The sequence below is a fragment of the Halorubrum sp. DM2 genome, assembly GCF_901686465.1.
GTDB lineage: Archaea > Halobacteriota > Halobacteria > Halobacteriales > Haloferacaceae > Halorubrum.
Genome location: NZ_LR594487.1, coordinates 221,570 through 592,823, shown reverse-complemented (window position 1 = coordinate 592,823; position 371,254 = coordinate 221,570). Strand labels below are relative to the sequence as shown.

The following is a 371,254-nucleotide window of genomic DNA, read 5'->3' as shown; positions in this document are numbered from 1 at the left end:
CTGGCATAGAACACTTTGAAAACGCACCGCCTCACTTTCAAACCTTATCTGAACACCGCCCGGTAGTGTCGCGGGCGATACTCCGGATCCCCGAGCGACGGCGCTGGCGCGCGAGACGGCGAGCGCGCCGCCGATCCGTCGACCGTGGATCACCCGCCACTGTGGACCACTCGTCACCTCGGGTCGCCCGTCAGCCGTCGATCACCGCGGCTCGACGCGAACCGAGAGGTCGTCCACGTAGTGGGTCGCGTCCGCCTCCCAAATCACTGCGGTGCCGACCGCGAGGTACAGCGTGTCCGTCGACAGTTCGGGCGTCGTCCACTCGAAGGCGTACTCGCGCCAGCCGTCCGCGAGCCACAGCGAGTCGCGCAGCCCGCCGTAGGGCGTCTCGCCGAGGTCCGTGGTGTTGAGTCCCGGCTGCGGGAACTCCTCTTCCGTCTCCGGCGGCTCGGGACCCAGCCGCATCAGTGCGTGTCGGATCGTGTTGAACGACTCCGACTCGCTCCAGAACTGCCCGCTCACCTCGATCTGATACGACCCGCCGGACTCGACGGGGACGGGATGGACCGCCCACGTGACCCCGTCGTCGTAATCTCCCTGATTCCAGATCCGGAGGGAGCCGTCTCCCGACGCCGCCTCTGCGTCGGAGACATCCACCTCCCAATCGAAGTCGGCGAGGTCGACCTCGGGACCGATTGCGGCTCCCGTCTCCCAGTCGCCGAGGCCCTCCTCGAACCCCTCCGTGAACGCCGGGTCGTCGCCGCCGCCGGACCCCGCACAACCCGCGATGCCGACGAGGCCCGCCGCGCCGCCGGCCCGAAGCACGTCACGTCGTCGCACGGCGGCCGCGCGTTCGTTCATAACGAGCGTCACGACGAGCGACCGCCGCATAAGTATGCGGTGCGTTACAGCGGTAGCGAGGCGAAAGCCCACCCGTTCACGGGTGGGATGAAGCCGACAACTGGGAATGTATCCACGTTCGTAGCCACGGCTTGGGGTTGGATATTTGCGTAACATCTTTAGATGAGTTACTTCTATATACCGACGATGCCTCGCGGGTTCGACCGAGAACGTACCAACATCCACAAACTCCAGTACCACTTCGTCTGGTGTCCGAAGTACCGCAAGTCGGTACTCGAAGGCGAGGTACGCGATCGACTCGAAGAACTCATCGAGGACAAAGCCGACGAACTCAACGTAGAGATTCTGGAGTTAGCGATTCGTCCCGACCACGTTCACTTGTTCATCACGGGCGATCCGACACTCGCTCCAAACAAAATAATGCAACAGATCAAGGGCTACTCCTCGCATCACCTCCGTGAGGAGTACGACTTCGGGTTGCCCTCGCTATGGACGCGCTCGTACTTCGTTTCCAGTGCGGGCGACGTCTCCAGCGAGGTCATCGAGGAGTACATCGACGCACAAGCGGGAGAATAACGATGCAACGGAACGTCTCAACCACGGTGCGGGTCAAGCTCCACTCGCTGACCAACAGAAAATCCGACATGCTGGCCCGTGAGTACGAGGCGTTCCAACGCGAAGTTCACGGCGGGGATGCCGACCTCTACTCCGCGACGAAACAGCAAGCGTCGAAAGTCCAGCGACAGAAAGACCCGAACCCTGACACTGAGCAGCCCGTCGTTCTCCGCAACGACGTACTGGATATCGCCCACGACAAGGACACGGTGCTGTCGTCGTGGTGGATGAAAGTCCCCGTCTACGACCCTGAACGGGGACAGGGGAACTCTATCTGGTGTCCCGCCCACGTTCCACATAAGGACGAAACACTCGTCCACGAGGGTGACATTCGAGATAGCGAGTTAGTGCGCCGTGACGGCGACTGGTACGTCCATCTCGTCGTTAAACGGTCTGTGACCATCCAAGACGAGTATGACGACGTACTGGCCATCGATATGGGCGCACGCTGGGTCGCTACCTGTGCGTTCCTCTCGGACCGTGACACCACGTTCCACGGCGAAGAAGTGCGCCGGCTCCGCGAACACTACAAGCAACTACGGAAGTCTATCGGGAAGGCCAAACCTCGACAGGGACAGCAGGTGGTCGAGCGCATCGGTGACGCGGAAGCGCGGAAGGTGGACGACCGTCTCCACAAGATTGCTCGACACATTGTAGAAGATGCCGAAGAGCGGAACGCGGTCATCACCGTGGGCGATCTCGGTGGAATTCGCAGGGACAACGACAAAGGGCGGTACGTCAACGACAAGACCCACAAGATGCCGTTCGCTCGACTGTTGAACTACATCGAGTACAAAGCACACGACGCGGGTATTGAGGTGGTGTTGGTCGAGGAATACGACACGTCGAAGACGTGTAACCGCTGTGCTTGCGAGGGCGTCCGAGAGACACAGGGACGGTTCGAGTGTCCTGAGTGCGGGTTGGACGACAACGCGGACAAGAACGGTGCGCTGAACATTGGGAAACGAGCCTTGGGCAAGTTTTCGAAACCGCTGTCCGAGGCGGGGGCTGTACTGGCACAGCCCGAAACACAGGTCATCGTCGGACGTGACGAAGAACCTGTGAACCTCTCTGTTTCCGTGGGTTCAACCCCCAGTGGGGGAACCCCACGGCTTTAGCCGTGGGAGGATGTCAGGGAACGGGAGACGGGACCCGCCGGCCGACCGGATCGCCCCCGTCGTAAGCCACAACCCGCGCCTCGCCGAAGGAAACCTATGTCGACAGACACCGGTCTGGCTGTCACCCTCGTTCGCAACGCGACCGTCCTCGCGACCGTCGGCGAGACGACGTTCCTCGTCGATCCGCTGTTCGCGGAGCAGGGCGCGACGCCGCCGATCGACGACACGCCGAACGACCGCCGGAACCCGCTCGTGCCGATGCCCGACGTCGACCTGTCGCACGACGCGGTGATCGTCACCCACCGCCATCCCGACCACTTCGACGACGCCGCGAGGGAGGCGCTCGACGCCGACGTGCCGCTGTTCTGTCAGCCCGCCGAGGCGGACGCGTTCGTCGACGAGGGGTTCACCGACGTGCGACCGGTGGAGGACGAGGCGTCGTTCGACGGGGTCACCCTCCGTCGGACTCCCGGTCGGCACGGCCACGGCGAACTGGCCGAGCGGATGGGACCGGTCTCGGGGTTCGTCCTCGACGGGACGGAGACGCTGTACGTCGCCGGCGACACGGTGTGGTACGAGCCGGTCGCGGAGACGCTGGCGGAGTCCGACCCGGACGCGGTCGTCCTCAACGGCGGCGCGGCGCGGTTCAATCAGGGGGAGCCGATCACGATGGGCGTCGAGGACGTCGCCGCCGTGCGCGACGCCACCGACGCCGCGGTCGCCGTGGTCCACATGGAGGCGATCAACCACTGCCTGCTGTCCCGCGAGAAACTGCGCGCGGAGACGGAGGACGTGCTGGTGCCGGAGGACGGTGAGCGGATCGAGTTCTGACCCCGAGTCTGCGCGAGTTTTATTCCTGTCTGACCGGACACCGCCTCTGACACCGACTGGCGGCCTAGGAGGGTTTATCCGATCGCACGAACATCCTGTCTCATGACGCAACCGCAGGCCGGCGAGCAGTTGGTCGGCGCGTACTTCCGCGTCATCGAGGAGTGCGACCTCGTGACGTACAACCAGCGGTCGATGGAGCGGAGCGACCAGATGGAACTCGACGTGCTCGGCGTCAAATCAACCTCCGAGGGTCAGCGGATCTTCGCCTGCGAGGTGATCACCCATCTCGACGGGCAGCTCTACTCCGGATCGCCGGACACCGAAGAGTGGGCTGACTACGGGAACGACAGCTACCAGTACAGCTTAGAGCGGATCACGGAGAAGTTCGAGCGGATCGTCGCCTACCTGCGGGGGGTATTCGATGACCTCGAACTGGCCGAGATCCAACTGTGGGCCCCGTACGTCAGCGAGGGATACCAGACCGAGGGCTTGGCCGAGGTCGCCGACCGGATCGAAGCCGCCCACGGTGTCACGGTGCGGCTCGTCCTCAACGACGCGTACACGGAGCGCATGACCGAACTCCGCGAAGCGGCGGCCTCGTCGACAAAGGACTACAGCGAGGCCGGGTTTCGATACCTACAGATCCTCGAAGGGATGCGTTGACGCGGGGTGGCGGCGACGCGGGACCAGCTGCGGGTCGGTGAGATGAACAGGATCGTGTTCTCGGTGATTTTGTCGAGATATTTAAACTCGTACACCAGCCCTCACCCAACGACGTGTCCGCAAGGAGATCGGACAACAAAGCAATGAGAAGGCCTCTGGATCCAGTCAGAGCATTACCAGAAAAATGTCGGCATTAGGCATGCTCAGAGTGTGATGAAGATATCGGGGACCCCCGGAGATTTTCTGTCCACCACCCGAACTGAATAGCATGTCGCGTCGTTCGGATCTCGACGATTTATACGATCTTCTCGACTGTCTCGAAGCGAACGTCGGTGGGAAACGACGCCTCAGAGACTGTACTGGGTATATGAACTGGCCTGAACGGGGCGTCTATTTCTTTTTCACAGAGGAGACGCGGGACTCGACCGGCCAGCTCCGACTGACCCGCGTCGGAACGCACGCCGTCTCGTCGGGATCGGGAACGTCGTTGTGGAACCGACTGCGGACGCATCGGGGTGCGAACCGCGGGAGCTACGAGGGTGGTGGGAACCACCGCGGCTCGGTGTTCCGCAAGCACGTGGGACGAGCGATGATCGAACGGGACGGTCTCCACGACGAGTATCCCCACTGGGGTGAAGGATCCAGTGCGGACCGCGAGCGTCGTCTCGCGGAGTTGGACCACGAACACCGCGTGAGTGAGTACATCCGAGATCTCCCATTCTTGTGGGTTGCCGTCGACGACGAGCCCGGTCCGCAAAGCGACCGCGCCTACATCGAACGCAACGCGATCGCACTCGCCAGCAACTATCGAAAAGAGACCATCGACCCTCAAAGCGACAGCTGGTTGGGGCGAAACAGTCCTCACGAGAAGATCACTGACTCAGGCCTATGGAACGTCGATCACGTCGAAGAGGAGTGTGATCCGGCGTTCTTGGACCGATTAGCCGCTGCCGTATCAGAAACCTCCGCACCGTGATCTGCTGGTGAAAGGAAGAAGGTCCGGATGCGAGAATCGAACCTCAGTCGGACGCGCTCGCTTCGCTGCGCCCGACCTCCCTGCTTCGATTCTCGCCTTCCAGCGTTTCCACTCCTCCCTTTGGTCGTCGTGAAAAGGTCCGGGTGCGAGAATCGAACCCGCGTCTCAGCCTCCACAAGGCTGAAGGATAGTCCACTACCCTAACCCGGACACGCGTCGTCAACTACCTCGCTTCGATAAATAACGGTTACGACTCCCGGACGGGCGTGGCACGGAGTGGCGACCGGGTCCGAGTGACGCGTCCGACCCAAGCAGCGTCCCCGTTGCCGGCCACCGCGTCGTTTTTGAGGGTCGCGGGCGTAGCGACGCCAACTCGTGGCGTTTACCGACAAGATCTACGTGAAGAACCACCGGCAGCTCGCCTCCCAGCTGGAGACGAACATCCCGAAGGGGGCGTTCGCCGGCGCGACCCTCGATCTGCTGTTCACCGGCGACGGCCTCTCGAAGCTCGACGAGACGACCCGGGACCGCGTCCTCGATTTCGCCGAGGACTTCCTCGACTGTACCTGCGACGCGAACCCCTACTGCGGCTGTCCCGAGGAGAAGTTCATGCGCTACGTCCTCGAACTGCGCGCCGAGGGGCTGGGGCCGCAGGCCATCGTCGACGTGATGACCGACGACTACATGGTGTACGCGTACACCGGCGACGTGCTCTCGTTCCTCGACGACTCCGTCAGGAAGCTGGAGGCCATCGAGACGCTCGCCGACGTCGACGGCAACGGAGAGATGTCCGAGCGGGCGCGGAAGCGGAAGCGAGAGCTGTCCGGGTAGCGGACGGGCGCAGTCAGAGCCGTCGCGGGGACGGATCCGTCGGACTCAGTCGTCTTCGGGCGACGCGACGCCCGGTCCGATCTCCTCGGCCGGCGGGCCTCCCTCCGTGAGGTTCCCGTCGCGCCAGGTGTCCCGGTTAAACCAGAGGTACGCGACGACGCCGCCGACGACGTTCGAGACGGGGAAGGCGATCCACAGGCCCATCGCCCCGAGGGAGCCGGCGGCGACCCACGCGACCGGGAGCCGGACGACCCCGAGGGTGATCAGGGAGATGACGGCCGCGATCATCGTGTGCCCCGCGCCGCGGAACCCGCCGGTGTACGCGCGCATCACGCCGATGAACCCGAAGGAGAGGCCGCTCACGCGGAGGAAGGTCGTCGCGTGGTCGACCACCGCCGGGTCCGGGGAGAAGACGCCCGCGATCGGTCTCGCGGCGAGGACGATGACCCCGCCGCCGACCGTGAGCAGGACGAGCATCGCGCGCGCGCCGAAGTGGTTCGTGTCGGCGGCGCGGTCCAACTCCCCAGCGCCGATGTTCTGTCCGGTCATCGTCTCGATCCCCTGTGAGACGGCGAGCGCCGGCAGGAAGATCACGGAGAAGATCCGCGTCCCGATGCCGTACGCCCCGCTGACCGCGTTCGGGAAGTTCGCGACCACGACGAGCAGCGCGGTGATCGACACCGACCGCGCCGCCCCTTCCGCGGAGGCCGGCAGCCCAATTCCGAGGACGGTCTTCCCGAACTCCGGGTCCGGGAGCATCTCCGAGAGCCGGATCTGAACGCCCCGGTCACCGCGGAACATGATCCGGAGGCCGACGAGGAGCGCGAGCGCCCGGGAACCGACGGTGGCGATCGCAGCGCCGGCGATCCCCCAGCCGGTGAACCCCGTCGCGTCGAGCGCCGCGGCCTCCAGCCCGCCGAGTCCGAGCGCGCCGAACAGCGGGTTCGCCTCGAACCCGAAGATGAAGACCGGGTCGAGGAGGATGTTGAGGACCACCGAGCCGGCCATGACGTACATCGGCGTTACCGTGTCCCCGTAGCCGCGCATGAGCGCCATGAACACCGCAAAGCCGAAGACGGCGAACAGGCCGACGGCGTAGACGCGCATGTACTCGACGACGAGCGGCGCGACCGTCTCGTTCACGCCGAGGAGCGCGGTGATGTCGTCGACGAAGACGTACCCCAACACGCCCAGCACGACGGAGATGACGGCCGCGTAGGCCATCGTCTGCGAGGCGGCGTACGCGGCGCGCTCCTCGTTGCCGGCCCCGGTGTGTTGGGCGACGAGGACGCTCCCCGCGACGGAGACGCCGAGCGCCAGCGAGATCATCAGGAAGACGATCGGGAACGCGAACGTGATCGCGGACAGCGCCTCGGTGCTGTAGCGGCCGAGCCAGAACGTGTCGGCGAGGTTGTACAGCACCTGAAAGAGGTTCTGGACGACGATCGGCAGGGAGAGGAAAAACAGCGGCCACCCGATGTCGCCCGAGGTGAGGTCCAGGTCGTCGGCCCCCTTGAACAGCGAGTCGATCGCGTCGCGGAGTCCCATCAGCGGATCGCCTCCGGACAGGTTACGTCGTCGCACCCGTGGAAGGGACTGTGCGCGCCGTGGAGCGGGCTGTACGCGGCGTCGGGGATCGGCCGTTCCGTGTCGTCCATTCGGTTCGTACCAATACTGACTGACTGGTCAGTCAAAAACGTTCTGAAGCCGGCGGGTGGCGACGCCACGCTTCCCGGACGGAGATAGCGGCCGAACGGTCTAAGTGCGCGCGCGCCCGAAATCGGGCAATGAGTCTTCGGCCCGCGTGGCTAACGTTCAGGCGATACGCGGCGGCGACGACGGGGATGACGCTCGTCCTCTTCTCGCTCGGCGTCTACACGGCGGCGACCGGGTCCGGGCTGGCGTGTCAGGCCCAGTGGCCGCTGTGTTCCGACCAGCTCATCCCCGCGCTGACGATCAACCCCGACTTCATCGAGTGGTTCCACCGGGCGTGGGCGATGGTGACCGGCTTCCTCATCGTCGGGGTCGCCGGGTGGACGTGGCTCGGCTCCGGCTTCGACCGGCGAACCCGGCTGGCGGCGACGCTGGCGGTCGCAATTCTCCCGCTTCAGATCACCGTCGGCGCGATCACCGTTACCCTCAGCGGGCTCGTCCCCGGCGGGTACACGGTGTCGACGCACGCCGCGCACCTGATCGTGGCGCTGACGATCTTCACGCTGCTCGGACTGGCGACGATCTGGGGCGGCGGCCGGGGAAGCGTGCGCCTGCTTCGCGCGGCCGCCGCCGTCGCGGTCGCGGGGATCGTCGCCAGCGCGCTCTTCTCGCGGGCGGTGCCGTTCCTCAACTACGCGCCGCCCGCGCAGGCGGCCTTCTACGTCACCGGTCTCGCCGGCCACCTCGGGCTCGTCGCGACGGTCGCGTACGCGACGGAGGCGGTCCGGTCGGGCTACGACGGTCTCGACGCCGACACTGCCGGTACGGTCCGCGCGCTCAGTGCCGGATCGATGGCCGCGCTCGTCGGCACGCTCCTGCTCGGCCGTGACCTCGTGTTGTACACCGCGACGTGGGAACGGATCAACCTCGTCGTGTTGGGCGTCGCGGTCGCGCTCGCCGCGGCCGCCGCGTTGACCCTCCGCGGAAGCGACGAGGTGCGCGACGGGTCGGTTCCGATCGGCGGCGACTGAGTTCCGATCGGCGGCGACCGAGTTCCGATCGGCGGCGACCGCCGCCCGGAACCGTGACCGTTTGACTGGAACGATCCTGTTAGATGGCCGGCGTCCGGCAAGTATTGCTTGTCTGCGGTCGAAACGTTGAAACCGTGATCGGACCAGCAACGGTGTATGGACGAAGATAGCTTCGTGAAGCGTCGGCAGTACCTGACCGCGGTCGGCGCGGCCGGCCTCGCAGCCACCGCCGGCTGTTCCGGTGGCGGCGACGGTGGCGACGGTAGCGACGGTAGCGACGGGGAGGATGGCATGGACGGCGACGACGGATCGGACGGCGACGACGGTACGGACGGTGACGACGGGTCGGACGGCGACGATGAGGAGACCGAGACGGTCACCATCGGCTCGGACATTCCGTACCCGCCGTTCGAGTACCGGAACGAGGCCGGCGATCTCATCGGGTTCGACGTCGAGATCGCCGAGGCGGTGTTCGCGGACCAGCTCGGACTGGACTACGAGTTCCAAGAGACCTCCTTCGACGGTATCATCCCATCGCTGAACAACGCGAACTTCCGTGTCATCATGAGCGCGATGACGATAAACGACACGCGGGCCGAGTCGGTCGACTTCTCCGACCCGTACTTCACCGCGTACCAGACCGTCATCGTGTTGGAGGCCGACGACATCTCCTCGCGCGAAGACCTCCGGGGCACGACGGTCGGCGTTCAGCGCGGGACCACCGGCGAGGCCGCCGCCGAGGACCTCCAAGAGGAGTTCGACGGCGAGCTCACGATCGAGAGCTACGACCAGATCAACGGCGCGTTCGACGCGCTGCTCAACAACCAAGTCTCGGCGGTCATCAACGACAACACGGTGAGCGCCGAGTTCGTCGCGGAGACCGACGGCGTCGTGTTCCTCGAAGGGGACGGCGTCGCCGCCGACCGCGACGACGCGCCGCCGTACCTGACGCTGACCATCGAGGAGTACGGGATCGCGTTCCGGCAGGACGACGACGAGTTCAGACAGGAGGTCAACGACGCCCTCGCGGCGATCCGCGAGGACGGGACGTACGACGAGATCTACAACGAGTACTTCGAGGGCTGAGCCCCTTCGATCCCCTCGCGTTTCACTTGACATCTAATGGCAACACAGACAGAATCGGAGTCGAGTGCCGGCGGCGTCATGATGCGCGACCGGCTGGTCAGACGAGTCGGTGAGGCGGCCGCCGCCGGGTTCGTGCTGGCAATCGGCGGACTGCTGGCGTGGATCCTCTCGACGCAGGTCGACTACCGGCTCCTTTCCTCGCCGCTCATCGCCCGACGGTTCGCGGAGGCGTTCTTCCTCGTCGTTCGGATCGTCGTGATTTCGAGCCTGCTTTCGGTGTCTCTCGGGATCCTCGTCGGACTCGGTCGGATCTCGACGTCGGGGGTGACCGGACGGATCGCGAAGGGGTACGTCGAGTTCTTCCGCGGGACCCCCCTTCTGTTCCAGCTGTTCGTCATCTACTTCGGCGTGCCGCGGCTGTGGGCGACCGGACAGTTCCCCATCCCAGACTGGGCGGTCCCGGCGGCGATCATCGGACTCACGCTGAACCACGGGGCGTACGTCGGCGAGGCGATCCGCGGCGGGATCGACGCCGTCCCGGACGGACAGATGGAGGCGGCCCGCTCGCTCGGGATGTCGCGGGTGATGGCGCTACGGGAGGTCGTCCTCCCGCAGGCGTGGCGCAACGCGCTCGCGGCCATCGGCAACGACCAGATCATCTTGGTGAAAGACACCTCGCTGCTCACGGTCATCGCCGTCCCGGAGATCATGAGCGTGTTCCGGAACATCAACAGCAACCAGCTCGACCCGTGGACCCCGCTCGTGTGGGTGTGCGTGCTGTACCTCGCTATCACGATGTCGATGAGCCAACTCGTCAACGGACTGGAACGCCGGTCGGACTGGGGTTCGGACAGCCGGATGTTCGGTCGGCTGTCCGGTCTCGGCTCCGGCGGCGATACAGAGGGAGGTGAGGAGGCGTGACCGGTCCGCTGGTCGAGTTCGACGGCGTCGACAAGTCGTTCGGAGACACGCAGGTGCTGTACGACGTCGACCTCTCCGTCGACGAGGGGGAGGTCGTCGTCGTCATCGGGCCGTCCGGCTCCGGCAAGTCGACGCTGCTCCGGTGTGCGAACAGGCTAGAGGAGATTCAGGGGGGCGACATCCGTCTCGACGGGCGGTCCGTGATCGAGACGAACATCAACGAGATCCGCCAGCAGATCGGGATGGTGTTCCAGTCGTTCAACCTCTTCCCGCACAAGACCGCCCTCGAAAACGTCGCGCTCGCGCCGGAGAAGGTCAAGGGCGAGCCGGAGGCCGAGGCGAAGGAGGCCGCGTCGGAGCTCCTCGATCGCGTCGGACTCGCCGACCAGGCCGAGTCGTATCCGGGCGCGCTCTCGGGCGGCCAACAGCAGCGCGTCGCCATCGCCCGCGCGCTCGCGATGGAGCCGAAGACGATGCTGTTCGACGAGGTGACGAGCGCGCTCGACCCCGAACTCGTCGGCGAGGTGTTGGACGTGATCGAGGGGCTCGCCGCCGACGGCATGACGATGGTCCTCGTCACCCACGAGATGGGGTTCGCCCGGGAGGTCGGCGACCGGATCGTCCTGATGGCCGACGGCCGGGTCGTCGAGCGGAGCGAGACGGAGTCCTTCTTCGAGGAGCCGGCGACCGAGCGCGGTCAACAGTTCCTCTCGCGGCTGTTGTAAGCCCTTCCGCGGCCGGTGTCGGTTCCTCTTGGGTCGATCTCAGAGGTCGGTGACGACCTCGACGCCCCGTGCGTCGTACTCCTCCATGGCCGCGAGCCGCCCCGACACCTCCGACAAGGACAGCTCGCTGGTGACCAGCGCGCCCGGATCGATGTCGGTCGCCTCGATCAGCGCGAACAGGTCCGGGTAGCTCGTCGGCGGCATCCCGCGCGAGCCGATAAAGGAGATCTCCCACCGGGTCATCCAGTCGGTCGGGAGCGACACCTCACCCCGCTCGGCGTCGGTCGTGAGCCCGACCTGGACGTGGGTGCCGCGCGGCCGCAGCGACCGGACCGAGTTGCGACAGGTCTCGGCGATTCCGAGGGCGTCGAGCGACACGTCCGCGCCGCCGTCTGTGAGGTCGCGGACGCGCTCCGGGACGGTTCGGGCTCCGCCGTCCTCGGCGGTCGGGTTCACGGTCGCGTCAGCGCCGGACTCGGTCGCCAGCGCGAGCGCGTCGTCGTCGACATCGACCGCGATCACGCGCGCGCCGAGCGCCGCGGCGATCTGGACCGCGGAGAGACCGACGCCCCCGCAGCCGTGGACCGCGACGGCGTCGCCGCCGCCGACGCCCGCCCGCTCGGCGAGCGCGTGGTACGCCGTCATGTACCGACATCCGAGCGCCGCGGCGGCGGTCGCGTCGAGCCACGGCGGGCGCTCAACGAGGTTGTAGTCGGCTGCCGGGACCGCCACCCGCTCCGCGAACGCGCCCTGAGCGGCCGGCTCGAACCCCAGCGCCCGCCCGTCCTCGCAGACGTTCCCGGCCCCGCGACGGCAGTGCGGACAGGTGCCGTCGCCGAGCGAGAAGGGGACCACGACGCGGTCGCTCGGGCGGAACCGGTCGACTTCGTCGCCGACGGCGACGACCTCGCCGGCCGGTTCGTGGCCGAGGATCTGGCCGCGCGGGACGCGGTCGTCGGCCCACTCGCCGTGGCCGGCCCAGGCGTGCCAGTCGCTGCGACAGACGCCGCAGGCGTCCACGCGGACGACGGCCCCGTCGGGTGCCGGTTCGGGGCCCGGAACGTCGCGGACCGCGAGCGGCTCGCCGTACTCTCGCAGGATCGCTGCGCGCATACGTCCACACACCGGCGGACGGGACAAAGTTCCCTCGGCGGTCCCTCCCGATCGGGGCCGACGGATTCCCTGCCGAGTCGGCTACCGGGTCGCCCGAACCGATTATTTCGCGTGTTTTCGAGTTGATCTCACCGTATGACAAGTGATAGGCGAGTAAGGTTTATCATGGCAGAATAGCCTCGTTGACACGTGTCGGAACGAATGGAACAGCGCCCCGGAATCGCGTACCGTCGTCCCGAGGGCGACGCCTCTCGGTTCGTGGTCGAGGCCGCCGGAGACCCGCGGCTCGACCTGCCGGAGCGACCGGACGGGGGGTGGCTCGGTTGCGTGGCCGACGAGGACCGTGACCGGCTCCGCGCGGCCTTAGAGACCGGTCCCGTCGACATCGTGTACCGGGTCGAGAGCGGCGCGGAGTCGCAGTGGATCCACGAGCGCGGCCGGGAGACCGACGGCAGCGACGTGGTCGGTTACCTCTTCCCGGCGGACGAGCGCGTCGAGCGCCGGCGTCGGCTGGAGCGACAGCGGGAGCGGCTAGAGGAGTTCGCGAGCGTCGTCTCTCACGACCTCCGGAATCCCCTCTCCGTCGCGGTCGGGAACGTCGAACTGGCCGACGACATCGACGGCGACGCGGCGACGGAGCGGTTAGAGCGGGCCCTCGACGCGCTCGACCGGATGGACGACCTCATCGGCGAGCTCCTGACGCTGGCCCGGGAGGGAGAGACGGTTCGGACCGCAGAGCCGACGGAGCTGCGGTCGGTCGTCGATCGGGCGTGGGAGACCGTCGGCGAGCCGGCCGACGCCGCCCTCGTCGTCGACGGACCGCTCGGGACGGTCTCGTGCGATCCCGACAGGCTCCGACAGGCCTTCGAGAACCTCTTCCGAAACGCGCTCGAACACGGGACGCCCGGCGGCGTCGACGCCCTCTCCGGCCCCGGACCGACCGGAGACGAATCCGAGACGGGTTACCACATCGCGTCCGGGACGCTCTCGACGCGCGAGGAGGAACCCGCGGACGTCGAGGACGCGGCGGTCCGCGTCCGCGTCGGCCGGACCGACGACGAATTCTACGTCGCGGACGACGGTCCGGGTATCGATCCCGACCAGCGGGACGCCGTCTTCGAGCCCGGACACACCACCGCCCCCGACGGCACCGGCTTCGGGCTGGCGATCGTCGAGCGGATCGCGGAGGCGCACGACTGGGCCGTCTCGGTGACGGAGAGCCGAGAGGGCGGCGCGCGGTTCGAGTTCGTCTGCGACGGTCCGCTCAACGTCGGGGAATCGCCCGAAAACGAGTCGAACCCGACGCACAGCGCGTGAGCGGCCGCGATGCGCGGCAGCGAGCCGGTCACATGAAGTCGTTCAGCCCGGCCTGATCGTCGTCCGCGTCGTCGGGATCCTCGTCGTCCGCCGACGCGTCGGCGGGGGCGTCGGCCGCCGCGTCGCCGCGTTCAGAGCCGACGGCGATCGCTTCGGACCCGTCCGCGACGGAGCCGTCGCCGTCGGCGGCCCCGTCGTCTCCGTCGTCCTCGCGCCCCGTCCCGCCGAGCGCGAAGGCCCCGTCGGCGTGTTCCTCGATGAGTTCCTCGCGGCGGGCCTGCGCGTCCTCGACGATCGACGCGACCTTGTTTGTCGACTCGCCCGAGCCGGTGACGAAGGCGACGCCCGCCTCGTCGAGGTCGTACGCCGCCGCCATCGCGACCGTCAGCGCTCGGGGCTTACAGTGGTGGGTGACCGCTTCGAGGAACGGCAACACCTCGCGGCGCGCGGTCGCGACGCTACAGCCGCTCGCGGCCGCGATCTTGCCGACGACCTCGTCCGCGGTCGCGTCCGACGCCGACCAGAACTGCGGGCGACCGTACCGCGTCCACCCGCCCTTCTCGCCGTCGCGGGCCGCCGCGACGCCCGCCGCCGCGTTGTCTGTCGCGTACCGCCAGTAGGTGTAGTTCTGCGTGGCGCGGACCCGACCGAGCCACACGTCGGCGTTCGCGAGGAAGTCGTACGCGCGGACCGCCTCCGCCGGGTCGTACACGTCTAAGACGTTGTTCTCGATCCACGCCGCCAGGTCGTCCGGGGTCTCGTCGACGGCGTAGGCGGACTGGAGCGCCTCCTCGGCGGACTCCTCTTTCAACACGGCGTCGAGGAAGGGGAACAGCCCGAGCGCCTTGTCGCGGTCGCCGGTGACCACGTCCGCGACCGCGATCGAGTCGCGCCCCTGCGTGGCGGCTTGGAGGTCGTTGACCGCGCCGCGGAGGTCGCCGCGGTTCCCCTCCGCGATCTGTTGGAGCGCGTCCGACTCGAACTCGATCCCCTCCTTGCGGCAGATGTCCCGGAGGACGGGGACGATCGAGCGCGCGGAGACGTCGCGGAACTCGATCTCCTGGGTGGCGTTCCGAAGGCCCCGCGACATGTCGTAGTAGTCGTTGGCGATGAGGACGATGGGCTGGCCCGACTCCTTGACCAGCTCCGTGATCGCCGAGGCCCCGCCTCGGTCGTAGTTGCCGTGGATGTTGTCGGCCTCGTCTAAGATTACGAGCTGTCGCGAGGCGGTGTCGCCGCCGGCCGCGCCGCCGCCGGCCGCGCTGCCGCCGAGGGTGGCGTTGCGGGCGGCCCGCCCCGCGAAGCGCTCGATGACGTCGGCGGTGCGCTGGTCGGAGGCGTTCAGCTCCACCGTCTCCCACCCCATGTCGTTCGCGAGCGCGTGCGCCGCGCTCGTCTTCCCGACGCCCGGGCTGCCGTGGAGGACGACCGCCTCATGGTGATCGTCCCACGAGCGGGCCCACTCCGCGAACGCGTCGCGGGCCTTGTCGTTGCCGCGCACCTCCGAGAGCGTGCTCGGGCGGTACTTCTCCGTCCAGTCGGCCATTACCGGGGGAAGGGGCGAGCCGCGTTTAGTGGTTGCGGAGCGACAGCGGTCGACGTCGGCGGACGCCACTCCGAACCGCCCGACGGCCGAGTCGGCGGCCGTTGCCCCGTGATCGATCCGATCCGAAGTCGCGGACGGTGAGGTAGCGACGAGGCGTTCGAACCCGCGAACGCCCGTTCGGAGTTCGTCAGAGATATTGGCGGTATCCAGTGGTATGCCAAGTGATTTAGCCGATCCATCGCAAGTCAGCGTGTGTCAGAGAACATTGATCGACGGAAGTTCCTCGCGGGCGTGGGAACGGTGTCGAGCGTCGCGGTCGCGGGATGTTCGGGCGAAGAGGACCCGGTCGAGGAATCTGGAGCCGACGGGAACGGTTCGGACGCCGACGGCGACGGCCAAGACCAGCTGAACGCCGGGCAGCTTCAGCTCATCCAGAACCCCCGGGCGACGCTGGACCCGATCGGGATCTCGGGCGGCATCAACGCGTGGATGAGCTCGCAGGTCCACGAGCAGCCGTTCACCTACGCCGACGGGACCGCTCCCGTCGAGTCGATGCTCGTCGACGAGTACACGGTCTCCGACGACTACCTGACGTACACGTTCACGTTCAAGGAAGGCGTCTCGTTCCACAACGGCAGGGAGCTGACCGCCTCCGACGCGGTCTACTCGTGGCGGCGGCTCGCGGAGTCGGAGAACAACCGCAACAACCAAGACCGGATCGTCAGAGGGCCGATGTCGGTGGCCCACGAGACCAACGAGGACGGCGAAACCGTCCCCGGGTCGTTAGCGTTGGAGGCCGTCGACGAGTACACGGTCGAGATGACGCTGGAGGAGCCGTTCCAGAACACGCTCGGGAACCTCGCCGACCTCCGATTCACCGTGATCCCCGAAGGGATCGTCGGCGACATCGAGGGATACGACGGCGAGGTGCCGTACGACGAGTGGTCGACCGAACGGCTCACCGGGACGGGGCCGTTCCAGTTCGTCCGCTGGGACCCCGGAAACGAGATCGTCGTCGAGCGCTTCGACGACTACCGCGGATCGGTGGCGAACATCGACGGGATCCGCTGGCAGATCCTCGAGGACCCGAACGCTCGGTACACCCGTGCGGTGAACGAGCAGAACGTCGACATCTTCAACATGCCGCGGTCGCAGTTCGACCCGGCACTACTGGAGGTCGACCAGGAGATCGACGAGGACCGGAGTCAGGGCACCTACGGCCCGGTCGGAGGCGAGACCCTCAACTACGGCGAGACGAGCCTCCCGCGAACGCAGTATCTGATCTTCAACACGCTTCGAGTCGAAGAGCCGGCGCGGAAGGCCATCGCGTACATCGTCAACCAGGAGCAGATCACGGAGACGGCCGTCCGGGGGCAGGGCGAACCCGCCTACTTCCTGACGCCGCCCAGCGCGTTCCCCGGGGGCGCGAGCAACTACCGCCAGACGGCACAGGAGGACTACCCGTACGGGTACGCGGAGTCCGACCTCGACGCCGCTCGTCAGGTGATGGAGGAGGCCGGATACACCGCGGACGACCCGTACGAGACGACGCTACAGTTCCCGTCCGACCGGCAGGCCTCGGAGTGGGGCGAGATCGCGAACCTGCTGCGCGATCAGGCAGAGGCGGTCCACATCGACCTGGAGATCGAACAAGCGCCGATCGCGACGCTCACCAACCGGGCCATCGAAGGGGACATCACCATCTACGCGGTGTGGAACGAGCTCAGCTGGCTGGAGGCCGACTCGATGCTGCGGTTCGCGTACCCGAACGAGTTCGCGTGGTCTCGGTGGGGTGCCGAAGCGGAGTACGAGTACGACCAGCTGTCCGACGCCGCACAGCGCGCCACGGACGCGTGGGGACGCTACGAGGAGAACCGTGTGCCGTCTGAAGACGCCCAAGAGACCCGAGACGATGCGTACCTCGAGATCGAGCGCGCCAACTGGGCGGACATGACGATGCTGCCGCTGTGGCACCCCGTCGAGGAGCTGTACTGGTACGACTGGGTCGAGGGGCTGGAGATGCACGGGTCACAGCGTCGCCCGCAGCTCAACGAGATCTCGCTGAACCGCTAACGAGCGACGCGGACCGACCGCAAGCGACGGTCACCGACGCGGGGTCTCGTCGGACTCGGCGCGGCGCGCGGTCGGGTCGGCGTACGCCTCGCCGTGCCGGTGACACCGACTCACCCGGTCTTCTCCGGTCGAGTGGAGCTCCGGAACGTCGGTCTCACACACCGTCCCGAACGTCTCGTCGAGGACGGCCACGGCCTCGGCGATCCGTCCGTCGGCCGCGATTTCCGTCGCGCGGTCGATCGGATCCCGAGTCGCGTCGGAGAGGACCACGTCCGCGAAGAGGTCGTCGCGGACCTCGGCGACCGGCGTCGATCCGCTCCGGACGCCGAGGCGGCGTTTCGCCCTGTCGACGAGGCCGTCGGCGTCGCGGTCGCGCTCGCGGAGCACCGCGCGGAACTCCTCGACGCGCGCCCACGCCTCGTCAGTCACCGACTCGTGTTCCGGCGGTCTGATCTTGAACGGACACCGGGTCGAGAAGACGCAGCCCGACGGCGGGTCCCGGGGACTCGGCGGGGACCCGCGAAGCGTGATACGCTCTTGCGTTAGCTCCGGGTCCGGGTGTGGTATCGCCGACAGCAGCGCGCGCGTGTAGGGATTCGACGGAGACCGGAACAGTTCCTCAGTGGGACTCAGTTCCATCAGCTTCCCGAGGTACATGACACCGACGCGATCACAGACGTGGCGGACCACGCTCAGGTCGTGCGCGATGAGCATGTACGTGAGATCCAGTTCCCGCTGTAGCTCGGTGAGGAGGTTGAGGATCTTCGCCTGAACGGAGACGTCGAGCGCCGAGACCGGCTCGTCGAGGACGATGAACTCCGGTTCGGGGGCCAATGCCCTGGCGATGCCGATCCGCTGACGCTGTCCGCCGGAGAACTGGTGAGGGTACCTGTAGTAGTGCTCCTCGTCGAGGCCGACCTTTTCGAGGAGCTCCATGACGCGGTCTCGCCGCTCGGCCTCAGTCCCCCAGTCGTGGACGTCGAGCGGCTCGCGGACGATTCGACCGACGGTCATGCGTTCGTTGACCGCCGTGTTCGGGTTCTGGTACACCATCTGTGCGTCCTGCCGCCACGCCTTCAGTTCCCGACGGCCGAAGTCGGTCACGTCGCGGCCGTCGAACCGAACTCGCCCCGCGTCGACGTCCTCCAGCTGGAGGATGCTCCGGCCGAGCGTCGTCTTCCCGCACCCGGACTCGCCGACGATACCGATGGTATCACCGCGGCCGATGTCGAAGGAGACGCCGTCGACCGCCTTGAGCGGCTGGCCGCCGACCAAGCGGTCGCTCTCGTAGTACGTCCGTAGCCCGTCGACGCTGACGAGCGGCTCCTCGTCCGATGTGGGGGCGTGTGCGTTGCTCATGGCTGGTCCTCGTCATCTTTACCGGGAGATCGGTCCAGCGGTACGTGCGGGGCGTCCGAGTCCTCCGATTCGCCCAAGTCGCCGGAGTCGTCCGCGCGTGACGCGTCAGCCGCCTCGTGGGCCGCCAATCGGGCTCGACGCGAGAGGGACTCGGGATAGAGGAGGCAGGCGGCCGTGTGTCGGTCCGCCGAGGCCGCGTCGCCCGTCTCGTCGCGCGGGGAGGTCGCGTCGTCGCCGACTGGGACGTGACGAGGGTGGACCGTCTCACACTCGGGCATCGCCTCCGGGCAGCGGGGAGCGAACCGGCAGCTCGTGGCCGGCTCGTTGGGCGTCGGGACGCTGCCGTCGATCGTCGGGAGGAGGTCGATATCGGCCACCAGCCCCGGGATGCTCTCCAGTAGTCCCTCGGTGTAGGGGTGACGCGGCTCGCCGAACAGCCGCTCCGCCGACGCCCGCTCGACGATCTCGCCGGCGTACATGACGGCGACGGTGTCGGCGATCCGGGAGATGACCCCCATGTCGTGGGTGATGAACACGACGGCGAGTTCGCGTTCCCGCTGGAGCCGTTCGAGCAGGTCGAGGATCTGCGCCTGGATCGTGACGTCGAGTCCGGTGGTGGGCTCATCACAGAGCAGCACCGCCGGGTCGCAGGCGAGCGCGAGCGCTATCGCCGCCCGCTGTTGCATCCCGCCCGAGAACTGGTGTGGGTACTCGTCGAGGCGGCGCTCGGGGTCGGGAATGCCGACGTCTTCCAGGAGAGTTGCCGCGGTCCGCCTCGCTTCCTCGCCGTCGAGTCCGCGGTGAATTCGGAGCAGCTCCCGGATCTGGTTGCCGACGGTGTACACCGGGTTGAGGCTGCTGGCGGCGTCTTGAAACACCATGGCGATCTCGCTGCCCCGGGCCTCCTCGGTGACGGCCTGCGGTGCGGCGACCAGGTCGACCCACCCCGCCTCGATCCCGCCTGCCCCTTCGTCCGGGTGGCCGTCAGTCACGGTCACGAAGCGGTCGTCTACCCCCTCGTCCGGTGCCGACTCGGAGGCCGAGCCGGTCCCAGACCGCGAGTCCGCCTCGGACCGCGAACCGGTCTCGTCGCTCTCGGCGTCGAGCCAGCGGACCCGATCGGGGTGGGACGCGGCCGTCCGACGGACGAACTCGGGGTCGTGATACCGGACGGATCCGTCCGGATCGACGCGGCCCGGATCGTCGACGAGACCGAGGATCGTGCGCGCCGTGACGCTCTTGCCGGACCCGCTCTCCCCCACGATTCCGAGCGTCCGACCGGGCGACACGTCGAAGTCGACGCCGTCAACGGCGCGGACGGTCTCGCGATCGGTGTGGAACGTCGTCCGTAACGCCTCAACGGAGAGGATCGGCCCGTCAGTCACACGCCACCACCCCGAGACTCGGTCTCGCTCGCGTCGGTCGCGCCGGTGTCGCTTTGGGGATCAACGGCGTCCCGAAGGGCATCCCCGACGGCATTAAATCCGATGACGACGAGCGTCACCATCGCGCCGGGGATGAGCGAGATGTGCCACGACTCGGTCGCGACGTACTCCCGACCCATGTCGACCGCTCGGCCCCACTCGGGCGTCGGCGGAGTGATGCCGAGGCCGAGGAACGACAGGCCGGCGATCGCGAGGATGACGCCGCCGAGGACGAGCGAACTGTAGATCAGCAGGTAGCCGACGAGGTACGGCAGCATGTGATACCGCATGATCCCGGTCGGCGACTGGCCGTAGTTGCGGGCGGCGTCGACCCAGTCCTTCTCCGAGACCTGGAGCGCCGGCCCGCGGAACGCACGCCAGAGGAACGGCCACCCCGTCGCGGCCAAGATGAGCGCCAGTAACACGCCACCGTTGTACGCCCCCGCGAGGGAGGTGTCCGCCAGCAACACCGTCAGAAGGATCAACAGGAGGAGCCGCGGCACCCCCATCACCGTGTCGCTCGTCACCACCAACAGCAGGTCGGCGACGCCGCGGTAGTACGCCGAGATCAGCGCGAACGCGGCCGCGATGACGGTGCTCGTTCCGACGCTCAACAGCCCGACGACGAGCGACACCCGGGCCCCGTGGACGAGGAACGTGAACAGGTCTTTCCCGTCCGTGAGCGTACCGAAGGGGTGGAACCGGTCGAACTGGTCGTAGCTGCCCGGGCCCACGTTCTCCATCGGGTACCCGACTGACCGGGTCTGGGCGTTGGCGTTGCCGACGAGCGTCTCCGCGACCCCACCGACGTCGGCGTCATAGTACTGAATCGTGTGTGAGAACGGGGAGTAGAGGTTCTGCTCGGCGGGTGTCGTTCCGAGCGACGGGGCGAAAAGTGCCATCGTGAGGAACAGGCCGACGACGACGAGACCGAACTGTCCCCACCGGTGGCCGCGGAACCGGCGAACGACCTCGTCGCGAGGCGTCCAGTCGGCCCGACGGTAGTGGGCTCGGAACCAGCGATATCCGAGCCACCCCCACCCCAGCCACGCGATCACGTACGCGTGAACGACAAGCACCCGAAGGCCCCACGCGGCGGCCGGGGAGAGGCCGAGGAAGGTCCCCTGCCACGTCCCGTCGGGGAGTTGATACCCCTGATTCGGGATGACCTCTCTGGCGGTCAGCGTCGGCAGGTCAGCGAGGGAACCGAGCGCACGCCCGAGCGCGTGGGCGACCTCGACCGCACCGATTTGGGTCGCGACCCAGCCGGCGGCGAGGAGGAGGCCGCCGTAGATGAGCGCCTCGACGGTCCGCTGAATGGCCGGCGGTAAGCGTGCCGTCACCGACCGCACGAGGTCGCTGCCGGTCCCCGCGGAGGCGGCGAGGCCGACGAGCCACACGACGACGCCGACGAACGCAATCGCGACGACGGCGGACGCCCCGCCGCTGGCGAGGCCCGTGCGCGTCCATCCCACCGCGACCTGCCCGGCGGCCGCGGTCGCCGATCCGACCGCGGCGAGGCTGCCGGCGACCCGCCCCAGTTCCAGCGCGATCAGGACGGCTGCCCCGACAGTCCACGTAACCGCGGGGAGGGGACGACGTCGGAACCGCGTCGAGAGCGATGCCGAGTCCACGATCACCGCCCTCCGTATCCGACGCGGGGATCGATCAGGACGTACAGCAGATCCTGAACGAGATTGATCAGAACGACGACCAAGACGAAGACGAAGACCAGCGCGGTCACCAGCGGCATGTCGGCGTTAAGGACGGACTGGAAGAACAGCCAGCCGAGACCGTTGATCCCGAACACGACCTCGATGATGACCGAGCCGCCGATCAGGAGGAACGCCTCGTTGGTGATGGTGGGAACCAGCGGGATCAACGCGTTCCGGAGGACGTGTTTCCAGACGACCGACCGACGCGACACGCCGTTCGCCTCGGCGGCCTCGACGTACCCCTCGTTGATCGTTTCGAGTACGGCTGTGCGCGCAATCCGGAGTTCGCTCCCCATCGACGCCGACCCAAGCACCACCGCCGCGGGCAACACCTGTTTGACGGCCGCGAGGAAGCCGGTCGGCGACGACAGACGCGACAGGTCGGGCGTGCCGGTCACGGAGGTCGTCACGAGGAACTCGCTCCAGTCGAACCCCAACAGCGTGTCCGACTGCGAGAGCACCGCTAGAAGGATGATCGCCAGCCAGAAGTTCGGCATTCCCCGCCAGACGATCCCGAAGAGCGACAGCCCGTAGTCGAGCGGCGTGTTCGAGTTGATCCCCGCGTACACGCCCATCGGGATCCCGACGAAGATCGGGATCAGGACGGACCAGAACGTCAGCCAGAGGGTCCGCGGCGCGTACACCGCGAGCAGGGACACGACGTCGGTCTGCGGTGCCAGCACCCACGACTGGCCGAGGTTCAGCGTCAGCAGGTCGGTCATATACGCCCAGTAGTGCTGTAAGAGGGGTTGTTCGAGGCCGAGTTCGACGCGGATGCGTTCGTACTCCGCGACCCCCTCTTCGGTGGCGGCGTCGCCGACGATGGCGGCCGCGGGGTCGATCGGCCCGAATCGGAAGATGACGAACGTGAGCGTGGCTCCGAGAACCAGCACCGGGACGGACAGCGCGACCCGCTTGAGGAAATACTGTACCCGACTCATACGGGGGTCACGGTTGACACCGCACACTCGATGTCTGCTGTAGTCTCGGACACCGTTGGTACGTGAATACTTCGCGTAGAATTATAAATTCGCTTCGAAGCCGTCGGTGGAGGTGAACCGGTGGCGTCGTCGCGTCGATTTCGTCCGGGGCCGGGCGATCACTCCGGGAAGAAGGCGTCTGGGTCCGCGTGACGAAACGAACCGAGGTGGGTGCCGTTAAGACGGCGCACATGTGTGTGGACGTGCCCGACCTCCTCGGCCGCACGGCGACAGGCGGACAGCGATCCTCGGTCGACCGCTCCCGCGACGAGGATCGCCCGCTCGCTCGGGTCGTCGAACAGCACTGTCAACAGGTACAGTTGGTCGGGCGTCGTCGCTCGGTACACCTCTGTTCGCTCGAACCCGTCCGGAGCGAACCACTCGGCGAACGTGTCGGCGTCGTCGTCCGGGATCACGTGTACGAAACCGGGGTCGAGCGACCCGTCGTCGCCCGCGGTCACGCCGGTGTCGCCGGCCGGCGACGCGAGCGTCTCCCAGCCGTCAGCCGACAGCTCCGACGAGATGGCGGTCATTTCGTCGAGAACCTGCGTCCAAGCGGTAGCGGAGTCGTCGCCCATGATCGTTACTGCGTCACCGCCCGCGAAAAGGTGACCGATCGGGTCGGTCCCGATCTGCTCGCGCCTGCGTTTCGCGTCGCCCTCGCTGACGAGCGCACACCCGAGACCGATTTCGTCCGCCTGGCTCGGCTACGTCTCCTCGTCGGACGGCGGCCGCTTCGAGAGCCGATCGAACCGATCCTGTGCCTCTTCCGCTCGGCTCTCCGTCTGCTCGGGCTTGTACGTGGCAGCTTCGATACGCCCCTCACTGAGAACCACCGACAGAATCGCGTCCGCGTGCCGCCCGTCTGGCGGGAGCCGCGAAGCCTCCAGTACCGCGTTCCCCGCTTCCTCGCCGTCACGTTCGAAGAACACGGTCGCGAACCCGTCCTCGACGTTGTCAACGACCGCAGTGTACTCGCCGTCGGGAAGTTCGATGGCAGTCATTCGTAGCTCGCCTCAAGGACGTGTTCCCCGTCAGCGTCCGAGAGTATCACTGTGTCGCCGGCGTTGTTCCAGATTGGCGACCCCGATCCCCAGTACAGCTCGGTGTCCGTGTCCGCGCCGCTCCCCGTCCGGAGCGTCACCGTCGCGCCCGCGTCGAGCGTGAATCCCTGCGGGAGCTCGTAGCTGTGTGACGCCTCGTCTTCGACGGTCCACCCGGACAGGTCGATCGACTCTTCTCCCGTGTTCTCGAAGACCACGTACTCATCGTTGAGGTTCTCACGGTCGTCGCCCTCGGCGTCCGCGTTGATCGCCTCGACCTCCAGCGCCGCAGCCGGGTCGGTCGACGTCGTCTCGTTGTCGCCGCCGGTGTCGTCGCCGTCGTCAGTTCCGTCCTCGGAACCGGTGTCGACCGGATCACCACCGAGCCGAGCGCGTTCGACGACTTCGCCGCTCGTTCCCGGTTCGATCGGCTCGCCGTCGCGGATCGACAGCGGGTCGGTGGGCGCGTCCCGTTGCGTCTGTACGGAAACACCGTTCCCGTCACTCACGAGGACGATGTTCCCGTGTGTGGCGGTCCAATACGTCGGGATCGACCGGTCCGCAAACCGCTGAAGTACCTCGTCGGTCGGGTGTCCGTACTGCGAGTCGTACGCGCTCGACACGACGACCGCCTGCGGCGTTACCGCGTCGACGAACGGCTCGCTCGACGAGCTCGACGAGCCGTGGTGCCCGGCCTTCAACACCGTCGACCGTAACTCCGCGCCGTACGTGTCGACCAGGTACTCCTCCTGATCGTCTTCGGCGTCGCCGGACAGCAAGAAGCTCGTCTCGCCGTGCGTGAGTTTCAGCACGATGCTGTTCTCGTTGCGCGCTTCGTTTTCGAGGTACGGCTCGGGCGGCCCGAGCACGCCGACGTCGACCTCACCGAACGAGATCGTGTCTCCCTCACGCGTCTCGTACAGCGTCACGTCGTGTTCTTCGACGGCATCGAGGTACTCACCGTAGGTCAGCGTGCTCGCAGCGATTCCGGGATCGTAGACCGCGCCGATCCCCTCGGCTTCCGTCTCGTAGTACTCGATGATCGCCGCGTTGCCGCCGATGTGGTCCGCGTCGTTGTGCGAGGTTACGAGGTGGTCGATGCGCGTGATATCGTGTCGCCGGAGGTACCTCAAAACGTACTCGCCGTCGTCGTTATAGTGGCCCGTATCGACGAGCATCGTCTCGCCCTCCGGCCCGATAACGAGCGTACTGACCGATTGGCCGACGTTGATGTAGTGGAGTTCGAGGGACCCGTTCGCCGTTTCGACCGTCGCCTCGTCGCCGACGTCCGATCCGGTCGGTGACTGCTCACCGGGTGCCGCACCGGAACAGCCCGCGAGGAAGACGATCCCCACAATCAGGAGGATCTTGAACGCACCTCCTCTTCGTTTCATGTTTCATTAATATCCTACACAGGCAAAGAGGTGAGTGTTTGTTAACTATTCACAGAAGACTGCTCAACCCCGAACCGCTCCGGGCTCACCCTCTCGTACATCTCCAACCGCTCGTAGAACTCGTCGGTCACCGCGTCGGGCATCGTCACGCGAAATCGATGCTCGTCCCACGTCTCGTGGCTCGTCAGGACCAGCTTCCCGACGTCGAGGTCGGGATTGAGCGCGACCGCGAAGTCCGACTCGTGGAGGCAGTGGACGTGATCGAGCGGGAACTTGAGCGCCTTCGCCGTTTTGTCGAGATACCGCGTCTCGATCTCGACTCTCTCAGACGGGCCAAAGCCGACCGGGTCCGGAATCGTCCCGTCGGCGTTGCGAACGAGTTCCTCCCACGACTCTTCGCTCGTGCTGCGTGTCTTCGCCATACACTGACCGACGCAGACCCACCTAAAACCAGTACGCCAGACCCGGGACGGAACTGAAACTGGAACGAATGTCAGCGCGGTGTCGGCGGGTAGCTAGGGGTGGTCGGCTCCTCTGGCGTTACTCGCCGATTGCTTCCTCGACGATCGCGATCTCCTCGTCGGTGAGTCCGTCCAGCTCGTAGACGATGTCGTCGACCAGCGCGTCCGGCTTCCCGGTCTTTTCGTCGAACTCCTCACCTCACTCAGTGTTTTCCAAAGGCAACTTTGAAATCCGGAGTAGACGGTAGACACCGATCGACCAGTCCAAAACGCGATGTTATTGAGCGAAATCGGTGAATCGATTTCCATCTTCTTCGATCAATTCCTCCGGTGACGGGAGCTTGTCCACGCTCTCATTTAACGCGTCTAAGACCTCATCTGCTTGGAATTCTCGATACCGCTCCTTCTCCGTCCGCTCCCTAAGTACTCCATCGTCTTCCAAGATGGAGATCGCGTTGTTTGCTGCCGGATAAGTCATATCTATCATATCCGCAGCACGTTTTGCCGTGAATACTGGTTCTGTGAAAATTTCCTCAAGAAGCGCTCTAACCGATGGGCGGGCATCTTCGTACTCTTCCCGATATCTATCACGGAGGTGAAGCAGAAGCTTTGCTCTGCTAAATGCCTCGTCTGCCTGTTCTCTGATTCCTGTGAGGAAAAATTTGAACCACTCGTTCCACTCCCCCTCCTCGCTGACCTTCAAGAGTAGCTCCGTATATTTGTCCCTGTTCCGACGGATGTAGGAGCTGAGGTAAAACAGTGGATGAAGCAAGATGTCCTCTGCCATCAGGAACAATACGATGAGCAACCGGCCAACGCGACCGTTTCCGTCGACAAACGGATGGATCGTCTCGATCTGATAATGGAGGATCGCGATATCGATCAGATCGGGATACTCTCCTTCTGACGACATGTACCTCTCAAAATCAGCCATCCTAGATACCGCAATCTCAGATTTCGGTGGAACGAACCGGGTCTGCTTCCCGAGATCGGTCGATTCATCGATCCACACATAACTTGGCCGATACTCTCCCGGAAGCGGATCGTCCTCCTCGGATCGGCCTCCTTCCATTAGTTCGCGGTGAAGATCTTTTAACAGTTCGTTTGACAGATTCTCTCGCGATCGCCCCGCCTCTGACAATCGTTTTGCTGCCTTCTTCAGCGCGGAAGCGTAATTCCGTGCCTCACGGACATCCTTCGAGTCTTCTCCTTCTTTGTACATGTCGGACACGGTAACGCGGGTCCCTTCGACTTGTGAGGACTGCTCTGCTTCCTTGTAGACGAAGAGACCAAAAACTGATTCAGGATCCTCAATTTCGCTCCAGAACCCGTCAAGCCGACCGAGTGAGTGCATCGCAGCCCCGTACGCACGAATCACTTCATCTGACAGATTGATCTTCGGAGGGAGCTTGTCTGGCTTATAAAACTTCGAGAAAGGGACATCAGAGGTTCCGGCGACAGGTCGGTATACCCCCGGAGCAGGTGTGTCTACGAGGTGTCCGTCTTTCATTAGCGACTTATTCCACCGCGTTAACTAAAGCTTTGACCAAGCCGTTTCTTTAGATAGCCTGAACCGTACCTGAGTAAACGAAGATCCGATACCGTTTTCCTAGACGCGATCTCTTTCGACTGAGTAAACGGAGATCCGATACCGCTTTTCCAAATTCGGGTACAGGCAGGTAGAGTGACTAACATCTATGTCGTCTGTTGCCGATTGTTTACATTCGTTTCTCAATATCGTCTCATCTTACCCATGTGCTGTTCCCAAGCACATCAAATTCAAAGCTGGTCCCGCGGCGTTACCTCAGTCGCCAGCCAGTGCGCGCCGATAAGGTCGGTCTCTTGCTATCGGCCGGGCCCAACACGGACCCCCTCCCCCACTCGCTGCTACTCCGCTACGTGCGCGTGCGTAAGAGCCAGTGTGCGAGGGTGGTCAACCCGGATTTTGATTCGTTCGGCTTTATTGAAATCCTATTCTTCAGACGGTTTCTAGTCTGAAACAGCGGTTCGATGAGAGCTGCGAATGTATCACTCTAATTCGAATTGGCTTGTCCGTTCGGCCCATTCTTCGAGCAAGGGATCGCCGTAGAACCGAACGTCTCCAGTTTGGGGATCACGTTTGAGAAGTCCTATCGACTCCAATTTGGGAAGGTGGACATGAATAAGTGCCATTCGGATAGACTGCCTCTGTGGCAATTCTGATTCGGCTTCGTCGGAAGCCTCGTATTTCCGAACCTCCTCAACAATCGTCTCGAACGGAACGACTGACTCGTCCGCTTCTTGAAGAATATACACGATGTAGCGGCGGCGAGGGATCCTCAGTATGTCCAAGACGGTATTGAATTGAACTGATTGTTCTGGGTCACGAGATACCATTGTCACCACCGTATCCGTCCTGTCGTTTCCACTGAGAACTGAATCATTAGATGTCAGTAACTCATTGATAGAATAACTATTTAGTACTATCATATGTATAATGTCTGATACTATTTGATTTATAATTTTTATATTGGTATCTAAGGCAACTGTCTGTACTGACCGATTGGGAGTTGAAAATTTTACCAGAGCGCTGCTGACCCAACTGTGAAGTCAATTCTGCGAATTGACCACAGGATATTCATGTTATTGTCCATTTGGAGTCCACTATGGCCCTCTCTCTGCCAGCAACCATCGCCTACAGCTTTATTGCGGCTGCTGTCGTCGGCTTCTCTTTCAGCCTTCTTACTGATCGTGTTTCGGTGAAAATGGGATTTCTCATGGCAGTTTGTACTACAGCCGGCACAGTGGTTGGGAGAATGCTGTGAGAAGCGTATACTGAGCGATTCGTGAGTTCCCTGTATTGAGCGATTGAAGACGTGAAACTATCAACTGCTGAGGATTTCGGCAGAGCCAGTGAATTCTAAGAGGCGGACGTTCCGCTCGATGGGGCAAAACGAGACGGCCGTCGATCGCTAGATACGCCCCGATCTTCCACTCCCCCTCCCTTACCTTATATACGCGCGGGCGTGGGTCAGTCTGAGAGTCGCGGCGAGAAATTCTGTACCGGTTGATCACAGAAACGGGAAATCCGACAGATCGAGAGATTTCGAATAGTGATCTCGGGTGGAGCTGCTACACCCGGTCGATGTGGTCGTAAACGCGTTCGGTCGTCTGGATGCTCGCGTGTCTGAGCCGGTTCCGCACGTCATAGTTCCCCTCCTCGACGTTCAACATCCGATACGCGACGCTGTGCCGTAGCGTGTGTGGCGTCTACCGACTCGTGTGCCGTCCTCGACACCCACTGTTCGGCACACTAGCCTCACGACACGCAAACTGGCCGTCAAGTCGTCTTGCGAAACGCCGAGAAAATCGAAAGTATAGCCGGTGACAGAGGCTATGACGACCAATCCCTCCGAGACGCCCTCAATTCAGAGGGCGTCCGGCCCTTGCTGCGTCATCGGCTGTTCGCTGCTTTACGATCACGCACACAACGCGCGGTTGGACAGCAAATTATACGGCCATCGCCGGATGGCCGAGACCGCCTTTTCGGTCATCAAGCGTCGGTTCGGCCCCGCTGTCCACCCTTGCGCTTGGTACCGCGAGTTCCGTGAACTCGTGCTGACCGCTACCGTCTATAACCTCGAACAGGCTACCAAGGGGTGATCGCTCCGCATTCCGTGGATTCAACAAGGCACCACCGTACTGGATTTGAATGCCTTTATCCAGCGGGGTTGACCCGTAACTCGAACTGGACCGCAATCTGCTAGGCTATCTAAGCGAATTCCGTCTCGGAGCCACAGGGGGTACTGCCCACAGCGAAGCCATCCCTCTGTGGACCGTCATGGAGACCATACAGACCTCCGGGAGACATAGCCGACGATAACACGGCTAAGAGTGTGGTCACAGGAATCACTGTAGGGAAAAAGGCCCTGCGACGGCAGTCTTCTGGGCAACCGTTGCGAGTCGGAGCATATACGCAGTCAACACGAGGAATGGAGCCAGCGCAATCGTGAACACCGTCGCAACAAAACTCAACAGCGGTGAGAGACCAAACACCCATACCTCGGGTAGGACCCCCCCATTGATCGCAAGGATGGCCGACGCAGTGACCAGAATCGACGGCAGCGCGACAATAAGGAGTGTCCGAGACAAATGAGCCACCTCCCTAGTGTAATAAAGGGTTTTGAAGTACTCTTTGCCGATGGCGAACATCTGGAATGCCTGGACGAGATCATCAACCCGCTCGTTGAATGTATCGGACATCTTACTATCATAGGTGCCCCGCAACGTCCGCGAGCGGTCCAAGTATTCGCCGTAGTCTACCCCCAGTCCGAGCCACAGGACGCCAAACTCCGCACCGGTGGTGTCTTTATTCTGACCGCCGATCAACTCAACCGTCTCGGAGATATCGTCAACGTACCCCTGAATATCCTGAGCGACCTCTCCTTCGCTTTCCTCGGCGACCTCTTCAAGGGCGGTTACGCGGTCGTGGATGACTGTCGCCATTAGGTTGAGGAAGGACGCCGGGTCCGATGGACTTTCGCCCGCTTCCGTCATATTGCCGATATCGCGTCTGAACTCGATGGCTCCCTTGATGCGATTTTCCTGTGTGTCGATGGAGCTAATGTCGTGGGACAGGACGATTGAGTTGATCGACACGACGATAGATACAAGCAGGATGATTCCGCTCAACAGTGTATTCAGGATCGTCTGGACTGCAGGCGTCTCTGTGAGCAGCACCTGCATCTCGAAGGTCCAGAGAGTTCCGACGAGCATCAGCGTCGCGAACACGAACGACAACAGCGCAGAGGTAACCGCGATCCAATTACCCTCCAGCAGGACCCATCGTACTATGTTCAGCCGACCGCTCTTTTGCGGAACTGGAAACCAGTCGCGGAGGCCCTTGATTTTGCTGACGACGTTCACTGTTTCCCCACCGTAAGTTCAGTAACTTCGGCGGAATCGACTGTTCCGCCCGCAAAGCCTGTCTTGGTTGGGTTGACGATCCGGCCCAGCAATCGGCTGTCGTCGCTACACACTCGTTTGTTGGGGTCATTCGGCTGAGGGGTGATTGGGTTGTCTATCATGCCACTGAACGTCTTCTCGGAATTATCAAATCTTATTGATGTATATACGGTGCTGTCATCGATGTGCGGAGCCAATTATTATGGAAGCTTGTACTCTCATACTGCCTGATATATTTTGTTCAACAGCTTTAAATAACTGATTGTGGTCAAATACTGCTTTACTGAATCCGGTGACTGCGAGGGGATTGCGGTGCTTTCACCGGTGACGTGACTCAATGACAACGGCAGTTTCGCAGGCGATTCGTACATTTGGACCCAAGTCTTGGTTCATCGGCCGAACCCGGGAATCGAGAATTCTGCTATCAGACCATGTGAACGCTCTTCCTCTGTCCCCAATCTCGACGCCTTCTGCGGATTCAACAGAGCAATCGAAATTGAAATTTCGAAAGTGTGGAGGCTGCGAAACAGGCCTCAGTCAGACTCGGTCGATGTGGTCGTAAACGCGTTCTGTCGTCTGGATGCTCGCGTGTCTGAGCCGGTTCCGCACGTCGTAGAACTATTCCCCTCCTCGACGTTGAGCATCCGATACGCGACGCTGTGCTACAGCGTGTGCGGCGTCACGTCCTCCGGCTCGCCATGCCCGGTGAGCGTCATCGGACGCACATCCGCGGCGACTGCGGCCGCTCGAACCACGTTTCGCACCGACTCGGTCGACATCCGTTCCGCTTGTCGCGAGGGCCACAGCGCCGGCGACTCCTTCCACCGCCCGCCGAGGTACATCCGGAGCGTCCGCACGGTCTCGTCGGCGAGCCCGATCTCGGTGTAGCTCGGTGACCGGTTGGTCGGGTAGTCTTTCTGGAGCCCGGCCGGAAGCGCGATCACGCCGTCGTCGAGGTCGACGTGGTCCTCGACGAGCGTGACTGACGGGTGAACCGGGCAGGTCCCCGTCATGCTGAACCCCCGTAATAGCGGCTAAACTGGCCGGTTTCGGACGGTTCGTGTGAAATTTCGTATGGGACCGCTGAGAGTCGAACTCAGGTCATACGGACCCCATCCGCATAGGATACCACTACCCCACGGTCCCTGACTACACGCTGAGAAACGACCGACCGGTAATTAAGGACTTCGCTTCAGTTCTCGCCGGCCTCGCGCGGGACCACGAGTTCGCCGTCGTCTCGCACCGCGAGGCTCCCGATCGGGTCGCCCTCGTAGGCCGCCACTCCCTCCGTCCGACCGAGGACGTACCCGTCGCGGTCGGCCGTCACCTCGCCGCGCTCCGCCCCGGTCGCGGCGACCACGTCGGCGAGGACGTCGCCCGCCTCGAACGCGTCGCCGGCGGCGACGCGGTGACGGACGACTCCCGAGACGTCCGTCGTCGGACCGCGGAAGCGCCGCACGGGGAACCCGACCGGAGCCGGATCGACCCCGACGCCGGGCTCGTAGACCGAGTCGGGACGGTCTTCGGCGGCGAGGAGGCCCAGTTCGACCGCGACGCCGAACACGCCGGCGACGCCCGCGTTGAGGAGCCGGTCGTCGACGACGCTGTGCGCGCCCAGCTCCGCGGTGAACGCCGGGATCCCGGCCTCGTTGAGCACCGCGCCGGCGGTGGACCGCTGGAGGCTCTCCTCGACGTACTCGGCGGCGGGGTACTCCCGGACCGGCGGAAGTCCGAACGCGTCTACCAGCCGGCCGAGTTCGTCCGACAGCGCGGTCGCCTCGTCCTCGCTCCGCCGGTCGCCGTACAGCAGGCGGTCGCGGATGACGAAGGGGTCGCTGTCGACGCCCGCGGTGTGACAGTCGATCAGCGCGTCGGCCGCGACCCCCTCGCCGGGGATCCGGTCGACGGTCAGCGAGTCCGTCTCGACCGTTTCGCCCGTGATCGCGGCGTACAGCCGGGCGTCGATCCGCTCCTGGAGCTTCGGCGGGCGGGCGGACTCCGTGTCGGCGTCCGGGAAGTGGCGGTTCGGGTCCTCGTCGGCGTAGTACGTCTCGCGCGCGTTCCGGCGCAGCCCCGCCGGGGAGACCACGGGGACCGCGACGACCGCGCCGGCGAGGTCCGCGAGGCAGTCGCCGTCGAGCGCCGCGACCGCATCCTGTACGACCGCGACGCCGGTCGCCTCGTCGCCGTGAACGCCGCCGGTGAGCCACAGCGTCGGCCCGTCGGCCGCTCCGTTCGCGACCGCGACCGGGAGCCGCTCGGACGCGCCGGTCGGCAGCTCCGCGACGGTGAACCAGCCCCGGTCGAACTCGCCGGGGGCGGCGCTCGCGGTGCCGAGCGCGCGTCGGTTCGTCCCGCCGGAATCCGTACTCGCGTCGTCGTCGCCATCGGTGTCCATACGCGGGACGGCGAGCGGTCGATTATAAAAGGACGCGCTCCAGCGAGACGACCACGCCGGACTCGGCGTCGGGGTCGCCGACGACCCGCCCGAGACAGACCGCGACGCCGTCGGGCGTGAAACATGCGACGAGCGGCGGGTCGGCATCGTCGGTCGCCTCGTCGTCAGCGTCGGCGTCGTCAGTCGCCTCGTCGTCTCGAACTCGGGGGACCGCCGCGTCGTCGACGTCGATCACGCCGGGGGCGTACACGGGCGCGCCGGTCGCGACGTTGCGCGCGGCCGACCGCGCGACCGTTACCGCGGGGAGGTGCGTCAGGGCGTCCTCGGCGGGGCGGACCACCTCGCGGAGGAGCGCGTCGTCGCCGTCTTCGGCCCACGCGAGCGCGTCGACGAGGTCTTGGAGCGTCCGCAGGTCGCGGTCGTCGAACGGGTCGGTGGCGGTCCGTCGGAGGTGGCCCATGTGCGCGCCGACGCCGGTCGCGAGCCCGACGTCGTGGCACAGCTTCCGGACGTACGTCCCCGACTCACACCGGATCCGGAGGAGGGCCTTCCGGTCGGCGGCTTCCAGCACGTCGAGGTCGTGGACCGTCCGCGTGCGCAGCCGACGGCTCACGGCGCTCTTCCGCGGCGGCTTCTGGTAGATTTCGCTCTCGAACTCCGCGACCACCTCGCGGAAGTCGCTCGGGGGCGACGCGTGGAGCTCCAGCACCGCGACGTACTCCTTGGCCCCTTCGAGGAACACCTGCGCCATGCGCGTCGCGTCCCCGGTCAGGGTGGGGAGACAGCCGGTGACCTTCGGATCGAGCGTCCCGGAGTGCGCGACGCCGCCCGTGGGAGGCCCCTCGGGATCGAGCGCCGCGAGCGTCTCGTCGATCGCGTCCCGCACCCACGCGGACACCTGATGCGAGGAGGGACCGGCGGGCTTGTGGAGGTTGACGACGCCGAACCGGAGCAGTTCCGGCACCGAGCGCTCGCCGGGCGGGGCCCTGAGCGGGTCGTCGCCGGCCGCGGAGTCGCCACCGTCTGCGCGGGCGTCGGCGGAGCCGTTGCCGGGAGCGTCGCGGTCGGCGTCGTCGGGTGAGTCTGTCATGCTCGGACGGAGCGGGGGAACTCAGAAGTCGTACACGACGCCCTCGACGGGTGCCTTCCCCTCGTCGGTTGCGCGGTCGTACGCCTCGACCGTCGCGACGAGGACGTCGAGGAAGCGCTCGGGCCCCCACCGGGCGGTGTTGTACGCGGCGTCGTAGATCGAGAGATCCTCGATGTCGATGTTGTAGTATTCCTGATACCGCTTGCGCTCGGAGGTCTCCCGGCGCTCCGTCTCGGTTCGGGCGCGGTCGACCGGCTTCGCCTCGCGCTCGGCGATCCGCTCCGCGCGGACCGACAGCGGCGCGTCGAACCAGAACCGGAAGTCCGCGTGGTCGGCCGCGAGCCAGCCGGCGAGCCGGGATTCGAGGACGACGTCGTCGCGCTCGACGGCGATATCGCGGAGCCGGCGGTCGAGGTCGCGGTCGATCTGCGGGTCCTCCTCGGCGAACTCGTTGAACTCGACGGGCGTCATGTCGCGTTCGGCCGCCATCTCGCGGAAGATGTCGCCGCCGGAGACGTGTCCGAGACCGAGCGCGTCCGCGAGCTGGACGGCGTTGGTGCTCTTCCCGCTCCCTGGCGGGCCGGAGACGGTGATCAACATAGCTCCACTCCGCGGGTGTCGTTCAAAACGGTTGTCGTTCGCCGCCGAGCGGAACCGACCGGTGAGCGGGACCGACCGGTGAGCGGAACCGACCGGTGAGCGGACGCGGCGACCCCTCAGGCCTCGCCGTCCGCGGTCGCGGCCGTCATCGACCAGACCGCGACGAGGCCGAGGAGGAGCGCGGGGACGAGCGGTAAGGCGAGGTACGTCGCGAAGAAGGTGAACCCGAACGCGCCCGCGGCGTACGGGTAGATGTAGATGATCCCCGGGATGACCAGCACGCAGGTGAACAGCACGGCCGTCAGCGCCCACCCCTTGCGGCCGAAGCCGTCGGCCGTCGGGTCGGCGGCGGGTTCCGTCCGGTCCCGCGGAGCGTCGCCGCGGTCGCCCGCGTCGTCCCCCTTGCCGTCGCGGTCGGCCGCGGGATCGTCCGTCCCGCCGTCGCCGTCGGCTCCGGGGACGTGAACGTAGCCGCCGTCGGTGGTACCGTCGGCGGTCTCGTCCGGGGCGTCGGCGGTCTCGTTTCCGTCGCCGTCGGTCTCAGAACTCACTGTCCGGTTTAACCACCACTTTGCCAAAGCCCTCACGGTTTTCGATCATCTCGTGTGCGCGCGAAGCCTCGCTCATCGGGAGGACCTCGCGGACGCGGGGTTCGAAGGTGCCGTCCCAGACGAGCTCCAAGACGTCGTCGACCTCGCCGGGCGTCGCCATCGTCGAGCCGAGCACCGACAGCTGGTTCCAGAAGATGCGGTTGAGTCCGGCTCCGGGGTTCCCGCCGGTCGTCGCGCCGCAGGTGACGAGGCGGCCGCCCTTCGCCATCGACTTCAGCGAGTCCGGGTAAGTGGCCTCGCCGATGTGGTCGACGACGACGTCGACGCCGCGCTTGCCGGTGCGTTCGCCGATCTCGTCGGCGAAGTCGTTGGTCTCGTAGTCGATGACGTGGTCCGCGCCGCAGTCCTCGGCGTGGGAGAGCTTCTCCTCGGTCGAGGCGGTCGCGAACACCTCACAGCCCGCGTGGTCGGCGATCTGGACGGCGGCGTGGCCGACGCCGCCGGAGGCACCTAAGACGAGCACCTTCTCGCCCGCCTCGATCTCGGCGCGCGTGTGAAGCATGCGCCACGCGGTCTGGAACACGAGCGACGCGGAGCCGGCGACCTCCCAGTCGACGCCGGACGGGACGGGAACGAGGTTCTCCGCGGGGACGACCGCCTTCTCGGCGTGGACGCCGCGGACGTGTTCGCCGATGATGTGGAAGGAGACGCACAGCGACTCCTCGCCGTTGCGACAGAACTCGCAGTTCCCGCAGGCGACGCCGGCGCTCACCGCGGCGCGGTCGCCCGGCTCGAAGCGCGTCACGCCCTCGCCGACGGCGTCAACGACGCCCGCCGCGTCGCTGCCGGGGATGTGCGGCATCTCCAGGTCGATCCCGGGCATCCCGCGTCGCGTCCAGATGTCGAGGTGGTTCAGCGCGCCGGCCTTGACGTCGATCACCACCTCGCCGCGGTCGGGTTCGGGGTCGGGGAAATCGCCGTACTCGATCACGTCGCGGTCGCCGTGGTCGCCGAACTGAACGGCCTTCATGTTCGGACCCTCCCGCGGAACCCACTAAACAGTACGCCTCACGGAACCGGGTGACACGGCTTTCACGGGACCGACCGATCCGCCGGGAACCGAACGGGCCTCGCGAAACCGAAACCCCGGCGGCACTGGGTGGCGGCGACCGTGCGAATCGCCCACAGCGACCCGACCGATTCGTGATGTTTAAGTACCGAAAGCGGGAGGTAACGAACGCACGAACTGTAGGGGCGTCGGGCCCCGAGTCCGAGAGGGCGATGTTACAACGCGGGTTGCGGTAGCCAAGCTTGGCCCAAGGCGCAGGGTTGCTAACTCTGTGGCGTCACTGCCTCCGGGGTTCGAATCCCCGCCGCAACGCTCGAACGGACGAGTACCGCCGGATTCGCGCCGGTAGGACTCACCACAACCAACACATGAGCACGGAAGAATCACAGGACGACTCGCCGGAGGAGGAGGAAGACCTCCAGTACTTCGTTCGGATCGGGGGCGCGGACCTCGACGGGACGAAGACGGTCGAGCGAAGCCTGTCCGAACTCGACGGCATCGGCACGCGCACGGCGCGGCTGGTCGCCGAGAAGGCCGACGTGGACCGAAACGCCACGTTCGGGCTCCTCGATGAGGATGACATCGACGCGGTGGTCGACATCGCCGAGAACCTCGAAGACCACGTCCCGTCGTGGATGACGAACAGACAGAACGACTTCTTCACCGGAGAGACGACGCACCTCGTCGGCACCGACGTCAACGAGAAGCGCCGCCACGACATCAACCGGATGAAGATCATCGAATCGTACAAGGGCGTGCGTCACAAGCGCGGACAGAAGGTTCGCGGCCAGCGCACCAAGTCCACGGGTCGCTCGGAGGGGACCATCGGGGTCAACGTCGAGGAGATCCGCGAGGAGATGGCCGACGAAGAGGAGGGTGACGACGAATGAGCACCGGGAAAAACACGAAGGGCTACGAGACGCCGAACCACCCGTACCAAGGCGAGCGCATCGCCGAGGAGTCCGACCTCCTCTCGCGGTACGGTCTGAAGAACAAAGAGGAGTTCTGGCGCGCCCAGTCCGAGCTGCGCAACATGCGTCGGGAGGCCCGACGGCTGCTCGGCGAGGCGCAGGGTGACGTCGACGCCGCTCAGGACGCCGGCGCGGAGTTCGTCGCACGACTCCGCCGCATCGGCATCCTCGGCGACAACGACGACATCTCGACGGTCCTGTCGCTCGACGTGACCGACCTGCTGGAGCGCCGCTTCCAGACGATCGTCTACCGTCAGGGGTTCGCCTCCTCGACCCAGCAGGCCCGCCAGTTCATCGTCCACGGCCACATCACCGTCAACGGCGCTCGCGTCACGCGCCCGTCGGTGAAGGTGGACGTCGACGACGAAGGTGCCATCGCCTTCGACGAGAACAGTCCGCTCGCGGACGATCTCCACCCCGAGCGCGCGGAGTCACAGGAGTAACATCATGAGTGAATCCGAAGACGGAGGAAAGTGGGGCATCGCCCACGTGTACGCGTCGTTCAACAACACGCTCATCACGGTCACCGACGAGACGGGAGCCGAGACGATCGCCAAGTCGTCCGGCGGCACCGTGGTGAAGCAGAACCGCGACGAGGCGTCGCCGTACGCCGCCATGCAGATGGCGGAGGTCGTCGCCGAGCGCGTCAAGGACGCCGGTCTGGAGGGCGTACACGTTCGCGTGCGCGGTCCCGGCGGCAACCTCAACAAGTCCACCGGTCCCGGTGCGCAGGCGACGATTCGCGCGCTCTCGCGTGCGGGCGTCGAGATCGGCCGGATCGAGGACGTCACGCCCATCCCGCACGACGGGACGAAGGCACCGAAGAACAAGCGAGTCTGACATGACCGAAGACGAATTCGACGTCCAGTACGTCGAACGGGACGAACGCAGCGCGCGGGTGCTGATCCGCGGGCTCACCCCGGCGTTCGCCAACGGCATCCGTCGGGCGATGATCGCCGACGTCCCGACGTTCTCGATCGACACGGTTCGGTTCGTCGAGAACTCCTCGGTCATGTTCGACGAGATGATCGGCCTGCGTCTGGGGCTCGTTCCCCTGACGACGCCGCTCGACGACTTCGAGGTCGGCGACGAGGTCACCCTCGCGCTCGACGTCGAAGGCCCGGCGACGGCGTACTCCGGCGACATCGAGAGCAGCGATCCGCTCGTCGAGGTCGCCGACGACAACGTCCCGATCATCGAGCTGAAGGAGGGACAGCGGTTGGAGTTCGAGGCCGACGCGGTCCTCGACACCGGCAAGGAGCACGCCAAACACCAGGGCGGCGTCTCCGTCGGCTACCGCCATCTCCAGCGCGTCACGGTCGAAGGCGACCGCGGCGAGTTCGACGACGACGAGCCGAACATCCTCCGCGGCGTCATCGAGACCCCCGACGGAGCGATCGAGCTCACGGACGAGTTCGACAACGACCTCTCGGAACGGTTCCCCGGGAAGGAGGTCGCGGTCGAGGACGTGCCGGGCGCGTTCGTCTTCCACATCGAGACGGACGGCTCGTTCGACGTCGAGGAACTGCTGCTCCGCGCGATCGACTCCATCGAGGAGCGCGCGGACGAACTACAGACGAAAGTCGCGGTATAAGGAAATGACGGCCCTTCGAACCAACCCCCTGACCGTCGCCCCCGCCGACAGCCCCGGTGCCGCCTCGACCGACGAGGTGGCCGCCGCGGGCTCGGCGGACGGCGGGACCGAAAGTGGTTTGAAGGGAGCCGGAATACGGTGGAGTGCACGCAGGGATAGCCAAGTCAGGCCAACGGCGCAGCGTTCAGGGCGCTGTCCTGTAGAGGTCCGCAGGTTCAAATCCTGCTCCCTGCACTCCGTTTTCCACGAACTCTCCGTTCAGGAGGGACAGCTATGAGTAGCAAGACGAACCCGAAACTACAGAACCTCATCGCCGATCTGAAGTCGGTCTCGCGAGATTCCGGTGCCAACGTGTGGCAGGATGTCGCCGACCGATTAGAGAAGCCACGGCGCACGCACGCTGAGGTCAACCTGGGCCGCATCGAGCGGTACGCTCAGGAAGACGAGACGGTCGTCGTCCCCGGCAAGGTGCTGGGCAGCGGTGTGCTCGAAACGAACGTCACCGTCGCCGCGGTCGACTTCTCCGGGACCGCCCGGACGAAGATCGACCAGACCGGCGAAGCGGTGACGCTGGAACAGTTCATCGAACAGAATCCCGAAGGAAGCAACGTGAGGGTACTCCGATGAGTCTCGCGAAGGTAGACGCGGACGTCGTCGTCGACGCCCGCGACTGTATCCTCGGTCGCGTCTCCTCGGAGGTCGCACAGCGCGCCCTCTCCGGGGAGACTGTCGCCGTCGTCAACGCCGAGCGCGCCGTCATCACCGGCAACGAGGAGGCGACGATGGAGACGTACCACACCCGCGCGGAGCTCGGCTCCGACAGCGGGCCGTACTACCCCAAGCGCCCCGACCGCATCTTCAAGCGCGCCATCCGCGGCATGCTGCCGTACAAGTCCGAGGACGGCCGCGAGGCGTTCTCGAACGTGCGCGTGTACGTCGGGAACCCCTACGAGCGCGACGAGGACGTCGAGAGCGTCGTTCTCGACGGCACCTCGCTCGACCGACTCTCGAACATCAAATTCACGACGCTCGGATCGATCTCCGAGTCTCTGGGAGCCAACGTCACATGGTAACGAACACCTCAGGCAAGAAGAAGACGGCCGTCGCCCGCGCCACCGTGCGCGAGGGCGAGGGTCGCGTTCGCATCAACTCCCAGCCAGTCGAGCTGGTCGAACCGGAGCAGGCGCGGCTCAAGATGCTGGAGCCGTTCCGCATCGCGGGCGAGGAGCTCCGCGACGGCGTCGACATCGACATCGATGTCGAGGGCGGCGGGTTCAGCGGACAGGCCGACGCGACGCGGACCGCCATCGCGCGCGGTCTCGTCCAGCACCTCGGCGACGCCGAACTGCGAGACGCGTACATGAGCTTCGACCGCACCCTGCTGGTCAACGACGTGCGCCAGTCCGAACCCAAGAAGTGGGGCGGACCCGGCGCACGCGCTCGCTACCAGAAGTCCTACCGCTGAGGTGATCCAGTCATGATGATCCCCGTCCGGTGTTTCACGTGCGGCAACGTCGTGGGTGAACACTGGGAAGAGTTCAAAGAGCGGGCTCGCGAGGGCGACGAAGACCCCGGCGAGGTGCTCGACGACCTCGGGGTCGACCGGCACTGCTGCCGCCGGATGATGGTGAGTCATAAGGACCTCGTCGACGTCGTCTCGCCGTACCAGTAAACCATGTCAGAACAGCGATACAATCGATACGAGAAGGCACGCATCCTCGGCGCGCGAGCGCTACAGGTGTCTTACGGGGCACCCGTGCTGATCGATACGAACCAGACGGAGCCGATCCTCGTCGCCGCGGAAGAGTACGACGCGGGCGCGCTCCCCTTCACGGTACGGAGGGAGAGCTGATGACGAAGATTACGAGCGTCTCGCTGCGTCGCGTGCTCGACTCGCGCGGCAACCCGACGGTCGAGGCCGACGTGCTCACCGAGTCCGGCGGCTTCGGGCGCGGCGCAGCCCCCAGCGGGGCCTCGACCGGCGAGTACGAGGCGATCGAACTGCCCGCGAGCGAGTCGATCGCGAAGGCCCGCGAACACGCGGTGCCGCGCATCGAAGGCGTCTTCGCGGGCGACCAGCGCGCGGTCGACAACGCCTTACGCGCCGCCGACGGGACGGACGACTTCTCTGCCATCGGCGCGAACAGTGCGGTCGCCATTTCGATGGCGGCCGCAAAGGCCGCCGCCGACGTGCTGGGCGCACCGCTGTACCAGCACCTCGGCGGCGCGTTCCGCGGCGAGAACTTCCCCGTTCCGCTCGGCAACGTCGTCGGCGGCGGGGAACACGCCAAGGAGGCCACCCACATTCAGGAGTTCCTCGCCGCTCCCGTGGGCGCGCCGAGCGTCTCGGAGGCCGTCTTCGCGAACGCCGCGGTCCACGCGGCGGTCGCGGACGTGCTCGACGAGCGCGGCGTCCCCGCGGCGAAGGGCGACGAGGGCGCGTGGGCACCCCCGATCTCGGACGCCGAGGCGTTCGAGGTCGTCGAGGAGGCGGTCGACCGCGTCGAGGACGAAGTCGGGTTCGAGATCCGCTTCGGGCTCGACGTGGCGGCCGCCGAGCTGTACGACGACGACCGAGAGGCGTACGTGTACGGCGACGAGACGAAGTCGGCCGACGAGCAGATCGACTATATCGCCGGCCTCGTCGACGAGTACGACCTCGCGTACGTCGAGGACCCGCTCGACGAGAACGACTACGAGGCGTTCGCGGAGCTGACCGACCGGGTCGGCGACCGGACGCTGATCTGCGGCGACGACCTGTTCGTCACCAACGTCGAGCGGCTCCAGGACGGGATCGACGCGGGCGCGGCCAACAGCATCCTGATCAAGCCGAACCAGATCGGAACGCTGTCGGACGCGTTCGACGCCGTCGAACTCGCCGCCCGCAACGGGTACGAGACGGTCATCTCGCACCGCTCGGGCGAGACCGAGGACACCACCATCGCACACCTCGCCGTGGCGACCGACGCCGGCTACATCAAGACCGGCACGGTCGGCGGCGAGCGAACGGCCAAGCTGAACGAACTGGTCCGCATCGCGGACGACGCGGTATGACGGACCGACACCACGCATGAGCGAAGACAACGACGCGGTCGAACTCGACGACGACGCGGAGACCGAGGCGGTCGACGCGGCGGTCGAGGAGGAGGCCGACACGACCGAGGAACCGACCGCCGACGCGGCCGCTGAGGCCGCCGACGCCGAGAGCGAGGCGGCCGCCGAGGCCGCGGAAGAGACGACCGAGGAGGAGGACGCCTCCCCCTTCGACGACGACGTCATGCCGGACGACGACGTCGACCTGCTGATCCCCGTCGAGGACTACCTCTCCGCGGGTGTCCACATCGGGACCCAGCAGAAGACGAAGGACATGGAGCGGTTCATCCACCGCGTCCGCGACGACGGGCTGTACGTCCTCGACGTGAGCCTGACCGACGGGCGGATCCGCACGGCCGCGGACTTCCTCGCGAACTACAACCCCGAGCAGATCCTCGTCACGTCCTCGCGGCAGTACGGCCGGTTCCCGGCCGAGAAGTTCGCGGACGCCATCGGCGCTCGCGCCCGCACCGGTCGCTTCATCCCGGGCACGCTGACGAACCCCGACTACGCCGGCTACATCGAGCCGGACGTCGTCGTGGTGACCGACCCGATCGGTGACGCGCAGGCCGTCAAGGAGGCCATCACCGTGGGTATCCCGGTCATCGCGATGTGTGACTCCAACAACCAGCTGTCGAACGTCGACCTCGTCATCCCGACGAACAACAAGGGTCGACGCGCGCTGTCGGTCGTCTACTGGCTCCTCGCCAACGAGACGCTCGACCGCCGCGGGGCCGACACCGTGTTCGCCCTCGAAGACTTCGAGGACGAACTGTAGGCCGTTTTCGACGTCGAGTTCGACTTTTCGAAGCCGCCCCGCGCCGACCAGCGGCCGCGCTCTCGTGGAGGGGGACCGGCCGGGAACTTCACAACAGGTCGATCGTGAGCGGGTAGCTCCACGCCTCGCCCTCGAACGCCTTCACCGCGGCGATAACGACGAACACCCTATCGAGGAGGCCGAGAACCGGCAAGATGAGGAAGCCGATGAACAGAAACACCAGCGCGAGCGCGAGCAGCGAGTAGACGGTGAGCTATATCTGCCAGTTGATGGCGTTTCGCGCGTTCTCCTTGACGAACGCGTCGTCGCTGACGACGTAGACGACGAGCGGCCCGACGACCGACGTGAACAGCGCGAGGAGGTGCGTGATCGCCGCCAGCGTGGTGTCTCCCTCGGGCCCGGCGGTGTCGAACCGCTCCGACGTGGATGCCATGGGGAGGTGATCCGCCCGCACCGCGGTATTTAGCTGTTGGCCGCGTCGCCGTCGGGTGACGCGCCCGCCGCACCCTCCGCCGGCTCCTCCGGCACGTCGTGGGTCCACCGCGGCTCTATCTCGCGGTTCGCCAAGACGACGCGGTCGCCGTTGTCGGCGTCGATCCGCGTCTTTCGGAGTTCGATGGCGGCGACGGTTCCGGTCACGCCCTTCGCCTCGACGCGGTAGCCGACGTTGAAGTCGGGGTCGCGCAGGAGGTAGACGCCGGCCACGGTGTCCTCGATCATCTCGGAGAGCGCGTAGGAGACGCCCAAGGCGATGAAGCCGACGGCGGTGCCGAGGCTCGCCGCGATGTCGCCCATCCCGAGGACCTTCAGGAACGTGAGCGCGACGCCGAACCACAGGAAGATGGCGACGAGCGTGACGATGAGGTCCCCGACCAGCTCGCGGTCCCCCACGTACACCCGGGTGATCGACGACCGGACGACCGCGAGGACGATCCTGACCGTCACGTACGCCAGCGCGAGGAACACCAGTCCCGAGAGCAGTCGCGGGATGGCGACCGCCAGCCCCTCGACGAAGTTCGTGAACGAGCGGGTCAGAAGCGACGGGAGCGCAGTCATGAGGCGCACGACGACGGCCGCCGGTGAAAAGCTGACGGGGGCGGAGGGGTTTGCCGTCCCGCGACGCGTCGCTCGCCCCGAGCACAAGCGCAACGCCTGTAAGCACGCGGGGAGAGTGAGTTCGTATGACCGTTTGCGAAGCGCCGGGGAAGGTGTACCTCTTCGGCGAACACGCCGTCGTCTACGGCGAGCCGGCCGTGCCGGCGGCCATCGAGCGGCGCGCCACGGTGACCGCCGAGCCGCGCGCGGACGACCACGTGCGCGTCGAGGCCGAGGACCTCTCCTTAGACGGGTTCACGGTGGAGTACTCCGGCGGCACCGAGGACCGGCCGGACGTCGACGTGCCGACCCCGCTCGTCGAGGCGGCGATGGGCTACGTCGACGCCGCGGTCGAGCAGGCGCGCGACGCGGCCGACGCCCCCGAGGCGGGGTTCGACATCACCGTCAAGAGCGACATCCCGCTCGGCGCGGGGTTGGGCTCGTCGGCGGCCGTGGTCGTGGCCGGCATCGACGCAGCGACCCGGGCGCTCGGCGAGCCGCTCGACCGCCGCGAGCTCGCCGACCGCGCGTATCGGGCCGAGTACGACGTACAGGACGGACAGGCCTCGCGCGCCGACACGTTCTGCTCGACGATGGGCGGCGCAGTCCGGGTCGAGGGCGACGACTGCGAGCCGATTGACGCCCCGAACCTGCCGTTCGTCGTCGGCTTCGACGGCGGCGCGGGCGACACCGGCGAACTGGTCGCCGGCGTCCGCGAGCTGCGGGCGGAACACGGGTTCGCCGCGGACACGGTGGAGTCGATCGGTGACCTCGTCCGGACTGGCGAGGCGCTGCTCGCCGAGGCCGCGGGCGACGCGGAGCCGGAGCCGACGCTGCTCGCGGAGCTGGGTGAGCTGATGGACTTCAACCACGGGCTGCTCGCGGCGCTCGGCGTCTCCGCCCGCTCGCTCGACGCGATGGTCTGGGCCGCGCGAGACGCGGGAGCGCACGGCGCGAAGCTCACCGGCGCGGGCGGGGGGGGCTGTATCGTCGCGCTCGACGGGAGCGACGCGACCGAGACCGCCCTCTCCTTTACGCAGGGCTGCGAGGAGGCGTTCCGCGCCGAGCTGGCGACGGAGGGCGTCCGGGTGGTGGAGCCGTGACGGGGGGCGAGACGGTCCCCGAGGACGACGCGCCCCCCGTCGTCCTCAAGCTCGGCGGGAGCCTGATCACCGAGAAGGACCGGCCGGAGACGCTGGACGAGGCGGCGCTCGACGCCGCCTGCGACGCCGTCGCCGACGCGCTCGCGTCCGGCGCTGTCGACCGGCTCGTCGTCGTCCACGGCGGCGGGAGCTTCGGCCACCACCACGCCAGCGAGCACGGCGTGTCGACGGCCGACGGGACCCGCGACGCGGAGGCGGTGGCCGCGGTCCACGGCGCGATGAAGCGGCTGAACGCGCACGTGACGGAACGGCTCCGCGAGCGGGGCGTCCCCGCGGTCCCCGTTCACCCGCTGTCGCTCGCGGCGCGGGTCGACGGCGCGGACGGCGAACTCGACCTCCCGCTCGGCTCGACGGCGACGCTGCTCGGCGAGGGGTTCGTCCCCGTCCTCCACGGCGACGGCGTCGCGACCGCCGGCGACGGGGTCACGGTCGTCTCGGGCGACGAACTCGTGGTCGAACTCGCGGCCGGCCTCGGCGCGCGCCGCGTCGGGGTCTGTTCGACGGTCCCCGGCGTCCTCGGTCCCGAAGGGAACGTGATCCGCGAGATCGACGAGTTCGCGGCGGTCGCGGACGCGCTCGGCGCGAGCGACGCGACGGACGTCTCGGGCGGGATGGCCGCGAAGGTGCGGGAGCTGCTCGCGCTCGACCCGCCGGCGTACGTGTTCGGCGGCGACGGGCTGGTCCCGTTCCTGCGCGGCGAGGACGCCGGGACCCGGATCGACTGATCGGGTGACAGAACCCTTATTCGAGCCACAGCCCTCCCCTCGGGCATGAACGAATCGGACGTGCGGGAGCGGCTCGCGGAGGTGCGAGACCCCGACCTTGGCGGCGATATCGTCTCGCTCGGGCTGGTGAACGACGTCGAGGTCGACGAGGCGGGCGGGACGGTCAGCGTGTCGCTCGCGCTCGGCGCGCCCTTCTCGCCGACCGAGTCGGCCATCGCCGACGACGTGCGGGCGGCGCTCGCGGACACCGGGCTCGACGTGGAGCTGTCGGCGTCGATCCCCGACGACCTCTCGACGGACGAGCAGGTCCTCCCGGGCGTACAGAACGTGATCGCGGTCGCCTCCGGGAAGGGCGGCGTCGGGAAGTCGACCGTCGCGGTGAACCTCGCGGCCGGGCTCTCCGAGCTCGGCGCGCGGGTCGGCCTGTTCGACGCGGACGTGTACGGCCCGAACGTGCCGCGGATGGTGTCGGCCGAGCAGCGCCCGGAGACCGACGGCGAGACCATCGTTCCTCCCGAGCGGTTCGGCGTGAAGCTGATGAGCATGGACTTCCTCACCGGCGAGGACGACCCCGTCATCTGGCGCGGGCCGATGGTCCACAAGATCATCACCCAGCTCGTCGAGGACGTCGAGTGGGGCGAACTGGACTACCTCGTGATGGACCTCCCGCCCGGGACCGGCGACACCCAGCTCACGATCCTCCAGACGCTCCCGCTGACCGGGGCCGTGATCGTCACGACCCCGCAGGACGTCGCGCTCGACGACGCGACGAAGGGGCTCCGCATGTTCGGCAAACACGACACGAACGTCCTCGGTATCGCGGAGAACATGGCCGGCTTCCGGTGTCCCGACTGCGGCGGGTTCCACGAGATATTCGGCTCCGGCGGCGGGAAGGCGCTCGCGCAGGAACACGACCTCCCGTTCCTTGGTGGGATCCCGCTGGACCCCTCCGTGCGCACCGGCGGCGACGACGGCGAACCCGTCGTCTTGGAGGAGGGCGAGACCGCGGACGCGTTCAAGGTGATAGTGGAGAACGTCGCGAACAACGCCGGCGTCGTCCGGCGTCGCGGGGCGAGCGAGGGACGATGACCGACGCGGACGACGAGGGCGGGACCCCCGACGGCGACGACCGCGAGGACCCCCTCGCGGCCGCCGGCGTCGACCCGGTCGTGCCGGAGGGAGCCTCCGGCGCGGAGTTCGCCGCGGACGCCGAGGTGCGGGGGTTCATCAGGGAGGTCGCCGAGGACGTGCGCGGCGACAGCTCCGAGAGCAAGCAGCTCTCGGCGGTACTCTACCGCGTGTCGGACCTGTACGACGAAGACGAGGAGACCTCTCCCGAGGAGATATACCTCAACGTCCGCCACATCATGCGGATCAAGTCGGAAGGCGGACTGCGTCGCTGACGCCTCGCGGCCGCGTCCCCGTCACGTTTCGACGGGCGATCAGTCCTCCTTCGACAGGCGATCAGTCGTCCGACTCGGCCGCCGCGGCGGGGTCGAGCGCGCGCTCGTCCAGCGGGGTCGCGTCGTCGACGACGCCCGCGAGACCGAGCCGTTCGACCGTTCGGGGCGTCGGGTGGCCGCGGTCGCCCCAGCCGCGCGCGGCGTAGTACCGGTCCAACAGGCGGTCGAACGCCTCGGCGTCGACCCCCGGCGTCCCGTCGTCCGCGTCGGAGCGGAGCGGCTCCGGGAGCGCGTCGTCCGCCCGGTCGAATCCCTCGCGGGCGTTGAACAGGCGAGTGAGCGTCCAGATCCGCTCGCCGGTCGTCGCGAGTGCGGAGACCGGATCGCCCGGCCCGTCGCGATCGGCGCGCTCGCCGTCGGCGACGGCCGGGTGGTCGACCGCCGCGAGCCACTCCGCGCCGAGGTCCGACCAGGCGGCCTCGCCGACGAAGTCGTCGACGACAAGGCTCCACAGCACGGAGCGGGCGTTCTGCTCGCCGACCACGTCTCGGACCCGGTCGGTCGTGGACCGGTCCGGGCCGGCCAGCGGTTCGCGGTCCTGCGGTCGCGCTCGGCGGTGGCACGCGCCGCGGTCGCTCGTCGCGTACGCGAGCGCGACGCTGACCGCCGCCCGCGGGTCGAAGCCGGGCAGCGCCATCGACTTGAGCGTGGGGACGAGCGCCTCGCCGCCGAACCGGGCCGCCGCGGCGTCGATCCCGTCCGCGAGCGCGTCCGGCAGGTCCGGGTCGACGTCGAGATCCGGCGGCGGCTCCCGGTTCGCGATCGCCTCCAGCAGACGCGCCGCGCCGTCCGCGTCGCCGAACGAGACCGGACAGTCGACGACGCCCGCCTCGCCGGCGCGGATCGCCCACGCGACCGCGTTGCCCGCGCCGATCACGTCGAGGCCGAGGCGGTCGCAGCGCCCGCAGAGGTCGACGACGCGGTCGAAGTCGTCGATCCCGAGTCCGGCTCCGAGCGTCATCGGAGCCGCGCCGCGCGGGACTACCTCGCCGTCGGGCGTGTCGATCCGGAAGTCGCCGGGGACGGTCGGACCGCCGTCCGCGGCGTCCGCGCGGTCGTCGTCGCGGCCGTCGCCGTAGTCGCCGCCCCGGTCGTCGCCGACGCCCTCGCGCCCCGCGGCGCGGTCCAACGCGGCCTCGACGCCGATGTCGTCGGCACCGTCGAACCCCGTCTCCGTCCACCCCTCCGCCGCGAGGATCCCGACCTCGTTCGCGTAGTCGACCGTCTCGACGGTCCCGCCGGCCGCCCGCCACTCGCCGGTCGCGTCCCGGCCGTAGGCCGCGGCGTCGCGCTCGCGGAGCGCCGCGAGGTCGCTCGGGACCGCCGGCGGGGAGTCGCGGGCGACGACCGCCTTCAGCCCCTTCGCGCCCATCACGGCCCCGGCCCCACCGCGGCCGGCGTGGTGGGCACCGCCGTCGCTCGCGATCGTCGCGTACGCCGCCTCGCGCTCCCCGGCCGGGCCGACGCAGGCGACCGCGGCGTCCGGGAACCGCGCCGCTGTCTCGACGACGTCGGTTCCCCACGCGTCGCTCGGCTCGACCCGGGCGCGACCGCCCGCTATCTCGATCCGGACCGGGCGGTCGGCAGCGCCGGTCACGAGCAGGCCGAGGCAGTCGTCGAGCGACCCCGCGAGCCGGTCGGCGAACGGGCCGCCGGCGTACGAGTCGAGGAACCCCCCGGTGAGCGGGGATTTCGTCACCGTGGCGTACCGCGTCTCGGCCGGGAGGTACCCCGCGAGCGGGCCGACGAAAAAGCCGAGGCGGTTCGCCGGTCCCGTCGGCTCCGTCCCCGGGGACAGCTCCTCGTAGAGGTAGCGCGCGCCGAGCCCCTTTCCGCCGAGGTAGTCGCGTCGCCACCCGTTCGGGACGCGCTCGCGCGCGGTCTCGCCGGTCGAGAGGTCGACCCGGAGGACTCGGTCGCGGGTGCGACTCATCGAGATTTGCTGCGCGAGCGAGACGTATCAATCTGTTCGCTGACGAGATGGTAGTGTTCAGATAAGCTGATTCCATGCGAAGGCGAAGGATCTGAGCCACTCGTTTGCTGTTTCTGCTTCGGCGTTGCTGAAACAGTTTGAGAAACTGGTAGTTCTGCGTTTTACCTCACGAAAAACACGTTCGACGCTGTTCCGATTTCCATGTCGTTCGTATCTAAAATCGAGGACGTGTTTGCGACAGGCTCGCTGAAGTGGAGCCGCGCCATCAACGAGAAAGATCGCGTCATCTACATCGTGTTTTTCGCGAAGTTCCGCGAAAAACCGATCTGCGATCGCGTTATTTCTCGTCGGCTCAAGCCGTGTGTGTAGTAAATCGTTCGAATCAGGGTCGACAGCAGCGTACAGCCAATATTGTTCATTATCGAGTTGAATCACTGTCTCATCAACCGCGACGTGATTCGGGCTCCGGCCAGTTTCTGGCTGTAGATCGGCTTTGTGAACCCAGTTATGAACGGTCGATCGAACTCGATTAACACCGAATACCTCAAGAAACGAAACAGTATTCGAAAGCGATAGTCCAGACAAATGGAGCTGAATACTGAGCTTCATCAACAGCCTCGGTGTTGCTTCTCGCTCCACAAACTCTAAGTTGATCTCGTCTAAACAGCCGCTGAGGCGGTCGTTTTCTGGCATAGAACACTTTGAAAACGCACCGCCTCACTTTCAAACCTTATCTGAACACCGCCGACGAGATCGCCGTTCCTACCGCGCTGACCGTCAGAGTGAGGCCCGTCGCGATCGAACGACCGGGCATGAACCTGACGACCGCGCTCGACGCCCGCGACGCGACCGTCTGCGTCGTCGGGGCGGGCGGCAAGAAGTCGACGCTGTTCGCGCTCGCGGACCGGCTCGACCGGGCGGTGGTGACCGCGAGCGTTCGGATACCGATCTTCGACGATCGGGTCGCCGCGGTCCGCGTGACGGAGGACCCGGTGGCCGCGATCGAGGAGGCGGGAGACGGCGACTGGCCGCTCGGGCTGGTGCCGGAGCGCGAGCGGTCGGACCGGTACCTCGGGTACGACACGGAGACCGTCTCCGAGATCGCCGACGCCGCGCCCGGCGCGACGCTCGTGAAGGCCGACGGGGCGCGCCTCCGGGAGTTCAAGGCCCCCGGCGACCACGAGCCGCAGATCCCGGCGGCCGCGGACGTCGTCGTCCCGATCGCGAGCGCGCACGTCGTCGGTGAACCCCTCACCGAGGAACTCGTCCACAGACCGGAGGAGGTCGCCGCGATCACGGGCCGCGAGATCGGGTCGGAGATCCGCCCCGCCGACGTCGCGACCGTCCTCGCCAGCCCTGCGGGCGGGCTGAAGGGCGTCCCGGGCGACGCGACCGCGATTCCGGTCGTGAACAAGGTCGACGACGAGGCCGACGCGGCCGCGGCCCGGAAGATCGCGGGGGAGATCCGCTTCCGCGCGAACGTGCCGCGCGTCCTCCTCACGCGGCTGACCGCGGAGGATCCGGTCGTCGAGGTCGTGGAATAGCGCCGGCTACGGGGACGGCTCGGGGAGTTCCGCGAACGACCGCCAGAGCGCCCGGTACAGCGTCCACGCGTCGACGCCGGTCCGCTCCATCACGGTCCGGCAGGCGTCGTCGAACCGACGGTAGTCGACGGTCGACGGCGGCTCCGGGTAGTCGCCGTCGAGTTCCCCGGCGGCGGCCAACACCGCCCACGTCCGACGATCGACTGCGACGAACCGGGACGGGGCGAGGAACTGGAGGAAGCCGGACGCGACCGCGACGTCGACTCCGTCGAGGTCGGTAAGCGCGTCGAGGGCGACGTCGACGTCGCTGTCGGCGTCGCGGTCGGCCCCTGAATCAGCGGGTTCTGATTCGACAGCTCCCGCCGTGTCGAGGACGTCGGCCGCGTCAAGGACGTCGGCCGCGTCGAGGGCGTTGACCGCCGCGTCAAGCGCGTCGACCACGTCGTCGAACGCGTTGTCCCGGAAGGCCTCCTCGCGCTCGCGCCGCTCCCGGTCCGGGAACTCGCCGAGGTAGCGGCGGAAGTACCAGCGGACGATCCACTGGGCGTCCCGTCGCCCGTACTCGTCGCCGGCGAACGTCTTCGGCACCGTCTCGACGTGCTGGCGCTCCACGTCGTACAGCGGCTCGGCGGCGGCGTACTCGCGGGCGCGGTCGCGGAGGGTCGATTCGCGCAGGTCCATCACCCGGAGGTACAGCGGCGGACGCCATCAACGTTCGTTTCGGGCGGGCCGCCGGCGTCGTCCCGGCCGGCCGCGTCGCTGGCTCGCGGTCACCCCTCGGCGGTAGCGGTCCCGGAGAGACGATCCACCGGTACACTCATGGACCACACGACGGATCATGCGGTATGTGCCCACACGAGCGCGGTGAGACCGATGTCCAGTGAGCCGGACGACGCGACGAAGACGATCTGTCCGTACTGCGGCGTCGGGTGCGGGATCCGCGTGCTGGAGGGCGACGAGCCGGGCGAGATGCGCTTCATGCCGTGGGGCGACGCCCCGGTGAACGAGGGGAGCGTCTGCATCAAGGGCGGCGCGGCGACGCAGGTCGTCGACCACGAGGACCGGCTGACCGACCCCCTGATCAAAGAGGACGGGGAGTTCCGCGAGGCGACGTGGGACGAGGCGCTGACGAGGGTCGTCGACGAGATGACGGGTATCCGCGACGAGCACGGACCCGACGGGATGGGATTCTTCGGCTCCTCCAAGACGTTCAACGAGGAGAACTACCTCATCCAGAAGCTGGCGCGGCGGTACGGCACCAATCAGGTCGACAACTGTACGCGGATGTGTCACGCCTCGACCGTCTGGGCGCTGCGGACCAGCCTCGGGATGGGTGCGATGACGAACAGCATGGCCGACTTGGAGGCGTCGGCGGACGTGTTATGGATTCAGGGGGCGAATCCCGGCGAGCAACACCCGATCGCCAACAGCCAGTACTTCCGGCAGGCCGTCTTGGAGGGCGCGACCGTCGTTCAGGTCGACCCGCACGCGAACAAGACCACCCGGTCGTTCGAGATCGACGACACCGACCGGCACATGCACCTCCAGTTGAAGCCCGGCACCGACATCCCGCTTCTGAACGTCGTTCTCAAGACGATACTGGAGCGGCACGAGGCGGAGCCGGACGCGGGCTGGATCGACGAGGAGTTCGTCGAGGCGCGCACCGAGGGGTTCGACCACCTGAAGGAGACCCTCTCGGACTTCGACGTGGAGGCGGCCGCCGAGGAGTGCGGGGTGCCGCTCGAAGACATCGAACTCGCCGCCGAGAAGTACGCGATGGCCAACGACGCCGCCATCTTCACCGGGATGGGGATGAGCCAGCACACCTGCGGCGTCGACAACGTCCAGAACGAGATCAACCTCGCCTTGGTCACGGGGAACCTCGGCCGCCCCGGCACGGGCGTCAACCCGCTGCGCGGGCAGAACAACGTTCAGGGCACCTGCGACGTGGGCGCGATGCCGAACGTCCTGCCGGGGTACCAGCTCGTCGACGACGACGAGGCCCGCGCGTCGGTCGAGGAGGTGTGGGGGTTCGATATCCCCGCCGAGCCGGGGCTGACGAACGTCGAGATCTCCCACGCGATCGGCGACACCGTCCACGGACTCTACGTCATGGGCGAGAACCCGATCATGAGCGAGCCGGACGGCAACCGGACGGAGGAGCGGTTCCGCGAGGAGCTTGAGTTCATGGTGGTCCAGGACATCTTCATGACGGAGACCGCCGAACTCGCGGACGTCGTCCTCCCCGCGACGACGTGGGCCGAGCGCGACGGCACCGTCACCAACACCGACCGCCGCGTCCAGCGGATGCGCGGCGTCCACAAGGTCCACGAGAACACGCGCCACGACCTCGACATCCTCTGTGAGGTCGGGACGCGGCTGTTCGACGGGGACGGGTTCGAGTTCGACGGTCCCGAGGCGGTGTTCGAGGAGCTGCGCGAGGTCTGCCCGATCTATCACGGGATGACCTACGACGCGCTCGGCGAGACCGGGCTCCACTGGCCCTGCTACGAGGAGGGCGACGAGGGCGACCCGTTCCTCTACGAGGACTCCTTCGAGACCGAGAGCGGGCTCGGCCGCATCGAGGGCGTCGTCCATCAGGAACCGAAAGAGGTTCCCGACGAGGAGTACCCGCTCGTGTTGACCACGGCGCGGCTCGAAGAGCACTACAACACCGGGACGATGAGCCGACGGTCGCCCACGCTCTCGAAGCAGCACCCGGAGAACTTCGTCGACGTCCACCCGAACGACGCCGAGCGCTACGGGATCGAGGACGGCGACGACGTGACGCTGAAATCTCGCCGCGGGGAGATCACGGTCCGCGCCGACGTCACCGAGGACATCAAGGAGGGCGTCGTCTGGACCACGCCGCACTTCGCGGCCGCCTCCGCGAACCGCCTCACCAACGACGTGCTCGACGAGCGCGCCAAGATCCCCGAGTACAAGGCCGCGTCCGCCGAGATCGAGGTCGACATCGAGCCGGCGGGCGACGAGCCGGCGTCGGCGGACGACTGAGTCGGGACCCCCTTTTTGCGCGTCGTCAAGCGTTCGGATCAGTCGTCGCCGGGTGCGGTCTCGGCGTCGTCGACGCCGCCGTCGGCGGCGGCTTCGCCGGGGTCGGTCGCGGTGGTGTCCGCGTTCGCGCCGTCGACCGTGTCGTCCGCGCCGAACTCGAATCCGGTGTCAGCGGCTTCCTCGGACGGTTCGTCGGAACCAGATTCGGCGTCTTCGGTGTCGATAGCGGCCGTGTCGGCGACTTCCGACTCGATGGTCGCGTCGGTGGCCCCCGCCTCGCGCGCCTCGAACTCGTCGGCGAGCGCGCGGAGCTTGTCGGCGCGTGTCGACAGCGACTCGGCGCTCGTCGAGATCTCGCCGATCGCGGCGGTCTGCTCCTCGGCGGCCGCGGAGACGTTCTGCGCCTCGCTCGCCGTCTCGACGCTCACCTCGGCGACCTCGTCGATCATCGAGACGGCCTCCTGGGTCGACTCCGCCTGCTGGTCGGTGGCGTCGTTGATCGACTGGATCCCCGCGTTGGCGTCCTCCACGTCCGCGACGATCGATTCGAGCGTCTCGACGGTCTCCTCGACGACCGCCCGGCCGGCCTCGACGTCGTCCTCCATCGAGAACAGGCCGTCCGCGACCGACTCGGTGGACCCCTCGACGCCCGCGATCAGCGCCTCGACCTCGGTGGTCGCCTCGGCGGTCTCCTCGGCCAGATCCTTCACCTCGCGGGCGACGACCGCGAAGCCCTCACCGGCCTCGCCCGCGCGGGCCGCCTCGATGGAGGCGTTCAGGGCGAGGATGTTCGTCTGCTCGGCGATGTCGTCGATGAGCTCGACCACCTCGCCGATGCGCTCGACCTCGTCGCGCAGGTCGCGCATCTCGTCGACGGTCCGGCCGACCTCGTCGTCGATCCGGTCCATGCGGTCGATCGCCGCGCCGGCCTCCTCGCGGCCCGCCTCGCCGGCCTCGGCGGTCGCGGCCGACTTCTCCGCCAGCTCATCCGTCGAGGAGGCGATCTCCTCGACGGTGGCCGAGAGGTCGTCGAGTTCGGCGGCCGCGGTCGCGAGCGTCTCCTCCTGTCGCTCCGTGCCGACCGAGATCTCCTCGACGCTCTCGGCGACATCGACGCTGGTCGACTCGACCTCCGCGGCCGAGTCCGTCACCTCGGCGCTCCGCTCGTCGACCGTCTCGGCGGCGTCCTGAATGCCGACGACGAGCGCCTCCAGCCGGTCGAGCGTCTCGTTGAGCGACTCGGCGATGGCCGTCATCGCCTCGCTCTCGCTTTCCGGGTCGAGCCGGCGGGTGAGGTCGCCCTCGGCGACCGCGTCGATCGCCGCCTCGTACTCGTCGGCCTTCGTCTCTAAGTGCGCCGAGAGCTCCTCCGCCTCCTCGCGGGCCGCGGCGGCCTCGTCGGCGGACTCCTCGACGGCCGCGATCTGCTCGCGCATCGTCTCGCGGATGCGGTCGAACAGCGCCGAGAGCTGTCCGAACTCGTCGGCGCGCTCGCGGTCGATCTCGACGTCGAGCTCGCCCGCCTCGATCGCCTCGGCGTACCCGCGCAAATCGTCGACGGAGCCGTTCACGTCGCGGACGACGAACGCGCCCACGGCGAGGAGACCGACGACCGAGATGCCGATCAGGACCAGCACGCTCCGCGTCACGTCGCCGACGGTCCCGTACACCGCGCTCTGCGGGGCCGCGACGACGACCGCCCACGACTTCCCCTCGACGGGCGCGATCGCCGTGGCGAGCTCCGAGCCGTTCACGACCGTCTGCTCGGCGTCCGTGACGTCGGTCGTCGTCGACTCCGTCACGTCGCTCCGGAGGTGCGACAGCTCCTCGATCAGGAAGTAGTCGCGCAAGATCGCGTCGCTGTTCGACGCCAGCGCGACCTGCCCGGTGGCGGTGGAGACGACCTGCGTGTTGCCGCCGTCGACCGGGGCGGTCAGGAGCGAGCCGCGCTCCGACAGGTCGACCGTGATCACGATCGCCTTGCCGGGCACGTTGTTGATCGGGCTGACGAACCCTATGTGGTTCTCGCCGTCGGCCTTGTACGGCTCGAAGGAGCGTACCTCGTTGGCGTGGGCGAACGCCGCCGGCCCGACCGCCCACGGCCGCTCGTCCTCGGAGAACGTCGTCTCCTCCGTCGTCGGCGAGGTGCTCACGGTGACCTCGTTCGTCACCATGTCGTAGTAGTGGACGTCGACCACGTACTCGGGGAGCATGTCGGCGTTCTGCCGGAGTTCGTCGCGTATCCGTCCCTCGCTGGACGACTGGACGCCGGAGGCCGACGAGACCCGGTTCGTGTACCCGTTCATGTCGTCGAGGAAGCCGTCGATCCCCTCGGCCTCCCGTTCGGCGGCGCTCGTCAGCGTCTCCCGCGCGTCGGACTCGACGCTCGCTTGGACCTGATCGACGGCGAGCGCGCCCGTCCCGAGCAGCACCGTCGACACGACGATGACCGCCGCTGCGATTTTGAAGAGATACCGGCTGCGAAGTCGATGAGAGAGACGTTGGAAGACGCCGTCTCGGTCGTCAGCGGACATGATTCGCTGTTTTCACAGCCATTGATAAACGTCGGTGGCGAGGTATCAGCACTGATATTCCGGTTGGCTCGGTCCGACCGCGCGTCGCGTCCGGCGGAGGATTCCGGGATCGAACTGGACGTTCGGAAGGAGTGTCGCGGTGCCGGCGGGGGTGCGTCGCGGTGCCGGCAGGAGCGAGAGCGACCGCCCCATTCGAAACCACTATGCCCGATCCGGCGGATCGTTCGGTATGGACTGGCCACACGACCCCGACGGCGAGCAGGGGAGCGAGGGCAGGCGGCAGTACGGCCACGCCGTGCTCGCGAAGAAGATCGACGAGGAGGAGGACTTCCCGCTCACGGCGGCGGAGTACGTCGAGCAGTACGGCGACCACCCGATCCGGATCGACTACGAGACGGTCGTCTCGGTCGAGGAGATCTTCGAGAACGTCGAGCAGGAGGAGTTCGCGGACTTCGTCGAGTTCCACCAGGAACTCGGCCGCGCGATGCGCGAGAACGGCTACTGGTTCTACGAGGGCGCGGAGCAGTTCGTCGACGGCAGCGCCTAGACGTTCGGGTCGTCGGTTCTCGGAGCGCGACGATGCCTTTGTCTTCAGTCGAGTAGGACGACGTCTCGGACTTGACCGAGACCGCCGAAGCCCCCGCCGTGAGGACGCCGGACGCTCGCTGTGCTCCTCACTCGGTCGTTCGTTTCACTCACTCCCTCGTTGTGGTGCTTGTGTCGCCTCCGGCGTCCTCACGGCTGCCCCTTCGAGTCCCACCCCGCACCACACAGCGACCGCACCTCACACCTCCCCAGCCTCGTCGCTCGCTCCGGGCTCCCTTCGGTCGCCCGGTCGCTCGCGACTCCCTCGCGCGTGCCGTCTCGCGGTCGCCGGTGGCGACCGCTCGCGGGCACGCGCCACCGCAGAAAATCGGGTCCGACGACCGACTCGCCCCGACCGGTTTAAGAGCGCCGAGAGCGAGCGACTCCGCATGGACACAGAGCGGATCGCGGTGTTGGCCCACGAGAAGTTCCCCGACCGCGCGAAGACGGCGCTCGGCGTGATGCGCTACGGCGACCAAGAGGTTCTGGCGGTCCTCGACCGCGACCGCGCCGGCGACCGCGTTCGGGACCACGTCCCCGACATCGCGGACGCGCCGATAGTCTCATCGTTCGCGGACGCGCTCGCGGCCGCGGACGGCGACCTCGACGCGCTCTACATCGGGATCGCGCCGATCGGCGGTGGCTTCGACGAGTCGTGGCGCTCGGACGTCGAGGCCGCGATCGAGGCCGGCTGCGACGTGGTGAGCGGGCTTCACTACTTCCTGAACGAGGACGAGGAACTGGCCGCGCTCGCCGACGAACACGGCGTCGACCTCGTCGACGTCCGGCGACCGCCCGACGACCTCACGGTCGCGACCGGGGCCTCGGCCGACGTGGACGCGGACGTGTTGCTCACCGTGGGGACCGACTGCTCGGTCGGGAAGATGACGGCGTCGCTGGAGATCGTCGCGGCCGCCCGCGAGCGCGGGATCGACGCCGCCTTCGTCCCGACGGGCCAGACCGGGATCATGATCGCCGGGTGGGGGAACCCGATCGACCGCGTCGTCGCCGACTTCGCCGCGGGCGCGGTCGAAGAGATGCTCGTCGAGGCCGGCGGCGACCACGACCTGCTCGTCGTCGAGGGGCAGGGGAGCATCGTTCATCCCGCCTACTCGGCGGTCACCTGCGGTATCCTTCACGGGTCGATGGCCGACGGCCTCGTCCTCTGTCACGCCGCGGGCCGGGAGGTCGTCCACGGCTACGAGTCGTTCGAACTGCCGCCGATCACCGAGTACGTCGACCTCTACGAGGGGCTGGCGAGTCCCGTCCACGAGACCGCGGTCGTCGCCGGCGCGGTCAACACGAAGGACGTGGCCGACGACGAGGCGGCCGCGGACGCGGTCGCCGAGATCGCCGAGGCGGCTGGCGTCCCCGCGGCCGACCCGGTGCGTCACGGCGCGGACGCGATCGTCGACGCCGCGCTCGACGCCGGACTCGGGGTCGACGAGGGCGGGAACGGTGGCGACGAGGAGGCGGCCGACGAATGAGCCTCGACGCCGAGTTCGAGCGGGTCTCGATGCCCCTCGAAAACCCCTTCACCATCGCGCGGGGGACCCAGACGGCGGCCGAGAACGTGATCGTCCGGGTGACCGACGAGGCGGGGATGACCGGCGTCGGCGGCGCGGCCCCCTCGTCGCACTACGGCGAGACCGCGGACACCGTCGAGGCGGTCATGCCGGACCTCCTCGACGCTGTCGAGCGGGTGGGAGATCCCCACGCGCTCCACGCGATCGAGTCCGAACTGCGCGCGGTCGTCGAGGGGAACCCCGCGGCTCGATGCGCCGTCTCGATCGCGGTCCACGACCTCGCGGCGAAGCGACTCGGCGTCCCGCTCCACCGCCTGTGGGGACTCGACCCGACCGACGCGCCGAAGACGTCGTTCACGATCGGCCTCGACGAGACCGAGCGCGTGCGCGAGAAGGCCGCCGACGCCGTCGAGGCGGGCCACTCGGTGTTGAAGATCAAGCTCGGCACCGACCGCGACCGAGAGCTGGTCGACGCGGTCCGCGAGGCCGCGCCCGACGCCCGCCTCCGCGTCGACGCGAACGAGGCGTGGACGCCGAAGGAGGCGGTACGGAAGGCCGACTGGCTCGCGGACCGCGACGTGGAGTTCGTCGAACAGCCCGTTCCGGCCGAAGAGCCCGAGGGGCTCCGGTACGTCTACGAGCGATCTCCCCTCCCGATCGCGGCCGACGAGTCCTGCGTGACCGTCGCGGACGTGCCGGCGATCGCCGACCGCTGTGACATCGCGAACCTGAAGCTGATGAAGACCGGCGGGCTGTTGGAGGCGCGCCGGGTGATCGCCGCCGCGCGGGCGCACGGCTTGGAAGTGATGTGCGGCTGTATGATCGAGTCGAACGCCTCCATCGCGGCCGCCGTACAGCTCGCGCCGCTCCTCGATTACGCCGACCTCGACGGCTCGCTGCTGCTCGCCGAGGACACGTACTCGGGGATCGACCTGTCGGACGGCGAGATACGGCTCGCCGAGCAGGACCGCGCTGGGACCGGCGCGCGCCCGACCGGGAAGTAGGCAGAGGCAAGAACGGAGAACGGCTGTCGCGGTACGACCTACTCTTCGGAGATATTTCGAGCCGAGACGGCGGGCGGTTTGAACGCGGCAGACGGGGCGTGTTCTCGATCGGTCACTCCCTTCGTTCGAATCTGTCCCTCATCCGTTTTTCGTGGTACTGCTTGAATCCGTAGAGCACGACACCGATACCCAACACGAACAGGCCGATCGGAACCCAGATCCAGGCGGCGCTCAGCAGGGCCAGAAAGAGGGGGATCGCGATCAGCAACCCACCGATCCAGATGAGATGCTTGGGGACCATCGCTACCGGAGGGTTCGTGTCCGATCGTATAAAATCCGTGGCGAGAGCGGATCTCTCTGTCGGATTTCCGGAACCGAGTGCGAACGTCTCGTCCCTCGTGGACGGGAACGGGGTCGCCGTGACGAGATTTGACGCCTCAGTTCCGCTTTTCGTCGGCGTCTGCCTCGGACTCCTCTAACTCGACGTCGAGCTCCTCGTCGAGGTCGCCGCCCGAGTCGTCGCTCAGATCGGCTTCGAGGTCGTCCGCGTTCATCTCGCTCTCGATGTCCTCCAGTTCGGCGTCGATCTCCTCGTCGCTCGCCTCGCTGTTTCCGCTCGCCGGCTCGCCTTTCCCGAGTTCGCCCTTGAGCGTCTCCAGTTCGGCGTCGACCTCGCTGTTCGTCGAGAGACCCTCCAGCTCGCGGTCGATGTCGTCCTTGTCGGAGAGCGCGTCCTCGAACGCGCCGGACTCTTCCAGCTCGTCCATCGCCTCGGCGCGGGCCTCCATCTCCTCGGTGCGCTCCTCGGCGCGTTCGATGGAGCGACTCACGTCCGACATCTCGTCGCCGACGCCGGTCATCGCCTCGGAGACGCGGGAAGAGGCCTCCGCGGCCTCGTAGCGGGCCTTCATCGTCTCTTTCTTCGTACGGAACTCCTCGATGCGGTTCTGGAGCTTGTTTTTCTTCTCGACGAGCTGGTCTTGGGTGTCGTTCAGCTTCGCGATCTGCCCTTCCAGCTCCTCGATCTGGGTCATCTTCGACTTCTTCTTTTCGAGGGCCTTGCGCGCGAGGTCGTCGCGGTCCTGCTGGACCGCCTCGCGGGCCTGCCGGTTGTGCTTCTCGACGTTCTCTTCGAGCTTGCGCTTTTGAATCTCCAGCCGTTTCTTCTGGGTCGTCAGGTCCGCGATCCCCTGTTTGACGTCTTGGAGTTCGTCACGCATCTGTTCGTACGAGTAGTCGAGCGACTCGGTCGGGTCCTCGGCCCGATTGAGGAGGGCGTTCACCTTCGAGCGGATGACGTAGGAGGCGCGAGAGAGGATTCCCATACCACCGTGTACGCGTCCCACCCGTTAAAACCTCATGCGGTTCGGCGCGGCGCTATCTCCTTCGACGGTCGTCTCAAGTGAGGAGCAACCGGGGCGCTTCGGCTCGGAACGCCGTGACCCGACCTCCGATTCGACACGATCTTCCTGAACACTTATTCGGCAGGTCGGTGTAGCCCCGCACATGGAGATCGGCGCGTTGACCGTTCCCCTCGGCGGCGAACCGATCGAGGACGCGGTCGCGTCCCCCGACGACCGCGGCGTCGACGTGTTGGACCGCGCCGTCTTCGAGACGGAACCGGGCGACGCGTACTGGGCGGAGTGAGACGGAGGACACACATGACACAGAAACCGCTGAAGATCGGCGTGCTGGGGTATCGATTCATGGGCAAGGCGCACTCGAACGCGCTCGCGCGGCTCCCGATGTTCTTCCCGGACGCGCCAGACGTTGAGCGGCACACGCTCGTCGGGCGCGACGAGGAGGCGCTCGCGGAGGCCGCGGAGCGGTTCGGCTTCGCGCACACCGCGACCGACTGGGAAACGGCGATAGACGAGGTGGACGTCTTCTACAACCTCGGCCCGAACCACGTCCACGCGGAGCCGTCGATCGCGGCCCTCGAAGCCGACGTGCCCGTCCTCTGTGAGAAACCCCTCGCGCCGACGCTGGAGGAGGCGGCGGCGATGCGCGACGCCGCGGCCGCGAGCGCCGTGACCGCGGGTACCGCGTTCAACTACCGGTTCGTCCCCGCGATCCGGTACGCGAAAGGACTGATCGAGGACGGTGAACTCGGCGAGATCCGGCAGGTCCGCGGGCGGTACCTCCAGGACTGGCTCGTCGATCCGGAGGCCCCGTGGGCGTGGCGGATGGACGCCGACATGGCCGGTTCCGGCGCGCTCGGCGATCTCGGCGCACACACGATCGACCTCGCGAACTTCCTCGTGGGCGAGGAAGTCGGCGGGATCGACCGCGTCTCGGGCCGGCTGACGACGTTCGTCGACGAGCGCCCGGTGTACGACGACGGCGCGGTCGCGGAGTACCGCGACGTGACGGTCGACGACGCCTACAGCGCGCAGGTCGCTTACGAGTCGGGCGCGACCGGGACCTTCGAGGCCACGCGGGTCGCCGAGGGCCACAAGAACGACCACACGATCGCGGTCCACGGCTCGAAGGGGAGCGTGAAGTTCTCCTTGGAGCGGCTCAACGAACTGGAGGTGCTCCGGGAGGGGAACCGCGGCTACGAGACGGTGCTGGTCACCGATGAGACGGATCCGTACGTCGACCGCTGGTGGCCCCCCGGACACGTGATCGGGTGGGAACACACGTTCGTCCACGAGAACTACGAGTTCCTCTCGGCGGTCGCCGAGGGCGAGTCGTTCGAACCGTCGTTCGCGGACGGCTACGAGGTTCAGAAGGCGCTCGCGGCGATCCAACGGTCCGACGAGCGCGGCGAGTGGGTCGCGGTCGAGTGAGCGAGGGGGGCCTCAGACGCCGATACCGCCGCCCGGCGTGCTGCCGCCGTTCTCCTCGCTCCACTCTTGGATCGCCGAGTCTTCCCCGTCGTAGCTGCCGAGCGTCTCCCGGGTGTCGAACGCGATCGGCTCCCAGACGATGTCGAAGTTCTCGTTGCCGGTAGCGTTCGGCACGGGGACCCGATCGCCCGGTCGGACCACTCCGTCGCCGGGCCACGCGCCGAACTGGACGTTCCCGTCCGGGTCCTCGCCGCGGACGTACAGCTCCTCGGCGGGGACGGGGTCGGGTCCGAGCGCGACGATGACGAGTTCGCCGTCCTCCTGTGTCCCCTCAAACTCGGCGTCCGGCGGGGCGACGCCGTCGATGAGACCGAACACCGCCGCGCCGACGATCGCCAGCAGCAACACGACGACCCCGACGAGCAGCCCCGTGCCCGCCAGCGGGGTGAACCCTCGCTCGTCGTCTCGGAACGCAGCCATTCGACCGTCAGTCAGACGGCACCGGTATAAGCGTTTACGCGCCGCAAATCAGATCTGATAAGCTTAGAGGCGACCGGGGGCCGACCGAGACCAGCACCCACGGAGCGAACCGGAAGCGGGTTATTCCGCGCGACCGAAGTGTATCCGTGACGTCTCGGACAGGCGATTCGACGGGCGGTCGCCCGCGCGGGCTGCGTGGCATCGGGCGCACGTGGGCCGAGGTGCTCGTTCGGCCGCGGCGGGCGTTCGCGAACGGGATCACGCCCGGCGATCAGGCACCCGCGCTGACGTTCGCGGTCGCGGTCGCCGCGGCGTTCGCCCTCGGCCTGATCGCGACCGACCCCGGGGCCGTACCGACCGTCGTCCCCTCCTCGCGGGCGCTGTCCGGGCTCGTCGTCTTCGTCGTCGTCGTCGCGCTCGCGGCCCCGGTCGGTCTCCACCTGACCGCCGCGGTCGCGACGGTCTCGGTCGTGGTCGCGAGCCTCGAACTCGCCGGCGGGGTCGGGTTCCGCGACCGCGGCGGCGTGAGCGAGACGGTTCAGGCCGTCGCGTACGCCAGCTCGCCGATGGCGCTCGGGGGACCGGCGATACCCGAACTCAGGGTCGCCTGCGGCGCGTACGCGGCGGTGTTGCTGTTCGTCGGGCTCCGGACGGTCCACGGACTGGGGCCGCTCAGGACGGCCGTCGCCGCGCTCCCGCCGGCCGCGCTCGGCTACGGCGTGGGGTACCGCGTCGTCGCGGCGGCGCGACGACTCCTCGCCGCGTGAGCCGCCGACGGCCCGCGCCCCGCCAGCGGGCTTTCGACAACCGTTTTAGGCCCGAGGCTCTCGGTGTATTCAAATGGGATCCTGTATCATCTGTGGCACCGACGTCGGGGGCGGTCGCGTCTGCGACTCGCACCAGGAAGACGTCGTGTTCGACTTTCGTGGCGACTCCCCGAACGGTCTCGTCCCGAGCCGGTTCTACCGAGGCGTCGTCGACGGGTATGCCGAGTTCGGCGTGTTCGTCGACCTCGCGCCGGGCGTCACCGGCCTGCTCCACCGCTCCGAACTCGACCAGCGGCTCGACAGCCTCGACTGGGAGCCGGGCGACGAAGTGTTCGTTCAGGTGAAAGGCGTCCGCGACAACGGCAACGTCGACCTCGGCTGGTCGATCCGACAGGCCGACCGCGAGTTCCGCGGCGTCCTCGTCCAAGAGCCCTCGGGCGAACACCTCCCCGACGAGGAGCCGAGCGACGACGACACCGCCGAGACTGGAGAGCGGACCGACACGGACGAGTCGGCGGACGACGCCTCCGAGGCCGAAGACGCCGGATCCGACGCGGCCGAAGACGGCGAGACCGTCGAGGCTGACGCGGACCCCGAGCCGACGGGCGAAGACGTTACGCCCGACGACGAGGAGTCCGACGAGGAATTCGACGACGAACCGGACGCCGCCGTAGACGAAGAGGCCGATGTCGACGCGGACGAAGAGGCCGATGTCGACGCGGACGAAGAGGCCGATGTCGACGCGGACGAAGAGGCCGATGTCGACGCGGACGAAGAGGCCGATGTCGACGCGGACGAAGAGGCCGATGTCGACGCAGACGAAGAGCCCGACGCCGCCACGGACGAAGAGACCGACGAGGACCGCGAGCGCGTGACGATCACCACGCTCGAAGACGCGGTCGGCGAGTCGGTCCGGATCGAGGGCGAGGTCGTCGGCGTCCGCCAGACCGGCGGCCCGACGGTGTTCGAGGTCAGCGACGAGACGGGCGCGGTCGACGTGGCCGCGTTCGTCGAGCCGGGCGTCCGGGCGTACCCGGACGTCGAGGTGGGCGACGCGGTGCGGGTCGACGGCGAGGTCGAGAGCCACCGCGGCGACATTCAGGTCGAATCCGACGCGCTCGTCCTCCTCGACGGCGAGGGGGCCGAAGCGGTCCGCCGACGGATCGCCGACGCGCTCACCGACGAGGCCCGCCCCGAGGGGCTCCAGCCGCTCGGCGGCGACGAGACGGTCGCCGAACTCGCGGACGGCCTCCTCGACGCCGCGGAGGCGGTCCGCCGCGCGGTGCTGGAGTCGCGCCCCATCGTCGTCCGCCACCCGGCGACCGCCGACGGCTACGTCGCGGGCGCTGCGGTCGAGCGCGCCGTCCTCCCGCTGATCCGCGACGAGCACGCGAAAAGCGACGCCGAGTACCACTACTTCACCCGCCGCCCGCTCGACGAGCCGGTGTACGGGATGGACGCGGCGACCAACGACGCGACCCGCATGCTTCAGGACCGCGACCGCCACGACGAGAAGCTCCCGCTGTTCCTGCTCGTCGGAACCGGCTCGACGACCGAGTCCGCCGACGGCATCGACCTGCTGTCGGTGTACGGGGTCGACGCGGTCGTCGTCGACGCCGCGGTCGCCGACCCGGAGACCCGGGACGCGGTCGAGACGCTCGTCTCGCCGGAGCTGGCCGACGTCGACGGCGACGAGACGCTCTCGACGGGCGCGCTCGTCGCCTCGCTCGCGTCGGCGATAAACGACGAGGTCCGCACGGACCTTGAACACCTCCCCGCGGTGAGCTACTGGGCGGACGCCCCGGAGCGGTACGTGAACCTCGCGCGCGACGCGGGCTACGACGCCGAGCGCGTCGCGGAACTCCGTGAAGCGGTCGCCTTAGAGGCGTACTACCAGTCGTATCAGGACAAACGCGAACTGATCGCGGATCTGTTGTTCTCGGACGGCGGCAACCTCGCGGCGCACGTCTCCGAGCAGTTCCGGGAGAAGCTGGAGACGGAGATCAAGACTGCGGACGCGAACGTCGCCACGGAGGCGGTCGACGGCGTCGAGTTCGCGCTGCTCGACACCGACGGCTACACGCACCGGTACGACTTCCCGCCGACGCCGCTGCTCCTCGACGACCTCCACCGCCAGCGCGCGGACGGCGAGCCGTTCGCGACGGTCGGCGTCGGCACCGACGAGCTGTACGTGCGCACGACGGCCGACGTGTCGGTCCGAGACGTGGCCGAGCGCGCGGCCGAACTCGCGCCGACGGCGGACATCGCCACCGCCGGCGTCCGCGAGGGGAAAATCGAGTTCCTCTCGGGCGAGCGCGACGCCGTCGAGGACGCGGTCGTCGCCGCCGTCGCCGAGGCGTTCTGAGGACGCCCGGGATATTCCTGCTAGTTTTCGTTCCGATTCGTTTGAAAACTCTCGCGCATCGGATCGGGCGGTAGATTATTCTACTCGTGTGAGACTCCCTCACGTAGGTGTTTCAAGATGGCAACACGACCGTCCGAACGGACGCTTCGCTCGGAACTGCTCGGGAGAGACGTGGAGTTCAACTACTCGGAGACGTGGCTGGCGTACTCGATGCTCGGCCTCCGGGTCGTGATGGCGTGGGTGTTCCTCCAAGCCGGGTTGGAGAAGCTGTTCGAGGGCGGCCTCGCGGACCCGCTAGCGTGGAGTTCCGTCGGCTTCCTCCAGAACGGGATCGCAGACGCGAACCCGCTTCAGGGGGTGTTCCTATTTTTCGCCGACTTCGCGGTGATCGTCGACCCGATGGTGGTGTTCGGCCAGATCCTGATCGGACTGGCGCTGCTGTTCGGCGTGTTCTTCCGGTTCGCCGCGCTGATGGGCGCGATCATGATGTCGCTGTTCTGGACGGCGGCGTGGCAGGGCGGGCTGCTGGCCGGGTTCCCGATGAGCCACGGCTACTTCATCGACAGCTCGTTCGTGTACATGCTCCTGCTGTTCGGGCTGGGCGCGTGGGGCGCGGGCCGGATCGTCGGGGTCGACCGGGCGCTGGAGTCGAGCGACCTCGTGCGGTCGGCTCCGTGGCTGCGGTACCTCCTCGGATAAGCGGGATGCGCGGCGGCTCGGAGAATTTTCGACGCGCGACGCGACCGCCGATCAGCGGCGCGTGAACGGCCCGGGCGGGAGGATGAGGTCGTCGAGTTCAGGTCGCTGTTTCACGTTGAACACGACCGACAGCTCGTCGGTCAGCGGGTAGCCGTTACAGGAGAGCCGGAAGCCGCGCTCGGCGAGGTCGTCGGGCATGATGTGGTCGGTCGGCTGCGAGAGCTCGCCGGCGGCGAGGTACACCGCGCAGTTCGCGCAGGCACCGCCGCGACACGAGAAGGGCCACGCGAAGCCGCTCCGCTCGGCCGCCTCCAGCAGGCTCTCGTCGGGGTGGACGAGCAGGCGACCGTGGGCGTCGGGGTTGAGGTCGGCGTGGGACGCCTTCCGGAACAGCTCGTCGTCGTTGAGCGACCAGCCGTAGTCGACGACGGCCTCGTAGTCGAGGAACTCGACGCGGGTCGACGTGGGCGCGTGCGCGTCGCCGTCCTCAGTGAGGTCGACGTCGGCGGGGTCGACGCCGTCGTCGCTCCGGTCGCCGTTCTCGTCGCGCTCCGACAGCTCTCGGTAGGCGCGGCGGACGAGCTGGAACTCCTCGATCGAACCCCCCTGATCGGGGTGGGCGCGTTTCACGCGCTCGCGGTACGCCCGCTCGACCGCCTCGTCGTCGGCGTCCTCGTCGACATCCAACACCTCGAACGGGGAGACCATCCGGTTACGCCACGTAGGCGCGTGAGACACATAAACGGCCCAGAAGTCGGCAGGCGTGGGACGACGGCGTGAGCCGGTGGGCGGACGCGTCGCCGCGGACGGTCAGCGTTTAACACCGGCGCGCACAAGGGACGGGCAATGGGAAACGCCGACCTGCGCGATCTCGCGTCGATCCGCGACGTCCCCTTCGCGGAGATCGAGGGGAGCGTCGTCGCCGTCGACGCGCACAACTGGCTGTACCGCTACCTCACGACGACGGTCAAGTGGACGGCCGACGAGAAGTACACCACCGCGGACGGCGTCGAGGTCGCCAACCTGATCGGAGTGGTTCAGGGGCTCCCGAAGTTCTTCGAACACGACCTGATCCCGGTGATGGTGTTCGACGGGGCCGTCACCGACCTGAAGGCCGACGAGGTCGCCGAGCGGCGCGAGAAGCGCGAGCGGGCGGAGGAGCGCCGGGCCGCGGCTGAGGAGCGCGGCGACGCGGTCGAGGCAGCCCGACTGGAGGCCCGGACGCAGCGGCTCACCGACACGATTCAGGAGACGACCCGGGAGCTGCTCCGCCTGCTCGACGTGCCGATCGTCGAGGCCCCCGCGGAGGGGGAGGCCCAGTGCGCGCACATGGCCGCGACCGGCACGGTCGACCACGCCGGCAGCGAGGACTACGACACCCTGCTTTTCGGCGCACCGACGACGCTCCGTCAGCTGACGAGCAAGGGGAACCCGGAGCTGATGGATCTCGCGGCGACGCTCGACGACCTCGGACTCGACCGACAGGGGCTCGTCGACGCCGCGATGCTGTGCGGCACGGACTTCAACGAGGGCGTCCGCGGGATCGGGCCGAAGACCGCGGTGAAGGCGATCCGGGAACACGGCGACCTGTGGGGGGTCCTCGACGCCCGCGACGCCGAGATCCCGAACGCCGAGGCGATCCGCGAGCTGTTCATGGACCCGCCCGCGGCGGACGTCGCGGTCGACGCCGACGTGAACCCGGACGTCGAGGCCGCCCGCGCGTACGTCGTCGACGAGTGGGGCGTCGCCGGCGACGAGGTCGAACGCGGGTTCGAGCGCATCGCGGAGTCGCAGGTCCAGACCGGGTTGGACCGGTGGACCTGATCGGGCGGGGTCGACCGGGTTCGGTCGGCGGACCTGACGGGGCGCGACGGCTGGGGGACGAGCGGCGTCCGCCGGCTCGACCGCCGCGAACACACCTTTTATTTCCTCGTCGTCGGAAGAGAGAGACACACGTGTCGCGGACCGCCTTTCGATCGCGGACAACGCCCGCAACCGGCCGGGAGATCGGATCTACGGCCGATCCCGGCGGCGCGGCGCTCCCGCGGACCGAGTCCCGAGCGGGCCGCGACGACCCTGACCAATGAGCTTCGACGTTCCCGACGACAGACGGTACTTGGAATCGCACGAGTGGGCGACGACCGGCGGCGACCCCGTCCGGATCGGCGTCTCCGACTTCGCGCAGGACGAACTGGGCGACGTGGTGTTCGTCGAACTGCCCGAGGTCGGCGACGAGGTCGTCGCCGGCGAGGCGTTCGGCGTCGTCGAGTCGATCAAGGCCGTCTCGGACCTGTACGCCCCCGTCTCGGGCGAGGTCGTCGCGGTCAACGAGGAGCTGTTCGACCGCCCGGAGCTGGTCAACGAGGACCCGTACGGCGACGGATGGATGCTCGAAGTCGAGCCCGCCGAGGGCGGAGACGCGGACGGACTGCTCGACGCCGACGAGTACGACGACCAGATCGCCTGACCCGACCATGAACGCGACACCTTCCGACGGACGACGCGGCATCGAACGAGCGGGCGACGCCGGGGCGGTCAGATGAGCCGGGCGAACGGCACGCCGTACGCGCCCCACACCGACGAGGAGACCGCGGCGATGCTGGCTGCGGTCGGCGTCGACGACGAGGAGGCGCTGTTCGACATCCCCGACGCGGTCGCCTTCGACGGCGACTTCGGCATCGAGCCGCGCACCGAACGCGAGATCCGCGACGAGTGCGCGCGAATCCTGAACCGCAACGACGACCTCACGGAGTTCCTCGGACGAGGCCACTACGGCCACTACGTGCCGAGCGTCGTCGACCACCTCGCCGACCGCGCGGAGTTCCTCACGAGCTACACCCAGTACCAGCCGGAGGTGTCACAGGGGTTCCTTCAGGCCCTCTTCGAGTACCAGTCGATGCTGGTGGAGCTGACCGGGCTCGACGTCGCGAACTGCTCGATGTACGACGCCGCGACCGCGCTCGGCGAGGCCGCGACACTCGCGGACCGCGTCCGGTCGACCTCGGGCGACGTGGTCTTGGTCCCCGAACAGCTCCGGGAGGGGAAGCGGGCGGTGCTGTCGAACTACTGCGCGGGCGCGGACCTGACCGTCGAGACCTATCCGATGGCCGACGGCACCGCCGACGTCGACGCGCTCGCGGAGCGCGCCGGCGACGACGCCGTGATGGTGTACGCGGAGAGCCCGACCGTCCGCGGCTGTATCGAAGAGCGGCTCGCGGCGATCGGCGACCTCGCCGGCGAGACCGACGCGCTGTTCGTCCTCGGCTCCGACGTCGTCGCGCTGTCGGTGCTGGAGTCGCCGGCGACCGTCGGGGCCGACGTCGTCGTCGGCGAGGCCGGCGCGCTCGGCCTCCCGACCGCCTACGGGATGGGACTGGGGATCTTCGCCTGCCGCGACGACTTCCTGCGGCAGGTCCCCGGGCGGCTGGTCGGCGCGAGCGAGGACGCGAACGGCGACAGGGCGTACACGCTGACGCTCCAGACCCGCGAACAGCACATCCGCAAGGAGCGTGCCACCTCCAACATCTGCACGAACCAGGCGTGGGTCGCGCTCCGGGCGGCGATCCACGCGGCGACGCTCGGCCCGGACGGACTCGTCGACCTCGCGAACGACTGCGTCCGCGAGGCGGAGGCGCTCGCGGCGCGGATCGACGACCTGTCGGGCGCGGCCGCGCCCGTCCACGACCGCCACCACTTCCGGGAGTTCGCGGTCCGCGTCGACCAGCCGGCGGCGGCCGTCGCCGGGGACTTAGAGACCGAGGGGTTCGCGGTCCACGCGATCGGTGACCACCTGCTTCAGGTGTGCGTCACCGACCTGACCGCCGGGCGGACCGACGGACTCGTCGCGGCCTTCGAGGAGGTACTCTGATGATCCACGACCAAGCGAACTACGAGCGCGACGGGGAGAACGTCCGGGAGCCGCTCCTCTCGGAGAAGGGCGAGGAGACGGTCGACGTGCGCGAGGAGTCGCCGCTCCCCGACGACCTGACGCGCGAGGAGCTGACGCTCCCGAACCCCTCGGAGCCGGAGACGGCGCGCCACTACACCCGCCTCTCGCAGATGAACTGGTCGATCGACTCGGGCCCGTACCCGCTGGGGAGCTGTACGATGAAGTACAACCCCAAGTTCACCGAGGACGTCGCCGCGGACTCGAACGCGGCCGTCCACCCCGACCGCTCCGCGCGCTCGGCGCAGGGGATCTTGGAGCTTCAGTACCGGCTCCAGGACGCCCTCGCGGAGATCGGCGGGATGGACGCGGTCACGCTCCAGCCGCCCGCGGGCGCGGCCGGGGAGCTGACGGGGATCCTCGTCGCGAAGGCGTACCACGAACACCACGGCAACGACCGCTCGGAGGTCGTGATCCCGGCGTCGGCGCACGGGACGAACTTCGCGACCGCCGCGACCGCCGGCTACGACGTGGTCGAACTCCCCTCCGGGGAGGACGGCCGCGTCGATCTGGAGGCCTTGGAGGCGGCCGTCGGCGACGACACCGCCGCCCTAATGTTAACGAACCCGAACACGGTCGGGCTCTTCGAGCGCGACATCACCGAGATCGCCGAGATCGTCCACGACGCCGGCGGGCTGCTCTACTACGACGGCGCGAACCTCAACGCGCTCCTCGGGCGGGGGCGGCCCGGCGACATGGGGTTCGACGTGATGCACTACAACGTCCACAAGACGTTCGCGACCCCGCACGGCGGCGGCGGCCCGGGTGCCGGGCCGGTCGGCGTCGTCGACGAGCTGGCACCGTTCCTCCCGACGCCCAGGGTCCGCGAGACCGACGAGGGGTCGGGGTACGAGCGCTTCGAACCCGATCACACGATCGGCAAGGTCCACGGCTTCGCCGGCAACTGGCACGTGTTGATCAAGGCGTACGCGTACATCGCTCGCCTCGGCGACGAGGGGCTCGCGGACGCCGCCGCGAAGGCGGTCCTCAACGCGAACTACCTCGCCGAGCGGCTCGATCTGGACGTGCCCTTCGGCCCGTTCCACCACGAGTTCGCGGCGACCGCGGGCGACCGCGACGCGGCCGACGTCGCCAAGCGGATGCTCGATTTCGGCGTTCACCCGCCGACGACGAAGTGGCCGGAGATGGTGCCGGAGGCGATGTTGACGGAGCCGACCGAGATCGAGGGGAAATCGTCGCTCGACGACCTCGCGGAGGCGTTCAACCTCGCGTACGCCGACACCGACGAGGCGCTCGATTCGGCCCCGAACCGGACCGCCGCCGCCCGGATCGATCAGGTCGGTGCCGCGCGGAACCCGCGGCTCTCGTGGCAGGCGCTCGACGGGGAGTAGAACGCACGACGGGGAGGCGCGCTCGACAGCTGGAAATGACCGCCTGCGTCAGGGTTCGGTCGCGGCGGACCGGACCGGCTCCTCGCCGTCGGCGTCGACGCCGTCGAACTCGGTGGCGTCGCGGTCGTCGTCGAACTCGCCGGCGTCGAAGGGAAGTGCGTCCGTGTCGGGAGCGCCGCCCGGGGCGTCCTCGGCGTCCGACCTCGCGTCGAACGGTCCCGCGCAGTCCACGAACCGCCGCATCACCCGGCCCTCGGCGCGGTGGAGCGTCTCGCTACAGGTCGACTTCGCGATGTCGTTCGCCTCGGCCAGCTCCGTGAGCGTACAGCGGCGCGGCGTGTCGTAGTACCCCGACCGGACCGCCTCGAAGACGAGTTCGCGCTGCGCCTCGGTGAGCGTCCGGTCCGGGCCGTCGCCGCCGGTCGCGGCGACGCCGACCGTCACCCCGTCGCCGGCGAGCCGCCGGCCGAACGCCTCGATCCGGTCTCGGTCGCCGACGACCGTCACGGTCGCGCGGCCGTCGACGACCTCGACCGTCGACTCGATCGGCAGGCCGACCGCCCGTGCCGCCGGGAGGTACGCGGGCGCGTGGCCGACCACCCGGAGCGTGCGGACCTCGCCGCGGCGGTCGACGACCGTCTCGCGGGCGACGCGCTCGTGCTCCCGGAGCGCGTCCCCGACGCGGTCCCTGTCGGTGCCGGCGACGCGGACGGTCGCGACCGTCGTCGAGTCGTCGTCGGTTCCGGTCGGGTTGTTTCCGATCCCGTTCGGGCCGTCGACGAGCGCCTCGGACGGGCCGTCGACCGAGACCGTCTCGTCGACGCGAAGCGTCGCCGAGGGGACGCTCCGGGAGACGTCGCCGAGCCACGACCCGGTCGGGAGGTCCAACCGCAGTGCGGTCCGACTCATCGCTTCCACCCCGATTCGCCCGGCGGACCGGTCGCCCCGACGGTCGCTGGTACACGCATCTCCCCTGAGCGTACGGTCTCGGTCCACCTCGGCGTACCCCTTCATACGTTTCGAACCTAAGTACCCGCGCGGCGGTTCGGGGGCGGACCGCCGGGACCGCAGCACCGAAGTCCCCGGCGAGCGAGCGCGTGTCCATGGAGACCACAGAGGCGTTCGTCGGCCTGACCTGCGTCGACTGCGGGGAGACGTTCGACGCGGAGACGGCGACGCACCGCTGTCCCGACTGCGACGGGATCTTGGATCCCGACTACGACTACGACCGGATCGACCTGACGCCGGAGACGCTGGACGCCCGTCCCGACGGGTCGATGTGGCGGTACGCTGAACTGCTCCCGTTCCCGGCCGAGACGGCCGTGTCGCTCGGCGAGGGCGCGACGCCGCTCGTCGAGTGTCCGGCGCTGGCGGACGCGATGGGCGTCGGCCGCGTCCTCCTGAAAGACGAGGGCGCGAACCCCACGGGGACGTTCAAGGACCGGGGGCAGTCGGCCGCGATGACGGCCGCACGCGAGCACGGCGCGAGCGAGGTCGCGCTGAACAGCGCCGGCAACGCGGGGCAGGCGGCCGCGGCGTACGCGGCCCGCGCGGACCTAGACGCGCACGTGTTCCTCCCCTCGCGGGCGGGATTCACCCAGAAGGCGATGACGGAGGTCCACGGCGCGGACCTGACGGTCACCGACCCAGTAGACGGGAACTCGCAGATCGGCGACGCGGGGGAGGCGTACGCCGCGGCGATGGACGACCACCCCGACTGGTACTCGACGAAGACGTTCGTCACCCCGTACCGCCACGAGGGAAAGAAGACGATGGCGCTGGAGCTGCTGGCGCAGCTCGACTGGAACCCGCCGGACGCGGTCGTCTACCCGACCGGCGGCGGCGTCGGCCTCGTCGGGATGCACAAGGCGGCGCGGGAGGCGCGGGAGCTGGGGTGGACCGACGAGCTGGTCCCGATGTACGCCGCGCAGGCCGCGGGCTGTGCGCCGGTCGTCGACGCTTACGAGTCGGGCGCGGAGCGGCACGAGCCGCTCGCCGACGACGAGGTCGACACGGCGTGCAACGGGATCGCGATCCCCGACCCCGGCGCGAGCGGCCTCATCCTGGAGGCGATCCGGGAGTCGGACGGCGGCGCGGTGGCGACGACGGACCGGGAGATCCTCGACGCCGCGATCGAGGTCGCGCGGGCGGAGGGGCTGGAGATGGGGGCGACGTGCGCCGCCGCCGCCTCCGGCGCGTTCGCGCTCGCGGAGTCGGGCGAGTTCGGGCCGGACGACACCGTCGTCCTGTTGAACACCGGCGCGGGCAACAAGGACGTCGACGCGCTGCGCGCGCACCTCGGCGAGCGGGAGGCGAACGAAGCGGAGTAGGCGGCAAGCGGGAGGTGAACGAAGCGGAGTAGACGGCAAGCGGGAGGCGAACGCGGCGGAGTAGACGGCAAGCGGGAGGAGCGACCCGCCCCGGTCGCTGCCCGAACCGGAACCACTACGGCGGGCGGTCGCCACCCCTCGCGCATGGAACTCGGCGTCATCGGACTCGGGCGGATGGGGCAGATCGTCGCGAACCGGTCCATCGAGGCGGGCCACGACGTGGTCGCGTTCGACCTCTCGGCGGAGGCGACCGCGGCGGCGGCGGAGAGCGGCGCGGAGCCCGCGGACTCCGTGGCTGATCTGTGTGAGTGGTTGGACGAGAGCGAAGCGGACGACGGAGAGGCGGACGGCAAGCGGATCTGGCTGATGGTCCCCGCGGGCGACGCGGTCGACGCCACGCTCGCGGACATCGAACCGCATCTCACCGGCGACGACGTGGTCGTCGACGGCGGGAACTCCCAGTTCGCGGAGTCGGTCCGGCGGGCCGAGGAGACGGACGCCGCCTACCTCGACTGCGGCACCTCCGGCGGGCCGGCGAGCGCCGAGGAGGGGTTCTCGCTGATGGTCGGCGGTCCCGAGTGGGCCTACGAGGCGATGGTCCCCGTCTTCGACGCGGTCGCGACCGGCCCGGACGGCCACGACCGCATGGGCGAGTCGGGCGCGGGCCACTACGTGAAGATGGTCCACAACGGCGTCGAGTACGCGCTGATGCAGGCGTACGGCGAGGGGTTCGAGCTGCTCACCGAGGGCCGGTACGACCTCGACATGGAGTCGGTGGCGCGCACCTGGAACAACGGTGCGGTGATCCGGTCGTGGCTCCTCGAACTGTGCGAGGAGGCGTTCCGCGAGGAGGGGTCGGATCTGGGCGACGTGGCAGACCACGTCGCGGGCGGCTCGACGGGCACGTGGACGGTTCAGGAGGCGCTCGAACAGGAGGTTCCGGTTCCGCTCATCTATCAGGCGCTCGCGGAGCGGTTCGACTCCCGCAACGAGGGGCGCTTCTCGCGGCGGCTCGCGAACCGGCTGCGGTACGGGTTCGGGCGGCACGAGGTCGCGCGGCGTTCGGACGACGACTGATCGCGCGGCAGCGTTCCGTCCCGGTTACATCTCGGAACGGTTCTCACGCCGAAACGAGGTTCCCTTGATACGGACGGATCGACGGCCGATCTGCGGTGCGGCGGCGCGCGCCTCCGAGTGCCTTTTAAAGGCGCGAGGAGCGCCGCGCGAGGTCGCCGGCGGCGGAGCCGTCGGCTGCCAGAGAATCTTCGATTCTCGCTGGAGTCAGTCGCCGGAGCGAAGCGCAGGCGACTGACGAGGTTGGGGAGGCGTGAGGTGCGGTTGCGGTGCGGGGTGGGACTCGAAGGGGCAGCCGGGAGGCGGGCGCAGGCGACGTAAGGACCGCAGCGAGTGAGCAACGCGAACGAGCGAGGACCGCAACGAGCGTGCGCCCGCCTCCCGGCTGGGGCTTCGGCGACCGTGTTCACTGCGTCAGCAGCGCTTCTGCCCTTGATACCTTCTCTACTCTCGAAATAGCCGCCTTATAACCGAGTTCGTTCTTCGAGGAGATTCGGATAGAGAATACTGAACACGACATCGGATGAACTGTTCTGTGACACCCTCCCCCTCCCCGATTATCACGGTCGAGCACGTCCGAGAAACACTTATGTATGGTCATGGTAGAGTATCTCACGCACAGAATGTTCGAGCGATTCTCAAGCGGCTACTACCTGGGGGAACTGTACGTGGAACCCCACGACGGCGAGCGCGCCGTCATCCGGCGGGCGGACCACGAACACGTCAACGAGCAGCTGTACGCGGACGGCGAGGGCGTCGAGCGACTCGACGCCCCGCTCGTGATGAAAGTCGGCGGCAGCCACATTCCGGTCGGCGGCGACGACGACGTGGCGAGCGGGACGCTCGCGATCCCGCAGGAACTCGCCGACGAGACGCTCCCGGACAGCAAGAACGTCCTGCTGGCGGACGCGGACCGCGCTGAGAAGCTCCTCCGATGGGAGGGGTGGGAACCGTTCGTGAACGCGTAGTACTACGGCTTTGGCTCCGGAGTTTATTTATAAGCAGATTCGGGTTGATCGACGGTAAGCAGCCGTATCTCCGTATCCATTTGCTTATAACGCGGTAAGGGAGAATCGACGCTGAGGACCTCTGAAGCCCCAGCCGCTCGACACAACGAAACTGACGGTGTAACCGAGACCGCCGAAGCCCCAGCCGGGAGGTGGACGCACGCTCGCTGCGCTCCTCGGTCGCTCACTTCGTTCGCTCCCTGCGGTGCTTACATCGCCTGCGTCCACCTCCCGGCTGCCCCTTCGAGTCCCACCCCGCACCGCAACCGCACCTCACGCCTCCCCAGCCTCGTCGGTCGCCGTCGCTCCGCTCCGGCGACCGACTCCCTCGCGCGGCACTCCTCGCGCCCTGTGGGGCGCTCGGAGGCGCGCGCCACCGCACACCGCTCGTTTATAAGCAACATCTCCCACGTCGTCGCCGTCGCAGACGCACCTTTTAGGTCGCGGGGGAGCGCCGTTCGGGTATGATCGACAGGCTGCTCGGGCGCGCCGAGCTGAAAGAGCGGATCGAGGAGCTCGAAGAGGAGAAGCGCCACCTCGAACGCCGCGCCGAGGCCGAGGAGGGGCGTCGCTCCGACGCGGTCGCCGACCGCCAGCGCGCCGAGGAGCGCGCCAACGAACTCGAACACCGGATCGAGTCGTTAGAGGAGCGCCTCGACCGCACCGAGGGGACCGAGGAGTCGGTCGAGTTCCGGCGCGTGAGCGACCTGAGCGGCGCGAGAGTGTCGGACGTGCTCGACCGGTTCCGGGCCGTCGAGAGCGACGATCCGGAGGGACTGCTCACCGCGTTCGTCCCCGACAGCGACGCGGTCCCCGCGACCGTCACGGACTGGTTCGGCGACCGCGCGGCGCTCGTCCGGCGGGCGGCCCCCGCGGTCGTCCTCGCCGACGACACCGGCGCGGTGAGCGCGGCGCTGACCCCGCCGGTCGAACCCGAATCGTTTGACCGGTGGGACGACGAGTTCCGCCTCGACGACGCGTGGTTCCGCCCGACCGGCCGGTTCGCGTTCGCTCTGGTCCGGTCGGACGTCTTCGCGCTCGGCGTCTACGAGGGGGCCGAGCGGGTCGAGTTCGAGGGGTTCACCTCCGACGTGAAGGAGGCCCACTCGAAGGGCGGGTTCTCGCAGGGGCGCTTCGAGCGCCGGCGCGAGGGACAGATAGACGACCACCTCGACCGCGCGAACGAAACGCTGGCCGAGGTCGCGGACGCGGGGAACATCGACCGCGTGATCGCCGTGGGCGAGCGGAGCGTCCTCGGGCGCGTGCGCGACCGCGCCGACCGGACCGACGTCTCGGACGCGACGGGCAAGCCGGAGGCGGCGCTCGACGACGCGTTCCGCGACTTCTGGCGGGTCCGCCTCCGCGCGCTGTAGGATACACGAGGCGGAGCAGTCAGTCCCGCGTCAGAACGGCGACTCGGGACCCTCGTCGGCGTCCCCGGCGTCGACATCTTCCCCGTCGGCGTCGTCGTCCGACGCGTCGGTGGCGGTCAGTTCGCCGACCGCCTGCTCCCACGCCTCGACGCCGCCGCGGAGGCTCTCGACGCGCGCGTTCTGGGTCCCCTCGTAGCTGCCGATCAGCTGGGCCGCCTGCTGGCTCGCGACGCCGTGCGGGCAGACGGTGACGATCCGATCGGCTCCCTCAAGCTCCGCGATCCGGCTCGTCAGCTCGGGGAACGGGATACACTCGCTGTCGGGGAGGTGGCCGCGGTCGAACGCGCGCCGGTCGCGAATGTCGACGATTCGGAGCGTCTCGTCGGCGGAGCCGTCGGCGCGCTCGGACAGTAGCGCGGACAGCTCCTCGGGATCGATCTCGCCGTCCATCAGTTGAGCGGGGCGAGAGTGGCCGTGAAGACGGCTCGGTCGGTTGTGTCGTTGCGCGCGCCGTGGACAGCGCCGCGCTCGTTTTCTACCACCGCCGGGGCCGCGACCGGCTCCTCGTCGCCGTCGCGGATCACGGTCGGTTCGCCTTCGACCACGTGGAATACGTTCGTAGCGTCGGCGTGTTCGTGGGGGTCCACGGCCGCGTCCGGGCCGAGGACGAACGCCTTCACGAGCACGTCGTCGGTGACGACGAGCTCCGCCGTCTCGACCTCGCCGGGCGCGGGATCGAGGTCGGCGACCGCCGTCGCGTAGCTGTCGAGCGTCATACCCGCACCTCGCGCGGGACGGGGAAAAATCGCGCGTTCGGACCGTCAGTACGAGGGCGACTCCTCCGGCTCGCCGTCGCGCGCGTTGACGACGCGGCCGAGGGTGAAAAGGAGGTCCGAGAGCCGGTTGAGGTAGGTGACGACCGCCTCGTTTATCGGCTCCGAGCGCGCGAGGTCGACGACGCGGCGCTCCGCCCGCCGCACCACGGCTCGCGCGTGATGGAGCGCCGCCCCGGCCTCGCCGCCGCCCGGGAGGATGAACGACGTCAGCGGCTCCAGTTCCTCGTCGAACGCGTCGATGCGGTCCTCCAGCCGTTCGGTGTGGCGGCTCTCGACCTGCGGGTCGTCCGGGTCGGGATCGGGGTTCGCGAGGTCGGCCTGGACGACGTGGAGGTGGTTCTGGACCGTCTCCAGCAGGTCGTCCACGTCGTCGTGGCCGGTGGGGCGGATCGTCCCGAGCAGCGCGTTCGCCTCGTCGACGGAGCCGTACGCCTCGATGCGGTAGCTCGACTTCGACACCCGGCTCATGTCCCGGAGGTCGGTCTCACCCTCGTCGCCGCGGCCGGTGTAGATGCTCATGCGAGGGTCCTCTCGACGTACTCGACGATGTTCGCGCTCTCGGCCATCGTCACGCCGCGCTCGTCGTCGACGAGGACGGGGACCCCGCGCTGGCCGCTGACCCGCTTGACCCCGTTCCGCTCGGAGTGGAGCGCCTCGACCCACTCGGTCTCGTAGTCGACGCCGGCGTCGTCCAACGCGTCGGCCGCCTTCTCGCAGAACGGACACCCGTCGAGGGCGTACAGTCGAACGCTCATACCGATCGATCCGTGCGCGGCGTCAAGAAGGTGTGCGTCCGGGTCGCTCGGGCGATCGGTTCCGCGCCGCTGTCGCCGCGGAGACCGCGGATCCTCAGGGACGCGGTCCCTCAGACGTCGTGGTACGACTCCATCGCGGCCCGGTGGTCCTCCGGGATCGGCGTCGGCTTGCCGGTGTCGGGGTCCAGCGAGACGATCGTCGCCTCCGCCTCCGCGACGACGGCGTCGCCGACCCGGACCTCGTGGGCCATCGTCACGCTCGATCGGCCCAGCTCCGCCAGATCGACGGTGACGGTGACCCGGTCGTCGGACAGTTCGACGGGGCGGCGGAAGTCGATCGAGATCGACGCCAGCACGTTCGACGACTGGGAGATGTCGATGTCGAGAACCTCGCGGAAGTACCGCGTCCGCGCCTGCTCGATGTACGTCGCGTAGACGGCGTTGTTGACGTGGCCTAACGCGTCGATGTCGCGGAACCGAACGTCGATGTCCACGGTGTAGGGTGCCATATCCGACCCACTGGCGGGGACCGTATGTAGGCGTCGGGATCGAAGCGGCGGCCCGACAACCGTTGACCTCCTCCCACGGCTTCAGCCGTGGGTTTTCGCCTCCCGCATCTTATAAAAACGGCACGTGTCTATCACGAGCCATGGACAACGGATCGATCGACGACGTCGACAGGGCGATCCTGTACGCGCTACAGGAGGACGCCCGGAACACGTCGTCCGGGGACATCGCGGAGCGGACCGGGACCTCCGACAGCACCGTCCGCAAGCGCATCGGACGCCTCGAATCGGACGGCGTGATCAAGGGGTACAGCGCCAGCGTCGACTACCAGCGGTCGGGGTACCCGCTCCGGATGCTGCTCTACTGTACCGCGTCGATTCCGGAGCGCGGCGAGCGCATCCCGGAGATCCTCGACATCGACGGCGTCGTGTCGGTCCAAGAGCTCGTGACCGGCGAGGAGAACCTCCTCGTGACGGTCGTCGGCGAGTCGGACAACGACATCACGCCCGTGGCGCAGGAGCTCCTCGACATGGGCGTCACCGTCGCCGACGAGGTGCTCGTGCGGACCCACGAGACGACCCCGTTCGGCAGGTTCGATGCCGGACGGGACGACGACGCGGACGGCTGAGGAGCAGGCTCTCAGACCACGACGCGCTCGACGTCGAGCGGGGTCGCGCGCCGGACGACCGCGCGGACCGGGTCGACCGAGCCGGACAGGTTGTCCGAGTCGCCGTCGAGGACGACGAGCGCCGCCCGCCGACCGGGGGCGATGACGCCGCAGTCGAGGTCGGCGATCTCGGCCCCGGCGGCGGTGGCCATCCGCAACACCTCGCGGGCGCTCACGTCGAACCGCTTCGCCGCGGACGCCATCTCCCGGAACATCGACGGCGGGTTCAACATGACGTTGTCCGTCCCGAGCGCGACCGTCGTGTGGTCGAGCAGGTCGCGCACCGGCGGCGTGCCGACGTCGAGGACGGCGTTCGCGCGCGGACACACCGCGACCGGCACGGACTCGTCCGCGACCCGTTCGAGGTGTTCGCGCTCGGCGTGGACCATGTGGACGAGGAGGTCCGGATCCAGGTCGAGCGCCGGGTGGATGTCGGTTGCGTCCGGCTCGCCGGCGTGGATCGCGAAGGGGCGGCCGCGCTCCTCGCAGGCGGCGCGCTCCGCGGCGAACCCGTCGTCGTTCGCGCCGGAGGCACCGTAACCGTCGGCGACGTCCAGCACGGACGCGTCGCCGCTCCCGAAGATGAACGGGTCGACGTCGGCGTCCGCCGCTGCCTCGCGGAGCGCTCGCGCCCCCTCGGGTCCCGACTCGCGGAAGTCGAGACACGAGACGGTCCCGGTCCGCCGCATGAACCGGAGCGTCCGCCGCATCGCCGACACGAGCTCCGCGCGGTCCGCGGCCGCGAGCCGCCGGTGTTTCAGGCTGTCCGGCGGCGCGACGGCCTCGTCGAGCGAGAGACCGACGGCCGCCTCCTTCGCCACGGAGTCCCCGAGATGGGTGTGCGCGTTGACGAACGCCGGTATCACGATGTCCGTCGACTCGATGTCCGTCTCCTCGACCGCCTCGATCCGACCGTCCTCGACGACGACGCGCCCACGGACGGGTTCGAGGGACGTCCCGGCGAGGACGGTCCCAGTGATCGTCTCCATACCCACGCTCCGCGCTCGGGGCCGATATGGTTTCCTGAGTCGACGCCAGGCGGCGAGGCGGTCGGTGGGGCAGTCGATGGGCGCGAACGCGGCGAGTCATAAACATAACGTTCTATAATACCATACAAACGAACGATTTGTGAACACAAGCAGATTTAATACATATTATGTTCTCAAAGAGGAGTAGAGACGACCGAAATCGGATCTGAGGTCGGTAGTCGATCCGAGACGGGTCGTGCGACGAGTCGAACGATGTCAGGACACACTTCGAAGCCGACGGTCGGAGCGCTCGGGGAGACGGACGAGTCGTCGTCCGTCCCCGCCGTATTGACGTTGCTCGCGTGGTCGCTGTTCGCCGCGAGCGTCGCCGCGCTCGTCGGCCGAGTCCGACTCGGCGGCGCGTGGGAGATACCCGGCGCGGTCGCCGTCGACGGGCTGACCGTCCTGTTGTGGGTGGTCGTCACGTTCTTCAGCGGGATCGTCCACAGCTACTCGCGCCGCTACATGGCGGGGAGCGCCCACGAGACGCGCTTTTTCGTCGCCGTCTTCTCGTTCACGCTCGCCGTGATGGCGCTCGCCGCGGCCGACCACGTCGCGCTGTTCTGGCTCTGCTGGCTGGCGATGGGACTGCTGATGGCGCGGCTCATCGGGACCGTCGAGGGCTGGCGGCAGGCGCGCGCCGCCGCGAGCGTCGCCCGGCGGTACTTCCTCGCGAGCAGCGCGCTCCTCGGCGTCGCCGTGACGGCGCTGTGGTGGGCGACGGGCGCGACGACGGTCTCCGGCGTCGCCGCGAGCGCCGACGCGCTCGGCGGCCCCGCGTGGTTCGTCGCCGCGGCCGCGCTCGTCCTCGCGGCGATGATCCAGTCGGCGCTCGTCCCGTTCCACGGCTGGCTGCTCTCCTCGATGACCGCGCCGACGCCGGCCTCGGCGCTGATGCACGCCGGGTTCGTCAACGCGGGCGGCATCCTGTTGGCCCGCTTCGCCACGGTCGTGACCGTCGACGCCGCGCTCATGCTCGGCATCGTGGCCGTGGGAGCGACGAGCGCCCTGCTCGGAAAGGTGCTCAAGACGGTCCAGCCGGACGTGAAGGGCGAACTGGGCTGTTCGACGGTCGGGCAGATGGGATTCATGATCATGCAGGCGGGCCTCGGCTTCTTCGGGGCCGCGATCACGCACCTCATCGTTCACGGCTTCTACAAGGCGTACCACTTCCTCAGCGCGGGCGAGGAGGTCGAACACGCGGTACCGACCGAAGCGGAGTCGGGGAAGACGAGCGCCGTCGGCGCGCTCGTCGTGCTGGCGACCGGGCTGGTCGGCGGGGCGACGTTCGCGCTCCTCACCGGCAAGGGCACGAGCGTCGACAGCGGACTGCTGCTCGCGGGGCTCGTCGCGCTCACAACGCTCCACGCGGCCCGGAGCGCGATCCGGCAGACCGCGCTGTCGCCGGCGGCCCGCTACGGCGCGATCCCGCTGGTCTTTCTGCCCGCCATCGCGGGCTACGCGCTCGTCTACGAGGCCGTTTCGGGCGTCCTCTACGGGCTGCCGATGGTCTCCGCGCCGACCGAACTGACCGCGCTCCACGCGCTCGTCGCCGCCGCGTTCCTCGCGGCGTACGTCGCGATCGAGACGGGCGTCCACAAGCGGAGCGAGCGCCTCTACGTCGCGCTGTTGAACGCGGGGCAACCCGCGTCGGAGACGGTGCTGACCGCTACGGAGGAATACAATGAGTACTGAACGCGCCATCAGAGAGGGCATCGACGAGGCCGCGGAGACCGTCGGGTCCGTCTGGCCGATCCACTCGTTCGTGACGGCCAACCCGCTCTCCGGCTTCGAGGACGAACCGTTCGCCGAGGCCGTACCGCGGGCGGCCGACCGCCTCGGCGGTCGCGGGTATCCGAGCCCGGAGACGTTCCGGGGGGCCCTCGACGAGGGCCGGATCGACCTCGACCTGCTCGACGCGGAACTGGCCGAGCGGGGCTACGAGGGCGACCCCGAGACCCTGCTGGAGCGGATGGAGACCGCGGGGGAGAGCGGGGACGCGACCGCCGGCGAGACCGAGGATTCCGCTGCTGACCCGACGGAGCGCGCCGACCGCGTGCTGACGAAGTGGCTGTCGGCGTTCCTCGACGAGGGACGGGCCGAGTGGTCGATGCCGAACCGGGAGGACGGGTTCTACGAGGCGTTCCGGTCGGTGGCCGCGTACGACGACGAGGTCCCGGAGGGCGTCGCGACCGACCTCCCGGCGTCACCGATCGAGGCCGTCAAGTCGGTGTTGGAGCCGTACCCCGAAGGACGGTGGAACGCCGTCTTCGAGGCGCAGTTCGCCGCGCTCCCGGGGTGGACCGGGCTTCTCAAGCGCCGCGTCGCCGATGGCGGGGCGTGGCAGTCCGCGCACCCGATCACGCTCGAAGGCTACCTCGCGGTCCGGCTCGCGCTGCTCGACGCCTTCGACGCCGATATCGTTCCCGCAGCCGACTCGAACGACGCGGGGCCCGGGACAGCGGACGAGCTGGCCGACGCGTTCCTGAGCGCGTGGGAGGCGAGCTACCGCGGCGAACTCGTCGAACGGGTCGCGACCGAGAGCGAGGCGCGCGCCGGGACGGACGACGCGAGTGCCGACGAGCGGCCGGCCGCGCAGCTGGTGTTCTGTATCGACACGCGCTCGGAGGTCATCCGGCGTCACGTCGAGTCGACCGGCGACTACGAGACCCACGGGTACGCAGGCTTCTTCGGCGTGCCGATGGAGTACCGGGGGTACGACTCGGAGGTCTCGGTCGACGCCTGCCCGCCCATCGTCGACGCGCAACACCGCGTCTCCGAGGTCCCGACCGACGACGACGCGCGGGCGACCCGCGACCGGTGGGCGGACTTGCGCGAGGCCGCCGGCGAGGTGATCGAGACGCTGAAGTCCAACCCGGCCACCGCGTTCAGCTTCGTCGAGGGTGCCGGGAGCGGATACGGGGTCGCGCTCGCGGCCCGCACGCTCGTTCCCGGGCGCGTCTCCGACCTGCTCGCCGCGGCCGGCGACTCGGCCCCCGACGACCACGAGTTCTGCGAACCGGACGTTCACCGGCACGAGGGCTCCGACGAGGGCCTCCCGGTCGGACTGAGCCGCGACGAGCGGGTCGAGTACGCCGCGACCGCCTTCGAGCTGATGGGCTGGGAGGCGTTCGGGCGGCTCGTCGTCTTCACCGGCCACGCGTCCGAGACGGCCAACAACCCCTACGGGTCGAGCCTCGACTGCGGTGCCTGCGCCGGCAACCCCGGCGGGCCGAACGCCCGCGCGCTCGCCGCGATCTGTAACGACCCCGAGGTCAAGGACGGCCTGCGCGAGCGGGGCCACGACGTGCCGGACGACACCGTCTTCCTCGCCGCCGAACACAACACGACGACCGACGAGATCGAGCTGTACGACGGCGACGTGCCCGACTCGCACGCGGACGACCTCGCCCGGCTGCGCGCTGACCTCGCCACCGCGCGCGAGAACGCGACCGCCGAGCGCGTCGGCGCGCCGACCGGCGACGGGTCGACGGGGCGCGGCGGCTCTGCGGCCGTGAACGAGGCGGAGCGCCGCGCCGGCGACTGGGCCGAGACGCGTCCGGAGTGGGGACTGGCCGGCAACGCCGGGTTCGTCGTCGGACCCCGCGAACTGACGAGCGGCCTCGACCTCGACGGGCGTGCCTTCCTCCACTCGTACGACTGGACGACCGACGCCGACGGCGACGCGCTCGAAGCGATCCTCACCGGTCCGATGGTCGTCACCCAGTGGATCAACGCGCAGTACTACTTCTCGACGGTCGACAACGCGGCGTACGGCAGCGGCTCGAAGGTGACCCACAACCCGGTCGGCAACGTCGGCGTCTACCAGGGCAACGGCGGCGACCTGATGACCGGGCTGCCGCTCCAGTCGGTCAGGGCCGCCGCCGACGAGCCGTACCACCAGCCGCTCCGGCTCTCGACGGTCGTTCACGCGCCGGTCGACCGCGTCACCGAGATATTGGCCGACAACGAGGCGGTGGCCGGACTGCTGGACAACGACTGGCTCTCCCTGACGGTCGTCGACCCGACGCGGGACCACCGCGCGTTCCACTACGAGTCCGAGTTGGAGTGGACGCCACTGGCCGAGTCCGAACGGGTCGAGCCGCCGGCGGAGACCTCGACGACTCCCGCCGCCGCGGACGACTAAGTGCGTTCGATCGGAGTCGTGAGGCTCTGTTGAAATCCTATTCTTTGGACACAAGACTGTGTGACACAGCCGGTCGATGAGAACTGCGCACTAATCATCAATCGGAGAAACAAGCTACCGAAGCGACAGCATCAACAGCTGCTGTCGTCCAAGAAAATGCGAGACAGAAAGTACTTACTGCGTGTCAAGATCTGGTGTAGCATGCCTTCCCCTCTATTCTCTCGCGCATCAATTGCTGACTTGGACCGGCGAGCATTTGTCGGCTTGCTTGGCGGCATCGTCGGTCTCGGATTGGCCTTGCAGGTGTTCTTAGTGACGAACACGACGGCTTGGACGATCGAACTGGAACGACTCATCACCCTGGTGTCCGTCATTGTTGCTATCGTCGTGTACGTGCGGACCCGACCAACGGCGAGGGCCTGGGAAATTGGCGTTCTCGCAGTTTGGGGAGCAATAGTTCAGTGGCTTGTGTCTCTCGTCTGGTTCATTGTCGGGCCCGCACTGGCAGGCGAGGTTTCGGTCTCGGCCATCCTGCTGTCTGGTGCCGCTGAGCTCCGCCTCGCGGAAGTGGGACGGTATCTTGGCACAGTCGCTGTCTTTGCTGGATTCTACACTGTAGCGGCGTCTCATCGTGAGCAACCAATCATTTCCGTACTGACGTTGCTGAGCGTTCCGGTTGTGATGATTGTCGTTTATGCGATCATATAGCTCTGCTCGACAGTTTGAAACGACATCATTAAAGCTGTGATATCGATTGTAGGATCACTATGGGGTCCTTCGTAGAAAATCCGAGCTCTATAATGAGAGCTACGATACGATGCATCGTTTCTCTGTACTGAGCAATCGAGACAGTACAAATATCAACTACAGAGGGTTTCAACAAAGCCGGCCGTGACAGGGCACGCCGGTGCGATCTCGTTCGGGACCTCTCTATAGCACTCTATAGCAGTCCGAAGCAACGGCTATATTGATGCCGCCCGCACGACAAGTCGTGACGCAACACAGCGAGCAGTCGGGCCACCGGATCGCGTTCGTCTGCGTCCAGAACGCGGGGCGGAGCCAGATGGCCGCCGCGTTCGCCGAGCGGGAGCGCGACCGCCGGAACGCGGGCGACCGGATCGAGATAGTCACCGGCGGGACACGGCCCGCAGACCGCGTTCACGAGGTCGTCGTCGAGGCGGTGGCGGAGGTAGACGTCGACGTTAGCGACCGGACGCCCCGAGAGGTGACGCCCGACGAGCTACGGGCGGTCGACCTCGTCGTGACGATGGGCTGTTCGGCGTCGGACGTGTGCCCGGCGACGTGGAACGGCGAGAACCGCGACTGGGGACTCGACGACCCGCACGAGCGGCCGATCGAGGCGGTCCGCGAGATCCGCGACGAGATCGAAGCGCGCGTCGTCGCGCTGTTCGACGAACTCCTGCCGGAGACGCCGTCCGCGGAGTGAGACGGAGAAAATAGTCGGCCGGGTGCGGCTCCTATCGACCGCCGCTAACAGCAGCCGTCGTCGTCGCCGCAGACGCTGCCGTAGTCGATCCCCGTCTCGTCGCCGATCGCCTCGTTACACTGCATCAGCATCGTCGTGAACGCGAACTCCGACGACTCCGCCTTCGCGGCGGCGAGTTCCTCGCCGAGCCGCTCGGCGGCCGCGACGACCTCGTCGTCGGCAGCCCCGTCCGCGTCGGAACTGGGTTCGGAGGCGCTCAACAGCACCCACCTCCGGTGGACCGCGCGAACTCCTCACCGATTTCCTCGCTGATGACGTCGTTCGTCCGCTGGAGGAGTTCCACCAAGTCGGCCTGTGCGGCCTGCTGCCGCTGGATCGTCTCGTTGGCCGACAGCTCCGACTGGAGCCCTTTCAGCTCTTCCATCACCGACCCGTCGAAGCCGCCGCGTTGCATCTGCTGTTGTTTCCGCCGGTACTCGCGGAGCAGCGCCATCGCCTCGTCGTCGTCCTGAAGCGCCTCGTCGGCCGCGACGAACCGCCGGTACGTCTCCGACTCGCCGAGGGCGTCGAGGAACTCGCGGAGCGCCGCCTCGACGTTTTCTTCCACGGTTTCGTCCGCGGACGCGTCCGCGACGCGCTCCGTCGCGTCGTCCGAGCCCTGCGCGTCGCTCATGAGGAAGTCACCTCCGGGGCGTCCGCCTCGGCGACGTCCGCCAGCCCGGTGACCTCCTCGCCGAAGGCGCTCAGCTCGTCGAGCCCGATCGGCTCGTCTCGGCGGAGCGGGGCGAGCATGAGCGGCGCGTCGAAGCGGTCGCGAATCTCCGCTAAGTACTGCGCCTGTTGCGCGCGCCGGTTCGCGAAGAAGGCGTTGTCGCCGTACTCCTCGGGGAGGAGATAGTTGGCGACGACGAGCGAGGTCTCGATGCCGACCTGGTCGTTGAGGTCGGCGGCCGCGCGATACGCCTCCATCATGGGCGTGTACTCGGGGTACATCACGAACGCGAAAGTGCTCCGCTCGGGGTCTTTCATCGTCTCGATGACCTCGTCGTACTGGTCGCCCTTCGCGGGCGCGGCCCCCTTCGTCAGCGAGCCGAGGTCCATGAACCCCTTCCAGTCGGACGGGAGTTCGAGCAGGCGGAGCGTGTGTCCCGTCGGTGCCGTGTCGAAGACCACGACGTCGTAGCCGTCCTCGTCGAAGTAGCTCACGAACTTTTCGAGGGCGGCCATCTCCTCGGCGCAGGGCGACTCCAGCTCTTCTTCGACGTTCGCGATCGCGGCGTCGACGTCGATCTCGGTGTCCTCTTTCTCCTCGTACATCTCGGTGACGTGATCGAGGACCTGCTCGCGGTACTCGGCGAGCGCCTTCTCCTGGTCGATCCGCGCCGCGTCGAGGTTGGCCTGCCCGACCGAGGTCGGCTCGTGACCCACCGGCTCTCCGAAGATGTCCTCCAGATGCGCGGCCGGGTCGGTCGTGACGACGAGCGTCTCGTGGCCCGCCTCGGCGAGCTTCGTCGCCGCCGTCGCGGCGACCGTGCTCTTGCCCACGCCGCCCTTCCCGGTGAAAAAGAGGTACTCCGTCTCCTCGCCGGGCGTCAGTTGGTCGACGACCGCGTCGGCGTCCGCCATCGAATCGAACTCGACCGCGCCGTCGGCGTCCGCGTCGGTCGCCGCCCCGACGTCGACGGTCGCCTCGTCGCCGTCGTAGAGGACGCCGGCGACGTCCGCGAGCAGGTCGAGGCCGGCGATCTCGCCGGGCTGGAGGGGGTACGTCGCGGTCGCGTCCGCGTCGAACTCCTCGCGGGCGCGCTCGATGACGGCCTGTTCGTCCGCGCGCTTCCCCTCGAAGAACGGGTCCTCACACACCGACTCGGGGAGGTAGCCGTTGAGTATCAGCAGCTGCGACTCGATGCCGAGTTCGGCGAGGTCGCCCGCGCTGCGTTCGATCTCGTCGATCGAGGAGTCCTCGGGCTTGCCGACGAACGCGAACGCGGTGCGCTCGCCGTCTTGGAGCGTATCGATCGCGCGCTCGTAGTCCTGCTTGCGCTCTTCCATCGAGGCGGCCGGCCCGATACAGGTCGACCCGCCCTTCTCAAGTTCCGCGTTCCAGTCGGAGGGAAGCTCCATCAGTCGGATGGTGTGGCCCGTCGGAGCCGTGTCGAAGACGACGACGTCGTACTCCGGGCTGTCCATGAAGTCGACGAAGTTGTCGAAGGCGGCGATCTCCTCGACGCACGGGCTGTTGAGCTGCTCTTCGACCGTCCGGATCTCCTCCTCGCCGAGCAGTTCGCGCATCGGCTCGATCGTCTCCTGTCGGTACTCCTCGGCGGCAGTGTCGGGGTCGATCTCGATCGCGGAGAGGTTCTCGATCCCGTCGATCGCGGTGACCTCGTGGCCGATCGACTGGCCGAAGATGTCCGAGAGGTTCGGCGCGGGGTCGGTCGTGACGAGGAGCGTCTCGTAGTCGTTGTCGGCGAGCCACGTCGCGGTCGCACAGCTCACCGTGCTCTTGCCGACGCCGCCCTTCCCGCTGAAGAAGACGAACTCGGTCTCCTCGCCGCTCGGTTCCACTCTCTCCCGCGCGCTCGTCGACCGTTTCGCTCCTGACTGTGCCATCTGTCAGGCCTCCTGAGGCGTCGCGCCCTCGCCGATCGCGGCGGTCAGTTCGTCGTACGAGAGGTACTCGCCTTCGGCGACGATCTCGTCATCGACGACCGTGATCGGGAGGACCGACGGGCCGTTCTCCTGAACGCGGTCGTAGATCCGCTGGGTTTCGAGGAACTGGTCGATGTTGTGTTGCATGTTCGCCCGACTGACATCGAGGTCGTCGAACGCGTCCTCGAGCTGGTCGAGCGCGGCGCTGACCTCGACGAGCTCCTCGTCGGGGTCGGGACCGCAGACGCCGGTGGAGCAACACATCGCTTCTTCATACAGGGTGAGTTCGGTCATGGTGGAGTCGAATCCGTGTCGTCTGAGCCGTCGTTCACAGCGAGACGCGACGATGGTGCGCCTACTGTGATCGGTTCATTTGAACAAACTCTCATACAATTATAAGCTCTTCGGTCGGACCCCTCCGCGTCGGTCGCGCGGTCGAAAGCTCGGAACGGTCGAGGCCCGGGAACGGACAGGAGACCCGATCAGCCGACGAATCCGTCGGTGACCCACGATCCCGGTTCGTCGGGACACGTCGCGGACCGACAGTCCGTCGCCGGGCCGCTCACGAGGACGAACGCGCTCTCGGCGTCCCCGTTCCGTATCTGTCGCGTCGCCGTCGGCGGGATCCAGACGGCGTCGCCGGTCTCGAGATCGATAGGTTCGTCGTCGATAACGACGGTCGCTTCTCCTTCCAAGAGGACGTAGATCTCCTCGTGATCCTCCGCGGCGTGGTCGTGCGGCTTGCTCCGCCAGCCGGGCTCGCAGCGGGCGATCGACACGCCGACCCGCTCGCTGTCGAGCGAGTCCGTGAGCGGTCGCATCGCGCCCGAAACCGGCTCGATATCGGTGTAGTTGACCCGCTCGTACGATTCTGTCACACCCGACACCCCGCGTTCGCGACGAGGGGATCGGTTGCGACTGCGGTCGCGCTCGCCGGCACGCTCGACCTCGATCCGGCGGTCCCCGCGCGGAAGATCGCATCTCTCATACGACACAATAGCTGAAGAGTTGCTATATCGTTTTCGCCGATAGTCGAGATCGTAAAAGCGGCGGTCCGCAACGCTTAATCCCGAATCGACTCAATCGTGCCGTATGTCATCGACCGATCGGCTCCAGCGGTACGTCGCCGACGAGTGCGGCTCCTGTACGGACGAGGACCTCTCTAAGCGGCTCGCGGAGTTGGAAGCGCTGAACGACTCCGTCGGCGGGTCGGACTTGGAGACCGACGTGGATCTGCTGTCGGCGCTCGCGAACGAGACGCGGTACAAGATCGTCCGTATGCTCCACGCGGCCGACGACGACGAGCTGTGCGTCTGCGAGCTCTCGCCGCTGCTGGACGTGAGCGACAGCGCGATCAGTCACGCCCTCTCGAAGCTCACCGACGCCGGCCTCGTCACGCGCCGGAAGGAGGGGAAGTGGCGGATGTACCGCGCCACGCCGCGCGCGAACGCGGTCCTCGTCGCGCTCGACGGCTCGCGGTCGCTGTAGAAACGGACGCTCGCCGGCTCAGAGCAGACCGGCGAAGACGGTGTTGAACAGCACACCAACCGTGATCCCGATCGTCACGACCGTCGTCGCGTAGATCGCGAGCAGCCGCCGTTCGAACAGCTTGTTCAACAAGATTAGGTTCGGGATACTGATCCCTGCCCCGCCGATGACGAACGCGATCACCGTCCCGATCGGGATCCCCGCCTCGGTGAGCGAGTGCGCGATCGGGAGCATTCCGCTGAGGCTCACGTAGATCGGTGCGCCGGCGAGCGCGGCGATCGGCGTCGCGAGCGGGTTCCCCGGGCCGGCGATCCGCTGGAGGAACTCCGCGGGCACTGCCCCGTGGATCAGCGCGCCGATCGCGATGCCGACGGCGATGTAGGGGAGCGTGTCGCGGAAGAAGGAGAGTGCGCCCTCCCCGGCCGCGGTCACGCGTTCCTTGTGGGTCCAATTCGTCGCGGTCGTCCCGCACTCGCTACAGCCGGACGCGGCGTCGGCCGCCTTCGAGGCGTCCGAAGGAGCCGCTCCGCCGTCGGTCGCGATCTCGCGGCCGCCCGCCGTGATACGGACGTCTTTGATGTACTCGTCGAGATCGAGCGTGCCGATGATCAGGCCCGCGACGATCGCTGCGAACAGCGCGGTCGTCACGTAGGCGACGGTGACGCCGGTCCCGAACAGGCCGAACAGCAGGAACACGGCGATCCAGTTGACGATCGGCGACGCGAGCAGGAACGAGAATGCCATGCCCGTCGGCGCCCCGGCGCCCAACAGGCCGGCCAACACGGGAACGGTCGAACACGAGCAGAACGGCGTCACCGCGCCGAGGCCCGCCGCGAGGACGTTCCCGCTGCCGTGATCGCGCGCCCGGAGCATCTCCTCGACGCGCTCCGGGGGGAGATACTCCTGTGCGAGCCCGACGAGGAACGATGCGCCGATGAAAAGCGGCGTAAGGACTATCGCGAGGTGAACGAAGTAGTCCCACGAGTCGAGCAGCGCCGCCTCGGTGCCCGGCGGGATCATCTGTCCTCACCCAGCGCCGCGGCCAGGTCGAGCAGCTGGAGGCTCGCCGTGTCCGCGATCCGATAGTACGTCCACTTCCCCTCCTTACGCGTGTTGACGATCCCCGCGTCACGGAGCTTCCGGAGGTGTGAGGCGACCGTCGACTGCGGTGCGTCTAACACGGTCTCTAGCTCGCAGGCACAGAGTTCGCCCTCCCGGAGCGCGTGGACGATTCGCAGCCGCTTTGCGTTGGCCAGCGCTTTGAACGACGACAGCTCCGCGTCGAGGGTCGTCTCCCCGACCCGGCGGGTCGCGGGGAACGGCCCCTCACAGCATGCGTCTCCCTCGATCCGCCTGAGTGTCCCGCTCGCGGATTCGGAGTCTGCGTCGGTCGAGGTGTTCGGTTGATTGGACATTCTCGATTTCTCGTTATTCGGCCGCCGTCCGTTCCGACGGCGCTTCCTCGTCGTTTTCGGCGTCTATCTCCTCTATCTGAACGTCGCAGCAGCTCCCGTCGTCCGAATCGGTACCGAAGAGCCGATCGAGTATCGTCATATCTATCGATATATCTCGATTTGACTTAATCTTTCTGATCGATTGAGTATCTGCTCAGATATCTCAAAGTCCCTTGAACCAGTCCGAAAACTGGTGAAACGCCACTGAATCGGTTCCCGAACTCGAGAGTATCGGACAGGTCAAAACGAGACGGCTCGATACGAGGTCATATCATTCGGCGGTCTTCTCGCCGCCGCTCTCGCCGATCCCCAGCGCCTCCAGTTCCTCCGGGTCCCCGTCGCGCGAAAGTGACGCGGGGACGACGGCCGAGACGCCCTTCACCGTCCGAATGCCCTCGATACCGGGACAGACGAGCCGCGGGCGTTCCGCGGCGTCGAGCGGCTCCCCGTCCATCGCGACCGCCAGCACGCCGTCGAGCGCGGTGTGAACGTCGAGACAGGCGCGGTAGCCGTCCGCGGTCTCGAAGGTCAGGTGCGTGGTCTCCGGCGGGACCGCGCCCCGGTCGACCACGGCCGAGACGGGCGTTCCGCGCCAGTCGGCCGTCCACCGGTCGCCCGTCGCACACCGGATCTCGACTGCGCGTTCGACGGTTTCGAGCCGACTGAAGTCGATCTCGGAGAGGGAGATCGCCGGTCCCGTGCGAGACGCCTCCGTGGTGTGACTCATGGCGAGAGCGTCAGCTCGTCTGCGCGTCGGCGCGCTCGGCGGCCGATCGCGACTCGTCGACCGTCGACCTCGCCGTCTCGCTGTGTGACCGCCGCCTGAGCGCTCCGACCGCGTCCATGACTCCCTCGGCGAGCGACTCGAACGCCCTCGACGCCTCCGCGTCGTCGTTCGAGACGACCGGCTCTCCGGTCTCGCAGGCCTCGCGGATCGACGGGTCGAGCGGGATCTCCGCGAGCAGCGGCCGGTCGAACTCCTCGGCGATCCGCTCGCCGCCCCCCGCGTCGAACACGTCGTGAGCGTCCCCGCAGTTCGGACAGACGAACGTGCTCATGTTCTCGACGAAGCCGAGCACCTCGGTGTCGTGTCTGTCGAACATCCGAGCCCCCTTCCGCGCGTTGTCCAGAGCGACGTCCTGCGGCGTCGTGACGACAACCGACCCGAGGACCGGCATCTGTTGGAGCATCGTCAGCTGCGCGTCGCCGGTCCCCGGCGGGAGGTCGACGACGAAGTAGTCGAGGTCGCCCCACCGCGTGTCGTCGTACAGCTGCGTGAGTACCTTGTCGACCATCGCGCCCCGCCAGATCACGGGGTCGTCCTCGCCGACGAGGAAGCCGATGCTCATCAGCTTCAGCCCGTGTCGCTCGACCGGGATGATGGTCTCGTCGTCCTCGGCCATGCCGGGGTGGTCGTGAACGCCGAGCATCCGCGGGATGTTCGGGCCGTACACGTCGGCGTCGAACAACCCGACGTTGGCTCCCCGCTCGGCTATCGCCGTCGCGAGGTTCACCGCGACGGTGCTCTTCCCGACGCCGCCCTTGCCGGAGGAGACGGCGATCACGTTCGGGGCGTCCTCAATCAGTCCCGCCGGCGTGTCGTCGTCGATCGCGATCGACAGCGACGGCTCGTAGCCCGCCTCGCGGACGACCTCTCGGACTCGCTCCGCGAGCCGACTCTCCGCCGGCGAGTGCGGTGCCCCGAGCGCAAGTTCGACGTGCGCCACCCCGTCGTCGACCTCGACGTCGCCCACGATTCCGAGCGAGACGATGTCCGCGTCGTCGTCGGTCCGTGACGCTCCGGTGAGCGCCGGGTAGTCTATCTGTGCTAACTCCGTTCGTAGTTCTGTGGTCATCGTGAATTCACCGTGTTGATCGCGTGGCCGTCGCGGCCGCCGTCCGTTCGTTCGCTCGCGGTCCGATCCAGTGCCGCGTCGAGCTTGACCGACGCCCGCCGCCACAGGGTCGCCTCCCGGTTCTCGGCGAGCGCGTCGAGCCGGTCGACGGCGTCTTTGTGACGGTCGCTCCCGACGAACGCCGCCCAGTCCTGTAGCGTCTCGAACTCGAAGACGAACTTCGAGTCCGCCGACGCCCGGCGGCCGCCGGTGAGCACCTCGAAGGCGGCGACCGACTCGTGTCCGACCCAACCGATGATATCCGTCGCGACCCAGGCGTCGAACCGCTCACGCCGGTCGTCGAGGATGTCGAACTCGACCTCGTAGACGACGTTTGTACTGTACATCGTTACCTCCGCTCGCCGAGTCGGTCACGGTGGGATTTCACCGTCGCGAGGGCGAGCTCGACGATCCCCGCGTAGTAGTCGTGCGGATCGGCCTGCTGGATCCGGGCCATGTAGGTCGGGAGCCACTCGGCCAGGTGCTCGTCGAGCAGCCACCACTTGGCGTCCTCGACGTCGGGCTCGTCGGCGTCGGCCTCGGTGTCGTCCATCGTCAGCAGTTCGCCGAGGAACTGCAGTTCTAAGCCGAGGTGATCCGGCGGCTCGTTGCTGCCAGTGGTGTCGACGTCCACGCCGGCCCACCGGTAGCCCTGTCTGATCTCGGTGGTGGTCTCGCTGTAGAAGCCCCCGCCGACGTACATCGACTCGTACGGCGGGTCGGGATCGCTCTCGGAGATCCCCCTGAAGAGGTGCGTGTAGGCCGTCCGGAGGGGTTCGACGTCGGCCTCGCTTCCGTCGGCGATCCGCCCGAGAGCGGTCTCTATCTCCACCGGCAGCGACTCCGCGGTCGCCAGCCACTCCCGCGCCCACGCCCCGACGGCGTCGACGCGCTCGCGGTCGGGCCGACTGAGGAGCTGCTCGCCGAGGATGCGATACACCCGGGCGTCGACCGGGCTCTCGTCGGGGGAGTCCGCCGGCTCCCGCGAGGTGGGATTGTCGGCTTCCGGTTCGGTGTTGGTGGAGCTCATCGGTTCGATCCCACCTCCGCGGGGTCAGAGACCACGGGCAGCGTCTTGGCGAACACCAGCATGACGAGCGCGACGAGTGCGGTCGTCCCCATCAGGTTCAGCCACTCGTAGATCGAGGGCGTGTACTCACCGACCTGGTACGGCAGGTCGGGGTACATCAGCCCGCCGACGATCAGCCACGTCTCCTGGTGGAGGATCCCGACGAGCATGACGCCCGTCAGGAGGGCCGTCCCCAGCAGGCTGAACCGGTCGACCGCGTGCTGTATCGTGAGGTACGCCGTCGGGACAACGATCGCGACGATCGCGAGTACCAGCAGGGGCGCGAGCGGTCCCTCGAAGATGAGTGCGGTGACGTTCGGATCGGCCATGTCGGCGGCGAACGATCCGGTCTGGATCTCGTAGAACGTCCCCAGCAGGTAGGTGAACGCGAACGCGCCGGTCACGGCACCGAACCGTCTGAGCGTCCGGTCGGTGAACACGTCGTCGAGCCCGTACGCGTAGCGGAGGACGCAGCCGACGAACAGCACCGCTGCCGCGCCGGTCGTCATGCTCGCCGCGAGGAACGTCGGCCCCTGAATCGCGCCGAACCAGTTGATGTTGACGCCGAGCGGGCCCCACAAAAGCGGGACGACCCCGCCGCCGACGACCGGGATGAACACGAGGACGAGCGCCGCGAGCCACCATGTGAGACCTTTCCCGGTCTCGGTCTCCGACGGCTCGTAGCCGATCAGCAGCGCGTCGTAGACCGGACCAAGCGCCGCCGGAAGCGCGTCCCGCTCGGAGAGTTCGTAGACGTCCGCGCGGAGCGACGCGACCAGGTAGACGACGGAGATGGTTCCGAGCCCCGCCAGCAGGATCACGTCCCACGCGATCGGCGACTGGAGGGGCAGGTAGATGAGCGTGTTGAGCACGCGGAACGGCTGCCCGAGGTCGAAGACGATGTGCAGGAAGCCGACCCCGAACGCCAGCGGCGTCAGCAGCTCGCCGATTCGGGCGTACGGCCGGTACTCGTCCATGTGGAACACGCGGATGATCGCCGACAGCGCGATGGCACCGACGCCCATCGCCGACCACCAGCTGAACGCGCCGATGTCGAGCCCCCACGGGACCCCGCCGTCGGTCCCCCAGTTGTGTAGGCCGGTGATACCGTGACCCTGCGTCAGGACGGTCACGAAGCTGTACACCATCGCGAGCACGACGAGCCCGGCGACCGCCAGCATCGCGTAGTAGCGGGGGCCCGGATCCGCGAGCGTCGCCGCCCGCCGGTCCGAGCCGGTGGGGGTACTCATTGGCCCACCTCCACGTCGGTCGAGCGGCTCTCAGGCGGGTTCTTCTCGATCTCGATGGCCTCCTGCGGGTCCTTGAACGTGTCCGCGTCCTCGATGGCGCGGGCGTCGTCGCCGGGCTCGTCGCCGATGTAGACGACGTTCGGCTCGGTGCCGCGGTCCTCGAGCAGCTTGAACGTCGACGACGAGGACTTATCCTCGAGGTGCTGATTGGGATCGCTTTCGGGATCCTCCATGTCGCCGAACTTGATCGCGTCGACCGGACAGGTCTCCTGGCAGGCGGTCGTCCCCTGCTGGCCGCGTTCGGGGTTATCCTGGCGGTGCGCACACATCGTACACTTGCTCATCACGCCCTCCGGCTGGGGGCCGGTCATCTGTGTACCGCGGGGTTCGGTGGGCTCGTCGAGTATCGGGTCGTGCCACGGCGGCTTGCCCTCGCCGGGCGCCTCGTCGCCGAGCGCCTCCGCGAAGGTGCCCGATCCGTGCGTGTCGTCGCCGTTGTGCTCGTTCGATTCGGAGCCGTACCCGTACTGGGCGTCTTCGGGGTGTTCGAACTGCGCGTAGTTGACGCCGTACGGGCAGCCGATCTCGCAGTACCGGCAGCCGATACAGCGGTCGTAGTCGGTGAGGACGATCCCGTCCTCCTCGCGTTTGAACCGCGCCGAGGTCGGACAGGCCGACGCACACGACGGCTCCGAGCAGTGCTGGCACGGCCGGGGCATGTTGGTCTGTTCGGTCTCCGGATACTCGCCCTCCTCGAAGCGGAAGACGTGCATCCAGAACGCCCCGCGGGGCGTGCTGTTCTCGACCTTACAGGCCTCCATACAGGCCCGACAGCCGTAACACCGCTCCAAGTCGATCGCCATGCCGAGTTGTGTCATCAGTCGTCACCTCCCTTGGGTTCGACCTTCGCACGGACCTGGAACGCCTGGCCGTTGTCGAGGCCGAGGTAGCCCGGGCCGCTGGGAAGGATCGTGTTACAGTGCGGCCCCTCGTCGAGGGCCTCCGTCACGCTGTCTTTCCAGGTCCCGTGGTGGGCCGGAAGGCCCAGGGAACCGAGTTTGACGCCGTCTTGAATCATCACGACGCCCTCGGCCTCGTAGGTTTCGCCGGTCTGGGCGTTGTGGGTCTCGATCGTCACCTCGTCGCCGGTCTCGACGCCGATCCGCTCGGCGTCTTTGGGGTTCAGCCGGATCGACGAGGCCGGCGCGATCTCGTTGAGCAGCTTGTTCGTGCTCGTCCGCGACTGCTTGTGCTCGATCTGGTGCCAGCTGAACAGCGTCAGGTCGTACTCGTCGGGCGAGTCGTACATCGTCGGCTGCCGCCAGGTCGGATAGGCGGTGTAATCCTGGAGGTACGGGAACTCCGCCTCCGGGTCGTCGAACTTCGAGTCGGCGAACAGTTCGTCGACGCGCTCGCCGAGCCGGAACAGCGTCTCGCTGTAGAACTCGTGTTTGGCGTCGTAGGGGTTGAAATCGCCGTAGCCGTTGTCCATCCCCCACGTGTAGGCGTAGCGGTTGCCGTCGCCGACCTCCCACTCGTTGGTGATGACGTTCCCCTCGCGGAACCAGTCGAGGTCGTGGCCCTTCGTCTTCGCCCAGCGGTCGAGGCCGTCCCGGAGGAACTCGCTCGGGTCGTCCGGCGCCTCGTCGGCGCCCGAGTACGCGTACTCTGTCCCGTCGAGCCCGAGCTCGGAGTTGATGTCGAGGACGTACTCCTCGTAGGCGTCGACCGCCTTCGCCATCTGGATGAAGATCTCCGCGTCGGGCTTGCTGTCCCACAGCGGGTCCATCGAGGGGAACCGGATGTGCTCGATGTCGGCGTAGCCGTTCCAGCCGCCGGTCGGCCCCTGGAGCTTGTCGGCGGTCGCCGCGGGCAGCACGTAGTCGGCGGCCACGTCGGCGGTCGCGCTCATCCACGGGTCGACGACGACGGTCGTGTCGACCTCGCTCATGCTCTCGATGACCGTGTCGGTCTGGGGCGCCGAGTGGACTGGGTTGGCCATCTGGACGATCCACGCCATCTCCTCGGGCTCGTAGGGGAGATTGTACTTGTCGGGGTTGGTCTGGCTGACGTGGCTCTGAGAGTACGCCGTCGAGTCGATGGGGTGGAACATGCTCCCGCCCAGCGACGGGCCGTCCGGGTTCGGCGTGATCTTCTCCGGGTGGAACGCCTGGTCGCGGAACGGCTGGCGATAGTCCTGTGGCTCGGCGTACTTGCCTTTCCGGACGCGCGTCGAACCGACCACGTCGACCGCCCCGACCAGCATCGAGGCGTGGTACTGGGCCATCGTCGTCTGGACGCCCATCTCCTGTTGGGCGACGTGGTAGCCGTGGGTCCCGACGGGTCGGTACGGGATCTCGATGCCGTTCCGTTCGACGGTCGCGCCGATCTCGGCGTTCTCGCCCCAGTCGAGGGCGGTCTGTTCGATCTCGTCGGCTTCGAGGTCGGTGATCTCGGCGGCCCACTCGGGGTCGTACTGGGAGATCTGATCGAGGTAGAGATCGAAGGCCGGACGCGCTTCGACGCCGTCGACCTCGTAGGTCCCTCGCAGTGCGACGTTCTCCGGCGACGACGCCTCCTCGTGGGCGACCGCCTCGCCGGCGGCCTCGTCCCAGACGAGTTCGCCGTCGGCCCAGGTGTACTCCTCGCCGGGGTCCTCGGCGTCGTCGGTCCGGAGGATGTGGCCTTCCTCGTCGCCTTCGGTGGCGACGAGACACGGCGCGTTGGTCGCGGTCGTCAGGTACTCCTCGTCGATGTAGCCGTTCTCGACGAGGACGCTGTTGAACGCCAGCCAGAAGGCCATGTCCGTCCCCGGCTCGATCGGGAGCCAGGTGTCGGTGTAGGGGCCGGAGTTACGCCGCTGCGGGTCGATCGAGACGCTCTCCATGCCCTGGTCGTCGCGGGCGTCGGCGACCTGTTTCGGCCACGTGATCTGACACATGTGGGCACCGCCGCCCTGAGCGACGTTGTGCCCCCAGCCGATGTAGTACTGACAGTTCTCGAAGTCGGTCTCCGAGACGCCGTGCGTGGCGAACATCAGCTCCTGGGCGCGGTATCCCGAGTCGGAACAGGTCGCGCCGTGGCCGTACTTCTCCATGCTGCCGTACTTGTCGCTCGTGCCGGTCACCCACGCGTCCTCCTGCCACTGCGGCGATTTCTTCCGGCCGACCTGGAAGACGACGCGGCGGGGGTCGTCTTCGAGTTTCGCCTTCAGGTCCTCGCCGATCTCGTCCATCGCCTGCTCCCAGCTGATCTCTTGGAACTCGCCGAACTGGCCCTTGTCGTTCGTCCGCTTGAGGGGGGCCTTGATTCGATACGGGCTGTAGACCTGTTCGATCTGGGCCTGGCCCTTCGGACAGAGCGACCCCTCCGTGCGCGGGTCGTCGGGATGCCCCTCGTACTTGACGACGCGGTTGCCGACCTTCTTGGCGACCGCCCCGCAGTCCTGCTTGCCGACCCAGCAGGCGGTCGGCACCTCCTCGTACTCCAGGCTGGTCGACTGCGCTTCGGCCTCCTGGAGGAACGACGCGCTGCCACCGATGCCCAGCGCCGCGGCCGCGACGCCGCCGGCCTTCAGCGCGTCCCGCCTCGTCAGATCGAGTCCGTCGCTACTCATCGTCGAACCCCTCCGGTTTCGTCGGCCGGTCGTCCAAGCCGAACTCGTCTTTTACCTGCTCGTGGTACTTCTCGTGGAACTCCGCTTCGTCCATCTCGCCGCGAGCGAGGCGGATGGCGTCTTTTCCCATCTCTTTGCCCAGTTCGGTGTCGTACTCGACGTCACCGAGCTGGTCTTCGGCCCAGCCGTCGAACTCATCGTCGTCGATGTCGGGTGGAGCCTCGTGGTCACGATGCATATCTACGGATTACAGCCCGGCCACCCAATGGCTACTCCTGTATATTACAGTCGTTTAAATACTATCTGAGATTTCGGAACGGAGAACGCCGTAGCGACCGGTCCGAGGAACGACTCTGATGGGGCACACCGCGTCGTCCGAGAGTCGCGCTCCGGAGCAAGCGGTGCCCCCACGACTCTCGCTGGATATTTAATAACCTACATAGTTTATCAGAATCTGTTTGATTCTTTCAATACATAACTTCAGTAACTCGGACATACCGATGGCCACGAACGACGCGAGCGAGCGCGACGGCGGGCACACGGTCTCCATAGAGATCGATCCGGGTGCCGACGTCGCGGCCGTGTTAGGCGAAATCGCGGAACTCGACGTCAACGGAGCACGGGTCCGCGACGTCAGCGGCGAGGAGAGATCGGCGGTCCCGGTCGATCCCGCAGATCTGACCGCGGTACAGCGTCAGACGCTGCTTCGAGCGGTCGAAGCCGGGTACTACTCCGACCCGCGGGAAGCGACGCTCTCGGATCTCGCCGCCGAGTTCGACATCTCTAAGTCCGCGGTGTCACAGCGCCTCCACGGCGCCGAGGCCACCATCGTCCGACGCGTGGTCGAGGGAATGGACCGCGAGGACCGCCCGACGACCCGGTTCGACCAGCGCGAGTGATTCTCGCAGCCGAACTCAACACCCCTCCCGAGCCCTCTCCAGCGTGTTCCGGGATTCGTACACCGCCGGCCCACGGAGGGGCGATTCCCTGCTACAGGACCCGATACAGCCCGGCCGCGAGGAGCGCGCCGAGGATCGGTCCCACGACGGGGACCCAGGAGTACGCCCAGTCCGACGGTCCCTTGTGCGGGAACGGGAGGACTGCGTGTGCGACGCGCGGTCCGAGGTCCCGTGCGGGGTTGATCGCGTAACCGGTGGGGCCGCCGAGCGACAACCCGATCCCGAGGACGACCAACGCGATCGGGAGCGCCGACAGCGCACCGAGCCCGAACCCGACCTCCTGTCCGTCAATGGTGATCGTCTGGAGGATCTGGCCGGACGTCCCGTCGACGAAGCCGGCGGAGTTCAGGTACAATACGGCAAAAACCAACACGAACGTCCCGATGATTTCGGTTATCAGGTTCGACGCGTAGTTTCGGATCTCGGGAGCGGTCGAGAAGATCGCCAGCTTCGCGTCCTCGGCTTCCGTGATCGCGAAGTGATCCTTGTAGGCTAGCCACACCGTAACGCCGCCCAGGAATCCGCCGAGCGTCTGCGAGGCGACGTAGAGCGGCACCTGCGCCCAGTCGAACAGCCCGGCGGCGGCGAGCCCGACCGTCACGGCGGGGTTGATGTGGCCGCCGCTGACCTGACTGATGGTGAACACGCCCATGAACACGCCGATGGCCCACCCCCACGTGATGACGATCCAGCCGCCGCCGTTCCCCTTCGTCTCGTCGAGCACCACGTTGGCGACGACGCCGCCGCCGAAGACAATGAGGATCGCGGTTCCGATGACCTCGGCCACGTACGGGTTCATCGCTCACCCGTGGTCGTCCCTGTGAGCTCCGACGGCGGAGCTGTCGTCGTCGTTTCGGCCGTCACTCGTCCGCTCGGTTCCCGCAGTCGTCGCTCGTGTATCGTTGTAGCGTTCCGTTGCATATTTTTTTACGGTCTCCCCCGTGGTAGGAGTGAATAATTCTGGGGCAAATGAATGTTGTGAATATTATAGAGGATGTATAATTGTTCATCTATTATTTTCTGATCGATACCAACGGATCACCGACGAAACGGTCCGTCTGAGGGACCGGTCTCGGCGTGGGATCAGTCGGCCGTCGCCCGCGCAAAGGCGGAGGTGGCGAGCTTTGACTCGACCGCGGTCAGCCGCTGAGACAGCGCGGACTTCGATATCCCGAGGTCCGCGGAGAGCTCCCCCAGATCCGCCTCTCGGGGGCGCGAGTAGTATCCGGCGGCGACGGCGGCGGCGGCCGCCTCGCGCTGTTTCTCGGTCAGTTCGAAGAGATTGAGGGTCACGTCGGCTCGTGGCTCCTCTCGTTCGAGCGAACCGATCCGCTTCAGCCGCCGCAGCGAGATGCCGTCGACGACCGCCTTCAGGCCGTCGACGAGGTCGGTCAGCACGTCCCGGTCGGGCAGGTACGTCTCGACGACGACGTCGTCGCCGTTGATCTCGGTGATCTGCGGAACGCAGCCGTACTCGCTGAACACCTCGCACGGACAGCGGCCCCCGACCGCGCTCGCCGCGTGGACGACCTCGGTACAGTCGTCGTCCGCACAGCCGCAGTCGTCGGGCGAAAGCGTCACGTCCGTGTGACACCGGTCGGCGGTCCGCTGCTGGCGTACCTCCACGACGTCCCGTTCGAACCCGCTCAACGGACAGTCGGCCGAGGACGACGGCTCGACTTCGAATTCGACGTACAGACGCCGTGTCGAGGCGTCATCCGGTCCCCCGGTTTCGGGTACGTCGTCCTCTGTGTTCATACCGGAGCGTGACGCCTCGGGGATAAATACACCATGACGATTCCCAACCGGTGTTAACGAGGGGACGGCACGAGAACCGCGCTCACCGAGCGGATCGAAAGGGGTTTTAACGTTTGAGCAATTACTAAATCGTGTGTCCCAAGGAGTAGTTGAGCAGAAGGGCCAGACGAACAGTGACCGTGGAATGACAGTCGACGATTCGCTGAGCGAGGAGAGCAAGCGCCAGCGCGATGGCATCGACAACGTCGGCGCGTTCGGAATGCGGACCGGGGAGTCGGACCTAGTCTTCTTCCAGGGAATCCTCCCGGAGATCAACGGGGACGTGAAGGGGTCGGAGCCGGTCGACGAGCAGATTCGGATGTGCTTAGACCGGCTCGAACTGATGCTCGAAAACCGCAGCGCGTCGCTCGATGACGTGATGAAAGTCGAGGTACAACTCGCGGATGCGGACGCTGCGGCGGTCGTCGACCGCGCGTACGAGTCGCGGTTCGACGCCGTCGAGTTCCCGCCGCGGACCGTCGTCGGCGTCTGTTCGCTGCCCGGCGGCGCTGACGTTCAGCTCGACGTGATCGCCGCCGAGGAGTGACCGCTGTGTCCGGTTCGATCCCGGGACGAAACGCGTCTCGTCTCGGCCGTCCGACGTATCGACAGAACAGGTGAACTACCCCACCCTACTCGCTCACCGCTGACGCGGTTCGCTCCTTGACGACGGGGAGTTAGCGCCTGAAAAAGTTAATCCGATCGCGGACAGAAACCTTCGGTATGCCCGAGTCCTCGTCCGACCCGCCGGCCGAGACCGATCTCGACGTCCTGATCGACGACGCGACGACGGCCGTCGACGTGAAGGCGCTGTCGGCGTTCGGATACGAGACGCGGTACCGGCTCGTTCGCCTGCTGGTCGAGACCGACGACGCCGTCAGGTTCGACGAGATCACGCCCTACGTGTCGATAAGCGACAGCGCCGTCAGCCACGCGCTCACGTTGCTCTGTGACGCCGGACTCGTCGAGAAAGAGAAGGACGGCCGCTCGCGTCGATACGCGGCGACGCGACGCGCCGAGGCGCTCGTGACCGCCCTCGACGACACGCGGCGACGCGACGCGCCGAGGCGCTCGTGACCGCCCTCGACGACACGCGGTGACCCGGATGAAGGTCCTCTGCGTCGCGGGACCCTCTGACTCGGGAAAGACGACGGTCGTCGCCGCCTTGGCCGAACGTCTCCAGGAGTGCGGGACTGTGGCGACCGTGAAACACCTCACGCACGAACCCGATGTCGACACCGAGGGGAAAGATACGGCCCGTCACCGCGCGGGCGGCGCGGTCCACACCGTCGGGCTCACCGACGAGGGAACGTGGTTCGCGACCGGTCGGGACCGGACTCTCGGCGACGTGTTGGACGAGTTCGCGCGCACGTACGACTACGCGATCCTCGAGGGATTTAGCGGGAGCGACGTACCGAAGGTCGCGTTGGGCGACCGGACCGTAGCGCCGCCCGTAGTCGCGGAAGCTGTGACAGCGGACGATCTGGACCTCAACGACGTCGTCCGTGTCATCGACCGGTTACCGTCGTACGATCCGGAACGTTCCCCGGATCGCGGCGACGAGTAACTGGGAAGGGTGTCCGGGGGATCGCTTCGATGGTGCGAGACGAAGGAGCCCCCGAGCTGCTGTCGGTCCCGATCGTCGCACGGGAAGGAACGAGTATCCGGAGGCGATCAAGGATGAGTGGCCCTCTAATTCAGTAAATACTCAATTATTCTTGGATGCGTTCAGAGGGGGTTTGGATTGAGCCTTTACCACACTCCCCAAAATCAACGTGTTCCCGAATAATATGGTGTTTTATACGTAGTTGGTCCAGATCGACTCGATAAGAGAAAACTACAAGTGTATGAAAGCTAAATCGGAGAGTACAGCATGAACGATAATGATACTCTGTCGGCGACCCGGCGGCGGCTCCTCGCGACCGTTGGGACGGCCGGCGCCGCCTCCGTCGCAGGATGCGGGTTCCAAGCTCCGCGGGCCGACGACGGGAGCGACGCGCCGGCCGAGTCGCCGACCGCGCGGGTCGACGGGCTCGAACGATATCCCCGTATCCGGGTTGGGAGTGTCGACGAGCTGGCGGAGGGCGACGTCGAGACGTTCGCCTACCCGCTCGACGGCACCGAGAACTTCCTCACCCGTATCGCGGGCGAAGCGTGGGGCGGCGTCGGCCCCGAGAACAGCATCGTCGCCTTCAGCGGGCTCTGTACGCACATGGGCTGTCCCGTTCAGGGACAGGTGAAACCCGAACGGGAGATGGCCGGCCCCTGTCCGTGCCACTACACGACCTTCGACCTCTCGAAAGGCGGGCTCGTCGTCAGCGGGGCGGCGACGACGGACCTCCCGCAGATCCGACTCGAAGTTGAGGACGGCGATGTCTACGCGACGGGCGTCGACGGGCTGTCGTACGGCTACCGGGACAACCTACGGGACGGAGAACCCGTCACCGCGGAGGAAACGGAGGGATAAGATGGCGGATAACCCACACACGAGCCAGGTCCCCATTCCACCCACGGACGCCGAGAGGAGCTCGCGGTCGTGTCGGTACTGTATCGTCGGCTGCGGCTACGAGGTGTACAAGTGGCCCGTCGGCGAGGGGGGAGGCCCGACCGCCGACGAGAACGCGCTCGGGATCGACTACCCGGCGGGCTACGGCGAGTGGCCCTCGCCGAACATGCACGAGATAATCGAGGAGAATGGGAGGGAGTATCACGTCCTGTTCGTCCCCGATACCGAGTATCCGGTCAACGAGGGGTCACACTCCATTCGTGGCGGGACGCAGGCGCAGTCGCTGTACTCTCCAAACAACGAAGACTACGACGACCGCCTGAAACAGCCCCAGATCCGGATCGGCGGCGATCTCGTCACCGTCGATTGGGACACCGCTATCGAAGCGTGGGCCCGGGCCACCGAGATCGCCACGGAGAACGGCGAGAACCCGAACGGCTACGGACAGAAACTGTACTTCTATCAGTTCATCGAGAACACCTTCGCCGGGACGAAGCTCTGTCACGACGTCATCGGCTCGCCCAACTGGGGCGGCCACAACCGTCCGGCGCTCACGACGGAAGTCCCCGGGCTCGTTAACGCCGGCCTCGCACAGTGGTCCTACGCCTACGAGGACGCCGCGGAGGCGGACACCATCGTGCTGGCGGGAGCCGATCCCAAGGAGAATCAGGACGTCATCTTCAGTAAGTGGATAAACGAGGAGGGCGACGCCGACATCGTCTTCATCGATCCGCGAAAGAAGTTCACCGCGAACTACGCCGAGAACAACGGTGGGATCCACCTCCAGGTCAACGAGGCGACGGACCCGATCCTCCTGAACGCCATCGCGCGCCACATCGTCGACCAGGGCTGGCACGACGAGGGGTTCATCGAGGAGTGGGTGATGGACAACCGGGAGACGATCGATGAGGAAGGGTGGTACCAAGAGGAGTTCGGGCTGACGCCCGAGGAGTACTACGATCTCTTAGACGATCCCCGCTACGCCCCCGAGAACGCCACCGAGACGACCGGCGTCCCGGCCGAGGAGATCCGCGAGGCCGCCGAACTCATCGCCCAGCCCGAGGCCGAGGAGACGAACACGCTGTTCATGCTGGAGAAGGGACTCATCTGGGGCTGGTCCCACGAGAACACCGGCGCGATGGCGAACCTGACGCTCATCACCGGCAGCGTCGGTCGCCCTGGTACCGGTATCACCCGCGCCGGGGGCCACCAGGAGGGCTTCTGGACGAACGGGGCCGCGGGGGACGCCATCGCCGAGCGTTCGACGCAGACCTTCGACGGCGAGAACGTCGAGGACGTGACGGTCGCGCCGAACACGGTCGAACGCGTCAGGGACGGGGAGATCAAACACTGGCACGTCATCGGTAACGATCCGGCTCGCCACTCGTACGCGACGCAGGATCTCCGGAACGCGATCCGGGAGCGCACGAGCGGCGCGCAGCCGCAGACCGCCGACATCGACGAGATCGAACGCGCATTCCGCGAGCGCATCGAGAACGGCGGCATGGTCGTTACCCATCAGGAGTTGTACGCCAACACGACGACCCAATACGCCGACATCGTCCTGCCGGCGACGGCGGTCGAATCCGGCGAGGGCGGCGATTACCACCGCTGGAACGGCGAACGTCGCTTCCGTCAGTATCAGGGCTTCATGGAGGGCCCCTCCGGCGCGAAGGAGGACTGGGAGATATTCTCGATGATGGGCCAACGGCTCGGTGCCGACGACATGGACTGGGACGACTCCCGAGAGATCTTCAACCTGATCTGCGAGGAGTATCCGGGCGCCGGGGGCGATCACTCCCTCGAAGGGATCGCGCCCGCCGCCGAAGCGAACGACATGACGCCGGCCGAGTACATGGAGACCGTCGAAGAGGGCGTCCAGCAGCCGATCTACGAGGAGAACGGCGAGGTACAGGGGACGCCCCGAATCCACGCCCCGGACGGCGAACGCGAGGTCATGGATCACCGGTTCCACACGAGCACGGGCGAGGCGATCCTCCAGCGTGTCGACTGGGATCGGGTCGTCGACACCGACGAAGGGACGACGATCGGCGACGTCTACGAACGGCTCAGTCCCGGCGATGACGAGATCTGGGTGACGAACGGCCGACTCCAGCACCTCTGGCAGAACATGTACACCCACCAGCGGCTGGAGTACGTCCAGAAGCGCTTCCCGCAGAACGTCCTCCAGCTTCATCCCACCGACGCGGCCGAACGAGGGATCGAAGCCGGCGATCTCGTCGAGATCGTCAACGACGACGTCTTCAACATCAACGGCGAGAACACCCAAGGCAGCTTTACCGCGGTCGCCTACGTCGTCGACGAGGACGACGCGGCTCAGGGACAGCCCGTCTCGGAGGGGTTGGCGTACACGTACTGGCTGTATCCGGACCAGGTCAACAACGACATCAACCCGGCGTACCTCGATCCCGCAAATCCCAATCCCGGCTACAAGTACGGGAAGGGGAAGATCAGACGCCTCGGCGAGAGCGAGGTCAAAGACGAAATGAGCTTCAAGCCGATGAACATCGCCCCAGAATGACGGTGACCGAGCACACCGCCGCACTCAACGACGGCGAGTTCGTCCGGATCGAGTACACGGCGCGCACGGCGGCGGGCGACCGCGTCGTCGACACGACCGATCCGTCTGTCGCGGCGGACGCCGACCTGGTCGGGATCGAGGCCGACGGTCCGATGGTCGTCGTCCTCGGCGAGGGACACCTCTTCGAACCCGTCGAGGAGGCGGTTCGCGAGGCCGGCATCGGCGGATCCGCGACGGTCAGGGTCGGCCCGACGGAGGCGTTCGGGGAACGCGACCCGCGAAAGGTCGAGACGGTTCCGGTGGGGCTCGTCCCGCCGGAGAAGCGGGAGGCAGGTCGAACCGTCTCAGTCGCCGGACGCGACTGCGTGATCGAGTCGATCGACGAGGAGACGGTCACGCTGGATTACAACCACTCGTTGGCCGGCGTCACGCTGGAGTACGAAGTCTCGGTCTTGGAACGACTTCCCGATGGAGACCGGGCGGCCGGGCTATGCGCGCTTCATGGACTCGACGCCGACGTAACGCTCTCGGAGCGCGAACTATCGATTTTCGTCGCGGGGACTGAGCCGTCGCCGGAGCTCGACCGCCGGCTGCGGGCGTTCGTCTGCGACGCGAAACAGTTGCTGCCGGTCGACGCTATCACCATCGATCAGACGTACGCGGAATAAGTCACACTAACGCGGACACGTGGGACGCGAGCGGTCGTCGACATGGCTGCGTTTTCGACGCCGCCGATGTCAGGTTGTCCGCGGATACGTGAGAGAGCTCCATACAGGAGTACAACCTTCGCTGAGAGGGGTTGTTCGGAGTTCAAAATGTTTTAATATATGAGCAGATGCTCATCTATTATGAGATCGGAGACGACAAAAATCGGCGATAATTCGGAACGAACCGGGAGTACGAGCAGTAGCAACCTTCTAAGTGGAAGATGAACCCGTACGTCGCGGAAGTCATCGGGACTGCGATCCTCATCATCTTCGGAGGCGGCGTCGTCGCCAACGTCGTGCTCGACGAGACGAAAGGGAACGGCGGCGGCTGGATTGTCATCACGTGGGGATGGGCGATCGGGGTGTTCATGGGCGTATTCACTATCAGTCAGGTCAGCGGCGGTCACATCAATCCCGCCGTGACGATAGGACTCGCCGCCGCGGGTCTATTTGACTGGACGCAAGTCCCACTCTACGTGGCAGCACAGACGCTCGGTGGGTTCTTGGGTGGCATAGTCGTGTGGCTGGCATACAGAGACCACTTCGCGGTTACGGAGGACGAGGGCGCGAAACTGGCGATCTTCTCGACCGCTCCCGAAATCCGGAATTATTCGTCCAACCTGATAACCGAGATCATCGGTACGTTCGTCCTAGTGTTCGGCGTTCTATATCTGAATTCTGCCGGCTTCTTGAACGAGACATCTGGCGAGATCCTTCAGACGATCACTATCGACGGGCAGGAGGTCGGATTCGGCCTCGGCGCGCTCTCGGCGCTGCCGATTGCCTTGGTTGTACTCGGCATCGGGTTGTCTCTAGGCGGTCCCACGGGCTACGCTATCAACCCCGCTCGTGACCTCGGACCGCGCATCGCACACGCAATCCTTCCGTTCCCGCACAAAGGCCCGTCGGACTGGGCGTACTCATGGGTTCCCGTTGTCGGACCGATCCTCGGTGCGCTCCTCGCAGCCGGGCTCTACCACCTGCTCTGAGACGAGGTGTGGCTGCCGAACAGCCGGTACCTTCTCGGGGCCGTTCAGCGATACCGATAGTTTAGCAGACGTACTTGTCGTTCAAAATACAGGCCTCCTGCCAGTCCTTGTAATTCTTCGAAGAGCTTTAATACTTGAGCAACTGTTCATCTATTATGGGACAGCGAACAACAGAAGTCGACTCGGACAAGAATCGCGCCGCCGATATGAACATCGACCCAACGTTGAGCGAGGAGAGCAAGCGCCAGCGCGACGGAACGGATAACATCGGAGCGTTCGGGAAGCGGACAGGCTCGTCTGATCTACGCTTTTTCGAGGGTATCCTTCCCAAAGTCGACGGCCAAATTCTGGGTGATCATTCAATCGAAGAGCAATTCTCGACTGCGCTCGACAACCTCGAATCCGCTCTTGCCGACAACCGAAACGCGACGTTTGGCGACGTGATGAAACTCGAGATTCAGCTCACGGATCCGAGCGCCGCGGAGGCGATCGATCACGTCTACGAGTCGCGGTTCGACGACGTCGAGTTACCGCCGCGGACCGTCGTCGGCGTCTGCTCGCTCCCCGGCGGTGCGGACGTACAGCTCGACGTGATCGCGGCCGAAGAGTAGCCGTCTCCTCCGATACACTAATTATGAGCGCTCACCCGTCCACACACCGGTATCGCCCGCCAGTCGATTCGTCCGTCATCACGGAGGTGGGACCGTCGTGAGCGACGCCGTTCACGAACATGGACCGAACTGCGACTGCGAGTCATGCGGCGACCCGCGGTCGATGGACTTCCTCGACAAGTACCTCACCGTCTGGATCTTCGGCGCGATGGCGATCGGGATCGGTCTCGGCTACATCGCGCCGTCGGTCACCGGCCCGATCCAAGACCTCCACCTCGTCGAGATCGGGCTGGTGTTGATGATGTACCCGCCGCTTGCGAAGGTCAACTACGGACAGCTCCCCGCCGTCTTCAAGAACGTGAAGGTGCTCGGACTGAGCCTCGTCCAGAACTGGCTCATCGGGCCGACCCTCATGTTCGGGCTGGCGGTCGTGTTCTTCAGCGGGCTCGTTCCCGGACTCCCCGCCCGTCCCGAGTTCTTCCTTGGGCTGGTGTTCATCGGGATGGCCCGCTGTATCGCGATGGTGCTCGTCTGGAACGAGCTCGCGGAGGGCTCGAACGAGTACGCCGCGGGCCTCGTCGCGTTCAACAGCGTCTTCCAGATCCTCACCTACGGCGTGTACATCTGGTTTTTCGCGCTCGTCCTCCCGCCGCTGCTGGGCATGGAGTCGCTGGTCGCGGGGATCTCCGAGTTCGGGATCAGCCCGCGACAGGTGTTCGAAGCGATCGCGGTCTTCCTCGGGATCCCCTTCGCCGCGGGAATCGCCTCGCGGTTCGTGGGGACGCGGACGAAGGGCGTCGAGTGGTACGAGGAGACGTTCGAGCCGCGGATTAGTCCGCTCACGCTCATCGCACTGCTGTTCACCGTAATCGTGATGTTCGCGATGCAGGGCGAGCGCATCGTCGCCCAGCCGAGTGACGTCCTCCTGATCGCGGTCCCGCTCACGATCTACTTCGTCGTGATGTTCTTCGTGAGCTTCGGGATGGGCCGCGGGATCGGTGCCGACTACTCGACGACGACCGCGATCGGCTTCACCGCCGCGAGCAACAACTTCGAGCTCGCGATCGCCGTCGCCGTCGCGGTGTTCGGTGTCGGCTCCGGCGTCGCGTTCGCGACGGTCATCGGTCCCCTCATCGAGGTCCCGGTGCTGCTCGCCTTGGTGAAGGTCGCGCTGTACCTCCAAGACAGGTACGACTGGCAGGGGTACACGACCGGCCAACTAAACGAACCGACCGCAGACGGGGACGGGACATCAGGGTCGACGGCCGACGACTGACCCGGAACGCGCTCAGACGCCCGGGACGCCGAGCGCGGTGATCCCGAGGTTGAGAACGTCGTTCAGCACGAAGATGACCGCCAGCGCGGCCGCCCACGCGACGACGCCCATGATCGCGGCCTTCACCCAGCCGCCCGGGTAGCGCCACTTGATGACCCACACCCACGCGACCAGCGCGACGAGCGAGCCGACGATCGGTATCAGCGATCCGATCGCCCAGGCGACGGCCCCGATCAGCGCCGTGACCACCGCGTGCGAGTAGTCGTCGACGTCGGCGACGACGCGGCCGCTGACGTAAATTCCCAGTCCACCCACCAACAGCGCGACGACGAACGAGACGATCGCTCCCAGTACCATGGGTGTCCCGTCTCACTTCCGGGGGATATAACACGGGGACAGAATCGTTTCCGGTGACACGTCCGGACGAAGCCCGCGCGGCGAGGGTCCGACCCCCGACCTACCCCGAGTCGGTCAGTACAGCAGTTCGTCGTCGTTCTCGATCATGTACAGCGACCGGGCGGCGATGTTGACCGCGTGGTCGCCGACGCGTTCGAGGTCGCGGATCGTGAGCAGGAGCCGCGAGACGTTCCGCATCGTCCCCTCCACGTCGGCCTCCTCGCGCAGTTCGTCGCGCTCGATGAGGTCGCGGACGACGAGCTCGCTCGCCGCCTCGCAGGCGGCGTCGACCTCGTCGTCGGCCTCCGCGACGGCGTGACACAGCTCGGGGTCGGACTCCGCGTACGCCGCCATCGCCTGCTCTAACATCTCCAGCGTGTCGTCGCCGATGCGCTGGACGTCGACGTCGGGGAACACCTCGCGGTCGGCCCGCTTTGCGTACTCGCCGAGATTCGTCGCGAGGTCCGCGATCCGTTCGAGGTCGGTGATGATCTTGAACGACGCCGCGATGAACCGCAGGTCGCCGGCGACCGGCTGCTGGAGCGCGATGAGGTCCGTACACTGGCCCTCCAGCTCCAAGTAGAGTTCGTTGATCTCGGCGTCGCCGGTGATCACCTCCTCGCCTAGCTCGCCGTCCTGCCGTTCGAGGGCGTCGAGCCCCATGCGGAGGCGCTCGGCGACCACCTCGCTCATGTAGAGGACGTCGTCGCGGAGTCCCTCCAGTTTCGTCTGGTACTCTTCGCGTGGCATCGTGTTGGCGTATCCGCCACGCCGGACGCACAAAAACACGTCGGCGATAGCGAGATACCGGACGTAATTTCTGGTTATCCGGCGTACGGTCGAACGCTGCCAGTGTGTCCGGTAATTTATGTGTCGGGGAGAAACGGACCGCCATGTCACGCGAACTCGACTCGTCGCGACGACGGATGCTGCGCGGCGTCGCGGCCGGCGTGACGGCCGGGACCGTCGCGGGATGTACCGGTGGCGGCTCGGACGGCACGGGGAACGGAACCGACGGCGGAACGGGCGACGGCGAACCGGTCGCCGGCGGAGAGCTTGTGTACTCACAGCAGGTGTCGCCGATCGAGTTCGACCCGATCGTCGTCAACGACATCTACTCGCAGCAGGTGTGCTCGCAGGTGTTCGAGCCGCTGTACGCCTACGACGAGAGCACCAACCCCGTCCCGCACCTCGCACGCGAGGAGCCGACCGTCGAGCGCGACGGGACGCGGTACGTCGTGGAACTGCGTGACGGGCCGCGCTTCCAGAACGGCGAGCCCGTCACCGCCGAGGACGTCCGCTACTCGTTGCTCGCACCGGTCGAAGAGGAGACCGCCAACGCGCCGGACGTCGAGATGATAGACAGCGTCGAGGTCGTCGACGACCGGACGGTCCAGATCGATCTCCAGTACGGCTACGGCCCGTTCTACACGCTCGCGCTGACGCGGAACGTGGTGCCCGAGTCGGTCCGGGAGGCGGACAAGGAGGCGTTCAACCTCGACGCGCCGGTCGGCTCCGGACCGTTCGAGTTCGACGACTGGACGGAAGGGGAGTTCGTCGACCTAGTGAAGTGGGACGACTACTGGGGTGACCCGAAGCCGTACCTAGACCGGCTCCGGTTCGAACCCGTTGAGGAGAGCACGACGCGGGTCGTCTCCTTAGAGACCGGCGAGTCGGACGTCGCCGACGGGATCACCCCCCAGACGTGGGAGACGGTCGAGAGCGCGGACAACATGTCGCTCCAGTCGGAGCCGGGCATCTCCTACTACTACATCGCGTTCAACTGTAACGAGGGACCGACGACGGACCCGCAGGTCCGGGAGGCGATAGATTACGCCGTCTCGATGGACCAAGCGGTCTCGAACTTCATCGAGCCGGCCGGGGAACGCAACTACGCGCCGGTCCCGCTCCCGGTCGCCGACTCGTGGGACTTCCCCGTCGACGAGTGGGCGGATATCGGTCACGACCGCGATGTCGACCGGGCCGCAGAGCTGCTCGCGGACGCCGGCGTACCCGAAGACTACGGCTTCCGGATCATCGTCCCGCCGGACGACCTCCGCGAACAGATCGGCGTGTCGGTCTCGAACGGGCTGAAGGAGGCCGGCTACGACGCCGAGGTCCGCCGGTACGACTGGGGGACGTTCCTCGACACCTACGACACCGGAAACGAGGACGACTACAACATGTACGCGCTGGGGTGGCTCGGCGGGCCGGACCCGGACTCGTACGTGTACAACCTGTTCCACGACGAGCAGATCGGTGCCACCAACGGGACCTACTACGAGAACGACGACCTCATGGAGGAGATCATCGCCGCGCGCCGCGCCAGCGACATCGACGAGCGACGCGAGCTGTACGAGTCGATCATTCCGACGGTGCTGGAAGACCGGGTCCACCTCCCGAGCTACAGCCTCCGCGTCTCCATCGGCGTCCGCGACCACGTCAACGACTTCGTCGCCCACCCGCGCTCGCAGTACAACCCGCGGATCCTGAGCGACTACAACAACGTCTGGCTCGACCAGTAGCGACCCTCGTTCGCGGCGCGGACTCGGTCGAAGCGTTCAAATCCCGCCGCGACGACGGCTCGGACATGGAGAACTTGGAAGACATCGTCCTCGACGAGAACGAGGAGGCGCTCGCGCCCGCAGTGGTGATCGCGACCGTCGCGCTCCTCGCGGTGTTCGTCGTCGGTATCCTGGTCTCGGTCGTCGGACTCGTCGCCTGACCGGCCCGCCCGACTCGTCGCTTGACCGATCCGCTGAAACGGCGGCGACGAGCGTCTCCCCGGTCGGGACGGTCGGCTCCGTCCCCGACGCTTTTGACTCCTCCCCGGGTGAAGCCGATATGGACAGTCGGATACTCAGGGATCTCCTCGACCGCAACGACGACCACGTCGATGCGCTCGCGCCCGGCGTCTTCGACCGCCACCGCGAGGGTCAGCGCCCCGGCGTAGTCTCCGTCTGCTGTTCCGACTCGCGCGTCTCGCAGGAGGGGATGTTCGCCGTCGACGAGCCGGGGTTCCTCTTCACCTCCGGCGCGATCGGGAACAGCGTGAGCGCGCTCGTCGACGGCGAACGGGTTCTCGACGGGAGCGTGGCGTATCCGCTCCGTCACACCCACACCGAGATCATCGTCGTGGTCGGCCACACCGGATGCGGCGCGATAGACGCCGCGCTCACGGCGGCCCGCACCGGCGAGTTCCCGGCCGAACCGGGCGTCCGCGCGGACATCGAGGCGTTGCTGCCGATCGTCGAGCGCGGACTCGACGACCCCGCCGTCGTCGGCGAAGCGGGCGACGGGGCGACCGACGCGGAGACGGACCGCGACGAGGAGACGAGCCGCGACGCGGACGACGGCGAGACCGTCCCCGATGCGGACGGCGATGCCGCTTCCTCGGTCCGTGACCGGCTCGTCGAGTACAACGTCCACGAGCAGGTCGCGTTCGCCCGCGAGCGCGAGGAGGCGGCGGATGCGACGGTGTACGGCTTCGTCTACGACCTCCACGGCGTCTACGGCGGTCGCGACGGGACCGCCTACCTCGTCAACGCCGACGGGGAGCGGGACCCGGCGGCGCTGCGCGAGCTCGTCGGCGAAGCGCGCGCGGACCACGTCGCGTCGCTGCTGTAGCGCGACGTCGCCCCGCGACGCCTCGGCACCGACGCCGACTCGACTCCGCGGACCGGAGACCGCATCCGACAACCGTTTCACCGCGACGCCCGAACGGGATTCAAATGGACCGACGCGTCCTGTTCGCGACGCTAATCCTGCTGGCCGGCGGCGCGACCGGCGTCGGCGTGGCGCTTTTCGCCTTCGTCGGCGTCGACGACGCCACCACGGAGACCACGATCGTCTGGGAGTCCGAACCGGCGGCCGGCGACGACGGCAGCGGCGCGGCGATCGCGACGGTCGACGGGGACCCGCTGCTCCTCCGGCCGGCGGTCGAGAACGGCTCGCGGGTCGTCAGCGCGACGGTCGTCGGGACCGACGAGACCGCTTGGACGGTGCCGATTTCCGGGCCGGACGCCGACCGCGGCGGCGGCGCGAACGGGAGCGACGACGACCCGATCGGTGTCAGCGGACTCACCACAGGGACGCTCGGCGGCGACCCCGTCGTGGCGCTCACGACGGCTCCGGGGTCACTCGTCGTCGTCGACGCGACCGACGGGAGCCGACGGTTCGCGGTCGACACCGGTGGCCCCGGCGGATTCCGCCCCGCCATCGGAGACCTGACCGGCGACGGGAGTCAGGAGGTCGCGGCGGCGGCGACCGACGGGAGCGTCCGCGTCGTCGACCGCGAGGGCGACGCCGTCGCCGAGGCCTCGCTGTCGGGCGAGGTCAATCACCGACCACTCATCGTCGAACCGGACGCCGAGGCCGGTGAGCGCGGCGGACTCGCGGTGCTGACGACCGCCGGCGACCCGGCGACGGTCCACCTGCTCGACGGGCGCGGCGAGACGCGCTGGACGACGACACCGAGCGTGAACCCCCTGAGCTGGAACGCCGCGGACAGTCAGAACGGGCCCGTGATAGCCCTCGGCGGGTCGAACGGTAACTTGGAGACCATCGAGACGAGCGACGGGTCGCTCCGGTACGAGATCGGTCTTCAGGACGAGCCGGTCGCGGTCGGCGACGCGGACCCCGGTCGGGTGTACGTCGGGGGGTCGGGGAGCGTGTGGGCAGTGAGCCTACTCGACGGCGAGGTCGTCTGGAAACAGCAGTACGGCGCGTCGACGCGGATCAACGAGCCGCGCATCGGCGACGTCGACGGCGACGGTGATATCGGTCCGGTCGCGGCCAACCGCAACGGCGAGATCCTCGCGATGACCCGGAGCGGAAGCGTGGTCGCCCGCGGCGGTCCCGACGTCGTCGTTTACGGCGGGCCGCTGTTCGCCGACGTCGCCGACGACGCCGGCGACGAGGTGATCGTGGTCGCGGACGACGGGACCGCGATCGCGGTCGACACCTGAACTGCCGACGGACGTGTCCGTCTGTTTATAACTGCTGAGAGAGCGGAAACCGAACGACTGCGGGGGGTTCGAAGATCATATTCACCGGAAACTCGGTGTGTCGATTGAGCGAAAGCTACGCGGGATAGCGGGCGGTGCGTCGCCGCGAAAAGTTCCGAAACGGCAGCGCGGCCGTCAGTGGTCTTCGTCCTCGTACACCCACGCCGAGGTGTCGAGGTCGTAGTCGACGAGTTCCTCCTCGTCGAAGAACAGGTCGATCTCGCGCTCGTTCGCGCCCTCGTCCTCGTGGTCCGACGCGTGGATCACGTTGTGGCCGAGGTCTAAGCCGAAGTCGCCGCGGATCGTGCCCGGGGCGGACTCGGCGGGGTCGGTCTCGCCGACCATCGCGCGGACCTGTCGGGTCGCGTCCGCACCCTCCCAGACCATCGCGAAGACGGGACCGGAGGTAATAAACTCGACGAGACCGTCGAAGAATGGCTTGTCCTCGTGTTCACCGTAGTGTTCGTGGGCGAGCTCCTCGTCAATCCGCATGAACTTCCCGCCGACGAGCTTCAGCCCGCGGTCCTCGAAGCGAGAGACGATCTCGCCGATGAGTCCGCGCTGGACGCCGTCGGGCTTGACCATCACGAAGGTGCGCTCGTCGTGGTGGCTCATTCCTGGCCACCCTGACGGCGACCTTCCTCGGTCCATTCGAGGTCGCGCGCCTCGCGGCCGAGGAGGTAGTTCTTCTCCGCCTTCGAGTCGACGAAGTGGAGGATCTGTCCGTCCTTCTTCACGAACATCGTGCCCGTGCCGGGCTCGATCTCCTCGCCGGTGTAATCACAGGTGCGTGTCTCGACCATTGGTTATCGACCTCCGATGGAGTCGGCGTCGCGCTGGGTCTCCCGCAGCTGGAGCACGTCGCCCAGACGGACGGGACCCAGAACGTTCCGGGTGATGATCCGTCCCTGGTTCGATCCCTCTTGGATGCGGCACTTGACCTGCATGGCCTCGCCGTGCATCCCGGTTTTGCCGACGACCTCGATGACCTCCGCGGTCGTCGAGTCGCCGGTGCCCTCTTCTGCGCTCATGGGAGGTTATCGAAGCTCCGCGACCTTCTCGCCGATGTCCTCGACGTCGTCGGCGGCGTCGCCGGCGTCGACGACGGCGGCGGCGGCCGAGCCGACTTCGAGACCGGCGGCCTGACCGACCTCGTCCTGCGTGTCGACGAAGACGACCGGAATCCCCTTCTCCTCGGCGAGTTCGGGGAGGTGCATCACGATCTCTTCGGGGGAGACGTCCTCGGCGACGATGACGAGGTCAGCGTTGCCGCGCTCGACGGCTTTGGTCGTCTCGTTGGTTCCTTTCTTCACTGTGCCGGTGTCTCGGGCGACCTCGAGCGCTTCGAGGGATCGCTCCGCGAGGTCCGCCGGTGTGTCGTAGTCTACGTAAACGGGCATATGTTTCTCCTATCCTCCGTGTAGGCTCGCGTGTCCGTCCCGTGGTCGGTCCCTATCGGAACGGCACATCATCGACCCCACAGAGGCTGTGCGCTGTCGTAGTCAGGACATCCATAAAAGCGCTTTCAATGTCCTGCGCGTGTGCGAGCGCGGATCACGGGGAGAACCCGCGGACGGAATCGGAGAACGCGCGATCGGACTCCGCGTTTTTTATGCCCGGCTCGCACCTCCCTTCGCGTATCGAATGGTTCGTCTCGTTCACTACTCCGACATCGAGAACGTCTTCGACGACCCCGAGCGGGCGGCCCGCCTCGCCGGCCGCGTCCGGGCGCTCTCGGGTCCCGACGCCGCGGTCGTCGCCACCGGCGACACGACCGCGCCGGGCGTCCTCTCGCTGGTCGCGACCGGCAGGCAGGTCCTCGACTTCTACGAGGCGACCGACACCCTCCTCGACACGTTCGGCAACCACGAGTTCGACTACGGACCGGACGCGCTCCGCGACCTCGTCGCGGACGCGCCGGCGACGTTCGTCTCCGCGAACGTGCGCGATGAGAACGGCGGGCCGTTCGGCCGCGACGAGGGCGTCGTCTCGTGGGCGGTCCGCGAGGTCGACGGCGAGCGGGTCGGGTTCGTCGGCGTCACCGATCCCGCGACCGACTCGCTGAACCCGATGGCGGCCGACCTCTCGTTCGACGACCCCGTCGCGGCCGCCGGAGAGGCGCTGGCGGAGATGCGGGCGTCGGTCGCGGACGAGGGCGAGAGCCTCGATCACGCGGTCGTCCTCTCGCACCTCGGCGCGGGCGACGACGACCTCGCCCGCGAGCTGGACGTCGACGCGGTCCTCGGCGGGCACGTCCACAGCCGCCGGAACGAGACGGTCGCGGACACGGTGCTGGTCCGGCCCGGCGTCAACGGCGAGGCGGTGGCCGACGTCGACCTCGACGCCGAACCGCCGACGGCGACCCTTCACGAGCCGGACGGGGCCGACCCCGCGCCGGGGCTGGCGGACGCGCTCGCGGAACGGATGGCCGCAGCCGACCTCGACGAGGTCGTCGACACCGTCGACGGGCCGATCGAGCGGTCCGGCGAGGTGGTCCACGGCGGGGAGTGCCGCGTCGGCAACTTCGTCGCGGACGCGTTCCGGTGGGTCCACGACGCCGACGTGGGGCTGTCGAACGCCGGCGGCCTCCGACAGGGCGACCCGTTCGACGGCGACGTGACGAAGGCGGACCTAATCTCCCTGATCCCCTTCGAGGAACCGGTGACCCTCACCTCGGTCACCGGCGGGGAGCTCCACGACGTGCTCCGCGAGATGGCCGCGCCCGACGTGGACTTCGGCGAGGACGACTGGTGGCACGGGCACGTCTCGAACGCCCGCCTCGTCTGGGACGCCGACGCCGAACTAATCTTAGAGGCGACCGTCGACGGCGAGCCGATCGACCCCGACGCGCGCTACACGGTCGCGGTCTCGGAGTACCTCCTCCACTCCGAACACGAGTTCCCCACGCTCTCCGAGCGGCACCGGATCGACGAGGCCGACATCCAGTACGAGGTGCTCGCCGCCTACGCCCGTGAACGCGGCATCGACCCGGAGATCGAGGGCCGGATCGAGATCCGGAACCGCACCGCGGCGAGCGACGACGACTGACTGCGGCCGCGACGACACTCGGTTATAAATAGACGCGGTGGCGCGTGCCGGTGAGCGCCGCAGCGCGGCGCGAACCGCCCGCGCGAGGGAGTCGCTGGCCCCGGATCGAAGCGGAGGTGCCAGCGACGAGGCTGGGGAGGTGTGAGGTGCTGTGCGGGGTGGGACTCGAAGGGGCAGCCGCGAACTCGTCACACGCTCGCTGCGCTCCTCGGTCGTTCGCGTTGCTCACTCCCTGCGGTGCTTGCGTCGCCTGTGACGAGTTCGCGGCTGGGGCTTCGGGAGTGTTCTCCACCGTGTCAGTCAGGACCGCGTCACAGCGAGCGGCTAGGGCTTCGGTGGCGTTCGTGTCGGTCAGCAGTTCGTGAGCGAAACCGACACCGCACCGCCGGACGGCCGTGATCTCCCACTCGGCCTATTCCAACTCCACGTCGACACCGGTCTGGATCCCCGCCGCCCTCACCGTGTTGTAAAGGAGCATCGCGCGCGTCATCGGGCCGACGCCGCCGGGTACGGGCGTGATCGCGCCCGCGACCTCGCTCGCCGACTCGTAGTCGACGTCGCCCACCAGCTCGTACCCCTTCTCCGTGTCCGCGTCGACGCGGTTGATCCCCACGTCGACCACGGTCGCGCCCTCCTTGAGCATCGACCCGTCGACGAACTCGGGGATGCCGGCGGCCGCGACGACGATGTCCGCGTCCGCCAGCTTCGCCTCTAGGTCCTCGGTCCGCGAGTGACAGACCGTCGTGGTCGCGTTCCCGGTCGGGGACTTCTGGATCAGCAGGTTCGCCATCGGCTTGCCGACGATGTCGGAGCGGCCGACGACGACCGCGTCCGCGCCCTCCGTCTCCACGTCGTACGCGTCGAGCAGCTTCTGGACGCCGTGCGGGGTACACGGCTTGAAGCGGGCGTCGCCCGCGACGAGGCGGCCGACGTTCTCGGGATGGAAGCCGTCCACGTCCTTCTCGGGGTCGATCCGCCGGAGGACCGTCCGCTTGTCGACGTGGTCCGGCAGCGGGAGCTGGACGAGAACTCCGTGAACGTCGTCGCGCTCGTTGAGGTCGTCTATCGTCTCGTACAGCTCCTCGGCCGGCGCGTCCGCGTCTATCTCGACGTGGATCCCCTCGATCCCGACCTCCTCGCAGTCGCGCTGTTTCATCGAGACGTACGTCTCGCTGGCCGGGTCGTCGCTCATCAGCACCGTGGCCAGCCCCGGCTCGACGCCGGCGTCGGACAGCCGCGCCACCTCGTCGGCGACCGTCTCGCGCACGTCGGCCGCGACCGCCTCCCCGTCGATTGTCTCGGTCATGCGAAACCGTCGGCGGTCCCGAGGTAAAAGTGACGCGGGATCATGGTCATCGAAGTGAGATAGAAACCAGTTCGATCCGAGTATATGGATCAGACCTCGGAGAACGGCTATTCCGGGAACAGCTCCTCCTCGCGATCGACGGCGTCGATCGCGGCGACCTCCTCGTCGGTCAGTTCGAGGTCGACCGCCGCGAGGTTCGCGCGGAGGTGCGGCTCGCTCGACGCCTTCGGGATCGCGACCACCGGCTCCTTCTCGGTCGCCCACGCGATCGCGACCGCCTCGGGCGTCGTCCCGTGGGCCTCCGCGACCTCGACGACGGCGTCGACCTCGCGCACCCGGCCGCCGGCCAACGGCGAGTAGGCCACCACCGGGTAGCCGTGGTCGCGGGCGTGATCGAGCAGTTCCGGCCGGTAGAACAGCGGGTGGAGTTCGGTCTGGTGGGCCGCCGGCGGACGGCCGAGGACGTCGACGGCGCGGTCGAGGTCCGCGAGTTCGAAGTTCGAGACGCCGACGTTGCGGACGAGGCCGTCGTCGACGAGTCGGTCGAGCGCGGGCAGCGTCGCCTCGGGGTCGTAGTCGCCGCGCGGTCGGTGGACGTACAGCAGGTCGAGGGCGTCGACGCCGAGCCGGGCCGCGCTCTCGCGGGCCGCGGGAGCGACCTCGTCGGGAGCGAGGTCGTCGATCCACAGCTTCGTCGCGACGGTCACGTCCTCGCGGTCGAGGTCGCTGTCGGCCAGCCCCGCGGCGAGCCCCTCGCCGACGACCGCCTCGTTGTCGTAGATCCGCGCGGTGTCGAGGTGGCGGTAGCCGAGCAAGAGCGCGGTCGCGACCGCGTCGGGGTCGGCGATTCCCATCGTTCCGAGACCGACGGGCGGGAGGTACATGTAGGGCACTCACCGCGAGCCGGGCAAAAACCTCCCGTCACGCGGACGAAAACTCTCCGTCACGCGGACGAGTCCGCTCGCGCGCGTCGCCGGAGCGCGACCGCGAGCGCGACCCCGCCCCCGACGGCGGCGAGGCCCGCCGCGGCGAACACGCCCCGAACGCCGAACGCGGGGACGAGCGGGCCGAAGAGGACGGGTGAGACGAACTGGCCGGTGTACCCCGCGGAGGCGAGATAGGAGCTGAACTGCCCCTGTCGGTCCGCGGGCGCGAGTGCCTCGACCCACGCGAACGAGGCCGGGAAGACGAGCCCCTGTCCCAGCCCGAACGCGAGGACCGCCGGGACCGCGGTCGCCGCGGAGGTCGCGAGCGTCGCGGCCGCGAAGGCGACGACCCACAGCGCGAGCGCGGCCCCGACGAGCGCGTGCCGGCTCACCCGCGTCACGAGGCGGTCGTACAGCGCGGCCGAGACCCCGCCGGCAGCGCCGTTGGCGGCGAGGTAGAGGCTGATCGTCGTCGACGCCGTGATCCCGAGCTCCGCGAGCAGCTGCGGGTAGAAGACGATGATCGCGTACAGCAGCGCGTTCGTTCCGAAGTACAGGAGGTAAACGCCGAGCAGTCCGGGTCGAGCGCGGAAGACCGAAACGACGCCCGCGAGTCCGCGGCGGAGCCGACTCGCGGTCCCCGACTCCGCGGTCGACGAGCCGCCGTCGGAATCCGCGTCGTGACTCCTTCGAGCGGTCTCCGGCACCGTCGCGGCCGCGATCAGCCCGAGCGGCACCGCGACGAGGTAGACGGCGAACGGGGCCTGCCACGAGAGCGCGCCGAGCGCGCCGCCGAGGAGCGGCCAGACGACCGCGCCGACGCTGTTCGCGCTGCTGCGCAGTCCGAGCGCGCGGTCCATCCGAGCGCCCTCGTACAGCTCGTAGATGAGGACCGTGACGCCCGTGTACACGAACGCGACGCCGACGCCGAGGACCGCCCGCGAGGCGAGCAGCGGGCCGAACGAGTCGACCGCGAGGCCCGCGCCCCCGCCGACCCCGTACAGGAGGAGCCCGCCGACGAACGGTCGACGCGGGCCGACGCGGTCGACGACCCAGCCCGCGACCGGGCTGAAGACGACGATCAGCGCGCCGTGAGTCGTGATGATGAGTCCCGCGAGCGACTCCGACACCCCGAGGTTCGCCTGAATCGCGGGGACGATCGGACCGAGTATCGCGCCCGCCATCACGGTCAGCGTCGCCGACGCGAGGATCACCCACAGGGTCGCGCGTGTCTCCGACGAGGGTGCCATCGACTCGCGTTCGGGCGGTGACCGACAACACCCTTGCGATCAGTCGTATTTCGTCCCGTTCTCGCCGAGAAATTTACGTCGCCGGCCGCCCGAGCATGAAACGTCCATGGGATCGCTCCCCTCGCTCTCCAACCGCTCCTCCCCCGTCGACCGCTCCTCGCTCTCCGGCTGTCCCTCACCCTCCGATCACCCCTCGCCCACCTTCCGGAGCGGATGAGCCGAGGCGGCACCTGGTCGTTCCCGACCGCCACGGGGCGCGCCGAGGTCGCCCCGGACGAGATCCGGGTCCGGCGACGGCTGCGGACCGCCGTCGATCAGGCCGGACGGGCGCTCGCGAGGGGTCGGCTCGATCCCCTCACAGACGCGTTCGGCTGGTCCGGCGTCGGGGTCCTGTTCACCGTCCTCGGCGCGATTCCGCGGCTCCTGTCGGTCGGCGACGGGAGCGAGGCCCTCTGGGTGGCGGGGATCGCGGGTGTCACGGTCGTCGGGACTCTCGCCGCGTCGATAGTGGGGGGCCGCCGCACGACGGTGCTGCTTCGCGCCGTCGAACACGTGGAGTTCGACGGTGACGAGGTGGTCGTGGTCCACGAGTCGGACGACGAGGGAGACGACGAGCTAACCGAGACGGAGATCCGGCCGCGATCGGACGACGCGCGCGCCGACGCCGCGCTCGCGCTCCGGCTCCGGGGGGTCGAGATCCGGGGCGTCGACGCGGACGACGCGGTCTCCCGGACGGCGGTCGACGCGCCGAAGACGGAACTGCTGGAGTGAGTCAGCGCGTCAGCGACACCGTCCGCTCGACGACCTCGTACCCCTGCGCGGCGAGCGCGTCGGCGTAGTACCGCTCGGCGACCCGCGCCTGCGGAAGCCGGCGGAGGTCGAACCGCCGCGTCGGGCGCAGTTCGACGTCGACGACGCTCCCGCCGTCGGCCGCCTCGCGAACCGTCGCGGCGTACGACCCCCACGGTCGGTCGTTGACCGTGCCGTCGATGTCGACGGCCGCGACGGCGTCTCGGTCCCCCGCGGCCCGCACCGCGGTCTCGAAGTCGAGCGCGACGCTCCGGAGCCCGAACAGGTACGAGAACTCGTAGGTCGCTCGGGTGCCGGTCGGACGGTCCGGGGCAGCGGCGTCGGTCCCGGTCGGGCGGGCGGTGTCAGGGGTGTCGCCCCCGGCCGTCCGCACGTCGTCGGCGATTCCCCACTGGAACGCGAGGACGGGCGGCGTCTCCGAGGCGAACTGGCGGACGACCGCCTCGGGCCGCGCGTCCGTGCGGAGACGGGTCGTCCCGGATCGGCGGTACAGCGGTAGACGGAGGGCGACGACCAAGACCGCCCCGACCGCGACCCCCGGCCAGAACGAGAGCGCGGTGACGGCGGCGAGGAACGCCCCCGCGACGAGCAGCGCGAGAGTCCAACTGACGACGCGCTCGGCTCGGCGGTAGCCCCGTACGGCGTCGTCGAGCGCGTCGCGGTCGGTGGGAGGCGGCGTTCGGGCGTCGGAGGGACTGGAGGGATCGCTCACGCTCCGAACTCGCGGAGACGGGGAATCAGGATTTCGATCGCCGCAGTCGTCGTCGAACGCGGCCGAGGCCGACCGCACCGAAAGGGCTGCGTCGCGTCCGTGCGACGCCCGAACCGTCATGCTCCGGCCCGGCGGGGCTGCGCTCAGACCGAGTCGCGCTCGTCGGCCGACGCCCTCCCGCAGATGCTCACGAGGTCGTGGAGGTCGTCGATCTCGTAGGTCGGGTGGCAGTCGAGCTCCGTCGACCGCCGGTGCGGTCGACGGACGAACGCCGAGTCGATGCCGGCGTTGTCGGCCGCGCGGACGTCCGACTCGTTGTCGCCGACGAAAAGCGCCGTCTCCGCGCCGAGGTCTTCGAGGGCGCGCTCGATGTAGTACGGGGAGGGTTTCTTCCGCGAGAGGCTGGCCACCGAGGGCTCACGGCCGTACGCGACCTCGAAGTGGTCCGCCAGCCCGAAGTGGTCCAAGAGCGCGTCGACGGTCGCCTGCTGGTTCGAGGAGACGACGCCGAGCGAGGCGTCGAGTGCGCGGAGGGCGTCGACGTCGTCGTACGGCGTCTTCCGGCCCTTTCGGGCGGCGTCGATCTGGGCCGCCGCCGCGGTCTCGTCCCTGACTTGCCAGAACTCCGTCGGGTCCACGTCGTAGCGCTCGCAGATGTCGGTCAGGGTCGCGGGGTCGACGCCGACCGCGACGTCGTCGACGTGCGCGAGGTCCGGGTCCTCGACGCCGAGGCTCACGAACGCGTCCCAGGCGGCCTCGCGGAGCGTGTCGAACGGCGTCCGCCCGACCAACACCCCGTCGTTGTCGAGGACGACGGCGTCGTACACGCCTCACTCTGCGTCGCTGACGGGCAAAAAGGTTTCACACCCCGAGGAATCGGCCGCCCGAGCGCCGGACGGTCGGATCCTCACAGGCCAAACAGCCGGACGAACAGCCCCGCGAGCAGCGCGACCGTCCCGGCGATCACGCCGACGAACGGGATCGGAACCGGCAGCGGGATCACGATCAGTGCGACGCCGAGCGCGATCAGCGCGGTCGAGAGCTTCACGGCCGACCACCGTCCGCGACGCGGAAATACCTTCAGGGAGATTCCGACGGTCGGACGACGCGTCCGGGCGGACGCCACGACTCCCGCACTTTCAATACCCGGCCCGTCGAAGACTCAGAACGGACCATGAACATCTTTGATATCGCGGTGTCGGAATACGTCGAGGTCGACGTCGATGAGCGGCTCGCCAAGGTCCGTTCTATCTTCGAGCGAGAGAACCCCAAGGGGATCGTCGTCGTCGAGGACGGCGAGTACGCGGGCGTCGTCGGGGAGAAACAGCTCATGCGCTCGCGCATGGAGGACGACACGAAGGTGTCGGCGGTGATGAAGCCCGCCCCCTCGGTCGACCGACACGAGGACGTCCGCGAGACCGCCCGGCTCCTCGTCGAGGGCGACGTGAAGATCGCGCCCGTCTACGAGGGCGAGAAGCTCTACGGGATCATCACGGTCGACCAGATCCTCGAAGCCGTCATCGACAGCCTCGACGCGATCACCGTCGGCCAGATCGCGACCGAGGACGTGATCGGCATCGGCGAGACGGAGAGCGTTGGCCGCGCCATCAATCGCCTCCGCGAGAACGGCGTCTCCCGACTTCCCGTGCTCGACGACGACGGCGACCTCGTCGGCGTCGTCACCACGAACGACATCGTGGAGTTCGTCGTCCGCGACCACGAGCGGCAGGGCAGCGGCGACCGCGCCGGCGACATCGACCGGATGCTCGACATCCCCGTCTACGACATCATGTCCAGCCCGGTCGTCACGGCGACGAACGACGAGACGGCGCAGGCGGTCGTCGAGCGTATGTTCGACAACGAGGTCTCCGGGCTGGTCGTCACGCCCGCGGGTGCCGACACCGTCGCCGGGATGGTGACGAAGACCGACGTGTTGCGCGCGCTGACGTTCACCGAGGAGGACTCGATGGACGTCCAGATCACGAACGTCGACTTGCTGGAGGGGACCTCCCGCGAACACATCCGCGAGTCCATCGAGCAGGTCGTGGACAAGTACGCGGACATGCACGTCATCCACGCGCACGTCCGGCTCCACGCTCACAAGGAGAAGCTTCGCGGCACGCCCCTCATCCAGTGTCAGATCCGCCTCCGAACCAACGAGGGACAGGTCGGCGGCTCCGGCGAGGGGTACGGTGCCGAACACGCGTTCCACGTCGCGCTCGACAAGTTAGAGCGGAACGTCCTCGAAATCAAGGGCGTCAACGCCGACGAGGAGTACCGCGGCCAGCTCCTCCGGAAGCTCGGCCAGCTGTAGGCGGTTCCGCGTCCGACTTGCGGACACGCGCCGGTCTGAACTCGCGCTCGTCCGTCGACCTCAATAAATCGATTTTTCGCCGCCGACAGCCGTCCCTATCCGTCCGATCCCTCGGCGAGTCCGTCGGCGACGATCCGAAACGTCGCGGTGTCGCCCGCGGGCTTCGAGCGGTGCTTTTCGAGGGTCGCCCGACGGTTCCCGCCGCGGAACCGGTCGACGCGGACGATCGCACCGGTCCAGTGGTTGAGCGTGTTGCCGCCGAGCGCGCGGTCGCGGTCGCCGTCGGGATCGGTGAACACCTGATTCGTGATCACGACGGCGATGTCGTGACGCCGGGCCAGCGAGAGGAGGTGCGTCACCTGCTTTGCGACCTTCCGAAGCGACTCGCCGCCCTCGGTGTCGCCGGCGCGCTCCAGTCGGTAGAAGCCCGTCGCGGAGTCCAACACGATCAGCTCGACCTCCTCGGCGAGCTCCTCGGCGTCGCGGACCGCCTCGCGCTGGTCGTCGAAGTCGTACGCCTCGGAGATCACCAGCCGCGCGGCGAGCTCTTCGAGGGTGTCGTCGCCGTCGCCCCGGTCGAGCCGCCCCTCGGCCAGCTGTTCGAACCGGTCGATCGACAGGCCCTCGGTGTCGATGTAGAGGGCGCGGTCGCCGCGGCCCGCGACCTCGACCGCCGCCGCGAGCGCGAGGTTCGTCTTCCCCGCGGCCGGCGGGCCGTACACCTGCGTGACGACGCCGCGCTCGAAGCCGCCGCCCAACAGCTCGTCGACCGGGCGACAGCCGGTCGGGATCGGATCGCTCACTAGACGGGGATTCGACCGCGCTCATATTTAAAGGGTCGATCGCGGCGGTGACCAGGGGATGCGCGCGGCTCGTCGAGGAACGCGTCGATCACCGACGGAAGCGCCGCCGCTCGTCGAGCGATGATAAGTGTGAGAGAAACGGAGATGGCGTCGATCGCGTCGAGCGACGGCCGAAATCCGGTAGTGCGTGCGGACGCGTCGTCCGCGGTCGAGAGATTAGTTGCGGACGAGGTTCGTCGCGCGCGGTCCCTTGGGGGACGATTCGATGTCGAATTCCACTTCCTGACCCTCCTCGAGGTCCGGGCCGCCGACGTCTTCCATGTGGAAGAACACGTCTTCGTCGTCGTCGAGGTCGCCGTCGTCAGTCGAGATGAAACCGTAGCCGCCAGTGTCGTTGAAGAAATCAACCTTACCGTTTGCCATTGCGAATATACGTACAGCCCGTTCGGGCATAACCCTTGCGAGGGTCGTGGTACCACGGGGGTTCGAGCGATCACGCGGGCGAAACGATCCCGGTCAACGGCTCGTTTCGGGACCGTTGCGTCGGTTTCCGGTGCGCTCTCGGTCGTGTTCATCGCGTGCCACCAGTCGCGGGGTTCATTTACGCGCGACCACGTAGGTCGGACAACAACATGGACCGCCGCCACTTCCTCCGCTCGCTCGCCGGGACCGGCGTCGTCGCCGGGACGACCGCCACGGCCGGCTGTGCCGGCGTCCTCGGCGACACCGACGGTTCCAGCAACGGCGACGAGGGCTCCGACAGCCCCGACGGCTCCGGCGACGAGGAGACGATCCTCGGTCCGCCGGAGCAGAGCCGAGGCGACCCGGTCCATCCGATCCGCGGCGACGAGATGCCCGATTTTACCGTTCCCGACCCGATCACGGGCGAGGAGATATCGACATCGCAGTTCGAGGGGGAGCGCGCGTACCTGTGGACCTCGTTTTACACGAGCTGCCCGGACGGCGTCTGTCCGGCGCTCATCCTCAGACTCCGACGGGCGCAGGAGGTCGCGGCCGAGGAGGGGTTCGGTGACGAGGCCGCGTTCCTCGCGCAGACGTTCGATCCGGAGCGCGACACCGCCGACGTCCTCCGCGAGTACGCGGGCCAACGCGGTGTCGACCTCGACGCCGGCAACTGGCACTTCCTCCGTCCCGAGAGCTACGAGGCAGGCGTTGAGTTGATGGACGAGAACTTCGGGCTGAAGATCCAGAAGACCGACGGCGAACAGTACGAGAGCTTGGAGTACGCGTTCCCGCACTACGGCCTGATCCTCCTCGTGAACAAGCAAGGTATCGTCGAGCGGGCGTACCCGCGCGGCCCGGCCACCGACATCGAACGAATCGTCGACGACTTCCGACGGGTGGTCACGGCGTGAGGCGACGACACTTACTGGCGGGACTCGCGAGCGTCGGAGCCCTCGGGGGTGCGGGGGCGGTCGCAACGGGCGGCGTTCCCGACGTCCTCGGTGACGGGCCGGAACCGGTCGAACCGGTAACACTCGACACGGTCGATGCCCCGGGGAGCCGCGACGGCGAGGTAACGATCCCCGCAGAAGGCCGTCCGACGTTCGTCGACTTCTTCGCGACGTGGTGTGGCCCCTGCGAAAAGCAGATGCCCGGCCTCGTTGCGGCGCACGACGAGATCGACGACGAGGTGCTGTTCGTCTCCGTGACACCGGAGAACGTCGGGGGAAGTGTCGATCCGAAGACCGTCGTCGAGTGGTGGAAAAACCACAACGGAGACTGGCTCGTTGCGGCAGACGTCACGGCGGAACTCGCCGCGAAGCTCAACGTCCAGAACTATCCGACAGCGGTTGCGATCGACGAGACCGGTCGAATCCGTTGGTCCGATTACGGCGTTCACACCGCAGAGGAGATCGTCACGGGGATCGAGACCGCTCTCAGATGACCGGCGTCTCGCTCGCGACGAACGTCCCGTTCGCCGTCACCGCCGGCGTCGCGACGTTCTTCTCGCCGTGCGCGTACCCCCTTCTTCCGGGCTACGTCGGGTTCTACGTGAACTCCGTCGAGACCGACTCCGCGTCCGTCGTCGGCGCGGGGGTGCGCGGCGTCGCCGCCGCGGTCGGCGTGCTGGCGACGTTCGCGCTGCTCGCCGGGGCCACCGTCCGGGTCGGCTACTCGACGCTGTCGAACATCACCGTCTTCGAGACGCTCGTCGGCGGCCTGCTCGTCGTCTTCGGGCTGCTCGTCGTCGCCGGTCGCGCCCCGTCGATTTCGGTGCCGCTGCCGGAGCGGCGCACCGGGATCGTCGGGTTCGGGCTGTTCGGCGCGGGCTACGCCCTCGCCGGCGCGGGCTGTGTCGCGCCCGTGTTCCTCGGCGTCGTCGCCCGCGCGATCGCGCTCCCGTCCGAGACGGCGCTGCTAGTGGTCGGGGTCTACGCCGGCACCGTCGCCGTCCTGATGGCCGCGACCACGGTCGCGACCGGCGTCGGCCTCGTCAGCAACGCGAACCGGGTGATGGCGCACGCCGGCCTGCTGAAACGGATCGCGGGCGCGGTGATGGTCGCCGCCGGGATCGGACAGCTGTACCTCTCGCTCGTCGTGTACTGAGGCCCCGGTGTCGCGTTCGATCCGTGAAGCAGATCCTTGTCTCTCCCGTACCTTCTTAACCGACAGCGCGGAACCTCCGTACAGCCGAACCGAGACGGTTCGGTCCCCGCACGATGAATCTCGATCAGTTCACCGCCGAGAACGCACCGACGGACAGCGCGGAACCGTTCCAGCGCGAGAACAGCTACACCTTAGACGTCGCGGTCACCGGGACCGTCATGGCGAAGGCCGGCTCGATGGTCGCGTACACGGGCGACGTCTCGTTCACCGGAAAGGCCTCCGCGGAAGGGGGCATCACCGGCTTCCTCAAGGAGGCCGCCACGGGCGAAGGGACGCCGATCATGGCCGTCGAGGGTGACGGACACGTCTACTTCGCGGACGACGGCAAGAAGGTACAGGTGATCGAACTCGGTGCCGACGAGTCGATCACCGTCAACGGCGAGGACGTGCTCGCGTTCGAGGAGTCGCTCTCCTACGAGATCAACACCATCGACAGCCTCGCCGGCGCGCTCGCGGGCGGGTTCAGCAACGTCTACCTCGAAGGGCCGGGCTACGTCGCGCTCACGACGCACGGCGACCCGATCGTCTTGGAGCCGCCGGTGGCGACCGACCCCGGCGCGACCGTCGCGTGGGGCGGCACCTCGCCGGACGTGGAGGTCAACCGCAGCCTCTCGGACATGGTCGGTCAGGAGTCGGGCGAGCGGTATCAGATGCGGTTCGACGGCGACGGCGGGTTCGTCGTCGTCCAGCCGCGCGAGGAGCACGCCTGAGACGGGGCCGACACCGACACGTCGGCCCCCCGTATCGGCCTACCGCGCCGCCAGCCACTCGGCGAAGCCGCCGGTGAGGAAGTTGGCGTAGTCGACGATCCCGAGGTACAGCGAGACGATCACGACGATCACGATCGGGATCCGGACGGCCCAGATCCACGCGTCGCCGAGCCCGCCGAGGCCGTCGAGTCCCTGTCGCAGTTCGTCGCGAGCGATGTCGGGGATTACCCAGCCGACGAACAGCGCGAGCAGCAGCGACCCGAGCACGAGCAGGATTCCGTCGGCGAGTAAGTCGTACAGGTCGAGGAAGATCAGGTCGACGGTGACGGGCACTCCGAGCAGGAAGACCGCCACGCCGAGCGCGGCCGACGCCGGGACCCGAGCGACGCCGACCTCGTCGATCAGGTACGAGACCAGCACTTCGAGGATGCTGATCGCCGAGGAGAGCGCGGCGATCCCGACCATCCCGAAGAAGACGACGCCGAGGATCCGGCCGCCGGGGATGCCGGCGAACGCCGACGTGAGGCTCACGAAGATCGCGCCGGGACCGCCCGTTCCCGGCTCGATCCCCACCGAGAAGAGGATCGGGAAAACGACGAAGCCGACGAGGACGGCGACGAGCGTGTCGAGCGTCGCGATGATCCCCGCGTCGGCCGCGAGGTTCCGGTCCTCGCCGAGGTAGGAGGCGTAGGTGATCATCACGCCCATCCCGAGCGACAGCGTGAAGAACGCCTGTCCGGCGGCGGCCGGCAGGATTTCCGTCCAGTTCGCCGCGATCGTTCCGAAGTCGGGCGAGAGGTAGTAGGCGTACGCCGCGCTCGCGCCGTCGAGGGTGAATCCGTACGCGGCCAGTCCGAGCAGGAGGACGAGGATGGCGGGGACCATCACCTTCACGCTCAGTTCGATCCCGCGCCGGACGCCGGCGGCGATGATGCCGATGACGAGCAGCATGAAGACGGCGTGGAAGAGGAGCGTGTCGAGTCCGGTCGAGACCGTGCCGAACAGCGCCTCGGCCTCGGACGGATCGGTGAGGGTGAACCCTTCGGTGATCCCGATGAGCGTGTACCGGAGGAACCAGCCCGCGACGACGCTGTAGTACGAGAGGATGATGAACCCGGTGACGACGAACAGCCAGCCGGCGTACGACCACGCGCCGCTGCCGAGTTCACGCAGCGCGCCGACCGGGTTCCGGTCGGTCCGGCGTCCGATGACGAACTCGACGAGGATCGCCGGGAATCCGATCAGCGCGACGAACGCCAGATAGGTGATCAGAAACGACGATCCGCCGTACTGGCCGGTGATGAACGGGAATCTCCAGATGTTCCCGAGTCCGACCGCGCTACCGACCGCGGCGAGGATGAACCCCGCTCGCGTCGCCCATGTCTCGCGTGCCATTGATACCGGAGAAATTCCGTTGCGGCGTAAAAACGTGTCTCTCCGGCGCTGAGACAGGTAACGAACATTCCTGATCGTTCGTCCAATCACCCCTGAATCGAGTCCCGACCGTGAATTTAATAGCCGGACGGCTACCTCACGGGGTATGGAACGCGTAGACGTCGCGATCGTGGGTGGCGGTCCGGCGGGGTCCTCCGCAGCGCACGCGGCCGCGACCGGCGGCGCTGACGCGCTCGTGCTCGAAAAGGGAGTCCCCAGAGCCGACCGCGACCGGCTCGGTCCCGACTCGACCGACGCCGCGGGCATCCTCGACTACTGGGTCGACATCATGGGGATCCACCCCGACGAGTTCGACGACGGGGTCGTTCAGCGCGAGCTGAACCGCGCGGAGTTCCGTGGCCCGGAGGAGGCGGCGACGCTCGAATCCACCGGCATCGACTCCTCGTACGACAAGTTCGGGTACACCTTCCAGCGCGCACGCTTCGACGACTGGCTCCGCGACCGCGCGGAGGACGCTGGTGCGGAGTACCGGGCCGGCGTCTCCGTCCGCGGCGTCGACACCGACCTCTCGGTGACGCCCGGCGGCGACGACCCGCGCCACACCCTCGAACTCGCGGACGGGGACGCGGTCGGCGCGGACTTCGTGGTGCTCGCCGACGGACCCCAGCGGACCGTCACGAATCGGGTCCTCGACGAGTACCTGCCCGCGGACGCACAGGCCTCCGAGCGTTTAGCCTCCCGGACCGCGAACCACATCGCGTACCAGGAGTACCGGCACGTCCCGGATGCCGTCTTCGAGGAGGTGAACGACGCCCTCGTCTTCTGGTGGGGCGTGATGCCCGGCGAGACCGCATACCCGTGGATCTTCCCGAACGCCGACGGCGTCTGCCGGATCGGGCTCACGATGCCGATCGGGCTCGACGTCGACGAGTTCGACCGCGACGCGTACGCGCTGCTCGACGCCGACGACGAGTCGATCCCGCAGGGGAGCGAGTACGTCCGCCGGCTCTTGGAGTGGCAGTACGGCGACGAGTACGACGTCGAGGAGGACTTCCCCGTCGTCGAGGAGGCCGGCAAGCGGAACGGGACGGAGACCTACCCGATCTCCTCGACCCGACCGATCGACTCGCCGGTCGAGGCCGGCATCGCGGTCGCCGGCGGCGCGATGGGGACGACCTCGGCGTTCCACGAGGGGGGCGACCACGTCGCCGTCCGCACCGGCGCGATCGCCGGCAAACTCGCCGCCGAGGGCGACCTGGCCGCGTACAACCGCCGCTGGAAGGAGGCGATCGGCGACGAGGTCGTCCGCAACGTGACGATGGCCGACATGGTCGCCGACTACGGACCGGACGACTGGGACCGGGTCATCGGGGCGGCCGACGCGATGCTCGCCGCCGGAGCGAGCGACGGCCTGCTCGCGCAGCCGTACCGGTCCGGCTGGGAGTCGGCGAAGCTCCTCCTCGGCTACAAGTGGAACAAGCGGCGCGTGAAGAGAGACTACGTCGGCATCGACGAGAGCGAGTACGTCTACTGACGCCCGGCGGTCGCTTCGACCGTTCTCCCGGTTTGACTACCGGATCACGGGAGCCGCAAGCTCTACCGGCTCCGTCTCGATCCCCGCCACGTCGACCGGCTCTGCCTCGTGGCTCGGCCACCGCCCCGTCTTGGTGAGCCGCTCCGTCAGGTCCGACGCGACGAGGTGCGTGTCCTCGCTTTTCGTCCCCTGAACCGTCGGGTTCCATGCGTAGCCCATCGGTCGTTGAACCGGCTCGTCGCCGTCTGGCGTCGCGATCCACTCCCGACCCGCGAACCCGGCCGCCCCGCCCTGATGGTGGTTCTCCCACTCGCCCGGGAAGCCGACCGCGTCGTACGCGGCTTGGATGACCTCGAAGACGTCGCCCGCGTCGTCGGGACCGCCCGCACCGTCGGGAGCGTCGACGGCGTCGCCGCCGGAGAGGGTCCCGGCCGCGGCGGCCTCGGTGGCGCGGATCGCGGTCGCCTCGACGCGCGCCGCGGCGCGGTGTCGCTCCTCGAACCAGTCGGGCGCGTCGAAGGCGACGGTCCGCGTCATCGAGGCGTACAGCCCCGCGCGCTCGCCGGTGACTGACACGAGCGCGTAGTCGCCGAGCGCCGCGTCGCTCGGCGTGTAGTGGCGGTAGGACTGGGCGCGTCCCGCGCCGCCGACGAGCACGACCGGGGTGTCCACGTCGCGCGAGGCGAGCGAGATGTCGATGCCGGCCGCGACCTCGTACTCCGGGTCGTCCGGTTCGAGGTTCCGACAGACGGTCTCGACGGCGGCGGCGACCTCGCGGCCCAGCTCGCGGTAGCGCTCGACGTCGTCGTCGGTGAGGGGCTGTCTGAGCCGGCTCCCGTCGACGGTCTCGAAGCCGGGAACGTCGAAGTCCGCGGCGGCGGGCGCGGGCGACCGCTCGGCGACCGCCTCGGCGAGCGAGCCGGCGTGCCACGGGAACGACTCGACCGCGAACGCCTCCGGGAGCTCCTCGTCGGCGAGCCGCTCCACTTCGATGGTGTCGGTGACGACGCGGAGGTCACCGTCGTAGCCGGCGGCGGCGACGCCCGTCGTCGCGTCGGCGTCGACGACGTTGTCGCCGCCGGTGAGCCACGCGAATCCGTTGGGGCGCGCGAACCAGACCGCTTCGAGCCCGCGCTCGTCTAAGTACGCGTCGAGCCTGTCGGTGCGGGCGGAGAGGTCGACCATACGGACGGACTCTCGCCGGGCCAGTAAAACCGGTCGGAACCGATCGGGATCGGTCGGCGCGCGGAGCGTAACGGACCGGTAACGGGCGCGGAGTCGGAGAGGCGTCGGAATCGGGAGTCGTCACCGCGCTGTCATCCGATCGATTCGCCCGACGCCCCCGACGCGAAGCCCGAAACGAAAGGTTCAATTACGTTCCACGGAAACGACGAGATGCGTCAGTAAGCCCCTTCGGGTTGGTAGTCTAGTCCGGTTATGACACCTCCTTGACATGGAGGAGGCCGGCGGTTCAAATCCGCCCCAACCCACTCCTAATTTCCCGCGACGACGAGCGACAGCGACCGGTCTCGACGCGGGGGACTGACCCGCCCTTTGAGCGTGGAGCGATGCGAAGTTTCTTTTACTTCACTCCGGAGGATCCGGGTAGATGAGTGACCGAGGCGGTCGAGCGCTGGACGGGTCCGAATCGCCGACTTCGAACCGTGACACGGCGGATTCTCTCGCTCCGACGGCGGCAGAATCGGCCGCCTCGACCGCCGCCGACGCGCCGTCGACCGGGCGACTGGTCGTCGTCTGCGGACTGCCCGGCGTCGGCAAGACGACCGTCGCCGAGCGGATCGCGGACCACGTCGACGGGCGGATACGGCGGACCGACGTGATACGGAAGGAGCTGTTCGACGACCCCGAGTACACCGACGCGGAGACGGAGGCCGTCTACGACGAACTCCTCGCCCGGGCTCGCGAGGACATCGACGCGGGCGACGCCGTCGTCCTCGACGCGACGTTCGCGGACGGTCGGTTCCGGGCGGAGGCCCGCGAGACGGCCGCAGAGACCGCGGGGGCGTTCGACCTCGTCGAGGTCGACTGCGACGAGGACGTCGTCGAGCGACGGATCGAGCGCCGGGACGGGATCAGCGACGCGGACTTCGAGATCCACCTCCACTTCAAGGAGCTGTTCGACGAGGTCGCCGGCGACCACGTCGTCGTCGACAACTCCGGCACGGAGGCGGAGACGTTCGCGCAGGTCGACGCCGCGTTCGCCAAGGGTGCGACCGCCGACCGCGACGACCGGGCGGCGACGGTCACCGACGCCGAGTGAGGACGCGCTCGGTATGTGAACAGATGGCGTGACGAGCGGGCGCACACGTCTCAAATCACTTATACGGGCGAACGCACAACGGAAGGTATGAGCGAAGAATCCGGGCGGAAGAACCTGCGGATGCCCAACGACGACGAAGTGTTCGCCGTGGTGACGGAACACCTCGGCGGCAACCACGTTCAGCTGCGCTGCGCCGACGGCGTGGAGCGACTCGGTCGGATCCCCGGTCGGATGAAGTATCGCACGTGGATCAGCGAGGGGGACGTGGTCCTCGCCGAGCCGTGGGACTGGCAGGACGAGAAGGCGAACGTCGAGTGGCGGTACGAGGACGAGGATGCCGACCAGCTCCGCCGCGAAGGCCACATTCAGTAATCGAGCGCGAGTTCACGCCCTGCGTAGCAGCCGAACATGGCAGATCGCCGCTGACCGCCCTCCAATCTGACTTCTTCTCGACGAACGGTCCACCGCCTCCGGTGGCTTCGCGAGCGACACGGGACCACGAGAGATATCTGCGAGCCGCCGGACACCGGAGATACTGAGATCGCCGTTCTCTATTCGTGTACAGTATTGTGAGTACTATCCAAAACCATTATTACGGCGAGGCGCGTACCCACTGATATGAGTTCGACAGAAGCTGCTCCCGCAGAGCCGATTCGGCTAGCCGACACCGACGCGTTCGACGCGCACGTCGCCGACCACGACGTCGTCCTCGTCGACTTCTACGCCGACTGGTGCGGTCCGTGTCAGATGATGGAGCCGGCGGTCGAGGCGGTCGCGAGCGACACCGACGCGGCGGTGCTGAAGGTTGACGTCGACGAGCATCAGGCGCTGGCCGGCGAGTACGGCGTCCAGAGTATTCCGACTCTGCTCGTGTTCTCGGACGGCGAGTTAGCCGATCAGATGGTCGGCGCGCAGACCGAACAGGCGCTCGTCGACGCGGTCGCCGAGCCCTCCGCCTGAACCCCCGCGTCGCACCGCGTTCGCCCGACAACCGCCGATTCCGGACCACGGAAACCGACACCATGAGAAGGGTAACACTCGATGACAACGGTATGACCCCGAGAGAACTCCGCGCGGACATCCCCGCGCTCGGCGACGCGGCGTACTTCAACTTCGGCGCGCACGGGCCCAGCCCGGAGTACGTCGTCGAGGCGGCCGGCTCCTTCGTCGCAGACCACGAGTACGGCTCCGCGACGACCGACCCCTACGAGTACGCCTTCGAGACGTACGAGGCGGTTCGCGAGCGGATCGCGGCGTTCGTCGGCGCGGACCCCGAGGAGGTCGCCCTGACCGAGAGCACGAGCGACGGGATCGCCCGCGTCGCCGGCGCGATCGACTGGGAGCCGGGAGACGTCGTCGTCCGGACCGACCTCGAACACCCGGCGGGAGTCCTCCCGTGGCAGCGGCTCGAACGCGAGGGCGTCGAAGTGCGCGTGCTGGAGACCGAGGACGGCCGCGTCGACCGCGACGAGTACACCGAGGCGGTCGCCGACGCTCGACTGGTCTGTTTCAGCGCGATCACGTGGACCCACGGCACCCGACTCCCGGTGCGAGATCTCGTCGAGATCGCCGACGACGCCGGCGCGTTCACCCTCGTCGACGCGGTCCAGTCACCCGGGCAGGTCCCGATGGACGTGAGCGGGTGGGGGGCCGACGCGGTCGCGGCCGCCGGCCACAAGTGGACGCTCGGCCCGTGGGGGGCCGGGTTCCTCTACGTCGACCGCGACGCCGCGGCCGACCTCGCGCCGCGCGCGGTCGGTTACCGGAGCGTCGCGGACCCCGAGGGCGACGAGATCGAGTTCAAGCCCGGCGCGGGACGCTTCGAGGTGGGAACGACGACCGCCGCGGCCCACGTCGGTCTCGTCGAGGCGCTCGACGCGATCGACGCGGTCGGGCTCGACGCGATCGAGTCCCGGATCGAGTCGCTCACGGACCGCCTGAAGGCGGGCGTTCCGGACGACCACCTTCTCAGTCCGCAAGCGTACGAGTCCGGGCTCGTCACGATCGACGTCGACGACCCGGAAGCGACCGTCGACCGGCTCGCCGATGAGGGCGTCGTCGTCCGGTCGCTGCCGGGTCCGGACGGGATCCGGGCGTCGGTCCACGCCGTCTCGACCGAGGCGGAGATCGACCGGCTCCTTGACGGGCTCGAGGAGGAGTTTTAGCGCTGGCCGTCCAGGGTCGCACATGGGATTCCACACGTTCGACGCGGACGGGGCGGACCGGTTAGAGCGGGCGGCGGTGCGGTACCGCTGGGTGTCCGCGGAGGAGGTCGTCGGGCCGTTCGCGGCCGGTGAGTTCGGCGTCCTTGCCGACCTCGGGAGCGGCACCGGATTCTACACCGACGACGTCGCCGAGCGCGTCGAGACCGTCTACGGCGTCGACGTCCAGCCGGAGATGCACGAGTACTACCGCGAGAAGGGCGTCCCCGAGAACGTCGAACTGGTCGCGAGCGACGTCGCGGACCTCCCGTTCGCGGACGACGAACTCGACGGCGCGTTCTCGACGATGACCTACCATGAGTTCGCGAGCCCGGAAGCGCTCACGGAGATCGCCCGGGCGGTCCGCGCCGGAGGACCGCTCGTCGTGTTCGACTGGTCGGCGGACGGCGACGGCGACCACGGACCCCCGGTCGACGAGCGGTTCACCGCCGCCGACGCCGTCGCGGCGCTGGAGGCGGCGGGGTTCGAGGTCGACTCCGCCTCGACGCGCACGGAGACGTTCGGCGTCGTCGCTCGGGCACCGTAGGCGACCGCCGAGCTCGAGGAACGAGCGCCTCAGCGTCCGATTTGAACGTTCGTGAAGAAATACCGTTAGGTGCGTCCGGCCCGTAGACGAGGTATGGTCGCTCGTTTCCGATCAGCCGCCACGGCCGTGCTCGCCCTGCTCGCGACGCTCGTCGCGCGACCGGTCGCGGCCCACGTCGACTACGTTACCGAGGACTCCGGCGACCCGATGGACGCGGTGACGTTCGTCGTCGACGTGCTCTCGGAGCCGTTCAACGCGGCGCTTTTCGCCGGCTCGGGGCTCGTCGCGCTCGTCGGACTCGCCGCCTACCTGTGGGTGCGACCCACCATCGTCGACGTGGTCGTCCTCCGCGAGAAGCTCGCCGGCTACGGCGACCTCGTCCCGTGGATGCTGCGGCTCGCCGTCGGACTCCCTCTCGTCGGCGCTGGCTTCCAGGGGTACCTCTTCGCGCCGACGCTCTCGTTTAACACCGCAGTGAACCCGTTCCTCCGGGTGCTTTTCATCGGACTTGGGTTCTTCATTCTCTTCGGGCTCGGGACTCGGATCGTCTCGGCGGTCGGGCTGGCGACGTACGCGTGGGTGTTCCTCGCCGTCGACTCGTCCGTCGTCCTCGCGGTGGAGTACGTCCCGGTGTTCGTCGCGCTGGTGATCCTCGGCGGCGGCCGACCGAGCGCGGACGACATGCTGTTAGAGGTCGCGAGCACGCCGGGGTCGTACTACGGCCGGATCGACCCGGTCCACCACCTGAAGTCGTTCCTCGACGAATCGACAGCCCCGCTGCGGCGGTACGTGCCGACGGTACTCCGGGTCGGGATGGGCGTCTCGTTCGTCTACCTCGGGCTGATCCAGAAGCTCGCAGACCCCGGCAGCGCGCTCCTCGTCGTCGAGAAGTACGACCTCACGTCGGTCGTTCCGGTCGACCCCGGACTGTGGGTCGTCGGTGCCGGCGTGACCGAGGTCGCGGTGGGGCTGGCGCTCATCGCGGGCTTTTTCACCCGCGGCGCGGCCGCGCTCTCGTTCGTGCTGTTCACCACGACGCTGTTCGGGCTCCCGGACGACCCCGTCCTCGCGCACGTCGCGCTGTTCGGCATGGCGTCTGCCGTCTTCACGCTCGGCTCCGGGCCGCTGTCGTTCGACCGGTGGGTCGGTCGTCCCGCGCTCGGCGACGAGGAGCCGGTCGCGGCGGCGGACTGACGGTCCACTCCAGTCGGCGTCCGTCCGACCGGCATCCGCTCCGATCGGTGTCCGCTCCGGTCGGCGGTTTTTAAGTAGCTCTCGCGCGGTGAGACGAGTATGAACGTCGACCTCGGCAACGCTCTGGAGACGACTCCCGGGCTCACGACGGAGACGCTGGACAGACTCGACGACCGCGTTGCGGCCGCGCACGAGCGGATCGCGGGCGGAATGGCCGACGAGGAGTTCGGGTACGCAGCCCTGAACCTCCCCGAGACCGCGGACCCGGACGCGATCTACGCCGCGGTCGACGGGTTCGACCGCCCCGAGGCGGTGCTGACGGTCGGCATCGGCGGGAGCGCGCTCGGCGCAGCGACGCTCGCAACGGCGCTCGAAAGCGACGTGGACGCGTACGTCCTCGACAACGTCGATCCCGACGACACACGGCGGCTCCTCGCTGACCTCCCGCTCAACGACACCGTCGTCAACGTGGTCTCGAAGTCAGGGACGACCGCGGAGACGCTCGCGAACTTCCTCGTCGTCCGCGAGGCGATGGCCGACGCGGGCGTCGACTGGACCGACCGCACCCTCGTCACCACCGGCGAGGAGGGGAACCTCCGGGAGCTGGCCGACCGCCACGACCTGCCCTCGCTGCCGGTTCCGGACGGGGTCCCCGGCCGCTTCTCGGCGCTGTCGACGGTCGGCCTCGCGGTCGCCGCGCTTCAGGGCCACGACGTCGCGGCCGTCCTTGCGGGCGGCCGCGACGGGATGGAGTCGCTGTCGGGGTCGCTGTACGAGTCGCCCGCCTACGCGTACGGCGCGGCGACGTACGCGCTCGCGGAGCGCGGCGCGCTCACCAACGCCGTGATGCCGTACGCCGAGTCGCTGGAGACGTTCGCGGAGTGGTTCGCACAGCTGTGGGCCGAGAGTCTCGGCAAGGACGGGCTGGGCCAGACTCCCGCCCGGGCGCTCGGCGCGACCGACCAGCACTCCCAGCTCCAGTTGTATCGCGCCGGGCCGCCGGACAAACTGGTGACGCTCGTGCGCCCGACCGAGCGCGCCGACGTGCCGATCCCCGAGACCGACCTCGACGGGCTGGCGTACCTCGGCGGCTCGTCGCTCGGCGGGCTGCTCGACGCCGAGTTCGAGGCGACCGAGGCGAGCCTCGCGGCGGCGGACGTTCCCAACGTGCGCGTCGAGATCGACCGCGTCGACGAGCGAAGCCTCGGTGAGCTGCTCTACGGAATGGAGGCGGCCTGCGTGCTGTACGGCGAGCTCGCGAGCGTCTCGACGTTCACCCAGCCCGCGGTCGAGTGGGGGAAGAAGGCGGCCCGCGGACTGCTCGGCGGCGGCGACTTCGAGGAGGCCGAGGCCGTCACGGAGAAGCGCGAACTCCGGATCGACTGACGCCGCGAATCGACACTCGCGAGAGAACCGACGCCCCCGGTCCCTTCCGGTGCGTCTAAACCGCCGCGAGCCGTATCGCCGGCGATGAGCGACGACCCCCCCGCGGCGGCGGTCGGCGAGCGATTGACTCGCGTCGCGAGCGCGCTGTTCGCGATCGTGTTCGCGTTCCTCGTCGCGAACGCAGTCACCGTGCCCGGAACGAACCTTGCCGCCTCCCTCGGGCTAGTGTCGGAGGGATCGAACGGCTACCGGCTGCTCCAGACCCTGCTCCAGTTCGCCGGGTTCGTCGCCGCGATCGCGGGGTACCTCGCCGTCACCGACCAGTGGGACCTCGCTCGCGCCTCCCGGCCGACCGCCCGCGAGGCGGGGATCATCGTCGGCGGCGGCGTCCTCCTCTTCGGGTTCCAGTACGGGGCCCTGTTCGCGCTCGATCAGATCGGCCTCTCGACCGGGCAGAACCAGGCGGTCGTCCCGGGCGGCGACCCGGTCACCTACTACCTCGCGATGATCGCGGTGTCGCTCGCGGTGGTCGGCCCGGTCGAGGAACTGCTGTTTCGCGGCGTCGTTCAGGGCGGGATCCGGCGCGCGTTCGACGCCGCCCCCGCGATACTCATCGCGAGCGTCGCGTTCGGGCTGATCCACCTGCCCGCGGTCTCCGGAACGATGGTCGAGCAGTGGGCGTACGTCGGCGTCGTCGTCGTGTTGGGAGCGGTCCTCGGCGCGTTCTACGAGTGGACGGACAACGTGGTGGTCCCCGGGCTGGTACACGGTGTGTACAACGCGGTCACCTACGTGGTGTTGCTCGCGCAGGTGGTCTGAGACCGAAAAAACGATCACTCTTTGGGGGCGCTGAAGGCGTATCCGCTCGCTACGACGCAGTTGCTTTCGTCACAATCGAGACCCCCGAAGCCCCAGTCGCTCGGCTGTATGATGGCGCTAGTGTTGATAAATCGCTGATTGACATGAACACCCCCGAAGCCCCAGTCGCTCGGCGATACGCGGTCACCGACTTGGACACGACCGCCGAAGCCCCAGTCGCTCGGCGATACGCGGTCACCGACTTGGACACGACCGCCGAAGCCCCAGTCGCTCGGCGATACGCGGTCACCGACTTGGACACGACCGCCGAAGCCCCAGCCGCGAGGACTCGCGCGGCTCGCTGCGCTCCTCACTCGGTCGCTACCGCTCCCTCGTTGCGGTGCTTGTGTCGCCGTGCGTCGCCCTCGCGGCTGCCCCTTCGAGTCCCGCCCCGCGCAGCACCACCGGAAGACGTTCCTGCTCGCTCACTGCGTTCGCTGCGCAGGCTGCGACTTCCGTACTCCCGCTCGCTCCCTCCGGTCGCTCGCGGGACCGCACCCGCACCTCACGCCTCCCCAGCCTCGTCGCTGGCGGTCTTCGCTTCGCTCCGACCGCCAGCGACTCCCTCGCGCGTGCTGCTCGGCCGCGAGGCGGCCTCGCAGGCGCGCGCCACCACTTCGTCGTGTCTCAAAACTCCGCCTTCCCCCATCGGAGGTCGTCGTAGGTCGCCTGCTGGTCGCTACCCAGACGCTCCTCGAACTTCCGGCGGAGCGCCGCCTTCTCGGTGGCCGAGATCCGCGCCAGCTCGTCCGCCTTCGCGACCGGCTCGGGCGGGCCGCGCGTCGCCGCCACCTCGGCGACGACCTGCCGAGTGAGCCGCTCGCGGGTGTCGGGGTCGCGCGTGAACGCGTACGGGGCCTCCAGCTTGTACGTCACGTCTGTGCGGGGGTCGTAGACGACCATGAACGTGACCTCGTACAGCTCCGGGTCGAGCTCGCGGTCGACGCCGAGCGCGTCCTCGTCGGCGGCCATCGCCGCGTCCGCGCCGCCACGACTCCGGAACCACGTGGTGAAGGTGAGGTCGTCGTCGAGCCGCGCGCCACGGTCGGCGGCGCGGTCGCCGCCACCGTCACCTCCGGCGGATCGGTGGTCGGGGTCGCGCCGCTCCAACAGCCGCGTGAACAGCGCGGTGTCGTCGGGCCACGGCGACTCGACGCCGGCGCGCGCGAGCGCCCGGACCGCGGTGCCGCTCGCGGGATTTTTCACGAACCCGGCCAGCGGCACGTCGCGCTCGACGAACCGCTCGACGAGCCGGACGTACTTCTCGATGACCCCGCGCGGCTTCGCCTCCCGGGCGAGTTCGCCGAGCTCGGGGTCCCGGTCCGTCCACGTGAACAGCTCCTTCGGGTAGATCGGGCCGTCGAGGACGAGGAGGCCGTCGACGCGGTCGGCGTGGTCGAGCGCGTGGGTCCCCTCCGCGAGGTATAAGGCGAGGGCGTGGACGACCCGCTCCGCGTAGCGGTTCACCCGCGGGACGTGGAGGACGCGCTGTTTCGTGTGGCTCTCGTCGCGCTTCGTCCACTCGCTGTCGAAGCCTGCGGTCGAGTCGCCGGCGTGAACAGTCGCGACGATGGTCCGGTCGCGGTGGAGGTCCAGATCCGTCGGCGAACTCGCCATCGCCGCGTGCGCGACGTCGACGACGAGGCCGTTCTTGAACGTCGTGGGGTTGATCGTCCCGGAGTCGAGGCCGTGGACCGTCTCGAACGGGCGCTCGGCGAGCGCGACGTCGTCGATGTCGGCCCGTCGGCGCTCGTGGTCGCCGAGCGCCTCGATCACGACCCGACCCTCGCGGCGCAGCTCGGGGAGCCACTCACGCCAGACGCGCTCGGCGAGGTCGTCGTGGTCCGTCGCGTCCACGTCGCCACCGATGCCGTACGCGAGCTGCGCGATGTTCTCGACGTGGATCGGATCGAGCGTCACGGCCGTAGACCGGGCCGGCCCGACATAAAAGTCGTCGGCTTGGAGACCGCGGGCGGCGAGCGCGCCGACCGGTAGTCGGGGAACGAGTCGGGGCCGCATCTGTCGCGCCCCGAGGAGGACGCGGCTCACGCCGCTGACGGAACGGCTTCGACTACCGCGGGAGAAGCGGCAATTTCTTTCGCCGACCGTAACTCGCCGGCTAAACCTGTTACCCCCCGTCAACTACGCTACGACACCTGAACGGCAGTATCAGGGCTAATACTTGGAGGGAATGTGCTTTTAACTCGAACAACAACCGGCGCGTATGGGAGAAACTGCGAGCAGCGTACCCTCGGAGGGGTCTGGCGGGCTGACGGAGAGCGTGCGAGAAGTGATCCGCTACACCCCCGACGGCACCTCGATGCCGAAAGAAATGTGGAAGCCGCGGCACCGGAACATCCTGATTTTGACCGTCATACAGGTGCCGGTGTTGATCGCGATGGGGCTGTACAGCGGGACCGAATCGATCACCGGGGCGCAGATTCCGGCGACGCCGCTGTGGATGCTCGGGGGGTTCGTCGCCGTCGTCCTCGCGACCGCCGCGCTGGCGAACTGGTCGCGGCTCGGCCGCCGCCAGCGGACGGTGCTCACGGCGTTCAGCCTCATGACCGTCTCGATGGCGCTGGTGAAGCTGTCGGGCGGGTACATCGAGGCGCACTTCAGCTTCTTCGTGTTCATCGGAATACTCGCGCTGTACGAAGACTGGCTCCCGTTCGCCGTCGGCGTCGGGTACGTGGCGGTCGGCCACGGCGCGTTCAGCCTCATCGACTCGAGTCTCGTCTACAACCACGCCGCGGCGATCGAGAATCCGATCGTCTGGGGCGGGATTCACGCGTTCTTCGTCCTCGGGCTCTCCGGCGCGCTGATGGTCAACTGGTACTCGATCGAGAAGTCCCGAGAGGCGGCCCGCGAACAGCTCGAACTGGCCGAACGGAAACAGTCCGAGATACAGGACGTCGAGGCGGCGAAGGCGGAGGTCGAGGAGCGCCGCGAGGAGGTCGAGCGCCTGAACAGTCACTTGGAGACGAAGGCCGACGACTACAGCGCGGCGATGGACCGCGCGGCCGACGGCGACCTGACGGTCCGGCTCGACGCGGACAGCGAGAGCGAGGCGATGGCGCAGATCGGCGCGGCGTTCAACGGGATGATGGACGACATCGACGAGGCGATGGGCGAGGTGCGGTCGTTCGCGCGGGACGTGTCGACCGCGAGCGAGAACACGGTCCGCGGCGTCGAGACCGCGAGCGACCGGAGCGAGACCGTGAGTCAGTCCGTCACCGAGATCGCCGAGGGCGCGGACGAGCAGCGCGAGATGCTCAGACAGGTGTCCGACGAGATGAACGACCTCTCGGCGACGATCGAGGAGGTCGCCTCCTCGACGCAGACGGTCGTCGAGGTCGCGGAGCAGACCGCGGACATCGCCGACGAGGGCGAGGAGACCGCGGAGACCGCGATCGAGCGCGTCGAGGAGTCCCGCGAGGCGCTCGACTCCGCCGCGGGAACGGTCCAGCAGCTCGACGACCGGATGGAGGACATCGGCGAGATCGTCGACCTCATCGGCGACATCGCAGAGCAGACGAACCTGCTCGCCCTGAACGCGAACATCGAGGCCGCGCGCGCCGGCGGGAGCGGCGGCGGCAGCGACGGGTTCGCCGTCGTCGCCGACGAGGTGAAACAGCTCGCCGAGGAGACCCAAGACGCCGCTACGGAGATCGAGGAGCTGATCGGCGACACGCAGTCGCGGACCGAGGGAACGGTGACGGCCGTCCGAAGCGCCGAAGAGAACATCGCGGCGGGTGCCGAAGCGGTCGAGGACGCCGCGGACGCGTTCTCGCAGGTGTCGGACAACGCGAAGGAGACCGACGAGGGGATCCGAGAGATCAGCCGCGCCACCGACGATCAGGCCGCCAGCACGGAGGAGACGGTCTCGATGGCCGAGGAGGTCGCGGAGATCAGTCAGGCGACCGCGACCGAAGCCGACGCGGTCGCCGAGGCCGCGGACGAGCAGCTGGCCGCGATGAGCGACGCGACGGCGGAGGCCGGCTCGCTCGCGGAGCAAGCCGAGCGGCTCGGGTCGCTCGTCCGCGAGTTCGACGTCTCCGGCGACGAGGTCGACCCCGGAACCGGTCCGGGGGCGACCGTCGCGGTCGGCGACGGCGGACAGCCGGAGTAAGTCGATAACGGCGGCCCGGTACGGGATTTTCTCTGCGGTTCGGCGGTCGGATCGATACCGTCACTCGGGATTCGGAGCGACGCCGTCACTCGGGATTCGGAGCGACGCCGTCACCCGGCGTTCGGCTCGCCTCGGATCGCTTCGAGGACCGTCAGCGCGCGCTTCACCTGCGCGCCGTCCTCGACGAACACCAGCGTTCGGGGCGGACGCGCCGCCTTCGGACGGACGCGGAGGCCGGCCTCGGTCGCCGCGGTCGCGGCCGCCTCCGGGGCGGCGATCGCCTCGATCCGGGCGCGGTCCGGCTGGACGAACACCTCGGCGACCGTCTCGCGGGGAGCGTCCGCGTCCCCCGCGTCGCTCCCGTCTTCGGGCGTCTCGCGGGCGATCCGGTACGCCAGCGCGCCGCCGGTCGTCGCCTCGACGTCCGGGTCGGCGTCGACGACCGTCAGGCCGCGGAGCCGGCTCTCGCTGCCCGTCACCTCGGAGGCGAGCAGCTGTGCGATCCGGACGCCGTCTGTGAGGCGGTCCGTGACCATTCACGCGGCCTCCGAGTCGTCGGCCGCGTCGTCCGGCCCTCCCGTGTCGTTCGCGTCCTCGTCCGCCTCGGCCGCGAGTTCCTCGCGCACGTCGGCGGCGAGGCGGTCGACCGCGGCCCCCTGCTCTCGGGCGTAGAGGACCGCGGCGGCCTCGATGGTGATCGCCAGCGCGCGCTGTCGCTCGTTGATCGCGGCGACCGCGCGCTGCTTCTCGACGCCGGTCGCGACGACCGCGTCGAGCGCGCTCTCGAAGGTGGACTGCTCGCGGAGAATCGACTCGTCAGGGGCGAACCCCTCCGGGAGGGTCACCTCCGCGGGGTCGAACTGCGGGACCAGGTCGCCGTCCTCGGACGCGAGGAGGCCGCGCCCGAGCGCGACGTCGACGAGCCGCTTCGCCTGATCGGGCGAGAACCACTCCCGCTCCAGCGACAGCGCGACGACGAACTCCCCCTGCCCGAGCCGGTCTTGGGCTTCGGCCTTGAACGGGGCGGCGACGGCGACCTCCAGGCTCATGTGAGACGGACGGCTCGGCGGGCGCGTAAACGTGTCGAACGCCGGATCGCGAGCGGGTGCGAGTCAGGCCGGCGAGCGCGCCGGCGACGCCGAACGCGACCGACGCGAGCCCCCAAGCGTACAGCCACCGGTCGGACATAGACCGGATCGATCCCGCGCGAGGCATAACCGATCCGGTCGAGGCGGTCGGTTCTGGGATCGGGTGGAGGCAGGGGGTTCCGGGATCGGAAAGGAGCGAGTGGTTCCGCGATCGGAAGGAGATGTCCGACCCGGTCCGAACCTCGGAGCGGAGCGGAAGAGCGAGCGTCAGTCGTCGCTGCCGGGGGTCGCAGTCGGCGTCTTACCGGGGTCGTCGGCCGAGACCGGGTTCACGTCGATGGTGTAGCCGGTCAGGGCCATGACGAACAGCACGACCGGCGAGAAGAACGCGAACAGGTAGTACGGTGCGTACTGGAGCGTCGGCACGCCGGTGGCGCTCGCCATGAAGACGGCTCCCGCGTGATACGGGATCAGCGCGCCGGTCGGGGTCCCAGCGGCCTCGACCGCGCGGGAGAGCTGGTCGGAGTCCATCCCGAACTCGTCGTAGGTGTTCCGGAGCGTGACGCCCGGCAGAACGATGCTCATGTACTGCTGGGCGGTGAGCGCGTTGATGAGGATGGCGGAGATGCCGGTTCCGGCGATGAGCGCGCCCGGACTCCGCACGGCCGAGGTGAACGCGTGGGCAATCACCGCGAGAACGCCCGTGCGCTCTAAGATGCCGCCGAGCGAGAGCGCGGCGACGACGACCGTGATCGTCCACGCGGATCCGGTGAGTCCGTCGGTCGCGAGGAGTTCGTTCACCGTGTTCGAGGCCGACTCGGGCGCGGTGCCGTACATGAACGTCTCCCACGCGGCGACGAAGCCGGCCCCCTGAAGGAGGATCGTCGTGAACGCACCGGCGAACACGCCCGCGACGAGGGTCGGGAGCGCGGCGTACCCGCGCAGCGCCAAGCCGAAGGTGACGACGAGCGGGACGAAGGCGAGGACGGTGATCGCGTACGTCTCGGTGAGACCGCCCTGAATCTCGGCGATCCGTCCCGCCGGGATGGAGCCGCTAACCTGGAGTCCGACAGCGGCGAACGCGATCACGGCGAGCCCGAAGGCGATCGCGGTGCCGGTCCGCATCCGGCGGATGTGCGCGTACAGGTCGGTGTTAGTGACGCCGGCGGCGAGGTTCGTCGTGTCGGAGAGCGGCGACTGCTTGTCGCCGGCGTACGCGCCCGAGAGGACGGCCCCGACCGTCATCGGGGCGGGGACGCCGAGCCCCGCGCCGATGCCGACGAAGGCGACGCCGAGCGTCCCGACCGTCGTCCACGAGGAGCCGATGGCGAACGCGACGACGGCGGCGAGGACGGCGGCCGCCGGGAGGAAGGTCGTCGGCGAGAGTATCTCCAGCCCGTAGTACATCAGGCTGGGGATCGTGCCGGCGCTGACCCACGTCGCGATCAGCCCGTAGATGGTGAAGATGATGAGGATCGCCTGCAGACCCATCACGAGTCCGTTCGCGACCCCGTCGAACAGGTCGTCCCAGTCGTAGCCGAGCCACAGCCCGAACGCGCCGACGAAGGCGATACTCCAGAGGAGCGGTGGGTGCGGGTCGAGACCGAGGACGGCCGAGCCGATACCGAGGAACGCCACGATGGCGAGGACCGGGACCAGCGCCGCCGCGAGGCTCGGGCGGCGGTCCGGGTCGAGGTCCTCGTACGCCGTGGGCGTGAACGAGCGTGCCATGACCGCAATTATTCCTTTGAAGCATAAGAACGTCTCGAAATATGCGCGAATAATATAATAATCATTCATCTTGTTCTCGGCGGGCGGCGGTGAAGGGAAGCGTTTCCCCCAGCACCTCCCGCGTCTAACCGTGTGCCGCCGTGTCGCGGCGGTCCGCGAACGGACGGTCTTATACGCGTCGGCGGCGAAGCCGGGGTAACATGATATTTGAGGGCCTCCCGACGACTCCGCGCGCGGAGGAACTCGTCGACAAGGCGTTCTCGCGGGCGGCTCGGGCCGGACGCGCGAAGCGCGGCCACGAGGCGCAGGAGTCGATGCTGCGGACCGCCGGCAACGTGCTCTCGGACAACTTGGAGAACGTCGTCACCTCGTGGCCCGACTTCGGCTTCGACGTCGACCCGTTCTACTACGAGCTGGCGGACGCAATCGTCGACGTCGACCGGCTCCGACAGGCGCTCTCGCAGGTGATGTGGGCCAGCCGCCAGATCGAGGACCTCCGCGACGAGTACACGACGAAGATCCGCAACTCCGACGTCGACACCGCGCGGAAACACCGCAAGCAGGCGTTCGCCCGCATGGCGGACGTGATGGACCAGATCGAAGACGATCTGCGGTACATCGGCGACTCGCGCGATCAGCTGAAGGTGCTCCCGGACATCCGTCCCGACGAGCCGGCCATCGTCGTCGCCGGCTACCCGAACGTCGGGAAGTCCTCGTTCGTCAACCGCGTCACCCGCGCGTCGAACCAGATCGCGGAGTACCCGTTCACCACGAAGGGCGTCCAGATCGGTCACTTCGAGCGGAACCACGTCCGGTACCAGATCGTCGACACGCCCGGGCTGCTCGACCGGCCGGAAGAGGAGCGCAACGACATCGAGCGGCAGGCGGTCAGCGCCTTAGAACACCTCGCGGACGCGGTCGTCTTCGTGCTCGATCCCTCCGGCGACTGCGGCTACCCGCTCGACGTCCAGCTCGAACTCCGCGAGGAAGTCCGCGAACTGTTCGGCGCGGACGTGCCGCTGCTCACGGTGGCGAACAAACACGACCGCTTCGAGGCGGTCAGAGCCGAGTCCGTCGACGCGACGATGAGCGTCACCGAGGACGAGAACGTCGAGGCCGTCCTCGATCTGGCCGTCGACGCGGTCGGCTACGAGCCGGACCTCCCCACCCGCGACGGGGAGTAGTCGGTCGATCGTCTCGAACGTCCCTGCGAAAGAAAACGACCGATAGCCGCGTTCTCAGGCCGGAACCGCTTCGTACACGACGTTCACGGAGACGCTCACGCTCACGTCGCCCGTCTCGACCGCGGTCGAAGCGCCGCCGGACGCGTCCCCGCCGTCCGCCGCCGCGTACGACTCGGCCACGTACGGCCGCGACTGCGACTGCGCGGTCGACACCTCGTAGACGCCGGACACCTCCAGCCCGCTCGCGTTCGCGAGCGCGGCCGCGTCGTCGTCGGCGTTCGTCATCGCCGTTTCGAGCGCCCGCTCGCGGACCTCGCGCTCGCGCTCGTCGCTCAGACCGAACTGGATCCGCTGGACCTCGTCCGCACCGGCGTCGACGGAGACGTCGATGACCTCGCCGACGGCGTCGACGTCGTCGAGTTCGATCACGTACTGGTGGGAACCCTCGTACCGCGTCCGGTTCGGATTGTCTCGGGTCTCGTAGCTCTCGCGAACGTCGTACTGGTCGGTCCGGATCGCGTCGTCGTCGAGCCCCCAGTCCGTCAGCGCGCCCCGGAGTTCCTCCTCGCCGGCGTCCAGCTCGTCGCGGACCGCCGCGGCGTCCTCGCCCGTCGCGGTCACCGCGACGCGAAGGGTGGCGCGATCCGGTGCCGACGTCGCCTCGCCGGCGGCGGTCACTTCGATGCTCCGTTCCAGTTGCGCTTCGTCGCCGTCGGTCGGCGTCGCGGTCCCCGCGAACCCCGAGCAGCCGGCGAGCGCGACGAGCGCCGCGATGCCGATGAGTGCCGTCAGTCGTCTGTCCATACCGACCGATCGACGGCGGAGACCTATAAAACGCCGATGGCGCAAAGAGTCGCTTTCGCTATTCGTCGTCGCGGGCGCGGTCTTCGGCCGCATCTTCGGCGGCCTCCTCCTCGGCCGCCTCCTCGTCGGCCTCGTCGTGGTCCACCACGTACGTGTCGTCGAGGTGCGGCTGTTCGTCCGCGGGGCCGTCGTCGACGTCGTCGGGAGACCCTCCGTCCCCGGTGCCGTCGGCGTCGGCGAGCGCGTCGGCGACGGATGCGTCCGCGGCGTCGGCAGCGCCGCTGTCCGATCCCCCGTTGTCGCCGTCGGGGTCCGCGTCACCGTTGCCACCACCGTCGCCGTCACCATCACCGCCACCGTTGCTATCTCCGTTGCCCCCGACATCCCGCACGTCGGTCCCCTGCGACTGTTCAGGGTCGCGGTCGACCCCGCCCGACAGATCGGTCGCGCGGCGACCGGAGCCGAACAGCCGCTCGCGCAGCGACCGCGAGCTGGGGCGTTCGGTGAGCAGCACCGAGGCGTCGACCTCGTGGATCACGTCGAGGTGGAGCGAGTTCGAGACGAGCCGGGAGAGCAGGCCCTTCTCCGTCGCGCCGATGATGACGAGCGTCTTGTCGGTCGCCACCTCGACGATGGCCGACTCGACGTCGCCGCCGTCGTCGACGACGAACTCGGCGTCCGTGAGCCCGTGTTCGTCGGCCCACGCCGCGAGGAACGACCTCCCGTCTTCCCGGTTCTCCGGGCCGTCAACCACGTGGAGCAGCGTCACCTCGGCGTCGGCGGTGTCCGCGAGCACCTTCGCCACCTCCGCGCTCAGCGCCGAGTCCGGCCCGCCGGAAGTGGGGATGAGGATCCGCGAGGTGTCGAGGTCCTGCTCGTTGAGGATGAGGAAGTCGCAGGGGAGCTGGTTCGTCAGCTCGTCGATCGGGCGCTCGGCGCGGGCGGCGCTCCACAGCTGGTCGTCGCCCCACCCCATCAGCACCGAGTCCGGGCGGGTCCGGCGCGCCATGTTGAACACCTCCTCGAACGAGCGGTGCGAGATCACCGTCGACGTCGACACCTCGACGTCGTAGTCGGCCGCCGTCGACCGGAGGTTCGCCATTCCCTCGGCGGAGACATCGGCTATCCGACGGCCCGCGTCGCCCGAGGACAGCGACATGCGCTCCGGCGCTTGGACGACGTGAACGATGTGGACGACGCCCTCCTCGTGGCTGCTCGCGAGCCGCGCCGCCAGCTCGACTATCGGCCCGTCGGTCCGCGGGTTCGTGATCGGCACCATGATACGGTACCCCTCGCCCGCGAACAGGGTCGCCTCGGTGGCGTCCAAGATCGGGACGTACGATCGACCGGCCGCGCGGCCGAACACCCACTCGGGCACGGTCAGGCGGCGGCTCACGCCCTCGAAGCGAGCCTCTTCGAGCCGCTCCTCGCTCGTTTGGAAGTAGTTGACGAGCGTCACCAGGACGACGCCGCCGATAGTGTTACCGAGCAACACCGGCACGACGAAGCCGATGAGGCCGGAATAGAGGCTAATCTCCGCGCCGTACAGCGGAATACTGTACTCAAAGAACAGGTACACGACCTCGGTGAAGGAGACAACAACGTGGAACAGGTCGCCGAGCGGGATCGCGAGGAACGCGAGGTAGACGACGAGCATCCGGCTCACGGAGTCGGTGGAGGCGAAGCCGACCCAGACGACGCCGGCGACGATGAGCCCCGCCATCGCGGCCTTGAAGAAGAGCGGAACGAACTCCATGCCGAAGCCGCCCTCGGAGATGTATCGCGCCGCCTCGACGGTGTCGCCCGTGAAGACGCCGCCGTACGAGAGGACGGCCGCGCCGATCGCGCCGCCGGCGAAGTTGCCCGCGAGCACGATCGTCCAGTGGCGGAGCAGGGTCGGGAGGCTCGCGAGCCGTTCGAGCGTGAGCGCCACCGGCGGGAGCGTGTTCTCGGTGTACAGCTGGTAACCGCCGATGATGATGTAGATAAACCCGAGCGGGTACAGCAGGACGCTCAAGATCGGGTTTGAGTCGGTCGCCGCCGTCAGCGACGCGTACAGCATGAACGTGATCGTGATCGCCAGCCCGGCAGCGAGCCCGCTGAAGAACAGCTCGCGGCTCCCCGAGGTCACCTCCTCGTCCGCGGCGGCGATGATCCGCTGGAACACCTCGTCTGAGGAGAACCGGTCCCTGACGGCCTCGCCGACCGCCGGCGCGCCGCTTCGGGACCGCTCGACGACCTCACGCATCGAATCGTCGTCGGGTGGCTCTGAGTCAGTCACTGGCGGAGGCCACGGCGTCCCGATAAAAAGCCCTTGCTCTTCCGTTCACGCGGTCGAAAAACGACCGGACCGCGGAGAGATCGGAACGGCTCGGCGAGGGCGGAACGGCTCGGCGAGAAGCGTCCGCGGTCACCGCGGACTCAGGCGCGTTCGACGGTCACCGTGCGGACCTCGACGGTGACCTCGCCGTCGACCACGGTCTCGATGCGGCCGTCGAGTACGGGCGCGATACCCTCGACGGGACCGCCGGGCGGCACGCCGACCGTGACCACCACCCGATCGGTTTTGAGCGGCGGGACCGTTCCGGTGCGCTCGACGGTGAGTTCGAGCAGTTCGAACTCCGAGTTCAGCGCCGTCAGCTCGTCGCTCGCGGCGGCCCGGATGTCGGTCTCCGTGGTCGAGGCGACGTACGAGTCGTAGGTGACGCCGCCGAGGAACACCGAGAGCAGCGCGATGGCGACCGCGAGCACGGCGACGCGCTTGAGGAACGCGGCGCGCGCGTCGTCCTCGCGGAACCATCGCTGCGGGCGGTACCCCTCGTACCACAGCATCACGAGCGCGGAGAGGTTGATCGAGAGGACGTTCACCGCGACGATGATGCCCGCGCCGATCACGAGCCGCGGGATCCGGAAGGCGATCCCGATCCCGACGGCGGCCGCGGGCGGGATCAGCGCCACCGCGATCATCACGCCCACGAGCGTCGCCGAGACGCCGGTTATCAGCGAGACGATACCCGCGATACCCGCGCCGACCGCGACGACGAGGACGAGGACGTTCGGCGCGAGCCGTTCGGACACCTCCGCGAGTTCGAGCGGGTCGAGCCCGGGCGGGACCAAGGCGAGCGAGCGCAACGCGAGCGCGAACGCCGTGGCCGCGAAGACCGCGACCGCGACGCCCAGTATCTGCATCCGCACCCCGCGCCGGAACAGCGACTCGTCGTCGACGACGGTGCCGATCGCCGCGGACATCGCGGGGCCGATGAGCGGCGCGATCACCATCGAGCCGACGACGGTCGCGGGGGAGTCTAACAGCAGCCCGGCGGTGGCGATCACCGCCGAGATAACGGTCATCAACACGTACGTCCCCAGCCCCGAGGCGAGCCCCTCGGCCTTCGCCTGGAGCTCCTCGCGGGAGATCCGGTCGCCGCCGTGCTCGGCGTCCTCCTCGTACTGCTCTTCGAGCGCCTCGAACCGCCGGGAGATGACCGTCTCTGCCGCGACGATGACGGTGTAGGTGCTCTCGTCGATCCCCGCCTCGCGGAGCCGTTCGAGGACCGGTTCGACCGCGGCCGTCGGCAGCGGGAACGTCGCGACCGCGGTGTACTCGCGGCCGCTGGTCTCGTCGGTGACGACGTAGTCGACCCCCTCGTCGTCGAGCGCGCGGACGACCGCCGCGCGCTTGCCCGCCGGTATCATGACCTGAACGAGTCGCACGGTCGCCGGTCGCGCCGCCGACTCTTATAAGGTGGGCACGCGGACGGCGTCGCGGTCGCCGCGAGCCGCGAGAAACGGAACTTTAATGCGCGAATCGCTCGCACCTCCAGCTAAGAATGATCTCGCCGCTGGTCATCGACACGTTCCTGCTCAACTACCACCTTGGGCACGTCATACTGTTCGGGCTCGTCGTCTCGCTTCTCGGGGCCGCGCCGCTGAAGTCCCAGAAGATGTTCGCGTCGATCTTGGCCGTCTTCGGCGTCGTCTTCCTCGCGGCACCGTACACGACGATGCCGGCGACCTTCGTCCTCGTCGGCATCCCGCTCATCCTGATCGGCACGCTACTGTGGACGATGTCCGAAAGCTGAGACCGGCCTTCTCCCGAGCGTTTCCGTCTCTTTCTTCCCGCGTTCCGCCGACGAGTGCGACCGATCGCGTCGCGGTTTCGGTTCCTGTTCGATCCCGCTTCTTTTTTTGCCCCCGGCGACACTCCCCGCCATGGTAACGGTACGGGCCCCCGCGACGAGCGCGAACCTCGGGAGCGGCTTCGACGTGTTCGGGGCGGCCCTCTCGCGGCCGGCGGACGTCGTCACGGTCGAGAAGGCGGCCGAGACGACGATCGAGGTCACGGGCGTCGGCGCGCAGTACATCCCGGAGGACCCCGAGAAGAACACCGTGGGGGCCGTCGTCGAGGCGCTCGACGCGCCGGCGCGGATCCACATCGACAAGGGCGTCCGCCCGGCGTCGGGGCTCGGCTCCTCGGCCGCGAGCGCCGCGGGCGCGGCGGTCGCGCTCAACCGGCTCTACGACCGCGGGCTCTCCCGCGAGGAACTGGTCCCGATCGCCGCCGAGGGCGAGGCGGTCGTCTCCGGCGTCGCGCACTCGGACAACGTCGCGCCATCGATCCTCGGCGGCTTCACCGTGACGACCGCCGAGGGAACCCGGTCGGTCGACGCCGCGATCCCCCTCGTCGTCTGCCTGCCCGACGTCGCCGTCTCGACCCGGGACGCGCGCCGGGTCGTCCCCGAGACCGCCTCGATGGACGCGCTTGTCGAGACGGTCGGCAACGCGGCGACGCTGGCGATCGGGATGTGCCGGTCGGACCCCGACCTCGTCGGTCTCGGCATGGACGACCCGGTGGTCACCCCCGAGCGCGCCCGTCTGATCACGGGCTACGACGAGGTTCGCCAGCGCGCCTTCGACGCCGGGGCCACGGGAGTCACTGTCAGCGGTGCCGGTCCCGCGGTGATCGCCGCCTGCCGCGAGCATGACCGGCGGGAGATCGCCGCCGCGATGCTCGACGCCTTCGACGGGGTCGGGATCGATGCGCGCGCCTACCAGAGCCGGATCGGCCGCGGCTCGACGGTCCTCGACGAGTAGTCGGCAGACGGGACGCGTCGGACAACTGCGCGGAACCGCACGAGGTCGACCGCGGCTCACCCGTTCTGGACGAACTCGCCCGAGCAGTCGTACTCGATCATCTCGAACTCGTTCGCGGCCTGGACGCTCCCGTTGTACGGGTCGGTCCGCTCGTACAGCTGGTAGACGGTGACGTTCTCGACGCCGGTCGCGTGGGTCCGGTTCCACTCCTCACAGAGGTAGTGCGCGAGGTACGAGCGGTGCTTCTCGTTGTCTCCCGAGTAGACGTTCGAGAGGTATTTTCGCCAGCGCGCGGAGGGATAGGTCGCGTCAACGTCGGGCGGCCGGTCCATGGAGACCTCGCCGTCGTGGAGCACGTCCCGCTCGCTCCCGTTTTCGAGGGTTCCGGGCGCGACGAACCACCGCGTCGTGCGAACCGGCTCGGGCGCGAACATCTGCCAGTGCTGGTCCATCTCGACGGTCTCTAAGACCTCCTCGCCGGGGTCCGGAACCTCGCCGTAGCCGACCGACTGCGCGCTCGAGAGGACGATCAACACGACGAAGAAGACGGGAATGACCGTCGAGAAGAGCGGGCGACCGCGTTCGATTCCCGCTCGGACACCGCTCGAGAGGTCGTCGAGGCGGTCGTTCCGTGTTAGCCGGGGCAGCGACGCGTCGAGCGAGGTGAGCGTCCGCCCGACGGATGCGAGGTGCGTACGCCAACGGTCGAGGTCCGTCGACGGCCCGAACCGGTCGACCGCGCGCTCCGCGGCGTCCCAGACCGGCGTCTGGTAGAACGGGACGAAGCCGACGACGGCGATGACGGGGAACAGGTCGATCCGCATCGTGACCGCCATCCCGAGGTGGGTGCCGACGAAAACCGAGGCGACCGCGGCGCGCGGGAAGCCCGTGAGGAGGACCAGCAGCGGCGAGGCGAAAAGCAGTGCGACCCACACGTACGTGGCCGCGCGCAGCAGACCGGGGAACGCGGCGATGTGGTTGCCGAGGAGGTAGGTGAACTGGTCCGCCTGCATGACGTACGCGACCGCCTCGCCACCCATCCAGAGGTCCCCCTCGAGCTTGTGGACGCCGTTCGTCACGTACATCACCAGCATCTGGAGGAGCACTCCCAGCGAGGCGACCGTCGCCACGGCGGCCCCGCGCGATCCCCCCGTGGAGGGACCGGGTTCCGACGTCGCCTCGTCGACGGCGGCGGGCATCACGCCGTCGCCGGGGTTTTCGGCGTCCGATCGCCCGATCGCGTCAACCGACCAGCGCGCGCCGAGCGGGAGGAAGATGCCCCAGAAGAGCAGCATCGCCAGCAGGGCGTCGCCCGCGTTCAACACCATCGGGTTCCGGGCCTGAAGCGAGAGCAACAGCAGCCACGAGGCGACCGTCGCGAGCCGCGTCCGGTAGCCGACGGCCAGCGCGAGGGCGACAGCGCCCGCGACCGCGAACAGCGACGCGACGGCCCACGGTTCGCCGGAGAGCGCGTGGAGCGAGTACAGCTCCGAGTAGTCGGCGACCAGCGCGCGTCGCGGGAGCACGCCGTAGTCGGTGTAGAAGGCGGAAAGCGAGCGCGAGCGCCGGAGCAGGTCGGCGATCAGCAGCGTTCCGAGCCCGATCCGGAAGGCGGCGAGCGCGCGCCGGTCGACCGAGGCCCGCGCGGCGACCGCCGCCGAGAGCCGTCGAACGACGGCCGAGAACCGCGACCGGACGCCCGCGACCGAGAGGCTTCGAGCCATGATCTTGGAGTCCAACTAGTTGGAGACGCGGAGGAATCAGTATAAGTTTTCCGTGCGACGGCGCGCGGTCGCCGTCGCGTGGTCGCCGTCGCTCGGCTTCCGGGGGGACTCGGTCCGATCGCACCGGAATCCTGAACTGCGGCGGCGGCGTACGATTACGGGTGATGGACGGGGACATCCCGGAGGACGCCGCGATCATACTGTTCGACGGCGTCTGTAACCTCTGTAGCGGGTTCGTACAGTTCGTCCACCCCCGCGACCCGGAGGGGAAGTACCGGTTCGCCTCCCTCCAGTCCGAGGTCGGACAGGCGCTGCTGGCCGAACACGACCTCCCGACCGACGAGATCGAGTCGATCGTCCTGATCGAGGACGGCGAGAGCTACGTGAAGTCGGCGGCGGTCATTCGGATCGCGACGGGACTCGGCGGCCGCTACCGGCTGCTCTCCCCGTTCCGATACGTCCCCGCGCCGGTCCGCGACCGCGTGTACGACTTCGTCGCCGAGCACCGATACCGCTGGTTCGGCAAGAAGGACCGATGTATGATGCCGTCAGGGGACGTGGAGTCGCGGTTCATCGAGTGAGAAAACGCGGCGGCGGTCAGTTCGCGCCGCGTCGCTCGTAGGTGACGAACGCGAGGTCGTCCTCCGCCTCGCGGTCGGTTTCGGTCCATTCCTCGGCGTCCCACTCGGGGAAGCGCGCGTCGCCGCCGGGACGCTCGGGGATCTCGGTGATCACCAGCCGGTCGGCGCGGTCGAGGAACTGCTCGTACACCGTCGCGCCGCCGATGACGTAGACGGCGTCGACGCCGCGGTCGGCGGCGTCCGCGGTCGCGCGAGAGACGGCCTCATCGAGGTCGTGTGCGACGACCGCGCCGTCCGAGAGGTCCGCGTCGTCGATCGACCGCGTCGTCATCACGACGCTGGTCCGGTCGGGGAGCGGGCCGCCGAGCCGGTCTCTGATCCCCTCGTACGTCTTCCGGCCGACGATCACCGGGTGGCCGGTCGTGAGCCGCTTGAAGTGCGCCAGATCCGCGGGGTAGTGCCACGGCATCCCGTCGTCGTCGCCGATCACGCCGTTCTCGGCGACCGCGGCGACGAGGACGAGGTCGGGATCGGCGTCGTCGCCCGCCATCACTCCGCGACCGCGAACGAGATGCCGTCCGTGCTCTCGTAGTCGACGAGTTCGACATCGTCGTAGGTCAGTTCGTCGAGCGGTGCGTCCGCGATCTCGATCCGCGGGCGGTCGCGGGGCGTCCGCGAGAGCTGTTCGAGCAGGCCGGGCACGTGGTCGTACCCCTCCTGACCGTTCGGCTCGTCGGGCGCGGTGCGCTCGACCCAGCTTTTCACGTCGAGGTACTCCTCTTTGCTCTCGACGTTCGCGAGCCGCTCTTGGACGTACTTCAGGTTGTTCGCGTACCACTTCCCGCGGTCGCCGCGGCCGCAGTAGACGTGGGCGTCGACGACGGTGTGACCGAACTCGCCGACCTCGAAGCCGGTCCGCTGGGCGAGTGCGTTCGCGAGCAGCGCGTACGCCGCGATGTTGAACGGGACGCCGAGCGCGATGTCGCCCGAGCGCTGCGTGAGATGGAGATTGAGCCGCCCGTCCTGGACGTTCACCACGAAGCTGTAGTGGCAGGGCGGCAGCGTCGAGACGGCGGCGTTCGCCGGGTGCCACGCGTTCACGACCATCCGGCGCGAGTGGGGGTTCTCCGCCAGCGTGTCGAGGACGTACCCTATCTGATCGAACGTGCGGCGTTCCGTCCCGTCGTCGGCCTCCTCGACGGTGACCCAGCGGTGCGCGTCGTCGGGCCACGTCTCGCCGGGGAGCGCGGCGTCGTCCGCCGGAACCGGATAACGTCGCCAGAACCGGCCGTACGCGGTGTCGAGCTTCCCCTCGTCGTCGGCCCACGCGTCCCAGATCTTCGTCTCCTCGCGGAGATTCCGGATGTGTTCCTCGCCGGAGAGGTACCACAACACCTCGTGGATGAGCGAGTTCCACCGGTAGCCGTCCATCTTCTTCGTAGTCAAGAGCGGGAACCCCTCGGCGAGGTCGATCGTGTACTGCCCGCTGAACGTCGCGATGGTGTCGACGCCGGTCCGGTTCGGCTTGTACGTGCCCGTCGAGAGCGCGTCGTCGACGAGGTCGAGGTACTGTTGCATGGTGGGTCGTGCGCGCCGGAACCGACCCGGTCGCCGGCGCGGACTGTTGTCGGATGAAACGAGTCGGGACACCTAATAACGTTGATCCAGCCGGCGACGTCGACCGTGATCCGAGTCGGTTCGCGGGAGACCCGGCCGGGCGGAAACGGCGAGGCCGCCGCGACGGCCGCGACGACGCCTCACCGATACCGCTCGGGGAGGTAGGGGTCGAGGGCGTCGGGGAGCAGCCGGATCAGCGCCGCCGCGATCTCCGCGAGGCGTCGGCGCAGGACGGCGTACACGGCCGCGACGACGACCGTGCCGATCACGACCTCGCGGAGCGGGCTGTTGACCAAGAGGAGGAGGGGGATCGCTAGCGCGACGCAGATCGCGAGGTCCTCGACCGCGCCGTCGTACCGGACGCCGCGGTGCGGGGCGACCCACTCCTCGCGGTAGTGATCGTACACCGCGCGGTCGGAGTTGCCCTCCCACGGCCGGAGCTCCAAGCCGCCGCCGAACACGTCGGCGACGCTGTGGAGCGCCGCCCCGAGGAGGAAGAGGGCGACGGCGACGGTGACCGTGGAGGGAGCGAGGAGCGCGGCCAGCGTCGCCGGAACCGCGAGCGCGGAGTAGTAGACGGGGTAGTGGAACGTCTTGCGGTGCCCGGTGTACATGTCGAGGTCGGGGAAGAGACCGCCGAGGAAGCCGGCGGCGAACCCGACCGGGGCCAGCTCCGGCGCGACCCGAACCAGCGGGGCCGCGAGGAGCATCCCCGCGAGCACGTGGGTCGGGAGCATCATCGTGGCGGAAACGAGGCGACAGAACGATATGAACGTGTCGGGTTCCCGTGGAGTCGTTCCCGCGCTCCCGCAGGTCATTTTCGTGTTCCCGCGCTCTCGCAGATCGTTCTGTCGCTCCCGCGGTCCGTTTATGTTCGCCCGGCCAAACCGGGGCGTATGCTCATGACGCCGGGACCGACCGCGGTCCCCGAACCGGTGCGCGAGGCGATGTCCCGCGAGCTGATCAATCCCGACGTGGACCCGCGATTCCGGGAGATATACGGTCGGGTCACGGAGCGACTCGCGACCGTCTACGGCGTCGATTCGGGGGGAGCCGAGAACGCAGGCGCGGACGACCGGGGAAGCGCCGCGACCGCCGAGCGCGACGTGGTCGTCCTCGGCGGCGAGGGAATCTTAGGGCTGGAGGCGGCCGTCGCCTCGCTGGTCGAACCCGGAACCGAGGTGTTGTGCCTGTCGAACGGGCTCTACGGCGAGGGGTTCGCCGACTTCGTCGAGTCGTACGGCGGCGAGGCGACGCTCGTCGCCGCTCCCCACGACGAGCCGCTCCCGCTCGACGCGCTCGACGAGGCGCTCGCGGCCGACGACGCCGACTTCGACCTCGCGACGACCGTCCACTGCGAGACGCCGACCGGGACGCTGAACGATATCGACGCCGCGCTCGACCGGATCGAGGCCGCTGACGGGGAGATACTCACGGTCGTCGACGCCGTCTCCTCGCTCGGCGGGGTGGCCGTGCCGACCGACCGCATCGACGTGTGTCTCGGCGCGTCCCAGAAGTGTTTCAGCGCCCCGCCGGGGCTCGCGACGGCCGCGGTGAGCGACCGCGCGTGGGCCGCGATGGAGGAGCGGGACCCGCACTCGCTGTACGCGAATTTCCTCCCGTTCCGCGACGTGAGCGACGAATTCCCGTACACGCACCTGACGACCGAGGTCGTCGCGCTCGACGCGGCGCTCGACCTATGGCTGGCGGAGGGGCTCGACGCGGTCCGGGAGCGACACGAGTCGGCCGCGGCGCGGTGTCGAGAGCGCGGCGCGGCGTTGGGGTTGGAGACGGTCCCGGACTCGGAGCGAAGTTCGCCGACCGTGACCGCGTTCCGGGTTCCGGGGCGGGCCGCGGAGTTACAGGAGCGACTGCGGGAGGCGCACGACGTGGTGCTGGCGACCGGACTCGGCGAGAGTGCGGACGACATTCTCAGGGTCGGCCACATGGGCCACAACGCCCGCGTCGACCGCGTCGAGGAGACGATGGACGCCTTGGAAGCCGTCTTATAAGTGGCTGTTTGCCGTCACGGAGCTCGTTCTGTCGCGCTCGACAGCAGGTTCCGGGAGGCGACGCGAACGCTCTCGGCCGATTATTTATAAGTGGTTGCCGTAAAATCGGCAGAAGATTCCAGATCCCCCGGCTGCTCGGCCGTACGAGAGCAGATTTGTTTATAAATGGCTGATCGGTACGAACACCGTCGAAGTCCCAGCCGATCGGCTGTACGATGATCTTGTTTATAAATCGCTGAGCGCACGAACACCGTCGAAGCCCCAGCCGCGAGGACCTCCGAAAGACGGTCGCCTCGCTTCGCTCGGCGCTGCGTCTTTCGTGGTCCCGCTCGCTTTCGCTCGCGGGACTCGCGCGACTCGCTGTGCTCCTCGGTCGTTCGCTTCGCTCACTCCCTGCGGTGCTTACTTCGTCGTGCTTCGTCCTCGCGGCTGCCCCTTCGAGTCCCACCCCACACCGCACAGCAACCGCACCTCATACCTCCCCAGCCTCGTCGGTCGCCTCCGCGTTGCTCCGGCGACTGACTCCCTCGCGCGGCGCTCCTCGCGCCCTGTGGGGCGCTCGGAGGCGCGCGCCACCGCGACCGGGAGTGTGGACTAGCGTAAGAACTCGAATTCCGCCTCCGGAACGCCCTTGCCCCCGCCGCGATCAGATCGGCGCATGAATCACCGAGAACTCGGCGGCGTCGGACGCGTCAGCGAGGTCGGCTACGGGGCCTGGCAGATCGGCGGCGACTGGGGCGAGGTCACCGAAGACGAGGCGGTCGCGGCGGTCGAGGCCGCCCGCGACGCCGGCGTCGACTTCTTCGACACCGCCGACGTGTACGGCGACGGACGCTCGGAGCGGATCGTCGGCGAGGTGCTAGCCGACGAGATCGCGAGCGGCGACGTGACGGTCGCGACGAAGGCCGGCCGCCGACTCGACCCGCACGAGGCGGACGGGTACGGCGAGGCGAACCTGCGGCGCTTCGTGAATCGGTCGCGAGAGAATCTGGGGACCGAGACGCTGGATCTGGTCCAACTCCACTGCCCGCCGACGGACGTCTACTACCGGCCGGAGACGTTCGACGCGCTGGCGACGCTCGCCGAGGAGGGGCGGATCGACGCCTACGGCGTCAGCGTCGAGCGCGTCGAGGAGGGGCTCAAAGCGATCGAGTACCCGGGCGTCGAGACGGTCCAGATCATCTTCAACCCCTTCCGCCAGCGCCCGGCGGCGCTGTTCTTGGAGGAGGCCGCCGCGCGCGATGTCGGCGTGATCTGTCGGGTGCCGCTCGCCTCCGGGCTGCTCACGGGCGCGCTCTCGCGCGACGACGAGTTCCCCGAGGACGACCACCGCAACTACAACCGCGAGGGCGAGGCGTTCGACGTGGGCGAGACGTTCGCGGGCGTCCCCTTCGAGGCGGGCCTCGACGCGGTCGACGCGCTCGGCGAGCGCCTGCCCGACGACCGGCCCCTGCCGGAGTTCGCGCTGCGGTGGATCCTCGATCACGACGCAGTCTCGACCGTGATTCCGGGGTCGACGACGCCCGAACACGTCCGGTCGAACGCGGCCGCGAGCGAGGCGGACCCCCTCTCCGAAACCGAGCGCGAGGCCGCAGGCGAGGTGTACGACGAGCACGTGCGGGCGCACGTCCACCAGCGCTGGTGAATCGGGGTTCAGGGAGAGAATCCCCGTCGGTGGCGACGGCGAAACGCGTCCCTTTTTCCGCGCGATCGCGACCGGATCGGCAGAGGCGACCGTGGAGAGCGAACGCGACGAAACGGCGACCGAGCGCGGGGAGGGCAACGAGCGCGGAGAGGGCGACGAGCACGACGGGGGCGACGAGCACGACGGGGGCGACGAGCGCGACGAGGGCGACGAGCACGACGGGGGCGACGAGCGCGCGACCGACTCGATCCCCGCCGACGAGCGCGAGGCCTTGGAGACCATCGCGCACGGCGCGGTACTCACCTCGGGCGGGGTCGCGGGCCAGCGGGCGCTGACGGCCGCGACCGAGTTCGTCCTGACCCGCGGACTCGGGCCGACGGCCTACGGCGTCTACGCGCTGGCGTGGCGGATCGCACAGTTGTGCTCGCGGCTCGTGACGTTCGGGAGCGTCCCCGCCATTCAGCGGTATCTTCCCGAGTACGCGGACGATCCGGGGCGGCAGGGGACGGTCGCCGGCCTCGCGTACGCGACGACGGTCGGGTTCGGGGTCGCGTTCGCCGGCGGCGTCTGGCTCGCTGCGCCGGCGATAAACGCCCGGACCGTCACCGAGCCGGCGTTTCCGGGGACGATGCGCGCGTTCGGGGCCCTCGTCGGCTTCCTCGGCGTGGTGATGGTCGCGTCCGCGCTCTTCCGCGCGGTCGGCTCCGCCCGCGGCGAGATCCTGTTCAACAAGCTGCTCCGGCCGGGCGTCCGGCTCGTCGGCGCGCTCGGGGCGCTCGCGCTCGGCTACTCCGTCGTCGGCGTCGCCGGCGCGATCGTCGCCGCGACAGCGCTGCTCGCCGCGGCCGCCGTCCCACTCTCCGCGTCGGTCACCGGCGTCCGCCCGTCGATCCGGGGCGTTCGCGGGGAGGCGCGGCGGTTCTACGACCACGCGGCCCCGGTCGCGATGAGCAGCCTCGGGAAGGTGTTCCAGAACCGCGTCGACGTGCTGCTCGTCGGCGCGCTGCTGACGGCGACCGCGGCCGGCGTGTACAACGTCGTCCTCGTGGTGATCGCGGTCGCGTGGATCCCCCTCCTCTCCTTCAACCAACTGCTCCCGCCGGTCGCCTCCGAGCTGTACGCGAGCGGCCGGACCGAGACGCTCAACGCGGTGTACGGCTCCGTCACGCGACAGATCGTCACCGCGGTCGTGCCGATCCTCGCCGTGTTGACCGTGTACGGCCGGGAGATGCTGGCGCTGTTCGGCGAGCCGTACGTCGCCGGCTACCTCCCGCTCGTCGTCTACCTCGGCGGGGTGTTCGTCGGGAGCGCGGTCGGCGCGACCGGGTGGCTCCTGATGATGACCGACCACCAGTACGCGCGGATGGCGCTCGACTGGCTGCTCGCGGTCCTCAACGTCGGACTGACGTACGCGTTCGTCGTCCGGTACGGGCTCGTCGGGGCCGCGCTCGGCACGTCCCTCGCCATCGCGGTCCAGAACGGAATTCAGGTCGTCCTCCTGCGTCACTTCGAGGGGCTGTGGCCGTTCGACCGCACCTTCCTCCCGCCGCTCGCGGCCGGCGGCGTCGCCGTCGCCGCGATGTACGCGGTCCGCGCGCTGTTCGCCGGACCGACCGCCGTCCTCGCCGGCGTTCCGGTCGGACTCGCCGCGTACGCGTCGTCGCTTTCACTCCTCGGCGTCGACCCCCGCGACCGGTTCGTCGCGCGGCGGCTGGCGCGGCGGTACCGGGTCGCGCTCGCGGAGCGGTTCCGGTAGCGGGGCCCCGACGGCCCGAGGGTCCATCAGCGACCGGCGAGCGGCCGCCCGTCGCGGACCGCGACGATTTATGAACCGACCGCGACGTAGAGTGCGTATGCAAACGATCGACCGCGGGTCGGCGGGGTCGGCCCGCGTCGCGATCGTCGGCGGAATCCACGGCGACGAGCCCGCCGGCGAACGGATAGTGAGACGCCTCGCGGACGAACTCGATCCCCTCGATGAGACGACCGAGGACGGATCTGGTTCGGCGGGACTCGTCCGGCTGATAATCGCCAACGAGCCGGCGATAGCGGCCGAGACGCGTTATACCGACGCCGACCTCAACCGGTCGTTCCCGGGCGACGCCGACAGCGACGAGTACGAGCGCGCGCTGGCGGCGCGGCTCGCCGCCGAGCTGGAGGGGTTCGACGCCGTGCTCGCGCTCCACACCTCCCACAGCGCGCCGCCGCCGTTCGCCATCTTCAGCGACCTCACGGAGTCGGTCCGTCGCACCGTCACCGGGCTTCCGGTCGACCACGTCGTCGACGCGAGCGGGCTGCGGTCGACGACGCTCGACTCCACCGTCCCCCACACCGTCTCGATCGAGGTGGGCCGGCAGGGCAGCGAGGAGGCCGTCGAGTTCGGCTACGAGGCGTGTCGGGCGTTCCTCCGCGTCCACGGCGCGATCGCGGACGAGGAGCCGACGTTCTCGGAGACGACGGTGGTCGAGGGCCGCGAGGAGGTGCCGAAGGGCGGCGGGGAGCCGCACGTCCACTTCGCGAACTTCGAGCCGATCCCGGAGGGCGCGGTGTTCGCCGAGGACGACGTGTACACCCACCGCGTCGAGGAGCCCGGCGTGGTCCCGATCCTCGCCAGCGAACGCGGCTACGACGATATCTTCGGCATGTACGGCCGCGTCACCGGCATCGTGAAACCGCCCGGAGTGGGCGAGAATCGAGTGTACCCGATCGACGAGGAGGACGACGCGGAGGGCGAGGAGGGGAGTACGGGAGGCGACGACGGAAGCGAGGACGACGGAAAACGAGGCGGGGCGAACTGAACGAAACGGTTCAGACTGATCGGAACGAGCGGCGTCGCTACTTGGCGGTCGGCGTGATGTCGCCGACGGCGTCCATCACCTGGACCGCGGCGCTGGCGGCCAGCCCGCGGGCGACCTCGTCGGTGTCGGACTCGGCAATTCCGGCGTCGAGGTCCTCCGGGTCCGGCGTGAATCCGGCGGAGACCGGGTGGCCCGCCGGGGGGTTGACGGCGACGGTCGCCTGCGGACCGTTCGCACCGACAGACAGCTCGGAGCCGACGGCGTAGCTGTCGGGGAGATACGATTCGGTTCGCGATACGATTCCGGCGACCGCGCGCCGGAGCTGTCGTTCCTGATCCGGAGAGAGGTCGACGGCCGCGGGCGAGCCCGCGTCCGTCACACCCGGTGCCCCGGCGTACGGGTTGTTGCCGTTCATTCGAAGACACGACACGTACGCGGCAACGAGTCAAAAAGGCGTCGGCGGCGACAGGATCCGCCCGGCTGCGCTACAGGATCGGCTCGGACTCGCCGTAGGCGGCGATCACCACCGCGGTGGCGTACCGGTCCGCCTCGGCGGCGACCGTCTCGACGCGCGTCTCTCGGTCGGGAAGCTCCCAGTCGCGGAGGTCGGCACCGGCGTCGAGGCCGTCGCGGATCCGATTGCGGACGTCGTCGCCGTCCTCGCCGGTCACCTCGTAGAAGAGGCCGGGACCGGGACCGGTCGCCCAGCCCAGCCCCGCGACCGCGTCGGGATGTCGGCGGGGCGCGCGCTTCGACTCGGCGTCCTCAGCGCCCGCGCGGCCGCCCTCGCGGAAGTCCACCGCGTCGCCCGGGCCGATCGTCCGACGCGCCTCGACGACCGTGAGCCGGTTCCCCGCGGGGCCCAAGTTCGGCGCTTCCGAGACCGCCTCAACGGTCGCCTCGGCGGGGACGACGGAGGAGACCGCCACGAGGTTGTAGTTGTGGAGGTTCGCGTCCGCGAGCGCGGCGTCGTAGGAGGCCATCGCCGTGTCGGCGACCCCGACGCCGCCGGCGACATGGATGGTGTTCATCGACGGGAAATCGGCGACGAGCGCGGTAAGGGGTTACGAACCGACTCGGACGACCGTCTCGGATGGGTCCCCGAATCGAGACAGTCGTGGTGGCGCGTGCCTCCGAGCGGTCGCCGGAGGCGACCGCGAGGAGCACCGCGCGAGGGAGTCGCCGGCGGTCGGAGCGGAGCGACGGCCGCCAGCGACGAGGCTGGGGAGGTGAGAGGTGCTGTGCGGTCGCGGTCGGGTGGGACTCGAAGGGGCAGCCGCGAGGACGACGCAGGCGACGCAAGCACCGCAGCGAAGGAGCGGTAGCGACTGAGCGAGGAGCACAGCGAGCGTGCGTCGTCCTCGCGGCTGGGGCTTCGGCGGTCTCGGTCGGAACGTCGGAAGCGACTACATCGTAGCGAGCGGCCGGGAGTTCCGAGGCGGTCGCGGACGCTCCGTTATCAACCTATTATAAGTGACCCGCCGAAACGCCAGCTGCGGTAACCGGTCCAAGACTCACTCGGAAAAGCCGACCGCCAGCCCCGCTATCGTCGTCTCAGTACTGGTAGTTGATGACCTGCTCGTCTTCCGTATCGGCGTCCCGAAGCTTGTCGCGGGCGGCCTCGAAGTCCGCCTGCCGGACCTCGGTGCGGCCGTCACGGATGGCGAACATTCCGGCCTCGGTCGCCAGCGACGCGATGTCCGCGCCGCTGTACCCGTCGAGGTCGCTCGCGATGACGCCGAGGTCGATGTCGTCGGCGACGTTCATCTCCTGCGTGTGGATCTCGAGGATGCGCTCGCGGCCCTCCGGGCCGGGCTCGGGGACCTCGATGAGCCGGTCGAAGCGGCCGGGGCGGAGGATGGCCTCGTCGAGCATGTCGAAGCGGTTGGTCGCAGCCATGATCCGGATCTCGCCGCGGTCGTCGAAGCCGTCCATCTCCGAGAGGAGCTGCATCATCGTCCGCTGGACCTCGGCGTCGCCGGAGGTCTTCGAGTCGGTCCGCTTGGCGGCGACGGCGTCGATCTCGTCGATGAAGATGACGGCCGGCTCGCGCTCGGCGGCGAGTTCGAACAGGTCGCGGACGAGCCGCGCGCCCTCGCCGATGAACTTCCGGACGAGCTCGGAGCCGGCCATCTTGATGAACGTCGCGTCCGACTCGTTGGCGACCGCCTTCGCCAGCATCGTCTTCCCCGTCCCCGGCGGGCCGTGGAGGAGGACGCCGCTCGGGGGTTCGACGCCGACCTGCTCGAACTGCTCGGGGTTTTCGAGCGGGTCCTCGACCGCCTCGCGGACCTCCCGGATCTGGTCGTCGATGCCGCCGATGTCAGCGTAGGTGACGTCCGGGGACTCGGTGACCTCCATCGCCTGCGCCCGGGAGTCGGTCTCGTCGTCGAGCACCTGCTGGACCGCGAAGGAGTCGTTGATCGCGACGCGGTCGCCGGGACGGAGGTCCTCGTCGAGCCGCGAGGCGGCCTGCGTGAGCACCTCCTGGTTGTTGCCGTGCTGTTTGATGACGACGCCGTCGTCGGTGATCTCCTCGACGGACGCGATGTACAGCGAGGAGGTCTTCAGCACCTCGTTTTCGCGTTTCAGCTGTTCGACGTCGTCTTTCAGGTCGCCGCGGCGTCCCTCGGCGTCCGCGAGCCGGTCCTCTAATTCCTCGTTCACGTGAACGATCCGCCGGAAGTGCTGGCGGATCGCCTCCAGCCGCTCCGCGTCGCTCATCTCGGGGTCGAGCTCCAACCGCGGGCGGTCGGGCAGTGAGGGGCTGTGAGACATTCGTTATGCCCGGATAAGATGCGGGCGTAAATGTGCCTTTGGGTCACGGAGAGACCGTTGGATCGCCGAGCCCGAACCCGCGAGTTCCGGTCGCCGCCGCGATCGTGTCCCGGCCGCGCCGTCTCCCGAATCTGACGGACACTCGCCTGCCGACCGGGATTATCAATTTAGATAGGCAGAAGTGAGGTTTTTAACTCAAGGCGAGCGAACACCGGCATATGGACGCACGCATGGCGGGCGGACGCGCCGACCCGGTACTCGCAGACCGAGATCCGCGGACCGGGAGGGCCCTCCCATGACGGAGGCTCCGGACGCGACCGTTCTCGCGGTCGACGACGAGCCGGACCTCGCGGAACTGTACCGGGTGTACCTCGACCCGGCCTACGACGTACGGATCGCGACCGGCGGCGAGGAAGCGATCGACGCGATGGACGACGCGGTCGACGTCGTCCTCCTCGACCGGCGGATGCCCGACATGTCGGGCCACGAGGTGTTAACGGAGATCCGCGGCGAGGGGTACGACGCCCGGGTGGCGATGCTGACCGCGGTCGAGCCGGACGTCGACATCGTCGAGATGCCGTTCGACGACTACAAGACGAAACCGGTCACCAAAGAGGATCTCCTCACGCTCGTCGAGGTCCTCCTCCACCGCGCCGCCTTCGACGAGCAGAGCCAGGAGTTCTTCGCGCTCGCCTCGAAGAAAGCGGCGCTGGAGGCCAGCGGCACGACCAACTCCGAGGAGTACGAGGAGCTCATCGAGCGGATGGAGTCCGTCCGCCTCGAGGTCGACGACACGCTCGATCTCCTCTCCGCGCGCGACGCGTTCGTCGAGGTCCCCGGCGAAGTGCCGTAGCGCGGGCCGCAACCGCCTGTACCCCGATCACTCGATCCGGAGTTCGCCGTCTGCTCCCGCTTCGTCGCCGTCCTCGTTCCACTCAAGTTCGAACTCGACGCTCAGTTCTCCCGGCCCGTCGGCGGGGCCCTCGCGCTCCGCCTTCACCTCGAAGGTCGGACGGGCGGGGGGTTCGAGCGTCGTCGACTCGCCGCCGCGCGAGAGCGTGATGGCGTCGCCCGCGTCGAGGGAGTCCGCGACCGCCCGAAGGTACGCGGCGATCTCCTCGCGGCTCCGCCGACTCTCCGACTCGAAGAGGACTTTCTCGGTCATGCGCGGACGTAGGCGGCGTCAGAATATAAACGTCGCCGCGGTTCGGCGGCCGCTCCCCGGACCGTTTTGTGGCACCCGCTCAAACTCGTACGGTATGTCCGTCTCCGACCCTCTCCGCACGGCCGTCGCCGTCGCGGTCTACTGGACGGCGATCGCCGTCGGCGGGAGCGTGCTCCTCGCCGCCCCGACGAGTCCGCTCGCCGCGCTTCCGGTCCTCGGCGGCGGCGCGGTCGTCGCGCACGCGGCGCGGGCCGACCGCTTCGTCGAACTCGGCTACGCGGTCGGGACGATGTGGATCGCCGTACTCGCGCTGTCGCTCGGCACCGGCGTCGTCGACCCGGTCGCGGTGCCCGCCGGAGAGGTCGCTCCGCTCGCGGACGCCCCGGTTCCCGCCGCGATCGGGACGGTCGCGCTGTTCGGCGTCCTCCTCGTCGCGTACGCGGCGTTCCTCCGCCGGAGCGCCGGGCGCGATACCGCCGAGTCCGAATGAGCCGAGCGCGACGCCGACCGCCTCAGAACCCGTCCTCGAAGACGAACGTCCCAGTCACACCTTTTTCCCGGCCTCGCTCCGCTCGGCCGGCAAAAATCTGTACCAAAAAACCGCACCTCCGAGGACGGCTATCGCTTCGAACAGCCGACCGCCTCAGAACCCGTCCTCGAAGACGAACGTCCCGTTCCGCTGGACGACCTCGCCGTCGACCTCGATGACGGAGTCCTCGCTCATGTCGACGATCATGTCGACGTGTTCGGCGGACTCGTTGACCGCGTTCTCCCCGCCGACCGTCTCGGGGTACGCGGAGCCGACCGCCATGTGGACGGTGTCGCCCATCTTCTCGTCGAACAGCATGTTGTAGGTGAACCGGTCGATCTGGCGGTTCATCCCGATGCCGAGTTCGCCGAGGTGGCGGGACCCCTCGTCGGTGTCGAGGATACCGGAGAGCAGGTCCTCGTTACGCTCGGCGGAGTGCGAGACGACCTCGCCGTCCTCGAACCGGAGCCGGACCCCGTCGATCTCGCGGCCGTAGCGGTACAGCGGGAGATCGAAGTGGACCTCGCCGTCGACGCCGTCGCGCGTCGGCGCGGTGAACACCTCGCCGCCGGGGAGGTTCGCCTCGCCGTCGTCGTTGAGCGTGGAGTTTCCGGAGACGTCGAGCGTGAGGTCGGTCTCCTCGCCCGACTTGATCCGGACCTCGTCCGCGTCGTTCAGAATCTCGACCATGTTCGACTGGAACTCGCGCTGTTCGTCCCAGTCGAGTGAGACGGCGTCCCAGACGAAGTTCTCGTACGCCTCGGTACTCATTCCGGCGAGCTGCGCGTGGCTCGCGGTCGGGTACTGGGTGAGACACCACGTCTTCGAGAGTCGCGTCCGCTTGACGTCCTCCATCGCGCGGTTGTAGGCCGCGTTGGTCTCGGGGTCGATGTCGGCGTCTTCGGTGGCGTTCGCACCGCCGCGGGCGATGACGAAGACGTCCGCCTCCTCGTAGAGCGCGCGGCGGTGGCTCGGCTCGGTGAACTCCTCCGAGGAGCGTTTGAAGGCGCGCTGGGCGCGCTTCGAGTAGTTGAGGTAGACCGGGTTCGCGCCGCGGTCGCCGCAGACCTCGTGGAGCGCGACCGCGAGGTCCTCGGCCTCCTTGGGCATCTGGATGACCACGTCGTCGCCCGACTCGATGCCGGTGGAGTGGTCGGCGATGATCTCGGCGTGTTCGCGTACGCGTGCGTCCATGTCGTCCGATTTCACGGCCGGGGAATTACGGCTTTTCCTTCCGGCGCGCCGAGCGGGGGACCGTGAGCCGTCAGAACCGTCGCGACACGCCCCGGCCGCAACGCGTTTGCCCCGCCGCCGCGTAGCGTCGGACATGTCTCGGCTCGCGTTCCGCGCGGCCGCGGCGGCGGTCGGCGTCGTCCTGCTCGCCGTCTACCTGACCGCCGCGCTGTTCGTCGCCGACCTGCTGCGGGCGGTCTGGACGGCCCGCCCCGCCCTCCCGGTCCTCCTCGCGCTGCTGGTCGCCGGCGCGCTCGGCTCGGCGTACCTCAGTTACCGAGTCGGGACCGCGCAGGTCCTCGCGAGCCTCGACGGGGACCGACTTCCCCGGGAGCACGCGCCGGGCCTCCACCGGCGGGTCGACGCGCTCGCCGCCCGGATGGACCTCGCGCGGCCGGCGCTGTACGTCACGGACACGCGCGCGCCGAACGCGTTCGCGGTCGGCGGCGGGTCGGACGGCGGCGCGCTGGTCGTCGACCGGTCGCTGTTCCGGCTGCTCTCAGTCCGCGAGATCGAGGCCATCCTCGCGCACGAGCTGGCGCACTTGGAGCGGCGCGACGGGTTCGCGATCGCGATGGCCGACGGGATCGGGCGCTCGGTGGTCGGACTCGCCACGGTGGCCGCGCTGCCGGCGCTGCTCGCGCTGTCGGGTCTCGCCGGTGCCTCGGCGTGGATCCGGGGGCGACCGAGCGACCGGTCCGGGCCGTTCGCGCGGCTCCACCGCGCGCTCGCCGGGGGGCTGTTCGCGGGGTTCGTCCTGACGACGCTCCTCTCGCGGTCGCGGTCGCGCAAGCGGGAGTTCGCCGCGGACGATCGCGCGGCCGAGGTGACCGGCGACCCGATGGCGCTCGCCCGAGCGCTCCGCCGGATCGAGCGCGCGACCGAGCCGACGTGGCCGTTCGCACCGTTCTCGACGCATAGGCGGACCGAGGACGCGACCGAGCGCTGGCTGTCGACGCACCCGTCGACCGACGAGCGCGTCGAGCGGCTGCGGCGGCGGGCCGAGTCGCAGGGTCCGACGCGGCGGATCCCGGCCGGACCGTCGCGACGGCCCGCCGGGCGCAGGCGAGCGTATCGGTGAACCCGGTGTCGCAGAAGCCGAACCCGTGCGGTGGCGCGTGCCGGTGAGCGCCGCATCGCGGCGCGAACCGCACACGCGAGGGAGTCGACCGGTCGGAGCGAAGCGGAGACCGGTCGACGAGGCTGGGGAGGCGTGAGGCTGCGGTTGCGGTGCGGGGTGGGACTCGAAGGGGCAGTCGCGAGGACGAAGACGCGCGACGTAAGGACCGCAGGAGCGAGCAACACGAGCGACGAGGACCGCAGCGAGCGCATCGAGTCCTCGCGACTGGGGCTTCGGCGGTCTCAGTTGTGAAGCCGTCTTCGACAAAAACAGTATCGTACAGCCGAGCGACTGGGGCTTCGGCGGTCTCAGTTGTGAAGCCGTCTTCGGCAAAAACAGTATCGTACAGCCGAGCGACTGGGGCTTCGGCGGTCTCGGTCACCGAGTTCGTCGTCCCGTAACGAACATCTGGGGCTTCGGTGACCGCGTATCAGGCGATGTCGCGGTCGTCGTCGGCGTGCGCGCGGACCCACAGCCGGCCGATCCGGGAGAGGCTCGTCCGGTAGGACTTCCCGTGTTCCTCGCGCTCGATGTATCCCTTCCCGCCGGGGCCGAGCCGGTCGACGTTGTAGATGACCTTCGAGCGGAACGAGTCGGTGTACTCCTCGTTGAGCTCGTCGGCGAGCGCCTCCGCCAGCTCCGAGACGGACTCGAACTCGCCGTGTTCGCCGAGGGTGAACAGTACCAGCTCCTCGAACGGCTTGACGTTCTGGAACGAGGCGACCGGGAGCTCGATGACGTGGCTGTCGCCGATGCGCTTCGCGCCGATGGTCGTGCCGCGCTCGTCGAACTCCGCGAGCAGGTCGGTGGTGCTCGCCAGCCGGTCGGAAACGCGGTCGGGGTCGACGCCCGCCTCGGCGAGCGCGTCGGCGTCGCTCCCGGCGTCGAGGTCCCGGAGGAGGTCTCGCGTGGCGCGCAGCTCCTCGGCGAGTTCGGTCTCGAGGTACTTCTCGGGGGCCGTGTAGTAGGTGTGGATGCGGTCGCGCTCGGCCTGCCGCTCGACCATGATCGAGTGGGCCGCGGTCGCGAACGCGAACGAGACGGGCCGGGGCATCGAACAGAGGTTCACCCACACCTCGCGCTCCTCGGCCGGAGCGTCGTCCCCGTCGCGGTCGCCGCCGTCGTCACGGTCGCCGTCCTCGCGGTCCAACTCCGCGTTTATCAGGTCGTAGGCGCGCTCGAAGGCGGCGTCGTAGTCGTACACGTCGTCGAGTCGCTCGCGGACCGTCTCCGCGCCGAGCAGGTTCTGAAAGTCCTGTTCGAGCTTCCGCGCGATGTTCCGCGAGTACTCGACGTTGCCCTCGCTGCCGACCGTCCCCTCCAACAGGATCACCCGGTCGACGTCGAACTGGTCTCGGATGAGGGGGGCTATCATCCGGTCGTAGTCGAACCCGACGGGCACGACGTGGGTCTGCATACGCCACACTTCGCGGGGCCGGTTAAATATCTCCCCGAGTGGCGCTCCGTACCGGATGTGGCTCGGCTACACGGTGTCGCGGTCGGTGTAGGTCACGCGGTGGGCGATCAGCCCGTCGGCGTCGACCGTGTGGAAGTCCGCGAAGCCGAACGCGACCCGCTCGTCGTCCTGCCGTCCGCTGAACGTCCCGCGGACCGCCGCCGTGTCGCCGTCGACCGCGACCGCGAGTACCTCGTGTTCGCCGTCTGACAGCGGGCGCTCCTCGCGGTAGAACCGCTCTAACGCGTCGATCCCCTCGATCGGATCCTGGCCCGGCCGGTCGTAGACGACGTCGTCGGCGAACAGCGCCAGCAGGCCGTCGTAGTCGTCGTCGTCCACGCGCTCGTAGTAGCTTCGGACCGTCTCGCGGAGCCGTTCAGAGTCGGGCGTCTCGTCGCTCGCCTCGTGGTCGGGTGTCGCGTCGGTCACGGGCGTCCGGACGGGCCGGCGGGACGTATGCGTTGCCCCGCGAGCGCTACGATTATGCCGTGCCACGTCGTATCGACACACAGAATGTCACAACAAGAGGGACACGACGAGCTCTACGTCGACCAGTACACGCTCGGGCTGGTCGGGCCCGATCAGGAGTGGGCCGGGACCGTCGCGGACGGCGGGACCGTGAAGACGTACACGCCGCCGGGCTGTTGGGGGCCGATGGTGACGCCCTCGTTCCGCGGCGGCCACGAGGTGACGCGACCGATCCGCGTCGAGGGAGCCGAGGTCGGCGACGCCGTCGCGATCCACATCCGCGACGTGGAGGTGACGAGCATGGCGACCAGCACGGGGTCGATGGCGGAACGCGAGGCCGCGTTCGGCGACGACCCGTTCGTCGACCACCGGTGTCCCGAGTGCGGGACGGCGTGGCCGGACTCCGTCGTCGAGGGGACCGGCGAGGACGCGATCCGCTGTGCGGAGTGCGGCGCGAACGCCTCCTCGTTCGGCTTCGAGTACGGGTACACCGTCGCGTTCGACCACGAGAACGCGGTCGGGATCACGCTCGACGAGGAGGGCGCTCACGAACTCGCCCTCGACGCCGACGAGGTGATGGACATCCCCGAGAACGCGCGCCAGCACCCGATCCTGCTGTACGAGCCGGACGAGATTCCCGGCACGCTCGGCCGACTGCGTCCCTTCGTCGGCAACATCGGCACCACCCCGCCGGTCACCATGCCCGACTCGCACAACGCGGGCGACTTCGGGCAGAACCTGATCGGCGCGGACCACGACTACGGCGTCGAGACGGAGGAAGACCTCGAACTGCGCACCGACGGCCACATGGACGTGCCTGAGGTCCGAGCGGGCGCGACGCTGATCTGCCCGGTCGTCGTCGACGGCGGCGGGATCTACGTCGGCGACCTCCACGCGAACCAGGGCGACGGCGAGCTCTCCCTCCACACCACCGACGTGAGCGGGACGGTGACGATGGACGTGGAGGTGATCGAGGACGTCGAGCTCGGCGGTCCCGTCCTCCTCCCGAACGAGGAGGACCTCCCGTTCATCAGCGCGCCGTACACCGACGAGGAAGTCGCAGCGGGCGAGGGGCTCGGCGCGGAACACGGCGTCGACGTCGACACCGACGCCGCGCCGATCCAGGTGATCGGCTCCGGCGCGACCGTCAACGACGCGACGCAGAACGCATTCGACCGCGCCGGAAAACTGCTGGACATGACCGAGGGCGAGGTCCGCGCCCGGTGTACGTTCACCGGCGGCGTCCAGATCGGGCGGCTCCCGGGCGTGGTCCAGCTCGACATGCTCGTCCCGATGGATATCCTCGCAGACGCCGGTCTCGACGCCGCGGCGCGCGAACAGTACGAGCTGTAAGGAATCCCTGCGCACGGTCAATCCCCTCATTTTCTCGGGCGTCCCGGTGCGAACGCCACCGAAGCCCCAGCCGCTCACTACGACACAGTTGCTGCTGGGAACACGACCACCGAAGCCCCAGCCGCTCGGTGGTATGTGGTTGCTTATGAATTGCCGATCGACACGGACACTCCCGAAGCCCCAGCCGGGAGGCGGGCGGACGCTCGCTGCGCTCCTCCCTCGCGCTGCTCGCTGCGGTGCTTACGTCGCCTCCGCCCGCCTCCCGGCTGCCCCTTCGAGTCCCACCCCGCACAGCACAGCCTCACGCCTCCCAGCCTCGTCGACCGGTCTCCGCGTTTCTCCGACCGGTCGACTCCCTCGCGCGGCGCTCTCGCCGGCGGCTTCGCCGCCGGCTGTCCGAGGGACCTGCGGTCCCTCGCTACTCGCGGCCGCCTTCGGCGGCACGCTCGGAGGCACGCAGGGAGGCGCGACGCGCCACTTGTAGCCGGCGGCAGGGCCGCCGGCGACGCCACCGCACCGCATTCCGCCCGTCAGTCGTATCGGTATAGCCTGTCTCGACCCGCCCGTTTATGCCGGTGGAACCGGGAACCTTACGCGATGAGTTCGGGCGAGAGTTCCGGCGCGAGCGGATCGGAGAGCGCCGACGGCGACTTCGGCTTCGCGGAGCCGGCGACCGACCAGTCGTTCGAGAACGCGCTCGCGAAGGCCCGCGACGGAGCGCGACTCTCCGTCGACGACGCGACGGAACTCCTCGCGACCGGGACGGACCGGGAGGGGATCGACCCCGTCCGCAAGGAGGCGGTGTTGGAGGCCGCGGACCGCCGCCGGGCCGAGACGGTCGGCGACGAGGTCACCTTCGTCGCCAACCTCAACAACAACGTCACGACGGCGTGCAACACCGGCTGTCTGTTCTGTAACTTCAAGGACTCCGCGCACGCCTTCGAGGCCGACAGCGACGTCGACCACGCGGGATTCACCAAGCCGCCCGCGGAGTCGCGCGCGGTCGTCGAGGACGCGCTCGACATGGGCGTCTACGAGGTGTGCTCCGTCTCGGGGCTCCACCCCGCGTTCGCGCTGAACGAAGACCACCACGAGATCCTCGCCGCGCGCGACGACCCCGCGAGCGAGGTGAACTACAAGCCGCCCGAGACCTACGCCACCGACCCCGGCACCTACCTCGAACAGATGGACGCGATGTCCGTCGGCGGGGTCCACCTCCACTCGATGACCCCGGAGGAGGCGTACCACGCGAAGCGCGGCACCGACTGGGAGTACGAGAGCGTCTACCGCGAACTCGCGGCTGCGGGACTCGACTCCGCGCCCGGTACCGCCGCCGAGATCCTCGTCGACGAGGTCCGCGACGTGATCTGCCCGGGGAAGATCCGCACCGACGACTGGGTCGACGCCATCGAGGGCGCGGTCGCCGCCGGCCTCGACGTCACGTCGACGATGATGTACGGCCACGTCGAGACGGTCGAACACCGCGCGCAGCACCTGAAGGTCATCCGTGACCTCCAGGACCGGACGGGCGGTATCACGGAGTTCGTCCCCCTCTCGTTTATCCACCAGAACACCCCCCTCTACCGGCGCGGCGTCGTCGACTCCGGGCCCTCCCGCGCCGAGGACGAACTCGTGGTCGCCGTCGCGCGGCTCTTCTTAGACAACGTCGACCACGTCCAGGCCTCGTGGGTGAAGTCGGGCGACGAACACGGCCTCAAACTGCTCAACTGCGGCGCGGACGACTTCATGGGCACCATCCTCTCGGAGGAGATCACCAGCCGCGCCGGCGGCGAGTACGGCGAGTACCGCTCGTTCGACGATTACGTCGAGATGATCACCGCGATCGGTCGGACCCCCGTCGAGCGCTCGACCGACTACCGGACCCGCCGCCGGATCGACCCCGACGACGGCCCGCACGGTCCGCGGCTCGGCCCGCGCGCCGACGGCACGCCGATGCTCCCCGAGCGCTCGGCCGGAAGCGACGCCGCCGAGGCTCCTCCCACCGACGCCGACGACTGAGCCGATCCGGGGAATTGGCCGGAACCGCCCGGAACCGGTCGGACACCGAACACGTTCCGCCGAGCGCCAGCGGCTCCCAGCGAGTGGGAACCGCCGGTACCCCCTTTACTATGATACTCGTCAACGTATGTGAGATGGGGGCACCCGACGCACAGGCGACCGACCGTCAGGCGGGGGGTTCTAAAGCCCGGGACGGCGACGCGCTCGGCGCGGACCGGCCGTCGCTCACGCGCTCCGACGAGCGGCTGCTCTCGTACCTCGCCGACGTCGGTGCGGACTATCAGGCGTTTATCGCCGGGAACACCGGCCTGTACGACGGTCACGTCGAGTCGCGGCTGACCGCGCTGGCGGACGCCGGCCTCGTCGAGCGCGTCTCCGGCGAGGCCGTCTACCGCGTCACCGACGCCGGGCGCGACGCGCTCCGCGACGACTGCCCGCGCTGGTCGGACTGAGAAAACGGCTCCGAGCCCCTCGAAGCGCGCTAGCGTCCGAGTTCCGCGTGCGCCGACGAGAGGTGTCGCGACCCGAGCGCCGCGAGCAGGTTGAGTTCGCCCGCAAGCGCGCAGACCGCGATCGACTCCGCGAGCGCGTCGGCGTTCGCCCCGGCCGGGTCGCCGCCGCCGGCGACGCCGAGGATCTCTAAGCTCGCGCGCTGGGTCGCCAGCTTCGTCCCGCCGCCGACGGTCCCCACTTCGAGGCTCGCCAGCGAGACGGAGACGTACAGGTCGCCGTCGTCGGTCGTCTCGGCGGTCGTGATCGCGTTCGCCCCCTCGACGACCTGCGCCTCGTCCTGCCCGGTGGCGAGGAACATCGCCGCGACCGCGTTGGCGACGTGGGCGTTGAAGCCGAGCGCACCCGCCTTCGCGGAGCCGACGAGGTTCTTCCGTGTGTTGATCTCGGCGATCGCTTCCGGGCTCGTGTGGAGTCGGTCCTCGACGACCTCGCGAGGGATCGTCGCGTCCGCGACGACCGAACGTCCGCGGCCCTCGACGGCGTTGATCGCGGCCGGCTTCTTGTCCGAACAGAGGTTCCCCGAGAGCGCGACCAGCGAGGCGTCCGTCTCCGCCTCGATCACGTCGCAGGCCTCGCGGGTGGCGATGGTGGCCATGTTCATCCCCATCGCGTCCTTCGTGTCGTACCGGAACCGACAGAAGACGTTGTTGCCGACGACGTACGGCGTCACGTCGAGCAGTTCGCCGTGGCTCGTCGTCGACTCCGCCGCCTCGGCGAGCGCGTCCTCGTTGTCGCGGACCCAGTCGACGAGCGCCTCGGCCTCGGCGACGCCCGCGACCCGGAAGACCGGCGCGCGGGTCATCCCGCTCTTGGTCACCCGAGCGGTCGCGCCGCCGGCGTCCTCGATCGCGGAGCAGCCGCGGTTGATCGACGCGACGAGCGCACCCTCGGTGGTCGCCAGCGGGAGGTAGCGTTCGCCCGAGCGCGCGCCCCCGTCGATCGTCACCGGGCCGGCGACGCCGACGGGCACCTGAACGCCGCCGAGCGTGTTCTCGATGTTCGAGCCGTGGACCGCCTCGGCGTCGAACGCGTACTCGCCGAGCGCGTCGAGGTCGGCGTCGGTCGCCTCCGCGACGAGCAGCCGGCGCGCGGCGGTCGCCGTGTCGGCGTCGACGTGGTCTTCCAGCTCGTGGAAGCGGAGGTCACCGTCGCGGACGCGAGCCGCGAGGTCCGCGGGAGTCGGTTTCGACATGCCGATGGATCCTCGCGGCGGGCGCTAATGACTGTCGGTTCCGGGCCTCTCGCGGGGGACGGGGAACGAATCGAACGGCGGCTACCGGCCGACGAACCCGGAGAGCCGCTCGCGGATCGACTCGCCGCCCAGCTTGAGGTAGTAGGCGTCGCCGCCGTCCTCGTAGTAGTCGTCGATGCGGCGGATCACCTCGAAGCCGAGGTGTTCGTAGAAGCCGAGCGCCGAGCGGTTTGTCGTGCGGGCGTGACAGGTGACCGACCGGTGTTGCTCGGCCACGTCGGCGACGAGGCGCTCGGCGTACCCGCGGCCGCGGCAGTCGGGGTCGACGGCGAGAAAGAGGATGTAGCCGTCCCGGCGGACGGAGGCGAAGGCGACGAGCCGGTCGTTCTCGACGAGCAGGTGGGCGGTCGACCGGCGATACGCGTCGACGAAGAAGCCGCGTCGCTGTCGGAGGACGCCCTCGGCGGACTGAATGCGCTCTTTGAGCTCCCACGCGGCGGTCGCGTAGTCGGACTCGCCGGGCGGGTCGATCCGCTTTTCGACGTTGACGCTCACTGCGATGACCTAACACGCCAGCGGAATATAACTCCACCGCCAGCGGGGACGATTTCCACCACCATCGGGGACCGTTGCGGGCGGAAGACGCGCTCTCGGCGGATCGGCGTCGGTCTGCGTCGGAGCCGCGACTGAGACGGCCAATACCGTGACCGAAGGGTTTTGTCGCGGTCGCTCGTGGTCGCGATCAATGACCGACGAGTCGTCCGGGGTCGAACTGCTCCGGCGGGCGTTCCTCACGGGCGTCGCCGTGGTCGTCCCCGCCGTCATCACGCTCGTCGTCCTCGCGTTCGCGTTCAACGCGGTGTACGACTACCTCGACGCCTTCTCGTCGGCGGTCGTCGCCGTTTCGCCGGGGCGCGGACTCCCGATCGTCGGCGCGATCCCCCGCGAGGTCGCGATCGAGATCGCGACGCCGGTCGTGTTCGTGGCTGCCATCCTCCTCTTGGGCGCGGCGGTCGAGTCCTCGCGGTACGGCGAGCGCGCCGTCGACTACGTCGACGAGGCCGTCGAGCGGGTACCGGGGGTCGGCTCCGTCTATCAGGGGTTCCGACAGATGAGCGACGCCATGCTGGACTCGGACGGCGGGAACTTCCGCGAGGTCGTCCTCGTGGAGTTCCCGACCGAGGAGACGTACACGCTCGCGTTCGTGACGAGCGAGACGCCCGAGGTCATCGCGGACCACGCCGACTCCGAGGGCGAGGGGATGCGGACCCTGTTCATGCCGATGGCCCCGAACCCGGTGATGGGCGGCCACGTCGTCTTCGTCCCCGAGCGCCGGGTCGTCGACGTCGAGCTGACGGTCAACGAGGGGATCCGCGCGCTGGTCACGAGCGGCGTCGCCTTGGAGGAGGTCGCGGCCGACCTCGACGGTGTCGACCCGACCGACCTGCGCACCGACGCGCCGGAGCGGACCGTCGACGCGCGGTTCCCGGCGGACGAGCGGCCGGAGAGCGCCGGGGAGCCGCGGGACGAACCGAGGGACGAGCGACGATGAGCTACGAACTCCGCGACCACACCGCCGACGTCGCCGTCGAGGCCACGGCCGGCACCCCCTCCGCGCTGTTCGCGGCGGTCGCCGACGGACTCACCGCGGCGAGCGCGGAGTCGATTCCGGACGCCGGCGAGCGGTTCGACCTCTCGGTCGCGGCCGAGAGCCGCGAGGCGCTGCTGTTCGACTACCTCGATCGGCTGATCTACGAGCGCGACGTGCGGCTGGTCCTCCCTACCGACCACCAGTGTACCGTCGCCGAGCCGACGGACGACGGCGACGACTGGCGGCTGACGGCGAGCGCGCGCGGCGTCCCGCTCGACGCGGTCGCCGCCCGGGAGGTCAAGGCGGTCACGTACTCGGAGATGTCGCTGGAACGCCGTGACGGCGGCTGGTACGCCTACGTCGTCTTCGACGTGTGACCCGCGGGAAGCCTCGCTGGGCCGGGTCGCCGGCACGCCGGGTCGCGCCCGCCTGACGCAACGCCCTTCCCCGCCCGCGTCGAACGCCGTCGTATGACAACGCGCGAGGTCGGCGGCTTCGAACTGCGGAAGGTGCGCGAGCACGTCTGGGAACTCCCCCGCGAGGGCGACATGAACGTCCCCGCGCGGGTGCTCGCGAGCGAGTCGCTCCTTGAGGAGATCGGCGGGGACGACACACTCGAACAGCTCCGCAATGCGACGCACCTCCCCGGGATCGCCGCCCCCGCGCTCTGTATGCCCGACGGCCATCAGGGGTACGGGTTCCCCGTCGGCGGCGTGGGCGCGATCGACGCCGAAAACGGCTGTATCTCGCCGGGAGCGGTCGGCTACGACATCAACTGCGGCGTTCGGATGGTGCGGACGAACCTCACCTACGACGACGTTCGGGGCCGCGAGGAGGAGCTCGTCGACGCCCTGTTCGAGGCGATCCCCTCGGGGCTGGGCGGCGGCGGCGTGATCGGCGGGACCGCGGACGCGATCGAGGGCGCGCTCGAACGCGGCGTCGAGTGGGCCGTCGAGGAGGGGTACGGGATCGAGAGCGACCTCGCGCGCTGCGAGGACGAGGGGCGACGGCCCGACGCGCGACCGGAGTACGTCTCCCAGAAGGCGATGGACCGCGGCCGCAACCAGATGGGGTCGCTCGGCTCCGGCAACCACTTCTTGGAGGTCCAGCGCGTCACGGACGTGTTCCGCGAGGACGTCGCCGACGAGTACGGGCTGGAGGAGGACGGGATCGTCGTCCTGATCCACTGCGGGAGCCGCGGGCTGGGCCACCAGACCTGTAACGACTACCTCCGCCGGATCGAGCAGGAACACGGCGACCTGCTCGACGAATTACCAGACAAAGAGCTCGCGGCCGCCCCGGCCGGGTCGGAGCTGGCCGAGGAGTACTACGGCGCGATGGGCGCGTGCATCAACTTCGCGTGGGTGAACCGCCAGCTGATCACCCATCAGGCCCGCGAGACGTTCGGCGAGGTGTTCGACGCCGACCCGATCGACGACCTCGGGATGGAGCTGCTGTACGACGTGGCGCACAACATCGCGAAGCGGGAGACCCACGAGATCGGCGTCGACGCCGAGGGCGATCCCGCCGTCGGCGACGCGGTCGTCGACCGCGAGGAGCGCGACCTGTACGTCCACCGCAAGGGCGCGACGCGGGCGTTCCCCGCGGGCAACGCGGACGTGCCCGCGGTCTACCGCGACGTGGGCCAGCCAGTCATCATCCCGGGGAGCATGGGGGCCGGCTCGTACGTCCTCCGGGGCGGCGACGAGTCGATGTCGGTGTCGTTCGGCTCGACCGCGCACGGTGCCGGACGCCTGATGAGCCGGACGCAGGCGAAACAGGAGTTCTGGGGCGGCGACGTACAGGACGACCTCGAAGACGGCCAGCAGATCTACGTGAAAGCGCAGTCGGGCGCGACCATCGCGGAGGAGGCCCCCGGCGTCTACAAGGACATCGACGAGGTGATCCGCGTCAGCGACGACCTCGGCATCGGCGACAAGGTCGCCCGCACCTTCCCCGTCTGTAACATCAAGGGGTGAGCGCAGTCGGAACGGGTCGCCTCAGCGCTCCCGCTTCGCCTCGCGGCCGAGGTGGTCCTCGACGGCGGTGACCTTGTCGGCCGCGGTCGCGTCGCTCGTCCGTTTGTCGTCGATCTTGAGGAACGTCGAGACGCGGTCGCCGTCGACCGCCTCGTGGGCAGCCGCGGCGGCCGCGAACAGCGTCTCCGCGTCGTCGGCCTCGATGACGGTTCCCATCGGGTTGGTCTCGTAGCTCACGTCGAACTCGTCGAGCGCGGCGACGGCCTTCGCGACCTCCTCCGCCATGCTCCCCTCGATCACCGGCGCAACGCTCAACATCGCGATCGCTGTCATAGGCGTGGATGCGCGGTGCGGTCACTTAAGCGGTCGCCGGAGATCGGGATTTGTGTGGCGGTTCTGACGCCCGGCGCTACAGGAATTCTGTCTCGAACACGACTGTGACCCCCGAAGCCCCAGCCGCGAGGCGGGCGCACGCTCGCTGCGCGCTTCAGTCGCTCACTGCGTTCGCTCCTTCCAGTGCTTGCGTCACCTGCGCCCGCCTCGCGGCTGCCCCTTCGATTCCCGCCCGCACCGCACCTCACACCTCCCCAGCCTCGTCAGTCGGCCGGAGCGAAGCGGAGGCCGACTGACTCCCTCGCGCGGCGCTGCGTCGCGGCCGCCGGTGGCGGCCGCTCGCAGGCGCGCGCCACCGCGGAGGATCGGTCTAAGCGAACCGTCCAGAGGGGTTACTCCAGCGCGTCTTTGAGGAACGACAGCTGGTGACCGATCGCGCCCTCGAAGTCCCCACCCAGCACCGAGAAGTGGTCGGCGGGCATCGAGACGACCGTGCCGCGGTCGAGCCGCTCGCCGGCCGCCGCGACCGCGTCGGCGTCGACGATGGCGTCGTCGGTCCCGGCCAAGAGGAGCGTCGGGGCGCGGATCTCGTCGAGGCGCGTGACGGGTCGGTAGCCCGCGAGTCCGAGCAGCGACCGTGCGGGCGTCTCGTTGCGCCACGCCGACTCGCGGTCGACCAGATCGATGTACTTCCGCTTGGTTCCGGGCTCCGTGATCGCCGCGAGCTCCTCGGTGCCGCCGACGATGGGGACGGTGCGGCCGCGACCGAACCGGTTGCCGATCCGGTCGCGGAACCCCGCGAGGGCGGCGCGCGCGAGGTACCGCCCGCCGCGTCGCATCGCGATCGCGCGCCCGTCGAGCATCGGGACGAGGCCGACGACCGCGTCGACGTCGCGGCGCTCGGCGGCGAGCGTGAGGACGTGCGCGGCCGACAGCGACGCGCCCCACAGCACGAGGTCGCCGCCGACGGCGTCGACGCGTCCCGCGCGGTCGATCGCGGCCGCGTACGCCGCGCGCTGCCGAGCCAAGTCGATCGCCTGCGAGTCGCCGTCGGAGTCGCCGAACTCCGGGTGATCGAAGAGGAGGGCGGCGTAGCCCGCGTCGGCGAACCGCTCCGCGACGGCGGGGTAGCCGAACGTGCGCTCGGCACCGAGCCCGGGTGCCATCACGACGACCGGGGGGTCGTCGGGGTCGCCGCCGGGCAGGTACAGCGTCCCGCGGCAGGTCGTGCCGTCGACGTCGAACGCGACCGCGCGCGTGGCGAACCGCTCGCGGGCGGGGCGCGACAGTCGGCGCTGCGCCCGGTTGACCGGGTTGCGCCGGGTCACCGGTCGGCCTCCGGGTCGCTCTCATGGCTGGCCTCTCCGTCGCTCTCGTGGCTGAGGGTGTCCAGCACGCGGGCCGAGAACTCGGTCTCGGAGATCTCGTAGCTGTTGAGCGCCTCGAACCACTCCGCTTCGGCGTGCCACGTCCCGAGGACGTCGCCGGGGGACCGAACGACCGTGCCCTCGACGCGGACGGGGTCCCACTCGTCGGCCTCCGCGCGGTCGATGAGCGCGTTGAGCGCGCGCCCGATCTCGCCGCGGTGGACCTCGCGGCCGGGGAACGCCGTCATGTACGTCAGCTCCAGCGGGTCGCCGAGGTCGATCGATTCGACGCTGACGCCGTAGCTGCGGAGCGCCGGCTCCACGTCGGCCGTCCGCTCGTCGCCGGTCATACCCGATCCGTCGGCGGGACGGGATAAATCGGTACCGGCACGCGACGGCGACGCGACTGGAGAGAAGAGGGAGGGAAGGTCATCAGCCGAAAGCCGCGGACGGGGGGTCGACCGCCAGAAGGCGGCCGGAAGTGGGTTGTCAGAGGCACACGATTATCCCGCGCGGCCGATTGGCAGTACCCCGCGAAGCGACATAAACGCTCGGGCCGGGGACCATTTATGCCGCTCCCGTCCTTGTGTCGGGTCACATGCTCACCGCGGCCGCGACGGCGCTGAAGCGAAGCGACGACGCCGCGGGCACCGTCCTCGTCGGCGGAGTAGTGAGCCTGCTCGCGTGGGTCCTGACGCCGCTGTGGCTCGGCGGCGTCCTCTTCGTCAGCCCGGTGTTCCTCGTTGTGGCCCCGGTCGCGCTCGCGCCGTGGCTCGTCGCCCGCGGGTACTTCGTCCGCGTGACGCGCGGCGCGGTCGACGCGGGGACCGCGGCGGACGCGCCGCCGCTCGTCGCGTGGGGCGAGTTGGTCCGCGACGGTCTCAAGTCCGCACTGCTGTCGGCGGCGCTGCTCGCGCCGCTCGCGGGCGGTCTCGCGGTCGGTGTCGGGGTCGTCGCCGCGCTCGTCGCCGGCCCGGTCGATCCGGCGTCCGTCGCGGCCGCCGTCGAATCGGCGCTCGGGCCGAACGGGCCGGCGGCCGTCGCCGCGGTCGCCGGCGTTGCCGTCGCCGCGCTCGTCGGCGCGTACCTCCTCGCGTTCGCGTACGTCCGCCCCGCGGCGCTCGCCGTGTTCGCGACCACCGGTCAGCTCAGGAGCGGGCTGAACCCGCGGAGAGTGGCCGGCGTCGCCGCGACCGGACCGTACGCCACCGGATGGACGCTCGGCGTCGCGACGCTCGCGGTCGGGTTCGCCGTCGCCGCGCCCGCGATACCGTTGGTCGTCGGCGTCGCGCTCGCGTTCGCCGTTCGGGTCGTCGCCCACGGCCTCTACGGACGCGGTGCGGGGAGGGCGATGGCCGGGGAGCCGACGACGGATCCGGGCTCGCGGCCGGACGGCGACTCCGTCGTCGACGCTGCCGACCACGGGCGCGACGGACCGCCGACGCCCGTGGTGTCGGGCGACGGCGGACGGCCGGTGCGGAGCGAACCGCCGGCCGCGATCCAGATTGGTCGCGCCGTTCCGGTCGGCGGGGCCCGCGATGCCGACGGCGACGCGCGCGACTCCGCCGAGGGCGACCGCTTCGGCCCGGACGGCGGCTTCGAGTGGGGGCCCGCGCTGGACGACGCGGAAGACAAGAGTTGATACGGTCCCGAGCGAACCCACGGCCATGCGCATCTCCGAGCGGGGGTACGGCGAGGAGGGCCGGGAACGGCTCACGCTGGTCCCCGAGAACGTCGACGATCTCTGGCACCTCGCGCACGTCCTCGAACCCGGGGACCTCGTCGAGGGCGACACCACGCGACGCATCCAGCGGAACGACGACCAGATGCGGGACACCGGCGGACAGCGCGAGCACATCTTCGTCACGCTGGAGGTGGAGGACGTGGAGTTCGCGCGGTTCGCCAACCGACTCCGCGTCTCCGGCGTGATCGTCGGCTGCTCGCGGGAGGACCAGCTCAACGCCCACCACACGCTCAACGTCGAGGAACACGACGAGATCACGGTCGAGAAACACTTCAAGCCGGACCAGACTGAGCGGTTAGAGGAGGCTACCGAGGCCGCGGAGAACCCCGACGTGGCCATCGCGACCGTCGAGGAGGGGGCCGCGTTCGTCCACACCGTCCAGCAATACGGCACCGAGGAGTACGCCTCGTTCACGAAGCCGACCGGGAAAGGCGAGTACTCGCGGCCCCGCGAGGAGCTGTTCTCCGAGCTGGGCGACGCGCTCGCGCACCTCGACGCCGACGCGGTCATTCTCGCGGGCCCCGGCTTCACCAAGCAGGACGCGCGCGACTACATCGACGAGGAGTACCGGGACCTCTCCGACCGAGTCACCACCGTCGACACCTCCGCGGTCGGCGACCGCGGCGTCCACGAAGTCCTGAAACGCGGCGCGGTCGACGAGGTCCAAAAGGAGACCCGCATCTCGAAGGAGGCGAACCTCATCGATGAGCTGACCGAGAACATCGCGAAGGGCGCGAAGGCGACGTACGGGCCGGAGGACGTGGCCGAAGCGGCCGAGTTCGGCGCTATCGAGACGCTGCTCGTCGTCGACGAGCGGCTTCGCACTGAGCGCCAGAACGACGGCGACTGGACCATCGACGTGAACGATGTGATCGAGTCGGTCGAACAGCAGGGCGGCGACGTGGTCGTGTTCTCTTCCGAGTTCGCACCCGGCGAACAGCTGTCGAACCTCGGCGGCATCGCCGCGATACTGCGCTACCGACTCCAGTAAGTGGCCGGCCGTCGGTATGCGGTGGCGCGCGCCTGCGAGCGGCCGCCACCGGCGGCCGCGACGCAGCGCCGCGCGAGGGAGTCGCTGGCGGTCGAGCGAAGCGAAGACCGCCAGCGACGAGGCTGGGGAGGCGTGAGGTGCGGTCGCTGTGCGGGGCGGGACTCGAAGGGGCAGTCGCGAGGACGAAGACGCGCGACGCAAGGACCGCAGGGAGTGAGCGAAGCGAACGACTGAGGACCGCAGCGAGCGCATCGAGTCCTCGCGACTGGGGCTTCGGCGGTCGTAGTTGCGACGGGATCAGCAGCGTACAGTCGATCGACTGGGGCTTCGGCGGTCGTGTTCTCTGCGGGAGTCGGATCGTTCGCAGCGAAACCAGTCGCGTATAGCGGCCGTGACCTTATGGGAACGCGTCGCCAACCCCGGATCGATGGCGGACCGACCCGGCGGCGACAAGGCCGTCTCGACGACCGTCGACCGCGAAAGCGCCGACGGCGTCGACAGCGACCCGATCCCGGACGACGACGAGCCCCTCCCCGAGGACCTCGACGCGGGCGTCGACGAGGAGGTGAAACGCCGGCTCCGCGAGGCGTACCTCAACGACGAGGAGAACGCGCTGATCGTCACGGCGGTGCGCTCGGTCGGCGACCGCGTCGTCGTCGAGATGCGCCCGCCGCACGGCGACGCCACGCACACCGAGCGGTTCGACGCGCCCCGAGACGGGTCGCTCACGGAGTCGGCGGAATTCCTCGAATTCTTAGAGGCCGCGGGCGTCTCGCCGCTCGATGTCGACGAACTCGTCGGCGCTCGCGTGCCCGCGACCTACGATCCCGAGGAGGGGTGGCGGGTCGATCCCGCGTACCGCGCCGAGTCGACGGCGGACGGCGGAGGTCGGCTCGCGGACGCCCGCGACTGGCTGTGGACCTACCGGACGTGGCTGCTCGCCGCGCTGCTCGTCGGCGGCGAGTTGGCGTTCGTCGCCGTGATCATTCTGGTGTACGCGTGAAGATTCCGCGAAAGCGGGCGTGAAAACGCCTACTTCCCCCAGAACGGGTCCCGCTTCCGGCGCGTGTCGAGATACCCCTGAAGCGCCTCGCGCTCGTCGGCGGTGATCTCCTCTTTCAGCTCCTGTTCTAAGATCTTCGCGTGCTTCTCGGGCACCTCGGTCCAGAGCGTGTCGCCCTCCTCGATGTCGCGCCCGACGGTCGGCCCGTCGATGGCGATGCTGACGCGCTCGCCGGAGCGGGCCTCGTCGACGTCCTCGCCCTGCTTTTGAATCCCGGAGAGCCCGCCGACGCGCTCGAACTCGTTGCCCTCGAAGTAGCCGACGTTGCGGTTGTTCTGGAGCGTGCCGGCGATGATCTCCACGCCGACGACCGCGGGGTCGTTCTGGCGGAACGTGTGGTCGGGGAGGATGCGGAAGCGGGCCGGGCGCACAACCTTGTCCAGCACGGTCTCCTGTTGGGCGCGCTGTTTCTCCTCGACGTAGCGCTCGTAGTCCTCGACGAGCTGGTAGATGACCTCGTTTTTGAACAGCTTCACGTCCGCGTTCTCCAGGTCGGACTCCGCGTTCTGGAGGAGGTCGACGTTGAAACCTAAGATAGCCTTGTGTTCGTCCTGATTCGCCGTCTCCGCGACGGCGATGTCCCGGGGCGCGATGTCGCCGACCTCGGCGCGGAGGATCGGCACCTCGGCCTCGCGGAGCGCGTTCGCCATCGCCTCCAGCGAGCCGAGGGTGTCAGCCTTGACGACGACGCCGTTGTCGGCCGTGTCAACCTCGATCTCGGCGAGTTCCGCCTTCACCTCCTCGATCACGTCCTCGACGGGGCGGTCGCGGACGACTCGGACCGGCGCGCCCGCCATCGCCTGATCGAGGTCGGGGGCGGCGATCTTCACCCCGGCCGCGGCACCGATCTCGCCGACCTTCTCGAACTCCTTCTCGGTGCGGATCTCCGCGAGCGGCTGCGGGCGGAGCAGCGCGCGGACCTCGGTGACGATCGGCTCGTCCTGTCCCCCGACGACGATCTGATCGCCGTTGCGGATCACGCCGTCGTAGACGACGGTGTCGACGGTGGCACCGAACCCGCGCTCGTCTTTCACTTCGAGGACCGTCCCCTCGCCCGGCCCCTGAACGTCGATGGCCATCTCCTCTTTCATGAACCGCTGGGAGAGGCCCATGAGGACGGTCAGCAGGTCCGGGACGCCCTCGCCGGTGAGCGCCGACAGCGGGACGACCCCGATGTTCTTCTGGAAGTCCTGGACGCGCCAGTAGAGGTCGGCGGAGAAGCCGGCGTCCGACAGCTGGCCGATGATCTCGTAGAGGTTCTCGTCGAGCATCGACTTCGCGCGCTCGGACTGCGCCTCCATGCTCCGCTGGATCGGTTCGCCGTCCTGCGGGTTCCAGCCGGGCGTCGTATCGACCTTGTTGGCCGCGACGACGAACGGCGTTCCCGTCCGGCGGAGGATGTCTATCGCCTCCTCCGTCTGCGGCTGGAAGCCGTCGTTGACATCGACGACCAGCACCGCGATGTCGGCGAGCGCGCCGCCGCGGGCGCGCAGCGTCGAGAAGGAGTGATGGCCCGGCGTGTCGATGAAAAGCAGGCCGGGCAGATCGAAATCCGACGGGTCGATCAGCTCGCCGGCCATCCCGGAGATGGTGTCGAGCGGGATGTCCGTCGCCCCGATGTGTTGGGTGATCGCGCCGGCCTCGCCCTCGCTGACGGCGGAGCCGCGGATCGTGTCGAGCAGGCTCGTCTTGCCGTGGTCGACGTGGCCCAGCACGGCGACGATTGGGGTTCGCAGGGTGTCCGCGTGTGTGTGGTCGGTCATATGTGATCGCCCCGAGAAGGTTATACCGTCCGTTCCGCCCGGGCGTCAGTTAAGCCTTTCAAAATGCCGCGACGAACCGCGACGACGAGGGCGACGCCCGTCCGTCGCCCGTCGGACGGCCCGTGGCGTTTAATACCGTCGCCCGGGACCGTGCGGGTATGGTCGACATCCTCGCGGAGAACCTCTCCGGGAAGGCGGTGATGAGCTCCGACGGCACGGAACTCGGGGACCTGTACAACATCACGATGAACCTCGAGTCCGGCGAGCTGAACCACCTGCTCGTCAGCCCGCACGAACAGCTCAGGCCCGGACGCGTCGACTTCGACGTCGACGAGATGGGGCGGCTCCGAGTACCGGTTGCGAACGTGCAGGCGGTGAAAGACTACATCGTCGTCTCCCGCTGATGGAAGTCCTCGACTCGTCCGCGTTCATCCACGAGTACACCACCGACGACGACGTGGTCTCCATTCCGGCGGTCCACGAGGAGCTAACCGGCGAGGTGGCGCTCCGCTTCGACGCGATGGAGGGCTCCGGGATGACGGTGCACGTGCCGGCCCCGGAAGCGGTCGACCGGGTCCGCCGGGCCGCGAAGGGGTCGGGCGACGCCGCGGAGTTGTCAGACACAGACATCCGGCTGATCGCGACCGCCCTGGAGCTTCACGCGACGCTCGTCACCGACGACTACGCGATGCAGAACGTCGCCGAGCGGCTCGACCTCCCGGTCGAGGCTATCGCCCGCGACGGCATCTCGGAGGAGCGGGAGTGGCGGTTCCAGTGTGTCGGCTGTAACCGCACCTTCGACGAGAACAAGGAGCGGTGCCCGATCTGCGGGAGCGACCTCACGCGGAAGAACCCGGCGTGAGCGGCGCGGTACGGTAGATTTCCGCATGACCGGTCGCGACCGGGCGTAACTCCGCGAGAACCGATTTTCTGCGTGCCACCTGATCGCACGCGACCGATCGATTGAACAGGCGGCCCGCCGACCGTCGGGCATGAACGCATTCGAGGAGCTCTCGCCGGACGCGCTCCGCGACGGACGGGCGGAGGCGCTCGACGACGCCGTCGCGACGGCGCTCGCCGCGCATCCGCTCGACGGAGTCGAGACCGAGTACCCGCACTATCAGGGGGTCGTGGAGGGACCGGAGGCCCCGACGCGTCCCGCGGAGAATCACCCCGTCTTCTACGGCTGTTTCGACTGGCACTCGGCGGTCCACAGCCACTGGGCGCTCGTACGCGCGCTCCGGCTCGCCTCAGACCACCCGGACGAGACCGCGATCGAGGCGTCCGTCGACGAGCGGCTGACGGCTCCGAACGTCGCGAGCGAGGTCGACTACATCGACCAGAACGCCGGCTTCGAGGAGCCGTACGGCTGGTCGTGGCTGCTCCGGCTCGCCGCCGAACTCCGCCTGTGGGACGACCCGCGCGCCGACGCGTGGCGCGAGACGCTCGGGCCGCTCGAAGGTCGGATCCGGCGCGGAGTCCGCGAGTCGTTCCTCGGCATCGAGCGCCCGCAGCGCGTCGGCACGCACGGCAACACCGCGTTCGCGCTCACCGGCGTCCTCGATTACGCCCGGGTCGTCGGCGACGCCGACCTCGAATCGGAGACCGAGGCGACGGCCCGCCGCCTCTACGCGGACGACACCGCCGCGGTCGTCGGCGCGGAGCCGGTCGGCTGGGACTTCGTCTCGCCCGCGCTCGTCGAGGCCGACCTGCTCCGGCGCGTCCTCGACCCCGACGCGTTCGCGGCGTGGCTCGACGGGTTCCTCCCGGACCTCGCCGCGCCGCCGCACGACGCGCTGCTCGCGCCGGTCGACGTCGAACCCGACGCGGGCGACGGCGCGGCGATGCACCTGATCGGACTCAACGTCTCCCGGGCGTGGTGTCTCGCGGGGCTGGCCGACGCGCTGGCGGGGCGGGAGGGACCGGCGGCCGAACGGCTCCGGGAGCCGCTGGACGACGCGGCGCGCCGCCACGCCGAGGCGGGGGCCGCGGACGTGCTCACCGACGACTACGCGGGGTCGCACTGGCTCTCCTCGTTCGCGCTGTATCTGCTGACGCGGAACGCGGGCGGGATCGCGCTCGGGGCGGCTTAGCCCGTCTCCGTCGGCTCCGGGGACTCGCTCTCGACCGATGCGGCCGAGTCGCCCTCCGCGATGCCGAGGGCGTCGTCGGAGAGGTCGCTGCCGTCGAGCCGCGGGACGCGCTCCCGGAGTCGGGACGCGGCGGCGCGGGCCTCGGCGAACTCCACCTCGGCGAGCGCGCGCACCAGCGCTGCGGCGCGCTCCGCCCGCGCGCGCTGCCACGACTCCTCGCGCGACTCGTAGGTGCGGATCGCGCGCAGGAAGTCCGCCTCGGAGAACTCCGGCCAGTACGGCGCACAGAAGTAGACGGCGGCCTCGTTCCCGTTCGCGTGCCACGGGAGGAAGTTCGACGTCCGCTCGTCGCCGCCCGTGCGGACGATCAGGTCCACGTCGCGGATCGGCCGGTCGTACAGCCGCGACTCGACGGTCTCGACGTCGACCGCTCCGGGGTCCATCTCGCCGGCGACCACGTCGCGGGCGATGTCGCGGGCGGCGTCGAGCAGCTCGGTCCGGCCGCCGTACGCCAGCGCGACGTTGAGCGTGAACCGGTCGTTGTCGGCGGTGCGCCGCTCCGCGTAGTCGACCGCGTCGCGGACGCGCGGCGGGAGCCGGGGCACGTCGCCGATGACCCGGACGCGCACCCCCTGCTCGTGGACGCGGTCGGCGTCAGCGAACTCCCGGAGCTTACGCTCCAACAGGTCGAAGAGGGGCTCCAGCTCCTCGTCGGGGCGCTCGAAGTTCTCGGTGGAGAAGGCGTAGAGGGTGAGCTCCGAGACCCCGAGGTCGGCGCACCAGTCGAGGACGCGCTCCGTGGTGTCCGCGCCGGCACGGTGACCGTCGGGGGCGTCGTCGCCGCGCTCGCGCGCGTACCGGCGGTTCCCGTCCTGAATGACGGCGACGTGGTCGGGGACGTCGTCGATCTCGCGGCGCAGGTGTCGGCCGTACGCGCGCTCGATGAGACCGCGGAGACGATTCAGCATCCGGATCAATTCACTCGACCGAGGGATATGTACTTTTACCCTCCGGTCCCGCAGCCCCCACGCGATGGACGCCGCCTACGTCTTCCGCGTCGCGTTCCGGCTCGATCCGCCGGACGCCGCCGTCGACCCCGACCGGTTCGAGACGACGATGGAGATCCCCGCGAGCGAGCCCGGCACCGACGGGTGGCTGTTCTTCCGGAACCGCCTGTGGCGCGGCGAGATCGGCGACGAACCGGCGTTCCGCCGGGTCGCCGCGGAGCGGTTGGGCGTCGCGGACGCCGCGGGCGTCGACGTCGTCGCCGTCGACTTCCGCGAACTCCGCACCGACGAGGCGTACCTCGACGCGCTGACGGACGCGATCGCGACGGAGTTGGACCCGTTCAACGCCGAGTCGGTCGATGAAGTGGTCCGCAAGTACCTCGGATCCTCGGTCCACGTCCGGGAGTGACGAGCGGAGGGTGACGGACGGGCGGCGTGACGGTGGGCGAACCCGCAACGCACTTATCCGCACCCTGCCTACGAACGGTCCCCGATGGCCGTCGCCGACTACGACTTCCACCTGTTCGATCTCGACGGGACCCTCGTCGACGCCGAGTGGGAGTACACCCGGACGGTGTTCGACCGCGTCGGCGACCGACTGGGCCGCGAGTTCTCCGACCGGGAGGCGTACGTCCTTTGGCACGGACTCGGCGGGCCGCGCGGCGAGACGCTCCGCGAGTTCGGCGTCGACCCGGACGCGTTCTGGCCGGCGTTCCACGCCGTCGAGGACCCGGTCGCCCGTGCGGAGGCGACGTACCTCCACGACGACGCCGCGCGCCTGCTCGACCACGTGGCGGCGGTCGGCGGCCCGACCGGGCTCGTCACCCACTGTCAGGAGTTCCTCGCCGACCCCGTCCTCGACCGCGTCGATCTCGACGACCGCTTCGACGCGGTCGTCTGCTGCACCGACGAGACGGGGTGGAAGCCCGACCCGGACCCGATCGAGGCCGCGATGGACGAGCTCGGCGTCGACCCTCGGACCGCCCGCGGCTACTACGTCGGCGACGGCGAGAGCGACGTGGCCGCCGCCTGGAACGCCGGACTCGACGCGGTCCACGTCGAGCGCGTCGGCCACGACGACCGCGGGCGGTGCGTTCTCGGCGACCGGCGCGTCGACCGCCTCGACGAACTGGTGGGGCCGACCTGAGCCGTCGCTACGATCCCGTTTGCGTCCGAACCCGTTCCTTGCCGCACTTCGGACAGCGCTCTACGACCTCGTCGGGGTTGATAACCACCGCGCGTCGCTCGTACCGGTGTCGGCAGACGAGCCGTTCGATCGTCTCGCGCATATCGTTTCGTGCGACGATCGGGAGTAAAAACGTTCCGTAGAACCACATATATACACATATTATACGTTATTCGCTCAGTTATTCTTCAGTATAGACGACATTTGGAGAAGAATATTCTTGACACGACATGGTATGTCATTTCGACGTTCCGCCCGGCGGCCGGGCAGTTCCGATCGAAACCGTCGTGAGGCGTCGCGAGAGAGCGGTCGTATGGCGAAGTGGTTCCACAGCGGCCGCCGCCGCGACCTCTGTGCGCTGCTGTACGACCACGGCGAGCTTCGCGCGCAGTCCGCGAAGAGCCGGCTCGAATCGCACTACGACGAGCGGATCGACCCCGGCTCCTTCTACGGGACCCTCTCCGCGCTCGTCGAGAGCGGCTACCTCGACCGGCGGACCGAGGGCATCGCCGACGTGTATACGCTCACCGAGGCGGGCGAGACCGCGCTGCTCGACCACTACGCGTGGCTCGGCGAGCGGATCGACGGCGGGGGAAAGCCGGAGGATGACGACCGACCCAAGGGCGGAGCGGAGCGCGACGAGCCGAACCTCAAGGATTAACAACTTCTGCGGTTTAGGTTAATACATGACAGTCGTCAGCGTGTCTATGCCCGAGGAGTTGCTCGAACGGATCGACCAGTTCTCCGACGAACACGGCTACACCGGCCGCAGCGAGGTCGTCCGCGAGGCCTCCCGGAACCTTCTCGGCGAGTTCGAGGACGCGAAACTCGAAGACCGGGCCTTGATGGCCGTGGTGACCGTCCTCTTCAACTACGAGACGACAAGCGTCGAAGAGCGGATGATGCGGCTGCGCCACGAACACGAGGGGATCGTCGCCTCGAACTTCCACAGCCACGTCGGCTCGCAGTACTGCATGGAGCTGTTCGTGTTGGAGGGCGGCTTGGAGGAGATATCGACGTTCGTGGGGAAGGTGCGCGCGACGAAGGACACGCTCACGGTCGATTACAGCGTCACTCCCGTCGACGAGTTCGGCGCGGGCCCGCTCGGCGAGGGCGGCGCGCACGCCCACGGCCACGGATCCTCAGGAGACACCGAGGACGCGTCCACCGGAGAGGACTGAGCGGACAGATTCCGTGGAAATCCTATTCTGCGGAGGGAAAGTGAGCTGGAACAGCCGGTCTGTGAAGCGTGCTTATAAGGCGGTTATTTCGTGTCTGATGTTGGTGATGGGAATGGGATTGTTGCTGGCGCGGTGAACACCGCCGAAGCCCCAGCCGCGAGGCGGGCGCACGCTCGGTGCGCGCTTCAGTCACTCACTCCGTTCGCTCCTTCCAGTGCTTCCGTCGCCTGTGCCCGCCTCGCGGCTGCCCCTTCGATTCCCACCCCGCACAGCACCGCAACCGCACCTCACACCTCCCCAGCCTCGTCAGTCGCCGTCGCTTCGCTCCGGCGACTGACTCCCTCGCGCGGCGCTCCTCGCGCCCTTAAAAGGGCGCTCGGAGGCGCGCGCCACCGCACCGATCTAGCAGACTATTCTCTACGTTACCTGTATTGACCCATTGAGCGTGAACAACGATCAACTGCGGAGGATTTCAACAAATCTAGCGGATGATTTCCGCGACGGCCGCAATCAGGCGGTCTCGGGGCGGACGGATTCGAGCGCCGCGTCGAAGTCGGCCTCGGTGATGCCGACCTCGTCGGCGTGGTCGTTTGCGGCCTCGCCGTGTTCGTCGGCGACGCGCTCGATGGCGCGCATCGCCGCCGCGCGCGTCAGGGCAGCGATCTCCGCGCCGGAGTACCCCTCCGTCTCGTCGGCGAGCCGGTCGAGGTTGACGCCGTCGACGAGGGGCTTCTCGCGCGTGTGAACGTCGAGGATCTTCCGGCGCGCCTCGCGGTCCGGCTCGGGCACCTCGACGTGCGTCTCCAAGCGGCCGGGGCGGAGCAGCGCCCGGTCGAGCGCGTTCCGCCGGTTGGTCGCCGCGAGAACGACGAGGTTCGGGTTGTCGCTGGCGCGGTCCAGCTCCGTCAGCAGCTGCGAGACGACGCGCTCGCCGACGCCCGAGCCGTCGCCGCCCGCGCCGTCGCGGTCGGTCGCGATCGCGTCGATCTCGTCGAAGAAGATTATCGCGGGGGCCGCCTGCCGCGCGCGGTCGAACAGCTCGCGGACCGCCTTCTCCGACTCGCCGACGTACCGGTCGAGCAGCTCCGGCCCGGCGACCTGGATGAAGTTCACGCCGCTCTCGCCGGCGATGGCGCGCGCGAGCATCGTCTTCCCGGTCCCGGGCGGCCCGTGGAGCAGCACGCCCGTCGGCGGGTCAGCGTCCGCCGCGTCGAAGAGGGGGCCGTACGAGAGCGGCCACGTCACGGCGCGTTCCAGCTCCGCCTTCGCGTCGTCGAGGCCGCCGACGTCGGCGAAGTCGGTCGTCGGCTGCTCGGCGACGTACTCGCGCATCGCGCTCGGCTCGACGTTCGCGTGGGCGGCCTCGAAGTCGGCCTTGCCGACGGTCACGTCGTCGAGCGCCCGGGCGTCCGACTCGCGCGCGCGCCGGAGGGCGGTCATCGCCGCCTCCTGCGCGAGCCCCTCGATGTCAGCGCCGACGAACCCGTGGGTCCGGCTCGCGATCCGGTCTAAGTCCACGTCGTCCGCGAGGGGCATCCGCCGCGTGTGAACGTCGAGGATCTGTCGGCGGCCCGCCTCGCCGGGGACGCCGATCTCGATCTCGCGGTCGAACCGGCCGCCCCGGCGGAGCGCGGGGTCGATGGTGTCGACGCGGTTCGTCGCGCCGATGACGATCACGTCGCCGCGGGCGTCCAGCCCGTCCATCAGCGAGAGCAGTTGGCCGACGACGCGGTTCTCCACGTCGCCGCCGTCGTCGCGCTTGCCGGCGATCGAGTCGATCTCGTCGAAGAAGATTATCGCGGGGGCGCTCTCACGGGCTTCGGTGAACTTCTCGCGGAGCTTCTCTTCGCTTTCGCCCTTGTACTTCGACATGATCTCCGGGCCGTCGACGGTGATGAACGTCGCGTCCACCTCGTTGGCGACGGCGCGGGCGATGAGCGTCTTCCCGGTCCCCGGCGGCCCGTGGAGCAGGACCCCCTTCGGCGGGTCGATGCCGAGCCGCGTGAACACCTCCGGCTCCGAGAGCGGGAGTTCGATCGTCTCGCGGACCAGCTCTAGCTCCTCGTCGAGCCCGCCGATGTCCTCGTAGGTCGCGCCCGCCGTGCGCTCCTCAGGCGGCGAGTCGCCGGCGGCGGGCTGACCGTCGCTCCCGGGCGGACCCGACCGGTCGGTCGGTCCGGAGTCCGGGTCGCTCCCGGCTCTCGCGGGTGCGTCCGCGGAAGCCGGAGCGGACCCCGCATCGCCCTCGTACGCGACCGACACGTCCGTCGACGCGGTGATCCGAACGGTGCCCGCGGGATCAGTCCGCGCGACGACGAACCGGAGGCCGCCGAGCCGCTCGACGTGGACGGCCTCGCCCTCGGTGACGGGGCGGTCGCGGAGTTCGCGGGAGAGCGCCCGCTCTATCACCTCGCGGCTCACGTCCACGTCGGCGAGGCGGCCGGGCGCGGAGAGGGTGATGGCGTCGGCGTCGGAGACGTCGACGGGGGCGATCGTCACGGTGTCGCCGACCTTCACGCCGGCGTTCGCGCGGGTGTCGGCGTCGATGAGGACGGAGCCCTCGGCGGCGTCGGGACCGCCCGGCCACACCTTCGCGACGGCGGTACGCTCGCCGCGCACCTCGACCGTGTCGCCGCTGAGGAGGGCAAGCCGCTTGCGGGCCGACTCGGGGAGCCTGGCGATGCCCCGGCCCGCGTCCCGCTTCTCGGCGGCACGCACCGTGAGCCGGAGCCCTGCGGTGTCGTTCATACCCGTCGTTCTCGCCGGCGGCTCTTTATGCTTGTCCGGTTCCGTCGCGAGTCGGTTCCCCGTCCGTAGATGAAGATCCGAAACGGCCGTGAGAGGTAGCGACGATTGCTTATAAAAAGTGGTCGCGGTGGCGCGTGCCTCCGAGCGCCCCGCAGGGCGCGAGGAGCACGCGCGAGGGAGTCAGTCGCCGGAGCGGAGCGACGGCGACTGACGAGGCTGGGGAGGCGTGAGGTGCCGTGCTGTGCGGGGCGGGACTCGAAGGGGCAGCCGCGGGGCGGGCGCAGGCGAAGTAAGGACCGCAGGGAGCGAACGGAGTGAGCGACTGAGGACCGCAGCGAGCGTTCGCCCGCCCCGCGGCTGGGGCTTCGACGGCGTTCGTGTTGATCGCCCGTTTATAAGCGGTTACCGCGTCGTACAGCCGAGCGGCTGGGGTTTCGGCGGCGTTCGTCGTCGACTCGTACGCAACTAGTTATAAATCAACTACTCGATCCGCTTTGTCCCAGTCCCACGAGTACCGACCGGAACCCCCTTCCCTCGGCCGCCCGCGGTGACGGACATGCACCCGACGGGACACCTGCGCGACGAGACGGTCCGCGTCGGCGGGGACGCCCGCCAGCGCTTCTACGACGGCCGGGGATACGGGCGACCGCTCGACGGCGACGAGATCGCGCTCTCGCGGGTCGAGGCCGCGCACCTCCTGTTCCGCGGCGACCTCTCCGGGATCGCGCTCGCCGACGACGCCGACCCGGTCGGCTTCGAGCGCTTCTTCGTCGCGAGCGCGGCCGCGGCCGACCGCTTCGCGGTGCGGTTTCTCGTCTACTCCGATCTCCGCGACCGCGGCTTCTACCTCTCGCCCGCCCGCGACCCGTGGCCCGGCGGGCGCGACGCGCCGAGCGACGCGGTCGACTTCGTCGCCTACGAGCGCGGCGAGACGCCCGACACGGGCAACGTGAAGTACCCCATTCAGGTCGTCGGCGAGCGCGAGTCCGTCGCGGCGAGCGGGCTCGCCGGGCGGACCCTCGCGGTCGTCGACGAGGAGTCCGACATCACCTACTTCGCGGCCGAGCGCGGCGCGATCGAGGGGTCGACCGACTACGAGCCGCCGAGCGACCTGACCGGCGTCCTCCTCGCGGACCGCGTCGTCGTCTGGGACGCCCCGGCGGACCTCCACGAACACGGCTTCTACGGCCAGCCGCTCACGGGGCGGGCCGCCGACGTCGAGGGCGCGCTCCAGCTCTCGCTCGTCGAGGCTGCGTCGCTGGCCGCGGACGACCGGCTGTCGGTGTCGGCCTCGGTGGAAGATTCGGCGGGGAACTCTCGCGACTCCGACGACGCCGCCCGGGTCGTCGCCCGCGGCCGCGACGTGGAGGGCGAGCGGTTCGACCGCCGGCTCGCCGTGTACGAGCGCCTCCGAGCGGCCGACGCGGTCCCGAAGACCGGGTTCAAGTTCGGCGCGGACTTCCGGACGTACCTCGACGTGGAGACGGTCGAAGACCTCCCGCACTCCGAGCACCTCGTGCGCGTCGTCGAGCGCGATCACCGCTTTTCGCCCCGGGAGCTCTCCCTCGACGTGCGGCTCGCCGGCGGCGTCCGCAAGGAGATGGCCTTCGCGCTGGTCGAGGCGGACGGGGAGACGGTCGGCGAGACCCCCGAGAAAACCGACGGCGATCCGATCGAGTGGCTCTCGATCGACCGGCTGACGCCCTGAGAGTCGTCCGAACGAACGGAAGCCTTTTTTGACGCCTCCCCGTCCCCGAACCCATGCCGCTGCCCTCCGCGTCCGAGTCCGAGCAGAGCGCGTACGACATCTCCACCGTGGACCTCAGCGACGACCGCTACGAGGTGAAACAGTCGATGGTGCGGAACAAGTACGCCGTCCGCGACAGCGCCGGAAACGTCGTCTTGCGCGGGAAACAGAAGCTGTTCAAGCTGAAAGAGGAGTTCCCGTTCGTCACCGGCGACGACGAGGACGCCTTCTCCGTGAAGGCGGGCGGCATCGTGGACATCGGAGGCAACTACGCCATCGTCGACGCGGGCACCGGCGAGGAGGTCGTCGTCTTAGACGAGGACTACTCGCTGTTCGTCGAGAACTGGACGATCCGCGACCCCGAGACCGGCGAGGCACTGGCGACGATTCAGTCGAAGAACAAGCTGCTCTCGGCGCTCCGGCACCTCGTCTCGGTCGCGAACTTCATCCCGAACAAGTACGAGATATTCGACGCCGACGGCGGCCACGTCGGCGACATCGAGGGGAAGTTCTCGCTGCGCGACGAGTACACCGTCACCGTCGACGACGCGAGCGACGTGCCGAAGGAGGCCGTCGTCGCCGCCGCGTGCGTCCTCGACGCGCTGGAGAACAAGTAGCGATACGCGTGGGGCCCCGACGGAAACGGTGACACGAGCCTTACGCTGTACAGAGAGCGTTTCACTTACAACTCGCCGATCGACAGGAACACCGCCGAAGCCCCAGCCGCTCGCTACGACGAAACCGACGCTGTGATCAAGACCACCGAAGCCCCAGCCGCGAGGACTTGCGCGACTCGCTGTGCTCCTCGGTCGTTCGCTTCGCTCACTCCCTGTGGTGCTTACTTCGTCGTGCTTCGTCCTCGCGACTGCCCCTTCGAGTCCCGCCCCGCACAGCACCGCACTCACACCTCCCCAGCCTCGTCGGCCGCGTCCGTCGGGCTCCCTTCGGTCGCCCTCGTTGCGGCCGACTCCCTCGCGCGTGCTGCTCGGCCGCGAGGCGGCCTCGCAGGCGCGCGCCACCGCACCGATCTGGTGGATCGGTCGCTAAGTCTCCTGTACTGAGCAATTCGTGAGACTCTACCGAACGGTTTATTCCTATTTTCCTGCCGAAACGTTATCGTCGGAGGGCGAACGAGACTCAGAGACCCATGATCGACGACGTTGTCGAACTCGTCTTCGATGTCCTGCTCGGATTCGTTCCGAACGTCGTGTTGGGGGCGATCGCGCTGGTCGTCGGGCTCGTGACGACGGCCGTCGGAATCGCAACGCTGAGCGACCCGGGAATGATGGGCGAAGCGCTGACGGTCGTCGGCCTCTCGGTGGTGGCCGGCGTCCTGATCCTCTGGCGTCGGTAGCGGTTCGGGCCGATCGCGCCCGGCCCGCTCACTCCCCGCTTCCGAGCTTCGTCTCGCCGACCGGGTCGTGCCCCTCGATGACCTCGGTGCCGCCCATGTACGGGCGCAGCGCCTCGGGAACGGTGACGGTGCCGTCGTCGTTCTGGTAGTACTCCAAGACCGCGACGACGATCCGGGGGACCGCGAGCCCGGAGCCGTTCAGGGTGTGGAGGTACTCCGCGGACTCGTGGTGTTCTTCGCGGTACTGGATGCCGGCACGGCGCGCCTGAAAGTCCTCGAAGTTCGAGACCGAGGAGACCTCCAACCAGCGGCCGCCCTCTTCGGGGCCCTCGTCCATGTCGTCGCCGGGTGCCCACACCTCCACGTCGTACTTCTTCGCCTGCGTGAAGCCGAGGTCGCCGGTACACATCTCAAGGATGCGATAGGGAAGCTCCAGCCGACGGAGCACCTCCTCGGCCTCGTCGACGAGCCCCTCGAAGCGCTCGTCGCTCTCCTCGGGGCGGACGAAGTTCACCATCTCCACCTTGTTGAACTGGTGGACGCGGACGATGCCGCGCGTCTCGGTGCCGTGTTCGCCCGCCTCCTGCCGGAAGTTCGGGGTGTACGCCTGATACTTGAGCGGGAGGTCCTCGCCGAGCAGGATCTCGTCGCGGTGGAGGTTGGTGACGGGCACCTCCGCGGTCGGGAGCAGCCAGAGGTCGTCGTCGTCGTACGCGTCCTCGTTCGATCCCTCCACTCGGTAGGCGTCCTCGGTGAACTTCGGGAGCTGACCGGTGCCGCGCATCGAGGCGGAGTTGACCGGGATCGGCGGGAACACGTCCTCGTACCCCTGCTCGCGGTGGACATCGAGCATGAACTGGATCAGCGCGTGTTCGAGGCGCGCGCCGTCGCCCTTCGCGACGTAGAAGCCGCCGCCGGCGACCTTCGCGCCGCGCTCGAAGTCTAAGATTTCGAGGTCCTCGCCGAGGTCGTAGTGCGGCGTCACCTCCTCGGGGAGCTTGCGGAGGTCGTCGAACCCCTCGCGGCGGCGCTCGACGTTCTCGGACTCGTCTTCGCCCACAGGGACGGAGTCTTGCGGGATCTGCGGGAGTTCGAGCAGCGACTCCTCCAGTTCGGTCTCTAGTTCCTCGGCGCGCTCCTCGATCCCCTGAAGCTCCGACTTGAGCTCCTGCGAGCGCTCGATCGCCTCCTGGGCCGCCTCCTCCTCGCCGGCCCCCTTCAGTTCGCCGATCTTCGAGGAGACCTCGTTGCGCTCGTGGCGCAGGTCGTCGCCGCGCTGTTTCAGCTCCCGCCACTCCTCGTCGACGTCGAGTATCCGGTCGAGGTCGACGTCGACGCCCTTGTTGTCGAGCGCCTCGCGGACGACCTCGGGGTTCTCCCGGACGAACTGTCGAGACAGCATTTGCCGGGAGTTCCGCGGGGCGACCCAAAACCGTATCGGAGCGTCGACAGCGGGTGGCACGGTCGGTTGCGGGCGGCGTCGGTTCCGATCGCCGGAAGGGCGTCGACGACCGTCAGGGGAGTATCCTGAAGCTCGTGTACAACATGAACAGCGCGAGACCGGCGACGACGACGCCCATGACGCGCATCAGCAGGATCCGCGTGTCGCTCGGCTCGATCGTCTCCGTCGAGCCGTCCGCGGAGCGCAGGTTCCATCGGGTCAGTCGACGGGGGAACGCCGCCATCGCCAGCGCGCCGCCGGCGACGAGGAGGGGAACGACGGCGAAGAACAGCCGGAAGGGAGCGGGGAACATACCCGAGCTTACGACGCGACCCCGAGGAAAATCTTACGCCTCGGAGCGGTTCCGCGGCGCGCCGCGACCCGTTCGAGCGCCGCTCAGTACCCGCCCGGCAGCGCCATGCCGACGGCGAGCGCGACCAGCGGGACCGCGGCGACGAACGCGTACCACAGGCCGGCCGCGACGAGGAGGAGCCACGTCGAGGGACCGTACCCCGTCGAGTCCCAGTCGAGTCCGAGGCGCGGAAGCCCGATCACGGCGACCGCGGGGGCGACGAGGCCGACGAGGAGCCCGCCGAACAGGGCGGTGTCGAGGAAGCCCTCGCTCCAGCCGGGACCGGCCGAGTCGACGAGCGCGACGGTGAGGACGACGCCGGCGAGATACGGGATCGAGAGCCCGACCGCGACGGCGACGTACGAGGGGAGGGTCCGGCCCGCCGGCGGGAGCGCGCGGAACAGGGCCCGAACCCGCTTGACGGCGAGGAACGGTGCGCACAGTCCCGCGGCGACGAGACCCGGAAACAGGAACAGCGCGGCCGTCCACAGCCAGCCGACGAGCGAGTCCGCGACCGCGGAGACCGCGAGCGGAGAGACTGCGAGCAGAGAGATCGAAGCCGAGAGCGACAGGAGGGCGAGGGCCATGCGAGTGAGGAGACGCCGGAGACGGCAAACCTCTTGTGGTGACGTCTGCGGTCCGTCGCCTCGTGGCGGCGTCCGGCGGTCCGTCGGCGCGATCGGGCCGCGACGCCCGCCGGGCGGAACCGCCAGCGTTTATCCCGCGCGCCGCGAGCGGGGGACACGATGCTTATCACGGGCGCGACGCTGGCCGACGGCCGGGTACGGGACGTGCGGATCGGCGACGACGGACGGATCGACGCGGTCGCCGAGGGGCTGGACGCCGACGCCGGCGAGCGCGTGCTCGAAGCGCGCGGGAGACACCTGCTCCCGGGCGCGGTCGACGTCCACGTTCACTTCCGCGAACCGGGCGGGAGCCACAAGGAGACGTGGAGTTCCGGCTCGCGCAGCGCGGCCGCGGGCGGGGTGACGACCGTCGTCGACCAGCCGAACACCTCGCCGCCCACCGTCGACGGCGAGGCGTTCGACGAGAAGGCGGCGCTCGCCGCCGAGTCGCTCGTCGACTACGGGATCAACGGCGGCGTGACCCCCGACTGGGACCCGGAGAGCCTGTTCGACCGGCCCCTGTTCGCGCTCGGCGAGGTGTTCCTCGCGGACTCGACGGGCGACATGGGGATCGACGCCGACCTGTTCGGGGAGGCGCTCGACGAGGCGACCGCCCGCGGCGTCCCCGTGACGGTCCACGCCGAGGACGCGACGCTGTTCGACGAGAGCGCCCTCGACGGCGACCTCGGCGGGATCGGGACGGCCGCAATCGCGGACGCGTGGTCCGCCTACCGGACCGCCGACGCGGAGGTCGCGGCCGTCGAGCGCGCGCTCGCGGCGGCCGCGGACCGCGACGCGCGGGTCCACATCGCGCACACCTCGACGCCGGAGGCGGTCGACGCCGTTGTGGAGGCCCGCGAGGGGAGGGCCGACGGCGACGAGGGGGGCGAGGCCGGCAGAGCCGGGACCGACGCGGCCCCCAGCGTCACCTGCGAGGTGACGCCGCACCACCTGTTCCTCTCCCGCGAGCGGACGCGGTCGCTCGGGACGTTCGGGCGGATGAACCCGCCGCTCCGCTCCGAGGAGCGCCGCGAGGCGCTGTTCGCGCGACTCGCCGCGGGCGACGTCGACGTGGTCGCGACCGACCACGCGCCGCACGCCGTCGACGAGAAGCGGCGGGGGCTCGTCGACGCGCCAAGCGGCGTCCCGGGGGTCGAGACGCTGTACCCGCTGCTGCTCGAATCGGTCCGAACGGGGGAGCTGTCGCTCGAACGCGTCCGCGACGTCGTCGCCGCGAACCCGGCCGAGACGTTCGGACTCGACCGGAAGGGACGGGTCGCCGAGGGGTACGACGCCGACCTCGTCTTAGTCGACACCGCCGACCCGCGGGAGATCGAGGCCGCCGCGCTCCACAGCGCCTGCGCGTGGACCCCCTTCGAGGGGCTCCGCGGCGTCTTCCCCGAGGTCACGCTCGTCCGCGGAGAGGTCGTCTACGAGCGCGATCCCGCGACCGGGGCGGCGTCGTTCGGCGACGCCGTCGGGCGGAACGTCCGGGACGCCTGACCGTCGCGGCTCCCGGAACGCGTAGTCGCCGTAGCTCCCCGTTCTCCGTACCGTTCGGGAGTTCGGCCGGCGGAACGCATATGCCGTTCCTCTCCTTACCCGAGTCATATCGATGATCACGGGGAGCATTCGCACGGTCGTACCCGGACGGGCAACCGCGCCGGACGAGACCCGCCCGGACGAGATCGACCGGCTATGACGGACCCCGGAGAGCCGGGACCGATCGGAGCGGACCCCGCGGAGTCCGGCGACGGCGAGGGGGAGTCGGTGAGGGCCGCCTCCGACACCGCCGCGGCGGGCGAACCCGAGACGCCGGCGGACGTCGCCGCGCTCGCGGACCGAATCGCGAGCGCGGTCGAAGAGGTGATCGTCGGCAAGCGCGACGCGGTCGAACACGTCCTCGTCACGGTGTTGGCGCGCGGCCACCTCCTCGTCGAGGACGTGCCGGGCGTCGGGAAGACGACGCTCGCGAAGTCGGTCGCGCGCTCGATCGACGGCTCGTTCAAGCGCGTCCAGTTCACGCCCGACCTCCTTCCCTCGGACATCACCGGCGTCAACGTCTTCAACCGTCGAACGGACGAGTTCGACTTCCAGCCCGGGCCGGTGTTCGCGAACGTCGTCCTCGGCGACGAGATCAACCGCGCGCCGCCGAAGACGCAGTCGGCGCTACTGGAGGCGATGGAGGAGAACCAGGTGACCACCGACGGGACGACGCGGAGCCTGCCGGACCCGTTCTGCGTGATCGCGACCCAGAACGACGTCGAGCCGGGACAGACCTACGAGCTGCCCGTCGCGGAGGTCGACCGCTTCACGAAGAAGATCCGGCTCGGCTACCCGGACACCGACGAGGAGGCGGCGATCCTCGACCGGCTCGCCGGTGAACACCCGGTCGACGCGGTGGAGCCGGTCGCGACGGTCGGGGACGTGCGGCGCGCCCGGGCGATCGTCGGCGAGATCGAGGCCTCGGAGGCGGTCAGGGAGTACGTGGCCCGGCTCGCGGTGTTCACCCGCCGGAACGCCGAACTCGGCGCGAGCCCCCGCGGGAGCCTCGCGCTGATCCGGGCATCGCAGGCCCGCGCCGCCCTCGACGGCCGCGGGTACGTGATCCCCGACGACGTTCAGGCCGAGGCACCGACCGTACTCTCGCACCGAATCCGGACCGAGGCGGGCGGGACCGACGGCACCGACGTCGTCGACGACGCGCTCGACCGAGTCCGGGTGGAGTGATCGACGGTGCCGGCTCCCCCCGCACACCGATGACCGCTTCGCTCACCCGCCGGGGGCGCGTCGCCGGCGTCGCCGGACTCGTCGCGGTCGCCAGCGCGCTCGTCGCCGGCGGCCGCGCGCTCGACGCGGTCGTGCTCCCGGTCGCCGTCGCGCTCGCCGCCGGCTACGTTCAGGTGTCGCGCGTCGAGACCCCCCCAGTGCGACACGTGCCGCCGCCGGACGGGTTCGTCGGGGAGACGCGGGACGTGCGCTTGGAGTTCGGCTCCGGGGCGACGCGAGGTGACGGCACCGCCTCTCTCTCGTTTCTCGCCGACATCCACGTGCGCGTCGACGAGGGGCTGGACGGGCCGACGACACCGATTCGGGCGTCCGTCGGGACGGAGCCGATCTCGTACCGCGTGACGTACCGCCGGCGCGGCGAGCGGGTCCTCGGACCGATCGACCTCACCGTCACCGACGTGTTCGGGCTGTTCGAGCGCGACCTCGTCGTCGACGAGACCGCCGCGGTGATCGTCTACCCGCCGCGCGACCCGATCCCGACCGGGTTCCGGCGGGCGCTACGCGCGGCCGACGCGGTCGACGTGAGCCGGGAGCGCGAGGAGTTCGACCGGCTCCGCGAGTACACCCGCGGCGACGCGGTCCGCGACGTCCACTGGGCGACGACCGCCAAGCGCGACGAGATCGTCGTCAAGGAGTTCGCGGCCGAGACTGCCCGGAACCAGGTGACGATCGCGGGCGGGACCGCCGTCAGCGGCGGCGACGAGATCACCGGGTTCGGGACCGCAGATCGGGGCGACGGCTCGGCCGACGATCGTCCCCCGAGCGCGGCGGCGGCCGACGAGCTCGCGCGGGCGACCGTCAGCCTCGCGCTGGCGCTGCTCGACGACGGCGTCCCCGTCGAGGTGGCGCTGCCGGCCGGACGCGCGTCGGCGTCGCCGGGCGGGCGCGGGCGGCGCGAGGTGCTCGAACTCGCGGCGCGGACCGGCCCGGGGACGGTGACCGACGACGACGCCGACGTGACGGTCATCGCCGACACGAGCGGTGCCCGGTTCCGGACCGGTGACCGGTCCGTCTCGTTCGCCGACCTGCGCCGCGAGGCGGACGAGGAGCGCGCCGCGACCGGCGACCCCGGACGGGGGCGGACAGGCGCGGCGTCGGAGAACCGAGAGGTGACGCCGTCGTGAGCCGCGAATCGTCCGGGGAGACGGCTCGCCTCGCGGCGGCGGACGGCGGCGATCGGCGCGTCGCCGACCCGGCGGTCGTCGGCGTCGTCGTCGCCGCCGCGGCGTACCTCGCGGTCTTCTTCCGGGTGACGAACGTCGTCGGCGGGACGGCGCGGACCGCCGCCGTCGTCGCGGTCGCCGGGATCGGCGGGCTGGCGCTGGCGCGGGTCGTGAGCGAGCGGACCGCGCTGTGGCTGGCCACAGGGGTTCTCGTCGCCGGCCTGTCGGGGTACCTGTTCGCGATCCCCGAGAGTCAGCGCGCGCTGTTCACCGTCCGCAGCGTCGCCCTCGACGTCCTCGCGCTGTCGACCGGTCTCTCCGTGTTGCGGCTGGCGCTCGCGGACATATGGGTGCTCGCCGTGGCACCGGTGCCGACGTTCCTCGTCGGCTACTTCGCCGGCCGCGGCCGCCACGTCGCGGCCGCGACCGCCGCCGGCGGGACCCTCGGATTCCTCGTGCTCACCGGCGACGCCGGCACGTGGGCGGCGGTCGCCGGCGTCGTCGGGCTGGCGCTCGCCGTCGGTCTCTCGACGCTCTCGACGCCGAGCCGCCGCCGCGGCCACGCCGGCACGTTCGCGGTGGTGGTCGCGGCGATGGTCGTCGCGAGCGCGACGGTCACCGTGATCCCGGCGGGCGGGGCGGCACCGCTCGGGATCGACCGCGGCACGGCGACGCTGGAGTCGAGCCTGAGCGGCGACGACGAGCTGACGGTCGTCGGGACGACGCGGCTCTCACCGGAGGTGCGATACACGATCGAGAGCCCGGTCGAACGGAACTGGCACACGGGCGCGTACGACACCTACACCGGCGACGGCTGGGTCAGGACCGGGGAGCGGTCCACCCTCGGCGGGTCGCTCTCCGGCCCGCCCGGCTCGACCGAGACCGCCGCCGTGTCGATCACCGCGGAGACCGAGTCGACCGCGCTGCCGGCACCGTGGAAGCCCGTCTCCGCGTCCGGCCCGGGCGACGGGGCGGTCAGGGTCGACGAGCGCGGCAGCCTCCGGCTCGCGGAGCCGCTCGAACCGGGCGAGCGGGCGACCGTGGAGAGCCGCGTGCTCGACGCCGACCCGGCCGACCTCCGGAACGCGAGCGACGGCTACCCGGCGGCGATCGAGGGGCGCTACACGCAGCTCCCGGAGAGCACCCCCGACCGGATCGGCGAGCGGACCGCGGAGATCACGGCGGCGGCGGACGCCGACTCCCCGTACGAGCGGGCGGCCGCGGTCGAGGCGTACCTGCGGTCCGAGTACGACTACTCGCTGACCGTCCAGCGGCCCGAGGGCGACATCGCCGACGCGTTCCTCTTCGAGATGGACGCGGGGTACTGCGTGTACTTCGCGACCACGATGGCGGCGATGCTCCGGTCGCAGGGGGTCCCGACCCGGTTCGAGAGCGGCTACACCTCGGGCCAGCGGGTCGGCGAGGACGAGTACGTCGTCCGCGGGCAGAACGCCCACACGTGGGTGTCGATATACGTCCCGGACCGCGGCTGGGTGGCGTTCGACCCCACTCCCTCCGACCCCCGCGACGAGGCCCGGAACACCCGGCTCGCGGAGGCGCGCGCCGACGGGGCGGAGAACGTCGACACCGAGGCGTCCGCGCCGGACCAGACCTTAGAGGCGGACACCGGGACGGTCCGCCCGGACGCGCTCGGCGGTGACGGCGGCGACGGCGGCGACCCCGCGTCCGACGCGGAGGGGAACGGGTCGAGCGACCCGGCGACAGCGGACGGAAACGAGACGAACGGCTCGGGGAGTGTCTCGTCGGTCGACGTCTCGCGGCTCCAAGGCCCCGAGACCGGCGAGGTTCAACAGACCGGCGGGGGCGACGGCTCCGACGGCGGCGGACTCCTGCCGACGCCGAGCGCGGAGACGGCGATGTACTGGCTGCTCGTCGTCGCGCTCGCGGTCGCGGGCGCTCGGCGGATCGGGGTGACGGACCGCGCGAGCCGACAGATCGGACCGGTCCTGCCGCGGCGGCGACGCGACCCGGCCGCGGACGCCGAGCGCGCGTTCGCGGACCTCGAACGGCTGCTCGCCGGCCGGTATCGCGAGCGGCGACCGGGGGAGACGCCGCGGAGCTACGTCGACGCGGTCCGGACGCTCGGCGCGGATGAGCGCATCGAGACCGTCGCGGCCGCGTACGAGCGCGCCGCGTACGCCGGATCGATAACGCGCGCCGAGGCCGACGAGGCGCGTCGGACGGTCCGGCGGCTCGCGCTCGAACGAGTGCCGCTCATCGGGCGGTTCGTCCGCTGATCGGGGGGCTTCCCGACACTATTTAATACGGGCGTCCTGTAGAATCGGGCTGTAATGTCGGAAGTCTGCTCGACGTGCGGACTGCCCCAGGAACTCTGCGTCTGCGAGGACGTCGCGAAAGAGTCCCAGCAGATCAGCATCCGCATCGACGAGCGCAGGTACGGTAAGGAGGTAACGGTCATCGAAGGCTTCGACCCGAAGGACGTGGACATGAGTTCCCTCTCGTCGGATCTCAAGTCGAAGTTCGCCTGCGGCGGCACCGTCGAGGACGGTGCCATCGAGCTTCAGGGGAACCACTCGGGTCGCGTGGAGGACTTCCTCCGCGACAAGGGTTTCAACGTCGCGTGACCGTCACCTGACCGTTCGCCGTCGAGCGGCGTTTTCGAACGCGACCGTCGTCGTTTTTTCGCAGACTGCGCCGGATAGCGACCGGTCTACCGGACTCGCACAGCGGTCGACGATCGGGTCAGAGGACCACCGCCGCCCGCCCGACGACGAACGCCGCCGCCGCGAGGAACGTGCCGTACTTGAACCGCGACTGCGCGGCGGCGGGGTCGGCGAAGCTCTCGTAGGTCGCGTACAGCATGACCGCGTCGGCGACGGCGACGACGGCGAGGTACGCCGCGCCGAACGTCCCCGAGAGGTACGGGACCGGGCTGGCCGCGACGGCGACGACCAGCGCGGCCGCGCCGATCCACAGCGCGCGGCGCTCCCCGACGGCGATGGGGAGGGTGATGAGTCCCTCCTCGCGGTCGCCGGCCACGTCCTCGACGTCTTTGATCACCTCCCGGGTGAACGTCGACAGGCCGGCGAGCGCGGCGAGGACGGAGACGGCTCGGGGGGTTCCGACCGCGGCCCCGCCGAAGAGGAACGTCGAGCCGACGAGGTAGGCGACGAGAGCGTTGCCGAGGCCGGGGGTCCCCTTGAACAGGCTCGTGTAGGTGACCAGGGCGACGAGGTTCACCGCAGCGATGCCGATCGAGAGCGGCGGGAGGGGGACCGCGGCCGCGACCGCGATCGCGAACCAGCAGACGGCGGTCGCGAGCGCGCCGCGCGGCGAGACCGCTCCCCGGGGAATCGGGCGGTCCGGTCGGTTGACGGCGTCGATGTCGCGGTCGAAGTAGTCGTTGATCGCGTTGCCCGCGGCGACCGCGAAGACGGTCGTCGCGGCCGCGAGCGCCGTTGGGAGGGCGGCACCGCTCGCGCCCGCGACGAACGCGCCGGTCGCCGTGAGGGCCCCGGCGGCGACGCAGTTGCCGAGGCGCGCGAGTTCGACGATACCGCGGAGCGTGTCTCGCACGTCGTCCGCGTACTCCCGCCCGCGAGGAATAAACGGTGCGGGATCGGTCGGCGTCGCGTCCGATCAGCCGCTCGCTCGGAGCCGACGCGGACCGCCGCGCCGGACTCCGGGAATCCACCGAAAGGTAAAACCCGTGCCGTCCGTAGCGACTGACATGTCCGACGCCGCCGGGGCCGACGGTGACCGGCGTCTGCGGGTCGACCTCGACGTCGACCCCGCGGCCGGGAGCGGGTGTCCGATCGTCGCCGAGAGCGACGACGCCGCGGCGGTCGCGGTCAACGCGGTCGGCGACGACTGCGTCGTCGACGTGACGACGCCGGACGGCGACGTGCGCCGCGGGACCGGCGAGGTCGACGAGGACTGCCTCTGTCACGCGTTCGGACGGGTCGGCTGCGCGCCGCACTTCCGGCGCGTCGAGGACGGGACGATACTCGTGACCGCGTACGTCGACGACCGGAGCGCCGTTCGCGGCCTCGTCGAGGAGCTACGCGGCGTCGTCGAACGGGTGCGGCTCGTCCGGCTCGCGGTCGTCGAGGGGCCGGACGCGACCGAACAGGTCACCTTCGACCTCTCCTCGCTGACGCCGAAACAACGGCGCGGCCTCGAACTCGCGGTCGTCCGCGGCTACTTCGACGACGACCGCGACGTGCGCCTGAGCGACCTGGCCGACGAGCTGGAGATCAGCAAGTCCGCGCTCTCACAGCGGCTCCGCACGGCGCAGGCGAAGCTGGTGACCGACGTCTTCGACGGCGGCGAGCGGTGATCGGAGCCTTTTGAAACGGTACACAGGTGAAGCGAGAGGCGGACGGGTCGTCGAGTCGTTCCACCGGGCATGAGCGACGACGACCCGCCGGTGCCCGAGCCGGTCCGAGACGAGACCACCGTCGAACTCGTCCGCGACGCGATCGGCGTCGCCCGCGGCGAGGTGCCAGCCGAGCGGTTCTCGGCGAAGTACGGCACGGGTCGAGAGTCGGACGGCGACGGCGGGGAGTGAACCGGCCGGGGGAGGGGGTGGCCGACTCGGAGGCGGCTCAGTCGTCGGCGGGCGCGGACCGGTCGCCGGCGTCGAGCCGCGCGAGCGCCTCCTCGCCGGCGCGCTCCGGCTCTGTGAGGTAGCACTTCGGATCGGGCGCGAACGGGTCGCCGTGCGCCGAGAGCGCGCGGAGCCGCGAGCCGCCCCGGCAGATCGACTGGTACGCGCAGTCGGCGCACCGCCCCGAGAGGCGTTCCTCCCGCTCCCGGAGCCCGGAGAGGAGCGGGTTCGACTCGTCGGACCAGATCGCGCCGAACGAGCGGTCGCGGACGTTCCCCGGCGAGTACCCCTGCCAGAACTGCGTGAGGTGGACGTTGCCGACGGGGTCGACGTCCGCGACGCGCTCGCCGGTCGGGTCGCCGCCGTTGCGTTCGAGGTACCGGTAGATCAGCGCCGCGCGGTCGGTCCCCATCTCGCGGTCGGCGTACTCGACGAGGTGGCCCGCGTCGGCGTAGTTGCCGACGAGCAGCGTCTCTATCTCCTCGCCCGCCTCGTGGTACTCGCGGGTGAGGTCACAGAGGTCCCTGACCGCCTTCCGGGTCGCCTCGGGCGAGAGGTCCACGTCCGAGATGTCGGCCCCGCGACCGCCGTAATCGAGGTGATAGAAGCAGAACCGGTCGACGCCGACGTCGGTGAGCAGGTCGACGACGCCCGCGAGGTCGTCGACGTTGTGTTCGGTGATCGTGTACCGCAGCCCCGTCTTGAGCCCGACGTCGAGGCAGGCCTCGATCCCGCGGACCGCGGCGTCGAACGCGCCCTCCTCGCCGCGGATCCGGTCGTTGCGCTCGGGAAGCCCGTCGACCGAGACGCCGGCGTACTTGAGGCCCGCCTGTTTCAGCTCTCGGGCGCGCTCGCGGGTGAGGAGGGTTCCGTTCGTCGAGAGGACGGGTCGGACCCCGCTGTCGTCGGCGTACGCGACGAGTTCTGCGAGGTCCTCGCGGACGAGGGGTTCGCCCCCGGAAAACAGCAGGACCGGGACGCCGAACTCGGCGAGGTCGTCGATGAGGGCCTTCCCCTCCGCGGTCGACAGCTCGTTCGGCGCGCCCTCTGCGTCGGCACCGGCGTAGCAGTGCTCGCAGTAGAGGTTACACCGCTTCGTGGTGTTCCAGACGACGACCGGGCGCTGCTGTTTATCCTCCGTGATCTGCGGTTTCTTCGAGCCGTCGGCCGCGTCGTAGCGGAGCCCGTCGCTCTCGGCGTCGAGCCCGCAGAGCAGCTTGCTGACGGAGATCATCGCGACCCCCCCGCGTCGTCGGTGTCGGCCGCGTCGGCCGCGGGCGCGCCGCCACGGGAGACGGTCGGCGTCCCCTCCGTCTCCTCGTAGACGCGCGGCTCGTCCCCGTCGTCGGACAATTCGGCGTCAGAGTCGCCGTCCGCCGACCCGTCGGAGCCGTCGTCCGCCGGCCCGTCGGATTCCTCGTCCGCGAGCGACTCCGCGGAGTACCGCGACACCTCCGCGGCCGGACACACCCACACGTCGCGGGCGTACCACGCGAAGAGCTTGCTCGCCTCCTCGTGAGCCACGTCGGCCGTCGGCGCGGCGACCGTGCCGACGTGGCGGAGGGGGTCCGACTCCTCCTCGCGGACGAACACCTCGAACCGGCGACCGTCGGCCGACCGCGGCCCGCCGGCGTCCTCGCTTCGGCTCGTCTTCTCGACCATACCCCCCGTACGGACGGTTCCCCGAACGGGGTTTCGCGCGTTCTCACGGCCGCGAAATTCGCCCGAACAGGTTCGGGCAGGACGAGCGCAGGGCTACTCGGAGACGTGATCGAGAGGAGTGCGAGGACCGCGACGGCGGCGATCCCGCGTGAGAACGGTCCGCTACCGGAGTAGGGGAGAGCCGATCAGATGACGCGGTTCTGCAGGTAGTCGAGGTGTTTCGCGTTGTAGACGATCTTGACCTCGTCGGTGGCCGGACTCCCGATACAGGTGAGCCGGACGTTCTTCTCTTCGACTTCCTCGTCGGAGAGGATCTGCTGCATGTCCATGTCGATGTCGCCTTTCTTGACGATGGACGCGCAGTTCGCACACGCACCGGCGCGGCACGAGAAGGGCCAGTCGTAGCCCTGCGCCTCGGCGGATTCGAGGATGTACTCGCCCTGGTTGACTTCGAGGGTACCGTAATCCTCGTCGTCGAGGTCGGCGTCGGCCGCCTCCTCGAAGAGGTCGTCGTCGTCCATCGACCAGCCGTGGTCGTCGAGCACTTCGTAGTTGAGGTATTCTACTGTGGGCATCACCTGCCGGTTTGAAGCCCACGTCATTAGGCTTTGCTGTTCCCCGCCTGTCGCCCTCGGAGAGAGGGGCGCGTGACCGAACACGTTCGGACCGGCAGCGGCGGTTCCGGCCGTTCTTGGGGGGCTGACGGACCGCACCCTGCCCTCATCGGCGTGCGTCCGACGGCGTGACAGCTCGTTATCACGACTGATACGGTGTGAGTAACAATAAATAGCGTACGGCACTCAGATGGTATCGATGGAGGAGTCCGTCGTCGCCGACTTCGTCGGCCGCGTTCACGCGGCGAGCCTACAGACCGACGAGCCGGCGACCGGGCGCGTGCTGTTGAGCCAGCGACGACTGGTCCTCGCGACGGACGACGGCAAGGAGACGGTCCCGCTCTCGCAGGTGTTCGACGTCGTCGTCGGCAGCGTCCCCGGCGACCTGCGCTCGTTTTTCAACGACAGCGTCACCGTCGCGTACGAGCGCGACGGGACGCGGCGGTCGGCGCTCGTGGAGGGCGAGTCCGAGGACATGGACCGGTTCGTCAGGCTGCTGTTCACGGTGCTGTTGCGAAACGTGACCGTCACGGTGCGACACCCGGCGAAGGTCGGCGGCCGCGTCACGGACGCGACCGACCACCGCGCGTCGGTGTCGGTGTCGCCGGGCGAGATCCGGTTCGACGACTGTCCCGAGCCCTTCACGGTCGACCTCTCTTCCGTGATCGACTACGAGCGCACGGACCGGACCCTCGGCGGAACGAAGCGGCCCGCCTTGGTCTTCCGCCACGTCGACGGCGACGACCGGACGGTCACGTCGATCACGACCGTGCCGAACGAGCGGGCGCTCAACATCCTCGGCCGGTACATCAAGATCGAGTACGACGAGGCGATGGAGGACCTCGACTCGTTCGACCCGACCGAAGAGCAGCTGGAGATCCTCGTCTCCATCTACTCGGCCGGCGGCGAGGCGAACATCTCGGACGTCGTCACCGGCGACGTCACCCAGACGTCGATGATCCTCGACACGCTGCGCGAGGCCGACCTCGTCGCCGACGGCGAGAGCGGCGCGGCGCTCACCCGCAAGGGACAGATGATCGTGAGTTCCTACCTCGAATCGGTCAACGCGTAGCGGTAGGCCGACGCGTGGCGGCGGGAGAGTGCCCCCGCCGTGAGCGACCCGCGCGTTCGAGACTCTGTCCGCGGTCGACCCGCGCGGGGGAAGCTTCATGCTTGTGTAACCGTAGGTATCTCTCATGTCAGACGGTGACCACCGCGGCGGCGAGACGCCGCTCGACGCCGTGGTCCGCGAACGAGGCATCGGCTCGCCCGAGGAGGCGGGGGGCTCGCCCGGGGGTGAGACGGCCGCGACCGACGCCGGCGAGTCGGGGCCGCGGACGGCGCGCGTCCCGGAGACCCACGACCACGACACGTTCTCCGTCGACGGGATCGACACCGACCGCCGCGAGGGGCTCTTGGAGGCGGTCCTCCGCGACGTCGACGGCGTCAGCGACGCCTCGGCGACGCGGCGCAACGGGACGGTGGGTGTCCACCACGACCCGTCGCTGTCCCGCGGCGCGCTCCGCGAGCTGCTCGAAGAGTGCGGACTCGTCGTCGCGTCCGGTGACAATGCGTTCGAGGCGCGGCGCGCCTCGCAGTTCGCGTCGGCCCGCGTCGCGGTCGCGGTCCTGTTCGGCCTGATGGTCGCGACACCGTACATCGCGGTGCTGTACCCGACTCGCGTCGAGTGGCTGTTCTACGACCCCCTGACGGTCCAGTACCTCCAGTCGATCCTCGACTCGCAGATGACGACGCACTTCTTCATCAACCTCGGCGCGCTCTCCGGGATCGCGTTCCTCGTCGCCTGCGGGCCCGTCATCCGCCGCGCGGCCGCGGCGGTGCGCGACGGTCGCTTCACCAACGAGACCGCGTTTGTTGGGAGCGTCGTCGCCCTCTACAGCTACAGCACGCTGGCCGCGTTCACCGGCTTCGGCGGCGCGGTCCACTACGACCTGGTCGCGTACGCGGTCGTCGTCGCGACGCTGTGGACGCAGTTCGGCGTCACGGACACCGCAGTCGACCCCGCGACGAGCGGCGAGACCGCGGCGGAGGAGGCCCCGAACGCCGAGAACGACGAGCCGGTCGCGATGACCGACGGCGGTCGCTGAGCGGTTTCAGACCTGTAGCGGTCGCTGACGCAGTTGCGGACCTGCGGCGGTCGCGGCGCGGCACGTCGCTTTCTTTCCCGCTTTTGCCACCCGACCCACCGAGTTGCGACGCTCCGGCGATCACTCGGCGGTCGGTTCGCTCTCACTGCCGGTCGACTCGCGCCCGTCGATCGGCGTCTCGTTCTCGTCGACCGCGACGACGCCCTCGACGGCCACCTCGTCGCCGACGGCGAGGGTGTCCCCCCACGAGCGCTCCTCCACGACGGTGTTGACCATCAGCCGGAAGTCGTGGTCGAATCGGTCGCTCTCCGTCCACTCCGGGAGCGTCTCGCGGCGGCGGCAAAGGAACGTCTCGCGGAACCCCTCGATTTCGACGCCCGTGTCCGGATTGCGGGAGGGGACGACGCAGCGCTGACACGGGTTGACGCCGACCAGCTCGGTGTCGCCGACCGCGACGCGGACCCCCTCGTCGTGGTCGGCGAACAGTCGGTCCTCGAAGAACGCGGGGCAGTCGTCCAACACCACGTTTGGCCGGAGTCGCCGCCGCATCTCAGTCGCGTCCGCGATGTCGTCGAACCACGACGCGACCGTCTCCAGCGTCGCCCGCGAGACGACGGTCGGGCCGTGCGCGGCGCGGTCGTCGGGGAAGCCGCCGTCGGGGTCGCGGACGAGGTCGACGGCGTAGCCGAGGTACTCGCCGCCCCAGTCGGTCAGCGCGTCGCCGTCGTCGGGGAGCGTGAACGTGCGCTCGTCCGCGGGGGCGCGTTCCGTCTCCGGGCGCGAGAGCGTCACCGCGGTCGGCGTGGCGTCCGTCGGTCCCGCGAGGTCGTACTCGGCGCGGAGCCCGTGGATCGCCGGCTCGCTCTTCCCGTTCACGTAGCCGCCGCCACCGCCCACCGAGGCCGTCTCGGGGTCGACGCCGGCCTCGACGAGGGCGTACGAGCGGTCGCCGCGGAGCGCGCCCGCGGGACCGATCGCGGCGCGGTCGACGGCGACGCCGTCACAGGACTTCAGCGGGTAGGCGACGAGTTCGGCGACGCGTGTCATGGCGGGCGTTCGACGGGGCGAACAAAAAGCGATCGGCCGTCTCAGAAGGTAGTGTTCAGATAAGCTGATTCCATGCGAAGGCGAAGGATCTGAGCCACTCGTTTGCTGTTTCTGCTTCGGCGTTGCTGAAACAGTTTGAGAAACTGGTAGTTCTGCGTTTTACCTCACGAAAAACACGTTCGACGCTGTTCCGATTTCCATGTCGTTCGTATCTAAAATCGAGGCCGTGTTTGCGACAGGCTCGCTGAAGTGGAGCCGCGCCATCAACGAGAAAGATCGCGTCATCTACATCGTGTTTTTCGCGAAGTTCCGCGAAAAACCGATCTGCGATCGCGTTATTTCTCGTCGGCTCAAGCCGTGTGTGTAGTAAATCGTTCGAATCAGGGTCGACAGCAGCGTACAGCCAATATTGTTCATTATCGAGTTGAATCACTGTCTCATCAACCGCGACGTGATTCGGGCTCCGGCCAGTTTCTGGCTGTAGATCGGCTTTGTGAACCCAATTATGAACGGTCGATCGAACTCGATCAACACCGAATACCTCAAGAAACGAAACAGTATTCGAAAGCGATAGTCCAGACAAATGGAGCTGAATACTGAGCTTCATCAACAGCCTCGGTGTTGCTTCTCGCTCCACAAACTCTAAGTTGATCTCGTCTAAACAGCCGCTGAGGCGGTCGTTTTCTGGCATAGAACACTTTGAAAACGCACCGCCTCACTTTCAAACCTTATCTGAACACCGCCTCTCAGAACACGCCGACGATGAAGCCGATTCCCATGACGACGAGGACCGCCGCGGAGAACGCCGGGAGATACGGCGTGTACCGCTCGACCCGTTCTCGCGACCGGTGATAGCCCGCGATCAGGAGCATCGTCAGTCCGACGATGCCCGCGATCACCGTGAGCGCGTAGGCGCTCATCAGTTCGAGACAGTAGTTCGACCCGGCACAGAGCGCGATGATTTCGAACTCCTCCTCGTGGGCGAACCCGAGGACGAAGGCGAACCACGCGATGCCGAGGAGTCCCCGGTCGGTTCCCTCCTCGAAGTCGTCGTGCGAGTGTGAGTGCCCGCCACCGCCGACGAACGGGAGAAATCCTCGCAGTCGGGAGCCGAGTCCGCCGTCGTCGTGGTCGTCGGACTCGCCGTGAGTGCCGTGACTGTGGCCGTGGTGTCCGCCCGAACCGTGGTTGTGGTGATCGTCCGAACCGCGGTCGTGATGGTCGACCGAATCGTGATCGTGATGATCGTGCGCATCGTCGGAAGCCCCGTGAGAGTGGCCGTGGACGTACTCGCGGACCCCGAGTCCGATGAGCAGGAAGCCGGCGACGAGGCTGACCGGGCCGCCGATCCGGACGTCACCGAGTACCGTGATCGGCTCGTTGACCTGCGTGAGATCGAAGTAGCCCTTCGCGTAGAAGAACGCGCCCACCATCGCGATGCTGCTGACGAGGTGCCCGACGCCGATGATGAGACTCGCCGCGAACCCGTAGACCCACTTGTTGGTCTGGTCGAGCGCGTACGAGGCGGCGACCGGCCAGCCGTGGCCCGGTTCGATACCGTGGACCGCACCGAGGAGAACCGCACCCGCGAGCGGGCCGAGCAGTTCGCCTGAGAACATCGTTCGCGTGGGACTCGAAACCGACCGGTTTTACCGGTTGTTACTACCGAACCGGGGGGATCGTCATAACGAGGTTCTTGTGTCCGCGGCGTCCACCACGAGACCGTGAGAACAAGTTTCAACATCCCCGACGAGGTCGTCGCGGAGTTCGATCGGGTGTGGCGCGACGAGGGGATCGAGAACCGGTCGCGGGCGGTCCGAGAGGCGATGTCGGAGTACATCGAGTCGCACTCCCGGCTCGAAGACACCGCCGGCGAGGTCGTCGCGCTCGTCGGCTTCGACTACCGCCACCACGACGTCATCCGGGAGCTTCACGGCGTCCAGCACGCGTACCAAGACGTGATCCTCAACACGAGCCACACGCATCAAGGGGAGTGGTGTCTCGAATCGCTGTTCTGTCGCGGGGCCGCCGAGCGCGTCCGCGAGCTGACCTACCGGCTTCGGGACTTCGACGCCGTTCGCCGGGTGAAGGTCATGATGATCCGCGACGGCGTCGAGTAGCCGCTCGGATCGTCGTATTTGGTCGCCAAACGTTCCTATTTCGGCCCGTTCGAGCGGCTAACATTGATAATACACACTACAATCTTCGGGGAACACCGTGGGTAATAGTGGGCAACACATATCAGCCGTTGGTCCGTACCGTGTGTTTATGAAAGTAGACGCAACGGACCTCAAAACGAACGAGACGGACGACCGGGGCCGAGTGTATCTCGGGACCGAGTACGCGAACAAGCGCGTAACCGTCGCCGTCGTTGAGGTAGAGTCTGATCGGCCAGACGACGACGAGCTGGCTGCCGCCTATCGAGACGCTTCCGAGAGCGCGGCGGCGCTCACCGAGGAGTGGAGCGAGATGTCTGACGAGGCGTGGGAAAGCCTCGATGAGTGACGATACGGACGTGCGACGAGGTGATGTGGTTATCGTTCGGTTTGATCCGGCTGAAGGCCACGAGATGAAGAAGACGCGGCCGGCCGTGGTCGTTCAAAACGACATCGGAAACCGAAACTCCAGTACGACTATCGTCGCGCCCGCCACGGGAACCTACCGCGAGTATCCGTTCGAAGTGTTCGTCGAGGCAGACGGATCGCCGTTCGAAAAGGATTCCTCAGTCCGATTAGACCAGATTCGAACCGTCTCGGTCCCGAAACGGATTCACACGGTCGTCGGTTCACTCGACGGACCCACGATGGCCGAGGTCGACGAGGCCCTGAATCTGAGTCTCGACCTCGACTGAGCTACCGGCTCTCCCGCTGTTCGACCTTGTTCAACTCGATCAGCAGCCGGAAAATCGCTTTCACGAGGTTGGCGTCCACGTCGAACTGCTCGGCGTTCTCGCCCGCCCGCTCCATCACGCGCTCCTCTTGGCCCTCGTCGGTGGTCGGGAGGTCGCGCTCCTCCTTCACGGCCGCGACCGTGTCGGCGACGTAGGTCCGTCGGGCGATCAGTTCCACGATCTCGCGGTCGATGTCCTCGATCTCGCGTCGCAGTTCGTCGAGGCTCCGGTTCTCGGTGTTGGGTGTGTCGCTCATTGGTAGGTCACTCGACGGCCGCGCCGTCGTTTCTCGTCGTCGTCCGCCGCAGCGTTCCGGGGCGGTCGCGCCACGCGTCGGCGACCGCGTCGAGGTCGGTCTCGGGGTCGTCGGGGTCCGCGACGGCGACGACGCTCGGCCCGGTGCCCGACAGCGACACCGCCGTCGCGTGGGGCATCGCCTCGACCGCGGGGTCGGCGTCGAAGCCGAGCGCGGCCGAGAAGGCCAGCCCGTTCACCGTCATCGCCTCGCCGTACCGGCCGTCGAGCGCGAGGTCGGCCACGAGGTCGGCCATCGGGGCCACCGCCTCGCAGCGCGCCACGTCGGCGTCCGCGCTGTACGCCCGCTCCGGCGGCGTCCAGACCAGCACGTCCCAGTCGACGGGCTCGCGGACGCGCAGTTCGTCGGCGTCGTTGTCGGTGACGGTGACGCCGCCGAGCATCGACGCCGTCGCGTCGTCGAACGCGCCGGTGACGGTGACGCCCGCCTCGCGGGCCGCGCGCACACCGAGCCGGCACGCCGCAAGCCGGGTCACGTCGACCGCGGGGTCGTCCGGGTCGTCGCCGACTGCCAGCCCGAGCGCGTCGCAGGTCGCGAGGACGGTCGCGTTGGCGGCCGCGCTGGAGCTTTTCAGCCCCGCCGCCAGCGGCACGTCGCTGTCGGTCCGGACGGTTCCGCCCTCGCCGTCGCCCCAGCGCTCGGTCGCGAGCGCGACGCAGCGCTCGATAAGGTCGGTGTCGGCGTCGGCGTCCTCGGCGATCGCTCCCTCGACGCGGTCGGCCGCGGGGTCGAGTTCGACGGTCGCGCGCGTCTCGACGTCGATCCCGAACGCCGCGCCCGTGCCGGTCGCGAGCGCGTTCAACACGGTTCCGGCACCGAGTGCCGCCGCCCGTCCCTCCATGGATCCACGGCTCGCGAGCGCGGACAAAGAGGTAGCGATCACGGCGAGACTCTCGGCCGGCGGTCGCGGAGCGTCCGGAGACGAGCCGGTCAGAGCGGTTCTGCCCGTCGTACCGCCGCGTCGACCGCGTAGCGGTCGGGGTCAGGTCGGGCGTTGCTGCGCCGACTCGGGAACGTGATCTCGACCGGGAACCGCCGGGATCGAGAGCCGTCGAACCGGTCGTCCGACGTGAACCGCTCGGTGACGTACTCGAATCCGACGGCCTCGCGCTCGTCGGACCCGGCCGGCGTCGCGTACGCGTCGACCCGGAGTTCAACCGTTCCGTACTCGAACCGACCCGCGTTCTCGACGGTCAGGCGCGCCTCGACCGTCGTCCGCCCGCCGCTCCTGACCACGTCCAAAACCGCCGCGTCGGTGACGATCAGTCCCGATCCGTCGGGGCCGACCTCGTCCGGCGTGGTCTCGTCGGCGTCGTCGCTTCCGCCGTCGCCGTCCGATCCGTCGTCTCCTCCGTCGGAGCCGTCGTTCCCGCCGTCCCCGTCGTCCGTCTGTCCGGCGGTATCGCCGTCGACGGCCTCCTCCTCGGAGGTCACGAGACAGCCGGCGAGCAGCCCGGCGGCACCGACGGCGAGGACGCCCCGCCGCGACGCGCGTCGGAGGGAGCGGTCGGCGTCGGCGCGACCGGTCGGTTCCGGGTCGCGACGGTCGTTCGATTCCGCGTCGGCGTCGCGGGTCATCGCATCACCGTCCCCAGGACGCCGGTCGACGCGCCGACGGCCCCGGACACGAACGCGGTCGCAAGCGTCGGCAGGAGCGCGTCGGCGATCCCGTGCGCCTGCGCGGCGGCGTCCCCCTGCGAGACGACGATCACCGTGACCGCCACCAGCCCGTAGGCGAGCGCGCCGAGACCGGTCCCCAGCCCGCAGGTCGACGCCGCGGAGACGACGCCTCTGGCCCGGGACCCGACGAGGACGCCGACGACGCCCGCCAGCGGGACCGCACCGACGAGGACCGTCGCGGTCGCGGCGAGGTACGACTGCGCGACGAACACCGGGCCGAACCGCGCCGTCTCGCCGGTCGCGGCGGTCGCCAGCGACGCCTCGGCCCACCCCGTCGCGGCCGCGCCGACGATGCCGACGCCGGCACCGACGAGCGCGAACACCGCGGCCACCAGCCCGATCTCGTTCGCGTTCACGCGCCGGTCACCCACCCGTCCCGTAGCCTGCCGTGCCAGCCGGTCCGCTCCTCCCACGCGTCGCCGGAGAACCCGGTCGCGAGCAGGAACTCGCCGGCCCGGACGACGTAGCCGTACTGGACGCCGGCGTGCTCGTCGAAGCCGTACCGCTCGCCTTCCGCCTCGCGGTGGTAGAAGCGGTGCCACGCGGTCGGCCCGGCGTCGGCCGCGGTCTCCCCGTCGGTCGCCGTGCCGTTGTCGGCGTCGGTCCCGTTCCCGGTCGCCGAGCTGTTCCCGCTGAAGTCGGAGCCGGCGAGCGTCGCCTCGGGGTCGATTGCGGCGCGGCCCTCGGTCGCCCCCGCGTCGAGGGCCGTCGAGAGCCGGGCCGCGGCGGTCTCGGCGTCGGGATACCGCTGGACGTGGACCGGGACGCCGTCGAGTTCGTCGGCCCAACCCCGGAACGGGTCTCGCCGTCGGGTCCCGACCGGCGGCCGGTCCGCGAACGAGACGAACAGCTCCTCGACGCGGTCCGCCGGCCGCGGGATCGGCCCGAGCCGGGCGCGCAGTTCGCGCCGGCGCTCGGGACCGAACGCGTCGCCGTAGATGGTCGGGACCCGATCGCGGTCGAGTTCGTCGTCGTACGGCCGGTGCGCAAACGTCGAGAAGCCGCGGCTCGCGACGGCGAGTTCGACGAGCGCTCCGCCCGTGACCCGACCGCGCTCGGGGTCGTCCGGCGGGAGCGGTGCCAGCAGTCGGCGGAACAGCCGGTTGTGGATCGGGTCCCGGGAGAACGCCGATTTGACGTAGATGTCGGTCCCGATGCTCTTGAGTCCGCGGCGCATCCGGTCGAGTTCTTCGAGGGCGCGGTCGACGTCGTTCCGGGGTTCGACCGTGCGCAACTCCTCGACGTGGGGGTCGACCCGCTCGCGGATCCGCGGACCGGGCGAGAAATGGGGTTCGAGCGCCTCGGCCGCGCGATCGACGGCGGCCTCGCCGGCGGCCGCGACCGCGTCCACCTGCTCGCTCGTGATCGCCGCCTCCTCGTCGACGGTCGCGCGGACCGAATCGACGGTCGAGACCGCCGCGGCGACCGCGTCGCGGTAGGTCGCGACCGCGTCCGGGTACTCGGTCGCGAACCACACCGCGTCGTCGACGACCGCGCGCGTCGCCGCCGCCAGCTCGGGATTGAGCGTCGGGGCCTCGTCGTCGGCGTCCGCCGGCTCGTCGGGAGGGCCGTCTTCGGACGGGTCGTCGCCGGGAGGGCCGGCGTCGCCCGGCGCGTCGGGGGGAGCGTCGGGGTACTCGACGCCCTCGACGCCGAGACACCCGGCGGTCCCGACGAGGGCGGCACCGACGCCCAGAAGCGTCCGTCGCGTCCGTTCCATGGTACGCACTCCCCGCGGCAAGAACTTAAATGTGGCACGCCGATTCTCGCGGCTGACAGCGCCACGGCGACGGCGATCGCCCCCCCTCGAAAACGGGCCAATTCCGGAACCGGCCGACCGGTTCGTCCGGCGCGAGCCCCGAGCGCGGTCCTTTTGAGGCCGGCACCCCGAGCGACGCGTATGTCCGCGCCAACGCGCAGCGACGTGCCGCCCACGTCGATCGGCGTCGACCTCCGCGAGGAGGGCGTCGTCGTCGAGTACCTCGACGGGCGGACGACCCTCTACCGGGGCGTCCCCGAGTCCGCCGAGGGGTCGGTGACCGCAGGTCCCGGCAAGGAGACCCACGTCCTCGTCACCGACCCCACGGAGACCGAGGGCGTGATGACGTACGTGAACGACTACAAGACCGACGACGAGATCCTCGAAGACTCCGGCGTCGGCCGCGTCATCGTCGAGGACGGCGAGCGCGACGAGGTGTTCCCCGGCGTGATCGTCGGTCGCGAGGGACAGCGCAACGAGGTCGTGGCCGACCCAGAGATCGCCGGCGGGCGGGTGTTCGTCTTCGTCGAGGACGGCTGGACCGAGGGAAGCTACGAGATCGTCGAGGGGCCGGCGGACGGCCTCGACGCGCACCGGTGATCGCCGTGGCGCGGAGCCGCCGCCGATGAGCCTCGCGAAACCGTGGCGGGACCTCGACCGCTCGACGGTCGGGAGCGCGCCGGACCGCTACGCGCTGTACGAGCTCGGCGACGCCGACGGCGACACGGTCGGGTTCGGCACGGGGATCCTCCGCGACGAACTGAAGGAGTCGCTCGCGTACGGCGACGCCGCGAAAGTCCGCTGGGAGCTCGCGGAGTCGGCCGACCACGCCGAGCGGCTGCTCGCGGACCACGTCGAGGAGTAGCCCGCGGACCGCGCGGCCGTGACCGATTCTCTCCGTTCGAGCGCGCGGGAACGACCGACAGACGAAAGTCCCGCGGCCGCCGAGGGAGCGACATGAGCGACGAGGCGGAGACCGACGGCGAGGAGGCCGCGACCGACGGCGGCGACGAGGTGCTTCGCGCGAGCGACCTCGGCGGCGAGGGGCCGCCGATCGACGAGAAGCCCTACAAGATCGTCTTCGAGGCGAACAAGTGCTTCGGGGCGGGGAAGTGCGCCGAGGTCGCGGACAACTGGGTGATGGACGTGGTGAGCGGGATGGCGAAGCCGGAGACGTACTACATCGGGGAAGACGATCTGGACGAGAACGTCCGCGCGGCCGAGGCGTGCCCCGCGAAGAAGGAGGCAGGTGTGATCCACGTCGTCGACCGCCGAACGGACGAGGAGATCGCGCCGGATCCGCACGGCGACGGGACGCTCTCGGTCGACTGGTAGGGCGTCCGGCCCGGTGTTCCGAAAGGGGTTTGACTCCGCCGCCGGAAGCGGTATCCGCGCGGGGGTGGCTGAGCCTGGCCAAAAGCGGCGGACTTAAGATCCGCTCCTGTAGAGGTTCGAGGGTTCGAATCCCTTCCCCCGCATCGCTGTCGCGAGCACATCGCGAGCGACAGCGTTCGGACGAGAAGGGATTCGAAGCAGGGAACGGAGCGAGCGCAGCGAGCGGAGTGACTGAGGTTCGAATCCCTTCCCCCGCACGCCCGGACCGCCGTTCCGGTCAGCACTCGGTGTCCGCGACCTGAGCCAGCTGCGGGCGCTCGTCGGTGGGATGCTCATACCAGAATTTGAACCGGAGACAGTAGTCCTCGTCGAGGTCGCCGACGCCGAGGATGTCGGCGCTCTCCGCGAAGTTCTCGACCGCTCCGTGTAACGCGACCGGAGACACGTCTTCGTCCGGCGTGATCGTCACTCGCTCGTTGACGCCCGCATTGGTGCGGTGTGACTGCCAGTCCAGCATCCCGGATTCAGTTTCGAGCGCGAGGTGGAAGGTCCGTGCCTGATCGCCCGTGTTCGTGAGCTCGACGGTCACTTTTCCGAGCGATCCGTCGGACGCGAACGGACCCGCACAGCCGGCGAGACCCGACAGTACGGCGGTCGTACCGAGGAGGGCTTGTCGGCGTCGCACGGCTCAAGCCACGCGTAGCGCCTGTAAATACGTTACCCGTACTGAGCGGTTCGGAGAGTGACTGCTACACTCCCAGACGAGAGACGTGGAGCTGACCGACATCGTTCCGAATAGTGACCACAGGAAGTATTTATACGAGGTACTCGAACGCGTTATATATGTATGACCCCGGTGGCGCTATGGGCGATTCCCCTCCAGGTTCCCTACAACCCTCGGGCGACGACTCGACTGGGTCAAGCTGGTGGGACGTGGTCTGGTTCCTCCTTCCGATCCTGGTCTTCGTCATCCTGCTCGTCGCGATGGCCTTCCTAGCCTCCTGAGCGCCGGCCGTTTCGGACCGTCGGTGATCGAGGCCACAGATAGTACAGGCGCGACTATCACTGTGTAGTTCGAGAAGAAGTACAGCTACTACACGGAACGATGGGCAGGTCGTCTGTACTAACCGATTCCCGGAGAACACTACACTAGATCGTCCGCAGCGACGTACTCCGACAAGGTCCCCGTCAGCTACGCGGCCGAGCGCGAGGTCGACGACGACGCTCGGCTCAACAGCAGAACATGAACGGGTAGACCAGCGCGACCCGATCGCCCTCTTCCAGTTCCGTGTCGAAGCCGTTCTCGTTCTCGTTGAAGTGGCCGTTCACGAGGATCCGGGCGTACGCGATGGTCTGTTCGCCGACCGGATTCTTCGACCACGTGCCGGGTAGCTCCTCCGGCGTCGGGGCCCACCCGCTGTGGGTGGCATCGGACTCGGACTCCGCGATCAGCATGTCCTGGAGTTCGGGGTAATCCTCGAACAGTTCGTCGAGGAACGCGCGGAGCGTGTCGCCCTCGAAGGTGTACTCGAACTCGTACTCCCCGAGTTCCGTGCGCACGTGGCCGGTACACCGGACCGAGACGGTCGTCTCCGCCTCGGTCGCGGTCGCCCCCGCCTCTCCCGAGACGGACTCCGTTTCGGCCGTCTGCTCGGCCATCTCGCTGGTCTGAGCCATACATACGCGTACGCTCTCGGTCCGGGTAAGCCGGTCTGCGAACATGTTCGCGGCGGTCCGGAGCGACGCGGAGCGGGACCGGTCGGCTCCCGCCGGCGAGCGTGCGGATCTCGTTCGGGGACTCGACGGGGCGCGGTCGAGAGCAACCGAAACCGCCGGACTGCGGCGTGTTCGAGCGTCGGGAATCCGACCGAACATGTTGCCGCTAAACGCATAGGGCGTCTCGGCGGTACACTCGCCCGATGAGGCTCACTCGCAAGACGATCGGGAAGGTCATCGTCGCGGCGTTCCTGTTGAATCTGGTCGTGATGGGAGCCGGGGCGTGGTTCGCGTATCAGGAGGCTCCGCCGATCCCGGACGAGGTCGTCGGTCCCGACGGCGAGACGATCGTGACGGGGGCCGACGTCCAAGACGGGAAGGAGGCGTTCCAGCAGTACGGGCTGATGAACCACGGGTCGATCCTCGGCAACGGGGCGTACTACGGCGAGGACTACACCGCCGAGACGCTGGAGCTGAAGACCCAACACATGCGCGAGTACTACGCCGACGCCGAGTACGGCGCGGCGTACGACGCGCTCGACTCCGGCGAGCAGTCGCGGATCGACGCGCTGGTGCGCGACGAACTCGACACCGCTCACGACGGGAGCGGCGTCGTCGAGTACTCCGCCGCGGAGGCGTACGCCCACGAGCAGGTGCGCGAGACGTACGTCGAGCGCTACCACGAGGGCGACCACGACCGCGGCGTCCCGGTCGGGATGATCGACTCGACCGAGGAGGCCGAGTCGTTCGCCGACTTCGCGCTGTGGACGGCGTGGTTCTCGCACACCGACCGGCCGAACGCCGACCACTCGTACACCAACGAGTGGCCCTACCAGCCGGGGGCCGGCAACGACGCGACCGGCTCCGCGATGATCTGGAGCGTGATCGCGATGGTGCTGCTCGTCGGTGCCGCCGGCGCGGCGATCCTGCTGTACAAGTCGGTGAAGCTCCCCGAGCCGTCCGCGGAGGGGATCTCGGTCCCGAAGCCGGGCGACGTGAGCGTCTTCCCGAGCCAGCGCGCCGCGCTCCGATTTGTTCCCATCGCCGCGGGACTGTTCCTCGCGCAGGTGTTGCTTGGCGGCCTGCTGGCGCACTTCTACATCGAACGGGCCGGGTTCTTCGGGATCGAGCAGATCTTCGGGGTCCACATCCTCCAACTCCTCCCGTTCTCCATCGCGAAGACGTGGCACATCGATCTGGGAATCCTCTGGATCGCGTCGACGTGGCTGGGGGCGGGACTGTTCCTCCCGCCGCTGTTGACGGGTCACGAGCCGAAGCGACAGGGGACGTACGTGAACGTCCTCCTCGGCGCGCTGGTGACCGTCGTGGTCGGCGGGATGGCCGGTATCTGGCTCGGCGCGAACGGCTACCTCCCCGGCGAACTCTGGTGGCTTCTCGGTAACGAGGGCTTGGAGTACCTCGAAGTCGGGAAAGTGTGGCAGTTCGGCCTGCTCGCCGGGTTCGTCCTCTGGGCGGTCCTCGCGATCCGCGGGCTCAAGCCGCTGCTCGACCGCGAGCCGGCCTACGGGCTCGCGCACATGATCCTCTACGCGGGCGGCTCTATCACCCTGCTTTTCGTCGCCGGCTTCATGTTCACGCCGTCGACGAACATCGCCGTCACCGAGTTCTGGCGGTGGTGGGTCGTCCACATGTGGGTCGAGGGCGCGTTCGAGTTCTTCATCGTCGCGATCATCGGGCTGACGCTCGTCTCGATGAACCTGCTCTCGCGCCGCAGCGCGGAGAAGGCGGTGATGCTTCAGGCACTCTTAGTGATGGGGACGGGCGTCATCGGCGTCTCGCACCACTACTGGTGGATCGGGATGCCGGACTACTGGGTGCCGATCGGGAGCGTCTTCTCGACGCTGGAGCTGCTGCCGCTCATCTTCATCCTCTACGAGGCGATCGGGCAGTACCGCGCGATGACGGAGACGAGCGGCTTCCCCTACAAGCTCCCGTTCATGTTCATCGTCGCCAGCGGGATCTGGAACTTCGTCGGGGCCGGCGTCCTCGGCTTCTTCATCAACCTCCCGCTGATCAACTACTACGAACACGGCACGTACCTCACCGTCGGCCACGCCCACGCCGCGATGTTCGGCGCGTTCGGCTTCCTCGCGCTCGGCATGGTCGCGTACATGCTCCAGCTATCGATCGACCCCGACCGCTGGGACGGCTCGTGGCTTCGGGCGTCGTTCTGGTGCTGGAACGTCGGCCTCGCGCTGATGGTCGGGGTCTCGCTGCTCCCGGTCGGTTTCCTCCAGCTCGACGTCGCGTTCACGGAGGGGTACGCCGCCGCGCGCAGCCTCGAGTTCTACAACGGCGGCCTCGTCCAGACGCTGTTCTGGGCGCGGCTCCCGGGCGACACGCTGATCATCATCGGGACCGCCATCTACACCGCCGACCTGATCCGCAAGCGGTTCGTCCTCCGGCAGTCCGAGGACGACCCGTCGGTCGACGACATGGCGGTCGCGGAGGGGATCGTCGGGGACGACTGAGCGGCTCCCTTCCGTTTCGGAATCACTGTTCCCGGTGAAAGAGCGCCGAGTCACGTGTTCCGGCGCGGGTCTGTGCGGAACGGTTTCACAGGTTGCTTGGTACCGACAGAAGACGCACTCGAACACCACGACTTGAGCATCACGTCTATCTACACGGATTTGGCGAGTGGCGACGCCGCAGACATTATTCGAACAGACTCCCCCTCGTTCTAATCGCCGTTCGAACCTATTTCGCGCGCTCAAACCTCTCCGACAAGAACTCCGTTGAGTATGAGGCGCGATGAGACTGTGACAAAGCCACACAATGTCTCGACGCCGTGAGCGCCATCCCTATCCATAACATTTCTTTTACTTACTACTTGGATGAAAATGATCGGAAAACAGTGGTGAGCGACTACATGGACGCGTCACCAGTCGTGATTGATACTCACTATGACGCCGCCTCGAAAAGAAGGAAGATGAATTGGCGTCGAGAATACGTTGAAGAAATTTAAGGACTACAAGAAGTCGTCAAATTCAGTCTGACTCGACTGTTCTGGTTCCTTCTCGTCGGCTCCTGACGGTAACTGCTCAGAGACAAATTGTTCGTCATATGGAAGGTCATCATATGGATTGAAATCATCGGGAGAGTCAGTAGCAACTACCAAGAATGTCGGAATCCCTCCGCCATCATCACTTGACTGACCTCCGTCTGTTATCGCTTGCCTATCGGTTGCTGAGTATTGGTCTGGTCGGCTCAGATAATCTAGATTTTCGTACACCCATCTATCGCCTATGTAACCTTCAAACAGCATTTCATAGAAGTCACCAACCTTGTAACTTGGACAGGCCTGATTTAGCGTATACTTGTCCTGTCCGTGGACGAACTTATTCTGATTCAGTCCACTTACTGCTGAGGCAGGATAGTGTCGGAATGTAGCAGACGAAAATATACAAACGAATGAGTCAGGGGAACAGTCTAACATTTTTTCACTGTCCTCTCTCAGTCCGCTAGGATCCTTATTATTATAACTAGTTGACTCTTTCTGCTTTGCTTGTACCAAAATTCCACCCCCGTAAGAGTACGATGACATATCCAATTTGAAAACCACAGCAAAATCTGCGCCAAATTTCGACTCAGAGTAAGGGTAGCGTCGTGGAAGAGTGATAGTCCGGGGAATTAGAGTTGGCGAAACAAAAGAATCGATACGCCTGACCTGTGATTCTAACTCTTGGGTGAATCGGGCTGATATGTCCTCCTCATCTGCCATCAATTGATAATCATCCTGAATTTGATTCCGAGCGCCCTCTGTACACTCTGTGAGATATTCTGTCAAGTCATTGAATGCGCCAATCATTGAGTGATACTCATTTGATGAAACAACTAAGTGTTATCCAAAGTCCTGCGTCATACTCATCAGTTTAAATACCATATAGAATACTATTATTAGATGGGCATTCGAGGACGCTGACGGATTGCTGACCCTGTTAGCCCCACTATCCGTGATGCTCGGGCTGTTGTTGTTCGTAAACAACATCGATAATCCCAGTTTCGACGAGATCAAGGCGCTGAATCCACCCCTTATACGTCCGAGACGTTTTGCGGTCGCTCGATTTGACCACCGTTCAATACGGCGTTATTGTGTGGTCGATTAGCTACACGATATTAGTAGTGCCAGGGGTACTCCCGGAACTCCGGCTCGCGGCCCTCTAAGAACGCGTCGCGGCCCTCGGCGGCTTCGTCGGTCATGTACGCCAGCCGCGTCGCCTCGCCGGCGAACACCTGCTGGCCGACCATGCCGTCGTCGGCCATGTTGAACGCGTACTTCAGCATTCGCATCGCGGTCGGGGACTTCCGCGTCATCTCGTCGGCCCACTCCAAGGCCACCTCCTCCAGCTCCTCGTGCGGAATCACCTCGTTGACCATGCCCATGTCCGCCGCCTCCTCGGCCGAGTAGGTCTTCCCGCGGAAGAACACCTCGCGGGCCTTCTTCTGGCCGATCTGTTTCGCGAGGTACGCGGAGCCGAACCCGCCGTCGAAGGAGGCCACGTCCGGGTCGGTCTGGAGGAACTTCGCGTGTTCCTCGCTCGCGAGCGTCATGTCGCAGATCACGTGGAGCGAGTGGCCGCCGCCGACCGCCCAGCCCGGGACGACCGCGACGACGGGCTTGGGCATGAAGCGGATCAGCCGCTGGACTTCGAGGATGTGGAGCCGCCCCGCCCGCGCGTCGCGGACGAGGTCGTCGTCGTCGTCGGCCGCCTCGTCGTCGTCGCGGTACTCGTAGCCGGAGCCGCCGCGGACCGACTGGTCGCCGCCGGCGCAGAACGCCCAGCCGCCGTCCTTCTCCGAGGGGCCGTTGCCGGTGAGGAGGACGCAGCCGATGTCGGCCTGCTTGCGGGCATGGTCGAGGGCGGCGTACAACTCGTCGACCGTGCCCGGCCGGAAGGCGTTGCGGACCGCGGGGCGGTCGAAGGCGATCCGGACCGCGGGGACGTCGACGGCGCGATGATAGGTGATGTCGTCGAACTCGTCGGTGACGGACTCCCACGCGTCGGGATCGAAGATCTCCGAGACCATACAGGGACGTACGCCCGGGCCGCCCATAAACGCCGCCGGATCGGGAGAACGGAGGGAACTGCCGAGTCAGGAGCGCGATCTCTCGCGACGCCGCGCGACGACGACCGGGAGCCGAGACCAGCGGCGGGGGCGGACGCCGGGGGCGCGGTCCGGCTGTCGGGACGTGTCAGTCGTCCTGCGCGTGCGCACCCTTCGGATGCCCCTTGTGCTGGAGGTTCCGATTGTCGCGCTTCCGCGTCGCGGTCGCGGGGATGATCTCGCGGGCGGGGTCGATCTCCGACCGCGGCATCCCGGTGTAGCCGTGGTCCGGGTGCTCGGAGCAGTGCGCCATCGCGTCGTGTGATCCCTCCCACGGGCCTTCGTCACAGCCGTCCGCCGTACAGACGAACGCTATCTCCTCTGACATGCTAACCGAGGGTTCCCGACCGGTGTATAAAAATCCCGCACCAAAATTATCAGATCTGATTTTGACGGGGCGGGCGACGCCGGCCCGCCGCGCGTCCGGCGATCAGTCGCCGGCGGCGGGCGCGCCGAACAGTTCGACGCTCGTCCCGGCGTGGCGGCAGTCTTCGAGCGCGTGCTTGGCCGCGAAGCCGGCCTCGTGTGCGGAGGCCCCCCGGCCGACCCCGACCTGAAGCTCGATGTCGACGTCGTCTTGGACGTGGTCGACCGCCGCCGAGAACGCCGGCTCGGGGAGGTCAGGGCAGACCGCCACGACGTTGTCTCCGCCGACGAAAAAGGAGAGGGCACCGTGCGCCTCGCGGAGGTGGCGCATCAGCGAGCCGTACGCCCGTTCGATGTTGATGAACGTGTCGAACTCGTTGAGTCGGTCGGTGTACTTCCCGGTCGCGTTGACCACGTCGAAGTGCGCGACCTGGAGGTCCGACCGATTCGTCTCGGAGAGGTACTCTCCGGCGAGCACCTCGGTGCGACTCTCGTCTTGGGCGCTGCCCGCGGTCTGAAGCCGCCGGTTCGCGGCTTCCAGCGCGTCGACGGGACGTTCGGCGACGGCGGTCCCGAGGCTGACGCTGACCGGGTAGCGGTTGCCGATCGACTCCTGAAGGCTCGCGTGGGCCGCGCCGTCAACCCCGTTCGTCACCGCGATCATGTTGTCGAATCTGGTGAAGAAGACGTAGGCGTCGCGGTGGCCGAGGAACTGGGCGATGTCGGCGAAGAGGCGCGACTGGAGCGTCTGGAGGTCCATCTCGCGGCGCGGCTCCGGCGTCGTCGTCCACGGACCGTAGTTGTCGATCTGGACGAGGGTCACCTGGGTCGTCGTCACAGTGGACGCCGATACGGAACGCTGCCGCTTTACCCTTCCGTTATCTCGAAGGTGGTACCGGTATCGAGTTCGTGATCTGCGGGCGCAACCCCTACGGCCGTGGCGCGCGCACTCCCGGCATGGAATTCAGCGGTGCCGTCCTCGACGTCGACGGTACGGTCGTGCGCGGCGACGAGCCGATCCCGGGCGCTCCCGCGGGGTACCGGCGGCTCCGCGGGGCCGGGATCGAGACGCTGTTCGTCTCGAACAACCCGACGAAGGCACCGCCCGCGTACGTCGACCGGCTCGGGGCGGCGGGGTACGATGTCGACGCCGACCGCGTCTTCACCGCGGGCAGCGTGACGACGCGGTACCTCGGGAGACACCACGCCGACGACGACCTGCTCTGTATCGCCGACCCGGGGCTCCTCGACCAGTTCGCGGCGGCGGGACTGTCGACGACCGACGACGTCGACGCCGCCGACGCGCTGGTCGCCTCGATCGACCGCGAGTTCGACTACGAGGATCTCTGTACCGCGCTGTGGGCCTTGGAGCGCGACATCCCCTTCATCGGCACCGACCCGGACGTGGTGATCCCGGCCCCCGAGCGCGACGTGCCGGGGTCGGGGGCCGTGATCAACGCGATCGCCGGGGTCGCCGAACGCGATCCAGACGCCGTCCTCGGCAAGCCGTCGGACACCGCGATCGAGATGGTCCGCGAGCGGCTCCCGTACCCGCCCGAGGAGTGTCTCGTCGTGGGGGACCGACTCGACACGGACATCGCGCTCGGCGAGCGCGCCGGGATGACGAGCGTCCTCGTCCGCTCCGGCGTCACCGACGCCGACGACCTCGCGGCCTCCGAAGTCTCACCGGACTACGTCCTCGACCACCTCGGCGAGATCGACCGCGTCATCGGGTGACGCTCGGCCCTGTGGGGCCCATCACCTCCACCGCGTGGAAAACAGTTATATACGAGCGAGTGTATCGCTCGCATATGAGAGTGGTTGACTCACACGAGGACCGGCCCGGGGACGACGAGGAGGATCCGGAGGAGTCCGTCCGCGTCTTGGAGGGACACGCGGTTCAGTTCAACGAGTATCGGTACTGACGGCGTCCTCCCGGCGGAATTCGTCTGCTGTTGTTGCGGTGATTCCCATCTGCGATCGACCGCCCGACGGCTGTCGGGACCGTTAAGTGGTCGTCGCGGGTAGCCGGAGGTGTGATACGGAGGGTCCGACGCGAGAGTGTCTTCGCCGCGGTGGCCGCCCTCGCGGCCCTCGCGCCGGCGCTCGGCGACGCCGCCGCGGTGCCCTTCCTCGCCGTCGCCGGGGCCGCCTTCTTCGGCGTCCGCGACGGCGAGTTGTTCGAGACGCTCGCCCTGCCGGGCGACCGCGAGGAAGAACGCCTCTACGGGTTCGTCTCCTTCGCGCTCGCCGGTGCGGGGCTCGCCCTGTTCGCGTCGCTCCCGCGCGCGCCCTTGCCGTACGAGGCGTTCGCGGCCGCGACGCTCGCGGTCGCCGCCGGCCGCTTTGGTCGGACCCTCGTCTCCCGCGAGACGACCGACGAGTTCACCCTCGTCGCCGGCTACGTCGCCGCCGGGACGGCCGCCGCCCTCGCCGGACAGGTCGCGGTCCGCCTCCAGATCGGGGCTCCGGTCGACGGCGCGACGCTCCCCCTCCTGACGTTCCTCGCGGCGGCGGCCGCGCTGACGGCCGCGCTCGTCCGCTCGCTGGTGTTCTCGCGGGACGCCCACATCACCAGCGTCCTCGTCGCGTTCGTGACGTGGGGCTTTCTCGCCCTGAAGCCGACCGTCGACGTGCCCCTCATCGTCGTCGGCCTCGCCGTGACCGGCGCGCTCGGCTACGTCTCCTTCGCCATCGGTACCGCCTCGGTGGCCGGGATGCTCACGGGCGTCGTCTCGGCGCTGCTCGCGGTCGTCCTCGGCGGCGTCGGCTGGTTCCTCACGCTCATGTCGTTTTACGCGATCGGCGGGCTGGCCTCGAAGTACCGGTTCGACGAGAAGGCGGACCGGGGGGTCGCACAGGAGAACGAGGGCGCGCGCGGCACCGGCAACGTGCTGGCGAACTCCGCGGTCGCGCTCGCGGCGGTCGTCGGCTACGCGGCCGCCCCGCACCTCGCGGTCCCGGCCGCCCCGCTCGGCTTCGCGTTCGCCGGCGCGACCGCGACCGCCATGGCCGACACCCTCTCGTCGGAGATCGGCGGTCTCTTCGACGGGCCGCGGCTGGTGACGACGCTCCGGCGCGTCGAGCCCGGCACCGACGGCGCGATCACCTGGCAGGGCGAGCTGGCGGGCCTCTCCGGCGCACTGCTCGTCGGCGCGCTCGCCGCCGGCGGAACCCCCCTCTTCGATCCGGTCGTCCCCGGCGGCGTCGCCGCCGGCGGAGCCGTCGTCGCCGCGGGCGTCGCCGGGATGACGGTCGACAGCCTCCTCGGGGCCCTGATCGAGGGCGACCGGGTCGGCAACCAGGCCGTGAACTTCCTCGCGACGCTCGCCGGCGGGACCGTCGCCGTCGCGCTCTGGGCGGTGGTGTGAGATGACGGGCGGCGATGTCCCCGGTTCAGGGCGGGAGGACGCCGACGAGCACGGCGACCCGGACCCCCGAGTCCGCCCCGGCCGCCCCGCCGACGCCGACCGGATCCGTGAGCTCCAGTCGCACCTCCGCCAGCCGAGTCCGGACCTCCTGGAGTACGGGCTCGCGGTGGGGGCCGCCCGCGTGAGCGTCGCGGACGGCCGCGTCGTCGGCTACCTGCTCCCGGTCGACGGGGCGAACCGGCGCGGGGTCCACGTCACGGAACTCGTCGTCGCGCCCGCGTTCAGGCGCGAGGGGCGGGGGCGCGCGCTGCTCCGCGCGGCGGTCGCCGACGCCGACGGCCCGGTGACGCTCCAGGCCCACCCCGACAACGACGGCGCGCTCGCGCTGTACGAGTCGCTCGGCTTCGAGGTCGTCGAGCGGCGGCCGGGCGCGTACGCCGACGGCGACGCGCTCGTCTTGCGGCGCGATCCGGACGAGTAGCGGTCCGGGAGGTCCGGTCCCGTTCACCCGACTGCGCGGCCGCCGCAGGCACAAGGACTATTCGAGCGCCACGCCTCCGGACAGCCATGAGTGACGCCGACGCGGAGACCGGGTCGATCGACGTCGACTTCGGCGAGGACGGGCTGGTGCCGGCGGTCGCACAGGACGCCGACTCCGGCGAGGTGCTAATGGTAGCCTACGTCTCGCTCGAGGCCCTGAAGCGCACCCGCGAGACCGGCGAGGCCCACTACTACTCCCGCTCCCGCGAGGAGCTGTGGCACAAGGGGGGCACCTCGGGACACACCCAGTCGGTCCGGGAGGTCAGGGTCGACTGCGACGCCGACACGCTGCTGTACCTCGTCGAGCAGGAGGGCGGTGCCTGCCACACCGGCCACCGCTCGTGTTTCCACCGGACGATAGACGGGGAGAACGTCGGGGAGCGCGTCTTCGACCCCGACGAGGTGTACTGACCGATGGCGGACGACCCCGTCGCCGAGGCGGGCGAGGCGGCCGCGCGACTCCGCGAGCGCTACGACGAACTCCGGCGGATCGAGTCGCGGATCGACGGGTACGGCCGCGACCGCGTCGAGGCCGCCGCGGACGCCTACCGCCGCGCCCACAGGATCCTCGACCGGTACGAGGAGGACGCGGTCGGCTCCGGCGACTTCGAGTCGTACGTCCGGTTTCGCGGCGAGTTCGGCGACGCGGTCGACGTCGACGAGGACCTGCCCGCGAGCGACGGCTTCGAGGCGGCCGACGGGGCGGTGGACAAGCGTCGGCTCTCCGAGTCCGACTTCGCGGCCGCCCGCGAGGCGCTGGAGCCGGCGGGGGAGTTCGTCGATCTCTTAGAGGCGTACGACGACGCGGTCGACGACTACCGGGCGGCCCGGAAGGCGGCCCGCGAGGCCCGCAAGCGCCTCGAATCGCGGCTCGACGAGCTCCGCGAGGTCGCCGAGATGGCCGACGCCGACCTCGACGCCGATCTCGACCGCCTCCGCGATCCGATCGAAGCGTACGACGAGTCGGTCCGGGAGGCGTTCCGGGAGTTCTTCAAGTCGGCGTCCGCCCGGGAGGTGTTCGAGTTCCTCGACCGCGCCGACGGGACGCCGTTCGTCGACGTCGACGTGCCGCCGACGGACCTCGCGGAGTACGTCGAGACGCACGCGGCCGGCGAGGAGCCGCCGGCGACCCTGTTGGAGTACGCCGATTACACGAACTCCAAGTTGGAGCACTACGTCGACGACCCGGGGGCGCTCCGCACCGCGGTCGCGGTCCACCGGACGTACCTCGAACGGCTCGACGGCGGGCCGCTGACGCTCGACTGGCCCCCGAAGCCGGGCGACGAACTCGCCTACGAGATCGACGAGCTGGTCCCGCTCGTCGGGCGGATCGCGGACGACGACACGGTCGCGACGCTGCGCTCGGTCCGCGAACTCGCGCGGAGCGACGGGTACGAGCGGCTCCGCCGCGCGGCCGAGGTGCGCGACGCGCTCGACGACCCGGATCTGTCCCTGATCGAGCGCGGCGAGGCGGCCGACCGAGTCGAGACGGCCGCGGAGACGCGCTCGCTCGTCGACGACGTGCTGGCGGAGACGGAGCGGGAGTGAGGCGGGCGAGACGCCGCCGGCCGGGCCGGACTGGCGTAGCCGCGCCGGCGCGGAGTGCGGATTTTTAAGCCCCGTCGCGGCCGAGCGGAGGTATGACCCGATTCGACGCCGCGACCGAGGACGAGCGGCTGAAGCTGTTCGCCGACGCCGCGGCCGCGCACCGCGCGCGCTCCGGCGACGTGATGACCGTCGACGTCGACCCCGACAGCGACGACACCGAGGGCGGCGAAGTGCCGCCGTGGATCCAGCTCGCGGGCACGGAGCTGATACTGGACTGTACCGACGACGAGCTCGAACGGCTGAAGGACCTGCTCTCGGAGTTCCCCGAGTTCCGGATCGACGAGCTGGTCAGTCCGGAGGAGGCCGAGGGAACCAACGCCGTCGTCACCGCGCGGTCGGACGCGAACCGCGTCGCGGGGTTCATCGAGCGCGCTTTCCGCGAGGTGTACGAGCTCGACGAGGCGTACAAGGCGTGGGTGACGGCGATCTGAGGCGGGGCTCGGTCGGTCCGTCGGACGCCGCGGTCCGTCGGGCGGACCGGGGCCGCCGTCGCCGGTCGGCGGTTACTTCGCGAAGTAGCTCGTGAAGAATCCCGAGAGGAACGAGCTGATCGCGACCGCGACGAGAAGGTCCGTCGTGTCGTGTTCCCCGTCGGAGGCCGTGAACCAGGTGACTGCGACGCCGATGCCGAGCGATATCACGCCGTTCGCGGTGTCTTCTTTGAGACCCATGCGCCACGTTGGCGTCGGAGCGACAAAACCGATGTGGCGGGCCCGACCGCGCCCGGGCCACGGGGCGCAGGGTTCGTCGCGGCTCAGTGGAACCCGCGGTCGACGTCGTCCTCGTCGATCAGGTCGTCGAGTTCCGACGTGAGCAGCTCCTCGGCGTCCTCGAAGGTGTCCGACAGCTCGTCGAGCTCGTCGGGCCGCCCGTCGAACTCGTACTCCATCGGGCCGAAGGCGGGCGACTCGACCGCCTCCATCACGTCCTCGAAGAGGTGGTCGGGGTCGGTCGGCGCTTCGGCGTGGACCCGCAGCGTCTCCGTGAGCCGCGTCGCCATCTCCTCGGCGTGGTCCTCGTCTTCGGGGGCCGACCGGACCGCGAACCGCCCGTCGCTCTCGGCGTCCGGGAGGAGCGGGTCGAGTTCGTCGTCGACCTTGCGGGCGACGCGCGTCCCGACGCCGCGGAGGTCGCGGGGGTTCTTCGCGTACGTCTTCAGATGGTAGAGACCGACGCTCGGGTGGCCGAAGTAGAGGTCCTCGCCGAGGTCGCCGCGGCGGGAGCCGGCGACGGCACGCCAGCCGTCGGGGTCGGTCGAGTCGCTCGCGACGTCCGCGAGGATGTCGTCCCAGTCTCGTACGCGCATGTCGGCCGTAGGTAGCGGCGGCGACCGCATGAGCGTGTCGGTGCCGGCGGACCGACCGATCGATCCGACGAGCGTCCGACCGCCTCAGTCGTCGGCCGCGCGGTGCTCCGCGAGGAACAGCGACGACGCCGTCAGGAGCACCCCGACGCTGAACGCGCCGTTCACTAGTCCGATAACGGGATACGTGCCGCCGTCGAGTACCCACACGACGCCGAGCGCGATGACGTGAACGATACCGACGAGGTACAGCGCCGGGTTCCAGAACCGGGTGAAAAAGAGGCCGACGCCGAACGCGAAGCTCCCGGCGACCGCGAGGAACTGGGGCATGCCGGTCAGCGCCCAGACGTAGTAGTTGATCCCGGCGACGCCGACCGAACACAGCAGACCAAACCAGTAGCGCGCGCCCCACGATCGCACCTCGTCGGCGCGGAACACCGACCCGGATCCGGCGTCTGTCATGCGTCACCCACTCGGGGTATCGACAAAACCGTTGCGTCGGGGTGAGTCGAGGCCGATCGCCGGTCGGAGGCCGGGGTCCGCCGCCAGCGACCCCGGCCACCGACAGCGTTTTTCGCGGCGGCCGCCGAGCGGGAGCGTGAACGTTCGGGGGCCGATCGTCTCCGTCGGGGAGGCGCGGACGGTGTCGACGTCGTACGGCGAGCGCGACCTCCGCGAGGTGCGGGTCCGGCCCGACCGCGGCGCGGGCGACCCGGTCGACGTGACGCTGTGGGGGAAGTGGACAGAGACGGCCGAACACGCCGAGACAGGGATGGAACTGCTCGTCACGGAAGCCGAGGAGGACGAGTACCGCGGCGAGGTCGGGTACGCGACGACCGACGGATCGTGGGTCGTCCTCGAACCCGACTTCCTCGTCGACGTGACCGGGATCCGGTCGTGGGTACAGTGCCCGCGGATGTACTACCTGAACAAGCTCTCCGGGATCCCGCTCAACTACCCCGTCGTCAAGGGAACCATCGTCCACGAGGTGTTCGGCGACCTGCTGCGCGGGATGGAACTGGAGGCGTCCGTCACCGACCGCGTCGACGAGGCCGGGCTGGAGCTCGGACTGTTAGGCTACGAGCGCGAGGAGGTCGAAGACGAGGTGCGCCGAAACGCCGCCGCCGTCGAGGGGTGGCTCGCGCAGGGGACGCTCTCCGACGAGGACACGTGGCGCTCGGAGTTCACCCTCATCTCGCCCACGTTCGGCCTGAAGGGGCGGGCGGACGCGCTCCGCCGCGGTACCCCCGTCGAACTGAAGACGGGCAAGAACACCAAACGGGAGCCGCGGTTCCACGACAAGGTCCAGGCCGCCTGCTACGCCCTAATGTTAGACGAGCGCGGCGTCGACCCGGACATCGGTACGCTGCTGTACACCAAAAACACCGCCTTAGACCGCAACGAGGAGTCGGGCGACCTCGCGCCGGCCAAGGAGTTCACCGTCGGCCGCGGCTTCCTGGAGTTCGTCGTCCGCGAGCGCAACGCCCTCGCCGCGATGGAGTGGCGCGCGCTCAACGACCCCGGCGAGCGCCCGACCGTGCCGACGGGGTACGAGGCGGACGCGACGTGTAGCTACTGCTTCGAACAGGACGCCTGTATGGTCGTCTCCGGCCGCCTCGATCAGGAGTCGAAGGCGGGCCAGATCGGGACGCCGGTCCCGGACGCGGAGCGCGACTACTTCGACCGATTCTACACCGCGATCGAGGAGGAACGCCGCGAGAGCCACGCCGAGTACCGGAAGCTGTGGGAGCAGACGCCCGAGGAGCGCGCAGCGGACGACCGCGCGCTGATCGACCTAGAGCCGGCGGGGCAGACGGAGATCGACGACGCCCGTTGGGAGCTTCGCGCCCGGAAGCCGGGCGACGCCGTCTCGAAGCTCCGCGAGGGCGACGTGGCGCTCGCCAGCGACGGCGACCCCGTCTCGGGCCACGCCGAACTCGGCCGGATCGTCGAACTCGGGGGCGACGAGGTCGTCGTCGAGGCGGACGAGCCGGTCGAACTGCGCCGCCTCGACGTCTACCCCTCCGAGATATCGGTCGACCGCTCGCTCACCGCGCTCCACGACGCGGTCCTGAAGGGCGACCCCGACCGCAAGGACGTGCTGTTCGGCCGGCGCGAGCCGGCGTTCCGCGATCCGGCCGACCGGCCGGCGGGGAGTCCGGGGAGCGGCAATCCGGACGCGCCGGACGCCTACATCGACAACAACGTCGCCCAGAACGAGGCGGTCGAACTCGCGGTCGACGCCGAGGACTGCGCGCTGATCCACGGGCCGCCGGGGACCGGGAAGACGTACACCATCGCCCGGACGATCCGCGCGCTCGTCGCGGAGGGGAACCGGGTGCTGCTGTCGGCGTTCACGAACCGCGCGGTCGACAACGCCCTCGAAGCCCTCCGCGATCAGGGGTTCGACGACGTACTCAGGGTCGGCACCGAGACCGGCGTCCGCGACGACATGCGCGACGTGCGGCTCGTCCAGCGCGGCGACCCGAACGCGAAGGCCGCCGAACTGCGGGACGCGCCGGTCGTGGCCGCCACCACCGCGGCCTGCGGCTCCCGGGTCATGCGCGAGTGCGAGTTCGACGTGGCGCTCGTCGACGAGGCCTCACAGCTCACGGAGCCGGGGACCCACGCCGCGATCAATCTCGCGGACCGGTTCGTGCTCGTCGGCGACCACGAGCAGCTCCCGCCCGTCGTCCGCGCGGAAAACGACCTCCGCACCTCCCTGTTCCAACGGCTCATTGAGGAGTACCCGGACGCGAGCGTGATGCTCGACCGCCAGTACCGGATGAGCCAGCGGATCCAGGCGTTCGCCTCCGCGGAGTTCTACGACGGCGCGCTCCGCCCCGCCACCCCCGAGGTGGCCGGGCAGACGCTCGCGGATCTGGGCGTCAACCCCGCCGCGCTCGCGCCGGATCTGACCGGCGGCGTGGGGTTCGTCGACCCCGACGGCGAGCGCGACGGTAACCGGAACGTCCGCGAGGCCGAGCGGGTCGCCGCGATCGTCGACGCCTACGTCGCCGCGGGCGTCGATCCCGACGACATCGGCGTCATCGCGCCCTTCCGCGCGCAGGTCGCGGAGATCGGTCGCCGGACGTCGGTGACGGTCGACACCGTCGACCGCTTCCAGGGCTCCTCGAAGGAGGTGATCGTCGTCTCGCTGGTGGCGACCGGCGACCTCGACGGCCCCATCTTCGAGGACCACCGCCGCGTGAACGTGGCGCTCACGCGGGCGAAAAAGCAGTTGACGGTCGTCGGCGACGCCGACGCGCTCGGCTCCGACCCCTTCTACGCGCGGCTGCTGGAGTGGGCTCGGCGGTGACCCGGCGGTGACGCGACGGTGAGGCGGAGCCGAGGCGTTCAGTTCTCGTCCGCGTCGGACGCCGGCTCGGTCACGATCCCCGGTTCCTTGCTCGCGATCACGACGATCCGGTCGGTGAGATCCTCGACCGCGTTGGCGAGTTCGTCAAGCAGGATCGCGAGCTCGCGGTAGACGAGGGGCTGGTCGACCGTCTCGTCGGCGAACGCGGTCTCGATCGCGTCGTTACGGAGGTCGTCGCACTCGCTTTCCAGCTCGCGGATCGCCTCGATCCCCTCGGTCAGCGTCTCCGTGGCGTCGGCGCGCGCCAACCCCCTGACGAACCCCTCGACCACGTCGCCGAGGACCGCGACCATCTCGGCGATCCGGTCGGCCATCTCGCGCATGTCGTCGAAGGAGTCGACGCCCGCGTCGGGGCGCATCATCGCCACCTCCTCCGCGATCCGTTCGGTGTGGTTCGCGACCACGTCCAACTCGTTGTAGAAGTCGAGCAGGGCGGACTCGTTGAAGTTGATCCGGGTGTTTAAGAGTCCGATGTCGTCCGGGCCCGCGTCCGTGATGAGCGTCCTGAGCTCGCGGACGAGGTCGTCGCACTCGCTCTCGACGGCGGCTATCTCGTCGACCGTGTCGCGGTACGGCCCGTCCGTCGCGTACTCGTCGAGGACCCGCGGCAGGAGGACGACGCAGTCGTCGATCCGGTCGAGGTACGTCGCGGTCTGCGCCTCCAGCCGCTCCCCGAAATCGGCCTCGGTGGACATGCCTCGATCCACGCGCGTCGCCGGTAAAGAGGTTCCCTCGCGTCCGATCGATGGTGAGGGTCGGGGGCGCTCTCCGGTGACCTCCGGCGATCCCTAACGATCTCCGCGGACCCCCGGCGACTTCCGACGATCCCCAGCGAGCCCCGACGACGCTACAGGCCGTCGACCGCGTCGAGCGCGGTCTCGATATCGGGGGCGTCGAACCAGTCGCGGTCGGTGTACGCGTTCGTGCCGGCCGCGTACAGGTCGGAAACCGCGTCGACGACCGCCGAGGGGAGGGGAACGGGGTCCGGCTCGCAGAGCTCGCGCCAGTCGTCGGTGTCGCGGTCGGCGACCGCCGCCTTCGCCTCCTTCACGGCCGCGACCCAGTCGGGGTCGTTCGCCTTGTACCACTGGCGGACGACCTCCTTCGAGATCCCCCGGCCGCCGTAGGAGAACCGGTTCTCGTCGAAGGTGCCGACCACGTCGGCGACCCGGAGCTCGCCGTCGGCGTAGAGACACTCGATCTTCCCGTCCTCGTGGACGAACCCGGCCGCCTCGGCGCGCTCGGTGACGACGCGGTTCACGTCGCGCGCGAGGGATTCGAGCGCATCGACGTCGGCCGCGCCCGCTATCTCGTCCGCCTCCGCCCGGGTGAGGTAGCGGTCCTGCTGTTCGTACTTCGTCGAGAACTCCACGACCGGCTCGGGGAGGTCGACCGGCCCGTCCGGCCACTCGCCGGGGTCGACGCCGAGGTCGTCGAGACCGAACTCGGCGGGGGTCGCGCGACGCCGCAGGCTGGACCCGACCGGGACCCGGTTGCGGAAGACGACCTCCAGCGGGACGAGGTAGTTGTCGCCGCCCGCGGCGTGGAAGGCGTCGTAGTCGTAGCCCGCGTGGGGACCCTCGTACGGCAGGTCGGGGACCTGCGTCAGGTCGAGGGCCATCTCGGTCGGCGGGGCGGTCGCCTCGCCGAGGGGGACGGCCGTCGGCGCGTCGCCATCACCGTCGCCGCCGTCGGCGGTCTCCACCGGGTCGGTGACGCCCCGGTAATGGGTCGGGACCCCCTCGCGTTCCAGCAGTTCGAAGTTGAACGCGCCCATCGCACAGAGGCTCGCCCCCTTGTTCGGGATCGCGTCGGGCATCTGCCCCCAGTCGAACACGGAGTAGGCGTCCGTGAAGACGAACCGCCCCCGACCGAGTCCGTCGGCGGTCGCCGGCTCGTCGACGCGGAACTCCTTGACGCTCGTCATGGCTCACACCGCGACCGCCTCCCACATGAAACTTCCAGTTACGTGGTCACCTTGGGATACTCATATCCAATTCGATCCATAGACGCGGATCGAAATGGGTGCGGCGGCGGTCGTCGACCGCGCGGTCGCATCGAAAGCGACACCCCGATCGGTCTCCCATCGGGTGGCATGAATGACGCGCGCGAGGTCGTCGTCCTCCGCTACGGCCACCGGCCGGGACGCGACGACCGCATGACGACGCACGTGGGACTCACGGCGCGGGCGCTCGGCGCGGACCGGGTGATCTTCCCCGACAACGCCGGCCAATCGGCGGAGACCGTCCGCGACATCACCGACCGGTTCGGCGGCCCGTTCGCCGTGGAACTGCGCGACGACCAGAAGGCGATCGTCAGGGAGTTCGACGGGGTCATCGTCCACCTCACGATGTACGGCGAGCGCGTTCAGGACGTGGAAGGGGAGATCCGCGAGGCGACCGGTCTCGCGGACGACGGCGAAGTGGGGAGCGCCGCGACCGCTGGCGGATCGCCGCCCTCGCCCCGCGACGTCCTCGTCGTCGTCGGCGGCGAGAAGGTGCCGTGGGCGCTGTACGAGCGCGCCGACTTCAACGTGGGCGTGACGAACCAGCCGCACTCCGAGGTCGCCGGGCTGGCAGTGTTCCTCGACCGGCTGTTCGACGGGACCGAACTGGACCGCGAGTGGGCGGACGCCGACCGTCGGGTCGTCCCCGAGGCGACCGGGAAGACCGTGGTCGACGCCGAGGAGGCGGCCGGCAGCGACGATTCCGGATCCGAAGACCGCGACTGACCCGACGGCTCGCCTTAGTGACCGGGATTCGGTCCTCCGTCCGCGGTTCGGTCCTCAGTCCGGGTCTCGGTCCACCGCCTCCGGCGCACCGCTCAGGATACCGCTGAGCTGCGACATCGGCTCGCCGACCTCGATCCCTCGGTCGGTGATCCGAAACTCGCGGATCGTCCGCTCGAAGTCGCTCGTCCGCTTTTTCAACACGCCGATCGCCTTCCGGAGCTCGCCTTCCACCTCGATGTGCCGCAGGAAGATGATGTTGTCCGCGAGGTAGCTCATGTTCTCCATCGTCGCCTGGAACTCCCCCGTGATGTTGCGCGTCTCGTCGACGAAGATCGTCGTCACCCCCATGTTCTTGAGGTACCGGCCGAGCGCGTGTATCTGCTGGAGCATCGTCCCGTCGGTCCCGCGGAGCGTCAGCCGGTAGCCGGCGATGCCGTCGACCATCACGATCTTCGCGTCCCTCGCTTCGACCTCCTCGCGGACCATCCGCGCGAACTCCTGTGGCGACCGCTCTAACGCCTCCACCTCGGTCACCTGGAGGGTCCCCTGTTCGATCATCTCGTCGACGGGGACGCCGATCGCCCGCGATCGGGAGAGGAACGTCTCCTCGCTCTCCTCGAACAGGTAGATGACGGAGCGCTCGCCGCGCTTGGCCGCCTCCCGCATGAACTGCGTGGAGAGGGTGGTCTTGCCCGCGCCCGTCGGTCCGCTCACGATGCTGACGGTCCCCCGCTCGATCCCGCCGTTGAGCAGCGCGTCGACCTCGTCGACGCCCGAGGAGATCTGCTCGAAGTCGAACTCGACCGCGTGTTCGCCGGGCTGTAAGGCGGGATAGACCTCGACGCCCGCGTCGGTGACCCGGTAGGCGTGTTCCCCTCCCTGCGTCGACGACCCGCGGAACTTCGGGACGGCAATCGTCTTGCCGTACCCCGCCGTGTCCAGTCGGATCGTGCCGTCGGTGACAAACTCGAGGTCGTCCGTCGGCAGCGACTCGGTGTCCTGAACCGTGAACAGCACCGTCGCGTCACGGTCTTTCAGGAAGCGCATGAAGCCGACGACCTGCTTGCGGAACTGGTAGTCGTCGGACATGAGAAACCGGAGCTGCGTCAGCGGGTCGACGACGACCCTGTCCGGGTCGACCGCGGTCACGCCCTCGACGATCCGCTCCGTGATCGGCTCGCGTTCGACCTCCTCGGGGGCGAACACCTCGTACGACTGGTCTTCCGTGAACACGTCCGCGCCGGGACTCAGATCGAGGAACTCGATCGCGTCGGTGTCGAATCCCAGCGCCTCGGCGTTCGCCTTCAGGTCGCTCAGGTCCTCTTCGAGGTTGATGAACAGGACCGTCTCGCCGCGCTCGACCCCGGCGGCGAGGAAGTGGAGGCTGAGGATCGTCTTCCCGCTCCCCGCCTGCCCGCGGATCATGTAGCTTCGCTCTCGAATGAGTCCCCCGGACAGGATCTCGTCGAGCCCAGGGATACCGGTCGAGAGTCGGTCGGATAGCGACGGTGCCATGTTTTCTCTGTGCGCGACGACCGACATAAGCGTGGGTGACGGTCACCCCGCGTCGAGAGTGCCGGTCGCGGACCCGAATTTTCCGTACCTCTTAGTGGATGTGGGTCGTCGTTCGAAGGGAGATGGGGCCGAACTCGGGAGAGCGCGTCGGAGCGTCCGGGCCCGCAACGTCGCCCGAGCCCGACGACGACGCCCGCGTGCTGCTGTTCGTCGAACGGCGGCGCGACCGCGAACTGCTCGTCGACGCCCTCGGCGACCGGTACGCGGTCGACGCCGCCAGCGAGGCGGCGGCGCTCGACGAGCGGTTCGACTGCTGTGTCCTCGACGAGGCCGGGTTCGACCGCGTCCGCGAGCGCATCGAGCCGCGGCGGGAACGCGCCGATCCGGCGTTCCTCCCGTTTGCGCTGCTGGCGAGCGGAGACACCGGATCGGCGGCGAAAGAGCGCGCGTGGGACCGCGTCGACGACGTGATCGAGCTGCCGACGAGCCGCCGGGGGCTCGTCTCGCGGATCGAGAACCTGATAGAGCGCCGGTCGACCTCGGTCCAACTTTCCGAGACCGTCGACGAGCTGCGGCTCAAGGAGCGGGCGATGGACGAGTCGCCGGTCGGTATCACCCTCGCGGCGGCGACCGAAGGGGACGACAACCCGCTCGTCTACCTCAACGGCGGGTTCGAGGAGATGACCGGCTACGGCGAGGAGAAGCTCGGCGAGGACTGTCGGTTCCTCCAAGGGGAGGACACGACCGCGGAGCCGCGGGCGGCGATCCGCGAGGCGATAGCCGAGAAGCGCCCCGTCGCCGTCGACATCCTCAACTACCGGGCGAACGGGCAGAAGTTCTGGAACCGGGTGACGATATCGCCGATCCGTGACGACGAGGGGACCGTCACCCACTTCGTCGGCTTCCAGACCGACATCACCGACCGAAAGATCCGTGAGCGCCGCTTGGAGGTGATGACGCGGGTGCTCAAACACAACCTGCGGAACAAAATGAACCTGATCGAGGGGTACGCCGACCTCCTGCGCGGCGAGATCGACGACGAGTCGGCACGCGAGTCGCTCGCGGTGATCTCCGAGACCGCAGAGGATCTGATGGGTATCGCGTCGGCCGTGCGGAAGGTCAACGAGACGCTCGACGAGAGCGAGTCAGACGTCCCGATCGACCTCGCCGAGCAGCTGGTCGAGCTGCGGGACCGGACGCAGCGCCGCTACCCGGACGCGACGGTGACGCTGTCGCTGCCCGACGGCGACCCGATCCACGTGACGGTCGTCGGGCTGACGGTCGCGGTCGAGGAGGCGATCGAGAACGCGGTGAAACACAACGACGCGGCGAGCCCTTCCGTCCACGTGCGGGTCGAGCGCCGCTCGGACGGGTGGGTCGTCGTCGAGATCGCGGACGACGGCCCGGGGATCCCGGACCACGAGATGCAGGTGCTGGAGGTGGGCGAGACGTCGCTGACCCACGCCGACCGGCTCGGGATCTGGCTGATGTACTGGGTCGTGGGGAAGGCGGGCGGCGAGTTCGACGTCGAGACCGGCGGGGACGGGACGACCGTTCGGATGGAAGTTCCGGCGCACCCCTGATCCGGGGGCGGCTGCCACGCGGGAACCGAGACGATCGGGAGCTACAGCGCCCGCTTCGACTGAACCCTACAGCACCCGCTTCGACCGGAGCCGCGCGAGCCGGGTGCGCGCCTCCTGACGGCTCGTTCCCCGCACGCGACCCGTCTCGGCGTCGGCCATCGAGACGAGCGAGAGGCGGTCCAAAAGCGGGGGCCAGTCGCCCGCGCCCGCGGCGTCGCTGGCGAACGCGACCGCGTTCCCGAGCCCCTCGCGCTCCTCGGTCCCGGCCCGGGCGACGAGCGCGTCCGCGGCGCTGCGCCCGCCGGCGACGGAGAGCCGGTCGCCGACCGTCGCGGGGAGCCACGCCGGAAGGAGCGCCAGCCAGAGCAGGGCCCCGGCGGCCACGTAGGCCCACGACGGGACGCGCTCGCGGTCCGGCTCGTACCCGTGGATCCGGTTGACGCGCCGGTCGGCGGCGGTGCGGTCGCCGCGGCGGCCCACGAGCAGCGTCGCGAGCAGGGCCGCGGTCTCGACGGCGGCCAGCGCCGGGAGCGTCGCGGTCGTGAGCAGCGCCTGCCGGGTCCGGAGCCTGATCAGGGCGTGACGCAGCGCGGCGTCGCGGTCGGCCTCGGGAAGCCCGAGCAGCCGCGTCGAGACCACCAGCCGGGAGCCGCGGTAGCCGTCCGCGACGGCGACGTTCGCGGCGTCGGCGCGGACCGCGGTCACCTCGGGGGCGTCGACGCCGACGTCGGCCGCGAGCCGCTCGACGCGGTCGGCGACGAACTCGGCGCGGCGGTCGTCGAGGTCGGCGTCGGGGAGCCGCGCGATCCGTCGGTCGACGAGGACCGGTCCGAGGAGCGCGGCGGCGACGGGCCCGACGACGGCGGCCGCGAGCAGCCCGCCGGGCGCGCCGACCGGGAAGACTCCGAGTCCGCCCGGGCCGAGCAGCGCGGCGAGCGGAACGAGCGGCACCCCCGCCAACACGACCGGGACCGCGAGGAGCGCGACGGCACCGAGCACACGACGCCCGCCGCCGTCGACCGAGTCGGTCATACCAGCGAGTGTGAGCCACGGCGCGTAAAGCTCTGCCGGACCCAGCGGTCGATCGCCGGCGGTCCGGGACGGCGATCTTTTCCGGGGACAGATCGATCGTGACCGCGCCTTTCGGAGCTTTTAACCGGGTTCCGCCACCAGATTCCTGTAATGGCTTTTGAGGATCTACTGAACGACCCCGTCATCCAGAAGTACCTCCACGAGCTGGTGGGGCCGACGGGGATGCCGGTCGCGGCCGCGCCGCCCGACGGTGAGGTCACCGACGAGGAGCTGGCCGAGGAGCTGGGATTAGAGCTCAACGACGTGCGGCGCGCGCTGTTCATCCTGTACGAGAACGACCTGGCGACGTACCGCCGCGTCCGCGACGAGGACTCCGGGTGGCTCACGTACCTGTGGACGTTCCACTACGACAACATCCCGGAGAACCTCCAAGAGGAGATGTACCGGCTGCTCGACGCCTTAGAGGAGCGCGAGGAGTACGAGCGCACCCACGAGTTCTACCTCTGTGAGGTGTGTTCCATCCGCTTCGAGTTCGGCGAGGCGATGGACTTCGGCTTCGAGTGCCCCGAGTGCGGCTCGCCGCTCGACGCGATGGACAACGACCGGCTCCGCGATGCGATGGACGAGCGGATCGGGAAGCTCCGCGACGAGCTCAACGTGGACGTGACCGGCTGATGGTCGTCCTCGCAACCAAGTGCTACGTCGAGGGCGACGCCCGCGACCGCGCGCTCGACGGCATGAACTCGCTCGTCGCCAACGACGTCGGCGAGCTCGACGTCGACTGGCAGGTCGGCGTCCGCGACGACGGCTTCGTTCAGGTGGACGTGACCGGTGAGGACGCGCCGGTCGCGCGTAACGTCCTCGCGGAGACGTGGGGCGAGATCGTCGCCCACGACGGGGGACTGGAGTCGGGCGAGACGTACGTCGGCACCCTCGAATCGTGGGACGACGACGGGTTCACTCTCGACGCCGGCACGGAGGTCTTCGTCGCAGCCGACGAACTCGGCCTCGGCGTCGGCTCGCCGCAGCAGGTCGTCGAGCGGTTCGGGCTCGTCCAGCACCTCCCGATGCGGTTCGTCTACGGCGACCCCGGCGACCCGGACGCGGAGCCGTCCCGGCTCGCCGACCCCGAGCGCGACCGCCTGTACGACTGGCAGCGCGGCGACGGGCGGGTGAACGTCAACTCCGCGACCCGCGGCGAGACGCGGGCGACGGTGAACCGCGCGGGCCACGCCCAGGACATCGTCACCGTCGAGCGGCTGGGCCTGTTGGAACAGAGCATCGTCTGCGCGGAGGGGACCGACCCGCCGGGGCTGCTCGCGGCGATCGGCTCGTACCTCCCGGCCGAGATGCGCTGTGTCGTCTGAGGTGAGCTGAACACGTGAACCGACGCTTCGCGCTCGCGATCGCGGCGGTCACCCTCCTCGCGGTCAGCGCCGGCTGTCTCGGCTACGCGACGGGCGGCGGCGAGGTGACGAACGAGACGCTCGACGCCGAGCCGCCCCGCGAGTACGACTTCGACACGGACCGGGACGCCGCGTTCACCCTCTCGACCGACTCGACGTACACCGCCGTGTACGCGGTCGGCGACCGCGAGGAGCTGCGGCTGTTCCGGCAGACCCCGTACTCCGGCGACGAGCCGATGCCGTTCGAGGCGCTGCGGTATCAGTACCCCGACGGCGAGGTGGTAAACGGGAGCGAGTTCCGCGCTCGCGGCGGCGAGGTCGAGCGGACGACCGACGAGACGTGGATCCGCTTCGCCGACGACATGGCGGGCGGCAGGCTCGCGTTCTCCGGCGAGGGATCGCCGCGCCGGTTCACCATGCGCGCCTACGTCGAGGGGTCGTACGCCGTGACGCTCCCGCCGGGCTTCAGCACGGACGCTCCGATCGTCGGCCACGTGTCGCCGCGCGACCACGCGGTCGAGACGGTCGGCGACCGCGACCGGATCGTCTGGGACGAGGTGACGGGCGGGTCGGTCGTCGTCCAGTCGTACCGCGAGGGCGACCTACTGGTGTTCGGTGTCATCCTCGTCATCGCGGTGATCGCCGCGATCGCGGGGGTGCTCTACTTCCGGCGGCAGCTGGAGGCGCTCCGGGAGCAGCGACGCGACCTCGGACTGGGCGTCAACGAGGGCGACGAGGGCGACGAGGACGACGGCTGGCTCTGACGGACCCGGCCGCACCGGAGCCGACCCGCACGCCCGCGCCGCGGTCCTTTTCTACCGCGCGCCGCTTGAGACGGTATGAACGCCGCCGTCGTCACCGTCGGGGACGAGCTCCTCGTCGGCGACACCGAGAACACGAACGCGACCTGGCTCTGCGACCGCCTCGACGCCCGGGGCGTCAGCGTCCGACGCGTGACGGTCGTCCCGGACGAGGTCGCCGAGATCGCGAGAGTAGTCAACGAGTACCACGCAGAGTACGACGCCGTGGTCGTCACCGGCGGGCTCGGACCGACGCACGACGACGTGACGATGGAAGCGGTCGCGGCCGCGTTCGGGCGCGGCGTCGAGGAGAACGAGGAGGCGGCGGCGTGGCTCGCCGAACGGGGGTACAGCGGCGGCGACCTCGCGGCGGAGACGACCCACCTCCCCGTCGACTGCCGACCGCTCCCGAACGAGGCCGGGGTGGCTCCCGGTGCCGTCGTCGAGTCCGTCTACGTCCTCCCGGGCGTCCCGAGCGAGATGAAGGCGATGTTCGAGTCGGTCGAAGGCGAGTTTTCCGGGACGCGGACGCACGTCGCCACCGTCGACGTCGACGAACCCGAGAGCGAGCTGCTCGACCGGGTCGCGGAACTGCGCGAGCGGTTCGACGTGCGCGTCGGCTCGTATCCCGGGGCGGTCGTGACCGTGAAGATCACGGGCGAGAGCGAGGCGGAGGTCGAGCGCGCGGCCGCGTGGGTCCGCGACCACGCGGACGCGGTGGAGGGGGAGTCGGCGGCGGAATAAGCGGAGCCAGTCGACAATAGAACGGGCTGAGCGCTCGTGGGAGACGGGGGGTTACGATAGAGAAGAGCGCGGTTGCGGCGGAGAAAAGCGCGGTTTAGCGGTACAGGTACGCGACCCACACGACGACGAGGGCGAGGCTCGCGAGCAGGACCGCGGCCGCGGTCCCGGCGATCGGCAGCGGCTCCGTCACGGCGGCTTCGAGGATCATGGGCCGAGATTGTTCTGGCGGTGTCTTAAGCATTGATTTTCGGGCGGGGCGAACGCTGGCGGACGGGCGACTGGCGGCGCGCGACCGCGGTTCGGTCCCGCGGGCAGGAGGGGGTGAGATCGCGACGCCGCGTCCCGCCGGTCCGAAACGGAACTGGGCGGCATGGGCGTGTGGCAGCTCCCACGGAAGGGATCCAGTCCCGGTGAGACGAGCAGTTCGCACGCCGATGGCGGGCTCACTCCATCGGCGTTTCGTCCGAGGGGCGGGCACCGGTTGGTTCCCGTGTCCGGGTGTTGGGGGGTTTTATCAGTTGATCCGGCGGGCCGTCGACGCGCGACGCCGCCCCGCTCCGGTCCGACGCGTCTCGCTTAAGGGGCCGGCGCGGTGACCCTCTGGCATGCACGTGGGGATCGCGGTGAACCCGGTCGCCGGGATGGGCGGCCGCGTCGGGCTGAAGGGGACCGACGGGAAGGTGGCCGAGGCGGTGGAGCGCGGCGCGGAGCCGCGGGCCCCGAACCGGGCGAAACGGACGCTCGACCGACTGGCCGCCGTCGCCCCCGAGACGCGCGTCTCCGTCGCCGCCGATCCGATGGGCGAGTCGATCGCCCGCGAGGCCGGCTTCGAACCGGTCCGCGTCGTCGACCCGTTCGACGGCGCGACGCCGGAACCGACGGAGACGACCGCGGCCCACACGGCTGCGGTCGTGCGCGCGTTCGCCGGGATCGACGGCACTGGGGACGGTACGGCGGAGAGCGACCCCGTCGACCTCGTCCTGTTCGTCGGGGGCGACGGGACCGCCGCGGACGTCGCGGGGGCGCTGGAAGGGACCGACGTGCCGATGCTCGGCGTCCCCGCGGGCGTGAAGGTGTACTCGTCGGTGTTCGCGGTGTCGCCGGAGGACGCCGCCGAGGTCGCGGCGTCGTTCTCCCGGACCGAGCGCCGCGAGGTGATGGACATCGACGAGGACGCCTACCGCGAGGGGGAGGTTCACCCGGAGCTGCGGGGGGTCGCGCACGTCCCCGTCGCGGACGACCTCCAGTCGTCGAAACAGACCGCGAGCGGGACCGTCGAGTCGCTGGCGGAGGGCGTCGCCGCCGACGTCCGCGAGCGCGACGGCGAGGGCGTCACCTTCGTCCTCGGCCCGGGATCGACCGTCGGGGCGATCAAGGACGAACTCGGCTTCGAGCCGTCGCCGATCGGCGTCGACGTGTGGCGCGACAGCGAGGTGATCGCCCGCGACGCGACGGAGGCCGAGATACTCGACGCGCTCGGCGAGGAGAACGTCATCGTCGTCTCGCCCATCGGCGGGCAGGGGTTCGTCTTCGGCCGCGGCAACCCCCAGATCTCGCCGGCAGTGATCCGACGTTGTGAGCTCCGGATCGTCGCCTCCCGGGCGAAGCTCGACGACGTGCGCGCGCTCCGCGTCGACACCGACGACCCCGAACTCGACGCCGACCTCGCGGGGTGGGTCCGGGTCCGGGTCGGGAAGTTCGAGACGCGGATGATGAAGATCGTCTGAGGGACCGCCTCCCGACCGCCGCCCGCCGTCGCGGTCGCCTCCCCCGAGACGGACAGCCCTTTGTCGCTCGCCGCGCCGCGAGGCGTATGGGACGAGAGAAGGAGCGCATGCTCGCCGGCGAGGCGTACGACCCGACGGACCCGGAGCTCGCCGCCGACCGCCGACGGGCGAGCGACCGCTGCCGCCGGTACAACGCCACCGCCGCGACCGAGGTCGACCGGCGCGAGCGGCTCCTCTCGGAGCTGTTCGGCGAGGTCCGCGGCGACGCGGTCGTCGAGCCGCCGTTCCGCTGCGACTACGGGTACAACGTCGGCGTCGGCGACGGGTTCTTCGCGAACTACGGCTGCGTGTTCCTGGACGCCGCGCCGATCGCGTTCGGAGAGAACTGCCTGCTCGGCCCGGGCGTCCACGTCTACACGCCGACGCACCCGATCGACCCCGACGAGCGAGCGACGGGCGAGGAGTTCGGCGAGCCGGTGACGGTCGGCGACGACGTCTGGGTCGGCGGGCGAGCGGTGATCACGCCCGGCGTCGAGGTCGGCGACGGGGCGGTCGTCGCGGCCGGAGCGGTCGTCGTCGACGACGTGCCGGCGCGCACGGTGGTCAGCGGGAATCCGGCGGAGGAGATACGGCGGGTCGGCGGGGCGGAGACGGACTCGTCGGGGACGACCGACTGATCAGGCCGCGTCCAGCGCGTCGGCCACGACGGGCGCGACGCTGACGACGCTACAGCCGCGCTCGACGGTGTCGGTGCCGACGATCCGGTCGACACCGGCGGCGCGGAGCTTCGTCACCGCGTTGGCCGCGAGGACCGGGTGGACGCAGGCGGTGAGGACCCGCGCGGCACCGCGGTCGGTGAGGACGGCGACCGACTCGCTCATCGTCGACCCGGTCGCAATGATGTCGTCAACGACGACCACGTCGCGGTCGGCGACGGCGGCGTCGGAGGGGGACACCTCGATCTCGCCCGTCTCGCGGTCGCGGTGCTTCTCAAAGTAGTCCGTCACGCCGGCCCCGTAGGCGTCGCGGACGGTGGCGGCCACGTCGACGGCCCCCTCGTCGGGCGCGAGGAAGAGCGGGTCGGCGAGGTCGGTCGGGAGCGGACCGGCGAGGACGCCCGCGGCGTCGACCGTCTCGACGGGAACGTCGAAGAAGTCGGCGACGGTCGCCTCGTGGGGGTTGACGAGGCGGACGCGGTCGGTGCCGGTCGAGATGGCCTTCGCCATCGCGCGGGCAGAGACCGGTTCGCCGTCGCCGAACGACGCGTCCTGTCGCGCGTAGCCCATGTAGGGGATCACGGTCGTCACGTCGGCCGCGCCCGCCTCGCGGACGGCGTCCTGTAGCTGGAGCAGTTCGACCCACGCCTCGTCGGAGTCGGTAGCGGCGACGATCACGGCCTCGTCGCCGTCGAAGTCGGGCACCGCGGCGAGCCCCTCCCCGTCCGGGAACCGGTCGTAGGTGGGCGTCGCGAGCGCCCGGCCCGTCTCCTCGGCGAGCGCGGCCGCGAGCAGCTGCGAGCTGGACCCGGGTACGATCATGGGCGTGGGTTTTCCGGACTCCGGTAAACCAGTTTCCTTACCGCTCGGGCGCGTCACGCTCTCCGCGGCGGCGCGACCGCGCGCCACGCGAGCGCGGCCCACACCGGCACCACAGGGGCGGATATTTACGCCCGCGGCGGGTACGGCGGCGTAATGAGCGATATCGAGTCCGGAGACCGCGTCGGTCTCCCCTGTCCCTCGTGTTCCCCCTCTGAGCCGACCGTTCACGAGGTCCTGCGACCCGGCGGGCAGGCCACCGTTCGCTGTACCGAGTGCGACCACACGCACAAGACCGAAATCCCCGAAGCGGAGACCGTCTCCGTGACGATCGTCGTCTCGCAGGACGGCGACTCGTTCACGACGCGGATGGACGTCCCAGCCGACGGCGACGTCGCCGCGGGCGAGGAGTTCGTCGTCGACACCGACGACGCGCTGATGCAGGTGCGGATCACGGACATCGAACTCGGTCCCGAGGAGCGCGTGGAGGAGGCGGATATCACCGACGTGGAGACGCTGTGGACCCGCGCGGTCGACAACGTCGCGGTCCCCGTCACGCTCCACCCGAAGGACGGCGACGCCGACCAGACGCGCTCGCTGCGCGTGAACGTCCCCGGCGACTACGAGTTCGTCGTCGACGAGACGGTCGAGTTCGGCGAGGAGCAATTCACCGTCGAGGGGCTTCAGATCCGCGAGGACGCCCCCGAGTACCGCCACGAGAAGCTCGACCACCCCGGCGACCTCGCCTACGCGAAGGACCTCAAGCGGGTGTACGCCCGCGACGAGAGCCTCACCGCGTGGTCGGCCTGGTAGGGCCGAACCCCCCCTCCGGTGACCGAACGCTCTGACGGTGGCGGGCCGGGCCGCCGTGACTCCCCTCCCCGCGGCGATCCTCACACCAACATAAACAATTATGAAGGATACGCCCATGGAGTGAGACGTGCCGCCCGTAGTACACGACTGACGCACGCTCGACGGCGGGGACGACGGCCGGTCCCGGCGGTCCGAGTACGCGCGAGGCGACGGAGACCGAACCGGCGACCGACCAATCGGGTCCATCGACGAACTCGACCGACGACGACGCGACCGACGACCTGCCGACCGCCGCCGAGGCGGTCGCACAGGCGGCGGGGACGTTCGACCCGTCGGACACTCGGCGGATCGCGAACGGGACCGACCGCTGGAACGCGTACGCCGGCTCGTCGCACTGACGCGGCGACGACCGGGACGCGACGCGGTCGGGTCTTTTTAGGCGTCGCCGCTGCTACCGACGAGCGGCCGATGACGATCCACCGCTCCGAGCCGGACTCGGCACCCGGCGGCGACGAGCCCTATGAGTACCGAGGCCTCTTTCAATCGAACTACGGCTGCGTGCTGCCCAGCGATCACGACACACACTCCACGCGGACGCGGGTCGGCGCGACCGAGCGACGAGCGAGCGCCCCGACTACACGTCGACCGGGCAGCCGTTGATCTCCCCGCCCCGCATCCCGTCGGCGAGCCAGTAGATCGAGAGGGTCAAGACGACCAAGGCCCCCAGCGCGAACTCCAGCCCGTCAAGCGGGAGGAAGAGCAGCGAGGTCGAGACGCCGAGAAGCGAGAGCAGCCCGAGCAACACCGCCGAGCCGCAGGCCGCACAGCCCGCCCCCAGCGTCCCGAGGATGACGCCCGCGGCACCGGCACCGCCCTGCTGGAGGTCCAGCCCGTGTTCGCGGAAGTGGTACGTCGCCATCGCGACGTCCAGGCCGGTCAACAGCGCCACGACGACGAGCAGGCTCCCCTGCGCGGGACCGAAAGAGGTGCCCACGAAGGGGTAGAGTTCGATCAGGATCGTCAGCCGACTCCCGAGCGGGAGCGACCCGCCGACGACGACGTCGAGGACGAACCCGACGTTCAGCGACACCACGAACGCCGTCAAAGAGAGGGCGGCCGCGAGGACCGCGACGGCGGCGTAGGCCGGCAGCGTCAAGACTAGCCGCGCGGTCCGACCCATCAGCCGCAGGTCCTCGCGCCCCGTCGGGAGCCGCACGCCGCGGCCGAGCGCCCCCATCAGCCGTCGACCCCGAGCGTCTCCGCGATGAGGTCGTAGCTCACGCTCCCGTTGGCCGAGGTGACGTACTCCCCGTCCCGGAACAGCAGGACGACCGGCGTGGTCCGACCGAGACCGGCGGCGTCGGCCGCGTCGAGGTTGTCTTGGACCGCCTCGTCGTGGGCCTCGCTCGCGGCGTCCGCGACGACCGCGCCGCCGTCGAGGTCGGTCTCGGCGTCGAGGAACGCCTCCGTTCGGTCAAGGACGTTGTCCGCGTCGAACTGGTCCTGCTCGGCGAAGTAGCGGTCGAGCAGCGACCAGAAGGCGGGCTCGCTCCGCGCGTGCGTCGACGCGAGCGCCTGCGTCGCCGGCTCGCCCCACGGGTAGACGACGGGGTAGGTTCGGAGGACGTACGCCCCGGCTCCCGGCTCGACGATGTTCGACCGTATCTGGGGGACGACCTCCTCGTGGAACGCCCGACACCGGGTACAGGACGGGTCCTCGAAGGTGAGTACCGCGTGTCCGTCCAGCGCCCCGCGACGCGGCAGTCCGTCCAGCCCCGCGGCGGCCGGGTGCGCCCGCAGCGACTGCCCTCCCTCGCCGCCGGACCCGCCGGAGCCGCCGCTGCCGGCACACCCCGCGAGCGAGCCGACCGCGGCCGCGCCGGCGAGCGCCAGCGCTCGTCGTCGGTACATACCCGAACAGACGGCGTGGGAGCCTTTAGCGCTTGTTCAAACTTCGACCAAAGTGGGTGACGACCGAGCCAATCGTTTTCAGGTCGCCGCGCGACTCCGCGTCCATGGATCACCGCTGTCCGGACTGCGGCGTCACGATGGAGGAAGTCGAGTTCAGCATGGGCGACGCGTGGAACGCGCACGTCAGGACCGGCGAGAAGCGGACGGGGCTGCTCGGCAAACTCGGGATGAACGAGCGGAAGGACCTGACGACGGTGATGTGTCCCGAGTGCGGACTCATCCGTCACTACGCCGAGTTCGAGGAGTGACGACCGGCCGACACCGGACGGGGACGCGCGATCGACACCGGACACATCCGGTCGGGGCTTTATTCTCCCGGCCGCCGCACGGGTGTGTATGGAGCCAGACTTAGACCGATTCACGTCTCGCCGGTCGACCGTGTACGGTCAACGCGGCGTGGTGGCGACCAGTCAACCGCTCGCGAGTCAGGCGGGGATCGAGGTGTTACGCGAGGGCGGCAACGCCTTCGACGCCGCGGTCGCCACCGCGGCCGCGCTCAACGTCGTCGAGCCGACCTCGACCGGACTCGGCGGCGACGTGTTCGCGCTCTACCGGACCGCCGACGGCGACGTCGGCGCGATGCGCTCATGCGGCGGCGCGCCCGCCGACGCGACGATCGAGAACGTCCGCGCCGCGCTCGCCGAGGACGACGACGCGGACTCCTATTACCCCGACGACGGCGGCTACGCGGTCGACGACGCCGGCGAGGCGGGGATGCCCTTCTACGGCCCGCACGCGGTCACGGTCCCCGGGACGGCCCGGGGCTGGGAGGCGACCGTCGAGGAGCTGGGCCGACTGAGCCTCGCGGACGCGCTGTCGCCCGCCATCCGCTACGCGACGGAGGGGTACCCGGTGTCGGAGGTCATCGCCTCCTACTGGGCGAGCGCCGACGCGCTGTTCACCGACGACCACGCCCGCGAGGCGTACCTGTTCGACGACGAGCCGCCGAGCGTCGGCCAGACGGTGACGATGCCGCGTCTGGGCGAGTCGATGCGGACGATCGCCGAGGAGGGGGCCGACGTGGTCTACGAGGGGGAGATCGCCGAGGCGATCGCCGACGAGGTCCAGTCGCAGGGCGGGTTCATGACCGTCGACGACCTCGCCGACTTCGAGGTCGAGTGGCCCGAGCCGGTGTCGACGGCCTACAACGGGGCCGAGGTGTACGAGCTGCCGCCGAACAATCAGGGACTGATCGCTCTGGAGGCGCTCAACGTCGCCGCCGAACTCGGCGCGGGCGAGTACGACTACGACTCGCCGGAGCGCGTCCACTACTTCGCCGAGGCATTGAAGAGAGCCTTCCACGACGGCCACCGCTACATCACCGACCCCGACTACGAGGAGATCCCCCCGCTCGCGTCGAGCGAGTGGGCGACCGAGCGCGCCGCGGGCGTGGGCGAAACGGCCTCACACGACGTCTCCTTCGGCGTGCCGAACGCGAACGCCGAGGACGCCGACACCGTCCTCCTCACCGTCGCGGACGACGCGGGCAACGTCGTCTCCTACATCAACTCGCGGTTCGCCGGGTTCGGCTCCGGCCTCGTCGCCGGCGACACGGGGATCGCCCTCCAGAACCGCGGGGCGTCGTTCTCGCTCGACCCGGACCACCCGAACGCGCTCGAACCCGGCAAGCGGCCCTTCCACACCCTCATCCCGGGTGTCGTGAAGTTCGACGAGGACGACTGGGCGGCGTTCGGCGTGATGGGCGGATACATGCAGCCGCAGGGTCACGTACAGGTCATCTCGAATATCGTCGACTACGACATGCCCCTCCAGCGCGCGCTCGACGAGCCGCGGTGGCGGTACCGCGAGAGCGGCGAGTTGGCGCTCGAACCGCACTTCGACGACGACGCCGCGGCCAAACTGGTCCGGAAGGACCACGACGTGCGGACGCTCTCGCCGGTGATGTTCGGCGGCGCGCAGATCACCCGGAACCGGAAGGGAGTGCTCTCGGCCGCCACCGAGCCCCGGAAGGACGGAAACGCGCAGGGGTACTGAGACGCGGGAGCCGCGCCCGCGACGACGGCGACGGCGGAACAGCTGTCACGTACGCTCTTCCTGTCACGCCTGTGGAACGAAATCCGTTTCGCGCTCGATCGCCGCTGAGCGGACCCGCTGTAGAACTGTGGTAGACCGGATTGAACCCGGTCTGGGGCGTTCAGATTCCGGCGGTGTCGTATTTGTGGCCGTGGATACACTTATAACGGCTCGTATGGTATACGCTCACAGGATGACGCGAAGAATCCAGCGACGCGACGTACTCAGAGGTGCCGGCGCGGTCGGTATCGCGGGGATCGCCGGCTGCTCGACCGAGAGCGGCGACGGCGGCGACGGCTCCGACGGCGGCGACGGTATGGACGGCGGCGACGGCGGAGACGGTTCCGACGGCGGCGACGGCGGTGACGGCGGTGACTCCGGATCCGTTCCCGACGCCGTGATGGTCGTCGGGTTCCCGCAGTCGGGCATCCAGCTGTTCCGCGACTTCTACTCGGAGTTCGCCGACAGCGCGCCGGATCTCGACATCATCGTTCCCGACGGACTGATCGACGGCGACCTCCCCGGCGAGGTCGACAACGACATGAACAACGTCATCGGCACGGCACCGTCGGCCGGCGGTCCCGGGGCCGACTTCTTCGCCGAGTCGTATCAGGAGGAGTACGACGAGGAGCCGGGCGTGTTCACCTCGCAGGCGTACGACGCCATGGCGGTCGAGATCCTCGCGGCCACCGCCGCGGGCGAGAACAACGGCGAGGCGATCCGCGATCGGGTCCGCACCGTCGCCAACCCCGGCGGCGAGGAGTTCGGCCCGTCGAACCTCCCCGAGGCGGTCGAGGCGGTCGCCGCCGGCGACCCGGTCCACTACGTGGGCGCGTCCTCCAGCGTCAACTTCGACGTCAACGGCGACATGGCCACCGCCGCGTACGACATCACCGACTTCCAGGACGGCGAACTCGTCACCCTCGACACCGTCGAGTTCGGGAACGAGCTCTCCGAGGAGGACCGGAACGCAACGGCCGCGGACCCGGTCGGCGTCGACTCGTTCACGGCTCGCATCGGCGTACTGATGCCGGAGACCGGTGACCTCGGCCCGCTCGGCGGACCGATCCGCGACGGCGCGCTGCTGGCCGCCACGCAAGTCAACGACGCCGGCCTCAACGTCGACGTCGAGACCCGCGTCGAGGACACGCAGACGGACCCGCAGGCGGGCATCTCCGGCGCGAACGCCCTCGTCAACGCGGGCTTCGGCGCGGTCGTCGGCCCGGCCTCCTCGAACGTCAACCTTCAGGTGTCCGATCAGGTGTTCATCCCGAACGGCGTCGTCGGCATCTCGCCGTCCTCGACGGACCCGAACGTCACGGACTTGGACGACAACGGCTACATCTTCCGGACCGCCCCGTCCGACCTGCTTCAGGGGCCCGCGATGGCCGACCTGGCGGTCGGCGACGTCGTCGGCGCGTCGACCTCCGGCACGCTGTACCTCAACGACGCCTACGGCCAGTCGCTCGAAGAGTCGTACGTGAACGCCTTCGAGGAGCGCGACGGCACCATCGACCAGCGCGTCTCCTTCGAGCCGAATCAGGCCACGTACACCAGCCAGTGGTCGAGCGTGCTGAACCAGTAGGCGTCCGTCCGAACCGAGTTTTTCTCCGATTTTTCACCCGGGAGACGGTGCGGTGGCGTGTGCCTCCGAGCGGTCGCCAGCGGCGACCGCGAGTAGCGAGGGACCGAAGGTCCCTCGGACAGCCGGCGGCGGAGCCGCCGGCGAGAGCACCGCGCGAGGGAGTCGACCGGTCGGAGCGAAGCGGAGACCGGTCGACGAGGCTGGGGAGGCGTGAGGTGCTGTGCGGTGCGGGGCGGGAATCGAAGGGGCAGCCGCGAGGACGCTCCTCGGCGACGTAAGCACCGCAGCGAGCAACGCGAGCGAGGAGCGCAACGAGCCGCGGGAGTCCTCACGGCTGGGGCTTCGGCGGTCGTGTTCAAGTCGGTGACCGCGTACCGCCGAGCGGCTAGGATTTCGGCGACCGGAAGCCGATCGGCGACATCTCCGCAGTAGCAGTCCGCCTATCCCCCGAGGAAGTCGCGCCGCACGTCCTCGTCGGCGAGCAGCACGTCGCCGCGGTCGGTGTACCGGTTCCCGCCGTTCACCAGCACGTAGCCGCGGTCGCAGCGACGGAGCGCCTCCTTCGCGTTCTGCTCGACCATCAGCACCGCCGTCCCGCTCTCGTTGATCCGGTCGATCCGGTCGAACATGTCGGAGACGAGGTCGGGCGCGAGTCCGGCCGACGGCTCGTCGAGCAACAGCAGATCGGGGTCGAGCATGAGCGCCCGCCCCATCGCGACCATCTGCCGCTGGCCGCCCGAGAGCGTCCCCGCCTTCTGCTCGCTGCGCTCGCGGAGGATGGGGAACCGGTCGTAGACCGCCTCGATCTGGTCTTCGGGCACCTCGTCGAGGATGTACGCGCCCATTTCGAGGTTCTCGCGGACGCTGAGTCCGGGGAAGACGTTGTCGTTCTGCGGGACGAACCCGATCCCCTCGCGGATGATCTGCTCGGGCGCGAGCCCGTGGATCGGCTCGCCCTCGAACTCGACGGTGCCGCCCATGTGGGTCGTGAGTCCGAAGACCGTCTTCATCACGGTCGACTTGCCGGCCCCGTTGGGGCCGACAATGGTCACGTACTCCTCGTCGGCGACGTCGAGGACCACGTCCGAGAGGATCTGGAGGTCGCCGTAGCCGGCGTCCAGATCGCGGATCCGCAGTATCGCGTCGCCGTCGATCGCGTGGGTCGTCCCGGCGGTCGCGTCGGCGTCCGAGTCAGTTCCGGTCTCCGGATCGGCTTCGGTCTCCGCGTTCGAGTCCGCCTCCGCGTCCGCTGCTCGGGCGTCGTCCGTGGCGTCGGCGGTCATAGGTCCTCCCCCAGGTAGGCCTCGATGACCCGCTCGTCGTTCCGTATCTCGTCGCCGGTCCCCTCGGCGAGCACGCTGCCCTGATGCATGACGATGACGCGTTCACAGTTGTTCATGATGACGTCCATGTCGTGTTCGACGAGCAGGAAGGTGTAGCCGTCCGCGCGAAGCTGGTGGATCCGGTCTAAGAGCTTCTCCTCCAAGGTCGGGTTGACCCCGGCGAGCGGCTCGTCGAGCAGCACCATCTCGGGGTCGGTCATCAGCACGCGGGCCATCTCCAGCAGCTTCCGCTGGCCGCCGGAGAGGTTCCCCGCGTGCTCGTGCGCGAGGTGGTCGATCTCGAAGAACTCCAGCGTCTCCCACGCCCGCTCGCGCAGCGCGGTCTCCTCCTCGATCACCGCGCTCCGGAGGCCGGGCGTCACGGCACGGATCGCGGACTCACCGAGCTGCCCCTGCGGCGCGAGCATCAGGTTCTCCAAGACGGTCATCTCGGAGAGCTCGCGGGCGATCTGGAACGTCCGGACCAGCCCCTTCCGCGCGATCTGGTACGGTTTGAGCCCCGTAACGTCCTCGCCCTCGAAGTACACCTTTCCGGCGGTCGGCTCGTGGACGCCCGTGATACAGTTGAACGTGGTCGATTTCCCCGCGCCGTTCGGGCCAATGAGCCCGGTGAGCGACCCGGACTCGACCTCGAAGGAGGCCCCGTCGACGGCGGTGACGCCGCCGAACCGCTTCACCAGCCCCTCCACGCGGAGCGGCGGCGACCCGGACGGCACGTGTTTCGCCGCCTCCTCGACCTCGCTGTCGTTCGCCTCCGGTTCGTCGACGGCGGCCGCGGCGTCGACCGACTCGGCGACCTCCTCTGCGTCGGCGACGTCGACGGACCCGGCGACCTCGTCCGCGTCGGGCGCGTCGCTACTCATCGGACTCACCCCCTGCGGGCCGCTCGGAGAGGTCGACGGCCGCGGCGGTCTCGATCCGGTCGCCGAGGATCCCCTCCGGCCGTCGGTGGATGATGAACACCAAGACGAGTCCGAGGAAGACGAACTGGAGCGGCGCGACGTTCTCGGTCGCGTACGCGAGGAGCGTCACCGGGTCCAGCGTGACGAGCGCGTCCGCGAAGGAGCCGGGCGTCTCCGCGTCTATGAGGCCGCGGATGGCCCCGCCGACGCGCCGCGGCCCCTCGAACAGCACCGCGGCGAAGACGATGCCGCCGAGGACGGAGCCGGTGTTCGACCCGGAGCCGCCGATGATCACCGCGATGAACACGTAGAAGGTGAGAAGCGGCCGGAACTGCGGCGTGGGCGAGACGTTGCCCTGACTGCCGAACCAGAGGATGCCGGCGAGTCCCATCAGCGCGCAGCCGATGACGAACACCTTGATCTTCACGAGATTCACGTCCTTGCCGAGCGAGTTGGCGACGAGTTCGTCCTCGCGGATCGCCTTCATCGTCCGCCCGAACGGCGAGCGGCCGAGCCGTTCGAGCAGGAGGTAGAAGCCGCCGAGGAAGACGGCGAGGACGGCGATGTACCCCCAGCCGATGAGGATCGGCTGCGAGATGCCGAGACCGTCGGCCCCGAACACCCCGAAGACGAGGTCGCCGAACGCGGTCGGGGTCCCCGCCTGCCCGTCGACCAAGAACAGGTCGCGGACCGGATTGTCCGGCATCCCCATCCCGCGACCGCCGCCCGTCCCGGCACCGATCGTGTCGCGCAGGAGGGTGTCGAAAGCGCTCGACTGGAGCGAGAGGCGGATTATCTCCGAGAGACCGAGCGTCACGATCGCGAGGTAGTCGGCCTTGAGCCGGAGCGCCGGCAGCGCGGCGAGGGCCCCGAGCAGCGCCGCCATCCCCATCCCGGCGAGGATGCCCACCGGGAGCGGCAGCCCCAGTCCGGGCGGACCGAAGGCCGGGTCCGGCGACCGGACGACCATCCCCATCGTGTACACGCCGACGGCCATGAAGCCGGCGACGCCGATGTTGAAGAGGCCGGTGTACCCCCACTGAAGGTTCAGGGCGAGCGCGGTGAGCGCGTAGACGAGACCGAGGAACGTCAGCGTCTCCATGAGCCCGACGACGCTGTTGAGGCCGTCGGTGAAAGACAGGAGCGCCGCGGCCGCGTAGATGACGAGCAGCGTCCCGACGACGAGTCCGAGATCGCTCTCCTTGGCGGCCTCGATCACCGCTGCCGTAGCGCTCTCGGGGGCGTCCGGCGCGGTATTAGGCGTGTTTGCGTCACTCATGCGGTCGAAACACCTCCGAACAGCCCCTCGGGGCGAAGCAGCAGCATCAGGATCATCACGGCGAACGCCGCGGCCTGGTTGAAGTCCGAGGGGATCCAGATCGTCGAGGTGGTGAACACGACGCCGATGACGAGGCCGCCGACGATGGCCCCGTAGACCGAGCCGATCCCCCCTAAGATCACGGCCGCGAAGATGAGCAGGAGGAGGAGCCAGCCGAAGTCGAACTGGATCGTCCCGCGGAGCAGGACGTAGAGGTAGCCGGAGGCCCCCGCGAGCCCGCCGCCGATGATCCACGTGGCGGTGACGACGCGCTCGGCCGGGATCCCGGTGATGAGCGCGAGGTCCTTGTTGTCGGCCATCGCGCGCATCGCCGTGCCGAGTTTCGTGTGCTGGAGCATGGCGTGCATCGCGAGCATCAGTCCGACCGCAGCCACGAGGATGGTGAGCTCGTGGGCGTTCACCGAGACCCCGAGGGGGCCGAACGCGAGGTTCGACTGCTCGACGCTGGCGGTCACGCCCCGCCGGTCGGAGCCGTAGCCGAACTGGAGCAGGTAGCGGACGATGAGCGCCGCGCCGATGGAGGCGATGAGCAGCGAGATGCCGTCGCGGTCGCGCATCGGCTTGTAGAACGCCCGGTCAAGCGCCACCGCGAGCAGCGCGGTGACGACGAACGCCGCGACCAATCCGACGAGGATCGCGCCGGGCGTCGAGAGGATGTGCGCTCCGATGTCGCCGGGCGAGACGCTCCCGGCGTCGCGGACGGTCAGGAGCGCCCGGATCGGTATGTCACCGAACCCGGCGATCAGGAACGCGACGCCCCAGCCCGTGAACGCGCCCGCGCTGACGAGGTCGCCGTGCGAGAAGTTCGCGAACGAGAGGATGCTGTACGTCATCGAGAGCCCGATCCCGGCCAGCCCGATCACGAGACCGATGACGATGCCGTTCCAGAGGTTCGATCCGAGCCGATCGACCGAGACCGACCCCCCGATCGGGCCGAGACCGACTCCCCCGAGTTTCGCCGCGAGGTCGACGAGGAGTAGGCCGCCGAGGAGGACGACGAAGAGGAGCCCCGGCCGGGCCCGTACGGAGTCGACGATCGACGAGTCAGTTGTTCCCATGTGTACGTCTCACTGACGCAGGGTGAGTCACCGAGAGGTAAATAACTCGCTGTTCGAACAACGTCGAGACCTCGAAAACGCCTGACAGCTGTCGAGGGATTCGGGTTCCGGGAATCGCGTCTCGGCGTACCGGGTCCGCGCCTCAGTCGCCGCCCGCAGCCCGCGCATGGCGACGCGCGTCCTCGGGCGAGTGCCCCTCGCGTACGAGCGCCTCGACGAACAGCTCGCCGGCCTTGTACGACGACCGGACCATCGCACCCGACGCGCAGTAGAGGAAGTCGAACTCCGTCTCGGCCACCCGCCGCCACGTCTCGAAGACGTCGGGGTGGACGTACTCGAAGACGTCGAGGTGCGACCGCGAGGGCTGGAGATACTGGCCGAAGGTGACCACGTCGACGCCGACCTCGCGGAGGTCGCCGAGGGTCCGGTACACCTCGTGGTCGTACTCGCCGACACCGAGCATGAGGCTCGTCTTCGTGTGGATGTCTGACTCGCGGTCGACCTGATCGAGGACCGCGAGCGACTGCTCGTAGTTCGCGCGACGGTCCCGCACCGGCCACTGGAGCCGCTCGACGGTCTCGACGTTGTGCGCGATCACGTCCGGCTCCGCGTCGATGATCCGGCGGACCGCCTCGGGATCGCCGCCGAAGTCGGGAATGAGCGTCTCGACGAGCACCTCCGGATCGCGCCGTTTGATCTCGCGGATCGTCTCGGCGAAGTGCGCCGACCCGCCGTCGGCGAGGTCGTCGCGATCGACGGATGTTAAGACGACGTAGTCGAGCCCGATCTCCGCGACCGCGTCGGCGACGTTCGCCGGCTCGTCGGGGTCGAGCGGCTCCATGCCGCCCGTCTCGACGTCACAGAAGTTACACCCGCGCGAGCAGCGGTCGCCCATGAGCATGAACGTCGCCGTGCCGGGACCGTCCCGCCCGGACCAGCACTCGCCCATGTTCGGGCAGTTCGCCTCCTCGCAGACCGTGTGGAGGTCGTGGTCGCGGAGGGTGGACTTGATCTCGGTGAAGCGACTCCCGGACGGCGGGCGCGACTTCAGCCAGTCCGGCTTCCGGCGGCCGCGTTGCATGTCTGACCCTTAGCGTCCGAGCGCAAAAGGGTGCGGGTCGGCGGGGCGGCACTCTCTCCCCGATCCCGCTCCGAGGACTCACGCCTCGGGCACGAACACGTTCATCGATGGCGTCTGGATCCCCTGGAACTTGTTCTTCCAGTTGTACGCAATGTTCAGCACGCGCCGCCGGTCGTCCGGCGGTCCCGTCACGACGCTCACGGAGGTGCCGTCCTCCGGGATCTCGACCCGCGTGTCCTCCCACTCGAAGCCCGCGAGCAGGTCCGCCGGGTTCTCGACGGTCACCGACCCGGTGTTTTTGTTCACCTCGTACAGGCGGTAGGCGTCCGTCTCGATCAGCCGCTTGATCTCGTCGAGGTCCGCGTCGAAGTGCTCGCGGAGCGCGTCGGCGGTGTGGTACCCGCAGACGATCAGGTGCGCGAACGTCTCGATCGCGCGGGGGTCCTGCTCCGCCGCGCGGAGGTGATCGAAGTACGCCAGCTTCTCCTCTCTGTCGAGTTCGAGTATCCCGTTGACTATCCGTGCCGCCTCCCGCTCCGTCTCCGAGGCGTTCGGGTCCGCGAGCACCTCGTCCGCCCGCGATCCGGTGTTCTGACCCCGCGACACGTCGATAGCGTTCTTGAGGTGTTTCGCGCGGTCGTACACCGCCGACTTGTACGACCAGTCGCGCACGTCGTCCGGGTAGTCGTCGAACTCCCTGAGGAGCGCCTCGCGGTCCTCCGGAAATCCGATCTCCTCGCGGAAGTCGCTCCACGCCGTGGCGTCGACGAACAGCCCGAAATCGGTCAGCGTGTCCTGCCCGAGGTTCGCCCGCGTGCCGCCGCTGGCGACGAACTTGGCTTCGACGAACGTCTCGCCGTCGGCCGACTCGACGACGAGGTCCCCGAGCGAGTCGTAGGAGTTGCCGGCGTGCCGCATCGTGGTCCGGTCCGGGAAGTCGCTCCGGAGCCGGTCCGCGAGCGCCTCGGCGAGGTCCGGTCGGCCCGCCTCCGTCAGGTCGTCGTCCGGCTCCGCGCCGTTCGCGAGCCGCGCAGTCAGCTTCTCCGTGGCCTCGACCCAGCCGCGCTCGTGTTTGCCCATGTGGTGTGTCGCTCGGTGAGTGGGAGATAAAAAAAGCACGTACGGCGACGGGTCGACCCGCTCGTCCGGCGGGCTACTCGTTGACGAGCAGGAGCTTCCCGACGAAGTCGCCGGCCTCGGCGCGGCGATGGGCGTCCGCCACGTCCGTGAAGGCGTACCGGTCGTCGACGTGCGGCGCGACCACACCCTTGTCGACGAGCGCGGCGATCGTCTCCAGTTCCCGCCCGATGCGCTCCTGTCCGTTCCCGGCCAGCACCGGGTGGATGACGAGGACGACGCCGAGCGAGAGCGACGTGGCGTGCATCGGCGACAGGTCGACGCCGTCGGCGTCGCTCGACTCGGTCGTGACCACGGCTCCGTACGGGCGGACCGCCTCGAACGCCGTGTTCAGGTGGTCGTCACCGACCGGATCGAAGACGAGATCGAAGCCGACGCCGCCGGCGTGCGCGTCGACGTACGACTCGACCGCCGTCTCCGTGTAGTCGACGGTCGCGTCAGCGCCGAGGTCCGCCGCCAGCGACCGCTTCTCTTCGGTCGATCCGGTCGCGGTGACGGTCGCGCCGAACCAGTCGGCGAGTTGGACGCCGACGTGGCCGACGCCGCCCGTCGCGCCGTACACCAGCACGTCGTCGCCGACGTCGACGCTGGCCTTGTCGGCGAGCATCTCCCACGCGGTCAGGGCGACCACGGGCAGCGCAGCGCTGTCTTCGAGCGGGATCGACTCGGGGGCGTCCGCGAACGTTCCCGCGTGCCCGACGACGTAGTCGGCGAGCGCGCCCTGTCGCCCCGCGCCGCCGGGCATCCCGTACACCTCGTCGCCCGGTTCGAAGGCGTCGACGTCCTCGCCGACGGCGTCGACGACGCCGGCCACGTCGCAGCCGAGCGTCGCCGGGAACGCCGGCGCGAAGTCGGGGATGTGACCCCCGCGGATCTTGTAGTCGACCGGGTTGACGCTGGAGGCGGCGACCTCGACGCGGATCTCGCCCGGGTCGGGGTCGGGAACCGCGACGGTCCGTCGCTCGAAGGCGTCCGGGCCGCCGAACTCGTCTATCACGTACGCGTCCATCTCGGAACTCATCTCGGCTCGGAGTTGGCGACTCGGCGGGGTATATCCGGCGTCGGGGGAGAGCCGTGTGGGCTTTCGCAGTTGACCGGATTGATTCCGTGTAATCGTACATCGGTGGCGCGAAGCCGGCTATGACTGTCTCTACCGTTTCCTCTCCGAGAAAATTCATATGCGATAACATGATCGCATCCTTCTGATCGTGTCACAGAGCGGTATTGTGGGAAGGTCATTTATTTATAAACGCGACACTCCTGTCACATGAAAATCACAACTAGATATACGATACAAGATTGGCAGACACAGGAGATTGAATTCCACGAGATCCCAGAACCGGTGATGGAACTTTCATTTAAACAGGTGCTAGAAATCGCTCTCGTCGAACTCGGAAGTGTTGATCTGAACCCCATCGAACTCACATTTTCTTGTATTTTCTCGCATGAAGAATGGAATGTCATTCGAACACCGATGAACCGTGACACCCCTGTTCAACAGTACATTTCCGTAGCAATTGAACGGGCAACCGGTGTGAGAGAAGCGCTCTATGGCTCTGGAGTACCTGACTTCTTTTTATGGACCCCAGAAGGAGAACACAAATTTGTGGAAGTCAAAGCGAGTGAAGATTCGCTGAATAGTAATCAGAAAGAGTGGGCGGACAACTACGACTGGAACTTTGCTATCGCTCAGTTAGCTCCAGCCTCCGAGCGCATGTCAGACGAAGACATATTGGAGAGAAACAAGATTGCGTTATATTAGTTCGGAGAGACGTGCAACAGGATGAGCCTAGGCCGAGATGTCAACCATCCCGCGCGTGGTGACGCGAGACTTGTCAGTGAACTCTGCCTCCATCGACGGTCAGTCGCTCGGGACGAATCCCCGATTCGGCGTCACGGTTCCTGATTTCAGGGCGAGTTGACTGTCGCCCGTCCGTCGAGACGACTGTAGGCCCCGACGGACGTACCTCAATCCGACGTTCTTCGCGCCGACGTAGTCTGCGTTCCCCGTCTCATCACACGATTTACACTTGAATTCCGATCGCGTGATTCGGTTTCCTTTGCTCGTGTGACCGCATTCCGGACACCGTCGACTCGTGTTCTCGGGTGATACGTACACGACACAGAGCCCCTCTGCGTCCGCTTTTGATTCGACCATGTCCACGAGCTGTCGATGTGCCCACTGGTGAAACTCTTTCACCCGAGGCGCACGATCTCGGATGTGCCGAAGGTTCTCGAAGGCGACGTATTCGCAATCGTGTTCGAGAGCCTCGTCGACGATGTCATTGGCGACGTTATGGAGGGTATCCCGGACGTGTCGTGATTCCCGCCCACTCATCTGCTGAATCGTTCGGTGTGCGGACTGTGTACCCGTCCGTTGGAGTCTACCGCGGATCCGCTCGAACTCCCGGTGTCGATGCCGGAGTTCGTCACCGGATGCGAAGTACGCCGTCGAGGTGGTAGCGATGTTGGCGATACCGAGATCGACGCCGAGAACTGTCCTGTCCTCGGTGTCATCCCGTATCTCTGCCCGTTTCTTGGGCTTCGGCTTCCGAAATCCCAGGTGAATGTAGTAGGCTCTATCGCGCCGTGAGAGCGTGGATTCGGTGACCTCCCACGTCTCGCTGTCGAGGTACTGATATTGGTATCCGTCCTCGTCATCGGGCAACGCGAGTTCGCATCGAACCCGGTCTTCGACTGTAGAAAGAGAAACGGTCCCGTCATCGAACAACGTCATCGTGCGCGTGTCGTACTTCGCCGTATCTGCCGTGAACTCCGGACAAGAAGTAGTATGATTCTCTTTGAGAGATTCGATATCGTCGATGCCGTCGAGTGCCGCTGCGGCTTGGTGAGTGGCGAGGATCGTGTGTTGGCTCCCGAGACGTGTCTCTTCTCGCACCTCGTCGTAGGCAAGCTTTTGAAGACGTGTCTTCCGTGCTTCATCTGCTCTCCATCCGATACGACTGCTGATGTTACAGGCGCGTTTCCGATCGAAGATAGTGGTATCGAGCAGTTTTCTCTGCTCGTCGGTGAGCACTAGGCGGGTAATTGCGGTACGTCTCAGGTAGTCGTCCGCCACGTGTCTCAGTATCGTAGTATGCTACTTAGTGATTATCACGTGTCACGAAAACGCAACTGCGTCACCGATTTCGCTAATCAAAAATCTTCGCGAAGCGTGTTCTCAAGGACACGAAGGCGTGGACGATAACGAAAGCCTGAGGGGGGATTTGAACCCCCGGTCTCGTCCTTACCAAGGACTTGCTTTACCGAGGTGGCCTTCGGCCCTGAAAGCGGCTACCTTTGCCGCAAACATCCACTCTGCGTGCTTCTCATCTCTCTATTAGCAACCATACTTATAAAAGAATTGGGTATTCGGCCCCGTATGCCGTCTGAGGACGCAAGAAATCGACAAACGTGTTCGGGCGAGTGTTGCCCCACTCGTCACATCATGATTGTGAGGGGTGGTGCGGTTCATACGTGTGGCCCCACTTCATCGAGTGGGGGATTCCACGTTCGTTTCAGATGTACTGCGGTGAATCAGCTGGAAAGTAGAGCGTGTGAACTATCCGTTCAAAAATAGGCCACGGCGAATCAGCAAGAATATGATTACAACCAACGGTATTGCGATATAGACTACCGGAACTAAACCAAAAGTAAAACTATCAAGTGCCGCTCGAATTAATGCGAATACTGCAACTGCGAGTGTCCCATACCAACCGATACGTCTCTGCTGATATATTCGAATTGCTAAGAAAATAAATATAGCCCCTGCGACAACCCATTGTAAGCCGGCAAGTATCTGATAGCTGCTTCCCGCTTCAATGGCCGGCCCTGAGAATGGAACCAGAAAGGCTAACCAAAACGAAATGACTGCAAACACCACCAATCCAGCTACAAGGCCGAGAATATCTACTGGTGGACGGTTCCCGTCTTTCTTTTTAAGAAGATTAGCAATATTCCAACTCATCTGGGAGAGGGCAGCAATACAATCTTAGCGAACCTACTTAATTCATAGCCTGTACAGAGCGAGCTGTGCTTCGCCAGTACTTACCGAAGGTAACTCCCCACATCGAGGGCCTTTCGTCACCTAGTCGTCGTCAGCGGTGTACGCGCCGCCCCGACGCTTGACGCGTGCGACGACGAGCCGCCCGTCGTCCTGCCGGAAGCTCACTGAGAGCCGAAACTCCCCGACGCGTATCTTCTTGTACGGGCTGTTCTGGAGCGGCTCACCGTAGTCCGGCGGGTCGCGCCACGGCGAGGAGACGATTTCATCGAGCTTGTCGAGTATTCGGTCTTGCTCGGCGGGGGAGAGTCCGTCGAGGTCGTCTTCGGCCGTCGAGGAGAGTTCCCACGTCCACCCCTCGTCACTCATCGCTCGTGCCGAACCGCTCGCGGGCCTCCTCGGCGCTCGTCGTTCGTCCCTCGCGGATGTCCTCCTCGGCTTCGAGCAGGGCGACGAGTTCGTCGCGGTCGAACGTCGGGAACTCAACGGCATCCCGAAGCGTGTACCGGATGAACTCGCTCCGACTGTTGAACCCGCGTCCCTGCCACGTATCGTCTATCTGTTCGAGGAACGACTCGGTGAGTTTGAAATTCACCGTGGCGATGTCGTCCCCGCCGTCGTCGTTTGTGGCCGCTTCGGACATATAGACGTAATACGCTGGTCTTACTAATAGTCGTTTCGGCGGCACTCCATTTGCCGCGTAATCGTCGTGAATAGCCGCATCGAGGGGTGTTCTATCACATTCCTGACTACGCTTCACTCATCTCTCTGTGAGCGCTAATTAGCGAAATCCAGGGTGTCCCTGAAGGGATGCGCTCCCGGTCAATTTCAGGTCTATCCCGTCGCCGTTTGCGACTTTGTTTGTGTGTCCTGACAGTTTACCGAATCGCCATACGGCAAGGGATGCCCTGTTTAGTGAAATAAGGCTGTTTTGACCACGTTGTGTTTAAGACAGATAAATCCGTAAAATGTGCGTACAAGGCGTGTACGGCAGAAAGAGCCTGAGGGGGGATTTGAACCCCCGGTCTCGTCCTTACCAAGGACGCGCTTTACCGCTAAGCTACCCAGGCGCAACTTGTCGTTGCGCGGAATCGACTTTAGGGGTTTCGATTCGGCGGCGCGGCGTCGGGGGATCGGCTCCGGCGCGTCACCTCGCGACTCACCGGTCCGTCGCGCTGACGGCCCGGTCCGAGATGTCGGCGATGCGGTCGGCGGTCGCGTCCGGGAGCGCGCTGCCTGCGGGCGGGAACCCGCCGTCGCAGTCCGCGGCGAGGTCGCGGGCGTACGCGAGCAGCTCCTCGGGCGGGTCACCGCCGACCGCGGTGGTGCCGGCGACGACGGCGAGTTCGAGGGCGTCGACCTCCAGATTCCGGTCGAGCGCGGCCGCGGCGTCGGGGTCGACTCCCTCGCGGTCGCGCAGCGTCTGGTCGCGGCCGAACGCGCGCACCACGTCGACCGCGGGGCGGGCCGCGTCGGTACACGCCAGAAGCGAGAACCCGCGCGAGACGAGCACGTCGGCGGCGAGGATCTCCATGTCGGCGTCGATGTCGGCCGCGGCGGTCGGCGCGGTCACCCACGGCTCCTCGTGGGCGACGGTGCGGGTGAGTCGCAGCCCCTCGTAGATGAGCTGCACGCCCGCGGCGCGGTCGGCCACGTCGCCGAGGTCGACCTCGGGCTCCAGTGCGCGAGCGGTGACTAGCGCCAACACGCCGGGAGTCACCGCCGCGTCGCCGAGCCGGGAGTCGAGCGCCTCGCGGAGCTGTTCGGGTTCGACGTCCGCGAGCGCCTCGCGCGCGGCGTCACGCGCTCGCGCGGCATCGTCCATTGTCGTTCGGTAGACGAGCGAAGGGCAAAGACCTTTGGAAACGAACGGGATTCCGTCCCGTGATCCGAACCCGAACCGACGGCGACGTGCGCGTCGTCACGCTCGACCGCCCGGAGGCGCGCAACGCGCTCCGGCCCGACGACCTGCGCTCCCTGCGAGAGATATTCGAGGGGGAGGCGGACAGCGAGTCAGTCCCGCCGGTGACGTACCTCCGCGGCGCGGGCGACGCCTTCTGTGCCGGGGCCGACCTCGACGCGGTCGCCGACCTCGACGATCCGGAGGCGTTCGCGCGGCGCGGGCAGCGCGCGGCCGCCGCCGTCGATGAGTCCCGATCGGTCGTCGTCTGCGGTATCGACGGCGCGGCCCGCGGCGGGGGCGTCGAACTGGCGCTGGCGGCCGACGTCCGAGTGGCGACCCCGCGGGCGACGTTCGGGGAGCCGGGCGTCGACTTCGGGCTGTTCGGGGCGTGGGGCGGGACGGTCAGGCTCCCGCGGGTCATGCGCGAGGGCGACGCGCTCGACTTCGCGCTGTCGGGGCGCGTCCTCGACGCCGACAAGGCCCTCCGGACCGGGCTCGTCTCGCGCGTCGTCGACGACACTCGATCGGTGGCCGACGAGATCGCGGCCGGCGAGTCCGACGCGCTCGCGGCGATCAAGCGCCGACTCCGCGACCGCCGCGACGACGAGACGCAGGAACGCGTGGAGGCGGCTACGTTCGCCGACCTCCACGACGCCCACGCGGAGGAGATCGCCCGTCGGAACGGAGAGTGAGCGGGACGACAGCGGCGGCGACCCCGCCGTACCGCCGCCTCGATGTGACAAGCTTAAGTGAGTCTCCGGCCAACTGCGAGATGCGAAGCACGCACCGGTAGTGTAGTGGTATCACGCAACCTTGCCATGGTTGCAACCCGAGTTCAAATCTCGGCCGGTGCACTCCTTCCAGTCGTGCCCCGGCCTGACTCCCGTTCGCTGCGCTCACGGGGGTCTCGGCCGGTACATTTCTCGAACGTAGTGAGAGAAATCACCGAGAGTGATTTGAACGCTATCAGTCGCGCACAGCGAGCGGTGAAGCCGCGAACCGCGAGCGAGCACGTCTGATTCTGAGTTCAAATCTCGGCCGGTGTATTTTCCGAGCGAAGCGAGGAGAATCTCCGAGTACAGCGGCTGCGTCGCCCTCGAATTGAGGTCGCCGCCGAGGACGTCGCGGTCGACGCCAGCGGTGGCGGCGGATCCCATCCGTTTAACCGCGCGTGCGTACTCTGTTCGCGTATATGGTAGAGATTCTTCTTCTCGTCGGAGTCACGGTGGCGGCGTTCGTCGGCTACAACATCGGGGGCGCGACGACGGGACCGGCGTTCGGGCCGGCGGTAGGCGCGGACGTGTTGTCGAAGTCGGGCGCGGCGGCGCTGATGTCGGTGTTCTTCTTCATCGGCGCTGGAACGCTGGGCCAGCGGGTGGTCACGACGCTGGGCGAGGACCTCGTCTCGGGCGCGAACGTGTTCACGCTGGAGACGAGCATCGTCGTCCTCTTTTTTATCGGCGGCGCGCTGTTCGTCGGCAATTTCGCCGGCGTCCCGGCGTCTACGTCGATGACCGCGGTCGGGGCCATCGCCGGGCTGGGATTGGCGACGAACACGCTCAACTGGGCCGAGATGGGCGAAATCGCGATCTGGTGGCTCGTCGCCCCGATAATCGGGTTCTGGGTCTCCGGCATCGTGGGACGCTACTTCTACTCGACGATCAACGACTGGGTGGCGATAGACAGCACCGAGGGCGCGCTGTTCGAGTTCGACCGGTCGGGACTGGTTCCGAAGCCCGTTCCCGGACCGAACACGACCCGCCGCGAGCTGTTCGGCGGCTTCGTCGTCATCGCGATCGGCTGTCTGATGGCGTTCGCCTCCGGTACGTCGAACATCGCCAACGCCATCGCGCCGCTGGTGGGTGCCGGCGTGGAGATACGGCCGCTGATCCTCCTCGGCAGCGCCGCGGTGGCGGTGGGCGCGTTCACCATCGCCCGGCGGACGCTCGACACGCTCGGCAACGACATCACCGACCTGCCGCTGACGGCCGCCATCGTCGTCGCGGTCGTCTCCTCCGGGATCGTCATCAGCCTCTCCGCGGTCGGGATCCCCGCCTCCTTCGTGATCATCGCGACGATGTCGATCGTCGGACTCGGTTGGGGGCGCGCGACGCGCACGGTCACGGTGCGACAGGGGATCCGCGGCGAGAAGGAGCCGACGGTCTCCGTCGGCGCGCTGGCGGCCGACGAGATGCCTGATATCGGCGAGGGCGACGCGAGCGACGTCCCGTCGGCGTCGGACCTGTTCAATCCGGGAACGAGCGCGCGCGTCGTGCTGATGCAAAACGTCGTGCCGATCCTCTCGACGGTCGGCGCGCTGGTGACGTTCACCGCCCTCTTCACGTTCGTCTGGTAAGCCGGGCGGAACACCCGCCGGAGCCGGTTAGCGGCCGAACCGGCGCTGTCTGTCCTGGTAGTCCAAGACGGCGCGGAGGTACTCACGTCTGCGGAAGTCGCGCCAGTTCACGTCGGTGAAGTAGAGTTCGGCGTACACCGACTGCCAGATGGCGAAGTCGGAGAGTCGCTCGGCACCGGTCTTGATCACGAGGTCCGGCTCTTCGGGAAACAACAGCCGGTCGGCGACGTCGCTCTCGTCGATGGTTTCCGGCGTTATCTCCCCGTCGGCCACGTCGTGCGCCAGTTCGCGGACCGCGCCGGCGAACTCCGCTTTCCCGCCGAGACCGACGAGGATCCGGACCAGCGCGTCCGGGTCGCCGACGTCGAGCGAATCGTCGCCGTCGGGCGCGTCGCCAGCGGGTTCTTCGGCCGGATCGTCGGCGTCCGGGCCGCGGACCACGGTCTCCGCGGGGGCGTCGAGCCGCCGTAGCTCCCGGACCAGCGTCGGGGCGACTGCCCGGTCGAGGACAGAGACGGAGACGGTGACGCGCTCGGCCCCGTACTCGAACGCCCAGCCGATCGCCGACGACAGCGTGTCGAACGCGCCGTCGGCGAGGAGGTCGCGCTCCGTGACGACGAGCGCGACGTGCGCCGGCGGCGCGGCGTCGTGGAGCCGGTGTCGCGTCGCGAGGTACGCGTCGTAGAGACCCACGTAAGAGCGATCCGCTCGCGCGTATAAATGGCTTCCCGCCGACGAGGGGTTTAATTCGCCGACGCACCTACCGATGTCGATGGCAGACAGCTACCGCGGGGTGTTCGGCGCGATCCCCTACGCGTTCCGCGCGACCGAGTCGTGGACGATGCGCGCGTACGCCGCGCTCGGCGCGCTGACGGCCGGGTTCGTCGCGCTCGTCGTCACGCTCGGGCTCGTCGTCTGGATGGGCGAGACCGTCTCGGCGCAGGGAGGGACCTTCCTCTTCTCACGGTCGCTGTTCGTGGTCGCCGGCCTCGCCGCCGTCGGCCCGCTGCTCGCTCCGATCCTGTTCGTCGCCCGCCGCCACCGCCGGGACGACCCCGTCGCGGCCGACTACGACCGGTGGATGGGTGTCGCCGGCTTCCTGTTCCTCGTCTCGCTGTACCTCGCGATGATCATCTCGGCCCCCGCGGACCTCCGGGACCCGAGCGGCTCGGCCGTGATCAACGCGCTGTACGCGCTCCCGCAGCTGGCGGGGTTCGTTCCCCCGGCCGCGGCCGCGCTCGCCGTCTTCGCGACGCACTTCCGGCTCCGCGGCGGGTCGGACGCCGGGGCGACACCGGAGACTGACGCGGCGTAGCGAACCGAGAGATGGCGGCGGCCGACGCGGCGTCGACGGCGCGGCCGCGGCTCGAAAGCCGGAAGTCGCCCGAGCGTCTACCGGAACGCAATGACCGACGAGAAGGAGAGTACGTTCCTCGTCACGCACGTCGAGAGCGACTCGGCCGTACTGAAAGACGTCCACGACGGGCAGGTCCACACGCTGAGTTCGAACCCCGGAGTCGACGTCGACGACGCCGTCGAGGCGACCGTCGCACCCGACCCACCGATGGAGGTCACCTATCAGGTGATCGAAGTCGCGGAGCGTCGCCCGCTGTCGATCGAAGAGAGCCCGGAGCCGCCGACGGTTCACGAGCGCGAGTTGGCCGCGGAGACGCCGGCCGGGGAGCTGGCTCGGGAGCCACGAGCGGGCGTCGGCGAGGTCCACGTGTTGACACCGCCGGAGTCGGAGACGGAGGCCGCCGTCACCGACGTGATCGACGACCGCGAGGGGACGCTCTCGCGGGCGGCCCGTCTGGGCGTGAACCGCGTCGAGATCCGATCGGAGCCGGGAGTCGTCGCGGTCCGATACCTGCCGTAGTGCCGGCGGCCGGACTGCCGTCCTCGCCGGCGGCCCACCAGATAAGAAGGCTTATTCGCGCCCGCGGAGGAAGCGGTATTTATGGTATCGATCGAGGTGCCGGAAGTCGACTACACCGACTACTCGAACCGGCAGCTTGCGGCGGTGCCGCTCGCGTTTCTGGTCCTCGCGTTGGCGATCATCGGCGGGTGGTTCGTCGTCACCGGGGCCCCGGCGAATCTCGGGCTGGAGTTCACCGGCGGCGTCGAACTGCGGATCGCGGACGACGGGGACGATGTCGAACAGCAGATTCAGACGGCGTTCGACCGGGAGCCGGACTCGATCCGCACGATCCCGGGCGACGACGTCGTGGTCGTCACGTTCCAAGCGTCCGAGGACGATCCCGAGGGGCTCGCGAACGACTTGGAAGACCAAGCGAGCGCGGCCGGGCTGACGACGACCGCGGTCGATCAGGTGTCGCCGAGCTTCGCGAGCGACACCGCGCGGACCGCCCTCTTCGGCGTGGCCCTCGCCTTCCTCGGGATGAGCGTACTCGTGTTCGCGCTGTTCCGGACGTTCGTCCCCTCGCTCGCGGTCGTCGCGTCCGCGTTCTCCGACCTCGTGATCCCGGTCGCGGCGATGAACCTGCTCGGGATACAGATGACGCTAGGAACGATCGCGGCGCTTTTGATGATCATCGGGTACAGCGTCGACTCGGACATCCTGTTGAACGACTCAGTGCTGCGCCGAACCGGTGCGTTCTACGAGTCGGTGAGCCGCGCGATGCGGACCGGGGTGACGATGACGCTCACCTCCATCGCGGCGATGGTCGTGATGGCGGTGGTCGCCTCGGTGTTCGGCATCGGTCTCCTCCGTGACATCGGGATCATCCTCTCGGTCGGGCTGTGTGCGGACCTGATGAACACGTATCTGATGAACGTCTCACTGCTTCGCTGGCACAAGTTCGAGGGGGTGAAACGCTAATGTTGGAACCGATCAAGGAGAACTGGCGGATCCTGTTGCTCGTCGTCGTCGTGATCGGTGCCACGGTGGCGCTGTTCGCGCCCGGATTCGGGCCGGAGCCGGCCCCCGGCGAAGACGCGAGCGAGGCCCGAGAGGGGATCACGAACCTCCAGTACGGGCTGGACCTCGCGGGCGGGACGCGGATCCGCGCGCCGCTGTCGGGATACACCGCGACCGACGTCGCGTTCGGGGGTGACAGCCCGGCGACTGTCGCGGAGGCGGTGGCGGCCGAACTCGACAACGCCTCGGCGCGGAACGTCGGGGCCGTTCCGGGCGAGCGGGCAGTGGAGGTCACGGAGCCGTCCGTCACCGAAGACCAGTTCAGGCGGGCGATGGACGCCAGCGGCTACGAGTACGCCGACGTTCGCTCGGGCGTCACGCAGGAGACGCGCGACGAGACGATGAACGTCATCCAAGGGAAGATCAACGAGGCGGGACTCTCGGGCGGCAGCGTCCAACAGGTCCAGTCGATCACCGGCGAGTACTTCATCCTCGTCGAAGTCCCGGGAGAGGGACGACAGGACGTGGTCGACCTCCTCGAAGAGCGCGGGACCGTCCGGATCGACATCGCGTACGCCGACGGCAACGAGACCGCCGTCGACGAGGGAGTGTTGGTCCAGGAGAACTTCGACGAGATCGGGACCGCCACGCAGAGCGACCAGGGTACGGGGTCGTACGTCCCCGTCACGGTCCGCAGCACCGACGAGAGCGGTCAGTCCCCGGCCAACAACTTCCAGGACGCCGTAGTTGAGCGCGGCTTCCCGGACGCGTACAACACCCGGGCCGACCGGTGTGAGTACGTCAACGGGTCGCTCACCGGCGAGCGGAACCCCTGCCTGCTGCTCGTCGTCAACGACGAGGTCGTCAACTCCTTCGGGATGGACTCGGGGCTCGCGGACAGCATGGGTGCCGGATCGTGGGCGGAGACCGGTCGGTTCCGGCTCACGACCGGCGAGTTCAGCGAGGCCCAGACCATCTCGCTGAACCTCCGCGCCGGCGCGCTCCCGGCCGACCTCGACATCAGCGGCGAGGGGACCTCCTCGTCCATCTCGGCCTCGCAGGGGGAGAACTTCCGGACGTACTCGCTCGTCATCGGGATCCTCTCGGTGTTCGCCGTCGCGGGGATGGTGTTCCTCCGCTACCGCGAGCCGCGCGTCGCCCTACCGATGATCGTCACGGCGCTGGCCGAGGTGTACGCGCTGCTCGGGTTCGCCGCGCTGCTCGGATACCCGCTCGAACTCGCGGTGATCGCGGGCTTCATCGCGGTCGTCGGGACGGGCGTCGACGACCTCGTCATCATCGCCGACCAGGTGATGAGCGAGGGCGACGTGAGCTCCCGGACCGTGTTCGACTCGCGGTTCCGGCAGGCCTTCTGGGTCATCGGCGCGGCCGCGGCCACGACGATCATCGCGATGTCGCCGCTGATGGTGCTCTCGCTCGGCGACCTCTCCGGGTTCGCCATCTTCACCATCCTCGGCGTGCTGGTCGGCGTGCTGGTCACCCGCCCCGCGTACGGTGACATCCTCCGCCGCCTGCTGACGGTCAGGTAGTCGGCGACCGGAGCGGGTCGGTCCCGCTCCGAACGCCTCCGCCGTCCTTGTTTCCCCGGGTCGCTTCTCCCGCCGTCCTCCTTCCTTCCGCTCTTCCTTCCGTTCCCCTTCTCCCGCCGCGACGAGGGGTGTCGCGCCCGTCGTCCGCGTCGCCTCTCCGAGTCGCAATGACGATCGACCAGTTTCGTCGCGTATAGCGGCGCGAATCCCGCGTTCGTTGTCCGGACCGGGCGAAAAACGGCGTCCCTCACGCGCCGGACGCCCACCCGACAAACTATTAATTTAGACCGGTCAAAAACGTCCATGCCCACCGACGCCGTCGAAGACTATCTCAAGGCGATCCACCGGATCGAATCGCGGAGCGGACCCCCCGTTTCGACCTCGCAGATCGCGGAGGCGCTCGACAAGACGCCCGCGACCGTGACGAGCATGGTGGAGACGCTCGCCGACCGCGGGCTGCTCTCCCGCGAGAAGTACACGGGGGTCGAGCTCACGCCCGCAGGCGAGGTCGCCGCGCTGGAGGTCGTGCGCCGGCACCGGCTCATCGAGGCGTTCCTCGCCGAGCAGTTGGACTACGAACCGACGGAGGTCCACGACGAGGCCGACGCGCTCGAACACCACGTCAGCGAGGAGTTCACGCGGCGGGTCGAACGCCTCCTCGATTATCCCGCCGCCGACCCCCACGGGGACCCGATCCCCCCGGCGGACCTGTCGACGCCGGAAGACGCCGGGACGACGCTCGTCGCGGCGCTGGAGCCGGACGAGCGGGGAACGGTCGTCCGGGTGAGCGACCGCGACCCCGACGTGTTGGAGTTCCTCGTCGACGCGGGGATCACGCCCGGAACGACCGTCGAGGTCGTCGAGGTCACGTCGTTCGGGCTGGTCACGGTCCGGACCGACGACGGGGACGAACACGGCCTGCCGGAGGCGGTCGCGGACCGCGTGTACGTCCGCCGCGCCGCGGACTCGGCGGCCGCGACCGACAGACAGGAGGCGGGTGACGCATGACCGGCTACGTCGAGATCGTCGCGATCGCGTTCGCCACCCAGCTCGCGGTGCTCCCGGGCGAGAAGGTCCAGTTGATGATCGCCGGGCTCTCGACGAAGTACGACCCCAAGATCGTCGTCGCCGCCGCGGGATCGGCGTTCGCCGGCTGGACCGCGGTCGAGATCGCGTTCGGACAGGCGATCCAGTCGGCGCTGCCGCCGATCGCGTTGGACGTGGTGACCGCGGTGCTGTTCTTCGTCTTCGCGATCCTGCTGTACCGCTCCGCCCCGTCGCCGAAGACGAGCGCCGAAGCGGAGCGTACCGACGGCGGGCTGGCGGCGTTCGACGACCTCTCCCTACCCGGTCGGCTCGACCGGTACTCCGGGTCGCTCGGCGGCTTCCTACCCATCTTCGTGCTCACCGCGACCGGGGAGTTCGGCGACAAGACGCAGCTGGTCACCATCGGCTTGGCGGTCCAGTACGGCGCAACCTCCGCGATCTGGTTCGGAGAGATGCTCGCCATCATTCCGGTGAGCCTCGCGAACGCGTACTTCTTCCACCGGTTCGCCGGCAGCGTCGACATGCGGCTCGCGCACTTCGCGTCCGCGCTGCTTTTCGCCTTCTTCGGCGCGGACACCGTGTTGGCGATCGCGACCGGCTTCTCGGTGTGGGAGACGTTCGTCGGCGCGTTCGGCGGTCTCATTGGCGGGCTGTTCTGACTGGGCCGCCGTCGCTCGCGCCCCGTTGTCGCTCCCGTCAGAATTCGTCTAACGCCGACTGCTCTGCGGCCGCCAGCGCGTCCTCGCAGGTGGCCCACGACTCGCGCGCGCAGTCCGGCAGCGTTCCGTGGTCGCCGACGTACGCGGCGATGAACGAGCGGGTGGCCGGGTCGCTCGGGTAGCCGCTCCCGACGTCGTCGTAGTCGGGGTACGTGGCGTCGACGGCCGCCATGGCGGCGTCTCGAGTCACCTTGGCGACGACGCTCGCGGCACCGACGAGCGGGTCGTCCTCGTCCGCGCCGTGCGCGGCGGTCACGTCGACCCCCGGGAGGGGTTCGGCGTCGTCCGAGCTATCGGCGACGAACTCGCGGAGCCGCCGCGCGAACCGCTCCTCGCTAGTGTCGCCCGCGTCCGCGACGACGCGGACCGGTCTGTCGAGGTCGCCCGCGGACGGTTCGGCGAGCGCGGCGCGAACCGCCCGCGCCTGTCCGCGAACGGTGAGCGTGTTCATGTCGGTGTCCGGGCGGTCGATTTCGGCCGGTTCGACGCGCGCGACGCCGACGGCGACGTCGGGATCCTCGTCGAGGGTCGCGGCCATCGCCTCGCGTCTCGCCGGCGCGATCCGCTTCGAGTCGTCCACGTCGGCCGGGAGGCTCGCGGGGTCGGCGATCACCGCGGCCGCGACCATCGGCCCGAGCGCGGGACCCTTGCCGGCTTCGTCGACGCCGAGGTACACGCGTCGGTGGTGGAGCGGCGGGGAGAAATACCTTCAGAAAGGCGGCCGCGGACTTACTCGAGCAGGACCGCGTTGACCTGACCGGTCTGGCCGGGTCGCGAGGTGACACGAGCGCGGCCGGCGGACGTCTCGATGACCGCGCCCTTGGTGACGATGTTCCGGCGGGCGTAGTTGACGTTGGCGGGGTTGTCGACGACGTTCTCGATCTCGGCCTCGCTGACCTCGCCGCCGTCGGCGACCTGCGCGACGTTCGTCGAGAGCGCGCGGACCTTCTTGTCCGTGCCGCGGGCGTCGATGTACTGGAGGCGCGTCTCGCCGACCGTGGTCTCGGCCGGCTCGCGGCCGAGCTGGTGGCGCTTCTTGTTCGAGGCGTGCTTGAGTCGGCCGCCGGTGCGCTTGCGCGTGGAGCGTCCCTGGTCTTTCATACGGATACGAACAGCCAGCGAATACTTGAAGCGTTCGACTCGTCTCGATGCGAGGGCGAAGCTCGCCGCGTGCGAGCGGTGGCCTCAGGCGAACGCGCGTTCGAACGCGCGGACCTCCTCGTCGGTGCCGACGACGACGAGCTCGTCGCCCCGCTCGATCCGCGTCTCCGGCCCGACATCGGTGACGAGCTCGTCGCCCCGCTCGATCGCGATGACGGTACAGCCGGTCCGCTCGCGGACCGCCGCCTCGCCGACCGTCCGTCCGACCAGCGTCGGCGTCTCGCTCCTGACGACCTCGACGTGCGTGTCCAAGGAGAGCACGTCCCGGTCGGTGAGGACCGCCGACGCCGACATCCGCCCGGTCACGAGCGAGAGGGAGAGGACGTAGTCCGCGCCGGCGCGGTGCATCTTCGGCACGCTCTCGGGGTCCGCGACCCGCGCCAACAGCTCCACGTTCGGGGCAAGGTCGCGGACCACGAGCGTCGCGAACTGCGCGGTCGTGTCGTCCGGCAGCGCGAGGACGACGGTCCGGGCGTCGGCGACGCCGGCCGCCCGCAGCATCTCCGGGTCGGTGGCGTCGCCGACGACATCGACCGCCTCGCCGGCCTCTCGGTCGACGACGGTGACGGGGAGGTCGGCGTCCCGGAGCGCGTCCGCGACCGTCTTCCCGACCTGTCCGTAGCCGACGACAACCGTCTCGCCCGCGCCGAACCGCCGCGCCGCGGAGTTGGTCAGGTCGACGAGCCGCTCCACCTGCTCCTCGGTCCCCGAGACGAGCAGGACGGTCCCGGCCGACAGGGTCGCGTCCGGCGACGGTGCCGCCTCGAACGCCCCGTTGAACCACGCGCCGATCACGTCGACGCCGGTCCGCTCGCCGATCCGGCTGCCGGCGAGCGTCGAGCCGGCGAGGCCGCTTCCGTGGTGGATCGACACCTCGGCGATCCGCAGCGACTCGCCGATCGCGACCGCCTCGTCGAGGTCGGTCCGCACGGCCGTGGTCACCTTGGAAGCGAGGCTCTCGCCGAGCAGCGACCGCGGGGAGAGGACCTCGTCGGCCCCGGCGAGCCGGTGGTACCGCTCGCGGCTCGGGTCCTCGACGACGCTTATCGCCCGGACGTCCGTCGACAGCTCCTTCGCGGCGAGGACGATGCTGGCGTCCACGCGGTCGGAGACGTCGGTGACCAGCGCGCGCGCCGACCCGAGGCGGGCCCCTTCCAGCCCCGCGGTCGTCTCTGGATCGGCACGGACCACCCTGTGTCCGTTCTCGTACAGCACCAGCGCGCGGTCGGGGTCCGGCTCGACGACCACGTACGGAACGCCCTCGGACTTGAACTCGTCTAGGAGCGCGTCGGAGCGCGTGGTGTCGGAACAGACGACGACGTGCCCCGTCACGTCGTCCTGTAGCGACCGGGGGACGGTGGTCGAGAACGCGGACTCCAAGAGCGGGGTCGCGACGACCGGCAGCGCGCCGATGAGGAGTACCATCCCGACCAGGTCCATCACGGCGATGAACGCGTGCATCTCCTGGCTCTGCCAGTCGGCGGCGTCGCCGCCGAACCCGGTCGTCGTGAACATCTCGATCGCGAACTGGAACGACTCGATCAGCGTGCGCGGGTCGTTCTCGAACACCCGCATTCCCCACCGGTAGGTGATCGCGGTGAATGTGATCACGGTGCCGAGGAACGCGACGTACAACACCACGCGACGCTTCCACGTGTCCATCGAACCGCGATATGCCGCGGCCGTACAAAAACGGGAGGACTCGTGGGACCCGGTTCCGCCGGTCTGTCAGCCATCGGGCGATCGAATCGTCCTCGCGTCGATCGAAAGTTCGATCCTTTAAGTTCGGTGGGCCGAACCGTCACGCATGGTGCGGGATCCGTCGCGAGACCCGGAGCCGCCGTCGGTCGACGAGGTGCTCGACGCGCTGGCCGACGACGCGGCCCGTCGGATCGTCGCGGCGCTCACCGAGCCGAAGACCGCGAGCGAACTCTCCGAGGAGTGCGACATCCCCCTGTCGACGACCTACCGGAAGTTAGAGAAGCTCACCGACGCCTCTCTGCTGTCGGAGTCGACCGACATCCGACGGGACGGGCAGCACACGACACGGTACTCGGTGTCGTTCGACGCCGTCACCGTCTCCGTCGACGACGGCGCGGAGAACACCGAGGACCGCCGCGAGTTCGACGTGGAGTTCTCTCGGCCGGAACGGACTCGAGACGAGCGACTGGCCGACCTGTGGTCGGAGCTACGAGAGGAAACATGAACCCGTACATCGACCTGACGATCATCGCCGCAAAGACCGCCATCCTGGTGCTCGGTGGCAGCATCACCTACTACGCGCTCCGCGCGTACGACCGGACCGGAGACCGGTCGCTGCGGGAGCTCGGAATCGGCTTCGGCATCGTCACCGTCGGGGCGCTGCTTGGCGGCGTCTCCCACCAGATTATCGGAGCCGACCTCGCGGTGGGGATCGCGATCGACGGCCTCCTCACGGCTGTCGGCTTCGCCGTCATCGTCTACTCGCTGTACCTGGAGTGACCCCGGTTCGGGGAACGGGCGGGCGGTGGTGGCCGACCCCTCGGTGTCGACGCGCGACGAACCCCGCTTTCGGTAGCCTTTTGCGGCGCTCGGTCATCAACTCGCGGTATGAGCGACGCACGAGAAGAGCTCTCCCGCCGGATCGCCGGCGAGATAACGCTCAGCGACGACCCGGGGGCGACCCTTCGGAAGTGGCGGACCGACTTCGACGTCTCGCAGACGGAGCTGGCGGACCAGCTCGGCGTCTCCTCGTCGGTCGTCTCCGACTACGAGAGCGGTCGCCGCGAGAGCCCGGGGATCGGCGTCGTCCGCCGCACCGTCGAGGGGCTTCTCGACATCGACGAGCGGCGCGGCGGCGGCCGGCTCCGCCAGCACGCCCGGGTGCTCTCGGCCGGGTTCGAGAGCGACATCGTCCACGACCTCCGCGAGTACTCGACGGCGGTCCCATTGGCGGAGTTCTACGAGGCGATGGGCGCAACGGAGATCGTCCGCGGCGACCACGACCACGTGAACGGCCACACGGTGATCGATTCGATCCAAGCGATCACGCGGCTGTCGAGCGAGGAGTTCTACCGGCTGTACGGCCAGTCGACGAACCGCGCGCTCGTGTTCACGCGGGTGACCCGCGGGGAGTCGCCGCTCGTCGCGCTGCGGGTCGTGAGTCCGACGCCGAACGCGGTCGTCCTCCACGGGATCGAGGACGGCAATCTGTGGGACCACGCCGCCGACCTCGCCCGCGTCGACGGGTTCTCGCTGGCGACGTCGAACCGCGACCTCGACGACTGCCTCGCGGACCTCCAGGCGCTGTGAGGCCGCCGCAGGTCGGGAGGAGGACCGAACCGCGGGCCTGAAACCGCGGGCGACCGTCGGCCCGCGTATGAGCGACGACTACGCCGAGCGACTCCGCGCGAACCGCCGGGAGAAAGACGAGTTCTTCGCAGAACACCAGCAGTCGCCGATCCCGCCGGAGCAGCGGGACGAGTTCGACGGGCTCGACTACTTCGAGCCGGATCCCGCCTACCGCGTGGAGGCGACCGTCACCGTCCACGACGAGCCGGAGCCGGTCGAGATGGAGACGACCGCGAGCAACCCGGTCCGGTACCTCCGAGTCGTCACCTTCGCGTTCGAGGTCGACGGCGAGGAACGAACGCTCGCCGGGTACCGACAGGAGGGCGACGACGGAGCGATCTTCGTCCCCTTCCGCGACAAGACGACCGGCCAACAGACCTACCATCAGGGCCGGTACATGGAGCTCGCGCCAGAGCGGGACCTCGCCGACGGCGACGCAGTCACCGTCGATTTCAACCTCGCGTACAGTCCGTTCTGCGCCTACAGCGAGACGTTCTCCTGTCCGCTCCCGCCGGAGGAAAACTGGCTGGAGATCGTGATCCCCGCCGGCGAGCGGACGCCGGACCTCGACTAACCGGTCGGAGTTCGGTCGATCGGCGCGGCAGTCGCGCTCTTCGAACGGGAAGCGCGGTCGAAAAAGTCGGAATCGCGTCGGAATTACTCGGCATCGCGTCCGGATCGCGTCGTCGGCGGCCCGTCGGGGTCGGTCTACTGGAGCGTCTCGCTCGTGACGAGCGTGTCGTCTTCGAGGTAGTGCTCGATGTGGTGACCGTGTTCCTCGACGGTTTCGAGGATCTCGCGGAGCTGTTCTTCGGTGTTGTAGTCGCCGAGGTTGTTGGCGAGCTGGATGTGCTCGCGGAGCTGCTCGGTGATGTCGCCGAAGATCTCGAGGTCGTGTTCCAGCGACGTGCGGATGTCGTAGGCGTCGGCGTCCTCGGGGGTCACCGGGGCGTGTTCCTCGTAGTTCGCGCCGCCGGAGAGCGGCACGCCGCCGAGCGCCTGCGCGCGCTCCGCGAGCACGTCTGCGCCCTCTTCGAGGTCGGCCGCGACCTCGCCGAGGTACTCGTGGATGCCGAGGAACTCCGCGCCCTCGACGAGCCAGTGGTGCTTTTTGATCTGGTGGTAGAGGACGTACGTCGCCGCGAGGTCGCTGTTGAGCGCGTCGACGAGCTGTTCGGCCTTCTCTTCGGGGACGCGGAGCGCTTCGCTTTCGTGAACGTCGCCGTACCGTTGACGGGCCTGCTTCTGGGTACTCATTTCAATTATACATACGCGCGCGACCCACTTAATGGTTCCTACAGAAGGAACTACTCTTTCGTGATTAACAAAATTATTTTCTACGTGTCGTCCACGGCCCCGACGAGGTCCCGCTGTGCCGCGAGGGTGTCGCGGTCGAGCGTCGCGGTCAGCGTCGTCGGCTCCCGGCCCAGTTCGGCCGCGACCGCCCCGTCGGGTCGGGCGACGAGGGAGTTGCCGGCGTACGCGGCCTCCGCGGCGTCTCGTTTACCGTCCGCGGTTCCGGTCCGCCCGGCACCGACGACCCACCTGACGCCGTCGAGCGCGCGGGCGCGGAGTAGGAGCCGCCAGTTCGCGACGTGGTCGGCGGGCCACGCCCCGACGACGACCAGCGCGTCGACCGCGCGCTCGGCGAACCACGCGCTCTCCGCGACGAAGTTGAGGTCGTAACAGGTCAACAGGCCAGTCGATCCGGCGGCTGTCTCGACGACGACGCGGTCGCGCCCCGGTTCGACCCACTGGTTCTCCTCGTCCCACAGGTGTCGCTTGCGGTAGACGGCGAACGCCCCGCGGGCGTCACTCGCGGCTCGGTCGGGGGCGGGGACGTACGCGGTCGCGTTGTACACGGTCTTCTCCTCCCGCTCCGCGTACCCCGCTATCACGGCTGCTTCGGCCGCCTCTGCGACCGTTTCGAGCCGCGCACGCGCCTCCTGCCGTCGGAGCGCGGCCTCTCGGAGGCGCTCGTCGGCCGCGAATCCCGTGAGCGCGTACTCGGGGAAGACGACGAGGTCGACGGCGGGGCCCACGTCGGCGGCGCGGTCCCGGATCCGGTCGACGTTCGCCTCGACATCGAGGTCGTCGACCGGCGTCTGCGGGACGGCGATGGTCGGGTCGTCGGTGACAGGATCGTCGGGAAGTCGGTCGCTCACGTCGACCCGTTCGACGCGGCGACCGATAACGTCCGGGTCGAGGCGACGGCGTGCCGGTCGGCGACGCCGCGCGGGCGGAGCCAGTCGCGTCGCGGCCGCAAGGACGATACCGACGGGGCACCGACCGGCGGGTATGACCTTCGCCGACCTGTTCGACCGCGCGACGGCGGTCGGCGGCGACCTCGACGAGGCGGACGTGCGACGCGCGCTCGACGACGTGCGGTCGGCACCGACCGCAGACGGCGAGAGCGACGCGGGGGATGAGGCGGGTGACGGAGCGGTCGCCGATCCGCTCGATCCGGAGCCGGCCCGCGTCGTCGCCGACGCGGACGTGTTTGCGGCAGACCTCCTCGTCGGCGGGGCGGCCCGCGACGCCCTCGACGTCCTCCGGTCGCACGCGTGGACGACGCTCGTCGCCAGCGACCGACTGCTCGACGACGCCGAGGCGGTGATCGCGTCGCTGTCGGACCCGGAGTTGGCGGCGGACTGGCGGGCCGCAGCCGCGACGTGGCGCGAGCCGATCGCCCAGCCGCCGGGCGATCACCCCGCGCTGGCGTCCGCGTACCGCGGCGGCGCGATGCAGGTCGTGAGCCTCGACCCCTCGCTGACCGGGCCGCGGGCCGCCGCCGGGCTTCGGGACCGCCTGCCCGTGAGCGTCCGGGAACCACGCGCGTTCGCGACGGTGTTCGACCCGGCGAAGCTCTACCCGGAGGCAGTCGGCGGGGAGTACCCCGGTCCCGACCGCGATCCGCGGACGATGACGGCGGTCCGCGCCGACGGCGACCAGCACCGATAAACCGCCGCCGGCCGGACCGGAGGTATGAGCGATTCGGACGGCGCGACCGCGGACGACGACGTCGAGGTCGGCGGTGACGAGGAGGTGTCGGACCTCCCGGCCGACCTCGACGCGGTCCGCGACGCGCTCGTCGACTGGTACGAGGCCGACCACCGGGCGTTCCCGTGGCGGGGCACGGAGGATCCCTACGAGATCCTCGTCAGCGAAGTGATGAGCCAGCAGACCCAGCTCGACCGCGTCGTGCCGGCGTGGGAGGACTTCCTCGACGAGTGGCCGACGAGCGCTGATCTGGCCGCGGCCGACCGCGCCGACGTGGTCGCCTTCTGGTCGGACCACTCGCTCGGGTACAACAACCGTGCGAAGTACCTCCACGAGGCCGCCGAGCAGGTCGAGACCGAGTACGGCGGCGCGTTCCCGGAGACGCCCGACGAACTGCGGGAGCTGATGGGCGTCGGGCCGTACACCGCCAACGCGGTGGCGTCGTTCGCGTTCAACGACGGCGACGCGGTCGTCGACACCAACGTGAAGCGAGTGCTGTACCGCGCGTTCGACGTGCCGGACGACGACGACGCGTTCGAGCGGGTCGCGTCCCGGCTCATGCCCGCCGGCGAGTCGCGGGTGTGGAACAACGCGGTCATGGAACTCGGCGGCGTCGCCTGCGGGAAGAAGCCTCGATGCGACGAGGCGGGCTGCCCGTGGCGCGAGTGGTGTCACGCCTACCAGACCGGTGATTTCACCGCGCCCGACGTGCCCGAACAGCCGAGCTTCGAGGGGAGCCGGCGGCAGTTCCGCGGGCGGATCGTGCGACTGCTCGGCGAACACGACGAGATGGGGCTGGACACGCTCGGTCATCGGATCCGCGTGGATTACGCTCCGGACGGCGAACACGGCCGGGAGTGGCTGCGAAGTCTGCTTTCGGACCTCTCTGACGACGGTCTCGTCCAGATCGAGGAAGGGAACGACCAGATAACCGCTCGCCTCCAGTAGTCTGATTCAGATCCGCTGAACGGCCTACAAACGAGGAGGGATATTTTATTTCATATCTAACTTAGAGTCTCTGTACGCTGAGCGTCCAACGACACGACATTCATCAAACTAGATATCAACGGGCACCTTTATTCCCGTTCGGATTTAGATTCTATGTACACTGAGCGGCTATGGAGCCTACAAACGAGGAAGAAAATCAAAGAAAGAGTCTGTCGACACGTGAGTCACGAGCACTGTCACGGCTCGCAAGCGAGGACCGACAGATCATCACCATCAATGACCTCGTGGACGTCCTTGACATCCCCCGGAAGTCGGCCAAGGACATGGCGTATACGCTCAAGGAGAAAGGCTGGCTTGAGCGAATCGCGCACGGAAAATATCTCATCTTGCCACTCGCTGCGGGCGAAAACGCCGTCTATACCGAACACGAGTTCGTGATCGCGTCTGCACTCGTGGAGCCGATGTACATCGGGTACTGGAGTGCGATGAATCATCACGGGCTTACAGAGCAGATGTCCCGCACGGTGTACATCGTGACGACAGAGCGCGCTCAGGACCGCGAAATCCACGGGGTCACGTATCGACCAGTGTCAGTCACCGACCAGAAGTTCTTCGGCTATCAACCGACTGCGGTCGGGTCGAATCAGGTGAACATTTCGAGTATCGAAAAGACGCTGGTCGATTGCGCCGACCATCCGGAGTTCTGTGGCGGTATCGGAGAGCTTGCCAAGGCGATACAGAACGCGGTCGAACAGGGTTGTTCGTGGGAACGAGTCGTCGAGTACCTGCGGCGAGTTGGGAACGGTGCTGCGACGAAACGAACCGTCTATCTCGCCGACCAGTTGGACATCGATCTTCCGGAGTACGACGAGCTCGTCGGCGAATTCACGACCGGGTACCCGCTGCTCGATCCGACGAGAGAAGCGACGGGAACCCGCGACAGCACGTACCAACTCCGCCTGAACGTCGGTCCCGAATCGTTCCTCCCGGGGGGCTTCTCATAGTGATTTCCGACGCACAACTGCGACGGCTGGCCAGAGATCTGAATGTTCGCCTCGGCTACGCGGAGAAGAACTACGTCAATTCATGGATCCTGTGGGCGATTTACACGAGTCCGTACGGCGATAATCTGCTGTTCAAAGGCGGGACTGCGCTCAGCAAGTTGTACTTCCCGGAGACGTGGCGCTATTCGGAAGATCTTGATTTCGGTGTCAGAGGGAATTACGGGGGGAGCGAAGCGGAGTTACAAGGCGCACTGGAGGACGCTGCCAGAGCCTCTGGCATCGACTTCGAGGTGACCAAACACCGCAAATTACAGAAAGAAGCGTATCCGACGCACTACGTCGATATCAATATCCAGTACAACGCCGTTCTCGGTCACAAGAACACGACGAGCCTGGACGTTATGATCGACGAGTACGTCGCGTTCACCTCGCTAGACCATCGTCACAGTTACGAGGATGTCCCCGAATTCGAGTTGACCGCGTACAGCTTGGAGGAGATCTTCGCTGAGAAGTTGCGAGCGCTCTATCAGCGATCACAGGCTCGTGACTACTACGACCTGTATCGGATGATTACGGAGGCCGACATCGACGATTCGGTTATTTTCCCCGCATTTTCACGGAAGTGTGAGCACGACGGTCTGGACATCGATCTCCGGGATGGACTTCCCAGAGAGAAACGGGACGAAATCCGTGACGGGTGGCAGAACACACTTCCCGATCTGGTTGCGGATCTCCCCGATTTCGATCCGGTCTATGAGACGCTCGAAGAGTACGTCGCTTCCCTCGCTGACGAATGATACCTCTATCGGACACATCGTCCCGCAGTAACTGCGCGTTCGACGCGCCCAGCGACGAACACGTCCGAAAGCGGCTCTGCGGACTCGTCGACGACCTCGCAGACGACGGACTGGTCGAGTCGGACGCGACCGGCGGCGACGTGGTCGTGTCGCTCCGGCGCTGAGACGCGGGTTCATCGGGCGTCCGATCCGCCGCGAGAACCGTCACCCGTTTATTACGGGAGCCGAAACGATCGGCCATGAGCGAGACCGTCGATTCGGACCTGTACACCCGCACGAAGGCCCTCTTGGAGCCGGGCGACATCGAGCTGCTGGGCTGTATCGTCCATACGACCCTCGACGGCCAGCAGGACCTGGAGATGCACGAGCTGACGGTCGCCGCCAACGAGGTCATCGCCGACCACGCTGGGAAAGGCGAGACGTACATCGAGGCGGGCAACGACGACACGGACTTCTCGTCGAACCAGTTTCAGGGGCTGACGCTCGACGACGAGGCGTTCGTCTGGGAGTGTCAACAGCTGTTGCGGGACGGCGCGTTCGACATCGTGTTCTACTACGAGGCGAACGTCGACCAAGAGGCGCTCGTGGCGGATCTGGCCGAACTCGACGACGTCGACCGCGTGACGCAGGTGCCCTGAGGCCCCTGACGAGACGCCACCGCACCCGTGAGCGACACAGTCCTGATCCCCGGCGGCCGCGACGTGCGCGCCACCCTCGACACCGCCGCGAGCGACGGCTCCCGCGCCGACGCGGTCGTCGTCGCCTGCCCGCCGCACCCCCAGCAGCGCGGCCACCGCGGCGACGAGCGACTGGTGGCCGCGAGCGACGCCCTGACCGACCGCGGGGTCGACTGCCTCCGGTTCGACTACGGCGACTGGGACGAGGGGTACGGCGAGAGCACCGACGCGGACGAGGCGGTCTCGTGGGCCGCCGAGCGCTACGACCGCGTCGGGCTGTTCGGCTTCTCGTTTGGCGGGACCGTCGCGCTCGTCGCGGCCGCGTCCCGTCCCGACCTCGCGGGTGTCTGCGCGCTCGCGCCGACCGCGCGCCTGAACCCCGACGTGGACGCGGTCGAAGCGCTCGACGACCTCACCGAGTTGGGCGTGCCGGTCCGGATCCTCTACGCGACGCGCGACTCGACCGCGGACTGGGAGCCCGTCGTCGAGCGCGCTGCGGAACTGGGAATCGAGACGGTGGCGTTCGAGTCCGACCACTTCTTCGTCGGGCGGGCCGGTGACGTGGGAGAGGCGGTCGCCGAGTTCCTCGCGCCGCGGCTTCGAGACGCCTGAGAGCGTTTACCGCAGATCGTCGATCAGTTCCGCCGCCATTCGCTCGCCGCGGGCGGGGTCGTACCCCTCCATGCGGAGGTGCGCCAGCGGTGCCACGTACGGGTTCCGCTCCCAGTGCGCCCACACCTCCGTCGAACCGTCGGGAGCCGGAAACAGCCGCACGTGAACCTGCCAGTCCCCGGTGAGTCCCTCGGGGCGGTGGACGAAGCTGCCGACCTCGTGGACCGTCTCCCCGTCGCGGTCGTACGCGTGGAAGTACGCCCGGACGAGTTCGGAAAATCCCTGCTCTGGGAGTCGCTCGCGGGTCTCGGCCGGCGTCGTCGGGAGCGTCCCGGCGTACTCGTCGGCCGGCGGCGGGAGCACCCGAACGTGGTCCGGAGCGCCCTCGTCGGGCAGCAGCGCGAGCAACTTGCCGACCGCGAGCCTCGCCCGCCAGAAGCCGAGCGCGCGACCGACGAGGAAGGCGGCGGGAAGCGTCGCCGCGAGGACGGCGAGGGCGCGCAGCGCACGCGGCCACCGGCGAGCCGGCCGCTCGGGTCCGACCATCGCTCAGTTGTACCCGCGCCAGCGGTGGCCGCACTCCTTACACTTGAAAAAGCGCGTCGGGGGTTCGTCGGCGGCTCCCGTCTGTTTGATCGTGTACCACGCCTCGCCATGCCCGCACTCGTCGCAGACGATATCGTTGGCGGTGGGCTTCCCCTCGAAGTTCGCGCCCTCCTCCGTCTCGATGACCTCTTCGCCGGTCTGTTCGGTGGTCGACTCGAACTCGGCGGCGAGCCCCTCGTCGCGCTCGGCGGTGCCGTCGCAGTCGTCGTTCTGACACACCATCTCCCCGTCGCGAGAGACCATCATCGAGCCGCAGTCGTCACAGAACTGCATATATAGATTAAATACGGAGGCGAGCGGTTTAGGTCCGATGACTGCCGGAGACTTCTGACGGCGAGCTGTCGGAGTAACTGTGACGACCGTCGAAGCCCCAACCGCTCGATACGAGACGATCGTTACCGGCGACACGACCACCGAAGCCCCAGCCGTGAGGACCTCCGAAAGACGGTCGCCTCGCTTCGCTCGGCGCTGCGTCTTTCGTGGTCCCGCTCGCTTTCGCTCGCGGGACTCGCGCGACTCGCTGTGCTCCTCGCTCAGTCGCTTTCGCTCCTTCGCTGCGGAGTCGCCGGCGGCGGAGCCGCCGGCTGCCCGTGGCGCGTAGCGCCACGCTGCTCGCGTCGTCGTGCTTCGTCCTCACGGCTGCCCCTTCGAGTCCCGCCTCGCACCGCACAGCAACCGCACCTCACGCCTCCCCAGCCTCGTCGGTCGCCGTCGCTTCGCTCCGGCGACCGACTCCCTCGCGCGTGCTGTCTCGCGGCCGCCGGTGGCGGCCGCTCGCAGGCACGCGCCACCGCAGAACCTCGATTATCCCATCCGCTCCCACGCGAGGTGGACGGCGATGCCAACGACGAACGCGACGCCGAGGTTCGTCGCCAGCGCGAGCAGCCCGATCCCGACCGAGAGCGCGCGGTTCCCGGAGTCGGTGACGTTGCGCGCGAGCGAGACGGCGACGATAGCGAGCAGCGCGCCCAACATCGCCAGCGGGAACGCGGCGATCAGCGCGGGCGTGGCGAAGGGCGCGGCGGCGAGGTAGCCGACGCCCAGCACGACGTTCGCGCCGCCGGTGCGCGCGCCGAACGCGTACTTACCGGCCACGCCGTCGCAGCCGTGACACATCGGTATCCCGCCCAGCGGCACGGCGATCAGGTTCGTGATCCCCATGCTCGTCGCCAGCTCGTCGGGGGTCACCTCCGCGTCCAGCAGGTCGGCGAAGAGGAGGGAGGTCGCGAGGGCGGCGTTCCCGATGGTCATCGCCAGCTGCGCGACCACGCCGTCGAGGGTGGCGCGCGTGAGGGCCGCGCCGAACGGTGGCGTCGGCGGCGCGCCGGGCAGGCGAGGGGTCGGCACGCCGGCGGCGACGAGCGCGGTCGCGACCCCCACGAGCGCGACGGCCAGCGCGCTCGCCTTCCCGTGGCCCGCGAGCGCGAACGCGGCGGCGAGGGCGACGCCGACGAGCGCCACCGCCGGGTCCTCGACGGCGAGTCCGATCCCCGTCTCTAAGAGGACGAGTCCCACCGCGAACTGAACCCCGCGGATCACCGGCTCGCCGATCCACCGCTCGACGTACGCGAGCGTCCCCGAGAGACCGATCGCGAGCAGCAGGATCCCGAGGATCAGCCCCGCGAGCGCGAGTTCGGCGTAGGTGAGCGCGCCGGCGACCCCGAGCGCGGCCAGCGCCTTCATCGGCTCGACCGACACCGGCAGGCCGTAGCGGATCCCCCAGACGAGCTGGAAGACCCCGAACGCGACGAGCGCGTGCGGCAGCGACACGTCCGTCAGGAGCGCCAGCGCGACGACGAGCGGGATGACGGTAATCGAATCCCCTATCGCACCGGTGAGGGCCCCCGGTCCGAGCGCGACGGATCGGCCTCCCTTCGAAGCGGATGCTGTCACGTGATATCCGCCCTATCGGGCGGACGCGCTTGAACGTGTTCAGAAATTGGCCGGGGTCACCCGACGGTCCCGGTGAAACTGATTCAGATTACGTCCGGGGTGTTGACTACTCCTCGTCGAACGCGGGGTCTCCTGCGTCGACCATCGGGCAGTTCCGGACCCGGAACCGGGAGAAGTCGACCAATTCGACGATGTCGGTCCCCTCGTGGGTACACGCCGTCTCCGGCGGCGACGCGAAGTGCGGGCACTGCTGGCAGTAGGTCCGCTTATCAATCACGTGCTCGTCGCCGGTCGCCGCGGATCCCGATCCCAGACCGCCGGACTGTGTCGCCGCGTCGCCGGTCGCGCCGCCGGCGTCGAACTCGGCCGCGTCGCCCCCGACCGAGGTCTCCTCGTCGAGCGCCTCCCACACGTCCTCCTCGCCGACGTCGCCGACGTCCATCGACTCGAAGGGGTCCCCCTCGCCGGTCACGTCCCCCGAGTCGGCGTCCAGTTCGGTGAACGGGTCGTCCGCCGACGCGCCCGGTTGTGGGTCCGCGCCCGATTCCGAGTTCGCGCGCGACGACGCATCGGGTCCCGCGTCGTCGACACCCTCGTCTCCGAGCGCCGCGAATGGATCGTCGTCGAACGAGTCGTCGTCGAACGAGTCGTCGTCGAACGAGTCGTCGTCGAACGAGTCGTCGTCGAACGAGTCGTCGTCGAACGAGTCGTCGTCGAACGAGTCGTCGTCGAACGAGTCGTCGTCGAAGGGGTCGTCATCGAAGGAATCGCGGTCGGAGCGGTCCCCATCGTCCGCCTCGGAGTCGTCGTCCGAACGGTCACCGCCGCTCATCGGCGGTCCCCGTCCGATCCGCCGTCACTCGCGGCGGGGTTCGTCCCGTCGGTCGTGCGACTCCCGCCCTCGCGGTCGCCGTCCGCGACGTCGCCGTCGATGGCGGGGCGGTCCGCGACGAGGAGCCGCGACGTACCGAGAAAGCCGGTGTTCGGCTCCACGTCCTCGAACCGACGCCCGCAGTGAGGACACTCCGGCGTCGACAGCAGGCCCAGCTCCACGCCCCCGCCGCAGTGGTCGCAGTCGGCGGTCCGCACGCCGTGTCGGTTCGCCGTCCGCGTCAGCGCGTCCAGGCGCTCGCGGTCGGCGCGGTCGCGCTCGGCGGCGTCGAGTCGCCGTTTGACCTTGACGACCGCGTTCGCGACCCGGGAGAGCTTGTCGTCGACCTCGGACAGCTCGTCGGCGGAGATCCCGGCCACGTCGGACTCGACGCTCGCCACGCGCTCGTCGAGGTCGTCGATGCGAGCGTCGACCCCGGCTATCCCCTCGTCGACGTGTTCGTCGAGGCCGTCGAGGCGGTCTCTGAGGGCATCTAACCCGTCGAGCCGCGCGTCCAGCGCGTCGAGCCGGTCGGCGAGATCGTCGACCCGATCGGAGGCGGGGGCGTCGGCGACCGCGGCGTCGAGGCGGTCCAGCCGGGCGGCGGTCGCCTCCAGTTCGTCGGCGAGTTCGTCGAGGCGGTCCGGGTCCGCCGCACTGCCGTCGTCGTCACCGCCGCCGTCCGCACCGGCGTCCAGCGACTCCACCTCGCGGTAGAGATCGACGAACCGCTCGCGGAGGTCGGTGACCGCGGCGTCGAGGTCTTCGTCGAGGTCGTCGAGGCGCGCCTCGATCGCCGCCACCTCCTCGGCGTCCGGGACGTCGATCCCCTCGGACTCCGCGAGGGCGACGAGCGCGCGCTTGAGGAGTTCCTCGCGGCTCACGCCAGCGTCCTCCGCGGCGGCGTCGAGGGCGGCCGCCGCCGGATCGAGGTCGCTCATCGAGGGTCCTCCGTCATCTACGTACCGTTGAGCCGCGAGGCTTAAGTAATCTGTCGCGGCGTTCTCCCGATCGATACTTGGGCGGTCGAACCGCCTGAAGGCGGTGCGGAGCGGCCGACGGGACGGCGTTCGCTACCGGATCTTGCGCACGTCGCTGATGTCGAACCCGCCCTCGTGGATCTCTGTCTCGAAGCGGACGATGTTCTCGTCTTCCAGCCGGGAGAGCACGCCGCGGAACTCGCGGACGAACATGGTCCGGGCGCGCTGGGAGCCGCCGCTCTCCCACGAGAACTGAAGGGTCCCGCCCGCGGCGTCCATCAGCGTGCCGAACTCGCGGTCGCGGAGCGCCTCGGTGTTCACCAACACGAGCACCAGAGCGTCCCACTCGTAGGCGGCCTTCTTCAGCCCCTTCATCACCATCGCCACGTCGCTCCAGTCGGTGTCGTCGGAGACCATCGAGACGAGGTCGGTGACGGAGTCGATACAGACGAGGCTCCCCTGTCCGTGTTCGGAGAGGTAGTCGCCGAACGCGGTGAGCACGTCCTCGTACTCGCCGCGGTCGCCGAGTTCGGTGATCGACGCCGTCTCCGTCTCGTACCAGTCGCGCGGCACCGGCGACAGCTGGAAGTACTCGGGCGAGAGGTCGCGGAACTCGATTTCGTCGACCGCCGCGTCGACGATCTCGTCGGCCATCGTATACCCCATCTCTCGGGTGATCGCGTCGGTGTCTGCGGTAAAGGAGATGTAGTGGACCGACTCGGGCAGGGCCGCGCCCGCGTCGATGTCGCCGTAGTACAGGTCGAACAGCTCCTCGTCGGCGCGCGCCAACGCGTTCATCGCCGCGCTGGTGTACGCGAACTCCCGAGCGCCGGCACCCGCCTCGCCCGCGAGCAACACGACGCTTCCCGGGGGCGCTCCGCCGCCGAGGATCGAGTCGAGGCGCGCGACCCCGAACGGAAGACGTGCCATGGCTTACGCCCCGTCGCCGCGAGGCTTAGTGTTACCCCTCTCCGAGTCGGTCGATCGCGGGTCCGCCCCGCCCTCGTCGGCGATCCGCGCACCCTCGTTCGTCGCCCGAACGACCGACACCGACCCGCCGACGCCGGCCGCGTCGAGCGCGCGCTCGCCGGCCTCGGCCGCGGCGTCGGCGTGGTCCGCGTCGGTGACGCCGTACACCGTCGGTCCCCACGAGGACTGGCCCGCGCCGAACACCGCCGAGGCCTCCGACAGCGACGCGACGATCTCGCCGACCGGCGGCCGGTAGACGCCGCCCTGCTCGTCGGCGTACCACGCGCCGTTGAGCCGGCCGATCTCGGCGACTGCCGCGCCGAACGCCTCCGCGTTCCCCGTCGCGATCGACGGGAGGACCCGCCGGGTGACGATCCCGCCGATCCGGTCGGCGATCCCCGGCTCCGCGCGCTCGACCGCAGTCCGCATCGCATCGTCCTCGGCCGCCCCGCTGCGGCCGGCGTCCGCGTCCGGGTCGACGAGCAGGAACCGCCAGTCGTCGGGGACGGCGTGGCGGGCCGCTACGGGCGGGACGGTCCATTCGCCGTCCGCCGGGCGGTCGATGGTGAACCGCGCGGTCGGGTGGCCGGCGTCGAGGACGAAGCCGCCGGACTCGAACGTCGCGACGCCGACGCCGGAGCGCCCGCCCCGGCCGAGCGACGGGGCGCGCTCGCGCACCCGGACCGGCTCGCCGTGGGCGGTCGCGACGGCCGCGAGCGTCGCCGCCGCGAGCCGCGTTCCGCTGCCGAGACCGGCGTGTCGCGGGAGCGACTCGCGGACCGCGACCCGCGCGCCGTCGACGCCGAGCAGGTCGGTCGCCGCGGTCGCGTACTCGCGGACGTCCTCGCGCACGGCGGAGGCGGAACCGGACGACTCCGCGCCCGCTGCCGCTTCGACCGTCACGCCGACCGCCGAGTCGGGCTCCGCGTCGACGACGACCCGCGGAGCCGCGAGTCCGACGCCGAGCGCGCCGTACAGCCGCTCGTGCGAGAGGCTGAGGTTACAGAAGCCGAAGTGGAGCCGCGCCCCGACGCTCGCGCGTGCCATTGTCGTCCTGCCCTTACGAGCGGACCGATAAAGGGGTCGTGACCGTGGCGGGAGTTGCCACGGAATTCCCGTGACGCCGACACTCAGGCGGCCGAACTGGTGCGCTTTTGAACGCGGGGGACCTCGGTCCGCGTATGACCGAAACGCTCAGGCTCGCGACCCGCGGGTCGGATCTCGCCCTCCGACAGGCCGAGACCGTTCGCGAGGCGCTGTCGAGCCGTCGCCGCGACGTCGAACTCCGGCAGGTGGAGACGCGCGGCGACCAGATCCCCGACGAACTGATCCACCGCCTCGGGAAGACGGGGGCGTTCGTGCGCGCCCTCGACGAGGAGGTGCTCGCCGGCGACGCCGACCTCGCCGTCCACTCGCTGAAGGACCTCCCGACCGAGGAGATGGAGGACTTGGTCGTCGCGGCCGTCCCCGAGCGCGCCCCCTCGGGGGACGTGGTCGTTCAGCCGGACGGGCTCGGGATCGAGGACCTCCCGCCCGGCTCCGTCGTCGGGACCGGCTCGCTCCGGCGCGGCGCGCAGATCCGGGCGGCTCGGCCGGACCTCACCGTCGAGCCGATCCGCGGCAACGTCGACACCCGGCTAGAGAAGCTGCTCGCGCCGGGCCTTCAGGCGGAACACGAGCGGCGGCTGATCGCCTCGGGCGAGATCGCCGCGGAGACGGCGGAGGGCGAGGAGTCGGGAGGAGACGCGGACGAAGACGACGGGGTCGACGAGGAGTTCGACGAGAGCGTCGAGGAGTGGTTCGACTCGCTGTCGGACCTCGAACGCGCGGCGATGGAGCGGAACGTCGAGACCGAGTACGACGCGCTCGTCCTCGCCGAGGCCGGCCTCCGACGCTCGAACCTCTTCTACGAGGTCGAGACGACGCGGCTCCCGCGCGAGGAGTTCGTCCCGGCCGCCGGACAGGGCGCGATCGCGGTCACCGCGAGCGACCCCGAGGTGGTCGAGGCGGTCCGCGAGGCGGTCGACCACCCGCGGACCCGCGTGGCGGTCACCGTCGAGCGGACGGTCCTCGGCGAGCTCAACGGCGGCTGCGTCGCGCCGATCGGCGTCTCCGCGCTCGTCAAGGGCGAACACGTCCACGTCCGGGCGCGAGTCCTCTCGACGGACGGGACGGAGGAGGTGGCCGACACCCGCGACCTCCCGATCCGGTCGCACGCGACGGCCGCCGCGGAGTTCGCGGCCGACCTCGCGGACCGCGGCGCGGACGACCTGATCGCCGAGGCGCGCGAGGAGGCGGGAGCGGGGGCGGAGACGGATGAGTGAGGACGACGCCGGCGCGGGGCCGGGAACCGGACCGAGGGCCGGCGCGGACGAGCCGCCGACCCGCAGCCGCGACGACCCGGTCGGGACAGTGTTCCTCGTCGGCTCCGGGCCGGGCGACCCGGACCTGCTGACGGTGAAGGCGAAGCGGCTGATCGAGTCGGCCGACGTGGTCCTCCACGACAAGCTCCCCGGCCCGGAGATCCTCGGCGAGATCCCCGAGGCGAAACGCGAGGACGTGGGGAAACGCGCCGGCGGCGAGTGGACACCGCAGGAGTACACGAACCGGCGCATGGTCGAACTGGCCGAGGAGGGGAACCGCGTCGTCCGGCTGAAGGGCGGCGACCCGTTCGTCTTCGGGCGCGGCGGCGAGGAGGCGGAACACCTCGCCGCGGCCGGGATCCCCTTCGAGGTCGTCCCCGGCGTCACCTCCGCCATCGCCGGGCCGGCGGTCGCCGGGATCCCGGTGACCCACCGCGATCACGCCTCGTCGGTCTCGTTCGTCACGGGCCACGAGGACCCGACGAAAGACGAGTCCGCGGTGGACTGGGACGCGCTCGCTGCGACCGGCGGGACCATCGTGGTGCTGATGGGCGTCGGCAAGCTGCCGGCGTACACCGCCGAACTCCGCGACGCCGGCCTCGACGGCGACACGCCCGTCGCCCTCGTCGAGCGCGCCACCTGGCCCGACATGCGCGTCGCGACCGGCACGCTCGATTCGATCGTCGACGCCCGCGACGAGGCCGGGATCGAACCGCCCGCGATCACCGTGATCGGCGACGTGGCCGCGACCCGCGACCGCGTCGTGACCTTCCTCGAAAACGCCGGCTCCGCGCCGGTCCGGTCGGCGAGCGAGGGCGGCGAACCGGCCGAGGAGGGAGACGGCGCGCCGACGGAGGGCGGCGAGGCCGAAACCGACGACGGCGGAGGTGACGCGGCGTGAGCGACGGCGCGGACCGGCGGCCGCGCGTGGCCGTCTTCCGCCCCGACGACGAGCGGATCGAGTCGGCGGTCGACCTGCTCCGGTCGCTCGGCGCGGAGCCGGTCCCCGACCCGATGCTCGAAGTCGAGCCGACGGGGGCCGTCCCCGAGGACGCGCCGCTCGTCGTGCTGACGAGCAAGACCGGCGTCGAACTGGCCGCCGAGGCGGGCTGGGAACCCGGCGACGCCGACCTCGCCGCCATCGGCCCGGCGACCGCGGCGGCCGCGCGCGAGGCGGGCTGGACCGTCGACGTCGTCCCCGAGGAGTACACCTCCGCCGGGCTCGTCGCGGCGCTCGAACCGCGCGTCGCGGGCGAGCGCGTCGTCGTCGCCCGCTCCGATCACGGGAGCGACGTGCTGCTCGACGGCCTCCGCGAGGCCGGCGCTGACGTGACCGAGACCGTGCTGTACAGACTCTCGCGGCCGGTAGACGCCGGCGACTCGGCGGAGTCGGCGGCGGCCGGCGACCTCGACGCGGTCGCGTTCACCTCCTCGCTGACGGTCGAAAACTTCCTCGCGGCGGCCGCCGACCGCGGCGTCGGCGACGAGGCGCGCGCCGGGCTGGCGGACGCGGTCGTCGGCGCGATAGGCCCGCCGACCGCGGAGACGGCCGCCGAGAACGGCGTCGCGGTCGACGTCGTCCCCGACGAGGCGTCGTTCGAGGCCCTCGCGACCGCGGTCGTCGACGCGCTCGACGGCGGGACGGGAGGCGACGGCGATCCTGACCGGCGGTAGCTTCGTTCGCGTTTCGCCCCGTCACTGTCGGCGTGACCGACGTACCGCGGGAGCGACACGTCCGTGACCCGGGCGTCGGTTCCGAATCTCTCGGTCGAAAACGAGAACCGGTTAGTCCATCGACAGTCGGTCGAGACCCGCCGAATCGGGGTCGTTCGCTCGATTCGTGCGTTCGATTCGACCGATCGATGATATCATATTTGATATTCTAGGGCGCGGTTTTATAATCAAGAGCGTGATATCGGAGGATATGGAACCGAGCGAGCGCTGGCTACTGCGGGTCGAGGACGACGTCCTCGTCGTCGAGTTCCCTCATGGAACTGGACTGACCCCCGCGGACGGCGAGGCGCTGCTCGATCGGTGGCGGAACGTGGCCACCCCGGACGCGGTCGAGGCCGTCGTGATCGTCGTGCGGACGAGCCGGCCGTGTTCGGACGCCGGGCGGCGGGCGCTCCGCGAGTCCGCGCAGATCGCGGTCGCCCGGGGCGTCGACCGCTTCGCCGTCGTCGGCGAGCGCTCGAAGCGGCGATTCCTCAAGCGGACGATCGACGTCGAGGACATCGAGGTCGAGGCGTTCAACGACCCGTCGGCCGCGGCGACGTGGGCGTCGCCCGACGACTCCGGCTCGTCGCCGTCGATCGAACCGACGCTGTGAACGCGCCGCGTCTCTTTTCACCCGTCGTCTTTGCCGATCCGACTGCGTCGACTCAGACGGGCGCGTCCGTCTCGATCCCCGCCTCCTCGACGACGCGTTCCGCCTGCCGAGCGGCGCGCTTCCGGACCGCGGCGGCGTCGATTCCGACGTGTTCCCCGCCGGCGTAGCGGACCGTCCCGTCGACCATCGCGAAGACCACGTCGTCGCCGTGGGCGGCGTACACCAGATGCGAGAGGGGGTCGTGGAGCGGCGTCGCCCGGGTCAGGTCGGTCGTGATCCCGATCACGTCGGCGCGCTGACCCTCCCGGAGGGTTCCGAGCCGGTTGAAACCGGCCGCGCGAGCGCCGCCCTCCGTCGCCATCTCCAGTACGGTCGACGCCGGGAGCCGCGTGGGGTCCCGGGCGTCGACCTTACCGAGGAGGCTCGCCTGTCGCATCTCGGTGAAGGGGTCGAGCGTGTTGTTACACGGGGGGCCGTCGTTGCCGAGCGCGACCGTAATCTCCCGGTCGAGGTAGTCCTTGACCGGCGCGATCCCCGAGGCGAGTTTCATGTTCGAGGAGGGGCAGTGGGTGACGACCGTGTCCGTCTCGGCGAGCACCTCCCGTTCGCGCTCGTCCGTGTGGACGCAGTGCGCGAGCGTCACGTCCGGGCCGGTGATCCCGACCTCGTCGAGCCAGAGCACGTTCCGCCGGCCGGTGTCGGCCTCCACCGTCTCGATCTCGTCCTCGTTCTCGCTGGCGTGGGTGTGGATCGTCACGCCGTCGTACCGGTCGGCCAGCTCGCGACAGCCGCGCAGGCACGCCTCGGTACAGGTGACGGCGAACCGCGGCGTGACCGCGTACCGGACGCGACCGTCGGCCGCGCCGTGGTACTCCCGAATGAGGGCCTCGCTCTCGGCGAGCGCCGCGTCGGTCTCCTCCAAGAGGCCGTCCGGCGAGTCGCGGTCCATCAGCACCTTCCCGAGCCGGGCGCGGATCCCGGTGTCGATCGCGGCCTCGAACGCCTCCGCGGCGTGGTTCACGGAGAGGTGGTCGACGACGGTCGTCGTCCCCGATTCGAGACACTCCAAGTAGCCCAGCTCCGCGGCCGCCCGCGTCGCCTCGGCGTCCATCGCCGCCTCCATCGGCAACACGGCGTCGAACAGCCAGTCCAACAGCGCGGCGTCGTCGGCGATCCCCCGGCCCAGCGACTGGACGGAGTGAACGTGGCCGCCGACGAGCCCCGGCGCGACGATGTCGAACTCGCGGCGCTCGTGGTCGGGGTACCGCTCGCGGAGGTCGGTCTCGTCGCCGACCGCGGCGATCGTTTCCCCCTCGACGACGACAGCGCCGTCGGGGATGACGGTCTCCGAGTCGGCGACGACTGTTCCGGCGATCAGCATGTCCGTCCGTTCCTGTCGGTCGGTCCATAAGAGGCTGTCCGTTCGACGGCCCGCGGTGTTCAGATAAGGATTGAAAGGTGAGGCGGTGCGTTTTCAAAGTGACTTATGCCCGAAAACGACCGCCTCAGCGGCTGTTTAGACGAGATCAACTTAGAGTTTGTGGAGCGAGAAGCAACACCGCAGCTGTTGATGAAGCTCAGTATTCAGCTTCACTTGGCTGGATTATCGCTTTCGAATACTGTTTCTTTTCTTGAGGTATTCGGTGTTGATCGAGTTCGATCGACCGTTCATAACTGGGTTCACAAAGCCGATCTACAGCCAGAAACTGGTCGGAGGCCGAATCACGTCGCGGTTGATGAGACTGTGATTCAGCTTGACGATGAACAATATTGGCTGTACGCTGCTGTCGATCCCGAATCAAACGATCTGTTACATACAAAGGTTGAATCGACGAGAAACAATGCTCTCGCAGATCGGTTTTTCGCGGAACTCCGCAAAAAACACGATGTAGATGACGCGATCTTTCTCGTTGATGGCGCGGCTCCACTTCAGCGAGCCTGTCGCAAACACGACCTCGATTTTAGATACGAACGACACGGAAAGCGGAACAGTGTCGAACATGTCTTTCGTGAGGTAAAACGCAGAACTACTAGTTTCTCAAACTGTTTTAGCAACGCCGAAGCAGAAACAGCAAACGAGTGGATCAGATCGTTCGCTTTCGCATGGAATCAGCTTATCTGAACACTACCCGACGGCCCACCGCTGAGTCGCGTCCCAGCCGCTGATCGGGGCGAAACCCACACTCTGGGCGGTGGCGCGTGCCCGTGAGCGGTCGCCCCCGGCGACCGCGAACGGCACCGCGCGAGGGAGTCGGTCGCCGGAGCAACGCGGAGGCGACCGACGAGGCTGGGGAGGCATGAGGTGCGGTGCGGTGCTGTGCGGGGCGGGACTCGAAGGGGCAGCCGGGAGGACGAAGCACGACGACGCAAGCACCGCAACGAGGGAGCGTGAGCGACCGAGTGAGGAGCGCAGCGAGTCGCGCGAGTTCTCCCGGCTGGGGCTTCGGAGTGGTTTGCCACCACGTCGGCCGAAATCACGTACAGCCCACCTACCGTGGTAGCCGGGAAATTCTCGTCCCCTCAGTCCAGTCGCTTGTCGCGGAACGCGCGGATCACGTCCTGCCGGGCGATGATCCCGACGAGCCGCCCGTCCGAATCGACCACGGGCACGCGGTTGATGTCGGGGTCGTCGCCGACGAGGAGATCCAGCACGGCGTCGACGCTCGCGTCGGGCGTCACCGTCGCCACGTCGGCGCTCATCACCTCGGAGATCGGGCGGTCCGCGTTGCGGATCAGGTCGACCCCGAGATCGAGGTCGGCCCACGGCCGCTTCACCTGATACGAGAGGGTGTCCACGAACGGCGGGAGTCCGATCGGGATCCACAGCGTCTCGTCTTCGGGCTCGAACAGGTCGACGAGGTCGGACTCGGTGATCACCCCGACCACTCGCTCGTCGTCGTCGACGACCGGGAACCCGCTGAACTCGTAGCGGGCGAACCGCTTGAACACCTCGGCGACGTCGTCGTCCGGGGACACCGTCTTCACGTCCGGTTCCATGAGATCGCGGGCAGTCAGGGACATACCGGACGGTCACGGCGGGAGGCCGTAGGCGTTTCGCCCCGGGGGCGCGACGGGGGGTCCGACGTAACGGACTTACCGGCCGGGAACGCAGTCGATCGCGTGTACCGCAACGGCCACATCGGGGCGTCGCTCGCCGTCTACGCTCCGTTCGGGTTCCTCGTCACCGCGCTCGTCTCGCTTGAGGCCGGACTGCTCGGTGCCCTCGGCGTGGCGTCGACGGCGATGGTACCCGACCTCGACGTGCGCGTCCCGTTCGTGAAACACCGGGGGATCACGCACACCGTCTGGTTCGCGCTGCTCGTCGGAGCCGCGTTCGGGACCGTCGGACTGGCGCTCGGTGTCCGGAACGACGCCGCGACCGCCCTTCTGTTCGGCGGCGTCGGGTTCCTGTTCGGCGCGGGGACGATCGTCTCGCACCTCCTCGCCGACGCGCTCACGCCGATGGGGGTCCGGCCGTACGCGCCCGTCCGGGACGACGAGTACACCCTCGACCTGTTCGCGGCCGCGAACCCGGTCGCCAACTACGCGCTTCTCGGGCTGGGCGGCGTCGCCGCCGCGGTCGCACTCGTCGCCGGCGAAGCGGTTTCGGTGTGAGGTCGTAAGATCGCCGGACGGACCGAGAGGTCGGACGGACCGAGAGGCCGGACGACGGACCGGACATGACGTTTAACTGGTAGTGGTCGATCGGCTTCGTATGACCGACCGGCCGCGACGGGGAGTTCACCGACCGGCCGCAGAGAGCAACCGACCGAGCCGTCGGACCGACACGGAATCGGAACGGTGCGAGCGCGGATCGCTCGCGGTGACCCGGGAGTGCTGACGCGCGGCTATGGAGCGACTGTATGTCTTCAACGGCGCGTTCGCGGTAATCGGGCTGTCGATCGGAGTACCGGCGGCCCGATCGCTCGCTGCCGGCGACCACGGAATCGGGGTGCTACTCATGGCAGTCGGCGGAGTCGGGTTGGTCGCCACCGCCGGCTACGAATCGCTGCGAACCGACCCCGAGGAGTTCACGGCTTCCGGAGGCGCGCTCTTGCTGTTGATCGGTGCCGCCTGTCTGACTCTCCTCGGAACCGTTCTCTCGGAGATATCCGGTGTCTGAACCGACGCCGACAGAGTCGTCCGGCGGCCGGTCGCACCGCTCAGGGGAGTTCTGGCTACCGGGGTGACGAAACGAGATATGGCCGGGGTGGGCTCCGAACCCACGATCTCCGCATGTCCCAGGTCCGAGGCTCGGCGGAGCCACGGGAAGGACGCGGACGCTTCCAAGGCGTCACCGCACCGAATCTCTGAACCCTATGAGTGCGGCGCTATGTCCAGCTAAGCCACCCGGCCTCACTCTTTCGTACCGCGATGAGACCCTTTAACCTTCCCATCCGTCGGAAGGATGTGAACCGATCGCAGATCGCCGCGGGCGGTCGCGTCGGGGGGTCGACGAGGCGGATCCGACCCGCGGTCGCGAGTGGGGTCGCGGCCACGTCCGGTCGCGTTCGCCGCCGACCCAGCGGATTTATGCCGGGCGCGGCGTATTCCGGGCGTATGAGCCTTCCCGAACTGCTCGCGGGGACCGTCGGCGACGAGGACGTCGTCGCCGAGGTGCCGCTGGGCGGCGGCGATCGACTCGCGGTCACGCCCACCCGGACCCTCGTCTACCGCGGTGACGGGCTCCTGTCCGACGAGTCCGTCGACGAGTACGGTCACGACGTCGAGCGCATCGAGGTCTCGACGGGCCGCCGCAAGGCGAAGATCACCCTCGGGTACGGTCTCGACGGCGACGAGACCCTCTCGGTCCCCGCGAAGCGCGTCGACGACGTCCTCCACCCGATCCTCGCCGGCGTCCTCTCGGGGAGCGGCGTCACGGGGCCGGGCGAGACCGTCGTGCGCACCTTCCGCTTTTCGGAGCTCACGCTGATTGTCACCAGCGAGCGGCTGGTCAAACACGTCGGGTCGGCGGTCTGGGACCCCGAGTTCGAGGAGTTCCACTACGCGGACCTCACGGGCCTCGACTTCGAGGAGGGGACCGTCGCCACCGCGGTCGTTCTCACCCACGGCGGCCGCTCGGAGCGGTTCAAGGCACCGAACGAGTCCGCCCGGGCGGTCCGGGAGACGCTCGCCGACGCGGTGTGTTCGTTCCACGGCGTCGACAGCCTCGAAGAGTTCCGCGTCGCCGCCGCCGAGGGAGAGGAGTCGGCGACGGACGCCGACCCCAGCGACACGACCGACTTCGGCGAGGGACCGGACCCGCTCTCGGCGTCCCCCGTCGCCGACGCGGAGGCGGAGGGCGACGGACCCGAAACGGAACCCCGAGAGGCGTCCGGTGCCGCCGACCCCGCTTCTCGGTCGGACCCGGTCGCCGACGCGGAGGCGGACGCCGCGGGGGAGACCGGGGTCGCGGCGGGGACCGACACTGCGGAGCCGTCCTCCGCGGATCCGGCGTCCACGGGGCCGTCGGGAGCGGACGACGACCCGCTGGACGGGGACCCGCTCAACGCGGATCCACTCGATTCGGATCCACTCGCCGCGGACGCGACCGTCGACGACGCGACCACCGGTGACGCAGCCGAACCCGCCCCCGGCGACGCGGAGGCGACGACGGCCGCGTCCGTCGCCGAGGAACTCGAACGGGAGCCGGCGGACGACCCCGTGTCGGCGGTCGACGACTCCCCGGCCGCGGCGGACCCGGCGGTCGACGAACCCCCGGCCGACCCTGCCTCCGAGGCCGCACCCGTCGACGACGGCGACGCCGCGGTCCCTGACGACGACGCGTTCGACGGGTCGCCGTTCGAGAGCGCCGGAGTCGAGGACGCGGACCTCGCGAGCGAGGTCGCCGCGCTGCGGCGCACCGTCGAGGCGCAGTCCGACCGGCTCGACCGCCAGTCGACGCTCATCGAACAGCTGATCGAGGAGCTTCGGCGCGGCCGGTGACCGGGGGAGTGGCCGCGGCGGCGCGCCGCGTCGAAGCGCCCGGTCCGATTCTCTCCGCTGAGACTCGCGTCGAACGCGTTATCCGACCGGCGACGAACCCACGATCGTGATAGGCGGACTGGGCACGCGATTCGGCGCGGTGTTGAGCGACGTCGCGACCACGGAGGGACGGATAGCGGTCACCGCCGGTATCGCCCTCGTGACGCTCGCGATCGGCTGGCTGCTGCTTCCCAGAGCCGTCCGCGCCGGAGAGCGGACCGTCTCGGGGTGGGTCGAGCAGTTCCTCGATAACCGGGCGGGAAAGTCGACCGAGGGTGCGGTCGAGACGCTCCGCGAGGGCGTCCCGACGTCGTTCCTTCTCCGGTTGGCGGTCGGCTTCCTACAGCTCGCGCTGTTCGCGCTCGCGGGCGTCGCCGTCCTGACGCTGTGGGGACGGTTCGACCTCGTGGTCGCGGTGCGGCCCGTCGCGGAGGACGGCGTCCGGATCGGGGCGCAGGTCCTCGTCTCGGCGGTGTTGCTCGGCGGGGTCTACGTCGCCAGCGACGCGCTGGAGGCGTACGTCGCCGACCTGTCGGCCGGCAGCGACCGGATCACCGCCCATCAGGAGCAGCTCCTCACCCGGCTCGCGCAGGTCGGGCTGCTCGTGCTCGCGCTGATCACCGTCCTCGGCATCTGGGGCGTGAACCTCGGCGGCCTCCTCGTCGGGGCCGGCTTCCTCGGGATCGTCCTCGGGATGGCGGCCCGGCAGACCCTGGGGTCTCTCATCGCCGGCTTCGTGCTGATGTTCGCCCGGCCGTTCGAGATCGGCGACTGGGTGGAGATCGGCAGCGAGGAGGGGTTCGTCACCGACATCACGATCATGAACACCCACATGCGCAACTTCGACGGGGAGTACGTCGTGGTGCCCAACGACCTCGTCGCCAATCAGGCGATCACGAACCGGAGCCGCGAGGGCCGCCTCCGGATCCACATGGAGGTCGGGATCGGGTACGACGACGATCCCGACGAGGCGGCGGCGATCGCCGAGGAGGTCCTCAACGGGATCGACCACATCGCGAACAACCCCCAGCCGTACGCGATCCCCTCCGGGTTCGGCGACTCGGCGATCCTGCTCGATCTCAGGTTCTGGATCGATCCCCCGACGCCGCAGGCGCGGTGGCGGTCGAAGGCGATCGCGGTCGAGCGGATCCAAGACCGCTTCGTCGACGCGGGAATTTCGATCCCGTACCCGCAGCGGACGGTCTCGTACCCGCCCGACACGGCGGAGGCGGCGGATACCGTCGAGCGCGTCGAGCGGACCGACGAGGACGGCGACGGTCGCTCGGACAACCGACCCGCCTGAAACCGTTTGACTGGGCTTGTTAATTCCTCAATAGTTGATAGTTTTGTAGCCTCGATCGCTCAACACAGGGAGAGAAACGGCCGATCTGCGGTGCGGTGGCGCGTGCCTCCGAGCGGTCGCCGAAGGCGACCGTGAGGAGCACCGCGCGAGGGAGTCAGTCGCCGGAGCGAAGCGACGGCGACTGACGAGGCTGGGGAGGTGTGAGGTGCTGTGCGGTGCGGTCGGGTGGGACTCGAAGGGGCAGCCGCGAGGACGCTCCTCGGCGACGTAAGCACCGCAGGAGCGAACGTAGTGAGCGACGAGGAGCGCAACGAGCCGCGGAGCGTCCTCGCGGCTGGGGCTTCGGAGGTGTTCACCGCGCTAGCAACGGCCCTGTTCTCATCACCGACAGGGCTCATGAACCACCCGTCTTATAAGCACGATTTACAGATCGGGCGTTTCAGGCAGAAATGCCTAAACAATAATATTTCAACAGAGCCGCTCGACTCGAATCAGTCGACTCGAACCGCTCTCGCTATCGGTCGGACGGGCCGGTGTAGCCGCTCGGAAGCTTCGATCCCCGCCCCGTGAACAGCCGCTCGAACTGTTCGATACGGTCCAAGACGTAGCTGAGCGCCGCGGTGAGCGAGTCCGCGCCGATGGACAGCAGGTGGCGAGCGCCCTGCGTCCGGTCGGCGTGATAGAAGCTGATCTCCCCTTCCGGCTCGGTGTTGCGCTCCGGCATTACCACCAGGTCCTGTCTGGTGGGACCGTGTCGGAAGACGAGCACGTCCGTGAGCGAGTCCGTCCCGTAGGTGACCACGTCGTGGAGGACGCTCCACTTCGCCGGCGTCTCCTCCGCGAGCGCGTCCGCGTCGACGACGTTCCGCATCGTCGTCGCCGTGGAGACGCGCTCCAGACTCGACCCGCGCCGGTCCCGAAGCCACGCGAGCAGCCGCTCGACGAGGTCCCGGAACCCGTCAGGACCCGAGAAGCGGCCCGCTGACCGCTCCTGCGGCAGCGACCCCCGCGTCACTTCGGTCCGCTCTCCCATGGGAGTACCCCCGGCCTCATCGTGTTAATAGATACCGGTCGGGACCCCCGTCACCGGTCCCGTCCGAACCCCGCCGCGAACGTCTCCGCGTCGACGGAGAGGACGGTGGGGCGACCGTGCGGGCAGGCGTACGGGCGGTCGCACTCCCCGAGCCGGTCGAGGAGGGCCCGGAGGTCGGCGTCGTCGAGGTCGCCGAAGTCGCCCCGCTTCAGCGAGGGGTGACACGCCAAGTCCGCGAGCAGGGCGTCCCGGGCGTCTCTCGACGCCCCCCGGCCGCCCCGGCCGCCGTCCGACCCCGAGAACGCCGCGAGCGCGTCGCGGAAGGCGTCCGCGTCCGCGGTCCGACCGAACGGCGCGGGAACCGTCCGCAGCCGTCGGGTCCCGCCGCCGAACGCCTCGGTCTCGAAGCCGAGCGCGGCGAGGTCGTCGGCGTGCGCCCGCGCGGCCGCCGCCTCGTCGGTCGACAGCGAGACGGTCGCGGGCGGGTCGAGCGCGGCGGTCGGCATCGGCTCGCCGTCGAACGCGCGGGCGAGCCGCTCGTAGTTTACGCGCTCGTGGGCGGCGTGTCCGTCGATCACGAGCAGGCCGTCGCCGGACTCGACGAGGACGTACAGGTCGCGGAACGCGCCGATCGGCTCGGCGTCCGCGAACGCCCCGGCGCGGGAGCCGTCCTCGTCGCCGACCGGGTCGAGGGCGGATCCGAGGTCGGTGGCCACGTCCGCGGAGCGTCGGAGGTCCGCGCCGGTGAGCGCGTCCGCGACGACCGACGACACGGCGTCCGCGACCGCGTCGGCGTCGCGGAGTCCAACCTCCCGCTTCGCCGGGTGGACGTTCGGGTCGACCCGACCGGGCGGGATCGACACGTCGACCGCCGCGACCGGCTCGCGCCCGTCGGGGAGGAGGCGGCCGTACCCCTCCCGGACCGCGGCGGCGAGCCGGTCGTTCCGGACCGGCCGCCCGTTCACGGAGACGCGGACGTGGTCGCGAGTGGCCCGGGTGATCGACGGGTACGCCAGCGCGCCAGAGACGCCGGCGTCGGAGTCCGGCCCCACGTCGACGCTCGCGGAGAGGGTCGTCGACCGGCTCGCGGTGTCGCGGTCGTACACGCCGAGCAGGGCGTCGGTCCGGTCGGTCCCGGGCGTCGTCAGCGTCGTCGACCCGTCGTGGTCAAGCGCGAACGCGATGGAGGGGTTCGCCAGCGCGTAGTCCGCGACGAGCGAGGAGATCCGCGCGAACTCCGCGTTCGCGCCCGCGAGCGACTCCCGGCGGGCCGGCCGCGTCGCGAACAGGTCCGCGACGACGACGGTGGTTCCCCGGGCGCGGCCCGCCGGCTCGACCGTGACGTCCGAACCGTCCGGCTCCCCGCTCCCTGCGGTCCCGTCGACGACGACCCGCGTGCCGATCCCGTCGCCCGGACTCGTCACGAGTTCGAGCCGGGCCGCCTCGGCGACCGCCGCGAGCGCCTCGCCGCGGAAGCCGAGCGAGTCGACCCCGACCGGGTCGCCGTCGGGCGCTAACTTGCTCGTCGCGTGGCGCTCGACGGCGCGGGCCGCGTCCGCCCGCGTCATCCCCCGGCCGTCGTCAGCGACGCGGATCCGGTCCGTGCCGTCGCCGTCGACGGCGATCTCGACCCGAGAAGCGCCCGCGTCGAGCGCGTTGTCGACGAGTTCGGAGACGACCCGCGCCGGCCGCGTCACCACCTCGCCGGCCGCGATCCGGTCGATCGTCTCCCGGTCGAGCCGACGGACGCGGCCGCGGTCGCCCCGCTCTCCCTCGTCTCCGGTCGATCCGCCGGCGTCTCGCTCAGTCATCGTCGACCCGCGACTGGAGGTCGTGGAGGGCGTTCAGCGCCTCGATCGGCGTCATCCGCGCGAGGTCGAGGCTCCGAAGCTCCGCCGCGAGGTCGGGCGGCGCGCCGGCCTTGGCGGCCGCGTCCGCGTCGTCCCTCTCGTCTCCGGCTCCCGCCGACGCCTCCTCGGCGAGGAACTCGCGGAGCGACGCGTCCTCGGGGTCGTCCGCCGCGGCCGGTTCGTCGCCGGAGGTCGACTCGTCGTCCGGGGCATCGGCCGCGTCCGAGCCGTCCGCAGCGTCCGAATTCGGTTCGGTCTCGGGGTCGTCCCCGACGCCGGCGGATCCGCCGCGGTCCGCCTCCTCCGCGGCGACGAGGTCGCGGGCGCGGTCGACGACCGGACCGGGGACGCCGGCGAGCTCCGCGACCTCGACGCCGTACGACGACGAGGAGGCCCCGGGGACGACCCGGTGGAGGAACGTCACGTCGCCGTCCTCGCGGGTGGCGGTGAAATGGAGGTTGAAGACGCGCTCGCGCTCGTCCGCCAGATCCGTGAGTCCGTGATAATGCGTCGCGAACAGCGCGGTCGCGCCCAGTTCGTCGTGGAGGAACTCGGCGGCCGCGCGGGCGATGGCGCGGCCGTCGGTGGTGGCCGTTCCCCGCCCGACCTCGTCTAAGAGGACGAGCGAGTCGGTGCCGGCGTCGTGGAGGATCTCCGTCAGCTCGCTCATCTCGCGCATGAACGTCGACTGGCCGCCGGCGATGTCGTCGGAGGCCCCGACGCGGGTGAACACGCGGTCGAAGACCGGGAGCGAGGCGGCCTGCGCGGGGACGAACGAGCCCGTCTGCGCGAGCACGACCGCGAGCGCGACCGACCGCATGTACGTCGACTTCCCGCTCATGTTCGGCCCCGTGATCACCGCGACCGAGCCGCGGGGCAGGTCCGCGTCGTTCGGGACGAACGACTCCTCGGTCCGCTCGACGACCGGGTGGCGTCCGCCCTCGATCGCGATCCCGGCGTCGCCGTCCGTCCCGGGATCGCCGTCCGTCCCGGGATCGCCGTCCGTCCCGGGATCGCCGTCCACCTCAGCACCCGTCCTGAGTTCCGGGCGGACGTAGTCGTACTCGACCGCGACGGTCGCGAGCGAGGCCAGCGCGTCGAGTTCGGCGAGCGCGTCCGCGAGCCCCTGGATCCGCTCGGTCTCGCTTGCGACGCGCTCGCGGACGTCGACGAACAGCTCGTACTCCAAGGCGTCGGCGCGCTCCGCGGCCCCGACGATCGCCTCCTCGCGCTCCTTCAGCTCCGGCGTGACGTACCGCTCGCTGTTCTTCAGGGTCTGTCGGCGGCGGTAGTCGTCGGGGACGCGGTCGGCGTTGGCGTCGGTCACCTCGATGTAGTAGCCGTGGACCTGGTTGTGCCCCACCGACAGCGAATCGATCCCGGTGCGCTCGCGCTCGCTCGTTTCGAGGTCCGCGACCCACTCGCGCCCCTCGCGCTCGGTCGCGCGGAGGTCGTCGAGGTCGTCGTCGAACCCCTCCCGTATCACGCCGCCATCCGTGATCTCCTGTGGCGGGTCGGTCGCAATCGCCGCGTCGATCAGCTCGCGGACCTCGGTCAGCTCGTCGAGGCGGTCGCGGAGGTCGCGGAGGTGGTCCGTCCGAGGGAGCGACTCGCTTCCCTCTGCCGCCCCCGCGAGCGTCGCCTTCACCTCCGGCACGACCGCGAGCGTCCGGTACAGCGAACGCAGGTCGCGGGCGTCGGCACGCCCCCGCGAGACCCGACTCACCAGCCGTTCGAGGTCGTAGGCGGTCGCGAGCGCGTCCGCGACCCCCTCGCGGGCGAGGCTCCGGTCGGCGAGTTCCCCGACCGCGTCGTGACGGTCCCGGATCGCGTCGGCGTCGACGAGCGGACGCCGGAGCCAGCGCTCCAGACAGCGCCGCCCGAGCGCACAGTTCGTCTCGTCGAGCGCGTCGAACAGCGTGTCGCTCGCCCCCAGCCCGCGGTTCTCGAACAGTTCGAGGCTCCGCTGGGCCGCCGCGTCGAGCCGGAGGCGGTCGCGGGGGTCGTACCGCCGGACCCGCGTCACGTACGAGAGCGGGCCGTCGTCGCCCTGCGTGTACTCGGCGTACGCGAGCACCGCGCCCGCCGCCCGCAGTTCGGCGTCCGCGTCGAAGCGGCGCTTTGGGGCGGGGAGATAGGGCTCCAGCCGTTCGGTCGCGGTCCGGCGGTCGAAGGCGTCGGGGTCGTACTCGTGGGTCGCCCAGCCGCGCTCCGCGTCGCTCGGTTCGAAGTCGGGCGCGGCGGGGCCGGCGATGAGCTCCGCCGGCGCGACCCGGTCGAGTTCGCCCGCGACCGCGTCCCGGTCGCCCGACGTGACGAGGCACTCGCCGGTGGAGACGTCGACGGCGGCGAGACCGACGACGTCATCGGATTCGGCGACGGCTGCCACGTAGTTCGTCGTGCCGGATTCGAGCAGGTCGTCCTCGACGACGGTCCCGGGCGTGATCACCTCGGTGACGGCGCGGTCGACGAGCCCGGACGCCTGCTCGGCGTCCTCGACCTGATCGCCGAGCGCGACGCGGTAGCCCGCGTCGAGCAGCGACTCCAGGTACGGCGCGGCGTTGTCGATGGGGACCCCGGCCATCGGGTAGTCGCCGGTGGAGTCGGACCGCTCCGTCAGCGTCACCTCGCAGACGCGCGCCACGGTCTCGGCCGCCTCGCAGAACGCCTCGTAGAAGTCGCCGACCTGAAACAGCACCAGGGCGTCCTCGTGGGCGGCACAGAGGTCGGCGTACTGCGAGAGCATCGGCGTGAGCTCCTCGCGGGCGGCGGCGATCCCGGGCGGCAGCCCCGTCACCGTCTCTCGGTCCGCCGGTTCCATACCCCGTACCCGGGCGGCCGCGGGCATAAACGGTGCGGAGGCGACGCTGGAGCGCAGGAGCGTCCGTCGGCGAGAGCCTTACGGTCCTGCGACAACGAGTACGGCCGTGACGAACCGAACGATCGTCGTGGGGCTCGCCGGGACGTTCGTCGGGATGACGGCGCTCCTCGTGATCGGCGGGATCGTGCTCCACCCGATCGCGTTAGCGCTCGCGGTGCCGTTCGGTGCCGTCTCCTACTTCCTCTGGTACCACGCCAGCGGACGCCTCCACGACCAAGCCCGGCGGTCCGCCGAGCGGGCGGGACCGACGGAGCGGGAGCGCGCCAGACAGCGCGCCCGCGCCGAGGCCAACCGGGAGCGCGCGTACCGCGCCGCCGGCGCTGCCGACGGCGGTCGCGGCCCGGGTGCGGGGCGGCGCGGCGCTCGCGGACCGGGCGGCCCCGGCGCGTCCGGGGCGGGAGACCCCCGCGACCGCGCGCCGTCGACCGACCGGATGACCGAGCGCGAGGCGTACGAGACGCTCGGTCTCGACCGCACGGCCGACGACGAGGCGGTGCGCCGGACGTACCGCGAGCACGCGAAGCGGCTCCACCCGGACGGCGAGGACGGCGACGAGGAGGAGTTCAAACGGCTCAACGAGGCGTACGAGACGCTGACCGACTGACGCCGCGGTCGCGGGAGCCTCCCTTTTCGAGTCAGCCCGCGTCGACCGCGGCTGTCGACTCAGCCCGCGTCGACCGCGGCGGCGACCGCCCGCTCCGCCTCGTCGAGTTCGGACCGCGTGTTGACGTTCGTGAAGGTCCGCTCGGTCGTCAGCGAGCGGATCGTCTCGTCGTCGACGACGACCGCGTCCAGTCGGTCCACCAGCGCGAGCACCTTCCGGTCGCCGCGGTCGAGCGCGCGGTCGCAGGCCTCCGCGGCCGGCTCCGTCGCGTACACCGCCTGCGTCGTCTGATACCAGCGGTCGTCGAGCCGCGGGACCGCTGCCTCGGCCCCCGAATCAGCGGTCATCTCGCGCATCGCTGCGAGGAAGGCAGGGTCGACGAACGGCATGTCGCAGGCGACGACGGCGGCGTACGGGTCGGTCGCAACCCGGCAGGCGTTGCGGATCCCCGCCAGCGGCCCGCGGTCCGGCTCGTCGTCCATCGCCCAGCGGACGGGGAGCGATATCCCCGACAGCGCCTCGGCGATCGCCTCGCGCTGGTCGGGGCGGCAGTTGACGACGAGTTCGTCGACGACGGGGTCGCCGCCGCTGGCGCGGTCGGCTCCGGGCGGGACGGGGTCGTCGGTCCCCGCGAGCCGGTCGGCCACCCGGCGGACCATCGGCACGCCGCCGATCGGCGCGACGGCCTTGTCCGCGTCGCCGAAGCGCGTCGAGCGCCCGCCGGCGAGGATCGCTCCGGTAGTCATGGTCGCCACTCGGACGGGCGGGGACTTCGCCGTTGCGGTGGTTCCGAGCGGGCGGGGACCCGCCGAACGGGTTCGGGCGCGAGCGGCGCTCTGGGCGGTCCATCCCCCCGAAAGCGACCCGTTAAGTGGCCGGCGACCCAATCGATATTCATGCCAGAGGCCACGGACTTAGAGGAGCTGAAGCGCGGGACCGAGCTGGTCAAGCGCGGCTTCGCGCAGATGCAGAAGGGCGGCGTCATCATGGACGTCGTCAACCGCGAACAGGCCCGGATCGCGGAGGACGCGGGCGCGGTCGCCGTGATGGTGCTCGAACACGTCCCGGCGGACATCCGCAAGCGCGGCGGCGTCGCGCGGATGCCCGACCCCGAGCGCGTCCCCGAGATCATCGACGAGGTCTCGATCCCGGTGATGGGCAAGTCCCGCATCGGCCACCGCAAGGAGGCGGAGATCTTGGAGGCGCTCGGCGTCGACATGATCGACGAGTCCGAGGTGCTCACGCCCGCGGACGACGAGTACCACACCGACAAGCGCGACTTCACCTCGCCGTTCGTCTGCGGGGCCCGGAACCTCCCCGAGGCGCTCCGCCGGGTCCACGAGGGCGCGGCGATGATCCGGACGAAGGGCGAGGCCGGCACGGGCGACGTGAACCAGGCCGTCAAACACCAGCGCACCATCAAAAAGCAGATCCGGACGCTCACGGGCCTCAACTACGAGGAGCGCGAGAAGTGGGCCCGCGAACACGGCGCGCCCCGCGATCTGGTCCACGAGACCGCCGAGGCCGAGCGGCTCCCGGTCGTCAACTTCGCGGCCGGCGGCATCGCGACGCCCGCCGACGCCGCGCTGATGATGTACCACGGCTGCGACGGCATCTTCGTCGGCTCCGGCATCTTCGGCGCGGAGGACCCCGCGGCGATGGGCAACGCCATCGTCGAGGCCGTCAACAACTGGGACGACCCCGAGGAGCTCGCCCGGATCGCCAGCGGCACCGGCAAGGGGATGAAAGGCCAGTCCAACGAGGACATGAAAGAGGAAGAGCAGCTTCAGGGCCGCGGCGTCTGAGCGGTCGCTCGATCCCACACTCGGCACAAGACGTTTTTCGCTGGGCGTCGCACCGCTCGATATGAGCCCTCCCGGCGGTTCTCCCGACAACGAACGACTCGACAGCGACAGTCCCGATAGCGGTCGGCTCCGACGACACCTCGTCGGCAACCGCCGTCCGCGCCGGGCCCTCTTGTTGTCGGTCGCCGTGCTCCTCGCGGCCGTGTCGGTCGCGTTTCTCGCGGGCGCGAGCGTCGGACTCTACGTCTTCTTCGGCTGACTCGTGATCGTGCCCGCTATCGCCGTCGCCGGCGGCCTCGTCGGTGCGGGGCTCGCGCCGACGACCGGCTCGCTCGGGCTGATCGCCGTCTGGGGGTACGTCTTCCCGCCGCTGGTCGGTTACCTCACCGGCGAGTGGGCGGTCGGATCCCGATACAGCTACCCGCGGATGCTTGGCTTCGCGCACGGGTCGGCCCGCGCCGAGCTGATGGGCGGGTTGGAGTCGGTCGTCGAGTTCGCCCTGCCGCTCGCGGTCGTCCTCGGAACCGTCGGCTACGGGGTCGGAACAACGGTTCGATGGGGAGCGCGTCGCGTGTCCGCGTGACTGGCGACGAAGCGACATCCGCTCAACACAGATGACTCACCTGTCACTCCGAACCTTAGTTGCCAGTTATTCGTCAGATCACTTCACGAAAAAAACGAGTCAGTCTTGACAATTAATGATCGTTATCAGGCGGATCATCAACGATGTCGAATGATTCCGTCTCCACCGTCTCATCAGCGTCTCCTTCAATAGTCATATCGTATGAAACATCTCTGAGCGGGTCTCCGATGTTGAGATTTATTCCACTGAGTTGGACACCTACCGAAGCGTAGTTAGTGCCGGAATCTGGCACTAGTTTCATGGAAATTGTCCAATCATCAATTGCTAAATTCTCAAGAGTTGCGCCCCAGACCATAGGTTCATCAGAATTACGACTTTTGCTCAGTGGCTCAATGGTGAACCCTTCTATTGTTCCGTACTCTTCAAGTAACGATATATCAATCTCGATTACTACCTCGTCAGCTTCTGGAGTCAGCCACTCAACGTAGAGATCCTGTTGGGTCTCACGATAGGTGTTAATTGAATTCGGACACAGTGTTGGTGGGAGTAACTGAGGGTTAACGAGTGTGAACTCCCCGTCTAATGAAAGCGCGAAACCACACTTACTCCCGCTTTTACCACCGTGGAAACTGCCTTGGCGGAACTCCACATGGTCATCGGGGGATTGAACGTCGTATTGGACTTCAGTCACTGCTTCGACATCTGTGAACTGGTATCCTGTCAACTTCAATGCGATCGGGTCCGCATCGGACGCATCCTCCGACGTACGAATCACGAGGTCAATAATCCCGTCAGTGATATCCAAAGTATCGACGTTGTTGTTGTAAGCCTCTGTAGATCCGTATCTCCCTTGTGTGGTTTCGACAGAGAGATCTTCTGTGTTTACTCCATACTGCTCTAACGGGGTAACGTCTATTCTGACGGTATGCTCCTGATTTTCCTCAGGTAATTGGCTTCCTGCCAGGTCGAATATCTCAATAACTTGTTCGGTATCGAAGCCGACTCTAATGTTGTCTGCAGTGACGGGCATACTCACCCGCGGCTCGTCCTGAGATTCTCCCTCTGAGAGATCCATACAGCCAGAACCGGCAGCAATGAGAGAGAGGGATCCGACAGCGATGAGATCTCGGCGTTTCACACGGAAGCGGTGTCAATGGGTGCGTATATGTTTTCTGTGAATATCTAGCTCAATGGTATCAGTTGGCTCGTACTCGAATTGGTGGGATTCTAACCGGTCGACTCGCACGCCTTAGCGACGTCCATTTCGTTCAATCTCGCGTCCAAATGAGAAGCGTTCGACGGGAGGCCCTGTCACCCGATCTCGGCTCGGATCTCCCGGGTTCGGCGAACGATCCGGAACGGGCTCCCAGTCGTCTCCTCGAATCAGCTCCGAAGCGCCTCGACCGGGCGCTCGTTGGCCGCCTTCCACGCGGGATACGCGCCGCTGACGATCCCGACGCCGACGCCGAAGCCGAGCGCCAGAAGGAGGTAGTAGCCGTTCGTCGGGTCGAGCACGAGGGCGGCGTCGACGGCGGGCGTCGCGAGGACGAGGCCGGCGACGAGCAGGACGGTGAGCAGCGTGCCGGCCGCGGCTCCGACCGCGCCGATCAGTCCGGCCTCGGCGAGGAGGACGCGCAACACGTCGCGGCGGGCGATGCCGACCGCGCGCATCACCCCGATCTCCTGTCTGCGCTCGACGGTGCTCATCAACATCACGTTGAGGATGGAAACGCCGGCGACGACGAGCGAGATGGCACCGAGGCCGAGCAGGAACGTCGAGAGCAGGCCGAAGAACTCGTTGATCTCGTCGACGAGGGCCGCCAGTTCGAACAGCTCTACCCGGTCTTCGCGCGCGTTCACCTCCTCGCGGATGGCGTCCGCGGCGGCGTTGGCCTGTGCGCCCGAGTCGGCGATCACGAGCGCCTGCGCGTAGCCGTCGGCCGAGAACGCGGACTCGGGGAGGAAGACGGCGTCGTCGGGCGCGACCGGGCTGAACGTCTGGCTCTCGACCAGCACCGCGATCACGCGCACCTGCGAGCCGGCGATTTCGACGGTGTCGCCCGCGCCGGCCCCGAGGTCCGCGGCGACCCCCGCGCCGAGGATCGCCCCCTGTCGGTGGCGCTCGGGCAACCTCCCCTCCGCGGCCTCGTACGCGAGCGCCGGCTCCTCGACCCCGTACACCGTCGCGAACGTCTGGTCGCCCTGCCGCGCGACGGTGGCGCTGTCGGAGTACAGCGGGACGACCGCCGCCCCGCCGCCCGCGGCCCCGTCGACCGCGCGCCGGATCGACGCGACGTCCGCGTTCGACAGCGACTCGACGCCGGCGTCGGCGTTCGGCGAGACCACGACCTGCGTCCCGATGTCGCCGATGGCGTCGTCGGCCCCGAGCGCCAGCACGTTCCCGAAGATGCCGAGCGCCGCGACCGCGAGGACGCCGATACAGACGCCCAACACGGCCAGCACGGTCCGCACCCGGTTCCGGCGGAGGTTCCGCGACGCCATCGACACCGCGGGTCCCCACCCGCGGAGCCAGCCCGAGAGACCGTCGGCGCTCCGGTCGCTCATCGCTCACCTCGGGCGACGGGGGAGTCGTCGGGCAGCCCGCCGGTCATCACCCCGTCGGTGAGATCGACGACGCGGTCGGCGTACTCCTCGACGAGCGGGTCGTGCGTGACGGCGACGACGGCGACGCCCTCCCGTTTCACACGCTCGAACTCGGCGAGGATCGACTCGCCGGTCTCCGTGTCGAGGTTCCCCGTCGGCTCGTCCGCGAGCAACACCGACGGCTCGTTGATGAGCGCGCGGGCGATGGCGACGCGCTGCTTCTGGCCGCCGGAGAGCTCGCTCGGCTCGTGGTCGAGCCGGTCCCCGAGCCCGAACCGCGAGAGGAGGTCCGCGGCCCGGTCGCTCGCATCGCCGGGGTCGAACGCGGTCGGCATCGCGACGTTCTCGACGGCGGTCAGGGTCGGCAACAGGTGGAAGTCCTGGAAGACGAACCCGATCGACTCCTTCCGCGCCCGGGTGCGCTCGGCCGCCGAGAGGTTCGTCACGTCGGTGCCGTCGAGCAGGCGGCGGCCCGCGGTGGGGTCGTCGAGCAGCCCGAGGACGTTCAACAGCGTCGACTTCCCGGACCCGCTGGGACCGACCACCGCGACGAACTCGCCGGGGCGGACCGCGAAGTCGACGTCGTCGAGCGCGACGACCGGCTCGCCGCCGCCGCTCGGGTAGCGCTTGACGACGCCGCGAAGCGCGACACCGTAGTCGTCGACCGCGTCGCCGTCTACCGCCGCGTCGTCGTCGACCGCGTCGCCGTCTACCGCCACGTCGCCGTCGGCCGCCGCGTCGGCGGCCCCGGCGTCGTCCGCGGCGTTCTCGCTCACGGTGCCGACCCGTCGCGTCCGTCGCGTCGCCGACCCCTCGACCCGCCGACGCGCCCGCTCCTGACCGCGAAGCCGACCGCGCCGGCGAGACCGACGAGCGCGAGCGCGCTCGCGAGCGTGCCCGCCGACCCGACTCCGCCGACGCCGATCCGGCCGAGCGTCCCGCCGCCGTCGCTCTCGTCGTCCGGTTCGGGGGCCGCCACCGTCAGCGTCTCCGTGTACCGGACGCCGCGCTCGGTGTAGGCGACGCGGATCGGGATCTCCTCCGCCACGGAGGCGTTCGTCGTCGTTTCGAGTTCGAAGCCGACGAAGTCGCTGCCCGAGAGCGACCCGACGAAGTACTCGCCGCCGGCGGGGGTCGGCTCGACGCCGGGCGCGTCGCCGACGGAGACGACCGCGCCTGTCATCTCCCCGTCGCCGACGTTTCCGAGGTTGGCGTCGATGACGACCGCGCCGTCCGCGCCCTCGCGGACCGTCGCGTCGGTCACGGTCGGCGTCGCCTCGCGGACCGGATACGTCACCGTCGACTCCGCGGTGCGGTCCGCCCCGCGGTCGTCGCGCGCGTCCGTGTCGGCCCGGAACGCCGCGGAGACCGTCACCGCCGAGCGGCGGTCGAGCGGCCCGAGGTCGACGATCACCCGGCGCTCCTCGCCGGGAGCCACGTCCTCGACGACGAACGGGCCGACGGAGACCGTCTCTTCGGCGCTCACGTCGTCGCCCGCGTCCCCGCCGTCGTCAGCCGCCTCGCCGTCGCCGCTCTCGACCGCGGTCCCGACGGCCCGGAGGCTGACGCGGTCGGCCGTCGTCGTGCCGGTGTTGACGACGGTCACCTCGACGGGCGAGTCGGCGACCGGCGGCGACTCCTCGCTCTGTGCCCCGTCGTTGGCGTCGAGTCCGCCACCGCCCCCGAAGATGCCCTGAATGCCGCCGACACCGAGGTCGGCTGTCGGGCTCTCGCTGCCGTCGTCGCTCTGGAGGTCCTCGGGGTCGAGCGCGCGGGTCCGCAGGTCGAGCGACACCTCCGTCGGCCGCACCTCGATCACCGTGTCGCGGCTAACGGTGACGAACTCGCCGGTCGTCGACTGGTTCGCGACGGCCTCGACGGTGAGCCGCTTCTCGCCCGGCTCCTCGAACGTCGTCCACAGCGTCGCGTCGAGCGAGTCGCCCGCCGAGAGCGCGCCGACGCCGCTGGCGCTGTCGAGCACGTCGCCGTCGGCGTCGCGGACGCGGACTTCGGTCACGTTCGCCGCCGCGTCGCTGCCGCCGGAGTTCGAGACGGTGACGTTCAGCGCCGTCCGCTCGCCGACGGCCGGATCGCTCGGGGTGACCCCGACCGCCCCGACGGTGATCCGCGCGTCCGGTACCGCCGCCGCCCCGCCGACCGCGAACGCCCCGCCGACGGCCGACAGAATCGTCAGCGCGGCCAGCAGCGCGGCTGAAGTTCGTGTGTGCGTCAATGTCAGACTATCTAAGCGACCTGCGTGGATATATCCGTCGGCGGCCGAACCCTACGCTGGCCCCGCGGTTCCGGTCGGGACCGAGACGTACCGGTTACGGACCCTTTTTCAACGGCGCGACGCAAGGGAAGGTAATGAGCGAGCGTGACACCGCGCGAGCGGGTGATCGGCGATGATGGGCGGTAACGATCAGCAGGCGTACGACCGCGGTACGTCGCTGTTCTCGCCGGACGGCCGGATCTATCAGGTGGAGTACGCCCGCGAGGCGGTCTCTCGGGGCGCGCCGAGCGTCGGCGTCCGGACGACGGACGGCGTCGTCTTCGTCGCGATGTCCCGGCCCTCCTCGTCGCTGATGGAGGCGGAGAGCATCGAGAAGCTCCACAAGCTCGACGACCACCTCGGCACCGCGAGCGCGGGCCACGTCGCCGACGCCCGACAGCTGATTGACCTCGCGCGCCGCCAGTCGCAGGGGAACCGCCTGCGCTACGGCGAGCCGGTCGGCGTCGAGACGCTGACGAAGTTCGTCACCGACCACATCCAAGAGAACACCCAACGCGGCGGCACGCGGCCGTACGGCGCGGCCCTCCTCATCGGCGGCATCGACGACGGCGAGCCGCGCCTGTTCGCGGCCGACCCCTCGGGGACGCCCAACGAGTGGAAGGCGACCGTCATCGGCGGCGGCCGACAGGACATCCAGGGCCACCTCGAAGACGAGTGGCGCGACGACCTCTCCTTGGAGGACGGCATCGAACTCGCCGTCGCGGCGCTGGCCGCCCACGACGACGACTTCGAGCCGTCGGACCTCGCCGTCGCGACCGTGACGGAGGCCGACGGCTTCCGCACGGTCCCGGTCGACGAGATCGAGACCGCCTTCGAGGCCGCCGGACTCGGCGGTGACGACGAGGACGACGAAGGGACCGAGGCAGACGCCGAAAGCGACGCGGATGCGGGCGACGCGGACGAGGAAGACGCGGACGGGAGCGACGAGTAACGCCCTCACGGTCGCGAAGCGCTTCGTCGTCGCGGCATACCCCGTCGGCGCGACGCTCCGCTCGCGTCGAGTTCGCCGCCCGGATTTTTTACTGTGCGGCGCGGATCCCGAACCGATGTCACGAGAAGTCGTCTCACACCGCGACGGCCACGTCTACGAGTTCGCCCCCGAAATGGACCCAGTCTACGAGGCCGCCGACGGCGAGTCGCTGACGGTCGAGACGGTGGACAGCCTGAACGGGGCGATCCAGACCGACGACGACCTCCTCGACGCGATCCCGGAGGAGGTCAACGCGGCGACCGGGCCGATCGCGGTGGCGGGCGCGAGTCCGGGCGACCTCCTCGCGGTCGACATCGAGGCCGTGCGCGTCGCGGAGGACCGCGGTCGAGTGCTTACGGCACCCGGATTCGGCCTGCTTCGGGACGACCCGGAGATCGACCATCCCGCGACGCGGATCACCGAGGTCGACCGCGACGGCGCGGCAGCCGCCGGAAGCGATGACGGCGGACGGATCGAGTTCGAGGGGATCGACGTGCCGATCGAGCCGGTGATCGGAACGATCGGCGTCGCGACGGGCGGGGAGACGGTCTCGACGCTCACGCCCGACGACCACGGCGGGAACCTCGACACGACCGACGTGACCGGCGGGACGACGGTCTACTTCCCCGTCTTTCAGGAGGGCGCAATGCTAGCGATGGGGGACGCGAAGGCCGCGATGGCCGACGGCGAGATGTGCGGGACCGGCGCGGAGATCGCGGTCGAGGTCGACGCGACGCTCTCCGTGATCGAGGACCCGCCCGTCTCGCTGGACCGGCCGGTCGTCGACACCGGCGACGCCGTGAAGACCCTCGCCAGCGCCGAGACGGTGGAAGAGGCCGTCGAACTGGCGAACGGCGACATGCTGGATCTGCTGGCGCACCACCACGGCTTCTCGCGCACCGACGCGTACCTCTTTTCGAGCCTCGTCGGCGGACTGGAGATCAGTCAGGTGGTCGATCCGCAGGTGACGGCGCGGAACGCGGTCCCGAGCGAGTACCTCTCGCTGCCGTTCTGACCCCGGAAGGGTCTCGCCGCCGCCGACCGCTCGCCGGAGCGGGCGTCTCAGCGTTCCGACCGCTCGGCGAACCGCCGCGCGGCGTCGCTCAACTCAGAGTCGCGGGCCGCCTCGGCCTCGTCCGAGCCGACCGCCCCGTCCGAGCCGACCGCCCCGTCCGATGCGGCGCGCCCACTGTCCGATATCGGGTCGCCGTCGGCCGCAACCGCGTCGCCGTCGTCGGTAGTCATTTCGCCGGCCGCAATCGCGTCCTCGTTCTCGGGGACGGTCGGCCCATCGGAGGCGCTCTCACAGGACGGACGGGTCGCCTCCGCAGAGTCCGGGCTGGTGACGTCGGACGGGTCGGCGTCCGGCGGGTAGCTCAGCTCGGCGGGCGGGACGAAGACGCGCTCGACGGCGCGGACGATCTCGTCGACCTGCGTCTCGTCGAGCCGGTCGGCGTACGCCTCGCGGACGAGCTCCGGGACCGCGTAGGCGTAGTGGCCGCGGCCGGCGTGGCGGATGAGTCCCGCGCGTCGGATCGGTCGGTGACGGCTGTAGGCGTGTCCGGAGTCGCCGTCGCCGCCGGCGTCGATGTGGGCGGCCACGGGGTCGCTCGCGCCCTCCCGCCGGTAGTGACGGAGCATCCCCCGGGAGAGCTCCGGGAGCGACTCGATCCGCGAGCGGAGCTCCTCGATGACGGCCTCGCGGGTGCCGAGTTCGATCGCGTCGTCGAACCGGAGCGCGCTCTCGGCCACGTCGTCGCGGGTAACGGGGTCGACGTCGTCCGGCGGACCCGACTCACCCTCGACCGCCGGGTCGACGGCCCCGGAATCGGTGGCCGCGGGGCCGGAGTCGCCGTCGTCCGGGACCGACTCTCCGTCGTCCGCCGCGGCGTCCGCGATCTCCGCGGTCTCTGCGTTTGCTTCGGTCTCCGCGTCCGCTTCGACCTCCGCGTCGACCTCGGTCTCACCGTCCGCCTCGGTCGCGGCGACCGCCTCGTCGTACGACTTGAGCACGGACTGGTCGACGCCCCCGTCGGCCTCGTTTTCGCCGGCGGCGGTAGTTCCGAGGCGGTCGGCTTCGGCGGGGGGCCGCCCGCCGCCGCCGCCCCGGTAGGGGGCTTCGGCTTTCCCGAGCAGGGCCTGCGCGAACTGGTCGGCCATGTTGCTCAGGTCGCGGGCCTCCTCCAGTTCGCGTTCCAGTTCCTGGATGCGCTGGTCCTTCTTGTCGATCTCCTGACGGAGGTCGGCGAGTTCGGACTCGCGGCGCTCCTGCTCGTCGGAGATGGACTGGAGTTCGCCGACCAAATCGCTTGAGACCGACTTCAGCTCCGGGCGTTCGAAGTCGTCGAGTCCGGGGGTCGCGCCCGCGTCGAACGTCTGCTTGCGGTGGAACTGGATCCGGCGTATCGACTCGTCCCAGTCGGTCATCAGGAACGCCTCGCCGTCGCCGAGGTCCTCGACCGCGCTGGCGTACTTCGAGCCGAGGATGCGGCCGACCACCTTCGTGTCGTTGTCCCACGTGAGGCGGTGCCAGCAGAGCCAATCGCACTGGGTGATGAAGTCCTTTTTCACGTCGGCGGGGCGCTGGCTGATCCCGACGATGCCGAGGCCGTGCTTCCGGCCGCGTTTGCCGACCTTGATCAACATCTTCCCCGTCTCGTCCATCCCGCCGCCCTCGGGGATGTACTCGTGGCACTCCTCGACGACGAGCAGGAACGGCTTTTTCAGTCGCTTCTCCTTCGCGAACAGCTGTTTGACGACTTCTAAGAGTAGCTCGTTCGCGGTGTCTTCTTCGAGGTAGCCGGAGACGTCCAAAATGATCGGGACGTTCTGCTCTAAGGCGAGGTTCGCCAGCTTCTCTGCGTGTTCCGGCGAGACGACGATGTCGCACTCGTCGTCGGCACCGGCGTGGAGGATCTCGTACTCCTCTTTCAGCCCGTAGTACTCCCCGTCCGTGTCGACGATCATCACGGGGAACCCGTTGTCGAGGAGGTTCTCGATGACGACGCTCGCGGTGTTGCTCTTCCCGGAGCCGCTCTTCCCGGTGATAAAGGACCGGCCGGTGAGCACGTCGACGACCGGGAGATCGACCGGCGAGCCCGGTTCCGCCGTCGCGTCGCCGCCGATCCCCTCGCTGACGTCCGCGACGTGGATGGCCTCCTCCTCGCTCATACCCGTGACAGGTACCGCCCGCATCATAAACCATCGGCTCGGCACGGCCAACAGTGTCGCGCGTCGGCTCGTCTCGGTGCGGCGGCGTCCGCAAAGCGTATGCGGCCGCCGAGAGTCCGACCACCTATGGACACCGAGAACACCCTCCTCAACGCGGTTATCGGCGCGGTCGCATCGGTCCTGCTCTCGTTTACGGGTCTCGGACCGCTCCTCGGCGGCGCTGTCGCCGGGTATCTGAGTAGCGACGGGACGGCCGAGAGCGACGACGGCCTTCGGGTCGGCGCGCTCTCCGGCGCGATCGCGTCGATTCCGATCGTCGTCATCTTGCTGCTCGTGCTGGTACTCCTCCCGTTTCTCGGGTTCTTCGCGATCCCGCTCGAAGTCGGTCTCACAATCGGCGTGATCGCCGTCCTCACAGTGATCTCTGTGATAGGCGGCGTCGCCTACTCCGTGGTTTTGGGCGCGCTCGGCGGCCTGCTCGGGGTGTATCTGAAGGAAGAACTGTAGTGTGAGACGGGGCGTGGCGGCGAAGATACCGTCGAGGCCCCAGTCGCTCGGCCGTACGTCGTTGCTTGTAAATCCGCGATCGACACGAGGACTACCGAAGCCCCAGCCGGGAGGCGGGCGCACGCTCGTTGCGGTCCTCGTCGCTCACTTCGTTCGCTCCTGCGGTCCTTACGTCGCCTGCGCCCGCCTCCCGGCTGCCCCTTCGAGTCCCGCCCCGCGACCGCACAGTACAGCCTCATACCTCCCCAGCCTCGTCAGTCGTCCTCCGCTTCGCTCCGGGCGACTGACTCCCTCGCGCGGCGCTCCTCGCGGCCGCCGGTGGCGGCCGCTCGGAGGCGCGCGCCACCGCGGGATAAAACGTCAGTAAGCAGCGCGTTTCGGTCGCGTCGTCTCAGTGCTCTCCGCCGGTGCCGCGCCGGTCGGAGTCCAAATCGATGTCGAGGTCGTCGAGCAGCTCCTCGGCCTCCTCGCGCTTCTCCTGATGGTCTTCGAGGAACTCGCGCATGAGTTCGGCGGCCTGCTCCTTACAGCCGCCACAGAGCCGCTCGCCGTTGACGCACTCGGAGTAGACGGTCTTGGTCAGCTCGTCGTCGTCGCCGGCGAGGAGGTAAGCGTACAGCTCGTAGACGGGGCACTCGTCGGCCTCGCCGCCGAGTTCGCGCTGCTCGTCGGCCGTGTCGCGCCCGCCCGTCGTGGCCGAGCGCACCTTGTCGTAGCCGTCCTCGGGGTCGTCGAGCAGCGAGATGTGACTCGCCGGGATCGACGAGGACATCTTCCCGCCCGTCAGGCCGGTCATGAAGCGGTGGTAGATCGAGGAGGGCTGCCGGAAGCCGAACCCGTCGTGGTCGATCTCGACCTCGCGGGCGACCGACTCGGCCTCGCCGCGGGTGAGGTCGAAGGCGTCGACGTGGCCCTCGAACACGCGTTTTTCGCTCTCCACGGCCTCGATCAGCGCCTCGAACGCCTCGTCGGTGGCGTTGCGGTCGAAGAAGCGAACGCGGGGGCGGAGCGGCTCTTTCCCGCCGGCTTCGAGCTTGTCGAGCGCGGACGCCTTCGCGGCCGCGAGGTCCACGCTCTCGCGGTCGCTCTCGGGCGGCTCGTAGTCGGCGAGCCAGTCGGCGGCGTCCTCGCAGCGCACGTCGGTCTCTGAACTGTCCGCATCGGCGGCGAGCGCGTCGTAGGCGGCCCGCACCAGCCGCCGCTCGTCGTCGTCCAGCTCGAAGGAGGCGAACGCCTCGGTCACCTTGAAGTAGCGCACCCGGGTCGCCAGGTCGCGCGTGAGCCGGACGTGGGGGTCCTGATCGGGACCGACCGGGATCACCGTCGGCTTCGGCTCGTCGACGAGCTGCGGGTAGAGGATGTCCGCGGTCTGGGTGATCACGCTCTGCATGTGCGAGATGTTGGTCTCGCCGTCGAACCCGTAGATGGCCTCGAACTCGGAGAAGTTCGCCTTCGAGCCGAGTTCGAACCCCAGATCCTGTACCGTCCGGTTGTCGGACTGGCGGTAGATCTCTCCCTCTTCCGCGTCGAAGCCGAGCGCGAGGAGGGAGAGGAGGTAGTTGCGGGCGTGTTCGTCGATCTCCGACCACGACATCCCGCGCGCCGAGTGCGCTTCGAGGTCGGCGATGAGCCCGAACGCGTCGCCGCCCTGCTCCTGATGCCAGATGATCTCGTCGAACACGAGCTTGTGGCCGATGTGCGGGTCACCGGTGGGCATGAACCCCGACAGCGCCGCGAACGGCTCGTCGTTCGCCATCGCCTCGGCGACCGCGTCGTACTCGCGGTGCCCGAAGATGACGCCGCGGCGCATCAGGTAGTGCGGGTCGGGCACGTCGTCGCCGACTTCGTCGAACGCCTCGATGCCGAACTCCTCGAAGAGGTCCGCGTAGTCGCCGACCGACGCCGACCCCCACGGGTCGAGCGCGACGTCCTCGGCCGGCTCGTCGGCGCGCTCGGTCCCGCCGTCCGTCCGGGGAGCGCTCGCCGACGGCGGCTCCCCTTCGGGGGTGTTCTCGTTCATACCATCTCTCCCGTCGGTCGACGCAAAAACCGTTCGCTTGCGCGGGAGCGGTTGTCACGGGAGGACCCGTCGACGCGACCGCCCACCGCCGGCGTCACTCCGTCTGCGGAACCAGCCGGGTCGCGGTCGCCTTCCACCGGATCGAGACCGGATCGCCGGGGGCGAGACCGAGCCGCCGGATGCTCTCGGCGGTGATCAGCGCGGCCAGCTCGACGCCGTCGGTCGCCTCGTCGCTGTCGTTGACGACGGCCTCATGGACCGCGATCCGAACCGTCGACACCGTCTCGCCCGGTTCGATAGCTCGAACTCGCCCGGCGAGGCAGTTCCGGGCGCTCGTCGCGTCGGGGTCGACCGCGTTGTCCGCGTCGTTGACCGTGACGGCGTCGGCACCGATCCGAACCTGGACCGCGTCGCCGACCGCCGCCCCGTCGCCCCCGGCGTCCGCACCGCCGCCATGAAATCCCGACAGCTCGCCGACCGCGGTGTCGACGACCCCGATCTCGCCGTCGACGGCGACCACGGTGCCGTCGAGGACCGTCTCCGGGACCGCCGCGGTCGCCGCGAGGACGGCCTGAAGCCGGTCGTAGCGGTCGAGGAGGCGGCGTCCCGGGGCGGCGAGTCGGCTCCCGCCGCCGCCCTCGCCGCCGCGCCGCCGCTCGACGAGGGTCCCGTAGGCCCCCTCCAGCGTCTCGATCCGCGAGAGGGCGCGGGCGCGGGAGCGACCGAGCTCCGAGGCCGCGCCCGCGACCGATCCCGCCGCGTCGACCGCGCGGAGCAGGGCCGCGTCCCGGCCGTCGAACTCGACGCCGTCCTCGATGAGCGCGGCGCGGCCGCGGCCCGCGGCGGCGGCGGCCGGACCGCGGTCGCTCGTCTCGTCCATGTCTCCGCGATTGCCCCGAGGCGTGTTGGCGTTTTCGCCCCGCCGGCGTCCCTCGTCGACCGGCGCACGTAAGCTATATGTGGCGGTGACCCACCGTTGTATCTATGACGATACAACGCCGCGAGTTCGTGGCGGCGCTGAGTGCCGCCGGGATAGTGAGCACGGCCGGCTGCTCGTCGACGAGCGGCGGCGACGGCAACGAAGGGGACGGGACTGCCGGCAACGGGACCAGCGACGGCGGGAGCGCCGGCGGGGCCGCCGGCGTCGCCGGCGAGACGCTGACGCTCACGACGACGACGAGCACCTACGACACCGGACTCCTCGACGCGATCCACACGGACTTCGAGGAGAGGTACGGCGTCGAGGTCGACGCCGTCGCGCAGGGGACCGGCGCGGCCTTGGAGACCGCCCGCAACGGCGACTCGGACGTGGTGATGGTCCACGCCCGCGGGCTCGAAGACGAGTTCCTCCGCAACGGGTACGGCGTCAACCGCCGCGACCTGATGTTCAACGACTTCGTGATCGTCGGTCCCGAGAGCGACCCGGCCGGGATTCGGGGGATGGGTTCGGCGACGGAGGCGCTCACGTCGATCGCCGAGGCGGGGGCCGCGTTCGTCTCGCGCGGCGACAACTCCGGGACGCACACGAAGGAGCTCAACCTCTGGGAGGCGGCGGGGACCGACCCCGGCGGTGACTGGTATCAGGAGACCGGAAGCGGGATGGGCGAGGCGCTGAACATCGCCACCCAACAGGGTGCGTACACGCTCTCGGACCGCGGGACCTTCATCTCGCAGCGCTCCGAGATCGACCTGACGATCCTCGTTCAGGGACCGATCGAGGACGGCCCGGAGATCCTCGCGAACCCGTACGGGGTCATGGCGGTGAACCCCGGCGTTCACGAGGACGCCAACTACGACCTTGCGATGGCGTACATCGGCTGGATCACGAGTCCGGGCGTCCAAGCGTCGATCTCGGAGTACCAGGTGAACGGCGAGCAGCTGTTCTTCCCCAGAGCGGTCTCGGAGAACCCGGACTTCCAGCAGTACGTACCGGAAGGCTGGAGTAGCGACTCCGGCGACGAGTGAGCGTGACCCTCGCGGCGATTCCGGAACTCGTGGCTCTCGCGACGACCCCGGAACTGGCGCTCTCGCTCCTCGATCTCCCGTTCAGGGACGGGTACGTCCGGAGCATTATCTTCGTCTCGCTGTACGTGAGCGTCACCGCCGTCGCCGTGAGCACGCTCGTCAGCGTGCCGGTCGCGGTCGCGCTCGGGTTCGCGGAGTTCCCCGGGAAGGGGTTCGTGAAGTCGGTGGTCAACACGGGGATGGGGTTCCCGAGCGTCGTGGTCGGGTTGCTCGTCCTCTTCGCCGTCTCGAACCAGGGGCCGCTCGGGTCGCTGAACCTCATATTCACCAAGCAGGCGATGATCCTGTCGCAGTTCGTGCTCGCGACGCCGCCGATCACGGCGATCAGCCTCGCCGCCGTCGACGGGGTCGACGACGGGGTCCGCGACGCCGCGCGCGCGCTCGGCGGGACGCGGCTCGACGCGGCGCTCGTCGTGATCAAGGAGGCGCGCTACGGGATCGCCACGGCGGTGTTGGCCGGGTTCGGTCGCGCGATAAGCGAGGTCGGGTCCGTCCTCATCGTCGGCGGCAACATCACGGGCGCGGACGGGATCTCGAAGACCCGCACCCTGACGACCGCCATCCAACTGGAGGCGCGGCAGGGCCAGTACGAGACGGCGATGGTGCTCGGCGCGGTGCTCGTCGCGCTCGTGTTGACCGTCAACGCCGTCGTCGTGTACTTCGGCGACGGCGGGGTGACGGCCTGATGCTCCGAGTGACCGACGTCTCGGCGTCGTACGGCGACGAGACCGTCTTGCGGGACCTCTCGGTCGAGATCGACGCCGGCGAGGTGCTCGCGGTCGTCGGGCCGTCCGGGGTCGGCAAGACGACGCTGCTCCGCCTGCTCGCGCTCTCTGCGGAGCCGGACGAGGGGACCGTCGCGCTCGACGGCACCGACGCGTGGACGGTCCCCGAGGCTGAGCGGCTCGCCCTGCGCCGCCGCGTCGGGGTGGTGTTCCAGGAGGCGAGCCTCTTCGACGCCTCCGTCGCGCGCAACGTCGAGTACGGGCTCCGCGTCCGTCGCTCGTGGACCGACCGAATCGGGTCGCTGTTCGGGCGCGGCGTCCCGGAGGCGGTCCGCGAGGCGCTCGACGTGGTCGGGCTGGCGGACGAGACGGGCCGTCACGCCGACTCGCTGTCCGGCGGCGAGGCCCAGCGCGTGTCGTTCGCCCGCGCACTGGCGTACGAGCCGGACGCGCTCCTCCTCGACGAGCCGACCTCCGACCTCGACCCGCGCAACACCGCCGTCATCGAGGACGCGATCGGGGAGGCGAGCGATCGGGGGATCGGCGTCGCGCTCGCCACCCACGACATGCATCAGGCCGAGCGCGTCGCGGACCGCGTCGCCGTGCTGCTCGACGACGGGATCACGGAGCTCGGGCCGACGGAGCGGGTCTTCGAGGACCCGGCCGACGAGCGCACCCGGAAGTTCATCTCGGGCGAGTTAGTGTACTGACGGATCTCAGACGGCGTCGACGCCGAGGTCGAAGGAGAGCCGCACCGCCTTGCCCGCGTCGGCGTCGCCCGCGTCGACCACGTCGTCGCCGGCCGCGAACCCGGCGTGGAGGTGGCCGTAGGTGCGGTCGATCGCCTCCACGATCACCTTCGTCCCGCCGGTGACGGGCATGAAGTTCGTGTCGCCGTTCCACCGCGGGACGACGTGGGTGTGAAGGTGGTCGATCGAGCCGCCGGCGGCCGAGTCGCCGAGGTTCTGTCCGGTGTTGACGCCGTCGGGGTCGACGTCGCGGCGCATCGCCGACAGCGTCGCCGCCTTCAGTTTCGCGTGGTCGAGGAGGGTCGCGTCGTCGAGGTCGGTCGGGTCCTCGTGGTGGTCGTTCGGGATCACCATCGCGTGGCCGGGGTTGTACGGCGCGTTGTTGAGTAGGACGTAGTTGCGGTCGCTGTAGGCGACGATCCGGGCCTCGCGGTCGTCGTCGCGCTCGGGGAGGACGCAGAACGGGCAGCCCTCGATCGGGTCCGCGTCGCGCTCGACCCACTCGATCCGCCAGGGAGCGTAGATCCGCTCCATCAGTCGTCGAAGCCGTGGATGCCCGCGGTCGTCACCTCGACGCCGTCCTCGGTGACGAGCAGCGTGTGTTCCGCCTGACTCACGAGGGCGTCGTCGTCCTCCTTCAACACGGGGTACCCCTTGATCGCGTTCGCCTGCTTCAGCCGGCGGAGCGACATCTCCGCGCGGTCGGACTCCAGCCAGCGGGCGGCAAAGGGGAGGTCGTCGAACGCCTCGATCTCTTCGAGCGCCTGCCGGGCGCGGCGGTCGCGCACGCTCGCCGACCCCTGCTGTTCGAAGATCTCCTCGTCGGTCCCCTCGCCCACCTTGCCGCGGCCGTCGGTGGCGAACGGCTCGATCGCGACCGCCTGCCCCGGCTCCAACTCGACCGAGCGGTCGACGCCGCGGTTCGGGACGGTGGGACCGGTGTGGGCGTCGTACCGCTGGACGCCGTGGCCGGAGAGGTTGAGGACGGGCGTGTAGCCGTACCCGCGGATCACGTCCTCTATCGCCTGCCCGACGACGCCGACCTCGACGCCCGGGCCGGCCTCGTCGAGGGCGGCTTCGAGCGCCATCTCGGCGGCCTCGACGAGTTCGGGGTTCCCGGAGTGGTCGACGGTGACGGCGGCGTCGGCGATGTAGCCGTCGACGTGGACGCCGACGTCGAGACACACCATCTCCTCGCCGAACTCCGTCTCGTCGTCGCGGCCGGGCGTCGCGTGCGACGCCTCGGGGTCGACGCTGACGTTCACCGGGAACGCGAGCCCCGCGCCCTGCTCGCGGACGAAGTCCTCCGTCCACTCGGCGACTTCGAGGTGGGTGCGGCCCGGTTCGACCATCTCGCGGGCCTCGTTCATCGCCTCGGTCAGCACCGCGCCGGCCTCGCGGTAGCTCTCGACCGCGTCCGCGTCGAGGGATCCGTGACTCATGAGTTCGGGTTCGGCGACCGCGCGCAAAGAGGTTGCGGAGGGCGGTCGGCGGCGCTCCGGCTCGGGGTCACCGAGCCGTCTCAGCCTCCGCTCAGGTGGGCGTGATCTCGACGAACCACTCGTCTTCGGCCGGGTTCGCCGTCTCGTGGGTGAACCCCCGCTCCGCCAGCACGTCGTACAGCGGGACCGGCTCGAAGCTGTTGACCAGGAGTAGCGACTCCCCGTCGTCGAGGCCGTCGAGCGCGGCCATGATATCGCCGAACGGTTCGCCGTCGATCTCGCGGGCGTCCAAGCGCTCGTCCGCGTCGTCGAATGGGTCGGCGCTCATGGATCGATCGACGGGCCGCGCGGTGGTAACCCTCCCGTCGAACATGTTCGCTCGAAGCGGTATCCGCGTGGGGAACGTTCCTCCGATCGAGATGGCTACACACGACGATCACGACCACGACCACGGCGCGGACCCGGTGACGGACCCGGTGACGGACCACGTCCACGAGAACTCGTGGTCCGCGAACCTCGAAGGCCCCGAACACGCCGCGAACCGCGACCTGCTCGTCCGGCAGGCGATCGAAGCGGTCGAGCACACGGCCGCGGGCAACCACGTCAACCTCGTCACTCACGGCGACCACGGCCACCCGGAGGGGTACCTCTTCGACGCGCTGGAGGCGGCGTTCGACGACGACCTCGACCCGGAGTACGTCGAGCAGTGCGGCTGCGGCGGCCACGTCGTTCGCGTCGACGTGTAGGCGGGGTCAGCTTTCTTCGGCCGCTCGCGGGAGCCACATCCGCACCACCGTGCCGGTCGGCTCCCGGGTGTCGATCTCGAGGTCGCCGCCCGACTCCGTGACGATCCAGTGGACGAGCCAGAGCCCGAGCCCGCTCGCGTGTTCGAGCGCCGTCTCCCGGGCCTCCGTGAACACCGCCCGCTCGATCGGCGGGATCCCCGGCCCGTCGTCGGCCACGTCGACCCGGAACCGGTCGCCGTCGGCGACGACCGCCGCCTCGACGTGCGGGTCGTCGCGGTCGTTGTGGACGACGGCGTTCTCCAACACGTTGCGGATCGCCGACTCCAAGAGCTCGTCGGCGGAGACGATGGCCGACTCGGGGACGCTGACCGTCACCGCGGCGTGCGGGAACGACGACTCCAGCGAGTCACAGAGCCGCTCGACGAGCGCGGCCAGGTCGATGTCGCTCCGGCCCGCGTCGCTGTGGAGCGCCACGTCGATCTCGCGGGCCTGATCGCTGAGGTGGGTCAGCGTCTTCACCTTCCGGTCGATGATGTCGAGGTACAGGTCCCCCTCCTCGTCGACGTGGTCGCGGAGGAGGTCGGCGTACCCGCCGATGACGTTGGTATCGTTCTTCAGGTCGTGTCGCAGGACGCGGTTCAGGACTTGGAGCCGCTGTTCGTACCGCCGGGCCTCGGTGACGTCGGTGGCGGTGATGACGACCTCGCGCGCGTCCTCGAACAACCGCTCGATCACCGTCTCGAACTGCCGCCAACTGCCGTCGGCGCAGGCGATACGGTGCGAGAGCGACACCGGCTCGTCGCTGTCGAAGGCGCGCTCGAACGCCTCCTGTGCCTCCCGCTGCTCCTCGGGATGGACCAGGTCGATGACCGGCCGGCCCTCGACTTCGCTCGTCTGGTGGCCGATCAAGCGCTCTATCGACGGGCTCACGTACCGGAGTAACCCGTCGTCGCCGCAGACGGCGATCACGTTCGGCGACTTCTCGATGAGCGCGCGGTAGCGCCGCTGGAGCGTCTCCCGCTCGGTGACGTCGCGGAACAGGAGGACCGTCCCGCTGCGGGCCGTTCCCGGCGCGGTGATGCCGTGGACGTCGACGGTCAGGAACCGCGGCGCGCCGCTCCCGTGGACCGTCACGCGGAACTCGTCTTCGACCGCCCCGTCCGTGACCGCCTCGGCGACAGACGGGGCGTCGTCGAACGCCTCCTCGGCGTGGACGCCGAGTTCGGCGTCGGGGAACAGCGACCGCGCGGGGTCGTTGCGGTCGACCACGCGGCCGTCGGCGTCGCAGACGACGACGCCGTCCGAGAGGTTCGCGAACACCGCGTCGCGGGCGATGGGCGAGACGTCGAGCAGCCGGTACCGGAACACGACCCACGCCAAGAGCGCCGAGGTCCCGCTGAACGCGACGGGAGTGAAATCGACGAGCCCGTTCTCGGGACCGATCACGCCGGCGATGCCGGCCGCGCCGAGCGCCAGCGGCGCGACGCCGGCGACGAAGAGGACGCTGGCCTGCCGACGGAACACGCCGTCGCGGGTGGCCGCGGCGTAGCCGAGGACGGCGAAGGTGAACAGGTTGACCGCGTAGGTGTAGCCGACGAACCCGAGCAGCGCGGGCGTCGGCTCGTAGTCGAGGACGCGGTAGCCGCCCGCGTCGACGAGCGACGGGTCGGCGTAGAACAGCGGGTCGACGCCGACGGTCCAGACCGCGGCGACGACCGCGACGGGGACGATCCAGAAGAGCGCGAAGCGCCGGCGACCGAGCCACGCTGTCCTATCGACGTACGAGAGGACGAACGCCGGCCACGCGACCGCCAACCCGGCGGCCCCGAGCCAGACGAAGCGGTTGAGGAGGAGCGCGGTCGGAAGCGAGGCCGCCGACAGCTGGGCCGCGTACGTCAGCGACCAGAGGCCGGCGGTGCCCGCGACGCCGACGAAGCTCCACAGGAGGGCGTGACCGCCGCGAGAGCGGTTGGCGACCGCGTACACGGTGAACGCGAAGGACGCGACCGCCGCGACGAGCAGCGGAACCGTGTACGGCGTCGGTTGCCACGCCATCGATACGGGTAGGTTGCGAGTAGTCGGTAAAAATGGACCGAATCCCCTAACTCGTTCGAGGAGAGTCAGTTCGTATGCTCGACCCGGGCGACTCCGCACCCGAGATCACGCTCACCGACCACCGCGGCGAGACGGTCACCGTCGACCCGGCCGCCGCGAGCCACACGGTGGTGTACTTCTACCCGCGCGCCGACACCCCCGGCTGTACCGCCGAGGCGTGTAGCTTCCGCGACGAGTGGGACGCGTTCGAGGACAGGGACGTCGCCGTCGTCGGGATCAGTGACGACCCCGTCGAGGACCTGGAGCCGTTCGCCGCGGAGTACGATCTGCCCTTCACCCTCCTCTCGGACCCCGACGGGGCGGTCGCGGCCGCGTACGACTCCTACGGCGAGAAGTCGATGTTCGGGAACACCTTCGACGGCGTGTTCCGGAACACGTACGTCCTCGACGGGACGGGGACCGTCGCCTTAGCCTACGAGGGCGTCTCTCCCGAGGACCACGCCGTCGAGATTCTCGACGACATCGACGCGCTCGACGACTGACAGACGCGCCCGACGACTGACAGACGCGTCCGACGACTGACAGACGCGTCCGAGGTCACGGAAACCGACCGCCTGAAGGGCGACCACCGGGCGTCGCCACCCGGTAGTATTATTACTTGTCACGAGTCACGTGAAACGATGCCCTCCAAACGGACGTTCGCGAAGCGCGTAGCCGCGCTCGCAGCGACTGGGTTGGGAGTCGGCGGACCGATCAGTGCCCTAACTGCCGAGCCGCCGCCCGACTCGACGCTCGCGGTTCAGTCGGCCGGGTCCGGAGTCGACGCGGCCGACGAGGAGGCGGCGAGCGGCGGTGTCAACGCGGGGACCGACGGGCCGCGCTCCGCGGTCGCCGCCGGGACCTACGACCCGGCCGCGGCCGCGTCGAACGCCGTCGACACCGTCGTGACGGGGCGGCTCGACCCGGCGGTCCTGACGGCGACCGGGCTGCCGAGCGGGATCGGCGGCCGGGTCCGACAGCTCCTCGATCGGTACGAGAGCGCGTCACTCGACGACGTGCGGCAGGCGACCGGCGGCGCGGCGCTCACCGGGGAGGGGCCGGAGGGGTGCGCGGTCGCCGTCGGCGACGTCGACGCGGCCGCGCTCGCCGCGGAGCTGGACGCGGACCCAGACGTGGTCCGCGAGGCGGAGGACGACTCCGGATTCGCCCGGTTCCGAGCGCGGAGTATCGGGTCGGCGGTCGCCGTCGCGTCGGGCGAGATCGTGGGCGCGTACGGCCCGACGCCCGACGCGGCCGCGGCGCACCGCGACGCCGGAATCGACGCCGAGCGTGAGCGCCGAGCGGGCACGAGCGCGAGCTACGGGCCGCTCCCGTCGCTGCTCGGCGGCGACGCGACGGTGTGCGTCGACCTGGGACCGGACGCCCGCGACCACCTCCGCGACCTGCTCGCCGACGCGCCCGAGGGGCTCCGCACCGCGGTCGACGCGTCGAGCGCGGTCGGAGCGTCGCTCCGGCTGACAGACGAGGAATCCGGGAGCGGAAGCGGCGGCGCGGCCGCGGACGGCGACACGGACGATCCGAGCGTCGCGCTGCGGTACGGCGCGGTCGCGGATCCCCGCCGCCTCGACAGGGAGACTGCCGAGGCGATCGCGCGGGCGGCCCGCGAGGGGGAGACCTCGCTCGCGGACGCGACGGTCACCCGACACGGGCGGACCGTGATCGTCGACGCCGCGGCCGGGAGCGACCTGTTCGCGTCTCACGCGTCGCTTTTCGGCGGGGCCGTCGGCGACCCGATCGAGGTGGCCGACGCGTGAGCGACGGCGACGACCGGGACGGCGTCCGCCCCGAGGCCGCCGACCGCGGCGGAGACGCAGACGTATCGACCGGAGACGCAGACGTATCGACTATTGACCGACGCGCGTGCGAACCCACGATGACGACGACACAGCACACGACGCCGCGACCGCGGCACCGAACGAGGACGAATCGATGAGTTCCGACGACTCGCCGTCGAGAACGCCCAACAAACCGACGGACGACGCGGAGGCCTCGACGGAGAATCGGTCGACCGCCGACCGCTCGCCGCCGACTGCCGAGCGACCGGTCTCGGATGGCGGACGCGCGACGGGGTTCGACCGGATCGAGACACGTCACGCGGTCGGCGTCGCGGCGATACTCGCGGTGGCCGCGGGACTGCTGGTCGCGCCCGGCGTGTACGGAGCCGTGACCGGTCCCGACGGGACGGTCGCCGTGGTGGAGATCGACGGGACCATCGACTCCGCGACGGCCCAACACGTCGAGGACAACCTCCGGGACGCCCGCACGAACGACTCGATCGAGGCGGTCGTGCTCGAAGTCGACAGCGGTGGCGGCCTGCCCGCGCAAAGCGAGCGGATGTACGCCGCGGTCGACCGCACCGCGTCGGTGATGCCCGTGTACGCCGCCGTCGACACGCTCGGCGCGTCGGGGGCGTACCTCGCGATCGCGCCGGCCGACCGGATCTACGTCGCGCCCTCCGCGCAGGCGGTCGGCAGCGTCGGGGTCGCCGGCACCGCGCCGGCGCCGAGCGGACCCAACGCGGGAACGACCGGTCCGGACAAACGCGGGAGCGACCCGGACACGCAGCGCGAGCGGCGGCAGACGCTCGCGAACCTCTTCTTGGAGAACGTGATCGAACAGCGCGGCGACGAGATCGAACTCGATCGCGAGGAGATCGCACACGCCGACGCGTACCTCGGGACCGAGGCGGTCGAGAACGGGTTCGCCGACGAGTTCGGCTTCGTCGACGGCGCGGTTGCCGACGCCGCGAGCGAGGCGGGACTCGACGACTACCGGGTCGACGCCCGCCGCACCGAGAGCCGCATCCCCGGCGGAATTCCGCTGCTGGAGCGCGACGACGGCACGGTCGTCGTCGCCGACGGCGCGGACGGGGAACTCGGCGACGGACTGATCCTCGCGGTCGCGCCGGCGGCGTGGGACGAGACGGTCGGCGACGACGTGATCATGACGAGCTACACCGGACGGCTGCCCGCGGACGGTGACGCGACGGACCCGACGACCGACGACGCGGCGGCGGAGAACGGGGGTGACGGCGAATGAGCGTCGACCTGCGAACGGCGGTCGGCGCGTTCGCGCTGGTCTTCCTCGCGGTCGTCGGCGTCGCGGCCGTCGGGGGCGTCATCCTCGACGGCGGCGCGCCCGATACCGACGCCGTCGCGGACGACCACTGGCAGCTGGACGCGGTCGAGCCGGAGACCGTCAGCGAGGGCGGCGAGGTCGAGATGGAGAGCAGCGAGCCGTCGAACACCGTCGTCGTCCACCTCGGCGGCGCGGCGGCCGGACTCGGCGGCGGCACGTCGGTCCTGCCGATCGAGGACGGCGACGCGCCCGCAGAGGCGGACATCGGATCGCTCGGCGGCGTCCGTCGCGGCGTCGCGCCGCTGACCGCGGCGCTCGTCGAGAACGGCCACGAGGTCCGGTTCTACGGCGGTGGCGTGGGCGGGGAGCCGCTGCCGTCGCTGCTCTCGGACGCCGACGCCTTCGTCACCACGAGCCCCGGCGCGCTGTCGGCGACCGACGCCGACGCGGTCGAGTCGTTCGTCGACGCCGGCGGCCGGACGCTCGTCACGAGCGACCCCGGTAACGCCGGCGCGCTCACCGACTTCGGCTCTTCGTTCGGCGTCTACGGCGAGGCGGGTTACGTGTACGACATGGAGAACAACGACGCGAACTACCTCAGCGTGCTCGTCGAGCCGACCGGGCCGGGGTCGCTGACGGAGGGCGTCGAGGAGGTCGTCCTCCGCGGCGCAGCGCCCGTCGGCACGGCCGGCGGGCCGGCGACGCTCGCCACCGCCGAGACCTCGCAGCTGTCGACGACCAGAGAGGCCGGCTCCTACGGCGTCGCAGTCCGAAGCGACTCCCTCGCAGTAGTGGGTGACTCGAGCTTCCTCGAACCGGAGAACGCCGGCCGCGCCGACAACGGCGTCCTGATCGGCAACGTCGCGGACTTCCTCGTGACGGGACCGAACCCCGACGTGTCGTTCGGACCGGCGGCCGGTCCGGGCGGCGCGGTCCCGCCGGGAGCGACGATCTCGCCGGGCGCGACGACGCCGCCGCCCGAACCGACCGACCCGTCGGGCAACGAGACCGATCCCTCCGGGAACGCGACCGCGTAGCGAGCGCCGGTTCGTAACGGTGCGGCGCGGCCGCGACCTTTCTACGCTCGGAACCGGATTACGCTCGGAACCGGACTACGCTCGGAACCGGACTACGCTCGGAACCGGACTACGCTCGGAACCGGACTACGCTCGGAACCGGATTACGCTCGGAACCGGATCTCGGCGGCCGCGTCGGCGATCTCGCGGCGCTTTAAGAGCGCGAAGCCAAGGACGATGACGGTAAAGCCCGCGAGGGTGAACGCCGTCACCGGCTCGTCGAGCAGCAGGACGCCGGCGACGGTCGCGACGATCGGAACGACGTAGGAGACGAGGTTGATCTCGAAGGGGCCGAGCCGGTCGAGCAGCGTGAAGTAGATGGTGTACGCCACCGCCGACGAGAGCAGTCCGAGGAACGCCAGCGCGGCGAGCGCGCGCGGTGCCGCGGCCGGGAGCCGCTGCCCCTCGCCGAGTCCGAGGCTGAGCGCGTGGATGGCGAGCGCGCCGAACCCCATCGCCCAGCCAGTGAGCGCGACGCTGGAGAACGTCGTCTCCACGGTCCGGAGGCCGACGCTCCCGACCGCGACGGCGACCACGCCGATCGCGATCAGCCCGACGCCGATCGCGACGCCCCCGCCGAGGTTCGCCGGGTCCGGCTGTGCGACCAGCCCCACGCCGAGGAAGGCCAGAACGACGCCGACCGCGCCGCGGGCGTCGAGGTCCGCCCCGCCGATCCACGCGGCCGCGACCGCCACGGTCGCGATGGGAACGAGGCTGTAGGTGATCGAGGCGATGCCGCTCGTCGTGTACTGCTGGCCGACGAACAGCAGGCTGTTGTTCGCGGCCACCGAGAGCCCGCCGCTGAACCCGATCGCGGCCAGATCGCCGCGGCTCCGCGGGAACGGGTCGCTCTCGGTGAGCAGGACGTACGAGATCAGCGCCAGCGCGGCCACGTCGAACCGGTACGCGGCGTACAACACCGGCGGGTAGTAGTCGAGACCGACCTCGATGGCGACGAACGAGCCGCCCCAGAACAGCGCGAGCAGACAGAACAGCGCAGCGTCTCGATACCGTGACACGGCCGACCGAACGCGGGCCGGGGGTAAAGCGGTGTCCGTTGCGGTGGTCGAAGCCGGCTTCGGGCCGCGGTCGCCGCCGCGGCCCGTCAGCGTCGGCGTCCGCTCACCGACCGGGGCGCTCGGCCGTCGCTCCGCTCAGTAGCCGCGGACGATGAGGTAGTCCGCGAGGTCTTCGAGCAGGCTTCGGGAGCCGCTCTCCGGAAGCAGTTCGAGGTGTTCCTTCGAGCGCGCCGTGAGGTCTTCGGCGGTCTCGCGGGCGTACTCGATGGAGCCGACCGCCTCCAAGGCCGCCACCGCCTCGTCGATGGCGTCCTCGGTCGCCTCGGCGGGCGTGTCGGCGTCGACGAGGTTGTCGACGTCGACCCCCTGCTGGCGCGCGTGGAGGGTGATCAGCGTCTCCTTCCCCTCGACGAGGTCGGAGCCGCGCTGCTTGCCCAGATCCTCGGAGGGGACCGTCAGGTCGAGCACGTCGTCTTGGATCTGGAACGCGCGCCCCGAGTCGATCCCGTACTGGTAGAGGGCGTCGACGACGTCCTCGTCGGCACCGAGCAGGAGCGCGGGCGTCGCGGCCGACGCGCCGTACAGCACCGCGGTCTTCAGCTCGACCATCTCCAAGTACTCCTCGGGGAGGATGTCGTCGCGGCTCTCGAAGGCGACGTCGAGCGCCTGCCCCTCGCAGATCTCGGTACAGGTGGACGCGAGCATCCGCATCGCCTCCAGTCCGTTCTGCGGGTCCGCGCCCGTCTCGGTCATGAACTCGAACGCCTTCGAGTAGAGGGTGTCGCCCGCGAGGATCGCCGTCGAGATGTCGTACGCCTCGTGGACCGCGGGGACGCCACGGCGGAGGTCGTCCTCGTCCATGATGTCGTCGTGGATCAGCGTGAACGACTGGATCACCTCGATGGCGACGGCCGCGCGCATCACGTCGACGTCGTCGCCGGACAGCGACGGGAACGCGCGGAAGTCGGCCCCCATCGGCTCGGTGCCGGTGACCGCCTCCGCGGCCAGCGTCGTCACCGTCGGGCGGAGCCGCTTCCCGCCGGCTTCGAGGATGTATCTGGTAGCCTCGTAGAGGCGCTCCGGCTCTTGGACCGGTAGCTCCTCGTCGATAGCGGCGTTAACGAGGTCACGCCGCTCGCGGATGGCCTCTAACACCCGCGCCTCCTTCGTCTCGCTCGTCATTCGACGAGCTGGTGAACGTTCCCGTTCTGCGAGACGTGGATGTCACGCCCGAGCTTGTACCCCTGCGACTTCGCGAGGCCCACGTACGGCGAGAAGCCCTCAAGCGACTGGTGGCCCGGGATGACGTGCTGCGGCTGGAGCGCGTCGAGCATCTCGTAGTGGCCCTCCTCGCGGAGGTGGCCGGAGACGTGGATGTCGTCGTAGATGCGAGCGCCCTGCATGCGGAGCAGCTGTTCGCTCTGGTAGCGCTGCCCGCGGTTCGTGGGCTCCGGGATGACGCTCGCGCTGAAGACGACCTTGTCGCCGTCGTCCAGTTCGTACGGCGTCTCGCCGCGGCCCATCCGGGTTAACATTGCGCGCGGCTCGCCCTGGTGGCCCGTCACGATGGGGAGGAAGTTCCCCTTCCCCTCCTTCATGATCCGCTTGAACGCGCGGTCGACGGACTTCCGGTGGCCGTACATGCCGACGTCGCCCTGGAAGTCGACGAAGTCAAGCCGTTCGGCCGTGCCGGAGTACTTCTCCATCGAGCGGCCGAGCAGGACCGGCTGGCGGCCGATCTCGCGGGCGTACTCGACGAGGGTCTTCACGCGGGCGATGTGAGAGGAGAACGTCGTGGCGACGATGCCACCGGAGTAGTCCTCCATCGACTTGAACGTGTCCTCGACGTGTTTCTTCGCGTACGACTCCGAGGGAGTTCGGCCCTTTCGACCGGCGTTCGTACAGTCCTCGATGTAACAGAGGACGCCCTCGTCCTGCCGGCCGATCTCGCGGAACCGGTCCATGTCGACCGGGTCGCCGATGACGGGCGTGTGGTCCAGTCGCTTGTCGAGCCCGTAGACGATCGCGCCCTCGGGCGTGTGGAGGACCGGGTTGATCGCGTCGATGATCGAGTGCGTGACGTTGACGAACTCCATCTCGACCTGCTCAGAGTCGCCGATCGCCATCGTGGCACCCGGCTTCATCTTCACGAGGTCGTTGTCGACCTGGAACTTGCCCTCGTCTTCGATCTGCTGGCGCACCAGCTCGATCGTGTACGGCGCGGAGACGATCGGCGCGTCGTACCGGTGGGCGAGCTTCGGGATCCCCGCGATGTGGTCGAGGTGGCCGTGCGTGGGGACGATCGCTTTCACGTCGCCTTCGAGTTCGCTCATCACCCGATCGTCCGGGATTGCGCCCATGTCGATCAGGTCGAGGCTGTGCATGCTTTCGGTCTCCACGTTGTCGTGGATGAGGACCTTACTGAGGTTCAGGCCCATGTCGAAGATGACGATGTCTTCGCCCGCGCGAACCGCCGTCATCTGTCGACCGACCTCTTCGTAACCGCCGAGTGTCGCAATTTCGATTTCCATGGTGTTGTCGTGTCGAACGCCGTGTGGCGTCCATCACTGAAACCCCGCAAGGAGCCGTCAGCGCTGCGTCCGACTGCGTCGTTGAGGCCCCGCTACGGCCGAGCCGACGTCGGCTCACCGTGTCCCGCGGGAGTGTGGTATATCGGCGTACTCTCGCCCGCTTTAAAAACACCGGGGTTCGGTCGCGCTGCCGCCCGTCGCGGCGCGTCCGCCTCGGGCGGCGCTCCCGACTCTCGCTCCGCTCGTCTCGGTCCGAGCGTCCGACACCGGACCCGCAACGCACTTGGGTCGCTCCGCGAAACGGTCCCGGCAATGGACCCGCTCTCCGCGTTCGCGCTGGCGGCGCGTTCCCTCCCCGCACCGTCCCGGATTCCCGACGCCTCGCTTTCGGCCGTCTTCGGCGACGTCGGCGGCGCGCTCGCGGCCGCCGGCGGACCCGTCCAGTACGCCCTCGTCGTGCTGTTCGCGGCGTTCCCGTGGATCGAGATCCTCGTCGTGATCCCGATCGCCGTCGGTCTCGGTCTCGATCCGGTCGCCGTCGGCGTGACCGCGTTCGTCGGCAACGCCGGCTCCGTCTGGCTGCTGCTCGCGTTCCACCGACGCGTGGCGCGGTGGCGGGCACGGCGGCGCGAAGACGACACGGACGAGGAGTCAGAGCCGACCCGCCGACGGGAGTGGGCTCGCCGCGTGTGGGACCGATACGGACTCCCCGGGCTGGCGTTGGCCGCGCCGGTCCTCACCGGGGTCCACCTCGCCGCCCTGATCGCGCTGGCCGCCGGGAGCCGGTCGCGCGACGTGGCCGTCTGGATGGGCGTCGGCATCGCCGCGTGGACGGTCGCGCTCGTCGCGGGGTCGGCGCTCGGAGTGTCGGCGCTCGGCCGGTGATCGCGGGATCGGTCGAACGCGGGGACGGCCGACCGCAGCGGTCCCACAAGGCGTTTCAGGCTCTCGATCGAACCGCCGACGATGGCAGAGATTCCCCGCCGCCGAGCCCTCCTCGCGGCCGCGTCAGGGATCGCCGCCCTGGCCGGCTGTTCCGGCAGCGACTCCGCGTCGAACAGCTATCCGAGCGCCGACCGACGACGGATCGACGACTACGAGCTGGAGACGGCCCGCGACGAGAGCGGCGGCGCGCTGGTCACCTCGGGCGACGCGCTCCCCTCGCTGTCCACTGACGAGCGGGCGCGGCAGCGGCGCACGACCAACCACGTGCTAACCGGGTCCGACGACCTCTCGGCGCTCACGGTCGCCGAGACGGCCGCGGGGGAGACGCTCCGGTCGTTCCTCGCCGAGACCGACTTCGGGTCGGCGTCGGCGTACCTGCTCGCGATGCCCGTCGAGGCGTGCCGCGGGGTCCGGCTCCGGTCGGTGTCCGTCGAACCGGACGAGCTCGCGGACGGCGACCTCCACCCGCACGCCGACTTCTGTCAGTCGTACCGCCCGGCGGACGTGGAGTGCGCGCGCGACGAGATCCACACCGTCGGGTTCGCGATCCGCGTCCCGATCGCCGCCGACACCTCGACCGGGTCCGGGCGGGGGATGCGTCACTCCTGTCGACCGGGGGGTCCGCCGACGGTGTACGGCCGGTCCGACGCGGACGAGATCGGAGGTGACGACGCGTGACGCGCGATTCCGGGTCGCGCCGGCGGTTCCTCGCCGGCGTCGCGGCGGCGGGCGTTGCGGCGACCGCGGGATGTTCGGGTCTTCCGTTCGGCGACGAGCAGGAGACTGGCGGCGATCCTCCGTCGCTTCCGACGGACGCGATCGGGCCGATCGACCGGCCGGCGTGGCCGTTCCCGGTCGCGGTCGGCCGCTCGCTGGTCGACGCCCACGAGTCGCGCACCCGCGACCTACTCGCCGACGTGCCCGCCGACCCGGACGTCGCCAACGCCGCGGTGGCCGAGCGGATCGGCGAGGACCGCGACCGGGTGCGGCAGCGCGCGGACGTCGACCCGCCGGACAGCTGGCCGGTCGACATCCTCGCCGCGTGGCGGCGACGCAGAGGGGACGCCGCGACGGTTCGCGGGGCGTACCGGGCGGCGACCGGCGTCGACGACGGCTCCGACCTCGTCGCCCGGCGTCGCGCGATACGGGACGATCGCGCGGCCCTCGCGGGAGAGCTGGAGTACCGAGCCGCGTCGGTCGAGGAGGCGGTGTTGGCGTACGAGCCGGTCGAGTCGCTGCTCGCGGAGTGTGCGAGACACGTCCGTCCTCACGTCTCGTACCCGGACGACCCGGTCGCGGACCCCTTCGGGGCCGGCAAGGCGGTCGGCGACGTGGAGCGCGCGCGGGCGACCGCGACCGACGCCGCGGGGCTTCGGAGCGCGTTCCTCGCCGAGCGCGACGACGCGTCGCCGCGGTGGGGGTCGCTGGTCGCGGCCGCCGACGAACTGGATGGGTCGGTGAGCCGCACGCGCTCGACCGTCCGCGAGCGCGCCGACGCGGACCTGAGCGGAACGGTGGCACAGGAGCTGCTCACCGCGGGCGAACGGCGGATCGACTCGGCTGTCGGAGACATCGAGGAGGCGTCCGACGCCGGCGAGCCGGCGACCGCCGTCGCCGAGGCCGGTGTCGCGCTGGCCGCGCTCGACGCGTTGCGGACGGCCGCCGACAAGGTCCGGGACGGCCGGTATCGGGAGGTACCCACGGAGTCGTCCGTTCGCTCGGCCGCGGAGCGGGCGCGATCCGGGGTCGACGCGGCGGTCGACGGCGACGATCCGCTGGCGACGCGGCTCGCCCGTCCGGTCTTCGAGACGCTCGAACTCGTCGCCGACCGAATCGAGGAGGGGTACGCCTCGCCCCGACAGACGGAGGCGGAGCTGACGTTCGCCGGGCTGTACGCGGACGCGGTCCCGCCGGCGGCCGCGTTCGTCCGGGAGCGGCTAGAGTGAGCGAGTTCGTGTCAAACCGACCGGCCTCGGGGGCTGCGTCCCGGTATTTTTATTACCGCGACGGGCGGCGATCCGGGTAATGAGTGGACGACCCCTCGACGTGCTCGAAGCGTCGCTGGAGGAGCCGGTGACGGTACATCTGAAGGACGGCACGACGTACTACGGCGTGTTGGGCGGCTACGACCAGCACATGAACGTTGTCATCGAACCGGAGGCCGACGTGGACGACCGCGTCGACGACGACCTCGACGGCGAGTTCGCGGTCGCGATCGAAGACACAACGATTATACGCGGCGATAACGTCGTCACCATCAAAGCATGACCGGAGCAGGTACGCCCTCTCAGGGAAAGAAGAACAAGACGGTCCACGTGAAGTGTCGACGCTGCGGCGAGAAGTCCTACCACGTCAAGAAGGAGCGCTGCTCCTCCTGCGGGTTCGGGGAGTCCGCCTCGCGTCGCGATTACGCCTGGCAGTCGAAGACCGGCGACAACTGACCGGCGTTTTCTCGGCTTTCTTCTCGCTTTCCGCTCGGCGAGCGGCAGGTATCGTGGTCGTAGAAGTGACGACGTTCGTCGGAATCAACTCCGTGACTGAGACCGCCGAAGCCCCAGCCGCGTACTACTCCGCGAGTGACAGCGCCGTTGAGACCGCCGAAGCCCCAGCCGCGAGGCGGGCGCACGCTCGGGGCGGTCCTCGCTCGTTCGCGCTGCTCACTCGCTACGGTCCTGCCGTCGCCTGCGCCCGCCTCGCGGCTGCCCCTTCGAGTCCCACCCCGCACCGCCCAGCACCGCACCTCACACCTCCCCAGCCTCGTCAGTCGCCGTCGCTACGCTCCGGCGACTGACTCCCTCGCGCGGCGCTCCTCGCGCCCGATGGGCGCTCGTCGGCACGCGCCACCGCACAGCGCGGTGGGTTCCGCTCCGCAACGGTACCGCCGGGACCCCAACCGTTTCCCGGAGCGGTCGCCGACCGGGGGTATGGAACTCTCAGTCGTCGACCTCTCGCCGGTCCCCCGCGGCGGCACCGCGGCCGACGCGTTCGAGAACACCGTCGACGCCGCGCGCCACGCCGAGCGGCTGGGCTACGAGCGGTTCTGGGTCGCCGAACACCACGGGATGGGCGACCGCCTCGCGGGCACCACGCCGGAGGTGCTGCTGGGGCGGCTCGCGGGCGCGACCGACTCGATCCGGATCGGCTCCGGGGCCGTGCTGCTCAACCACTACAGCCCGTTCAAGGTGGCCGAGTCGTTCGGCGTCCTCAACGGACTCGCCCCCGGCCGCGTCGACCTCGGGATGGGTCGCGCGAACGGCTCACCCGCCTCCGACCGGGCGCTCGGCACCGACCGACGCGTGGAGAACCCCAACGAGGACCACCGCGAACGGATCACCGCGGCCGTGAATCACCTCCGCGGCGCGTTCCCGCCAGACCACCCGTACGGCGGCCTCTCCGTGCCGGGCTCGGACGAGGGGCCGCCGGTCCCGTGGGTGCTCGGCTCCAGTCCGTCGAGCGGCGAGATCGCGGGCGAGTTGGGGCTGCGCTACTGTTTTGCGGGGTTCATCCGCCCCGGATTCGCGGAGCGCGCGTTCGCGGCGTACCGCGAGGCGTTCGACCCGGACGCGACTCCCGGCGGTCTCGACGAGCCGCGCGGGATGGTCGCGGTCAACGCCGTGGCCGCCGAGACGGACGAGGCCGCCGCCCGCCGACGAGCGCCCGCGGAGGCGACGTTCCGGCGGATGCAGCGCGGCGAACTCGGCGACGAGACGCCGACCGTCGAGGAGGCGGTCGACGAACTCGGCGGCGCGCCCGACCCGACGCCGGCGACGCTCGACCCCGACGAGTGGCCGCGGGCGATCTCCGGCGGGCCGGAGACGGTCTCGGGGCTGCTCGAACAGCTCGCGGACCGCGTCGGCGTCGACGAGGTGATGATCCAACACACGGTGCCGGACCACGAGGACGCGCTCGACTCCCACGCGCTGCTCGCGGAGGCGATGGATCTGAAGCCGCGAGCGTGACCGAGACGGAGCGACCGACCCCGGTCAGCGGTCGACGGGCGGATTGAGGAAGACGCCGTCGACGATCAGCAGACAACAGACCGCCGAAGCACCCGCGAGCGGCGGGATCCCGTCGCCCGTGTTCAGCGCCAGCGCGCCGTAGACCGCGACGAAGAGGAGGGGAAAGGCGAGCAACAAGAGGTCCGCGCGGTCGAGCGCGCCGGGGATCGCGGCGTGGAGTTCGACCGCCATGGCGTCACTCCACGTACCCCAGATCCCGGAGTCGCTGGCCGATCCGACGGGCCTCGGCCTCGCTGATCTCGTCGTCCGACTCCATTTCCTGGACGACGACGTGTTTCACGAACTCCTTGACCGAGCCGAACGGCTCCTCTTCGATGTACTCCTCGACGTCCGCGACGAACTCCTTGCGCAGCGAGATCGTCGTGTAGTCGCTCATTACCGTCGGCCACGCGCTCCTGCGTGAAAAATCTAATTACATCTAATTAAGCAGCGTTGCCGGTCGGGTACCGCGTTCGCGAGGTGTCTCGTCCGGAGTCACTCCACCCGGTCGCGAGCGGCGGCGATCAGCATCGGGAGCATTACGGTCGCGTCGCCGTAGACGGAGGCGTTGCGCGCGTCCTTCTCCAACTTCCCCCACGACCGCGCCTCTTCGAGCGTCGCCCCGGAGAGGCCGCCGGTCGCCTCCGGGTCCATCGTGATCTGGACGGCGTAGTCGTACGCCCGGGGCGTGACGAGCATCGTCTGGAGGGTGAAGTTCTTCGGGACCCCGCCGCCGACGAGCAGGCAGCCGGCGTCGTCGGCGTCGAAGGCGAGGTCGGTCAGCTCCGTCATGTCGGCGAGGGCGTCGAGCGTGAAGTCCGCGGTCTGGGCGTACATCCACGCCTGAAGCCCCAGTACGGAGTCTTGGACCGCCGGGCAGTAGATCGGCACGTCGCACTCGTAGGCGGCCGCGGCGACGCCCGGCCCCTCCGGCACGTCGTCGCGCTCGTTGACCGCGGCGTTCGCGCGGCCGAGTTCGCGCGTCAGGTCGGCGATGGAGACGGCGTCGGTGCCGTCCGCGTCCGGGTCGGCCTCCAGCGCCGGGAACACCTCCTCGCGGAGGTGACCCTCGAACTCCGCGAAGTGCTCCTGCGGGAGGTACACGTTGTAGATGCGGTCGACGCCCTCGTCGCGCAGCCCCTCGTCGTGTTCGCGGAGAGTCTTCTCCGGGTCGTGGGTGCGCCCGTGGTGGTGTTTCCCGCCGATAGCCTCGATTGCGTCGTGGGTGAGATTCGCTCCGGTGGTCACGAGGGCGTCGACGTAGCCGTCGCGGATGAGGTCGGCGACGATCCGGCGCATCCCCGCGGGCACCATCGCGCCCGCAAGCGAGAGGAACACGGTACAGTCCTCGTTCGCGAACATCTCCGCGAGCACGTCGCCCGCCTCGTTGACCGCGGCGGCCCCGATGCCCGCGTCGCCGTAGCCGTCGACGAGTTCGCTCACGGTCATCCCGGCGGTCGCGCGGGTGTGGCCCACCGGGTCCGCGTGGAACTCCTCGCGGTGCGGCCCGTCGTCGTGATCGTGGCCGCGATCGTCGTGGTCGTGGTCGCCTTCGGCCTCCATCTCGTGATCGTTCCCGCGGTCGCCTCCGGCGTCCCCGGCGTCGTCCCGCGTCTCGTCGTCGCTGTCAGTCATGGCTTCGGATGGGGCGGGCGCGCGTTTGAAACGACCGATCTATCGGCCGACCGAGCCGCCGCTCACCGGGGGGAACAGGGCCAGTTCGTCGCCGGTCTCCAGCGTCGCGTCGAGCCCCTCGTCGTGGCGGACGCTGCGTCCGTTTCGGAGGACGTTGATGTGGTCCGCGACGGTCCCGTCCTCGATGACGCGGTCCCGGAGGTCGGGGTGAGCGTCCAACAGCGCGTCGAGGGCGTCGCCGACCGTGTCGCCCGGCTCCGCGTCGACGGTCACGGTGCGGTCGCCCGCGATCTCCGCGAGGTCGGCGAACAGCTTCCACTCCATAAACGGATCCCCGCGCGGGCGACTCAAGAGCGTTGCGTCCCGTCGGAACGGAGACCGTCTTCGCCGCGGTCGTCGACGGCGTCGGCTTCGTCGTCGGACTCGCGGGGGTCGTCGCCGTCGACCGCCTCGTCTTCAGCGTCGTTCGGGGCGTCTTCGCCGCCGTCCGCGGACGCCGACTCGCCGTTCTCGGCGTCTCCGCGCGACGCCGCGGCCGTCTCGAAGCGTCGGATCGCGTCCGGGCGGCCGACGAGGTACACCAGGTCGCCGGCACCGAAGGCGTACGACTGCGGCGGGATCGGCTGGACAGACCCCTGCGACGGGCGGACCGCGGCGACGACGGCCCCGACGCCGCCGACGGTGCTGCCGTCGAGGTCGCTCCCGCCCGCGACGGTGACGGTGGCCATCGTCTCGTCGGCGTTCCGCAGCAGCGAGGCGAACTCGCGGTCCGCCTGCGGCTCGGCGGGGAGCGTCACGAGCCGGTAGCCGGTCTCGTCCGAGAGGCGCTCTGCGTCCGACTCGTCGAGTGCGACGGTGACGGCGTCGTTCGCGACGCCGCGCAGCTCCCCGGTAGCGACGCGTTCCGGCTCCGGGTCGTCGCGCCACAGTTGGACCGTGTCGCCGACTGTCGCGTTGTTCGGCGGGTCCGCCACGACCGCGACCGCCGCCGACCCCGGCGCGAGCGTCGGCCCGAGTCCGGCGGCGCGAGAGCCGACCGCGAAGTACTCGATCTCTCCGTCCGCGCCGAGGTCGACGTCGACGTAGCCGACGCCGTACTCCTCTTTGATCCGCGAGACGAGCCGCTCGCGGAGGGCCGTCTCCGAGAGCTTCCGCGGGAACAGCAGGGTTGTCTCCGCGAGTTCGGCCTTCTTGTCCGACGAGACGGGGTCGTACGTGTCCATGTCCGCGATCTCGTCGACCGGCGGGAGCGTCAGCGCCGTGAACCGCCCGACCGCGCGCACGATCCCGCTCAGCTCGCCCTCCAACTGCTTGGCCCCGGAGAGCGCGAACACGTCGACCGCGATCCGGTCACCCGCGTACCGGCCGACGGGGGCCATCACCCCGGCGACGCCGAGCGAGACGAGGTTGAATAACACGCTCTCGGGGGCCAACAGAGCCGGGTTGTCGCCGATCGCGACCGACCCGAGCGAGGTCGTGTTGAGGTACAAGGCGACGACGGCGACGCCCAGCAGTCCGGTCACCCCCTCGGGAATCTCCGATCGGAAGTACCAGCGGTAGGCCAGCGCCGCGCTCCCGGCGACGAGGGCGGCGACGACCGCGAACGTGACGAGCGTGACCGCGGCCTGCCATGGCCGAGCGAAGCCGACGCCGACGGCGGCCGCGACCGCCCGGTCGGCGGCGACGAGAGAGGCGATCGAGGGCGTCACGCGGCCACCTCCGCGAACCGGTCGAGGGCGTCGCGACTCCCGACGACGAACAGGTCGTCGCCCGCCGACAGCTGCTGTGACCCGCTTGGCGCAATCGTCCACGACTCGTGGCGGGCCGCGAGGACGGCCACGTCGTACGCCTCGCGGACCTCCGCCTCACCGATGGTGTGTCCGTCCAGCGGCCCGCCGGCGGCGACCGACACCTTTCGGAACCGCTTCCCGGTCCGCCGCAGCAGGGCCGTCAGCTCGTACTCGCGCCGGGTGCCGCGCGACAGCACCAGCACGCGCCCCCGGTCCGCCCGGAGGAGCGCCGCCGCCTCCGAGCGGTCGAGCGCGAGCGTCAGCCGTCCTTCGCCGCCGGTCGTCGTCGGCGCGGTCGCCGCCGGGGGAGCGGCCACCGATTCCCCGCCGCCGTCGGTCACGAGGTCCCCGTCCGGGTCCGGATCGTCGCCGCCGACCGGCGCGGCTTTCGCCGGCGCGCCGGCCCCCGGCTCCGGCTTCCCGCTCGATCGGGCTGCGAGGACGGTGCCCTCCGCGTCGAGATCCGGGGAGATCACGCGGACGACATCCCCGCGGGCGATCCCAGTCGGCACGAGCGCCGACACCGACACCGCGCGCTTCCCGGCCGGCACGCGCTTCGAGAGCGCCCCCGTCGGCGGCGCGGCGGACACCGTCGCCCGCGCCTGTTCGTCGATCCGGACCGACACGTCGGCGAGGTCGAACTCCGTCTGGAGTCGTTCGGTGAACCGGTTTTCCAGCTCCAAGAGCGGGAGGTCCGCCGGGAACGTCCAGTCGCCGTCGAGGATCGCCCGCCGGGTCTCGGCCGGTAGCGGGGGGTACCCCTCCATGTCGTTCACCTCGCCGGTCACCTCGACGGAGACCCGCCCGCGGCCGCCGACGAGTTCGATCACGTCGGTCGAGAGCGTCCGGTCGCGGAGCTGTTTGAGCGAGATCCGCTTGGGAACGCTGGCCCCGAGCCGGTCGCCCTGCGAGTGGGCGTACAGCGAGATCATCAACACGACGATGATCGCCGTGAGGATCGCCGGCGCGCGCTCCGACGACCGGATCGTCTCGTCGTTGAGCGCGAGCAGCCCGCCGTTAATGCCGGCGATAGCGAGCGACAACACGACCACCCCGAGCCCGGGGATCGTCACGTCCGTCACGTACTTGAACACGAACCCGAGGGTCCCGGCCACCAGCGCGGGGACGATTCCAGTGATGACACCGAGGTAGATCCCGAAGACGATCTCGATGGGCAGCGACATACGCGCTTCAACCGACGGGGCGGTTAAACGTGTGTCGACGGATGCCGACGCGGCGGGGGAGGCGGCGTCCGGAGCGTCACCGCCGGCGTCGGTCGGCCTCGCGGGGTTTAAGTGCGGTCTCGGCGACCCGGAGGTATGGAGCTGACCCGCGACTGGGTGACCGTTCGGGCGTCCGTCGCCCTGACGTTCGCGGTCGCGATACTGTCGATTCTCGCCGGGCTGGCACAGATCGGCGGGCTCGGCGTCTCGGGTCCGCTCGCTCCGTACGTCCCGGACGTCGTCCGCCAGACCGTCGGGTTCACGGGGACGATCACCGGGTTCACCATGCTCGCGAGCGGCTTCGCTTTGCGGAACGGCTACCGGGTCGGCTGGTACTCGACCGCCGTGTTGCTCCCGCTGACCGCGATCCAAGGACTGATGCAGGCGTCGGTGCTTTCCTTCCCGCTGGTGGCGCTGTCGCTGCTTTCGATGCCGGCGCTCCTCTACAACCGGGGGCGGTTCGACCGCCAGTTCCGGCCGTCGCCGACGCAGCTCGCCGCCGGGGCGGCGCTGGTCACGGCCATCTCGTACGGAACGGTCGGGTCGTACGCGCTCCGCGACCAGTTCAACGGGGTCGAGACCATCGTCGACGCGTTCTACTTCACCGTCGTCACCGCCTCGACGGTGGGGTACGGCGACGTGATCCCGGCGACCGGTCCCGACTCCGACATCGCACAGCTGTTCGTGCTCTCCTCGCTCGTGATGAACGTCGCCGCCTTCGCGGTGGCGCTCGGGGTCCTGTTGACCCCCGCTATCGAGGCGCAGCTCTCCAAGGCGCTCGGAAAGATGACTGAGAAACAGATCGACCTCCTCGACGACCACGTCCTCATCTTAGGCTACGGGGACCTGACGGAACCGATACTCGAAGAACTCGACGGACGGGGCGGAACCACCTACGCCGTGATCACGACCAACGAGGCCGCGGCCAGACGACTGGACGAGCGGTCCGTCCCCACGCTCACCGCGGACCCCAGCGACGTCGAACCGCTCGAACGCGCCCACATCGCGGACGCCCGCGCGGTCGTCGTCGCCACCGAGAACGACGCGCAGGACGCGCTGGCGATACTGACCGCGCGCCAGCTCAACCCCGGCGTGCGGATCGTCGCCGCCGCGACGCAACGCGAGAACGTCAACAAGCTCCGCCGGGCCGGCGCGGACCAAGTTATTTCGCCGTCGACGCTCGGCGGTCACATCCTCATCGACTGCGCGTTCGGGTCGAACAGCGACGAGGCGACGACCGACCTCTTGGGCGGTGCGCTCGACGGAGACGCGGACCGAGACGCGATGACCCGGGACGGCGACTGAGGCCTCTCAGCGGCTCCGGCGTCCCTTCGTCTGCCGGTAGTCCCGGCTCAACACGCTCTCGCGCATGTGATCGCGGAACGCGTCGGCCTCCGCGTCGGTCATCGTCGCCGGCTCCTTCATCGGCACCAGCTCGAATCCGCGCCCGCGGATCGTCGTCGCGTGTTCGGCGTCGACGTCGAACGAGTCCGGCCGGCGCGTCGTGTACTCGACCGCCAGTTCGCGGAGCGGGCGCTCGCCGACCGGGACGATGATCTGCGGGTTTATCATCCGGACCTCCGCGTTGAGGAACGGCTCGCAGGTGTCGACCTCTCGGTCCGTGGGGGCGCGGTCGGGGTGTCGACACCGCGTCAGGTTCGTGAAGAAGACGTTCTGAACGTCCGGCTCCGCGGCGTCCGGCTCCGAGCGAACGAAGCCGAGGTCGCCGAAGATCGACTGGACGCGTTCGCCGCCGCCGTCGCCGGTGAAGGGGACGCCGTTGCGCTCGGCGGCCGCGGTTGGGCCGGTACCGACCACGAGGAACTCGGCCCCCACGTCGCCGTAGCCGTGAACGACGCGGTCGCGGACGCCGCACAGCTCGTCGCAGTTCTCGCAGTCGGGATCCATCCCGAACGGGTTCTCGAACTCCGTCTGGTTCGCGTCCACGGTTGACGTGGACGCTCCGCGTCCCTAAACGCTCCGGCCGCGACGCTCGCGAGTCGAGCCGGCACGGCCGAGAGAAGGAGCGACCGCGTCAGTTCGGCACGTAACAGTCGCCGTCGCAGTCGACGAGCCCCTCGTTTCGGAGTGTCTTCAGGATGCTGTACAGGGAGAGCTTCTTCATCCCGAGCGAGTCGCCCATCTCCGAGACCGTGGCGTCGCCGTTCGTGGTCAGGTAGAGGTACACGAGCTTGGCGCGGGGCGACTGAAGTTCCGGGGGCAACGCGGCAGCCGCCGCGGACGCGGTTTCCGTCTCGATCATCTTGTTCGATCGGTTGGCTTCGACGATAATAAATCCCCTATTCAACGTTCGTCGAAACAATCTGAAGAGGATTGAGAGCGCGTCAAGACGCATATTTCGGCGAATCAGCCGAGACATCGTCGGTCGACGAACGGAGATTCGACGCGTATCGACGCGGGTTTTCGACCGTCGACGGATACGAGACCGTGAACGATCCGGATCGATCCCGTAGGACGGAGCGGGGGCCCGACGGGACGCCGCGGATCGGCGGTATCGCCGCTCGGATCAGTACGAGCGACTCTTCGGCTCGTACGTCTTGTTTTCGCCTTCGAGGACGACCGGCTTGTACCACAGCTCCGGCTCGCCGTCGTTCCACGAGATGAGCGTGTGTTTCAGCCAGTTCTCGTCTTTCCGCTCTTGGTGCTCCTTGCGCCAGTGCGCGCCGCGGAACTCCTCGCGGGCGAGCGCGCCCATCGTCAGCGCCTCCGCGATGTCGAGGATGTTCCGAGTCTCGATAGTGTGGATGAGGTCGGTGTTGAACGTCCGCGACGGGTCCGACACCGCGACGTCCTTGTACGCCTCGCGCGCCTCGTGGAGGTCGGCCAGCGTCTCCTCCAGCCGGCCCTCCTCGCGGAACACGTTGACGTTGGCCGTCATCGTCTCCTGAACCTTCGAGCGGATCTCGGCGTGGTTGCGCCCGTCGCGGGAGAGCAGCTCCTCGACGCGCTCCTGCGCGCGGTCGACAGCGCCGACGACGACGCTCTCGGCGTCGGTCGCCACCGCACCGCCGTCCGCCGCCGCCGTGTCCGACCTGCCCGTCTCGCCGACCGCGACGCCGAACTCGTAGTCGGCCGGCTCCCAGTCGGTGGAGCGGCCGGTCGTGACCTCGGCCTCGCCCATCTCCTCGCCCGCCGCGTGCCGGCCGGCGCGCTTCCCGAAGACGATGAGCTCCGGCAGCGCGTTGCCGCCGAGGCGGTTCGCGCCGTGGACCGACGCACAGGCGCACTCGCCGGCCGCGTACAGCCCGTCGATGACGGTCTCGCCGTGCTCGTTCGTCTCGATGCCGCCCATCGCGTAGTGCTGGCCGGGCTTGACCGGCATCGGCTCCGTGAGCCCGTCCGCGCCCTCGAAGTCCTCCGCGAGGTGGAGGATGTTCTCCAACCGGTCGAGGATGCGCTCCTCGCCTAAATGCCGCATGTCGAGGTGGACGTACTCGTCCTCGATGCCGCGGCCCTCGTTGACCTCGGTCAGCTCGGCGCGGGAGACGACGTCGCGGGAGGCGAGCTCGCCGTCGTTGTTTGCGTAGCCGTGTTCGAACATGAACCGCTCGCCGTCCTCGTTGTAGAGGATTCCGCCCTCGCCGCGGACGCCCTCGGAGATGAGGACGCCGGTCGACGGCAGCGTCGTCGGGTGGAACTGGATGAACTCCATGTCCTCCATCGGGACGCCGGCGCGGTACGCCATCGCGACACCGTCGCCGGTGTTGGCGACCGCGTTGGTGGTGTGATCGAACACCTGCCCCATCCCGCCGGTGGCGAGGATGACGCCGTTTCTCGCGCGGAAGCCGCTAACCTCACCGCTCTGGATGTCGTAGCCGACGACGCCGTGACAGGTCCGCTCGGCGGGGTCGTCCTCGTCGGTGACCGCGAGATCCATCACGTGCCACTCGTCGTACACCGTAATTCCGCGTTTGACCACCTGCTCGTACATCGTGTGGAGCATCTGGTGGCCCGTCTCCGCGCCGGCGTACGTCGTCCGCGGGAAGGAGAGCCCGCCGAACGGGCGCTGGGAGACGCGGCCGTCGTCCTCGCGGGAGAACGGCATCCCCCAGTGTTCGAGCCGGATGACCTCCTCGGGGCTCTCTTTACAGAGGGCCTCGACCGCCGGGGCGTCCCCGAGGTAGTCCGAGCCCTTCATCGTGTCGTACGCGTGGTCCTGCCAGGAGTCGGCGTCGCGTAACGCCGCGTTGATGCCGCCCTCCGCCGCGCCCGTGTGCGACCGGACGGGATGGAGCTTCGACACCATCGCCACGTCCGCACCCGCTTCCTGTGCCGCGATCGCCGCCCGGAGTCCCGCCCCGCCGGCCCCGACGACGACGACGTCGTGTTCGTACATTGTTGGTATGTAATTTCGTAGGTTCCGGAGTCCCTTGATACTGTCTGTCGGGACTACCAGAACTTCAGATTGTTTTTGACCGCTTCGCGCTTCAGCTCCTGAATGTGCTCGGTGAGGGGGATGTCCTTCGGGCACACCTCGGTACAGGAGAACTGCGTCTGACACCGCCAGACGCCGTGTTCCTGCTCGATGATCTCCAGCCGCTTCTGTTTGATCTCCTCGCCCTCGCGCTCGTCCATCGCGAACCGGTACGCCTTGTTGATCGCGGCGGGCCCGAGGTACTCGTTGTCGCCGGCGGCGATGTTACACGAGGACATACACGCGCCACACCAGATACAGCGCGTGGACATCTTGATCTTCTCGCGGTTCTCGCGGTCCTGTCGCTGCTCTTCGAGCTCGCCGTCCGGGAACTCGTTCGTCTGGAAGTACGGCTCGACGGCCTCCATCTGGTCGTAGAAGTGCTCCATGTCGACGACGAGGTCCTTGGTCACCTCGGCGTGCGGGAGCGGCTCGACGCGGACCGGCTGTTCGAGGTCCGAGATCTGCGTCTTACACGCCAGCTTCTGCCCGCCGTTGACGAACATCGCGTCGGAGCCGCACACCGCCTGCCGGCAGGAGTGGCGGAACGTGAGCGAGGAGTCGTACGTGTCGCGCGCGTACATCAGCGCGTCGAGGACGGTCATCCCCTTCGTGAACGGGACGTGGAAGGTGTCGAACCGCGGCTCCTGTTTCCCCTCGACCTGCGGGTCGTAGCGGAACACCTTCAGCTCGACCGTGCTCTCGTCGGCGGCGGCCTTCTCGGCCTCCTCCTCCTGTCGCTGCTCGCGGCGCTCGGCCGCGCGGCGGCGCTTCTCGGCGCGGCGCTCGTCGCCCTTCGAGGCGGGTTCGGCCGCCTCGGTCTCGGTTTCGGTCGATTCCTCGGTCTGTTTCGGAATTTGCGTGCTCATTGTCGGTTCAGTAGAGTCCGATGCCCGCCCACGCGTTCGCGGTGCGGATTCCCTGGACGATCAAGACGACGCTCGCGGCGACGAGCGTCCACTTGATCACGGTGCGTTTCGTGCCGGTGAGTCCCTGATTGATCAGGGCGTTGTACACGCCGTTGACCCCGTGGAACGTCGCGGTCACGAGGAACGTGATCATCAGCGAGTAGTAGCTCAGGCTCGTCATGCGGCCTTCGGTCGCGAGGAACGACACCTCGTCGGCGTGGTGGACGAAGTGGAGCAGGAAGAAGTGGAACGCCAACACGACCAGCAGGAACACGGCCGTGACCCGCTGAAGGAACCACATCCGACCGCCCTTCTGGAAGGAGGAGTAGCGCTCGGCCATCTCAGAACGCCCCCGCGATGAAGGTCGGCACGGACGCGACGGTGATCGCTCCCGTGAGGATCAGCGACGCGTAGAAGCTCTTGTCCTGTGCGTCCAACCCGATCCCGAGGTCGGTGAGCAGGAGTCGGGTCCCGTTGAGCATGTGGAAGACGGCGACGGCCAGCAGGCCGACTTCGAGGATGCGCACGAGCAGTAGTCCCTCAAGGGAGACGATGGTCTGCGTGTACACGTCGTTCCCCGCGGCGATTGCCGCTTCGGTCGCCCCGGCGGCCGGAATTCCCGTACTCAGCACGGCGATGTGCGTGAACAGGTACCCGATGAGCACCCATCCCGTGAACTTGTGGAAGATCCACGCCCACATCCCCGCCTCGAACTCCCGCCAGCGGCCGAAGTCCTCGATGAGGCCTCGATTGTACGACTGACTCATACCTAACGGTTCTGAACCGGTGTCGTATAGTAGTTACTAACACGGCGGCGCTCGCTCCCGGATACCGGAACGCGACCGGGTCGGAAAATTGGGGATTAAACAGCCTATAACGCCGAATATCCGGCACCGCCACACCGGAACCCCGGTCGCCGTCGCGTCGATACGCCCCACCGTGACACCGCGTTTCACGCTGCGCCGGGTCGCGGAAGCCTTTTATGTACCAACGCCGCTTATTCGGTCGCAATGGCGAAAGGCGAAGTCGATTTCTTCAACGACACTGGCGGCTACGGTTTCATTTCAACTGACGACGCGGACGAGGACGTGTTCTTCCACATGGAGGACGTCGGCGGCCCGGACCTCGAAGAGGGTCAGGAAGTCGAGTTCGACATCGAGGAGGCGGACAAGGGTCCGCGCGCGACGAACGTCACCCGTCTGTAAGTCGGCGACGACACCGAGGCGAATCGGCTTTTCGACCGTTTTCGACCCGCGAGCGACAGCGCCGGGCGCTCGGTCGCCAAACGGCGTTCGGTCGCCAAACGGCGGGAGCCTCCCGACCGGCGCGGTTCCGGCGGGAACGGTCCCGACCGATAGGGATTTACCGCTCGTTGACTGACCGGTCAGTCAATGAGCGATGCGCCGAGCGCGGCGGAAGAGATCATGGACGGGGTGTACAGCGCCCTCCGCGCCCACGGCTACGCCGACCTGACGATGCAGGACATCGCCGACGAGTGTTCGAAGAGCAAGTCGCTGCTCCACTACCACTACGACACGAAGGAGGACCTGCTCGTCGCCTTCCTGGAGTACATCGTCTCCGACTCCGAAGAGCGGATCGCGGCCCGCGCCGACGACCCGCCGGTCGAGCGACTGGTCCAGTTCATCGGGTGGTTCGTCTTCGCCCCCGACGAGACCGACCGCGAGGCGTTTCACATCGCGCTGCTTGAACTGCGGACGCAGGGACCGTTCAACGAACGGATCCGCGAGCAGCTGGCGCGTAGCGACCGACTGCTCCGGGGGACCGTCGCCGACATCCTCGCGGACGGCATCGAGGCGGGCGTCTTCCGCGAGGTCGACGTCGAGGAGACGGCGGCGATGATCGTGGCGACCCTCGACGGCGCGCGGACGCGACAGATCACCCTCGCCGGCTCCGTCCGGGGTGACGAGGACGGCGGCTACACCCGCACCGTCGCGGAGGCGACGCTCCGGCGGATCGTCGAGCCGCTGCTGGCGGAGGATACGGAGCTACCGCCGCTCGACGCGGCGATCGAGGCGCTCCGGCGAGATCCGGACGCGGACGGGGCCGCGGACGAGACCGCTGACGACGCCGAATGACTCGGTTCGGATTCGAGCGGCCGCCGCCGGTGCTGCTCGCGGTGATCGCGAGCACGTTCTTCGTCGGCTTCGGCGGCGGCGTCGTCTTCCCGATTTTGCCGAACCTCGGCGCAGTCCTCGGGATCTCGGCGTTCATGGTCGGCGTGATCCTCTCCGCGAACCGGTGGGTCCGGCTTGTCGCGAACGCGCCCGCCGGCGCGCTCGTCGACCGATACGGGACGCGAACGCCGTTCGTCGTCGGACTGTTCGTCGAGGGGGTCGCCACCCTCGGCTACGTCGTCGCGCTCGCGATGCCGTCCGCCGAGTCGCTCCGTCCCGTCGCGGCCTCGCTGCCGACGCTCGCGGCCGGCCCGCTCGTCGTCGGCCCGGAGGGATGGTTCGGCGCGATCGGGGTCGCCGTCGCGCCCGAGACGTGGTTCCTGCTCGCGCGGATCCTCTGGGGGCTCGGCTCCGCGGCGGTGTTCGCGACCGCCTACACCATCGCGGCCGACCTCTCCGACGGCGGCTCGCGGGGGACGAACATGGGGATCGTCCGCGGCGGGATCACGATGGGGTTCCCGGCCGGGCTCGTGCTCGGCGGCGTCGTCTCCGCGGTCGCGGGCAACGCCGCGGCGTTCGTCGTCGCCGCCGCGTTCGCGCTCACCGCGAGCGTCGTCGCGTACCGCTACGTCCCGGAGACCCACGTCACGGGCGACCGCTCCGGGGATTCGATCAAGCCGTGGGAGGTCGACACCGCCGTCCCCGCGGTGACGGTCGGCTTAGTCAACTTCGGGCTGATGTTCGCGTACATCGGCGCGCTGTTCTCCACGCTCGTCTTGTTCCTCGGGGAGAACGACATCTCGCTGTTCGGGCTCGCGCCGCAGGGGACCTCCGGGTTGTTCATGGCCGGCACGGTCCTGTCGGCCGCGTTCTTCATGCTCGTGGGGGGACGGGTCTCCGACACCCGGAACTCCCGGACGCCGATCCTGTTGACGTTCCTCGCCGTCTCGTTCGTCGGGTTCCTGCTGCTCGCCCGGGCCGGCTCAGTCCTCTCCTTGGGCCTCGCCTGCGTCTTCATCGGTGCCGGACAAGGGGGAACGAGCGGCCCGATGATGGCCCTGCTCGCGGACCTCACCCCGGACGAGCGGATGGGCCGCGCCTCGGGGACGAACAACGTCCTCGGCGACGTGGGCGGGGGACTCGGGCCGATGGTGTCGCTCCCGCTGATCGAGGCGGTCGGGTTCGCGCCCATCTACGCCGCCTGCGCGGTGCTCCCGCTCGCCGCGGGGGCCGTCCTCCTCGTCGGGGTGCGCCGGGAGACCGGAACCTTCCTCCCCGGACACGCGACCGGCGAAACGGGCCCGAGCGAGCGGTCGAACGCCGCGGACTCGTAGTTGACGGCGCTCCGCGAATTCCGATGCGGTCACTCATAAACCAACCAGCCGCCGGCGCGCCTCCGAGCGGCCGCCCCCGGCGGCCGCGAGGAGTCCGCGAGGGAGTCGGTGGTCCGGAGCAACGCGGAGGACCACCGACAGGGCGAGAGGGAAGCTCTCGCTTACAACCGGCGCGTAGCGCCGGTGACGAGGTTGGGGAGGCGTGAGGCTGTGGTGCTGTGCGGGGCGGGAATCGAAGGGGCAGCCGTGAGGACGAAGCACGCCGCAGCAAGCACTGGAAGGAGCGAGCGAAGCGAGCGACTGAAGCGCGCAGCAAGGCGCGCGAGTCCCGCGAGCGAAAGCGAGCGGGACCACGAAAGACGCAGCGCCGAGCGAAGCGAGGCGACCGTCTTTCGGAGGTCCTCACGGCTGGGGCTTCGACGGTGTTCGTGGTCGAAGTCGGAACCGGTGTCATTCGTTTACGATCACGGCTGGATCGACGCACCCCACCAAACGGATCGATCACCGTGTCACGGCCAGTATCGTAAGTATGCGAACCGCTGACTCCCCCTACCCGAAAGAACAACCGTTAAAAGTCGCCGACGGGTTCGTACGGACATGGCTGGAACTATCGAAGCGCTCGTCCCCGGCGGGCAGGCCACCCCCGGCCCGCCGCTCGGTCCCGAGCTCGGACCGACGCCGGTGGACGTTCAGGACGTCGTCGCGCAGATCAACGACGAGACCGCCGCGTTCGACGGCATGGAAGTGCCCGTCACCGTCGAGTACGACGACGACGGCTCCTTCACCATCGAGGTCGGCGTGCCGCCCACGGCGGAACTCATCAAGGACGAAGCCGGCTTCGAGACCGGCTCCGGTGAGCCGCAGGAGAACTTCGTCGCGGACATGTCCATCGAACAGGTGAAGACGGTCGCCGAGCAGAAGTCGAGCGACCTGCTCGCGTACGACACGAAGGCCGCCGCCAAGGAGGTCGGCGGCACCTGCGCCTCCCTCGGCGTCACCATCGAGGGCGAGGACGCCCGGACGTTCGACGACCGCGTCGACGCCGGCGACTACGACGACGTCCTCGACGAGTAGCGCTCCGCTACCGTCCCGCGGCCTCATTTTCGATGGCGAGTTTCTCGGATGACGCGGAGTCGAATCCCCGTTTTCGTTCGACCTCCGCGTATCGAGCGCGAAGGTTGAGACGCCGAGTGGGATAGTTTATGTCAGTACGCATGGATTTATGTCAGTACACGGGTGTTGTCGGGTATGGCCGGGGAGGGAGACGCGGTGGCGGCCGACAGGAGTGCCGATCGGGACCGGGCCGCTATCGACGACGTTGAGCTGGACGACGACGTTGAGCCCGACGACGACACCGACGCGTTCGACGAGGATCTCTGGCTGGATCGGATCTCCCGGAAGCTGGGGATGGGATGGCTATCAGACATGCTACCGGGGAATATCCCGCCCTCGTATCTCTACGCCGTTGTGACTATCACGACGCTCGAACTGGTGGTCGGTGCGTACTCGTACGCGATGGGGGAGCCGATCATCTACCTCCAGAATCCGTTCTTTGTGTTTCAGCCGATCGCGTTGCTCGCGGCGGTGTACGGCTCGCGCTCGCTCCGTCGACGCTACTACCACGTGATGAAGGAGATGCGGATCGACGACCGGGTCGACGAGTCCGAGCGGCTGACGGACATCATCCCGTCGTGGCTCCCGTGGACGGTGTTCCTGTCAGCGCTGGCCATAAACTACATCCGGATGTTCGCTCTCGGCGGACCCATCACCATCTACCGAGAGATGAACCTCGCGGCGGTGATCGGCTGGACGGTCTCGAATCCGGTCTGGGCGTCGATCGCCACGCAGTTCTTTGCGGTCTACCTCTCGGTCGAACTCATCGCACCGCGGCGTCTCCGGAACTCTGACGTCGGGATCGATTTCCTCGACCCGGAAGGGCTCGGCGGGCTCCGGCCGATCGGTGAACTGATCAAACACGCGTACTACTACGTTGTCGCCGGGCTGATCGCGTTCGCGCTCCTTCTCTACGGACCAGCAATTATTGGGATCGAGATGGAACGGACGGCGGCGACGAACATCGTTTTCACGGCGATTTGGGCCGGATCGATCGCCACGGTGGGATACGCGGTCTTCAC

The 371,254-nt window shown here is 68.8% G+C and carries 390 protein-coding genes, 9 tRNA genes and 3 pseudogenes (1 of these 402 only partly in view); 210 read left to right on the top strand and 192 right to left on the bottom strand.

The window, feature by feature from the left end; all coding sequences use genetic code 11:
• Nucleotides 1-201: 201 nt before the first annotated feature.
• On the bottom strand, nt 202-861 hold the full coding sequence (locus QOL69_RS03120; protein ID WP_283401989.1) for a hypothetical protein: 660 nt from the start codon (nt 859-861) through the stop codon (nt 202-204).
• A 186-nt stretch (nt 862-1,047) separates the two neighbouring features.
• Here QOL69_RS03120 and tnpA point away from each other — a divergent pair, with 186 nt between their 5' ends.
• The 5 genes from tnpA (at nt 1,048) to QOL69_RS03095 (ending at nt 5,064) form a co-directional block, all read left to right on the top strand.
• Nucleotides 1,048-1,437: an IS200/IS605 family transposase gene (gene tnpA / locus QOL69_RS03115; protein WP_283401988.1), complete on the top strand. Its 390-nt coding sequence runs from the start codon at nt 1,048-1,050 to the stop codon at nt 1,435-1,437.
• Nucleotides 1,438-1,439: 2 nt separating this feature from the next.
• Nucleotides 1,440-2,594, top strand: coding sequence for an RNA-guided endonuclease TnpB family protein (locus tag QOL69_RS03110; RefSeq protein WP_283401987.1), 1,155 nt, complete (start codon nt 1,440-1,442; stop codon nt 2,592-2,594).
• Between the two features lie 96 nt (nt 2,595-2,690).
• A complete protein-coding gene (locus QOL69_RS03105; protein WP_283401986.1) occupies nt 2,691-3,425 on the top strand; it encodes an MBL fold metallo-hydrolase in 735 nt (244 codons plus the stop codon).
• A 102-nt stretch (nt 3,426-3,527) separates the two neighbouring features.
• Entirely contained in the window at nt 3,528-4,088 is a 561-nt protein-coding gene (locus QOL69_RS03100; protein ID WP_048076398.1) for a hypothetical protein, read from the top strand.
• Nucleotides 4,089-4,356: 268 nt separating this feature from the next.
• Nucleotides 4,357-5,064 (top strand): GIY-YIG domain-containing protein, encoded by a 708-nt coding sequence (locus QOL69_RS03095; protein WP_283401985.1) that lies wholly within the window; start codon nt 4,357-4,359, stop codon nt 5,062-5,064.
• 137 nt (nt 5,065-5,201) lie between these two features.
• Here QOL69_RS03095 and QOL69_RS03090 read toward each other — a convergent pair.
• Nucleotides 5,202-5,274: transfer RNA gene (locus tag QOL69_RS03090), tRNA-His, on the bottom strand.
• A gap of 165 nt (nt 5,275-5,439) precedes the next feature.
• Between QOL69_RS03090 and QOL69_RS03085 the strand changes: the two genes are divergently transcribed.
• Nucleotides 5,440-5,895, top strand: coding sequence for a DUF5814 domain-containing protein (locus QOL69_RS03085; protein ID WP_048076400.1), 456 nt, complete (start codon nt 5,440-5,442; stop codon nt 5,893-5,895).
• Between the two features lie 45 nt (nt 5,896-5,940).
• On the opposite strand, the gene QOL69_RS03080 is transcribed toward QOL69_RS03085, so the two are convergent.
• Complete coding sequence (locus QOL69_RS03080) at nt 5,941-7,443, bottom strand: MATE family efflux transporter (RefSeq protein ID WP_283401984.1); 1,503 nt, start codon at nt 7,441-7,443, stop codon at nt 5,941-5,943.
• Nucleotides 7,444-7,682: 239 nt separating this feature from the next.
• Between QOL69_RS03080 and QOL69_RS03075 the strand changes: the two genes are divergently transcribed.
• From QOL69_RS03075 to QOL69_RS03060, 4 genes are all read left to right on the top strand, one after another.
• Complete coding sequence (locus tag QOL69_RS03075) at nt 7,683-8,579, top strand: COX15/CtaA family protein (protein WP_345782473.1); 897 nt, start codon at nt 7,683-7,685, stop codon at nt 8,577-8,579.
• Nucleotides 8,580-8,735: 156 nt separating this feature from the next.
• Nucleotides 8,736-9,665 carry a basic amino acid ABC transporter substrate-binding protein gene (locus QOL69_RS03070; protein WP_283401983.1) on the top strand — a complete coding sequence of 310 codons (930 nt, stop codon included), beginning with the start codon at nt 8,736-8,738 and terminating at the stop codon, nt 9,663-9,665.
• A gap of 81 nt (nt 9,666-9,746) precedes the next feature.
• Entirely contained in the window at nt 9,747-10,586 is an 840-nt protein-coding gene (locus tag QOL69_RS03065) for an amino acid ABC transporter permease (protein ID WP_283404203.1), read from the top strand.
• Nucleotides 10,583-11,311: an amino acid ABC transporter ATP-binding protein gene (locus QOL69_RS03060; RefSeq protein WP_048076405.1), complete on the top strand. Its 729-nt coding sequence runs from the start codon at nt 10,583-10,585 to the stop codon at nt 11,309-11,311. The genes QOL69_RS03065 and QOL69_RS03060 overlap by 4 nt, the downstream gene beginning before the upstream one ends.
• 39 nt (nt 11,312-11,350) lie before the next feature.
• Here QOL69_RS03060 and QOL69_RS03055 read toward each other — a convergent pair whose 3' ends face one another.
• Nucleotides 11,351-12,424, bottom strand: coding sequence for a zinc-dependent alcohol dehydrogenase family protein (locus QOL69_RS03055; RefSeq protein ID WP_283401982.1), 1,074 nt, complete (start codon nt 12,422-12,424; stop codon nt 11,351-11,353).
• Nucleotides 12,425-12,613: 189 nt separating this feature from the next.
• On the opposite strand from QOL69_RS03055, the gene QOL69_RS03050 reads away from it, so the two are divergent.
• Nucleotides 12,614-13,741: a sensor histidine kinase gene (locus QOL69_RS03050; protein ID WP_283401981.1), complete on the top strand. Its 1,128-nt coding sequence runs from the start codon at nt 12,614-12,616 to the stop codon at nt 13,739-13,741.
• A gap of 28 nt (nt 13,742-13,769) precedes the next feature.
• Here the strand turns inward: QOL69_RS03050 and QOL69_RS03045 are convergent, their stop codons facing one another.
• Nucleotides 13,770-15,287 (bottom strand): replication factor C large subunit, encoded by a 1,518-nt coding sequence (locus QOL69_RS03045; RefSeq protein WP_283401980.1) that lies wholly within the window; start codon nt 15,285-15,287, stop codon nt 13,770-13,772.
• Between the two features lie 252 nt (nt 15,288-15,539).
• Between QOL69_RS03045 and QOL69_RS03040 the strand changes: the two genes are divergently transcribed.
• A complete protein-coding gene (locus QOL69_RS03040) occupies nt 15,540-17,360 on the top strand; it encodes an ABC transporter substrate-binding protein (RefSeq protein ID WP_283401979.1) in 1,821 nt (606 codons plus the stop codon).
• A gap of 30 nt (nt 17,361-17,390) precedes the next feature.
• On the opposite strand, the gene QOL69_RS03035 is transcribed toward QOL69_RS03040, so the two are convergent.
• The 10 genes from QOL69_RS03035 to QOL69_RS02990 all read right to left on the bottom strand — a co-directional run bounded on the left by QOL69_RS03035 (nt 17,391) and on the right by QOL69_RS02990 (nt 28,205).
• Nucleotides 17,391-18,719 carry an ABC transporter ATP-binding protein gene (locus QOL69_RS03035; protein WP_283401978.1) on the bottom strand — a complete coding sequence of 443 codons (1,329 nt, stop codon included), beginning with the start codon at nt 18,717-18,719 and terminating at the stop codon, nt 17,391-17,393.
• Nucleotides 18,716-20,104 (bottom strand): ABC transporter ATP-binding protein, encoded by a 1,389-nt coding sequence (locus QOL69_RS03030; protein ID WP_283401977.1) that lies wholly within the window; start codon nt 20,102-20,104, stop codon nt 18,716-18,718. Before QOL69_RS03030 ends, QOL69_RS03035 begins: the two co-directional genes overlap by 4 nt.
• Entirely contained in the window at nt 20,101-21,777 is a 1,677-nt protein-coding gene (locus QOL69_RS03025) for an ABC transporter permease (RefSeq protein WP_283401976.1), read from the bottom strand. The genes QOL69_RS03030 and QOL69_RS03025 overlap by 4 nt, the downstream gene beginning before the upstream one ends.
• Before the next feature lie 2 nt (nt 21,778-21,779).
• Complete coding sequence (locus QOL69_RS03020; RefSeq protein WP_048076412.1) at nt 21,780-22,799, bottom strand: ABC transporter permease; 1,020 nt, start codon at nt 22,797-22,799, stop codon at nt 21,780-21,782.
• 158 nt (nt 22,800-22,957) lie between these two features.
• Nucleotides 22,958-23,416, bottom strand: coding sequence for a DUF7529 family protein (locus tag QOL69_RS03015; RefSeq protein ID WP_048076413.1), 459 nt, complete (start codon nt 23,414-23,416; stop codon nt 22,958-22,960).
• A gap of 129 nt (nt 23,417-23,545) precedes the next feature.
• Nucleotides 23,546-23,842: a DUF3006 family protein gene (locus QOL69_RS03010; protein WP_048076414.1), complete on the bottom strand. Its 297-nt coding sequence runs from the start codon at nt 23,840-23,842 to the stop codon at nt 23,546-23,548.
• Nucleotides 23,839-25,275: a lamin tail domain-containing protein gene (locus QOL69_RS03005; RefSeq protein ID WP_283401975.1), complete on the bottom strand. Its 1,437-nt coding sequence runs from the start codon at nt 25,273-25,275 to the stop codon at nt 23,839-23,841. Before QOL69_RS03005 ends, QOL69_RS03010 begins: the two co-directional genes overlap by 4 nt.
• Nucleotides 25,276-25,316: 41 nt before the next feature.
• Complete coding sequence (locus QOL69_RS03000) at nt 25,317-25,697, bottom strand: hypothetical protein (RefSeq protein WP_283401974.1); 381 nt, start codon at nt 25,695-25,697, stop codon at nt 25,317-25,319.
• Nucleotides 25,698-26,013: 316 nt separating this feature from the next.
• A complete protein-coding gene (locus QOL69_RS02995; RefSeq protein ID WP_283401973.1) occupies nt 26,014-27,246 on the bottom strand; it encodes a Fic family protein in 1,233 nt (410 codons plus the stop codon).
• A gap of 518 nt (nt 27,247-27,764) precedes the next feature.
• Nucleotides 27,765-28,205, bottom strand: coding sequence for a DUF7344 domain-containing protein (locus QOL69_RS02990; RefSeq protein ID WP_283401972.1), 441 nt, complete (start codon nt 28,203-28,205; stop codon nt 27,765-27,767).
• A 176-nt stretch (nt 28,206-28,381) separates the two neighbouring features.
• On the opposite strand from QOL69_RS02990, the gene QOL69_RS02985 reads away from it, so the two are divergent.
• Entirely contained in the window at nt 28,382-28,540 is a 159-nt protein-coding gene (locus QOL69_RS02985) for a hypothetical protein (protein WP_195155702.1), read from the top strand.
• 307 nt (nt 28,541-28,847) lie between these two features.
• On the opposite strand, the pseudogene QOL69_RS02980 reads toward QOL69_RS02985, so the two are convergent.
• The 9 genes and pseudogenes from QOL69_RS02980 to QOL69_RS02940 all read right to left on the bottom strand — a co-directional run.
• Nucleotides 28,848-28,985, bottom strand: a pseudogene (locus tag QOL69_RS02980) (tyrosine-type recombinase/integrase); the annotation flags it as partial.
• 639 nt (nt 28,986-29,624) lie between these two features.
• Complete coding sequence (locus QOL69_RS02975; protein WP_283401971.1) at nt 29,625-30,641, bottom strand: DUF7972 family membrane protein; 1,017 nt, start codon at nt 30,639-30,641, stop codon at nt 29,625-29,627.
• Between the two features lie 576 nt (nt 30,642-31,217).
• Nucleotides 31,218-31,693, bottom strand: a pseudogene (locus QOL69_RS02970) (tyrosine-type recombinase/integrase).
• A 62-nt stretch (nt 31,694-31,755) separates the two neighbouring features.
• A tRNA-Pro gene (locus QOL69_RS02965) sits at nt 31,756-31,826 on the bottom strand.
• Between the two features lie 46 nt (nt 31,827-31,872).
• Nucleotides 31,873-33,078, bottom strand: coding sequence for a succinylglutamate desuccinylase/aspartoacylase family protein (locus tag QOL69_RS02960; protein ID WP_283401969.1), 1,206 nt, complete (start codon nt 33,076-33,078; stop codon nt 31,873-31,875).
• Nucleotides 33,079-33,100: 22 nt separating this feature from the next.
• The gene (locus QOL69_RS02955) at nt 33,101-34,168 is read right to left on the bottom strand and encodes an RNA-guided pseudouridylation complex pseudouridine synthase subunit Cbf5 (protein WP_283401968.1); all 1,068 of its coding nucleotides are present in this window, start codon (nt 34,166-34,168) and stop codon (nt 33,101-33,103) included.
• Nucleotides 34,169-34,189: 21 nt separating this feature from the next.
• Nucleotides 34,190-34,768: a (d)CMP kinase gene (gene cmk / locus QOL69_RS02950; RefSeq protein ID WP_048076421.1), complete on the bottom strand. Its 579-nt coding sequence runs from the start codon at nt 34,766-34,768 to the stop codon at nt 34,190-34,192.
• A 116-nt stretch (nt 34,769-34,884) separates the two neighbouring features.
• Nucleotides 34,885-35,319 carry a DUF7977 family protein gene (locus QOL69_RS02945; protein ID WP_283401967.1) on the bottom strand — a complete coding sequence of 145 codons (435 nt, stop codon included), beginning with the start codon at nt 35,317-35,319 and terminating at the stop codon, nt 34,885-34,887.
• Entirely contained in the window at nt 35,309-36,349 is a 1,041-nt protein-coding gene (locus QOL69_RS02940; RefSeq protein WP_283401966.1) for a zinc-binding dehydrogenase, read from the bottom strand. The genes QOL69_RS02945 and QOL69_RS02940 overlap by 11 nt, the downstream gene beginning before the upstream one ends.
• Before the next feature lie 265 nt (nt 36,350-36,614).
• Here QOL69_RS02940 and QOL69_RS02935 point away from each other — a divergent pair.
• The 13 genes from QOL69_RS02935 to rpsB all read left to right on the top strand — a co-directional run bounded on the left by QOL69_RS02935 (nt 36,615) and on the right by rpsB (nt 42,824).
• Nucleotides 36,615-36,700, top strand: a tRNA-Ser gene (locus QOL69_RS02935).
• Between the two features lie 56 nt (nt 36,701-36,756).
• On the top strand, nt 36,757-37,278 hold the full coding sequence (locus tag QOL69_RS02930; RefSeq protein ID WP_048076423.1) for a 30S ribosomal protein S13: 522 nt from the start codon (nt 36,757-36,759) through the stop codon (nt 37,276-37,278).
• Nucleotides 37,275-37,802, top strand: a complete 528-nt coding sequence (locus QOL69_RS02925) for a 30S ribosomal protein S4 (RefSeq protein ID WP_048076424.1) — start codon at nt 37,275-37,277, stop codon at nt 37,800-37,802. The genes QOL69_RS02930 and QOL69_RS02925 overlap by 4 nt, the downstream gene beginning before the upstream one ends.
• 4 nt (nt 37,803-37,806) lie before the next feature.
• Nucleotides 37,807-38,199, top strand: coding sequence for a 30S ribosomal protein S11 (locus QOL69_RS02920; protein ID WP_004595254.1), 393 nt, complete (start codon nt 37,807-37,809; stop codon nt 38,197-38,199).
• Nucleotide 38,200: 1 nt separating this feature from the next.
• Complete coding sequence (locus QOL69_RS02915) at nt 38,201-38,953, top strand: DNA-directed RNA polymerase subunit D (RefSeq protein WP_048076425.1); 753 nt, start codon at nt 38,201-38,203, stop codon at nt 38,951-38,953.
• Nucleotides 38,954-39,102: 149 nt separating this feature from the next.
• Nucleotides 39,103-39,187: transfer RNA gene (locus tag QOL69_RS02910), tRNA-Leu, on the top strand.
• Nucleotides 39,188-39,226: 39 nt separating this feature from the next.
• The gene (locus QOL69_RS02905; protein ID WP_048076426.1) at nt 39,227-39,580 is read left to right on the top strand and encodes a 50S ribosomal protein L18e; all 354 of its coding nucleotides are present in this window, start codon (nt 39,227-39,229) and stop codon (nt 39,578-39,580) included.
• A complete protein-coding gene (locus QOL69_RS02900; protein WP_283401965.1) occupies nt 39,577-40,026 on the top strand; it encodes a 50S ribosomal protein L13 in 450 nt (149 codons plus the stop codon). The genes QOL69_RS02905 and QOL69_RS02900 overlap by 4 nt, the downstream gene beginning before the upstream one ends.
• Nucleotides 40,020-40,418 (top strand): 30S ribosomal protein S9, encoded by a 399-nt coding sequence (locus tag QOL69_RS02895; RefSeq protein WP_283401964.1) that lies wholly within the window; start codon nt 40,020-40,022, stop codon nt 40,416-40,418. The genes QOL69_RS02900 and QOL69_RS02895 overlap by 7 nt, the downstream gene beginning before the upstream one ends.
• A gap of 12 nt (nt 40,419-40,430) precedes the next feature.
• The gene (locus tag QOL69_RS02890) at nt 40,431-40,625 is read left to right on the top strand and encodes a DNA-directed RNA polymerase subunit N (protein WP_128906923.1); all 195 of its coding nucleotides are present in this window, start codon (nt 40,431-40,433) and stop codon (nt 40,623-40,625) included.
• A gap of 3 nt (nt 40,626-40,628) precedes the next feature.
• A complete protein-coding gene (locus tag QOL69_RS02885; RefSeq protein WP_283401963.1) occupies nt 40,629-40,805 on the top strand; it encodes a DNA-directed RNA polymerase subunit K in 177 nt (58 codons plus the stop codon).
• Nucleotides 40,805-42,007, top strand: coding sequence for a phosphopyruvate hydratase (gene eno, locus QOL69_RS02880; RefSeq protein ID WP_283401962.1), 1,203 nt, complete (start codon nt 40,805-40,807; stop codon nt 42,005-42,007). The genes QOL69_RS02885 and eno overlap by 1 nt, the downstream gene beginning before the upstream one ends.
• Nucleotides 42,008-42,023: 16 nt before the next feature.
• Entirely contained in the window at nt 42,024-42,824 is an 801-nt protein-coding gene (gene rpsB, locus QOL69_RS02875) for a 30S ribosomal protein S2 (protein WP_048076428.1), read from the top strand.
• A gap of 88 nt (nt 42,825-42,912) precedes the next feature.
• Here the strand turns inward: rpsB and QOL69_RS02870 are convergent.
• A pseudogene (locus QOL69_RS02870) lies at nt 42,913-43,257 on the bottom strand (DUF4870 domain-containing protein).
• 29 nt (nt 43,258-43,286) lie between these two features.
• A complete protein-coding gene (locus QOL69_RS02865; protein WP_048076430.1) occupies nt 43,287-43,880 on the bottom strand; it encodes a mechanosensitive ion channel domain-containing protein in 594 nt (197 codons plus the stop codon).
• Nucleotides 43,881-44,005: 125 nt separating this feature from the next.
• On the opposite strand from QOL69_RS02865, the gene mvk reads away from it, so the two are divergent.
• From mvk to QOL69_RS02845, 4 genes are read left to right on the top strand one after another with little or no spacing between them, the layout of a single operon-like run.
• Nucleotides 44,006-45,022 carry a mevalonate kinase gene (gene mvk, locus QOL69_RS02860; protein WP_283401961.1) on the top strand — a complete coding sequence of 339 codons (1,017 nt, stop codon included), beginning with the start codon at nt 44,006-44,008 and terminating at the stop codon, nt 45,020-45,022.
• Nucleotides 45,019-45,807: an isopentenyl phosphate kinase gene (locus QOL69_RS02855; RefSeq protein ID WP_283401960.1), complete on the top strand. Its 789-nt coding sequence runs from the start codon at nt 45,019-45,021 to the stop codon at nt 45,805-45,807. Before mvk ends, QOL69_RS02855 begins: the two co-directional genes overlap by 4 nt.
• A 45-nt stretch (nt 45,808-45,852) precedes the next feature.
• Nucleotides 45,853-46,896, top strand: a complete 1,044-nt coding sequence (locus tag QOL69_RS02850) for an Mrp/NBP35 family ATP-binding protein (RefSeq protein ID WP_283401959.1) — start codon at nt 45,853-45,855, stop codon at nt 46,894-46,896.
• Nucleotides 46,893-47,210 (top strand): DUF7976 family protein, encoded by a 318-nt coding sequence (locus QOL69_RS02845; RefSeq protein ID WP_283401958.1) that lies wholly within the window; start codon nt 46,893-46,895, stop codon nt 47,208-47,210. Before QOL69_RS02850 ends, QOL69_RS02845 begins: the two co-directional genes overlap by 4 nt.
• Nucleotides 47,211-47,271: 61 nt before the next feature.
• On the opposite strand, the gene QOL69_RS02840 is transcribed toward QOL69_RS02845, so the two are convergent.
• Together QOL69_RS02840 and QOL69_RS02835 are read right to left on the bottom strand one after the other, a co-directional pair.
• Entirely contained in the window at nt 47,272-49,203 is a 1,932-nt protein-coding gene (locus QOL69_RS02840) for an aldehyde ferredoxin oxidoreductase family protein (RefSeq protein WP_283401957.1), read from the bottom strand.
• A 57-nt stretch (nt 49,204-49,260) separates the two neighbouring features.
• Complete coding sequence (locus QOL69_RS02835) at nt 49,261-49,896, bottom strand: IS6 family transposase (protein WP_283401956.1); 636 nt, start codon at nt 49,894-49,896, stop codon at nt 49,261-49,263.
• Nucleotides 49,897-50,015: 119 nt separating this feature from the next.
• Between QOL69_RS02835 and yqeC the strand changes: the two genes are divergently transcribed.
• Complete coding sequence (gene yqeC / locus QOL69_RS02830) at nt 50,016-50,747, top strand: selenium cofactor biosynthesis protein YqeC (RefSeq protein WP_283401955.1); 732 nt, start codon at nt 50,016-50,018, stop codon at nt 50,745-50,747.
• A 6-nt stretch (nt 50,748-50,753) separates the two neighbouring features.
• Here yqeC and QOL69_RS02825 read toward each other — a convergent pair whose 3' ends face one another.
• Entirely contained in the window at nt 50,754-51,428 is a 675-nt protein-coding gene (locus QOL69_RS02825) for a hypothetical protein (protein WP_283401954.1), read from the bottom strand.
• A gap of 192 nt (nt 51,429-51,620) precedes the next feature.
• On the opposite strand from QOL69_RS02825, the gene fdhF reads away from it, so the two are divergent.
• Entirely contained in the window at nt 51,621-53,762 is a 2,142-nt protein-coding gene (gene fdhF, locus QOL69_RS02820) for a formate dehydrogenase subunit alpha (RefSeq protein ID WP_283401953.1), read from the top strand.
• Between the two features lie 38 nt (nt 53,763-53,800).
• Here the strand turns inward: fdhF and QOL69_RS02815 are convergent, their stop codons facing one another.
• Nucleotides 53,801-56,296 (bottom strand): methyl-accepting chemotaxis protein, encoded by a 2,496-nt coding sequence (locus QOL69_RS02815; protein WP_283401952.1) that lies wholly within the window; start codon nt 56,294-56,296, stop codon nt 53,801-53,803.
• Between the two features lie 229 nt (nt 56,297-56,525).
• On the opposite strand from QOL69_RS02815, the gene QOL69_RS02810 reads away from it, so the two are divergent.
• The 3 genes from QOL69_RS02810 to QOL69_RS02800 all read left to right on the top strand — a co-directional run bounded on the left by QOL69_RS02810 (nt 56,526) and on the right by QOL69_RS02800 (nt 59,411).
• Complete coding sequence (locus QOL69_RS02810; protein WP_048076436.1) at nt 56,526-56,843, top strand: DUF5785 family protein; 318 nt, start codon at nt 56,526-56,528, stop codon at nt 56,841-56,843.
• A 427-nt stretch (nt 56,844-57,270) separates the two neighbouring features.
• Nucleotides 57,271-58,368 carry an N-acetyltransferase DgcN family protein gene (locus tag QOL69_RS02805; RefSeq protein WP_283401951.1) on the top strand — a complete coding sequence of 366 codons (1,098 nt, stop codon included), beginning with the start codon at nt 57,271-57,273 and terminating at the stop codon, nt 58,366-58,368.
• Nucleotides 58,365-59,411 carry a dipeptide epimerase gene (locus QOL69_RS02800; RefSeq protein ID WP_283401950.1) on the top strand — a complete coding sequence of 349 codons (1,047 nt, stop codon included), beginning with the start codon at nt 58,365-58,367 and terminating at the stop codon, nt 59,409-59,411. The genes QOL69_RS02805 and QOL69_RS02800 overlap by 4 nt, the downstream gene beginning before the upstream one ends.
• 112 nt (nt 59,412-59,523) lie before the next feature.
• Here QOL69_RS02800 and QOL69_RS02795 read toward each other — a convergent pair whose 3' ends face one another.
• A complete protein-coding gene (locus QOL69_RS02795; RefSeq protein WP_283401949.1) occupies nt 59,524-59,712 on the bottom strand; it encodes a hypothetical protein in 189 nt (62 codons plus the stop codon).
• Nucleotides 59,713-59,848: 136 nt separating this feature from the next.
• The gene (locus tag QOL69_RS02790; RefSeq protein WP_048076439.1) at nt 59,849-60,736 is read right to left on the bottom strand and encodes a PspA/IM30 family protein; all 888 of its coding nucleotides are present in this window, start codon (nt 60,734-60,736) and stop codon (nt 59,849-59,851) included.
• 181 nt (nt 60,737-60,917) lie between these two features.
• Here QOL69_RS02790 and QOL69_RS02785 point away from each other — a divergent pair, with 181 nt between their 5' ends.
• Both QOL69_RS02785 and QOL69_RS02780 read left to right on the top strand, forming a co-directional pair.
• Nucleotides 60,918-61,058: a hypothetical protein gene (locus QOL69_RS02785; protein ID WP_154018030.1), complete on the top strand. Its 141-nt coding sequence runs from the start codon at nt 60,918-60,920 to the stop codon at nt 61,056-61,058.
• Between the two features lie 14 nt (nt 61,059-61,072).
• On the top strand, nt 61,073-62,203 hold the full coding sequence (locus tag QOL69_RS02780) for a Gfo/Idh/MocA family protein (RefSeq protein ID WP_283401948.1): 1,131 nt from the start codon (nt 61,073-61,075) through the stop codon (nt 62,201-62,203).
• Between the two features lie 12 nt (nt 62,204-62,215).
• On the opposite strand, the gene QOL69_RS02775 is transcribed toward QOL69_RS02780, so the two are convergent.
• Nucleotides 62,216-62,683: a type IV pilin domain-containing protein gene (locus tag QOL69_RS02775; protein WP_048076441.1), complete on the bottom strand. Its 468-nt coding sequence runs from the start codon at nt 62,681-62,683 to the stop codon at nt 62,216-62,218.
• Between the two features lie 146 nt (nt 62,684-62,829).
• Here QOL69_RS02775 and QOL69_RS02770 point away from each other — a divergent pair, with 146 nt between their 5' ends.
• From QOL69_RS02770 to QOL69_RS02760, 3 genes are all read left to right on the top strand, one after another.
• On the top strand, nt 62,830-63,450 hold the full coding sequence (locus tag QOL69_RS02770) for a YIP1 family protein (RefSeq protein WP_283401947.1): 621 nt from the start codon (nt 62,830-62,832) through the stop codon (nt 63,448-63,450).
• A gap of 73 nt (nt 63,451-63,523) precedes the next feature.
• Nucleotides 63,524-65,815, top strand: coding sequence for a DHH family phosphoesterase (locus tag QOL69_RS02765; protein ID WP_283401946.1), 2,292 nt, complete (start codon nt 63,524-63,526; stop codon nt 65,813-65,815).
• A gap of 117 nt (nt 65,816-65,932) precedes the next feature.
• Nucleotides 65,933-66,514 (top strand): DoxX family protein, encoded by a 582-nt coding sequence (locus QOL69_RS02760; RefSeq protein WP_283401945.1) that lies wholly within the window; start codon nt 65,933-65,935, stop codon nt 66,512-66,514.
• Nucleotides 66,515-66,565: 51 nt separating this feature from the next.
• Here the strand turns inward: QOL69_RS02760 and fer (QOL69_RS02755) are convergent, their stop codons facing one another.
• Nucleotides 66,566-67,222: a ferredoxin Fer gene (fer, locus tag QOL69_RS02755; protein WP_283401944.1), complete on the bottom strand. Its 657-nt coding sequence runs from the start codon at nt 67,220-67,222 to the stop codon at nt 66,566-66,568.
• A gap of 138 nt (nt 67,223-67,360) precedes the next feature.
• On the opposite strand from fer (QOL69_RS02755), the gene fen reads away from it, so the two are divergent.
• The 4 genes from fen to gcvPB all read left to right on the top strand — a co-directional run bounded on the left by fen (nt 67,361) and on the right by gcvPB (nt 71,812).
• Nucleotides 67,361-68,338, top strand: a complete 978-nt coding sequence (gene fen, locus QOL69_RS02750) for a flap endonuclease-1 (protein ID WP_283401943.1) — start codon at nt 67,361-67,363, stop codon at nt 68,336-68,338.
• A 259-nt stretch (nt 68,339-68,597) separates the two neighbouring features.
• Nucleotides 68,598-68,981 (top strand): glycine cleavage system protein GcvH, encoded by a 384-nt coding sequence (gene gcvH, locus QOL69_RS02745; RefSeq protein ID WP_283401942.1) that lies wholly within the window; start codon nt 68,598-68,600, stop codon nt 68,979-68,981.
• 72 nt (nt 68,982-69,053) lie between these two features.
• On the top strand, nt 69,054-70,382 hold the full coding sequence (gcvPA, locus tag QOL69_RS02740) for an aminomethyl-transferring glycine dehydrogenase subunit GcvPA (protein WP_283401941.1): 1,329 nt from the start codon (nt 69,054-69,056) through the stop codon (nt 70,380-70,382).
• A complete protein-coding gene (gcvPB, locus tag QOL69_RS02735) occupies nt 70,382-71,812 on the top strand; it encodes an aminomethyl-transferring glycine dehydrogenase subunit GcvPB (protein ID WP_283401940.1) in 1,431 nt (476 codons plus the stop codon). Before gcvPA ends, gcvPB begins: the two co-directional genes overlap by 1 nt.
• Nucleotides 71,813-71,860: 48 nt before the next feature.
• Here gcvPB and QOL69_RS02730 read toward each other — a convergent pair whose 3' ends face one another.
• Nucleotides 71,861-72,721, bottom strand: a complete 861-nt coding sequence (locus tag QOL69_RS02730; RefSeq protein ID WP_283401939.1) for a helix-turn-helix domain-containing protein — start codon at nt 72,719-72,721, stop codon at nt 71,861-71,863.
• Between the two features lie 194 nt (nt 72,722-72,915).
• On the opposite strand from QOL69_RS02730, the gene QOL69_RS02725 reads away from it, so the two are divergent.
• The 4 genes from QOL69_RS02725 to QOL69_RS02710 all read left to right on the top strand — a co-directional run bounded on the left by QOL69_RS02725 (nt 72,916) and on the right by QOL69_RS02710 (nt 77,596).
• Nucleotides 72,916-74,142: a threonine synthase gene (locus QOL69_RS02725; protein ID WP_283401938.1), complete on the top strand. Its 1,227-nt coding sequence runs from the start codon at nt 72,916-72,918 to the stop codon at nt 74,140-74,142.
• Nucleotides 74,143-74,286: 144 nt separating this feature from the next.
• Nucleotides 74,287-75,219 carry a decarboxylating 6-phosphogluconate dehydrogenase gene (locus tag QOL69_RS02720; protein ID WP_283401937.1) on the top strand — a complete coding sequence of 311 codons (933 nt, stop codon included), beginning with the start codon at nt 74,287-74,289 and terminating at the stop codon, nt 75,217-75,219.
• Between the two features lie 620 nt (nt 75,220-75,839).
• Complete coding sequence (locus tag QOL69_RS02715) at nt 75,840-76,184, top strand: DUF5802 family protein (protein ID WP_283404202.1); 345 nt, start codon at nt 75,840-75,842, stop codon at nt 76,182-76,184.
• A gap of 503 nt (nt 76,185-76,687) precedes the next feature.
• Entirely contained in the window at nt 76,688-77,596 is a 909-nt protein-coding gene (locus tag QOL69_RS02710; RefSeq protein WP_283401936.1) for a Vms1/Ankzf1 family peptidyl-tRNA hydrolase, read from the top strand.
• A gap of 30 nt (nt 77,597-77,626) precedes the next feature.
• Here QOL69_RS02710 and QOL69_RS02705 read toward each other — a convergent pair whose 3' ends face one another.
• The 5 genes from QOL69_RS02705 to QOL69_RS02685 form a co-directional block, all read right to left on the bottom strand.
• Nucleotides 77,627-78,046: a rhodanese-like domain-containing protein gene (locus QOL69_RS02705; protein WP_283401935.1), complete on the bottom strand. Its 420-nt coding sequence runs from the start codon at nt 78,044-78,046 to the stop codon at nt 77,627-77,629.
• The gene (locus QOL69_RS02700) at nt 78,046-78,372 is read right to left on the bottom strand and encodes a cupin domain-containing protein (protein ID WP_283401934.1); all 327 of its coding nucleotides are present in this window, start codon (nt 78,370-78,372) and stop codon (nt 78,046-78,048) included. The genes QOL69_RS02705 and QOL69_RS02700 overlap by 1 nt, the downstream gene beginning before the upstream one ends.
• 45 nt (nt 78,373-78,417) lie before the next feature.
• A complete protein-coding gene (locus QOL69_RS02695) occupies nt 78,418-78,951 on the bottom strand; it encodes a cob(I)yrinic acid a,c-diamide adenosyltransferase (RefSeq protein ID WP_283401933.1) in 534 nt (177 codons plus the stop codon).
• Nucleotides 78,948-79,187, bottom strand: a complete 240-nt coding sequence (locus QOL69_RS02690) for a glutaredoxin family protein (protein ID WP_048078348.1) — start codon at nt 79,185-79,187, stop codon at nt 78,948-78,950. The genes QOL69_RS02695 and QOL69_RS02690 overlap by 4 nt, the downstream gene beginning before the upstream one ends.
• A gap of 110 nt (nt 79,188-79,297) precedes the next feature.
• The gene (locus QOL69_RS02685) at nt 79,298-79,696 is read right to left on the bottom strand and encodes an acyl-CoA thioesterase (RefSeq protein WP_283401932.1); all 399 of its coding nucleotides are present in this window, start codon (nt 79,694-79,696) and stop codon (nt 79,298-79,300) included.
• A gap of 140 nt (nt 79,697-79,836) precedes the next feature.
• Between QOL69_RS02685 and QOL69_RS02680 the strand changes: the two genes are divergently transcribed.
• Nucleotides 79,837-80,322: an Lrp/AsnC family transcriptional regulator gene (locus tag QOL69_RS02680; RefSeq protein WP_048078346.1), complete on the top strand. Its 486-nt coding sequence runs from the start codon at nt 79,837-79,839 to the stop codon at nt 80,320-80,322.
• An 11-nt stretch (nt 80,323-80,333) separates the two neighbouring features.
• Here QOL69_RS02680 and QOL69_RS02675 read toward each other — a convergent pair whose 3' ends face one another.
• Nucleotides 80,334-81,350 carry an amidohydrolase family protein gene (locus QOL69_RS02675; protein ID WP_283401931.1) on the bottom strand — a complete coding sequence of 339 codons (1,017 nt, stop codon included), beginning with the start codon at nt 81,348-81,350 and terminating at the stop codon, nt 80,334-80,336.
• A 252-nt stretch (nt 81,351-81,602) separates the two neighbouring features.
• On the opposite strand from QOL69_RS02675, the gene QOL69_RS02670 reads away from it, so the two are divergent.
• From QOL69_RS02670 to QOL69_RS02655, 4 genes are all read left to right on the top strand, one after another.
• Entirely contained in the window at nt 81,603-83,084 is a 1,482-nt protein-coding gene (locus QOL69_RS02670; protein WP_283401930.1) for a proton-conducting transporter transmembrane domain-containing protein, read from the top strand.
• The gene (locus tag QOL69_RS02665) at nt 83,074-85,536 is read left to right on the top strand and encodes a DUF2309 domain-containing protein (protein WP_283401929.1); all 2,463 of its coding nucleotides are present in this window, start codon (nt 83,074-83,076) and stop codon (nt 85,534-85,536) included. The genes QOL69_RS02670 and QOL69_RS02665 overlap by 11 nt, the downstream gene beginning before the upstream one ends.
• A gap of 201 nt (nt 85,537-85,737) precedes the next feature.
• A complete protein-coding gene (locus QOL69_RS02660; protein ID WP_283401928.1) occupies nt 85,738-86,244 on the top strand; it encodes a hypothetical protein in 507 nt (168 codons plus the stop codon).
• Between the two features lie 283 nt (nt 86,245-86,527).
• Nucleotides 86,528-86,983 carry an arsenate-mycothiol transferase ArsC gene (locus tag QOL69_RS02655; protein WP_283401927.1) on the top strand — a complete coding sequence of 152 codons (456 nt, stop codon included), beginning with the start codon at nt 86,528-86,530 and terminating at the stop codon, nt 86,981-86,983.
• A 44-nt stretch (nt 86,984-87,027) separates the two neighbouring features.
• Here QOL69_RS02655 and hcsS read toward each other — a convergent pair whose 3' ends face one another.
• The 5 genes from hcsS to QOL69_RS02630 all read right to left on the bottom strand — a co-directional run bounded on the left by hcsS (nt 87,028) and on the right by QOL69_RS02630 (nt 90,456).
• Nucleotides 87,028-87,249, bottom strand: a complete 222-nt coding sequence (hcsS, locus tag QOL69_RS02650; protein WP_283401926.1) for a halo-CC-star protein HcsS — start codon at nt 87,247-87,249, stop codon at nt 87,028-87,030.
• On the bottom strand, nt 87,240-87,656 hold the full coding sequence (hcsL, locus tag QOL69_RS02645; protein ID WP_048078341.1) for a halo-CC-star protein HcsL: 417 nt from the start codon (nt 87,654-87,656) through the stop codon (nt 87,240-87,242). The genes hcsS and hcsL overlap by 10 nt, the downstream gene beginning before the upstream one ends.
• Nucleotides 87,653-89,596, bottom strand: coding sequence for an arsenical pump-driving ATPase (gene arsA, locus QOL69_RS02640; protein WP_283401925.1), 1,944 nt, complete (start codon nt 89,594-89,596; stop codon nt 87,653-87,655). The genes hcsL and arsA overlap by 4 nt, the downstream gene beginning before the upstream one ends.
• 3 nt (nt 89,597-89,599) lie before the next feature.
• Entirely contained in the window at nt 89,600-89,929 is a 330-nt protein-coding gene (arsD, locus tag QOL69_RS02635) for an arsenite efflux transporter metallochaperone ArsD (RefSeq protein ID WP_048078340.1), read from the bottom strand.
• 188 nt (nt 89,930-90,117) lie between these two features.
• Nucleotides 90,118-90,456 (bottom strand): cupin domain-containing protein, encoded by a 339-nt coding sequence (locus QOL69_RS02630; RefSeq protein WP_048078349.1) that lies wholly within the window; start codon nt 90,454-90,456, stop codon nt 90,118-90,120.
• A gap of 271 nt (nt 90,457-90,727) precedes the next feature.
• Here QOL69_RS02630 and QOL69_RS02625 point away from each other — a divergent pair, with 271 nt between their 5' ends.
• Entirely contained in the window at nt 90,728-91,123 is a 396-nt protein-coding gene (locus QOL69_RS02625; protein WP_283401924.1) for an ArsR/SmtB family transcription factor, read from the top strand.
• 18 nt (nt 91,124-91,141) lie between these two features.
• Here QOL69_RS02625 and QOL69_RS02620 read toward each other — a convergent pair whose 3' ends face one another.
• The 11 genes from QOL69_RS02620 to QOL69_RS02570 all read right to left on the bottom strand — a co-directional run bounded on the left by QOL69_RS02620 (nt 91,142) and on the right by QOL69_RS02570 (nt 100,645).
• Nucleotides 91,142-92,143 carry a permease gene (locus QOL69_RS02620; RefSeq protein WP_283401923.1) on the bottom strand — a complete coding sequence of 334 codons (1,002 nt, stop codon included), beginning with the start codon at nt 92,141-92,143 and terminating at the stop codon, nt 91,142-91,144.
• Nucleotides 92,140-92,538: an ArsR/SmtB family transcription factor gene (locus tag QOL69_RS02615; RefSeq protein WP_048078337.1), complete on the bottom strand. Its 399-nt coding sequence runs from the start codon at nt 92,536-92,538 to the stop codon at nt 92,140-92,142. The genes QOL69_RS02620 and QOL69_RS02615 overlap by 4 nt, the downstream gene beginning before the upstream one ends.
• A gap of 13 nt (nt 92,539-92,551) precedes the next feature.
• A complete protein-coding gene (locus QOL69_RS02610) occupies nt 92,552-92,677 on the bottom strand; it encodes a hypothetical protein (RefSeq protein ID WP_283401922.1) in 126 nt (41 codons plus the stop codon).
• A 171-nt stretch (nt 92,678-92,848) separates the two neighbouring features.
• A complete protein-coding gene (locus QOL69_RS02605) occupies nt 92,849-93,304 on the bottom strand; it encodes a molybdopterin-dependent oxidoreductase (RefSeq protein WP_283401921.1) in 456 nt (151 codons plus the stop codon).
• Between the two features lie 10 nt (nt 93,305-93,314).
• Nucleotides 93,315-94,433: an Mrp/NBP35 family ATP-binding protein gene (locus tag QOL69_RS02600; protein ID WP_283401920.1), complete on the bottom strand. Its 1,119-nt coding sequence runs from the start codon at nt 94,431-94,433 to the stop codon at nt 93,315-93,317.
• On the bottom strand, nt 94,430-94,819 hold the full coding sequence (locus QOL69_RS02595; protein ID WP_283401919.1) for a hypothetical protein: 390 nt from the start codon (nt 94,817-94,819) through the stop codon (nt 94,430-94,432). The genes QOL69_RS02600 and QOL69_RS02595 overlap by 4 nt, the downstream gene beginning before the upstream one ends.
• A 2-nt stretch (nt 94,820-94,821) precedes the next feature.
• Entirely contained in the window at nt 94,822-95,502 is a 681-nt protein-coding gene (locus tag QOL69_RS02590) for a TorD/DmsD family molecular chaperone (RefSeq protein WP_283401918.1), read from the bottom strand.
• Nucleotides 95,499-96,791 carry an NrfD/PsrC family molybdoenzyme membrane anchor subunit gene (nrfD, locus tag QOL69_RS02585; protein ID WP_283401917.1) on the bottom strand — a complete coding sequence of 431 codons (1,293 nt, stop codon included), beginning with the start codon at nt 96,789-96,791 and terminating at the stop codon, nt 95,499-95,501. Before nrfD ends, QOL69_RS02590 begins: the two co-directional genes overlap by 4 nt.
• A complete protein-coding gene (locus QOL69_RS02580; protein WP_283401916.1) occupies nt 96,788-97,669 on the bottom strand; it encodes a 4Fe-4S dicluster domain-containing protein in 882 nt (293 codons plus the stop codon). Before QOL69_RS02580 ends, nrfD begins: the two co-directional genes overlap by 4 nt.
• The gene (locus QOL69_RS02575) at nt 97,669-100,407 is read right to left on the bottom strand and encodes a molybdopterin-containing oxidoreductase family protein (RefSeq protein ID WP_283401915.1); all 2,739 of its coding nucleotides are present in this window, start codon (nt 100,405-100,407) and stop codon (nt 97,669-97,671) included. Before QOL69_RS02575 ends, QOL69_RS02580 begins: the two co-directional genes overlap by 1 nt.
• Nucleotides 100,400-100,645, bottom strand: a complete 246-nt coding sequence (locus QOL69_RS02570) for a 4Fe-4S ferredoxin N-terminal domain-containing protein (protein WP_283401914.1) — start codon at nt 100,643-100,645, stop codon at nt 100,400-100,402. The genes QOL69_RS02575 and QOL69_RS02570 overlap by 8 nt, the downstream gene beginning before the upstream one ends.
• A 262-nt stretch (nt 100,646-100,907) precedes the next feature.
• On the opposite strand from QOL69_RS02570, the gene QOL69_RS02565 reads away from it, so the two are divergent.
• The gene (locus QOL69_RS02565) at nt 100,908-101,306 is read left to right on the top strand and encodes a helix-turn-helix domain-containing protein (protein WP_283401913.1); all 399 of its coding nucleotides are present in this window, start codon (nt 100,908-100,910) and stop codon (nt 101,304-101,306) included.
• Between the two features lie 91 nt (nt 101,307-101,397).
• Here QOL69_RS02565 and QOL69_RS02560 read toward each other — a convergent pair whose 3' ends face one another.
• Nucleotides 101,398-102,165: an MIP/aquaporin family protein gene (locus QOL69_RS02560; RefSeq protein ID WP_048078485.1), complete on the bottom strand. Its 768-nt coding sequence runs from the start codon at nt 102,163-102,165 to the stop codon at nt 101,398-101,400.
• Between the two features lie 284 nt (nt 102,166-102,449).
• Nucleotides 102,450-103,124, bottom strand: a complete 675-nt coding sequence (locus QOL69_RS02555) for a helix-turn-helix domain-containing protein (RefSeq protein WP_283401912.1) — start codon at nt 103,122-103,124, stop codon at nt 102,450-102,452.
• Between the two features lie 133 nt (nt 103,125-103,257).
• Here QOL69_RS02555 and QOL69_RS02550 point away from each other — a divergent pair, with 133 nt between their 5' ends.
• The 9 genes from QOL69_RS02550 (at nt 103,258) to arsB (ending at nt 111,794) form a co-directional block, all read left to right on the top strand.
• Nucleotides 103,258-103,710, top strand: coding sequence for a RidA family protein (locus QOL69_RS02550; RefSeq protein ID WP_283401911.1), 453 nt, complete (start codon nt 103,258-103,260; stop codon nt 103,708-103,710).
• 176 nt (nt 103,711-103,886) lie between these two features.
• The gene (locus tag QOL69_RS02545; protein WP_283401910.1) at nt 103,887-104,240 is read left to right on the top strand and encodes a winged helix DNA-binding protein; all 354 of its coding nucleotides are present in this window, start codon (nt 103,887-103,889) and stop codon (nt 104,238-104,240) included.
• Nucleotides 104,241-104,268: 28 nt separating this feature from the next.
• A complete protein-coding gene (mobB, locus tag QOL69_RS02540) occupies nt 104,269-104,730 on the top strand; it encodes a molybdopterin-guanine dinucleotide biosynthesis protein B (protein WP_283404201.1) in 462 nt (153 codons plus the stop codon).
• 306 nt (nt 104,731-105,036) lie between these two features.
• On the top strand, nt 105,037-105,630 hold the full coding sequence (locus tag QOL69_RS02535; RefSeq protein ID WP_283401909.1) for an arsenate reductase (azurin) small subunit: 594 nt from the start codon (nt 105,037-105,039) through the stop codon (nt 105,628-105,630).
• Between the two features lies 1 nt (nt 105,631).
• The gene (locus tag QOL69_RS02530; RefSeq protein ID WP_283401908.1) at nt 105,632-108,211 is read left to right on the top strand and encodes an arsenate reductase (azurin) large subunit; all 2,580 of its coding nucleotides are present in this window, start codon (nt 105,632-105,634) and stop codon (nt 108,209-108,211) included.
• Nucleotides 108,208-108,879, top strand: coding sequence for an FKBP-type peptidyl-prolyl cis-trans isomerase (locus QOL69_RS02525; protein WP_283401907.1), 672 nt, complete (start codon nt 108,208-108,210; stop codon nt 108,877-108,879). The genes QOL69_RS02530 and QOL69_RS02525 overlap by 4 nt, the downstream gene beginning before the upstream one ends.
• Before the next feature lie 260 nt (nt 108,880-109,139).
• On the top strand, nt 109,140-109,907 hold the full coding sequence (locus tag QOL69_RS02520; RefSeq protein ID WP_048077807.1) for an MIP/aquaporin family protein: 768 nt from the start codon (nt 109,140-109,142) through the stop codon (nt 109,905-109,907).
• A gap of 155 nt (nt 109,908-110,062) precedes the next feature.
• Entirely contained in the window at nt 110,063-110,518 is a 456-nt protein-coding gene (locus QOL69_RS02515; RefSeq protein WP_048077808.1) for a RidA family protein, read from the top strand.
• 97 nt (nt 110,519-110,615) lie between these two features.
• Nucleotides 110,616-111,794 (top strand): ACR3 family arsenite efflux transporter, encoded by a 1,179-nt coding sequence (arsB, locus tag QOL69_RS02510; RefSeq protein ID WP_283401906.1) that lies wholly within the window; start codon nt 110,616-110,618, stop codon nt 111,792-111,794.
• A gap of 12 nt (nt 111,795-111,806) precedes the next feature.
• Here arsB and QOL69_RS02505 read toward each other — a convergent pair whose 3' ends face one another.
• Both QOL69_RS02505 and phoU read right to left on the bottom strand, forming a co-directional pair.
• Nucleotides 111,807-112,151: a hypothetical protein gene (locus tag QOL69_RS02505; RefSeq protein ID WP_048077810.1), complete on the bottom strand. Its 345-nt coding sequence runs from the start codon at nt 112,149-112,151 to the stop codon at nt 111,807-111,809.
• A 114-nt stretch (nt 112,152-112,265) separates the two neighbouring features.
• A complete protein-coding gene (gene phoU / locus QOL69_RS02500; protein WP_048077811.1) occupies nt 112,266-112,940 on the bottom strand; it encodes a phosphate signaling complex protein PhoU in 675 nt (224 codons plus the stop codon).
• Between the two features lie 143 nt (nt 112,941-113,083).
• Here phoU and QOL69_RS02495 point away from each other — a divergent pair, with 143 nt between their 5' ends.
• The 4 genes from QOL69_RS02495 (at nt 113,084) to QOL69_RS02480 (ending at nt 117,157) form a co-directional block, all read left to right on the top strand.
• The gene (locus tag QOL69_RS02495; protein ID WP_283401905.1) at nt 113,084-114,715 is read left to right on the top strand and encodes an ABC transporter substrate-binding protein; all 1,632 of its coding nucleotides are present in this window, start codon (nt 113,084-113,086) and stop codon (nt 114,713-114,715) included.
• A 65-nt stretch (nt 114,716-114,780) separates the two neighbouring features.
• A complete protein-coding gene (locus QOL69_RS02490; protein WP_255331286.1) occupies nt 114,781-114,915 on the top strand; it encodes a hypothetical protein in 135 nt (44 codons plus the stop codon).
• Nucleotides 114,916-115,034: 119 nt separating this feature from the next.
• A complete protein-coding gene (locus QOL69_RS02485) occupies nt 115,035-115,817 on the top strand; it encodes a carbonic anhydrase (protein WP_283401904.1) in 783 nt (260 codons plus the stop codon).
• Between the two features lie 104 nt (nt 115,818-115,921).
• Nucleotides 115,922-117,157, top strand: coding sequence for a BamB-related PQQ repeat family beta-propellar protein (locus QOL69_RS02480; protein WP_283401903.1), 1,236 nt, complete (start codon nt 115,922-115,924; stop codon nt 117,155-117,157).
• Between the two features lie 174 nt (nt 117,158-117,331).
• On the opposite strand, the gene ndk is transcribed toward QOL69_RS02480, so the two are convergent.
• From ndk to rpl7ae, 4 genes are read right to left on the bottom strand one after another with little or no spacing between them, the layout of a single operon-like run.
• Nucleotides 117,332-117,811 (bottom strand): nucleoside-diphosphate kinase, encoded by a 480-nt coding sequence (ndk, locus tag QOL69_RS02475; protein WP_283401902.1) that lies wholly within the window; start codon nt 117,809-117,811, stop codon nt 117,332-117,334.
• Nucleotides 117,808-117,999: a 50S ribosomal protein L24e gene (locus QOL69_RS02470; protein ID WP_048077816.1), complete on the bottom strand. Its 192-nt coding sequence runs from the start codon at nt 117,997-117,999 to the stop codon at nt 117,808-117,810. Before QOL69_RS02470 ends, ndk begins: the two co-directional genes overlap by 4 nt.
• 3 nt (nt 118,000-118,002) lie before the next feature.
• Nucleotides 118,003-118,227, bottom strand: coding sequence for a 30S ribosomal protein S28e (locus QOL69_RS02465; RefSeq protein ID WP_004595321.1), 225 nt, complete (start codon nt 118,225-118,227; stop codon nt 118,003-118,005).
• 6 nt (nt 118,228-118,233) lie between these two features.
• Complete coding sequence (gene rpl7ae / locus QOL69_RS02460) at nt 118,234-118,596, bottom strand: 50S ribosomal protein L7Ae (protein WP_006628114.1); 363 nt, start codon at nt 118,594-118,596, stop codon at nt 118,234-118,236.
• 244 nt (nt 118,597-118,840) lie between these two features.
• On the opposite strand from rpl7ae, the gene QOL69_RS02455 reads away from it, so the two are divergent.
• A complete protein-coding gene (locus QOL69_RS02455) occupies nt 118,841-120,244 on the top strand; it encodes a bifunctional metallophosphatase/5'-nucleotidase (RefSeq protein ID WP_283401901.1) in 1,404 nt (467 codons plus the stop codon).
• 412 nt (nt 120,245-120,656) lie between these two features.
• On the opposite strand, the gene QOL69_RS02450 is transcribed toward QOL69_RS02455, so the two are convergent.
• The 3 genes from QOL69_RS02450 to QOL69_RS02440 form a co-directional block, all read right to left on the bottom strand.
• Nucleotides 120,657-121,550: a tetrahydrofolate dehydrogenase/cyclohydrolase catalytic domain-containing protein gene (locus QOL69_RS02450; RefSeq protein WP_048077817.1), complete on the bottom strand. Its 894-nt coding sequence runs from the start codon at nt 121,548-121,550 to the stop codon at nt 120,657-120,659.
• 107 nt (nt 121,551-121,657) lie between these two features.
• The gene (locus tag QOL69_RS02445; protein WP_283401900.1) at nt 121,658-122,434 is read right to left on the bottom strand and encodes an aldo/keto reductase; all 777 of its coding nucleotides are present in this window, start codon (nt 122,432-122,434) and stop codon (nt 121,658-121,660) included.
• Nucleotides 122,435-122,493: 59 nt separating this feature from the next.
• Nucleotides 122,494-123,726, bottom strand: a complete 1,233-nt coding sequence (locus QOL69_RS02440; protein WP_283401899.1) for an MFS transporter — start codon at nt 123,724-123,726, stop codon at nt 122,494-122,496.
• A gap of 213 nt (nt 123,727-123,939) precedes the next feature.
• Here QOL69_RS02440 and QOL69_RS02435 point away from each other — a divergent pair, with 213 nt between their 5' ends.
• The gene (locus tag QOL69_RS02435; RefSeq protein ID WP_283401898.1) at nt 123,940-124,497 is read left to right on the top strand and encodes a hypothetical protein; all 558 of its coding nucleotides are present in this window, start codon (nt 123,940-123,942) and stop codon (nt 124,495-124,497) included.
• Nucleotide 124,498: 1 nt separating this feature from the next.
• On the opposite strand, the gene QOL69_RS02430 is transcribed toward QOL69_RS02435, so the two are convergent.
• The 3 genes from QOL69_RS02430 to QOL69_RS02420 form a co-directional block, all read right to left on the bottom strand.
• Nucleotides 124,499-125,248: a hypothetical protein gene (locus tag QOL69_RS02430; protein WP_283401897.1), complete on the bottom strand. Its 750-nt coding sequence runs from the start codon at nt 125,246-125,248 to the stop codon at nt 124,499-124,501.
• Nucleotides 125,249-125,391: 143 nt separating this feature from the next.
• A complete protein-coding gene (locus QOL69_RS02425; protein WP_048077819.1) occupies nt 125,392-126,075 on the bottom strand; it encodes an HAD family hydrolase in 684 nt (227 codons plus the stop codon).
• An 80-nt stretch (nt 126,076-126,155) separates the two neighbouring features.
• Nucleotides 126,156-126,296, bottom strand: coding sequence for a hypothetical protein (locus QOL69_RS02420; protein ID WP_283401896.1), 141 nt, complete (start codon nt 126,294-126,296; stop codon nt 126,156-126,158).
• Nucleotides 126,297-126,422: 126 nt separating this feature from the next.
• Between QOL69_RS02420 and QOL69_RS02415 the strand changes: the two genes are divergently transcribed.
• Nucleotides 126,423-127,562, top strand: a complete 1,140-nt coding sequence (locus QOL69_RS02415) for a CBS domain-containing protein (RefSeq protein WP_048077821.1) — start codon at nt 126,423-126,425, stop codon at nt 127,560-127,562.
• A gap of 95 nt (nt 127,563-127,657) precedes the next feature.
• On the opposite strand, the gene radB is transcribed toward QOL69_RS02415, so the two are convergent.
• Nucleotides 127,658-128,365 (bottom strand): DNA repair and recombination protein RadB, encoded by a 708-nt coding sequence (radB, locus tag QOL69_RS02410; RefSeq protein ID WP_283401895.1) that lies wholly within the window; start codon nt 128,363-128,365, stop codon nt 127,658-127,660.
• A 216-nt stretch (nt 128,366-128,581) separates the two neighbouring features.
• Nucleotides 128,582-128,788, bottom strand: a complete 207-nt coding sequence (locus tag QOL69_RS02405) for a cold-shock protein (protein WP_004595330.1) — start codon at nt 128,786-128,788, stop codon at nt 128,582-128,584.
• Nucleotides 128,789-128,997: 209 nt separating this feature from the next.
• Here QOL69_RS02405 and QOL69_RS02400 point away from each other — a divergent pair, with 209 nt between their 5' ends.
• From QOL69_RS02400 to QOL69_RS02385, 4 genes are all read left to right on the top strand, one after another.
• Nucleotides 128,998-129,741 (top strand): SCO family protein, encoded by a 744-nt coding sequence (locus QOL69_RS02400; RefSeq protein WP_048077823.1) that lies wholly within the window; start codon nt 128,998-129,000, stop codon nt 129,739-129,741.
• Nucleotides 129,738-130,274: a TlpA family protein disulfide reductase gene (locus tag QOL69_RS02395; protein ID WP_048077824.1), complete on the top strand. Its 537-nt coding sequence runs from the start codon at nt 129,738-129,740 to the stop codon at nt 130,272-130,274. The genes QOL69_RS02400 and QOL69_RS02395 overlap by 4 nt, the downstream gene beginning before the upstream one ends.
• Nucleotides 130,271-130,936, top strand: coding sequence for a cytochrome c biogenesis protein CcdA (locus QOL69_RS02390; RefSeq protein WP_283401894.1), 666 nt, complete (start codon nt 130,271-130,273; stop codon nt 130,934-130,936). Before QOL69_RS02395 ends, QOL69_RS02390 begins: the two co-directional genes overlap by 4 nt.
• Before the next feature lie 113 nt (nt 130,937-131,049).
• Entirely contained in the window at nt 131,050-131,706 is a 657-nt protein-coding gene (locus tag QOL69_RS02385) for an AIM24 family protein (protein ID WP_283401893.1), read from the top strand.
• A 39-nt stretch (nt 131,707-131,745) separates the two neighbouring features.
• Here QOL69_RS02385 and QOL69_RS02380 read toward each other — a convergent pair whose 3' ends face one another.
• The gene (locus tag QOL69_RS02380; protein ID WP_048077827.1) at nt 131,746-133,101 is read right to left on the bottom strand and encodes a sodium-dependent transporter; all 1,356 of its coding nucleotides are present in this window, start codon (nt 133,099-133,101) and stop codon (nt 131,746-131,748) included.
• Between the two features lie 145 nt (nt 133,102-133,246).
• Between QOL69_RS02380 and QOL69_RS02375 the strand changes: the two genes are divergently transcribed.
• A complete protein-coding gene (locus QOL69_RS02375; RefSeq protein WP_283401892.1) occupies nt 133,247-134,635 on the top strand; it encodes an NAD(P)/FAD-dependent oxidoreductase in 1,389 nt (462 codons plus the stop codon).
• Between the two features lie 36 nt (nt 134,636-134,671).
• Here the strand turns inward: QOL69_RS02375 and QOL69_RS02370 are convergent, their stop codons facing one another.
• On the bottom strand, nt 134,672-135,820 hold the full coding sequence (locus QOL69_RS02370; protein WP_283401891.1) for a M24 family metallopeptidase: 1,149 nt from the start codon (nt 135,818-135,820) through the stop codon (nt 134,672-134,674).
• A gap of 230 nt (nt 135,821-136,050) precedes the next feature.
• Between QOL69_RS02370 and QOL69_RS02365 the strand changes: the two genes are divergently transcribed.
• The 9 genes from QOL69_RS02365 (at nt 136,051) to QOL69_RS02325 (ending at nt 143,063) form a co-directional block, all read left to right on the top strand.
• Nucleotides 136,051-136,125: transfer RNA gene (locus QOL69_RS02365), tRNA-Val, on the top strand.
• Nucleotides 136,126-136,244: 119 nt separating this feature from the next.
• The gene (locus QOL69_RS02360; protein ID WP_283401890.1) at nt 136,245-136,916 is read left to right on the top strand and encodes a P-loop nucleotide/nucleoside kinase family protein; all 672 of its coding nucleotides are present in this window, start codon (nt 136,245-136,247) and stop codon (nt 136,914-136,916) included.
• Nucleotides 136,917-137,003: 87 nt separating this feature from the next.
• On the top strand, nt 137,004-137,288 hold the full coding sequence (locus QOL69_RS02355) for a translation initiation factor eIF-1A (RefSeq protein WP_006628131.1): 285 nt from the start codon (nt 137,004-137,006) through the stop codon (nt 137,286-137,288).
• 246 nt (nt 137,289-137,534) lie between these two features.
• Entirely contained in the window at nt 137,535-137,876 is a 342-nt protein-coding gene (gene trxA / locus QOL69_RS02350) for a thioredoxin (protein ID WP_048077831.1), read from the top strand.
• A gap of 62 nt (nt 137,877-137,938) precedes the next feature.
• Nucleotides 137,939-139,081 carry an aminotransferase class V-fold PLP-dependent enzyme gene (locus QOL69_RS02345; RefSeq protein ID WP_283401889.1) on the top strand — a complete coding sequence of 381 codons (1,143 nt, stop codon included), beginning with the start codon at nt 137,939-137,941 and terminating at the stop codon, nt 139,079-139,081.
• Between the two features lie 22 nt (nt 139,082-139,103).
• Entirely contained in the window at nt 139,104-139,664 is a 561-nt protein-coding gene (locus QOL69_RS02340; protein ID WP_283401888.1) for a class I SAM-dependent methyltransferase, read from the top strand.
• Nucleotides 139,665-139,757: 93 nt separating this feature from the next.
• Nucleotides 139,758-140,858, top strand: coding sequence for a DoxX family protein (locus QOL69_RS02335; RefSeq protein WP_283401887.1), 1,101 nt, complete (start codon nt 139,758-139,760; stop codon nt 140,856-140,858).
• A 99-nt stretch (nt 140,859-140,957) separates the two neighbouring features.
• On the top strand, nt 140,958-142,244 hold the full coding sequence (locus tag QOL69_RS02330; protein WP_283401886.1) for a phosphoglucose isomerase-related protein: 1,287 nt from the start codon (nt 140,958-140,960) through the stop codon (nt 142,242-142,244).
• A gap of 84 nt (nt 142,245-142,328) precedes the next feature.
• Nucleotides 142,329-143,063 (top strand): CPBP family intramembrane glutamic endopeptidase, encoded by a 735-nt coding sequence (locus QOL69_RS02325; RefSeq protein WP_283401885.1) that lies wholly within the window; start codon nt 142,329-142,331, stop codon nt 143,061-143,063.
• Nucleotides 143,064-143,729: 666 nt separating this feature from the next.
• Here QOL69_RS02325 and QOL69_RS02320 read toward each other — a convergent pair.
• Complete coding sequence (locus tag QOL69_RS02320) at nt 143,730-145,022, bottom strand: DNA double-strand break repair nuclease NurA (RefSeq protein ID WP_283401884.1); 1,293 nt, start codon at nt 145,020-145,022, stop codon at nt 143,730-143,732.
• Nucleotides 145,023-145,326: 304 nt separating this feature from the next.
• On the opposite strand from QOL69_RS02320, the gene QOL69_RS02315 reads away from it, so the two are divergent.
• On the top strand, nt 145,327-147,234 hold the full coding sequence (locus tag QOL69_RS02315) for a methyl-accepting chemotaxis protein (RefSeq protein ID WP_283401883.1): 1,908 nt from the start codon (nt 145,327-145,329) through the stop codon (nt 147,232-147,234).
• Nucleotides 147,235-147,344: 110 nt separating this feature from the next.
• Here the strand turns inward: QOL69_RS02315 and QOL69_RS02310 are convergent, their stop codons facing one another.
• The 3 genes from QOL69_RS02310 to QOL69_RS02300 form a co-directional block, all read right to left on the bottom strand.
• A complete protein-coding gene (locus tag QOL69_RS02310) occupies nt 147,345-147,770 on the bottom strand; it encodes a DUF7993 family protein (RefSeq protein ID WP_283401882.1) in 426 nt (141 codons plus the stop codon).
• Entirely contained in the window at nt 147,771-148,283 is a 513-nt protein-coding gene (locus tag QOL69_RS02305) for a DUF2240 family protein (RefSeq protein ID WP_283401881.1), read from the bottom strand.
• Between the two features lie 306 nt (nt 148,284-148,589).
• Nucleotides 148,590-150,053, bottom strand: a complete 1,464-nt coding sequence (locus QOL69_RS02300) for an arginine/ornithine antiporter ArcD (protein WP_283401880.1) — start codon at nt 150,051-150,053, stop codon at nt 148,590-148,592.
• Between the two features lie 200 nt (nt 150,054-150,253).
• On the opposite strand from QOL69_RS02300, the gene QOL69_RS02295 reads away from it, so the two are divergent.
• The gene (locus QOL69_RS02295) at nt 150,254-151,237 is read left to right on the top strand and encodes an NOG1 family protein (protein ID WP_048077837.1); all 984 of its coding nucleotides are present in this window, start codon (nt 150,254-150,256) and stop codon (nt 151,235-151,237) included.
• A 54-nt stretch (nt 151,238-151,291) separates the two neighbouring features.
• Here the strand turns inward: QOL69_RS02295 and QOL69_RS02290 are convergent, their stop codons facing one another.
• From QOL69_RS02290 to QOL69_RS02280, 3 genes are all read right to left on the bottom strand, one after another.
• Nucleotides 151,292-152,041, bottom strand: a complete 750-nt coding sequence (locus QOL69_RS02290; protein WP_283401879.1) for an SIMPL domain-containing protein — start codon at nt 152,039-152,041, stop codon at nt 151,292-151,294.
• 58 nt (nt 152,042-152,099) lie between these two features.
• Nucleotides 152,100-154,322, bottom strand: a complete 2,223-nt coding sequence (locus QOL69_RS02285) for a formate/nitrite transporter family protein (protein ID WP_283401878.1) — start codon at nt 154,320-154,322, stop codon at nt 152,100-152,102.
• 140 nt (nt 154,323-154,462) lie between these two features.
• On the bottom strand, nt 154,463-155,737 hold the full coding sequence (locus tag QOL69_RS02280; RefSeq protein ID WP_048077874.1) for a TIGR00341 family protein: 1,275 nt from the start codon (nt 155,735-155,737) through the stop codon (nt 154,463-154,465).
• Between the two features lie 134 nt (nt 155,738-155,871).
• On the opposite strand from QOL69_RS02280, the gene QOL69_RS02275 reads away from it, so the two are divergent.
• Nucleotides 155,872-156,123 carry a DUF8006 family protein gene (locus QOL69_RS02275; protein ID WP_048077838.1) on the top strand — a complete coding sequence of 84 codons (252 nt, stop codon included), beginning with the start codon at nt 155,872-155,874 and terminating at the stop codon, nt 156,121-156,123.
• A 130-nt stretch (nt 156,124-156,253) separates the two neighbouring features.
• Nucleotides 156,254-157,135: a homoserine kinase gene (locus tag QOL69_RS02270; RefSeq protein WP_283401877.1), complete on the top strand. Its 882-nt coding sequence runs from the start codon at nt 156,254-156,256 to the stop codon at nt 157,133-157,135.
• 56 nt (nt 157,136-157,191) lie between these two features.
• Here QOL69_RS02270 and QOL69_RS02265 read toward each other — a convergent pair whose 3' ends face one another.
• Nucleotides 157,192-158,859, bottom strand: coding sequence for an HTTM domain-containing protein (locus QOL69_RS02265; protein ID WP_283404199.1), 1,668 nt, complete (start codon nt 158,857-158,859; stop codon nt 157,192-157,194).
• A 164-nt stretch (nt 158,860-159,023) separates the two neighbouring features.
• Between QOL69_RS02265 and QOL69_RS02260 the strand changes: the two genes are divergently transcribed.
• A complete protein-coding gene (locus QOL69_RS02260; RefSeq protein ID WP_048077840.1) occupies nt 159,024-159,440 on the top strand; it encodes a thiol-disulfide oxidoreductase DCC family protein in 417 nt (138 codons plus the stop codon).
• Nucleotides 159,441-159,456: 16 nt separating this feature from the next.
• Here QOL69_RS02260 and QOL69_RS02255 read toward each other — a convergent pair whose 3' ends face one another.
• The 3 genes from QOL69_RS02255 to QOL69_RS02245 form a co-directional block, all read right to left on the bottom strand.
• Nucleotides 159,457-159,990, bottom strand: a complete 534-nt coding sequence (locus tag QOL69_RS02255) for a dihydrofolate reductase (protein WP_283401876.1) — start codon at nt 159,988-159,990, stop codon at nt 159,457-159,459.
• The gene (gene thyA / locus QOL69_RS02250) at nt 159,990-161,018 is read right to left on the bottom strand and encodes a thymidylate synthase (RefSeq protein WP_283401875.1); all 1,029 of its coding nucleotides are present in this window, start codon (nt 161,016-161,018) and stop codon (nt 159,990-159,992) included. Before thyA ends, QOL69_RS02255 begins: the two co-directional genes overlap by 1 nt.
• Nucleotides 161,019-161,197: 179 nt before the next feature.
• Nucleotides 161,198-161,794 (bottom strand): metal-dependent hydrolase, encoded by a 597-nt coding sequence (locus QOL69_RS02245; protein WP_283404198.1) that lies wholly within the window; start codon nt 161,792-161,794, stop codon nt 161,198-161,200.
• A gap of 159 nt (nt 161,795-161,953) precedes the next feature.
• On the opposite strand from QOL69_RS02245, the gene QOL69_RS02240 reads away from it, so the two are divergent.
• The 4 genes from QOL69_RS02240 (at nt 161,954) to QOL69_RS02225 (ending at nt 167,512) form a co-directional block, all read left to right on the top strand.
• Complete coding sequence (locus QOL69_RS02240) at nt 161,954-163,069, top strand: pyridoxal-phosphate-dependent aminotransferase family protein (protein ID WP_283401874.1); 1,116 nt, start codon at nt 161,954-161,956, stop codon at nt 163,067-163,069.
• Between the two features lie 658 nt (nt 163,070-163,727).
• On the top strand, nt 163,728-164,714 hold the full coding sequence (locus QOL69_RS02235) for an aldo/keto reductase (protein WP_283401873.1): 987 nt from the start codon (nt 163,728-163,730) through the stop codon (nt 164,712-164,714).
• 247 nt (nt 164,715-164,961) lie between these two features.
• Nucleotides 164,962-166,470, top strand: coding sequence for a lipopolysaccharide biosynthesis protein (locus tag QOL69_RS02230; protein WP_283404197.1), 1,509 nt, complete (start codon nt 164,962-164,964; stop codon nt 166,468-166,470).
• Nucleotides 166,471-166,567: 97 nt separating this feature from the next.
• On the top strand, nt 166,568-167,512 hold the full coding sequence (locus QOL69_RS02225) for a M14 family metallopeptidase (protein ID WP_283401872.1): 945 nt from the start codon (nt 166,568-166,570) through the stop codon (nt 167,510-167,512).
• A gap of 37 nt (nt 167,513-167,549) precedes the next feature.
• Here the strand turns inward: QOL69_RS02225 and QOL69_RS02220 are convergent, their stop codons facing one another.
• The 3 genes from QOL69_RS02220 to QOL69_RS02210 form a co-directional block, all read right to left on the bottom strand.
• A complete protein-coding gene (locus QOL69_RS02220; RefSeq protein ID WP_006628157.1) occupies nt 167,550-167,927 on the bottom strand; it encodes a DUF5811 family protein in 378 nt (125 codons plus the stop codon).
• Between the two features lie 70 nt (nt 167,928-167,997).
• Nucleotides 167,998-168,543: a pyruvoyl-dependent arginine decarboxylase gene (locus QOL69_RS02215; protein WP_283401871.1), complete on the bottom strand. Its 546-nt coding sequence runs from the start codon at nt 168,541-168,543 to the stop codon at nt 167,998-168,000.
• 523 nt (nt 168,544-169,066) lie between these two features.
• Complete coding sequence (locus QOL69_RS02210) at nt 169,067-170,290, bottom strand: proteasome-activating nucleotidase Pan2 (RefSeq protein WP_048077845.1); 1,224 nt, start codon at nt 170,288-170,290, stop codon at nt 169,067-169,069.
• A 295-nt stretch (nt 170,291-170,585) separates the two neighbouring features.
• On the opposite strand from QOL69_RS02210, the gene QOL69_RS02205 reads away from it, so the two are divergent.
• Nucleotides 170,586-171,143: a response regulator gene (locus QOL69_RS02205; RefSeq protein WP_048077846.1), complete on the top strand. Its 558-nt coding sequence runs from the start codon at nt 170,586-170,588 to the stop codon at nt 171,141-171,143.
• Nucleotides 171,144-171,170: 27 nt separating this feature from the next.
• On the opposite strand, the gene QOL69_RS02200 is transcribed toward QOL69_RS02205, so the two are convergent.
• Nucleotides 171,171-171,455: an amphi-Trp domain-containing protein gene (locus QOL69_RS02200; protein ID WP_283401870.1), complete on the bottom strand. Its 285-nt coding sequence runs from the start codon at nt 171,453-171,455 to the stop codon at nt 171,171-171,173.
• A gap of 94 nt (nt 171,456-171,549) precedes the next feature.
• Between QOL69_RS02200 and QOL69_RS02195 the strand changes: the two genes are divergently transcribed.
• Complete coding sequence (locus tag QOL69_RS02195; RefSeq protein WP_283401869.1) at nt 171,550-171,945, top strand: hypothetical protein; 396 nt, start codon at nt 171,550-171,552, stop codon at nt 171,943-171,945.
• Nucleotides 171,946-172,098: 153 nt separating this feature from the next.
• Here the strand turns inward: QOL69_RS02195 and QOL69_RS02190 are convergent, their stop codons facing one another.
• Nucleotides 172,099-173,178: an aminopeptidase gene (locus tag QOL69_RS02190; RefSeq protein WP_283401868.1), complete on the bottom strand. Its 1,080-nt coding sequence runs from the start codon at nt 173,176-173,178 to the stop codon at nt 172,099-172,101.
• 133 nt (nt 173,179-173,311) lie between these two features.
• Between QOL69_RS02190 and QOL69_RS02185 the strand changes: the two genes are divergently transcribed.
• Entirely contained in the window at nt 173,312-174,298 is a 987-nt protein-coding gene (locus tag QOL69_RS02185) for a M48 family metallopeptidase (RefSeq protein ID WP_283401867.1), read from the top strand.
• A 469-nt stretch (nt 174,299-174,767) separates the two neighbouring features.
• Here QOL69_RS02185 and QOL69_RS02180 read toward each other — a convergent pair whose 3' ends face one another.
• Entirely contained in the window at nt 174,768-175,754 is a 987-nt protein-coding gene (locus QOL69_RS02180) for an HFX_2341 family transcriptional regulator (protein ID WP_283401866.1), read from the bottom strand.
• Nucleotides 175,755-175,820: 66 nt separating this feature from the next.
• Nucleotides 175,821-176,222, bottom strand: coding sequence for a nuclear transport factor 2 family protein (locus tag QOL69_RS02175; RefSeq protein WP_283401865.1), 402 nt, complete (start codon nt 176,220-176,222; stop codon nt 175,821-175,823).
• A gap of 84 nt (nt 176,223-176,306) precedes the next feature.
• On the opposite strand from QOL69_RS02175, the gene QOL69_RS02170 reads away from it, so the two are divergent.
• From QOL69_RS02170 to QOL69_RS02160, 3 genes are all read left to right on the top strand, one after another.
• Entirely contained in the window at nt 176,307-177,614 is a 1,308-nt protein-coding gene (locus QOL69_RS02170) for an acetamidase/formamidase family protein (RefSeq protein WP_283401864.1), read from the top strand.
• Nucleotides 177,615-178,211: 597 nt separating this feature from the next.
• Nucleotides 178,212-179,633: a 7,8-didemethyl-8-hydroxy-5-deazariboflavin synthase subunit CofH gene (gene cofH, locus QOL69_RS02165; protein ID WP_283401863.1), complete on the top strand. Its 1,422-nt coding sequence runs from the start codon at nt 178,212-178,214 to the stop codon at nt 179,631-179,633.
• Between the two features lie 134 nt (nt 179,634-179,767).
• Nucleotides 179,768-180,085, top strand: coding sequence for a winged helix-turn-helix domain-containing protein (locus QOL69_RS02160; RefSeq protein ID WP_283401862.1), 318 nt, complete (start codon nt 179,768-179,770; stop codon nt 180,083-180,085).
• A gap of 29 nt (nt 180,086-180,114) precedes the next feature.
• On the opposite strand, the gene hmgA is transcribed toward QOL69_RS02160, so the two are convergent.
• Nucleotides 180,115-181,338: a hydroxymethylglutaryl-CoA reductase (NADPH) gene (gene hmgA, locus QOL69_RS02155; RefSeq protein WP_283401861.1), complete on the bottom strand. Its 1,224-nt coding sequence runs from the start codon at nt 181,336-181,338 to the stop codon at nt 180,115-180,117.
• Nucleotides 181,339-181,419: 81 nt separating this feature from the next.
• Nucleotides 181,420-181,893 carry a GNAT family N-acetyltransferase gene (locus QOL69_RS02150; RefSeq protein WP_283401860.1) on the bottom strand — a complete coding sequence of 158 codons (474 nt, stop codon included), beginning with the start codon at nt 181,891-181,893 and terminating at the stop codon, nt 181,420-181,422.
• A 190-nt stretch (nt 181,894-182,083) separates the two neighbouring features.
• On the opposite strand from QOL69_RS02150, the gene QOL69_RS02145 reads away from it, so the two are divergent.
• The 3 genes from QOL69_RS02145 to QOL69_RS02135 all read left to right on the top strand — a co-directional run bounded on the left by QOL69_RS02145 (nt 182,084) and on the right by QOL69_RS02135 (nt 184,908).
• Complete coding sequence (locus tag QOL69_RS02145; RefSeq protein WP_283401859.1) at nt 182,084-182,890, top strand: DUF502 domain-containing protein; 807 nt, start codon at nt 182,084-182,086, stop codon at nt 182,888-182,890.
• Complete coding sequence (locus tag QOL69_RS02140) at nt 182,887-183,306, top strand: archease (RefSeq protein WP_283401858.1); 420 nt, start codon at nt 182,887-182,889, stop codon at nt 183,304-183,306. Before QOL69_RS02145 ends, QOL69_RS02140 begins: the two co-directional genes overlap by 4 nt.
• 93 nt (nt 183,307-183,399) lie before the next feature.
• A complete protein-coding gene (locus QOL69_RS02135) occupies nt 183,400-184,908 on the top strand; it encodes an RtcB family protein (protein ID WP_283401857.1) in 1,509 nt (502 codons plus the stop codon).
• 21 nt (nt 184,909-184,929) lie between these two features.
• On the opposite strand, the gene QOL69_RS02130 is transcribed toward QOL69_RS02135, so the two are convergent.
• From QOL69_RS02130 to QOL69_RS02120, 3 genes are all read right to left on the bottom strand, one after another.
• Nucleotides 184,930-185,241, bottom strand: a complete 312-nt coding sequence (locus QOL69_RS02130) for an MTH1187 family thiamine-binding protein (RefSeq protein WP_048077856.1) — start codon at nt 185,239-185,241, stop codon at nt 184,930-184,932.
• 392 nt (nt 185,242-185,633) lie between these two features.
• The gene (locus QOL69_RS02125) at nt 185,634-186,569 is read right to left on the bottom strand and encodes an alpha/beta hydrolase (RefSeq protein ID WP_283401856.1); all 936 of its coding nucleotides are present in this window, start codon (nt 186,567-186,569) and stop codon (nt 185,634-185,636) included.
• Nucleotides 186,566-186,958: a DUF8159 domain-containing protein gene (locus QOL69_RS02120; RefSeq protein WP_283401855.1), complete on the bottom strand. Its 393-nt coding sequence runs from the start codon at nt 186,956-186,958 to the stop codon at nt 186,566-186,568. Before QOL69_RS02120 ends, QOL69_RS02125 begins: the two co-directional genes overlap by 4 nt.
• A gap of 248 nt (nt 186,959-187,206) precedes the next feature.
• On the opposite strand from QOL69_RS02120, the gene QOL69_RS02115 reads away from it, so the two are divergent.
• The 3 genes from QOL69_RS02115 (at nt 187,207) to QOL69_RS02105 (ending at nt 190,346) form a co-directional block, all read left to right on the top strand.
• A complete protein-coding gene (locus QOL69_RS02115; RefSeq protein WP_283401854.1) occupies nt 187,207-188,250 on the top strand; it encodes a DUF4013 domain-containing protein in 1,044 nt (347 codons plus the stop codon).
• A gap of 25 nt (nt 188,251-188,275) precedes the next feature.
• Nucleotides 188,276-189,343, top strand: a complete 1,068-nt coding sequence (locus QOL69_RS02110; protein WP_283401853.1) for an mRNA surveillance protein pelota — start codon at nt 188,276-188,278, stop codon at nt 189,341-189,343.
• 427 nt (nt 189,344-189,770) lie between these two features.
• Nucleotides 189,771-190,346 (top strand): hypothetical protein, encoded by a 576-nt coding sequence (locus QOL69_RS02105; protein ID WP_283401852.1) that lies wholly within the window; start codon nt 189,771-189,773, stop codon nt 190,344-190,346.
• A gap of 29 nt (nt 190,347-190,375) precedes the next feature.
• Here QOL69_RS02105 and infB read toward each other — a convergent pair whose 3' ends face one another.
• Nucleotides 190,376-192,169, bottom strand: coding sequence for a translation initiation factor IF-2 (gene infB / locus QOL69_RS02100; protein WP_048077859.1), 1,794 nt, complete (start codon nt 192,167-192,169; stop codon nt 190,376-190,378).
• A 158-nt stretch (nt 192,170-192,327) separates the two neighbouring features.
• On the opposite strand from infB, the gene QOL69_RS02095 reads away from it, so the two are divergent.
• From QOL69_RS02095 to QOL69_RS02085, 3 genes are all read left to right on the top strand, one after another.
• Entirely contained in the window at nt 192,328-192,573 is a 246-nt protein-coding gene (locus QOL69_RS02095) for a PRC-barrel domain-containing protein (protein ID WP_048077860.1), read from the top strand.
• Nucleotides 192,573-193,031, top strand: a complete 459-nt coding sequence (locus tag QOL69_RS02090; protein ID WP_048077861.1) for an NOB1 family endonuclease — start codon at nt 192,573-192,575, stop codon at nt 193,029-193,031. The genes QOL69_RS02095 and QOL69_RS02090 overlap by 1 nt, the downstream gene beginning before the upstream one ends.
• A gap of 130 nt (nt 193,032-193,161) precedes the next feature.
• Nucleotides 193,162-194,262: a DUF2891 domain-containing protein gene (locus QOL69_RS02085; RefSeq protein ID WP_283401851.1), complete on the top strand. Its 1,101-nt coding sequence runs from the start codon at nt 193,162-193,164 to the stop codon at nt 194,260-194,262.
• Here the strand turns inward: QOL69_RS02085 and uppS are convergent.
• The gene (gene uppS, locus QOL69_RS02080) at nt 194,259-195,230 is read right to left on the bottom strand and encodes a polyprenyl diphosphate synthase (protein WP_283401850.1); all 972 of its coding nucleotides are present in this window, start codon (nt 195,228-195,230) and stop codon (nt 194,259-194,261) included. The two genes, QOL69_RS02085 and uppS, sit on opposite strands and share 4 nt — an antisense overlap.
• A 64-nt stretch (nt 195,231-195,294) precedes the next feature.
• Here uppS and lwrS point away from each other — a divergent pair, with 64 nt between their 5' ends.
• Both lwrS and QOL69_RS02070 read left to right on the top strand, forming a co-directional pair.
• Nucleotides 195,295-195,678: an LWR-salt protein gene (gene lwrS / locus QOL69_RS02075; RefSeq protein WP_283401849.1), complete on the top strand. Its 384-nt coding sequence runs from the start codon at nt 195,295-195,297 to the stop codon at nt 195,676-195,678.
• 84 nt (nt 195,679-195,762) lie between these two features.
• Nucleotides 195,763-196,416: an HAD family hydrolase gene (locus QOL69_RS02070; RefSeq protein WP_283401848.1), complete on the top strand. Its 654-nt coding sequence runs from the start codon at nt 195,763-195,765 to the stop codon at nt 196,414-196,416.
• Between the two features lie 7 nt (nt 196,417-196,423).
• Here QOL69_RS02070 and QOL69_RS02065 read toward each other — a convergent pair whose 3' ends face one another.
• Entirely contained in the window at nt 196,424-196,558 is a 135-nt protein-coding gene (locus tag QOL69_RS02065) for a hypothetical protein (RefSeq protein WP_255331287.1), read from the bottom strand.
• A 210-nt stretch (nt 196,559-196,768) separates the two neighbouring features.
• On the opposite strand from QOL69_RS02065, the gene QOL69_RS02060 reads away from it, so the two are divergent.
• Together QOL69_RS02060 and QOL69_RS02055 are read left to right on the top strand one after the other, a co-directional pair.
• Nucleotides 196,769-197,116 carry a PadR family transcriptional regulator gene (locus QOL69_RS02060; protein ID WP_283401847.1) on the top strand — a complete coding sequence of 116 codons (348 nt, stop codon included), beginning with the start codon at nt 196,769-196,771 and terminating at the stop codon, nt 197,114-197,116.
• A gap of 25 nt (nt 197,117-197,141) precedes the next feature.
• Nucleotides 197,142-197,636 (top strand): CopG family ribbon-helix-helix protein, encoded by a 495-nt coding sequence (locus QOL69_RS02055; RefSeq protein ID WP_048077866.1) that lies wholly within the window; start codon nt 197,142-197,144, stop codon nt 197,634-197,636.
• Between the two features lie 510 nt (nt 197,637-198,146).
• Here QOL69_RS02055 and QOL69_RS02050 read toward each other — a convergent pair.
• Nucleotides 198,147-200,384 carry an AAA family ATPase gene (locus QOL69_RS02050; protein ID WP_283401846.1) on the bottom strand — a complete coding sequence of 746 codons (2,238 nt, stop codon included), beginning with the start codon at nt 200,382-200,384 and terminating at the stop codon, nt 198,147-198,149.
• A 556-nt stretch (nt 200,385-200,940) separates the two neighbouring features.
• Here QOL69_RS02050 and endA point away from each other — a divergent pair.
• From endA to QOL69_RS02035, 3 genes are all read left to right on the top strand, one after another.
• Nucleotides 200,941-202,092 carry a tRNA-intron lyase gene (gene endA, locus QOL69_RS02045; protein ID WP_283401845.1) on the top strand — a complete coding sequence of 384 codons (1,152 nt, stop codon included), beginning with the start codon at nt 200,941-200,943 and terminating at the stop codon, nt 202,090-202,092.
• A gap of 53 nt (nt 202,093-202,145) precedes the next feature.
• A complete protein-coding gene (locus tag QOL69_RS02040; protein WP_283401844.1) occupies nt 202,146-202,748 on the top strand; it encodes an LURP-one-related family protein in 603 nt (200 codons plus the stop codon).
• Nucleotides 202,749-203,278: 530 nt separating this feature from the next.
• Nucleotides 203,279-203,485, top strand: a complete 207-nt coding sequence (locus QOL69_RS02035; protein WP_048077868.1) for a hypothetical protein — start codon at nt 203,279-203,281, stop codon at nt 203,483-203,485.
• Between the two features lie 28 nt (nt 203,486-203,513).
• Here the strand turns inward: QOL69_RS02035 and serS are convergent, their stop codons facing one another.
• The 3 genes from serS to QOL69_RS02020 form a co-directional block, all read right to left on the bottom strand.
• Entirely contained in the window at nt 203,514-204,887 is a 1,374-nt protein-coding gene (gene serS, locus QOL69_RS02030) for a serine--tRNA ligase (protein WP_283401843.1), read from the bottom strand.
• 112 nt (nt 204,888-204,999) lie between these two features.
• Nucleotides 205,000-205,239 (bottom strand): DUF6199 family natural product biosynthesis protein, encoded by a 240-nt coding sequence (locus QOL69_RS02025; protein WP_048077870.1) that lies wholly within the window; start codon nt 205,237-205,239, stop codon nt 205,000-205,002.
• 83 nt (nt 205,240-205,322) lie between these two features.
• Nucleotides 205,323-205,865 carry a DUF8162 family protein gene (locus QOL69_RS02020; protein WP_283401842.1) on the bottom strand — a complete coding sequence of 181 codons (543 nt, stop codon included), beginning with the start codon at nt 205,863-205,865 and terminating at the stop codon, nt 205,323-205,325.
• A gap of 159 nt (nt 205,866-206,024) precedes the next feature.
• Here QOL69_RS02020 and QOL69_RS02015 point away from each other — a divergent pair, with 159 nt between their 5' ends.
• The 5 genes from QOL69_RS02015 (at nt 206,025) to yciH (ending at nt 212,463) form a co-directional block, all read left to right on the top strand.
• Nucleotides 206,025-207,407, top strand: coding sequence for a dihydroorotase (locus tag QOL69_RS02015; protein WP_283401841.1), 1,383 nt, complete (start codon nt 206,025-206,027; stop codon nt 207,405-207,407).
• A 195-nt stretch (nt 207,408-207,602) separates the two neighbouring features.
• Nucleotides 207,603-208,634 carry an AAA family ATPase gene (locus tag QOL69_RS02010; RefSeq protein ID WP_283401840.1) on the top strand — a complete coding sequence of 344 codons (1,032 nt, stop codon included), beginning with the start codon at nt 207,603-207,605 and terminating at the stop codon, nt 208,632-208,634.
• 29 nt (nt 208,635-208,663) lie between these two features.
• Nucleotides 208,664-209,818 (top strand): DUF58 domain-containing protein, encoded by a 1,155-nt coding sequence (locus tag QOL69_RS02005; protein WP_283401839.1) that lies wholly within the window; start codon nt 208,664-208,666, stop codon nt 209,816-209,818.
• Nucleotides 209,815-212,115 (top strand): transglutaminase TgpA family protein, encoded by a 2,301-nt coding sequence (locus QOL69_RS02000; RefSeq protein WP_283401838.1) that lies wholly within the window; start codon nt 209,815-209,817, stop codon nt 212,113-212,115. The genes QOL69_RS02005 and QOL69_RS02000 overlap by 4 nt, the downstream gene beginning before the upstream one ends.
• 54 nt (nt 212,116-212,169) lie before the next feature.
• A complete protein-coding gene (gene yciH, locus QOL69_RS01995) occupies nt 212,170-212,463 on the top strand; it encodes a stress response translation initiation inhibitor YciH (protein ID WP_004046732.1) in 294 nt (97 codons plus the stop codon).
• A gap of 118 nt (nt 212,464-212,581) precedes the next feature.
• On the opposite strand, the gene QOL69_RS01990 is transcribed toward yciH, so the two are convergent.
• Entirely contained in the window at nt 212,582-213,415 is an 834-nt protein-coding gene (locus QOL69_RS01990) for a geranylgeranylglycerol-phosphate geranylgeranyltransferase (protein ID WP_283401837.1), read from the bottom strand.
• 154 nt (nt 213,416-213,569) lie between these two features.
• Between QOL69_RS01990 and QOL69_RS01985 the strand changes: the two genes are divergently transcribed.
• Nucleotides 213,570-214,178: a helix-turn-helix domain-containing protein gene (locus QOL69_RS01985; protein WP_283401836.1), complete on the top strand. Its 609-nt coding sequence runs from the start codon at nt 213,570-213,572 to the stop codon at nt 214,176-214,178.
• 69 nt (nt 214,179-214,247) lie between these two features.
• Nucleotides 214,248-214,409 (top strand): hypothetical protein, encoded by a 162-nt coding sequence (locus tag QOL69_RS01980; protein WP_283401835.1) that lies wholly within the window; start codon nt 214,248-214,250, stop codon nt 214,407-214,409.
• A 37-nt stretch (nt 214,410-214,446) separates the two neighbouring features.
• Here QOL69_RS01980 and QOL69_RS01975 read toward each other — a convergent pair whose 3' ends face one another.
• The 3 genes from QOL69_RS01975 to fer (QOL69_RS01965) all read right to left on the bottom strand — a co-directional run bounded on the left by QOL69_RS01975 (nt 214,447) and on the right by fer (QOL69_RS01965) (nt 216,685).
• A complete protein-coding gene (locus QOL69_RS01975; RefSeq protein WP_283401834.1) occupies nt 214,447-215,682 on the bottom strand; it encodes a TIGR04347 family pseudo-SAM/SPASM protein in 1,236 nt (411 codons plus the stop codon).
• Entirely contained in the window at nt 215,679-216,110 is a 432-nt protein-coding gene (locus QOL69_RS01970) for an Htur_1727 family rSAM-partnered candidate RiPP (RefSeq protein ID WP_283401833.1), read from the bottom strand. The genes QOL69_RS01975 and QOL69_RS01970 overlap by 4 nt, the downstream gene beginning before the upstream one ends.
• Nucleotides 216,111-216,295: 185 nt before the next feature.
• Nucleotides 216,296-216,685 carry a ferredoxin Fer gene (fer, locus tag QOL69_RS01965; RefSeq protein WP_048078308.1) on the bottom strand — a complete coding sequence of 130 codons (390 nt, stop codon included), beginning with the start codon at nt 216,683-216,685 and terminating at the stop codon, nt 216,296-216,298.
• 238 nt (nt 216,686-216,923) lie between these two features.
• Between fer (QOL69_RS01965) and QOL69_RS01960 the strand changes: the two genes are divergently transcribed.
• Both QOL69_RS01960 and QOL69_RS01955 read left to right on the top strand, forming a co-directional pair.
• A complete protein-coding gene (locus QOL69_RS01960; RefSeq protein WP_283401832.1) occupies nt 216,924-217,796 on the top strand; it encodes a CheF family chemotaxis protein in 873 nt (290 codons plus the stop codon).
• Nucleotides 217,797-217,920: 124 nt separating this feature from the next.
• On the top strand, nt 217,921-218,832 hold the full coding sequence (locus QOL69_RS01955) for a hypothetical protein (protein WP_283401831.1): 912 nt from the start codon (nt 217,921-217,923) through the stop codon (nt 218,830-218,832).
• Between the two features lie 120 nt (nt 218,833-218,952).
• Here QOL69_RS01955 and QOL69_RS01950 read toward each other — a convergent pair whose 3' ends face one another.
• The 3 genes from QOL69_RS01950 to QOL69_RS01940 are packed head-to-tail and all read right to left on the bottom strand — an operon-like array spanning nt 218,953 to nt 221,498.
• The gene (locus tag QOL69_RS01950) at nt 218,953-219,879 is read right to left on the bottom strand and encodes an MOSC domain-containing protein (RefSeq protein ID WP_283401830.1); all 927 of its coding nucleotides are present in this window, start codon (nt 219,877-219,879) and stop codon (nt 218,953-218,955) included.
• Between the two features lie 55 nt (nt 219,880-219,934).
• Nucleotides 219,935-220,570, bottom strand: a complete 636-nt coding sequence (locus QOL69_RS01945) for an IS6 family transposase (protein ID WP_283401829.1) — start codon at nt 220,568-220,570, stop codon at nt 219,935-219,937.
• 55 nt (nt 220,571-220,625) lie between these two features.
• Nucleotides 220,626-221,498, bottom strand: coding sequence for a hypothetical protein (locus QOL69_RS01940; RefSeq protein ID WP_283401828.1), 873 nt, complete (start codon nt 221,496-221,498; stop codon nt 220,626-220,628).
• Between the two features lie 105 nt (nt 221,499-221,603).
• Between QOL69_RS01940 and QOL69_RS01935 the strand changes: the two genes are divergently transcribed.
• The 3 genes from QOL69_RS01935 (at nt 221,604) to QOL69_RS01925 (ending at nt 222,730) form a co-directional block, all read left to right on the top strand.
• The gene (locus QOL69_RS01935) at nt 221,604-221,999 is read left to right on the top strand and encodes a CopG family ribbon-helix-helix protein (RefSeq protein WP_048078311.1); all 396 of its coding nucleotides are present in this window, start codon (nt 221,604-221,606) and stop codon (nt 221,997-221,999) included.
• A gap of 148 nt (nt 222,000-222,147) precedes the next feature.
• On the top strand, nt 222,148-222,384 hold the full coding sequence (locus tag QOL69_RS01930; protein ID WP_048078312.1) for a hypothetical protein: 237 nt from the start codon (nt 222,148-222,150) through the stop codon (nt 222,382-222,384).
• Complete coding sequence (locus QOL69_RS01925; protein ID WP_283401827.1) at nt 222,377-222,730, top strand: type II toxin-antitoxin system PemK/MazF family toxin; 354 nt, start codon at nt 222,377-222,379, stop codon at nt 222,728-222,730. The genes QOL69_RS01930 and QOL69_RS01925 overlap by 8 nt, the downstream gene beginning before the upstream one ends.
• Nucleotide 222,731: 1 nt before the next feature.
• Here QOL69_RS01925 and QOL69_RS01920 read toward each other — a convergent pair whose 3' ends face one another.
• The 5 genes from QOL69_RS01920 to QOL69_RS01900 all read right to left on the bottom strand — a co-directional run bounded on the left by QOL69_RS01920 (nt 222,732) and on the right by QOL69_RS01900 (nt 226,485).
• Nucleotides 222,732-223,025: a chorismate mutase gene (locus QOL69_RS01920; protein ID WP_048078314.1), complete on the bottom strand. Its 294-nt coding sequence runs from the start codon at nt 223,023-223,025 to the stop codon at nt 222,732-222,734.
• 7 nt (nt 223,026-223,032) lie between these two features.
• On the bottom strand, nt 223,033-223,926 hold the full coding sequence (locus QOL69_RS01915) for a shikimate kinase (protein ID WP_283401826.1): 894 nt from the start codon (nt 223,924-223,926) through the stop codon (nt 223,033-223,035).
• A gap of 89 nt (nt 223,927-224,015) precedes the next feature.
• Nucleotides 224,016-224,663, bottom strand: a complete 648-nt coding sequence (locus QOL69_RS01910) for a hypothetical protein (RefSeq protein ID WP_283401825.1) — start codon at nt 224,661-224,663, stop codon at nt 224,016-224,018.
• Nucleotides 224,660-225,121, bottom strand: a complete 462-nt coding sequence (locus tag QOL69_RS01905) for a hypothetical protein (RefSeq protein ID WP_283401824.1) — start codon at nt 225,119-225,121, stop codon at nt 224,660-224,662. Before QOL69_RS01905 ends, QOL69_RS01910 begins: the two co-directional genes overlap by 4 nt.
• Nucleotides 225,118-226,485, bottom strand: a complete 1,368-nt coding sequence (locus QOL69_RS01900) for a hypothetical protein (protein WP_283401823.1) — start codon at nt 226,483-226,485, stop codon at nt 225,118-225,120. The genes QOL69_RS01905 and QOL69_RS01900 overlap by 4 nt, the downstream gene beginning before the upstream one ends.
• Nucleotides 226,486-226,665: 180 nt before the next feature.
• On the opposite strand from QOL69_RS01900, the gene QOL69_RS01895 reads away from it, so the two are divergent.
• The 4 genes from QOL69_RS01895 to QOL69_RS01880 all read left to right on the top strand — a co-directional run bounded on the left by QOL69_RS01895 (nt 226,666) and on the right by QOL69_RS01880 (nt 228,002).
• The gene (locus QOL69_RS01895; protein ID WP_283401822.1) at nt 226,666-227,124 is read left to right on the top strand and encodes a DUF5796 family protein; all 459 of its coding nucleotides are present in this window, start codon (nt 226,666-226,668) and stop codon (nt 227,122-227,124) included.
• A gap of 25 nt (nt 227,125-227,149) precedes the next feature.
• Nucleotides 227,150-227,389 (top strand): DUF7508 domain-containing protein, encoded by a 240-nt coding sequence (locus tag QOL69_RS01890; protein ID WP_283401821.1) that lies wholly within the window; start codon nt 227,150-227,152, stop codon nt 227,387-227,389.
• A gap of 92 nt (nt 227,390-227,481) precedes the next feature.
• Nucleotides 227,482-227,859 carry a ferredoxin gene (locus QOL69_RS01885; RefSeq protein WP_283401820.1) on the top strand — a complete coding sequence of 126 codons (378 nt, stop codon included), beginning with the start codon at nt 227,482-227,484 and terminating at the stop codon, nt 227,857-227,859.
• 58 nt (nt 227,860-227,917) lie between these two features.
• Nucleotides 227,918-228,002: transfer RNA gene (locus QOL69_RS01880), tRNA-Leu, on the top strand.
• Between the two features lie 134 nt (nt 228,003-228,136).
• Here QOL69_RS01880 and QOL69_RS01875 read toward each other — a convergent pair.
• Both QOL69_RS01875 and QOL69_RS01870 read right to left on the bottom strand, forming a co-directional pair.
• Nucleotides 228,137-228,544, bottom strand: a complete 408-nt coding sequence (locus QOL69_RS01875; protein ID WP_048078316.1) for a hypothetical protein — start codon at nt 228,542-228,544, stop codon at nt 228,137-228,139.
• Nucleotides 228,545-229,089: 545 nt separating this feature from the next.
• Nucleotides 229,090-229,536, bottom strand: coding sequence for a MoaD/ThiS family protein (locus tag QOL69_RS01870; RefSeq protein ID WP_048078317.1), 447 nt, complete (start codon nt 229,534-229,536; stop codon nt 229,090-229,092).
• Between the two features lie 242 nt (nt 229,537-229,778).
• Here QOL69_RS01870 and QOL69_RS01865 point away from each other — a divergent pair, with 242 nt between their 5' ends.
• Nucleotides 229,779-232,067 (top strand): nitric-oxide reductase large subunit, encoded by a 2,289-nt coding sequence (locus QOL69_RS01865; RefSeq protein WP_283401819.1) that lies wholly within the window; start codon nt 229,779-229,781, stop codon nt 232,065-232,067.
• Between the two features lie 497 nt (nt 232,068-232,564).
• Here QOL69_RS01865 and QOL69_RS01860 read toward each other — a convergent pair whose 3' ends face one another.
• The 4 genes from QOL69_RS01860 to QOL69_RS01845 all read right to left on the bottom strand — a co-directional run bounded on the left by QOL69_RS01860 (nt 232,565) and on the right by QOL69_RS01845 (nt 235,906).
• The gene (locus QOL69_RS01860; RefSeq protein WP_283401818.1) at nt 232,565-233,317 is read right to left on the bottom strand and encodes a hypothetical protein; all 753 of its coding nucleotides are present in this window, start codon (nt 233,315-233,317) and stop codon (nt 232,565-232,567) included.
• A gap of 395 nt (nt 233,318-233,712) precedes the next feature.
• The gene (locus QOL69_RS01855) at nt 233,713-234,624 is read right to left on the bottom strand and encodes a 1,4-dihydroxy-2-naphthoyl-CoA synthase (protein ID WP_283401817.1); all 912 of its coding nucleotides are present in this window, start codon (nt 234,622-234,624) and stop codon (nt 233,713-233,715) included.
• A gap of 166 nt (nt 234,625-234,790) precedes the next feature.
• Nucleotides 234,791-235,030 carry a hypothetical protein gene (locus QOL69_RS01850; RefSeq protein ID WP_283401816.1) on the bottom strand — a complete coding sequence of 80 codons (240 nt, stop codon included), beginning with the start codon at nt 235,028-235,030 and terminating at the stop codon, nt 234,791-234,793.
• A gap of 102 nt (nt 235,031-235,132) precedes the next feature.
• The gene (locus QOL69_RS01845) at nt 235,133-235,906 is read right to left on the bottom strand and encodes a GTP cyclohydrolase III (protein ID WP_283401815.1); all 774 of its coding nucleotides are present in this window, start codon (nt 235,904-235,906) and stop codon (nt 235,133-235,135) included.
• 119 nt (nt 235,907-236,025) lie between these two features.
• Here QOL69_RS01845 and QOL69_RS01840 point away from each other — a divergent pair, with 119 nt between their 5' ends.
• The 6 genes from QOL69_RS01840 to QOL69_RS01815 all read left to right on the top strand — a co-directional run bounded on the left by QOL69_RS01840 (nt 236,026) and on the right by QOL69_RS01815 (nt 241,018).
• Nucleotides 236,026-236,805, top strand: coding sequence for an HAD-IIA family hydrolase (locus tag QOL69_RS01840; RefSeq protein WP_283401814.1), 780 nt, complete (start codon nt 236,026-236,028; stop codon nt 236,803-236,805).
• 299 nt (nt 236,806-237,104) lie between these two features.
• A complete protein-coding gene (locus tag QOL69_RS01835) occupies nt 237,105-238,439 on the top strand; it encodes a DUF92 domain-containing protein (protein WP_283401813.1) in 1,335 nt (444 codons plus the stop codon).
• A 1-nt stretch (nt 238,440) separates the two neighbouring features.
• The gene (locus QOL69_RS01830; protein WP_283401812.1) at nt 238,441-238,920 is read left to right on the top strand and encodes a GNAT family N-acetyltransferase; all 480 of its coding nucleotides are present in this window, start codon (nt 238,441-238,443) and stop codon (nt 238,918-238,920) included.
• An 86-nt stretch (nt 238,921-239,006) separates the two neighbouring features.
• Entirely contained in the window at nt 239,007-239,390 is a 384-nt protein-coding gene (gene hisI / locus QOL69_RS01825) for a phosphoribosyl-AMP cyclohydrolase (RefSeq protein ID WP_283401811.1), read from the top strand.
• Between the two features lie 3 nt (nt 239,391-239,393).
• Nucleotides 239,394-240,527, top strand: a complete 1,134-nt coding sequence (locus QOL69_RS01820) for a DUF7118 family protein (protein WP_283401810.1) — start codon at nt 239,394-239,396, stop codon at nt 240,525-240,527.
• Nucleotides 240,528-240,619: 92 nt separating this feature from the next.
• Nucleotides 240,620-241,018: a DUF7975 family protein gene (locus QOL69_RS01815; RefSeq protein WP_283401809.1), complete on the top strand. Its 399-nt coding sequence runs from the start codon at nt 240,620-240,622 to the stop codon at nt 241,016-241,018.
• Nucleotides 241,019-241,090: 72 nt separating this feature from the next.
• Here the strand turns inward: QOL69_RS01815 and QOL69_RS01810 are convergent, their stop codons facing one another.
• The 3 genes from QOL69_RS01810 to QOL69_RS01800 form a co-directional block, all read right to left on the bottom strand.
• On the bottom strand, nt 241,091-241,258 hold the full coding sequence (locus tag QOL69_RS01810; protein ID WP_195155822.1) for a hypothetical protein: 168 nt from the start codon (nt 241,256-241,258) through the stop codon (nt 241,091-241,093).
• Nucleotides 241,259-241,341: 83 nt separating this feature from the next.
• A complete protein-coding gene (locus QOL69_RS01805) occupies nt 241,342-241,893 on the bottom strand; it encodes a hypothetical protein (protein WP_283401808.1) in 552 nt (183 codons plus the stop codon).
• Nucleotides 241,894-241,977: 84 nt separating this feature from the next.
• A complete protein-coding gene (locus tag QOL69_RS01800) occupies nt 241,978-242,352 on the bottom strand; it encodes a hypothetical protein (RefSeq protein WP_048078321.1) in 375 nt (124 codons plus the stop codon).
• A gap of 136 nt (nt 242,353-242,488) precedes the next feature.
• Between QOL69_RS01800 and QOL69_RS01795 the strand changes: the two genes are divergently transcribed.
• Nucleotides 242,489-245,209 carry an AAA domain-containing protein gene (locus QOL69_RS01795; RefSeq protein WP_283401807.1) on the top strand — a complete coding sequence of 907 codons (2,721 nt, stop codon included), beginning with the start codon at nt 242,489-242,491 and terminating at the stop codon, nt 245,207-245,209.
• 38 nt (nt 245,210-245,247) lie between these two features.
• Here QOL69_RS01795 and QOL69_RS01790 read toward each other — a convergent pair whose 3' ends face one another.
• A complete protein-coding gene (locus QOL69_RS01790; protein ID WP_283401806.1) occupies nt 245,248-245,964 on the bottom strand; it encodes a DUF47 domain-containing protein in 717 nt (238 codons plus the stop codon).
• Nucleotides 245,965-246,116: 152 nt separating this feature from the next.
• Nucleotides 246,117-247,196 carry a phosphoribosylaminoimidazolesuccinocarboxamide synthase gene (locus QOL69_RS01785; RefSeq protein WP_283401805.1) on the bottom strand — a complete coding sequence of 360 codons (1,080 nt, stop codon included), beginning with the start codon at nt 247,194-247,196 and terminating at the stop codon, nt 246,117-246,119.
• A 168-nt stretch (nt 247,197-247,364) separates the two neighbouring features.
• Between QOL69_RS01785 and QOL69_RS01780 the strand changes: the two genes are divergently transcribed.
• Complete coding sequence (locus QOL69_RS01780) at nt 247,365-248,000, top strand: tRNA (cytidine(56)-2'-O)-methyltransferase (RefSeq protein WP_283401804.1); 636 nt, start codon at nt 247,365-247,367, stop codon at nt 247,998-248,000.
• Between the two features lie 54 nt (nt 248,001-248,054).
• Here the strand turns inward: QOL69_RS01780 and QOL69_RS01775 are convergent, their stop codons facing one another.
• Nucleotides 248,055-249,515 (bottom strand): ATPase domain-containing protein, encoded by a 1,461-nt coding sequence (locus QOL69_RS01775; protein WP_283401803.1) that lies wholly within the window; start codon nt 249,513-249,515, stop codon nt 248,055-248,057.
• A gap of 122 nt (nt 249,516-249,637) precedes the next feature.
• Between QOL69_RS01775 and QOL69_RS01770 the strand changes: the two genes are divergently transcribed.
• Complete coding sequence (locus tag QOL69_RS01770; RefSeq protein ID WP_283401802.1) at nt 249,638-251,098, top strand: PAS domain-containing protein; 1,461 nt, start codon at nt 249,638-249,640, stop codon at nt 251,096-251,098.
• A gap of 66 nt (nt 251,099-251,164) precedes the next feature.
• Here QOL69_RS01770 and QOL69_RS01765 read toward each other — a convergent pair whose 3' ends face one another.
• A complete protein-coding gene (locus QOL69_RS01765; protein ID WP_283401801.1) occupies nt 251,165-252,130 on the bottom strand; it encodes a hypothetical protein in 966 nt (321 codons plus the stop codon).
• 150 nt (nt 252,131-252,280) lie between these two features.
• On the opposite strand from QOL69_RS01765, the gene QOL69_RS01760 reads away from it, so the two are divergent.
• The 6 genes from QOL69_RS01760 to QOL69_RS01735 all read left to right on the top strand — a co-directional run bounded on the left by QOL69_RS01760 (nt 252,281) and on the right by QOL69_RS01735 (nt 257,484).
• Nucleotides 252,281-252,805: a transcription factor TFIIE subunit alpha gene (locus QOL69_RS01760; RefSeq protein ID WP_006630446.1), complete on the top strand. Its 525-nt coding sequence runs from the start codon at nt 252,281-252,283 to the stop codon at nt 252,803-252,805.
• Entirely contained in the window at nt 252,805-253,497 is a 693-nt protein-coding gene (locus tag QOL69_RS01755; RefSeq protein WP_283401800.1) for a DUF2110 family protein, read from the top strand. The genes QOL69_RS01760 and QOL69_RS01755 overlap by 1 nt, the downstream gene beginning before the upstream one ends.
• Before the next feature lie 14 nt (nt 253,498-253,511).
• Nucleotides 253,512-254,300, top strand: coding sequence for a DUF5803 family protein (locus tag QOL69_RS01750; protein ID WP_283401799.1), 789 nt, complete (start codon nt 253,512-253,514; stop codon nt 254,298-254,300).
• Nucleotides 254,301-254,375: 75 nt separating this feature from the next.
• Nucleotides 254,376-255,080, top strand: coding sequence for a competence/damage-inducible protein A (locus tag QOL69_RS01745; RefSeq protein ID WP_283401798.1), 705 nt, complete (start codon nt 254,376-254,378; stop codon nt 255,078-255,080).
• Between the two features lie 605 nt (nt 255,081-255,685).
• Nucleotides 255,686-256,807, top strand: coding sequence for an ATP-NAD kinase family protein (locus QOL69_RS01740; RefSeq protein WP_283401797.1), 1,122 nt, complete (start codon nt 255,686-255,688; stop codon nt 256,805-256,807).
• A gap of 86 nt (nt 256,808-256,893) precedes the next feature.
• The gene (locus tag QOL69_RS01735) at nt 256,894-257,484 is read left to right on the top strand and encodes a maltose acetyltransferase domain-containing protein (protein WP_283401796.1); all 591 of its coding nucleotides are present in this window, start codon (nt 256,894-256,896) and stop codon (nt 257,482-257,484) included.
• Here the strand turns inward: QOL69_RS01735 and prs are convergent, their stop codons facing one another.
• Nucleotides 257,485-258,345, bottom strand: a complete 861-nt coding sequence (prs, locus tag QOL69_RS01730) for a ribose-phosphate diphosphokinase (protein ID WP_283401795.1) — start codon at nt 258,343-258,345, stop codon at nt 257,485-257,487.
• Between the two features lie 153 nt (nt 258,346-258,498).
• Between prs and QOL69_RS01725 the strand changes: the two genes are divergently transcribed.
• The gene (locus QOL69_RS01725) at nt 258,499-259,155 is read left to right on the top strand and encodes an HVO_0476 family zinc finger protein (RefSeq protein ID WP_283401794.1); all 657 of its coding nucleotides are present in this window, start codon (nt 258,499-258,501) and stop codon (nt 259,153-259,155) included.
• Nucleotides 259,156-259,789: 634 nt separating this feature from the next.
• Here QOL69_RS01725 and QOL69_RS01720 read toward each other — a convergent pair.
• Entirely contained in the window at nt 259,790-260,392 is a 603-nt protein-coding gene (locus tag QOL69_RS01720; RefSeq protein WP_283401793.1) for a hypothetical protein, read from the bottom strand.
• A complete protein-coding gene (locus QOL69_RS01715; RefSeq protein ID WP_283401792.1) occupies nt 260,392-261,066 on the bottom strand; it encodes a DsbA family protein in 675 nt (224 codons plus the stop codon). Before QOL69_RS01715 ends, QOL69_RS01720 begins: the two co-directional genes overlap by 1 nt.
• A gap of 104 nt (nt 261,067-261,170) precedes the next feature.
• Between QOL69_RS01715 and QOL69_RS01710 the strand changes: the two genes are divergently transcribed.
• The 3 genes from QOL69_RS01710 to QOL69_RS01700 all read left to right on the top strand — a co-directional run bounded on the left by QOL69_RS01710 (nt 261,171) and on the right by QOL69_RS01700 (nt 264,745).
• Nucleotides 261,171-261,374, top strand: a complete 204-nt coding sequence (locus QOL69_RS01710) for a hypothetical protein (protein WP_283401791.1) — start codon at nt 261,171-261,173, stop codon at nt 261,372-261,374.
• 88 nt (nt 261,375-261,462) lie between these two features.
• Nucleotides 261,463-263,121 carry a gamma-glutamyltransferase family protein gene (locus tag QOL69_RS01705; RefSeq protein WP_283401790.1) on the top strand — a complete coding sequence of 553 codons (1,659 nt, stop codon included), beginning with the start codon at nt 261,463-261,465 and terminating at the stop codon, nt 263,119-263,121.
• A 232-nt stretch (nt 263,122-263,353) separates the two neighbouring features.
• Nucleotides 263,354-264,745 (top strand): ABC transporter substrate-binding protein, encoded by a 1,392-nt coding sequence (locus QOL69_RS01700; protein ID WP_283401789.1) that lies wholly within the window; start codon nt 263,354-263,356, stop codon nt 264,743-264,745.
• 440 nt (nt 264,746-265,185) lie between these two features.
• Here the strand turns inward: QOL69_RS01700 and QOL69_RS01695 are convergent, their stop codons facing one another.
• The 7 genes from QOL69_RS01695 to QOL69_RS01665 form a co-directional block, all read right to left on the bottom strand.
• Nucleotides 265,186-266,028, bottom strand: coding sequence for an ABC transporter ATP-binding protein (locus QOL69_RS01695; protein WP_228841081.1), 843 nt, complete (start codon nt 266,026-266,028; stop codon nt 265,186-265,188).
• Nucleotides 266,025-266,951, bottom strand: a complete 927-nt coding sequence (locus QOL69_RS01690; protein WP_283401788.1) for an ABC transporter ATP-binding protein — start codon at nt 266,949-266,951, stop codon at nt 266,025-266,027. The genes QOL69_RS01695 and QOL69_RS01690 overlap by 4 nt, the downstream gene beginning before the upstream one ends.
• Nucleotides 266,944-268,269: a branched-chain amino acid ABC transporter permease gene (locus QOL69_RS01685; protein ID WP_283401787.1), complete on the bottom strand. Its 1,326-nt coding sequence runs from the start codon at nt 268,267-268,269 to the stop codon at nt 266,944-266,946. The genes QOL69_RS01690 and QOL69_RS01685 overlap by 8 nt, the downstream gene beginning before the upstream one ends.
• Nucleotides 268,266-269,387, bottom strand: a complete 1,122-nt coding sequence (locus QOL69_RS01680; protein ID WP_048077603.1) for a branched-chain amino acid ABC transporter permease — start codon at nt 269,385-269,387, stop codon at nt 268,266-268,268. The genes QOL69_RS01685 and QOL69_RS01680 overlap by 4 nt, the downstream gene beginning before the upstream one ends.
• 142 nt (nt 269,388-269,529) lie before the next feature.
• The gene (gene lipA, locus QOL69_RS01675) at nt 269,530-270,468 is read right to left on the bottom strand and encodes a lipoyl synthase (protein ID WP_283401786.1); all 939 of its coding nucleotides are present in this window, start codon (nt 270,466-270,468) and stop codon (nt 269,530-269,532) included.
• A 78-nt stretch (nt 270,469-270,546) separates the two neighbouring features.
• Entirely contained in the window at nt 270,547-271,548 is a 1,002-nt protein-coding gene (locus tag QOL69_RS01670) for a hypothetical protein (RefSeq protein ID WP_283401785.1), read from the bottom strand.
• 73 nt (nt 271,549-271,621) lie between these two features.
• Complete coding sequence (locus QOL69_RS01665; protein WP_283401784.1) at nt 271,622-272,626, bottom strand: zinc-binding dehydrogenase; 1,005 nt, start codon at nt 272,624-272,626, stop codon at nt 271,622-271,624.
• 246 nt (nt 272,627-272,872) lie between these two features.
• On the opposite strand from QOL69_RS01665, the gene QOL69_RS01660 reads away from it, so the two are divergent.
• Complete coding sequence (locus QOL69_RS01660) at nt 272,873-273,367, top strand: VRR-NUC domain-containing protein (RefSeq protein WP_048077608.1); 495 nt, start codon at nt 272,873-272,875, stop codon at nt 273,365-273,367.
• 99 nt (nt 273,368-273,466) lie between these two features.
• Here the strand turns inward: QOL69_RS01660 and QOL69_RS01655 are convergent, their stop codons facing one another.
• The 6 genes from QOL69_RS01655 to QOL69_RS01630 form a co-directional block, all read right to left on the bottom strand.
• Complete coding sequence (locus QOL69_RS01655; RefSeq protein ID WP_283401783.1) at nt 273,467-274,684, bottom strand: RNA-guided endonuclease InsQ/TnpB family protein; 1,218 nt, start codon at nt 274,682-274,684, stop codon at nt 273,467-273,469.
• 483 nt (nt 274,685-275,167) lie between these two features.
• Complete coding sequence (locus QOL69_RS01650; protein ID WP_283401782.1) at nt 275,168-275,572, bottom strand: hypothetical protein; 405 nt, start codon at nt 275,570-275,572, stop codon at nt 275,168-275,170.
• Nucleotides 275,573-275,692: 120 nt separating this feature from the next.
• A complete protein-coding gene (locus tag QOL69_RS01645) occupies nt 275,693-275,977 on the bottom strand; it encodes a type II toxin-antitoxin system RelE family toxin (RefSeq protein WP_283401781.1) in 285 nt (94 codons plus the stop codon).
• Complete coding sequence (locus QOL69_RS01640) at nt 275,970-276,251, bottom strand: ribbon-helix-helix domain-containing protein (protein ID WP_008307424.1); 282 nt, start codon at nt 276,249-276,251, stop codon at nt 275,970-275,972. Before QOL69_RS01640 ends, QOL69_RS01645 begins: the two co-directional genes overlap by 8 nt.
• A gap of 355 nt (nt 276,252-276,606) precedes the next feature.
• A tRNA-Thr gene (locus tag QOL69_RS01635) sits at nt 276,607-276,678 on the bottom strand.
• 89 nt (nt 276,679-276,767) lie between these two features.
• Nucleotides 276,768-277,433: a DUF7114 family protein gene (locus QOL69_RS01630; RefSeq protein WP_283401780.1), complete on the bottom strand. Its 666-nt coding sequence runs from the start codon at nt 277,431-277,433 to the stop codon at nt 276,768-276,770.
• Between the two features lie 59 nt (nt 277,434-277,492).
• Here QOL69_RS01630 and QOL69_RS01625 point away from each other — a divergent pair, with 59 nt between their 5' ends.
• The 3 genes from QOL69_RS01625 (at nt 277,493) to QOL69_RS01615 (ending at nt 279,867) form a co-directional block, all read left to right on the top strand.
• Nucleotides 277,493-278,203 (top strand): enoyl-CoA hydratase/isomerase family protein, encoded by a 711-nt coding sequence (locus QOL69_RS01625; protein WP_283401779.1) that lies wholly within the window; start codon nt 277,493-277,495, stop codon nt 278,201-278,203.
• Nucleotides 278,204-278,294: 91 nt separating this feature from the next.
• Nucleotides 278,295-278,365, top strand: a tRNA-Gly gene (locus QOL69_RS01620).
• 338 nt (nt 278,366-278,703) lie between these two features.
• Nucleotides 278,704-279,867 (top strand): inorganic phosphate transporter, encoded by a 1,164-nt coding sequence (locus tag QOL69_RS01615; RefSeq protein ID WP_048077619.1) that lies wholly within the window; start codon nt 278,704-278,706, stop codon nt 279,865-279,867.
• 27 nt (nt 279,868-279,894) lie between these two features.
• Here QOL69_RS01615 and QOL69_RS01610 read toward each other — a convergent pair whose 3' ends face one another.
• Entirely contained in the window at nt 279,895-280,560 is a 666-nt protein-coding gene (locus tag QOL69_RS01610; protein WP_283401778.1) for an undecaprenyl diphosphate synthase family protein, read from the bottom strand.
• A gap of 79 nt (nt 280,561-280,639) precedes the next feature.
• On the opposite strand from QOL69_RS01610, the gene QOL69_RS01605 reads away from it, so the two are divergent.
• The 6 genes from QOL69_RS01605 (at nt 280,640) to QOL69_RS01580 (ending at nt 286,001) form a co-directional block, all read left to right on the top strand.
• Entirely contained in the window at nt 280,640-281,182 is a 543-nt protein-coding gene (locus QOL69_RS01605; protein WP_283401777.1) for a DUF8056 family protein, read from the top strand.
• Between the two features lie 90 nt (nt 281,183-281,272).
• Nucleotides 281,273-281,743, top strand: a complete 471-nt coding sequence (locus QOL69_RS01600) for a DUF5812 family protein (RefSeq protein WP_283401776.1) — start codon at nt 281,273-281,275, stop codon at nt 281,741-281,743.
• Nucleotides 281,744-281,824: 81 nt separating this feature from the next.
• The gene (gene secF / locus QOL69_RS01595) at nt 281,825-282,706 is read left to right on the top strand and encodes a protein translocase subunit SecF (protein WP_283401775.1); all 882 of its coding nucleotides are present in this window, start codon (nt 281,825-281,827) and stop codon (nt 282,704-282,706) included.
• The gene (locus tag QOL69_RS01590) at nt 282,706-284,295 is read left to right on the top strand and encodes a preprotein translocase subunit SecD (protein WP_283401774.1); all 1,590 of its coding nucleotides are present in this window, start codon (nt 282,706-282,708) and stop codon (nt 284,293-284,295) included. The genes secF and QOL69_RS01590 overlap by 1 nt, the downstream gene beginning before the upstream one ends.
• A 303-nt stretch (nt 284,296-284,598) precedes the next feature.
• Nucleotides 284,599-285,303, top strand: coding sequence for a metal-dependent transcriptional regulator (locus tag QOL69_RS01585; protein WP_048077624.1), 705 nt, complete (start codon nt 284,599-284,601; stop codon nt 285,301-285,303).
• Nucleotides 285,300-286,001 carry a TMEM165/GDT1 family protein gene (locus tag QOL69_RS01580; protein ID WP_048077625.1) on the top strand — a complete coding sequence of 234 codons (702 nt, stop codon included), beginning with the start codon at nt 285,300-285,302 and terminating at the stop codon, nt 285,999-286,001. The genes QOL69_RS01585 and QOL69_RS01580 overlap by 4 nt, the downstream gene beginning before the upstream one ends.
• A gap of 37 nt (nt 286,002-286,038) precedes the next feature.
• Here the strand turns inward: QOL69_RS01580 and rnhB are convergent, their stop codons facing one another.
• The 3 genes from rnhB to QOL69_RS01565 form a co-directional block, all read right to left on the bottom strand.
• Complete coding sequence (gene rnhB / locus QOL69_RS01575; RefSeq protein WP_283401773.1) at nt 286,039-286,737, bottom strand: ribonuclease HII; 699 nt, start codon at nt 286,735-286,737, stop codon at nt 286,039-286,041.
• 53 nt (nt 286,738-286,790) lie between these two features.
• Nucleotides 286,791-287,162: a 30S ribosomal protein S8e gene (locus QOL69_RS01570; RefSeq protein ID WP_048077627.1), complete on the bottom strand. Its 372-nt coding sequence runs from the start codon at nt 287,160-287,162 to the stop codon at nt 286,791-286,793.
• An 84-nt stretch (nt 287,163-287,246) separates the two neighbouring features.
• Complete coding sequence (locus QOL69_RS01565; RefSeq protein ID WP_283401772.1) at nt 287,247-288,884, bottom strand: potassium channel family protein; 1,638 nt, start codon at nt 288,882-288,884, stop codon at nt 287,247-287,249.
• Nucleotides 288,885-289,029: 145 nt separating this feature from the next.
• On the opposite strand from QOL69_RS01565, the gene QOL69_RS01560 reads away from it, so the two are divergent.
• The 4 genes from QOL69_RS01560 (at nt 289,030) to QOL69_RS01545 (ending at nt 291,126) form a co-directional block, all read left to right on the top strand.
• A complete protein-coding gene (locus QOL69_RS01560; RefSeq protein ID WP_048077628.1) occupies nt 289,030-289,428 on the top strand; it encodes an ArsR/SmtB family transcription factor in 399 nt (132 codons plus the stop codon).
• Nucleotides 289,425-289,703, top strand: a complete 279-nt coding sequence (locus QOL69_RS01555; RefSeq protein WP_048077629.1) for a DUF7521 family protein — start codon at nt 289,425-289,427, stop codon at nt 289,701-289,703. The genes QOL69_RS01560 and QOL69_RS01555 overlap by 4 nt, the downstream gene beginning before the upstream one ends.
• Before the next feature lie 108 nt (nt 289,704-289,811).
• Nucleotides 289,812-290,513 (top strand): helix-turn-helix domain-containing protein, encoded by a 702-nt coding sequence (locus tag QOL69_RS01550; protein ID WP_048077630.1) that lies wholly within the window; start codon nt 289,812-289,814, stop codon nt 290,511-290,513.
• 67 nt (nt 290,514-290,580) lie between these two features.
• Nucleotides 290,581-291,126, top strand: a complete 546-nt coding sequence (locus QOL69_RS01545; protein ID WP_048077631.1) for a DUF1684 domain-containing protein — start codon at nt 290,581-290,583, stop codon at nt 291,124-291,126.
• Between the two features lie 134 nt (nt 291,127-291,260).
• Here the strand turns inward: QOL69_RS01545 and dpsA are convergent, their stop codons facing one another.
• Together dpsA and QOL69_RS01535 are read right to left on the bottom strand one after the other, a co-directional pair.
• On the bottom strand, nt 291,261-291,809 hold the full coding sequence (dpsA, locus tag QOL69_RS01540) for a DNA starvation/stationary phase protection protein DpsA (RefSeq protein WP_048077632.1): 549 nt from the start codon (nt 291,807-291,809) through the stop codon (nt 291,261-291,263).
• 80 nt (nt 291,810-291,889) lie between these two features.
• Nucleotides 291,890-292,717, bottom strand: a complete 828-nt coding sequence (locus QOL69_RS01535) for a carbon-nitrogen hydrolase family protein (RefSeq protein ID WP_283401771.1) — start codon at nt 292,715-292,717, stop codon at nt 291,890-291,892.
• Between the two features lie 133 nt (nt 292,718-292,850).
• Here QOL69_RS01535 and QOL69_RS01530 point away from each other — a divergent pair, with 133 nt between their 5' ends.
• From QOL69_RS01530 to QOL69_RS01500, 7 genes are all read left to right on the top strand, one after another.
• On the top strand, nt 292,851-293,513 hold the full coding sequence (locus QOL69_RS01530) for a DUF7384 family protein (RefSeq protein WP_283401770.1): 663 nt from the start codon (nt 292,851-292,853) through the stop codon (nt 293,511-293,513).
• A 24-nt stretch (nt 293,514-293,537) separates the two neighbouring features.
• Nucleotides 293,538-294,500 carry an HhH-GPD family protein gene (locus tag QOL69_RS01525; RefSeq protein WP_283401769.1) on the top strand — a complete coding sequence of 321 codons (963 nt, stop codon included), beginning with the start codon at nt 293,538-293,540 and terminating at the stop codon, nt 294,498-294,500.
• 170 nt (nt 294,501-294,670) lie between these two features.
• Nucleotides 294,671-295,504, top strand: coding sequence for a type IV toxin-antitoxin system AbiEi family antitoxin domain-containing protein (locus tag QOL69_RS01520; RefSeq protein ID WP_048077633.1), 834 nt, complete (start codon nt 294,671-294,673; stop codon nt 295,502-295,504).
• Nucleotides 295,504-296,301 carry a nucleotidyl transferase AbiEii/AbiGii toxin family protein gene (locus QOL69_RS01515; RefSeq protein ID WP_283401768.1) on the top strand — a complete coding sequence of 266 codons (798 nt, stop codon included), beginning with the start codon at nt 295,504-295,506 and terminating at the stop codon, nt 296,299-296,301. Before QOL69_RS01520 ends, QOL69_RS01515 begins: the two co-directional genes overlap by 1 nt.
• The gene (locus QOL69_RS01510) at nt 296,298-296,465 is read left to right on the top strand and encodes a hypothetical protein (RefSeq protein ID WP_154018110.1); all 168 of its coding nucleotides are present in this window, start codon (nt 296,298-296,300) and stop codon (nt 296,463-296,465) included. Before QOL69_RS01515 ends, QOL69_RS01510 begins: the two co-directional genes overlap by 4 nt.
• A 75-nt stretch (nt 296,466-296,540) precedes the next feature.
• Nucleotides 296,541-296,939, top strand: a complete 399-nt coding sequence (locus QOL69_RS01505; RefSeq protein ID WP_048077635.1) for a DUF5778 family protein — start codon at nt 296,541-296,543, stop codon at nt 296,937-296,939.
• A 27-nt stretch (nt 296,940-296,966) separates the two neighbouring features.
• Nucleotides 296,967-297,590, top strand: coding sequence for an alpha/beta hydrolase (locus QOL69_RS01500; protein WP_283401767.1), 624 nt, complete (start codon nt 296,967-296,969; stop codon nt 297,588-297,590).
• A gap of 6 nt (nt 297,591-297,596) precedes the next feature.
• On the opposite strand, the gene QOL69_RS01495 is transcribed toward QOL69_RS01500, so the two are convergent.
• The 7 genes from QOL69_RS01495 to QOL69_RS01465 form a co-directional block, all read right to left on the bottom strand.
• Nucleotides 297,597-298,136, bottom strand: a complete 540-nt coding sequence (locus QOL69_RS01495) for a cupin domain-containing protein (RefSeq protein ID WP_283401766.1) — start codon at nt 298,134-298,136, stop codon at nt 297,597-297,599.
• A gap of 3 nt (nt 298,137-298,139) precedes the next feature.
• Entirely contained in the window at nt 298,140-298,469 is a 330-nt protein-coding gene (locus tag QOL69_RS01490; protein ID WP_283401765.1) for a transcription factor S, read from the bottom strand.
• Between the two features lie 531 nt (nt 298,470-299,000).
• Nucleotides 299,001-300,089 carry a putative sulfate/molybdate transporter gene (locus QOL69_RS01485; protein WP_283401764.1) on the bottom strand — a complete coding sequence of 363 codons (1,089 nt, stop codon included), beginning with the start codon at nt 300,087-300,089 and terminating at the stop codon, nt 299,001-299,003.
• 106 nt (nt 300,090-300,195) lie between these two features.
• Nucleotides 300,196-300,921 (bottom strand): DUF8135 domain-containing protein, encoded by a 726-nt coding sequence (locus tag QOL69_RS01480; protein ID WP_283401763.1) that lies wholly within the window; start codon nt 300,919-300,921, stop codon nt 300,196-300,198.
• Nucleotides 300,918-301,901 (bottom strand): hypothetical protein, encoded by a 984-nt coding sequence (locus tag QOL69_RS01475; RefSeq protein ID WP_283401762.1) that lies wholly within the window; start codon nt 301,899-301,901, stop codon nt 300,918-300,920. The genes QOL69_RS01480 and QOL69_RS01475 overlap by 4 nt, the downstream gene beginning before the upstream one ends.
• Nucleotides 301,902-302,033: 132 nt before the next feature.
• Nucleotides 302,034-302,870 (bottom strand): RAD55 family ATPase, encoded by an 837-nt coding sequence (locus tag QOL69_RS01470; protein ID WP_283401761.1) that lies wholly within the window; start codon nt 302,868-302,870, stop codon nt 302,034-302,036.
• 3 nt (nt 302,871-302,873) lie between these two features.
• Nucleotides 302,874-303,956, bottom strand: coding sequence for a beta-ribofuranosylaminobenzene 5'-phosphate synthase family protein (locus QOL69_RS01465; RefSeq protein WP_283401760.1), 1,083 nt, complete (start codon nt 303,954-303,956; stop codon nt 302,874-302,876).
• Nucleotides 303,957-304,090: 134 nt separating this feature from the next.
• On the opposite strand from QOL69_RS01465, the gene hemC reads away from it, so the two are divergent.
• The 4 genes from hemC (at nt 304,091) to QOL69_RS01445 (ending at nt 307,601) form a co-directional block, all read left to right on the top strand.
• Entirely contained in the window at nt 304,091-305,233 is a 1,143-nt protein-coding gene (gene hemC / locus QOL69_RS01460; protein ID WP_283401759.1) for a hydroxymethylbilane synthase, read from the top strand.
• The gene (gene cobA, locus QOL69_RS01455; protein ID WP_283401758.1) at nt 305,226-306,173 is read left to right on the top strand and encodes a uroporphyrinogen-III C-methyltransferase; all 948 of its coding nucleotides are present in this window, start codon (nt 305,226-305,228) and stop codon (nt 306,171-306,173) included. Before hemC ends, cobA begins: the two co-directional genes overlap by 8 nt.
• Nucleotides 306,170-306,946, top strand: a complete 777-nt coding sequence (locus tag QOL69_RS01450; protein WP_283401757.1) for a uroporphyrinogen-III synthase — start codon at nt 306,170-306,172, stop codon at nt 306,944-306,946. The genes cobA and QOL69_RS01450 overlap by 4 nt, the downstream gene beginning before the upstream one ends.
• A gap of 250 nt (nt 306,947-307,196) precedes the next feature.
• On the top strand, nt 307,197-307,601 hold the full coding sequence (locus QOL69_RS01445) for a hypothetical protein (RefSeq protein ID WP_283401756.1): 405 nt from the start codon (nt 307,197-307,199) through the stop codon (nt 307,599-307,601).
• A 52-nt stretch (nt 307,602-307,653) separates the two neighbouring features.
• Here the strand turns inward: QOL69_RS01445 and QOL69_RS01440 are convergent, their stop codons facing one another.
• The gene (locus tag QOL69_RS01440; protein ID WP_283401755.1) at nt 307,654-308,982 is read right to left on the bottom strand and encodes a 5'-deoxyadenosine deaminase; all 1,329 of its coding nucleotides are present in this window, start codon (nt 308,980-308,982) and stop codon (nt 307,654-307,656) included.
• A 105-nt stretch (nt 308,983-309,087) separates the two neighbouring features.
• Here QOL69_RS01440 and QOL69_RS01435 point away from each other — a divergent pair, with 105 nt between their 5' ends.
• Nucleotides 309,088-309,723 (top strand): IS6 family transposase, encoded by a 636-nt coding sequence (locus QOL69_RS01435; protein WP_283401754.1) that lies wholly within the window; start codon nt 309,088-309,090, stop codon nt 309,721-309,723.
• A 398-nt stretch (nt 309,724-310,121) separates the two neighbouring features.
• Here QOL69_RS01435 and QOL69_RS01430 read toward each other — a convergent pair whose 3' ends face one another.
• The gene (locus QOL69_RS01430) at nt 310,122-310,622 is read right to left on the bottom strand and encodes a CBS domain-containing protein (protein WP_283401753.1); all 501 of its coding nucleotides are present in this window, start codon (nt 310,620-310,622) and stop codon (nt 310,122-310,124) included.
• Between the two features lie 99 nt (nt 310,623-310,721).
• Between QOL69_RS01430 and QOL69_RS01425 the strand changes: the two genes are divergently transcribed.
• Together QOL69_RS01425 and QOL69_RS01420 are read left to right on the top strand one after the other, a co-directional pair.
• Nucleotides 310,722-311,216: a metal-dependent hydrolase gene (locus tag QOL69_RS01425; RefSeq protein WP_283401752.1), complete on the top strand. Its 495-nt coding sequence runs from the start codon at nt 310,722-310,724 to the stop codon at nt 311,214-311,216.
• 235 nt (nt 311,217-311,451) lie between these two features.
• A complete protein-coding gene (locus tag QOL69_RS01420) occupies nt 311,452-311,724 on the top strand; it encodes a hypothetical protein (protein WP_283401751.1) in 273 nt (90 codons plus the stop codon).
• Between the two features lie 79 nt (nt 311,725-311,803).
• On the opposite strand, the gene QOL69_RS01415 is transcribed toward QOL69_RS01420, so the two are convergent.
• Nucleotides 311,804-311,957, bottom strand: a tRNA-Met gene (locus tag QOL69_RS01415).
• A gap of 204 nt (nt 311,958-312,161) precedes the next feature.
• On the opposite strand from QOL69_RS01415, the gene QOL69_RS01410 reads away from it, so the two are divergent.
• Nucleotides 312,162-313,547, top strand: a complete 1,386-nt coding sequence (locus tag QOL69_RS01410; RefSeq protein ID WP_283401750.1) for a DUF7115 domain-containing protein — start codon at nt 312,162-312,164, stop codon at nt 313,545-313,547.
• A 106-nt stretch (nt 313,548-313,653) separates the two neighbouring features.
• Nucleotides 313,654-314,889, top strand: coding sequence for a mechanosensitive ion channel family protein (locus QOL69_RS01405; protein WP_195155778.1), 1,236 nt, complete (start codon nt 313,654-313,656; stop codon nt 314,887-314,889).
• Between the two features lie 514 nt (nt 314,890-315,403).
• Here the strand turns inward: QOL69_RS01405 and QOL69_RS01400 are convergent.
• From QOL69_RS01400 to mutS, 3 genes are read right to left on the bottom strand one after another with little or no spacing between them, the layout of a single operon-like run.
• On the bottom strand, nt 315,404-315,922 hold the full coding sequence (locus tag QOL69_RS01400) for a hypothetical protein (RefSeq protein WP_283401749.1): 519 nt from the start codon (nt 315,920-315,922) through the stop codon (nt 315,404-315,406).
• 50 nt (nt 315,923-315,972) lie between these two features.
• Entirely contained in the window at nt 315,973-317,733 is a 1,761-nt protein-coding gene (gene mutL, locus QOL69_RS01395; protein ID WP_283401748.1) for a DNA mismatch repair endonuclease MutL, read from the bottom strand.
• A complete protein-coding gene (gene mutS, locus QOL69_RS01390) occupies nt 317,726-320,593 on the bottom strand; it encodes a DNA mismatch repair protein MutS (protein ID WP_283401747.1) in 2,868 nt (955 codons plus the stop codon). Before mutS ends, mutL begins: the two co-directional genes overlap by 8 nt.
• 106 nt (nt 320,594-320,699) lie before the next feature.
• On the opposite strand from mutS, the gene QOL69_RS01385 reads away from it, so the two are divergent.
• Nucleotides 320,700-321,257 carry a J domain-containing protein gene (locus tag QOL69_RS01385; protein WP_283401746.1) on the top strand — a complete coding sequence of 186 codons (558 nt, stop codon included), beginning with the start codon at nt 320,700-320,702 and terminating at the stop codon, nt 321,255-321,257.
• 59 nt (nt 321,258-321,316) lie between these two features.
• On the opposite strand, the gene QOL69_RS01380 is transcribed toward QOL69_RS01385, so the two are convergent.
• Entirely contained in the window at nt 321,317-322,003 is a 687-nt protein-coding gene (locus QOL69_RS01380; RefSeq protein ID WP_283401745.1) for a molybdenum cofactor guanylyltransferase, read from the bottom strand.
• 150 nt (nt 322,004-322,153) lie between these two features.
• Here QOL69_RS01380 and pdxS point away from each other — a divergent pair, with 150 nt between their 5' ends.
• From pdxS to QOL69_RS01365, 3 genes are all read left to right on the top strand, one after another.
• Nucleotides 322,154-323,062 carry a pyridoxal 5'-phosphate synthase lyase subunit PdxS gene (gene pdxS, locus QOL69_RS01375; RefSeq protein ID WP_283401744.1) on the top strand — a complete coding sequence of 303 codons (909 nt, stop codon included), beginning with the start codon at nt 322,154-322,156 and terminating at the stop codon, nt 323,060-323,062.
• A 61-nt stretch (nt 323,063-323,123) separates the two neighbouring features.
• The gene (locus QOL69_RS01370) at nt 323,124-323,321 is read left to right on the top strand and encodes a hypothetical protein (protein WP_283401743.1); all 198 of its coding nucleotides are present in this window, start codon (nt 323,124-323,126) and stop codon (nt 323,319-323,321) included.
• 9 nt (nt 323,322-323,330) lie between these two features.
• Nucleotides 323,331-323,645: a hypothetical protein gene (locus tag QOL69_RS01365; protein ID WP_283401742.1), complete on the top strand. Its 315-nt coding sequence runs from the start codon at nt 323,331-323,333 to the stop codon at nt 323,643-323,645.
• 112 nt (nt 323,646-323,757) lie between these two features.
• On the opposite strand, the gene QOL69_RS01360 is transcribed toward QOL69_RS01365, so the two are convergent.
• The 4 genes from QOL69_RS01360 to QOL69_RS01345 form a co-directional block, all read right to left on the bottom strand.
• A complete protein-coding gene (locus tag QOL69_RS01360) occupies nt 323,758-324,783 on the bottom strand; it encodes a hypothetical protein (protein ID WP_283401741.1) in 1,026 nt (341 codons plus the stop codon).
• Between the two features lie 245 nt (nt 324,784-325,028).
• On the bottom strand, nt 325,029-326,210 hold the full coding sequence (locus tag QOL69_RS01355; RefSeq protein ID WP_283401740.1) for an ABC transporter permease: 1,182 nt from the start codon (nt 326,208-326,210) through the stop codon (nt 325,029-325,031).
• Nucleotides 326,207-326,968: an ABC transporter ATP-binding protein gene (locus QOL69_RS01350; protein ID WP_283404196.1), complete on the bottom strand. Its 762-nt coding sequence runs from the start codon at nt 326,966-326,968 to the stop codon at nt 326,207-326,209. Before QOL69_RS01350 ends, QOL69_RS01355 begins: the two co-directional genes overlap by 4 nt.
• A 53-nt stretch (nt 326,969-327,021) precedes the next feature.
• Complete coding sequence (locus tag QOL69_RS01345) at nt 327,022-328,488, bottom strand: CARDB domain-containing protein (RefSeq protein WP_283404195.1); 1,467 nt, start codon at nt 328,486-328,488, stop codon at nt 327,022-327,024.
• A 166-nt stretch (nt 328,489-328,654) separates the two neighbouring features.
• On the opposite strand from QOL69_RS01345, the gene psmA reads away from it, so the two are divergent.
• Together psmA and QOL69_RS01335 are read left to right on the top strand one after the other, a co-directional pair.
• Nucleotides 328,655-329,473: an archaeal proteasome endopeptidase complex subunit alpha gene (psmA, locus tag QOL69_RS01340; RefSeq protein ID WP_283401739.1), complete on the top strand. Its 819-nt coding sequence runs from the start codon at nt 328,655-328,657 to the stop codon at nt 329,471-329,473.
• A 115-nt stretch (nt 329,474-329,588) separates the two neighbouring features.
• A complete protein-coding gene (locus QOL69_RS01335) occupies nt 329,589-330,527 on the top strand; it encodes an acetamidase/formamidase family protein (protein ID WP_048077681.1) in 939 nt (312 codons plus the stop codon).
• 47 nt (nt 330,528-330,574) lie between these two features.
• Here QOL69_RS01335 and QOL69_RS01330 read toward each other — a convergent pair whose 3' ends face one another.
• Nucleotides 330,575-332,683 (bottom strand): ATP-binding protein, encoded by a 2,109-nt coding sequence (locus tag QOL69_RS01330; protein WP_283401738.1) that lies wholly within the window; start codon nt 332,681-332,683, stop codon nt 330,575-330,577.
• A 126-nt stretch (nt 332,684-332,809) separates the two neighbouring features.
• On the opposite strand from QOL69_RS01330, the gene QOL69_RS01325 reads away from it, so the two are divergent.
• Complete coding sequence (locus QOL69_RS01325; protein ID WP_048077646.1) at nt 332,810-333,190, top strand: DUF5518 domain-containing protein; 381 nt, start codon at nt 332,810-332,812, stop codon at nt 333,188-333,190.
• Between the two features lie 391 nt (nt 333,191-333,581).
• On the opposite strand, the gene QOL69_RS01320 is transcribed toward QOL69_RS01325, so the two are convergent.
• The gene (locus tag QOL69_RS01320) at nt 333,582-335,210 is read right to left on the bottom strand and encodes a tryptophan--tRNA ligase (protein WP_283401737.1); all 1,629 of its coding nucleotides are present in this window, start codon (nt 335,208-335,210) and stop codon (nt 333,582-333,584) included.
• Between the two features lie 94 nt (nt 335,211-335,304).
• The gene (locus tag QOL69_RS01315; protein ID WP_283401736.1) at nt 335,305-336,090 is read right to left on the bottom strand and encodes a TOBE domain-containing protein; all 786 of its coding nucleotides are present in this window, start codon (nt 336,088-336,090) and stop codon (nt 335,305-335,307) included.
• A 104-nt stretch (nt 336,091-336,194) separates the two neighbouring features.
• Between QOL69_RS01315 and QOL69_RS01310 the strand changes: the two genes are divergently transcribed.
• Genes QOL69_RS01310 through QOL69_RS01300 form a run of 3 tightly spaced genes read left to right on the top strand, consistent with a single transcriptional unit; the run spans nt 336,195 to nt 338,670 of the window.
• Nucleotides 336,195-337,175 (top strand): ABC transporter substrate-binding protein, encoded by a 981-nt coding sequence (locus QOL69_RS01310; RefSeq protein ID WP_283401735.1) that lies wholly within the window; start codon nt 336,195-336,197, stop codon nt 337,173-337,175.
• A gap of 29 nt (nt 337,176-337,204) precedes the next feature.
• Nucleotides 337,205-337,921, top strand: a complete 717-nt coding sequence (locus QOL69_RS01305; RefSeq protein ID WP_283404194.1) for an ABC transporter permease — start codon at nt 337,205-337,207, stop codon at nt 337,919-337,921.
• Nucleotides 337,921-338,670 carry an ABC transporter ATP-binding protein gene (locus QOL69_RS01300; protein ID WP_283401734.1) on the top strand — a complete coding sequence of 250 codons (750 nt, stop codon included), beginning with the start codon at nt 337,921-337,923 and terminating at the stop codon, nt 338,668-338,670. The genes QOL69_RS01305 and QOL69_RS01300 overlap by 1 nt, the downstream gene beginning before the upstream one ends.
• Before the next feature lie 6 nt (nt 338,671-338,676).
• On the opposite strand, the gene QOL69_RS01295 is transcribed toward QOL69_RS01300, so the two are convergent.
• From QOL69_RS01295 to QOL69_RS01285, 3 genes are all read right to left on the bottom strand, one after another.
• Complete coding sequence (locus QOL69_RS01295; RefSeq protein WP_283401733.1) at nt 338,677-339,243, bottom strand: HIT family protein; 567 nt, start codon at nt 339,241-339,243, stop codon at nt 338,677-338,679.
• The gene (gene map / locus QOL69_RS01290) at nt 339,243-340,151 is read right to left on the bottom strand and encodes a type II methionyl aminopeptidase (protein WP_283401732.1); all 909 of its coding nucleotides are present in this window, start codon (nt 340,149-340,151) and stop codon (nt 339,243-339,245) included. Before map ends, QOL69_RS01295 begins: the two co-directional genes overlap by 1 nt.
• A gap of 91 nt (nt 340,152-340,242) precedes the next feature.
• Nucleotides 340,243-340,479 (bottom strand): DUF2249 domain-containing protein, encoded by a 237-nt coding sequence (locus QOL69_RS01285; RefSeq protein ID WP_048077648.1) that lies wholly within the window; start codon nt 340,477-340,479, stop codon nt 340,243-340,245.
• A gap of 91 nt (nt 340,480-340,570) precedes the next feature.
• Between QOL69_RS01285 and QOL69_RS01280 the strand changes: the two genes are divergently transcribed.
• Nucleotides 340,571-340,897, top strand: coding sequence for a CGCGG family putative rSAM-modified RiPP protein (locus tag QOL69_RS01280; protein ID WP_283401731.1), 327 nt, complete (start codon nt 340,571-340,573; stop codon nt 340,895-340,897).
• A gap of 6 nt (nt 340,898-340,903) precedes the next feature.
• Here QOL69_RS01280 and QOL69_RS01275 read toward each other — a convergent pair whose 3' ends face one another.
• Entirely contained in the window at nt 340,904-342,952 is a 2,049-nt protein-coding gene (locus tag QOL69_RS01275; protein ID WP_283401730.1) for a histidine kinase N-terminal 7TM domain-containing protein, read from the bottom strand.
• Between the two features lie 74 nt (nt 342,953-343,026).
• Between QOL69_RS01275 and QOL69_RS01270 the strand changes: the two genes are divergently transcribed.
• From QOL69_RS01270 to QOL69_RS01250, 5 genes are all read left to right on the top strand, one after another.
• The gene (locus QOL69_RS01270; RefSeq protein ID WP_048077650.1) at nt 343,027-343,494 is read left to right on the top strand and encodes a peroxiredoxin; all 468 of its coding nucleotides are present in this window, start codon (nt 343,027-343,029) and stop codon (nt 343,492-343,494) included.
• 138 nt (nt 343,495-343,632) lie between these two features.
• Nucleotides 343,633-344,766, top strand: coding sequence for a hypothetical protein (locus tag QOL69_RS01265; protein ID WP_283401729.1), 1,134 nt, complete (start codon nt 343,633-343,635; stop codon nt 344,764-344,766).
• Nucleotides 344,763-344,945 carry a hypothetical protein gene (locus QOL69_RS01260; RefSeq protein ID WP_283401728.1) on the top strand — a complete coding sequence of 61 codons (183 nt, stop codon included), beginning with the start codon at nt 344,763-344,765 and terminating at the stop codon, nt 344,943-344,945. The genes QOL69_RS01265 and QOL69_RS01260 overlap by 4 nt, the downstream gene beginning before the upstream one ends.
• The gene (locus QOL69_RS01255) at nt 344,942-346,051 is read left to right on the top strand and encodes a S49 family peptidase (RefSeq protein ID WP_283401727.1); all 1,110 of its coding nucleotides are present in this window, start codon (nt 344,942-344,944) and stop codon (nt 346,049-346,051) included. Before QOL69_RS01260 ends, QOL69_RS01255 begins: the two co-directional genes overlap by 4 nt.
• On the top strand, nt 346,048-347,127 hold the full coding sequence (locus QOL69_RS01250) for a hypothetical protein (RefSeq protein ID WP_283401726.1): 1,080 nt from the start codon (nt 346,048-346,050) through the stop codon (nt 347,125-347,127). Before QOL69_RS01255 ends, QOL69_RS01250 begins: the two co-directional genes overlap by 4 nt.
• Nucleotides 347,128-347,270: 143 nt before the next feature.
• Here QOL69_RS01250 and QOL69_RS01245 read toward each other — a convergent pair whose 3' ends face one another.
• The 3 genes from QOL69_RS01245 to QOL69_RS01235 form a co-directional block, all read right to left on the bottom strand.
• Complete coding sequence (locus tag QOL69_RS01245; RefSeq protein ID WP_283401725.1) at nt 347,271-348,185, bottom strand: DMT family transporter; 915 nt, start codon at nt 348,183-348,185, stop codon at nt 347,271-347,273.
• Between the two features lie 135 nt (nt 348,186-348,320).
• The gene (locus tag QOL69_RS01240; RefSeq protein WP_283401724.1) at nt 348,321-349,367 is read right to left on the bottom strand and encodes a geranylfarnesyl diphosphate synthase; all 1,047 of its coding nucleotides are present in this window, start codon (nt 349,365-349,367) and stop codon (nt 348,321-348,323) included.
• Entirely contained in the window at nt 349,364-350,716 is a 1,353-nt protein-coding gene (locus QOL69_RS01235; RefSeq protein WP_283401723.1) for a ribonuclease J, read from the bottom strand. The genes QOL69_RS01240 and QOL69_RS01235 overlap by 4 nt, the downstream gene beginning before the upstream one ends.
• A 312-nt stretch (nt 350,717-351,028) precedes the next feature.
• Between QOL69_RS01235 and QOL69_RS01230 the strand changes: the two genes are divergently transcribed.
• The 6 genes from QOL69_RS01230 (at nt 351,029) to QOL69_RS01205 (ending at nt 355,620) form a co-directional block, all read left to right on the top strand.
• On the top strand, nt 351,029-351,601 hold the full coding sequence (locus tag QOL69_RS01230) for a small multi-drug export protein (RefSeq protein ID WP_283401722.1): 573 nt from the start codon (nt 351,029-351,031) through the stop codon (nt 351,599-351,601).
• Between the two features lie 81 nt (nt 351,602-351,682).
• Entirely contained in the window at nt 351,683-352,339 is a 657-nt protein-coding gene (locus QOL69_RS01225; RefSeq protein WP_283401721.1) for a hypothetical protein, read from the top strand.
• Nucleotides 352,336-353,607, top strand: coding sequence for a hypothetical protein (locus QOL69_RS01220; RefSeq protein ID WP_283401720.1), 1,272 nt, complete (start codon nt 352,336-352,338; stop codon nt 353,605-353,607). Before QOL69_RS01225 ends, QOL69_RS01220 begins: the two co-directional genes overlap by 4 nt.
• Nucleotides 353,608-353,686: 79 nt before the next feature.
• Nucleotides 353,687-353,929 carry an LSM domain-containing protein gene (locus QOL69_RS01215; RefSeq protein WP_017344111.1) on the top strand — a complete coding sequence of 81 codons (243 nt, stop codon included), beginning with the start codon at nt 353,687-353,689 and terminating at the stop codon, nt 353,927-353,929.
• Nucleotides 353,926-354,102 (top strand): 50S ribosomal protein L37e, encoded by a 177-nt coding sequence (locus tag QOL69_RS01210; RefSeq protein WP_006112801.1) that lies wholly within the window; start codon nt 353,926-353,928, stop codon nt 354,100-354,102. Before QOL69_RS01215 ends, QOL69_RS01210 begins: the two co-directional genes overlap by 4 nt.
• 483 nt (nt 354,103-354,585) lie before the next feature.
• On the top strand, nt 354,586-355,620 hold the full coding sequence (locus QOL69_RS01205; RefSeq protein WP_283401719.1) for an LLM class flavin-dependent oxidoreductase: 1,035 nt from the start codon (nt 354,586-354,588) through the stop codon (nt 355,618-355,620).
• A gap of 24 nt (nt 355,621-355,644) precedes the next feature.
• On the opposite strand, the gene QOL69_RS01200 is transcribed toward QOL69_RS01205, so the two are convergent.
• From QOL69_RS01200 to QOL69_RS01175, 6 genes are all read right to left on the bottom strand, one after another.
• Nucleotides 355,645-355,851 (bottom strand): DUF8015 family protein, encoded by a 207-nt coding sequence (locus QOL69_RS01200; RefSeq protein WP_048077654.1) that lies wholly within the window; start codon nt 355,849-355,851, stop codon nt 355,645-355,647.
• 4 nt (nt 355,852-355,855) lie between these two features.
• On the bottom strand, nt 355,856-356,056 hold the full coding sequence (locus tag QOL69_RS01195) for a hypothetical protein (RefSeq protein ID WP_048077655.1): 201 nt from the start codon (nt 356,054-356,056) through the stop codon (nt 355,856-355,858).
• Between the two features lie 98 nt (nt 356,057-356,154).
• A complete protein-coding gene (locus QOL69_RS01190; protein ID WP_283401718.1) occupies nt 356,155-357,294 on the bottom strand; it encodes a deoxyhypusine synthase in 1,140 nt (379 codons plus the stop codon).
• 39 nt (nt 357,295-357,333) lie between these two features.
• Complete coding sequence (locus QOL69_RS01185; RefSeq protein ID WP_283401717.1) at nt 357,334-357,618, bottom strand: ubiquitin-like small modifier protein 1; 285 nt, start codon at nt 357,616-357,618, stop codon at nt 357,334-357,336.
• A gap of 23 nt (nt 357,619-357,641) precedes the next feature.
• Nucleotides 357,642-359,003, bottom strand: coding sequence for a DUF8167 domain-containing protein (locus QOL69_RS01180; protein ID WP_283401716.1), 1,362 nt, complete (start codon nt 359,001-359,003; stop codon nt 357,642-357,644).
• Nucleotides 359,000-360,268 carry a potassium channel family protein gene (locus QOL69_RS01175; RefSeq protein WP_283401715.1) on the bottom strand — a complete coding sequence of 423 codons (1,269 nt, stop codon included), beginning with the start codon at nt 360,266-360,268 and terminating at the stop codon, nt 359,000-359,002. Before QOL69_RS01175 ends, QOL69_RS01180 begins: the two co-directional genes overlap by 4 nt.
• A 135-nt stretch (nt 360,269-360,403) precedes the next feature.
• Here QOL69_RS01175 and QOL69_RS01170 point away from each other — a divergent pair, with 135 nt between their 5' ends.
• Complete coding sequence (locus QOL69_RS01170; RefSeq protein WP_283401714.1) at nt 360,404-361,612, top strand: NAD-binding protein; 1,209 nt, start codon at nt 360,404-360,406, stop codon at nt 361,610-361,612.
• A gap of 6 nt (nt 361,613-361,618) precedes the next feature.
• Here QOL69_RS01170 and QOL69_RS01165 read toward each other — a convergent pair whose 3' ends face one another.
• The 6 genes from QOL69_RS01165 to sdhC form a co-directional block, all read right to left on the bottom strand.
• Nucleotides 361,619-362,254 (bottom strand): uracil-DNA glycosylase, encoded by a 636-nt coding sequence (locus QOL69_RS01165; protein ID WP_283401713.1) that lies wholly within the window; start codon nt 362,252-362,254, stop codon nt 361,619-361,621.
• Between the two features lie 88 nt (nt 362,255-362,342).
• Complete coding sequence (locus QOL69_RS01160; RefSeq protein ID WP_048077657.1) at nt 362,343-362,570, bottom strand: TrmB family transcriptional regulator; 228 nt, start codon at nt 362,568-362,570, stop codon at nt 362,343-362,345.
• 264 nt (nt 362,571-362,834) lie between these two features.
• Nucleotides 362,835-364,664: an FAD-binding protein gene (locus QOL69_RS01155; RefSeq protein ID WP_283401712.1), complete on the bottom strand. Its 1,830-nt coding sequence runs from the start codon at nt 364,662-364,664 to the stop codon at nt 362,835-362,837.
• Nucleotides 364,665-364,717: 53 nt separating this feature from the next.
• A complete protein-coding gene (locus tag QOL69_RS01150; RefSeq protein WP_283401711.1) occupies nt 364,718-365,611 on the bottom strand; it encodes a succinate dehydrogenase/fumarate reductase iron-sulfur subunit in 894 nt (297 codons plus the stop codon).
• A gap of 7 nt (nt 365,612-365,618) precedes the next feature.
• Complete coding sequence (locus tag QOL69_RS01145; RefSeq protein WP_283401710.1) at nt 365,619-365,990, bottom strand: succinate dehydrogenase/fumarate reductase transmembrane subunit; 372 nt, start codon at nt 365,988-365,990, stop codon at nt 365,619-365,621.
• Nucleotide 365,991: 1 nt separating this feature from the next.
• Nucleotides 365,992-366,417 carry a succinate dehydrogenase, cytochrome b556 subunit gene (sdhC, locus tag QOL69_RS01140; protein WP_283401709.1) on the bottom strand — a complete coding sequence of 142 codons (426 nt, stop codon included), beginning with the start codon at nt 366,415-366,417 and terminating at the stop codon, nt 365,992-365,994.
• Nucleotides 366,418-366,660: 243 nt separating this feature from the next.
• On the opposite strand from sdhC, the gene QOL69_RS01135 reads away from it, so the two are divergent.
• The 5 genes from QOL69_RS01135 to QOL69_RS01115 form a co-directional block, all read left to right on the top strand.
• Complete coding sequence (locus QOL69_RS01135) at nt 366,661-366,855, top strand: cold-shock protein (RefSeq protein ID WP_283401708.1); 195 nt, start codon at nt 366,661-366,663, stop codon at nt 366,853-366,855.
• 186 nt (nt 366,856-367,041) lie between these two features.
• Nucleotides 367,042-367,746 (top strand): TetR/AcrR family transcriptional regulator, encoded by a 705-nt coding sequence (locus QOL69_RS01130; RefSeq protein ID WP_283401707.1) that lies wholly within the window; start codon nt 367,042-367,044, stop codon nt 367,744-367,746.
• Nucleotides 367,743-369,119 (top strand): MFS transporter, encoded by a 1,377-nt coding sequence (locus QOL69_RS01125; RefSeq protein WP_283401706.1) that lies wholly within the window; start codon nt 367,743-367,745, stop codon nt 369,117-369,119. Before QOL69_RS01130 ends, QOL69_RS01125 begins: the two co-directional genes overlap by 4 nt.
• A gap of 597 nt (nt 369,120-369,716) precedes the next feature.
• On the top strand, nt 369,717-370,193 hold the full coding sequence (locus QOL69_RS01120) for a 50S ribosomal protein L11 (protein WP_048077660.1): 477 nt from the start codon (nt 369,717-369,719) through the stop codon (nt 370,191-370,193).
• A 174-nt stretch (nt 370,194-370,367) separates the two neighbouring features.
• On the top strand, nt 370,368-371,254 hold the 5' portion of the coding sequence (locus QOL69_RS01115) for a hypothetical protein (RefSeq protein ID WP_283401705.1). 262 nt of this gene lie beyond the right edge of the window; the window shows 887 of its 1,149 coding nt (coding positions 1-887); it begins with the start codon at nt 370,368-370,370; the stop codon falls past the right edge of the window.

Bases quoted from the DNA above. Each gene is read 5' to 3' on its own strand.
- QOL69_RS02915 (WP_048076425.1), top strand. From the start codon at position 38,201: ATGACCGAAGACGAATTCGACGTCCAGTACGTCGAACGGGACGAACGC.
- QOL69_RS02960 (WP_283401969.1), bottom strand. From the start codon at position 33,078: ATGGACACCGATGGCGACGACGACGCGAGTACGGATTCCGGCGGGACG.
- QOL69_RS02390 (WP_283401894.1), top strand. From the start codon at position 130,271: ATGACCGGCGTCTCGCTCGCGACGAACGTCCCGTTCGCCGTCACCGCC.
- QOL69_RS01600 (WP_283401776.1), top strand. From the start codon at position 281,273: ATGACCGACGAGAAGGAGAGTACGTTCCTCGTCACGCACGTCGAGAGC.
- QOL69_RS01680 (WP_048077603.1), bottom strand. From the start codon at position 269,387: ATGGGAACAACTGACTCGTCGATCGTCGACTCCGTACGGGCCCGGCCG.
- QOL69_RS02335 (WP_283401887.1), top strand. From the start codon at position 139,758: ATGGTCGCTCGTTTCCGATCAGCCGCCACGGCCGTGCTCGCCCTGCTC.
- QOL69_RS01530 (WP_283401770.1), top strand. From the start codon at position 292,851: ATGACCTTCGCCGACCTGTTCGACCGCGCGACGGCGGTCGGCGGCGAC.
- QOL69_RS02730 (WP_283401939.1), bottom strand. From the start codon at position 72,721: ATGAGTCGGACCGCACTGCGGTTGGACCTCCCGACCGGGTCGTGGCTC.
- QOL69_RS01555 (WP_048077629.1), top strand. From the start codon at position 289,425: ATGAACCCGTACATCGACCTGACGATCATCGCCGCAAAGACCGCCATC.
- QOL69_RS03105 (WP_283401986.1), top strand. From the start codon at position 2,691: ATGTCGACAGACACCGGTCTGGCTGTCACCCTCGTTCGCAACGCGACC.
- QOL69_RS02375 (WP_283401892.1), top strand. From the start codon at position 133,247: ATGGAACGCGTAGACGTCGCGATCGTGGGTGGCGGTCCGGCGGGGTCC.
- trxA (WP_048077831.1), top strand. From the start codon at position 137,535: ATGAGTTCGACAGAAGCTGCTCCCGCAGAGCCGATTCGGCTAGCCGAC.
- fdhF (WP_283401953.1), top strand. From the start codon at position 51,621: ATGTCCAGTGAGCCGGACGACGCGACGAAGACGATCTGTCCGTACTGC.
- QOL69_RS02260 (WP_048077840.1), top strand. From the start codon at position 159,024: ATGGACGGGGACATCCCGGAGGACGCCGCGATCATACTGTTCGACGGC.
- QOL69_RS02280 (WP_048077874.1), bottom strand. From the start codon at position 155,737: ATGATACCGGCGGGCAAGCGCGCGGCGGTCGTCCGCGCGCTCGACGAC.
- mutS (WP_283401747.1), bottom strand. From the start codon at position 320,593: ATGGAACCGGCGGACCGAGAGACGGTGACGGGGCTGCCGCCCGGGATC.
- QOL69_RS01565 (WP_283401772.1), bottom strand. From the start codon at position 288,884: ATGGACACGTGGAAGCGTCGCGTGGTGTTGTACGTCGCGTTCCTCGGC.
- QOL69_RS02670 (WP_283401930.1), top strand. From the start codon at position 81,603: ATGTCAGGACACACTTCGAAGCCGACGGTCGGAGCGCTCGGGGAGACG.
- QOL69_RS02300 (WP_283401880.1), bottom strand. From the start codon at position 150,053: ATGGCACGCTCGTTCACGCCCACGGCGTACGAGGACCTCGACCCGGAC.
- QOL69_RS01335 (WP_048077681.1), top strand. From the start codon at position 329,589: ATGTCACGAGAAGTCGTCTCACACCGCGACGGCCACGTCTACGAGTTC.
- QOL69_RS03055 (WP_283401982.1), bottom strand. From the start codon at position 12,424: ATGCGCGCAGCGATCCTGCGAGAGTACGGCGAGCCGCTCGCGGTCCGC.
- QOL69_RS02810 (WP_048076436.1), top strand. From the start codon at position 56,526: ATGGACTGGCCACACGACCCCGACGGCGAGCAGGGGAGCGAGGGCAGG.
- QOL69_RS01745 (WP_283401798.1), top strand. From the start codon at position 254,376: ATGAACGCCGCCGTCGTCACCGTCGGGGACGAGCTCCTCGTCGGCGAC.
- hisI (WP_283401811.1), top strand. From the start codon at position 239,007: ATGAGTGACGCCGACGCGGAGACCGGGTCGATCGACGTCGACTTCGGC.
- QOL69_RS02310 (WP_283401882.1), bottom strand. From the start codon at position 147,770: ATGGTCACGGACCGCCTCACAGACGGCGTCCGGATCGCACAGCTGCTC.
- QOL69_RS01805 (WP_283401808.1), bottom strand. From the start codon at position 241,893: ATGCGCGTACGAGACTGGGACGACATCCTCGCGGACGTCGCGAGCGAC.
- QOL69_RS02440 (WP_283401899.1), bottom strand. From the start codon at position 123,726: ATGGCACCCTCGTCGGAGACACGCGCGACCCTGTGGGTGATCCTCGCG.
- QOL69_RS02255 (WP_283401876.1), bottom strand. From the start codon at position 159,990: ATGGCGGGCGACGACGCCGATCCCGACCTCGTCCTCGTCGCCGCGGTC.
- QOL69_RS02575 (WP_283401915.1), bottom strand. From the start codon at position 100,407: ATGAGTAGCGACGGACTCGATCTGACGAGGCGGGACGCGCTGAAGGCC.
- QOL69_RS01820 (WP_283401810.1), top strand. From the start codon at position 239,394: ATGGCGGACGACCCCGTCGCCGAGGCGGGCGAGGCGGCCGCGCGACTC.
- QOL69_RS02990 (WP_283401972.1), bottom strand. From the start codon at position 28,205: ATGATAGTACTAAATAGTTATTCTATCAATGAGTTACTGACATCTAAT.
- QOL69_RS01580 (WP_048077625.1), top strand. From the start codon at position 285,300: ATGACCGGCTACGTCGAGATCGTCGCGATCGCGTTCGCCACCCAGCTC.
- QOL69_RS02330 (WP_283401886.1), top strand. From the start codon at position 140,958: ATGAACGTCGACCTCGGCAACGCTCTGGAGACGACTCCCGGGCTCACG.
- QOL69_RS02090 (WP_048077861.1), top strand. From the start codon at position 192,573: ATGGAAGTCCTCGACTCGTCCGCGTTCATCCACGAGTACACCACCGAC.
- psmA (WP_283401739.1), top strand. From the start codon at position 328,655: ATGATGGGCGGTAACGATCAGCAGGCGTACGACCGCGGTACGTCGCTG.
- QOL69_RS01225 (WP_283401721.1), top strand. From the start codon at position 351,683: ATGGCAGAGATTCCCCGCCGCCGAGCCCTCCTCGCGGCCGCGTCAGGG.
- QOL69_RS02060 (WP_283401847.1), top strand. From the start codon at position 196,769: ATGGCGAAGTGGTTCCACAGCGGCCGCCGCCGCGACCTCTGTGCGCTG.
- dpsA (WP_048077632.1), bottom strand. From the start codon at position 291,809: ATGAGTACCCAGAAGCAGGCCCGTCAACGGTACGGCGACGTTCACGAA.
- QOL69_RS02600 (WP_283401920.1), bottom strand. From the start codon at position 94,433: ATGACCACAGAACTACGAACGGAGTTAGCACAGATAGACTACCCGGCG.
- QOL69_RS01590 (WP_283401774.1), top strand. From the start codon at position 282,706: ATGTTGGAACCGATCAAGGAGAACTGGCGGATCCTGTTGCTCGTCGTC.
- QOL69_RS02115 (WP_283401854.1), top strand. From the start codon at position 187,207: ATGCTCACCGCGGCCGCGACGGCGCTGAAGCGAAGCGACGACGCCGCG.
- QOL69_RS02095 (WP_048077860.1), top strand. From the start codon at position 192,328: ATGGTCGACATCCTCGCGGAGAACCTCTCCGGGAAGGCGGTGATGAGC.
- QOL69_RS01970 (WP_283401833.1), bottom strand. From the start codon at position 216,110: ATGGTCGAGAAGACGAGCCGAAGCGAGGACGCCGGCGGGCCGCGGTCG.
- QOL69_RS01300 (WP_283401734.1), top strand. From the start codon at position 337,921: ATGCTCCGAGTGACCGACGTCTCGGCGTCGTACGGCGACGAGACCGTC.
- QOL69_RS03000 (WP_283401974.1), bottom strand. From the start codon at position 25,697: ATGGCGAAGACACGCAGCACGAGCGAAGAGTCGTGGGAGGAACTCGTT.
- QOL69_RS01720 (WP_283401793.1), bottom strand. From the start codon at position 260,392: ATGGGGGCGCTCGGCCGCGGCGTGCGGCTCCCGACGGGGCGCGAGGAC.
- prs (WP_283401795.1), bottom strand. From the start codon at position 258,345: ATGATCGTACCCGGGTCCAGCTCGCAGCTGCTCGCGGCCGCGCTCGCC.
- QOL69_RS01815 (WP_283401809.1), top strand. From the start codon at position 240,620: ATGACCCGATTCGACGCCGCGACCGAGGACGAGCGGCTGAAGCTGTTC.
- QOL69_RS02465 (WP_004595321.1), bottom strand. From the start codon at position 118,227: ATGAGCGCAGAAGAGGGCACCGGCGACTCGACGACCGCGGAGGTCATC.
- QOL69_RS01855 (WP_283401817.1), bottom strand. From the start codon at position 234,624: ATGGTCTCGGAGATCTTCGATCCCGACGCGTGGGAGTCCGTCACCGAC.
- QOL69_RS02690 (WP_048078348.1), bottom strand. From the start codon at position 79,187: ATGAGCGTTCGACTGTACGCCCTCGACGGGTGTCCGTTCTGCGAGAAG.
- QOL69_RS01205 (WP_283401719.1), top strand. From the start codon at position 354,586: ATGGAACTCTCAGTCGTCGACCTCTCGCCGGTCCCCCGCGGCGGCACC.
- QOL69_RS02065 (WP_255331287.1), bottom strand. From the start codon at position 196,558: ATGCGCGAGACGATCGAACGGCTCGTCTGCCGACACCGGTACGAGCGA.
- QOL69_RS01560 (WP_048077628.1), top strand. From the start codon at position 289,030: ATGGTGCGGGATCCGTCGCGAGACCCGGAGCCGCCGTCGGTCGACGAG.
- QOL69_RS03035 (WP_283401978.1), bottom strand. From the start codon at position 18,719: ATGAGCAACGCACACGCCCCCACATCGGACGAGGAGCCGCTCGTCAGC.
- QOL69_RS01215 (WP_017344111.1), top strand. From the start codon at position 353,687: ATGAGTGGACGACCCCTCGACGTGCTCGAAGCGTCGCTGGAGGAGCCG.
- QOL69_RS02835 (WP_283401956.1), bottom strand. From the start codon at position 49,896: ATGCCAGAAAACGACCGCCTCAGCGGCTGTTTAGACGAGATCAACTTA.
- QOL69_RS01640 (WP_008307424.1), bottom strand. From the start codon at position 276,251: ATGTCCGAAGCGGCCACAAACGACGACGGCGGGGACGACATCGCCACG.
- QOL69_RS01185 (WP_283401717.1), bottom strand. From the start codon at position 357,618: ATGGAGTGGAAGCTGTTCGCCGACCTCGCGGAGATCGCGGGCGACCGC.
- QOL69_RS02015 (WP_283401841.1), top strand. From the start codon at position 206,025: ATGCTTATCACGGGCGCGACGCTGGCCGACGGCCGGGTACGGGACGTG.
- QOL69_RS01695 (WP_228841081.1), bottom strand. From the start codon at position 266,028: ATGACCGCCGACGCCACGGACGACGCCCGAGCAGCGGACGCGGAGGCG.
- QOL69_RS02210 (WP_048077845.1), bottom strand. From the start codon at position 170,290: ATGTCTCACAGCCCCTCACTGCCCGACCGCCCGCGGTTGGAGCTCGAC.
- QOL69_RS01175 (WP_283401715.1), bottom strand. From the start codon at position 360,268: ATGTCGCTGCCCATCGAGATCGTCTTCGGGATCTACCTCGGTGTCATC.
- thyA (WP_283401875.1), bottom strand. From the start codon at position 161,018: ATGCAACAGTACCTCGACCTCGTCGACGACGCGCTCTCGACGGGCACG.
- QOL69_RS02195 (WP_283401869.1), top strand. From the start codon at position 171,550: ATGTCCGTCTCCGACCCTCTCCGCACGGCCGTCGCCGTCGCGGTCTAC.
- QOL69_RS01860 (WP_283401818.1), bottom strand. From the start codon at position 233,317: ATGGCAGATGAGGAGGACATATCAGCCCGATTCACCCAAGAGTTAGAA.
- QOL69_RS01670 (WP_283401785.1), bottom strand. From the start codon at position 271,548: ATGGGCAAACACGAGCGCGGCTGGGTCGAGGCCACGGAGAAGCTGACT.
- QOL69_RS02940 (WP_283401966.1), bottom strand. From the start codon at position 36,349: ATGAAGGCCGTTCAGTTCGGCGACCACGGCGACCGCGACGTGATCGAG.
- QOL69_RS02805 (WP_283401951.1), top strand. From the start codon at position 57,271: ATGGACACAGAGCGGATCGCGGTGTTGGCCCACGAGAAGTTCCCCGAC.
- QOL69_RS02815 (WP_283401952.1), bottom strand. From the start codon at position 56,296: ATGTCCGCTGACGACCGAGACGGCGTCTTCCAACGTCTCTCTCATCGA.
- QOL69_RS02985 (WP_195155702.1), top strand. From the start codon at position 28,382: ATGGCCCTCTCTCTGCCAGCAACCATCGCCTACAGCTTTATTGCGGCT.
- QOL69_RS02660 (WP_283401928.1), top strand. From the start codon at position 85,738: ATGCCTTCCCCTCTATTCTCTCGCGCATCAATTGCTGACTTGGACCGG.
- QOL69_RS03075 (WP_345782473.1), top strand. From the start codon at position 7,683: ATGAGTCTTCGGCCCGCGTGGCTAACGTTCAGGCGATACGCGGCGGCG.
- nrfD (WP_283401917.1), bottom strand. From the start codon at position 96,791: ATGAGTACCCCCACCGGCTCGGACCGGCGGGCGGCGACGCTCGCGGAT.
- QOL69_RS02480 (WP_283401903.1), top strand. From the start codon at position 115,922: ATGGACCGACGCGTCCTGTTCGCGACGCTAATCCTGCTGGCCGGCGGC.
- QOL69_RS01940 (WP_283401828.1), bottom strand. From the start codon at position 221,498: ATGTTCTCAGGCGAACTGCTCGGCCCGCTCGCGGGTGCGGTTCTCCTC.
- QOL69_RS01900 (WP_283401823.1), bottom strand. From the start codon at position 226,485: ATGGAACGGACGCGACGGACGCTTCTGGGCGTCGGTGCCGCCCTCGTC.
- QOL69_RS01120 (WP_048077660.1), top strand. From the start codon at position 369,717: ATGGCTGGAACTATCGAAGCGCTCGTCCCCGGCGGGCAGGCCACCCCC.
- QOL69_RS01145 (WP_283401710.1), bottom strand. From the start codon at position 365,990: ATGGCCGAGCGCTACTCCTCCTTCCAGAAGGGCGGTCGGATGTGGTTC.
- QOL69_RS01330 (WP_283401738.1), bottom strand. From the start codon at position 332,683: ATGAGCGAGGAGGAGGCCATCCACGTCGCGGACGTCAGCGAGGGGATC.
- QOL69_RS02040 (WP_283401844.1), top strand. From the start codon at position 202,146: ATGCCGCTGCCCTCCGCGTCCGAGTCCGAGCAGAGCGCGTACGACATC.
- QOL69_RS02405 (WP_004595330.1), bottom strand. From the start codon at position 128,788: ATGGCAAACGGTAAGGTTGATTTCTTCAACGACACTGGCGGCTACGGT.
- QOL69_RS01980 (WP_283401835.1), top strand. From the start codon at position 214,248: ATGAGCGACGACGACCCGCCGGTGCCCGAGCCGGTCCGAGACGAGACC.
- mutL (WP_283401748.1), bottom strand. From the start codon at position 317,733: ATGACTGAGCGAGACGCCGGCGGATCGACCGGAGACGAGGGAGAGCGG.
- QOL69_RS02615 (WP_048078337.1), bottom strand. From the start codon at position 92,538: ATGTCCAATCAACCGAACACCTCGACCGACGCAGACTCCGAATCCGCG.
- QOL69_RS01125 (WP_283401706.1), top strand. From the start codon at position 367,743: ATGACTCGGTTCGGATTCGAGCGGCCGCCGCCGGTGCTGCTCGCGGTG.
- arsD (WP_048078340.1), bottom strand. From the start codon at position 89,929: ATGACCGAACTCACCCTGTATGAAGAAGCGATGTGTTGCTCCACCGGC.
- mvk (WP_283401961.1), top strand. From the start codon at position 44,006: ATGACCGTTTGCGAAGCGCCGGGGAAGGTGTACCTCTTCGGCGAACAC.
- QOL69_RS02765 (WP_283401946.1), top strand. From the start codon at position 63,524: ATGGGATCCTGTATCATCTGTGGCACCGACGTCGGGGGCGGTCGCGTC.
- QOL69_RS01280 (WP_283401731.1), top strand. From the start codon at position 340,571: ATGGCTACACACGACGATCACGACCACGACCACGGCGCGGACCCGGTG.
- QOL69_RS02545 (WP_283401910.1), top strand. From the start codon at position 103,887: ATGCCCGAGTCCTCGTCCGACCCGCCGGCCGAGACCGATCTCGACGTC.
- QOL69_RS02145 (WP_283401859.1), top strand. From the start codon at position 182,084: ATGACCGACGAGTCGTCCGGGGTCGAACTGCTCCGGCGGGCGTTCCTC.
- QOL69_RS01370 (WP_283401743.1), top strand. From the start codon at position 323,124: ATGAGCCCTCCCGGCGGTTCTCCCGACAACGAACGACTCGACAGCGAC.
- QOL69_RS01445 (WP_283401756.1), top strand. From the start codon at position 307,197: ATGGAACCGAGCGAGCGCTGGCTACTGCGGGTCGAGGACGACGTCCTC.
- QOL69_RS02400 (WP_048077823.1), top strand. From the start codon at position 128,998: ATGGACCGCCGCCACTTCCTCCGCTCGCTCGCCGGGACCGGCGTCGTC.
- tnpA (WP_283401988.1), top strand. From the start codon at position 1,048: ATGCCTCGCGGGTTCGACCGAGAACGTACCAACATCCACAAACTCCAG.
- QOL69_RS02200 (WP_283401870.1), bottom strand. From the start codon at position 171,455: ATGACCGAGAAAGTCCTCTTCGAGTCGGAGAGTCGGCGGAGCCGCGAG.
- QOL69_RS01160 (WP_048077657.1), bottom strand. From the start codon at position 362,570: ATGATCGAGACGGAAACCGCGTCCGCGGCGGCTGCCGCGTTGCCCCCG.
- QOL69_RS02955 (WP_283401968.1), bottom strand. From the start codon at position 34,168: ATGACAGACTCACCCGACGACGCCGACCGCGACGCTCCCGGCAACGGC.
- hcsL (WP_048078341.1), bottom strand. From the start codon at position 87,656: ATGAGCGACGCGCAGGGCTCGGACGACGCGACGGAGCGCGTCGCGGAC.
- rpsB (WP_048076428.1), top strand. From the start codon at position 42,024: ATGAGCGAAGACAACGACGCGGTCGAACTCGACGACGACGCGGAGACC.
- QOL69_RS02130 (WP_048077856.1), bottom strand. From the start codon at position 185,241: ATGACAGCGATCGCGATGTTGAGCGTTGCGCCGGTGATCGAGGGGAGC.
- QOL69_RS02930 (WP_048076423.1), top strand. From the start codon at position 36,757: ATGAGCACGGAAGAATCACAGGACGACTCGCCGGAGGAGGAGGAAGAC.
- QOL69_RS03120 (WP_283401989.1), bottom strand. From the start codon at position 861: ATGAACGAACGCGCGGCCGCCGTGCGACGACGTGACGTGCTTCGGGCC.
- QOL69_RS01420 (WP_283401751.1), top strand. From the start codon at position 311,452: ATGGAGCGACTGTATGTCTTCAACGGCGCGTTCGCGGTAATCGGGCTG.
- cofH (WP_283401863.1), top strand. From the start codon at position 178,212: ATGAGTTCGGGCGAGAGTTCCGGCGCGAGCGGATCGGAGAGCGCCGAC.
- hmgA (WP_283401861.1), bottom strand. From the start codon at position 181,338: ATGTCGAAACCGACTCCCGCGGACCTCGCGGCTCGCGTCCGCGACGGT.
- QOL69_RS02380 (WP_048077827.1), bottom strand. From the start codon at position 133,101: ATGGCACGCGAGACATGGGCGACGCGAGCGGGGTTCATCCTCGCCGCG.
- lipA (WP_283401786.1), bottom strand. From the start codon at position 270,468: ATGCAACGCGGCCGCCGGAAGCCGGACTGGCTGAAGTCGCGCCCGCCG.
- QOL69_RS01800 (WP_048078321.1), bottom strand. From the start codon at position 242,352: ATGACAGACGCCGGATCCGGGTCGGTGTTCCGCGCCGACGAGGTGCGA.
- QOL69_RS02675 (WP_283401931.1), bottom strand. From the start codon at position 81,350: ATGGAGACGATCACTGGGACCGTCCTCGCCGGGACGTCCCTCGAACCC.
- QOL69_RS02105 (WP_283401852.1), top strand. From the start codon at position 189,771: ATGGCGGACCGACCCGGCGGCGACAAGGCCGTCTCGACGACCGTCGAC.
- QOL69_RS01865 (WP_283401819.1), top strand. From the start codon at position 229,779: ATGAGGCTCACTCGCAAGACGATCGGGAAGGTCATCGTCGCGGCGTTC.
- QOL69_RS02270 (WP_283401877.1), top strand. From the start codon at position 156,254: ATGGTAACGGTACGGGCCCCCGCGACGAGCGCGAACCTCGGGAGCGGC.
- QOL69_RS01135 (WP_283401708.1), top strand. From the start codon at position 366,661: ATGGCGAAAGGCGAAGTCGATTTCTTCAACGACACTGGCGGCTACGGT.
- QOL69_RS02780 (WP_283401948.1), top strand. From the start codon at position 61,073: ATGACACAGAAACCGCTGAAGATCGGCGTGCTGGGGTATCGATTCATG.
- QOL69_RS01410 (WP_283401750.1), top strand. From the start codon at position 312,162: ATGAGCCTTCCCGAACTGCTCGCGGGGACCGTCGGCGACGAGGACGTC.
- QOL69_RS02185 (WP_283401867.1), top strand. From the start codon at position 173,312: ATGTCTCGGCTCGCGTTCCGCGCGGCCGCGGCGGCGGTCGGCGTCGTC.
- infB (WP_048077859.1), bottom strand. From the start codon at position 192,169: ATGACCGACCACACACACGCGGACACCCTGCGAACCCCAATCGTCGCC.
- QOL69_RS02295 (WP_048077837.1), top strand. From the start codon at position 150,254: ATGATATTTGAGGGCCTCCCGACGACTCCGCGCGCGGAGGAACTCGTC.
- QOL69_RS01890 (WP_283401821.1), top strand. From the start codon at position 227,150: ATGAGCCTCGCGAAACCGTGGCGGGACCTCGACCGCTCGACGGTCGGG.
- QOL69_RS01740 (WP_283401797.1), top strand. From the start codon at position 255,686: ATGCACGTGGGGATCGCGGTGAACCCGGTCGCCGGGATGGGCGGCCGC.
- QOL69_RS02435 (WP_283401898.1), top strand. From the start codon at position 123,940: ATGAGCCGAGGCGGCACCTGGTCGTTCCCGACCGCCACGGGGCGCGCC.
- QOL69_RS01975 (WP_283401834.1), bottom strand. From the start codon at position 215,682: ATGATCTCCGTCAGCAAGCTGCTCTGCGGGCTCGACGCCGAGAGCGAC.
- QOL69_RS02845 (WP_283401958.1), top strand. From the start codon at position 46,893: ATGACCGACGCGGACGACGAGGGCGGGACCCCCGACGGCGACGACCGC.
- QOL69_RS03110 (WP_283401987.1), top strand. From the start codon at position 1,440: ATGCAACGGAACGTCTCAACCACGGTGCGGGTCAAGCTCCACTCGCTG.
- QOL69_RS01650 (WP_283401782.1), bottom strand. From the start codon at position 275,572: ATGAGTTGGAATATTGCTAATCTTCTTAAAAAGAAAGACGGGAACCGT.
- QOL69_RS03045 (WP_283401980.1), bottom strand. From the start codon at position 15,287: ATGGCCGACTGGACGGAGAAGTACCGCCCGAGCACGCTCTCGGAGGTG.
- QOL69_RS01505 (WP_048077635.1), top strand. From the start codon at position 296,541: ATGAGCGAGACCGTCGATTCGGACCTGTACACCCGCACGAAGGCCCTC.
- QOL69_RS02190 (WP_283401868.1), bottom strand. From the start codon at position 173,178: ATGGACGCACGCGTACGCGAACACGCCGAGATCATCGCCGACCACTCC.
- QOL69_RS02315 (WP_283401883.1), top strand. From the start codon at position 145,327: ATGGGAGAAACTGCGAGCAGCGTACCCTCGGAGGGGTCTGGCGGGCTG.
- QOL69_RS01915 (WP_283401826.1), bottom strand. From the start codon at position 223,926: ATGGAGGGACGGGCGGCGGCACTCGGTGCCGGAACCGTGTTGAACGCG.
- QOL69_RS01585 (WP_048077624.1), top strand. From the start codon at position 284,599: ATGCCCACCGACGCCGTCGAAGACTATCTCAAGGCGATCCACCGGATC.
- QOL69_RS01520 (WP_048077633.1), top strand. From the start codon at position 294,671: ATGGAGCCTACAAACGAGGAAGAAAATCAAAGAAAGAGTCTGTCGACA.
- QOL69_RS02415 (WP_048077821.1), top strand. From the start codon at position 126,423: ATGAACATCTTTGATATCGCGGTGTCGGAATACGTCGAGGTCGACGTC.
- QOL69_RS02485 (WP_283401904.1), top strand. From the start codon at position 115,035: ATGGACAGTCGGATACTCAGGGATCTCCTCGACCGCAACGACGACCAC.
- QOL69_RS02685 (WP_283401932.1), bottom strand. From the start codon at position 79,696: ATGGCACCCTACACCGTGGACATCGACGTTCGGTTCCGCGACATCGAC.
- QOL69_RS02170 (WP_283401864.1), top strand. From the start codon at position 176,307: ATGTCACAACAAGAGGGACACGACGAGCTCTACGTCGACCAGTACACG.
- QOL69_RS02245 (WP_283404198.1), bottom strand. From the start codon at position 161,794: ATGCTCCCGACCCACGTGCTCGCGGGGATGCTCCTCGCGGCCCCGCTG.
- QOL69_RS02905 (WP_048076426.1), top strand. From the start codon at position 39,227: ATGAGTAGCAAGACGAACCCGAAACTACAGAACCTCATCGCCGATCTG.
- QOL69_RS01285 (WP_048077648.1), bottom strand. From the start codon at position 340,479: ATGAGCGCCGACCCATTCGACGACGCGGACGAGCGCTTGGACGCCCGC.
- QOL69_RS02035 (WP_048077868.1), top strand. From the start codon at position 203,279: ATGATCGACGACGTTGTCGAACTCGTCTTCGATGTCCTGCTCGGATTC.
- QOL69_RS02505 (WP_048077810.1), bottom strand. From the start codon at position 112,151: ATGGTACTGGGAGCGATCGTCTCGTTCGTCGTCGCGCTGTTGGTGGGT.
- QOL69_RS01755 (WP_283401800.1), top strand. From the start codon at position 252,805: ATGGTCGTCCTCGCAACCAAGTGCTACGTCGAGGGCGACGCCCGCGAC.
- QOL69_RS02355 (WP_006628131.1), top strand. From the start codon at position 137,004: ATGAGCGAAGAATCCGGGCGGAAGAACCTGCGGATGCCCAACGACGAC.
- QOL69_RS01950 (WP_283401830.1), bottom strand. From the start codon at position 219,879: ATGACACGCGTCGCCGAACTCGTCGCCTACCCGCTGAAGTCCTGTGAC.
- QOL69_RS03095 (WP_283401985.1), top strand. From the start codon at position 4,357: ATGTCGCGTCGTTCGGATCTCGACGATTTATACGATCTTCTCGACTGT.
- gcvPA (WP_283401941.1), top strand. From the start codon at position 69,054: ATGAGCCGGGCGAACGGCACGCCGTACGCGCCCCACACCGACGAGGAG.
- ndk (WP_283401902.1), bottom strand. From the start codon at position 117,811: ATGAGCCACCACGACGAGCGCACCTTCGTGATGGTCAAGCCCGACGGC.
- QOL69_RS02555 (WP_283401912.1), bottom strand. From the start codon at position 103,124: ATGAACACAGAGGACGACGTACCCGAAACCGGGGGACCGGATGACGCC.
- QOL69_RS01315 (WP_283401736.1), bottom strand. From the start codon at position 336,090: ATGGACGAGACGAGCGACCGCGGTCCGGCCGCCGCCGCCGCGGGCCGC.
- QOL69_RS02490 (WP_255331286.1), top strand. From the start codon at position 114,781: ATGGAGAACTTGGAAGACATCGTCCTCGACGAGAACGAGGAGGCGCTC.
- QOL69_RS01630 (WP_283401780.1), bottom strand. From the start codon at position 277,433: ATGGACGATGCCGCGCGAGCGCGTGACGCCGCGCGCGAGGCGCTCGCG.
- QOL69_RS01440 (WP_283401755.1), bottom strand. From the start codon at position 308,982: ATGCTGATCGCCGGAACAGTCGTCGCCGACTCGGAGACCGTCATCCCC.
- QOL69_RS01430 (WP_283401753.1), bottom strand. From the start codon at position 310,622: ATGTCCCTGACTGCCCGCGATCTCATGGAACCGGACGTGAAGACGGTG.
- QOL69_RS02120 (WP_283401855.1), bottom strand. From the start codon at position 186,958: ATGACCGGCGACGAGCGGACGGCCGACGTGGAGCCGGCGCTCCGCAGC.
- QOL69_RS01470 (WP_283401761.1), bottom strand. From the start codon at position 302,870: ATGGCACGTCTTCCGTTCGGGGTCGCGCGCCTCGACTCGATCCTCGGC.
- QOL69_RS02890 (WP_128906923.1), top strand. From the start codon at position 40,431: ATGATGATCCCCGTCCGGTGTTTCACGTGCGGCAACGTCGTGGGTGAA.
- lwrS (WP_283401849.1), top strand. From the start codon at position 195,295: ATGGACGCCGCCTACGTCTTCCGCGTCGCGTTCCGGCTCGATCCGCCG.
- QOL69_RS02520 (WP_048077807.1), top strand. From the start codon at position 109,140: ATGAACCCGTACGTCGCGGAAGTCATCGGGACTGCGATCCTCATCATC.
- QOL69_RS02205 (WP_048077846.1), top strand. From the start codon at position 170,586: ATGACGGAGGCTCCGGACGCGACCGTTCTCGCGGTCGACGACGAGCCG.
- QOL69_RS01400 (WP_283401749.1), bottom strand. From the start codon at position 315,922: ATGGGAGAGCGGACCGAAGTGACGCGGGGGTCGCTGCCGCAGGAGCGG.
- QOL69_RS01550 (WP_048077630.1), top strand. From the start codon at position 289,812: ATGAGCGACGCACGAGAAGAGCTCTCCCGCCGGATCGCCGGCGAGATA.
- QOL69_RS01210 (WP_006112801.1), top strand. From the start codon at position 353,926: ATGACCGGAGCAGGTACGCCCTCTCAGGGAAAGAAGAACAAGACGGTC.
- fen (WP_283401943.1), top strand. From the start codon at position 67,361: ATGGGAAACGCCGACCTGCGCGATCTCGCGTCGATCCGCGACGTCCCC.
- QOL69_RS02215 (WP_283401871.1), bottom strand. From the start codon at position 168,543: ATGAACACCATCCATGTCGCCGGCGGCGTCGGGGTCGCCGACACGGCG.
- QOL69_RS02720 (WP_283401937.1), top strand. From the start codon at position 74,287: ATGGAACTCGGCGTCATCGGACTCGGGCGGATGGGGCAGATCGTCGCG.
- QOL69_RS01945 (WP_283401829.1), bottom strand. From the start codon at position 220,570: ATGCCAGAAAACGACCGCCTCAGCGGCTGTTTAGACGAGATCAACTTA.
- QOL69_RS02495 (WP_283401905.1), top strand. From the start codon at position 113,084: ATGTCACGCGAACTCGACTCGTCGCGACGACGGATGCTGCGCGGCGTC.
- QOL69_RS02725 (WP_283401938.1), top strand. From the start codon at position 72,916: ATGGAGACCACAGAGGCGTTCGTCGGCCTGACCTGCGTCGACTGCGGG.
- pdxS (WP_283401744.1), top strand. From the start codon at position 322,154: ATGCCAGAGGCCACGGACTTAGAGGAGCTGAAGCGCGGGACCGAGCTG.
- serS (WP_283401843.1), bottom strand. From the start codon at position 204,887: ATGCTGTCTCGACAGTTCGTCCGGGAGAACCCCGAGGTCGTCCGCGAG.
- QOL69_RS02665 (WP_283401929.1), top strand. From the start codon at position 83,074: ATGAGTACTGAACGCGCCATCAGAGAGGGCATCGACGAGGCCGCGGAG.
- QOL69_RS01710 (WP_283401791.1), top strand. From the start codon at position 261,171: ATGGATCACCGCTGTCCGGACTGCGGCGTCACGATGGAGGAAGTCGAG.
- QOL69_RS01525 (WP_283401769.1), top strand. From the start codon at position 293,538: ATGAGCGATTCGGACGGCGCGACCGCGGACGACGACGTCGAGGTCGGC.
- QOL69_RS03005 (WP_283401975.1), bottom strand. From the start codon at position 25,275: ATGAAACGAAGAGGAGGTGCGTTCAAGATCCTCCTGATTGTGGGGATC.
- QOL69_RS02265 (WP_283404199.1), bottom strand. From the start codon at position 158,859: ATGGCTCGAAGCCTCTCGGTCGCGGGCGTCCGGTCGCGGTTCTCGGCC.
- hemC (WP_283401759.1), top strand. From the start codon at position 304,091: ATGACCGAAACGCTCAGGCTCGCGACCCGCGGGTCGGATCTCGCCCTC.
- fer (WP_048078308.1), bottom strand. From the start codon at position 216,685: ATGCCCACAGTAGAATACCTCAACTACGAAGTGCTCGACGACCACGGC.
- QOL69_RS02920 (WP_004595254.1), top strand. From the start codon at position 37,807: ATGAGTGAATCCGAAGACGGAGGAAAGTGGGGCATCGCCCACGTGTAC.
- QOL69_RS02925 (WP_048076424.1), top strand. From the start codon at position 37,275: ATGAGCACCGGGAAAAACACGAAGGGCTACGAGACGCCGAACCACCCG.
- QOL69_RS02795 (WP_283401949.1), bottom strand. From the start codon at position 59,712: ATGGTCCCCAAGCATCTCATCTGGATCGGTGGGTTGCTGATCGCGATC.
- QOL69_RS02235 (WP_283401873.1), top strand. From the start codon at position 163,728: ATGAATCACCGAGAACTCGGCGGCGTCGGACGCGTCAGCGAGGTCGGC.
- QOL69_RS02240 (WP_283401874.1), top strand. From the start codon at position 161,954: ATGCTCATGACGCCGGGACCGACCGCGGTCCCCGAACCGGTGCGCGAG.
- QOL69_RS01645 (WP_283401781.1), bottom strand. From the start codon at position 275,977: ATGAGTGACGAGGGGTGGACGTGGGAACTCTCCTCGACGGCCGAAGAC.
- QOL69_RS02470 (WP_048077816.1), bottom strand. From the start codon at position 117,999: ATGGTCGAGACACGCACCTGTGATTACACCGGCGAGGAGATCGAGCCC.
- QOL69_RS01545 (WP_048077631.1), top strand. From the start codon at position 290,581: ATGAGCGACGACTACGCCGAGCGACTCCGCGCGAACCGCCGGGAGAAA.
- QOL69_RS01325 (WP_048077646.1), top strand. From the start codon at position 332,810: ATGGACACCGAGAACACCCTCCTCAACGCGGTTATCGGCGCGGTCGCA.
- QOL69_RS02305 (WP_283401881.1), bottom strand. From the start codon at position 148,283: ATGAGCCTGGAGGTCGCCGTCGCCGCCCCGTTCAAGGCCGAAGCCCAA.
- QOL69_RS02885 (WP_283401963.1), top strand. From the start codon at position 40,629: ATGTCAGAACAGCGATACAATCGATACGAGAAGGCACGCATCCTCGGC.
- QOL69_RS02840 (WP_283401957.1), bottom strand. From the start codon at position 49,203: ATGAGTCGCACCCGCGACCGAGTCCTCCGGGTCGACCTCTCGACCGGC.
- QOL69_RS01765 (WP_283401801.1), bottom strand. From the start codon at position 252,130: ATGACCGACTCGGTCGACGGCGGCGGGCGTCGTGTGCTCGGTGCCGTC.
- QOL69_RS01925 (WP_283401827.1), top strand. From the start codon at position 222,377: ATGAGTGACGATACGGACGTGCGACGAGGTGATGTGGTTATCGTTCGG.
- QOL69_RS02525 (WP_283401907.1), top strand. From the start codon at position 108,208: ATGACGGTGACCGAGCACACCGCCGCACTCAACGACGGCGAGTTCGTC.
- QOL69_RS02160 (WP_283401862.1), top strand. From the start codon at position 179,768: ATGGGGGCACCCGACGCACAGGCGACCGACCGTCAGGCGGGGGGTTCT.
- QOL69_RS01510 (WP_154018110.1), top strand. From the start codon at position 296,298: ATGATACCTCTATCGGACACATCGTCCCGCAGTAACTGCGCGTTCGAC.
- endA (WP_283401845.1), top strand. From the start codon at position 200,941: ATGCACCCGACGGGACACCTGCGCGACGAGACGGTCCGCGTCGGCGGG.
- QOL69_RS01700 (WP_283401789.1), top strand. From the start codon at position 263,354: ATGACGCGAAGAATCCAGCGACGCGACGTACTCAGAGGTGCCGGCGCG.
- QOL69_RS01840 (WP_283401814.1), top strand. From the start codon at position 236,026: ATGGAATTCAGCGGTGCCGTCCTCGACGTCGACGGTACGGTCGTGCGC.
- QOL69_RS01255 (WP_283401727.1), top strand. From the start codon at position 344,942: ATGAGTTCCGACGACTCGCCGTCGAGAACGCCCAACAAACCGACGGAC.
- QOL69_RS03020 (WP_048076412.1), bottom strand. From the start codon at position 22,799: ATGAGTCGGGTACAGTATTTCCTCAAGCGGGTCGCGCTGTCCGTCCCG.
- QOL69_RS03010 (WP_048076414.1), bottom strand. From the start codon at position 23,842: ATGACTGCCATCGAACTTCCCGACGGCGAGTACACTGCGGTCGTTGAC.
- QOL69_RS03080 (WP_283401984.1), bottom strand. From the start codon at position 7,443: ATGGGACTCCGCGACGCGATCGACTCGCTGTTCAAGGGGGCCGACGAC.
- QOL69_RS02070 (WP_283401848.1), top strand. From the start codon at position 195,763: ATGGCCGTCGCCGACTACGACTTCCACCTGTTCGATCTCGACGGGACC.
- QOL69_RS02710 (WP_283401936.1), top strand. From the start codon at position 76,688: ATGATCGACAGGCTGCTCGGGCGCGCCGAGCTGAAAGAGCGGATCGAG.
- QOL69_RS01690 (WP_283401788.1), bottom strand. From the start codon at position 266,951: ATGAGTAGCGACGCGCCCGACGCGGACGAGGTCGCCGGGTCCGTCGAC.
- QOL69_RS02290 (WP_283401879.1), bottom strand. From the start codon at position 152,041: ATGGACAGACGACTGACGGCACTCATCGGCATCGCGGCGCTCGTCGCG.
- QOL69_RS01775 (WP_283401803.1), bottom strand. From the start codon at position 249,515: ATGGCACCGTCGCTATCCGACCGACTCTCGACCGGTATCCCTGGGCTC.
- QOL69_RS01150 (WP_283401711.1), bottom strand. From the start codon at position 365,611: ATGAGCACGCAAATTCCGAAACAGACCGAGGAATCGACCGAAACCGAG.
- QOL69_RS01930 (WP_048078312.1), top strand. From the start codon at position 222,148: ATGAAAGTAGACGCAACGGACCTCAAAACGAACGAGACGGACGACCGG.
- QOL69_RS02700 (WP_283401934.1), bottom strand. From the start codon at position 78,372: ATGACGCTCGACAGCTACGCGACGGCGGTCGCCGACCTCGATCCCGCG.
- QOL69_RS02530 (WP_283401908.1), top strand. From the start codon at position 105,632: ATGGCGGATAACCCACACACGAGCCAGGTCCCCATTCCACCCACGGAC.
- QOL69_RS02220 (WP_006628157.1), bottom strand. From the start codon at position 167,927: ATGAACGGCAACAACCCGTACGCCGGGGCACCGGGTGTGACGGACGCG.
- QOL69_RS01790 (WP_283401806.1), bottom strand. From the start codon at position 245,964: ATGTCCACCGAGGCCGATTTCGGGGAGCGGCTGGAGGCGCAGACCGCG.
- QOL69_RS01780 (WP_283401804.1), top strand. From the start codon at position 247,365: ATGAATGACGCGCGCGAGGTCGTCGTCCTCCGCTACGGCCACCGGCCG.
- QOL69_RS02020 (WP_283401842.1), bottom strand. From the start codon at position 205,865: ATGGCCCTCGCCCTCCTGTCGCTCTCGGCTTCGATCTCTCTGCTCGCA.
- QOL69_RS01380 (WP_283401745.1), bottom strand. From the start codon at position 322,003: ATGACTACCGGAGCGATCCTCGCCGGCGGGCGCTCGACGCGCTTCGGC.
- map (WP_283401732.1), bottom strand. From the start codon at position 340,151: ATGAGTCACGGATCCCTCGACGCGGACGCGGTCGAGAGCTACCGCGAG.
- QOL69_RS02180 (WP_283401866.1), bottom strand. From the start codon at position 175,754: ATGCAGACCCACGTCGTGCCCGTCGGGTTCGACTACGACCGGATGATA.
- QOL69_RS01475 (WP_283401762.1), bottom strand. From the start codon at position 301,901: ATGAGCGACCTCGATCCGGCGGCGGCCGCCCTCGACGCCGCCGCGGAG.
- QOL69_RS01465 (WP_283401760.1), bottom strand. From the start codon at position 303,956: ATGGCACGCGCGAGCGTCGGGGCGCGGCTCCACTTCGGCTTCTGTAAC.
- cobA (WP_283401758.1), top strand. From the start codon at position 305,226: ATGAGTGAGGACGACGCCGGCGCGGGGCCGGGAACCGGACCGAGGGCC.
- QOL69_RS02695 (WP_283401933.1), bottom strand. From the start codon at position 78,951: ATGAGCATCTACACCGGCCGCGGCGACGAGGGTGAGACCGACCTCCGG.
- QOL69_RS02360 (WP_283401890.1), top strand. From the start codon at position 136,245: ATGAGTGACCGAGGCGGTCGAGCGCTGGACGGGTCCGAATCGCCGACT.
- QOL69_RS02715 (WP_283404202.1), top strand. From the start codon at position 75,840: ATGTTCGAGCGATTCTCAAGCGGCTACTACCTGGGGGAACTGTACGTG.
- QOL69_RS03065 (WP_283404203.1), top strand. From the start codon at position 9,747: ATGCGCGACCGGCTGGTCAGACGAGTCGGTGAGGCGGCCGCCGCCGGG.
- gcvH (WP_283401942.1), top strand. From the start codon at position 68,598: ATGAGCTTCGACGTTCCCGACGACAGACGGTACTTGGAATCGCACGAG.
- arsA (WP_283401925.1), bottom strand. From the start codon at position 89,596: ATGGCACAGTCAGGAGCGAAACGGTCGACGAGCGCGCGGGAGAGAGTG.
- QOL69_RS01830 (WP_283401812.1), top strand. From the start codon at position 238,441: ATGACGGGCGGCGATGTCCCCGGTTCAGGGCGGGAGGACGCCGACGAG.
- QOL69_RS01250 (WP_283401726.1), top strand. From the start codon at position 346,048: ATGAGCGTCGACCTGCGAACGGCGGTCGGCGCGTTCGCGCTGGTCTTC.
- QOL69_RS01760 (WP_006630446.1), top strand. From the start codon at position 252,281: ATGGCTTTTGAGGATCTACTGAACGACCCCGTCATCCAGAAGTACCTC.
- QOL69_RS02790 (WP_048076439.1), bottom strand. From the start codon at position 60,736: ATGGGAATCCTCTCTCGCGCCTCCTACGTCATCCGCTCGAAGGTGAAC.
- QOL69_RS02005 (WP_283401839.1), top strand. From the start codon at position 208,664: ATGACCGCTTCGCTCACCCGCCGGGGGCGCGTCGCCGGCGTCGCCGGA.
- QOL69_RS03070 (WP_283401983.1), top strand. From the start codon at position 8,736: ATGGACGAAGATAGCTTCGTGAAGCGTCGGCAGTACCTGACCGCGGTC.
- QOL69_RS01295 (WP_283401733.1), bottom strand. From the start codon at position 339,243: ATGGAGCGGATCTACGCTCCCTGGCGGATCGAGTGGGTCGAGCGCGAC.
- cmk (WP_048076421.1), bottom strand. From the start codon at position 34,768: ATGTTGATCACCGTCTCCGGCCCGCCAGGGAGCGGGAAGAGCACCAAC.
- QOL69_RS02705 (WP_283401935.1), bottom strand. From the start codon at position 78,046: ATGGACGGCGAGATCGATCCCGAGGAGCTGTCCGCGCTACTGTCCGAG.
- QOL69_RS02565 (WP_283401913.1), top strand. From the start codon at position 100,908: ATGGCCACGAACGACGCGAGCGAGCGCGACGGCGGGCACACGGTCTCC.
- QOL69_RS02535 (WP_283401909.1), top strand. From the start codon at position 105,037: ATGAACGATAATGATACTCTGTCGGCGACCCGGCGGCGGCTCCTCGCG.
- QOL69_RS01735 (WP_283401796.1), top strand. From the start codon at position 256,894: ATGGGACGAGAGAAGGAGCGCATGCTCGCCGGCGAGGCGTACGACCCG.
- QOL69_RS01955 (WP_283401831.1), top strand. From the start codon at position 217,921: ATGTCAGACGGTGACCACCGCGGCGGCGAGACGCCGCTCGACGCCGTG.
- QOL69_RS02785 (WP_154018030.1), top strand. From the start codon at position 60,918: ATGGAGATCGGCGCGTTGACCGTTCCCCTCGGCGGCGAACCGATCGAG.
- QOL69_RS02010 (WP_283401840.1), top strand. From the start codon at position 207,603: ATGACGGACCCCGGAGAGCCGGGACCGATCGGAGCGGACCCCGCGGAG.
- QOL69_RS01910 (WP_283401825.1), bottom strand. From the start codon at position 224,663: ATGACCCGCGACGCCGACGCGGAATCGAACGACCGTCGCGACCCGGAA.
- QOL69_RS01785 (WP_283401805.1), bottom strand. From the start codon at position 247,196: ATGACGAGCGTCAAGGAGTTCCGCGTCGACGAGCCGGCGACCGCCGAC.
- QOL69_RS02630 (WP_048078349.1), bottom strand. From the start codon at position 90,456: ATGCGACCGCTCACGGACTCGCTCGACAGCGAGCGGGTCGGCGTGTCG.
- QOL69_RS03100 (WP_048076398.1), top strand. From the start codon at position 3,528: ATGACGCAACCGCAGGCCGGCGAGCAGTTGGTCGGCGCGTACTTCCGC.
- QOL69_RS02225 (WP_283401872.1), top strand. From the start codon at position 166,568: ATGCAAACGATCGACCGCGGGTCGGCGGGGTCGGCCCGCGTCGCGATC.
- QOL69_RS01570 (WP_048077627.1), bottom strand. From the start codon at position 287,162: ATGAAAGACCAGGGACGCTCCACGCGCAAGCGCACCGGCGGCCGACTC.
- QOL69_RS01310 (WP_283401735.1), top strand. From the start codon at position 336,195: ATGACGATACAACGCCGCGAGTTCGTGGCGGCGCTGAGTGCCGCCGGG.
- QOL69_RS02580 (WP_283401916.1), bottom strand. From the start codon at position 97,669: ATGACACAACTCGGCATGGCGATCGACTTGGAGCGGTGTTACGGCTGT.
- mobB (WP_283404201.1), top strand. From the start codon at position 104,269: ATGAAGGTCCTCTGCGTCGCGGGACCCTCTGACTCGGGAAAGACGACG.
- uppS (WP_283401850.1), bottom strand. From the start codon at position 195,230: ATGCTGAATCGTCTCCGCGGTCTCATCGAGCGCGCGTACGGCCGACAC.
- QOL69_RS02325 (WP_283401885.1), top strand. From the start codon at position 142,329: ATGAGCGACGACCCCCCCGCGGCGGCGGTCGGCGAGCGATTGACTCGC.
- fer (WP_283401944.1), bottom strand. From the start codon at position 67,222: ATGGTCTCCCCGTTCGAGGTGTTGGATGTCGACGAGGACGCCGACGAC.
- QOL69_RS01130 (WP_283401707.1), top strand. From the start codon at position 367,042: ATGAGCGATGCGCCGAGCGCGGCGGAAGAGATCATGGACGGGGTGTAC.
- QOL69_RS01240 (WP_283401724.1), bottom strand. From the start codon at position 349,367: ATGACGAGCGAGACGAAGGAGGCGCGGGTGTTAGAGGCCATCCGCGAG.
- QOL69_RS02275 (WP_048077838.1), top strand. From the start codon at position 155,872: ATGATCTCGCCGCTGGTCATCGACACGTTCCTGCTCAACTACCACCTT.
- QOL69_RS01480 (WP_283401763.1), bottom strand. From the start codon at position 300,921: ATGAGCGGCGGTGACCGTTCGGACGACGACTCCGAGGCGGACGATGGG.
- QOL69_RS01770 (WP_283401802.1), top strand. From the start codon at position 249,638: ATGGGGCCGAACTCGGGAGAGCGCGTCGGAGCGTCCGGGCCCGCAACG.
- QOL69_RS02455 (WP_283401901.1), top strand. From the start codon at position 118,841: ATGGTTCGTCTCGTTCACTACTCCGACATCGAGAACGTCTTCGACGAC.
- QOL69_RS01985 (WP_283401836.1), top strand. From the start codon at position 213,570: ATGTCCGACGCCGCCGGGGCCGACGGTGACCGGCGTCTGCGGGTCGAC.
- QOL69_RS01275 (WP_283401730.1), bottom strand. From the start codon at position 342,952: ATGGCGTGGCAACCGACGCCGTACACGGTTCCGCTGCTCGTCGCGGCG.
- QOL69_RS02800 (WP_283401950.1), top strand. From the start codon at position 58,365: ATGAGCCTCGACGCCGAGTTCGAGCGGGTCTCGATGCCCCTCGAAAAC.
- secF (WP_283401775.1), top strand. From the start codon at position 281,825: ATGGTATCGATCGAGGTGCCGGAAGTCGACTACACCGACTACTCGAAC.
- QOL69_RS01235 (WP_283401723.1), bottom strand. From the start codon at position 350,716: ATGGAAATCGAAATTGCGACACTCGGCGGTTACGAAGAGGTCGGTCGA.
- QOL69_RS01495 (WP_283401766.1), bottom strand. From the start codon at position 298,136: ATGGTCGGACCCGAGCGGCCGGCTCGCCGGTGGCCGCGTGCGCTGCGC.
- QOL69_RS02590 (WP_283401918.1), bottom strand. From the start codon at position 95,502: ATGAGCTCCACCAACACCGAACCGGAAGCCGACAATCCCACCTCGCGG.
- QOL69_RS01195 (WP_048077655.1), bottom strand. From the start codon at position 356,056: ATGAGCGACTACACGACGATCTCGCTGCGCAAGGAGTTCGTCGCGGAC.
- QOL69_RS02515 (WP_048077808.1), top strand. From the start codon at position 110,063: ATGGGACAGCGAACAACAGAAGTCGACTCGGACAAGAATCGCGCCGCC.
- QOL69_RS01715 (WP_283401792.1), bottom strand. From the start codon at position 261,066: ATGTACCGACGACGAGCGCTGGCGCTCGCCGGCGCGGCCGCGGTCGGC.
- gcvPB (WP_283401940.1), top strand. From the start codon at position 70,382: ATGATCCACGACCAAGCGAACTACGAGCGCGACGGGGAGAACGTCCGG.
- QOL69_RS01705 (WP_283401790.1), top strand. From the start codon at position 261,463: ATGGAGCCAGACTTAGACCGATTCACGTCTCGCCGGTCGACCGTGTAC.
- QOL69_RS01200 (WP_048077654.1), bottom strand. From the start codon at position 355,851: ATGGCGGTCGAACTCCACGCCGCGATCCCCGGCGCGCTCGACCGCGCG.
- QOL69_RS01270 (WP_048077650.1), top strand. From the start codon at position 343,027: ATGCTCGACCCGGGCGACTCCGCACCCGAGATCACGCTCACCGACCAC.
- QOL69_RS02025 (WP_048077870.1), bottom strand. From the start codon at position 205,239: ATGTTCCCCGCTCCCTTCCGGCTGTTCTTCGCCGTCGTTCCCCTCCTC.
- QOL69_RS02140 (WP_283401858.1), top strand. From the start codon at position 182,887: ATGAGCTACGAACTCCGCGACCACACCGCCGACGTCGCCGTCGAGGCC.
- QOL69_RS01170 (WP_283401714.1), top strand. From the start codon at position 360,404: ATGGAGCTGACCCGCGACTGGGTGACCGTTCGGGCGTCCGTCGCCCTG.
- sdhC (WP_283401709.1), bottom strand. From the start codon at position 366,417: ATGAGTCAGTCGTACAATCGAGGCCTCATCGAGGACTTCGGCCGCTGG.
- QOL69_RS02450 (WP_048077817.1), bottom strand. From the start codon at position 121,550: ATGACCGAGACAATCGACGGGGAGGCGGTCGCGGCCGACGTGCGCGAG.
- yqeC (WP_283401955.1), top strand. From the start codon at position 50,016: ATGAACCTGACGACCGCGCTCGACGCCCGCGACGCGACCGTCTGCGTC.
- QOL69_RS02895 (WP_283401964.1), top strand. From the start codon at position 40,020: ATGGTAACGAACACCTCAGGCAAGAAGAAGACGGCCGTCGCCCGCGCC.
- QOL69_RS01895 (WP_283401822.1), top strand. From the start codon at position 226,666: ATGTCCGCGCCAACGCGCAGCGACGTGCCGCCCACGTCGATCGGCGTC.
- QOL69_RS02055 (WP_048077866.1), top strand. From the start codon at position 197,142: ATGACAGTCGTCAGCGTGTCTATGCCCGAGGAGTTGCTCGAACGGATC.
- QOL69_RS02570 (WP_283401914.1), bottom strand. From the start codon at position 100,645: ATGCATCGTGACCACGAGGCTCCACCCGACATCGACGACGATGAGTTC.
- QOL69_RS01810 (WP_195155822.1), bottom strand. From the start codon at position 241,258: ATGGGTCTCAAAGAAGACACCGCGAACGGCGTGATATCGCTCGGCATC.
- QOL69_RS02825 (WP_283401954.1), bottom strand. From the start codon at position 51,428: ATGGACCTGCGCGAATCGACCCTCCGCGACCGCGCCCGCGAGTACGCC.
- QOL69_RS02135 (WP_283401857.1), top strand. From the start codon at position 183,400: ATGACAACGCGCGAGGTCGGCGGCTTCGAACTGCGGAAGGTGCGCGAG.
- yciH (WP_004046732.1), top strand. From the start codon at position 212,170: ATGTCGGAAGTCTGCTCGACGTGCGGACTGCCCCAGGAACTCTGCGTC.
- QOL69_RS01320 (WP_283401737.1), bottom strand. From the start codon at position 335,210: ATGAACGAGAACACCCCCGAAGGGGAGCCGCCGTCGGCGAGCGCTCCC.
- QOL69_RS01660 (WP_048077608.1), top strand. From the start codon at position 272,873: ATGAAAATCACAACTAGATATACGATACAAGATTGGCAGACACAGGAG.
- QOL69_RS02370 (WP_283401891.1), bottom strand. From the start codon at position 135,820: ATGGTCGACCTCTCCGCCCGCACCGACAGGCTCGACGCGTACTTAGAC.
- QOL69_RS01685 (WP_283401787.1), bottom strand. From the start codon at position 268,269: ATGAGTGACGCAAACACGCCTAATACCGCGCCGGACGCCCCCGAGAGC.
- QOL69_RS02865 (WP_048076430.1), bottom strand. From the start codon at position 43,880: ATGACTGCGCTCCCGTCGCTTCTGACCCGCTCGTTCACGAACTTCGTC.
- QOL69_RS01155 (WP_283401712.1), bottom strand. From the start codon at position 364,664: ATGTACGAACACGACGTCGTCGTCGTCGGGGCCGGCGGGGCGGGACTC.
- QOL69_RS01960 (WP_283401832.1), top strand. From the start codon at position 216,924: ATGGAGGAGTCCGTCGTCGCCGACTTCGTCGGCCGCGTTCACGCGGCG.
- QOL69_RS01605 (WP_283401777.1), top strand. From the start codon at position 280,640: ATGGCAGACAGCTACCGCGGGGTGTTCGGCGCGATCCCCTACGCGTTC.
- QOL69_RS02680 (WP_048078346.1), top strand. From the start codon at position 79,837: ATGGACAACGGATCGATCGACGACGTCGACAGGGCGATCCTGTACGCG.
- QOL69_RS02050 (WP_283401846.1), bottom strand. From the start codon at position 200,384: ATGAACGACACCGCAGGGCTCCGGCTCACGGTGCGTGCCGCCGAGAAG.
- QOL69_RS02340 (WP_283401888.1), top strand. From the start codon at position 139,104: ATGGGATTCCACACGTTCGACGCGGACGGGGCGGACCGGTTAGAGCGG.
- QOL69_RS01870 (WP_048078317.1), bottom strand. From the start codon at position 229,536: ATGGCTCAGACCAGCGAGATGGCCGAGCAGACGGCCGAAACGGAGTCC.
- QOL69_RS02595 (WP_283401919.1), bottom strand. From the start codon at position 94,819: ATGTACAGTACAAACGTCGTCTACGAGGTCGAGTTCGACATCCTCGAC.
- QOL69_RS01190 (WP_283401718.1), bottom strand. From the start codon at position 357,294: ATGACTGACAGCGACGACGAGACGCGGGACGACGCCGGGGACGCCGGA.
- QOL69_RS02605 (WP_283401921.1), bottom strand. From the start codon at position 93,304: ATGAGTCACACCACGGAGGCGTCTCGCACGGGACCGGCGATCTCCCTC.
- QOL69_RS02385 (WP_283401893.1), top strand. From the start codon at position 131,050: ATGAATCTCGATCAGTTCACCGCCGAGAACGCACCGACGGACAGCGCG.
- eno (WP_283401962.1), top strand. From the start codon at position 40,805: ATGACGAAGATTACGAGCGTCTCGCTGCGTCGCGTGCTCGACTCGCGC.
- QOL69_RS02625 (WP_283401924.1), top strand. From the start codon at position 90,728: ATGTCATCGACCGATCGGCTCCAGCGGTACGTCGCCGACGAGTGCGGC.
- QOL69_RS01230 (WP_283401722.1), top strand. From the start codon at position 351,029: ATGGACCCGCTCTCCGCGTTCGCGCTGGCGGCGCGTTCCCTCCCCGCA.
- QOL69_RS01435 (WP_283401754.1), top strand. From the start codon at position 309,088: ATGCCCGAAAACGACCGCCTCAGCGGCTGTTTAGACGAGATCAACTTA.
- QOL69_RS02850 (WP_283401959.1), top strand. From the start codon at position 45,853: ATGAACGAATCGGACGTGCGGGAGCGGCTCGCGGAGGTGCGAGACCCC.
- QOL69_RS01665 (WP_283401784.1), bottom strand. From the start codon at position 272,626: ATGAGTTCCGAGATGGACGCGTACGTGATAGACGAGTTCGGCGGCCCG.
- QOL69_RS02620 (WP_283401923.1), bottom strand. From the start codon at position 92,143: ATGATCCCGCCGGGCACCGAGGCGGCGCTGCTCGACTCGTGGGACTAC.
- QOL69_RS02345 (WP_283401889.1), top strand. From the start codon at position 137,939: ATGAGAAGGGTAACACTCGATGACAACGGTATGACCCCGAGAGAACTC.
- QOL69_RS01355 (WP_283401740.1), bottom strand. From the start codon at position 326,210: ATGAGCGACCGGAGCGCCGACGGTCTCTCGGGCTGGCTCCGCGGGTGG.
- QOL69_RS02760 (WP_283401945.1), top strand. From the start codon at position 65,933: ATGGCAACACGACCGTCCGAACGGACGCTTCGCTCGGAACTGCTCGGG.
- QOL69_RS01265 (WP_283401729.1), top strand. From the start codon at position 343,633: ATGCCCTCCAAACGGACGTTCGCGAAGCGCGTAGCCGCGCTCGCAGCG.
- QOL69_RS02110 (WP_283401853.1), top strand. From the start codon at position 188,276: ATGCGCATCTCCGAGCGGGGGTACGGCGAGGAGGGCCGGGAACGGCTC.
- QOL69_RS01490 (WP_283401765.1), bottom strand. From the start codon at position 298,469: ATGCAGTTCTGTGACGACTGCGGCTCGATGATGGTCTCTCGCGACGGG.
- QOL69_RS02900 (WP_283401965.1), top strand. From the start codon at position 39,577: ATGAGTCTCGCGAAGGTAGACGCGGACGTCGTCGTCGACGCCCGCGAC.
- QOL69_RS02445 (WP_283401900.1), bottom strand. From the start codon at position 122,434: ATGTACCTCCCGCCCGTCGGTCTCGGAACGATGGGAATCGCCGACCCC.
- QOL69_RS03015 (WP_048076413.1), bottom strand. From the start codon at position 23,416: ATGGGCGACGACTCCGCTACCGCTTGGACGCAGGTTCTCGACGAAATG.
- QOL69_RS01920 (WP_048078314.1), bottom strand. From the start codon at position 223,025: ATGAGCGACACACCCAACACCGAGAACCGGAGCCTCGACGAACTGCGA.
- QOL69_RS02560 (WP_048078485.1), bottom strand. From the start codon at position 102,165: ATGAACCCGTACGTGGCCGAGGTCATCGGAACCGCGATCCTCATTGTC.
- QOL69_RS02995 (WP_283401973.1), bottom strand. From the start codon at position 27,246: ATGAAAGACGGACACCTCGTAGACACACCTGCTCCGGGGGTATACCGA.
- QOL69_RS01725 (WP_283401794.1), top strand. From the start codon at position 258,499: ATGAGCGATATCGAGTCCGGAGACCGCGTCGGTCTCCCCTGTCCCTCG.
- QOL69_RS01615 (WP_048077619.1), top strand. From the start codon at position 278,704: ATGGTAGAGATTCTTCTTCTCGTCGGAGTCACGGTGGCGGCGTTCGTC.
- QOL69_RS02610 (WP_283401922.1), bottom strand. From the start codon at position 92,677: ATGACGATACTCGATCGGCTCTTCGGTACCGATTCGGACGACGGGAGC.
- QOL69_RS01850 (WP_283401816.1), bottom strand. From the start codon at position 235,030: ATGTCAGAGGAGATAGCGTTCGTCTGTACGGCGGACGGCTGTGACGAA.
- phoU (WP_048077811.1), bottom strand. From the start codon at position 112,940: ATGCCACGCGAAGAGTACCAGACGAAACTGGAGGGACTCCGCGACGAC.
- QOL69_RS02775 (WP_048076441.1), bottom strand. From the start codon at position 62,683: ATGGCTGCGTTCCGAGACGACGAGCGAGGGTTCACCCCGCTGGCGGGC.
- QOL69_RS01885 (WP_283401820.1), top strand. From the start codon at position 227,482: ATGAGCGACGAGGCGGAGACCGACGGCGAGGAGGCCGCGACCGACGGC.
- QOL69_RS02085 (WP_283401851.1), top strand. From the start codon at position 193,162: ATGAACGCATTCGAGGAGCTCTCGCCGGACGCGCTCCGCGACGGACGG.
- rpl7ae (WP_006628114.1), bottom strand. From the start codon at position 118,596: ATGCCCGTTTACGTAGACTACGACACACCGGCGGACCTCGCGGAGCGA.